Origin of the sequence: Chryseobacterium sp. WG14 (genome assembly GCF_024586945.1) — a bacterium.
GTDB lineage: Bacteria > Bacteroidota > Bacteroidia > Flavobacteriales > Weeksellaceae > Chryseobacterium.
The window spans coordinates 1-461,373 of the sequence record NZ_JALCZD010000002.1 but is presented as its reverse complement, the minus strand read 5'-3'; the positions used below and the strand labels follow the sequence as shown (position 1 = coordinate 461,373).

Below are 461,373 nucleotides of genomic sequence, written 5' to 3'. Positions count from 1 at the left end.
TTCTTTGGAGATTTGCGCCTTTTCCGGTTCTGTACAATTGTGTAAATGCTTCTGAATAAAAACATCCCCGGGAATTCCTAGGATATGCTCTTCTATTAAAGTGTTTTTATAAATCAGAAAGTTAATCCGGTTGGGAGAAAGAAGGTCTTCAATTTCCAGCCCGTATATGCGTGAAGCATCGGCTTGTTTAATATAAAAATTGGTATAATTGTCGTTCAGGATATTTCTCACCCGAATTCGGAAAGGTTTAGAGTTTCCGAAAGTGCAAAAATCGATCGTATCCACTTTCAGATAGGGTAAAGTAGCCTCATCTCCATCAGAATGAAGGAGGGTATAAATCTTATTTAAATTAGCCTCTATTTCTCTGAACTCATATTCAGAATATAATACACCAAGCCATAAAGTATCTTTGCCATCCTTATCCAGAATATTCACACTGTCACTGAATCTTAGTAGATCTTCATATAAAAACTGGATCTTGGTTGTCCTGTTATGTTTTTCCAAATACTGCTCTAATGCCTCTGAAACAGGATATATTGGTTTTCTAAAAGCAATCTTTACATCTTTCATTATTCTGTTTACTTTATTTAAATATAAAGAATATTTTTTCCTCACGTGGGAGGAATTCTGATTTTAACAAATGTTTGATCAAAGTACATCAAATTTTATTTTATCTTTCTATGGTTTATTTTTATTTATTTTTCATAGCTTAGTGATATCGTAAGATGGTGATTGTATGTTAAGTAATTATAGCTAAATTTAAATAAATCAAGAAAAATCTTGACAAAATTTTGTATGTTACAGTTTTTTTTTAAATTTAAACATTGGATTGGTAATTTATTTGATACGTCCGTAAATTACTCAAACACAGATCCAAACCAAAATAGTAAATCTCAAAATAATAATAATATGGCAATGTTTAATTATGGTGTTGGCGGAAACGAGGTAAAAGTAGACGCTAATGAAGCTATTCAGGAAATACAGGAAAATAAATCACTGATAGTAAGCCAGCTTACAACAGAAGAATCTTATACCCCTGAAATTGTAACAGGATTAAAAACCGTAGAAGATGTTTTCAGACATTTTCAGCCTTCTGTAGCTGTACAGCATGAAACAGAAGATGGAAGCGTAGTAGAAGAAGAATTCCGTTTTCAAAATCTTGGCGACTTTACACCCAAAAGCCTTACTCAGAAATCAGATTATCTGCAGCAGCTGAGCATGGAGCAGGAGCAGTACAACAAGATTGTACGTCAGCTGAAAACAAATAAAATTCTACGAAATATGCTGGAGAACGATCAGACAAGGGCTGCGTTCATCGAAGTACTGAAAGACGTAGCACAGGAACTTGAAAAATAATTAAAGACTTACATTAAATCATGGATAGCAAATTACAGGCGCAGGAAAGCCAGCAGCAAGGGCAGCAGCAACACTCAGGGCAGCCGAAAGGCAACCCACTTGCAGAGCTCAATAAAATGGGAGGTTTTGGCTTTGTTGAATCCGTTGTAGACGGAGTCGCCAATATGAACCCTACAAGAAAGGCAAGAAAAGAAATTTTCCTTACCGATAGCAATAAAGCAGATGAAAGAAAAGAACTTCTTCAGAAAATCAACCTTTGGGTGAGCCTGTTGGAAGGAAATGAATCTGCTGATAAAATGGCTGAAACGTGCAAAAGTAAAGCACAGCAGGCCGATCAGAATTTAAAAACCAACTTAAAAAATACACTTGATGCTGTTCGTCTGTTGGAAACCAACTATAGAACAGTAGCACAATTCTATAAAAATACAGAATTGGATAAAGTGGATAATGTAAGCATTGTCAATGCCAGTATCGATCAGGTTTCAGATTTAGATAATCCTTTATTTATTGATGCAATTTCTGAAGAATTCAAAAATTATTATGACCGTTTAGACCTTAGAGATAACTATTCAATCCTTGCAATACCAGGGTATTTAGGATCTAATAAAGTCATTGAAAAATGGGCGAAAATCTGTAACGAGAATAAAGTAATGATGGTTACAGACTTTGCAAACCTTGATAAACCGGATGATGTAGTAGATTTATTCCACTCTGCAAACCTTACAGGAGGAGAACTTCACAGAAGTAATGTGATTATGACTTGTAACTGGCTGGTAGGACGTGGAAAAGCTGAAGAAGTAGGTGAAGAGGAAAACGTAGAACTTCCACCTTCCACTTCATTGGCAGGAAAAATCCACAAGACTTTAATGTCTCAGGTAGCTGCCGGTAAAAAACACGGTAATATCAACGAAGTAGACGCTGTAAAATTCGAATTGAAGAAAAGTGAAATTTCTCAGCTGGAAAAAATGGGTCTTGTACCGATGGTAAATGAATATGGAAAAATCATGGCATTCTCTGCAAAAACATTGTTTACAGGAGATAACATCGGTCTTCAGACCTATTCCGTAGTTCGTGTATTCGACTATGTGACTAAAGTATTACTTGACTTCCTGAACAGAAGAGCTTTCGAAAACTGGAATGCTAAGAATGAAGATGACTTGAGAAGACAGATCGTAACATTCTTAGACAATATCAAAGGACCGGATAAATTAATTGAAAAATTCAAGATTGTTCGTTTCGAGCAAGACAGAGTGAACAAAGACAGAGTATGGCTTGATATCCGTATGACCCCTTATTTCCCAACAAAAAGTTTCGTTATTAAATTAGACGGACACAAAGGAGATGATGGTAACGAATGGGATGCAGAATATACTCAGGAATAAAAAACTTATTTTTAAATAATAAAGAACCGATGCAATTTTTTTCATCGGTTTTTTTCTACCAACACCAATAAATAGTAAGATGAATAAAAAATTGAACCTGGTACTGCCTGTATTATTAATGGCAGTTTTGGTAAGCTGTGAAAAAAAATACCAGAGCCCGGGCAATTACGAGAATGATTTATTTGCAGATGAGCATCAGGAAGGTAAAGCTTATATCATGAACGAAGACGAATGCTTTGATGGTAGTGAGCTGGTAATTGCAAGCTCGGAAGTAAAGCTGGCAGACAGTTCAAAAGACCGTGGAAAACCATTCTTTATCTATAAGGTAAGATCCGGAACAGTATTGAAAACCGTAAGAGATTCTGTCATGAAATATCCGTTTCAGTTCCTATCACCACAGAGGCTCAAGCTGAAGAATAATGATTCTATGTACGTTTATCTGAAAAGCCTTCAGGGATACCGGTTTATTGCAAAAGACAGAAATCTTAAATATCAGTGGCTGAAAGCAGCTCCGGTATATTCTGTGAAGAAAAAATAAAATAAACCTATCTTTGCAGCTTCAAATAATGTTCATCAGGAGAGCTTTTATCTCTTCCGCGATATAAATAGTTAAGATTTTTGGAAAATAGTAGAACAGGCTCAGATTTTCTTCATATAGGAAACAGGCTTTTGGAGTGGTATAAAAATAATGCAAGGGATCTGCCTTTCAGACAGACAAAAGACCCTTATAAGATCTGGATATGTGAAATTGTATTTCAGCAGACAAGGATCAATCAGGGATTAAATCACTACAATAATTTTATCAAAAGATTTCCCGATGTAAAAACATTGGCAGAAGCTGATGAAGATGAGGTCTTATTATACTGGAAAGGATTAGGCTATTACTCCAGAGCTATTAATATTCATAAAGCGGCCAGGCAGATAATGGATGATTATCAGGGGGTATTTCCAACTCAGTATCAAAATATTTTAACATTAAAAGGAATTGGTAAATATACTGCAGCTGCGGTGTCAAGTATCTGTTTCGGAGGAAAGATGCCTGCTGTAGACGGAAACTTTTATAGAGTGCTAAGCCGTCTTTTTGCTGATGATTTTGACATTTCAAACTCCAGAGCTTTTATCTATTTTTCGGAATTGGCTGCTTTGGTGATGCCTGACAATGTAGGCGATTTCAATCAAGCGATGATGGATCTGGGTTCAGAGATCTGCAAACCGAAAAATCCTCTTTGCGGAGAATGTCCAATTAATAAAGATTGTCTTGCATTTTCTTTGCAAAAAACAGCCAATTATCCTGTGAAAACAAAGAAAGTAAAGACTGAAGATCTTGCTTTAACCTATTATTTCGTTCAAAGAAATGGGCATTTTCTGATCCGCCAGAGAAAAGATGACTTTATCTGGAAAAAATTATTTGAGTTTCCAACAGCTATTCCTGTGGAAATGGAAACTTTTATTACCCATTCGAAAACCATTACCCATAAGCTGACTCACAAGAATTTAAGTATTGAAATATATAATGTGGAAGTGCCTTCAGAGAAGATATGGAATACTTTTATAGCTGAAAATCAATACCTCATTACAGATATTCAGGGCTCTCATGAAAAATCCTTTCCCAAACCTTTGGAAAATTACATTCAAAACTCTCTGAAAGACTGAAATTTGTCTTCCGAAATCTGAAATCTAATTTGTACTTTTGCAAAATGATTAAAAAAGTCATTTTTATTTTTGTATCACTTCTTTTACTTTCATGTGGAAAAGACACTGCTCCGAAGCCTTATGGAGAATTGCGTCTGGAATATCCAACTCCGAAATATCAAAAGTTTGAAAACAATTGTGCTTATACTTTTGAATATTCTGATTTTGCTTCCATTACGGCAGGAAAGAAACCTTGCTGGTACTATCTTAATTATCCAAAAATGAAAGCCAAAGTTTTTGTTACGTATTATCCGATACAGAATGACTTTGCTGAACATATCAAGGAAGCCGAAAAAATGGTTTATGAACACACCATTAAAGCCAGTTCTATAGACACGAAGTCTTTTGAGTATCCTGAAAAAAAGGTCTATGGAAACTTTTATGAACTGAAAGGGCAAAGTGCCTCCAATCTTCAATTTTACATTACAGACAGTACAAAACATTTTGTAACTGCTTACTTATACTTTAATACGAGACCGAAACCGGACTCTCTGGCTCCTGCAGTGAACTATATCAAAAACGATATGAAGCACTTGCTGGACTCTTTTGAATGGAAAAAATAATTACTTTTAATATACATTGAAAAATATATGAAACTTTTAGTTGTAGGAAGTGTTGCATTTGATGCAATCGAAACACCATTTGGTAAAACGGACAAAATTTTAGGCGGTGCAGCCACTTATATTGGAATCACTTCATCTATTTTAGGCGTTAAATCGGGTATCGTTTCTGTGGTAGGAGGAGATTTTCCACAAGAACACCTTGATATGTTTACAGACAGAGACATAAACATTGAAGGAATTGAAATTGTAAAAGAAGGGAAAACTTTCTTCTGGTCAGGAAAATATCATAATGATTTAAATACCAGAGACACTTTAGCTACAGAAGTGAATGTGTTGGAAAATTTTGATCCTAAAATTCCGGATTCTATGCAGGATTCAGAAATTTTATTACTTGGAAACCTACACCCTGGAGTTCAGTTGTCAGTACTTGAAAAAATGAATAAGCGCCCTAAACTTGTTATCCTGGATACCATGAATTTCTGGATGGACAGTGCTTGGGATATTCTAATGGATATGATTGCTAAAACAGATGTAATCACGATCAATGATGAAGAAGCAAGACAGCTTTCAGGAGAATATTCTTTAGTAAAAGCAGCTAAGAAAATTCATACAATGGGTCCTGAATATGTAATCATCAAAAAAGGAGAGCACGGAGCTTTACTTTTCCACGATAATAAAGTATTTGCTATTCCTGCACTTCCGTTAGAGGATGTTTTCGACCCAACAGGGGCAGGAGATACTTTTGCAGGAGGTTTTGCAGCTTATCTTGCTAAAAAAGGGAAGCTTGATTTCGAAACAATGAAGTCTGCTTTAATTGTAGGCTCTGCAATGGCTTCATTTACCGTAGAAAAATTCGGAACAGAAAGAATTCAGGAAGTTGGAGAAGCTGATATGTTCGAGAGATTGAGACAATTTAAAGAATTAACGACATTTGATGTTGAACTGCAGTAAATAAGTCTTTTTAAGAAATATTTATAATAAAAAATTGAGTGAAATTCGTTAAGAATTCTAAATTTGCAACTTGTTTAAAATAGTAAAATGACAAATAGACTAAAAATCACTTTTCTCCTTGGGATTTTCATAATGATATTCTCTTCAAATATGATGAATGCCCAGCTAAAACAAGGAGATTTAGTGGATGGTATTGCTGCTGTTATCGGTGATGAGATTGTTTTGGAATCTGATGTAGCTGAGCAAATGAATTATGGAAAGCAGCAGGGAGCTTCTAATACAGATAAATGTGAGTTCCTGGAAAACCTTATCAGCAATAAGCTTCTTGTATACGAGGCAAAAAAAGATACATTGATTGAAAACCGTTCTGCAGCGATCAAGGAGCAGGCTAATGGAAAATACCGTCAGTTGCTTTCTCAATTTCCAGATGAAAAAACGATGCTTGCTGCTTATAAGTTCAGAAATGCTTATGAGATGAAGAATGCTATCGAAAAAATTGATACAGACCAGTATTATGGGCAGGCAAAATACCAGAGAGTTACCGAAAAAGCCGATGTAACACCTAATGAGGTTACCGATTTTTATAACCTGTACAAGATGCAGCTGCCACAGATAAAAGATGAAGTAACTTTAGCTCAGATTATGATTTATCCGGCGTTGACGGAAGCTCACAAACAAGATCTGATCAACAGACTGAAAAAAGTTAAGCAGGATATCTTAGGTGGAGAAACTTTTGAAAGCCAGGCCAGAATTTATTCTGAAGATGAAGGATCTGCTTCCAACGGAGGATTATACAAGAATATCAATAAAGGTCAGATGGTAAAGCAGTTTGAAGCTACAGCATTAAACCTTCAGGAAAATGAAATCTCAGATCCTATTGAGTCCGAATTTGGATACCACATTATTCAGTTGATAAAAAAATCCGGAAAAGTATATGATGCAAGACATATTCTTTTAAAAGCTACTCCTACAGATGAAGAATTAAAAACGGCAAAAGCAAAACTAGACAGTATCAGAGGTCTTATTATAGAAGGTAAGATGACGTTTAAAGATGCTGCATTTAAATTTTCCGATGATAAAAGAACCAAATTTAATGCTGGAATCATTCCGGGAGGAGACGGTTCTGATAAAATTGAAAGAGAAAGTATCCCGGGAACAATCAGCTATGAGTTGGCAGGATTAAACAAAGGTGATATTACTACTGCTTTTGAAGATGAAGAAAATAAAAGAAAAGCGGTTAAGATCATTAAATTGGAAGATGCTATACCTGCACACCAGATTACACTGGAAACAGACTTTAGCAGGATAAAACAAATGGCGCTGAATAAGAAGAAGAATGAAATGGTTGAGAAGTTTGTTAGTTCGAAATTACCAAACATCTTTATCTCCATCAACGGACGTTACGATAACTGTAATTTTAAATCCAACTGGAAAAAAGGAACAGTTAAAAAATAAAACAAAGACCTTCAGAATTTCTGAAGGTTTTTTTATGCTAAAAAATGGAGAGGTATTTTTTGTAAACCTTTGTTTTTGTATTTTTACGCATGAGCAATTTTATAGATTTCAATTCTGCAAAAAAAATTCATGAAATGCAGGCTAACCAAAATAGAATTACAGAGCTTTTTAATATAAAATATCCAATTATTCAGGCTGGCATGATCTGGCATTCGGGATGGAGACTGGCTTCTGCCGTTTCCAATTGTGGAGGATTGGGATTAATAGGGGCAGGAAGTATGTATCCTGATATTTTAAGAGAAAATATCAGGAAATGTAAAGAGGCAACCGACAAGCCTTTCGGAGTGAATGTTCCTATGCTATATCCTAATATTGAAGAGATCATTCAGATTATCCTTGAAGAAGGGGTGAAAATTGTTTTTACATCGGCAGGAAATCCAAAAACGTATACGGAAACACTTCAGAAAGAAGGATTAAAGGTCGCTCATGTAGTTTCTTCTACCAAATTTGCCGTAAAATGTGAAGAGGCTGGAGTAGACGCTGTTGTTGCGGAAGGTTTTGAAGCTGGAGGACATAACGGAAGAGATGAAACGACAACGTTCTGCCTGATTCCTAATGTGAAGAAGCATATCTCTAAGCCATTAATTGCTGCCGGAGGAATCGCTTTAGGATCACAAATGAAAGCGGCAATGATTTTGGGAGCAGACGGAGTACAGATAGGATCCCGTTTTGCTGCTACTACTGAAGCCAGCGCGCATGAAAACTGGAAAAAGAAAATTACTGAGTTGCAGGAAGGAGATACACATCTTACTTTAAAAGAACTGGCCCCCGTAAGAATGGTTAAAAATAAATTCTTCGGTGAACTGGAAACTATTTACCAAAACGGAAGAGATAAAGAAGCTTTAATTGCTTCATTAGGAAGAGCCAGGGCAAAAAAAGGAATGTTTGAAGGAGATATGGAAGATGGAGAATTAGAAATAGGGCAGGTTTCTGCATTAATAGATGATATACTGCCGGTAGAAACTGTTTTCAACCATCTTTTAAAAGAGTTTGAAGAAACAAAAATGCCGGTCTTTTAAGAATGGAAAGAAGGATAATTGATGTAAAAGGACAAAAATTATATACCGAATACCATAATTCAAACAAAAAAAGACCAACCATTGTTTTTTTACATGACTCATTGGGATCAGTAGAGCTTTGGCGAGATTTACCCGCTAAATTATCTGAAGCTACTCAATCTAATGTCCTGGTGTATGACCGTCTGGGTTATGGTAAGTCATTTCCGATGCTTAGTCACGAAAGAGCGGTTAATTATATGGAACAGGAAGCAGACCTGCTTAATGCTCTGTTGACGCAGCTCAATATTGACAAAGTGATCCTGTTCGGACATAGTGATGGTGGAACAATTGCTTTAATTACTGCTGCAAAATATCGCGAAAGAGTAGAAGCGGTAATTTGTGAAGCAGGACATATTTTTGTAGAAGAGGTAACCTTAAAAGGGGTCTATGATGCCTGGGAAGCCTATAAAACAACAAATCTTCCGGAACGTTTGAAGAAATACCATGGCGATAAAGTAGAAATGCTTTTTAAAGCATGGACAGAAACCTGGACCCGTGATGATTACAGAAGCTGGAATATTGAATATCTTTTAAAAGATATAATTTGTCCACTATTATTTATCCAGGGAGAATCCGATGAATATGGTACACTGAATCAGGTAGAAAAAACAGTTTCTCAGGTAAGCGGCAGTAGTGAAAAATACATTATTCCCGGTATTGGGCATACTCCACATAAAGAATCTCCTGAGCTGGTTTTTGAAAAATCTGTTGAATTTATCAGTAAGCTTTTTTAATTGTTAAACTACAATAGCTGAATTTCTGCAGCAATATTATTTTTGGCTTGTATTTCGTATCGGTCTTTAAAATACTCCGTTTTAAAGATGCTTTCAAGCTCCAGGAAATGTTGAAGAACCTTCTTTCGCCCGGGCTTATAAAGGAAGTCCGGATAGATAGAATATTCTTTTCGGATCATGTTGGTATATGCCAGATAGGCTTCAATATCTTTTCCAAGGATAGAAAGATCAGCATCCAAAAGATAATTGGTGTCTTCATCTTCAGATCTTTGGTGGGATTTCGTTGCCAGGACCTGCTTTGAAATGGTCAGAATTGTATCATAAGGTAAACCAATTTCTTTAAGCCTTTTTCCAGCTGCAGCAGCGCTTTTTTCCTCATTGGATTTGGAGGTTGCCTCATAAATAAAATCGTGATAGAAGACAGAAAAAGAAACTGCACTAAAGTCAGAAATATTGCTTTTAACCCTTTCAAGTTCCTGAAACATATTTTCAAGATGAGAAAGGTTGTGATAATATCTGCCTTTTTCAGAATGCTTTTTTTCAATTTCTTTCCATAGGCTTTGGATTAAAGCCTGATTATTGGTAAAAAGAAGGCAAAGCTCTAGAAATCGGTCTTGCAGAATCATGATCAATAAAAGGTATAAAAAAAGGAACTTTTAAAAAGTTCCCTGATTTGCTTCAAGAGCAGCTTTAAGCTCTGCCCAGCCTCCGCCGTTATAGCCATCCTTTAATCCTTGAGTGTTAAGATATTCTAGTGCTTTTCCACTTCTGTTTCCACTTCTGCAGAATATAATCACCGGCTTTTCGATAGATAAAATCTCATCCTGTCTATCTTCTACTTCACCCAGGGGAATATTTTTAGCACCTTCTATATTTCCGTCCATTTCAAGCTCCATAGGCTCGCGAACGTCTATTAATTCATAATTTCCAGATTGTATTACTTCTATTAAAGACATAGTTGTTTGTTTTAAACATTAAATTATAAACGAAAATACGTAATTTTTTTTTGAAAAAAATCTTAATTAAAACATAATTTTTTCAGAACAGAGCTAGACCAGGGTTTATAGCTGAAGCTTTCTAAAATCTGAAAGATTGATAAAATAATCTTAATTTTGCAAGGTGATAATATGAATACAGCAGCAGAAAAATATTCCCAACTGATAAAAACCAAGGCCAAAAGTTTTGGGTTTCAGAGTTGTGGTATTTCTAAAGCCGATTTTTTGGAGGAAGATGCAGTACATCTTGAGAAATGGCTTAAGAATAACTTCAATGGCGAGATGAAGTATATGGAAAATCATTTTGACAAGAGATTAGATCCGAGACTTTTAGTGGAAGGCTCTAAATCTGTAATTTCACTTTCGTACAATTATTTTCCTGAAGAAAAAATTTCGGTACTGGAGAATTATAAGATTTCAAAATATGCTTATGCAGAAGATTATCATGAAGTCATCAAAGAAATTCTTCGTGAGATGGTGACAGAATTGCAGGAAGAGATCGGTGAATTCGGATTCAGGGTCTTTGTAGATTCAGCGCCGGTTATGGAAAGAAGCTGGGCAAGGAAATCGGGAATAGGCTGGGTAGGTAAAAATGCTAATCTGATCACCCGGCAAAACGGCTCTTTCTATTTTCTTGCAGAAATTATCTGCGACCTGGAGCTTATTTCCGACCATGAAACAACTGATCATTGCGGAACCTGTCGGAAATGTATTGATGCATGTCCTACAGATGCTATTGTTTCCGAAAAGATCATTGACGGAAGCCGCTGTATTTCCTATGCTACCATAGAGCTGAAAAATGAAATTCCGGATTACTTTCAGGATAAAATGGAAAACTGGATGTTCGGTTGTGATATCTGCCAGGATGTATGCCCATGGAACCGGTTCTCAGCACCCAATAAACAAAGTAGATTTACCCCTAATGAAGCCCTGAAAAATTTTAAAAAAGGGGAATGGAAAGAACTGACCCAGGAAATTTTCTCTGAGATCTTTAAAAAATCACCGGTGAAAAGAACCAAATTTGCTGGGTTAAAGAGAAATATTGAGTTTTTGGAGAAGTCTTCAGAACCATTTTAGCCGAAACTTTTGGTGACAATTCCTTATTTGGAATTTTTTGAAGTCCAAACTAAAGCTGATAGTCGACCATTCCTTAAAATTTATGCTTTAAGGAGGTTAAGATGTAGTAGAATAAGTTTCTTAAAAACCTTTCCTAAAAAGAAAAATTGACTCTCAGGAGATTAAATCTCACCGAAAATCAACGCTTTTTTTGTACTCTTTTTGGAGCTGTTTTTACTCTTACTTTAAATCTTTTCTGTGACTTGGTATTTTTACGCATATTTGTGAATATTTCGTAACTAAATATAGTCATTTTTCCGATTAAAACAAATACTTTTACCAAAAATTACAGATTAAATTTTATTAAAACATGACTGTGAAAATTGTATTATTATATCTCTTAAAAGTGTTGGGAATAATTTTGGGAATCGTGATCATCTATGTTCTTTTAGGATTATTGATACCATTCATCCCGGTTTCAGCAAAAGATGATGGTGAAAAGAAAGATATTCCAATTTATATTTATACCAACGGAGTGCATACAGATATTGTAATGCCCGTAAAAAACGATCTTCAGGATTGGAGTCTGAAAATTCCTTTTGCCAATCTGAAATCCAAGAAAACAGACTATAATTATATCGGAATAGGATGGGGCGATAAAGGGTTTTACCTGGATACACCTACCTGGGCTGACCTGAAGTTTTCTACCGCTGTGAAAGCAGCATTCTGGTTAAGCGATTCAGCAATGCACTGTACTTATTATACCACAATGAAAGAAGGGGACGACTGTAAAATGATCATGATCAGCAGAAGTCAATATGAAAAGTTGGTGAGATTTGTAGAAGATAAATTCGACAGGGATCAGAACGGAAACTTTATCTTGATTCCCACTAATGCTGTTTATGGAGATAATGATGCTTTCTATGATGCCAAAGGTACATACAGCTTCCTGTATACCTGCAATACGTGGACTAATGATGCTTTAAAGGTTGCAGGACAAAAAGCTGCCCTCTGGACTCCTTCTGATTTTGGAATTTTTCAGCATTATAAATAATCGTGAAAGCGCTTTATCTTTCTTTTTATTATTTCTGCTTTCTTCCTGCGTCAAAGAGAGGAAAGTAAGCTCTTATATGGCAGAAAATGCTGTGGTAACAAGTGAAAAAAGGCCTGAGGCTGATCTTTCTAAAATAAAAATAAAAGCTGAGGAAGCTTTACAGTTTTGTGCCTCAGGAAATCTCAGTACAGATTTTTGTATCCTTATAGATATGAGTATTCATTCAGGAATTAAACGTTTCTTTGTCTGGGATTTTAAAAACGAAACTATTTCAGAGAAATATCTGGTAGGGCATGGTTGTGGCACAAATTCCTGGAGTAAAGATGATTCCAAAGACCATCCGGAATTCAGTAATGAAGACGGAAGCCATCTTTCATCTTTAGGAAAATACAAATTAGAGGGAAGAGGATACAGTGAGTGGGGAATTAATATAAAATATCTGATGCACGGCCTCGAGGATACCAATACTAATGCATTGAAGAGGTTTATTGTTTTTCATTCCTGGAATCTGATGAGTGATAACGAAGTCTTTCCCAAAGGATCACCGGAAGGATGGGGCTGTCCCACTATTTCAAATAATGCCATGAGAAAAATTGATCCCATGATTCAGAACTCTGAGAAACCTGTTCTGATGTGGATTTATAATTAAAAGAAGTAAGATGAAGCATAGACTTTTCCGAGAACAACAATTAAGCTGTGATATAGAAACGGCCTGGAAATTCTTTTCCTCCGCCAATAACCTTTCCGAAATCACTCCAAAAGATATGGGATTTATTGTCCTTTCAGAACTGGAAAATGATGAAATTTATGAAGGAATGCTCATAGATTACTATGTTTCTCCATTATTTGGGGTTAAAATGAAATGGCAGACAGAGATTACCCATGTCGATTTTCAGAAAAGCTTCATTGATTTTCAGAAAAAAGGACCTTATAAATTATGGAATCACCATCATGAGTTTATCCCGAATGATGAGGGTGTTTTAATGAAGGATACTATAGATTATGAACTCCCAATGGGATTTCTTGGCGAAATAGCTCACAATCTTTTTGTCAGAAAGAAGTTGGAATATATTTTCGATTACCGCTTTCGGGTACTGAGCAGGATGTTTTAAAAACATCCGTATGATCTTGGTTGGGTATCCGAAAGTGGTTTTGTGTCTTCAATTCTAATATTCACAAAAAATCGGAGATTTTCAAAAAATTTAAATGTACTTCACATTGAGTTGTTACTTCAAAATCTTAATACTGTTATGATTTTATAACAGTAATTAAGATTCCTTCGGAATGATGACAAGTAGAAATGTCCGGGATTTATACATACCCTTTGTCATCCCGCAGGGATCTAAGCATAGCTATTATTTGTGTTTTGTAAAGCTAATTTTAAGTATCTGGATTTCTACGGAATGGCAATTTTTGCAGGTGTTATCTTATTCAATTAGAGTAACAGTATTTCATCCGAAGGGATCCCAACATAGCAGTTAAAAAATCTTAGATCTGAATCATTTAGTCCTCGCTTTTTACTTTAAAATTTTTGCAGCTAAAACTCCTATTTTTTCTTAATAGTTTAAGTTTTTTTAACATTTAAACAGCCTGAACTCCATCTAAAATTCGTACTTTTGCACCACTATCGTTTTTACTAAAAAACAAAGCATTTTCCTTGACATGGCAGGTTTGAAGTCATTTTTCATTTTTTATATTATGCTGGTTTTTGCCCTTTTCAATTCGAATTGGGTGGAAAATTCATTGGAAAATATTCCTCATGTAAATGTAAGTAATATCCATCTGCTGGATGTTTTTGAGGATGCTGATATGAATACCCATGCATTAGCTGCTGCCTCGAAAGTTATAAAACATTCAGCACCTAAAAATGACTGCGCAGCAGGGGACTTTTCAGCGATCCTGAAAGTAAGCCCGAAAATTACACTTCCTAACATTGCAGTTTCAATTATCTGCGGGGTTAAGTCTTTTCTTCATCTCCTTCAGTTGTACTAGTTTACGTTATTGAATTCAGTCTATTTTATCGAAAATTTTTATAACTAAAACATTTTAAAATGTATTTTAAAAACGTAATAATTTGCACTTTTGCAACATTATTCGCTGTGTCATGCAGTAAAGACAAGAAAAAAAACAACCAAAACGAAAAAGAAGTTCCTGTTCTTGAAATCAAAGAAAAAGATACTTTGGTAAACAATCAGTTTGTGACCGATATCCAGGCTAAGAAGAATGTAGAAATGCGTTCCAGGATTGGAGGGATCATACAGCACATCTATGTCAATGAAGGGCAGTTTGTGCATCAGGGACAGGCTTTGTTTAAAATCAATGATGCAGAACTTCAGATGGAGCTTTTAAAGGCGAATGCAACCTTAAAACAGACTGAAGCCGATGTTCGTATTGCCGAAGTGGAGCTGAAACAGATCCAGAGTCTTTATGCCAAGAAATTTGTGGCCAGCAACGAATTGGAGATGGTAAAAGCAAAACTATCTTCTGCTAAAGCCAAGCATGCCTTTGCTGACGCTGAAAAAAGAGCTGTTCTGCAAAAAATAAGCTTTACAAAAATTACAGCACCTTTTGACGGAGTAATTGATGTTATTCCTCTTAAAGATGGAAGTCTGGTAGAAAACGGAACTTTATTGACCACTTTATCCCAGCTTAATGAAGTCTATGCTTACTTCTCAATCCCAGAGAACCTTTACTTTGAGCTTTTAGCCAATGATAAGATAGGAAGCCATCAGAAAATTGAACTGACACTGCCTAATGGCGTTAATTACCAGTTTAACGGAGCTCTAAAAACAGCTGAAGGAGAAATAGACAGAACGACAGGTTCTATCCGGTATAAAGTGTTATTTCCTAACCCTGACCATCTGATCAAACATGGTACTTCCGGAAAGCTGATTATTTCCGAACATCAGGGAAATGCCATTCTGATTCCCCAAAAATCAACATTCTCCATTCAGGATAAGATGTATGTTTTTGTGGTGGATAAACAAAATAAAGTAAAGATGACCAATATTAAGATTGGAACTACCCTGAGAGATTCTTATTTGATAGAAAGTGGTCTTAAAAAGGGTGATTTAATTATTTATGAGGGTACACAGTCTTTAAAAGACGGTGATATAATCAAAATTAAAAAGAAATATTAACCTTTCGTAATTTTTAAATCAACTAACAATGGTAGAAATGTTTATAAGACGAAAGGTTCTTTCGTTGGTTATTTCCATATTATTTGTCCTCCTGGGGATTATGGCCCTGATGAAAATGCCTATTACCCAGTTTCCGGATATTGTACCGCCCTCTGTTACCGTAACGGCGAAATATACAGGAGCTAATGCAGAGGTGTCTGCCAATGCTGTAGCTCTTCCCCTGGAACGTGCCATCAACGGAGTTCCGGGAATGACGTATATGTCTACAGTGACATCCAATGACGGCCTTACCCTGATTCAGGTGTTCTTTGAAGTGGGAACAGATCCCGATGTTGCTGCAGTGAATGTTCAGAACAGGGTAACGACAATACTCGATGAGCTTCCTGAAGAAGTGATTAGAGCTGGTGTAACGACTGAAAAAGAAGTGAACAGTATGCTGATGTACCTCAACATTACAAGTACAGATCCAAGTCAGGACGAGCAGTTTATCTACAACTTTACAGATATCAATGTTCTTCAGGAGTTGAAACGTATTGATGGAGTAGGGCGTGCAGAGATCATGGGACAGAAGGAATACTCGATGAGAGTATGGCTGGACCCACAAAAGATGGCAGCCTACAGTATTTCGGCAGATGAAGTGATTCATTCATTACAGAAGCAGAATATTTCGGCAGCTCCCGGAAAAGTGGGGGAAACGTCAGGAAAAACCTCCAGCCAGCTTCAGTATGTAATTAAATATAAAGGTAAGTTTTTTGAACCCAAGCAATACGAAGAAGTTCCCATCAGATCTGACGTAGACGGAACTATTTTAAAGCTTAAAGATATTGCTAAAGTAGAATTTGGGGCCATGAATTACGGAATGGTTTCCAAAACGGATGGCAGACCTTCCGCTTCTATTATGATGAAGCAGCGTCCCGGTTCCAATGCCTCTGAAGTCATTGAGAGCGTAAAGGCTAAAATGGAAGAATTGAAAGTTTCTTCTTTCCCTCCCGGAATGGAATATAACATGGCATATGATGTTTCCAGATTCCTGGATGCTTCCATTAGTGCAGTATTGACAACCCTTATTGAAGCTTTTATTCTGGTAGGAATTGTTGTATTTATTTTCCTTCAGGACTGGCGTTCAACCCTGATTCCGGTATTAGCTGTTCCTGTGGCACTTGTAGGAACTTTTGCTTTCATGAATATGCTGGACTTCTCTGTAAATCTATTGACTTTATTTGCTTTGGTTCTTGCAATTGGTATTGTGGTGGATAACGCAATTGTCGTTGTAGAAGCTGTCCATGTTAAAATGGAGGAAGGCATGAGTGCGATGGATGCTACTGTAAGTGCTACAAAAGAAATTGCAGGAGCAGTAGTAGCCATTACAATTGTGATGTCTGCTGTATTTATTCCTGTTGCATTTCTCGATGGCCCGGTTGGAGTATTCTATCGTCAGTTTTCATTAACACTGGCCATCAGTATTGTTATTTCAGGGGTGAATGCATTAACACTTACTCCAGCACTTTGTGCTATTATTTTGAAACCGCATGACCATAATAAGAAAAAAACTGTGATGGACAGGTTTTTCCAAAGTTTTAATACAGGTTTTGACCGGTTGACAAACGGTTATGTAAGTATTTTATCAAAATTTGCAACAAGAACTACAGTAACTTTTGGATTGCTGTTCCTGTTCATCGGGCTTACCTTCCTGACCAGTAAGTTTCTTCCCACCGGATTTATCCCTATGGAAGATCAGGGGATGGTATATGTAAGCGTTACCACACCACAGGGTGCAACTGTGGAGAGAACGGAAAAAGTACTGGATGAAGTAACGGTTATTGCAAAGAAGATAAAAGGCGTAGAAAACGTAACAACGCTTGCCGGATACAGTATTGTAACAGAGATTGCAGGTTCATCCTACGGAATGGCGATGATTAACCTTAAAGACTGGAAAGAAAGAGATATTTCAGTGAATGATCTGATCACGGAGCTTTCTGAAAAAACAAAGTCTATTGCAGACGCACAGATTGAAATTTTCGCGCCGCCTACGGTGCCCGGATTTGGAAATACAAGTGGTTTTGAATTGCGATTACTGGACAGAACCGGCGGAACTATCGAGAATACAGATAAAATCACTAAAGATTTTGTCAAAAAGCTGAATACTGCTCCGGAACTACAAAATAGCTTTACCAGCTTTGATGCTACTTTCCCGCAATATATGATTAATGTAGATTACGATATGGCCGCTAAAAAGGGAATTTCCGTAGATAATGCCATGTCCACTTTACAGACGATGCTTGGCTCTTATTATGCCACCAACTTTATTCGCTTTAGCCAGATGTATAAAGTGATGGTTCAGGCAAGCCCGGAACATAGGGATACTCCTGAAAGTATTTTGAATCTCTATCTGAAGAATGACAAGGGCGAAATGGTTCCTTTTTCAACATTTATTACCATGGAAAAAGTATATGGTCCTGAAGTGCTGACAAGGTATAATATGTATATGTCTGCAATGATTAACGGAGAGCCCGCAGATGGGTATAGCTCAGGAGATGCCATTGCAGCAGTAGAACGGGTAGCTAAAGAAAGCCTTCCAAGAGGGTTTGATATAGAATGGTCGGGGATGACAAGAGAAGAAATTCTGTCGGGAAACCAAACCGTGTATATATTCCTGATCTGTCTGTTGTTCGTGTATCTTTTGTTAGCTGCGCAATATGAAAGTTTCCTTCTTCCGATGCCGGTGCTGTTAAGCCTGCCTACAGGGATTTTTGGAGCCTATTTCGCATTGGTGCTGACTGGGCTGGATAATAATATTTATGCACAGGTAGCCTTGGTCATGCTGATCGGACTTTTAGCTAAAAATGCAATTCTTATCGTAGAATTTGCTGTGGCCAGAAATAAACAGGGCTTTGATATTATCCCGGCTGCTATTGAAGGAGCAAGACAGCGTTTGAGACCTATCCTGATGACTTCCTTCGCGTTTGTAGCAGGGCTTATTCCGCTTTGTATTGCTTCCGGAGCAGGGGCAATAGGAAATCGTTCCATTGGTACAGCTGCGGCAGGAGGAATGCTGATAGGAACTGTTTTCGGATTGGTAGTCATTCCGGGACTGTATATATTCTTTGCAAAACTTGAAAATAAGAAGAAAGATGAAAAGATTAAACCATAGAAATATATTTTACGGAATTGCTGTATTGAGTATGGCTTCATGTGCTGTTCCGAAAGTCACCATGCTGAAGAAGCCACAGACACTGCCTGAAGAAGTGATTAAGACTGAGAAAAAAGAAAATTCGGATGAATTTCAGCAGATTAACCTGAAAGCTTACTTTTCAGATCCTCTGTTGCTGGAACTTTTTGATAAAGTGATCCAGGCTAATCCGGATTTTCAGATTGCCCAGCAAAGGGTAGAAATTGCGAACAGTTTTCTACAGCGGTCCAAAATGGATCTTTTACCTTCTCTTGATGTAGGTGTTGAAGCTGCCGGGAACCGCTATGGAAAATATACAATGGAAGGAGTAGGAAATTACGATACCAATCTTTCTCCTAATGTTACTGAAGAACAGAAAATTAATAGAAATTTTACTCCTAATTATTGGTTGGGGGCAAGAAGTAGCTGGGAAATTGATGCCTGGGGAAAGCTGAAAAACAGGAAAATTGCTGCCCAAAAGAAATATCTGGCTTCTACGGAAGGGCTTAGGCTGCTGCAGGTAGAGCTTTTTACAGATATTGCCAATCTGTATTATCAGCTGGTGGCTTTAGACAATCGTCTGGCTATCTATCAGAAGAACTATAAGCTTCAGCAAAGGGCCTTTGAAATTGTTTTGGCACAAAGGGAAGTGGGAAAGGCTACGGAACTTGCAGTACAGCAATTTAAAGCCCAGAATAACAATTGGCTGGCAGAAATAGAACATATAAAAGTCGAGATTGTAACTGTTGAACAGGCAATTACCACGCTGACAGGGAGCTATGGTGGAGATGTTAAGCGGGGAAAAATACTGATGCCTACCAATATGGATATTTTAAATAAAACCATTAATGTGGAAGGAGTGGTGCATTCCAGACCGGATGTTGCTGCCAATTATTATGTACTGGAGGCTTCCCAGGCAGATGCCAAGGCGGCAAGAGCTGCTTTTTATCCTAAAATTGATCTCGGGGCAGGTTTTGGACTGAACTCTTTTTCTGTAGAAACCTTATTTAAACCCAGTTCATTAGCCGGGCAATTATTGGGAGGATTAATGGTTCCTGTTTTTAATAAAGGCCAGCTGAAATATGAATTTAAAATAGCAAATACAGAGCAGGAAATAGCCTTTCTTAACTATCAGAAGAGTATTACTACTGCATTTAACGAACTTCAGTCTATTTTAAAGCAAACAAAGATCTACGAAAGGGTTTTGAAGCTGAAATCAGAAGAAGTCGGATTTCTGGACCGAGGGGTAGAAGTTTCCAATGATCTGTATTTAACAGGATATGCCAACTATTTTGAACTGATTAATTCTCAGAAGAGCAAACTGACGGCAGAGCTCGATCTGCTGCAGTTTCAGCATCAGAATACCAGGAATAATGTCTTGCTGTTCAAAGCATTGGGCGGAAAGTTAGACTAGCTTTAATATAACCATTAAGAAGCTATAAGCTGTTTTAACTGACAATATCTTTTTAAGATTTTAATTTTTTAGCAGCTTCTGTTTTTTAGTGTTTTTAAAACAAAAACAATTTTTGCCGGTCTGAAAAACTAGCCCATTTTTATTTTTTACGATGAAGAAAGCCACCTTTTTGAGGTGGCTTTTATTTTTATAAGATCGTTTGTAATTATTTGATCACTTGGATATTGACTGCAGAAAAACCTTTTGGTGATTTTTCTTTCTCAAAAGATACCTTGTTTCCTTTCTTTACAAGTTCTGTACAGTTGTTGTTGTGGAAGAAAATATTTTCTTTTGAATTGTCCTCAGTAATGAAGCCATATCCTTTTTCACTGTGGAATGTGATGATTCCTGTTTTACGGATATCTTCTTCAATAATTGGAGCTGCACCTAACTGAATTTCTTCAAGGTTTACCTCCTGTCTTTCTTCAGGTGGAGTGGATGTTAATCTTCCGAATTCATCTACATACATGAATACATCCTCCATATCCTTTCCTTTGTTGTTGTTCGTTTTACGCTCTTCGCGTCTTAACGCTTTTTCTTTTTGCTTTTGAATTTTTTTCTTGAAATTTTCCTTTTTAGAAAAAGAATCTGCCATAAATTATTTTTAGTATTTAGTTTCTAATATATTGTTAATGATTCAGTGTATCAGCTTTATATTTTATAGAGCCCACTGATGCTTCCTGTCTTGGATTTCCCCTATCATATAGAGCTTTAAAATTCCGATAAGTTGTTCTTAGTAGAAGAATTAAAGTTAAAAATATGGCTGCTTTGCAAGCAAAGGCTTAATAAAATGATATTCAGCCGTGGTAAAAAACAAGTAGTAATCTAGCTATTAATATGCAAATATACAACAATAAAATGAATAATACGGTTTTAAATAATTGATTATCAGAAATAGATTCTACAGAAACAGCAATGAACATGGTGGAAAAGACATCTTTCAAGCTTTTCACGGAACGTAATAATAAATCCCCAGCAAGCTGAGGATTGTGAAACTCTATTATAGAAATGAAGTGGTGATCATATGGATGGTTGAATATCAAATGCTATGCCTAAAACTCAATGTTGAAGGAGATCTACAGCGTTTGATGAGGTTAAAAACGGAAAATGTATTTGTATCTGTCTGAGAAATAATAATGTATTCGTGAAAATATTTTTTTTGACATCATTAATTTTTTTTTCAGCTCAACATCAGCAGCTATGTGCAATTGATAGGATGAAACATAAATACCGAAAAATTCACCATACTGAGATGAATTTTATTTTTCACCTTTGTTTTATTAACATTTAAATAATTAAGAATAATGTCAGCACAAGATGTAAAAGGAAAAGTAGTTTTAATTGCCGGAGGAGGAAAAAACCTTGGTGGATTATTAAGCAAAGGTTTTGCCGCCAAAGGAGCGAAATTAGCAATACACTACAATAGTGAAAGTTCTAAGGCCGAGAGCGAAAAAACACTTGCTGAAGTTCAAGCTTTAGGAGCTGAAGCATTTTTGTTTCAGGCTGATCTTACTAAAGTGGAAAATGTAACTAAATTTTTTGACGAAACGATTTCAAAATTCGGGGGTATTGATATTGCAATCAATACGGTAGGGATGGTACTGAAAAAACCATTTGCAGAAACTACGGAAGAAGAATATGATAAAATGTTCAACGTGAATTCAAAATCTGCTTATTTCTTCCTTCAGGAAGCAGGAAAAAAGCTGAATGACAACGGGAAAATCTGTACTATTGTCACTTCATTACTTGCTGCCTATACAGGATTGTATTCTACATATGCAGGGGCAAAAGCACCGGTAGAACATTTTACAAGAGCGGCTTCTAAAGAATTCGGTGGAAGAGGAATCTCTGTAACTGCTGTAGCTCCAGGTCCTATGGATACCCCTTTCTTCTATGGGCAGGAAACAGATGATGCGGTAGCTTATCATAAATCGGCTGCTGCTTTAGGAGGGCTTACCGATATCAAGGACATCGCTCCGCTGGTAGAGTTTTTAGTAACAGAAGGTTGGTGGATTACCGGGCAGACTATTTTTGCTAACGGAGGATATACCACAAGATAATCTAAGAAATCTTACAATAACAAAACCACTGAACTTATTTTCAGTGGTTTTGTTATTTATTTTAAAAAGCAACTGGGAGAATTAAGACATTAATTTTGTCCCATCTTTAAGCTCATTCAATACATTTTTTTGCTTATGATTTTATTAAGTAGAAGCTCGGTATACCAATTCTGCATCCATTAAAACTGACCGGCTTGGGGATGAATGATCTTTGATTTTTTCCAGTGCCAGTTCTGCCGCCTTTTCACCCATTTCCTCCAGAGGTTGTTGTACACTGGTTAATTGGGGATATACCATTGATGATAATTCGGTTCCGGAAAAGCTTGCCACGGATACATCTTCAGGTATTCTTATCTTTTGTTCAAGAAGATAATTCATGACACCCATTGCCAAGGTATCACTAAATGCAAAAATACTGTCAAATTCTATATTCTTATTTAACAGTTCCTGGATGATATCTCTTCCATGCTGAACAGTCATCCCATTGGCCTGTATAATAAGGTTTTCATCAAAGATGTTGTATTTCATAAGAATACGTTTATAGCCATTCATTCTTTCCGTAACATTCCGGATAGTTGTAGGCCCCATGATATAGACAATTCTTTTTCTCCCTGTTTTAATTAAATATTCTACCATTAATGATGCTTTAATATAATCATTAACAATTACTTTGGAAACATCTAAGGACTCATGAGGGAGCCTGTCAAAGAATATTAAAGGTGTTCCCTGCCTCATAATGTGCTGATATATATCGTTATTGTAGGTTTCATGACAAAGGTTGATAATAATAGCATCTACATTAAACTCTTCGAGTAGCTGTAGATTTTTTCTTTCTATAAGAGGATCTTCATCAGACTGGGTGATGATAATCCGGTATCCAAGTGGGTACATTATATTCTGAATTCCTTTAAGAACTTTTGCTGAAAAAGGAGTGATCATTTCAGGTACAACAAACCCTATGGTCTTGGATTGTCCGGATTGCAGACTTAAAGCAGTAAGGTTGGGTTTATAGCCCATTTTATTTGCTGCATCCAATACCCGTTTTCTTGTTTCATCATTTACATTTTTATCATGAAGGAGTGCTCTGGAGATGGTAGAGGTGGATAATGACAAAAATTTAGACAGATCTTTAATCGTAATACGCTTCATTATACCATGCTTTTCGTCAAAAATAACAAAAAAATAGACAATTGGGAACGTTCCCTAAAATTTGGGAACGTTCCCAATTTAAATTTTTTAAAAAAACTAATGAATTAACTATTTGTTAATATAGTTTTAGCGGATTGATTAATCTGTTAATAATTTATTACTTATGGATAAGATTTATTGTAATTATGATTTGCTTGAGATTCGTGCCGGGATTTTACATATTGGTGTAGGAAATTTCCACAGGGCTCATCAGCAATTTTATACCAATATGCTGTTACATGATAAAGATCAGCAGAGCTGGGGGATTTGTGGAGTTTGTTTATTGCCTTCAGATGAGAAGATCGTAAACAATTTACGGGCTCAGGATCTTAAGTACTCACTAACAGTTTGCGGAAGAAACGGAACAAATGAAGTGTATAAAATATATTCATTATGTGAATTGATCTGGGGAATTGAAGATCCGGATGCAGTGGTCAGAAAAATTGCCGACCCCTCAATTAAAATAATCACTTTAACCATTACAGAAGGAGGATATAATCTGGATAAGGAAACCGGAGAATTTATTCTGAATGATGAAAAAATAAAGTATGATCTGGAAAACCCTGCCAGTCCTACTACCGTTTTTGGCTTTGTTGCAGAAGGATTACGCAGTAGAAAAGTAAAAAATGCGGGAGGGATTACAATACTTTCGTGTGATAATCTTCAGCATAACGGTGATACAGCGAAAAGAGCTTTTACAGCATTTATAGAAGCACAGGATAAAGACCTTGCAGCATGGGTAAAAGACAATGTGACTTTCCCCAATAGTATGGTAGACCGTATTACTCCTGCCACCACTCCTGAAGATATTGAAAGACTGAACAAGCTGAATGGTACGAATGACAAAGCTCCTGTTTACTGTGAAGATTTTGCACAATGGGTAATAGAAGATTACTTTATGGCTGGAAGACCTGCCTGGGAAAAAGTAGGAGTAGAATTCACAGATGATGTCAGTTTATTTGAAAATATGAAACTGAGCCTGTTGAATGCTTCACACACACTGTTATCTTATCCGTCTTTCCTGATGGGGTATCGAAAAGTAGACCAGGCGATGGAAAATAAAGATCTGGTACAATTTATCCGAAACTTTATGGATATTGATATTACACCATTAGTTCCTGTCCCTAAAAATACAGATTTAGAAAATTACAAAGACACACTTATTGAAAGATTTGCCAATCATAGTGTCAGTGATCAGGTAAGCCGTTTGTGCTCTGACGGGGTTTCAAAATTTTCGGTATATATTATTCCTAATCTTGATAAAATGAAAAAAGAGGGGAAAGACCTTACAAGACTTGCTTTTCTTATTGCTTCCTATAGACATTATCTGAAATACAAAACAGATGACCATGGAGATACTTTTGAAGTGTCTGAACTCTGGCTGACTACCAGTGACGACTTACTTATTGATAGTGAAAACCCACTTGATTTTTTAGAATTATCAGCTTTTAAAGGAGTTCATCTGAAAGATTCTGAACAGTTCACAAATCTGTATACCCGGTTTGTACAAGATATTAAAGACTCGGGAACCGATTGGGTTTTAAAATCAATTATAAAATAAAAGATCATGCAAATAAATACAAATATAAGCCCTTCAGAAAATAAGACAAACAATGCCATACTGCCATTTGCCATTATCACCTTTATTTATTTTATTGTAGGTTTTCTGACAACCGTGAATGAGCAGCTGCAGGCGCCTCTGAAATTCACTTTTCTAAGCCATGCAGGCAGTTTGAAAAATACATTTACCACTTTAATTTCCTTTTTCTTCTTTCTTGGCTATCTTTTGAACGGAACACTGGGAAGTAAATGGGTAAATGCATTTGGATATAAAAATACAATCCTGCGTGGTCTTTTTTTTATGATTTCAGGTCTTTTTATGTATTTATGCTCATCCTGGTTTGGTGATCAGTATCCGGATTTACAGTTCAGTATTAAGGATGCGGTTATTCCTTTCGGATTTACCATTTTCGTTATAGGATCTTATTTAATGGGTACTTCTGCCGCCATCATTCAGGTGGTTGTAAATCCTTATGCCGCATCATATGAATTGAAAGGAACCCAGCCGGTACAGCGGTTGAATATTCTGACAGCCATTAATTCAATAGGGACTACTTCTGCACCATTTTTTGTTACCGTGGTCATGTTCAGTGGGATTTCCATAGAAAATATAGAAATCAGGCAGTTGCTGCTCCCTCTGTTAGCACTTATCATATGCATATTAATGGTAATGGTGATTACCAAAAAGCTTCACCTTCCTGATATTGCCCATACGAGAATAGTAGGAGAAGAAAAGCTGGAAAGAAGCATCTGGTCATTCAGGCATTTTGTATTGGGGGTTCTGGCTATCTTTTTTTATGTTGGAACTGAGGTTGCTATCGGAGCCAATATTAATCTGTATGCCTTTGAATTGATGGATTCGGGACATCCAATCACCTTTTTCGGAAAAACAGATATTATTGTCGGTGGGATAGATTTAGGCATTCATGCATTACTGTCTACATTATATTGGGGTGGATTTCTTGTAGGGAGAGCAGTATCAAGTTTCTTGAGTAAAATTTCTGCAAGAACACAATTAATAATCACAACAGTTCTTGCGACGATTCTTGCTCTAACATCTATGATTACACAAAACCTTTGGTTTCTGGTGGCAATCGGTCTTCTGCATTCGTCTATGTGGAGCTGCATCTACACCCTTTCTATAAAAGGATTGAATAAGTATACCTCAAAAGCATCAGGTATTTTTATTTCTGCAGTATTTGGCGGGGCTGTGTTTACCCTTATCCAAGGCGGTTTGGCAGATGTTTTAGGCTCGTGGAGATGGACATGGTGGCTTACCGTAATCTGCGAATTGCTGATGCTGACCTATGCTTTGTTCGGATCGAGGATAAGAGAAAAAGATCTTATTCATTAGTTCACTATCATATATTTTCTTAGAGCTATTTTATTATCCTGTAAATAACTACCGGATAGAGGATACTTAGTGTTTATATTAAAAATACTTATGTCATGTTAAAATGTATTATATTGTTTTTTTCCGCGGTTATAGGAAGTGTATTTTTGAATGCACAGGAGGTACATTCTGCTTTACAACTTCGAAATAGTCATTTATGGCGTGGTATTGAAGTTTCTACAGGCTTGGTTTCTACAGGAGATGTACATTTGGATTATAAGAACTTCTATGCAGGATTTTGGGCTGGTGGTAATGTGAATGGCTCCTATAAAGAATTTAATAATTATGTAGGATACAGAAATAAACATCTTACTTTAGAATTATGGGATATTTATAATTTTTCACCGGATGCCTCGTATAATAACAAAGAATTTTTTAATTATTCAGCAAGGGAAACCGGGCGCTTTTGGGACCTGAGATCTTATTATACCATAAGTGAAAAGTTTCCGTTAGTTCTCAGTTGGAACACTGTGGTTTTCGGGAGAGACAGGAACAGTGATAATACAAAGAACAAATATTCATCATTTGTATCGGGAGAATATCCTGTCTATAAGAAAGAAAATCTGGAAGTAAGAGGAAGACTGGGATATGGCTTTGCACTAAACAACAGCAACGGCGAAAAGAATAACTTTTTTGCTAAAGAAGCAGGATTTAATGAGGTGAGTCTTATTATTTCAAAAAACTTTACCATTGAAGGATATAAAATACCCATCGGAATATGGGGAATGTGGAATCCTGTAAACAATAATGCATTTCTGCAGTTTTCCGTACAGGCCTATTCATTCTGAAAAACAGAGATGAATTTGAGAAGTCTATTAAAAATATATTTATTATTTTAAAATAATGGAAGATAAAAAAAATAAAGCAGTCTGCTTTGGAGAAGTTCTGTGGGATATTTTTCCGGGAGAACAGAAAAGAATGGGGGGAGCCCCTTTTAATGTAGCATATCATCTTTCAAGGATGGGTGTTGGTGTCAATATGATCAGTAGTGTTGGAGATGACCAGCTTGGGCACGATCTGTTACAGAAAATGAAAAACTGGAAAATTCCGACTGAGCACATTCAGATAAGCACAGAATATCCTACCAGTACTGTTGTTGCTTCAATGGATGAGAATAATGATGCGCATTATGATATCGTAGAAAATGTAGCCTGGGATTTTATTGATATGACCCAAGCAGATCAGGAAATCCTTAATGAAGCAGATGCTTTAGTGTTTGGAACACTGGCAGCCCGAAGTGAGAAATCCAAAAACACATTATTCCAGTTACTGGAGATCGGTTCTTACAATGTTTTTGATATTAACCTTAGAGAACCATATTATGAGGTTAGCATGATTAAGGACCTGTTACACAAAGCACATCTTGCAAAATTTAACAAAGCAGAATTACGTATGATGCTGGATTTTTTAGGAAAAACATATACCAATGAAGAAGACAGCATACATTATTTACAGGATCAATTTGACCTCCCGGAAATTATTGTTTCCAAAGGAAGTAAAGGAGCTCTGTATGCTTATAAGGATGATTTCTATCTCTATCCTACCATCCCGGTTACCATAAAAGACACCGTTGGGAGTGGTGACTCTTTTTTAGCAGGGTTTTTATCAAAAAAGCTGGAAAAAGGAAGTTCTGTACATGAAACAATGCTACAGGCCGTTTCACTAGGAGCTTTTATTACATCACAGGAAGGAGCATGCCCTGAATATACCCTTGAGGATTTTAACAGATTTAAAAGTGAACACCCTGTCTCTGTTTTGAGCTGAACCAACAAACTGCATATTAATTTAAAATGATTCTTGAAGAAACATTTTATACCTTTAATGGAAGGATCAACACTGAAATATTGTATTATGCAGCATCAGCTAGAAAAACATTATGTAAACAGGGTAGGCTGGCTTCGGGCAGCTGTTTTGGGAGCTAACGACGGGTTGCTGTCCACCACGAGTATTGTTATTGGGGTTGCCGCAGCAGAACCCGACCGTCATATCATCATTCTGGCTGCTTTAGCGGGAATGATTGCGGGGGCAATGTCTATGGCTGCCGGTGAATATGTGTCTGTAAGTTCACAGGAGGATACAGAAAAAGCAGATTTAATCCGTGAAAAACGTGAGCTTGAAGAAATGCCTGAAATAGAACTTAGAGAATTAGCTAAAGTCTATGAAAGAAGAGGTTGTTCCAAAGAAACAGCAATGCAGGTTGCTACTGAGCTCACAGCACATGATGCATTGGGAGCCCATGCCCGGGATGAATTGGGAATCAATGAAATCACACAGGCAAAACCTCTGCAGGCAGCTATTGCTTCATTTGGATCCTTTGCATTAGGCGCTTTATTACCTTTTATGGTTTCTTTACTGGCTCCTATTAAGCAGATGATCTATTTTCAATATGGTTTTTCCATCATATTCCTCATGCTGCTAGGAGCAATTTCAGCCAAAACAGGTGGTTCCGATATTAAAATTGCCATGCTCAGAATCTGTTTCTGGGGGACGGTAGCAATGGGGATTACAGCTTTGGTAGGACGTTTTTTCGGAGTAAGTGTAGCATAGTACTTTGTACTTTGGAAGTCGTGTTTTAATACTTTTTGAAAGGTAATCTTTTGATTTACAAACAATAAAAAACCTAACAAGTGTTAGTCGTAGAAATACTACACTTTTTCAGATTTAAGCTTAAATATTCTTTCAGTCTGGTAAATACTTCTAATTTTGGTGATATAACCAACCACAAATCACAAAATATTAACGATTAAAATTTACGATCATGGCAGAAAGAAATTCAAGAGGAATTCTAAAATTCAACAACGGTGAAGGACAAAAGTTATTAAAACTGAATTATACGGTAGCCCGTGCTACAGACGTGTCCGGTAGAGTAGCATCTGATCCTTCCAATGCTCTTATTAAAATTACAGTAGAAGCTACAGAGAAATCTGACATCCTGGAAAGCCTACTTAATGGAAAATACAAGCCTACAGTAGGTGAAGTAACTTTCAACAAATCTCACGAAGAAGGAACATTAACAACATTAAAATGGACTAACGGGTATGTCATCCAGCACGAAGTAGATTTCGATGCCGTAGATGAAAACAGTATGTACATCAGTTTTGTTGTAAGTGCAGAACAAATTGATCTAGGTAATTCAGCTTATAATGGGGCTTGGCCTACAGCATAAGAATCTGATCTCTTAAAATTAACTCAACATAAAACAGAATGGTGCTACAAAGATGCTGTTCTGTTTTTTTGTCTGTAATTATTTCCATCGGGACATCATAAATGGACAAGCAGCTTTACCTTTTTTAAAATTCTATAATTTTAAACATAAAGCTGATAATGTGAATTTTATATTGTGAAAAATTCATAACTTTATGAAAAGGTCATTTGTTTTTTAATTTTTTTATTAAATAAATTCCCCGAAAACACCTTACATAATATGAATAAAAATACCTCGAATTCAGATAAGATTTCTGAGAATCATATTCCCGGAATCAACCGTGTGGTTAAACTGGATATTGTGATAGAAGGCAAAATCATCAAGCACTTTAAGCATTTTCGTTTGCAGCAAAGTGTAAAAAAACATCATGATTTTGAACTTACATTGGCTCATGATACCCTGGACGGAAGACAAAACCATGATCTGGAAGAAGCTCAACAGTTTTTAGGAAAACGTTTAACAGTGGTTTTTAAATACAAAGATGTAGAAGGAAGTCCGGAAAGAACCTTTGTAGGAGTGATCACAAGAGTGGGCTTCAGCCAGGAAAATCATAACCTTGGAAATATTGTTTTGAAAGGGCATAGCCCTACCATTCTGTTGGATGCTGCTCCCCACACCCAAAGTTTTGGTGGAGATCAGCCTGTTAATATGGGAATCATTGCAGAGGATGTTATCAAACAAGGGATAGAAAGTACCAAGTTTGATGTAAAAGTAAATGCCAAAGCTTCGTCCCAGATCCTCTACAGCGCCCAATATAACGAAACCCATTATAATTATCTCTGCAGAATGGCTGAAGCCTATGGTGAACAGTTCTACTATGATGGTGAAGTGCTGCACTTCGGAAATATGCCACCTCAGAATAAAGCATTGGAACTGGTATATGGAAGCAATGTTTCTGATGTGAATGTTGAATTGAAAGCGGTGCACATCAAACCCAGTTTCTATGGATATAACAGCAGCTCAAATGCTAAGCTCTCTTCGGGAGAAACCCCTATAAAACATGTAGGAAATTTGGCAAAAACAGCTTACCAAAATAATGACGGTATATTCAAAACTCCGGCATTACAGGTAGCTCCCATAAAAGCGGCAACCGATATGGATGTTGTTATTTCCCAAACCAGTACAGCCGGAAGTAAAGCGGTAGAAGTATTTACGGTTTCCGGTGGGACAACTATTCCCTTTTTATATCCGGGATGTGTTGCCGATATCAATATGCGAAAAACAGATACTAATCAAACCTCATATTTTACAAAGCTGATGATGACGGAGGTGATTCATGAGGTGGATGCTTTGGGCCGTTATACAGGAAGATTTGAAGCGATAGCCTCAGATACAGGATTTATTCCGAAACCGGATTTTATTGTACCTATTGCGCAGCCTCAGATTGCTACTGTAATATCCAATACAGACCCGCTGGAACAAGGAAGGGTAGCTGTAAGATTTGACTGGCAGCTTCACGATACTACCAATTTTATCCGAATGATGGCTCCTGATGCAGGAGGAACAGATCAGATCACCCAAAACAGAGGCTATGTGGCTGTACCTGAAGTAGGAGATCAGGTGATGGTTGGTTTTGTACATAATCACCCTGACCGTCCTTTCGTGATGGGAGGAATGTTTCATGGGGGAACAGCTATGGGTGGCGGTGTTAATAATCATTTAAAATCTATACAAACCAGAAGCGGTATTAGAATTTTGATGAATGATGCAGAAGGAAGTGTCAATATTATCGATCCTAGCGGGAATAATTATTTTATGGATGGAAAAGGTAATATTGTGGTAACTGCTCCTAAAAATATGACGTTCAATGCAGGGGAAAATCTTAATATTAATGTAGGAAAAGATATGAAGACCAGTGTTGGAAATGATCATACTACTACTATTACTAATGATCACAGATTCACCTCAAAAAACTATAAACAGACGGTGAACGAAAATAAAACCATTAATGTAACGGGTGATTTAAAAGAAACAACATCTACCACCACCCATAAAGCAAAAAATGGCGATATTTTGTTACAGAGCTCAGGAGTGGCGAAAATGCTGGGTAAAATAGATGCTAAGGTGAATAAAGGATAGAAAATGTTGAAAAAAGTACTGATCTCCTTCTTTTCATCGGTCTTATCGGTAGTGGCTCTTGTCATTATTGAATTAGGTTTTATGGATTTGACAACACAGTATAGCCATGGAGATTATGGATGGGTCGCCCTTTGGTTGATCTTCGCTTTTTTTCCGGTATTATTTGCTCTGCCGTTTGTAATGGCTTCTAAACGTAAACAAAACGAAATAAATGATTTTCTTTTATTTTGTTTTTACTCTTTTTGTATATGTTTTCTTGTGATATCGTTAATTTTAGTGATTATCCTTCCGTTGATGTCATAAGAATCATTAAGTAACAATAATTAAGAGTAAATTATTAAAAAAATGTAAGGTATTAATAATGAATAAACTAATAAAATATCTATTAAGCTTTTTATTTTTTACCCAGATCTCGTGTCAGGAAAAAAAAGACCATAAAAAAACTGAAACTATGACAAAATATGAATGGACTGAAGGAACCTCTGCCCCTTTAGGATATCCGATGGAAGTATACAAAGGAGGAATGGAATGCGAAGGAGGAGAATGGGTAGGATTAAGCTTTGGTATCGTTCCCGGGAGCCATTCCTGGGGATTGATTAATCATGGGATGGGGAATGGCTTTAAAAGTCTTCCTTCCCGTTTGGATTTTATCTGGATGTCTTATCTTGAAAATCAGTTTTACCAGATAGATACGGCAATTGATACCGAAATGGTAAGAAAATATTTTAGCCAGGGATTTGAAATAAAAGGAGCAAGCGGAAAAGCACAACATTTAAACTACGATGTTATTTCTGTAGGTATGGCACCTGGAGGTGTGGTCGTTGTTTGGGTGGCAGGAATTGGCTGGCAAAAAGAAATAGGGAGATATCAGGGTAAAAAAGTAACCATTCCAGAATCAGAAATTGCTAAGCTGGACAGTCATGAAAACCGATTTTGGCGCAAAGATTATTTGGAAATGGTACATACAAGAGAACAGATTATTCCAAAGAAAATACAGGAAGAAAACAAAGGAAAGCCTATACCATTTGGTTTATGGGATGTTTATAGAACAAGGTTTACTTGGAAAGCTATTTTTGAACTCCCGGAAAATGCAAAATTAAATCCGCTAAGAGATGTTGGGGTTGATATGATAAATGGTGAAAAAGAACAATTTGATGCTGCAAAAAATCCTTTATCAGATTATGATTTTAGAACAATTCCTAGTTCAATTTCAATGTCAGTATTAGATAAAGATAATAATAGATACGGAGCAGCATGTAATTTGGACGAAAAATCCAGCTTTGACGCTTTTAATAGTGTTTTTGGAGATAATCCCAAAAGTACCAAAGCAGAATTAGTCATAAAAGTGAATGAGGCGTTTAGCTTTTTTACAGTAAAGCTAAAAGGGGAAAATGGGAAAGAAGCTTTTATTAAGACAGATAAATTAGAAATATTTAAGTCGAAAAAGAAAAATTAAAAGAAGCCTCAAATTTAGGATTATGGGAAAAACATTTGTGTACAATACTGGAAATTATGCACCTCCTGTTGACGAACTGCATTTGGAGGTAGGTGTTTTCTTTGACGGAACTTTGAATAATCTTAAAAATACTGAGCTCCGCCAAAAATATAAGGATGGCAAAAACAAAATTGAAAGCACGGATTCTGAAGAGGAAATTTTACGAAAAGAAAAAGCGATAGAAGATACGACTGAAAAACAGGAAGATGAATATGATGATTTAGATGATAAAAAAAAGCCAGATGCCGGTTCCGAATATGACCAGTATCTTAAAGCGATTCACAGGAGCCGCTTAGATAAAATGGGGGTTGATAATAGTTTTAGCAACGATTTTACCAATGTTGCCAGATTGTATAAGTGTTGTGAACAGACTAATTATGCTATTTATATAGAAGGTATTGGGACGCTGGATAACCGCAGAGATGTAGATGATGGCTTCCAATATGGATCTGGTATTACAGGGGTAAGAGGGAAAGTGAGAAAAGGATGTGAAAAACTGGCGGATAGAATTAAAGTAATAATCAGAGATAGTTTAAATGCAGATAAACAATTTACAAAAATATATATAGATACTTTCGGATTCAGCCGTGGGGCTGCAGCCGCAAGGAATTTTGCTTACGAAATCAATGGTAAAAAAAGAACAGCAGATGTTGAGATAAAAAAATCCCGAAAGATAGTAGGATATACTCAAATGGATTCTTCCGAAGGACCAATTACGATTCCCCAATATGGAGATATGTGGATAGATAAGGATAAAATAGAGGTAGATCCTAATTATCTTGTTGATGGAAAGCTTCCGAAATTTGGATTTCTGGGATATTATCTTTTAAGTAAAGATGTACTGACCAAAGAAGAATTGGAAGATTTAGAACTGGATGTTCGTTTTATCGGGGCCTATGATACTGTTTCTTCTTATGAGGAATTTGGTGATATGGGTGGCATGAGACGTGTCGGATGGGAAGGGATGAAGCATTCTACCCTAGGATCTGCATACAATTTCGGAGATGATGTAGAACAGCTGCAGTTATTGAATCCAGGATCTTATTTCAAAGCCGTTCATTTTACGGCAGGCAATGAGCATCGGGAAAACTTTTCATTAACCAGATTTCCGGGTAGTATCGAAAAAGAATTTCCGGGAGTTCATTGTGATATAGGCGGTGCTTATGAAAACGGAATGGAAAAAGTGGATGAAATAGAAACTTCTAACCATAAACCCGTATGGTTCTTAAATAAGCGCAGACAGCAACTGATTGATGAACATTGGTATGATGATGAACAGATTGAAATCAATAATAGCTTTCTGAATTTTATTACAGCGGGAAGTGTATACCGTAAAATAACCGGAACCCGTTTTTTGAGAAAAGAATACAGCTATATTCCGCTACATTTTATGGAAGAGCACGGTAAAAATCTGTACGACCATCAATTGGTGATGAAAACTGAAACTTCCTATTCTATAGAACATGATCAGTATCTGCCTCATGCAAAAGATTTTTTACATGGTTATGTATTTGAAAATGGTGGAAAGTGGAATTTCAAAACGGATGAACAGGTTGAAAAAGAAAAACAGGAAAGAGCATTGCAAAGGCTGTTAGACCCGGAACCGGTACAGGAACAATCACCTGCTGAGATGGTAGATGAAAACGGGAATAAAATTAAAACCAAGACCTTGGAAGGGGTGACTGTTACTGCCTATCATCCGCAGGCCTTATTAAGAATTATACGCAATAAATACCTTCATTGGTCAGCGAACAGGGACTGGATGGGAATGGATCCCAATAACGATTATCAAAGAAGAATATATCCGGAATAATGAGTAATATACTGCAAAACCTTCATCAGAAAATATACCGCCTGGAAACGATTGTTACAGAGCAGAAAAACGAATTTTATTCCACAGAAAAACGATATGCCAGACAGGTGGAGGTCTTTTACCTTGGAAAAGAGAAAGAAGAACATCAGTTCCAGATTCTAGTCGTTGATTTTGACTTCTCAGATGAGGACGATGCAATGGGGCAATTTTTTAAAAAGGTCAGTTATCTGTTTGATGAGATAGAATGCAGGGTAGATGAAGAGGGAAATATTACAGCGGTAGATAATCTGTTTTTTCTCCAGATGAGGTGGGTGAAAATTCAAACTGAATTATCAAAGACCCATAAAGGAGGAGCGGTAGACAGCTATTTCAGCCGGGTGAGCCACTTGCTGGAAAATGAAAATGAACTGATTGAATTTTTAGGAAGTTACCATATGTTTGGGCTGCTTTTTAATGGCTTATTGCAGTCATTTGATAGCAAAAGAAAAAGAATATCTTCTGAAGGATATACGGAAATTATGACTCCTGTAATGGATGGTGAAAAAATGATGCTGACCATTTCTTCTGAAAACTTAGAAAAAACTGAAACCAGCTATTTCAGAGGTCTCTTTGTTTTCAAGGGCGATCTTTATGAGGAAGGTTTTACAGAAGTTAAAAAACACAATGCCCATTTAAAACATTCATTATTATGGATAGGTTAAATAACGATGGCAAAAATGCCGTCCCGGAAACTCAAAATCAGGCTCCAGAACAGACTCCCGATCAGATGAAAGCTGCCAACAGCCAGAAAATGGCAGGAAAGCGTGCCGAAAATGAAGAGAAAGATAAAAAGCAAGAAGATTTATTGCTGGCTATAGACGGAGCAAAAATAAAATTCAATGCTCATTTGGGAACATTTAAAGTGTTGAATGATGTACCCACCACACAAGATAAGCTTACCGGAACTATTGTAGAAAAACAGACACCCAATTTTATCTTTGATGATGGTTTCATTTTGACGAAATCTATAGAGTGGCAAAATTTTGGAAATGCTAAAGTACAGGACAATGAAGTGCTGTTGAAGAAATCGTTTTTACCCGGAGTAGGAGCTGTACCCGGAACACTTCCGGAAACGGGGAAAGTTGAATTTGTAGATTCCGGACAGGTGAATATACCTGAAAGCATTGATCCAAAGGGTGCACCGGTTCTGCGAAATACTATTGTGGAACAAACCTTTGTAGCCTGTATAGATTTCTATCGTTCGCAATTAAATGCAGATGGAAAATTTGGGAGAGAAGATACTCAATACAATGGAGAATTTGGCTTTGACCGATTTGATAAAAAAGTTTGTGCTGAAGGATTAGCTTCTAAATATGAAAAATTATCCAATATTATTACTAAAGAGAAAACCTATGCTGGTAAAAAAGAATATCTATGTCCATACTTAAGTGTTTGGGGACCAAATACTGAAAATAATACCGATAATAAAAAAAGTAAAATTTTTATATATGTAAGGGCCAATGAGGCCTTTGTGAAAAGTGAAATAAATGAAGCTGATATTGAATTAATAAGTTCAGATGATAAAATCAAAATATCTCCTAATATTGTAAGATTAAGTATAAAAGGTGCTGCTCAAAAAATTAGTATTGAATGTACAGGAGCATTTCGTAAGGATGTTACCATTATTGCAAAAGCAAAAGAGCAACCTCAGGAATTAGGAAAACTTATTGTAAAAGCTAATACTATTTATAAAACCATTATACAGCCAGTAAAAGTGACTTTTGGAACTACAGCAAGTACCGAATCCAAAGATATTCCTCATGTAAATTTAATGAAGGATATAGTGAAATTATTTAATGAAAACTCCTTTAACCAAGCCTATATTTTTGGAGAATTAGCTGCTACTACAAAGCATGTCACTTTTTTGGAAAGCGAATTTAAAAGTTTTTTCAATGATATTGACGGAAAACGATATTTAGAATATTCTGCCTCAAATAAGCAGAAAGCATTTAAATATGATGAATTAATGGGACGTCGATTTGAAGCAAATAATTCTGGTAAGGCTGATCAGCAAAGAAGAGAAGAATTACTCAATAAAAAGATTGAAAATCTACTGAAGGAAATTGATAAAATGTATGGTTATAAAAGTGATGACTTGAAAAAAGCTAAAAAGATGCATGAAGAGCATAAAGTAACTAATATATGGAATGATCAAAAAATAAAAGCTTTGTATGATGATTTTGTAAAGGAAAAAGCCGAATATAATCAATTATACCCAAATTCATTTAAGCTAGACCAGAATGGAAAGATCTATTTCTTTTATACTGAAGATATACATGGTGCAGGGTCTCCTGAAAAAGAAATACAGGCTTTCTCATTAATAAATTCTGGGACTGCACAAATTTTCAATTCTGCTCTTACTGATAAAGATGCAGCTTCTTTAATAATACATGAATTAGGGCATGCTTTCGGATTAAGACATCCTTTTGAGGCAGAAGTGATGGGGAGGTATCAGATAAAAGAAAATGGACAAAAATATAAACAAGATTATGAAGATGAAATCAAAAATTTAACAGTTGAGATAGATAGCGTAATAAATTCGAATATTGATAATTTAGAAAAATTAGAGGGTATCTCTAAAAGAGATAATATTCCAATAAGTGATTTACAAGGCTTGACTCTGCTTAATGAAAGATATAAATCTTTAGAAGGTCTGGTTGCGGACAAATATTCTTTTACAAATTTTGAGGCAAATTTTGTAGATTTTGTAAAAAATGATGTGATCGGTTTAGAGGGAAAAGCACTTTCTCAAATAAGTTCTAATGCTGTAAATCTATTACAGGAAAAAGAAAACTTAAAAATGAAGAAAGAAGAATTAGAGAGATTGAAAAAAGAACGTAAAAAAGCAAAGTCTTATGAAGAATTTCCCAACTCTAAAGCTAATAGTGAGACTCTTGAGAATTATCTGGACTACAGACAAAAAACAGATGGTAGTTTCAATAGTAATTTTCAATACAAATCTTTTTATCAATGGCAGTGGAAAGATATGATTAACCTTGGGAAAACAAGAAAATATTTAATTGAAATAAAATAAAAGAGATGAAGAAATTAATCTTTATATTTTCATTATTAACAATAATATCATGTAGTTCTGTAAAATATTATGAATATTATCAAAATGATAATATAACTGAAATGAATTCTAAATATGCATACTGCACTTTAGAGGTGCATAAGGATAAAGTTATTTATAGAGCTTTCAATAATAGCTATGTATATAAAGAAAAAGAGCCTATATCTTTTCTCTATATTGAAACCGGAAAAATGAGTGATCTGGACTATATTCCACTGTGGAAAGCCTCAAAATTTTATTATTATATAGATGAAAATCAAAAAAAGGTAATTGACTATACTCTTTTATCAGATGCAGATATTAAATTATTAGGGGGGTATTTTAAAGAGAATAATTTATACAAAAGAGAAAGCAAACAACCAGAAGATTATCACTTTAATAATTATAATTTAAATCGAATTGCCATATGGTTTCCATCAGAACTGAAAAGAGTACAAAAAATAAATTACTCTAAATTTCCAAAAGAAATACAGAAAATTAATCTTGTAAATCCAGATTCTGAAAAAGGTAACATAAAATAAAAGATAAAAGGATTGCTCTATAGTGCCTCATGTATTATTGTTGACATTGTCAAAAGAAAAAATGGTTACTGAATTATAGACAGGTGTTGTGTGGCAACTAGAACAATCAAAAATAGATGGAATAATGATAGAATACAATTAAAACATTCATTATTATGGATAGGTTAAATAACGATGGCAAAAATGCCGTCCCGGAAACTCAAAATCAGGCTCCAGAACAGACTCCCGATCAGATGAAAGCTGCCAACAGCCAGAAAATGGCAGGAAAGCGTGCCGAAAATGAAGAGAAAGATAAAAAGCAAGAAGATTTATTGCTGGCTATAGACGGAGCAAAAATAAAATTCAATGCTCATTTGGGAACATTTAAAGTGTTGAATGATGTACCCACCACACAAGATAAGCTTACCGGAACCATCGTTGAAAAACAGATTCCAAACTTTATCTTTGATGATGGGTTTCAGATGATTTCTCTCACAGAGTGGCAGGATTTTGGAACTGTGAAAGTTCAGGAGAATTATGTGCTGCTAAAAAAGTCCACTTTACCGGGAACAGGAAAAATGCCGGGAAGTGTCCCCCCTGAAACAGGGAAAGTAGAATTTGTAACCTCCGGACAAGTAAATGTTCCGGAAAGTATTGATGCAAAAGGAGCACCGGTGCCGGAAAATAAAGATGGTAAGTGTCCAAATTGTTCAAAAGAAATAACCGCTGAGTTAATAAGAGAAACAATCGGTGTAAAAAGCTTAAGTGAAAAACAACAACAAATTATAAATTCAATATTACCTTACTTAAATAAATATAGAAAAGATTTTGGTTTAGATACATGCTTAAGAAAAGCTCACTTTGTTGCACAAATTGCTCTTGAGTCAGCTTCGTTTACAACATTTGAAGAAGGAGAAGAATATTCTTCCAGTATAAGTTTAGGAGTTTTTAGTTCTTCTGTAATTCCAATCAATACAACTATTGTTGAATCTTTGAAAGACCATCTAACATCAATTTTCACAATAATTGATGCTAAAGGAAACAAAATTTCAAAAACAAATGATGAACTTAAAACAATATTATTGAATGATAAACCATCTATTATAGACGGGGAATTATATGGGAAATATATAGGAGGGAAAGATCCGAAAAATCCTAAAAAAAGAATAGGAAAAGTACTTAAAGAGGTTTTAAAATCAGATAAGTCATTAGATTATAAAATAGTATTGCAACCTCATACTTATTTTGGGATTCCTTTGATGTCTAGAGCTTATGCCCCTTATCCAGGTGATACAAGAGGACTAGGAAATGGAGATGAGCTAACGAGAGATGGGTGGAAATTTAAAGGGAGAGGTTTAAAGCAGGTGACAGGTAGGGCAAATTATGGAAGTTTTTCAAAATATAGGAATAAAAATCCTTTTACTGATGATACAACGGGATCCATAGATTTTGCAGAAGAAAAGCAAGGAGTTCCTTTAAAAGGAAAGTATTTAAAATTATCCGAAGATCCAATGTATGCAACTCAATCTGCATTATGGTTTTGGAATGAAGGAACGAAATATAATAAAAAAACAGCAAAGCAGCATGCTGACAACGATGATGTTGATTCTGTTTCAAAAGCTATTAATAGATACGATACAAAAGCACTCCCTAAAAGGGCGAAAAATTATGAAAGAGCAAAAATTGCTTTTGAAATTAAAGAACATTATGAATCTATAAAAAAAGAGAAAAAATGATAAAATACCCGCCCAAGATATTATTTGTTTTTTTGTTTAGCATATTTTCATATGCTCAAAATGTTTCTGTTTTAAAAGATTCGGTATGTATTTCCAATGAATGTTTTGAGTTACAGGAATTAAAAATAGAAACTAAGAATACAGTCATTTACAAGAAAATTCAAAAAAGCTATGATCTTTTTAATGGTGTTTTTTTTGATAACCCAGAAAAAAGATTGAATGCAAAAAAAGATACTTTAAAAAACTTAATTTCAACAAATTCTTTACGTGACAACCAATTTGGATTTGAAAAATATAAAATATTTCTCAATAAGAACGGCTTACTAAATGTATCTGTACATATTCAGTCTTATGGCTCTCCATGGGAGTATACGATCTATTATTTCTTTGATGAAATGAATGATACAGAAGTTGGAGAAAAATTATTCACGAACAAAAAAATGCTCCTACAGATATGTAGTAAAAAATTAAAGACAGATAACAACGTATTTGTTCCAATAAAGAATCTCAATCAATACAAAATAGATACAAGTATAGAGGGGAAAATGATAGGTATAAATCTCATTTTTTATGATGAGAAAAGTAGAACAAATAGTGGTTATCCGGAACACTCTGTTTATTTTACATGGAAAGAAATTGAAAAATTTATAGCACCACAGTATAGAAGGCGATTGACACAATATTAAAACATAATGTTTATTAAAAAAATTAAGATAACCTATCCAATGATTCTTATACTAATGGGTTTTATAGCCCAAGCTCAGGAAATAAAGATTTGGAATAAAGTTTTAAATGAAGAGAAGTGTAAATATAAAAACTGTTAATTATTGGAATAATGCTAAAATAGAGATTACCGCTGGTTGTTGTAAGAAAAATTTATTGATTATTAAACGAACTTTTTTAGAGAATAATATTGTTGGAGACAAACTTTATTTTAAGAAAAATAATGATAAATATTATTTTAAAGCCCTTAAAGAACTTGAACAAAAAACAGAGAAGAATTTTGAATGATGTAAATTAATAATTTACTCTATTGTAATGAGTTATGGTATTTTCTCATTAAAACATTCATTATTAAAGAAGGTTCATACATTAGCTAAAAAAGGAGCAACTCATGAAGTTGTGAATTCAATAACAGCAAAAGTAAATTATGCAACAAAATCATATAGTAACAGAAGAGAAGCTTTTGATAGAACCGTTAAAATATTTAAAGATGATCAATAAAATTCCTTTACTATTTTTATTTTTAGGTTTGAGCTGTCATTCTCAAACTTCTCAAGTGGAAGCATTGTTAAAATCGAATGAAATTGTAGCTCAGCTGCATAATGATTTTAATAATGATGGAACACGTGATGATTTATATATTATAACAACAGATAATAAAAAACAGATAGAAGACCTTACTAAAAGAAAGCTTATCATCGTTTTCAAGAATAAAAATAATAAAGAGCTTTCAACCTATGAAAATGAGAACATTTTCCCTTGCAAAGAATGCAGCGGTAAATCTGATGCTAGTATTGATGATCTAAAGTTTGAAAATAACCTGCTTTCATACACAACATCTATCGCACCTCTAGCTTCTGATAAGTATTCTGTTGTAGACTTTACATTACAGTTTTCAAACAATAATTTTATTCTTTATCAATACAGAGAAAGCTACTTTGCTACAGAATCTGACGATAATGCATCAGTTTTGTTAGATACAAGTGATCTTCCCAAGATGAAGTTTAATTATTATGACTGGGTAGCAAACAAAAGCTGGTTGGATTATCTCAGTATTTCCTCCAATAATATTACTAAAATAAATGATTTAGCTTTTAAACTCGAAAATATTAACCCGACAGTATCGATTAATGTGCTTCAGAAAATAATTCAAAAATATCCTGATCGGGTAGTAGCTTATCTCAATATTGCAAATAGCTATTGGAATATCGGACAAAAAGGAAAAGCCATAGAAAATTATAAAATATATCTTTCTTTAATGAAGTCTCAAAAGAAGGATTTGAAGAAAGTTCCAAGGTATGTACTGGACAGAACAAAATGATGAAAAATTTAATACATACATTACTTATTCTGGTGACGTTTCATGTAACCGCTTTTGCGCAGACACCAAAATCCTATACCGTTACTCATATTATTAATAAAACTATTGATAAGGGAGAATACGTTGATGATAAAAGAATTGACAAAAAGGATAAAATAAGTACTGATAACCTTATTTATATCTCCAGCCCTAAAAATGATAGTATTGCTTTCTATGATTTTAATGATTCTCCGGTATCAGAAAAGAAAGTACCCAATATATGTGCTTTGGCAAAAAATCAGAATAGTCTTTTGTTGACTTATAAAAATGGAAGCTACAGTACAAAACTTAAGATTACATTCAATAATAATGAAAAGACAGTTTTAATCGGAGATAAGGATGTCTTTTACTTGAATGATTCTTACTATAAATATGTACAGAAAAGTGTTGGCGATAATTTAAACATCCCCGATCTGATTGACTTCCTGGAAGATTTTTTAGCAGGATATGGGCTGGAAGATTTAAAATATATTTCATCCTACGAAAAATACAAGCATAAAGATTTCAAAATAACAAAAGCTTATATGGAATCTTTCAGAACCCAGGCAAGTGATTATCTGGATAAATGGAATGTAAAGTTCTCGTATAGTAATGCAGGAGTACCAAGCTATGTTTTAAAAGAATCTGGAGAAGGAGATCGGGAAATAGAAAAAACACTGATTTCTTCTAATAAAGGAATTTTTAAATATACAAAACATACCAATTCGGAGAGCAGATTGATTACTGATACTGACATTCGAATGGACGTCAATAATCATAGATACGACGAAAAAGTAACTTCCCTTCAGGCAGGATTGGGAAAAGAAACCCGATATGAAATTAAGCAGATTTCCTATAAAAAATTTCATTTCAAAGAACTGATGCTTACCTCTGGCAATATTTCCAACATCATATCATCAAAATAGAAAAGAGAGGACAGGTGTAATCCTTCTGGCACAAAAACGCATCACAATTCATGAGAATGTGACATAAAAATTGTATAACTGGTTTATAAATGGTTATTTTTGTTTTGGATTAAAAAATGACTTATGAATAAAAAACTAATTATTTTAACAGCGGCAATCACTACAGTCGTGTTATCATGTAACAACGATAGAGATGAGGAAGCGAGGAAAAAAGCGATAGAATCGGTTAAAGCGAGCTCTCAGACCTTAAAAATAAATAATCCGGATAATACAGCAGCTATTCAAAGTACAGTTAATTCAAATGACAATTCTTTGAATCCACAAGATACGACGGGGCCGGTTGGAGAAGATCCAACAATTGATCCCACAAAGCCGGACAGACCGAAGTAAAATAATAAAATAAAGAATGGCAACAATACTGATATTGTCGCCATTCTTATTTCTGATACTTTGATTTTTATCAACAAGAAAAATAAGCTTGACTAGTCCTGAAATAACGATACAAATTAAAGGATAAAAGTAAATAATTAAACCAGAGTAAATTTATTAAAACGATTATTGATGATAATTTAAAGACTCTGGATATTACTTGTGATCTAATTGTACATAGCAGAGGGACTCTTCAACATCAAGATAATTTATTAGCAATTGAAATGAAGAGAAATACTCATTCTCTATCAGAAAAGTTAAAAGATAAAGATAGATTAAGAGCCTTAACAAAACCTATCAATGAAGTCACTATAATGTCGGATACAGGCTTTCCCACGAATGTTTGTGGCTATATCCTTGGGGTATATTATGAAGTAAATAAAACAAATAGACAAATAGTAGTTGAATATTTTATTCAAGGAAATTTTTTTAAGAGAAAAACACTACCATTTTAATAATATAAATAAGATAAAGCATGAAATCGCCCCTAAACATCCATCCTCCAAAAAATTGGCAAGATTTTGAAACCTTATGTCTTAAGCTTTTTGGTGAAATATGGAAAATTCCTCATGAAATTGAATTTAATTCAGATAATTCTCAAGGTCAAAATGGAGTAGACATTTATGGACCAGTAAATGATGGATTAAATTACAATGGAATACAATGTAAAAATAAAAAGTTAAATCTGATTGATGGTTCTCCTAATAGAATCACCATAAAAGATATTCAAGCAGAAATTGATAAAGCCAAAGGTTTTAAACCTAGTTTAAGTAAACTAGTTATTGCAACATCACTTCCTAAAGATCAGAAAATTGAAGAATATATTAGAAAGATGAGTATAGAAAATTTAAAGAATGATCTTTTCTCTATTCAAATTTGTTTCTGGGAGTTTTTTGAAAGAAAATTATCTGAATTTCCAGAAGTATATAATTGGTATGTTAAAAATGAAGATTTTCATCGAGTAAAGCAAATCTCAATAACATTTGAAAATGGGTTAAATGAAATAACGTGCTATCCAAAATTTCAAAAAAATATAAGGATTTATAAGTTAAAAACGGACGATCAAAAATTAGAAGAAGAAGAAAAATACATCGCAACACTTAGAAAAGTTTTCTCTGACATGAAACTTTCTGAAAGTGAAACTGAAAACATTTTAAATATTAATAGAGGTCATACTTTTGAAAAAAAATTAACCTTTAATAATCCATTAATAGGTGAAAAATATGTTTGGGGAAGAAACTGTTGGTTAAAGCTACGTATTGAAAATTGTGGTCAATCTGTCATTGAAGATTTTAAAATTGAGCTTGATTTCGAGGGGGATTTTGAAAAAGTTGGTGCTGAAAGTAAAAATGTATTGCTTGAGCCATATTTTATAAATAATGTAAAAGAATATAGTGATTCAAACAAAGCCCTTTATATAAAACCTAAAGAGCCAATTTTAGTATCTGAAGATTATTTTTTTACGGGCAATTTTTTTATCAGTCCTAATGTGGGAGAAAATTTAAAAATAACTGTAAAATGGAAATTGATTTCTCGAGATTTTACAGATTTAGGTAATCTTTTGATCAAAATTAAACCGTTATATCACACAGTATATACTGATGTAGAAGTAAACAATATTGAAGACGAAAAAGAAGAAATTTCATATAGTTTTTTTGAAAGACCGGGAATGAGAAGTTTTAATGGTGTAAATTATTTAGATAAAATATCAGATTATAATTTTGAATAAGATAAGGAATGATTCAAGTCGAAAAAACTTTACTTTCAAAATGTAAAATTATTTTATAATAACAATAAATTATATATTAAGTATGGAAAGCTTGCAAAATGTTAGAAAATTTAATCCGAATTTTCAAATAGAAGATTGGTGTTATGAAAACTTAAAAAGAGTTGAAGAGGTTGAAAATTATAAATTCTATAATTCCGAAAAAGAAATTAAAGATTTCTTAGTTCCGGTTAAAAAAATAGTTGGGACAACTCATGCGGCATATATAGGAAGAAAATGGATAGATCTACTATACAACATGAAACGTTTTAGTGATTACTATAATGTAAATAATTTTTTAAGTTTTACTGAAACAGAAAATTTTACTAGAAGTGGAATCTATTATATAAAATATGGAGATCTTTATTTTACTGGTGGAGGTAATCATAGAACTTGTCAAGCAAAATTCAGTAATTTAACGTATATAAAAACAGATTTAATTGAATATATTTTTGATGTAAAGATGTTTGATGTATTTAATTTCCTTATTAATGAGAATTTAATGCCAATAATAAAAGAAGGTGGGCGTGGCAGGTACTATCGGTTTAATTCTTGGAAAATTTATATAAATTCAAGAGAATATTATTTTCAATCTTTTGAGGCTATTGAGGAGTTTGTAAAATATTATAAAGATTATTCTCCAAGTTTTTTAAATAATATTGTAGCTAAATTATCAAAACAAGAAATCCTTTTTTCCTATAATGAACAAAAGGATTATACGCATCTTAAGAATGCTATTATACTTCATAAATTAAATAATAAAAAAACAGCCACCCTTTTGACCACCCTAAAAATCAAAAGCCTCTGAAAATCAAATGATTTCAGAGGCTTTTAGTACCCAGTACCAGAATCGAACTGGTACATCTTTCGATACTAGAGTTTGAGTCTAGCGCGTCTACCAATTCCGCCAACTGGGCTTGTTTTAAATCGGTGTGCAAATATAAAAACTTTTTTTAATGTTCAAAAGCTTTTTGGAATATTTTTTTAAAAATTAATCTCTAAACCATCGTAGGCAAGGTGGATTCCGGGTGGAAGCTGCTTATCTTCAACATCATGCAGTCCCAGGTGGTGGCTGATGTGAGTGAGAAATAATTTTTTAGGTTTGAGCTCTTCAAAAAGCCTGATAACATCCGGAAGGATAAAGTGAGCAGGATGAGGATCAAATTTTCTGATACAGTTTAAAATCAAAACATCTAAGTTTTTCAGTTTTTCCTTTTCCGTGTCTGAAATAAAACCGGCATCCGTAATGTACGCAAGGTTTTTGAACTTATACCCAAACACTGTAATTTTATAATGAATGACCTCAACAGGCGTAATTTCCGTATCCAGCACCCGGAATGGCTTATTTTCAATCTCATGAAGCTCAAAAGCAGGAGCACCCGGATACCTTACATCACTAAAGGCATAAGGAAAACGGTTTCTTATTTCATGAGCCACCCTCTGATAGCAATAAAGGGGAACATCTTTTCCACTTTTAAAAATCAACGGACGCATATCATCAAGCCCGATGACATGATCATTATGTTCATGGGTAATCAGTGCTATATCTACGTTATGCTCATGATTAATAAGCATTTGCTGCCTGAAATCCGGGCCGCAATCGATCAGTATTTTTTTATTTTCCTCCGTAGTAACCATTACTGAAGAGCGAAAACGTTGGTCTTTGGGATTTTTGGAAGTACACACTTCACATGTACATCCTATAACGGGTACACCTTGGGAAGTACCGGTTCCTAAAAATTTCAACTTCATTTTGTTTTGAGGTTGGTTTAATTTTGGTAAATTTACAAAAAATTTCACGTCCTAATGTATCAGAAACTAACTCCTAAACAAAAAGCATTAACAATTAATCTAGATCCTACTATTTATGGTACTTTCGCAGAAATTGGAGCAGGGCAGGAGACTGTTCGGCACTTTTTTAGAGCAGGAGGAGCTTCCGGTACGATTGCTAAGGCAATGTCCGCTTATGACAAAGAATTTAGTGATGCGATCTATGGTAAAGAGGTAAAAAACAGGTACGTTACCCAAAACAGACTTCGAAAAATGCTTCGATATGAAGTAGCATTAATTGAAGAAAGAATTTCACGTGATAATAATCCTGATAGAAAATTTTTCTCTTACGCGAATACCGTAACCACCATTAATTTTGACAAAACAGTAAAAGGCCATGGCTGGGTCGGAATTCGTTTTCAAACCAAAGAAAATGAGGATTATAATGAAATTGTTATTCACGTAAAATTTAACGAAAATGATGCTACCTTACAGCAGGAAACTTTAGGGAATCTTGGGGTAAACCTTATTTTCGGGGCTTTTAATTACTTTGATAATCCAAGAACATTGGTAGAGTCTCTATACGACGATGTAGCAAAAGACAACCTGGAAATCGATATGATTGACTTCAGTGGGCCGGCTTTTGCCTATGTAGACAATAGGCTCATGTCATTACAGTTAGTGAAAAACGGAATGACTGATGCTGTAATCTTCAATTCTCAGGGAAACAATATGCTTCCGGCAGATGTATTATACAAGAAAAATATTTTTGCAGTAAGAGGAAGTTTCAGACCGGTTACCAAAGTGAATATAGATATGCTTAGGAATGGGATGGATATGTTTTTCAAAGACGCCATCTGTACCCATGAAGAAACCGAAGTACTTATCGAGATTACCATTTCAAACCTTAGGGCAGACGGAGATATTGATGAAAGGGATTTTCTGGATAGAGTAGATATTCTTGGTAAATTAGGATATACTGTTATTATCTCAAATTTCTCTGAATATTACAGGCTTATTGATTATTTTGCATCCTATACGAGTGGAGATATTGGTGTAGCAATGGGGGTAAATAACTTATTAATGGTGTTTGATGAGAAATACTATAAAAATCTTTCAGGAGGAATTCTTGAAGCGTTCGGGAAGTTTTTCCGAAACGGAATGAGAGTGTACCTGTATCCATATAAAGACCCTGAAACCCATCAGCTGCTGGATTCTTCCAACCTTAAAGTTGAAGAAAACCTTAAAGAACTCTATAAATATTTCAAACATAACAACCGTATTGTAGATATTACCAACTATAATCCTGAGTTTTTGGAAATCTATTCGAGAGAAATATTAAGAAAAATAGCATGCTGTGTTAAAGGTTGGGAAACTCAGGTTCCGGAAGGCGTAGCAGAAATGATTAAAGAACGTGGAATGTTTGGTTATAAAGAAGAACTTTCCTTAAAACAATTCTCTTAAAAATAAATAAAATGTCAGAACTAAAGAAAAGACTTTCCTCAATTCTTGAAAGTCCTAAACATAATACAGAAGAAAAGCTTCAGAAAGTTTGTCACCTGTTGGATCAGGAAATCTCTTATTTTAACTGGACAGGGTTCTATTTTAAAAATGGAGATAAAGACGAGCTGATTTTAGGCCCTTATGTGGGAGCTCCTACAGATCATACCATTATTCCTTATGGAAAAGGAATTTGCGGTCAGGTAGCACTTTCCAATGAAACATTTGTAGTTCCTGATGTTCAGGAAGAAAGCAATTATTTAAGCTGTTCAATCGATACCAAAGCAGAAATTGTCGTTCCTATATTTAAAGACGGAAAAAACGTTGGTCAGATTGATATTGATTCCCATACAATTGATCCTTTCACTGCTGAAGACCGCGAATTATTAGAGTGGCTTTGTCATGAAGTTTCCAAGATTTTGTAATTGAAAATCAATTCATACTAAAATACAGACTCCAGCTTTTTATAGTTGGAGTTTTTTTGTGGTCAAAATGCTGGAAGCTACAGTATTTCGTAAGCCTGATCATTGCAAACAGGCTGTTGAATAACTTTAGGATAAAAGAGTGTAGTTTTAACCACCCCGTCAAAAATTCTTTGAATTTTCGCCACCCCTCCGGAGGAGGGGAAATATTACGTCCCTCATTGTATTGTTTACCATTATAATATTGAAATCAGATATTTACAAATAATTGAGTATACTTTTCTCTACGCAAATTTTGTCACTTAAAATAAACTTAAATGTTAAAAAAAAATTGTGCCTTTTGGTGACATCAAATCTTTACTTTGTGGTTAAAGCGTAATCTTTGTCATTCCACAGGAATCTAAATGATGTAAAGAAAAATACGCTGTAGAGATTCTTACGGAATGACAAACAAACTGTTGAATAACTTTAAGATAAAAGGTATGTATTGATACTGTAATTTCTGATATTAAAATCACAGATTTTGAAAAACTTAAGTTTACTTTCTTATACGTAAAGCTTATAACTTAAGTATTTAAAAGCTTTTGTGGTAAAAAAAATCAGATTTGCATCAGGTGTATCTCTGCCAGAAGCTCTTTAAAGTAATTTTCGCACTTTGCAATATGGGTCCCATACCAAGAAAATGCTTCGCCATCGACAATCATTATCTTTTTATCCGGATAAATTATTTTTAATTCCTCAATATGCTTTTCTTTAAACGGAAATGGCTCGGAAGAAAGCATAATGACATCAGCTTCAGCAAGATCTTCGGCTGTAATCTCAGGGTACCGGGTTTTATCTTTGAAAATATTTTCAAAACCTATTTCTGATAGAATTTTATGAATAAAAGTATCAGAACCAACGGTCATATATGGATTTTTCCAGATGAGATAAGCTGCTTTTACAGTATTTTCAAGCTTTGACTGATTGAGGATGTCGTAGATCTTAAGATTAAAAAGCTGCGCTCTTTCTTCTTTATGCAGGACTTTTCCAAGATTTTTCAGGAGGTAGTAATTGTCTTCAATAGTTTCAACATTGGTTACGATTACTTTGAAATCAACCATTAAAGCTTCCACCTGTTCTTTGATATTTTCCTCCTTGTTGGCAAGGATAAGATCTGGCTGCAAAGCTTTTATTTTATCAATATTGATGTTTTTGGTGCCACCAATTATCGATACGTTTTTTACTTTATCCTGAGGATGAATGCAGAATTTTGTCCTTCCGATAATTTCATTTTCAGTGAGTCCTAAGTCAAATAAAGCCTCCGTAATAGAGGGTACGAGAGAAACAATTTTCATATGGGCATGTTAGATGATGCCTAAAATTACAAAAGTTTTCCGGTTAAGAAAAGTCCTGCTACAGTAAAATAAATGATAAGCCCCGTAACATCTACCAATGTTGCTACAAAAGGAGCGGAGGAAGTCGCAGGGTCCAGGTTTAACTTTTTTAAGACAAATGGAATCATAGAACCGGATAAAGTTCCCCATAATACAATGGCGATTAGAGAGACAGATACACTTAATCCTACATAGGCCCAATACTCACCATAGTTGAAAAGTCCAAGTTTCTGCCAAAGCATAATCCTTACAAAACCGATAACCCCCAGAATAAGCCCCAGGCAAATCCCGGAAATAATTTCCTTTTTCATGACATACCACCAGTCTTTCAATCCGATTTCCTGAAGTGCCATAGCACGGATAATCAGGGTAGCAGCCTGAGATCCGGAGTTTCCACCACTGGAGATAATCAACGGAACAAATAAGGCAAGAACAACAGCCTTTTCAATTTCTTTATCAAAATATCCCATTGCTGAAGCTGTTAACATTTCTGAAACGAAAAGAATAATCAGCCATGTAGCTCTTTTTTTGATCATTTCTGTCCATGAAGTCTGGATGTAGGGAAGATCTAATGCATCCAATCCTCCAAATTTCTGGATATCCTCGGTATTTTGCTGCTCAATTTGGTCAAGAATATCATCAATCGTTACAATGCCAACCAATACGCCGGCTTCCGTAATGATGGGAAGAGCGTCACGGTCATACTTCTCGAAGTAAGTGACTGCGTCTTCCTTCGAAATAGTTGTCATAATGGCTACAAAATGATTATCTGTAATATCAGAAACCAATGTATCTTCTTCTGCAAGAAGGAGGGTTCCGATAGCAAGGTCATCTATCAGGCGGTTTCTTTCATCCACTACATACAGGTAGTTCATGGTTTCTACCTTTTTTCCCACTTTTTTGATCTGCTGAAGACATCGCTTTACGGTCCATTCCTTACGGATTTGAATGTAGTAAGGGGTCATCAGACGGGCGATAGAATCAGAATTATAACCCAGAAGCTTCAATGCAATTCTCCTTTCCTGCGGATTAAGGTGATTGATAGAATACTTGATAAGCTCATCCGGAAAGTCCTCAAAAAGGGCAGTCCTGTCATCGGGAGTCATCGCATTCAGGATTTCAGAAACTTCATCACTTCCAATACTTCTGATGGTTTCCTCTTGAAAATTAGGGTCTAGATGGGAGAATACCTCTGCTTTGTACTCCTTTGGAACCTTCAAAAACGCGAGTAACCTCTCGTCAGCTGGAAGTTCGCTGAGAGTTTCGGCTATATCGGCGGGATTGAAAATAAGTTGGTATCTAGAGTTCAAAACGTGAATTTTTTTGGATATGCAAAAATAATTCAAATTTTTAAGACTGAGCCATAAACTGGGAAAATTAAGGATTTATTAAAATTTAGCTATGAGAAGAGAACAAAAAGAACATGACAGGAGATATCCTTTTACAATAGTTTTTTCGTATCTCGTTTATTATTATAACTTTTCCTGAAATAATTATTATCAAGATTGTTTATTTAAAACAGAGGTGTTGAATCTTGTTAAAATAGAGCTTCATAAAAAAACACCTGCCGGGGCAGATGTTCAAAAAATTAAATTTTAAATTTCAATATTGTTGAATCAAATTGGTTCACATTCCGGAGTAGGCGAAAACAGGCAAACGCCACCCATACAACATTGAAACGGATCACATTGTAAGCTCTCGCTGCATTTTTTGATGATTCCACTGCCACTGATCTCTTTTTGTTCCTGTCTGTTCAGTTTTTTGAAATTTGAAGTTTTCATGGTTATTGATTTAATAATTAAAGTGAAAGATACTTTTAATCTTCAAAACATATATGTTCCATACAAACTCCTTTGCAACACATCCCAAAAATGCATTGTGAGTGTTCTGTACATTTTTTTAGATCTCCACCTTTGATTTGCTTTGTAGCTTCTCTACTGAGTTTCTTTAAATTTTTCATATGATTTAGTTTAATTGTGTAACTAAAATAATATTTTTTTTCTAATTATTCATTGTTTAGTGAAAATATTTTGCTGAAAATCAGCATTTTGTTTTATATTTTACATTTGCAAATAAAAAGGCACCCGTAAACAGGTGCCGAAAAACAATTTCATTGAATGGGGATTCAAATGATGTTTTTAAAACTCTATACAGATGTGTGGTGAGCAGATACCGTTACAACATGATCCTACAGAACATGGATTGTGTTCGCTGCATCTTTCAATGGATCCGCCGTTAATCTTCTTGGCGGCTTCTCTGCTAATTTTTTTTAGATTTTTCATGCAGGTTAGATTTTAATGTGCTGAATATTATTCGATAGGACACATAATGGGAGTACAAACACCGTCACAACACCATCCCACAGTACAAGGTACCGTATTGCTGCATCTTCTGATAGCTCCGCCGTTAATCTGCTTAGCGGCTTCTCTACTAAGTTTTTTTAAATTTTTCATATGATTTAGATTTTATGTCAGACTAAAATAGTAAAAATTTTTAAATTATTCATCTAATGGTGAAAATATTTTGCTGGTAACCAGTGTGTTGTTGGATTTTTTTAATTTATGCGTAAAAAAGACCCTCTTGAAATTAGGGGTCTGCATATATTGTTGAAATTTGCTCCTGATGCTGGGAAAAGATCGGAGAATGGAAAAATTTTGATAAGTAAGCAGTATGAAATAGGCAATCAATGATGTGCTTACAGGAATTTTATTTCTACTGCTATATTAAAGCTCCGCTTCAGTCGGTTTCAGCTTTCTCAGTTTCTTAAGAATATCTCTTATAGCACCTTCCGTTCCTATTTTTACAGAATTTACACTAGATCCCAACAGACGCATGTTTTTCCGGTAGGTATCATAATCACTCTCCGTCACCAGATTTCCATCAGATGCAAAAAGTTTCATGCTTACCACAACCTGATTAGAGAAAACATATTTTCCAATACCCACTTTGAAATACCTTACCTTAGAAACAATGGCAAAATCTGCGTCATTATTCACGCAATAATCCATGATCGTCTGTTTATCGATACTGTCAAAAGGAACCTGAACCTCTGCTCTGAGCATTTTATTTCTTCTTCCGCTGAAACTGTCAGAAACAACATCGAAAAATGCATTATTGGTAGGCTCTTTTATTTCATCAATATCAGGCTCTACCTCAGGATTGAAGTAAAGAACTTTCTTTATTTTATCATCAGCATTTTTCTGTGCCTGTACTGAAGTAATGCCAATTAACAAGAAAGTAGTAACCGTTGTAAAAAGTATAATTTTTCTCATTTGTAATTCGAATGCAAAATTACTGCCTTTTCGTTGGATTCCATATAATTTATTAAGAAATTTTTAACATTTTTTTCTATCAAATTTGATTTATGAAATCAATAATGTTTGCAGAATCAAAAAATAGTCGTATTTTTGCACCCGTTACATAATAATCATTAAACAATATTGGAATGTACTTAACAACAGAAAAAAAAGCAGAAATTTTCGCAAAACATGGAAAATCTGCACAAGACACAGGAAGCGCTGAAGGACAGGTAGCTCTTTTTACATTCAGAATTAACCACTTATCTCAGCATTTGAAGGCTAATCGTCATGACTTCAATACGGAAAGATCTTTGGTGAAATTGGTAGGTAAAAGAAAAAGCTTATTGGATTATCTTAAGAAAAAAGATATTACAAGATACAGAGCTATCATTGCTGAACTAGGTTTAAGAAAGTAATCTGTAAAGATTTACAAATAAAAGCAATCTCGAAAGGGGTTGCTTTTTTGTTGTTTTTATCTCCGAACTATCACAAAAGACACAAAATTTTTTTGAACACTTAGTTTAAGTTATAATGAAAACTGTTGTTAAGTACACTTAAAATTTTGAAAATCCTTTATTTTTGTAGTAAATATCCTAAAGCGGTTCAGCAGTCTGTTTGTCATTTCGGAGGAATCTTCACAACTTATTTTTTTTAGCGTTATTTAGATTCCTCCGAAATGACAAACGTTAAATTATTATTTTGCTAAACTTTTAACCACAAAAGACACAAAAGTTTTTGAACACTTTAGTTTATTTTAAGTGACAAGCTTTATGTACAGGAGTACACTTAAGAGTTTTTCAAAATCTGCGATTTTAATGGATATTATGAGGAATATACAATGAGAACATGATATGGAGGGGTGGCAAAAAATCAAAGAATTTTTGATGGGATGGTTAAAACTACACTCAAAAACTTAATTTAAATAGTTATTCAACAGCCTGTTTGTTATTCTGCAGGAATCTCCACAGTTTTTTCTTACTTCATTTAAATTCCTACGGAATGAAAAAGATTATGTTAATTATTTTACTAAACTTTTAACCACAAAAGACCCAGAAATAATCCTATAAACCTCCACCATGAATATTCTGTTCGGGTAAAGCAAATATTCCTAATACTAAAAATGCCATATTTTCTAGCTTTAACTGTATTTTCATGGAAATAAAATATATAAGGTAGGTGTCCTTTTTCTGGAGAACGTTACATGTTGAAATTGAGCCAAAAATAAAGCGAAATACCCTGAGATATTTCGCTTTTATAGTTGAAAACAATTATTTCTTAGTGACCGGATTTAGCTTCAGCTGTTTCTACATGTCCTAAAAATTTAGTACAATAAGCACCAAAAATGAGGATTACCAGATAACAGAATACAGGAATAATAAATGAATGCTGCACCCCAAACTGATCTGCAAGATATCCCTGGAAAATAGGAACAATAGCACCTCCTAAGATGGCCATTACAACGAGAGATGAACCCTGACTGGTATATTTTCCTAATCCGGAAATAGCCAGTGTATAGATATTGGAGAACATAATTGAGTTGAAAATACCAATTCCTAAGATACTGTACATAGCCATTTCACCATGATTTACCATGGCGGAAATAAGCAATATTACGTTGATGGCCGCAAAAATAGACAGTGTTCTTGCCGGAGCTGATTTACCAATAAAGAAAGCTATAAAATTAAGTACGATAAATACAAGGAAAAAACTGATCTGAGAAAAACTAAGATCTACAATACTGAAAATAACAAGGAAAACAGCTCCTGCTGCCCCCAGCATATAAATTGCTTTTTTCCCCTGGCTTAAGGATTGGTTTAAAGAAATAGCTCCAAGAAAACGGCCAATCATGGCACCTCCCCAATAAAGAGAGAGATAATTTTTACTGATGATCTCATTAAAGCCCATAATCTGAGGCTGCTCCAAAAAGCTGATGATAAAACTTCCTACAGCCACTTCACCTCCTACATAGCAGAACATGGCAAAAACTCCAAATTTCAAATGGTTAAACTGAAGAGCCCCCAGTCCTTTTTCAATCTCTTCCTCCTGGGTCTGGAAAGAAGGTAATTTCACTCTAGAAATAAGTAAAGCAACAAGTAAAAGAATACCTGCAAAGATCAGATAAGGAATTCTGGTTGCCACTGCACTGAACGAACCATCCGCTGCAGAGAAAAATTCAAATATCAGGTGTCCTCCCAAAACCGGAGCAATTGTTGTCCCGAAGGCATTGAATGCCTGGGTCATATTCAGACGGCTGGATGCCGACTCTTCACTACCCAGTAAAGAAACATACGCATTGGCCGTGATCTGTAATACCGTAAATCCTAATCCCAGGATGAATAAAGCCCCCAAAAACAAAGGATAATAAGAAAAAGTAGCCGCCGGATAAAATAATATACACCCGAAAGCTGCAAGGAAAATACCGAATAGAATTCCTTTTTTATATCCTGCTTTATTAATGGGATCTCCTTTGTAGATAGAAATCAGAAAATAAATCAGAGATCCGATAAAGTAAGCTCCGAAGAAACAGAACTGTACCAGCATGGATTCGAAAAAGGTAAGTTTGAAAAGTTGTTTCAGATAGGGGATCAGGATGTCATTCATACAGGTAATGAATCCCCACATAAAAAACAGCAGGGTGATGGTAACCAACGGAACCGTATAATTCCTGCTTTGTAGTTGTACTTCTTTATTATTCATAAACATTTATTTAATATAGAAAGAGCTTTGAAGCTCTGTCATTTCGGAAAGGATTGCTCCTTGTTTTTGCCTACAGCATTTTAATTTTTGTGAAGTAGGGCAAATATAGGGATCAGCCTATGTTTCTGCAATGATTTTACTATTTTTTATAATCAGATGTATACTTTTGGAACGATAAAAATACTATTTTCTTTTTTTGGGACAATAAAAAATTAAAAAATACTAAATAAAATAAAAAAACAGCCCCAAAAGAGGCTGTCTGATATGATTTTAGAGAATCAATTAGCTTTCTAAACTTGACTGATGCATATCGTTATTCAGTAAATGGAACTTTGACGGATCTCCCATATATAAAATGTTTTTGGAAGATGCAGATGGAACATAGGAAGGAATTTCTGGGTTAGAGTTGACATAATAGCCAAAAGCATTACTTAACGAACTCATATATACCTGATCATTAGATAAGTTATTTACGACCACATCACTGGCTCTGCCTGCAATATTTTTAGTAAACGTATTGGAAATTAATGATAAAGCAGTCATTGAAGAAGTTTCAAAATAGATATCGTGGTTGGCGTTGCCTTCAAAGTAATTATTAATTAAACTTAGGGCTTCCCGGCCATTATAACCAGCAAATGTAAATTGGAGACCTACTCCGAAATTACCTTCAAAACCACAGGAATCAAATTTCACAGCGTGCCCAGCAATAATGACAGCTCCAAACTTAACATTGCCTAAAAAAGAGCAATTACGGAAATTAAGCAGATTAGGATAGGTAAATCCTAAAGGATTTATCGTTCTCTCATTGTACATACCATAATTACAGGATTTAGAAACCAAAAAAGAAATCTGGGCATTGCAGACGTTAACTAATTGGAAACCAATATCATAATTTGAAATCTCAATATTGTTAACCTCTGCCCCAATGAAATCATGAATTAGTAACCCAACTCCATATCTGGTTTCTCCTGTTGGTTTAGTGATGGTAAGGTCACTGACAGAAAAATAAGGCGGCCTAGAAGGATCTGCAGGCCCTTTAATGAATAATGCAACAGAGGTAGGTCCGTAATTTTTAATAACCGAATTGCCTAATCCTTTCCCAATGATCTGGATGCGGTTCTTAATTGTTCCCTGCCATGAAAAATCTAAAAGAAGCCCCTGTGTTGTTTTCATGATTCCGGCAGGAAGTAGAATATTAAGTCCCAATTTGCACGCCATATTGAAGGCTGCCTGTAATGCAGAGGTATCATCGTTGATATCATCAGCTTTAACTCCAAATATTCTTACATCCAGATCTCCTGCTGTTACATCGGTTCTTACATAATAAAAAGGACTTCCTCCACTATCCATTTTCTTTCTATAGATGATATGGTCTACTTTGGTGTCATCCATTGCAGTCCCATCTATCCATGAGGTGATGCGTTTGAAATTAACATCTTCATTGGTATGGCTGTCCACTAACCTTACTAAGTTGGCAGTATTAGAATCACTTGCCGAGAAAAATTCATCAGTAAAAATCATAATTTTGTTTTTAAAGTTAATATAAATAGACCAAGATTCCCGAAGGAATTTTAAGTCTGAAGCAAATGTAATGAGTCACAACGTCAAGACTTGACGTGTTATTTATTCATTTGAAAATTTAATATTTCATTATTATATAGTACCTTTGCAGACGAAAATTTAAAGAGTTTAAATATTAATTCATACTCAATACGGAGTATTAAGAAGACAAATTTATGAGTATACCTCAAGCGTTTACAGAGCTGATTACTCTTGCTGACGGCAGAGAAATCACTATTGAAACAGGGAAACTGGCTAAGCAGGCTGATGGATCTGTGGTAGTAAAAATGGGCGGAACAATGCTTTTAGCAACTGTTGTAGCTAATAAAGAAGCAAATCCTGGTGTAGATTTTTTACCATTAACAGTAGATTATAGAGAAAAATTCTATGCAGGTGGAAGAATTCCTGGAAATTTCTTCCGTAGAGAAGCAAGACCTTCAGATCAGGAAATTTTAACAATGCGTTTGGTAGACAGAGTGCTACGTCCGCTTTTTCCTGAAGATTTCCATGCTGAAGTTCAGGTAATGATTTCCTTAATTTCTTATGATGGAAAAACTATTCCTGATGATTTAGCTGGTTTAGCAGCTTCTGCAGCTATTGCTATTACTGATATTCCTTTCAATGGGCCTATGTCTGAAGTAAGAGTGGTAAGATTCGACGGAAAACTTTCTATCAACCCAAGTTATGAAGAACTGAAGAGTTCTGAGCTGGATATCATGGTTGGAGCTACTAAAGACTCAATCGTAATGGTAGAAGGGGAGATGAAGGAAATTTCTGAGCAGGAAATGTTAGAAGCTATTAATTTTGGTCATGCTGAAATTAAAAAGCAAATTGAAGCTCAGGAAAGATTAGCAGAAAAAGTAGGAAAAGCTTTTCCAAAAAGAGAATATTCTCACGAAAATCACGATGAAGAAATTCGTGAAAAAGTTTGGAAAGAAACTTACGATAAAGTATATGAGGTGGCTAGAACACCATCTGGAAAAGAAGAGAGAGGAGAAAAATTCAAAGCGGTTCGTGAAGAATTCCTGGCTCAATATGCAGAGGATGCAGAAGAATTAGAAAGAGTAACTCCTTTCGTAAAAGTATATTACCATGACGTAGAGAAAGAAGCAATGCGTCAGATGATCCTTGAAGACAATATCCGTCTTGACGGTCGTGATCCTCAGACGATCCGTCCGATATGGTCAGAAATTGACTACCTTCCGGGAGCTCACGGTTCTGCAGTGTTTACAAGAGGTGAAACTCAGTCTTTAACAGCAGTAACGTTAGGTTCTGTAAAAGATGCAAACATGGTAGACAGCGTAATCTCGCAACACGACGAAAAATTCTTTTTACATTATAACTTCCCTCCATTCTCTACAGGTGAAGCAAGACCTTTAAGAGGAACTTCAAGAAGAGAGGTGGGACACGGTAACCTTGCTCAAAGAGCATTACAGGCAGTTATTCCTGAAGAAAATCCATATACCATCAGAATTGTTTCTGATATCTTAGAATCAAACGGTTCGTCTTCAATGGCAACAGTTTGTGCAGGAACATTGGCATTAATGGATGCAGGGGTAAAGATTACAAAACCTGTTTCCGGTATCGCAATGGGATTGATCACAGATGCAAAATCAGGTAAATTTACTGTACTTTCTGATATCTTAGGAGATGAAGATCACCTGGGAGATATGGACTTCAAAGTAACAGGTACTGCAGACGGTATCACTGCTTGTCAGATGGATATCAAAATTCAGGGTCTTTCTATGGATATCATGGAAAAAGCTTTGATGCAGGCTAAAGACGGAAGATTACATATCTTAAATAAAATCACTGAAACTATTTCTGAGCCAAGAGCAGATGTGAAACCTCACGCTCCGAAAATGGTGGTAATGGAGATCTCTAAAGACTTCATTGGTGCTGTAATCGGGCCTGGAGGAAAAATCATTCAGCAGATGCAGAAAGATACTGATACGGTTATCGCTATTGAAGAAGTAGGAGAAATCGGACGTATCGAGATTGCAGGAACAGACAGAGAGAAAATCAATGCTGCTGTGGCTAAGATCAACGAAATTACTTTCGTACCGGTTGTAGGTGAAGTATACAACGGTAAAGTAGTAAAAGTAATGGACTTCGGTGCTTTCGTGGCTATTGCTAAAGGTACAGAAGGTCTTCTTCACATTTCTGAAATCGAATGGGCTCGTTTAGATAAAGTTCCATATGCAGAAGGAGATGAAGTGGAAGTGAAATTTATGGGTTATGATGACCGTAAGAAAATGAAACTTTCCCGTAAAGTTCTTTTACCAAGACCTCCAAGACCAGAAGGTAAACCAAGACCGGAAGGACAAGGAAGACCTGAGGGGCAAGGAAGACCGGAAGGAAGACCAAGACCAGAAGGACAAGGAAGACCACAAGGTGATGCACCTGCAGAAAACCAGGCTCCTTCAACAGAAGCTTAAGATATTATTCTTAGATATAAAAAGATTCCTCAATTTGAGGGATCTTTTGTTTTGTATAAGCATTGTTATACTTGTTATGTTTACTGAAATTATGCAAATAATGTATGCTGCAAATTTTTAAGGCGGAAGAACATCAAGGATTACTGCAAATATGCTGTATTGAATGCACAAATAAATAATTTGTAACGGTATTCAATTTTATCGAAGATAAAATCCTTGCGCCTTAAAACAGTCTATTATCCTCTACTCTTGCGTCTTTGCGTATCCCAACCCAACCATTAGATTCCTGTTCTTTGTTTCAGAGCATCACCAGGGACGAATTAAAATACATTATAAAAGAAAATTTTGAATACACAAATAATAATTTGTAACGGTATTCAATTTTATCAGAGATAAAATCCTTGCGCCTTAAAACAGTCTATTATCCTATACTCCTTGCGTCTTTGCGTGTCCCAACCCAACCATTAGATTCCTGTTCTCTGTTTCAGAGCATCATCAGGGACGAGTTAAATATTTTATGAAAGAGAATTTCAACGTACTGTTGTTCTTTTATATAGCTTTAAATAATGTATCAATCTGTTTTTTAGAATGTTCATTAGGGGCAACTTTATAAAACTCATTGATAAGATCCAGTGAAGTAGGCTTTTTAGGATAACTGTTATTTTTTAAAAAGTTTCGCAAGGCTGTATTTACTTTTTCTTCACCTATCAGATCACTTAGTTTTACCATGGCAACAGCTCCTTTAGAATAGGAAACATGAGTTGCATCTCCGGTGGCTTTATAGATGGGGATATTCTCAGACAGTCCTTTTTCATTATCATAGATCTGCTGATGGACCTCTATTCTTTTCATCATCTCTGCTTTGCCATGCATTTTTTTGTAGAGCATCATTTCAGTGTACATGGCAAGGGTTTCAGTGAGCATTATAGCGCCTTTTCTGTCATCAGGATTAATCTGGCTGTTTCCCCACCATAAATGGGAAAGCTCGTGTCCTGCAAGTTCATTGATGACATCCTGATTCTGATCAGCATGAATATTGGCGTGAAAAACCATATCTTCAGGCATAAAAACAACAGATGGATAGGCTGTAGCAGCAAAACCTCTGGTAAAAGAAGAAATTTCCGCAAAATTGATAGTTTTAAAAGGATATTTTCCAAAATTCTGCTGACAGTAATCCAAAGTGATTTTAGTATTTTCCAGCAGGTGATCTACATTTTCAACATGCTTCGGATGATAAAAAATATTGATTGTAATTCCTTTGCAATGAATACTTTTCACCTTGTATTCTGCAGAAGAAACAGCAAATCTGAAAGGTATATTTTCTGCTTTATACTGAAAATAATGACGGCCTGATTTTGTCCATTTCTTTACCAGATCACCGGTTCCTATAGCGATTTGATGTTTATCAGTAGAAACAGTCATGTCAAGATTGATAAAATCTTTTTTGGAGACTCCGGGAGCTTCAGGATTTTTCAGTGAGGCCAGTTTTCCAAGCTGGTTATCCTGCCGTATTTTCGGATCTTCAATTTCTTTATCTTTCTGATAGCCCACCGACGGGAAATACCTGCTGACCCTCATAAATGAACCGTTTTCTATGATAGCATTAAAGGACTGGTGACCGTTGACTGGAACCCAATGGTAAGATAATTTAAAATCAAGAACCGCCGTTTCATCAGGCTGCATGGGCTGTCTTAATTGTATTTCCGTAGTGTTTTCAGTGATCTTCATGGCTTCAGAGCCTGATTTTAAAACTGCATTTTCCAGTTTTAAATCATTATTAAAATTAATCAAAACTTTGCTGACAGACTGGTCAGTTTGGTTTTTAAGCTTATACTTTCCAATGATCTGATATGAATTTTCTGAAGGATAGAGCTGGATTTCCGTAGTAATATCTGTAATGTCAGGTTGTGGGAGATTTTCGTATTTCCTGAAATTTTTTTCATATTGTACCGAGTTTGAAATTTCTTTCTCATCCTCTTTGGGAAGATAATCCTTCATAAAATAAGTCCCGGCATATATTCCCGAGAGCAGTACAATAGAAGTGAAAACTGCCTGGCTGAGTGTTATTTTTTTCAATGTAATCCATTGATTGAGCATCCATACCATAGCCATCACACCCATTCCGAATAAAAGCCTTTGTGCAAAAGCTAATTGATAAATTCCATAGCCATTGAAATCACTGTAAGTACCTTTAAAGTCTGAAAATATTCTGAAAAGAGGGTAAGACAGTATTTTTCCGGAAACAGGACCTGCCAATATAAAAACCGCAAGAACAGATACTCCCAGCGCTATAAATCTATTCCTGATGCTGTCATTGATCAACAGGATAAGAACGGAAAAAAGAATCAGCGGAACCGTATTGAAAAGAAAGACCGGCAGATAAGCATTCCAGTCGATATGGAAATACTGATAGATAGCCTGGAAAATGATTCCCTGAATGATCAAAATTCCTATAAAGAAAACTAACAGTAAACTGATGGAAAGGAAATGCCCCAGCAGCTTATTTTTGGAGTAAAAAGTAGTGTTTTCAATCAAAAAGAACCATGAGGAGCGGCTTCTCCAGTAAAGATCATTAATAAAATAGGCAGAAATAAGCAACCCGAACAGCGGAAAGTTTTCTGAAATGGTAGTGGCCATAAGCCCGGAACCGGCATATTTTTGGGGAAGACGGATCCCTTTCTCTATTTCGGCATACATTTCCATCCCGACAAAAAATAATAAAAGGATGGATACAGCCGGAACGGTGATACTTTTGAACAGATAAATAAGATCAATCCGGGCAAAGGAGAGGGTGGCTTTAATAGAAGCTGTTTTCCCAAAAGTGGGCAGAATGGCAGAATATTGTAAGGCTAATGTCTTATGGGAAGAATCCACTTCTTTGACCGCCTTCTTTGTCTTGTGCTTTGAAATTTTTGAAAAAGAAAATACCCTGAGGCTAAGAAATAGAAAACCGATGGATATGATAAGAAATAAAAGCCTGTTGACGAGTAAATATCCTGTAAAAAATACTACCTGCGTATTTTTCTGATGAACAGTAAAGGTTCGGGCTTCCAGAAAGTAAGAGGAGAGCCCAAACGGATCCAGCCATGCAGAAATCTGCTGCGCTTCCAAAGACTGAGGAATGCTTCCGGCCATAAATGGTGAATTGGAAAACAGCAAAACAATCATATAAAATACGTAGAGAAACAGTCCGCCAATGACAACGATCAATTTTTTCCGGAGGGTAAGAGATATCAAAAACAGAAAACTGCAAACCAGAAGACTGTTGATAAATCCGAAGATAAATAATGGATATAGATAGTAACCTATATTGAACTCGTTGTGCATTTCACTTCCCGTACGCATCATCTGGCCTGCAAGGAAACCGGCCATCAAGAAGCAGAAACTTAAAAAAGTCTGTAAAAAGTAAGTCAGAAATTTACCCTTAAGATAGGTGGATTTTGATATAGGAAAAGAAAAGAGGAGAAGGTCGAATTGGGTATCCCAATCTTTAAAAATCAGTTGTAATGCATAAACAGTAGCAAAGAAAATAATAGAAAGACTCAGCATTCCGGACATGAATCCAATTGTATAAGGCGAATTGAGATATATTCCTTCTCCTACCGAAAGATTAAACTGATTACCACAGAAAATACCTGTAAAAACCAAAAGTAAGGCAATAAGGTAGGTAAGCCAGTGCTTGATATTGCGCTTGGCTTCAAATAAAAAAAGGCTGTTCATGACTAAGGTTTTTGGGTTAGCGTATGAAAGTAAACATGCTCAAGTAAGGGAGTTACGGGGCTGAAATCTTCAGGTGACTCTTCAGAAAAAACAGTGATCTGAAGCTCTCTTTCTATCAGTTGCCTGCTGATGATCTCATAGCTGGAATCATAAGTTTCAAGATCATTTTTATCAATGGGTTTTGACCAGATTCTGTTTTCCAGTGCTGCCATTAATTTTCCGGGATTTCCTTTTCGCAGGATCTGTCCATGGCTCATCACAGCCATTTCTGAGCAGAGATTTCTGACATCTTCTACCAGGTGGGTCGACAGGATAACGATGACGTCCTGGCTGATGTCGTTTAGTAAAGTATTGAAACGGTTACGTTCTTCAGGATCTAAACCGGCAGTGGGTTCATCCACGATAATAATTTTAGGATCACCCAATAAAGCCTGAGCAACTCCAAAACGCTGTTTCATCCCACCGGAAAAAGTATGAACTTCTTTGTTCCGGAAATTTGAAAGATTCACTTTTTCAAGCAGATTTAGAATTTGGGTTTTACATTTCATTTTGTCTGTAATACCTTTGAGTACTGCGATATGCTCCAGGAGATCATAAGCGGAGACTTTAGGGTATACTCCAAAATCCTGTGGAAGAAATCCCAGGTTCTGTTTTATATATCCAGGGTTTTCAGCAATATTCACATCATTAAAAAACAGGGTTCCGGAACTGGGTTTCTGCAATCCTACAATGGTTTTCATTAAGGACGATTTTCCGGCTCCGTTTGGACCCAGTAAACCAAACATCCCGTTTCCGATTTCCAATGAAATGTCTTTAATGGCTTGGAAACCATTCTTGTAGGTGAGGCTAAGGTTATTGATAGATAAGGTGTTCATAGTGTTGTGTTTGGGTAATAGAATGACAGGCAGTCCTTTTTCAGGCTGCTTTTAATAATGGTAAATAATGATGATTTGTAAACTGTGACTTAAGAGTAATGATAGATTTTGAGACAGGAGACAGGAGACAGGAGACAGGGACAAAGAGACGCGTAGAGATTATCTTATACTTTGGGCTAGCAGCTCAATAATAGAAGTTCTCACTCTCAAACTCTACCACCCTCAAACCCTCAAACTCTTTCACTCAAAACCTAATCCTTATATTCCAGTATATCTCCAGGCTGGCATTCCAGAATTTTACAGATGGCTTCCAGGGTATCGAAACGTACGCCTTTGGCCTTTCCTGTTTTTAGGATAGAAAGGTTTACGGGAGTGATTCCCAGTTTTTCTGCCAATTCTTTACTCTGCATTTTTCGTTTGGCTAGCATGACATCTAAGTTGACTATAATTGGCATGTTAAATAAATAGGTCTTGTTCGTTTTGCAAATGTAGTCCTTGCTTGAAGATATTCGCAAGAAACAGACAGAAAATTCCAAGCATAAAGTGAATAAACACCAGTCCCCAGATGATACTTTCTACTTCCACAAAGAAACTGGCAACAATAACCAATGGGAGTGGGATAAAAATATTATACAGGTAAAATCTCTTAAGCTGTTGTATATGATCTTTTGTAAACAGTTTTGGCTGGAAAAAAACTTTGAAAACTTTTGCGGAAAGCCAGAAAAAGATTCCATAAGAAAGTAAAACAGCTAGAAAAGAAAAGATAATATACGGAGAATTATTTTCAATATTCAGAAACGGTTTTTCGGTGAACGGATAATTGATATGAAGATATTGTCCATCTTTATAAGGCGTAACAGAGAATCCTGTTACCAGGCATAGAACGGAGTACACAAAAGTGATTAAATATCCGGCAGAAAGCAGAGCGCAGATATAAAATAAAATTCTTGAAATAATTTTGGTCTGGTTCATGACACGATCATTAATTAGTGTTACAAATATATAATTAATTATCGTAAAACAATAATTAATTTAAATAAAATTTTATTTCCTAAAATCTCTACAATGAAATAATAGTGAAAAAAGCTGTGTTGAATACTGTTTTTATGTAATTTTAAATAGTGAAAAAATAAAAGATCATGGCTTACAATATTGAATTGGCAGATAGGGTTCGTGAACGGCTTTCCAAAGTTCATGATATTGAAGTTGAGGAAAAGAAAATGTTCAGCGGATTATCATTTCTTGTCAACGGGAAGATGTGCATCAATATCAGCCATGACAACCTGATGTGCCGCTATAACCCCGAATTGGAAGATGAGGTTTCGGAAAAAAACGGTTTTCTTCCGATGATCATGAGAGGAAAACAGCTCAAAGACTATTGCTATGTAGAGCCCATTGGTTTTCAAAAACCTGATGATTTTGAGTATTGGATAAAAATCTGTCTTGATTATAATACAATTGCTAAAGCTTCGAAGAAGAAGTGAGGTTTCCGGAGTTAGAGGGTTAGAGGGTTAGAGGGTTGGAGTGTGGTAGAGTTTGAGAGTGAGAGATTCTAGAGGTAATGAATTATTGAGTTCAAAACCTAAAGGATAAATAGTCTCTAAATTTCCAGTCTCTATGTCTCCAGTCTCTACCCTCCGGGCTTTCCATATTATTGATATAGCTTCTCCCTGATCATTATTAAAATCTTCGTTGTTTCTTCCAGATCAGGAGACTCAGGCAAATTGGATGTTGTATGGTGGAAGTCAATTGATTCTAGCAAATCTTCAGCTTTTTGTATTAATGAATCATAAGGCATGTTTCCGGCTTTGATATTCAGTAATTCATCACGGTTTTCTACACGGGTATGCAAAGAATTGGTTTTAAAAATATGCTCACACGACTGCAACAGACGGATGGTATGCATCATATTTTTGCTGTCATAATTCTGTCCATGATTTTGATTGACATTATAGCGGTCTTCATTACGTTCAGAAACCCATTTCCAATATTCCCTGTAGTCTTTACAGTACGTAGAATAGGCGTCCAGATTGCAGAAGAGATAAGCGGTTGGCTTTTCATCCTTCGGCACAGATGATACAGAAACCTGATTGGCTTCTTCATTCTGAATAATACCCTTATATCCTAATGTTCCTGATTCATCATAAAATAAGGCAAACATTCCTTTCGTATGGTCGATGCTCACTAATCCACACCTTTCCTGTAAAAGACCATCCCGTCCTTCGGGCTTGTCTCCAGATGAGGGGAATTCATGCAGCCATTTCTTCAAAGGAACAGAGCCTTGTCCATCAAGGATACAACAGAAATCCATAACAGATTTTCTTTCTTTATCTATAGGATTTAATATCTTTTTGTTGAGACCTTTCGCTTTTTTAATCTGTGAAACGGCATATCCTGCAAAACTGTCTTTGCATAGTTTGGATAGAAAGTCTTCTGTTTTCAGAAGATCAATCAGCGGATCTTTATGAAGGATACAGTCCTCCGGGCTTGCCAGAATTTCCAGGATATTGGGATTGTTTTTCTGCAGCAATTCTACAAATCTCCCGATTTCATAATAGGTGATATCATTGGTCTCATTGGAAATCTGTGGAATATAGTTCAGCCCAAAGAAATCTTCTTTCGGTACATAATATACTCCACGGATATCCGTATCTGAGGTTTCCGTGGCCAGGCCGAAAGCACGGCTTCCGGAGATGGCTTCAAAGAGGATGAGGTTATTGGTTTTTAGATCTTGTATGGTCATTGATTATCTTTTGATACAAGGACTAGCCCTGCGTCATTCGTATTTCTTTTTTTATTAAGTTTTGTTTTCTCTGTATTTCTTTCAAAGAGTGGGAAAGTTACTTATAAAAACAGCTACTAAAACACCCCTTCTGTAGATTGTTCCAGCTCACGGGCAGATTGCAGAAATTCTTCCACATTCATTTCTTTAAAGAAAAGAAGGCCATGGGTTGCCCGGAGACGTGGACTTTCGTTATCATAAAAATAAGGTTTTCCCAATATCAACTGAGCAGCCTGAAGCTGTTCTACCCAGGTTTGTATAGAAAGATGACTGAATTTTCCGTTGTATCTGTAACTTGGGAAGGAGGCGTTTACCTGGCTTAGATAGCTGTTGGTAAAACTTTCATCCATTGTACTCATTCCATTAAGGGATACCGGGAAAATATGAGTGACATCGGCTGCATTGAACTGATACCAAACATTTCTGTAGCCCCATATTTTAAGTTGGGACAGATCTTTTTCTTTGCTCCATTCCCTTACGGCAGCGGCAATTGCCTGTAAGACTTTATAATGGGTATCAGGACCACTTCCTTCAGGATCGAACGCTAAACTTATAACGGTAGGATTAATGGTTTTCAGCTGTTGCAATATAGGATATACATCCCTTTCTCTTTTGGGCTTCTCCGTAAAAATAGCTCCTGTATAAAATCCAAGTCTTAAATGATGAACGTTCTTTGTTCTTACACCGAAGTGTGCCCATACTAATTCTTCTTCATATTCCCGGATCATTCCTTTCAGTGTCTGGATCTTTTGCTCCGGATTTTGACCATCATAGCTGGAATTGTTGATAGCAATCACTTCTGTTATTTTCTCTTCCAGTTCTTGTTTTGTTTTTAAACCCCAAAGTTCAACGATATTTCTTACCATTCTGTGAGATACCGCTCTTGACCTTTCGTCAGCATTTTCGGAAGCTATATTGATAAGGTAATGATAGACGTCTTTATCCCTCTTATTTTTATATCCAACCTCAAAAAAGTCCGGATAATTAAGCATTTCGATTTCTCCTTTTTCGGTAAAAAGAAGAGTAGCCCGGAGAATATCTGTCAGAAACTTATTGGTCACCGCAGTAAAGCCGGATGTAAGGACAGAATAGTGAGATTCATTGGTCTCATTTCGGGATTGGTAATGGATATAAGGCAAAAGTCCTAATGAAATATCATCATGATGAGGACCTGTATGATAAAAAACTTCATGGGTAAGTGCTTCTGTTCCTTTTTTTATTTTGTTTTCAATGGAAGTAATCACTGACTGAACAGTGTCTTCATTAAGATCCGGAATTAACTGGGTATACGGATCAGACTGAAGGTCTTCCAGGGTAAGATGTTCAGCATATTTGTTCAGTTTTTGGGTCAGCATCATAACTGATTTATCGGTTTTTTCCTGTGACCAGTTTCCGGATTGGTAATAATCGGCAATGAAGTCATTCAGTGTGCTTGCCGCTCCTAATGTAATATAAAATCTGCCATTCGGGAGACAGGAAAGTACAGAAGCCGGATATAAATTGGAAGGAGGAAGTTCCAGTGCGTTTTTTATCATAGGTGCTTTTGCTTCTCCTGCTGCGAAAATAATGGCTACAGCATCTTTATTATAAGTGATTGTCTCCAGACCGATAGTGATCACAAGGCGTTCCCTGGAAATTTCAATTCCTCCAAGATCTCCGGCTGCAACCGCCTGTGTTTCGAAGTTGGTGGAAGTCAATCGGGTTGTTGAATAAGGGTCAGAACCTTTAATGTTAAAGGCAATATGCCCATCAGGACCTATTCCTCCCAGAAAAAATCCAATACCCCCTAACTTACGGATCTGCTGTTCATATTCCGAACACCAGTTGTCTATAAGGAAAATAGATTCTTTTTGCAGTTTCTCCAAAGGATTTTGCGGTTCACGGTATCTCAGTTCCAGGTCTACTTTATGACTGGGAAAAACCTCCTCAAAGCTTTTGCCATACGCTAAAGGAATTTCATCACAATTGATTAGAAGAGCATTTTCCCTTTTTAATCCCAGCCCTTCAATATAATATTTATTCACGTAATGATAGAAGCTGTTTGCCTGGGATGATTTTATAGGGTAAAATTCATCAATCTGAACAAAATGGAGCTCTGCCAGTGATGGTTTCTGGACGGATAAATGATGTTTTTTTCTAAGCTCAATAATATTTTCCTTTTCCCAGTTTTCAAGAATATGTTTAGTCCAGTAAATAAAATATTCCGGTGTTTTTCCGGTGGGAAGACTGATAACACCGTTGGGATTTCCAGCTGCCCATTCCAGAAATCGTAAGGCTGTAAGCATTCCTAAATTAGGAAAATTGTCAACAGCAATATAAGGTATATTGGTTTTACTGTTTCTTGAAAGATCATTTAAGAAAGATTCCTCTACGGGAGTGAAGTTCCTTTTGTTTTCCATTTTTGTGATTTTTTACTATGTTTTCAAATACTTTATACTGTGAGATGATGTAGAACTTAAAGATACAAAACAATCCCTAAATTTATCAATAAATTGTTGATTTACAATAGAAAACTGCGGTTATGGTTTATTATTGATAATATTATCATAAGTTTATTATAATAATGGCTTTCTGTAGTTGTTTTTAAAGGGAAAGGCTGGATATTGGGAAAATTATAGTTGTAGCATCTTAAAGTTTATTGTAATAAAATTTTAATAGTCCACTTTTATCCTGTCTCTTCAGTTTCCAATACCATTTAATTTAGTATCTCTCTGAAAACCCTTTCCATCTCAGTCTTATCTACTTTTCCACTGGGTAAACTCTTTGATCTTTCCTCATTTTCAGCGATCATATTTTCTAAAAACCCAAACAGTTCCCAATCATTCGGATGATGATAAGCTTCCCCTTTTGTAGCTTTTAAAGCAACAAGATTCTCTATCTTCCGTTTTGTATAGCCATCTGCCAAAACCAACAGATCACTGAACAATACAGGAGGAACAGTTCCTTTTTCTATAATCCATTTTCCGGTTAAAGTGGTTCTCAGGCAATAAAAATAACTTTTCAGTTTTACTTCTTCGTTTCTGCAAGCATCCAGATATTTTTTGCTCATACTCAAGTAGTGGTAAGAAACTGCTATCGGAGAAAAACAAGCATCTGCCAGAGGACTGAACAGATCTACAAATCTCTTGTTCTCTTTATATACGATAGGAGAGTAGAACCAGCTCAGTAAAGCGGCATTTGACTTCAGTAAAAGATGAAAGGTTTTCCGCAAATCCCATCCGCAACCATCCAGATCATCCTCCGTCATAAACTCTATGGTTTCATCCTTATCCCAGGGGGAGAGATACCACTCAGCATCATGTCGGTATATAAAACGGATGTCGTAATCGCTGTCCGGAGAGGCAAAACCCCAGGCCCTGCTTCCGGATTCTACAGCCAAAAGGACTTCTATGCCCTTTTCGGCTTCTATTTCTTTTATTTTTTCAAGTATTTTTGGTGTCATTGTCTTTTATTTATATTGCAAAGTAAGCAGGTTTATGCGTAATCTACTTGCGTAGTTTTTTTAAGTTTGAGAATAATAAGGTTTGAGGATTTTAGGGTAGGAGCGTTTGAGGGTGAGTGAGAGGTTTCAGAATTTGGGAGTGAGAAACTCTATTATTGAGCTGGTAACCCAAAGTATAAGATAATCTCTAAGTCTCCTGTCTATACGTCTCTTGTCTCCAAGTCTCGAATCTCTTAATCTCCAATCCCCTCCTTCATCAATCCATTTTACTTTTTATATTTGACATTGTACAAAATACTCCCCATTTCACTAATATTGCACTTCTTCTACTTCACATAATTAATTTACATTCATGTTATCAAACAAATTACAGCATAAAATTGATTTTAAAACAAAACCTTTAGGTGCCTTAGGCGATCTTGAACAATTAGCCTATAAAATTGGGATGGCTCAAAAGACAACTTCTCCCCGGTTATCAAATCCTCATATGGTGGTATTTGCTGCCGATCATGGGATTGCTACAGAAGGAGTGAGTGCTTATCCACAGGAGGTAACCTATCAGATGGTGATGAACTTTTTGGGCGGCGGTGCAGCAATAAATGTGTTTTGCAGGCAAAATGGTATTAAAATAAAGATTGTAGATGCCGGAGTAAATTTTGATTTTCCTCAAGATCTGAATTTGATTGATAAAAAAGTCAGAAAATCCAGCCGTAATATATTGGAAGAGCCTGCCATGACTGCTGAAGAATATCGGCAAGCTTTGAAAAACGGAAGTTCTGTAGTTGAGGAGATTGCCCTGACAGGCTGTAATATTATTGGTTTTGGAGAAATGGGAATCGGGAATACTTCAGCTTCTTCGCTGATGATGAGTAAGCTTTTTAACCTGCCGATTGTAAGTTGTATCGGACGCGGAACGGGTTTAAATGATGATCAGTTACAGAATAAGATCTATATTTTATCAACCGCTATAGAGATGCATACCGATACTAAGACAGCAGATGACATAGCACAGACTTTCGGAGGGCTTGAAATTGCGCAAATGATCGGTGCCATGGAAGAAGCTTTTCGTCAGAATATGCTGATTATGGTGGATGGGTTTATTGCAACCGTTGCGGTTGCCACTGCATGGAAAAAGAATCCGGACATCCTGAACAACTGTATTTTCTGCCATGTAAGTGATGAGAATGCCCATCTTCAACTGTTAGAATTATTGGGTCAGAAAGCATTGTTGAATTTTAATCTTCGTTTGGGGGAAGGAACGGGATGTGCACTGGCTTATCCTGTGATTCAGAATGCCGTGAATTTTCTTAATGAGATGTCAAGTTTTGAAGATGCCCATGTTTCAAATAGAGAATAGATGAAAATAATAAAAAATGAACTGATCTATCTGGCAACAGCGCTGATGTTTTTCACCAGGATTCCGGTTCCGTTTACCATTCCGTATTCCAGTGAGATCATGAATAAATCTCAGAAATATTTTGCATGGATCGGGCTGTTGGTAGGACTTATTAATGCTGTGATTCTGTATTTTTGTGCTCAGCTTTTTAACCTGGAAATAGGTATTGTTTTGATGATAATCACCAGTGTTTTACTCACCGGAGCTTTTCATGAAGATGGTTTCACGGATATGTGTGACAGTTTTGGAGGTGGATATGGGAAAGAAAAAATCCTTACCATCATGAAAGACAGCAGGGTAGGAGCATATGGAACTATTGGAATTATTCTGCTGTTTGCTTTGAAATTTCTCAGTATTCAGGCCTTGGGAAATATTGATCTTCTTAAAACGTTGGGTATTATTATTTTAGCACACTCATCAAGCCGTTTTATTTCAGGTACGATGATCTATACTCACCAATACGTTACGGATATTGATGTCAGTAAGTCAAAACCGTTAGCTAATAAACCTTTAGACGGAATAGCCTTATTAGTAGGTTTAATCAGTGTTTTAATTTCTTTTGCTTTCATTCCGGATGGGCGTTTGATACTGGCTTTTGCATTGGCTTATGCCGGTAAAATCTGTATGGGATGGTATTTTAAAAAGCATATCGGAGGATATACCGGAGACTGTTTGGGTTCCGTACAGCAGGTAAGTGAGGTTTTATTTTACTTAGGAACAATTATAGCATGGAAATTCATCTGATCAGACATACGGCAGTGGAAAATCCGGAAAACCTGTGTTATGGATTTACCGAAATGCCTTTAAGAAAAGATTATCCTGAAGATTTTAAAAGGCTGAATATGGATCATGATTTCGATCTTGTTATTTCAAGCCCGTCACAGCGTTGTCGTCTTTTGGCTGATTATTTTGGGTTTGATTATACAATCGATGAAAGACTTCGCGAAATGAATTTCGGAAGCTGGGAAATGGAAAAATGGAAGGATATTCCTGAGAAAGAAATTAACCCCTGGTATCAGGATTTTATTAATGTAAAAGCTACCGGTGGAGAAAATCTTCTTGAAATGCAAAACCGCGTACTCAGCTTCTGGAAAGAGCTGATTGCGGAACAAAATGTAAATAAAGTCTTGGTTGTTGCGCATGCCGGTGTAATCCGTCTTATTCTTCAGTCGGTTTTACAGTTTCCCCTAGAGAATATGTTCAGTATCCGGATTGACTACGGGAAGAAAGTGATTATTCAGAAGAATGACGGCTACTTTTCCATTAAAAAGATGAATGTTTAACAACCAGTCATAATCCCAGGTAAACTGTATAGAAAATAAGCTCTTGTCCTTTGCATTACCCAACAAAAAAGCCATTCGGTCTTACTCAAATGGCTATATTATTTATTTATTTATTTATTTATTTAAAGATTTTTGTAAAGCTATCTTTTTCCAGAATTTCCAATGAAAAATCAAAATCTGCTTCTGACTTTTCAGTAGTAACTGTTGCTCCCAGCTCTTTTACAAGCCCATTGAAAGACATTGGTTCATACCATTGCTGATAAAGTGCATCCGTTGCCAGTACAGCAATCTCAGAATTTCCTGAAACATGAGAATGACCCGCTCCAAAATTCAGAAGTACAAAACATTGTTTTTCTCCTTTTGGAAGAAGCATTCCCAGAATAGTCTGTCTCTGAACCGACTTACATTTAGCTTCAGCAAATACTTTGTTGGGATCCATCATATAATCTCTTGAGATCGTATCTCCTTTTCCAATCACAATTTTATAATCACATTCCGCATTTCCGGAATACACATTGTTCATGATTAATGTAGGCGTGTTCAGACCTCTGTTGGCGTAAAGATATTCAACGGCACCCTGAGGTGCAGAGGTCATATCTCCAGAATACATCAGATTTCCATCCCCTTGATTATAGGCGGCATTCCATCCTGTTTTTCCCGCTATATTCAATCCGGAAAGATCAAGGTCATAAGCTCCCCAGGCATTTTCCCAGTAGATTCCTACCGCAAGCTTTTCACCGGAAAACCTCGTTCCTGTGGGAATATTCCCTACATACATTTTTTCAGAAGTAGGAAGCCCGAATTCCACATTTTCAGGGAAATAAAACTTCTTTCCGGAAAGATCAAATTTTGACTGTAAGTAACTTAATATAAATTCATAATTCAATTCACTTGCAATGCTGTTTTTTCCTGTTTTTACCCAGGACTTTCCGTTTCTGATTCTATACACAAAAGTGTCCTGGCCATACATTCTCTGATAACAGGCAGATAAAGCTTTGAATAAGGCAAAAGGCGTAGCATTATCCAGCCAATGCATATCATTTTCTTCCAGTAATGTGTTTGTAGCATCATTCAATGGGTTGGAAATTAAAGGCTTATGGTAAGTCTTTGACAACTTGGAAATTTTATTAACAGCTGCTGCAGTAGACTTATTTTTATTTTTATAAGCTAAAAATAAAGGCTTAAACCTGTTAAAAATCTCTGCAAGTTTTTCCAATCCGAAGGTTTCAAACAAATCGGATGGATCAAATTTACTTAGCTTGATATTCTCAATCAGCTCATCATTTTTGATCAGGAGACTGGTAGCTGTTGTTTTAAAAATAACATACCTGAAAAATTCTACAGCATTCTCGGGATAAACCTTGTAAAGATCTGCAATTTTGACAATAGCTTCCTTATTTCTGATGTTTTCCTTTCCGGTGAATTCATAGTTCAGTTCTTCTGTCAAAATAAATAACAGATCATTAATAGTTTCTTCCTTTAAAGCAATACCAGATCTCAGTAATGATAAACATTTTTCTGTCATTTCATCTGGAGAATAAGCTTTAATTACTTTGAAAGTAAGCTTCATTTCGGGAACATTCAATACTTCATCAGGGATATAAATTTCCTCTTGGAAATCACTTCCGTAGGTAGAAATATAATGCCTGATCTGATCCATTAAAAGTTCCAGTCTTGTGCTGTTCTTTATTTTCTTCCAGGATGTATGGAAGGTTTTATTAACATCATTACCGCTTAATTTTTCCTTTGAATAATAGGCAATAATCTGTTTTTTAGCCCAAAGTGCACCAGGTTCAATCACAAAACCGTCATTGGAAACAAAAGGGTTGTGATCAGATTTCTGAGCCAGTACGGCATTGAATAACTGAAGTGTTTTCATGATATAAAAATTAATAAGTGAGGAGTAATTTTTTTTAAGAAAAATGATATAGGAACTCCTTTTACCTATAATTTTGAAAAAGGCGGGGAGTAAAACCTGGTAATGTATATAGGAACTCCCTTTGCCTTAATTTTTTTTTATTATATATTCTATCTTTCTGCCAGACAGACAAAAATCAAATCTGTGATCCACAAGCTGAGTAACTTTATGTACCAACTCCGGGAAATTATTATCGCTCTGTCAGCGGAGCCGCTGCCCGTCTATTATTATTTAAACCTTATAGGTTTTTAAAACCTATAAGGTTTGAAAGCCTTAAGGATTAAACATTAAAGTAACGGATTAAGCTTTTCTATACTTTTTCTTTTTCTTCCATGGCGCGTTTTTCTGAACATCACCAGCCATGATACATCCGTAAGGAATCACTTCATCAAGGACCTCACAAAGGCCATATTCTTCAATCTGTGCTCTTACGTTTTTAGCACTTTTATAAGCACTTGGCAACTCGGAGATATCAATCTCATTGGAATAGAAACGGATATCCAATCCTTGTGTTTCCTCATTGAAGATTTCCTCGGTTGTTTTATGAGCCATAGATCTTTTATGCTGGCTTCTGCTGAAGTTTCTTCCCGCTCCGTGAGGGGCAAAACCTAAGTTTCTTTCCGTTGTTCTTCCCTGAACGATTAATACCGGTTCAGCCATATTTAAAGGAATCAATCTTGGTCCTGTGATATCAGGCATAAATTTGTCATCCAGTGGAGTAGCTCCTTTAGCATGGTAAAATAAATCACCATCTCTGAACACAAAATTATGCTCATTCCAATATCTGTTCTCTTTTTCGATCTCCAGTTTATTCAGCACTGCGTCATGAATAGAAGTATGGTTTTCCTTGGTCCATTGTCTTATCAGCTGAAGAGCTTCCCAATAGGACTTTCCTTCTTCAGTATCGTACGGAATCCAGGCATTTTCTCTTAATGTTTCAGGAGAAATGTCCTGTCTGAAACGGTTGGCTACCTTCATCCCTTTATCATATAAAGCAGCTCCCGGAGCTCTGGAACCATGATGAGTCACCAACATGGTATTTCCTGTATTTTTGGAGATTCCTACAAACAGAAAATGATTTCCGTCTCCCTGAGTTCCCATATGAGAACGGGCAATGCTGATCAGTTTTTCATCATTTAAGAATTCATTTTCTCTGAAAGCATCCATCAGTTCCTGAGACATTGGCATCTGTTCCCCTCTCGGTCTTCCTCCATATCCGAAGTGTGTGATAGAATGTGCTGCATCCAAAACCTCTTTAGGATTTGTTTTACCAAAGTCCGTCAGCATAACAGAACAACAGATATCAGCACTATGGAATCCCGGATGAATGGCATTTTTAGCAACCACCACACCTCCTACCGGGATCTGGCCTTCAGGTCCTGTAGGACAGGCATCAGGCATTAAAGCACCATTAATCAATGTTGGAGTTTTCATCAAAACTTTCATCGTATTGATTACTTTTTCCACATTATCATTTTCACTTTCATGTTCTGCTCTGATATTGATGATAAAATCTTTTGCCGTTTCATGAAGCGGTATAATTTCCGGTTGTCTGAACTGTTCCAGGTATTCATTAATCTGAACCTCATCCAGATTATTTTCGTTGATATAAGTAATAGCATCTTTGAACCATTTAGCGGGTCTATATCCTAATTCGATTAAGTGATTTCCATTAAATTCCATTTGTTTTCTCATTTTGATAATGCAAAGTAATATCATTATTGCGCAATAGTTTTGCGTAGATTGTTTTTTTTTAATTATTTTTACAAAAATTAAAGGCGAATCTGGAAATAAAACAGATTTGCCAACGGATTATAATTAAAAATGATTAATACTATGGAACTACTAGAACAATTAGAGCATTTCCCGGAAACCATTCAGTTCAGTGATGTTATTGAATATATTGACGGAAAATATGATTTCACCCCTACAGCTTTTAAAAATGGTGATACCACTAATCAGGCCGGACAGAATAACGGATCTTGTAAGGTCTTCAGCTTTGCTTTATATCATGGGCTGACCAAAGGACAGACCCTTCTTCTTTTTGGAGAATTTTACAGGGAAGATGTTTTGAAAAAACCTAATGGTACTGATCACCAGAATATCAGAAACTTTATGAAATTTGGCTGGGAGGGCATTACTTTTGACGGAGACGCGTTGAAAGAGAAATAATTTTAATGAAACGGCGAAAAGGCAAATTTACAAATCAGCGGATTTGCCTTTTATTCCAATAAACACAATATGTATGTCATCTAATAAAAATGCTTTAATCCGTTATAAAACATTAGATAAGTGTCTTAAAAACAAATACAGGAAATATACTTTGGAAGATCTTATTGATGAATGTTCCGAAGCATTATTTGAATTCGAAGGCAAAGAATCCTATGTAAGCAAACGAACGGTGCAGCTCGATCTGCAAAATATGCGCAGTGAGAAATTCGGGTATGAAGCTCCCATTGAAGTCTATGAAAGAAAATATTACCGTTACAGCGATCCTGAATACAGCATTCATAATATTTCAGTAAACGAAAGCGATCTCAAAGCAATGAATAATGCCGTTCAGATCCTAAAGCAGTTCAAAGATTTTTCTATGTTCAAAGAAATGAACGGGGTCATTCAGAAGCTGGAAGATTCTATTCACTCAACCAGTCAGAAGTCCGTCATCCATCTGGATAAAAATGAACAGCTGAAAGGATTGGAATATATAGATATTCTCTATGAAAGTATTGTAGGTAAAAAGGTATTGAAAATTCTCTATAAAAGTTTTACGGCAAGAGAATCCAATCTATATACTGTTCATCCGCAGTTGCTGAAAGAATTTAACAACCGCTGGTTTCTGATTTGCCTTTACAAACAGAAAATGTATAATCTGGCACTGGACAGAATGGAAAGTATCGAAACAGATGATACCCTTCTGTATATTGATAAGGATCTTGATGGTGATGAATATTTTAAGGATATTGTAGGCGTTACGGTTTCAGATTCAATTGCTCCCAGAACTGTTGTTTTCTGGGTAGATTCCGGTAATGCACCCTACGTAAAAACAAAGCCTCTGCATAAAAGTCAGGAAGTGATCAGCGAAGATCAGGAGGGAACTCTGTTTAAAATCTGTGTCCAGATTAATTTTGAGCTGGAAAGGTTGTTACTGGGATTTGGAGACTCCCTGATGGTTCATAAACCTAAAAAACTGAGACTAAGAATGGAGGAAAAATTCAGGATAGCCAGTGAAAATTATCAAAACTTTGTTGCTGATGAAAATTAAATAAATTTATGATTTTCAGTATGTTACAAAACGATGGAGTGGTCATTTTTTTATATCAATACAATGGGTAAGCTAGCAGAAACTTATCAATTCAGCTAAAATCATCAGTTAGATTTTTATCTTGGCTTGGAAATTGCATTGATTTAAAAAGAACATCACATTATGAAATCAAGAATATTTAAAGCATTAATTGCAATTATAGCACCTATAGTGATAGAATATATCGTTAAAAAAATATCTGAGAAACTTGATAAAAAAGATGATCAGAAAGAGAAAGAACCAAAGCAGATTACTGCATAAAAAAAAGTAGTTAGAATTTAAAATTGTTGAAAAGAGACTGCCATATAACGTGCAGTCTCTTTTTTACTGGGTATTCCTAACCACCCCAGCAAAAAATTCAAAGAATTATAATTGTAATAGTTGTGAAAATAGAAGATTTCTTCAAATAAAATGAGAATCTTCTCGGTCTGGTTATTACTTACACATGCTCTAGTAATTCAAAATATGGTATCCGGGCTTTCAAATCTTTATCAATAATCAATTACTTATATAAAATCATAGACTCCGTTTTTCCAGCCCAGCACTTTAGAAGAGTCTGCATGAAGCCAGTTCTTCAGAATAGTGGCATATACCTTTCTGAAATCTTCCGTATAGATAAGGTCACCCTCATTTAGGTTCTGCAGATTGGGAAGAGCATTAAGCAGTCCTTTCTTTTTTAAGCTTCCACTGATGAAAAACATCTGATTGGCGGTTCCGTGATCCGTTCCGTTACTGGCGTTCTGGGCAACACGGCGGCCAAATTCTGAAAATGTCATAAGTAAGATATTGTTGAATAACCCGTTGCTTTTCATGTCCGCAACAAAAGACTGTACAGCCTCATTGATATCACTGAATAATTTTTTCTGTCTTTCATTCTGATTAACATGGGTATCAAAGCTTCCGATTGAAAGATAATAAACCTGAGTGTTAATGTCAGATTTGATCAAAGAAGAGACTGTTTTAAAGTCCTTTCCCAGCTGGGAATTCGGATAAATCTGCTCGGTTTTTTTTGCTTTGCTTTTTTCAAAAATATAATCCGCATTATTGATAGTAGAACCAAGTGTCTGATAAAGGTAAGATACAGTTTCGTCTTCATGATGATGGTCATAAAGAGACTTAAAATACTTTTCCTGGCTGGTCTGATAAAGCCTTTTAGGATCTTTAAAGGCAAATGCTTTATTATGATCACCTTTAAGAGCAAGACTTAACATATCATCTACTTCCAACGCCTGGGTGGGATGTTCACAACGGTAGCATTCTTCATCTAAAAAACGACCCAGCCATCCTGTTTCCAGGAATTCATCACTCCTGCTGGCAGATTGCCAGATATCCATACTCCGGAAATGGGATTTGTCAGAATTGGGATAGCCTACATTGTTCATGACGGAAAGTTCACCATTGTCAAAGAGTTCTTTAAAATAAGAGAGGGAAGGATTGATTCCGGCTTCATCAGTCAGAGATAAAGAATCCTGAATAGCAAGCGTTTTTCTTTCCCGGAAATAAATATCATTTTTTACAGGAATAATGGTGTTTAAGCCATCATTACCACCTGTCAGCTGAAGTACGATCAGGATGTTCTGATGAGAGTTCAGGGCATTATCCAAAGCCATAGACTTTAGAAAGCTGGGCATCAGCAGGGAAGCTGAGGCTAATGAACTTATTTTTAAGAATTCTCTTCTTTTGATTAACATAACTTTTGAATTTAATTGTGCGGCAATAAGTTACAGGTAGTATCAATGGCCGTGGGAACTTACCTGAAATCTGCAACCAGCTGTCTTAAAAAACTACATTAACTGATATTCAGGAGTAGACATAAGGTTGATGACTGTCATTTTTACGCTCTTATCAGAGAAATTTCTGACTGAGTTCATATCCAGGCTTTGAATATTTTGAATCAGATAGTCTTCACAGTTTTTCCGGGCAAAAATTTTTTCTACCCGCTCCCAGTCTATGGTGATATTCGGATTTTTAAAAGACTTGTTTAAAGCAGTTTCCCGGGATTTTATCCCCATATCGATATCATCATCCTGACGCGGGCTGTATTCCAAAGGCCTTAAGCCTGACCAGATCTGTGGAACCTGAAGTCTCAGCATTAATGTTGAACTGTCGATCCATGCCTTTCCGTTAGGCCATCCCGCAACATTGGGAGGATAAAGCAGCATTTGTCCCAGTAATTTCTGATAAACGATGAGGTTTTCCGGGTTTTGGATATGCATGGGAAGCAGCCGCATAATTCCTGCCATCAGTTCAATAGGTGATTTTATCCTGTTTCCTATATTACTCTGCTCATAAAACCATGAGCTTGAAAATATCTCCGTCATGAGCTTTTTGATATCATATCCGGAATTATAGAAGCTGTTGCTTAGTTGGTCTATCTTATCGGTATCTATTTTTTCATTAACAAAAAATTTATAAATTTTGGTTGTGATAAATCTGGAGGTCGCTTTCTGTTCCAAAATAATATGTAAGGCATCATCTCCACTGAAATTACCGGTCTTTCCTAAAAAGGTTTTTGTTTCCGCATCGTGAAAGTTCTTCCTTTCTTTAAAATTCCCCTCTTTATCATATCCCCATCCGGTAAAGGCTCTGGCGCCCTCCCTTACATCTTTTTCAGTATAATTTCCTCTTCCCATGGTAAACAGCTCCATAACTTCCCGGGCAAAATTTTCGTTGGGATGGTCCTTTTTGTTTTGTTGATTATTGAGAAAGTTCAGCATGGCCGGAGCCTTGCTTACTTCAAAAAGAAGGTCTTTAAAATTACCCAATGCATGTTTTCGTATGGTATTTAAAAGCTGTTTGTTAAACCTTGGATTCACAACTCTGGAAGCAAAATGACCATGCCAGAAAAAGGCCATTTTTTCTCTCATCTGTTCTTTGCTGTTCACCATTTTATCCAGAAAATGAAGATTCAGTTCATTATTCTGCTCCCTGTTGATTTTCTGCATCTGTTTTTTCTTTTCTGCAGGAGCTGTATTGCTCATATAGTCTGTCACAGGATCAATATCGGGAGTATCATAAGTGATTTCAGTGAAATTATCCTCTGTAAATAGTTCATTAATCAACGTTTTACTGCTTTTATTCCTCAGATCGTCGATTTGACTGATTCCGATACCGAAACCCGCACGCCATAAAAGATGTTTATTTTTTAATAATGAATCAGCCATTGGAGGATATTTGTTTTTTGATGTTTCTGAAGAGATAAGGTTAAAATAATAACGGGTTAAAGATTGTTAATATTGTAAGATGACTGGAAACCAGAAATTTTTCTGAATTTTATTCCTTAATTCACCTTTTAAGATTATTTTTGGTAAATTTTGTTAAACAAACATTTAAATTTTGTTAAAAAATAATGCGTTGATAATCATTATTTTATGATTTTTAAATGTGTTAAAGTAACAGGTAAAGCTGTGCTTGGCATGATTTTTACATCTTACTTGCTTAGTAAAATTTAAAAATTAGAGTTATGAAAATGTTTAAACAGGCAATATTACTGGCTGGAATTTTAACAGCAGGAATAGCAAGCGCACAGAGTTCACAAATGAATAATATGATCAAGGTGGGCGCAAATGTTGGTTTAGCAGTTCCTTCAGATAACCTTTCGGCTGCTGTTGGAGTAGATGTAGCTTACCAGAACCTTATTACTCCTGGTTTTGGATTAGGTATTGCATCAGGATATAGCCATTATTTCGGAAAAGAAAATAACGGATATAAAAATAATGATGTAGGAGTAGTTCCTGTAGCTGCTTTAATTAGAATTTATCCAAAACAAACAGGTTTCTATTTTGGAGCTGATTTAGGATATGGATTCTTAGTTGGAGACAAAACGGTAGCTTCCAATACAAATGTAGAAAGAGCAAGCGGAGGTTTTTACCTTAAGCCGGAGATCGGATATCACAACAGAGACTGGAACTTCTTTGTACAATACCAGAAGGTTTTTGTAGGAACTAAAGGAGATTTACCAGGTCAGGACTATAATGTGGGAAACATCGGAGTAGGCTTCGGGTATAATATTCCATTAGGAAAGTAGTTAGATTTAATATAAACAATTATTAGCCAAACCTTTTCACTTTTGTGAAAAGGTTTTTTTCTTGTCTGCAGGATTTACAAAAACAATTATTATATTTGGTAAAATTTGAGGTTATGATTCTGAATCCAAAATTTCCACTTTATTTACCAGGAGTAGAGAACAGTAATAATGATAATGTTTCTATCATTGGAGCAAGTCTCCGTGAAGACATGACGATCTTAGGCTATTTTGTGTCCAGTAATGGAGGTCTTGAGATAAAAATTCAACAAACGTATTCCACAAAAGAATATGCTTCTTTTACTGATATTTTAAAGAAGTTTATTCAGGATAATCAGCTGGAAAATGTAAAACGTCTGGGAGTGGCCGTGCCAGGTCCTGTACTTGACGGAAAAAGCAGCCCGGCAAGATTAGGCTGGAATTTAGATATTGAAGAATATAAAAGAGATTTCGGGTTTGAAAAAGCAGATATGCTGAATGACCTGGAAGCTTCCGCTTACGGAATGGGTCTTCTTGAGGATGACGACCTGGAAGCCATCTATACAAGCGGACATCTTGAAAAAGGGAATGTTGCCATTCTTGCCCCTGGAAACGGGTTAGGGGAAGCTGGATATTTCTTTGACGGAAAATATCTAAGACCTTTTGCTACAGAAGGAGGACATTCTGAATTTTCACCGAGAACCAACGTAGAAGTTGAGTTTTACCAATTCTTAAACAATATCTATGGAATTGTAAGCTGGGAAAATGTATTATCCAAATCAGGATTATTTAATATCTACAGATTCCTAAGGGACGTAAAAAGACATCCGGAACCGGAATGGTTAAGCGAACGCCTTTCAGGAGGTAATTTTGCTGAAGAACTTTATAAAGCTGCAGTAGAAGATAATGTACTGATCTGTAGAATCGCTTTAGATACTTTCATTGAGTTTTTGGCAAGAGAGGCTAATAACCTTACATTAAAGGTGAAGGCGACAGGAGGACTACTGATCTCTGGAGATATTCCCCAGATGGTTAGAGAATATATTGATAAGGATAAATTCTACGAAAAATTCAAGATCAGTGATAAAATGGAAGGAATGTTGAAAAATATTCCTATTTACCTGGTCAAGCAAAACCATACAGCATTAAAAGGGGTAGCACTTTATACCGCTTATTACCAAGAATAAATAAAAGACTCCGAAGAAATTCGGAGTTTTTTTATAGGATGATATTATTCATAAAAATAATCATATTTCTTGATTTACATCAACGCTATCTATTAAACGAGATAGCTATCTTTGTGTTATTAAATAAGTAAATACTTTTATTCAATGAAAAAAATATTTTTATTAGCAGTTTTAGCCGGTGGGTTAGCTTTCGGACAGTCAAAAAAAGTAGTAGCGTCTGATATTCACTGGTGGGGATATAAAGTTGCAAAATCTGAGGCCAGTTCTCACGACGGTACTGTAAAAGTAAAGTCCGGAGATATGGTGATGAAAGGAAATCAACTGGTAGGAGGAAGCTTCGTTTTAGATATGACTTCCATCAATGCAACTGACCTTTCAGGAGAATACCAGCAAAAGCTAAACGGGCACCTTAAGAACGGTGACTTCTTTGAGGTTGAAAAATTTCCTACTGCCAGCTTCAAAATTACGGGCATTAAGAAAAACAGCGATAAAATCTACAGTTCTCTGGTAACAGGAAATCTTACGGTAAAAGGAAAAACAAACCCGGTTACCTTCCCTGCAAAGATCTCTTACAGCAAAGGAGTGGTGAGTTTAGTATCAAACAAATTCTCTTTCGACAGACAGAAATTTGATGTAGCTTACAAATCTACAATGCAGGATGTTTTTGTGAAAGATGATATCGATATGCAGGTTAAGGTTACTGCTCAATAAATTAATCAAAAAAATATTGTTAAAAGTGTAGAAGTTCTACACTTTTTTTTATTTTTGTTGAATTGTAAATAAAAAAGAATGAAAAGATTACTATTGTTTGCTATGGTGTGTGTAGGCATATCATTTGTTTCTGCCCAAAAGAAATTTGATAAAGTTTCAAAAGTGACTTCATCAGAGATCAGATGGTGGGGATATAAGGTTGTAAAAACTGAAGCCTCTTCCCATTCAGGAACAGTGAAACTGAAAAGCGGGAAATTTAACTTTGACCATACTGTTTTGGTAGACGGAGAATTTGTAATAGATATGAGAAGTATGATGGCCGGAGATGTTTCCGATGAGGACCAGATCAAGCTTACAGATGACCTTAAAAGTTCAAACTTCTTTGAAGTGAAAAAATTTCCGGTAGCTAAATTCCATTTGACTAAGATTATTCCATTAGCCAACAGCGAATACAATTCTACAGTGTATGGAGATGTTACCATTAAAGGAGTGAGAAAAACCATCACTTTTCCTGCAAATGTATATGTTACCCAGTTTACCGTAGTCATTGAGTCTGCTAAGTTTTCATTAAACAGAAGAGACTTTAAGGTATTCTACCAGTCTTCACTGAAAGACTATTTCATCAAGAATGAAATGGATATCCAGTTCAGAGTTTCTACAGAACAGTTGGATAACGAAAACAGAATTCCGGTAAAGAAAAAGAAATAAGATTAAATATAATATTGATAAAAAAGAGCAGTTCAGTTGATGGATTGCTCTTTTTTTATGGAATATATTGTACAGTTAGTGTTGAGAACATTCTGTCAAATCTGCTGATTGGATATGTGTTGGAGAAGAGGATATTTTGCTCTCTAATTTTAATATTCATAAATATATTAGATCTCTAAAAACTATGGTATACTTCTTACGCAATGAGCTCATTATAAAAAATGAAGTCTTATTTTAAAACTTTTTTGAAATTGTAACACAAAATTTGTCATTCCTTAGGAATCCAAGCCTGGAAAAATAAATCTGTGCTTAGATTCCTAAGGAATGACAAAGACAGCACTAGTCAAAAAATTCTGTACTCTCCCTTATAGAAAACACATCCTACAATGCAACAGCAAAAGGAAGCTGAAAATATTCAAATACCTCTGGAACAATTTTATCGCAGATAAAATCCTTGCGCCTTAAAACGCTTAGTTATTCAATCTTCTTGCGTCTTTGCGTTTATTCCAACCTACACTTCTAATCTACTCTTTTTTAATAACACTGTTTTAGATTCCTACGGAGTGACAAACTGTATAGATCGTTTTAACTTCCTTCTTCAATTGTAATACTTGTAAAATAGAAGATTAAAAAAATATGTTTCCTTTTTACATAAAGCCTAACTCTTATAACAGCTTGAATGTTTAAAGCTTTTGTAGTTTAAATTCAACAGCAATATCTTTAGCTTTTTCCTTGTTAATCTGTCATTTATTTTCCTGTTTTTTTATAAATTAGTCCTATGAAAATTTATGTTGTAAGCGGTCTTGGAGCAGACTTTAAGGTACTTGAAAGATTGGAGTTCCCTCCAAACTATGAACCGGTCTTTATAGATTGGCTTATTCCTGAAAGTAATGAACCTTTTGATGACTATGTAAAAAGAATGGCTGAGAAGGTGGATGATTCGGAACCGTTCTGTTTGTTAGGTTATTCTTTTGGAGGAATTATTGTACAGGAGATTAATCAGCTGAAGCCGGCTGAAAAAGTAGTGATCCTGGGAAGTATAAAATCAGATAAAGAGAAATCCAAGTTCATAAAGACCGGTGAGGTAACCAAGATCCCAAGAATCCTTCCCGTAGGGTTGTTTAATAATAGAGCAGCTCAGGTGTATTCTGTGGTAAGAAAGCTTTTTGATCCCAGAAATCCTAAAATCCTGGAATATTTCAAAGTGCGGGATCCTTATTATTTAAAATGGTCTGTAGAAAAAGTTTCCGAATGGAAGTTTGAAGAAAATCCTAATGTTATTCAGATATTAGGAGATAAAGATATTGTTTTCCCAATACGGTATTCAAAACCGGATTATGTGATTAAAGGCGGTTCACATCTTTTTCCGGTTACCAAACATAAAGAAGTTTCGAAAATACTAGCTAAGGTGTTTTCTGAAAAAATGATCAATGTTATTTCATAAATACTTTTTTTATGGGGGTATTGTAATTTAAAATATGTTTTTATGGAATTTATATTTAAATTTGATGGGGTTAAATATAAATTTTATGAAAATAGGATTAAAATGGATTGTTTCATTTTCGGTAATTGCTATTGTTGCATTCGGAGGATTGTTTTGGAATCCTGCTGCCGATGTTTCAGATACTGGGGCATTTCTGAGTGAAGATAAAATTGTAGGGGCAGATGTTGCCTGGATTCTCGCTGCTGCCGGGCTGGTACTGCTGATGACTCCCGGCCTTTCTTTTTTTTATGGTGGAATGGTGGGAAAGAAAAACGTGATCTCCACGATGCTGCAGAGTTTTATTGCGTTGGGGGTTATTTCTATTTTATGGGTGGTGGTAGGATTTTCTTTGTCTTTTGGTGAATCTTTAGGATTTAGTATGAATGGAAAGCATTACGGGATTATTGGAAATCCTTTAAGCTATATGTTTTTTAACGGAGTGGGAGCCTTACCACACAAAATGATGGCTTCTACCATTCCTTTTGTGCTTTTTGCACTGTTTCAGATGAAGTTCGCTGTTATTACTCCTGCTATCATTACAGGATCTTTTGCTGAAAGGGTTCGTTTTATTTCTTACCTTTTATTTATAGTCCTTTTCTGTATTTTTATCTATACGCCACTCTGTCACATGGTATGGCATCCTGACGGGCTTCTGAACAAATATTTTGGAGTGAAAGACTTTGCCGGAGGTACGGTAGTACATATGAGCGCCGGATTTGCTGCCCTTGCAGGAGCTTTAGTATTAGGGCGGAGAAAAAATCCGCACCATGAGCCGTCCAATATTCCCTATGTTCTTTTGGGAACAGGCATGTTGTGGTTTGGGTGGTTCGGATTTAATGCAGGATCGGCATTGAGTGCTTCTGCCTCTGCAGCTACAGCCTTTGGAACAACTACCATTGCATCTGCCTCTGCCATGATGACCTGGATATTTTTTGATAGAATCAATGGGCGAAGTATTTCCGCATTGGGAGCTTGTATTGGAGCAGTAGTAGGATTGGTGGCAATTACTCCCGGATGTGGTTTTGTCAGTATTCAGGAAAGTCTTTTTATAGGATTTATTTCAGCCATCGTTTCTAATGTGATGGTCAACTGGAAAGCTTTGAAAAAGGTAGATGATACATTGGATGTTTTTGCCTGCCATGGGGTAGGAGGAATTATGGGAATGGTTTTAACAGCTGTTTTCGCTCATGGTGAAAACGCAAGTCTTCTTCATGGTGGAGTAAGTGTATTTCTTCATCATATGGCGGCTTTGGTTTTGGTTTCTGCATTTACATTTTTCGGATCATTGCTTTTATATAAAATTACAGATGCCATGATTACATTAAGGGTTTCTGAAGAGTCTGAAAATATGGGGCTTGATCTTTCCCAGCATGATGAAAGTCTCAATTAGTCACAGAAAAAATAAGGGTATAACACGGTTGCTTCCGGAATACCCTGATTTAAATGGAATTTCAAAATACTTTTTTGAGATTTTATGCAATGGAGGCAATAGCCTTAAAGATCATTTTTTTTGATTCCTCAAATATTTCACCACCAAATTCTTCATTATCTAACGAGAAAACGGTGACATCTTTTATGCCCATTATTCCTAAGATATGTTTTAAATAGGTGGTCTGGAAATTTATATGGCCATTCTTTTCATTTTCTCCATAGCCCGTGTCTCCCCTGCTTGAGAGTATAAATACTTTCTTATTTTCCAGCAGCCCTACATAGTCGCCGTCTGGAGAACCTGACCTGAATTTCCAGGTTTCATTGATTCGCATGACCTGATCTATATAGGCTTTTAAACCGGATGGAATAGACCAGTTGTACATGGGAGTGCCAATCACATAGATATCATTTTCTTTGAGCTCTTTTATAAGCTCATCACTCAGTTGTAATTCTTTTTGGCTTTCCTCTGTTCTGTCTGAAGGCTTTTTAAAAGCTCCTGCAATCCAGGATTCATTAATATTGGGGATATGGCCAATTCCGGTTTCTCTGTAAGTAAATACAGCATGGGGGTGTTTGGTTTTCCAGTTCTCAACAAATAGGTCGGTTAATCTTCGGCTGTAAGATCTTTTGTCTCTTACACTGGCATTAATAATCAATACTTTCATAATGGTAAATTGTATACCTCAAAATTCTTGATTATTAAGTCCGGAAAAATTGATCTAGTTCAAGAGGATTTATTTTTTTTTCTAATTCTGCTGATAAACTCTGCTGAGACTCCTAAATAAGAAGCTATTAAATACTGTGGAACTTTGGCCGCTATATCAGGATAGGACTCCAGGAAGTAAAGATATTTCTGTTCAGCCTTATACATATTATTAAATACAATTCTTTTTTCCAGGGTTCCAAGATATCCTTCTAAAATAATTCTAAAATATCTTTCCAGCGAAGGGATCTGCTCTAACAGTTTTTGAAAAGAGCTATGGCTGATCTGTAGCAGCTTTGTTTTCTCTATCGCCTGTATATTATAAATAGAGGCTTTTTGTCTGGAAAAGCTATAGATATCTGTTGCCCACCAATTATCAATTGCTAAAAAAAGAATTTCTTCATTGCCATTTTCAGGATTAATACAGAAGGCTTTTAAAGTACCGGATACAACATAATTGTCATAGCGGCATGTATCTCCATTTCTTAAAAGAAATTCACCTTTTTCCAATGTTTTTTCTGTCCAGAAGTTTTTGAAAACCGAAATTTCCTCCGGACTCAATTTGATATGCTGTGAAATATTTTTAATTAGTGTTTCCATTTAGAATGATGAAAATATACAGGGTGAATTTAATAAGGTTACAGAAAGAATTATTGTTCATTGCTAATTTAAAAAATATAATTGTGAAATCTTATTTCTAATGGGTATGAATAGTTATTAATACCGGTTCTGCTATGCTGTTTATTAGATTTATCATGTATCTTTGTATAAGCAAAATGAAGAGCCATTTATGGAATCAATATCGGTTTTTGAGATTATTAAAGTAGGAATAGGTCCATCCAGTTCACATACGATGGGCCCTTGGAATGCAGCGGCTGCATTTATCAGAATTATAAAAAGGGAAAGATCCATTGCAGAGGTAAAAGAAGTTTTTCTTGAATTCTTTGGCTCTTTGGCCAAAACCGGAATTGGACACGGAACGGATATCGCCGGAATGCTTGGATTGAACGGTGAAGATTTTAAGACCATCAATACTTCAAAAATTGATGAAAAGATAGAAAGAATAAAGAAAAACCAGACTATTAATCTTGGTGGTGAAAAAGAAATTCCCTTTGTTTACGGGTATCATTTGGTTTTAAATATGCAGAAATCACTTGATTTTCACCCGAATGGAATGATCTTTAGGGCTGTTTTTGAAGATGGAACCGAGCTTGTTCAGGATTTCTATTCTGTAGGCGGAGGTTTTATTGCCAGCCAGGAAAAAAACTCGATAGAAAAACAATGCGTACGTACATTGTATCCATGTCATAAAGCTGCAGATATTGCAAAATACTGCCAGAAGCTGGGGTTCAACAAAATTTCAGATTTAATTTTAATCAATGAAGAAAGCTGGAGGTCACAGGAAGAAACAAGACAGGAAGCTTTATATATCTGGAGCCAGATTAAAGAATGTATCTACAAAGGAGTGAATAAAGAAGGAATTCTTCCCGGTGGGTTGAATGTTTCCCGAAGAGCAGCGGGAATCAATAGAAAACTACTAGGTGACGAAATTTATAAAAATAAAGATGAATGGTTTCAGCAGGTTGTTGATGCCGAAGAAAATTTCACCAATATCAATAAATGGATTGCTTGTTTTGCACTGGCGGTAAATGAAGAAAATGCGAGCTTTGGAAGAATCATTACAGCACCTACCAACGGAGCGAGTGGAGTGATTCCCGCAGTGTTAATGTATGCACAGGCGTTTACACCATTTACAAGCGAGGATGATATTGTAAGATTCCTGCTTGTAACCGGAGAAATAGGAACATTATTCAAGAAAAATGCAACCATTTCTGCAGCAATGGGAGGATGTCAGGCCGAAATTGGGGTATCATCAGCGATGGCTGCTGCGGGGCTTACGGAAATTCTTGGAGGAAGTGTAGGGCAGGTATTAATGGCTGCTGAAATAGCGATGGAACACCACCTTGGATTAACCTGTGATCCTATTAAAGGACTTGTACAGATTCCATGTATTGAAAGAAATACAATGGGGGCTATGAAAGCTATTACTGCGGCAAATATCGCATTGGAAAGTGATCCGACAAAGGCAAAAGTAACCCTGGATGAGGTCATCCAGACCATGTGGGAGACTGCCCAGTCTATGAGTGACCGTTTTAAGGAAACCTCAGAAGGTGGGTTGGCAATTGCAGTGAATGTTCCTGAATGCTAATACAGAATACAAATTAAAAATATGAAAAATCCTTAGACATAACATCTAAGGATTTTTTTATGCAGTAGTGGAACTTAATAGGGGTCAAACACTATTTTTTATTGAACATATATGTTTTTCCACCCTGAAGTTGTTGTTTTCAATTGAAAATTCCTAATTGTTTGTAAGAAGGTTAAAAACTATCCATGTAATTTATCATTGCGAATCCACCTCAATTTTTATGATGTCCGTTTAGGTGACTATGGAATGATATTAAGACCAATACTTATTTTTAGTTACAAGCTTTACGTATAAGAAGTACGATTAAGTCTATGAAAATTTATGATTTTCATGGATGTCCCGATGAATATTACAATGGGAACGTGATATTCCCCTCCTCCGGAGGGGTGGCGAAAATTCAAAGAATTTTTGACGGGGTGGTTAAACCAGATGTACAACATTACTTTAAAGTGCTATTCAGCATCCTGTTTGTCATTCCGCAGGAATCCAATCTCAATTTTTATAATCCCAGTTGGAATATTCCTATGGAATGGCAAGATTGTAACTATTATTTTAAAATAACACTAAGTTTTAGGAAAAAAGCTGGGTTAAGTATTATTATCTTAATATACCTCTGATTCTGTTGGCATTGGTAATCAGTTCTTCAAGGTATTCATAATTTTCTTTTTCCAATGCGGATTTGAATTTTCTGAGCTGGGTAATATGTTCGTTCAATACATCCAGTACATTTTCTTTGTTCTGTCTGAAGATGGGAACCCACATTTCCGGATGCGATTTAGCCAGACGTACCGTGCTTGAGAAACCCGAACTGGCCAGTTGGAAGATAGTCTCTTCTTCGCGCTCTTTTTCCAATACGGTATTGGCAAGGGCGTAAGAGGTAATATGGGAGATATGGGAAATATAGGCAGTATGAATATCATGATCTTCTGCATCCATGTAGATCATGTGCATATCAAGTGCATCGACTACTTTTTCTACCAGGGTTAAAGCATCTTCTGCAGATTCTTCTTTATTGCAGATAACCCCCGCTTTTCCTGAGAAACTTTCGGCAATAGCAGATTTAGGACCGCTATTTTCAGTACCCCACATCGGGTGGAAAGCCACAAATCTTGAGCGTTTTGGATGATTTTTTACGGCATTGACAATTCCTGCTTTTGTAGAACCGGCATCCATTACGGTTTGATGATCTGATATAAGATTCAGAACCTCCGGCAATAATTTTCGGGCTGAATCCACAGGAATAGCAAGGATAATCAGCTCTGCGTTTTTAACGCCCTGCTCCAGATCAGCTCCTGCATCAATGATGTTCAGTTCTAATGCTTCATCAATATGCTGTTTATTGTTATCAATTCCGTAGATAAAGCTGGCGATGCCTTTTTCCTTTAATTTTAATGCTATCGATCCTCCGATTAATCCAGCTCCTATAATACTTATTTTCATCTTTTAAATTGGTTTTAAATAAAAAAACCCCGTCCAGGACGAGGTTTTAAATTATGTTCATAAGAATCCCTATCCCAGATCTGAGTTAAAAATTCTATAATAATATGTTCCGTTGTTAAAATTCACAAAGCGAAGGTATAAAATTTTTTTAAACTTATGAAATTTCTGATTGAAATTATATAGAGATAATGTGTTATTTGCTGTTAGTGAGTATATAGATGATTGTTCCTCTACCATTCCATGCTGTGCTGTGAGATGTTTTTCTGAGTGATTTGTTGTAGTTCAGATTCCAGCTGGCAATAGGCTGTGAGGTCTTCATCACCGGAAAGATTTACATGGGCTGTACTAATCCAGAATTATTTGAGAATTCAGGGGTATCGGTTTCTGCTGTTTTTAAATCGGGTTCTATGGCGGATTTTAGTGCCATCAGTTGTTTGAATTTTGGATAAGGGCAAGACGCTCTTCAACTTCTTTGATTTTATTGATCCAATAATTTATTCCTTCCTGATTAGTCACTGTTTTCTTAAAAGCATCCCGGTTCACCGTCCATAGCTGAGACCCGTTTTTCTGGTATTCCAGTTCACGTTCTCTTTTGGTTTCCGGTTCTATGCGGTATCTCCAATACACCAGCGAGTGCATATATTCTGCGCGGATTTTTTCAAGATAAGTGATAATAGCCTTTCGATCCTGAGGAATATATCCCGGACCGGAACATCCGCAGGAATGAAAAGTGATGCCTACTGTATACAGATCCCGGATATGCGCCCATCTTTTATGATCATTTTTTGAGGGTGATTCAAAATCCAACCCCATATTGGCCATCAGTTTTCCGCACTCAGGACATTTGGCTTCTACTGAAACCTGAGAATCCCTATCCACATCGTGTAAAATGCGGCGTTTGAATGTTTTCTGACAGTTAAAACAGGCATAATGACCTTTGTAAACCGTCATGGCATATCGGCACATTGCGTATCGTATTTAAATGGTTGATATTTGTTAAATATTGTTACTTTCGGATATAAAAATATGTATTTTTCCTTTTATTTAAGAAAAAAATATCAAATTTTTGATTTTATTGTGTATTTATTCAATCAATAAGATGCCGGACCAGTCTTTTTTATCCAAAAGAGACAGCCCTATCCCCGCTAACCCTTCCAGTAATCCCGGGTTATAGACATATTCATCCGCCGCTTTATATAAAAAGCAGCATTCCTTATTTTCAGGAGTATAATAAGAATGAGTGATCCCATGCCAATATTCTCCGGCCTGTCTGAACGCCGGGTTTTGAGTGCGGTTATAAAATGAATCGTATATCGAAGAAATTCCTGCACTCCCATGACAAAGTGAAGCATCGGTTACTTTACTGGAATCATCATGTTTTCTGACAGTGGTTTTTAACAGTATTTGTAATGCCTGATCCTGTAAAGATTTATCCTGAATGAGCTCGCCAATTTTATAGAGAACACAGGATATCCCCAGGTCACCGTAGCACCAGGCCAGTCGGGAAGCATATTTTGACTTTTCTTTATTGGTTTCGATTACTGAAGGGAATACGGATACTGTATCTTCCATCGAAGCATAGGCCATAAATTCTGATACGGTTTGTCTGATAAAAGAAATATCAGAATCCGAATCTGCGATATAGGCCAGTACTAGAAGATTGGGAAGAAAGCCATGAGAAACTCCAAAATTGGAAATGTTTTCTGCCTTATCTTTTGGGTTTTGCCAGAATAAATCTGTCTTCGTTTTAATGATGGTTTTTTTTAATGTGTGCAGTAAGCCAGGATCCAGTTTTCGGATATCCATCTGTTTGTTCATGAAAGGCATCACCATACCGATTCCACCATAAAAGAAATCAAAATTATGATTCTGAAACTGAGCAATAGCTTCTTCTACCATTATCTCTCCAATATCTTCAATGTCCAGAAAATCAAGAGAACACCATTGAGATTCCTGTAAATAGGAGGCAGAAGATAAAATACCGGATAACCCTGCCGCATAGGAAAGATCAATTCTTTCATTTTCTATATGATCGAAGATTAAATCTCTATACCGGTCAATTTTTTTTTCTACTGTTTTATTATAAAGCTCAGGATAAGCATTAAAATAATGGTGAATAAATAATAACTCTGAGCAGGCTCCATTCATTAATCCAACGTGGCTATGCTCGTAGTCTAAGATGTTTTTACAGAGGTGTTGAAGTATTGGCATTTGTTTGTAAGCTGAAGAATTGTTTTTTTAAAATTTTTTCAAGGAAGCAGTACATTAAATATTCGTGAAGCCTGTTATCACTTCGTACCACCCTGATAATATGCATATGGATAATATTGGCCAGGTTCTTATAGGAGTTTTGATCAAGTAAAGCGGGTAAATCTCCCTGGATATCCTTGGAAAATTGAGTGTGAATCGCTGATAGTATACCATTTTTTTCAGATATAATATTCTCAATTTCTCCGGAGAAACCTTTAAATTTTGCATTGATAAAAGAGGTTTTCAAGGGTGACATATTAAACTCCTTAGCCAGGCTGCTTTTTACTCCACTTACAAAGTTTAATTGGGCTTCCGTATTGAGATTGAATAATTTAAAATAGAAAAGCATGTGTTTGATAGGGTACATCCAGAGAATATCAGTATTGTTTTCTTCAATATTTTTCTCAATGATTGCCGCGGAAACAAGAGAATCATAATAAAATATCTTTTCAAATATTTTGGTGTTATTTCCTTTGTAGCGCTCTAATTCCCTGTCATAGGTGTCATAAGATATCTTTTGTATTTTCCCGGTAAGGTATTTCTTTATAAGCGCATTGATATGGGATTTTATCTCTTCATGATTGCTTTTGGGTGCAAAAATTCTTAGTCTTATATGAAACTCGGGATCATAAAATTTAATATAGAAAAACTTATCTATAAGTGTATTAGCCTGTAAAAAGTTTAAAATTCCTACCGTTTCGCATATGAAAAAGTCTGCAAATACTTTACCTGTATAAATTTTCAGATAAATGCAGTTATCAATATCCGGAAACAAGGACCTGGGAATATCAGAGGTTTTCACAGCGGGAATCGGGTGCTCTTCTTTCAGTTCCCGGCCTTCGTTTTTGAAAAACAGCAGAAACTCATTATTGATGGTATTTCCATCCTGATTATAGGTTACCGGAGTAAATTCGTCAATTAAGGACTCTATTATTTTTAATTTTTGTTTCTTTTTCAGTTCTGTTAAAAAGGTTTTCTTTGAAATTTCAAACTTCAAATGGATATACAGTTCATTGTCACCCTGTGAAATGAAGAAATTTTCCCTGATATTAAGCTTTGTAAGGTTTTCATCAAATGCTGTAAGGGCTTCTGTAACACTTGTATTTTTATTTGTGAAAAAGTCATGATATTCAATAAGCCATGAAGCTTTTTTGACAATGAAATTTCCTTTTTGCAATCTTGGAAAAAATTTAAAAATATCCAGCAGCCTGTCTTCATTGATCAGGAGACTGTGATTTTGCTGGGCCTGAAAATCCAGCAGAAACTCAAAAATCGGACTGTTAGTGGGATGCATGATATTGTAGGCATTGGAAAAAACCGGAATTACGTACTTATTTAATGCTTTAGAGCGTAACACAATCTGGTCATTTACAATAGAAATATACAGATCATTCAGATGAATTTTCTTTCTGTTACTGCTTTCATCAATGTATCCTATGTAATATTCAGTATTAATTTTTCTTTCAATGACATTTCCTATTTTTTCCGAAGGAAGATGTACAATTTCGGCAATGACGGTGTCTTTACCATAGATCTTTTTTTCCTGATCATGAATATCATCTAATAAATTACTTATCTCTTTATGATCTGAAAACCGCCCCAATATTTTTCGTGGAGAATGGAACGAGATATAATCAATAAAATAAACGGGATTATTAGTTTCTTTATCGAGAAAAATAGATGCTTTATAGGATTTAAATGGGAAAGACTGATTCACTTTTTCGGGAAGAAAAATTTCCTGGTTTTTACTTAATACATGGAGATCAATAGTATTTTTTTTATTTTTAATACAGTCAATAATCGCATGACAGTACTGAACTTCTTTCTTGTTGAGACTAAGATGATCCTCCTTGATGGATTCATTGGGCCAGCCTAAAATGAGAGTACTGCTGTCTATATTCTCTGAGTTGACAAATTTTCCATAGCCGACTCCGAACTCAATATCGAGTGCATGGAGTAAACTGACTTCCTGCTGGTCATATTTTTTGCTGAATTGTTTTTTGAAATGAGTGATCCTGTAAGGAGTCTGGTTTTCTAATATGCTGAATCTTTCGAAAATCGCATCACTTTTCTGAATGTCTTCAATGAACTTTTTGCTCATTGTATTTGAAGTTTCAAAATAAAGGTCTACATGAAGAGGTACCTTTCTCTGATCAGGAAGTGACAGGATTTCAGGGATATTATTTCCTTGATTAGACTTGTCTATATACTCTTTTAGCTCATTAAAGCCTGGTATATCTACATTTTTATATATTTTGTTGATCAGGTTTCCGGTTTCGGTTCCTGAGTAAGATAAAGATGAATTGATGATCTGTTCATTCTTTAGTTCATTGAAGAAATCCTCAGCTTCACTTTGAGTAACTTCGTTTTCTTCTTTAATATAATTGATAATTTCTTCAGAAGTTTTTTCTGATCTGCAGAACTCGATAACGGAACCAATGTATTCATTACTTTCTATGGTTACCAATCGGTAGTCTCTGCCAATGATTCCTGTGTAGCACTGCAAATACTTGTACTCATCAAAGATTTCATACAAGGTATTATTGGTAAGGTAGGATTCGTGTGTTTCCAGTGAGTGCACTGCTTTGTATACGTAGTCTGAATCCAGCCTGAGTCTGGGATAGGATGTATTCCAGTAAATCTTTTTATCAGCTGTTTCCGATGAGGCTTTAAGAGCACCCAGTCCTGAAAACAGCCCAAAAGGTGTAGGGCGTGTCGTATATCGAGAAAGATATTTGTATAATGATATTTCTAATTTTTCCTTTTGTTCAGGATTCTTTTTAGAAAACTCTTTTGTCACCTCATGGTAAAAGTTTAATGACGACAGTTTAATAGCATCCATAATAGCATCATTACAGGAAATATTTTCAATAACATCCGATGAAGAATAAAACTTGTCTAGATCATCAGGTGAAAGAACCGGAGTTCTCAATATGGTGTAATGAAATGGAGTATATTGCTTTGAAGACATATTATTTTACGTTGAAGATGACAAAAGAGATCAAATGTTAATTAGCAGTTACCGCAATCTGCTGTACAGTTTGCTTTTGAACAGTTTAACAGGTGAGTGTGCATAAAGTTAGACATACATCCGTCTGAACATCCTGCAGTAAACAATCCTAAATCGTCACCAGCACCAATGGCTTTACCACCCTTTACTTCAAATAAGCTGTTTTTGCTTAAATTCTGTACGTTCTTTTTTGAAATTGTTAGTTTTTTGTCTGATTTTTTCATGGTAATTTTATTTTAAAAAATGTTTTGCTAATTTGGTGACTCCATGCCAGGCATTGCCCAGTGCATGCAGCATCTGATCCGGCTCTAATACCAGATAAAACAGAACTACAGGTACTAGAGGAAGTAAACTTAAGAGAACAGCCAGAACTGGTGAAATAAGGTACATTCCGTAAGAATGGCTGAACCTGTTGCTTATATTGCCGGTAATGGCTTTAAAAACAATAAGCATTCTGTCTTTATAATGATAGAGAATTAGGATATCAAGGAATATATAATAGCTCAGTCTTGATGCAAACCCATTAACCATAGAGGGCTCCATAAAGGTGATATCCATGATTAAAATATTGAAGGCAATAGGTAAAAAAAGAAGAGCTCCTACAATTACTGTCTTATTATAGAGAAGCAGAGCTCCACATAACGTCTGGCAAATTCCGATGATGATCTTAAATGGATTGTGGTCGAATAAATACCACATTACTTTAAAAAGACTGAGATCTTTAATGGGTTTATTCAATTCCTCACCGGAAATACCAAATTGCCCGTCATCGAAAAATTTAGCATATCCGAAAGATAAGAACTGCCACGCAAGCAGCACTCTACAGATCAGAATAAAATAGTCCCAATGCTTACTCGCAAAAGTCTTTTTAATTGTAGTAGTCACTATGGTTATTAGAAGTTTTTTTAAATATATGCTAAAATTTTGAAACAGAAATGCATATTGTATGAAAAAAATAATGTTTTTTAATTGACTTGTAAAAATTAATAGAAATAAGATGGCTATTAAAGCCCTTGATACAGCGGTTTGTTTTGTAATAACTCTACTTTTAAATAATTACCTGTTTTATTTCACTAAGCAGGGTATCCTTAGCCTCTTTTTGCAGAGTTACCTGAAAAATTCACCCAAAAAAAGAGAAATCGGCAGTATTTATTGGACGAATAATGCCGATTATATGGCCTTATATATACTATTGAACTTATTGTTAACCTGGATGATCAATAAAATTGTAGTATTGCTGGAGAAAAATATCCGGCAGCCAGACTGTTTAAGGGTTTGAAATAATTAAGGTAGAAGGGATATCAGACAGCCATAAACTTTTGGTGTCAATCAGGCTCTTCCAGCTTTTACTGCTGATAAGCATGAGGTCCTGTGAGTTGAGGAATTCCTTCTCAATCTTCTTTTCATTATAGAGAGTGATATGGTTGGGAGCTACCTGCTCAATACTTCTGATAAGCTCTTTTACTTCAATATTATTTCGGATCTGTCCTGCAGCATCCAGGATAATAATCTGTGAATTGTTATTATTGATCAGCCTTTTAGCATATTCAAGCAGGTGAAAATCACCAAGGTTGAATATCGGTACAAATATCTTATCAGCTGCCGTGAATTCTTTATCAACCAGAACTCCGACAGGAATAGTAGCTTTGTCTAGCACCTGAAGGGTCAGATCATCAAAAGGAGATGTATTGAAAATATTGCCTTTTCCTTTTACGGTATTTAATAATTTTTCCGGATTGATGATTTTTGTTGTAAACCCTAATAATCTGCCTAATAAACTTCCTTCGTACATAGATTTTCCAAACATAATAAGAAGAAGGTCATAATTTCCTTTATTGGTTATGTTGGTCAGGTCACTTTCAACATCTGTAGAGGCTTTGAAGAGGGTAGTGACTTCAAGCTGAAGCTCCTGGGAAGTTTCAATGACATTTTTAAACTGTTCTTTTTCGAAGTTTTCGATATCAAAAGCATGAAGTTCGTCAACAGGAGCAATAGTCATGGCGGTAACGCTTTTGTTGCCATTCATTTTACGGGTGAAATTATCTGCAAGCCTCAATAGCTTACTTCCTGCTTTTGCCGTTTCGAAAGATAAAAGAACTCTGTATTTTGCATCATTCTGTTCCTGCTCATCATCTTCTACCATGGATTTTTTTCCTTTAAAAACATAATTGATGAAATCCAGGCACGGACCAGTCATAAAAGTGGTAAATAATGCCATGATCACCAATAAAGCAAACAATTCCGGACCTAAAACGCCCAAATCATAACCGATATTGAGGACAATAAGCTCCGTTAGCCCTCTGGTATTCATCAGCGCTCCTATTGTGAGACTGTCTTTCCAGCTCATTTTTAAAAATTTTGCCGTCAGTGCACTTCCCACGAATTTTCCTGTAACAGCGGTTAGTATGATGAGCCCGCCAATTTTCCAGAGATGAACGTCATTCAGCAAACCGATCTGGGTTCTTAACCCGGTAAATACAAAGAAAAGAGGAAGTAAAAGAACCAATGCCACATCTTCTACTTTTTCTATAAAAAGGTTTCTGAATTTTATATTTTCAGGCATAATAGCACCAGCCATAAATGCCCCAAACAATGCATGAATTCCGATAACCTCTGTTGCATAAGATGAGATGATTAATACCAGGAAAAATATAGCCACCAGCCCTTTACTGATAAACCCTTTTCCTTTCTGCGATTCGGCAATCTTGATGAGGAACGGCCTTACCGCCTTTATCATAATGAAAACGTACAGAATAGCCATTAAAATAACAAATACGGACCCTGAAAAAGACCCTGCTTTTACAATGGCGATCACTGCTGCTAAGATGCACCATGCTGTAATATCGTCTGCTGCGGCACAGGTGATGACAACGGTTCCTATTTTGGTTTTATGGAGATTCCGTTCCTGAACAATTCTGGCCAGTACAGGAAATGCTGTAATACTCATGGCAATAGCGATGAACAAAGCGAATGAGCTGAACTGAATGCCATCCGGTGCAAATTCTTTATAAATGAAATAAGAAAGACCAATTCCCAATGCAAAAGGGATAATAATACTGGCATGGCTGATCACTACGGCATCGTGTGCTTTTTTTCTGAGAACACTAAGGTCGAGCTCCATTCCTACAATATACATAAAGAGAATCAACCCGATCTGGCTTAAAAACTGTAAGTTGGGGAGCGACTCCTTTGGGAAAATAAACGCTGAAAGTTCCGGAAAATATAAACCGAAAAGAGAAGGTCCCAGGACAATACCGGCTATCATCTCTCCAATTACAGAGGGTTGTTTCAGTTTTATACAAACCCACCCAAAAAGTTTTGCCACCAGAATAATGGTCACAATCTGGGCAAGAAGAAGAGCTAAAGGATGGTGGAGGTTGGTGAGAAATGAATCTGTGAAGTTTTCCCACATGGTAGAACCTGTAGATTTAACGGGAGTAATATTTTCTCCAATCTCCAGTGTTTTTCCTTCTGCAAAAAACCAATACATAAGGCACGAAAAAAATGCAATTGTACTGATGTAAAAAATAATATTTTTATATTTCCCCAGATTCATGATTCCTAAATTTTGATGTAAAGTTGATAAGAATATACCTATATTGAAATACCCTTATTTTTAAAATGTAATGAATGTTCTAAAAAATGTAATAAAATCTACTTGAAAGAATATCCAATATCAATTAAAAGCCGGATATGAGAGCACCTGTATTTTTCATTACAACATCCATTAATCTGCAGCAAAAGTACATGGATTGCAGACTAAAAATAAGGCGCTGTAATAAAGGGCTGGTATTCTGTAATGAAACCGTAAAGATCTGGAAAGTTTATTTTCCAAAGAGTTCCATTAATGAGCTTTTATAGGCTTCACCAATCTGAAGTTTCAGAAAAGTATGATCTTCTGTAGAGATGGTACTGATAATTTCATTGGTTGAAAATACCTTGATAGAGGCCAGAGCGATAATTTCTTTTTTATTAACCTGTGCAAAATCTTTTGCAGGAAGCATTTCCAGCAGGTTTTTAAAGTTCAGGTTTTTCAAAACAATCGTGGTTCCGTCATTGAGGGTGATATCCTTATCCCGGCTGTCTATTTCCGATGTTTTGATATAAGCAATCTGTTCGGTAAAGATGACTGTTTTTCCAATGTTGGTATTCCATTCGATAAAGTTTTTTTTAAGAGGCGTTTCCACCAGTTCCTTAGCTTTTTCGAAGGCCTGGATCAGACGTTCTTTTTTGATAGGCTTTCTCACATAATCCACTACATTAAGATCAAAAGCTTCAGCAGCATATTCTTTATAGGCTGTTGTAAAAATAATTTTTTTTGACTCTGAGATGAGTTCTGCAACCTGAAGACCTGTCATTCCGGGCATTTCGATATCCAGAATACATAGATTACAGTCGATATGGTCAATTTCGTTCAGGAAAATTTTAGGGTCGTTGAATGCTTTTACCACCTCTACATTTTCAATTTGTTCACATAGAAGTTTCAGGTAGCTGATCGCTAGCAGCTCGTCATCCAGAATAACGCATTTTATCATAGAATTCTCCTAAATTGATTTTTAGTTCTGCTGTGAAGATACCATTTTTTGAACTTCTTTCCAGTTGGTAGTAGGTGCTGTAAATCATTTTAAGCCTTTGATCCAAAGACTGGCTTCCAAAACCGCTTTTTTCCTTGGTAAGGCTGTTTTTTAAAGACGCTTTATTGCTTACTTTCATCGTAAACATCCCGTTTTCAAGTTCCAGATAAATGGAAATAAAGGAATCCTGGGCCAGGAAATCGGTATGCTTGAAGGCATTTTCTATAAGGTCAACGGAAATAAGCGGGGCAAATACTTTTTCCTCATATACAGAATCGGTTTTATTGATCCTGGATTTAATCCTGAAGTCGAAAAGGGGATTTATTTTAATCTTGTTGATCTCAATAAGGCTTAAGGCAAAGTCGAGCTCTTCTTTTGGACTTACAAACTTATTATTGCTTTCGTATAAAATATAATCCAGAACATTGGCCAGTTTATCCAGAGACATATACGTCTGGTAAGCATGTGACTGAACGGAATTAAGAATGTTTTTAAAAAGATGGGGATTCAGCTTGGTACCAATATGTTCAAGACGAACTTCATTCAATCGCTGTTCAATGATTTTATTGCTTTCTGATAACTTGGTATTTCTCTGTTTCAGTTTTTGATGCTGGCTGAAGAGGTAAATACTGGTGGTTAAAAAAAAGAAAATGGCAAAAACTCCGATGAATATCAGATAATCATGAATCATGTAGTAATTGCCCTCCATAAAATTGTATTGGTTGGAAACTATTTAAGTTTTTTCAGATTGTTTACCGTCATTGTTTCTTCACATTTTTCAAAGCCAATCTCATACTTAGGATTCTTTTCAGGATAGGTGATAATGTAAGCGGGACATGGCTTTTGCTGTGCATTGCTTCGGTCAAAATCTACCTTTCCATAGGTAATGATACTGTCTTTGATAAATTTTTCATCAATCTTGTTGGTGATCATTACATTCTTAACCGCTTCGGAATATTTGAATTCTTTGGATAGGGTTTCTGCGATGACACGGCTGTTGGGCAGATAACCACTACAGCTGGCTCCCTTTTTATTTAAAATAAAGAATACAAGAATCAGCCCCGGAATGAAGCCTATTAAATAAAATTTAAATTTTTTCATTAGAAAATTAAAAGATTGATATCGTGGTACGTAAGTCCGAAACGGTCACAGATGATCTTTTTGGTATGTCTTCCCTTATACATATATAAACTCTGCTTCATTTCATTTTTGCGGATCAGCATATTTTCAAAACCACCTTCTTCATCATAATTCAGGATATAGGAAAGGAAGAAATTCGAAATTGCTTTTGTGGTAGTTCTGGGCATTCTCGACGTAAGGTTGGGTAACCCACAATGAATAACACCATGTTTGATGATATATGGATCTTCCATAGTGGTAAGCTCCGATGTTTCGATAACCTTGCCGTTATCTATAGTAATATCAATGATGACACTGCCTTTTTTCATCTTCATGACCATATCCTCAGTAACAATGGGCGTCATATTTAATCTTGGAAGAGCTCCGATGACTACATCAGCACGTCTTAAGCTTTTGCTGAGTTCTTTAGGATCGATGATAGATGTAGGAACGCGGCTGTCAACGATAGTATGAAGTCTTCTTAATTTGGATAGTGAGTTGTCAAAAACTTTTACACTGGCTCCTAAGCCTATTGCGGCTTTTGTAGCAAATTCACCTACAATTCCGGCTCCAAGAACTACTACTTCAGCAGGTCTTACACCTGTAATTCCTCCAAGCATTAACCCATTGGACAGGGCTAATAATTCTGAAGCATATAAAATAGAAACAGATCCTGCAATCTCACCAATGAGCCTTACAAGAGATAGTTGTTTGTATTCATCAACAATAAATTCAAAGGCAATGGCATTTATTTTTTTCTCGGCAAGCTTTAAGAAATATTCTTTATCCCTAAGATTGATCTGAAGTGCTGACACCAAATAGGTATTCGGTTTCATAAAATCAATTTCATCTTCGGTAGGAGGGTTAATCTTTAAAATAAGATCCTGTCCGAAGGCTTCTTTGGGATCATTAGTGATCTTTGCTCCAGATTCAGAATACTGTAAATCGGTAAAAAATGATCCTTGTCCGGCTCCGGATTCTATGATAATCTCATGGCCGTGTTCTACCAGCACCTGTACAGCGTCCGGAGTAATGCAAGTTCTCCTTTCATTTAAACAGGTTTCTTTAGGAATTCCAATACTGAATTGTTTCCCCTTTTTTATAACCTCCAATTTTTCCTCTTTCGGCATCAATTCTTCTTCTGTGAAAGGAGTAAAAATATTTGTACTCATCCTTTAAATTATGTCTTACAGATTATTATTTTAATACTGATTTAAGAAGCAAAGATACATAATATTTAATCGAATGAAACTTCTCTGTGCTCGCCTGTATTCAGGATGCTCATTGTGTGGTACTTGAGCCCGTAAAGCTCTTCTTCATAGACTTCCGGCCATTCAATGATGCACAAAAAAGAGTTATCCAGATATTCTTCAATACCAATATCATAGACTTCTTCAACGTTTTTTAAGCGATACAGATCAAAGTGGTATACCTTCCCTTTTGAAGTACTGTATTCATTGACAATAGAGTAGGTAGGTGAGTTGACCTCATCCTCACTGCCCAGATTTTTAAGCAAAAACTGTGTGAAAGTGGTTTTTCCGGCTCCCAGATTTCCCTTCAGTAAAAGAATGTTATATTTTAATTCAGGAAAAACAGTATCCACAACTTCCTGCCAGTCTTCGATTGTATGTATAGTGAATTGCATAGGCTAATTTGCTACAAAAATAGTAAAATTTATGCTTAATAATTTTTGAATTTGACGGATGATTGAACCTTAAAACCCTTCTGATAGATTTATAATTATGACTCACAGGTTGGAATTGATTATAATAATCCGCAGTAAAATAACTATTAAAAATAAGCTGACCTGAATTGAATATCAGAATAACAAAAAAGTTTCTGCAATACCTGATGAATGAAAGTCTTGTAAGTCAATTGTTTTTTATTAATGTAATTCTAAGTTAAATCATTGTTGATGTATATTTTTATTGATAAACCAGTTATTTTTATGTTTTATTATTTTTAATTTATTTTATGTGATTTTTATTTGTCATTTTATTGCTGTGTGTCTAATTTTGATTGGATATTTAATATAATAGTACCTAATTATAAAATTAAACCTTATGAAAAAAATTTTGTTACTCCTTCTCGTTTTTTTTTCGAGTAAATTTTTTACTCAGCAACTTTCGTATGCCACTTTACCGGAACCTAATGCACTATCGTTAAACTATCTTAACAGTCTTTCCGGAAAGAATATTTTGTATGGTACCGTACCACCCAATTATAATGGAAAAACTATTCTTTTTACCCATGGTTTTGTGATGTCTACCGAATCTCTACTTATTGGAAATTCAATGTATAAAGAAGCATACAGTGCCGGTTACAAAACAGCTTTTGTAGCAACCAGCAGGTTTTTGGGAGATTGGGAAAATGGAGAGATATTATCAAGAGCAATTGATCAGGTAGGTGTTTATTTAGGAGCCAATATAATGACTATTGTAGCACACAGTAATGGAGGAAAAGCTTCAGATGTTGCTCTATTGGAATATCAAAAAACAAATAAAGTAGACAAGGTAATCACTTTAGGAACACCTCACAGAGGGACTCAGATTGCAGATTTTGCGAATTATCCGATGTGGGCCTGGATAACCGGTGCATTACAGTTGGGAACGGGATCACAACTGTCCACTACTTCCTACTGTGATACTTATTTCAGACCTTATATGGATAATCACCCACTTAATCAACCTAAGAAACATTATAGTTTGGGAGCCTGGGGATATACCAGAGTAACAGGACTGCTTTCTCCTGCAATTATTCCGGCGGGAACTGCGATTGCTGCATTAGGAGGAGGAAAAAATGATGGGGTTACTCCATTTTACAGCTCCACAAGACCGGGTTCCAAGCAATTGATGACGGACACTGACCCCCGAGGATATATTAACCATATAGATATAATGGAAGGTGTTTATGTTTGGGATAACGCTATAAAACCGGTTTTGGACGGACAAATTGTCAATAATGGCTTGGCGAATAAGATGTCACAGCCGGAAAGTTCTGAATTTAAAGTGATAAGCAATTATCAATTGATTTCAAGTAATGATATGGAAAGCTTACAGCTAGGCAAAAATGCCAATAATGTCCGTTTTGAAGTTATTACCAAAGATGCCAATGCTTCTGTAGATATTTTAGATCCTGCTACAGGAAAGATGTTGAGTCAAATTAAAAATAATACGATTCCGGATAAGAGTGGAGGGGCTGAAAGTCGGTTATTATCATCAGGCTTCAATTTGAGAAATAAAGAACTTAAATTAAGCAGTAATTCTAAATTTGTGGCTGTGGTTGAAGATGGAATTGACAGTCCGATGGAATATAGAATTAAAAAAGATAATGAGAAAACTTATCTGGAGGTAACTTTCCCTAACCTTAGTTCTGAAGAGCTTCAAAAAGTTTCACTTCAAAATGAAACCTATTGGATATCGGATTTAAAAGGAAAGAATACCGGACCGAAAGAAAAGGCAGTGAATGTGAAATTTGAACTTCGTAACAACAGATTTGTAGCAGATGTAAGCCGTGAACAAAATGGGATCTATTCTATAAAACTGGCTGCTAGTCTGGGGAATGGCATCAGAAGAAATATTATAAATGGTTTTGTGGTTTCAAATAACAAAGATGTTACTCAATCTGAGGCCGTAAATGTTCAAAAGAGTACTCAATTTAATATTGGAGATAACCCTGTTAATGATAATACAAAACTAATAAGTAATGGTGCGCTTACAGGAGAAGTAAGTGTTAAGATTTATAATTATTCCTCTAAATTATTGAATCAATATACTGTAAAAGTAAATGGTGAAAATAGCTTAGACTTTGGTAAGTATGCTAAAGATCTGGAAAAAGGCACTTATATTGTTTATGTAGAATATGGCAGTATAAAAGAGAGTATGAAATTCATAAAAAGATAATTTTGTTTACAAATACTTTTAAACCGGGAAGCTCCCGGTTTTTTTATTGAAGTATGTGCAGCAGGGGTTTAGAAGGTTTTATGATAAGAAATTATGCCTCGGAAAACTTTTGCAGGGCTTTCTTTTTTTGTTGGAGGAAAAGAAATATCATATTTTTACATCATGATTTCTAAGCAGACGATAGATAAAATATTCTCCACAATCAGGGTAGAAGAGATTGTGGGTGAATATGTGCAGTTGAAAAGAGCGGGGTCTAACTTTAAAGGGCTCAGCCCATTCCATGAGGAAAAATCTCCAAGTTTTGTAGTTTCACCAAGTAAACAGATCTGGAAGGACTTCTCAACAGGTAAAGGAGGAACAGCTATCTCTTTCCTGATGGAAATTGAAAATTTTACCTATCCTGAAGCACTTCGCCATGCAGCCAAGAAGTACGGAATTGAAATTGAAGAAGATCTCCGTGAAATTTCCGAAGAAGCGAAGAATGCCCAGACAGAGAAAGATCTTCTGTATAAAATCCACGAAGTTGCCAATAATTATTTTCAGGAAATTCTTTGGGATGCTGAAGATGGAAGAAGTATCGGACTGGCTTATTTTAAAGAGCGTGAGCTTAAAGATGATATCATCAAGAAATTCCAGCTGGGATATTCTCCTGAAAAGAAAAATGCTTTTACAGCGTATGCAGAAGAGAAAGGATATTCTAAAGAAATTCTGGAGAAATCGGGGCTTTCCATTTTCCCTGAAAATGCTCCCGCAGGAATAGACCGATTTCGGGAAAGGGTTATTTTTCCGATTCACAGTTTTTCAGGAAGGGTTTTAGGTTTTGGAGCCAGAATCCTTAAAAATAATGTCAAAACAGCCAAATATCTCAATTCCCCGGAAACAGAGATCTACCATAAATCTAATGTCCTTTATGGATTAAACCAGAGCAAACAGGCCATTTCGAGAAAGAATACCTGTCTTTTGGTGGAAGGGTATATGGATGTGATTTCACTTCATATGTCTGGGATTGAAAACGTAGTTGCCAGTTCCGGAACTTCCCTGACTACAGAACAGATCAAACTGATCAAAAGACTTACGGAAAATGTAACCATTCTTTTTGATGGTGATAACGCAGGAATTAAAGCCAGTTTCCGAAGCATTGATATGCTTTTGACCGAAGGAATGAATATCCGTGTATTGCTTTTCCCGGATGGAGATGATCCCGATTCTTTTGCCCGAAAACATCCACAGGACTACGTTGAAAAATACATCGAAAATGAAGCGATGGATTTTATCGATTTTAAGGCTGAGATCCTGTTAAAAGATGCCGGTACCGATCCTATCAAAAAAGCGGAGGCTATACGGAATATTGTAAAGTCGGTTTCCTTCGTTCAGAATGCACTGAAAAGGGAAGTATACCTTAAAGAAGTATCCAATAAATTTGGTCTTTCGGAGCAGAGTCTTTTCAATGAGCTTGATGTTCAGAAACAGATTACACAGAATCAGACCCACCATGTTCAGCAACAGCAGAAAGAAACGGCTGTTCCAAAGATGGAGATCGTCCCTTTGGATAAGGAGAAAGAAGATCCCTTTCTGTATGATGTTCTGTTTATGGAGAACAAACTGGTGGACCATATGCTGATGTTTGGAGATATTGTTCTGAAAAGAACTACTGATAATAATGAAGAGTATCAGATCACTGTTATTGAAGAAATTCTTCATCATTTTGAAGAAGAACAATATACATTTTTAGTAAAAGAAAACGAAATTATTATTAATCAGGTAAAAGAGGGAATTCAGAAGGAAGAGCTCAGAAGTGGAAACTTTTTTGTATCTTTTATGGACGAAGACATTACCACAAAGGTTGTTGACGCGTTGATTCCTCTCGATGATCTGGAAAACTGGGCATCAAGGAATATTTATCCTCCCAATTATGGTGATAAAGTGGCAGATCAGGTAAGAGGTGATGTATTGTTGCATAAATACAGATATATTGATTATCTGATAAAAGAGACGGCAAAAGAACTGGATCAGTACAGCGATAATGATGAGACTAAATACTATGATCTGATCAAAAAAATTACCCTGTTGAAACAGGCTTCCATACGGTTGAGCGCTATTATTGAGTATTCACCGATTAAAGGGATCTATGGCGGCAGAAACAGATAGTTTATGGACAGATATATTCCTGTTCTGTGACAAAAAGTCTCATAAAATTTTAGGAATAAATATTGTAATTTAAACTTCGAGAATATTTGTTAAAATAATACATAATATAAATATGGACATTAAAAAGGACTTCAGAGATTTCTCTGTAAAACATTTAGGAAACAACGGTTTGGTTACCGATCAGTATATGGGAATGTATGGCCCAACGAATCTTACACCGTACATCATGGAAGAAAGAAGATTAAACGTTGCTCAGATGGACGTTTTCTCCCGTTTGATGATGGACAGGATTATTTTCCTGGGAACAGGAATTGACGATCAGGTAGCTAATATTGTTACGGCTCAGCTTTTATTCTTAGAAAGTGCTGATCCGTCAAAAGATATTCAGATCTATATCAACTCTCCGGGAGGTAGTGTTTATGCCGGATTAGGAATTTATGACACTATGCAGATCATTAAGCCGGATGTAGCAACAATCTGTACAGGTATGGCTGCTTCAATGGGAGCTGTATTATTAGTGGCAGGAGAAAAAGGAAAACGTTCTGCTCTTAAACATTCAAGAGTAATGATTCACCAGCCTTCAGGAGGTGCACAAGGGGTTGCTTCTGATATGGAAATCAATTTAAGAGAGATGTTGAAATTAAAGCAGGAGCTTTATGAGATCATCGGACATCATTCAGGACAAACTTACGAGTGGGTTGAAAAATCTTCTGACAGAGACTACTGGATGACTTCTGAAGAAGCTAAAGGCTACGGAATGGTAGATGAGGTTTTACAGAGATCAACAGAGAAAAAATAATCGATACTGGAAATCGGAAAAAACGCACCAATACGGTGCGTTTTTTTGTTTTATCATTGTATGAAAAAGCATTTCACATAGGATGTTCTACTTCTTGATGATTTTATGGATGGTTGAAGTATCTGCTGTCTTTATCTCAACAAAATAAACACCTGAATTCAAAGAATGAATACCAATTTTTGTGGCTTGGGAAGTGATTACTTTTTGGCCTAAAGAAGAGTAGATATTTATTTCTTTATATTTTTCAATGGATTCGATCTGGATAAAATCATTTGCAGGATTAGGATGAATACTGAATTTTTTCTTTGTGACAGAAGAAACTCCCAGCATAGAATCGGCTGCTTCCGTAGGGATAAATGGTCTTCTCTGTCCGAAACTTATACCCATCCAGTCATTGTTGGCTAACTGAATCTGGGAAAGGTCATACTTCTTTTGCCAGCTTGAGAGATCTTTTCCTTTATATAATTTCCAGCTGTCTGCCACTGTGGCGTTTCCTGTAAAACTATTCAATGAAAGAGCAGAAATCTGGCTGTTTGATGAGGTGAAATTAAAATAAGAGGCTTGAGACCGGATCAGCTGTAAGGCCTGCTCGGCTGTGATGCTTCCGTTATATTTAATTCCAAACACAAAAGAATCTGCATTTCCGTTTGACTGATTGGTTCCAAAATCAACCACTACCAGGCTTTTATTACTTCCTGTTCCTATCCAGTTGGTAATCTGAGAGGGAACATACCATTGTGAGCTGTATGCCGCAACAGGTGTAGAAGGCGGAGTGTCAGCATCATCAATTCCATAAGTAATTCCGTACCATTTTCCATCATTCAGAGGTGTATAACCCGGGCCGTTGTTCCATGTCATATTTCCTGCGCTGGCTCCGGACCATGGGATCCAGCTGTCATCAATATCCGGCGTATGATGATTATAATGAAAGCTTTGAAGAAAACCTGAAGGAATATCAATCTCCATTTGAGGTTCTGCAGCTACAATAGCGTTGATCATGTCTTCCATCAGTAAACCATCCGCATCAAAACGGTACCCCCATGCATAAGAAGCAGGAGAATTATTATCGTTAAAATCTGCAATGAAATAGGCTTTCTTTGAACCTGTTCCTACCCAAAACTTAATGTCGTTCTCTGTAAATTGGGCAGACAAAAACTGCATAAAAAGCAGTAAGAAAAAAAAATAGATTTTTCTCATGATATAATTAAATTAAAGTTTTATTCCCGAAACTTACTTAAGAAAAGTGACAATAATCACGATCCTGAAGTGACAATGGATAAGGCAGGTCTCCTGGCTTGCATCCTATAGCACACCTTCCCGGATCAGTATCCAGTGGTTGTATTTTGCTATAAGTAAAACAGCTTACAGTTGCGGGTACAGCTCAAGAATTAAATTTTATTCTCACTTGATTCCCTATTAATGAACAGTGTTCAACCTTAAAACGCCGCAAATATATCATATAAATTTTTGGGTCCTGTTTTGTGAATTATCTTTTAGTTTTTATATTTTCCCTGAAGCTGAATGGTTTTTAATGCTATGTTTTTTTGAATTGATAATTAAATTGAAGATGTTGTTAGGTTTTCGGATTTAACCAAAAGTTTTACTGTTTATATTAAATTCATTTTCATGGCTCCATTGTTAAAATACAATTATCATTATATTCAAGATCAGTTTACAATCAATTTATATTTTCGCAGCCATAAAAGAGAATATGAAAAGACTGCTACTATCCGCATTTGTGTTAACGGCGCTGGCATCCTGTAAAGATGATGACACCACCAGTAATCAGGAGATTAATTATTCTAAGCTTCCGCAGGAATTTGCTTTTTCAAAATTGGCAACTATCAATGGAGTAGATGTGATCAACGGAGGATTTGGATCCGGAGCAGCGGCCCATCCTACAAGAAAAGGAGAATTTTATGTCATTACAGACCGTGGTCCGAATACAGATTACTTAAGCGGTAAAAAATTTCTTGTCCCTAATTTTACCCCAACGATTATGCATTTTAAAATCAATGCAGAAGGTAATATCGAGGTCATTCAATATATTAAACTTAAAAACCCTTCAGGCCAGCCTATCACAGGACTTCCAAATCCTATAGGAATGGGAAGTACCGGTGAAGTAGCCTATGATGCTTCAGGAAATATGTTAGGAACAGATACATATGGTCTGGACAGTGAAAGTATTGTGGCAGCTCCGGATGGAACATTCTGGGTTTCTGATGAATATGGTCCGCATATCGTTCATTATAATGCAGAAGGGGTAGAAATGGAAAGGATAAGCCCAATTGGAGTGAATACAGGAACAAGAAAACTTCCTGCAGTTTTAGCCAAAAGAAGGGCCAACAGAGGTATGGAAGGACTTTGTATCACTCCGGATGGAAGAACACTGGTAGGAACAATACAGTCTACGATGCTGGTTCCCACTAAAGCATTGGCAACCAATACTACATTAACAAGAATCGTAACATTCGATATTATTACAGGACAGACGAAACAGTATGTATACAAACAGGATGGCGGAGCTTCTGATTCGGTTTGTGATATTACAGCATTAAGTAATAATGAATTCCTGGTGATTGAAAGAGACGGAAATTTCGGAACACAGGGAGGAATAAAAAAAGTATACAGAATCAATATATCCGGAGCTACAGACGTTAATGGAACGGATCTGACGGCTGTAGACGGAATGAAAATTAATAATAAAGCATTGGAACAGAGTACCTGGGATGAGATTGCAAATGCCGGAATAAAACCTGTTTCTAAAAAACTGGCGGTGGATCTCGTAGCAAAACTGGGCTATGAGCATGATAAGTTTGAAGGAATTGTTTATTTGGGAAATAATAAACTGGCCGTTTTTAATGATGATGATTTTGGAGTGGTAGATGATGGAAACGGAAATCCTAAAGCCAAAATTCTTCCTAAAACAGGAAAATTAGACAAAGGAACGATGTATGTAGTCGATATTCAATAATTAGATTTTTTTTAAAGAAAACGGCGGAATCGAAGATTCCGCCGTTTTCATGATCTCTGTATGAAGAATTCATCAATATGAAAATTACTGGCTTTTTAAGTGAAAAAGATATTATCTTTCTGTTATATTACTTTACCCAAACTTTACTGTTTTTAAAGTCAATCGTGAAAATATATTTACAAAGGGTTTCAAAATTGAGTACACCATCATAAATAATATCTCTTGTAAATGATCTTGAACTGAATGTTTTTTTGCCAATAATAAACTGACTCTCAACATTCATATCATCTTTATCCTTCGGCAGCTTCCAGCTTTTGGCTGTTTCTGTAGATAAAAGCAGGGGACCGCTGTTTCCGGAATCAAAAAGAAACCAGTATGATTGATTGTCCCTTGGAATATTCAAAAAAATATTGAGTTCAGTAGCTTCCAGCCCATTGGCAAATCTGCTGGGAATAAGGCTTTTTCCTTGCGTTGCTTTTTGTGATGAAGAATGATTCTCTATAATAATAGCATTGTTGGCAAGGTTAAGAGTCAGGATGTGGGCAGCAAATGATTTTAATGAAATAACACCGTCTATTTTAGGGAATTCTTTTGGTAAAATGGCCATGATATCAAAAACAGCGACTGTTGGATGGTCTATTTTTGTAGAACCTATAGTAATGGAAATACCATCTGATTTTTGAGATTTAATAATTTCTCCACTCATTCTAAATCCTGTTGAACTTCCATATATTTTCTTATTAAGATGCCTTGCGATTTCTGGCGAAATAATAGTTTCTGCTCCACCGGTATCAAACAGGAAATTATATTTTTTTCCTTCAATAGACACCTCTACAGTTTTCATGTTTTCAATATAGGGTTTTAGCCTTATGGTGTCCTGTCCGAATCCCCAGATATTTGCTCCTAAAAATAGTACGCTGAAAAATATTTTCTTTGTTTTCATAATCCTTTTTGTTTAGTCTGTGAGACAAAAATAGTCTCTGTTTTATAGCAGACAAATTTGAATTATTATGTTATGAAAAGCGACCGATTTTAAAAAGTCGAACCAAATAAAAAAGAAATAAAGTGTTTGACTAATTCTTCTTATAATACGTATTTCTATATTCTGTGGGCGTTAAAGTAGTGTGTTTTTTAAAAGCAGTGTTAAATGATGATTTTGAATTAAAGCCAACCTGATATAAAATTTCTAAGACCGTAGAATCTTTTTTAGAATGTTTTTTTAATAATTCCATTGCATTTTCGATACGATAGGCATTCACAAAATCAAAAAAATGCTGTTTCATATTTGAATTAATTAAAATTGATAATTCCCGGGTGGGCATATTCATTTGTGCTGCGAGGCTTTGCACAGTAAGAGCAGGATCTAAGTATGGCTTTTTTTCAGCCATGTATATATTCAGTAATTCGATTTGCAAATTAATGTTGCTGTTATCTATATTTTGTTTGGCCTCTGATCTTGTTTTGGGCTCAGTTTCATTTTTAAAATCATTTATTAATTGTAACTGAGGATCAACTCCCCTGAAAAATTCAGGATATTTTAATGCTTTTAAGACAAACCAGCTGGTGACAAGTAATGCCATGATTTCCAGAAATCCGTTAATGACAGTCAGTAGCTGATGCTCATCAGTATATCTCAGCATATTTTTAAAGGTTGCAAAATAATGAACAACCATAAAAAGTACAGTTAGTTGAGATAGCCATTTAAAGACTAAATTGGAAGAATAAGACTGGTTTTCAAGATAGATACTTCGGGTTCTTTTCATCACCATAAAAATAGCAATGGTATAGATTAAATACTGGATTTCTATCAAATATTGAAAAGTAATCATTTCAAAGGTCTTATGATGATATTTGAAAAAATATTTTTTTTCAATACCATCTGCCCAATAGATTCCTGAAGCCAATATGAGATTGATAATGACAAAAGGTATAAGATGAAAAAGATGTTTTCTTTTTAATTGAAAATCTTCATAGCAAAGTGATAAGACATATAAATAGAATAGCGGTATATTCAATAAAATGAGAGTCCATCTAAAGATCTCCAGGTTGGGAAGAAGGCTAATGACAGGTTCAGCAATGAAGACTCCGCTTACGTCAAGAGCAGTTAGAAAAAGATATCCTGCAAAAAGTTGATTCGGAAACTTTTTATTGGACTTTAAAGTCAATAAAAACAAAATAAGAAGGAACAATATAAAAACAGATATGATGGCGATCGTTTTTAAAAAATCCATTTATTTAATTTTAAGTGACCTATTTGGAAAAATAAAATCCTGGGGTTTGTTTATTTTCTGTTTTTGAGCGGATCCGCTTTTCTGAAAAATCAAAACGAATGAGATGCTGTAAAAAAGGACATCTTCGACATCCCTTTTTACAGCATAAATATTTTAATTAAAAGCTTCAATAATTTTAGAGAAATCCTCCAGTTTTAAAGCGGCACCACCAATCAGACCACCGTCGATATCAGGTTGAGAGAAAATCTCTTTAGCATTGTCAGGCTTTACAGAACCTCCATAAAGGATAGAAATCTCATCTGCAACCTCCTGTCCGTATTTTGCAGCAATGATACTTCTGATGTGTGCATGGATTTCCTGAGCCTGTTCCGGACTTGCCGTTTCTCCTGTTCCAATAGCCCAAACCGGTTCATAAGCAATCACTACTTTCTTGATTTCTTCAGCTGAAAGAGTGAAAAGAGCTACTTCAGTCTGATTTTTTACGACCTCAAAATGTTGCCCCGCTTTTCTTTGCTCAAGAGTTTCTCCGTTGCAGTATACAGGAATAAGACCTTTGTCAAGCGCTAATTTGATCTTTCTGTTACAGTGAGAATCTGTTTCTCCGTGATACTGTCTTCTTTCAGAGTGGCCGATCAGTGATCCCGTTGCATCAATGGATTCCAGCATATCTACAGAAATCTCACCCGTATAGGCACCACTTTCATGCTCGCTCACATCCTGAGAGAATACCCCGATCTCATCTTTCTCAAAGACGTCTTTTGCCATCATCAAGTATAAAGCCGGTGGAGCAATCCAAACCTCACAGTTTGTTGTATTGTTGTTTTTATAGCTTAGTAACTGAATCATTAATTGTTGTGCATCAATTACATTTTTGTTCATTTTCCAGTTTCCTGCAACTATTTTTCTTCTCATAAGATTTATTTATTTTACTTTTTAGATTATTTATTTACTTTCTGAAGATATTTTAAGACAATCCCCATAAATTTTTCAGAAGGACATAGAAGGTATGCTCTTCTTCTGTTACCTTATTGTCTGCTTTGATCAATGATTTTGCAAACTGAACAAACTTTAGTCGCTCCTCTTCGGTAGAATCATCAAGGAAGCATCTTCCATGGAATTCAAAGTGATCTTTCCATTCCTCAGGCTGCAAAAGAGCAAGAGTATCAAGCTCATTGTCCAGGTTCATTCTGAATGGAAATTCATCAGCCAGATATTGCTGTACAAGCATTCCTTCCTCAGGAGCAAACTCTCCGTCTACAGAAGAAAGGATCATTAATAAGTGATATCCGGCGATAGATTTATTTGATTTTTGCATGTGTTGTTGAATATTTTAGTGTTTAAAGGTGATCGTTGATAATGATCAGTTGTCATGTATCGCTTATCATTTATATTTTATTGTATATAATCTTTTGCTGGGATTTTGTTTACTATTTTTCCGTTTTTCAGGATCAGTACAAACGGGTTGCTTCTTGCAATTGTTTTGATAGCCGTTCCATCCATCATTGCATTTTTAATAGTTTTAAAGGTATTCTGATCCGTTGAAACGCCATAGATAAGAACTCCTTTTTCAGCATTTACTTTAGCTTCCACTTTCTGAAAAAGACCTGCAGAAACCTCTTTTGGATGGTAAGAAAATACTAAAATAGCCTTTGGTGCTTTAATGATCTCCTCAGTAAGCTCCATGCCAGTAGGATCTTCAATTTTAAATTTAACGATTTCAGATTTATAGCCTTCTTTTACCAGAACAGATTCATTTTTTCCTTCCTCTATTTTCCATGGAGAACCTTCTGCCCAGTATTTAGTTTCTTTAATATAATCATCCTGATTTACCTTTAAGACCTCACCGGTTTTCTGGTTTTTCAGAGAATAAAAAGTCTTATATTCAGATGGGTTTTTGTTGATTTTTTCTTTTTCGGCTTTCAGATCGGTTCCCACCTTATAATCACGGAAATCAATGATCGGCTCATGCATAATCCCCTGTGCCATAATGTAAATCATAACCAAAGAAAAAACGCCCAGAATAATGTATCTGAATTTTCCCGAATTCTTCTGTGGAGTACTGCTATACTCATCTTTTTTACGGAATTCTTTTCTGTACAGGACAAATAAGATAATCAGTCCTACCAAAAGGGCAACATCCTTAAAGAAGCTCTGCCATGGTGTAAACTTAATGGCATCTCCAAAGCATCCACAATCCGTTACTACATTGAAATAGGCGGAATAAAAGGTGAGGAATCCAAAGAATACACAAAGTGCTATCAGTAAAGATAAGGTTAATTTAAGCTTTAATTTAAGCAGAAGCATAAACCCAAGGAAAAGCTCCAGTACAACAACGATGATTGAAAACAGCAGTGCAAATTTTTCAAAAAATGGCATATTGAAAACAACAGGTGAGAAATATTCTTCCATTTTGAAAGAAAAACCTACCAGATCCACAGCTTTTACAAAGCCGGAAAGGATAAAAATGACTGCAATAATAAAACGTAATAAACCTTTGATCATATTAAATAGTTTTGGGTTCGAATTGTTTTTCTTGTTCAGAGAACTTGATCAGACAGAAAACAGCATAGTTCAGCATATCGAAATAATTGGCATCCAACCCTTCAGAAACAATAGTTTTTCCCTGATTATCCTCAATCTGTTTAGTTCTCAGTACTTTTTGATAAATTAAATCTGTAATCGAAGAGATCCTCATATCTCTCCATGCCTCACCATAATCATGATTCTTTCTTTCCATTAATGCTTTGGCTTCATTGGCATATTTGTCGTACAGACCAAGAATTTCTTCTTTATTTTCGTTAAAATCATTGGAAAGACCTTTCTCAAGCTGAATAAGGCCTATTATAGAATAATTTACAATAGCAATAAATTCATCTTCCTCACTCTCATCCACCATTTTTTTATCGGTCATCTGAAGCGTACGGATTCTGTTGACTTTGATATAAATCTGATCCGTAATGGAACTCGGTCTCAAAACCCTCCATGCGGCACCATAATCCTGTAATTTTTTACCGAAAAGATCACGACACTGACTGATAACTTTCTCGAATTGTACTGACGTTTTTAGCATAAATTTTCTTAATCTTCCAAATATACGAATTCGCTTTTAGGTAGCAGAATTTTTGATAAGAGAGTTTGTTGGGTACGGTACGAGATTCGGGGTCCGGGATGCGGGTGATAAGGTTTAACAGTAAATATTCTCTCTCTTATATCTGAAATCTTATATCTGATGTCTTGCTTCTTGTCTCTTGGTTCTTGAATCTTACCCCTCCTACATCAATACAAAATCTACAGTTAATACGTTGACTGTCTCATGTCTCAAATCTCTACATCTCCATATCTCTTATTTTCATAAAACAGAATTTTAATACGTCGAGATTTGTCGCTATGCCCGCCTACTTTTGCTTACAATCTCTTACAAGAATTGATAACAGTAACAACCAAAAAAACAAAATTATGATTTACACAGAAGATTTTTTCTCTCCTGGAAGCAGTTATCCAACAGATGATGTAGTAATCCTTGTAGACAGCTTCTCAAATGAAAATGTCAATTTTAAAAAGACATTAGTTTGGGAAGATGGATCACCAATGACTGATGCTAAAGTAGACCAGATTATTTATAGAAAAAAAGGGACTTTTTTCTACAAAAGAGTAGTGGTAAACGCTAAAGTATTACATGCAAAGATTTTCAATCCTTTCAACGACGGTATTAATGACGATAGTCCTGCTATCTCTAAAATGATGAAAATATCATCCATGGGGTATACCATTGATGGTAATGGGCTAACCTATCATTTACTCAACAGAATTACTCAGGAAGTTGATAATTTTAACTTTATCAACTTTAATTTTCGGCTAAATGATAATTATGACTCAGATTGTGGCTGGGAAATTACGGTCAATAAAAATATGGTATTTGAAAACATTTTTATTGATGGAGGAAGAGGTACTTACAAAAATGAAAATGGAAATATTGAAAAATGGATTCAAGGGCCAGGAGATGCTTCTGTACCATCCATCATACCAAGCTTAGTTGATGTTTTTTTATTCATACAGGGCGATGGGAAATCAAAAGCCAGTATAAAAAAATTAAGAGCTGTAAATATTCATGCGATGTCGGCTATTACTTTTTATTCTTATGGAAATGTTGATATTGAGGACAGTCATTTTGAAAATATTTCAATGAAACCTTTTCATGTCTATCACTCGTTTGATGATGGTAAAACTCAGTCTGGAAAAACGTTTATTAAGAATATAACAACGAAAGACTGTGGTTATTTAGCAGATGAAATTTTGGAAAAATTAAACTCAGATGTAAGCTTCGTTCTAAGAAACAGGGCAGATTCTATGGGAATGATACAATGGGGGTATGGGGCTATCGTGTCTTTTGGTGAATACTATATTGATAATATAAAAGTTGAAAACTATGGCGCTTCTGCAGTTTGTTCTGACAGAAATACTAAATTTTTTGGAAATGGCATTTATATATCCAATGATTCTGATAAATTTGAAGCAAATAATCCCAGTGGAGCCATGTGGTTTGAAGCTACCGGTGATGCCTACATCAGCAACTTGGATATTGATATCAGCGATAGAGGAACGAGAGATCTAACTTTTGACAGTTCTGCTCTTCAAACTTTTAATACGGAATTATATATTGATAATCTGAAGATTAAAACAGCTGCAAGTAAAGTATTGTTGAAAAAAGGGATAAGGGCAAGTTACAATAACAATAATACGGTTACTGTAAATAATCTTCATATTGGAGGTGCTTTTCAGGATCAGCCTGTATTTCATGGTATTATGGAATTTGCTAAAGATCAGTATCCTTTAAAAAGTAAATTTGTACTTAATGGAGGAATAATTGAAGGGGGGAATCTGTTATTTTGGGGGACAGGTGAGGTTAATCTGTCAAAAATTAATGCGCCAGCTTCTAAAATTGAATTTCAATCACCGGTTTCAACTCAATTTAATAAAATTTCAATCAAAGAATCTTCTTTTTATTATTTTAATACCATCACCCATTACAAACAAATGATTGTAGAAAACTCTACAATTATTTCTGATTTTTCCTATAACAGTAATTCCTCAGATGTTGTTATCAAAAATTCAAATATTAATGGACTACTAAGCCTGCCCTATACAGTAGTAGGATCTAACATTCATATTTCAGGAGGGGAGATCGGAAGAACACGTGTCAACGGATATCATATTTTTATAGACAATGTAAAATCCCGCCAGGGTCTTTATATCGACAATGCCCAGTTTTTTACAATCAATAACTGCATTTTAAAAACCTCTGAATCGGAACCTGTTATTATGGTTTCAAACAATAGTGACAGACTGATTTCAGGGATGATCAGCCACAATATATTGTCTATAAAAACCAATACTCCGGCTGCGGGCTACATTCTTCTAACCCCTGAAGCAACAGCAAAAGTAAGTACATATAACAATGCTGAAACTAATTTTGATTAGACTTTGATAAAGAGATAATTGATATGTAATATAAGTTTCTTATAACCGGTACCTTTTCAGCATTTTTATGATGTTGATGGGTATCGGCTATATATATGCCAATTAAAATATATTTCTATTCTACTATTTTTTGTAAATATTCAGCGAAAATACCCATTAACTCCCTAATTTTGCAGCATACAAAACCATTAATCATCCAATTACGCTATGCTTTCAGATTCACAAACACCTCGACCTGTAAACGCTCAAACTTACTCAATAAACTGTAACGGTCGGTTAGTACAGCTGGATACTCCAAAGATCATGGGAATCCTGAACCTGACACCGGATTCTTTTTCTGATGGAGGACGGTTCAGTAGTGAAAAATCTGCATTGGAGCATGCCGGAAAACTGTTGAAAGAAGGAGCTGAAATTATAGATGTTGGCCCGCAATCAACACGCCCGAATGCTGAATTTCTGAGCAGTAAAGAGGAAATAAACAGGATTGGAAATATAATCTCTCAGATTAAAAAAGAATTTCCTGAAGCATTGGTTTCCCTTGATACATTTTATGCAGAAACGGTAAAGTTTGGTTTTAATGAAGGCATTGATATGATCAATGATATTTCAGGAGGTCAGTATGATGAAAAAATGTTTGATACCGCTGCGGAGACAAAGCTTCCTTACATTCTGATGCATGTCAATCCGTCTTATGAAACGATGCATCATAAAAACAGGTTTGAAGACATAACACTGGAGGTCAACCGGTATTTTTCAGAAAAGGTTAATGAGCTCCTGGAAAAAGGGGTCAGTGATATTATTCTTGACCCTGGTTTTGGTTTTGGAAAAACAGTGGAAGATCAGATGAAAATGATTAATGAGGTTGAATATCTTGGGTTTCAAAAATTTCCTTTATTGATAGGGATTTCCAGGAAATCATTTATCTATAAACCGCTTGGTAAATCCCCATTGGATATCAATGAAGAAACACAGAAGCTTCACATGAAAGTACTGGAACAGGGGGCCAAGATTCTAAGGGTTCATGATGTGGCTGAGGCAAAGGAAACCCTCATGCAATTTTTACAGAAAAAATAAAAAGTGTTAAAAAAACTTGTGAGGAATTAAAAAGTTTATACATTTGCAACATGAATTTTACGAATCAGAAAAATATTATTGTCATTTCTATTATTGCTGTTGTCATTAACAACAGTAAGGAAACGGCATTTTAAAATAGATTTTAATTTATATTATATACAAGCCGTTTCATTTGAAACGGCTTTTTTTATTTTAACTTTTTATTGTACAAAGTATGTATCAGTTATTAGCAGTAATTATTATCGTCATTATTATTCCCTTGCGTCTGTGAGAAGGAAATGTATGACTGTACATATATGAGCCCTCTCACAGCGTGAGAGGGCTTTTTTTATTCCCATTTGTTAATTTTTAAACCTCTATAACATGTATTATAACGACGGCACCGTCATCTATTTTGACGGAAAATTCATGAAAGCGAAAGACGCAGGAATGGATCTTTACGGACAATCACTTCACTACGGATATTCTGTTTTTGAAGGAATTAAATCCTACAGTACAGACCAAGGGACCAGGATTTTTAAAGCAAAAGAACACTACGAAAGATTAAAAAGATCAGCTGAACTCATGCATATTCCGTTTGATTATTCCGTAGAACAGCTTATTGATCTTACACACGAACTTTTAGAACGAAACGGGTTTTCAGACGCTTACATTCGTCCGTTGGTTACCTGCTCTCCCAATATGTCTCTTTCAAAAGGTAAAAAATCTTATCTGTCTCTATTAGCCTGGGAGTGGAATAATGGTTACCTGGCAGATAAAATGAAAATCATGACTTCAGAATTTCAACGCCCGAATCCCAAAGCTTTTAAGGTAGAAGCTAAAGTTGGAGGTCATTATGTAAACTCTATCCTGGCTTGTCAGGATGCTAAAGATAAAGGCTATGATGAAGCTCTGGTATTGGATGAAAACGGCAATGTTGCCGAAAGCTCGGGAGCCAATGTTTTCTATGAAAAAGACGGAATATTATTTACTCCGGCCAAAGGAAGTATTCTTCCGGGGATTACAAGACAAACCGTAATGGAGATCTGTAATGAACTCGATATTCCTGTACAGGAAACTTTTTTCAAACCTGAAGAAATGCGTGGTGCTGATGCCGGCTTTTTCTGTGGTACAGCTGCAGAAATTGCTGCTTTGGATTCATTGGATGATGTCCCTTTCACCAAAAACTGGATAGATACGGCGAGTGAAAAGGTACAGCAGGCATATTTGAAAAGAGTAAGAGTTCTGTCATTGTAAATTTTAATAATTTAAATACTTGGTTATCATGAAGATATATCTTTTTCCGAACAGTTGAATATTGTAGTTTTCCGAACAGTTGAAAATGAAAACGATATTACAAACTGTAGTTTTGGACCAAAATTAAGTAAAAACATAATCTATGAATTCTGATGGAAGAAAAGAACAGGGTGCCAAAGAATAGAATTGAAAGAAATAAGAAAATAGCAAATGCAGGATAATATGTTAAATAAATATTCAAAAACATTCACACAAAACAGCGAACAGCCCGCAGCAAAAGCAATGCTTTACGGAATAGGCTTTACAGAAAATGATATGCAGAAAGCCCAGATCGGAATTGCAAGTATGGGATACGATGGAAATACCTGCAATATGCACCTCAACGATCTTGCTAAAGTAGTAAAGGAAGGAACATGGGAGCATGGACTGGCAGGATTGATATTCAACACCATTGGAGTAAGTGACGGGATGAGCAACGGTACAGATGGAATGCGCTATTCCCTGGTAAGCAGAGATGTGATTGCAGACAGTATTGAAGCGATTTGTGGAGCCCAGTATTACGATGGTCTTATTGCATTGCCGGGATGTGATAAGAATATGCCCGGAACTATTATCGCAATGGGAAGGCTCAACAGGCCGTCAATCATGGTATATGGAGGAACGATTGCTCCCGGATGTTATAAAGGGGAACAGCTTAATATTGTCTCAGCTTTTGAAGCTTTAGGTAAAAAGATTGCCGGAGAAATTTCTGAAGAGGATTTTAATGGAGTGATCAAAAACTCTTGCCCCGGAGCAGGAGCATGCGGCGGAATGTATACTGCCAATACAATGGCCTCTGCCATAGAAGCACTGGGGATGAGCCTTCCGTACTCTTCTTCCAATCCCGCTTTAAGTACCGAAAAGCAAAAGGAATGTCATGAAGCCGGAAAATACCTGAAAATATTATTGGAAAAAGACATTAAGCCTTCGGATATCATGACCCGTAAAGCTTTTGAAAATGCACTGCGCCTTATTGTAATTCTTGGGGGAAGTACCAATGCCGTTCTGCATTTTATCGCTATGGCAAAAAGTGTAGGGGTATCCGTAACTCAGGATGATTTTCAAAAAATGAGCGACTGTACACCCGTGCTGGCAGATCTTAAGCCAAGCGGGAAGTACCTGATGCAGGATCTTCATGATCACGGGGGAATACCGGCTGTCATGAAATATCTACTTGAACAGGGCTTATTGCATGGTGACTGTTTAACGGTTACGGGAAAAACATTAGCTGAAAACCTGGAAGATGTTCCAACACTGGATTTTACTGCGCAGAAGATCATTAAACCTTTGTCTGAACCTATAAAAGCTACGGGACATCTGAGAATACTGTACGGTAACCTTGCAGAAAAGGGAAGTGTAGCAAAGATCACGGGAAAAGAAGGAGAGCGCTTTGTAGGAAAAGCCCGGGTGTTTGACGGCGAGAAAAATCTGATCAGAGGAATTCAGGATGGTACCGTACAGAAAGGTGATGTTATTGTTATTCGCCATGAAGGTCCCAAAGGAGCTCCGGGAATGCCGGAGATGCTGAAACCTACCAGTGCTTTGATCGGGGCAGGGCTGGGAAGCAGTGTTGCTTTAATTACGGACGGAAGATTCAGTGGGGGAACTCATGGTTTTGTAGTGGGACATATTACTCCGGAAGCTCATGAAGGAGGGTTGATTGCTTTTGTAGAAGATAATGATCTTATCGAAATAGATGCTGTAAGTAATACCATACAGCTCAAAGTTTCAGACGAGGAGATTGAAAAAAGAAAAGAAGGATGGCAAAAACCAGCCCTTAAAGTAAAGAAAGGACTGCTTTATAAATATGCATTAACTGTATCATCGGCTGCCGAAGGCTGTGTGACAGACGAAATATCATAATCACAATATCATGGAGAATTTAAATTTATCGATAGAAACAGAACTTAGCGGAAGCAGAATTATACTTGAAGCATTTCTTCAGGAAGGTGTGAAAACAGTTTTCGGATACCCTGGAGGCGCCATTATTCCTATTTATGATGCGCTTTATGATTATCAGGGAAAGCTGGAGCATATCCTGGTCCGTCATGAGCAGGCAGCAGTGCATGCAGCGCAGGGGCTGGCAAGAGTTTCAGGAGAAGTAGGTGTAGTATTGGCTACCAGCGGACCCGGAGCTACTAATCTTGTTACAGGTTTAGCGGATGCCTTACTGGATAATACTCCTGTCGTATGTATTACGGGACAGGTATTTGAGCACCTTCTGGGTACAGATGCTTTTCAGGAGATTGATGTCATGAATATAACAAGTCCTGTTACCAAATGGAATTATCAGGTAACGGATGCTCATGAACTTCCCGAAGTACTGGCAAAAGCATTCTACATTGCAAAATCAGGCCGTCCGGGACCAGTACTGATTGATGTAACTAAAAATGCACAATTACAGAACGTCATATATAAAGGATATTCTCCATGTTATTCATTAAGAAGCTATAAACCTGATCCTGATCCCTGCCTTGAAAATATTGAAAAAGCAGCAGCTCTGATTAATGAGGCTAAAAAGCCGTTTATCATTGCCGGACAGGGGATTTTACTGGGAAAAGCAGAGAAAGAGTTTTTAGAGTTTGCCGAGAAATCAGGAATTCCCGTTGCCTGGACTGTTTTAGGAATGGGTGCTATTTCTACAGACCATCCTCAGGCGGTAGGTATGGTAGGCATGCATGGAAATTATGGACCTAATATACTTTCTAATGAATGTGATGTTCTGATTGCAGTAGGAATGCGCTTTGATGACCGGGTTACCGGAAGACTGGATCAGTACGTAAAGCAGGCTAAGGTGATTCATTTGGATATTGATAAAGCAGAGATCAATAAAAATGTAAAAGCTGAGGTTCCCATCCTCGGAAACTGTAAAGAAACCCTGCCTCTTCTCACAGAGCGAATTAAAAGCAGAGCGCACCCGGCGTGGCATCAGAGATTTAAAGACTGTTTTGAAACTGAAAAAAATAACCTGATCAATGATGAATTATATCCTGAAGAAGGTGAACTGACAATGGGTGAAGTTATTCATTGTCTCAACGAAATGACAGCGGGTGAAGCTGTAATCGTAACCGATGTGGGACAGCATCAGATGGCCGCCTGCCGGTATTCGCATTTCAAGCATTCACGGACCAATGTCACAAGTGGCGGATTAGGAACAATGGGGTTCTGCCTTCCGGCGGCAGTAGGAGCTTCGTATGCAGGAACTAACCGCCCTGTTATTGCTATAATGGGGGATGGAGGTGCCCAGATGAATATTCAGGAACTGGGAACCATTATGCAGTTTCGCCCTGACGTCAAAATTCTGATTCTTAATAACTGTTACCTGGGTATGGTAAGGCAGTGGCAGGAATTATTTCACCAGGAAAGATATTCATCGGTAGATATCCAGAGTCCTGATTTTGTACAGGTAGCAAAAGGATATGGTATTGCCGGAAGAAGGACGTCCCGGAGAGAAGAACTGAAAGAGGCCCTTCGTGAAATGCTTGACTATAATGGAGCTTTTCTCCTTGAAGTCATGACAGGAAAGAAACATAACGTATTTCCAATGATTCCACAGGGAAAAAGCGTTTCAGAGATTGTATTGAATAATAATTTTTAATAAAAAGAGATGAAAACAGAACATAAAGAATATACCATTACCGCGTATACAGAGGATTATTTAGGGCTGATCAGCAGGATCAATGCCATTTTTTCCAGAAGAAGAATTTCTATGGTGACCTTCAATGTAGGACCTTCAGAAATAGACAAGGTAAAAAAGTTTGTCATTGTAATCAAAGAAACAGAAGAATCGGTTCAGAAGATTACCCGGCAGGTAGAAAAACAGGTAGACGTTTTGGAAGTTCATTATCATAGAAATCCACATCTGTCGGTCGTAGAATATGCAAGCTAAACATACAATAAATTAACATAATCAATAACAAATAAATATCAAAAAAATGGCAAAATTGAATTTTGGAGGAGTAGAGGAAAACGTAGTAACAAGAAATGAGTTTCCGTTGGAAAGAGCCCAGGAAGTATTAAAAGATGAAGTGGTAGCAGTAATAGGATACGGAGTACAAGGTCCGGGGCAGGCGCTTAATCAAAAAGATAACGGAATCAATGTCATTGTAGGGCAAAGAAAAAATTCCAAATCATGGGATAAAGCAGTAGCGGACGGTTTTGTTCCCGGAGAAACATTATTTGAAATAGAAGAGGCATTACAAAAAGGAAGTATTATCTGTTACCTTTTGAGTGATGCTGCCCAAATAGAATACTGGCCTAAAGTAAAGGAGCATCTTACTCCAGGAAAAGCACTGTATTTCTCTCATGGTTTCGGAATTACTTTTAATGAACGTACAGGAATAGTACCTCCGGAAGATGTTGATGTTTTCTTAGTGGCTCCTAAAGGTTCAGGAACTTCATTGAGAAGAATGTTCCTTCAAAATAGAGGGCTGAACAGTAGCTTTGCCGTGTATCAGGATGCTACAGGAAAAGCAAGAGAAAGAGTGTCTGCCCTTGGAATAGCAATTGGAAGTGGCTACTTATTTGAAACCGACTTTAAAAAAGAAGTATACAGTGATCTTGCCGGAGAACGCGGAACATTGATGGGTGCTGTACAGGGAATATTTGCGGCACAATATGATGTTTTAAGAAAAAACGGACACAGCCCTTCCGAAGCATTTAACGAAACGGTAGAAGAATTAACCCAGTCATTAATGCCTTTGGTTGCAGAAAACGGGATGGACTGGATGTATGCCAACTGCAGTACTACAGCCCAAAGAGGAGCATTAGACTGGTGGAAACGTTTTAGAGATGCTACCTCTCCTTTATTTGAAGAACTGTATGACAGCGTAGCTAAAGGAGATGAGGCACAGCGGTCTATCGACAGCAACAGTAAGCCGGACTACAGAGAAAAATTAGAAGTAGAGCTGACTGAACTAAGGGAAAGTGAAATGTGGAAAGCAGGAAAGACGGTCCGAAGCCTGAGACCTGAAAACAATTAAACAACTGAAAAAATGATGAAAGAGGAAATAGGGTCCTCCGTTTTGGAGAATGTCTATAAAGCGGAGGAAAGACTGAAAAATGTGGTTGTAAAAACACCCTTGGTAAACAATAATAATCTGTCAGCCATTTATGACGCCAATATCAGCTTTAAGAGAGAAGACCTTCAAAGGGTAAGATCTTATAAAATCAGGGGAGCCTATAATAAAATGGCAACGATGTCCCGGGAAGACCTTGGAAGAGGGCTTGTTTGTGCCAGTGCCGGAAATCATGCTCAGGGAGTTGCTTTTGCCTGTCATACGATGAAAGTCAGGGGAACAATCTTTATGCCGTTGCCTACGCCGGGACAAAAGCTGGAGCAGGTAAAAATGTTTGGAGGGGATTATATAGATGTGATGTTGTATGGGGATACTTTTGACGAAGCAAAAGATGCTGCGATGAGGTTCTGCAATGAGAATGACGGAATATTTATTCACCCTTTTGATGATCCGGCGATCATTGAAGGACAGGCTACAGTGGGACTTGAGATTCTGGAGCAGTCAACAAAACCGATAGATTATCTTTTTGTTCCGATAGGTGGAGGAGGATTGGCTGCAGGGATCTGTTCAGTATTTCAGGAGCTTTCTCCACAAACAAAAATTATTGGTGTAGAACCTTCTGCAGCGGCAAGTATGAAAAAGGCACTGGAAAAAGGAAAGCCTGTACTTCTTGAAAAGATAAGCCGTTTTGTAGACGGCGCTGCAGTACAGCAGGTAGGTGATCTTACTTTTGAACTTTGTAAGAATGTGTTATATGATATGGCTACAGTGGATGAGGGGCAGGTGTGCGAAACCATATTATCACTGTATAATAAAGATGCCATTGTAGTAGAACCTGCCGGAGCTTTATCTGTAGCAGCACTGGAAAAATATAAAGACGACATAAAAGGGAAAAATGTAGTCTGCATCATCAGCGGAAGCAATAATGATATCACCCGTATGGAAGAAATCAAAGAAAAAGCTTTGTTGTATGTCGGCTTAAAACATTATTTTCTGGTCAGATTTCCACAGCGTCCGGGCGCATTGAAAACTTTTGTAATCGATGTTTTGGGGCCAGATGATGATATTACCTTTTTTGAATATACCCAAAAAAACTCAAAAGAAAAGGGAATAGCTGTGGTAGGGATTGCTTTGAAAGAGCAAAAAGATTTTACGCCATTGCTCCATAATATGAAGAAGTACGATTTCTTTGTCAATTATCTGAACAATGATCCGTCTTTAATGAATCTTCTTATTTAATTATTAAAATACAATCAGGCATTCTGGAATATAAAATAAAGAATTTCCTATTTATTTTTATTCCTGTCTAAAAACTCAATGATGAAAAAAAGAGGACGTCTCACCACTAGTGAAACGGCCTCTTTTCTTTTTTTCCTGTCTGAAAAATGGTTTTGATATAGAAGAATCCTCAACCCACATCATCTAGTTTTGAGACAAATTCTTTTTTGTTATTTATCTTTCAAGGGAAAAGTTTGAAATTAGTTTGGGCCTTTCAGCTTCATTAGCTACTTTCCAGGAAGTTCTGTACATCCATTCAGTCATTTTATAAAGCTTTTTATAGTTGATGTTTTCAGATTCATCCTGCGGAGTGTGATACTGGTCGTGAAGTACACTGGTAAAAAATATCGCAGGAATTCCAATTTTAGCATAAGGAAGATGATCACTTCTGAAGTAGAAAAACTCTGCATGATTCGGGGAGTCCCAATCTTTCAGGTAGCGGAATTTTGTACTTTCATTATTGGCTTCCTCTGCCATTTTCACAAGCTCTTCAGAGTTTTTGTGTGGTGCATTTCCTCCTAATAAAGCTGCTTCATCATTAGAATTTCTTCCAATCATATCACCATTCAGTACGGCTACAATTTTCTCCTTAGGAATTACAGGATGTGTGGCATGCCATCTGGAACCCAATAACCCTCTCTCTTCTGCACCGTGGAAAACAAATAAAATACTTCTTTTTCCAGGCTGCTTTTTGTAAGCTCTTGCCATGGCCAGCATAGCTACACAGGTACTGGCATTGTCGTCTGCACCGTTATAAATCGTATCGTTTTTTACAGGATGCCGGATTCCGTCATGATCCTGATGTCCGCTCAATAAAACATATTCCTCTTTAAGTACAGGATCTGTCCCGTCTATTTTTCCAATGATATTAACTGACGGATATTTGTAGGTTTCCGTAATCAGCTTCAATGAGAGGTTAGGATTGTTTTTTACCCAGCCTGCATTTTCCCTCTTGATCCATAGCACAGGAATGTTCTGGCTTATTTTTTCTCTTAAGCCTTCCACTCCGTAGCTGCCTCTGGTCATTTGAGGAAGTACTTCCGGCCAGCTTTGCTCAGACATATCATCTGTGATGAAAATAATAGCCTTGGCGCCCAGCTCATAAGCCTTATTGTAATATTTAGTGCGTACAAACCCAGGATATCTTCTTACAAAAAGGGTCATTTCTTTGTCTATGTTTTTGTCCGAAGCATATACTGCAAGCACTTTTCCTTTGATATTCAGGGTAGAGAGATTTTCAGGCTCTGTATTTCCGGCATACACAATTTCAGCATCCACCGATGCATTTACAGGTTCTGCCACCAAAAAGTCTTTCCATAATCTAAGGTTTTTATCTCCAATTTTCAAACTGCTTTGCGGAATAACCTGATGCCTGTACATATCAAAGAACTGGAAAAATGTTCCGTTATCCCCGGCAGGCTTCATTCCTGCTTCCTTAGCTTTGTCAGCAAGCCACATGGAGACTTTTAATTCATCTAAAGTTCCTGCTTCACGTCCCCAGAACTGGTCTGCAGCAAGCTCATACATATCCTTTTTAAGATCAGTTTCTTTAAGGGCAGAAACCAATGGCTTCTTATAATTCTGAGCATTCCCGATACTGAATAAAAATAAACCCAGCAGGGAAAAAATAGAGTATTTATTCATCTGAATTTTTAATTAGATTGGCCCAGTTTTTCTGAAAACTGTTTTGAAAATTCTATCCTGTCTTCTTCCAGCTTTTCAGGAGTGGAAGGTAAAATATAGTTGAAAAGGATTTTATGATCATGATCTAAAAATATAATTTCCTTTTCATTTCCATCCATCATCTGGGAGAAAATGGCCCACATGGAAGTGTCTTTTAATTTTAATAATTCAAAAAACTGTTCTGCTTGTATTTCGATTTTCTGCATGCTATTATTAATGTATAATGTATAATATATAATGTGGGTGGTAGGGATCTGAAGGCTTAGAATTCTAAGAACTTCAGCTTAAACTGTATGGCGAAATTCTGTTTGAAATTCGGGGTGGTATAATAACCTACCCTGTAGAATAATCCTAGGTTGAAATAACTTGACAGGAAATTATTCCATTCCAGACCTACTTCCTGATACAGGTGATTCAGTGGCTTGAACCGGAACTGATGATACTCCGGATATTTCATATTTCCAATAGTTCCCCTTAATACAAAATCGAAGCTGGAAACATTATGCCCAAAGCTTTTAAAATAAAATGGAAGCTTATGGGTAAAGTAATACGCCACAAACTTATCATTGTAATATTTTCCACCTTCCAGTGTCGCAAACCCAAGGTATGAGGTAAGGTTGAAATTGAAATCCTTCCCGGGAGAAGCAAGTCCGTTCATAGTGAAATTCTTCCATATAGGAGCTTCTCCGAAAACCATTCCTCCATACAGTCTGAAACCGGTAGTTCCAATGGGGGTTTTAAAATTATGAACAAAAAGGGCATCAAAACGGGAGTAATTAAAATCTCCACCGGCCATTCTGTAGCTTTGTTCATAATTAAAATAAAGCTCGGGATATTTCTGATCAATCAGGGATTTTCCCTGAGGAGTCATGATATTGGTTGAGTTGGGAGAATATTTTAAAGTAAACAAAGTATTTAAATTCTTGAATGACGAACCGCCGTTTCTGAACTGATAGTCAAATTGAGCCTCTTCAATATTTCTTCTTACCGCAAAGGCAAGGGTAAGACCATTGGTGACATCATTCAGATAAGATAAAGAAACTCCTTTAAAATGAAAATATTTATCATTATTAAGGTTGTTTCCGAAATTCATCATCCTCATCTTGAAGTTCCATAGCCTGCGGTAGAATTCTCCTGAAGCCGTTACATCATCATAGAATTCAAACCTGAAGAATGAATTTTTATCCAGAGTGGTTTTCATATCTAATCCCATTCCATATTTCCACCTTCTGTCTTTTACCCCATAAGCAAAATAATAATCCGGGGAAAAGTATGGATTGAAGTTTTCATTTATTTTAGCCTTTAATCCCAGTCTGAATCCCTCAAAAGAGTTGTAATTCACAATTTCATCCACGGCAAGATCTACAGAACGGATTCTGATTTGCCCATTAAGTAAACCGGATAAAATCTGGGCTTTACCGTCTATTTTATATTTTTTTCCTAAGCTGTCTATTGTTTTATAGGTATTCTGCTCTCTTTCAGTAAGCGGATCGGTCCTGTACTGGTTCAGTGAATGCCCGTCAATATTCTTTACGGAGAAGGTATATCCTTTAAAATCTTTAGGATTTTCGTCTATGGGAGACTCAAAGTCAAAGTATTTGGAAGTGAGGAAGGCATAGGTCGCAAAGCTTTTTTTATCTTTTTTATTAAGACGGTCTTTATCATCCATAGCCATTTTACCCATTTTAAGCTTTGTTTTTTCGTGGGCAAGAAACCATTTGTTGTTATAAAATATCCAGGTGCTGGTGATAATTCCGTCGTTCTTGTTTTTACTGAAGTTTTCAATTTTTTTAACGCCGTAGGTTTCGGTATCTACATAAATAGTACCATTGTATTTCCTTTTCCTGTCAGGATTTTTGTAGTTTACCTCCCGGAAACGGATGACGAAATTTTTTCTTCCATCCAATTCTATGGTATCAGATAAATAGTATCTGTATAAGCCTCTGTTTTCCTGTTTGATCTGCTCAGGAACCACATCTCTGTTACTCTGCTGAAGTGCGATCATCTCATAGATAGGCTGCTTCAGTCCGGAAATCCTGTTATCGAGGATATTGATCTTCTCACCGTATTTTTTTGAATATAAAAACTCCTGAGCCCTTTCCCAAAGAAACAGCTTACTCTTTGAAAAGATCTTTCTTGCAAAGCTGTTGTTTAATGAATCTTTCTCTCTCTTTTTCTTGAAAAGACTTAAATCATTAAAATATTCCTGAAATTGAGAAATGCTGTCTTCATCAATATCCAGGGATATTTTCTCATAAGATTTGTAAGAATAAGAACCTAGGCTTTTCGGAGAATTTTCATAGAAAAGCTTATTGACTTTTTTCAGGATTTCTAATGCCCTTGGGTCGCTTTTATCTTCAATGACAACAGCATCAATAGAGGTGGTTTTTGATGTTTTTTTTACCAGAGAGACTTCCATGCTGCTTTCTACCGTTGCCGTTTCTTTTTGATAAGATTCGGCTTCAATATCTATGGACTTACACGTTGATGTGAACTCAAGAATCCCTTGGGCATTGGTATAGCCAAGGATGTTGTCGCCACAGGAGATTTTAACGCTGGAAACAGGCTTTTGACTGGTGTCATCAACAATTTTAATTTTTAATTGTGAATATCCCAAAAAGCAGATTAAAAAAAATAGTAATAGTAGACCCCTTTTCATGTAAAATAACTATTTCAAAAGTACTAATATTTATTGTTTTAGAAAAGTTTTTAACGGACTATAACATTGATTTCATCTAATTTCATAATGGTAAAATCAAGGTTTGTGAACGCTAAAAAAGCAGACTTATCCGATGTTGGGGTATAAAGTATAGGATTCGTGCGCATGATGAAGAATTGAGGTTATTATAGAATTCTTTATTGGTAGTACAATTTCCAGCCAGGGCTCCTGTCTGGTGAGTCATAATTTCCCTTCACCGGAAAGGTGGAAAATTTTATACTTGAAGGGCAATTTCACAGCTTTTTATTGCTTTTGATCATCCAGGGCTTTCATAAATTCAATAATATCATCAATCTCCTGATCTGTAAGTTGTAAAGGAGCATCAGAAAGGGTCTGGTTATCTACTTTAAATCCAACACCTTTTCCACCACCTTTATTATAAAAGTTCATGACTTCTTTCAGTGTTTTATAGCCTCCGTTATGCATATAAGGAGCGGTCTTGTTGATGTTTCTAAGGGTAGGTGTTTTAAAAGAATGCTGTAATGCTGCCACTGTTTCATGAAATTTTCCTCTTCCCAAATCATTGTCAAAAGTGGTGTTATCTCCATTCATGGCTACTCCCAATACTTCCTGTTCTGTTTTTTTGAAAGTAGGAGGTACGGTTCCGTTAAACAAAGGGATGAAGTGACATATGGCACATTGTGCTTTCCCCACAAAAAGATTAAACCCTTTTTTTTGCTGAGCCGTCATGGCAGATTTATTTCCACGCATATATTCATCAAAATCAGCATTGAATTTTGCCAATGAACGAATGTAACTTGCCAATACATTCTGAAGCTGCCATGCTTCTGTTTTTTGAGAACGATAAATCTTTTTAAAGGCTGCCTGGTATTTTTTGTCCTGGTTGATCTTGGCAAGGATCACATTAAGGTCGCCATGCATTTCTTCTTTATTTGAAATAACATCGGAGCTTTGCCCCTCCAGATCGTCTTTTCTCATATCCCAAAATTGCCCATGCTGAAATCCTGCATAATTAAGAGAGGGAGCATTTCTTGCAAGTTCTGAATTTTCCAGCGACATAGACTTGGCAAGTCCATCAGTAAAAGCTTTTTCAGGAATATGGCATGTCGTACAGCTTCTGTTGTTATTGTTAGACAGTATTTTATCATTAAAAAGTTGTTGACCAAGACTTGCTTTCTCATCAGAAAATGCGAATTCCTTTCCTGGAGTAAAAGCATTGGGGTTGAATGCATTTTTAGAGAAAAAAGTAGCTGCATTTTTTTGGAGAGCAGTGGTTACCTCAACATCAGGAATCTTTTCCTGATTTTTAAATTCAAGCAGTAAAGAGGTGATCTTATTGAAATGATCCGGAATAAAATTGACATAATCAAACGTATTCTTGTCCGTATTTTTTTTCAGAATTTCAATAGCTGTATCAATTTCATTAAGTATGCTTTTCAATGCTTTATTCTTTGATTGATCAGTGGAAATCTGCTGCAATGTTTGCTTAACACCCTGAAGAGAATAAGGGATCTCTTTCAGAAATGTTCCGGAAATAGGAGTGTCAAAACCTGAAATACCCAAGCTTGAAATTCTGAAAACTTCCTGTCTTAGAGCATCAAAAACCTGATCTCTACTGACGGTAATGACCTGGAAATTGGTTTCAATAGTATTGCTTTTATTAATTAATTTTTTTAAAAATCTGATCACCTCCTCTTTGTTCCCCTGATCATAAGGATACAACATTTCTTCCAATACCTGTAAGCCTTCCGGTTCTATTTCCGTATGCTCGTCCATTTCTATTTCAGGCAAAGCCGGACCATTAATGAATCTGGCAGAGTGGGGAAGGAAATATTCCACTGCCCATTCCATTTTTTTGTAGGTTTTTCTAAGTTCCTCAAACTTCTCCTGAAGTTTTTTTTCATCAGAATGGTTAGAAATAAGGACGATCAGTTCATTGATCTGTTTTTCAAAGGCATCATTGTTCTTGATAATCTGATTTTTTACAGACCCCAGATCTTCTGAAGCAGGCAATTGCTTATCACTTTTACAATAAGAAAGAACGAAAAGAGCAGCTGCAGAATATAAAAACAGGAATATCGGATATTTTGAAAGTTTCTTCATAGGTATGAAAAAGTATCAACAGAAGTTTTCCATTGATACTTTTGATTTTTATGAGGTGATTACAATTATTTTTCTACGTTTCTGATAATAACAACCTGCCCGCCTTCTTTATTGGTATTGACTCCGGAACCATCAGGATTTTTAAATTTATCTAACTGCCAGGTATGAGAATGAATGTTTACCGTAAAGGTGTTGGGAACCCCTATGATATCTGAAATATCAGTCATTGCTCCAAATTCCCATGAACCGAACTTCTGAAGATCTCCGGATTGGTTATAAGCCGTCTGCCATGCCGAATCATTTCTGTTGTGTTTCATATTCAGCCATGGTTTATACTGTTTCGTAGCGATATTAAGCTGCCATATGTAAGAATCATGGCCTGCAGCCTTATAATAAGAATCTCCGTCTTCCTGAATATACACATAGTTCTCAGTAACACACAGGTTATCTGGATTGATAAGATTATGTCCAGGATTGGAATCTCCTTCTGCTACAACTTCCAACTTTCCTGTCAGCATATTATTAGCATTTAGAACAAGCTTATAAACCCTTCCCCACATCGTTAATCCCGGTTTTGGATTCACTCCGTCAGAAGATTCTCCGGTGGCTGTAAAATAAACTTCTCTTCCTTTTCCGGCTCCTTTTCTGTAATCTACATCTTCAACTCTTGAAAAACGGATCGCATTATTATCAATATTTTTTTGATTGATCTGAGCTCCTGTAAGGTTTTTAGCATTAGGAATCTCAACGAACTCCACATCATAGCTGCTGCCTTTTACCATGTCAGTCTCAGTATAGCTGTTGTTTGTTCTTTTTAAAGAATATAACTTTCCGTTATCAAGATCTCCCTGTGTATTGGCTACATACATGATCAGTTGCCCTGCAGACTGATGAGAAGAAGAATAAGACTGATCTTCACCAATGATGATATAAGATTTTCCGTTGGATACATCTTTAGGAAGAGGAACTGCATTTTCCATAGAAGCCTTTCCTAAGGCCGGTTTTACTCTTGTTTTATCTGTTGCCTGGGAAGTTGGTGCCAATGGATTTAAAGCATGAACCATACTTTCTTCACCAGATTCTCCGGCAGTAAGAAAAGCACTGAAACCATGAGTTTCGGGAGTGGCTAATGTAGCAGAACACAACCTTGTCATTCCTCCTGTTCCATTGAGAATATATTCCCCTTTTACAGGTCTGAAAGTTTTATCTAAATATACCCTTGATACGGATTGTTTGATCTCATGGTTGGTGATCATCAGATAACCGTCTGAATTAGGATCTTTCATAATGCCCATTCCGTCCGGCTGACCTCCAAAAACAAAGTCCGGAGAACCTGAAAGAATATCAGAACTTGAAATAAGTGTGGTGATATTTAAATTTTCAAAATCAGGCATTCCAAAAACGAAAGCAGATTCTTTAGAAAAATTTTCAAGTTTGATGTTGTCATTGACGGGGGTATTGCTATCCCCGTTATTGTCATCGTTACAGCCCTGGAATACAAGAGCAGCAAACAATAGCGCGCCAATAGTTTTATTAATTTTCATAATTACTTTTTTGAATTTCGATAATACAAAACTAATACTCCGGTGTTAACAGGGTTTTAATAAGACAAAACAAATAGTTTAAGATTAAGCAATGATTTGTTAAGATAAGATCAATAATTAGAACTGTTATAAATAAAAAATTGGCTGTTTCGCTTGAAACAGCCAATGGTAATATGATAATAATATTCTATTTTAGATATGTAATGCCTTTTGGTAAGCATTTTCTAAACCATCCAGGTTTTTACCTCCGGCAGTTGCGAAACCAGGGTTTCCACCACCACCACCCTGGATCTCTTTGGCAAGATCTTTTACAATAGCTCCGGCCTGGTAATCTGCTGCAAGATCATCAGATACCCCTACAGTGATCATAGGTTTTCCATCTGCGTCAGAAAGAATGATGGTCACAGAAGCTGGGATTTCTCTTTTCAGCTGGAATACGATGTCTTTAACAGAACCTGCATCCAAAGAGGTTTTCTTTACCAAAAGCTGTTTGTTGCCTTTCTGCTCATAAGCATTTTTCCAGTCGCCGATTTCTCCTTTTGCCTTCTCTTTTTTTAGAGCATCTACTTCAGATTTTAATGATGCATTTTCTTCGATAAGTTTTTCGATAGATCTTACTACATCTTTAGACTTCAGTAATTGAGAAAGCTCACTGATCTGCTGTTCCAGATTTTTGAAATATTCTTCAGATTTATCACCTGAAATTGCTTCAATTCTTCTGATTCCTGCTGCTGCAGAACCTTCAGAAGTGATTTTGAAGTGACCAATTTCACTGGTGTTTTTTACGTGAGTTCCTCCGCAAAGTTCTTTTGAACTTCCAAATTGGATCATTCTTACACTGTCACCATATTTTTCACCAAACAAAGCCATTGCCCCTTTCTCTAAAGCCTCCTTAATAGGAATGCTTCTGAATTCCTGTAAAGCAATACTTTCTTTGATCTTATGATTTACTTTTTCTTCAATTAAAGCTAATTCTTCTTCCGTCATTTTATTGAAATGAGAGAAATCGAAACGAAGATAATCAGGACCTACATAAGAACCTTTCTGCTCTACGTGAGTTCCTAAAACATCTCTTAATGCCTCATGTAAAAGGTGAGTTACAGAGTGGTTAGCTTGGGAGTTTTTTCTGTCTGAAGCATTTACTTTAGCGTAAAAAACTGCTCCAGCATCTTTTGGAAGACCATTAATCAGTGAAATGATCAATCCGTTTTCTTTCTTCGTTTCCAATACCTCAAAGCTTTCAGAAGCGTTTTCCAGGATTCCTTTATCTCCCACTTGTCCACCACCTTCAGGGTAGAAGGGAGAGCTGCTCAGTACTACCTGATAAAATTCTCCGTCCTTATTTTCTACCTTTCTGTATCGGGTAATATAGGTTTCGGATTCCGTTTGGTCATACCCTACGAACGTTTCCGGCTTTTCCTCTAAAACCACCCAATCGTATACTTTTTGAGCAGAGTCAGATTTGGAACGCTGTTTCTGCTTTTCCATCTCAAATTTAAACCCTGCTTCATCAATCGTTAATCCTTTTTCCTCAGCAATAATTCTTGTTAAGTCATCCGGAAAACCATAGGTATCATAGAGTTCAAAAACTTCCTCGCTTGGTAATACTTTTAAATCATCAGCAATCGCCTGCTGAATTAATTTTTCAACTCTGATCAGTCCGTTTTCAATGGTTTTTAAGAATGATTCTTCCTCACTTTTAATAACTTCTGAAACTAGTTTGCCTTGTTTCTCCAATTCAGGGAAGAATTTACCCATTTGATCCTGAAGAACAGTTACCAATTCAAAAAGGAAAGGTTCTTTCATTCCCAGGAATCTGTAAGCATAAGAAATACCTCTTCTTAAAATTCTTCTGATAACGTATCCGGCACCTCCATTGGAAGGCAATTGTCCGTCAGCAATAGCAAAAGAAACCGCTCTGATGTGGTCTACCACAACACGGATAGCAATATCTTTTTCGTCCGTTAAAATACCGGTGTATTTTTTACCGGAAAGTTCTTCAACTTTAGAAATTAGCGGTGTGAAAACGTCGGTATCATAATTGGAAGACTTTCCTTGAAGTGCCATACAAAGACGCTCAAAGCCCATCCCTGTATCCACATGCTGAGCAGGAAGCTTTTCCAAAGATTTGTCTGCTTTTCTGTTGAATTCCATGAAAACCAGATTCCAAACTTCCACTACCTGTGGATGATCCTGGTTAACCAGTGTAATCCCGGGAACAGCGGCTTTCTCTTCCGGAGTTCTTAAATCGATATGGATCTCTGAACACGGTCCGCATGGTCCGCTTTCACCCATTTCCCAGAAGTTATCTTTTTTATTTCCGTTAATGATCCTGTCCTCTGAAATATGAGATTTCCAGAAATCATAAGCATCCTGATCTCTGTCAAGGTTTTCAGAAGCATCTCCTTCAAAAATAGTGACATATAAATTTTCTTTTGGAATTCCATATACATCAACCAATAGTTCCCAGGCAAAAGCAATAGCCTCTTTTTTAAAGTAATCCCCGAAAGACCAGTTTCCTAACATTTCAAACATGGTATGGTGATAAGTATCTCTACCTACATCATCCAGGTCATTATGCTTCCCTGAAACTCTCAGACACTTTTGTGTATCGGCAATTCTTGGGGCGGTAGGCGTTTTGTAGCCTAAGAAAAAATCTTTGAACTGCGTCATTCCTGAGTTGGAAAACATAAGGGTAGGGTCGTCTTTCAGCACAATAGGAGCTGAAGGAACGATCAGGTGGTCTTTACTTTTAAAATAATCTAAAAATTTTTGACGTATCTCTTGTGATGTCATAGTATTGCTTTTGCTTTTTAACGTATCAAATTTTGATAAGATGCAAATTTAATGTTTTTAGGTGATTTAATATCTACTATTGAATATTTTCAGATAGGTTTATCAAATGTCCGGCATAATAATGGAGTATGGTTTATATTTTTAGCCGCGAACAGTAATGGAGAGATACCATAAAAAAGTCAACTGTGCATAAAATAAATAATCATTATTCACCATAACTTTGCAATTTTCCATTTAACTTATTACCTTCGTTATGATCTGAATAAGATAAAAAAACATAAAAAAATGATGAAAAACGAAGTGCTGAAAAACTGGATAGAACACTATTCAGAACCGCTTTTAAAGAAGGCTTTCTATCTGCTTTCGGATAAAGAAGAAGCTGAGGATATCGTTCAGGATGTATTCATCGCAGCATTTTCATCATACGATTCTTTTGAAGGAAAAAGCCAGCCGCTGACCTGGCTGACAGCTATTTTAAATAGGAAAATTGCTGATTTTTACCGTAAGAAATATAGATCTGAACCCAATATCAGGCTCGATCATTTTTTTGATGAAACAGGCTCATGGAAAAATAATGATGTATTGAATGACTGGAATGCCGCCGGCAAAGAATCTGAACTTTTGGATGATCATGATTTTAATAAAACATTGGAAGAATGTATCGAAGAACTGCCTTCCAGATGGAAAATCCTGTTGAAAATGTATTATATTGAAGAAAAAAAAGCACCCGAAGTGAGTCAGGAATTCAATGTTTCAACGACTAACCTTTGGAAGATCTTACAACGCAGCCGTATGCAGCTTAGGGAATGTCTGGAATTTAACTGGTTTTCAAGATTATAACAATTAAAATGGTAAAGAAAATTCTACATCTATTATTTCTGCCGTGCAGTGAAGCCACACTGCTCATGGAAAAACGCAATGCCCGGGCTATTTCTTCTAAAGAAAATAGGAAACTCAGTATGCATCTTATGATTTGCAAATGGTGTAAGATGTACAATAAAAAATTAGCATTATTGGATACCCTATTTAAAAAGACCCTTTCTGAAAAGGAAGTTGAAATTAAAGATTCTGATATACAGGATTTTAAAACTAAAATGATGGAAAAATTAGATTTTTAAGAAAATCTTGTCAGGATTTCGAAATACCTCCGACTATACTTTTGAAAATAAAAAAGTATAATTTAAAAAATTTTAAAACATGGTCGGAACAACACAATCTAATGAAAACACAAACAGATCCTCATTAGGATATTATGTATCGCTTTTTGGAGCGGCTCTTATTTTGCTCTGGATTGGTATTTTCAAATTTACCCCTACTGAAGCTGTTTCTATAAAACCTTTGGTGGAAAACCATTTTCTAACTTTTTTCGTATATAAGATGATGAGTGTTCAGGCAGTGTCAAATCTTATCGGAACGATAGAAATTATCATTGCTTTATTACTGATATTTAGTGTGAAATTTGCAGTACTGAAAAAGTATGCGGGAATAGGAATGATAATGACATTTCTGGTAACGCTAAGCTATCTGTTTACAAGCCCGGGAATGTGGAAAATAGTGGATGGTATTCCGGTGACAGACTTCTTTATTTTAAAAGATCTTATGCTTTTAGGATTTGGACTGATGATCGTTCAAAAATAATAAAAATGAATAAAAAGAAAAAAATGAAAAATATATTAATTGTACTCGGTATTATTCTGGGTATCGCAGTCTTTGCTGCAGGTTCCGGGCTGTTTAAAAATACGAAATCCGGAAAAGAAGAAGTAAAAAAAGAAAATCAGGAAACTATGGATAATAAAAATGTCAGAGAAATTTATTTTGCAGGTGGATGTTTTTGGGGAACAGAGCATTTCTTTCAGCAGATTCGCGGAGTAGTGGGAACAGAAGTTGGATATGCCAATGGAAATACACAAAATCCCACCTATGAAGAAGTGGTAAGCCATACCACAGGTTTTGCAGAAACAGTAAAAGTGAAATATGATCCTGAACAGGTTGACCTGAAACTGTTGATTGACCTTTATTTTAAAACCATTGATCCTACCAGTAAGGATCAGCAGGGGAACGACAGAGGAAACCAGTACCGTACAGGAATTTATTTTAAAGATAAAAATGATGAAGCTGTCGTAAAAGGAGAAGTGGAGAAATTGGCTAAAAACTACACTAAACCGGTAGTGGTAGAAACTGTTGCTTTGAAAAATTTCTATAGAGCAGAAGACTATCACCAGGATTATCTGGATAAAAATCCGGGAGGCTACTGTCATATTGAACCGGGACTTTTTGAAATGGCCAAAAAAGCAAATCCTCTTCCAAAAGCTGCACCGAAAGTAAAGTATGAGAAACAGGAGAAAAAAGTTCTGAAAGAAAAACTTACTGCAGAACAATACAATGTAACCCAGGAAAATGGTACGGAAAGACCTTTCCAAAATGAATACTGGAATGAAACCCGTGAAGGAATTTATGTAGATATCACTACCGGAGAACCTTTATTTATTTCAACAGATAAGTTTGAATCAGGCTGTGGATGGCCAAGTTTCTCTAAACCTATTACAAAAAAATTAATAGACGAAAAGCTGGACAAGTCGCAAGGGATGACCAGAGTAGAGGTAAGAAGTAAAACAGGAGATGCCCATTTAGGGCACGTTTTTAACGATGGTCCTGAAGATAAAGGAGGATTGCGCTACTGTATCAACAGTGCATCCCTGAAGTTTATTCCAAAAGCAGATATGCAAAAAAAAGGATACGGAGAATATATTCCGTTATTAGATAAAAAGTAATGTGAAATATAAAAAGAAGAGACTGTCTTTAAGGCAGTCTTTTTTTGTTAATAATGCGTCTGAAACCTTTCTTTGATGCTGAGTATTGAAATACTGAACAATATCAGGAATCCCAGAATAAGATAGTAAGCTTCTTTCGTCAGATGGGACAGAAAATATTGAGTTTTATCAAAAATATTGGGTTCAGGGATAATGCCTGTTACTATTGAACCTGAGTCTATTATTTCAACTTCTGTATCATGGCAGAGATAACAAGGTTCGGGAGATGGCCTTTGATAGGTGACAGGAACTAGAAAATGACCTGTTTTTTCAAGATCCAAAACGTACTCTTCATGTCTTGAAATAGCCATATCATTTAATAGAGAAACAAAATCTCCATATGTATTTTCATTCCCCAAGATAAATTCAATGCCTGTGTTTTGCTCATTCTTTTGTTGCAGTGCTTTCACTTCTGAAACATACAGATCAGAGTTTTCCTTTGCTTTACCGGAGGGCACTTTTATTTTTTTATAATTTAAGTTTCTCAGTGGTTCAAGTGTACTGCTATAACTCTTGTCATTATTTGTTTTTGCGGGAATTCCAATATCTATTACTGATACTGCTATTTCTTCTATTTTTCTGTTTCCGTAATGCCAGAACAAGACAGGAATGGTCAGAGCACTTATTAACCCCGGAAAATAATATATTTTTCTCATTTGCGTGGTTTTTGATAAAATTAATAAAAAAACTAATTACGATGTATACTTGTTGATGGTGATAACCATTGTTTTTTATATAAATATAGATGGGTAATTAATGATAAAACCCAAAAAGAATATCAATTTTCATTATATTTTTAAGATTAAAATATTAAATTTGATAGAACTAATAGGGAAATATGAAGTTAATTGAACTGGCAGAAGAATTGAAAGTCTCTGCAGAAGCGATCAAACAATTTATACAGGATTTTGACCTTGAGTTGGTAGACTGTATCAGCACGAATTTTGAAGTGAAAGAAGATTTTGAAAAATTTGCCCGTGAAAACCTGGATTTTTTAAAGCTTTATGAAAAAGATCTTGATAAAAATAAAACCCTGGAGCAGATTGCTGAGGTAATTAATCAGCCTAAAGAAAAAGTTGAAAAAGCAATTAAGGACAATAATCCTAATATTTTTGACAATGGCTTTTTCAAATCCTCTATTTCAAGTTATGGTATTGATAATAAACTAGGCGGAAATTACCAGTTTGTCTATGATTATTTCGGGCATAAGACGAGTCTGAAAAAAAGAGATTTTATAGGCTATAGAGATTTGTTTTTTTACACTTCGGCAGTTTTAGAGCCTTTTCTGAATCCTCAGCAGATCAAAGACTGGGGAATCAATAAGCCGGCAGGGATTATTTTATACGGACCTCCCGGAAGTGGTAAGATTTTCTGGGCCAATAAGATTGCTGAAATCATAGGATACAGCTTTAAAGAAGTCAAAAAGCACTATTTGGGAACATCCCTGATTGATGGGAACGAAATTAATTTCAGTGACTTTTTAACGTCTATGCTGAAAGAAAATAAAATACTGCTTTTTCTCGATGATTTTGACGAAATTATGATGCAGAGAAAAGCAGAAACAGATATTGCTTCCTGTAATCTTGAAGTCCAGGAGCTTATTCTTCATTATATCGGGAAATTTGAAAAAGAAGGGGTTTTGATGGTAGGATCTGCCAATTCTGTTTCAGAAATAGATGAGGAGATTCTTGCTCCGGGAAGATTTGATGTGATGATTCCCATATTCCCTCCCAATGCTTCAGAGCGGTCAGAAATTATCTTATATGCAATGACCAGAGAGCTGGAGGAGGATTCTCTCCTATACAAAATTCTTATCTACAATAAGGCGGATAAAGTTCCGTTCTGGCACGAGATTTCATCAAAAATGAAAGCTTTCAGCAATACCATGCTGATTGATTTTACCCAAAGTCTGAAAAAAAGAATTAAAAATCTTTACCAGAAAACAAAGAATGAAAAGCTTAAAATTGATCAGGGACTTTTGAATGCTGCTCTAAGAGACGCTGCGGGGAAACTTACCGAAGAATATCTTGATCAGGTAGCCCGATTTTTAGCTGATGTCATTATCAATAATTTTGATGAATTTCAGTTTAGAATCAAGGCACTTAAAGCTGAGCTGGAGTCCTATAAAGTAGTGGAAGAACCAAGACGGGCCATAGGTTTCTCTCATAATGAAGAGGAGAAGAAGACCAAATAGAAAATTCGGGGTTCGGGTTCGAGATGCAGGATGCGAGTGTAAGGGTGCGTGATACAGGATAAAAGATATAAGGTTTAACGATAGATAATCTGAAATCTGGTGTCTGATATCTTGAGTCTTGATTCTTGGCTCTTGGCTCTTATTTCTTATCCCCTTATCTCCACTCTCAACGTCTCCTATCTCAAATCTATACATCCTACTTTTTACATTATACATTGTACAAATGATCAGCATCTGGGAATTAGAAACCTTTTACAGAAAAAGAGATATTATCATTATAGGAGCCGGTTTTTCCGGGCTTTGGGTTGCTGTTTCCATTAAAGAGAAATATCCTGAAAAATCGGTATTGATTATTGAGCGTAATGCAGTGCCGCTTGGTGCTTCAACGAGAAATGCAGGATTTGCCTGTTTTGGAAGCCTGACAGAGGTGATTGCCGATGCTCAGAATATGGGGTGGGAAAAGACCCTGGATTTGGTTGCTATGAGGTTTAACGGGCTTCAGAAAATCAGGGAATATTTTAAAAATGACGAAATAGACTTTGAACTTAGCGGAGGATATGAAATTTTGAATAACGAAGAACCCTTACAGTATATTGATATCGTTAATGAAAAACTGAGATCTGTTACCGGACTTGAAAAAACGTACCATCTGAAACAGTATAAAATAGAAGACTTCGGGTTGGGAAAATCAAAGTTTCTGATTGAAAATAGCTGTGAAGGAAGTTTACATTCCGGGAAGCTGCTGCAGAGGCTTTTAGAAAAATGCCATGAACTTAAAGTCGGGTTTTTATTCGGTACCGAAGTGGAGAATATTGACGAAAACCCTCATGAGGTGATGGTTCATCTTTCAAAAGGTCTTTCTGTAAAAGCAGATCAGCTGATATACTGCACCAATGCTTTCAGCTCAAAATTCCTGGAAAAAGAAGGGATTATTCCCGCCCGTGGACAGATTCTTCTCACGGAGCCTATAGAAAATCTGAAATTAAAAGGTACATTTCATTACGATGAAGGATTCTATTATTTCAGGAATTTAGGAAACAGGGTTTTATTGGGAGGAGGCCGGAATCAGGATTTTAAAACAGAACAAACTACAGCTTTTGAAACCACCGAATTCTTGCAGAGTCACTTAGAAAACTTTTTAAAAGAAGTGATCTTACCGGATCATGAATATAAAATAGCCCTCCGGTGGTCAGGAATCATGGCCATGGGATCAGAAAAAACACCTATCATAAAACAGCTTTCAGAAAAACAGTTCTGTGCAGTAAGGCTTTCCGGAATGGGCGTGGCACTTGCTCCAAAGATTGGGGAAATAGTGGCGGAGATGATTTAGGGTGGGTTTAAGATGTCAGATGTCAGAAGTTGATGTTGGGTATTAGATTTTAAAGAGTTAAGAGCCAAGAGTCAAGAGTCAAGAGTCAAGAGGTAAGAGGTAAGGAGTAGAATAATTAGCCTTACATCTTATATCCGACAGCTTGCCTTCTCGTATCTCGTATCTCGCACCCCGTATCCCGACTCCAGTATCTCACAACACTTTCAACTTTGAATTCTCAACTCTAAAAGAAATCCGTATTTTTGCAAAAAGAATAAATCGTGATTAATAACGACCAGATAAAAGAAGTTCAATCCAGAATTGAAGACTTACACAGATACCTTCAGATCGAAAAAAAGAAAATAGAAATAGCCAATGATGATGAAAAAACGGCTGCTCCTGAGTTTTGGGATAACCCTAAAACAGCAGAAGCCTTTTTGAAACAGCTTCGTTCCAAGAAAAAATGGGTGGAAGGTTATGATGAAATCCAGACACAATTTGAAGATCTTCAGGTTTTAGCAGATTTTGCTAAAGAAGATCCGGATTCTGAAAAAGAACTGGATGAAACATTTCCACAGTTGGTAGAAAAAATCGAAGATCTTGAATTTAAGAACATGCTTTCCAATGAAGGGGACGAGCTTTCTGCTGTTCTTCAGATTACTGCCGGAGCCGGAGGTACAGAAAGCTGCGACTGGGCATCAATGCTGATGAGAATGTACACCATGTGGGCAGATAAACAAGGATATAAGATCCGGGAGCTTAATTTTCAGGAAGGAGATGTAGCCGGTGTAAAAACCGTTACCCTGGAAATTGAGGGAGAATATGCCTTTGGATACTTGAAAGGAGAAAATGGAGTACACCGTTTGGTAAGAATTTCACCTTTTGACAGCAATGCCAAACGCCATACAAGTTTTGTTTCCGTATATGTGTATCCTTTGGTAGATGATACTATTGAAATCAATATTAACCCTGCTGATATCAGCTTTGAAACCATGAGGTCTTCAGGAGCAGGAGGCCAGAACGTAAACAAAGTGGAAACCGCAGTACGTTTACGTCACGCACCAACCGGAATTATTATTGAAAACTCAGAATCCCGTTCACAGCTTCAGAATAAAGAAAAAGCAATGCAGCTCCTTCGCTCAAGATTATATGAAATGGAATTGGAAGAACGTATGAGAGCAAGAAATGAGATTGAAGCCAATAAGATGAAGATCGAGTGGGGAAGCCAGATCAGAAACTATGTGATGCATCCTTACAAATTGGTAAAAGATGTACGCTCAGCATATGAAACATCAGATGTGGATGCCGTAATGAACGGAAATATCACCCCTTTCTTAAAAGCTTTCTTAATGGCAGATGGAACGGCGGTTTCCGATGATGATATGGAGCTATAAATATCATGTTTTATTTTTAGTTAAAATCTTATAATTTATTTTTGTTTCAGGTATTTTAGACCTATTTTTGTTGTTCATCGAGATATATGGAAGATTTTAATAGCTGGAAGGATTTATTAAACCCGGAGTTTTACATAAAAATGGGAGGGTTTTGGCTTATTTTGTTTATTGTTTTTGCTGAAACAGGTCTTTTTGTAGGATTTTTTCTTCCTGGAGACTCTCTGTTGTTCGTTTCGGGGATTTATGCCGTTGAAATTATCAAAGAGACATTCGGCTCCACAGGGAGTGATTTCCTTGATACTACTATTTTGGCTACCGGAGTTGCATTAGCTGCAATTATAGGAAATGAAGTAGGATATTATTTTGGAAGAAAAGCAGGTCCCGCCTTGTATAAAAGACCGGATACAATGCTTTTTAAGAAGAAATATCTGTATCAGGCTCATGATTTCTTTGAAAAACATGGAGCGTTAGCCATTATTATGGCCAGGTTTTTACCTGTTGTGAGAACCTTTACGCCTATTGTCGCAGGGATTGTGAAAATGGACAAAAAAGAATTCTTAAGAGATAACATCATTGGTGCTGTCTTATGGTCATTCATTTTGATTTTTGCAGGACATTATCTTGATAAATTATTCATGGAACAGTTTGGAATCAATCTGAAAGAAAAACTGGAATACATCATCATTATTATTGTCCTTGTAACCACACTTCCTGTGATTGTAAAGTTTGCTTTTGGAAAAAAAGAAGATCTTTCTTCCAAATATGACAACAGGGATTTCGAATAGTAAACAAAATGCTATACAATACATAACCTGCTTTTTTAGCAGGTTATTTTTTTATCCATTCCAGGATATTCGGATAAATAATACTGTCTCTTTTTCTTTTACTGAAAAACCGGGGTACATGACCTGTTTTCTTCATAAAGACCAACTTGTGGGGGACATTCATGCTGGTAAGAGCAGAATCCATGGCAAGTCCCTGATGATGATTGACCAGGAAATCATTATTCCCCTGAAAAAGCAGGGTAGGAACACTGGTGATATTAGCTATCGGGCTGGCTTCCTTAAATGCTTCAGAAACATTCTTTCTGTCGAACTTAGTTCCCACCACTTTCTGAAAGGTAGGAGAAGTGTATTTGGAATAAAAGGAATTAAGATATTCCGGGCTGTAAAAATCTGTAGGGCCGCTTAAGGAAATGATTTTCCTGATCTGATCGGAATGTTGATATCCATATAGCAAAGCGAGATGCCCGCCGGCACTTTCTCCAAGCAAAACATAATTATTGGGAAGCAGCTCAGCTTTTTCTGTTAAAGAATTAAATCTTTCAATAGCCGATCCGATATCTTCGAGCTGCTGTTTATAGGTGATTTTTTTTCGTTTAGAAACCAGCCGGTAATTCATATTGATACTTGGAATTCCATTTTTGAAAAGCATCTTTTGAACCTGTATCATATGTTCTTTTTTTCCTAAAGTCCAGGCGCCACCATGAACAATAAGAACTACAGGTGCATCCCGGGCATAATCTTTGGGAAGAAAAATATCCATCTTCTGCCTTTTATGCTCTCCGTACTGTAGATTATAGATTTTCTGCTGGCCTCCCGGACCTACCCAGACCCTGAATCTGGTATTACATGAATTGAATATAAAGCTTATACATCCTAAAACAAAGAAATGATATCTGAGGACTAGCTTTTTCATACATCAAATGTAAGAAAAATATGACGATTTACAGACCATTCCAAATAATCCCACTCAGCTTTTTTCAGCTAATTCCTTTAACTTTTGATTCATGATATTGAAGCTGGTAGCTGTATTAGTAAAATTAAAAAACGGGACAAGGAAACCTGAAAACTGCTCTGACTGGATAAATTGAGTGGTCCCGTTTTTATTGTCAACCAGCTCAAAATGATGTTCTCCATCAAATATTCCCTTGAACAATAGTTTTCCTACCCATTTTAATTCTTTATTTTCTTTTTTAGATAAAATGACAGGCTTGAAAACCATCCCCTTTTCTCCCTTTGGTTCAATGGTAACCCGTATTTGATTACCTTCTTCTACAGATCCCTGGATATTGGTAATAAATGGATTCCAGTATGGATAATCCTGAAAATTGGTTAATATTTTCCATACTTTTTCAGGACTGGCATGAATGGTAATTTCTGTTTCTATTTTCTTTGACATGATAAAATGATTTTATGCAGGCAAAGTTCGGTGAGAATACTAAAGATCCACTTGACAAAAATCAAAGATTTCCTGTAGCTATTTTATTTCTTATCCTACTGAAAGTCTCAGAGGTCATCCCAAGCATTGAGGCAATATACTGCAAAGGAATTTGATTAAATAATTGAGGATTTTCATTAAAAAAACATAAATATCTTTCTTCAGCGGTCATTGATAAATGACTGTAAACTCTTGTTTCAATGGTGGTGAAACAATGAATGATGAAGGCTTTTTCTAAAATGTGCCATTGAGGAACCCGGCCCTGTAGCTTTTCGTAATCAGTCTTATTGATGGTGTATAATTCTGTATCTGTAAGAGCCTGAATAGTCCATCTTGCCGGAATATCAGCCATAAAACTGGATAGATCCGTTACAAAATATCCCGGAGTGGAAATCCATTGTGTAATCTCTTTTTTTTCAGTTTCACAAAAGATCCTTAAAAACCCGGAGCGGATAAAACTTAATTTTGTGCTTTTCTTCCCTTGCTTCAGGAAAAAATCATTCTTTTTAATAAGCTCCGATTTGAAAAAAGAGATGATTGTTTTTAAATCATCAGCATCAATATCTGTAAAATATGAAGTAAGGCTATACTCAAGATCAATATTTATTTTGCTCATGGTTGAGGGAATTCTAAGTTTTCAGCATATCGGTATAGAGAACTATTGTATCTGGGCAGGTGTTTGGATAATGCTTTTAAGGCTAAAGATAATGCTTCTTTGTTTTCACCTGCAGAATAAAGAGAAAGGGCTAAAAAAGAATCGACAGCATCATTCAGTTCATCAGAATAATTTGCTTTTTCTTCTCTCAAAATATAGATGCTTTCTTCTATTTTTCCATTATTTCTTAATGTACTTGCCAGCTGAATTCTTGCTCTTCTTCTTCGTAAACCTGATAATCCGAGACTCAATGCAGATCGGTACAGTGGTTCGGCTTCCTCTTCATGTCCGGTAGAGTCAAAAGCACAGGCCATTTCAAAATGGGGGATAGCCTGTGAACCTGAAAATAATACTGTATGATCTTTAATTTGCTGAATGAATTCTTCATTGCTTATTTTTCCAAATTTCAGCCAGATGAGCTGTAATTGGGTTTCCCAGTTGGCTAGGTCATTCATTTTATAACAATTTAAGCAAAGATATAAAATGTTGAAAAAGGAGCACTGCTTTATGATTTTGCTCGTTCTTAAAATTATTGTCATATTATGAATAAGGAAACGGAATTAAATAATTATTTTTGCTAGACTTAACAAATATTAAAAAAATATTAAAATATGGCTTCAGGCTTTTTTGCAATTTTAGATGATATTGCAGCATTGATGGATGATGTAGCAGTGACCAGTAAAATAGCTACACAGAAAACGGCAGGTATTCTGGGAGATGACCTGGCTGTAAATGCTGAAAAAGCTACAGGCTTTCTTTCTTCAAGAGAGCTTCCGGTTTTATGGGCTATTACCAAAGGTTCATTTATTAATAAACTGATTATTCTTCCCATTGCCTTTTTGCTCAACTGGCTGTATAAGCCGGCTATTGAGATGATCCTTATTCTCGGAGGACTGTATCTGGCTTTTGAAGGCGTAGAAAAAATTATTGAATTCCTGTTTCACCGTTCTAAAAAAGGGCATGAAGTAGTGGAAGAAAGTAAAGAGGAAGACAATTCTGAAGTATCTGAAAAAGCAAAAATAAATTCAGCCATCCGAACAGACTTTATTCTTTCTATTGAGATTGTCATTATTGCATTAGGTACCGTTATACAGGAAAACCATCCGTTGATTACCCAGATCTTAACGGTAACTTTTGTGTCGTTTATAGCTACTGTAGGAGTGTATGGAATTGTTGCCTTAATTGTAAGAATGGATGATGCAGGGTTTAAGCTGATCAAAAAAAGCCATGATAAAGGATTCTTCTCCAAGCTAGGACACTTATTGGTAAAGGCGCTGCCTGTTATTATTAAAGTTTTGGGAGTGGTAGGAACAATCGCTTTGATTCTGGTTTCAGGAGGTATTTTTGCTCACAATATCCATTATTTGCATGAACTGTTACCAACATGGCCTGCTATGCTTAAAGAATTTACTTTCGGAATTGTAGGAGGCTTGGCTGCTGTAGCGGTTTTTACTATCGGAAAAGCAATATATTCTTTAGCAGTGAAAAAGTAAATTAAATTTTAAATAATTGATGCACAAAAATCCTGTACAACGTTGTACAGGATTTTTTATGTATAGCCATTAGAGGTAAAACTTTTAAATACAAAAGGATTCCCGTAAGAACCCTTTTTTATATTAATTGAATAAATCTTTTACTTTATCAAAGAAAGTTTTTTCCTTACCGGATGGTTCTGCAACCATTTCTCCGCTGGACATCTGCTTCTCAAAGAAATCTTTCTGTTCCTTTGTAAGCTTCTGTGGGGTCCATACATTGATGTGAATAAACATATCACCTTTTCCATAGCTGTCGATGCTTGGAAGACCTTTTCCTGCCAGCCTTAATATCTTTCCGGACTGTGTTCCCGGATCTACGGTAATCTTTACCTTACCTCCTACAGTAGGAATCTCTCTTTTAGTTCCCAGTGCAGCTTCTGCAAATGATACATACAATTCCTGGTGAAGATTGTCACCTTCTCTTTTGATTGTTGCATCCACTTCTTCCTCTACAATAACCAGTAAGTCTCCCGGAATTCCTCCAAATGGAGCATCATTTCCTTTTCCTCTTACATTAAGCTGGATACCATCTCTGGCACCGGCCGGAATATTAATAGTGATCTCTTCTTCATCTTTTATAAGCCCCTGTGCATTAGCTCCTGCAGGAATTTTATCTGCAACTTTCCCGATTCCCTGGCAGGTACTACAGGTAGCCTGTGTCTGCATCTGACCGAACATCGTGTTCATTATTTTAACCTGAACACCGGAACCGTTACAGGTAGGACATGTTTTTGAAGTAGCGCCTTCTGCTACTTTCATTTTTTTAACTTTAATGGTCTTTTGGGTACCGTTCACCATTTCTTCAAGGTTCAGCTTGATCCTGATTCTTAAATTAGAACCCTTCACCTGCTGGCGTCCGCCGCCGCCACCTCCAAAACCTCCGAAAATATCTCCAAACTGACTGAAAATATCCTCCATATTCATTCCGCCTCCGAAGCCTCCGCCTCCGAAACCACCATTTCCGCCTACTCCGGAATGACCAAACTGGTCATATCGGGCACGCTTCTGATCATCGCTTAATACCTCATAGGCTTCAGCAGCTTCTTTGAATTTTTCTTCAGCCTCTTTATCTCCTGGATTTTTATCCGGGTGAAATTTGATGGCCATTTTTCGGTATGCTTTCTTTATTTCGTCGGCTGATGCAGATTTGCTGATCTCCAGAACCTCGTAGTAATCTCTTTTTGACATGACTTTCTCTATCTATAATTGATGATTGATAAATGATAAAAGATATTTAAGTAATAAAAGTATAGCTACCTATCAATTACCACTCATCATTTATCGTTTATACTATTAGTTTCCTGTTACTACTTTTGCAAAACGGATTACTTTATCACTTAAAGTATATCCTGTTTCAATAACATCTACAATTTTACCTTTTAAATCTTCTGATGGAGCAGGGATTTGAGTAATAGCTTCATGGAAGTCTACATTGAAGCTGTCGCCGGCTTTTACCTCGATTGCTTTTAATCCTTTTTCAACAAGTCTGTTTTTGAATTTCTGATAAATAAGTTCTACTCCCTGTAAATCAGATTGATTTCCGTTTTTAGCAATTTCTTTTAATGCTCTTTCAAAATCATCTAATACTCCAAGCATGGAGACCATCATATCCTGATTGGCATATTGGAAGAATTCCATCTTCTCCTTAGATGTTCTTTTTTTATAGTTTTCAAACTCTGCATACAATCTGATGTAACGGTCTTTCTCTTCTGCCAAAAGTTCCTCAGCAGAAGGAGTAGCTGTCACATTGTCCTCAGATACGGCTTCGTTCTGAATATTGTTTTCTCCTTGATTATTGATGCTTTCTTCGTTAATATCCTGGTTTTCCATAATTCAATATTTATTTACAGATTGTTTGACAAAGATTCTGCCAAATCAAAAAATCAGGACATTAAGGCAGTCTGTTTTTTCAAATAAGGATATTTGAACTTCAGCCTGCTTATTATATAGGTTAAAATATAGAAATTATACTAAAGAACGGTGTGTTATCTTATGATTTGGAAGTTATTAACCAATGACTATGATCATTGCTGCAAATAGTTGGATTATTATTTTTATAGGGATTAGCCTCATAAATAATAATACTAAAAATATGAATAAGAGTGTTCTTCCAAGTACAAATCCTTATTAAAATTACTGATGCCTTCAGATTATATAACCAGAATATGTATGGTGTAAGATAGTATAGAAGAATGACAGCTAATATAAAAAATACTCTTTCATTTTTATAAGTTTGGCAGCGATAATTTTATCACTGCCAATTAACTTTTATTTTGTCACGGTAGTTACAGTTGGAGTATATATACCAAATGTTACAGTAGCAATCAATCCATTGATAAAAGTTTGTCTGGTTTTAACGGTATAGTCTTCTGCGGTACCGGCCATTGCTCTGGAATCAGAAGAAGAACCTGGAACTAAGCCTTCAATGTAATAATGATTCCATTTTGTAACCTTTTGGGTACCTAATGCTCCTTTTCCTACAACACTTGTATAGGAGTAACAAGATGTTAGTAAAATTGATACTGCAAAAGCAGCAGTCATCATTCTGAATGTGTTTTTCATTTTTGGAAATTTAAATTATTTATAATTAACAATGTCTGATAAATTTAATTTCTCAGTGACAGAGTTTCATTGTCAATTTATATTCCAAAAATGTTTTTTATTTAAATATTTATGATAAAATTGGCGTTTCTTTAAATAATAATCAATTAATTATGATTTTCTTTTGCTATATTAAATTTAAATTAAATTATAATATAGAGTTGGATTAATTTTCAGAGAAAGTTTGATACAGTAAATAAAGATTTAAAATAATGATAATGATAGAAATAATCCAGACACAAACTTTTAAGAAAGGTTTATTGACAAATTCTCCCATTTTGGCTTTATCATTGGTAAACATCACTAAAGGTACTACTGCAAAACTTAACTGCATAGAGAGGATAACCTGACTTAAAACCAATAAATCTGTGGCTCCCTGCTCTCCGTAAAGAATAGCAACAATTAAAGCCGGAATAACGGCAATAAGTCTTGTAATCAATCTTCGCAGCCAGGGTTTTAGTCTGATATTTAAAAAACCTTCCATTACGATCTGGCCTGCCAGCGTTCCGGTAAGGGTTGAATTCTGTCCTGAAGCAAGCAAGGCAATAGCAAAGGCGATACTTGCCATAGAAGCTCCTAAAATAGGAGTCAGCATTTTATAAGCATCATGAATATCAGCAATATGTTCGTTCCCTGTAGTGTGGAATGTTGCCGCTGCAAGAATAAGGATTGCAGCATTGATGAAAAAAGCAAGCATAAGTGACACTGTGCTGTCTAAAGTGGCAAATTTTATCGCTTCTTTTTTACCTTCTCTATCCCGGGTATAATCCCTGGTCTGCACAATGCTGCTGTGGAGATATAAATTGTGAGGCATAACGGTAGCTCCCAAAATTCCGATAGCGATATAAAGCATTGCAGGGTTCTGGATAATTTCTTTCTGTGGTACCAAGCCTCCAAGGATCTCATTAAAAGCCGGTTTGGATATTACTATTTCGTATACAAAACAGGATAAGATGATAAATATAAGTCCGCCTACAATACTCTCAATCCAGCGGAATCCTTTTGCCTGGAGCAAAAGAATAATCAAAACATCAACAGTAGTAATAACGATTCCCCAGGTTAAAGGAATATGAAACAGCAGATTTAAGGCAATAGCAGAACCTATAACCTCGGCGAGATCACAGGCAGCAATGGCTATTTCACAAAAAATCCAGAGTATAAAATTGGTGGTAGGATTGAAATGATCTCTGCAGGCCTGTGCAAGATCCCTTTCTGCTACAACTCCCAGTTTTACAGATAAATGTTGTAAAACCATGGCGAAAATGTTGGAAATAAGAATAACAGAGAGTAGGGTATATCCAAATTGTGCCCCTCCGGCGATATCCGTAGCCCAGTTTCCTGGATCCATATATCCTACAGCAATCATAAGACCCGGGCCTGCAAATGCCAGATATTTTCTCCAGAATGTTGCATTTTTTGGGACCTTAATAGAGGAATAAACCTCTGGTAATGAGTGTAGGGTTTTATCTTTACGCCAGGCGTTCTTTAAGTTGAAATTCATAAATGTTAGAAATGACTAACAAATTTAATTAAATAAATATAAATGAGGAAATCATAAGGGCAAAAAAATCCCGGAAATAATTTCCGGGATTTTTTTTGTATTGGATCTAAAGAGATTATTTTGCAAATCTTACAGACATTTTTCTGTCAGCAGCTCTTTCAGCATCAGAAGCTTTAGCATCTACTGTAGCGAATTTACTTCCGTAACCCTCCGCTCCAAGTACCTGCGCTCCAACGCCTGCTTTTGCCAAAGCAGCTTTGATATAGTCAGCTCTTGCCTGAGATAATTTTACATTAGAAGCTTCGTTTCCTATTTTATCAGTATAACCCCCTATTTTAACTTTAGCATCCGGGAAAGCTTTTAAAATAGCAACCAGGTTATCCAATTGTCCTTGTGAACCTGCTTCTAAGCTTGTAGAACTTCCCATTTTAAAATTAACATGGTCAAAGTCATACCACTTATCTTTCAATGCAGCATCATCAGCTGCGTTTTTATAACCGCCAGACTTCAGGAATGAAATCATTTGATCTTCAAGACCTCCTTTGTAACCTTTTAACATTACTCCGTTCAGGTCAATGTTTTCATCTGTTTTCACAGTAGCTGGAGCAGGCGTCGCTGTTCCTGTTGTAGCTGCTGTATCTACAGTAGTACCGGCTGCTGTTGAGTCAGATGTAGCGGTAGTCGTTGTAGTCGTCTGTTTTTTCTCGCACTGCCTCCATAAGAAATATCCGGCAGCAATCAGCAATAAAAGCGGAAGCAACCATTTCCAGATTGAACCACCGCCTTCATTGTTATTGTTGTTATTGTTAAATTGTTCTCTTACCTCTCTTGCTCCTTCAGTGACATTTTCTCTGGCTGTAGCAACACCTTCAGCGATGTTGTCCTTCGCAGTAGAAGTTACTGAGGAAACCGTTTCCTTAGCCTGGCCAAACCAATTTTCGGCTCCTAAACCAAAAGAAGCTAAAGAAAGGCCTGCTGGCAGTAAAGAAGAGACAATACCTTTCTGATCATTCAATAAACTGGAAATCCCTGAAGCTCCAAGGTTATTATCTGCTGCATACTTTCCTACAGTACCTACAGTAGCTCCTGTTACCAGATTTAATAAAGAACCTGCAGTGTTATTGCTGACTCCTGAAAAACTGGCAATGGAATTTACGAGTCCACCCACCTTATCCCCAAAAAGAGAAGATAATAAGCTGGTAATAATAGAATTATTGGATGATCCACCCAATAAATTCCCTAATATGCCGCTTGAAGAGGCTTTCGTTATTGCATCCAATACACCAGGATTGTCTGCATTATTGGCTAATCCGCCTACTACGGCTGGCAATAAACCACCAATTGCTTTAGAAATACCGGATTCACTTTCTCCAAACTGCGATGCAGCCTGCGAAACCAAAGCGGGACCTAATTGTCCTTTAATTAAATCAATGACGTTTAAAGACATAATAATAAATTTTTTTGGATTAATGTTGTGATAAATTTAAACAAAAATCCGTCCAAAAGTCACTTTTTTTTGAATATTTCTTTAGAAACTGATGATTTTTTTTGAAATTATTAAAATTTTTAATAAGCTTTTGCGAATAATACACGTCTCTTAGAAGGTTTTCCTGAGATCATTGAAATACCTTCTTCCACATCATTATCCAAAGGAATACATCTGATAGTAGCCTTAGTTTCGTCCTTGATCTGCTCTTCTTCTTCAGCAGTACCATCCCAATGTGCATAAATGAAACCTCCTTTTTCTTCTAAAACTTTTTTAAACTCTTCATAAGTATCTACTGTACTGATATTATCTCTTCTGAAGTTTAAAGCTTTCGTATAGAGATCTTCTTGAATGGTTTTCAATAATTCTTCGATATAAGAATCTAAACCTTCAAGAGAATGTGACTGTTTGGTAAGGTTGTCTCTTCTTGCGATTTCTACAGACTTGTTTTCAAGATCTTTTGGTCCTATTGCTATTCTTACAGGAACTCCTTTCAATTCATATTCTGCAAATTTCCATCCCGGTTTATTCTGAGTGTCATTGTCAAATTTCACAGAAATACCTTTGGCTTTTAGTTTAGCCTGGATATCTAAAGCAACCTCACTAATCTGGCTCAGCTGTTCCTCTCCTTTGAAAATAGGTACAATAACCACCTGGATAGGGGCTAAAGTTGGAGGCAATACCAATCCGAAATCGTCAGAGTGAGTCATAATCAAAGCTCCCATTAAACGGGTTGAAGTTCCCCATGAAGTAGCCCATGCATGTTCTATTTTTCCTTCTTTGTTGGTGAATTTTACATCAAATGCTTTTGCAAAATTCTGACCCAGAAAGTGAGAAGTTCCTGCCTGAAGAGCTTTTCCATCCTGCATTAATGCTTCAATACAGTAGGTTTCATCGGCCCCTGCAAATCTTTCAGATGGTGTTTTTAAGCCTTTGATAACTGGCATAGCCATGAATTTCTCTGCAAAATCTGCATACACATCGTTCATTTTTTCGGCTTCTTCTACAGCTTCATCTTTTGTGGCATGAGCAGTATGCCCTTCCTGCCATAAAAATTCTGCAGTTCTAAGGAATAAACGGGTTCTCATTTCCCAACGTACAACATTAGCCCATTGGTTGATCAGTATTGGTAAATCTCTATAAGATTGAATCCAGTTTTTATAGGTATTCCAGATAATCGCTTCAGAAGTAGGACGTACAATAAGCTCTTCTTCAAGCTTAGCATCAGGATCTACAATCAGTTTGTGTGGATTATTTGGATCTGTTTTTAATCTGTAATGGGTAACTACGGCGCATTCTTTTGCAAAGCCTTCCGCATTCTTTTCCTCTGCCTCAAACAAGCTTTTGGGTACAAAAAGCGGGAAATATGCATTAACGTGACCTGTTTCTTTGAATCTTTTATCCATTTCATCACGCATTTTTTCCCAGATTGCATAGCCATATGGTTTGATCACCATACATCCACGCACTCCTGAATTTTCAGCTAAATCAGCTTTTACAACCAACTCATTATACCATTTGCTGTAATCTTCGCTTCTTGAGGTTAATTTTGCCATTATTTTTTAAAATTTTTTTAACTTTTGTACATTATTGTTATCTAAAAATAAAAATCTATTTTTGATAGATTTATTTACCGGTCTTTTGGTACATTTTTGGTACAGATTGCAAATATAATTTAATTTAAAAATTTTTACGTTATCATGAAAAGAAATATACATAAAAATTTGCTTGGCCTGCTTAAATCTAAAGGGATTTTAGCTGTTTCAGGCGGATTATTGCTTATGTCTTGTGGTGCTCAGATGGGAGGGTATAGCGAGACAGACGGGGTTTATTATGACCCCAACAAGGATACGCTGCCGGAAGGAGTGATCATTAATGGTAGCGGAAACAGAGTAGGCGAATATTATGACTACTATCAGGATTCTAATGTGATCCAAAATGCACAGGAGAATTCAAGAGACCAACAGAATAAATATAACGAATGGAGCGGTACGAATCCAGAATGGAATACCAATGCTACAGATTCCGATTGGGGAATGTATGCAGGTTCTCAAACCAACTATTATGACAACTCGTGGGGATATGGATCTCCTTGGGGCTGGTACGGTGGCTATAGCCCATATTGGGGCTGGAACCGTGGCTGGGGCTGGGGAGGCTCTATAGGCTGGGGAAGTCCTTACTGGGGCGGATATTATGATCCATTCTGGGGCGGATACTATGGTAACCCATATTGGGGCTATGGAGGAGGCTACTGGGGTGGTGGTTACTACAACAGACCATACAGAAGAAGTGGTGCTGACGGCAGAGGATTTGTTGGTAATCCGGGTATAACAAATAATGTGTACAGACCAAGTACAGGAGGATTCAGAAACGGAAGTAGCAATGGATTCAGAGATTCCAATACAAACGGTGGTTTCAGACAGGGAAATACCGGAGGTTTCAGAGGCTCTAATACCAATGGAGGCTTCCGACAAGGAAATACCGGAGGCTTCCGAGGTTCTAATACGAATGGGGGATTCCGACAAGGAAATTCCGGAGGATTCCGTAATTCTTCGCCACAACCAAGACCTGAATACAATCAGCCTAGATATAATAACAGCGGAGGTTTCAGATCTAATGACTCCGGAGGCTTCAGATCAAGTGGAGGCTTCAATTCCGGAGGCGGTGGCTTCAGAGGTGGATCTGGCGGCGGAGGCGGCATGAGATCCGGAGGCAGCGGAGGCTTCAGATAATTTTCAAATTAAAAATAAACTATTAATAAATAATGTTAAAAAAATCTTTAGTATTAATGAGTGTTTCTGCAGCTTTCTTTGCGCAGGCACAGGATGTTTCCGTGATAAGGAATACTGTAGATGTTTATTCCAGCTCTCCTATGGTGGGATCGGCTAAGTTTAATGCGATGGCAGGTGCCAATGGAGCATTAGGAGGAGACGCGAACTCGTTGCTTACCAACCCGGCAGGGTTGGGAGTCGCTATTTCCGGAGAAATTTCAGGAACGTTATCTGTGGCCGGTAATAAAAACAGCAGCACTTGGGCAGGTTCTACCTTAGATTATAACAAAACAAAGACGGACCTCGGAAACGTGGGAGGTGTTATTGCATTTCCGTTGATGACTGAAACAGGATGGAAGTTTATCAATATAGGGATTAATTATTCTAATCAGTCTCTTGATAATTACGTAGAATCGGCTGGGAATAATAAAATGATTTATGACTTTGATACTGATAAAAGTTCATCATTTGCAGGACATGCTTACAACCGATATGGTAATTTATCAAAAATGAGCTTTGGTGTAGGGGCAAATTATAATCATAATTTCTATATTGGAGCAGGTCTTAACTTTTTGAGTACATCAATAGATCAGTATGATACAGCAGCTTTTCAATCGATTCAAAATAAGTCTCTAGAATATTTCAGTAAGCAAAACACTCCTTATTTTGAAAGATCCTCAGGATTTTCAGCTTCATTAGGGGTGATAGGAAAGCTAAGTCCTAATTTCAGAGTAGGAGCAGCCCTTGAAACACCTACTTTCTGGACTATTGACAGAGATTATAATTATTATAATGATGCCAATACAGGAGATGGAATGGGGTATGAGAACAGAAAACTTACCACACCGCTTAAGGCAACAGTAAGTGCTGCGTTTGTAGCTAATAAGAATTTCTCATTGAACGTAGACTATACATTAGGACTTACAAAACCTGATTATAAAGTATACGGATCAGCGGAAAGAGAGCTGAATGATTTCTTTAAGGATAACTACAAGAACTTATCAGAGCTTAGATTAGGTGCTGAATATAGAGTACAGCAATTTAGACTGAGAGGAGGTTATTCTTATGTTTCCAGCCCTATGGATGCTATTGCGATCAGCAGCTATAATGATGCCGGTATTGCGCAGGACAATCAGTCATACAGCAATCTTATGTTGAGTGACAGAAATCTTCTTTCATTTGGTATAGGATATGATTTCAAATCATTCTATATTGATGCTTCTTACCAGAATATAACATCAAAGTACAATAATCCTTTCTTGAGAGGAGTGCTTTCAGATCAGGTAGATTCTGCATATTACTCACCAACGAATATTGTAAGCAGCGATGCTTATGCTGTTTCCAGTGTGAAAAATACCAGAAATAATTTCTTCCTTACTTTGGGATGGAAATTCTAAGTTTCTGATCATATACATAAAAGCTCCGAAAATATTCGGAGCTTTTTTATTTTTAAAGTGTATATTTAATGGGGATGCTGGTGGAAAAGATGCATGAACAGCGCCAGTGAAACACCCAGGACTACCAGTCCTATTTTTACCCAGTCTATATTGTGGTTTTTATTGCTCTCAAAAATGATCACTGAGGAAATATGAAGGAAAATCCCTCCTACGATAGCCAGAAAATAAGGTTGCAGATTTGGGTTGAAATAATTCCCTAACAGCATTCCCATTGGTGAAGCCAGTGCAAAAAGTGCTACAATCAGTAAAGAAGGATAAGATGATTTACTTTTAGACTCTTCATGCCTGTTGAACAAAAATGCTCCCAGAATAAAAGATATCGGTAGATTGTGAAATACAATTCCCAGAAGATAAGGGGACAATTCATGTTCTTCATTGGCGAGAGGAATTCCCTCTATAAAAGCATGAATAAATAATCCTACCATTAAAGCAACAGGAAGGATATTGTGTTCGCTGTGGTGGTGAAAGTGTCCGTGCTCAAAACCTTTGGTTAATGCTTCCAGAACCATCTGCAGAAGAACTCCTGCAATCACAAATATTCCCAGGTTATTGCTTTCTGTGGAAGTATAAACCTGTGGAAAGACTTCATTCAGGCATATTGTAATCAAAAAACCGGCACTTAAGATCAAAAGATTTTTAGCCAGTTTTTCTTTTTTACCAAAGTGTTTTCCCAGAAATACGCCTGCAATTACACTTAAAATCAGTAAAAGTACTGTGGTCATTATTTTTTCTTAAATAAATTGATACAACGTGGGGAACTCTCTCTGTTAAATTCATTCAGCTGATAATCTCCCCAGATTTTTATTCTTTCAAAACCGCATTCAGAAGCATAGGCATTAATGGCTTCTAAGGTGTGGAGCTTTACTTTTTCAAAGAAATGAAAAGGTTTGCCGTCTGCTTCAAAACAGATATCTTTAATTACATGTCTTCCTTCAATTTTTTTCAGAATCTTAAAATCAATGTCCCCACGTGTAATTAACGTTTCAGGAACTATATTTTTTCTTACATATTCTTCATTAAGATAATCCAGCACAAAATAACCTCCCGGTTTTAAAGCATTATATACAGACTGAAAAACTTTTTTGTCGTCATTTTCATTATCAAAATATCCGAAACTTGTAAATAAATTGAAAACAGCGTCCATAGGATCTGCATCAATAGGATTTCTCATGTCGTGAACATCAAAAACCAGTGTCTGGTTTTCAAATGGCTTATCAGATTCAATACTCTGTCTGGACAGGTCGAGTCCTAAAACATCATATCCCAGTTTGTTTAGGAAAACAGAGTGTCTTCCCTTGCCGCAAGCAAGATCTATAATTTTTGAATTAGGCGGCAGCTGAAGGTCCGCAGTAAGCTTTGTGATGAAGTTTTCAGCTTCAGTATAGTCTCTGTTGCTATAAAGCAAATGATAATAAGGGGTATCAAACCAAGATTCAAACCATTCCATAATGCAAAAATAACTAAATTTTACTACATAATAGATAGTATTGTATTACAGTAAGTTATGGTTTTTGTATACCTTTGAATTTCAGTATTTTTACTATGTTTTTTACTACTTTTTTACTACAATTATCAGCAAATATAAAAAAATGAAATGAAAGGAGTCGTCTAATGATGATTTACTTGGGCCACGGTTGGGGTTTTATTTTTTAAGAGGAGATTCAAAGTTTTTGCTAATCCTAATTAGTAAAGATGTATTTATCATATTCATTTCATAATAAAGAATACCTTTTTTATATACTACATAATACATGTAGTCAGATAAATCATTAGCTTTTCTTAATAAGGAAACAATTGTTTCAAACTTTAAATTGGTTTTATATATGCCATCTTCGGGGCTGCTAATCATGGAATCAATTTTAACAAAACTAGAGTCAACGTTTAAAACTTTACATATATTATACCATGATTCTTTATTTTCAAACTGTTTTTTTGATAAAAAGACTATTTCATCTATTCCTGCAGAGTCATCTTTTTCATAGACAATCAAATTAAAAGTATTATAGTCGTAAACTCTCTTTTCTAAACCAAAGTTTGTTTCTCTATTTACACTTGATTTTCCAATCTTTAATTCAAAGTCAGTAAATGATGAATCTATTCCTAAAGATATTTTATTGAATTCGTCTAACGTTTGACTTTTAACTAAATTTGAATAAACTAAAAGTATTAAAATTAATATTCTCATATTACCAATCTTTACTTGATTCGTGTGGTTTGTTCATGAATGATTTAAGATCGGATATGTTAAGTTGTATATTTTCTACAATAAAACTTTTAATATCTTTCCATGCTTTATCGTTTGGTTCTCCCCAACTTGGTTGAGGTGCTTTTTCAGATGTTGTAATTACTCCATAATCTGTTTTTCTACATCCATAACCTCCAGATCCTTTATGGTTGAATGAATGAAATGAATATTTATATTTTCCATCTTTTAAAAAAATGCTTAAAGCTAATTTTATTGGACCTTCTACACAACCAGAACCAAAATAGTTTTTTTTATTTCTATAATCTATAACACCACTTACACTTATTTCTCCTTGATTTTTATCATCTATATCAATAGAACTTGTCTTTTTATTGAAATTCAGACCAATCCAGCTTCTTGCTCTGTTATATAGCTCTTGTTTTGTTATTGTAGAATCAACTGACACTACTTCTTCATACTTTAATTCTTGCGAGAATAAAAATAAGTTAAACATCATAACGATTAATGTAAAAGCTTTTGTCATGGAAAAATGTTTTCAACAAATATAGAAATATTATGAATTATACAATTTACGGAAACCCGTATTTATACGTATTGCACAATTAAAAAGATTATGTATTATGAAAAATAATTCATTGTAATTAGAAATATATTTTTATATTAGCATTTCATGATAATGTGACATAAAATTGCTTAAGTCGTTGATTTAATTGTTATTTTTACATTGAATTAAAAAATTTTTAATAAATGAAAAAATTAAAACTAATTATTTTAACAGCTGTAGTAAGTATAGTTGTTTTATCATGTTCCGGAGATAGAGATGAGAATGTAGTAAAGCCGGCAAAAACGAGTAACCAAAAAATTAAGTTAAACAATTCAGAGCTGCAAAGAGATGATCTTAGTACGGTATCCGCTATTCAGGATACGATAAGACCTCCACAACAAGCCGTATCTGAAGACCCAATAACAGAAGCACCAGATGGGGAAATTGTTCATCCAGGAGACGTTAAGCCACCTAAAGGAGGCAAGTAAAATAAAATACTCAACAATATCTGCACTAGGTACCTACCTAGTGCTTTATTGCTCATTAATTCCATTCTCGAATAATATACTAGAAGTATTTTATCCTGAAATCAAAACAACCTATATCCCTGCAGCAGAATCTCAAATGTCAACGGTTATTTGGTGTTTAGGAATGTGCCTCCAAACAAGTGTTATAATCGTATTGAAATTCATGAAACCATACATATTAGCGTATGCTTTTCCTATATTCACTTCACTTTATTCTGCTTCATTTTACATATTCTATCTTTTTGATATAAGACCTAATGAAGATTTTTGGTTCTTTTTCTATCTATTAGGAATAGTATTGATCATATTAACATTTATCCATTCAATTAATCTTTTTATTAAAGTACAAAAGTTACGTGAAGAAACATTGATTAAGACTTACAATGTTATGAGACAGATTAGTGATAACAAATCTATAAGTGAAAGATAGTATGGATGGTGATTATGCTAAAATCATGACTTTACTTCGAAAGAATGATTACTTCTATAATAGAAATTTTATAGAAAAAGAAGAATATATTTACAATAATTTGTTTCTTGCCTCCAAGTTGGAGACTCTATTGAGAGAAAATGAGAGATTTACAATACAAAAATTTTTATCAGATGATTTTAGTTTAGCAAAATTCAAATTAAGTATTGAGTCTATGAAAACTGTTATTAATTAACTGTTTTCTTCATTTGCTCAAGCTCGTTCTCTTTCGATTCGAACATATCCAGCTTTAAATTCATATGTGCCATAACTGTTTTAATGAAAACTCTATTTAGGTCTTCTGATTTTATCAAATACTCTAATTTGGCATTCAATAACTCCATTTGTTCACCGTGTGGCAAATCCTTAATATTTCTTTCATTATTTTCTACCCTCTCATGCACTAACTGATTTCGATTACTTATATAACTTATTATAGATATAAGAGTTCTTTCTAGTGGGCGCTTTGACTCGCCATTTATTATCTTTTGGATACCTACATCAGAAATACCTGTACCCTTAGAGATCTCATAAGCTGTTAATGAGTTCTTTTCTATTAGATTTAAGACTTCTGCTAATAATTCATCTCTTTTATCCATAATTAATATGTTTGAAAATCAACTAGTTATATAAAATATATAATATATTATATAAAAAGTTTGGTTAAAGATATAACTTGTTATATATTTGTCTCAACAAAACAACAACGCAAAGTTAAACTTTTTGTTGGATGTTAAAAAACAGTGATAAAACTAATTTTTAAATAAATAAAAAAACATATGGGAAATCTAGAAACAGGAAAGACGATTAGCGCTGAGGTGTCTTACTACTTAAAGGAGTTCACAACCGCGCAAGACATTGCGGATGTCAATGCAGAGACTGGAGTTAGCGTATCAACATTGAATTATGTAAAGAGAAGAGCGGGTAATATTTCAGAAGAAAATAAAAGAGGGATTATCAGTTTAGCGAAGCGAGCTTTTTTTAATGCTGAAGCTAAACGAAAAGAAGCATTAAAATGTAAAAAGGAATTAGGCTTAATTTTTCAATCATGAATTTAGATTACCAAATCGCTAAAGACTACTTATTGAAACTTCCAATACAAGAAAGAGAAAGTTTATGTAAGATAACGTTACAGGGTTTGAAAGAAAGAAAGAAGACAAAAAAAGAAGTGGAACAAGAATACGCATCGTTTCTAAGCAAGTCAAAATCATTTCAAGATTTTAAACAAAAATATGGAATACAAAAATGAGCCACCTCGGCAAAGGTGACTCGGTCAAATCGAAGTAACTCCGTTAAAAATTACAACATGGCAAATTTAACAAAAAAAAGAATTCTAGGAAAGGAAATTAAAAAGTCTGAGTTCTACAGACGCAATGTCGCGAGAACTTATAGAGAGATGATTTTTGGTTGGGTGAATTTGGAAGGTGGAGAAAAAATCATGGTAGAGTATGGGAAGTATTACATAATTAATAAGGAAGGAGAGAGGTCCGGAATTATTTTGCATACTAATCCGGGACATCAGATCATTAAGAGATTAATTGCGAGATGGTTTTCGACTTATCGCAAGGGAATGAAAGGCGGACAAATGCATCATGCTGAATATTGGAAGAGTAGAGTACTGGATGGGATTCACAATATTAATTTGTTCAGAACCTCATCAATAAGATTCTCAGAGAATAGGTCTAACTTTTTAAAACTTGCATCATGAGAATTATATTCCTTATTAAATGCTGGTTTCTTCAGCAATGTGTTTACGCAATAGAATATTTACTTAAAAAACAATAACCATGAACTTAACAGACTACCTACAACTCCCAATCAGTGAAAGAAAACAAATTTCTTCTGAACCGGTAGGGATTAAAGATACAATTGAAATTGAAAGGCTTAAAACAGCTATTAAATATTCAAATCCATTGGCTGTCTTATTCAGTAAAGTTTTAATAGCAGAATACTGGGCCCTTAAAAAATATGCAGCATGACAGTATCAGTTACAATCATAGTAGAGAATCAAGGTGGTATCTGGTATGTAAACCACAAGCGCCTTGGGCATGACAAGCTTTCAGAAATGGAATCTACGGCACTAAACGAATTTATCAAAGAATATAAACAATCAAAATAACATTAAATGGAAACATTAAAAATTCAAATCCCCGAAGGCTTTCAAGTGGAAAGCTTTGACAAATTAACAGGAGAAGTAAAGCTGTCTCCAAAGCCTAAAAACATTTTAGAAGTAATTAAAACCTTTTCGGATGTGTTGGATTATTTAGGTATTGATGAAGATGAATTTAATGAAAACAATGATGAGTTAACGCAAGACGAAATTGCTTATCGCCAAATTAAGCTAATTGTAAAAGCTTTAAATGAGGGATGGGTTCCGGACTGGCAGAATTCAAATCAAACCAAATACTTTCCATGGTTCAAAATGGGTTCTTCTTCGGGTTCGGGGTTTTCGTATGACGACTACGATGGCTGGGATACGGATTCGGCTGTCGGCTCCCGCCTTTGCTTTAAATCACGAGAATTAGCAGAATATGCCGGAAAACAATTCACTGAAATTTATAAAAAATACATGACCATTTAAAATACATTAACATGAAAATTACAGAAAAAGTAAAAAGCTTTGAAGACGCTTGTCAAATATTGGGGATTGAGCCAAATATACCACAGGTAGAAATGTTACCTGAAAACCATAAAAAAGCAATTATTGCTCATTATAAGCTTATAATTATTGCTGAGGCTTTAAATGAGGGATGGGTTCCGGACTGGCAGAATTCAAATCAAACCAAATACTTTCCATGGTTCAAAATGGGTTCTTCTTCGGGTTCGGGGTTTTCGTTTTACGGCTACGATGACTGGAATTCGGGTTCGGCTGTCGGCTCCCGCCTTTGCTTTAAATCACGAGAATTAGCAGAATATGCCGGAAAACAATTCACTGAAATTTATAAAAAATACATGACCATTTAAAATACATTAACATGAAAATTACAGAAAAAGTAAAAAGCTTTGAAGACGCTTGTCAAATATTGGGGATTGAGCCAAATATACCACAGGTAGAAATGTTACCTGAAAACCATAAAAAAGCAATTATTGCTCATTATAAGCTTATAATTATTGCTGAGGCTTTAAATGAGGGATGGGTTCCGGACTGGCAGAATTCAAATCAAACCAAATACTTTCCATGGTTCAAAATGGGTTCTTCTTCGGGTTCGGGGTTTTCGTTTTACGGCTACGATGACTGGAATTCGGGTTCGGCTGTCGGCTCCCGCCTTTGCTTTAAAAGTAGAGAGCTTGCAAGATACATTGGAGAAACATTCGTTGATCTGTACCGAGAATACTTTGTTTTAGATTAAAAATATGGGTTGTGTGATGCCATAGTTGTAGTTCTTCTTCAGGTTCAGAGTTTTCGTATAACGACTACGATAACTGGAATACGAAATTACTTGGTTAAAAATTAAATGAAAAATGAGAAAGAAAAAAGAATTTCATGGCGATACCAAAACAGATCTTTACCAAAGGTGGGCCTCAATGGTTAATAGATGTAAACCTGGTCGTTTCTCCAAAACTTACTTCGATAAAGGCATTAGGGTATGTGATGAATGGCAAATATATTCAAATTTCAAAATTTGGGCATTAAGTAATGGGTTTTCAAAAGAACTAGAATTAGATCGCATAGACAATAAAAAAGGATATTATCCAATTAATTGTCGATTTATAACAAAAATAGAAAATAACTCCAATAGATCAAATACTGTATTTATTAACTATAAAGGTGAAAACATTTCTTTAACTCTTTTTGTTATTAAAAATAAATTATCCCAAAGATATTATAATACAGTTAGAAGAAGGATAAAAAATGGGTGGGATCACGACTTAGCTATTGATACCCCAATTAGAATTGGAAATTATGGGAACAAGGGGTCTGTTAAGGTAGTGGATAAAAATACGGGATTTACATTCAGCAGTGTTAAAGAAGCTGCAGAGTATGTTAATATTAAGCCCAACTCTTTATCAATGATGCTGAATGGACACAAAAAAAATAAAACAAGCTTAATTAAATCAAATCAATAATCATGAGAGAAATAAAATTCAGGTTTTGGGATGTAAAAGATTTTCTTTTTATCCCGTGGCAAAGTATTAATTCAGAGCATTTGCATGATTACCTAAGTAAAGATGAAAACATTGTTAAGGCACAGCAATACATTTGTGAAAAGGATAAACATGGAGTTGAAATTTACAATGGTGACATTTTGAAATTTCATATTGGAAGCAGGAATTTAAGAAAGGTAATATTTCAATATGGATCATTTGGTGTAGTTGGAATACAAGATGATAGAGAAAAAACATTTACAGAATTCATTCCATTTGCAATTATGAATCAAAGCCTTATTGACCGAGATATTTATGATGATATATTTTCTCTTATTGAAGTGGTCGGAAATATTTATGAAAACCCCGAATTATTAAACTAACTAAAGCAAATATGATATATGGAACCAATAGACTACAGCCGAGGACGGAATAATTCAAATTCCAAATTGGCATTCACAGAAGTGAAAGAGAAAATTCCCAAAATGTGGGAGAATGTTTTAAATGAAGTGGATGGGATTAAATCGACACTGGAAATCGCAAATATATTACGTGTTCCAATACACACAATATCTGGCCGTTTTTCAGAGCTAAAAGCTAAACAGAAAATTTATCAAACCTCATCGAATAAGATCGGCAGTAAACATTATGCGGTCTATTCAAAAACAATTAATTAATCATGGAAAAACAATCTAAAACACATTTCAGAAAGGTTTACAAATCTGATCACCTTGGGGTTGCAGATCTGGAAGATTATCTGGAAGATGGTAAAAGGCTTGTTTTCAAAATACGAGAAGTTAAACAGGAGTTAGGAGCTACGGTAGCAGGGAAGAAGGGTAATTTCAATATAGCATATTTTGAAGAGAACATCAAGCCTCTAGTATTAAATGCAACTAATGCAGCAGTTTTGAAAGGATTCTCTGGATCATCTTTCGTTGAAGACTGGAAGGGACTATTAATAGAGTTATTTATTGACTCTACGGTAAAAATGAAAGGTGATGTAGTAGGAGGTGTTAGAATCGTAAAGAAGCAACCAATCATTGATACTGATCTAACAAATGAGATTAATTCATGTAAAGATGTTTCCGCTCTTCAATCTTTGTTTACAAAGATGTCAAGAGAGCAACAGCAGAAGTATAAAGTATTAGTAACTGAACGTAAAAAAGAATTAGAAAATGTTAAGAGTGCGTGATTTTTCAAATTATAAGTTCCGGCCTCATGCTCTTGGTAAATTAATGAAAGGACTACCTAAACCTTTGACTGAATCTCAAAAAGAAACTTTATCCGGATTACTTGAAAAACAAAAAAACGGAACCATTACAGAGAAACAGACAATCACATTAGGTGATTTACTGAAAAAGAAGAGTTCGAAACCAATTTTATCTGAAGGAGCTAAATCATACTTAAAGTCAATATTCAAACAAGAGGTATTCGGCCGAAAAAAAGAGATTCAGAATAAATATCTATCAAAAGGCATTGCTGTTGAAGATGAAAATATCAATCAATACAATGAAGTTAATGGAACTTTTCTTATTAAAAATGAAGTCAGATATGAGAACGAGTTCTTTTCGGGAGAAATGGATGTTGAAGAAGATGATGAGGTAATAGAGTTCAAAAGTTCATGGGATTATGAAACGTTTCCAATCCTGGAAGAAGATATACCTAATGAAGATTACTATTGGCAGGGTCAAGGGTATATGGATTTAAGACCTAAAGTAAAAAAAGTGAAGTTAGTGTATGGATTAGTGGATACTCCTATTGACTTAATATTAGATGAGAAAAGGAGAATGGGTTGGAAATTAGGTTACATAGATGGACTTCCTGAAGATTTAGACGAAGAAATTACCAATAATATGACCTATACAGATATTCCAAAGGAGGCAAGGATTAAGGAATTTATAATATATCGTGATGAAAAGTCGATAGAACAAGCAAAACAAATGGCCATCATGGCTAGAGAATATCTAAACTCACTTAACACATATTTAGCAAAACACTTACAATTAATTTAAACTATGGAACTACATGGAACAATAAAAAGTATAGGAGAAATTCAAACATTCGGATCTGGATTTCAAAAAAGAGAATTTGTACTACTAACAAATGAACAATACCCCCAGCCGGTAAGTATCGAAATTATAGGTGATAAAATAGACATACTCGATCCTTATAAAGTTGGTGATAATGTAATGGTAGGAATAAACATAAGAGGCAGAGAATGGGTTTCTCCTCAAGGAGATACAAGGTATTTCAATTCAATAGTTGCCTGGAAACTTCAAAATTCAACAACCTGATGAAAGATAAAGATGGATACTATATTGGCCGTGATAGCAACGGCATGTTCAAATGGAACGAAAAAAGATTAATCCGAATCGAAAACGAAAAAAAGAAAACCAATGAAAAATCCAACGCAAAAATCAAAAGATAGGATAATTGAAGCTTTTGAAAAAGAACTAATCGAAGCTTGTTGTCCGGATGGGAATATCCCAAATTCAAGAGTTGCCAGACAAGTAGAAAAAGCAAGAGCAACTGCAGTTCTTAAATATGCTAAAATGCAAAATAAGCCCGTGGCATTCGTAAAACAAGGAAATTGCCAATTCAAACAAGAATTGTCACAAAATAAAATTAGAGCAGAAAAAGCAGAGTATAAGACTGCCTCCAACTCTGCAAAGCATTTGAAGATTTCGCTATACGCTTTAAATAAGCTTAAAGATGAAGGAAAGATAAAGCCTATACAAGTAAACGACCGTTTGCAATACAGAATAGAAGATCTCAATATGCTGCAGAATACTACACTGCTTTTCGCATAATACTGAATCCGGCAAAATTGATGATGTGTAAAAGTCCGGATACTCAGAATAAAATACAGGCTTACCGTGCCTGGTAAAAAATTAAGTTATTAAACATGAAGATATGCCTAATAGAATATTGCGAGATTGGACCTATTCCGACTCAGTAGATAAAATATCATTTCAGGCAGAAGTTCTTTTTACGCGTTTAATCATGAAAGCCGATGACTACGGTTCATATTTCGCAAAACCAAAATTGATAAATGGAAACTGTTTTCCGCTAAAAGATATTAGAGAATCCGACATTTCCCGTTGGCTACAAGAGTTAGTCTCAGCCGGAATGATCGTGTTTTATACAGCTGAAAATAAAGAGTACTTGAATATTATCGATTTCAACCAGAGATTGCGATCTATGAAGAAACGTTTTCCGCAAGTACCTGATAATGTGATAAAAGACCACTCGCGCGCGTTTCGTCAGCAACTTGACAGCGAGTTGACCGCGACTTGTCCGCCTGAAGTAGAAACAGAAACAGAAGAGGAAGAGGAAGGAGAAGGAGGAAAAAAATCACCCACTCCTGATTTTACCATAATGGAAAATTTATTTCCAGAGGATAAAAAAGACAAAGCATCAGAACAGGTAACTACTGGATCTGAAAAAAAAGAAAAAAGTTCCGCGAAAAAAGAAAAAGCTAATCCGCCTGATTTAGACTCTTTCTTGAGTGTAGCTAAGGAAATATACCAAAATGAATTAAAAGTTGATTTTTCGCCTTACTCCTTCGCTGTGATGGCTAAATATAACTCCTGGATAGAGGCTGGATGGAAAGATGGACATAAACAACCAATCCAAAGCTGGAAGAGTAAGCTTCGAAATGTCATACCGTATTTGAAACCATTTAACCAAAGTTCACAAAATGGAAGTTCACAAGCAAGAAGAAGGTAAGTTTATGCCACCAAGAAAAAGTGCTGCGATTGATGCTATGTTGAAAATTAATCCAGATCACCCGATTGCAAAAAAATACCTTGAGGAATTCAAAGAGTATGGTCGAATATTCACAGAGTTTGTAAATGAAAACAAGCCAAAAGAACAATTTGTAAAACCTGATTTGAAGCCAATTGATCCTGAACACATGTATCAAGTTTTCAAAGATAACTACAAGTTCATAGCTGTTAAGGAATTTGACGAGTCGCTAAATAACTTCGAAAGTCGAAAGTTGGCAAGAACCTTAGTTGCATATTTAATCGGAAATAAAAGCTTTTATAAGTCACCGCTTTTATGTAAAAACGATAAAGGAGAATTCAAGAGTCAACCTGATTTAAATAAGGGTATTATGATTGTTGGTTCTTACGGAATAGGAAAAACTTCTATTGTTGAAACATTCCACAGTATTTTAAAATATGCCAGAAGTAATGAATTCCACATTAAAAATAAATCCGGTGAATTTGAGCTGTTAAAGTGGTATGAAATCTATTTCTCGTTTTGTACTACAAACGATGTTGTAAGTGAGTTCGAAGGCATTAAAAGAAATGAGAATTCTGATGAAGATTACATCTGGGATCAGTTCTGGAAAAAACACTCCAAAGGATTTCGATATTATGATGATGTCATGACTGAGAAGGTGGCGAGTAATTTTGGAAAGGTGGAGTTGTTCAAGCAAATATTTGAAAAACGATATTCCAACCGATCAAAAACAATAATCAGCCTTAATTACGAAGGAGATACAATAGACTCTACACTTGAAGCATTTGCCAAAAGATACGGTGAACGTAATTATGACCGATTGTTTGAAATGTACAATATAATCGAATTAAAAGGAGAATCACTTAGGAAATGAAGACGAAAAATAAAAGAACTCCATCGGATCTGCTTGATGATTTAACGATATTCATTTACAATCTGAGACAATCAGGAATAAAGCTTCAACAAATAGCATTTCTGATAGATAAAGATCATTCAACTGTAATTTATCACCTAAAGAAGTATGATAATCTACTGCAGTTTAACCAGGAATTTAAGAACAGAATTAAAAACTTTAACGAAGAACACTTTTTACGAAAAATGAACCATTCAAAATTATTAAAAAAACCACTTGCAAACATGCCGGTTTCGGCTCAATTCCTTAATGTAAATAGGGTAGAAAAGAAAAGTTATATAAAGCCTTTAGCCGGCCCGGAAAATTTCAACGAAAAGGATCGTGAAGCGGTCGAAATGTGGCTTTCATTCTGTGCGATAGGAACTACTATTGTAGATACTGGCACTAAAATGCTATCAAACTTAGGTTTAATTCATAAAAGAACCGGAGTGTTTGACCTCATCACAGCTTTCAAAGAGTTGAACAAGCACTTCACCGGCAATGAAAACTTTGATAAAAAAGAAATTGGCATCGAAGACTTTATTTTCAACTTCATAACCGGTACCGAAGAACAGCAAAAAAGAGTTGTTAAGTTCCAAGAGTCATTACTCAGAAAAGTTTAGTCCTCTATTTTAACATCTTGTTTTTCAGCTTCTTTTCTTACCAGGCTCTCTAAATATAGAGGTGGAGACATCTGATTCTTTTCAGCTAACTTTTTTATAAGCTGTTTAAATATCGGTGAAACCCTCATTTCAAAGCGTTCTGTCTTTGTTTTATCCTTCATAAAAATATATGTACGTACAAAATTACAAAAAAGTTTAATATAAATTTGTTTGTACGGACAAATGTACGTACATTTGAAAAGTCAAATCAAGTATAACATTAAAATTTTTACAACAATGAAAACAGAAAAAGAACAAAAAGAGATTTACTTCATGCAGTCAGTGGCTCTGACGAATTACGCAAAAATGTGTATCAAGTTAAATGAGGTTCCAAGGCTTGACGTTATCGAAATGTTAGCCAATTGCGAAGATGTAAAGAAGTTGGTAGAATCGAATAGGACTTTCCTTTTGGTTCTTAAATAGAAGTTAAAACGACATAGGCAAGTCACTAAAAGGCCTTTTAATCTTAAAAAATAATCTCATGAACACATATTCAAAATTTTGTCCAAATGTTTTTCTTGCAAAATGCTCTGAAAGACATGCTAAAGGTGATATTATCAATGTTACCACTAAATACAGTAAAGAAAATGAAAGTGAAGTTTATAACTTCATATATGAGAAAGATGGGTTTTTCTTCTATTCTATTGTTCGCGCAGATGGTTTCAATATTCAAGAGCGTGCAAAAGCGAAAGCAGAAAGATACCAGCAATGGGCAAATATAGCCGATGAAAAGAGCGGTCAGTACTTTGAAGCAGCTCAAGAAGGCAAAGATTTCCTAAGACTTGCCGAGCCAATTAAAGTAGGACATCATAGTGAGAAAAGACACAGAGCTTTAATTGAAAGAAATTGGAACAGAATGGGTAAAGCTGTTGCCATGTCAGATAAGGCGGTATCGCATGAAAGCAAAGCAGAATATTGGGAGAAAAGAGCAAATGATATAAATCTATCAATGCCTGAAAGCATAGAGTTTTACGAATACAAACTTGAAGAGGCTAAAATGTCTCACGAATTTTATAAGCAAAACCCAGACAAAAGAGAACATTCATTCTCACTTACATATGCAAAAAAAGCAGTTAACGAAGCTCAAAAGAATTTATACCTAGCAAATAGGCTTTGGGGGTAAATGCTGGCCTTAAACGGCCTCATGGTTATTAGTTTTTTAACTGGGCGGGTTAGCTCGCTCAGTTTTTCAAAGAAAAAAAAATAAATCAAAATATTATGAAAAATAAAAATGAAATAGATGTAAACCCTTTAATTGAAAGGCTTATTTACTGGAATCATCACGATGATAAAGACCATAAAGAATTAAGAACAATTGAAAAAGAGCTAGATATAGAACATATATCTGTGGATGTTGAAAAACATAATGAGTTACAATATACATACTACTTTGATATTGATTTTAATATAGAAGAAAATTTATTCGTAGAAATAGAAAACGGTATTAATAATGGAACTCAGGTAAATCATGAAGAGTGGGGCAATGAATCAAAACCAGATAGTAGAATGATTGAAGTTCTAAAAGATGTTGTATTTAATGAGGGTGAGTTTGAAAAATGGTGTCGTTGGAAAGGTGTTTCAGAGCAAAGAAAACTACAGTTAAAAAGTATATCAAAATCTTTATTTGATAGACATAAAAATGAATTAATGAAAGCTAACCGTAACCAATCATATGATAATTATGTTACTGGCGGCGGCACATTAAAAACAAATAAATACTTTCAGGATTTCTATCAATCCTTATCGGATAAAGGTGTTTTCTGGAGTTTCATTTATGAAAATGTTGAGGCAGATGTAAACTTTATTTGAAACTATAATATGAAGACTAAATACATAAAGATAGCCGTAAGTGATCGGCTGCCGGAGAAAGGTGGATTTTACTATACCTATACAGAATCTGGATTAAAAATAGCTGATTGGTTTTATGAAGGTAAATTCAACTACGTAAGCCCCTCATATTATCCTGAATACTGGCTAGAGGAAGTCCCAGACCACGAGGATGAAATGAGGGAGATGCTGGAAGAATGTAAACTTCAATTAGAATACTTGAATAAACCAGAGAGAGGAACGGCAAACAATGTTTTATCTCGGTTAAACACATTACTAACTAAACTAAAACAACAATAATATGGAATTCAAAGGAACAAAAGGGAAATGGAGAATTAATGGCGAAAAGTATTTCACTATAGATAGTATAGGTAGCAGTGAGCCACAAAGTATTGGAATTAAAACTATAGCAACTGTTAATTCTAGTTTTATGACTACAGAAGAGTCGAAGGCAAATGCTGTGGTAATGGGAAAGTCTAAAGAAATGTTAGAATTATTAAAAGAAATAGAGAGAGCCTATCAAATGTATAGTGGTAATATTCCATTTTCAACGTTTGAAAAAACAGAAAAACTAATCAAAGAAGCCACAGAGCTAAAATAAACGGAAACCGGACCGTACTATCCGGCAATAATCAAAAACTTTTTTTATGAAAAAACTATTTTTAATTGGTGCGTTTGCACTGATCGCACTAAGTGCATGTCAAAATGAAAGTAACGAAGTGATTCCAACTGCGTCAAAAACAGAGGAAATGGCTGCAAAACCATCAAATTTCGAACGAGAATTAACAGAAGAAGAGAAAGCAATCAATCTTGTGAAGTTCGCAATTGTTAATCCTGATGCGTTATCAAAACCGACACCTGATCCTTTGGCTCCTTCTGTAGTATGTCATACGGATTATTCATCAGGTACAGGGTATTCTTGTGTAATATCTGGAGGTCAATTATTTAGAGTATCATGGACACATTACATAACGCAACCAGGTGGAAACACTGTACTAGTTACTATTGACCCCGTTTGGACGGCTGTTAGAGTAACAGTTTGTAATTGTCAATAATCCCGGGGGCTACGGCCCCTTTTAAAAACAATATTATGAGCCACACAGAGAAACAAAATATTTTTAATCAATTATCTCAAAATATATGTCCTGAAACAATACGGCAAGGGCAAACTCCATTAGATCAGTTTGAAGACTGGGAAGATGTATTAATAGCATTTAGATATAGTAATATCAGTTTACAATCAGTAACTAAATTAATTTTCGAAGCCTGCGACTTAGTCCAGCAGGAGCAACAGAGGAGAATAGCGGAAAGCGTTAAAGCTTTAAGAGTTACAATACTTAACCCCGAAAATATAATACAATGAGAGTTATAGTTCCAACATCTGGAGGGAAAGATTCGCAAAGTTCTTTGCTCTGGGCAATTGAAAAATTCGGATTACAAAGTTTGACAGCCTGTTTTTGTGATGTTAAATGGGAGGCTGATGAGACCTACGTACATATTAATTATTTGGTTGAAAAATCAGGTGTTAATTTTAAAATACTTTCATCAAACAAATATGATGGAATGCTTGACTTGGCGATTAAGAAAGGTCGATTTCCATCAACTAAAGCCCGGTTCTGCACTGAAGAATTAAAAATTAAACCGATGATTGATTATGTCCTATCAGTAGAAGATCATGTAATTATAATTGATGGTGTTAGAGCTGATGAATCCATAAGACGTTCGAAAATGCAGCCTAATTGTAGATATTTTAAACATTACTTCGAACCATATTTGACTAACTCAATGATAGTAAGTGACTACGCATTGCTAGAAAGTCCAACATTGTCACAAAGAAAAAAATATGAACAAGCTTCAAAAAGACTACTGACAGGAAAAGAAGATGCTAAATTTTTTACTTATAGAAAAAAGGATGTTTTTGAATGGTGTAAAAAATACGATGATTCAGTTATAAGGCCTCACTTTTATGCAACGGCAGATGATGTTATCTATTATTCTCTTAGCAGGGGTTACGACATAAATCCTAGATATTATCGTGGGTATTCTCGTATTGGCTGTGATCCATGTGTAATGGAAAAAGTAGACGAAATTCAAATCATGGTCGATAATTCACCGTCAACAGTTGAAAGAGTTAAATACGCTGAAAAACAAGCTGATTCATCATTTTTTCCGCCGGGTAAGATTCCTAAGAGATACCATTCTAAAAAAACAAAAGAAGGAAAGACTTATGCAACGTTTGAAGATGTAATAAGATATATAAAGGATAGAAAAGCGACTGGAGATTTATTCAAGGATGAACCACAGTTTAGATGTAAATCAGTTTATAATATTTGCGAATGAAACTTCAAAAAAACAACGACAAAAGAGAGTTGTCGGACATAGAGTGGGTAGAAGAGTTTTATAATTTTTTGCAAGGAAAAATGCCGCAATCAATTGAACTTAAAACCCCTCCTGATTTGACTACAGATCAAGCCTTTTCAATTGTATGGTATTTACAGGAACATTTTCCATTGCTTCCTGATAATATAGAACAGTGCGATAATTGTAAAACATTGTTTGATAGTTTTTTGGAGGGGCATTATTCAGAAGAGGGAAACGAAATAGGACATCATTTTTGTAGCGCATGTGATCATTTAGCACCGTGAAAACAATACAGTGAAATAACGTTTTCCTGACACAAGGAAGACGATAATCTAATAACAAAACAATGACAAAAGAAGAACAGTTAAAAATACTATCGGCTTACTTGCCGTATAAGTTGAAGATTTACGACCCTAATAGCCCTGTTGAAAGAGAACTTACGCACATGGGATATTGGCATAGATCGTCAGAAGACGATGTAGTTTTTATTTCAATTGATGAAGCTTTAGAAGGGGAAAACAAACCTATCTTATACGACATGTCTTACTTAACCAAGGAAATAGAGCATGAGGGGGAGAAGTTTGTGCCTTTCAATTTTTTGTCATCGAAAATAAGACATGAAATAGAGTTTTCAACACTTCCAGACATCGGAGATTTTAATATAAAAGATTATGAATTACTATTAAAATGGAAACTCAACGTCTTCAACCTTTCGGAAGACGAGTTCATCAACAAAGCAACTTTAACAAATAAATTATAAACAATGTATGAATTTTCTTTTATAGATTTAGGTCTAAAAAACTTTTTAACAGATAGTCAAGGAAATGTATTATTCTTAGAATTTGATTCATTTGATGAAGCTGAAGAATGGCTTTTAAATAATGGTCAAAATTACGGATGGACAAATGAAGGCGTTAAATATTGGTGTTGGGATGTCGAAACCGGAGAAGTTGATATTGACGAAATGTAACCCCGTGCCATCTTAGGCGCTTTAAAACAAGAATTATGGAAAGAATTAAATACACAAGAAACACGCCAGAAGTTAAGATATTTCTAGAAGAAATTGGATATAAAAAAGTTTATAAATATTCCGACAAAGAATTTATTTTTTCATTGGTTCAAGCCTGGGGGGATAGTGATAATGATTTTACAGCATATGATTATTTATACATATCATTTGATCAAAACGAGAAAGAGTCAAAGCCATTTTTGGAAGATAAAGAATCTTCATTTGAGGATTTTAAAGAATATTCAAAAAACAAGTATGAAAGTTATATAAATTTATGAAACCACAGGAACTACGAATAGGAAACCTCGTCTATATTCCAAGCACTGATCAAACGCTGCCAATAACTGCCATAAACATGGATATAGGGGTTTGGGTAAACAGATCATTAGGAGTATTAGGATTTGATCAAATTAGCCCCATAGAGCTTACCGAAGAGTGGCTGATTAAGTTTGGGTTTAAACATACAGGTGGTGGATTTTACACTCACCTTCCAAGCTTAATCCAAATGTGTAATATTTCTGACATGTTTTTTCAATGCGGGTTTAAAGATGAATCAATAGGAAATATGTATTTCGTCCACCAGTTGCAGAACTTGTACTTCGCTTTGGTGGGAGAAGAATTAACTATAAAGGAATAATATGAAAACAATTTATAAATACCAATTAAAAACCACTGATCAACAAACCATAACAATGCCAGTGGGATCTGAAATACTAAGTCTTCAAATTCAGTTTGGAAATCCTTGTATTTGGGTTAAAGTAGATACAGCCAATGAGATAATAGATAGAACATTTGTAACCTTTGGAACTGGACATCCTCTACCGGAAAACGATTTGGAATTCATAGGTACTTATCAAACTGAACAATTTGTCTTTCATGTTTTTGAACTTATTTTCTAATTACGGAAACCCTCAACTAAATACCAATAAACAAAAGTAAATTTGGAAAATGAGAATAAAGCAACAAAACTCACTTATATTAGCTACTATATCAGCACTCAATAATACAGTTTTAGGAAAAGGCATAAAAGCAACTCACATTATTAAAATTTCGAGAGGAAAATATGACAGTCTTTTAGAGTTCAGCAGAAAGGATGGCCAGCCGATGGAATCTTTAGATTGTTTTATGCTTGGTTATTTCGTTGGAAGAGATTTTGATAAATAGTATCTTAACGCCATGGAAAACCAGGAAGAATTAGAAGCTAAAATTCTCGAAATAGTTAGGGAGCAATTCAAAAAAGACGGAGGAGCAAACGGGGTAAACTTTGGGAGCTTTGACCACTTTCTCAATATGTCCTTAGAGGACCGCAATGATTTTTTATTGAGGATGGCCAAAGAGAAGAAAATAGCCGTTTTTAACAGCTTAAATTCGAGGCGAATCACAATGCCTAAATAAAGCAAAACCCCTGCATTAACAGGGGTTGTTTTAATAAAATAAGTTAGAAAGTATTCAACATTTTGTTAGTTATTGTTGTTTTTTATCAAATCGAAGCGTAACTTTACTATAAAGCAGTTGGGAATGAAGGAGATAAAGCCAAAGAATTGCTCAGTTTGTGGGGATGAATTTATACCGAGTAAAACTACTCAGAAAGTATGTGGATTGGATTGCGCAATCTCTTTAGGCAAATCAAAAGTTGAAAAGCAGAACCGGAAGTCATGGAGTAAAGAGAAGAGGGTATTAAAAGAAAAATTGAAGACTCACAAGGACTGGCTGCAAGATCTCCAAAAGATATTCAATGAATTTATCCGGTTATCCCAAAAGGGCAGTAAGTGCATTAGTTGTTCGAATTCGAATCCAACTGATGCAGGTCATTATAGAAGTGTAGGAGCTCATCCAGAGTTACGCTTTGAAGAAAAGAACGTTAACCTACAGTGTAGAAAATGCAATGGATATTGGGGAGGAAATTTAATTGAATACCGGAAGGGCATTATTGTTAAATACGGAGTTGAGGTTGTAGAGTGGTTAGAAGGGCCACATGAGTCAGTTAAGCTCTCAATTTCAGAGATAAAAGAAAAGATTGAGTATTACCGTAAAAGGATCAAAGAATTAAAAAATGAATATTCTAACGCCTGAAGATATTAAATGGAAAAGTGTAATCCATATATCAATGGAAGATGAACATGCAAGTAAGTTCCGAAACGAAGAATATGGTGTTCAATGGGAACAATACACGAAGGTTAAATATCCTTGTGATTTTGCAAAACCTAAAAGCTATTATTACATAGATGGGCAAGAGAAAGAATATACAGATCTGCAATGCTTATGTGATGATTGGAATGAAATTAAAAACTTTGATGACCCTGATAAAGAAATAGTCTGGGTTAAGTTTATAAAAAATAAAAATATTGTAATTTAATTGAGCTTGATATAACCAGGCACATATGAAGTAGAAGAAGGGGGTTGTGAGGTGGACGATGATGAGGGTGCTTGGTTTTTTAATAATTGAATGGCTTAAACAATAAAAACATGAATACTAAAGAAGCAATTGAAATACTTAAACGCCACAATGAATGGAGAAAAGGTGCGGATACGCAGCAGGAACATCCGGTTAAAGTGGGTGATGCAATTGATTTGGCAATATCTAGGATATATTATTTGGCAGACTTACTTGAAGAAGGAATTGCGCATCTTGAAAATCTCGAATGGCAGCAAAACATGGTAGAAACGTACGGTAATTTCGTTATGAATGCTCAGTCTATGGTTTATGAAGTAAAAGATAATGCGCCCAATTTAATCGATTAAGAAATCTATTAATTCATCAAAATAAAAAACGTGTTGTTAGCATATGGGTAATGCGATGAGGTTGATCACTCAGGAACCCGGTTCGAGTCCGGGACTTCGCCTAAGGAGGATTTAATGCAGAGGGAAAATTTTACATGTTAATAATTTGATTTGGTGTCCCGCTGCTGTAATAGGTAGCGGGGTTTTTAATTTAGGGAGTGTGGTAAACAAATAAAGAAAAGAAATGGCAAAGAATGTTGAAGAGAATGAAGGAAGAACACAGGACGGGAAGTTTGCGGAGGGAAATAAGTTTTCCCCAGGAAGAACACCCGTGTATTCAAATGGGGACGAACTTGCCGAAAAACTTCTTGAATACTTCGAATGGATTAAGGGGGAATTTATTATTGAAAGAAAGATAACAAGTAGAACTACTGGAAAAGGTAAAGAAGCTGTTACCACAACCGAAGACGAGCCAGTAAAGATTTGGACCCGTAATCCCGAAGAGCCAACAATTACAGGGCTTGCAATTTTCTTAGGTTTTGAGAGTCGTCAATCACTTCATGATTATGCTAAAAAAGACGGTTTTACTTACCCGATAAAAAGAGCTTTACTTGAAGTTGAAAATAATTATGAAAAGGGTTTATGGAGTGATAAAGTTGCGGGCGTTGTATTTGGTCTTAAAAATATGGGATGGAGCGATAAACAAGAACATATGGTAGAGTCTACGGTTTCGATGAAAGAACCTCCAAAGTGGAATGTTGTTGACGCATCGAAAAAATGAATGTCCTAAAAGAATATTATCCTTTATATACTGAAGATTACTTCATAGCAGATTTATGGGGTGGACGTGCTGGTGCGAGATCTTACGCAATGTCGCAAAGAGCTTTGTATAATCTTTTGCATAAAGAGAACTCCCGAGCATTTTTTTTAAGACAAACGCATGCAACTATTTATACTTCTTGTTGGCAGGATTTAAAAGATAGGATAGTGGAGTATGAAACTCAGCATGGAGTTAGTTTGAATGGCGTTATTTCATATTCAGACAATAAATCCGGAGAAAATTACGCGGAAAACCTTCTTAATGGCAATACAATAGGGACTAAAGGATTTAAAGTATCGTCAGGAAATCAAACTGCGAGCCTAAAATCTTTAGCCGGAGCAACGGATCTTTACATTGAGGAATACGATGAAGTCGAAAAAGAGGATTTTAATAAGCTTTTATTGTCTCTAAGAAAGAAAGGTGCAGTACTTCAAATATTGAGAGCATTTAACCCGCCAGAAAAAGATCACCATGTATGGGGTGACTATAAGCTTACGAAAGTATCAAATGATGTTCTTGTTGAAATAGTATTGAAGCATACTAATAAGAGTAGAGAAGAAGTTGAACAGATAGTAAAACAGAATAACAAACCTTATTATCTAGCTGTTCCAAAAAGGAAGAATCATCTTTCACTTCAGAATACTTTTATCAACAATTATGAAAACTTAAATGAAACTGCTATTGAGCAGTATGAAAAGTTTTTAGAGGATGATTTTCACTACTTCTGTACTACAATATTAGGATTGATTCCAGATAAGGGTGGTCATTTAGTTTACAATGATTACGATGATATAGAAAACCATACAGATAGGGTGGTGCAGACAAATGACGTTCTGCATATAGGAATGGACTTTAACGTTACAAACATGAGCGCGATAATTCATGTTCATGAAGGAGAGAATGATTATGCCGTAGCGGAATTAACCGGGATATTTGACACTTTCAGTATGTGCGAAAAGATAAAGGAACTTTATAGAAGTCACAGCATTGTAATTTATCCGGATGCAAGTGGGCAAAATAGAAAGACCAGTGGCAAGTCGGACTTCGACATTATAAGACAGTATAAGTATGTGATCAGAACTGGGGTATCTAACCCGGCTGTTAGGGATAGAGTTAATGAGGTAAACACAGCTTTTAGAGAAAGAAAATATTTTGTTAATAGATTTAATTGCCCTGTTTATTCAGAATCACTTAAGAAGCAAAAATATAAGAATGGAGAGCCTGATAAAAAAGAAGGATACGATCATACAAATGATGCAGGTGGCTACTATATAACGAAGAAAGGCAAAACAATAAAAATAAGTTCAGGTGGGGCAAATACAAGGGGATAGTTTGGAAACGATACTACAAAGTGAAGCTATTTTCAAATCAGTATATGAATTGATTCCTGCTGAAGATACTTTCAATGTTGGAAATATATTTAAAGTTTCATTTACTAAAATTTATCAATGCTTCGATTTATACAAAGAGGGAAAAGTGTTTGAGGCAGTAGGTTTAATTATAAACAAAACATTTGAAGAGGTTTTACAATTGCCTGCAAACGAAGCAATGAAGTTTATGAAGTGGTTGGAGCAAGAAATAGTTAAATGCTCTAATCTATTAAACTCAATTCCTTCTGTTAATGATCCGGACATGGTTGTTGCAGGAGCTGATAGGATGAACGATATAGGTGAGTTTGCTATTTATCGCTCAATAACAAATGATCCTCGTGAATGGAAAAGTCTTGGAGAAGTTGAGTTTGAGTTGATGTATGTAAAGATGCTGGGAGACGGAATTCAATCAGTTATTCAACGAGATTATAATGAGATAATCAAAAACAAAAAATAATGAACATTATAAAGAGATTCGACGAATTAATAACCGCCTGGAATGGAGATGAAGAAACAGACAGTAAATGTGGTTACTGTTGGAGGTTTGTAGGCGCCGGAAGACCTGATTTATTTAATATGTTTCAAAATATTGAGGAATCTGAGTGTTGCATATATGTGGCATTATTTAATATAAAATTTGGATCAAGGTACAAACCAGGAGATAATGGATTCACAATAAAAGACCATTGTTTTATAAGCTTTGAAGGATTTATTGGGATTCCTAGCAGATTAGATATTCAATTTTATAATGAGTTAGGAAGTACCGATCAAGAAAAGGAAGAGTCAAAATGGACAATTTTAAATACAATACAGGAATGTTTGGGATGTGATTTTCTTGATGTACTATGTGATGATTCTGGACTATATACTCCATCAGAATTCACAGCGACCCAAAAGATAAATTATCAGGATAGCAACTACGATGGATGGCTAATCAAAGGACAATATAATTATTAATTATGGTGACATTAGATCTAATTACAGTCGAAGAAATTAAGTCCGTGATGGATGAGGTAGTTGAAAAGTTTTTAATACCACGTTTTAATGAGCTTAAAATGAATGCCACTGGAGATTGGTTGAATGCCGTTGGTGGTGAAGCAGAAATGGGTAAAGGTATAATTATGGGATTAGATTACACAGAGAAACTAGTTAAAGGACAAGAACCATCAACTGTCCCCATCACGGATTTAAAGAGATGGGCAAAAGCAAAATTCAGATTATCTGACAATGCCGCCGCCGGAGTAGCAGTAAGGGTACAGAGGAAAATTCAGCGCGAGGGGACCTCGTGGTATGAAAAGGGAGGAAGTGATTTACTTGAAGTGTTGGAAGAACCTACTACAATTGCATTCATAAATATGAAGTTAGGACAATTTGCTACGCCAAGAATACAAGAACATTTATTAAGACAATTAAGAGGATGAATATCATAGGACTTGAAAATAACTATTACTTAACCCAAAATGACATTTGGATAACTGTAAACGGATTTACAGAGGTAGTATCAAAAGTGATTTTAGATTTTAAAAATTTAATCACCAACCAGGAGTTAAACGGATTTGAATGCTCGTCTAGTCCAGATAATGACTGTAGTTTTAATATATGTTTTCCTATTCGTGCATTAATGCCAGAGGCTAACCATACTATTAACAATAATTTGCAGAATTTTCAAGTCAAGATTACTGCTAAATTTAAAAACACAGCGACACCAGATGAAGTTGTAACATTATCAAAATACTTTATAAGAGGAGGGAAGGATAAGGCAGCAGTTAACGAATGGTATATGAGTGATGGTGATTATTTAGTAGAAAATTACTGGATAACAGGAGGCAATTCTTGGGTTGCATTTACTCAACCGGTTAAAATAAGTGCAGGAACTTTAATTGAGGATTCAAATTATCCCTTAAAGGCAATTAAGGAGGAAAGGAAAAGCTGTGAAGGTGTGCTCATAAAGTACTTAAATTCTTTAGGAGGGTATCAATATTTCTATTTTGATCGATATGAGAACAAAGAAAAAACAAAAGCAGGTAAATCTGTTCAAAGGATCGCAAGCCGATTAAGAAAAGACAATTTTCAAAACATAGGATATACTGAGACAAAGACAATTACACTTTATTCATTAACTGAAAAGAAATTGCAGGTAAATTTTAAAGAACTGGTTAAAAGTCCACATATATTTCTTTATAATGAAAAGGGAACTGACGTAGACTCTCAATGGCATTTAATTAAACTTGATGATAATACTTCATCATGGAATAATTATGATAATGTATTTGAGAACAAAGCTGATTTTACACTTCCAAATTATAGAACAATTGAGTTATGATAGTGGAATTATGGTATGAAGGAAATGCATTGGATATGTATGAAAATACTGATATTAAACATACATTACAAATAAATGATGTAGCTGAAGTAAAAGACAGGCAAGCATCATATACAAACTCATTTAAAATTCCGAAAACCCCAAAAAACGTCTTAGTTTTTGGAGGTCTTGGAATACACTCATCATCTTCAATAGTTCCATATATTAAACCGAATGCTTTACTTAAAATTGATGGATTTGATTTTCTTACACAAGCTTGGTTACAGGTCAAATCAACAGATGAAGAGTATGATGTGTCTATTTATTCAGGAATAATTGAGTTTTTTAAAAAGTTTGAAAACAAAACGATTGGTGAAGAGCTAGCAACAGAGTTAACGGAAATCAATCACAATAAAAACCTTGACACTGTTATAGCTACTCAGAATGATGATTCTTTAAAATATGCTTATTTGTTTGCTGATTTCAATGGGAGGACACATCGAATATCCAATTCAAATGTTGTGAATATTGATTTTATAGTGCCGAGTGTACCTATATCATATTTATTTGATAAAATACATTTGAAATACGGATATACTTATGAAGGAAGTTTCTTAACACTTGATGATTTTACAAATTTGCATATATCTTACCCAAAAGCACCTGAGGACGATGGATCAGTAATATACTTTCAAGACACAAAAAATATTGGTTTTTCTTCACCAGGAAACGAAGATTCATTAGGATTTACTTTTAACAATTCTGGGATAAATGGTATAAAAATACTTGAAAAATCTATTTACAATCTTAAAACTATAGGAATATCTGGCTTAAATGAACCTATCCCTTCAGGATTGGGAGTATTAAATTATCAGTTTTATTATAAAATTAATAATAATACTCCTGTAGTTATTTCAAACAATTGGAATGGTGTTCTTGAACTAGAAATAAACGATGTGATTGATTTTTGGTATGAAGTACAAACTGATTGGAATGGAACTATTTCAATGTCAATCACCATAAAAAAACTTGAAAACGTTTCATTTACGGATGAATTTTCAGACCTTAAAATAACTGAATTATTAAAAGATGTATATAATTTTTTTGGATTGACTCCAATAGTTGACAATGTTAATAGGAATATAAAATACATTCTTAATAAAGAAAGATTTAAAGAGGCTGATGTGGACGATTGGACTAAGTATCTATTATCCATAGATAACGAGACTTACAAGTTTGGATCATACGAAAAGAATAATTTATTCAGATACAAATACAATGATCAAGAAGAAACACATTCCGATAGTGCAATTATAATCGATAACAAAAATCTAGATGACGAAAAAACTGTATTTACTTCATTTACATACTCTGTTGAGAAGGAAAGATTATCTGATTTTTATGTAAATGGATCATTAGTTCAAAAAGTTTCTATTTATAAATTATATGAAAAAGAACCACAAGATGGGTCCACAGAACTTAAATACAAACCGCTTTCAAAAAGATATTTTTATTTACGAATGAAAAAGATAAGTACATCAGTGGTTATAGGCTCAGATATTCAAGATGTAGAAATAACAAATTCGGCAATAAAATTTGGCGAATTTAGGGATCTAACGATGGAATATATTCTGGGTAAATACTATGCTGATTTTAAAAATGTCATTAATCAATCAGTTATATGGAATGTTTCTTTAAACATTCCATATCCCAAACTAATAAAGTTAGACTTAACAAAAGTTCTATACTTTAAACAACTTCAGCAATATTGCTTTATCAATAAAATATCATTTGATGAAAAAAAAACAACGGCCGAATTAGTCAGAATTAAAGATTTTACAAAATGATAGAAGTAATGAAAATAATAAATGATCTTTCGAAAATTAAAGATCTAAAATTTATTGGTGGAACATCTTTATTTCTTCAAAATAAAGTAAGTAGGGTAAAGGATATTGATGTGTTAGTACAATCATCTGCAGAAATTAGTGAAAAATTTAAGTTAACATTCATTGAGTGCCCAGTTTATAGATTTCCGGAAAGAACCAGAGCATTCTTTATCGTTAATGATATTCTTGTAGATGTATTCATTCAACAAAACGATGAGGAAATAATTCAGATCGGTGATTACTCATGCACAACTATTACATCTCAGATAAAGTTTCTTGAAAAGACACTAGAGATTAATATGAGCAATCCTAAAAGACAAAAAATACTTGCTGATTTAAATTACTTAGCAACGCTCAGATAAATTAAAAACAAAAATGAAGAAGGGATATGGCAGAGAGAATAGTTTTAGCGCAGTTTGATATTGATTCTAGGTTGCTTGATGATAAGATTGCTCAAAATAAAACCAAAATGGATTTATTAAATGGAGAGATTAGAGATACTAAAAAAGTAATAAAAGAATATCAAGATCAGGCAAAGTTAACAGCCGGAGTTATTGAAGCAAACAATGCTTTGCAAGAAAGAGCTAATCAAGATTTAGCACAAGGTATTATTACTCAGGAACAATATAATACAATAATAAATGATACCTCCCAAGTAATAAGGCAAAACGAAGTTGAATTAGGAAATCTCCTACAGACTGAACGTGAACAGCAAAGGCAGTTGGTTAATTATCAAACTGATTTAAGGGCAATTAATGATGAAAATAGGGAGCTTAATAACCTTTTAAGAGCTGGCAGAACAGAGGTTCGAGGCAATGAAGGGGCATATACTCAATTATCACAACAGCTATCAGCGACTAGAGTTGAAGCTAACAACCTTGGGGCTCAAATGCGTTTATTAGAAAGGGATGGACAACAGAATTCCGAAGAATATGCAAATGTAGCGAGGCAATGGGATATTGCAACAAGAGAGGCGAGGGAGCTACATGAAGAGCTTTTAGAACTAGATAGAGCGACCGGAGATAATAGACGTAACGTTGGGAACTATGCCCAAGGAATAAGAGATGCATTTGAAACTATGTTATCCGGAGATATTAAAGGAGGCTTAGATGATTTAAAAGAAAAGTTTAAAGATTTGAAAAAAGGAATTGGGGACCTCTTTAACTTTATAAAATCAAATCCTTGGATAATACTGGTTGCTGCTATTGTTGGTTATGTAAAGGAATTATATGAATACAATGCCCAAGTAAAAGAACTTAATAAAGAGGTTGAATCTATAGCAAATACATCGGGAGTGCTTACAGATCAACTTCGTAAAAATGCAGTAGCAATACAAGAAACGTACGGCAAGGAATTCAAAGAAGCTGTTACAGAAATGAAATCATTGATGGATGATTTTGGAGTTTCAGCGCAAGAGGCATTTAATATCTATAATCAGGGATTGGCATTAGGTGGTGCTTTGAGTTCAGAATTTGGAGATTCAATTCGTGAATATGGTCCATTATTTGCTCAAAGCGGATATTCAGCTCAAGAATTTATTAATATTTTAAATTCAGGAATAGACTTAGGTATTTATTCTGATAAGTTACCTGACGCGATAAAAGAAGCGGGACTATCACTAAAAGAACAGACCAAAGCTACTCGTGACGCACTTGTTAATGCATATGGAGCATCTTTTAGTGATGATTTATTGAAAAAAATTCAATTAGGAAAAATTACTGTTTCAGATGGGCTAGACGAAATCGCTAAGAAATCCAAAACGATGTACCTTAATGAACAGCAACTCGCTCAACTAACAGCAGATGTTTTTAAAGGTGCGGGAGAAGATGCGGGTGGAGCTTTGAAGATATTTGAGGCTTTAAACCACGCACAAAACATTAACAATGAAACCCTATCAGAGACCCAAAAACAAGTCATTAAACTTTCTGAGCTTAATCTTGAATTAGCCAATGCTAAAGATGAGGCTTTTAAATCAGATTCAATGATGGCCTTTCAATCTGAAATTACCGAACTATGGAAAGAAATTCAAATTATTTGGTATAAATCGCTTGGTTCTATTACAAGTTTCTTACAAGATGCAGGTAAAGGATGGAGATTATTTGCAATGAATACATCAGATTTATTTAAGTTGATTCCTGTAACATTTAATAAGGTTGTTGTTGCTTTAACCGATGATTTAAAGCAATTAGCCTCATTAGCTAAATTATCTGGTGAAATAATTAAAGACTCGTTGACACTAAATTTTGATGGAGTAGAATCTAAAATGAAACAACTTAATAGTGGAATTTCAAATATATTTTCAAATACTAAACGAGAAATTAAAGAATTCAATTCTAATCTTGGAGTTGATGGAAAAATAAACACAAAGAATATAGAGTCTATTAAGGCTGAAGAAAAGGCTAGGGCAGACGCCCAAAGAAAATTAGATGCCCAAAATGAAAAAAACGCCAATAACTCACTTGGTGGCATACGTGATCAGATAAACGAACTTAAGTCAAAACAAGCATTAGCAAAAACAAAACAAGAATATGATGCGCTTCAGAAGCAAATTGATGAACTGGAAAAAAGAGCTGGTAAAATTACTGGATCTGTTGCAGATGCAGCCAATAAAGAAGCTTCAGATAGACAAAAACTGCTTGACAAACAAGCAAAAGAGGCTGAGGCTGCTAGAAAGAAAGCGGAGAAAGAAGCAGAATCGGCAGCTAAACAAGATCTAGCAAATGCAAAGGAAAGAGCAAATATTGCAATACAAGCAACACAGGCTGAGTTGGCTGAATATATTGCTATGAATGCCGAAAAGTTAAAATCTGATAAACGACTAACGCAGGCTAGGGTTAACGAAATTCAAAAATATTTAGAAGATGTACGGGAAAAGACCCAGATAGCCAATGAACAAGAAAAACAGCAAAAACTAAAATCATTAAATGATCAGATTGAAGCTATAAAGGGTTACAGTGATCAGGAATTAGGCCAGAAGAAAAACCTTGTGTCCCAAAAAGAAATTATTGAAAAGGAATACGCTACAAAAGAACTCATTATTAATAATGATTCCAATGAAAAGCGAAAGGAATTGGATAAAACATTTTTAGAACAAAAAAGAACGACCCAGAATCTAGCAAGGGCACTAGAACTTCAACAACAGATAACAGATCTTGAAACCAAAGGGACTACTGAGTACGCAATGCAAAAAGCCCAGCTAGATCAACAGATAGAGCAAAGGTTATCAAGCTTCCTTGAAGAAAATGAAATTAAAAGAACATTAGATCAGGAAAACTATGATTTAAATGCTGAAATTGAAGCACAGAGAAGAGAAATTGAAAATCAATTAGCCATAGAACAGGATGAGATAAAAAAAACAAATCTTCAAAATTTACTATCTAGTTTAAATATTATCCAGCAAGATTACGCAAATAAAGACGCTAAAATATCACAAGACAAAGAGCTTGCAAAATGGGGTCTTGCATCATCAGTAGCCGTTGGAATGGCTAAAGTTGCTGGAGAACAAACTGAAGCAGGTAAAACATTAGCTATCGCAGGGGCTACAATAGATACCATCGCTGGATCTGTAAGAGCTCTAAAAGATTATCCGGCACCATATAGTTATATTTTAATGGGGACTACTATTGCTGCTGGATTGGCTCAAGTTGCAAAAATACAAGGAGTAGATACAGGAGGAGCAGAAGCGGGCCTAGCTGGAATAACTTCAGCTGTATCATCATTTGCACCTAAAAAAGCAACAAAGGCAGCTAATGGCATGTTGATTGGCCCTTCACATTTAGAAGGAGGGATTCCAATTAAAACACCAGATGGAACGATTGAAGCTGAAGGAGGGGAGATTATAATAAATAAGCGTAGCTCTGCAATGTACCGGGATGTTCTTTCGAAAATAAATCAGTTAGGAGGGGGAGTCAAATTCGCCGCTGGAGGCATTGTAGGAAATGTGAGTAGTTTACCTACTATTCAAAATAATTTTAAATCGTTGATTGATATGGATTTAATGAGGCGAGTTGTTGGAGAGGCAGTTCTAGAGGGTGCAATGCTGGGAACACAGGCAGGAAGTCAACTAGGCATTGTTGAGTTATCAAACAATAGAGAAATTCAAAATGGAGCAAATTTTTAATATATGAAGGAGGAATTTAAAAGGTTTTGTGAAAGCTTAAATAAACAAGAGGATATTAATATTATCATAAATGCTAAAGCGGTAGCAGTAGGGATTCTAAATTTTAAAACTGACAATAAAAAAGCCTTTGAATTAGCAAAGAAAAGGTTTGAAAATCACTGTAAAAGTTGTAAATTTAGTATTGAAGAACCAATACCTGAATTACGAGTTGAAGATGAGAAAATATCGGAACTCTCTGGTAAAACTTGCGGGGATTGCGGATGTATTTTATCCTATAAATTAAGACAGTCAGTAAAGAAATGCAGCAGATGGGAACAGTAAAAGAAGCAGTTCAAAGTAATAGAAGTTTATTTTATAAATTAAATAAGTGCGGTATCAAAAATATTGAAACCGCACTTGATTATCTTTCAATTTATGAACAGTATGAAAGCCAAAAGCATATTGATTCATGCACTGAACGTAAAAAAGTAGTTGCATTGTTTTGCAAGGTAACAGTAAGAACCGTAGAGATCGCTTTGCAGACAATGAAAAGAGCTATGTAATTATCTACATGATGTTCTATATTCTATTTCATTAACTGAAGCAGTGTTCGTACCTGTAATGACATGTTCATTGGTAGTTCCTCCTGATCTTACATAATTAACATCATTACAATTTCTGTCATCAGTTTTATAAGAATTTCCAACAGCTTTCCATTCAGAACTAGAAATTACTACAGAAGGTGTTGTAGAAGTTCCAATTGTGCTAATAACTATTCTTTCGTGCTTTTGTTCTGTACATGGGCATTGTCCAGGTTCATTATTTGAATTACAAGATAGCAATAGACAAAATGTGAAGAATAAAATTGGAATACTAATTAAATAATTCATCAGTCTTCTTTTTTGAATTAAATAGTTCATTAATATTATTAGTATCTAAGCTTTTGATAATCATGTCAAATTCTTGCTCATCATTTAGCACAAGGTAAAATCCCTTAGTTGTCATGAATTTATTACTACTTGAAGTCAACTCATATTCATTACTTAATATAAATAAATATTTGCCATTTATTATCTTAAACCTTGGGGTAATCGCTTTAGAAAAATCAATATTCCACTTAGATCCATAAAGGAAGGCTATGTCGTATTTACTGAACTTCACTATCATTTCTTTATCAAGTTCTGTAACATTGTTATCTATAGCAGTTTTTTTCCAGTTAATATAAATTTCCTTACAATTTAAAATATCTGATTTGAATTTATCAATGTCACTTAAAGGAATTAATATGTCAATTTTTTTAATGATTTTTTCTTTGGGTGACACACCCAAATATATCTTTGCATTTCTTTCAGTAGGATTATCAGACTGTATTTCATATTTTTCTCCTGGGAAATAATTCATTGAATAGCTTGATAAAGTCACTTGACTATAATAGAATGTAGAAGTCACTAAGACTAGTAAAGTTAATATTTTTTTCATGTTTTTAATTTTTCACAAAGAAAGTAAATATTTTCGATATATATTTTGAGGGAAACCGTAATGAAACTATCTCATACTTTCGTTAATCTTTCTTCTCATTTTATCCTCTTTCATTCTCAATTCCTGAAAGCCGGATTTCTCCATAGGAAGCTCTCCATTCTTTTTACAGAAATCTAAATATTCATCATACATTTTATCATCATACATTTTTTTCTGATGGATTTCAATATATGGGTTTTGTTTTTCTTTTTTATTCCCAAATAACTTTTTTAAACAAAAGTAGATACCGAGGGTAAATAAAATAAATGGTAAAATCATTAGTGTGCGAAATAAATAATTCGCAAAAATTCGCAAAGCGTTTATATATAGACGTAAGCGTTTAGTTATCTGCGAATTGTGTTTAAGCAAATTTACGGAAAAATATGCGAAAATTTGTATAAGGTAGATTGGATTTAATGAAGCACGAAATAAAACTTTACGGAGAGATAATTAATCTTGTATGGGCAGAAGAAACCTTTCAATATATTGATTTAGAATATGTTGATAAAGAGCTTTCAAAGCTTGATATTTTGGAAGGAGATGAGGTGTTTTTTAATATTCATTCTCTGGGCGGGGATGTCGATCTGGCTTTCTCTATCTACAATAAAATTAGACGCTTTGGTAAAGATAATAATGTATTAATCACAACCAGAATAGATGGCTATTGTGCTAGTGCAGGGGTAATACTATTGCTTGCCGGGGAAAAGAGGATTGGTAATAAGTATGCTGAGCCTTTTGTTCACAATGCTTGGACATTTGTAATGGGTGATAAAAATGAAGCAGAAAAAGCTTACATGGATCTTGAAAAAGTAGATGTTTTAATTGCTACACTTTACGAGGAGCGTACAAAAATAACCAAACAGAAGGCCTTAGAATTAATGGGGAATGATACATTTATTTCTTCCAAAGATTGCCTAAAATATGGCTTCTATACCGAATTAGAGGACCATGATGCAGTACAAAACAGTGCAAAACAAATCATTTTCAATTCTCTAAAACAACCAAGAAATAATTCAATAAATAATAAAATGACGCACGAGGAGAATTCATTTTTCAACAAGGTAAAAAACTTGTTTGAAACGAATAAGCCTTCTAAGAATGCAATGCTATACACTGACAAAAACGAAGAGGTTGTATTTGCTGAGCTTAATGAAGGGGTAAAGCCGAAGGTTGGTGATTCAGCAACCATTAACGGTAAGAATGCGAGTGGCACAGTGAATATGGCTGACGGATCTGTTTACAAGTTTGAAAGCGGTAAAGTAACTGAGATCAAAGAAAAAGAAGGGGAATCTGATTCGGTTACCTTGAATTCTATCAATGAAAAGATTGATAATCTGATCACTGAAAACAAAGACTTGAAAATTCGAGTTGATACACAAAATTCAACTATCGACGATCTTAAAGGAAAGTTAAACAAAGTGTCCGATTTCGAAGAGACCTTTAATAAACTTAAAAATTTGGTTGGTGAGTATGGGGCTGGAGTAGACAATGAACATCAAACAAATTCTCCAGTTGTAACACCGGGAGCTAAAGTAAACAGATTCGAAAATTTTAAACTTAAAAACACAAAGTAAATGGCATTAGCATACGAATTTAATATACAAGATTTAATTGATGCGGGTTGCGATCTTGCACAGGCAAGAGATCTAAACATCAATAACATGATTTTCCAGGAGACAGTTGAAACTTCTGATTTTGCAACAAAGCACTATATTCAAACCGGTATTGAACATAATACGCCAATTATTGCTTGGGAGCAACCAAAGAATTGGGGTTTCTTAAAGAAATCTTCCGACACTGGTTGTAGCTGGAATTCGTGTACATTATCAAGTGAGCCTACTAAAAAATTATGGTCGCCACACAACTATGATTGTTCTTTAGAGTTCTGTTGGGATGATCCACAGATCACTAAAAATTTTAGAGCATTCTGGATGCTGAAGTGTCAATCTGACCCTGAATTGGACTTTGAAAGTGCATTCTATATGTTTGTTATTGATCAGGCAATGAAGGCTGTAAATGATTCTCAGTGGAGGATTGCTTATTTTGATTACAAAGACAATACAAATGCTGATTTTGCTGGTATTGACAACATTTTCTTAAAGTTATTAGGAATCCTTACAGATCCTATTTTAACAGCCCAACAGAGAGTGACTATTACCGAAAATGCAGGTGCAGACATTGCTGCTCAGATGGCATTACCAGCTGATGCCGGTTATAAGTATTTAAAGAAAATGTTTGACCTCATGTTAACTAATAGACCGTTCATGATGACCAAACCTGGACTAAAGTTTAGAATGACTCAAGAACTTGCTTTAAACTACCTGAACTGGTTACAAAACGAGAAAGAAGTTACTTGTTGTTTTTCACCAACGGATGGGGTTACAGCTTCTAAATATGCTTTGTCTAATCTAAATTACATGGGTATTCCAATTCAGATCGAGCAGGAATGGACTGAGCTAGTGAAATATATTGCGGGACCTGCAGCCACAAAATATGATAAGCCCCATAGAGCATTACTTACGTACGACACTGAAATATCTGTTGGGACATGTGATATGAACGCATTTAAACAAATGAAACGTATTTACGATCCTGTTACGGAAAAGCTTCATTTACGTGTTAAAACTAACATAGATATTCAAGCGACTTTCGATAAAAACTTCATTCTAGCAATCTAAATAAGAGAATATGGCAAATTGTGCAAAAATTATAAATAATTCACTCTTTAATTGCGATAACAAAGCAACTGGAGGGTTAGAGCAGACTATCAAACTTATCAATAGGGATGATATTTTGGCAAATTTGGGTGATTTTACCATCCAAAGAACAATGAGTCCTGCTTGTCAACACTCTATTTCTGCTTATGCAGGAGATCCTGAGACGTTAAAGGCAGTAACTTTTGAGGGAATTCCTTCAAAGCAATTGTTGTCGGCATCATATAGCTTGTCAATAGGTGACTACGCAGACCTTTTTACGCATACAGTTAATTTATTTAGTCAAGGAATGACGATTGACACAGTGTGCAACTTAAAAGCTTTAGCGGTTGGTGCGGAAGTCATAGCAATTGTACATCAAAGAGATAAAGGTACTGATAATAAAGATGCTTTTTGGGTGTACGGTTTTGATAATGGGTTGAAAATAGGTGAATTTACTTGGAATTCTAATGAGAATAATGGTAACTCAATCATTCCATTAGCATCCAGAGAGCCTAATTTAGAGAAAGATCCGCCACTAAGATTGCTTTTAACAGATTACACAACTACTAAAGCATTCTTCGATTCCCTGGGAAACTAAATGGGGGCGGGGACACCCCCTTCTTCAACTATACTTTTGATTATCCATTAAGTTAACATGGACAGAATTGAATTAATAAATAAAGGTGCGGATGCGGTTAGAAACACACCGCACCTTTTTAGTGCTTACAAACAATATCTTCTTGAAGATTGGGGAGAGTTACCGCAAGGTTGCTTTGGATGCCAATTTAATAATCACTTCAATCAATGGAAGAATCAAGTTTTAAACAAAAATATTATTCCTATGGAAAATAAGATCGTAAACAATAATAAGACATATGTATTGAAAGATAGAGGTACTTTAAAGTATCTTAATGGTGATGTGTGGTCTAATAATTCATCTGACGAAGATTGGATTAAGTATATCAATTTAAAGCCACAGGCAAAAGATCTGTTTTATGTGCTTCCAGTATCAATTGAAAAGACAAGATTAGACTTGGATAATGAAGAGGACTTCAAAAAAAAAGAGTCGAACGAATCGCTAATGACAGAAGATGTTGTGGGTGATTTGAATATAGTTGATCAAAAACCTAAAAGAGGGCGAAAAAAACAAGATTAATGAATCAAAAAGCCGAAAATAATTTATCAAAGTTCACAGCAAAATTCGTTGAGCTGTATAATAGAATTATCCCTCAAAGAAAAGAGTGTGATTATGATATTTATCTTAATGATGTGGACAATCTTTATCCTGATAGGTTAGAGGCTATTGAACGTAACTCCGTAACTGCATTAGGATGCTCAAATAAACTCGGAAATTTCATATTTGGAAAAGGATTTGAGAAGAACTTCGCTGCCGAAATTAAAACGAGGAAAGGAAAAACGATTACACTAAATAGATGTTTGTTAGATGTTGTATCGTCATTAAAAACACATAAAGGAGTTTACATTCACCTAAATTATGATATTGAAAATAAGGTAAATTACTTTGATGTGCTTGAATATAAAAAGTGTAGAAAAGTTAAAGAAGACGATTATGGAAATGAAGGCATAGTTGTATATCGGGATTGGTCTAAAATAGAACGACGGTTTAGTTTTACAACCGAAAGGAAAAATAAAAAAAGTAAATGGTTTTACCCTTACAATCCTGACAATATAAATGCTCAAAGAGGAAAAGATAATCCAAAATCAGATTTAAAAACACAAATAACAGGCTACAGAGGACAGGTCTTTTATTATTCATTGGATGATAAAAATAAAGAATATTCACATGGTTGGTTGAACGCCCAAGGCATGAATGATGCCGACTCTGAATTTAGAATGAGTCTCTATCACAATAATAATATCCGTTTAGGATTCATAGATAAGACTATATTAATTACAAACGGATTAGATGCTGATTCTGAGAAAGAATTTCAAAATGATTTTTATGGGTGGTTAGGAACTGAAAACGCTGGAGGAGTATATCATATTAATACTCCATTTCAAGTCGAAGATATTAAAAGCACTATTGCTATTGAAACCGTTCAATCATCTTATGATCCAAAGAAATTTAAAGAAGTTTTGGAAGACATTAAAGACAATATTAGAAGCTGCTACCTGCAGATACCTAAAATTTTAATTGATGATAAGGATGGTGGGATATTTGGCAATTCTGGAGAGGCAATAAAGGAGGCGACTAGAGTTTATAATAATGAAACGGCTTCAATTAGATATGAAGTTGAAGATTTGTTTAGGAAAATATTTGAAGTTGAGTTCAGAATAATACCAATTATAGAAGAAGATATTTCAAATGATGTTGGTGATGAATTGAGACTTAAATCACAGGCAGAATTAAAAGGTTCAGTTGGTGGTGTTTCAGCATTGATAGAATTACAGAAAAGTGTAAGTGAAGGATTTACTGAAAGAGAGTCTGCTATTGAGATAATCAAAGAGATTTATGGCATATCAGCAGATCTTGCGGAGAAGATGATTGGACAACCAAAAGATGCAACAAATGATAACGTGTAACCTTGAAGAGAATTTAATAACTAAGCAGGATTTTGAATGCGTGGGTCAGGTGGCAAAACATTGTAATTGGGAACAGTTATGTGTTTTCATCCGAGAGCAAACAAATCTATGGTTGATTCCAAAAGTTGGGTATTGTTTAATAAATAAAATAATCAATAATCCAAATAATGAATTTATCAAAAAAATATGGTGTGGATCTGAGTACGTATGCAATGGAAGGACAATGATTCATTTTGGATTGAAAAGAGTTCTTATACATGCTGCTTATGCAGCTTACATATTTCGCCATGGTTATGTAGATACTTCAGTAGGAGTTGTTCAGAAGATAAACCAAGATAGTGTTGCCGCACCAATTAATGAATTGAAATCAATAATGAATGAACACTACAAAAACGCTGATATATATCTTGAAATGGTAAAAGATTATTTATGTACTATAAAAAATGAAGAAATAATTAAGGACTGTATTCAATTTGACTGCAATAATTGTGGATGTGGCTCAAAATATATTAGTGATATTCAAAATAGAAACCCTATCGGGAAAAATATAACAAAGTGGAATTATGATGATTGATAAAAAACCGATACAAGACATGCCTAATAAGGCATTTGGAGATAAGCATTTCGCATCTGAGTTTAATACTGTTAAGAAATTCTTACTTGATACATCAGATGTTATAAATGAAATACCAGAAATGATTGAGTCCGACTTCAAAGGGATAATAGCTCCTACTGACTTAGCGCCAATAGAAGACGGAACATATAAGCCGTCACTAAGTAGTGTAGAGCCCGGAACAAATTATCCTAATGCTGGGAATCTTAAAGCTATAGAAGGCTATAATACATTTTTTTACAAAAAAGGCTCTTTGTGGACTAAATCAGAATCTAAAATGCCTCAAGCTCAAAATAAAATTAATAATTGGGTGGCTGGTAACTATTCGACTGGCAATCAGGTTGTGTACCCGGTTGATCAGTCTATATATGAAGCAAATTCACCTACTACATCAGCTGATGTTCCAGGTACTTCATCTAAATGGACTAAAGTTGTAGGAGGGGATGATGCGATAAAGGTAGATCTCAATACGGTTTTAAAATTTGACCAAAAGCGAAAGTACTCCTCAATTAATCAAGTAGGTGATTTGAATTTTACCTTAGATCCTGCTGGTCTTCAAAAGCCAGCAATGTACAAAGTGGAAATTATATCTGATGGAGCTAGTAATATAAATTTTTCTTCTGATTTTGAAATTATTGGAACAATAGACAAGACTAAAAATCAAGTAATTTATTTTTCACGGGAAAGTATTGTAGAATTTAAAATTGCTGCTTATATATCGAATGTTGCAAAATCAGGGCAAACAACCCCAATAGACTTAGACTCTGATGCCCAAATATATTATAATAAGATAATAGCAAATGGTGCAACTATTTCAACTCCTGAAACGATTGCGATGAATAACTTCTATTTGTCAATGAAATCCAATGGCTATTTTTCAAAGTTAAAAGGTCTTTATCTGATACTGGGTAGTAATACCGCGTCTAAATTATTAAATGGAATATCAGGAAGACCTGATGCTACTCTTGTTTCAGGTTCAATATCAGCTGACGGACTTAATGGAGTATTAGATACCGGAATGAAGCCTTCCGAAATATTTACGCTAACAAGTTTCTCATATGGAATTCATAACACAACTTCTATTTATAGTAATTTAAGAAGTGCTGGATGTGGATCTACTGCTACTAGTGGTATAACATTTCTTATTACCGCAACGAGTCCTGGGGGGCAAAGTTTAATTTCAGGACCAAACCGAGATGTTTTCGGTAGCGTTTCGAATGCAGATTCTTTAGGAAACTATGTGATTTCACGGACTGGGCCAACAGTTGCAAAGTTGTACAAAAATGGGCTCCCAATTCTAACACATGCAGTTTCTCAAGGATCTGCCACGTTACCATCTATTAATTTTGCGATTGGTGGGTATAATGATAATGGTACGATAGCAGACGATACTCGAAATACTAAATGGGCGTTTATTGGCGACGGCCTATCCGATTCGGAAGTTAGCAGCTTGATAAGCAATTTAAATACTTTAATGGCGGCAATTGGAAGATAATGGCAATAATTGGAATCATATATAGTAAGACAAACTTTACTGATCTAATTGATTTTGATCTTAAAGGTAATTGGCAGGCGTCATCAGGGAAACTAACAACGTTAGGTAATAATAGTATTTTACAATATAAACGGGCATCTGCTTTAGATGACTTTACATGGAGAATTAGAACAAATTCTGAAGCTTTAAACATCCAGATATATGGAATTAGATCAGTAAATAACATTCGTACAACTTTAAGTTTAGAGACGGGTAAAGCTAAATATACATACGCTTTCAATAATACTTCTGGATTATCATCTACACAGATAATAATTGAAAGTAATGATGTATTAGAATATCAATTTACAAAGAGTCAATGGGCTTGTTTTTTTACTGTAAAAAATGTCACTAAAGGAACAGAGTCAACGGTTCTGGTTCCTGTAGCAATAACAATAAATAAACTACGTGCCTGGTCTGCAACTGCGTGTGAGATTACAAGCATTATTAAGACCTCGCAACAAGGCTTTAAGCCTTTGAATTTATTAGTTGGTGACTCAATTTCTTATGGTAGCAGCGCAACAAGTGTTAATTTACGATGGGGCTCAGTTGCTGGATTTCAAGTTGAAGGGTCTCCAGGTGATACAAGTAGTGAGGCCATGGATTTGATACATGAGATAATTAATATCATAAAACCAAGCAGAGTGGTATATGCTTTTGGAACTAATGATTTGGATATTGAACTTTGGAAAACCAATTTACAATCATTTAGAACTATTTCAGAGCAAAATTACATTGTATTTATTCCAATCACACCATATGCAAATTCGAATCGAGATATGACTGCATATCAATCATATATTACTGCGAATTTCAGTAAATATTTTGATATTTTTTCTATTACGAAACAATCAGGAAACCCTAATATGAAAACGGAATATAACTCAGGAGACAATATTCATCCAAATAATCTTGGACACAATGCAATTGGTAATTATGTTCTGGCATCACCATATTATAATTTTGAACCTTTAGTGCCACAAGGAAGTTCTGCGATATTATCAGCTATAGTTGATAAGTGGTATTCTAATTATTAAACCCAAGAAAATGAAATGGCGAATCCAAATACTGATCAAATCGGACGATTTCAGCAGCTTATTACCAGGAATCCACTTGCTTTCGTTGCTGCTGTATTTTTTCTCATGTTCTGGATTACCTATTTCATAAATATTAATAAAAATAGAGATGCCGAGCAGTACTGGAAGGAACTATACGAAAAAGAAAGGGGTGAGAAAGACGCCTTGAAAGATCAGCTTCTAACAAAGGCCGGATATATAGAGAAAGAAACGATAAAAAAAGCCGATAGTACTTTACGTGAAAAAACACAGGAGCAGGCTAAAACACTTTTAAACAAGGCGAAATGAAAAAGAATCTTATAATTACGATTTTGGTTTTGGCGATTATTGTTTTAGTCGCAAACCTTTTCAAAGGCTGGTTTATTCCGTCAAAAAACGATAGGATTACGGATGAATCTAATAGAGATCGAGATAGTATAATGCTATATACCTGGATGAGTCGGGTTGACAGCACGTTACATGGAAAATTCCAGCAAAAAGAAGGAGAAGTAATAAATAATTACGTCACCGAAAAATACATGACTTATGTCCAGGATACTTTGGCGCCGGCATTGAATATTGCAACTGAAAAAATTGATGAGCTAACCCGCGCTAAGTTTACACTGGAGGGCCAATTGAAAGCTGTTAAGGATCAGCGGGAAAAAGACCGGATTTATTACGAAAATAAGTATATGCAGATTGTTTCTAACACATTAGACAGTACCATTAAGTATAAATACAATGCAATCGTAGATGTTGTAAAGTATCAGGATCGTAAATGGCTTTTGGGGAAAGAAAATACCTATATCGATATTTCGTCTCCGGATAAGAATATGAAAATTAACGGAGTAGAACATTTTAAGAAAAGACTTGATGTGAAACCTAAAAGGATTGGGATTGGTATCCAAGCCGGTTATTATTATGTACCAGGATCAAATCAATTTCAACCTGGGATTGGAATCGGTATTTCTTACAATTTGATACGACTATGATAGATGTATTATTGAAATTATCATTCTATTTAACATTGTACGCCATAGGAGCCGGTACGGGTTTCTGTTTTAAAATAATAATCGACAAAATTTTAGAGAAATGAAAACATTAACAGAGCAAGATTATATAATTGCAGCTCATGAATTAGGCTGTGAAGTTGCAGCAATTAAAGCGGTTGCTGAGGTTGAAAGTTTAAATGGGGGGTTTCAAGCAGATGGAAAGCCAAAGATATTATTCGAAAGACATAAATTCCATGAGTTCACATTTGGAAAATATTCAGCAATGAATTCTGATATATCTAATCCAAAGCCAGGAGGATATACAGGTAATGAATATGTCAGATTGGATAAGGCCGCAAAATTAGATCGAAATGCAGCATTAAAATCATCTTCATGGGGTAAGTTTCAGATTATGGGATTTAATCATAATTTAGTAGGGTTTCCTGTTCTTCAAGATTTCATCAATGCTATGTATAAAAGTGAAGGTGAGCAGCTAAAAGCATTCGTTCAGTTCATTAAAAGGAATAAGCTTGATGATGAATTAAGAGATAAAAAATGGGCTGATTTTGCCAGGGTTTACAATGGCAGAAATTACCATATAAATGAGTACGACAAGAAAATGGCAGCTGCTTATAAAAAGTATTCTAAATAAATTATGGGAAACCACATTTACTCATTATGCAAATAAGTGTATATTTGTTCACCATGAACAATAATGAACTTAGTCAGCTCAGGAAAATTGCTTTTGAGGTTACCATTGACCCCAACAATGCTGTACATGCGGCTAGTGCAGAAGATGTGATAAAAGTTTTAAATGCTTACATTCTTTCCTATAAAGCTTACTTGGAAATAAAACTGAAAGCAGAAAGTAACTCAGAAGAAGTTATTAAAGAGACTTTAAAGAACACTAAATTACTAGTTGTTGATACAGAATTTAATAGCTACCATAATTGCTTAGCTCCATTTAATCCACATGAAACTGGAATCATTAAAGTATTTCAAGATTACAAAACAGATATTTTATCGGTGGACGTCGATAATTATTCTGAAGTACTTGAATTAAGAAATGAATTTACCAAAGAAGAATTACATTTAATTTACAGCCCAATTTTTTCTGCAACTAGTGATAGTTATACTTTGAAGATAAAATCAGATGATGGTATCGTTAGAAAGGTGAAAAAGCCAATTAAGGAGTTTGCCACATACTTTAAACCTGTAAAAGAAAAAGTAAAAAAAACTGAAGATGGTGATAAATTATTCCAGGTATATGTCCATTCTCCAGACCTAAAGAACATCTCTCCAAAAGATATAATTTACAGCTCAGAGCTAGAACACGAAACGTATCCATATACATTTGACCGATTATTTTATAACGGGAAAAACATTTATTTAAATGATTCTATAACTTGCAACGTAGAATATTTTGATGAACTTTATTTTATTTCTTATCCAGACCTTAGAATAGAAGCATGGAGCAATACAAGAAGCGAAGCTGTTGAGGCTTTTAATTTTACATTTTATTCATTGGTAATAAATTATTTAGAAGAGGACGATGACAATTTGACCAACGATGCTATTGTGCTAAAAAATCAATTACAAACCATGATTAGACTAATAAAATGAAAGTAAGGAAAGTTAAGGCAATGACTAAAGTTCTTAAGAAAAAAGGATTTGAACTACATCCTGAAAAAGATGACCACAACTTTTATTATTTAATGGTTGATGGAAAGAAAACGTCTGTGAATACCTTTTTTAGCCATGGTAAATCAGAATACGGAAACTCCTTAATGTTATTGATAAAAAGACAATTACGGTTCCCGAGCTCGCAAACAGCAGAAGATTTCTTCGATTGTCCATTGACAAAAGAAAAGTATATTGAACTACTCCGAGAACAAGGTGACATATTTTAAATATTACATTCAATATCAAAAGAAACATCCCCACTTAATAGTGGGGATGTTTCTTTAATTGATATTACTTGATAATAATGTACCCATCAAAAGGATCCCCATGTATCAACTCAATCGAATTATCTTCTGTTAAGTAAACGGTTTGTATCACATCTATTAGAACCGCACTTTTTTTAGTTGCTTCTTTAGTATAAAAATAAACCTGAATTATGGGTTTTTCTTCCAGAGTTCCTAAAATGTCTACCTTTAAAGTCACACGTTCATCTTTTGGCTTCCAATCTTTGATAAAAAATTCTTGTACCATGATTATTAATTTTTAATTAGGTTGCCAATATACAAACAATTCAGACTTAATCATTACGGTTTACCGTAGTATTATTACTACAAAAAATATCCAATGATGCTCACTCGTTCAGAATCTCTTTCAGCGCCTCTAGTTTTTGTCTTAACAAGAAAATTTCGGATTCTAAAAAATGTATATAATCTATTTTAGACCTATCACTAGGATTAATGTCCTTAATTTTTATCTCAGTCTGGTATATTTCGTCTACTGGAACTTCAAAAAGTTTGGCGATTTTCACCCATTCTTCTTCAAAAATCTTTACAATGCCACTTTCTTTTCTGCTGTAATTGGATACATCTGTTGCGATAAAATCAGCTACCTGTTGCTGAGTATAGCCCTTTTGCTTTCTTATGATGCGTAATTTATCTTTTATCATTTGGGTGTTTTTACAAATTTGCAATTTTTTTTCTTAATGAATTACGGAATTCCGTAATAGTTTGTGGATAACTTTTTAATGCGTCAAGTTCTGTCGTGTTGCGGGTTTTGCTTTGTCACAGAAAATTTTAACATTGGATTGATATGTTTTGGTTCAAAAAGTAAATAACTTTGCGATATGAAAGCGATCGGAAATTTAGAGTTATTTTGCCTTGAAAGCACGGAGCCTGTAGTATTGACACCTTTAGATGAGAGGTTGCACGCTGGTGGTTATGGGGCTTTTCCAAGTGCTGCGCTTGATTTTCCGGATGAGAGTATTGATTTTTTAAAGCTATTGGTAAAAGATCCCGTGACGACTTTTCCAGGAAGAGTTTCCGGGGATTCGTTAAAGGACATAGGAATCCTTAATGAAGATTGGTGCTTAATCCAGAAGGGTATTGAAGCCCGGCCAAATGATTTGGTTGCAGCTATAATTGAAAATCAGTTCTTCATTAAGCGGTTTAGACCACGATACGGAGCCGGTAATCAAATTAAGGAGCTGAAACTTCAATCAGCCAATGTTGAATATTCAGATTTTGACATCACAGATGAAACGGAATTCTTTCTCTGGGGTGTTGTTACATGGACCTTTAAAAACTGGCGGAAACTATGATAGCACTTATTGACGGTAATAATTTCTACGCAAGTTGCGAACGAATTTTTAATTACGGATGGCGGGGCCGGCCGGTTGTTGTTCTATCTAATAATGATGGGTGCGCGATAGCGAGGAGTAATGAAGCAAAAGCATTGGGAATTCCTATGGGAGAGCCATACTTCAAAATAAAGCAACTTGAAAAAACGCATGGTCTTGTAGTGTGCTCAGCTAACTTTGTTTTGTATGGAGATATTAGCAATAGAGTAGTACAGATCACTAAACGATACTGTAATGATATTGAGGTTTATTCTATAGATGAAAGTTTCCTTTTCCTTGATGGATATAGTGACCAGTATGATAAAATGGTTAATCTTCGTAGAGATGTTCTTCAGGGGCTTGACTTACCGACAAGTATAGGTATGGCGCCAAGCAAGACGCTGGCCAAGGTTGCTAATAAGATAGCTAAGAAGTATCCTGATAAAACCGGATCAGTGTATATGCTTGATTCATGGAAGAAGATTGAGGCTGCTATAAAATGGTTTCCGATAGAAGATATATGGGGAGTAGGACGCCGGTATTATGAAAAGTTTAAATCACATGGTGCCCGTACAGCCTGGGACTTTACTCAGTTCCCGGATGATTTTCTTCGCAAGGAAATGGGAATATTGGGATTAAGGATGAAAAAGGAGCTTCTGGGAGAAGCTCAATATACAATGAGTGTTCCGGAACCTAAGAAAAATATATCAACGACAAGAACATTTGATACAGGACATGCTGAGTATGACTATGTACATGAACGTGTATCTACATTTGCTTCAGAGTGCGCTCGTAAACTACGTGAGCAGAAATCATGCTGCAGGCATGTGACTGTTTTCATTATGACAGATAGATTCAAACAAAATCAAGTTCAGTATTCGGACTCATTTACAGTAACGCTTCCAAATCCAAGTAATTCATCCATTGAGATCTCAAAGTATGCAAAAAAAGCACTTGATAAAATATTCATTCCGGGCCCGAAATATCGTAAAGCGGGAGTGATCACGGGAACGTTTGTCCCGGAAAACGAACGTATGACAAGTATGTTTGATGTGGACAATCACGAACGTCACGCTCCCATAATGAACGCAATGGATTTAATGAATTCCAAATTAGGCAAACAGAAGATTAAGCTTGCTTCGCAAGATATTCAGAAGACCTGGAAAATGGATCAAAAACACTTGTCTCCCAGATATTCTACAAGCTTTTACGATTCTATAATTTTGCAAGCGTAATAATTTGTATGCTTTTTGTATCTTTTCATTAAAAATATTCTATGTGCTACTCATTCAATAATAAAAAAGTTGATCTGAAAAAGATTGCTGAAGAATTGGATGCGGAAAATTATGAGAGTGGTTATGTTCAAGAGGAAAATATTTCAGCATTCACAAGACCGGCCATGCCAATTGTATTAGAACATAACGGACGCAAAATAACCCATGCAACTTGGGGACTTTATGCAGAAATACCAAAGGATAAACCAGCAAAGGGATTAAACCTAACCGCTGAAAAAACACATACAATTTACAAGAACTTTGAACATAATAGATGCGTAATACCTATATCCGGATTTTACGATTTTCAACATGTTCCCATATCTGGAAAGAAAACACCAGTCAAAGTAAAGCATGAAGTGTTTTGGAAAGATGCAGATCATATATATTTAGCAGGGTTTTATGATGTTTGGGAAAGTAAAGAAATAGGAGTGGGGATAGTTACTACAGTGGCAAACGAACTCATGTCAGAAATACACAATTCAAAATTAAGAATGCCAATATGTATGGACGCAAGAATGGCAGATAGGTTTTTGAAAGATGAGCCTATTGAAGAATTTGTTTTTCCGGCTTATGATCCGGCACTCGTTGCTGTTAATCTGGAGCCACATAAAATGCCACCACCAACACTATTTTAGCCATGGAAGATCACAGATATATATTTCAACTTCTTGCAAATTATATTGAAGAAGATCCAGATGATCTTGAGAACTTCTATGATGATGCTATGAACTTAATCCGGGGAACTGCAGCAGATAAAAATATTGAATTTGATGGCTACTTCAGAAAGCGATGGGAAATATCAGCAGATACTATTTTCGAGTTCGACGAAGATTATTTCGAAGACCCAGGCCGCCGGGATCTTTACGTTTTCTTATCTGCCTTAGTTGACGATGAGATCTTCGGTTACCTGGAATACGTATGGCATCATGTTTTTGGCGAAGAGCTATCGCAAATAATTATAGAATATAAAATATCGGAGCTAAAAGAAAAAGGCGTCAAATTTTAGACGCCTTAATATTTAATAATGATCAAGTTTTATTTTTTTTGCTTCATCAAACCTTATGTCATTGATGAAATTTGCATAAATCTCTGTTATCTTCTCTGATGAATGCCCAAATATTGAGCTTACGGCCTTTAAATCGAGTCCTGCTTTAAGCTTATCACTTCCTCCCTTGTGCTTTAATGAATAAAGTTTTTTGTTTACTTTCATGTCCTGAATGACTAATCTTCGCCAAAGATCAGTTGGGTATTTTCTTTTGACTTGAAAAGGATTTGGACTAAAGTAATTAGGAACAAGTCCAGGAGTCCTATTCGTTGTATGGGCGCCAAATAAATAGTATTCCGAATTTGATAGGTCAAAATTAGCCAAGTGTTCCTTAATAGTCCCAATAATGGGCACTACTCTTGTTTTATTGTTTTTAGAATTTTTGGAACCTACAATGATAACTTCTTTTTTCATTAAAACATCGCTGCACTTTATCTTTATTAGTTCACCTGGCCGTATCCCCATATAGTAAACAACTGAACAAAAAACATAATAATTTTGATGAAGTTTCTTTAGTTTGGAAAAAACATCTTGATGTTCTTTATCCGACATTAGCTCATATTGCCCTATGTTAGATTCTTTAATTGCTTTAATATCCCTTGCAGGAGATGAAGAAATAATTTCCCATTCTATCAATTCATTAAATATTGAATTCAAATTTCTCAATACTTTATTATAATTTCGTCCGGACCAATTTCGGTCATTCTTAGCCATATCTAAAATAGTTTTAACGTGATACCGATCACATTCATTTATACTTAATTTTTCATATCCGGCTTTTATACAATAGTCTTTTAACAAAGTGATTGAAATACCATACTCGTTGTGTGATCCAGGACTAAGTGTCGATTTCTTTTTTTCTAATCCAAAATCTAAAGCCTCTGTAAGAGACATTCTTACAATATTCTTTTTTACCTTTGGATTCCATCCTAAGCTAATTTCTTTTTCCAAAGTAGCCTTCAGTACTTCGGCTTTAAACATTCTTTCTTCAAATGTTTTACCTGAATTAAGTCCTTTATATATTTTTTTAATAATTTTGCCGTCTAGATAGAGGTAAACATACCATTTATCATCAAGGTTATGAGAGGAAAAAATTCGAACTTCTATTTTTTTCATGATCAAGAATTAAAGCATTAATTTACTATTTTTTACTATAACAATAAAATAATAATTGTAAAGTATTAAAAAATAATTACTTACGAGTAAAGGTAAAAAATAACTAAATTTGTGCGGTTAAAAGCAAAGTATTTTACAACATTAAAAGATTGAAAAATTCAATTGATCAATACGTTGGATAGCTAATCTTTTAATTATTAAACCTTTATACTTTTAATTTTTACTTATGGACACAGAAAATATAAAAATTCAGATAAAAACATTCTTCGGACTGGAGCAGATTCTGGCGGAAGAAATCAAGAAATTAGGCGGAAGAAATGTCGAAATTAAAAACAGAGCGGTAAATTGTGAAGGAGATCTTGGTTTTCTTTATAAAGTTAATTATTCAGCAAGAACAGCATTAAAAATCTTAGTGCCGATTCATGAGTTTAAAGCTTTTAACCAGCACCAGTTTTATGACAGACTTTTTAAATTTCCGTGGGAAGACTTTTTGAGTGTCGACCAGTCTTTTGCTATTGATTCAACCGTAAATTCTGAAACATTTAAGCATTCCCAGTTTGTGACGTTAAAAATGAAGGATGCTATTGTGGACTATTTTCAGGATAAATTCAAGAGACGTCCTAATGTGGAAACAAGAAATCCGGATATTAAATTCCATCTTCATATCGACAGGGAATTGGTGATGATTTCACTGGATTCTTCCGGAGACCCGTTATTTAAGAGAGGTTACAGAAGAGAGCAGGGAGAAGCACCTATTAATGAAGTGCTTGCCAGCGGAATGCTTCAGCTTGCCGGCTGGGATGGAAGAGGAAACTTTCTTGATCCTATGTGTGGCTCAGGAACATTATTGATTGAGGCTGCTATGATTGCATTGGACCTTCCGGCACAGACTTTCAGAAGAGGATTTGCTTTCCAAAACTGGAAAAATTATGATGCTGAACTGTTTTCAAAAATTAAAGAGTTCAGAATTAATAGAGTGAAACAGTTTGATGGAAAAATTGTGGGATATGACATTGATGGCAAAATGCTGAATGCCGCCAAAATAAATGTGGATGCTGCAGAAATGGAAGATGTGATTGAGATCAAAAAACAGAATTTTTTTGATTCCAAGAAAGACCTCTTCCCATTACTGATGGTATTTAACCCTCCTTATGATGAAAGAATCTCAATCAATGACGATGATTTCTACAAAAAAATAGGGGATACCTTTAAAACAAACTATCCGAATACATTAGCATGGTTAATTTCATCCGATTTGGAAGCTGTTAAAAAAATAGGATTACGTCCTTCCAGAAAGATTAAACTTTTCAACGGAAAACTGGAAACCAGATTTTTGCAGTATGAAATGTATGAAGGAACAAAAAAAGTACACAAACTCGAAAATCAATAAAGATTTATAAACCCTTCCTGTTGTGGAAGGGTTTTTGCTTCTAATATTCAAAATTTTGTTTAATCTTTAAGCTAATCTATGTCCTGGAATATTTTTGATATAATAGGTGTTGTTTTTGATGCGCTGGAGTTGTTGGGAGGTTCGTCGACCTCCAATGAGGAGAGCCATCAAAAGCCCAAAAAGTGAAGATCCAAATATAGGCTAGAGTAGATAAGTATTGGCTTTTCACTCTATATTTTTGGATTGTTTTATTCCAGAAGCTTATTTTCTATGATTTTTTCTGCTGCTGTTTCTTCTTTCAACAGCTTTAGTTATCTGCTTATACTTTAAATCCGGTTTGTTTTTTTAGAATACCTTGTTTTTTTTCAAGAAAACAAGAATTTGTTGTGTGTTTTGTATTTTTATTTGCTGTTGTTTGTTTTATTTATTCCTTTTTGATAAAATAGTGTATGATTTTGATAATTTATCATTAATTGTTTATTGGGTCTTATTCTACATTTGAAATAAACAATTGTATTATGAAAAAAATTAGCTTATTATCTTTTTTTATTTTATTGATTAGCATGCTCAGTGTTATTTCATGTAATTCTGACAGTTTAGATGATTCTACAACTCCAAAAGAACAATCCTTATCAGCCAGTGGGAATTTGAATTCCAAAGTGGCTGCTTTTGGAAAAAATCCTCTTTCTGTTATGTATGTTGAGGTGAATAACAATGATATCCGGGAAGTAGGTAAATATAAACTGGCAGATGGAAGGCAGCTTTTTGATGTGGCTATTATTTTTGCAGCCAACATCAATTATAATACCTCCACTCAGAAGGCGTATTTACATTTTAATGACCAGGTTACCAATGTACTTACTAATAAAAATACTTACATAAAACCTTTACAGGACAAAGGGATTAAAGTGATGCTGTCAATCCTTGGGAATCACCAGGGAGCCGGATTTGCTAATTTTCCAACTCAGGCTGCTGCTCAGGCTTTTGCCCAGGAGTTAGCTGATGCTGTAAATACGTATGGTTTGGATGGTATCGATTTTGACGACGAATATGCGAATTATGGCGCTAACGGAACAGCTCAGCCTAATCAGTCTTCATTTGTTTATCTTGTGACTGCCCTTAGGGACTTACTTCCAACCAAGATTATTTCTTTTTATAATATTGGCCCTTCGGCAAGCAATCTTTCTTATAATGGGGTAACTGTAGGATCGAAAGTAGATTATGCCTGGAATCCATATTACAGTACGTATTCAGCTCCCAACATACCAGGTCTGGATAATGCTCATAAAGGTGCTGCAGCAGTAAATGTAAATTCAGGGACTTCTTCTTTTACAAGCAGTTCTACAGCGATAAACTTTGCACAGAGAACTAAAACTGACGGATATGGTGTTTTTCTGTATTATGATTTGGGAGCTACCAATATAGCGTCCTATTTTTCTGGTGCCACCAATGTGCTGTATGGACAAAATACAGTGTATGGAGATGGAACAACAACGCCCACAACAGGAATTATATCCGGAGCTACCTATCAGTTGGTTTCTGCCACTAATGGTACTAGTGTATTGGATGTTTTGAATGCAGGGACAACAGACGGAACAAAAGTTCAGCTTTGGGCTGCCAATGGTAATACCGCCCAAAAATGGAAAATTACTGATGTGGGTGGAGGATACTATAAGCTGCAGCCTCTTAATGCTCCCACTAAATCTTTAGATGTATCCAATTCAGGTACAGCCAATGGAACTCAGGTACAAATATATACAGACAATGGAACAAATGCCCAGAAATGGAAATTAACATCGCTGGGAAATGATTATTATAGTCTGTCTCCCGCTCATGCGCTAAGTTCTAATCTTGATGTCAATAGCGGTTCTGCAGGCAATGGAACAAAAATCCAGATTTGGGCAGCCAATATCGGCAATGCCCAAAAATGGAAATTAGTAAAATTATAGTTTCTATTTTAAGAACAAATTTCAAACTGAAATTTGTTCTTTTTTTTTTGCAGAGATCTTTTATATTTCCATGAGCATCATATGTTCCTATTTATTTAAAATATCAATTTATCAACAAACAAAGGGAATTACTACCTCGGGAGCTTATGATTAAAATGCCGTCTAAAAGTATCATGGTGTTAATTTCGGAGAATACCTGTTAAACTGTTTGTGAATTCCTTTATGAATGGTTATTTTTGACAAATTTTCAATTTGAAACCTAGTATTTCCATTATTGTTGCTATTTACAACCGAAAAGATGAACTTTTTGAGTTGCTGACCTCCCTTACCCAACAGACGGATAAAGAGTTTGAAATTATTATTGTGGATGATGGCTCTGTAATAGACCTGAAACCTACGATACATCATTTTGACGAAGTCCTGGATATTAAATATTTCAGGAAAGATAATTCCGGACCGGGGCTGACCAGGAATTACGGATCAGCAAGAGCGGCTAATGAATGGCTGGTTTTTGTGGACAGTGACGTCATTGTTGAGAAAGATTATATCGGGCATATTAAAAAAGATATTGTTACCATTCCGTGTGATGCATTTGGTGGGGCAGATAAAGCGCATAAAGGTTTTAATCTGATGCAGAAGGCTATTTCATATTCTATGACTTCTGTTTTTACAACGGGAGGAATCAGAGGCAGTAAAAAAGCAGTTTCAAAATTTCAGCCCAGAAGTTTTAATATGGGTGTGAAAAAGGCGGTTTTTGAAAAAGTAGGTGGATTTTCAGAAATGAGGATAGGAGAAGATCCTGATTTATCAATGACGCTTTGGGAAAATGGTTTTACCACGGCCTTTTTTGATGATATTGCAGTATATCACAAAAGAAGGGTAGATTTCGGGAAATTCTCCAAGCAGGTCTACCAGTTTGGTTGTGCAAGGCCTATTCTCAACCAAAGACATCCTGATTACGTAAAGATTTCTTTTGCTTTTCCTACCTTATTTATGCTGGGATATATAATGGGTTTTTTAGAATACTTTGTGCTGGGAAGAGGCATTATCCTTGCTTTTTATGGACTGTATACCTTTTTGGTACTTTTCCATGCCTTACTTCTTACTAAAAATATAAGTATTGCCGGTATGGCAGTTATTTCCACTTATATCCAGATGTTTTCTTACGGCTACGGCTTCCTGAAGTCCTGGGTTTTACTGAATGTTTTTAAAATGAAACCGGAGGATGCTTTTCCTCATCATTACCATAAAAAATAAAAGCTGTCGATTTTGACAGCTTCTATTATAACAATAAATTTAGAGTATAGGAATGTTTTCATGGGTAAGAACGCCTACTTTAAGCATGCATTCTTTCATTTTTTGATACGTTCTTTTTATATCGTGGTCTAAACCGATAGAGAATCTGATCAGGCCATCAGAAATCCCTATGGAAGCACGTTCTTCTTCCGGAATTTCAGAAGAGGTAGATTTTCCGGAGCATGAGAATAAGGTTTTATAAAACCCTAAGCTTACGGCCAGATAACCCAGATTTTCTGTCTGCATCATTTCCATCAGCTCATTAGCTTTTTCCGTAGTTCCGGCATCCAGCGTCAATAGTCCTCCATATCCATATTCTTCATGAATCATACTTTTCATTAATTCATGGTTTTTATGAGACTCCAGACCCGGATAGGAGATTTTCAATCCGTCTTTTTCAAATCTTTCGGCAAGGTACATTGCATTGTGGCTGTGCTGTTTCATTCTGATGTGCAGGGTTCTCAGATTTTTTAAGATACTGGCAGATCTGAAACTGTCCATAGTAGGACCAAGAAGCATACAGGCTCCCGAGTTTACATTTTTAGTATCGTTAATGAATTCCTGGGTTCCACAATAAACACCACCTACAGTATCACTGCTTCCATTAATGAATTTCGTTAAACTATGGATAACGATATCCGCTCCCAGTGACGTTGGCGAAATGGAAAGAGGTGAAAAAGTATTGTCGACAATCAGTTTTAAATGATGTCTTTTACATATCTCTGAAAGTTTTCTAAGGTCTGCCACTTCAAGAAGCGGGTTGCTTACACTTTCACAGTATATTACTTTAGTATTAGGCCGTATGGCGTTTTCTATAGATTCAAAATTTCCGATATCTACAAAAGAGGTTTCAATATGGTAAGGAGGCAGAAAGTTTTTTAGAAACGCATAGGTTCCGCCATAAATTGTTCTGCTGGAAATAATGTGATCTCCGCCTTTGCATACCTGCATCAGAACAGAAGTAATAGCGCCCATTCCGGAAGCTGTTACATTGGCTGATTCTGTATTTTCCAATTTGGCAAGTGCCTGAGCCAGATAAAGATTCATTGGAGAGGAGTGTCTTGAGTACAGATAACATCCTTCTGCATTTCCTTCAAAAGTATCAAACATTGTTTTTGCAGAAAGGAAAGTATAAGTAGAGCTGTCTGAAATGGAAGGATTTACTCCCCCGAATTCACCAAAATACTGAAGATCCTGTATTTCATTGGCTGCATTGAAATTTTCCATAAGCGTTGTTTTTATTTTATGGAACCAAATTGCATCATTTTCATAATTATTACAACATAAATTTGAATTTATAGAATATAAAACTGCTAATGTTTGTTTATTTAGATAATATATTTAGTATCTTCGGAGATATTAAATTTTGACCAAAAATTTATCTATGGAACTTGACGAAACTGACAAAAAACTGCTCCTGTTTTTACAGGAAGACTGCAAACAAACAACCAAAGAGCTGTCCGGCAAGCTTGGGTTATCTGTAACAGCTGTCTATGAACGAGTGAAAAAGCTGGAAAATGCAGGTGTTATTTCTAAATATGTAGCCTTGTTGGACAGGAATAAGATCCACCGGAATTTCATTGTTTTGTGTCATGTAAAATTAACACAGCACAAAAAAGAATTTGTATTGCAGTTCGAGAAAGAAGTGATGAATCTTGAAGAAGTTACGGAATGTTTTCATGTAAGTGGAGATTATGACTATATCCTCAAGATAGGGGTCAGAGATATAGAAGATTACCGTAGCTTTATGCTGACGAAACTTACGACCCTTCAGCACATCGCCAGTACGCACAGCTCATTTATGATCTCTGAAGTAAAAAATACAACAGCGATTATTTTGTAAAAGGCAGTATATTATATTAAATGTCTGTATATCTATTTGATTATCAATTTATTTGTAATTACACCAGGACTCCGTTTTTAGAAGCAATCGGATCAGGCAGATCAGTTTCACCGGTCATTTGAAGCAGGTCTATTTCTATCGTTCTGCAGATGGAAAGCATAGGAACATCAAACATAAGCCCTGCAAAAGGGTTTTCAGAATAATCTCCAACCAGCTCCATAATAATATAGATCCAGCCAATGGTGATACAGAAAGGAATGGAGGTCCAGATGCCCCAGTCTCCAAGTTTGGCAAATTCATTCACTAATCCAAGAGGCAGCAGCATGATAAACAGAATGTTAAATACAAATGCGGTACTGGCAAACTGTCTTGGGGATGGGAACTTCTTGATTCTTTCTGCCTGCCCCTGGAAACCATAGAACTCATTCAGTGAATTTTGAAGTTGTACCTGGTTGAAATCGGTGATGGCATTTATGTTTTTCAGCTCGTTAATATCTTTTGCCTGTTGAGAGATCAGATACGTAGCAAAGTTTTTATATTCACTTTTAAGTTCGTATTCTTCTTCGGAAAGATATTTATGCAGGAAAATAGGAGCTCTTCCATAATCAGGAAATCCTGCCTTAATCAGTCTGTTTCTTCTTAGGTTGATTCTCCCTAACTTGTTTTCAGTATTAATGTGTTCCCATTCTGCAGGGATGAGAAGCTGCTCACGGAAGGTATATAACCACGCAATATGACGGTAAATAATTCTTTTTTTCCGGTCTTCCAGATCAAACACACCTATTTCTTCATTCTTGGTATCAAAGGCCTGTACCATGGAAGCAAATGACCGGCTGGAATTCACAATTCCGCCCCATATTTTTCGAGCTTCCCAAAGTCTGTCGTAGGCCTGGTTGTTTTTAAATCCTACTAAAAAAGCTTCTGCCGTACCAATCAGTGCAACAGGAACCCAGGGAATAGTCATCCACTGCCAGTTGAAGAAATAAAACAGAACGGCAATCAGTGTACACCAGATAGAAATTAAGATGAGGTGCGTTCCCGATAGATTAAGAACCTGTTTATAATTGACGTATTTTGTAGTGATCATAAAGAAGAATGTGTTTTTGGTGTGCCGACAAAATGAATACCAAACTGTAATGGGCTTTTATCATAAATGGTCTGTCAGTAATGATTTTTTAGTTTTCTCTGGTTACAATGGTCTGGGATTTAGATGGATAATCTTTAATAAAAGTAATGAAAAAAAAGCATAAAAAAACCTCTAAAAAAAATTAGAGGCTGTTATTTATATAAGCTTAATATTGAAGCATTTCTTCGATCTTTTTGGAAAGCTTCTCCGCGTTAGGTAGCATTTCTTTTTCCAGTATCAGATTGATGGGGACAGCCGGAACATCTAAAGATCCCATTGTTTCTACCGGAGCATCCAGATATTTGAAACAGTTTTTCGAAATACGGTGGGCAAAAGCTTCTGCGAAGGAATTGTTAAGCTGTTCTTCTGTCAGAACAATACATTTTCCGTGAGCTTTTACCCTTTCAAAAACAAGTTCTTCATCTAATGGGATTAAAGTTCTTAAATCAATCACTTCCACTCTGCCGTTGAAATTTTTAACCGCTTCTTTAGCCCAGTAAATACCCATCCCATAAGTAACAATCAATAAAGTTCTGCCTTTTTCGGTTTCATTCTGGTCAGCTTCAATGATTACTTTTCCTTTTCCAAACGGAAGAATATAATCTTCAGCAGGCTCTATTGTTTTGGCATCTTCAGTTCCCGGAACCTTGCTCCAGTATAATCCTTTATGTTCCAGCATTATTACCGGATTGGGATCGTAATAGGCTGCTTTTAACAGCCCTTTGAAATCTGCAGCATTACTTGGGTAAGCTATTTTAATTCCTTTAATATTGGCCAGGATGCTTTCAACGCTGCCGCTGTGGTAAGGTCCGCCGCCACCATAGGCTCCAATTGGAACACGGATAATATTGCTGACAGGGAACTTTCCGCCACTTAGATAGCTTGATTTTGAAATTTCGGTGATCAGTTGATTGATTCCCGGATATATGTAATCAGCAAACTGAACTTCTACGATAGGTTTTAATCCTACAGCACTCATTCCTGCTGTGGACCCAATGATATAAGCTTCCTGAATAGCAGTGTTGAAAACTCTTTTACTGCCGAATTTTTTACCTAAGGTCACTGTTTCACGGAAAACCCCACCAATTCTTTCTCCAACATCCTGTCCATAAAGCAGCGCTTCAGGATGTTTCCACATAAGCTCCTGTATAGCATGGATGGCAGCATCTACCATTACGATCTTTTCTCCGTTGGCTGGTTCGCGGGTTCCTGCTTCTTCAGTAACAGGAGTAGGCGCGAAGATGTGCTGCATTACGGTTTCCGGTTTTGGATCTTCCGCATTTTTAGCTCTTTCAAAAGCATCTTCCGCTTCAAGACGTGCCTTTTTTGTGATTTGTTTTAAATGATCCTCATCTATACCTGCTTCCAGTAATTGTTTTCTAAGGATTTCTCCCGGATCTTTAGCCCTATGTTTTGTTAAATCTTCTTCGTTTCTGTAAAACTCTCTTCTTACGCCGGAAGTATGGTGGCCAATAAGTACTGTTTTTGCACAGACAACTAAAGGCTTTCTTTCCGTTCTTACGAAATCCACAGCTTTTTTCATGGCTTCGAAACTCTCTATGAAATCAGTTCCGTCCACTCTCATTCTGCTTAATCCTGTAAATCCTGCTACAAAGTCATACGCATCACAGGTTCTTGCTTCTTCTTTGGTTACAGAAATTCCCCATTCATTATCCTGAACCAGAAATATGATTGGGAGCTGATGTAATGCGGCAAATTGTAACGCTTCACTTACTTCACCTTCCGTTACCGAATTGTCTCCAAGGCTGCAAACTACCACAGGATTATTTTCAAAATGCTGAAGATTAAAGTCCTGGATGTATTTTATTCCCTGAGCAACACCGGTTGTAGGAATAGTCTGCATGCCGGTAGCAGAGCTTTGATGGATGATCTTTGGTTTATCTTCATCCCTGCTTGACGGATGAGAATAATAAGATCTACCTCCTGAAAAAGGATCCTCAGCTTTAGCCAATAATTGAAGCATAAGCTGGTATGGCTCAAAACCAATTCCTAAAAGAATACTTTCATCTCTATAATAAGGGGAAATCCAGTCTTCTTTTTTTAACTGATAAGCAGTTGCTAGCTGAATGGCTTCATGACCTCTTGAGGTGCTGTGTACATATTTACAGACATTTCTGTTTTCTTCGTAAATATCGGCCATTGCCTTAGCCAGCATCATATGATTATACGCTTTGAGTAATATATCCTGAGAAACTTTTTCGTGAAGTGTATTTTCCATAGGAAGCAAATATACATAAAAAAACAAAATACTAACAAGCGTTAGTATTTTGTAAAAAAATTATGATTTTAGTGACTATTCTCTAATTACTTTTTTAGAAATAACCTCTTTATCCGTTTTTACTTCAACAATATAAATTCCTTTTGTATAAGCTGATAAATCAACGGTTTCTTTATCACTGTTGATGGTGCCATTCTGTAATTTTTTACCAGATAAGTCATACACAGTGAAAGTGGATTTTTTAGGAGCTTTCAATATGTTGGTGACATCTTTTGTGATAGAAGGAGCAATAGCAAGACTGCTTAAAGGACTAGCCTCTTTTGTTCCTAAAAAGGAAGAATAGCCTGTCACGATAATAGAGTAATTTTGAGGAGCATCAGCGCCTGCATTATTTTTCAAAGTATTTTTATTCGTGATTTCAATTCTATAGTTTCTTCCGGCTGCAGGAGTATCTATAACTACCTGTTCTACATTGTCTACTGTATTATCTCCTTTTGCAGCAGGTGTCATCGGGCTGTTGACATCAAGCTTCCATGGAAAATAAGATGTATTTGTGGCGGTGTCAATGATCCTTAAATCTAAATCATTAACAAGCTTAGACGTTCTATTATTGTGAACTTCTGGATCTGTTGTAGGCATAATCGTATACTCAGGATCAATCCAGGAAATGGTAACTTTTAAAGGTTCACTACCGGAAGCGGTCACTGTTTTAGTATTTGTTACTCCGCTGTTTAATACTTCATCGGCGAAAACTATGCTATTGTTGGACTTTGCTAGAAGAAGTTCAGCGCCTTTCTTGGCATCAATAAATCCCCAGCCAAAATGTGGGTCTGGGCCAACATTACCTGCTTCCATTGCTGAATGTACCATTAAGGTTTTTGCTGAAGCTGCATTTAGCTCTGCGTTGTTAAAAAGCTGTTTGGTAATTTGTGTCCATAATCCAATAATACCTGTTACTATAGGGGCAGAATAAGAAGTGCCACTACCTGTTGCTGCGCTCTGGCTTCCTGTATTGTTATTTTGTGTATCTGCACTTGCAACATCTGTTCCTACGGCTGTAATATCTGGTTTTATGCCCCCGTCATCTCTTGGCCCTGCACTGCTATAGCTTGAGTGTATAACATCTGTGGCAGTGGTATATCTTCCTCCATTGGCTGTAATTCTGTCTGAAGCTGCAACGACAATAATATTTTTCGCTAAAGAACCAATCCCAATGCAGTCATATCCTTGTGCACAATTATTGGGAGGTAGTGTGTCAGTTGCGACAAATTCAACCAAATTTCCTGCACTATTTTTATAATATTTTTTATTGGTACTGGTTGTGGCATTGGGGCCATCGCCATATGAATTTCCGGCAGATTTTACAATGATGTAAGAAGGGTTGTTATATACAATCTTGTCATAATCTCGATCATTTGTATAATAGGTTCCTTGAGCATCAAATGATGTGCTTGGACTATTGAAATTACCATTCCATATCCATGCTGGCAGGTTGCTGACTAGTGCTTGACCCCAACCTTGGTTACTTCCATATGAGTGATTAGAAATTTTAGGTTGTGCCTTAATTATTTTTTGAAAAATGGTACTGGGTGTTGAATCACCAGGTAATGTTGTTTGTAGAAAAGCATAGGCATCTATCGTAGAATTTGGAGCAATGCCTTTAAAATTAACTTGCCTTCCACTTGGAGAAAATGTATATGGGAAGTTTCTGGCTCCAATAAAGCTGGCAACAGCTGTTGCATGATCTCCATAAATTAAACTATCAGCTTCTTTGTTGCTTATTCTGTTTTGGACGTTGTTGAAAAATGTATGACCAGCAAATACCCTTGCTGGTCTACCTGGGATTGAACAGCCGTCAAAAATGGTAAATTTGATATTTTCTCCATTAAAAGAACCAGTCAAACCCGTAATATTTCCTCCCTGTAAAAAATCAGAATTAGAATTAAGGATTTGATCCATATCCTGCCCTTTGTAAAAATAAGGCCTGTTACTTGGTAGAAAACCAGCGAGGCTGATTTTCTGTTTTTCAATTTCTTCTAAGGTCTCTGTACTTCTGTTGTTGCCATAGCGCTTGGCTACATAAGAATCAAATTTCTTCGCATTTTCAATCCTTTGTTTTTCAAATTCCTGTTTCAGAATTTCATTGTTGTTTTGTGCATTTGCTAAAGAAATAGCTAAAATGCTGATCGAAATAAAGATTTTTTTCATGACATTGATATTTTTTTAAACTTTGTGTTTTGCTAATTTATCAATAAGTTGCTTAATTTGATTGTTTGTTGGTTATTATGATGATTTTTTAATTTTATTTTAATTTTATTTATTATTTTGTTTTATTTATTTAATTAATTAATATTTTATTTTTGTTTTATTTTTTCATTAAAAAAAGGTTGCTAAGCTTGGATATTTGTGCTTTTGAATTATTTTACTTTAAAAAAATAATTGTAGAACGACATCTGTGAGAAGGGGGGATCTGATAACATATCTAAGAAGATGATCTCTACATTTTGTTCATTAAACTAAAAATACTGGCTGGTGTCAGTATTTAAAACCTTAGTCTGTCCATTTAAAATATTTAAAATGTTTTTTTTGTGAATAAATATATTTTATTGACTTAATTTATTTTAATTTGATACAATTGCTGTTTGGTTTGGTTTAATTTGTTATTATTTCAATATTTGTAAAATAGAAACGGTTATTTATATTATGGTCTTAAAACAGAATTAGAAAAAAATGAAGTAACTTTACATTCTCTTTTTTAAAAAAGTTAGAAAATTATATGTACTTAATTTTTGACACAGAAACAACCGGTTTACCAAAGAATTTTAATGCTCCGCTTTCAGACTCAGATAACTGGCCAAGAATGGTTCAGATTGCTTGGCAGGTTCATGATGATGATGGGAAATTAATTGAAAATCAGGATTATATTATAAAACCTGAAGGCTATGATATACCCTTTAATGCTGCAAGGATTCACGGGATTACTACAAAAATTGCCAATGAAGAAGGTCGTGACCTCCAGGAAATTCTCGAAGAGTTTTCAAAAGTTCTTGAAAGAGTAAGAGTAGTTTCCGGACATAATGTTGAATTTGACTACAATATCGTAGGAGCAGAGTTTTATAGAAAAAATATAGAAGATAATTTACAGGCAAAACCCAGGGCAGATACCATGATCCTGGGAACAGACTTCTGTAAGCTTGGCGGAGGCCGTGGAGGCAGATACAAATCTCCGAAACTTGAAGAATTATACGAAAAACTTTACGGAAATAAATTTGATGAGGCGCATAATGCTGCGGCTGACGTAAATGCCACGGCCCAGGTTTTCTTCGAAATGATGAGAATTGGTGTGGTTCCGGCTGAGATATTGAAGATATCAGAAGATCAGCTGGCCTATTTCAAAAGCCTTTATCCTGATCCTATCCAACCTTTTGGAATTGTTATACGAAGACAGGTTGCTGACTTTAATAATAAGAAAAAGCAGCAGGATTTTGGAAGTATAGACGAAATTGATCTTGGTAAATATTTCAATTTTGATAACCACAGTGTGTTTTCTACATTGACTGCCACTTCAAGTATCAATGACCTGATTAAAAAAGCTTCTGATGAAAATTTCCCTGCCGTTGGAATGGTCGATTTGGGAAATATGATGGGTGCCTTTAAATTTGTTTCTGCGGTGGAAAGCACTAACGCAGACAGAGCCAAAAAACATAAAGAATATCTGGCAAAAAAACAGGAAGCAGAAGAGAAGGGCGAGGAATTTAATGAGGAAGAACCTGTTTCGGAACCACTGATTCCTGTGGTTGGATGCGAATTTTATATTTCAGAACGCTACGAACAGAAGCAGTTTACTAAAGATGATCCCGACAGAAGAACCCAGGTTGTTCTTCTGGCAAAAGACTTTAACGGATATAAAAACCTGGCCAAGCTTTCCAGTATTGGATTCCTGAAAGGATTCTATTTTGGGGTTCCCAGGATAAGCCGTGAGCTGATTGCTCAGTATAAAGAAGGTATTATTGCATTGACGTCGGGAATTCTTGGAGATATACCTGATGCCATTCTAAACACAGGGGAACAAAAAGGGGAAGAGCTCTTTAAATGGTGGAAAGATACTTTCGAAGATGATTTTTATGTTCAGCTTCAAAATCATCAGCTTCCTGAGGAAGAGCATCTTAATGAAGTTCTATTATACCTGGCAGATAAATATAATGTTAAGATTTTAGCCCAAAACCAAACTTTTTATACCAATAAAGATGATTCCAATATTCAGGATATCGTAAGCTGTATTAAAGATGGTGAAAAGCTTACAACCCCTGTGGGTAAAGGATTTGGTAAAAGAAGAGGATTGGCTACAGGAGAGTATTACATCAAAAATTCTGATGAAATAAAAGAAGCCTTTCTTGCCTATCCTGATGCCTTTGAAGCCTATGAGGAATTCTTTGCAAAATTTAAACCTTACACCCTAAAAAGGGATGTTCTTCTTCCGAAATTTGATATTCCTGAAGAATTTATCCATGCAGAAGATGATGTAGATGGAGGGAAAAGAGGAGAGATGGCTTACCTTACCTATCTTACCTATGAAGGAGCTAAAAGGAGGTATGTGGATACAGGGATCACAGACGAAATAAAAGAACGGCTTGATTTTGAGCTGGAAGTAATTGCCAATACCGGTTATCCGGGATATTTCCTTATTGTTCAGGATTTCTGTAATGAAGCCCGTAAAATGGGAGTCTGGGTAGGTCCCGGAAGGGGATCAGCAGCTGGGTCAGCCGTTGCTTACTGTATTGGAATTACCAATGTAGACCCTGTAAAGTATGATCTCCTTTTTGAGAGATTCCTGAATCCTGAAAGGGTTTCCATGCCCGATATTGATATCGACTTTGATGATGAAGGCCGGGACAGGATTATCAAATGGGTAATTGAAAAATATGGACAAAATCAGGTGGCTCAGATTATTACGTATTCCGTTCTTGGTGGAAAATCTGCCATTAAAGATGCCGGAAGGGTTTTGGATGTTCCGATTCCTGATACCAATAATATTGCTAAGCTTATTCCTTCCACACCGGGGATGAATATTGCAAAAGCATTGGCAAAATATGAAAAATTAAAACCGGAAGAACAGATGCTTGTTGATGAGATGAGGTATGTTCTTAACAGTCCTGATGATGCCCGGCATGGAGTATTGGCAAGTGCCAAGAAAATGGAAGGATGTATCAGGAATACCGGTATTCACGCCTGTGGGGTAATTATTACACCGGAGGATGTAAGTAATCTGGTTCCTGTAACTATTGCGGCGAAAGATGCTGATATTTTGGTGTCACAGTTTGATAATTCGGTGGCAGAAAGTGCAGGTCTTTTGAAAATGGACTTCCTGGGGCTTAGAACGCTGACCATCATTAAAGATGCTTTAAAGCTGGTAAAGGAAAGACATGGGATTGATATTGATCCTGATGAGATTCCCCTGGATGATACCAAAACCTATCAGCTGTTTAAAGAAGGAAGAACGGTCGGGATTTTCCAGTATGAAAGTCCTGGGATGCAAAAATATATGAGGGAGCTTAAGCCAACGGTTTTTGCCGATCTTATTGCCATGAATGCTTTGTACCGTCCGGGTCCTATTAAATATATTCCAAACTTTATTAACAGGAAGCATGGAATTGAGGAGATCGTTTATGATTTACCGGAAACGGAAGAGTATCTGAAAGAAACTTACGGAATTACGGTTTATCAGGAGCAGGTAATGCTTCTGTCTCAAAAATTAGCCAACTTTACCAAAGGTGAAGCCGATACGCTGAGAAAGGCAATGGGTAAAAAGCAGATTGATGTTCTTAACAAAATGTATCCCAAATTCATAGAAGGAGGTAGAAAGAATAATCTGAATGAGGAGAGGTTGGAAAAGATATGGAATGACTGGAAGGCCTTTGCTGAATATGCCTTCAACAAATCTCACTCTACCTGTTATGCATTTATTGCGTATCAGACAGCCTTTTTGAAAGCAAATTATCCAGCCGAATACATGGCGAGTGTAATGAGTAATAACATTAACAATACGGATTCAATCACTATGTTTATGGAGGATTGTAAAAGTATGGGTGTGGATGTTTTAGGTCCGGATGTTAATGAATCACAATATAAATTCTCAGTAAACGAAAAAGGACAGATCCGTTTTGGACTTGGAGCCATTAAAGGTATTGGTGAAGGTCCGAGTGAAGGAATTACCAGGGAAAGGGAAAACGGCAGATTTAAAAATATTTATGATTTCTTTGAAAGGATATTACCTTCCCAGATGAATAAAAGAGTGGCAGAAAGTTTAGTGCTGGCTGGCGCTTTTGATGAGCTGGATTCTTTCCACAGAGGTCAGTATTTTGATATCGATATGGCGGGAAGAACGAATCTGGAAAGATTAATCAGATACGGGCAAAGCTTTCAGGAGAGTAAAAATGAGATGGAACATTCCCTGTTTGCTGATTTTGCAGAAGAGGTTCAGATTGAACAGCCAAAATTACTTCCTTGTCCGGAATGGCCCAATATGCATACCTTAAATAAGGAGAAAGAAATCATTGGATTCTACCTTTCTGCACATCCACTGGATGAATTCAAGTACCAGTTCCAGTTTATCCAGGGACAGCTTTCTAAGAAATCGGTGCTGGAAAAAGAGGGAGAAGATAAAACGGGGACTGATGAAGCGCCTGTTTTAGAACAGGATTCACTGGATGAAACGGTTGATCTTACAGAGATTGTATCTGATGACGTCGTTGCAGGTGAAGAGGAAGTGATAGAAGAAGTGACCAAAAAAGCAGAACCAAAAGGGACTTTTTCATTTTTAAATCTTGATGAGGTAGATGCTTATAAAGAGCAGGCTTTCGCAAATAAACAGGAGGAACTGTTTGAAGAAAAAAAGAAGGACTGGAAAACACTGCAGAAAGAGAGAGAAAACGGAGGTGGCGGAAAAGAATACACCGTAGCAGGTTTAATTACGGAATATAGAGTTCAGGATGGCTTCAGGAGTGGGGAAAAAGTCGCTTTTGTGACCCTTGAGGATTATTCCGGATCATATTCTTTCAGGCTTGGAGACAGAGATTATATGAGGCTGAAAGAAAAGCTCGAGGTTCAGAGGTTTGTAATTTTTAAGATCAAATTTGCCCAGGTAAAAGATGGTCGGGTTTTCGTGAATGTAAATGATGTGATTGAGCTTCAGGAAGCATTTGAAAGATTTGCGAAAAGCATATCTCTGGTTATGGATGTAATGGATGTAAGACCTGAAGATCTCGATTTCTTCAGAACGGTTCTCGAAAGGAATAAGGGAAATCAGAAGTTGAAATTCTTTATTAAAAATATTGATGATGACTCTCACATAGAAGTTCAGTCTATGAAACATTCTGTAGACCTCAATGGAGATCTTATAAAAGAAATTCAGCTGCTTAATAAGTATGAATTTTATCTTAATTAAAAGAAAATAGCAAATAAATATTTGTAAAAGTGGCTTTTTAGCCACTTTTTTTATTGAGTTTTATTGAATTTGGTGATTTTTTTTCAAAAATTATTTTATGTTAAATAGCAATCTGTTTATTCTGTTGCTTTGTTAGTGTTCTTTTTAAAGATTTGATAATCAATATTTTATAATTTTTCATCAATTGATGAAAAAATGTTAAAACTAAATAATTGTTTAATTTTTGTTATAAATAATGGGTATTTATTAATTTTTAATTATTGATTTAAATTAATTTATGATTTTTAATTTAATATTTATTTAAATTTACCCTCTAATTTTTATTTACTATATATGAAAAAATTTCTACTCACGTGCATGGCTGCTTTTTTTTATAGCGTATCTGCACAGGTAGGTCCTCCACAAACTGCAAATCCTAATACCAATAATGGATATGGATTTGTTCAGAGTCTGGGTACCTACACTCCGTTATCTGCAGGTAAAACGGTCTGGCAGTCAGGAACTGTTTTGAATACAGATGCTGCTTCTGCAGCTATTAGCCTGCCCGCTCCATTTAAGTACAATGGTAAAACGTACACCAGTATTTACATCAGCAACAATGGGTATATTACCTTTGGTATTGCTCCTTCAGCCGGTAATACCAGTGTTCTGACTACCAATACCGCTTTTGAAGGTGCTGTAGCCGGATTTACAGCTAATTTAAGAGCTGCTAATACCACTACTTCAGAGATTGCTTACGAAACAATCGGTTCCAAGTTTGTCGTTCAGTATACAGATCTTCAAAGTAACAGTGGCTCTGCTGCCCAAAAGTTAAATTTTCAGATCGTATTGGATACAACAGACAATACCGTAGAGATTTTGTATGGTGATTGTACTTCCGGAACTTCTACGTTAAGTGGACAGGTAGGGTTAAAAGGAGGAGAGAGCTCTGATTTAAATAACAGGGTAGGAACCGACTGGACGAATACTGCTGCTGGGGCAGGATCTACCACTACATCCTGTACCTTAGGAACTACTAACGGAAATACGGTTCCGGCTTCCGGTCTTAGCTTTAAATACACTCCGGGAACATGGGTGGGTACTCCATCATATGCTTCTATGCCTTATACTGAAACTTTTTCGGCCTGGGGTAATGGAAATTCTGTGGGTGATCTCCCCAATGCTTCAAACTGGAGGTCATGGCCTTCCAGAGGAGATAATTCATGGAGATCTACCGAGTTGACAGTGGCTAATGCCGGCTTTACAAGCGTCTCAGGATGGAACGATGTCTCAGAAACTACTGCCACGCCTATTTCTTCTCCGGCAACGGCTCCTGCGGCAAGATTCCATTCTTACCACGTTTCTGCAGGTCTTTATGGATATATGGATCTGTATATTGATTTATCTTCCGGAACAGGGGAGAGGGTGCTTTCTTTTGATTATGTGAATGCTTCCGGTACAGATAATTTAAAAATACAGCTTTCAACCGATGGTGGTGCTACCTTTACAACGGTAGGGACTGCTTTCGGAACTTCTGCTACCTGGTCTAGTAAAAACGTTGTACTAGGCTCCAATAGCTCTACTGCAGTGATAAGATTTCTTGCGACAGGAGATTTTGGAAGTGATGATATATTCATAGACAATGTTAAAGTGGGCGCTATGAACTGCCTGATGCCGGCAACGGTTACTACCGGAACCACAACAGCTACCACTGTTCCTGTCAACTGGACGGTTACTACTGCAGCTCCTACTTATGATATATATTACAGTACCTCAGGAACAGCTCCTACTGCTGCATCTGTACCAACCTTTACAGGAGCTACCGGTACAACTCAAACCCTTACAGGACTTACACCGTCCAGTACCTATTATCTCTGGGTAAGGTCCAATTGCGGAGCTGATCAGAGTATCTGGGTATATGGGTCTACGTTTTCAACCAAGACATTCTGTCCTAGTGTATCTGCACCTTCTTCATCTGCCACCGCAGTGGCTTTGAAACCTACATTTACATGGGCAGCCAATGCTGACGCTACCGGCTATAAATTATCTATAGGGACAACTGCAGGTGGAACTGATGTGTTAAATGCTTTTGATGTAGGAAATGTTACTACGTATACGCTGCCTAATGAGCTGGCTTATAATACAAAATATTATTATACAATCAATTCTTATAATGCCACCCAAACTTCTACGGGTTGTACAGAAAGGAATTTTACTACCTTATCAATTTGTCCTACAGTGTCTGCACCGGCATCTTCTGCTGCTGATGTTTCGTTATCACCCACCTTTACTTGGTCTGCTGTAACCGGAGTTAATGGATACAAATTAAGAATAGGAACCACTCCCGGAGGAACTGATGTGATGAATAATGTAGATGTAGGAAATGTAACTACCTATACCTTACCTACCGTTCTTAATAATTCAACAACCTATTATTATTCAGTAGGTGCCTATACAGCTACACAAAGTTCAACGAACTGTACAGAAAGAAACTTTTCGACTGTTTGTGGTACTGTTACATCTTTCTCTGAAAATTTTGATGGAGTAGCAGCAGGAAGCTGGCCTGCATGCTGGGGCAAGGTAGGAACAGCTGGAAGTGCCAATATTCAGACCAGTTCAATGGCAAGTGCTCCCAATGTCCTGTATATCTATTCTTCTACCACCAGCAATATCGCGGTAGTGAAAATGAGACCGGTAAGTACATTAGATACAGGTCTTTACAGATTGAGATTCAAAGCGAGATCAAATTCTACTGTAGGAGGAAAGGTTGAAGTGGGATATTTAACAGACCCAACAACAGCATCTTCTTTTGTAAGTCTCGGTATTTTTACAACTACCAGTATATCTGTTCTGGATAATTTTATAATAAATAATATTACCGCTCCGGCAGGAACTACCACACTTGCTTTCAGACATACAGGAAGCCCTGCAAACAGTGTTCTTATTGATGATGTAAACTACGAACCGATTCCTGCATGTTCAGAACCCACAGCATTAGTAGCATCTGCTGTTCTTGCTCAAAGTACTGATATTTCATGGACAGCTCCGGCAACTGCTCCGGGCAGTGGATATGAAATTTATTATTCTACCTCCAATGTAGCCCCTACTGCAGCAACTGCAGCAACAATAACTAATATTACGGCTACTAGCAGAACTTTATCAGGCCTTACCCCTAATACAACCTATAATGTTTGGGTAAGATCTAACTGTAATGGCACAGATAAAGGAGCATGGGTAGGTACGGCAATATTTACCACGGCTTGCCTGGCGGTTGTTCCTGCTTATACCAATGATTTTTCTACATTTCCGGGAACGTGTTGGTCACAGGCTTCTGGAGGAACGCCTGCTACAGGTCCTACAGGAGCTTCCGCATTATGGATTGCAGATGGATTCCTTAATTCCGGAACTACGGGTGCTGCCAAAATGAATATTTACAACGACAACAGAGTTGGTTGGCTTAAAACTGCAGCATTTGACCTTTCTGCCGGAGGATATAAAGTAGAATTTGACTATGCTGTGACAGACTATGCTGATACTGTTTCATCTCCTATGGGAAGTGATGATACCGTGCAGTTTGTGGTTTCAACAGACGGCGGAACTACATGGACCGTATTGAATACATGGACAGCAGCCAACGGGCCTTCCAATGCATTAAATACTTATTCTTTAGACCTTACCGGATATACCAATCCTAATACAATCTTTGCATTTTACGGTTCTTCGGGTACGGTAGATGATCTTGAAGACTATGATTTCTTCATAGATAACTTTAAAATTTCAGCTGCACAGCTGGCTACTTCTGAAACAAAGGTTAAAGAAGGGCTTAAAGTGTACCCTAATCCGTTTACTGATAATATTAATATTTCAGATGTTTCTCAGGTGAAATCTGTTTCAGTCATTGATTTGGCAGGAAGGGTAGTGAAAACTATAGAGTCTCCTTCTTCTGTCCTTCAATTGGGAGATTTAAACCATGGAATGTATTTGGCTGTATTATATATGAAAGATGGATCCAAACAGACTTTTAAAGTCATAAAAAAATAAAATTCTTTATTTTTCACTTATTAATTAATCAGTAGCTTTATAGCTGCTGATTTTTTTTAATAATTTTTTAAATTTTTTAACATTGTGTTGAAATTATTGTTAATTTGGTAATCAAGTTAACACTAAATTAAAAAAATATGAAGAAAGTATTACTTTTATGGCTGCTTACAATAAGCATGATACTAAATGCTCAAATCAACCTTGGAGAAGGGAGCACTGAGACCGGGAACGCCCCGGTAGATCCTTATTATGAATATTCATATATTCAGCAGATCTTTACCAAGCAGGAGATTAACGCGAATGCGGCAGGAAACATCACCGGCCTTAAATTCTACCTGGATGCTTCAGCGTCTATAGATAACTCATCAGACTGGATTGTTTATCTGGGCCATACAGCAAAAACAAATTTTACATCTGAAGATGACTGGATTCCTGTAACCCAGCTGACTCAAGTGTATGCGGGAACCGTTACTAATGCCAATGGAGTAATAGAAATAACTTTTGCTACCCCATTTCCATACAATAACACACAGAATTTAGTCATTGCAGCAGAAGAAAATGCACCAGACTACGATGATGATAACATATTCTCTGTATTTAAGTACGGTTCTGTAACAGACCGTACCCTTTCTTACAGCAGTGATTCAACAAATCCTGACCCTGCAAGCCCGCCAACAGGAGAAATGTTGGATTACAGGTCTGTAGTGAGCCTTATGGGTCTTACTATCAATCCTGTTCCTGCCTGTCCTATGGTTGGGTATCCGGGAAATAATTCAACCTTTATACCGGTGTCGCCAGATATTACCTGGAATGCCCCTCAGGGAGCTACAGGCTATAAGATTTCTATAGGGACTACACCTGGAGGAACTGATATTGTTAATCAGCAGTCTGTAACCGTCAACAATTTTACACCTTCATCCCCATTAGCTATTGATACAGATTATTATCTTAAAGTAACAGCAGTAGGTGCAGGAGGCGAATCTGCAGGATGTTCTATTATTAAATTCAGAACAGCTCCTCCTGCTTCTGCTAATGATGAATGCGCAAATGCCATCGCGCTTACAGTAAATCCAGATATGAACTGTAGCACTGTAACATCCGGATACACTTTGGGAGCAAGTGACTCAGCATTACTTACTGATCCGTGCTATGGTGAGGCAGATGATGATGTGTGGTTTAAATTTACAGCAACAGCTACCAGTCATGCAATTACGCTCAGCAATGTAGCTTCTATTGGAAGTATTTTTAATGAGGATGCCTATTATCAGGTTTTTAGCGGAGATTGTGCAAGTCTTGTCAGTACGCTGTGCGGATATGGAGGAATGGAAATTCTTACCGGTCTTACGGCGGGGGATACTTATTATGTAAGGGTATACAGCTATGGAGGAGCAGGGGAAGCTCAGAGCTTTAATTTATGTGTCGGAACCATACCTCCGCCGCCAGCTAATGATGAGTGCTCAGGTGCTTTAACTGCCGCTGCATTCCCATATAGCTATACACAGTCTGATGCTGCAGGAGCCAGTAATAATGGAGCATACCTTGAAGAGTGTACGAATGGGATGAATGATGGAACATGGTTTACTTTCACAGGGGATGGCAGTACTTTTGATATCACCGTAACAACACCTGCAGATAGTTATTTTGATTCTCAAATCGGTGTATTCAGTGGTGCATGTGGCAGCTTAACCTGCGTGGATACTATAGATGGAAACGGAGCTGGAGAAACAGAAACAATTTCTATCCCAACTGTTGCCGGAACGGCCTATTATGTGAATGTAGGAAGTTACAGTACATGGTCTGACGATTTAGAAGGAACATTTACGATTTCTATTAATAAAGAAAACCTTGCAACTTCAGAAACTTCTAAAGCTAAAAATACAGTTCAGGCCTATCCGAATCCATTTACAGAAGTACTGAATATCTCAAAAGTTGATCAGATAAAATCAATTTCTGTTTCGGATGTATCCGGAAGATTGGTGAAGAGTATTGATCAGCCGGCTTCAGTTCTTTATTTAGGAGATCTGAAATCAGGAATGTATTTAATAACGCTACACATGAAAGATGGATCTAAGCAGACTATTAAAGCGATTAAAAAGTAAAAAGAACAGCTTTGATTTCTTATCATAAAAAAAGGAAGAGTGAAATATTTCGCTCTTCCTTTTTTATGGTGATATAGAGTATTTATGACTCATTATTTATTGGGTACTGGTTGTATATCTCCTGTATTCATCATATCAAAAACTGTGGGAAAGAACATGACAAGAATAAAGTAGATGATAATCATTAGTACAACTAATGCAAAAAGGATAATGACTAAGCTATTGGGCTTGTTTTTCTTTTGTGGTTCCATGATTTTGTGGTATTTGGTTGATAAATTAAATGAATATAAAATATCAAGCTAATTTCTTGCCACATTGTTTGCAGTATCTGGCATCATCATCAATATCTTCGTTGCCACACCGCTCACATACCTTTTCCAGATTCTGTCTTTTATTGCGCATTTCTGCTGTTACAATTCCGGTAGGAACTGCAATAATAGAATAACCGGCCAACATCAGAACCACTGCAAAAAACTTCCCTAAAGGTGTAATAGGAGATACATCTCCATATCCTACCGTAGTTACAGTAACCACCGCCCAATAAATAGATTGTGGAATGGTTTCAAACCCCGGTCTTCCTCCTTCCACCATAAACATCAGGGAACCAACAATTACCGAAAAAATAATTAAGAATAAAAGGAAAATGTAAATCTTCCGGGAGCTGTTTTTTAAGGCTCTGACAATCACAGAACCATCATTCATAAAGTCCATAAGGTTGAAAACCCTGAAAACCCTGAGCATTCTCAACATTCTGAAAATCAGGAAATATTTCGTTACGGGAAAGAAGAAGCTTAAGTAAAATGGAACCAGTGCAAAAAAATCAATAATCCCAAAGAAACTGAAAATATAGTGTTTCTTATTTTTTACCACGGCAATCCGCATGGAATATTCAATGGAAAAGAAAATAGAGATAATCCATTCCAGGATCAAAAATGTATAATGAAATCTTTTGTCAAGCTGAGGTACACTTTCCATCATAATGATAGCAGTACTGGCAAGAATTAAAGATAGTAATATGATATCGAAAAGTTTTCCGAGCTTAGTGTCGGACCGGTAAATTATCCTGTAAAGGTATCTTTTCCAGAGGGAGTCTTCGGGAACAAGATTGTGTTCTCTTTCCATTTAAAATCGGGTTATTTTCACAATGAAGATAATCATTTTTATGAAGTATGAAGTAAAGATAGGATTGTTAAAAGGAAATTCCAAATATTACCATCTGGCATTATTATGGATCAGTAGGTTCTTATTGAGGCAGAAATTGTTTCGGAATCCTTGTAAAATTAATATCTTCGCTGTAACTGTAAAAATAGACTAATGAAGCTAAGAGCTGTAATTTCAAAGATTGAAGAGGAAATAAGTATCAGACAGGCAGAAGATTTTGATAATGTGGGATTGCTGTGTGGTGTTCCGGATCGGGATGTGAGTGGAATTCTGGTGTGTCATGATGCATTGGAAAATGTAGTGGAAGAGGCGATCCTGAAAAACTGTAATCTGATTGTCTGTTTTCATCCTATCATATTTTCAGGGCTAAAATCCTTAACCGGTAAAAATTATGTTGAAAAAGCTGTTTTAAAGGCTATTGAAAATAAAATTGCCATTTATGCTATTCATACAGCATTTGATAATGATTTCTTTGGAGTGAACTACGGAATATGCAGTCAGTTGGGATTAAAGAACATGAAAATTCTTCAGCCTAAAGAAAATAACCTGAAACAACTGACGGTTTTTGTACCTAAAGACTATTCTGAAAAGGTAAAAGAGGCTATGTTTTCAGCAGGAGCCGGAAACATAGGCTTTTATGATGAATGCAGTTTTACAGTCAACGGGAACGGGACATTTAAGCCGGTAGAAGGTTCCAATCCATTTTCCGGAGAGCAGAATATCCGTGAGAATGCTGATGAGGATATGATTTCCGTAATTTTTGAATCCTATAAACAGGGGCAGATCATTGGTGCAATGAAAGCTGCGCATCCATATGAAGAAGTGGCCCATCAGGTGTACAGTCTGGATAATAAAAACCATCATGCAGGACTTGGAATGTATGGAGAGCTTGCGGAAGAAATGGATGAGAAAGATTTTCTGCAGTTTGTAAAAGAAAAATTCAGTCTTGAGGTGATAAAACATTCTGCCTTTAATCATAAAAAAATAAAAAAAGTAGGCGTTCTCGGAGGATCCGGAGCCAGTGGAATAAGAGCTGCAATGTCCAAAAAATGTGATGTTTATCTCACAGGGGATCTTAAATATCACGATTATTTTTTAGCTGAGTCTAAAATGCTGATCTGTGATATAGGCCATTATGAATCAGAACAATTTGTAAGTCAACAATTATTTGAAATTTTATCACAAAAATTTAGTACATTTGCAATTTCAAAATCTATTGAAAAAACAAACCCAGTAAATTATTTCATTTAACATATGGCAAAAACCAACGATATTTCAGTTGAAGAAAAATTAAGAGCTTTATACGATTTACAGATCATTGATTCAAGATTGGATGAAATCCGAAATACTAGAGGAGAATTGCCAATTGAAGTTGAAGATCTTGAAATCGAGATTGAAGGTCTTGAGAAAAGAGCTGAAAAATTTCATGCAGACATCAAAGAACAGGATGATCAGATTAAAACCAAGCATGAAGTTATTAACCATGCAAAAGCTTTAATTGAGAAATATAAATCTCAGCAGGATAATGTAAGAAACAACAAAGAGTTTGAAGCATTAGGAAAAGAAATTGAATTCCAGGATCTGGAAATTCAGCTTGCTGATAAGAGAATTAAAGAATTCGGGGTTAAAATTGCTCACAAAAACGAAACTTTAAGCGAATTGAACGCAAAGATTGATGATTTAAAGAATCACTTGAAATTCAAGAAAGAAGAATTAAATGATCTTGTGTCTGAAACTCAAAAAGAAGAAGAATATCTTTTAGAGCAATCTAAAGAATTCGCAGGTAAAATTGATGAAAGATTATTGGCTTCTTACAACAGAATCAGAACAAACTCTATCAACGGTCTTGCAGTAGTAGGATTAGAAAGAGGGGCTCCAAAAGGATCTTTCTTCACTATTCCTCCTCAAAAGCAAATGGAAATTGCTCAGAGAAAGAAAATCATTATTGACGAACACTCTGGAAAAATCCTTGTAGACGATGAGTTGGTAATGGAAGAAAATGAAAAAATGAAATCTGTAATTAAATTCTAATTATCGATTTTAAATAATACAAAAGCTGCTTCAGAGATGAGGCAGCTTTTTTTATAGTCTTTTTGAAATAGATGTTGCTTTTGGGAGATGGTTGTAAACACTAATGACACAAATATTTTCACAAATAACACAAATGCTTTTAGACAGAACTTCTTCGCTGTTTATGAAAATGCTGGTTTAGATTCCTTCGAAATGACAAAACAGGACGTTGGGTGGTTTGAAATATCTGATAATCGGATAGGTTAGAAGGGGGAGTGTCTAATAGAAATGGTCCTGGTTTGTTTTATTTTTAAAAATATATTGTGATTGCTAAACACTGATGGCACAAATGTTTTCACAAATAACACAAATGCTTTTTAAACAGAACTTCTTCGCTGTTATGAAAATGCTGGTTTAGATTCCTGCGGAATGACAAAACAGGACGTTGGGTGGTTTGAAATATCTGATAATCGGATAGGTTAGAAGGGGAGTGTCCAATAGAAATGGTCCTGGTCTGTTTTATTTTTAAAAATATATTGTGGTTGCTAAACACTGATGGCACAAATATTTTCACAAATAACACAAATGCTTTTTAAACAGAACTTCTTCGCTGTTATGAAAATGCTGGTTTAGATTCCTTCGAAATGACAAAACAGGACGTTGGGTGGTTTGAAATACTAAAATATTCAATAGAAACGGACTTTAGTCCGTTTATTTTAAGACCCCTATTCCAATGGCTTTAGCCTAAACATTAAAAATATCATAATCTTTTTTTAAAGCATAAAAAAACCGCTCCAAAAGAAGCGGTTAGTGTTTTATTCATGATGATCATACATCTTATTGTAGAGGGACATAAATTTCTCTTTTACAGCCTTTCTTTTTAGCTTTAAAGTTGGAGTAAGCAGTCCGCTTTCAATACTCCATATTTCAGGAGTCAATTCAATCTTTTTGATTTTCTCCCAGTTTCCAAGGTGTTCATTAATACCCTCAATTTCTTTTTCTATTCTTTCTTTTAATTCAGTGCTTTTAGCAATCTCTTCAGGGGTAGTGCCAATATTTAAATTATTTCGCATAGCCCAGCTTTTTGCAAATTCAAAATCAGGCTGTACCAACGCACACGGCATTTTTTCACCATCACCCACAACCATGATCTGTTCGATGAATTTAGATGCCTTTGCTAAATTTTCAATAGTTTGAGGTGCTATATATTTCCCGCCTGAAGTTTTGAACATTTCTTTTTTACGGTCTGTAATCTGTAAAAATCCATCACTGTCAATATGCCCGATATCTCCTGTTTTGAAAAATCCGTCTTCAGTAAAAGCTTCTTTGGTCATTTCTTCATTTTTGAAATACGCTTTGAATATAGAAGGTCCTTTTACTGTAATCTCGCCATCTTCCTGGATTTTTACCTTTAAATTATCTAAAGGTACCCCTACGGTTCCCACTTTCATTTTTTCAAAGCTGTTCACCGAAATTACCGGAGATGTTTCCGTTAAGCCATATCCTTCCAAAATAGGAATTCCTGCATTCTGGAACATAAGGTTCAGTCTTGTAGATAAAGCTGCTGATCCGGAAACTAAAGTGACAATTTCACCTCCCAAGCCTTCTCTCCATTTAGAGAAAACCAGTTTATCTGCAATGATTTCCTGTATTCCGGATGGTTTTGAAATTTCTTTCTTCTTACTAATCAAATTTAAAGCCCAGAAGAATATTTTTGATTTCAACCCACCTGCAGAAGAACCGGTATTATAAATCTTATCATACACCTTTTCTACCAGTCTCGGAACAACAGTCATATAATGAGGTTTCACTTCTTTTACGTTTTCTCCCATTTTGTCGATGCTTTCAGCAAAATAGAGTGAAAATCCTTTGTATTGGTAAAGATAAAACAGCATTCTTTCAAAAATATGACAGATAGGCAGGAAGCTTAATGCTCTTGTTTCTTTGTAGTCAAGGCTTCTTTTCTTGGGAATCCTTGGAATAGATCCCAATACATTAGAAACGATGTTATTGTGGGTCAGCATCACCCCTTTAGGTCTGCCGGTAGTTCCGGAAGTGTAAATAATCGTTGCCAGGTCTTCAGTATTGATGGCATTGGACAGATCTTCTACTTCAATTTGTGTAGATTCATCCTTACCGAGATCCAGAATTTCTTTCCAGTTGGCAGCACCGCTTATATTGTCGAAAGTAAAGATTCCCTGTAGGCTGGGAATATTGTGTTTTACTTTCATTACTTTATTCAACAGCTCTTTGTCAGAAACAAAACAATACTGTATTTCTGCATTATTGAAGATGAATTCATAATCTTCCGGGGAGATACTGGGATAAACCGGTACCGAAACAACACCGATCTGAGACATTCCGAAATCCATGATAGCCCATTCCGTACGGGAATTGGTAGTAATCAATGCAATCTTATCTCCTGGTTTTATTCCCAGTTTCAGTAATCCTCTGGATATCTTATTTCCTTCATTAATAAACTCTTGGGTAGAAGTTTTTTTCCATTCACCATGGTATTTGGTAACAAACATATCCGCTTTAGGATATTTTTCCAAAGCGTAGTGAGGAATATCGAATAATCTCTTTATCGTCATGATTTTTTAAGTAATTTATAAAGAAATCTAAATATAAGCATTTTTTTTAATTTTTGAAGTTTGAATGAGATAATTGAATGTTTACCATAATATATTGATTATTTTATAACGATAAGTCGCTTTGAAGTCTACTTTTTTTAACTAACTTCTAATCACTCTATTCTAACTTCTAATTTATATTTCCAGATTTGCTTAAAAAGTGTAAATTTACGGCTATCTAATTATTTTTTTATGAACTTTAATTTATCAGAAGAACAGTTGATGATTCAGCAGGCGGCAAGAGATTTTGCACAAAATGAATTATTACCTGGAGTTATTGAAAGAGACCGTGACCAGAAATTCCCTGCAGAACAGGTTAAGAAAATGGGTGAGATGGGTCTTCTAGGAATGATGGTTGATCCACAGTACGGAGGGGCAGGTATGGACAGTGTTTCTTACGTTTTGGCAATGGAAGAAATTGCAAAAATAGATGCTTCAGCTGCTGTTGTAATGTCTGTAAACAATTCATTGGTTTGTGCCGGTCTTGAAAAGTTTGCTTCTGAAGAACAAAAAGTAAAATACCTTACTCCTCTTGCTAGCGGAAAGGTAATCGGAGCATTTGCATTATCTGAGCCTGAAGCAGGTTCTGATGCAACTTCTCAGAAAACAACAGCGGAAGATAAAGGAGATTACTATCTTTTAAATGGTATTAAAAACTGGATCACAAACGGTGGAACAGCTTCTTATTATATCGTAATTGCTCAAACTGACCCGGAGAAAAAACATAAAGGAATCAATGCTTTTATTGTAGAAAGAGGATGGGAAGGTTTTGAAATCGGACTGAAAGAAGACAAATTAGGAATCAGAGGAAGTGATACCCACTCTTTGATCTTTAATAATGTAAAAATACCGAAAGAAAACAGAATTGGTGAAGACGGATTCGGGTTCAACTTTGCAATGGCGGTATTGAACGGAGGAAGAATCGGAATTGCTTCTCAGGCATTAGGTATTGCCTCGGGAGCATATGAATTAGCTTTAAAATATGCTAAAACCAGAAAAGCTTTCAAAACCGAAATCATCAACCATCAGGCAATTGCTTTTAAATTAGCTGATATGGCTACTCAGATTACTGCAGCCAGAATGTTATGCTTCAAGGCAGCATGTGAAAAAGATGAAGGAAAAGACATTTCCGAAAGCGGGGCTATGGCGAAACTATATGCTTCTCAGGTAGCGATGGATACTACTATTGAAGCAGTACAGGTCCACGGTGGATACGGATATGTAAAAGAATATCACGTAGAAAGATTAATGAGAGATGCAAAAATCACTCAGATCTACGAAGGAACTTCTGAAATTCAGAAAATCGTGATCTCAAGAAGTATCGCAAAATAACTATTTTTAAAACACACATTCTATGAAAAAATCTTTGTGGATCACTCTCGGTGTCATACTGCTATTGTTAGGAGTATTTGTATGGTATAAGTACTTCTTCGTCTTTGGAGAAGGCGTGAAATCCGGATACCTGAATTATGCCATGAAAAAAGGCTATATCTTCAAAACTTATGAAGGTAAACTGATTCAGGAAGGATTTGGAAAAGGTAAAGCAGGAGGTATTACAAGCTATGAGTTTGAATTTTCTGTGGATGACCCTGAAGTTTTCAAACAACTGGAAACCAATAGCGGTAAAACCTTTGATCTCCATTACAAAGAATACAACGGGGCACTTCCCTGGAGAGGAAACACAAAGTTTGTCGTAGATAAAGTAGTGAATATGAAATAACAGAAAGGCTTCCCATGTGGAGGCCTTTTAATGTATAATGTATAATGTATAATGTATAATGTATAATGTATAATGTATAATGTATAATGTGAACATTAAACACCTTCTACATCAATAGAAACGGGCTTTAGCCTGTTTTTTTGAAAGAACCATCCAATTTGGCTTTAGCCAAAACCTAATAAGTAAAGAAGAATAGAAATCAACGCAACGCTGATTATTTAAATTCAAATTTCCGGCAAAAAAAAATCCATCACGGGGATGGATTTTTAATTCTAGTGAGAATCGTTATCAGGAAGGTTTTTATTCCTTTTTTTGTAAAAGTAATATCCAATACCGCCAATCACGAATAAAGGCCATAAGGGAAGGATAAACAAGAAAATAGAAGCAATAGCACCCCAACCGGATGAAACGGCTGCCAGAGATTTCTCTCCGAAGTTTTTAGGCTCTTTTTCAGTTTCTGTTTTGTCTGTAAGGCTTACTGAGATACTGCAAATAGCATTATCCGTATAGTCATTTCCTGAAACCTGAATGTTTTTACTCTCAATATCACCAATACTATTGTTTAAAGCATCCATTAAACCGTCAAAATTCTGAATAGGAACTTTAATGTCCATAGTATATACTTTTTGATCTTCACGTCTGCGGTCTGCAGATTCTATATAAGAAAGATCTTCACTTTTGATATACCCGTTGTTTTTAAGGGCCTCTTCCTTAATGATTTCTTTTACCGTTTCGGCATTATCTGCTTTAATGGAGATCTGACCGGATTTTACCATTCTGTTTTTAGGCATGTTCAGTTCATAACTGTCATTTTTTGGCTTGTCTTTATAAATCACTTTGGTTTCTTTGATCACCTTGGGAGCTGGAACATTAACTACTATTTTTTCAGACTTCTTTGCAGCAGAATCCTTTTTCTCCACCTTAGATTCCAGTTTTGTAGAGGCAATTTTATCAGATAAAGAATCTACAACCTTTGATGTACTTTCTATTTTTTGCTGGATCTCGTTTTTGGTGTTTTCAAAATCTTTTATTTTGATATTGGCAGAATCAAGAGTTTTGCTGATGGTATGGCTGGCATTGTCTATAGCTTCCGTAGCAACACTAGAAGCACTGTCTGCCGTCTGTATTGTTTTTTCAAGTTGAGATTGTGCAGCTTCTCCTTTTTTACACATAATAAAGGTGCTTGATATAGCTACCAGTAAGATGAACTTTTTCATAACATTAATTTTTGATGAAGTAAAATTAGGAGGAGAGTGCCTGAAACGCTTGTAAATAGACTGTATTATGCTGGTAAAACGATAACTGTTGTATTATCAGTATTTTGTATTTGTTTTACAAGAGATTTACAAAGCCGTTTTGCAGATCCCATACTGCTTTTGATGGGATTTTACCAGGATATATTTGAATCTGTCAGACTTTATAGCTGAGTATATCTTTATTCATCCGAAGACTGAAGAGATTATGCAGATTTTTATGAAAATAAATAAAGGAAATAATCTTGGCTTAAAGCAAGATCTTTTTTAGTTCCTCATAATCTAAAGGAAAAGTATTCTTCTTTACAGAATAAAAAATCCGCAGAGAAAAACTCTGCGGATCTATGTTTTTAGCGATTCTGCTTATTAATGATCTTTAAACTCACTGATGAAGTGCAGTTTTACATTCGGGAATTTTTCCTGCGTCATATGAATCGTAAATGAAGAGTCTGCTAAAAATACAAGCTGGTTGTATTTATCTCTGGCAAGGAATCTTTGCTTTAATCTTGCAAATTCTTTAAACTCTTCTGATTTTTCATCAGCTTCTACCCAACATGCTTTGTGCATAGATAGAGGTTCATAAGTACATTTAGCACCATATTCGTGTTCCAGACGGTATTGGATAACTTCATACTGAAGGGCTCCCACTGTTCCGATAATTTTTCTATTGTTCATTTCCAGCGTGAATAGCTGTGCAACTCCTTCGTCCATCAGCTGATCGATACCTTTTGCCAACTGCTTGGCCTTAAGCGGATCATTATTATTGATATAACGGAAATGTTCCGGAGAGAAACTAGGAACTCCTTTGAAGCTAAGTTTTTCACCACCGGTCAGGGTATCACCAATTCTAAAATTCCCTGTATCATGAAGACCTACAATATCACCGGGAAAGCTTTCCTCCACTACTTCTTTTTTATCAGCAAAGAAAGCATTGGGAGATGAGAACTTCATCTTTTTACCTTCTCTTACCAGCAAATAATTTTCATTTCTTTTAAAGGTTCCCGAAACAATTTTCACGAATGCCAGTCTGTCTCTGTGTTTAGGATCCATATTAGCGTGGATCTTGAACACAAAACCTGTAAAATTGCTTTCTTCCGGTTTTACTATACGAAGGTCACTTTCTTTAGGTTGCGGCATAGGAGCAATTTCGATAAATGCATTCAATAGCTCACGTACCCCAAAGTTATTTAATGCCGAACCGAAGAATACCGGCTGAAGATCACCGTTCATATACTCTTCACGATTAAATTCAGGATATACGGATTGAATAAGCTCTAGTTCATCTCTTAATGTTTGGGCCGCTTTTGGACCTATGGCCTCATCAATAGAAGGATCATTGATATTATCGAAAGTGATGGATTCTCCTACTTTTTGTTTTTTCTCTTCCAGGAATAACTGAATATTGTTTTCCCAGATATTATAAATACCCTGGAAGTCACTTCCCATACCAATTGGAAGGGAAAGCGGAACCACTCTTAATCCGAGTTTTTGCTCTACTTCATCCAACAGATCAAAAGCGTCCTTACCTTCACGGTCAAGTTTATTGATGAAAACAAGCATAGGAATGTTTCTCATTCTGCAAACTTTCACCAGTTTTTCTGTCTGTTCCTCAACCCCTTTTGCAACGTCAATTACAACGATTACAGAATCTACAGCAGTTAAGGTTCTATAGGTATCTTCAGCAAAATCTTTGTGACCTGGGGTATCCAGGATATTGATTTTATGATCTTTATATTCAAAAGCCAATACGGAAGTGGCCACAGAGATCCCTCTCTGTCTTTCAATTTCCATAAAGTCGGAGGTAGCTCCTTTTTTTATTTTATTGGATTTTACCGCACCCGCTTCCTGGATAGCTCCCCCAAAAAGAAGTAATTTCTCCGTAAGGGTAGTTTTTCCGGCATCCGGGTGGGAAATAATCCCAAAAGTCTTTCTTTTTTGTATTTCTTTGAGTAAGTCTGACATATCGTATTTTGAAGTTGCAAAAATCGTGATTTTTTATGAGGTTTTCAAATAAAATACGAGAATGTTAGTTGTAAGGTTCAGGTTGCGGAGTTGGAGGGTTTTAGAGTAGAGGAATAGTATGGATGGCTACTCTTTGTTTTTGTAATCGGATCAAGCATTGGCTCCTTCTATGGTAAGCTCTGTATGATCTTCAAATTTTAGATTATAAGTAAACTTAGGTATTATACTTCATATAGACAAATACCATAAAACAGATAAACCCAACGCAGATAAGAGCCAGAAGAATGAAAACCCAGGTTGTCAGTGCACTGCCTTTTTGGTTGATCTTCCATGTTTTTGTATCAATAGAATAAGTGGAAAAAACGATGGGATCTATCTTTAAATCGGAACGGAAAACAGTGATTCCTCTCAAAAAATGGGCATATAAAGCTTGTTTATTCTTTACAGCAAAAAGCGGAAGATTCATATCGATACGTCTTGTTGTCTGGCCGGTTTTTTCTGATTGTATAATGACTTCAAGCCACGGAATAATTCCTGAATTTGTAGTACTTACTGTCCGGATATCAAAGTCCTGCTCTGAAGTCCGAAGATCGGTATAGAGTATTTTATCTACAATTTCGTCCTGCGAATTATAGAATAAGAGGCCACTTTGGTCAACAATAATTTTACAGGCCATTTTCTTGCTTTTTACAATGTAGTGCCAGGTAACAGGAATTAATATTGGAAGCGAAAGCCCCCAGCATAGCAAGGTTGGATAGAACATAGTCTCCAATCCTCTTTTATAAATTCCATACACGGGACCCAAAACGAAAAGAACAAAGAAGAAAAGAAGCAGGCCAAAAAAAGTCACGTTCAGAATAAGAGTGATCAATCGGTTTATTGTAGATTCAATACTCGGAAATGGAGATTCTGTCTTCATTTTTTATACTATTATGGTTATCGGAGCGAAAATAAGAATTTCCTTTTTTAGTTGCCTGTGGCATTCAAAAAAATTATCTTTGTTTCCATAAATTTTACAGAAAAAAGAATGGAAAATAGCAAATATCCAAAGTTTACTTTCACATGGTTAGGAGGGCTTACTTTGGTAGTGGGACTGTTTGTAGGAACAATGGCTGTTTCTTTATTCAGTACTTTTTGGAAAGTAGCTTTCAAAGAAAACCTTGAACTAAAAGACTGGTTTTTGATGGTGGCTAATTCTGTAGGATTTCTAACTGCTATTGCCTTTTTTGATTTTTTCATTGTAAGGCGTACTACCAAAAAGAAACTCAATTTCAACCTTTCTTCAGTTAATTTTTATACCTATCTTCTGGTTTTCCCCATGATGGCCGGGATGATGTTTATTGCAGAGTTTGTTACCTCTTTAATCCCAACTACAGGTCCTGTTTTTGGAGACTTTTATGAATATTTTATTCAGCTTATGAACCAGTTGACGGATGATCCGGTAGTGATGATTATTATGACTGTAATGTTAGCCCCTATTTTTGAAGAAATTATATTCAGAGGAATTATTCAGAAAGGGCTTATCAATAAAGGAGTTAAACCATGGAAAGCTATCGTGTATGCTTCCATTATTTTTGGGGTCGTTCACGGAAACCCATGGCAGTTTATCAGTGCAGTGATACTGGGATGTATACTGGGTTTGGTATATCATAAAACAAAAACTTTATTGCTTCCCATACTCTTGCATGCATTCAATAACCTGAGTCTCTCATTATTGGTGCTTTATGGTAAAGATGAAAGTTTTGCAAAAGTTTTTAATGTTTCAGAATGGCTTATCCTGGCCGTTGGACTTGTCCTTTTTTCATTATTCTACTACCTTTTTATGAAAAAATATAAAGTCCATTATTCTGAAATTTAAATAGATACAGCTAGAAAATAAAATTGGAAAATGAATATAGAAATGGAATTATTAGTAGCCACACACAACGAACATAAGAAAGAAGAAATCCAACAGATCTTAGGAAGCGAGTGTATTGTGAAAAGCCTTACGGACTATAATATTCATGAGGAAATTGTAGAAGACGGAGATTCTTTTCATGCCAATGCTTTGATTAAGGCAAAATACTGCTTTGAAAAAACAGGAGTTCCAAGCTTGGGTGACGACAGCGGTTTGGTTGTGGAATCTTTGGACGGAAGGCCCGGAATATTCTCTGCACGCTATGCTGGAGATCATGATTTTGCTAAAAACATTGAAAAAGTTTTAGCAGAAATGACCGGTATCGAGAATAGAAAAGCTTACTTTGTTACTGTTTTGTGTTACTATGATGAGAATGGGGCTCAGTATTTTGAAGGAAGAGTACATGGAAATCTACTGACAGAAAATAAAGGATTCAAAGGGTTTGGCTATGACCCTATTTTTGTTCCGGAAGGCTATGACAGAACCTTCGCAGAAATGGCTCCTGAAGATAAAAATAAAATCAGCCACCGCAGACAGGCATTAGATCTTTTTATGGATTTTTTAAAGGTGAAAGATTAATATAAAGACAAGAGTTTGCGATCCGGGTATTTGCCATCACACATGGAAGAAACTCTGGATTTGTTGAGCTAGTCTTATGCTTTTCCTATTTAAATTGGACGGTAAAATCTACGTTTTAGATTTTCTGTTGTACATTTGTTATAATAAATTATTGATTTGAGTACTTATTTAACGATATTAGGCTTTAATTCAGCAATACCGACTATCAATACTTCACCCACTGCTCAGTTGCTGGACATGGAAGAAAGACTTTTTCTTATTGATTGTGGTGAGGGAACACAGGTGCAGCTGAGAAAAGCAAAAGCAAGATTTTCAAAAATCAACCATATTTTTATTTCTCATTTACATGGGGATCACTGTTTCGGGCTTCCGGGACTTATTGCATCTTTCCGTCTTTTAGGAAGAGATAATCCGCTTCATGTGTATGGGCCGAAGGGGATTAAGAAGATGCTGGATACTATTTTTGATATTACAGAAACACACCGTGGCTTTGAAGTGGTATACCATGAACTGGATAAAAACTATTCAGAAAAAATTTATGAGGATAACAGGGTAGAAGTATATACTATTCCCTTAGATCATAGGATTTATTGCAATGGTTACCTTTTTAAGGAAAAACCAAAGGACAGGCATCTTAATATGAAAGAAATTGCCAAATACAGTGAAATTGAAACCTGTGATTATCATCATATCAAAGCAGGAAAAGATTTTGTGCTAAGTGATGGTTATGTTCTTAAAAATGAGATCTTAACACTTGATCCGGCACCGGCAGTATCTTATGCTTTTTGCAGTGATACCCGTTATCTGGAAAGTGTACTTCCGATTATTAAAAATGTAACCGTTTTATATCATGAATCCACCTTCCTTCATGATTTGAAGGAAATGGCAGATTACACAGGGCACTCAACCGCTTTGGAGGCGGCAACGATTGCTCAGAAAGCTCAGGCCGGAAAACTTATATTAGGACATTTTTCCAACAGATATGGTGATCTAACGGTATTTACAGATGAGGCAAGAAATGTTTTCCCCAATACGTTTTTACCTAAAGCATTGGAAAGTGTAAAAATTTAAATTGAATATGTTGAAGTTTGAAGAATTAAAAAGTTTCCTGGACGAAAAGGCTGACCGGTATAATACTCCGGACTTTATTGAAAATGACCCCATACAGATTCCGCACCGTTTTTCTTTACAGCAGGATATTGAGATTGCAGGATTTTTAGCAGCAACAATTTCCTGGGGAAACAGAAAGTCAATTATCAGTTCAGCTGAGAAAATGCTCGGTATTATGGGAAATTCTCCCTATGATTTTGTGATGAATTATTCAGAGAAGGATTTGGAAGATATTCAGAGTAAAAGTATCCACAGAACTTTTAACGGTCAGGATTTTGCTTACTTTATCAGGCAGTTCAACAGGATTTACAAAGAAAATGAAAGCCTGGAAAATCTGTTTGAAGTGAAAGAATCGGAAACCAATTTTCTGCATGCTATTGAAAGATTTAGAAATAGTTTTCTTGAGACAGAAAAGCACAGAAGTCATAAACATATCAGTTCTCCAAGTAAGAATTCGTCTGCAAAAAGGATCATTATGTTCTTACGATGGATGGTACGCAAAGATAAACGGGGAGTAGATTTTGGAATCTGGGAAAACATAGATCATAAATATCTGTCAATTCCACTGGATGTTCATACAGGGAATATTTCGAGAAAGCTAGGGTTGATTTCAAGAACCCAGAACGACTGGAAAACAGTTGAAGAGCTCGATGTAGCCATCAGGAAGTTTGATGAAAATGACCCTGCAAAATATGATTTTGCTTTGTTTGGACTTGGAGTAACTAAGGAACTCTTGTAAAAAAAAAGGGATGAAAAAATATAATGAAAAAACAGAAGTTCTTGAAAAAATAGCAGATAATATTACATCATGGATAGGTTCTATTCCGTCTTTGATAGTACACACTCTGCTTTTTATCACTTCGTTTCTGCTTCCTATTCTGAATATTGTGGAATTTGATAAGATGCTTCTTATACTTACCACAGTACTTTCTTTAGAGGCAATTTACCTGGCTATATTTATTCAGATGTCTGTCAATAAAAATCACGAGAAAATTGAAGATATCCAGGAAGATATTGAAGATATCCAGGAAGATATCGAAGAGATCAGTGAGGATATTGAGGAGATCAATGAAGATATTGAAGATATTCAGGAGGATCTGGAAGAGATCAGTGAAGATATTGAGGAGATTGCTGAGGATGAAGAAGATGAAGATCATAGTGAAAGAGCAAAAAATGTAATATTGAAAAGCAATGTGAATTCCAATAAAAATGAAATAAAAGCTTTAAAGGATATTATCAGCCAGTTACAGGGTGAAATTGATCAGTTGAAAAAGAATTGATTTCTGATCATCGCAGGTGTCTTGAAATAAGGCTATACTATTTTATATTGTCATACAGCATAATAACAGATCAGTAAACATTGATCTGTTTTTTTTATGGATAACTATTTTTCGTGATTAAATTTATTGCTGTGGATTTATGAAAAACATAAAAATAAAAAGCATTTGTTGTAAATTTTGATATTAAAATTAACATAAAGGTTTAAAAGAGTGAATTTGATATCTGTTTTTTTTATTACATTTGGGCAAATAAAATTAAAATGTTACATTATAGATCTAAAAACTATTTTTTTCTTTTAGTATTTTTATTGACTTCTATTGCTGTATTTTCTCAGACTTCACCTAGGAGAAAACCTCCAAAAGTGAAACCTTCTGCAGAAAGTCTAAGGGCAGGAACATTTATAGACATCAATGTACCTCCCTATGCTGCCTCCAATTATACTCCTGAGTTATTGGTAAAGAATATCCTGATTAACGGAGGAACTAACTGTACTACAGCGAATGTATCCAATGTTACGGTATCACCCAATCAGGGGTTGGATAATGTAAACAGATTCTGGGGATATTTCAATAAAGGAACAGCTAATTTTCCTTTTACTGATGGTATTGTATTAACCACAGGGTATGCAAAAGAAGGAGGAAATACTTTCAATAGCCACCTTGGATCATCTCCCGGTTCAGGAAGTGATCCCGATCTTGTAGCAGCTATTAATCCGCCCTATAATTTACAGGATGCGGTAGCTCTTGAATTCGATTTCGTTCCCAATTCTACTCAGGTGAAGTTTAATTATATATTTGCTTCAGAAGAATATGCTTCCAATTATCCGTGTACTGACTATACAGATGCCTTTGCTCTCCTATTGAAAAAGGTGGGAGATCCTACCTATACAAATCTTGCGGTATTGCCGGGTGGGGCAGGGCCTGTAAGTGTAACCAATATTGTCCCTGCGGGAAATGGTTTTTCTTGCGGTCCCATCAATGCCACTTACTTTGGAGCCATGAATACTCCGCATGTTGGGATTAATTATAACGGTAGAACAACTCCTTTAACGGCTGTTGCTGATGTAATTCCCGGGCAGACCTATCATTTTAAAATGGTGCTGGCAGATGCGAGAGATCCGGGGTATGATTCGGCAGTTTTTTTAGAAGGAGGGTCTTTTGATATTGGAATTAAAATTGTAGACGGAACAGGAGCTGCTTTGCCCGGTACAATTAATATGTGTGATAATACGCCACAACAGCTTAAAGCACAGGTGGCAGCTATTCCCGGACTGACCTTCCAATGGTATAAAGATGGGGTTTTAATTCCCGGAGCAACCAATGCTATCTATACGGCAACCCAACCGGGAGTTTATCTTGTAAAAGTAATGATTCCGGGGAATCAGTGTCCGGGAGAAGCTACTATTACGATTATAGGAGGAACCAGCCCAACCGTGCAGAATGCAGAAATGAAACTCTGTTCAACACCTACACTTAGTACATTCAATTTGGAAAATGCCAAGCCTATGATCAGTACTACACCGGGAGCTGTATTCCGTTTTTATACCACCCAGGCTGATGCGCAGGCTCAGAATAATAACTTCATTACGAACCTTACAAATTATAACGGAACTGATGGCCAGGTTTTATATGTAAATGTTTCCAACGGAGCATTCTGTAGTAAAATAGCCACACTTACTTTAAGAAAAGAAGAAACTCCTGTTGCCCTGCTTAAAGCTTCAAGATTGAAAATCTGTGTAGGAGAATCCTTGCTGCTGACGGCAGAAGGCGGTGTAACCTATCAATGGAATGATAATTCCGGGGCAGGAGCTATAAGAACAGTAAGTCCTACTCAAACCACCACTTATACAGTGTATGCGATAGGAGCTCAGGGATGTAAATCTTTGCAGGCGGCTACAGTGACCGTAGAAGTGGTGCCTGCTATAGTTTCTTCATTAAAAGGAGGGCATATCTGTCAGGGAGACAGGATTCTCTTAGATGCAGGTTCCGGACCTTCATATACCTATGAATGGAGTACAGGAGAAACCACCCAGGCTATTACAGTGGATACACCGGGTGAATATACGGTGACAATAAGTAATGGAGTGTGTTCTGAAGTGTTTAAGGCTCAGGTAATTCGTGCTGTAATCCCGGCAATAACAAAAGTAGATTTTAATGAGAATGGTACTTTGATTCTTACCGCAAGCAATCCGAGTAACGGGACTCTGGAATATTCAATAGATAACGGAGTGAGCTGGCAGTCTTCCAATGTATTTGGAAATGTACCTAAGAATAAGCTTATTTCTATCAGGGTTAGAGTTAAATATACAAGCTGTGAAGGATTCCTGGAGTATTTTACTTTTGTTATGAAAAATGTAATTACTCCAAACGGAGATAATATCAATGATGTAATTGACTTCAGAGGGGTGAGCAGCTATAATGGATTTAGTGGCTTTGTTTTTGACCGCTATGGAAGAGAGGTTTATAAGGCTGAAAAAATAAGACCTTACTGGGATGGTTATTTCCAGGGTAAACGACTGTCTACGGGTACTTACTGGTATCAGATAACTTATGAAGATCCCGCCAGTAAACAGCCTACTGTAAAAACAGGCTGGATATTGCTTAAAAATATAGAGTAATTGAATTATCATTGAAAGACTGACTGTTTTGTCAGTCTTTCTTTTATTATTTTGAAATAAATAAAGTTGATATCCTATAATAAATAAACTTGCGTTAGTAATAATGTAAATTGCATTAAACTGAATTTTAATCAAAAAAAATAGTATTTTTGTTTAAAATAATATAAAATGTTAAATAGGAGGAAAGGAAGTTTATTTTTTGCGTTATTTTTTATTTTTTTAGGAATCTTGGTCTCTTCTCAAAACAGAGATAGAACAGAAATAGCCGTAAAACGGAGCTCTGCTTCAATGAGGGCGGGAGCTTTTATTAACGTAAATACACCAAACTATCCTGAATCAGGCTATAATATTACACAGTTGGTGAAGGATGTCCTGATATCCGGAGGCGGATGTACGACCTCTACCGTAAATAATGTAACAGTATCTCCTAATCTGGCTCCGGGAAATTCGGAACGAAGCTGGGGATATTTTAATAAAGGTACTACCAATTTTCCTTTTAATAAAGGGATTATTCTTTCAACAGGATATGCAAACAAGGCAGGAAATGACTTTCAGGCAACACTGAGTGATGCGCTGCCTTCCGGTGGAGATAATGATCTGGCTACTGTATTGAACATTCCTAATAATCAATTGTTTGATGCTACCTCTATAGAATTTGATTTTGTAGCTTCCTCTACCGAAATTTCATTCAGGTATTTATTTGCATCCAAAGAATATCAGCAAAATTTCCCCTGTACCATTACCGATGGATTTGCCCTTTTATTAAAAAAAGTGGGTGATCCTACCTATACCAATCTGGCTGTACTGCCAGCTGGTGCAGGACCGGTAAGTGTAAAAAATATCCACCCTGCTTATCCCAATTGCGGACCTATAAACGAAGCTTATTATGGTGGCACGAATACTGCTCAGATTGAAACTAATTTTAACGGGCGTACCATTCCTTTAACAGCAAAAGCAACTGTTGTTCCGGGGCAGACTTATCATTTTAAAATGGTGCTTGCCGATTTCCAGGACCGTAATTTTGATACTGCCGTTTTTCTGGAAGCAGGATCATTTGATATTGGAGTAAAGATCCTGGATCCTGCAGGAGTACAGCTTCCTGACTCTGTGAATATGTGTGACAATTCTCCACAGACCTTTACAGCATCTGTTCAGGGAGCTAACGTGACTTATCAATGGTTTTTAGGTGGCAATGCTATTGCAGGAGCTACGGGAGCCAGCTATACAGCTACACAACCCGGGGTATATTCTGTGAAGGTTTATATCCAGGGAAATACATGTCCGGGAGAAGCCAGTATTACCGTGGTAGGAGGAACATCTCCTACAGTGCAGAATGCCAGCTTAACTGCTTGTTATACTGCTGGAAATGCTATATTTAATTTACCATCGGCGCAAACATCTATAAGTACAACCCCTGGTGCTACTTTCCAATATTATACTACACAGGCTGATGCGAATGCCGGAAATGCCAATACAATTCCTAATCCTACAACGTATCCAAGCGCAGGAGGTCAAACGGTTTATGTTCTGGTTAAAAACGGTTTCTGTTCCAAAGTGGCTCAGCTCCAGTTGATAAAAGCACCACAGATGACCGGAACTATTGCCCCTCCAGTGGTATTAACCTGTGTTAACTCACAGACCACATTGGATGCATCTGCATCTGTTTACCCTGCTGGGGCTACATTTAACTGGACTACAACCGGAGGTAACATTGTGTCGGGAGGAAATACACTCACTCCAGTTGTCAATGCAGCCGGTACGTATACTTTAACAATATCTAATACTTTTCAGCCTGGAAATACTATCTGTACGGCTACCGCTACAGTGACAGTGACGGGTGACAGTGCTCCGCCGGCAACAGGCCTTACAGCAACTAAATTAAATATCTGTAACGGAGATTCTGTAGTGTTGACGGCCTCCGGAGGTACTACCTATAACTGGGTAGGTCTTCCCGGAACAGGAAATACACAAACGGTATCACCTACCACTACTACCACATATTCGGTAACCGCGGTAGGAGCAAATGGCTGTGTATCTCAGAATCCTGCCACCATAACCATAGTGGTCTCTCAACCGTTTACAGCGCAAAATGCAACACTGCATAAATGTTATGAACCCGGATTAACCTATGATCTTACAGAAGCACAAACTCAGATTACAACCGCGACAGGAGTTACTTTTGTTTATTACGTAAATCAGGCTGATGCCAATGCGGGGAATGCTAATTTTATTGCAACTCCAACAGCGTATTCACCACCGGGAAATCAAACGATCTATGTTTTGGTAAGTAATGGAGGATGTAGCTACGTAGTTTCCCTGCAATTATTAAGAACAGCAGTAACTACTCTTACCATAGCACAGCCACAAACAGTTACCTGTACAACTCCTCAGGTTACTTTAAATGCTTCGGCTTCAGTAATACCTGTAGGATCTACCATCACATGGACTACAACTGGAGGAACTATTGTATCGGGAGCTAATACGCTTAATCCTGTAGTAAGTGCAGGTGGTACTTATACACTAACTGTGACCAACGTATCCCAGCCAGGTAATTTAAGCTGTACCTATACTTCCAATGTGACAGTTCCTCAGGATACCACATTACCCACTGCTGGTGTTACTTCTTCGCAACCCCGTATATGTTTGGGGGAATCCGTAACATTGACAGCTACCGGTGGTGCTACTTATAACTGGACAGGACTTCCCGGAAACGGAAGTACACAAGTAGTTTCTCCGGGAACAACAACCGTATACACGGTTTATGCAGTAGGGGCTAACGGATGTGTTTCTGCAACACCGGCTACAGTTACTGTGGAGGTGGGACCCCCTATTGCGGGAATATCAGCTTCAAAGTCAAAAATCTGTGAAGGCGAATCTGTTACATTAACAGCTACGGGAGGAATTACTTATAATTGGGTAGGTCTTCCCGGAAATGGAAATACCCAGGTAGTTACTCCTCCAGTAGGTACTACTGAGTATTCTGTTTATGCATTGGGAGGAAACGGATGTAGTTCTATAAATCCTGCTACAATAAAAATTGAAGTGGTACCTGCTATAGTGTCTACTTTAAAAGATGTTTATGTATGTGCCGGAGATAGTGGTATTTTAGATGCCGGAGCCGGACTTAATTATACTTATCTGTGGAGTACTGGTGCAACTACCCAGACAATCTCTGTTAATCTGCCGGGAACCTACAGTGTTACAATAAGTAATGGAACGTGCTCCAAAGTATTTTCAGCTCAGCTGATTAATCCTGATCTCCCTCAGTTTACGAATATAACCTATGAAAACCATGTTCTTACCCTTACAGCGAGTAATCCGACAGGAGGTATTTTAGAATATTCTATTGATGGTGGGGCAACATGGCAACCCTCTAATATATTTTATAATACTTTAAATAATACAAACTATCACCTGATGGTACGTGTAGTTGGTGCAAAATGTGGTACATCACTGGATTACTTTACACTGGTTATCAGTAATGCTATTACTCCTAATATGGATGGTTTCAATGATACCATAGATTTTACAGGTATCAGTGGTTATAAAGATTTTGCTGCTTCTATTTTTGACCGGTACGGAGCAGAAGTATTTAAGGCAACAAAAGATAATGCAGTGTGGGTAGGTTCCATGAAAGGCTTAAACCTTCCTACCGGTACCTATTGGTATAGGGTACAGTGGGAAAATCCGGCCAGTAAAAAGCTGGAGCAACGTTCAGGCTGGATCTTATTGAAAAACAGGAATTAATAATATTATAAATGATACAGAATAACAAAATCTTTCGGAAACGGAAGATTTTGTTTGTTTTTAGAAGTCATACCGTGATTATATAGGTATGCAAATTCATACAAAAAATTAAAACAGAGATTTAGATTAATAGGATGTATCGGATCATTATGTTTTAATTCTGAATACTTTCTTTACCGCTATTTTTAATGGAATAAAGATGCGGAAGTTATTTATTAGCAAATAATAAATATTATCCAAAATAGCTTATGATAAGCTTTTATAGATGTATTTGTAGTTTTTTTATAAAAAAAAATAAATATGTATGTAGGATATTTAAAAAAAAATTAAATTTGTTGAAACAAAGTATTATGCGAAGAAGATATCTACCGTTTTATTTATTCTTTTTAATTGTTTCCAATTTTTTATACTCACAAGTACACGGACCCAGAAAGATTATTAAAAGTGTAAGGACCGAAGAATCCAGAAGGGCGGGTGTTTTTATTGATGTAAATGCTCCAAGTTATACTGAAACCAGTTATACCATAGAAAAGCTGGTGAAAGATGTTTTGATTTCATCAGGAACCAATACCTGTGTAACTCCCAATGTGACCAACGTAAAGATTACGCCTAATCATGCTGTAGGAGATGCTAACAGGTCTTGGGGATACTTTAATAAGGCTACTACCAATTTCCCTTTTAAAGATGGTATTATCCTTTCTACAGGATATGCCAGTAAAGCAGGGAATAGCTTCGATGATTATCTTAGTGATACCAACGGAGGAGGTACTGATTCCGACTTAGCTCAGGCTACAGGAGCAACAGGAACACTGACTGATGCTGTGCTTTTGGAATTTGATTTCGTACCCACTACTTCTCAGATAAAGTTTAATTATATCCTGGCATCTCAGGAATATACTTCTACTTTTCCATGTAATTATGCGGATGCTTTTGCAATATTGCTAAGACCTACTTCGGGAGGACCTTATACCAATATGGCTGTACTTCCCAATGGTGCCGGACCTGTAAGTATTACCAATATCCGCCCTGCAATTCCTGGAGGAGGAGGCTGTGCTGCTGTAAATGAACTATACTTTGCAGGATATAATACAGCCCATATTGAAACAAATTTTAACGGAAGAACAATTCCCCTTACCGCTACCGCTACCGTAACCCCAGGGCAGGAATATCATTTTAAAATGGTAATTGCCGATTACGGACCTTATGGAGCCGATCATTCATACGATTCTGCGGTATTCCTTGAAGGAGGTTCTTTTAATATTGGAGTTGAGCTGCTGGATCCAAGCGGAGCTACATTGCCTTCTGATATTAATGTCTGTGATAATGTACCACAGGTGATTACAGCTTCTGTAAGTGATCCTAATTTACTATATCAGTGGTATTTGAATGGAGTAGCGATTCCTAATGCTACAAGCAACACTATTACTGCTACACAACCGGGAAGTTATACTATTGAGGTAAGCGTTCCCGGGAATCCGTGTCCCGGAAAAGCATCTATTCAGATTCATGGTGGAACTACCCCACAGGCACAGGATGCAACATTACTCCTCTGTACCACCCCGGATATTACCACCTTCGATTTAAGTACGATCATGCCTTCAATAAGCCCAACACCAGGTGCTGTATTCAAATTTTATGTTGACCAGGCAGATGCTATTGCCCAAAACGGGAATAATATCCAGAATATATTGAATTATAACGGTACAGATGGCCAGATTTTATATGTAGTGGTTTCAAACGGAGGTTTCTGCAGTAAAATGATAGAGCTGAAATTGCTAAAAGAGGCAACACCTACCGCAAAATTAAAATCATCCAAGATAAAAATATGCCCGGGAGAATCTGTGACGCTTTCTGCTGAAGGAGGAACAACTTATTTCTGGGATAATTTCCCAGGTACCGGAAGTACACAGACTGTTACATTGCATCAGACTACTGTTTTTACCGTATATGCAATAGGACCAAAAGGATGCAGATCCCTGAATCCTGCAACCATCAGAATAGAGGTTACTCCTGAAATTACTACTCCTTTGCATGATGTGGAAATGTGTGTTGGTGACAAAGTAACTCTGGATGCCGGAGCAGGTCCTAATTACAAATACCTTTGGAGTACCGGTGAGACCACACGGAGAATTGAAGTAGACCAATGGGGAATTTATACCGTAGAAATTGATAACGGAATCTGTAAAAAGTTATTCTCTGTTAAAGTGATGGGGGCGGCTACACCTTATGTTACAGCAGTTAATTATGATGGGGCTAAAAAAACAATGGTGATTATAGCTGAAAATCCTCCAATGAATAATACACCAAGCAAACTGGAATATTCTATAGATGATGGCATTACATGGCAGGAATCTAATGTTTTTACAGGACTTTTAGATAATACCACATATACTATCCTGGTAAGAAGAGTAGGAACTCATTGTGTGGGAACTTTAGACTTCTTTACCTTTAAAATCAATAACATTATTACTCCGAATGACGACGGAATAAATGATGTGCTGGATCTTAAAGCTCTTGGGGAATTTAAGAACTTCACAGGTTCTATTTATGACAGATATGGCGTAGAAGTATTCAGGTTCTCAAAAGAAAATCCTGTATGGAATGGAACTGTTGTAGGAAAGAGACTTCCAACAGCTACCTACTGGTATAAGTTTAATTTTGAATACCCTAAATCCAAAGCTCAGATGAATTCATCAGGGTGGATTATGCTGAAAAACAGGGAGTAAAAAATAAAAATATATAGCCAAAAAAGCCTTTCAGTACATCTGAAAGGCTTTTTGCTGTAATCAAAATAGATCAGGTTGTTTATATTAAACTAAAAATTAATTACTATAAAACATTGAAATATAACCTATTGATTTTCTTTCCAAAGTTTGGTGAAGCTTATAAAATCTGCGACACTAAGCTCTTCCGCTCTTTTGTCTAAAAATTCATGTGTTTTTAAAGCTTCAGGTATATTCAAAACTTTTAATGCATTCGAAAGTTTTTTTCTCCTCTGGTTGAATCCTGCTTTTACAATCTGTTTAAATAAGACTTCATTACCACTTAAGCCTTCCTTCGGATTTCTCGTAAGTCTGATAACCCCGGATTTTACCTTCGGTGGCGGGTTGAAGACGTTCTCATGAACTGTAAACAGATAAGTGACGTCATAATAGGCCTGAATCAGAACGGAAAGAATACCGTAATCTTTAGTTCTTGGTACAGCTGCCGTCCTTTCGGCAACTTCTTTTTGGAACATCCCTACCATCTCAGGAACGAGCCCATAATAATCTACGATTTTAAATAATATCTGTGAAGAAATATTATAAGGGAAATTTCCAATGATAGCAATCTGCTCATCCTTGATAAAATTAAAGTCCTGTTTCAGAAAATCTCCTACAAAAGTATTTTCTGTAATACTGGAATAGTTCTTTTTCAGGTATTCAATAGATTCCGTGTCTATTTCTGCGAGATAAATATTCTGATCTTTTTCAAGAAGATACTTGGTGAGAACTCCCATACCGGGGCCTACTTCCATGATGTTGGTATAGTTCTCAAAACTAAGACCTTCTACTATTTTTCTTGCGATGTTTTCATCTGTCAGAAAGTGCTGACCAAGATGTTTTTTTGCTTTTACACTCAAAGTTTTTTATGATTTTATTAACAGTGATTTTCTCTTTTTCGTCCCAAATTTCGGAAGATTTTTTCTATTTTAGCCAAAAATTTTAATATTAATGGCTAAATCTGTAGATGATTTTAATAAGAAAAGGCTTCGGTCCAGCAATATTACAGTAGTGATAAGTATTGCCTTAGTGTTATTTTTGTTAGGCTTAATGGGGCTTATTCTGATTAATGCCCAGAAGTATTCTGACTATATTAAAGAACAATTGGTAGTGAATGCCTACTTTGATGAAAACTATGACGCTAAAGATTCTGTAAAGATTGCAAAACTGGAGGAAGAAACTTTAAAAAAGGTACAGACCTTAGCTCCTGTAAAAAAAGCTACCTATATTTCCAGAAGTATGGCTGCAAAAGAGGCCAAGAAAAGTATGGGTATCGATAGTGACGCATTGTTTGAAGAAAACATTTTCCCTTCATCTGTCGAAATTGCTTTAAAACCTGAATATGTAGATCCTGCAAAAATTGATGAAGCCATTAAGGCAATCAAATCTGTGCCTGGTATTGTAGATGTTAAAAATGACAGCACATTAATGGTAGATGTTTACAATAACCTGAGCAGAATCTTAAAGTGGATCTTAGGATTTTCAGTTCTGTTTCTGGTGTTAGCTGTTGTACTGATCAACAATTCGATCCGTCTGAAAATATTTTCCAAGAGATTTATCATTAAGACCATGCAGCTGGTGGGTGCTAAAAGAAGATTTATTCTTAAGCCATTCATTATAGAAGCTATTGTCTTAGGCGCTATTGGTGCTCTGATTGGTCTTTTAGCTTTATTTGGTGTTTGGTATTACTTTACCAACCAGATTGGATCAGCATTTGTACAGGATAATCAACAGTATGTATGGCTTGTATTATTGGTATTCGGAGTAGGAATTTTTATTACTGTCCTAAGTACCATTATTGCAACCTGGAGATTCTTAAGATCAAACGTTGACGATTTATATTACTCTTAACAATGAGCAAAAAAACAAATAAATTTTCCGCTACGGAGTTCGGCCGGGAAGTGGAAGCACCACAGGAAAACACCTTTTATTTCGGACAGCAGAATTTCAAATGGATGCTGATAGGTCTGGCATTTATAGTAGGTGGTTTTCTACTGATGATGGGCCCGGATGCTAATACAGTAGACGGTAAACTTGATCCTAATTCATGGAACGATGGTATTTTTTCCATCAGAAGGATCAGGATAGCACCTCTGTTTGTAGTCATTGGTTTTGTAATAGAAGTATATGCTATTTTAAAAAGAAAATAGAAACAATTTATATTTAGAGATTAAGAGATTTGGGAATTTAGAATCATGTATTCTAAACTTCAGGATCTCTTAATCTTTTAATTTTTTGAAAGAATATGGATTTAATTAACGCAATTATTATTGCCATTGTAGAAGGTCTTACGGAATATCTTCCTATTTCTTCTACCGCCCATATGGGATTTACCGCAAGCCTGATGGGACTTCCTGAGGATGAATTTTTGAAGATGTTTCAGGTATCTATTCAGTTTGGAGCTATTCTATCTGTGGTGGTAGCGTACTGGAAAAAATTCTTTGATTTAAAAAATCTTCAGTTTTACTTTAAGCTGGGTTTTGCCGTAGTACCTGCTTTGGTTTTAGGGTATTTATTTGATGATAAAATTGAAGCTATCCTTGGAAACCAGATTGCGATCTCTTCAGTATTGGTACTGGGAGGTATTATTTTACTGTTTGCAGATAAATGGTTTAAGAATCCTAAAATTGATGACGAAAAAGGAATTACCATAAGAAATGCAGTGACCATTGGATTCTGGCAATGTCTTGCGATGATGCCTGGAACAAGCCGCAGTGCAGCTTCTATTATTGGAGGAATGGCACAGGGGCTGACAAGAAAAGCAGCTGCAGAATTTTCCTTCTTTCTTGCCGTTCCCACTATGTTGGCGGTAACAGTGTACTCTGTGTTTGTGAAAACCTGGGGGAAAGGAACTGGAAACCCACAAAAAGGATACGAAATGATTATGGCTTCACAAGATCACATCATGATCTTTATTATAGGGAATGTGGTGGCATTTATTGTTGCTCTTATTGCTATTAAGGCTTTCATTGGAGTGCTGAACAAATATGGTTTCAAACCTTGGGGCTGGTACCGTATTTTTGTAGGTGTAGCCTTGCTTATTTATTTTTATTTTTTTAAATAAGAAAATATTCATTCATTATTAATTGCTTAGTAGCTACCATTCATGACCGCTGAAGAACTTAAATCAGGATATACCTTTTTATTAGACAAACCCCTGGACTGGACGTCTTTCCAGGCTGTCAATAAAATGAAATATAAACTTAAACGTGAATTTGATCTTCCCAAGAAATTCAAGATTGGCCATGCCGGGACATTAGATCCCAGAGCAACAGGGCTTCTTATTGTATGCTGTGGAAAATTCACGAAAAATATTCCCGAAATCCAGGATGCCCCAAAAGAATACTGGACAGAAATTAAAATTGGGGTACAGACAGACTCTTACGATACAGAGAAGCCGGAGATTCTTCAGCAGGATATCTCAGCGATATCAGAAGAGCGGGTAAAAGAGGTACTTGATAAATTTGTGGGAGAAATTGAGCAGAAACCACCCGTTTATTCTGCCATAAAGATTGACGGTCAAAGAGCTTATAATCTTGCCAGAGCAGGAGAGGAAGTTGAAATGAAATCCAGAAAAACAACCATTCATTACATTAAAGATATTAAGATTGAGTTTCCTTTGGTAAGTTTTATGGTGGGTTGTTCAAAAGGTACTTATATCAGAAGTCTGGCCCACGATATAGGACAGGAACTTGGAGTAGGAGCTTATCTGACACAGTTGAGACGCACAAAGATCGGGGATTATAAAATTGAAGATGCTACAGATCAGTTTTTGAATAATGACTTTAGATTTGAAGGGTTGTAAAAAAATTAATAAGGCATACATTCAATTGGCAATAAAAATGATACCGGCTACGGTATAGACTAATGGAAAAAACACGTATTAATAAATATTTATCAGAAGTAGGGTTCTGCTCAAGAAGGGCAGCAGATAAACTATTGGAAGAAGGAAGGATAACAATTAATGGCAAAATTCCTGAACTGGGAACAAAGGTTTCAGATGAAGATGTTGTAGAAGTAGATGGTAAGCCTGTCAGAGAACAGGAAGATAAGCCTGTATATATTGCTTTTAATAAACCGGTAGGTATTGTTTGTACTACAGACACCAAACGTGAGAAAAATAACATCGTAGACTATGTCAATCATCCTAAAAGGATTTTCCCTGTCGGAAGATTGGATAAACCCAGCGAAGGACTTATTCTTCTAACCAACGATGGTGATATCGTTAATAAAATCCTAAGAGCGAGAAACAACCACGAAAAGGAATACATTGTTCGTGTAGATAAACCTGTCAATCCAAGGTTTCTGGAGAAAATGAGAAATGGGGTTCCTATTTTAGATACAGTTACCAAAAAGTGTGAAGTAGAGAAAATTGATGACATGAACTTCAGGATTGTTCTTACGCAGGGACTGAACAGACAGATCCGAAGAATGTGTGAATATCTTGGCTATGAGGTAAAGAAGCTGAAAAGAATCCGTATAATGAACATTAAACTGGATCTTCCTATTGGAAAATGGAGAGATCTGACAGATGAAGAACTTAATACGCTAAACTCTTTACTGGTGGATTCTAATAAAACTGTGGATTAAAAATTATATTATTTTTAAAATTTTTTTAAAAAATGATCAATGAACATGCAGCACAATGCTTAAAAGAACTTTTAGAATTAGAAAATCAATCAAATAATATAAAGGCCCAACTAAAAGATATATGTAATCGAAGAGAAATATTTAAGAAAGAAATTGATTCTGTAGCTAATATCTATTATTCAAATGATACTAAATATTCGGAAGACGAATTAAGTGATATACTGATCAGTATCCATAATGATTTTCAAAAAATAGATAAAGAATTACAAATAATAAATGATAAATTAGAAATAATTGATATTAGAATGTCTGAATGTAAATCTAAAATTGCTTATTTTTTTAATTAATAATGTCAGTAAGAAGCTAGAAATCTTAATTTTTTATTCAATCCTAAATATACTATACCGATTGTTTACTATCAAATTCTGAAATTTTGCTCAGTGGATTTCAATGAATTGCTCATAAATTTTTAAAAATATTATGGAAGTAAATAATTTATGATTATTGGAAACATTTGTTTCCAAAAGCCACTATTCCTCTATCTTTTGTTAAACCTTATAGGTTTTAAAAACCTATAAGGTTTATGAATTGTAAGGTTATTTTTTTTTCATAATCTCAGGTGTCAATTATTTTTCACTTAACAGTGTAATATATTTTATTTTTTAATAAAATTGTATTATATTTATAATAATAACAACTATAACCTGAAAATCATGAAATTACAATTTAATGTAGTCTTTTTGTTTATTATTCTGATAACACTTACTAATTGTCACAATGATAACCACAATTCAAATCATCCCCATGATTCTTTGTTTTATATTGACTACAGAAGTTTACAGGGATTACCGGACGGAATTGCTGTAATAGAACTAGATCCTGAAGCTCCCAATTTTGGATATATTAGCAGCAAGCTTGAATTGGGTATCGGGGTATTGCCTCACCACATTTATTATAATCATAACGAAAAAAAAATGTTCACAACTGCTTTGGGGGGCAGCTATCTCTATCAGATAAAAACAGAAGATGATCAAAATGGGCAGCCCAAATTAGTTAGTGCAACACCCATTGATACAGGTGAGAATACGGTAGGAGAAAATTTGTTTTTTACCAATGACGGAAGATATTTTATGACCTTTATGGGTGGGGCAGGAGGTCCAAAAGATGGCAGTATAGGTGTTTTTAACGCGGATAATAATCAGCTTATTAAAACTATTAAAGCACCCATTCAGGATAATCCAAATCAATTTATAATGTATCCGCATGGCATCTCCGTTAATGAGGAAAAAGGATTAATGATGGTAACCTCAACTATTCACCCGGATCTCAGTACAGGCATGGGAAATACTTGTACCTTACTAGATCTCAAGACCTATGAATTAAAGGAGACCTATCAGTTAGCAGACTCACCAACAGATATGTCTGCTCCTGTTGAGGTTTTATTACTACGTGGAAAATTTCCACAATATGCTCTTGCTACTACAATGCTTGGAGGCGATATCTGGATGGCTCCCTACAATGCTGTGACCAAAAAATATGATGCTTTTACTAAAATATTCGAAGGAAGTACCCAAGGATTAGGCTGGGCACTCGAAATGTATATTGACGATACAGGCAAACTCTATGTAAGTTTTGCAGATCCCGGAAAAGTACTTGTCTTTGATTTAAGTAATCTCCCTCAAATAAAGCTTTTGAAAACTTTTGATGCAGATAAAGGAGCACATCATATGGCTTTCTTCAAAACCAAATCAGGAAAAGAGGTGGTAGCCGTGCAGAATAATTTACTGAATATTCCTAACTTAAATTCGGGGACCATTAGTATAATTGATATCAATACAGGAAAAAACTTAGGTACCGTCAATTTACGTACCCGATATGGGATATTACCGGAATCCATTGAAGGAACCAATGGCCCAAGCAATTATATGCATCATTAAAATTGATCAATATTCAGATTATAAACTATTCCGGGAAACAGATGTTTTTTGGAGTAGTTTATATCGAAATCTACCTTTTAAAACCTAAGTAGACTGTGATTAGACTATGGTCAATGTGTAAGCGTTCAATTTTTATCCATACGGTGTTATTTGACATATAATTTCATTCTTTCTTCATATTCAGGCTTTAACTTCAGAAACTTCCATATTTTTTTATCATCAGGATAGGTGATCCGGTAAAATATAATTTTATCTGCTGAATACTTAAAGTAAGGATGGTTTTTCAGCCAGTCTTCAGGCGCATCTGCTAAGCTGTATTTGGCAACCGCTGAAGCGTCCAGGGGACATATGGAAATCAGTTTTTGAACCAGTTCTTTATCAATATTGTAGGTATCCAGGATCTGCTGTTTATTGACGAAGCCACCCAGCTTTTTTCTAAATCCAATGATGGATCCGGCACTTCTTTCATCCAATCCAAATTCCAAAAGCTGCTTAAAGGTAATAGCGTTAAGGTTCGTTTTTGAAAAATCTGTCTGTTCCTGTTGCTTTACATGTTCTTTTATTTGGATATAAGGTTTTAATTCCTGAAATTTTTCCGCAGAAATTACAAAACATTTTTGCAGATCCTCTGCTGTCCTAAAGCTTCCTGCCAGATTGCGGTTTCGATAATTAACAATAACATGGGCTTGCTTTTCGGAGAATCCAATGGCCATCCAACCTTCTGCATCCAGCGTGTTGGGATCAAAAGGATGATAAGATATTTTGGTTTTCAGAGCCGTATTTTTACTGATATTTTGAAAATTTCCAGGAGTTTTTACCGGTAACAAGAGATAGGGCTCCAGTTTACTATAGTTTTCGGCAGAAATGATAAAGCATTCTTTAAATTTCTCTTTACTGATAAAACTGCCTCCCAGGTATTTTTTATATTTTAAAATAGCCTCAGCCTGTCTTTCGCTGAATCCCATTTGTATCCAGTGGTCTTCAGAAAGCTGATCCGGATTGAATTTTCCGGAAATTATAAGGGATTTCTTTTCAAAACCTTTAAAATGATTTGATTTTGTATCTGTTTGCGTTGCCGGAAGCAGAATATAAGGTTCAAGCTCCGTGAATTTATCTGCGGAAATGGCATAACATTTTTTAAGCTGTTCCTTTGAAGTAAATTGACCCCCTATGATCTCTTTATATGTAAGGATAGTGGAAGTCTGTTTTTCAGAAAAACCAAGTTGCTGCCATTGTGCTTTATCCAATATATTAGGATCAAAATCAGATAAACCGGCAGGAGCAGAAGACTCCATAATAAATTTCACTTCAGGAAAAGAAGCTTTTTCTCTGCTGGTATATTTCTGATACGCAAATAGGATGGTCAGCAGCAAAACCATAAATGCCAGTTTCCGATAATAGCTTTTTCTCATCATAAGGTAAACCTATTGATAAAAACAAGATCAGACAATGGCTGGCTGTTAAATGAGTGATTTTACAATATAAATTCATTTTAATAGCTTTTAAAATACATATAAAGCTCTAAAAATGAGAATTATTTAAATAAAAAAGTATCTGTGAAGATACTTTTATGAGGATAAAAATTATTCGGAATCTTTTTCTCCCAAAGACTCTTTTAGCTTTATAAGTTCAGCCTTTACAAATTCAAGTCTGTCAATAAGCGTAATGGTCTCTGAAATTTTACTGTTTGTGGTCAAAGCAATACGGGCACCGTCCAGAGTATATCCTTTTTCTTTCACTAAATGATAAATCATCTGGAGGTTCTTGATATCTTCAGGAGTAAAATAACGGTTACCTTTTCTATTCTTTTTAGGTTTGATAATAGGGAATTCCTGTTCCCAATAACGTATTAATGAAGTATTTACATCGAATGCTTTTGCTACTTCTCCTATAGAATAATACAGTTTGTCAGGTAAATTTATTTTCATTTTACAACTCCTAGACCTCAAAGATAAAAATTTTTTAAAGTTGTATCCAAATATATCTTTAAAGTGCTGAAGTGCTTTTGTCTTATATGAAGCCACACGGATGAAGTTGGGAAGGGAAAATTGGTCACTTTATTCAAATTGTTATGAAGGTGAATAAGATATTTATATAAACGGTTGGTTGGATAATGATGGAGACTTTGTACCTGATTTAAGAATTTCCAATTCAAAATTTCTGAAAAGATAAGGATAAAATATCCATTATAAAATTATTATTGAGCTCGTGATATATATATTGTGGTGATATTGTATGTTATTTATTATCAGTCGTTTTAGTTAATGGAGTATCTGTGTAGTATATTCTTTTTTTTGAGAATTAATATTCTTAATTACATTTAGGTCTGATTGAAAAATTTCGAATAAATAATCTATTATATTTTTTTGAATTTCTATAATAATACAAAATATGAAGTTATGAAAATAAGTTTTTTATTATTATGTATACTGGCATATGCAAATTTTTTTGGGCAGATTGGTAAAGTCGGTATTAATACACTAAAGCCAACCCGGAGTTTGGATATCAACGGAAATATTAGAATACGTTCACTTACTGATAAAAAGGACAGTGCCAATGTGTATGACCGGGTTCTTGTAGGGAATAGTCAAGGGGACATCGATTTTGTTCCTATTGGAAGCTTTGATGTTGAAACACCTGCAATTAAAACAATAAAATTTACAGTAAAAAATGTTAAAATTCCCGGCACTTATAGCTATGTTACAGAAGCTGTGAATATAGGAAATGTATCAATAAGATATAGAAATAATTCATCTTGTATTGGCATTAATTGTGAAAATAGAATTGGTGGTAAACTGGAATTCAAATTTTTTAATGCAGCAGGTGCGGGCAGTGTTTGGACAGGTAGCTCTATGCTGGTCAGGAGATCAAGTTTTTTGAATAACGATGATACCACGTCGCCGACAGCTCAAAGTGGGGAATATAGAACAAGGTTTTATGCAGGAACCATAAAAGGAGTTCCTCTTGATGATACAACTTCTCCATATACTGTTCTTGATTTAGAATATAACCCGGAAACAAGAGATACTGGCAGTACAATGTTGTCAATAAATTCAACAGGAGACGTATATAGAATATCTATAATGTTCAATGGCAGTTTACCAGCGGTTGCTGCAGATAATATTGCTGCATTACCCAGGCAGGCAACTATATTTATTGAACGTTTGACAGATGATTAGGACATCAATATGCATATGGTACTTATGAAATCCAGTTGAGACATAGGTACTTTAATTAATATATAATTTATTTATTCATAATATCGTGAAAAAAAATATAATCAATTACTTTTTTATGTAACTTCGTGAAACACAAAAAACTACAGTGAAAATGAAACATTATTTCTTTATTTTTGCACTGCTGATTCCTTTTTTAGGGTTTTCACAGTGGACAAGAGCTGAGTTGGGATCTCAGAAAGTAAAAAAATCTCAGGAAAAGTTAGAATTTTCAGGCCTCTATTCGTTGGATGCCAATAAGCTTAGACAGGCATTACAAAAAGCTCCTGCACGTTTTTCAAATGAAAAAGGAGTTGTCATCTCGCTTCCTACTGCTAATGGGAAATTAGAAAGGTTCCAGGTTTGGGAATTTTCCAATATGGCCCCTGAACTTCAGGCAAAATTTCCGGATATTAAGTCTTATGTAGGAACTGGTGTAGAAGATCCCTCCGTATATCTGAGATTCAGTCTTTCTCCGGTAGGGTTTTCCTCAATGATCACCCGATCTGGAATATCAGAATTTATAGAACCTTACACCGAAGACAGAACGGTTTACGCTGTATTTGATTCCAATGCAAGAAGAGGACAGGATAAAGAACCTTTTGAATGCCTTACTCCTAAAGATTTGAACGGAAAGACTTTCGAAAAAAAAAACGGTGCTGCCAATAAAAAAACAGCGGGTTTTAATGTTTTCAGATTGGCATTTTCCTGTACAGGAGAATACGCTCAATATCATTTAACCGCTGCGGGTACACCTGCTTCGGCAACCGCTGCTCAGAAGAAAGCTGTAGTGTTAGCCGCTATGAACACTACTTTAACCAGGTTGAACAGCGTTTTTGAAAAAGATTTGTCATTACACTTCAATCTGATTGCAGCTAACGAATCTATCATATACCTGGACAAGGATACGGATCCTTATACAAACTGGGGGCCGAGTCAGGCTAATACAAATATATCAGCAGTTATTTCAAGTGAGGACTATGATATGGGACATTTAGTGGATCAACGAGGAGGGAATGGAGCAGCAGGGGTAGGGGTTATATGCTATCCCAGCTATAAAGCCCGTGGTTGGACTGCTTCTAATTTCCCTGAAGGTGATACCTATGATGTAGACTATGTAGCCCATGAAATGGGGCATCAGTTAGGTGCCGGACATACTTATACTATGTATAGCAGTCAGGCCGACCAGACAGTAGAACCTGGTAGTGGTTCTACTATTATGTCTTATGCAGGGATAACCGGTGGGGCGAATGATGTTCAGTTTAATGTTAATGACTATTATCATACAAATAGTATTACACAGATAAAAAATGTAATAAACGGTATTGTTTGTGGAGTCAATACCCCTTTTGCAAACCCGGCTCCTACTATTAATGCAGGAGCAGATTATACAATTCCTGTTTCCACCCCGTTTGTATTAAAAGCAGTTACTGCAGATGCGGCAAGCGCATCTTACACTTATAATTGGGAACAAGCTGATCTGGCAGCCAATGCTCAGCTTGGATCCGGAAATATTTCTGCCTGCTATCCTGCGAAACCGACAGGGCCAATGTTCAGATCTTTAGCGCCTAGAACTTCGCCTGTAAGATATTTCCCTGATTTTAATAAAGTGCTTGGAGGTGTTTTGTCAACCCGATGGGAATCTGTTTCCAGTATAACAAGAGATCTTAATTTTACAATTACCGTAAGGAATAACCATCCTATAGAGCCACAGAGTAATAAAGATGCGATGAAAGTAAGTGTTAATGCCGGAGCAGGTCCCTTCCAGATAACATCTCCTGCATTCGGGCAGTCTTTAAGTTCAGCAGGTACATTTAATGTAACCTGGGATGTTGCCAATACAAATCAGGCTCCGGTCAGTACGGCAGATGTGAATATTAAACTATCTACAGACGGTGGGCAGACTTTTACAATGATTGCAGCGGATACACCTAATGATGGTAGTGAGCAGATTACTATTCCTACAGGCTCTATATCTTCCAATGCCTATATTCTGATAGAAGCTGTAGGAAATGTTTATTATGCGGTAAGTCCAAGTTTTGTTATTGATTATAATGTTATAGGTGAAAGCTGCACAACTTATACTTATAGTGGAGTACCTGTTGCAATTACTGACGCACGTGAAGGAGGAAGTATATCTGCACCGAAAGTGTCGGTTCCTTTATTGGTAAATAATAATGGAACAATCACTAAGATTAAAGTGAATCCCTCTATCGCCCATGCCAATATAAGTCACTTGACTGTGGGGATTGAAAGCCCTGTAGGATCTTCAGCTCTTTTATGGAACCGAAGCTGTACGAATAGCTCAGGAATTACAGCTACATTCAGTGATACTGGTGCTGTTGCCACCTGTGCATCTCCAGTTCAGGGAAATGCAAAACCTGATGAATCCTTAGAGATTTTTAAAGGACATAAAGCACAGGGAGAATGGAAATTATATGCTTCAGATAATAAGACCGGAGTAGCAGGAAGTATTACGGGATGGTCTCTTGAAGTGTGTACTCAGGAAACTCAAAATTTAGGGACCAAAGAACTCACTTCTGCGTTAGCTGATGATATCAAAATTTATCCTAACCCTAGTGATGGACATTTCTTTGTGAAGTCCAGAAACTTAAAAGGAGAAGTGAAAGTAAATATGTTTGATTCAAGCGGAAGATTGATTTATTCTTCAGCTTATCAAAGTAGTGGAGATCATACTAAAGAGTTTAATGTAAATGTACCTAAAGGAGTGTATGTTATAAGCATCAATTCTTCAAAAGGTACATACAACAGCAAACTCGTTATAAAATAACAGACTATTGAATGTACAGAGAAGGATCGGTTATGCCGGTCCTTTTTTATTTGAAATTTGCAACTTCCCTTTATTTGTACTACTTTTATCAATATTCAATCCGTTTTCTTTTATAAATAGCAGGTGATGAATTCGATTTCAGTTCTTCATATTGATCTTTTTCAGGCTGGCAGAAATACGTCAGACTTTTATTTTAATACTATGAAAAATCATCTGGTTGTAGGGCACCGTCATATCGAAAAACCTCACAGGCATGATTTTTATGCTGCTGTTCTTTTTACAGGTGGAACAGGATTTCATGAAATAGATTTTCAAAAATATGAAGTTTCAGAGGGCAGTCTCTTCTTTCTGTCTCCCGGTCAGATTCATAGCTGGGAGCTTTCCGCAGATATTGAAGGATATATTTTCTTTTGTTCCCAGGAGTTTTATGAAATGCACTATGTAAATCAGAAGCTGAGAAATTTTCCATTTTTCGGATCTGTATCTTTTCCAAGAAAACTTCAGCTGGATACCCTGGAACTCAAACAAAATATACACTTATTCCAGGAGTTGGAAAAAGAATATCAGGGGAAAAATATTATGAAAGAAGGGTTGATGCTTTCATTGATGTCTCAGATCTTTATCAATGCTACAAGGTTGTTTTCAAAAGATTTTAGCAGGTTGGATTCCTCCGCCGGACTTTCTTATTTTAAACATTATCAGGATTTCGAAAATTTAATTGAAGAGCACTTTCCTGATGAAAAATCGATTGCTTATTACGCCTCTTTATTAAACATTTCACCCAAGCACCTCAATAGAATAGCTCAAACTGTTGTTCAGAAAACAGCTACAGATGTCATCACAGAAAGAGTAGTGCTGGAAGCTAAAAGAATGCTGATGTACCTTGATGAAAGCCTTGTTGAAGTCGCTTTCAGATTGGGATATGAAGAATATTCCTACTTTGTAAGAGTCTTCCGGAAAAATTCCGGAATGACCCCTACTCAGTTTATCAAGGAATACAAGGTGTAATTTTATAATATAAAGTTGCCGGTGACTCTCAACTTCCTGATTCAGCCATCATCAGCCACCAGCCACCTATAACACAAGCTTAAATGGTCCTTCAAACGTAGTTTCAAATGAATCTACCATTTTTCCTTTTTCATCAAAAACTCCAATGACCAAATTCTGTTTTGAAAACTTAATATCTTCCTCAGGAAAGGTGATATTGATGTTTCCTTTAAGAATTTGATCTCCTTTCAAAATGATTTTTTCAGATCCAAAATAAGTGATCTCTGCATGGGCAGGCATTATGACTTTAATCGTCAGTACCTTTTTATCGTTAGACTTATTCAGAAGGGTATAAATGAAAGTATTGGTAATTTTACCGTTTTTAATAAAGAATGTAGATCCTGCCGGTTTGATGAACTTGGCTTCCATAGATCCTCTGTCGTACATTAAAAATCCAAGGAATCCAATGAGTAAAGCCAGAAAAACGGTAGTAGCTTTCATTCTTGAAGTGAAAGTAAATTTTTCCTGATTCTCAATTTCTGCTTCTGTAGCATAACGAACCAGTCCTCTGGGCAGTCCTACTTTGTCCATTACTTCATCACAGGCATCAATACATGCAGTACAGTTGACACATTCAAGCTGCTGGCCATTTCTGATATCAATTCCTGTAGGGCAAACCACTACACATTGGTTACAATCAATACAGTCTCCCTTCCCGGCAGCTTTTCGGTCTTCATTATTTCTCCATTTTGATCGGCCTTCTCCTCTTTTAAAATCATAATATACATTGATCGTCTGCTTATCAATCAGAACGCCCTGAAGTCTTCCGTACGGACAAACCAATGTACAAACCTGCTCACGAAGCCACGCAAAAACAAAATAAAACGTCATGGTGAAAAACAGCATGGCGGTAAACTTGAGTGAGTTTTCGGCCGGGCCTTCACCCATAATACGGAAAACCTCTTCATACCCTACGATATACATGAACATAAAGTGAGAAATAGCAAGGGATATTAAAAGGAATACCGACCATTTTGTGAGCCTTTTTCTTATTTTTTCTGTATCCCATTCCTGTCTGTCGAGTTTCATCTGCTTATTTCGGTCGCCTTCAATCCAGTATTCAATTTTACGAAAAATCATTTCCATAAAAAGAGTCTGGGGGCACAGCCAGCCACAGAATATTCTTCCGAAAACCACCGTGAAGAGCATCACAAAGATAACCGACGTTACGGCACCTAAAGCAAGAATGAAAAAATCCTGAAGATAAAAAGACTGTCCGAAAATAAAGAATCTCCCATCAATAACATTAATAAGAAGAAAAGGGTTGTTATTGATTTTTACAAAAGGCAGTCCGAAGAACAAAGCAAGCAAAACGTAGCTGGTGTAATTCCGGTAATTGGTATATTTTCCTTTGGGCTTTCTCGGGAAGATCCATTTTCTTTTCCCCGTTTCATCCATTGTTCCCACTGAATTTCTAAAATCTTCATTTTCGATTTCCAAAGACTTGATGTTGTTGGACTCTGCACTCATTATCGTATCCTATAAAAGTATTATGGTAATATTGTATCGTAAAATCAATTTTGTTTTTAGGACTGTTTTTTTTGTGAAAAAACTTATTGATCCTACTACTGCAAAGCTCCGGATTATATTTTTCCACTACTAATATGATCTACTTAAAAAATAGGACAATTGGGACATTTTTATTTTAAAGTTATAACAGATCAAAATGATAAAATAACTTTGAATCCTATCTTGCAAGTTGTAAATTGCAGTTTTAAAAATGAAGTATGAAGAATATCTGTAAAATAGGACTGATTGGTTTGGTTTTCGCATTGATAAATTGTCAATCAGTAAATTATAGTAAAATGTTTTATGAAGGAGTAAAGCCTGAAAAGGTTTCAGACAAGTTTAGTTTTACGGAAGGACCGTCAGCAGATCATGAAGGAAATGTTTATTTCACGGATCAGCCTAATGATAAAATCTACTATTGGGACTGGAAAAGCAATCAGGTCATAGAATTTCTGGATAAGACAGGAAGGGCAAACGGAACTCATTTTGATAAGGACGGTTATCTGATTACCTGCTCTGATGATCAGGGAGAGATCTGGAAAATATCAAAAGATAAAAAAGTAGAGGTTATTCTGAAAGGATTTGAAGGAAAAAGACTGAACGGACCCAATGATGTATGGAATGATGCTTTAGGGGGAATGTATTTTACAGATCCTTTGTATGAAAGGGATTACTGGACTGATTTTAAACAGGAATTAGAGCATAAAAGTCTCTACTACAGAAATAAAGAAGGTAAAACTGTCAAGCTGGAAACCTTTACACAGCCCAATGGAATTATAGGAAGCGAGAAATTGAAAAAGTTGTACCTCTCAGATATTGATGCCGGAAAAACCTATGTTTATGATATTCTTGGAGAAGGAAAGCTGTCAGAAAAAAAACTCTTCTGCGAAATGGGATCAGATGGAATGACTTTGGACAAACACGGAAATCTTTACTTAACAGGAGATGGCGTACATATCTTTAACCGGGACGGTAAGAAAATCTATCATATTTCCATTCCTGAAAAATGGACCTCCAATGTAACGTTTGGCGGAGAAAATAATGATATTTTATTTATTACAGCTTCAAAATCTGTGTATATTTTTCCAACAAGAGTGAGAGGAATTAAGTAGTCTTACTTATCATATTTTACCACAAAAGTCACAAAAATTTTATTTCTAAATACTTTAAAAGCTTACTGTATGTAAAAGTTCATATAATAAGAAAATCAAAGATTTTCAAGAAACTTAAGTGTACTTTTACCCGCAAAGCCAGTCTCTTAAAATAACTAAAGTGTTAAAAACTTTTGTGACTTTTGTGGTTTAAAATGTTAACAAGATATAGTTCGTACCAGGATTTATTTGGTAGAGAAAATAATAATATCTTATTACTGCTCAACATCTGTGTATATTTTTACCACAAAAGTCACAAAAATTTTATTTCTAAAAACTTTAGTACACTTAAGCGAGTGTAAAAGGCTACGAATAAAATAATGTTCACAAAGAGAAAAATCAAAGATTTTCAGGAACTTAAGTGTACTTTTACCCGCAAAGCCAGCCTCTTAAAATAACTAAAGTGTTAAAAGCTTTTGTGACTTTTGTGGTTTAAAATATTAATAAGATATAGTTCGTAATAACATGTATACCTGATCTTAATAAGCAACCTCCATTTTTACCTTTTTCCCTTTCAGCTTTTCATTCTGAAGCTTTCTCAAAACAGCATTCACTTTATTTCTGGAAACAGCAACATAGGATGTAGTATCTTTTACTTCAATTAAGCCTATATCTTCTTTTTGGAGTTCCCCCTTTTTAATGAGATAACCAACTACATCTACTTTATTTACTTTGTCTTTCTTTCCGGCACTGATATAAATGGTTTGAAATGGTGTTTTTTCCGGAACTTTAGTAAAGCCGGCTACACTTTCTTCAGGTGTGTTATTTTTGATGAATGGGAAATTCTCATCTTCAGTCATGATAAGATAAGCAAAACCTTTGGCATTCATTCTGGCGGTACGTCCGTTTCTGTGAATAAAGGCATCCTCTTTTGGAGGCAGCTGGTAATGAACAATAGATTCCACTTCAGGAACATCAAGTCCGCGGGAAGCCAGATCAGTCGTAATAAGAATTCTTGCAGAATCATTTCTGAATTTCAGTAAAGCACGCTCTCTCTCATCCTGTTCCATTCCGCCATGGAAAGTTTCCCTGTCGATACCTTTTTCTCTTAAAAGCTCAGAAATCCTGTCAACAGCTTCACGGTGATTGCAGAAGATCAAGGTTCTTTTATTTCCGATCTTGCAGATTAAATTGAATAAAGTATCTAGCTTTTCTTCAGAAATAGTCATCACTTTCCGTAATTGGATATCCGGCTTTACTTCATTTAATTTTAAAAAGTCAATGGTCTTTTCATTCTTTAAGCCTGTAAACTTTGGAATTTCATCCATTGCTGTAGCTGAGGTCAGAATTCTTTGTGAAAGACCTTTCAGTGAGCCGGAAATAAACTCCATATCCTCGTGAAATCCTAATTCCAATGCTTTATCAAATTCATCCAGTACTAAAGTCTGAATGGTTTTCGGATCAAAATTATTATTTCTTATATGGTAGGCAACCCTTCCCGGAGTTCCGATTAAAACAGCGGGAGCCTCAATTAAATTATTGACCTCAATTTTTTTATCATGACCTCCATAGCACACAGAAACTTTGAAATCTGTTCCCATTGCTTTGAAAACCTGTTCAATCTGTAATGCCAATTCTCTGGCAGGAACTAATAGTAAAGCCTGCACACCCTGCACATCTTTTTTCAGATTTCTGAGAACCGGAAATAAAAAAGCAAGAGTCTTTCCTGAACCGGTAGGAGAAAGCAGGACGATATCGGTATTGTTTTCAGAGGCAGTGTATGTAGATTTCTGCATTTGATTCATTTCCTGAATCTGCAGTTTTTGATAAATTGATTCTAATTCCATGGTGCAAAGGTAAGAAATTAGGCGGTAGGTTGTAGTGGTGGGAGAGGTGATGGTTGATAGTTAATAGTTGATAGTTGATAGTTGATAGTTGCGCGGCTCCTGTCACTAATCTCCAATCTCAAAGTCTCTTGTCTTTATTCTTTGCTCCTTTTATCTAATCCGGCTGAGTATTTCTTTTCCCCGTATTAAAGTTACCTTGTAGGAATCTTCCGGGTTGGAAACAGATTTATTATAGTATTCTTTTGCCGTTGTATGATCTCCTTGTATGAGATTGACATATCCATACATTTCGTAAATGAAATTTTTAAGTTTGAGATCCGGATTTTCTTTTTCGGATAAATAATTAAAAATTTTTTCTGCGGATGTAAGCTTGGCATCCTGATATTGCTGTATTTCATATCCTTTTGGAAAACTGAACCAATAATCCCACATTCCGCCATGAGTATGCTCATTCCATGAATATTTTACAAGCTGTAAGGCGACCTCTAATAAAGCTGAGTCTAAGTTTTTGTTCTGAGGAAGCTGTTTGCTGCTTTCTGCAAGATAATAATCAATGGTTGAATCTGTGCCTTTTATTTTTATCTCCTGCAGGATAGATTCCTTTGCATATAATGAATGATTCTTTGAAAAACTTTCGTAAGCAAAAGAAGCCGGAAAGTGGTCGGCCAGATTTTCAATACGATATCCTTTTTTCAGTTCAGCTTTTAGATCAATTGTATATACATTATTATAATCATGGAAAAGATAAACATAGATAATTCCTCTTTTTAGATCGCAGATCATAGAGTATAGGGTTGGAAGGTCTCCTTCCTGGTGGGTTTTGTTTAAAATATTCTTAATAAAATCCAGACTGATATTCTTTGAGGCAGAAAGTTCTTCGTTTACAATTTCCGGTCTTCTGCATGATAATTTTCCATTAATGCTATTGCAGTTGGCATTAACCTGAAACTCACCTTTTTTTTCAATAATGCCTTTAGGATTGATCAAAATAGAATTGCCTTCTTTGTCAGCCAACAAGACCTGGGAAGGAGAATTGTAGTTATACTTTTTGATGATCGCTATTGCTTCTTTTACATTTTTACATTTTCCTAAAACTTCCCACATCAGAAATCCTTTGTAAATGTTGAGCTGTTTCAATTTGCTGATGTCATAATTGGCTGCAGCAAAATCAAAAAACAATCCATATTCATTCATTGCAGAAGCTACCTGCATATCAGGACCTCCAAAACATACGGATCCATATCTGTCTCTTGTGGTTGGGTTATACCATATCCTTGTAAATGGAGTAGTGTCGTCTTCATTAGCGGCAGCAAATACTTCCCCTCCTCTGGAGCATGAAAAAATAGTACAGGCCTTTATCATGTTGATACTATAAAATAGTATACCGATTAAAACAAGAAGAATTTTTTTTTGCATGGTATATTTTTTAGTAATGAGCTTTCTTAGCATGATGTTCTTAATAGTAAACAATTCTGATGGCAAATGTATTACACTACAACTTCAAAGCTATTGATATGTAATGAAAAACAGTCTGGGAATACATTGTTCATATTAAATAAATTCCTTATCTTTGCATCCACTTTTTGTGGGAGAGGTTTGATAAGGTAAAATATTAAAAATTAATTACTTCCGTATTTTTTAAATCCACATTTATTCAAATCATTAAAAAAGAAGGAATACAAATTTTATTAGAAAATGTCAAAAGAGACAAATTCAGCAGAGGTTATTTTAAACCAAAACGTAGCACCAGAACAATTTGATTGGGATTCTTTCGAATCAGGTCTTGATGCAGATGCGAGAAAAGAAAAAAGCGACTTAGAAGAAATCTACAACGGATCTCTAAACAGCCTAAACGACAATGACGTTTTAGTAGGTAGAGTAGTAAGATTAACTGATAAGGAAGCTATCGTAGACATCAACTTCAAATCAGAAGGTGTTATTTCTCTTAACGAATTCCGTTACAACCAAGGCCTAAGTGTAGGTGATGAGGTAGAAGTAATGGTTGACAAAAGAGAAGACAAAACTGGTCAGTTACAGTTATCTCACAGAAAAGCCAGAACGCTTAAAGCTTGGGATAAAGTAAACGAACTTCACGAAACTGGAGAAATCGTTAACGGTTTTGTTAAGTCTAGAACTAAAGGAGGTATGATCGTTGACGTTCACGGAATCGAAGCATTCTTACCAGGTTCTCAAATTGACGTTAAGCCAATTAAAGATTACGATCAGTTCGTAGGTAAAACTATGGAGTTCAAAGTTGTGAAAATCAACCCTGAGTTCAAAAACGTAGTTGTATCTCACAAAGCATTGATCGAAGCAGATATCGAAGGTCAGAAAAAAGAAATCATCGCTCAGCTTGAAAAAGGACAAGTTCTTGAAGGTACTGTTAAGAACATTACTTCTTACGGTGTGTTTATCGACTTAGGAGGTGTAGACGGATTAATTCACATTACAGATCTTTCTTGGTCTAGAGTGAACCACCCATCTGAAATCCTTGAAGACGGACAAACTGTAAAAGTGGTAATCCTTGATTTCGATGACGAGAAAACAAGAATCCAATTAGGTATGAAGCAATTAGAAGCTCATCCTTGGGATGCTCTTTCTGCTGACATGAAAGTAGGAGATAAAGTAAAAGGAAAAGTAGTAGTTCTTGCTGACTATGGTGCATTCGTAGAGATCGCTCCAGGGGTAGAAGGATTAATCCACGTTTCTGAAATGTCTTGGTCTACTCACTTAAGATCTGCTGGTGACTTTGTGAAAGTAGGTGATGAAGTAGAAGCTGAAGTATTAACTTTAGATAGAGAAGAAAGAAAAATTTCTCTTGGTATCAAGCAATTATCTAAAGATCCATGGGAGAATATCGAGGTTAAGTACCCGGTAGGATCTCAGCATGTAGGAACTGTAAGAAACTTCACTAACTTTGGTGTATTCGTAGAGTTAGAAGAAGGTATCGACGGATTAATCTACATTTCTGATCTTTCTTGGACTAAGAAAATCAAGCACCCATCTGAGTTCTGTGCAGTAGGTGATAAATTAGACGTTGTAGTTCTTGAATTAGACATCCAGGCTAGAAGATTATCTCTAGGTCACAAGCAATTGACTGAAAACCCATGGGATAAATTCGAAACTAAGTATGCTGAAGGAACTATCCACGCTGGTAAAGCTGTAGAAGTTCACGATAAAGGAGCTTCTGTACAATTCGAAGATGCTGAAGTAGAAGCATTCTGCCCTTCAAGATTATTAGAGAAAGAAGATGGATCTAAAATCAAAAAAGGTGAAGATGCTCAATTCAAAGTAATCGAATTCAACAAAGAATTCAAGAGAGTAGTAGTTTCTCACACAGGAATCTTCAGAGATGAGGAAAAGAAAAATGTGAAAGACTCTTCTTCTAGAAATGTTTCTTCTTCAAACAATGAAGAAAGATCAACTCTTGGAGATATCGATGCATTAGCAGAATTGAAAAGAAAAATGGAAGAAGGTAAATAATCCTTGAAACCCATTGATAATATGAAGCCGCTCATTTGAGCGGCTTTTTTTGTTTTATTATGGAGGCCTTAAAAAAATCCTTTGAAATTTTAAAATTATTTTAACGTTAATGATTGGTTAACGTTAAAACATTTCATATAATACAATTTATTAATGTTTATTTTTAATTAATCCTAATTTAAAAGTATTGATTTATGAAAAAAACATTTTTATTTTTCCTTTTTGGATGGCTAATGCTTGGGAATTCTTTACAGGCACAGACAGACTATATTATTTGCCTGGACAATGGTTCCTCAGTTACTAATGCACGCTTCAAAGAGATGCGGCTTACTGCTGCCAAATTGATTGAGCGTCTTATGGCTTGCCATTCAAAAAACAGATATGCCGTAGTTCATTATGGAGCAGGTTTAAATAATGGGCCCAGCTTAGGCCTTACTCCCAGAATATATATTGAGAGTGATTTTGTAACTTCTATATTTCCAGAACCCTATCTCGTAAGAAGACTTAATTATGGGCAGCATTTTCATGAAGCGCTAGGATTGATGGGAAAAGCACTGGATGGAGTCTATAGCCCGGAAATTGTAAGTCCTCAGACTTCTTTGCATAAAAATGGAAGTTCCAAGCTTGTAGTTATAGTACTTACCGATGGTTCCCGAAATAGCGGTGATTTATCCACAGGTTCATATTTAGCAAATTATTATGATACAGCACTTAATACACCGGGAGCTTTTAAAAATGTAACCAATTTTAAAGCAGTTAGAGGCGCTAAATTCGTAATGATACATATGAGTCCGAACAGCCAGTCTTCTGCAACAGGAGCTTCTATTGCGAGTGCCGGAGGATCTTATACAGGTAGCATTGAAAGTAATGTAGATGATCCTGATTACGGAATGCTGCCACGGCTTTATTATCCTAGAAATCAGTCTTTTGTTTTTAGCTCTGTTACCGAGATGCCCAAATTTGATGAAATAGTTAATGCTATTTGTATCCCTCCGTCATGGGGAGGAACTTTAAAATTTTTCTATGAATTTAATAGCTGTGGTATGCCGGGAGATTTTAATATTACCGGTGAATACACTTTACCTGCAGGAGGTGTTCTGTTGAATAGTAAGCTGGTTCTCCGGGATATTAGTACCGGTCTGGATTATGGGATCTCTACAACCCCAACTTATAATGGAGGTAATTATGTTAATTTTCATTTTTATCCTTCAGATATTAATATTCCTCAGGGATCAATGGCCAAATATAAATTTGTGATGACAGTACAGTCTAGTACTCCTACAGGGACTGTTGAAACGATGAGCTGGAATCATTATCCATTCTATCCTTACGATTTGGATGCTGTATGTTCGAGAAATGCTTCTGAAACAGCGATGGGTACTCTTACTATTACACCTAATCCTACTGATGGCAGATTTAAAGGAGCTTTGGATAGAGAAATGGGATCAGGAAAGCTTGAAATATTGGATTTGAATGGTAATGTAGTGCTTACAAAAACGATAGAAGGAAAAACATTTGATGCAGATTTGAAAAACAGGCAGCAGGGTATTTATATTGTAAAAGTTACATCAGATAAAGGTGAAATAAGCGTAGGTAGAATTATAAAGAAGTAAATAACGATAATGAAACTGTCCGTGAGGGCAGTTTTTTTGTTAGAGTTCAGGATAAATATGGAAGCAAAAATAATGAATATGATAGCTGTATGCCGTTCCATACTCTTGTAAAAGACTATAGATTCTCTTTATTGAGAATTATCTAATTGCTGTTTTTAACAAAAAAAATATCTGTATCAATTTATTTTAATTGAAAAAATAATAAATAAGCTTTTGTTTTGTGAATTATTTGTAGATTAGCGGCTTTAATAATTGACATGAAAAATAAAACTTTACCTCTTTTGTTTGCTGTGTTTTCAGCATTTCCGGCTTTTATGTTTGGACAAGATAATGAAAGGCTGATTAAGGATTATATTTCTCAAAACAAAATAAGAGAATATAAGAAATCTGACCTTACGAATTTTATTGTAGATAATGTAGATGACTCAAAGTCACTGAATGGAAATGTTGTAAAATTTGTACAAACCTACAATGGCTTACCAGTGCACAGTTCGGTAGGAACGGCACTTATTAAGGACCATAAAGTGGTGTACTTTACAGACAACTTTATTAAGGATTATACTTCAGCAACATCAAGTGTTGCCGTTATTAATAAAAGTACTGCCCTTCAAAAGATTGCAGAGGAGCTAAATAATGCTGATATTGCCCATTTTACTATCCTGGAATATCTTGAGAAAAATAATAAGAAAGGAACCGGATCAGCCAATCAGAGGCTGGCATATGCCAATGATGGAAACGGAAACTTACGTCTTGTATATGAATACAGCCTGATGGAACCCAAATCTCCAAATTACTGGAATATTTTGGTAGATGCTTTTAATGGGAATATTCTGGAGAAAAATAATTTAACATTATCATGTAATTTCCGTCCTGATGCATATGCTTCAGAGGTTGGACATGATCATAGTGAGCATCTTGGAAATTTATTGATAGGTCCTGAGAATAAAACAGCTCAAAACAGCTCTTTCTTATTACTTCCGGACAATGCTTCCTATAATGTTTTCCCTTTGCCTATTGAGGCACCTACTTTTGGTTCGAGATCAGTTATTTCCAATCCTTGGATTTCCGTTGCTTCTCCGGAAGGATGGCATTCTGATGGTGTTAATCACTATACAGTAACGAGAGGAAATAACGTTTTTGCTTATGAAGATGTTGCAGGAACAGCGTTAACAGCTCCTGATTATTTACCCGGAACACCGGTAGATGGCGGTGCAGCAAGAAGCTTTGATTTCCCTTTTAGCATCAATGGAACCCCTGTTGCTAACAGAAATGCGGCGATCACTAATTTATTTTATCTTAATAATAGAATTCATGATGTTTTCTATCAGTTTGGATTCACAGAATCTGCTAAAAACTTTCAGCAGAACAACTTTGGAAAAGGAGGGGAAGATGATGATTCTGTATATGCGGAAGCCCAGGATGGCGGCGGTTTAAATAATGCCAATTTTTCTTCTCCGGAAGATGGTTATAATCCTAGAATGCAGATGTATTTATGGAGTAAAGTAAATCAGCTGTTCTACTACAATACTCCTGCCGGTGCTGTTATACGTAAACCTTTAGCTGGTGTATCAGAATTTGGGAATCCATTGGATGCTACCGGAGTTACAGGAAATGTACAGTTATCTTCGGTTCCGGAAGGATGTACTGCCTTACCTGCAGGATCACTTACAGGAAAAATAGGATTGGTAGAAAGAGGGACGTGTTCTTTCGTTATCAAAACAAAAAACCTTCAGGATGCCGGAGCTACAGCCGTTATTATTTATAACAATGCTGTAAATGGCGAATCAATAGGTAATATGTCGGGAACAGATCCTACGGTAACAATTCCTACGGTTCTTGTTGCTAAATCTGAAGGAGATTATATCAAAGGTCAGCTTGCTGCTAACGTAACGGTAAATGTTACCCTTAAGAATGATCCGGCTACCAGCGTAACACCGGATGGAAGCTTTGATAACGGTATCGTAACTCATGAATATGGACACGGTATATCTAATAGATTAACAGGAGCAGGATCTAATTGTTTAAATGCAAACGTTAGTAAGGAGCAGATGGGTGAAGGATGGTCAGATTTCTTTGCTTTAATGCTTACCAATAAAGCGGGCGATAATGCATCGGTGCCAAGAGGAATGGGAACCTATGTAGGAGGTCAGCCAATAAGCGGTGGAGGTATCAGGCCTGCCAAGTATTCTCCGGATCTTACCATCAATAATTATACGTACGGAAGCACTAATGGTATGGTGTACAATAACTCAAGTGGAGGAGTTTCACTTGATGTCCATTCTATTGGATTTGTTTGGGCAACCATGCTGTGGGATCTTCACTGGAAATATGTTGAAAAATATGGCTATTCATCTGATGTATTGGCAAACAGTACTAACGGAAGCAGCAGAGTATTACAGTTAGTTACCGATGCATTGAAGCTTCAGGGCTGTAACCCTTCATTTATAGATGGAAGAAATGCTATATTAGCTGCAGAGACAGCAACAACCCAAGGTCAGGATAAATGTATGATCTGGAATGTTTTTGCAAGAAGAGGACTGGGAGTGAATGCTTCAGCAGGACTTAAAAATAATATCAATGACCAGTTGGAAGATTTCTCAGTACCTGCAGAATGTACGCTGGCTACAAATGAAGTGAAATCTGTGAAAGACAGTAAGATTTCTATTTATCCGAACCCTGCCAAAGATGAGTTTTATATTAACTTCCCAAGCAACGCTCTTGGAAAAGTAAGTGTAGAATTGTATGATACAAGTGGTAAACTGGTTTCTTCTGAAGATAAAATTTCACCGGATGCTAAAAAGGCTATTTCTACCACTCGTTTAGTAAATGGAGTATATTTGATAAAAGTGAAAGGACTTGGTTTTGAAGCTACTTCTAAAGTAATCGTAAAAAAATAATTAATTTTTATCATCAATAATTTCAGAGATCCTCACAAGCTTGCTTGTGGGGATCTTATTTTATCTGTTATGACTAAGCTTCAGGGATAGTTTAATTTATATGTCGTAACTTTGCAGGCTGTAAAAAAAATTATGAAGAAGAAAAATATACTAAAAGGTGTTTTATTTGTAGGAATTGGAGCTAGTATATATGGTATGTTAGCCACTTTTGTGAAAATGGCGTATCATGACGGTTTTACAACCTCAGAAGTTACTACTTCTCAGTTTGTATTGGGACTGCTTGGTTTGCTGATCCTGAATTTTATCCAGACGATTACCTCCAGACAAAAATTATCATTACCGAATTCTAAGGAAGTAAGAATGTTAATACTTGCAGGAACTTCCCTGGGAGGAACCAGTTTGTTTTACTATATCGCTGTACAGTATATCAATGTTTCCATTGCTATTGTGCTGCTGATGCAGTCGGTTTGGTTCAGTGTGGTAGTAGAGAGTATTCTGGCAAAAAAACTGCCTAATGCAAGAAAAGTAGTTTCCGTAGTGATTGTATTGCTGGGAACAGTACTGGCTACCAATCTTATTAATATGGAAATAGAACTGGACTGGCATGGAGTATTCTGGGGATTGATGGCCGCTGCTTCATACACGCTGACGATGTTTACGTCCAATACACTGGCTACCCATCTTCCGGTATTCAGAAAGAGTATTATTATGCTGGCGGGAGGTTCTGTTGTGGTTTTCACATTTTTATTCTTTGCGCAGATAGGTCCCATGTATTTTGATAGCTTACAATCACTGTATTTAAACTTTACAGAAAATACGGAACATATTCACTCCTTTAATTATTCAATATTCTGGACATATGGATTTGTTTTAGCGCTGTTTGGTACCATTATTCCACCAGTCTTATTCAATATTGGTTTCCCGAATGCAGGGTTAGGACTGGGAAGTATTGTTTCGTCTCTGGAACTTCCGGTTTCAGTAACGATGGCTTTTGTTTTATTAGGTGAAAAGGTGTTTTTAATACAATGGGTAGGTATCGTTTTGATTCTTTTTGCTATTGTTTTAATGAACCTGCCTTCCAAAAAAGAAAAGGAAATTTCCGTTGCCGAATTATCTTAAAATCATATTTAAATAAAAATAACAGTTGAAAACCGCTTCTTTTGAAGCGGTTTTTTTAATTTTAATAGCTAAAATAAACTTCATGAAATATTTCAGAAATATAATTACGATGTTGGTATTAACCGTTAGTCCGGGAGTGGTATTTTCCCAGGTAAAACCTTTGGATGCTGTACTTTCAGAATATAAATACCCCTACAATGTTCATTTTTTGAATTTAAAATCTCAGCATAATGATCTAAAGATGGCTTATATGGATGTAAAACCCCAAAATTCCAACGGAAAAGCAATTATGCTTCTTCATGGTAAAAATTTTAATGGGGCCTATTGGGAGCAAACCGCTAAAGATTTGTCTGCTAAAGGTTTCAGGGTAATTATTCCCGATCAGATAGGATTTGGTAAATCGTCTAAACCTCAAAGTTACCAGTTCTCTTTTTCACAGCTGGCAGAAAATACCAAGGCCATTCTGGATGAATTAAAGCTTGATAAAGTTATTGTTTTGGGGCATTCAATGGGGGGAATGGTGGCTACAAGGTTTACCCTTCTTTATCCTGAGAAGGTTCAGAAACTGATCCTTGAAAATCCCATAGGTCTTGAAGATTATAAAACATTTACAGGATATCAGACTATAGATCAGGCATACCAGGCAGAACTTAAAAATACAGCCGAAACCTATAAAAATTATCAGCTGAAGTTTTATTATGACAATAAATGGAAAGACGAATATCAGCCCTGGCTGGATCTGATTGCCGGATGGACGCTTCATAAGGACTATCCACAGGTAGCCTGGGATGCTGCCTTGACTACCGATATGATTTATAACCAGCCGGTTTGCTATGAATTTAAAAATATAAAAACCCCAACCTTACTGATCATAGGGACGAGGGATAGAACAGCAATAGGAAAAGATAGAGCACCTAAAGAGCTTCAGCCTAAAATGGGGCAATATCAGGAATTGGGAAAGAAAACCCAGCAGGAGATCTCAGGCTCAAAACTCGTGGAACTCGACAATGTAGGTCACTTACCACATATTGAGGTCTATCCTAAATTTTTTGAAGCTTTATATGACTTTATACAATAGGATAGAAATGAAAAGGCTTAGTATTTCAAATATTTTACTGTTTGAAATACTAAGAGCCTGTTTAAATTTCTAAATTTGATTTTTTGTATAACATTCAAATCTTTATCCAAATCACATTCTTTAAGGATTTTTTTGATTAAAAAGATAATGTACTGATGATGTGTTTTCCTAAGACAAAGCTTTATCTTCATTATCCGTATTTTCAGGGAGCAAAGGATAGAATCAACGAAGTTGATTCGTCGAAGCGTATGCATACATCTTCATCAGCGACGAAGCCGCATCACTTTGCCCACTTAAAATAAAGCGGAATTATTCATAAGCTTTGCGTTCATCTTTTTAATCAAAAAATAATTTCAAACTGACCTATTGAGTCTTGTCAACAAAATACATCTGATAACAAAATATATAAGAATTCCTGAATAAAATTTAAACAGGCTCTAAGCTTTTAAGCTGTAAAAAGGTTAATAACCGGTATTTGTTATTTGTATATATTGTTAGTAATCATATTTTATATGATGCTCCACATTAAATTAATTCTTTTTCTCACTAAATATAAATAGGGCAATGACTCCGATTCCTGAAAAAATGAGGGAAGAAAGTCCTAAGTTCTGAATATATCCAACGCTTATCAGTCCTGCTCCTATCATACTATAGTAGATAAGGCCCAGCAGGGCTCCGGCACTTCCTGTTTCATTTTTGTACTGTACCAATGCAGTACTCAGGATATTGGGAATGGCAATGCTGAATGTCATGACAATAAAAAAATAAGGGAGTAAAAAGTATATTCCTTTACCTGCCAGCATCCATACAAAAGCTGAAGCAATGCATGATCCGAATGTGCTTATCTTCACTAAAGTTTTGGGTGAGATATTCTTAAATAACAAAAACCTGTTAAACTTTGCCCCTATAAAGGTTCCTGCAGCAAGTATAATACTGCTGTATCCAAAAGCATAGGAAGAATAATGATTTTCTTTAAAAATAAAAGGAGCCAGTGCATAATAGGAGAATAAAAGTACATTAAAACTCATGATTAGTAAACAGCATTGGATAATTTCACGGTCTTGTAACATTCGTTTTAATAGATCTGCCAGGGTTCTCCTGTTTATTTCTTTTCCCGGATGACGGGTCTCAAATACCTTTCTTCTGGAAAGGATATAAAATAAAACAGCCAGCAGGTATAAGGTGATGAAAATGCCCTGATGTCCTATAGTAGAAGCCAATACAGAGCCTGTAATCATACCGATAACCGGGCTGATGGATAAACCTATTCCAATCCAGGAAAACACTTTACTGATGTTCTCTTTATCATAGCTGTCACGCAGCATAGTTTGGGTAACAATAGACCCTACAGAAATTCCGAACGCTGAAATAATCCTGGCAATAAGCAATACGGTGAAATTGGGGGCGAAGACAGCGGCCAGAGTTCCTATTCCATAAGTAATAAGCCCATACTCCAATGATTTTTTCCTTCCGATCCTGTCGCACTGAACACCCCAAAATGCCACTCCCAGCGCAAATGCTATGAAATACAGGCTGATAGTGAGTGCTGCCGACCCTTCTTTTACTCCAAAATGTTCCTGTACCAGCGGTAAAGCGGGACTGTATATGGTCTCTGCAAATTGTGGAAGCATTACCAGTAATATCATCAGCCAAAGCGGATTTGTCTTTTTCATTTTTTTGTGCAAAGTTTTGAAAAATTGAATGTATATTTATAATGATATAAAAACAAAAAATATCGAAAATAGGACATGGCTATACTGAAACAAGATCAGGAATTTGATGCAGATATCATCACCGGAAAAGTAATAGGAATTGCTTCTGATATGGTTTTGCATGATTCCGGGTTTCATTTTCATCAGACTAAAGCCCAGTTGCTGTATGCTCCTTCAGGCTGTATGACGGTTACCACTTCTGACAGACAGTTTGTCCTTCCGCCGTTCAGAATGCTATGGATTCCGGCTCATGAAGTTCACAGGGTGAATTTTCGGAATATGGTAGCGTACAGATCGATCTATTTTGATGAAAGCTATGCTGAAAGTCATATGAGAACTGGCCTTAAAGTTTTACATGTCAATGCTTTATTGAAGGAAATTATTGAAAGGATCTGCTTTTGGGGATGGACTGCTCCTGATCGTAATAAGGAAAATATTCTAAGTGTATTCTGGGATGAAATGATTACTGCTCCTGAAGAAAAACTGGCGCTTATCATGCCTCAGGACAGAAGGTTAAAAAAAATAGTGGAAAACTGGACGTTGCGTCTTTCTATACCACCTATGTTGACCAACCTTGGTAAAGAAATTGGCGCTGTTGAGAAGACAATAAGCCGTATTTTTAAAAAAGAAACCGGGCTGTCTTATCAGGAATGGAGACAGCAATGGCGCCTTCAGAGATCGATTGAACTTTTAGTGGAGGGAAATTCTATAGGAGAGGTAGCTTATGTGTTAGATTTCTCATCAGATAGTGCATTCATAGAGTTTTTCAAAAAACATACAGGATCTACGCCTTTGCAGTATCTGATGAAAAATGAGTGAAACTTACAGCAAGTATTGCTGTTGAATATATGATCGTTTCCTTGTCTAGTAGATTCGACTAGACACATTGATAAAAAAAGAGACTGTCTACATGTGTAAACAGCCTCTTTTTGTATGTATTGTTGTCTGAATTATTTCTTCTTGTAAGCAGCGTCTTTAATTCTTGCTTTTTTACCTCTAAGGTCTCTGAAGTAGTAAATTCTAGCTCTTCTAACTCTACCTCTTCTATCAACTTCAATTTTTTGAAGCGCAGGTAAGTTAATAGGGAATACTCTCTCTACACCTACATCACCACTCATTTTTCTGATAGTAAAAGTTTTTGTAGATCCAGCACCTCTTAATTGGATAACTGTTCCCTTGAAGAACTGAGTTCTTGTCTTTTGTCCTTCTTTAATTTCGTAATACACAGTGATGGTATCACCTGCTTTGAATTCAGGGAATTCTTTTTTTGTAATGTACTTGTCTTGTACGTACTTTAATAAATCCATTATTAATAAATAAAATGTTAAAGCTAAGCAACTTACACGTTTTTCGTCAGAGGTTGAATAACAGGTTGCAAATGTACAAAATAGTTTTTAAATAATCCAAACAAATTATATACTAAAAACTATAATTTTTTCACTGAGTTTTTGTTGAAAAGTTAACATTTTCGTTACGATTCCATCAGCCAGAGTTTATATGGGAAGTCTACTTTTGCCCGAAATAAAAATCTGAATAAATATTTTTAAAATACTGATTTACAATTTAAAACTCTATATGCTATTTAAAATTACCACTATGAAACATTATTTCTTCTTTTTTTGTTTCGCGGTCCAGATGGCATTCGGGCAGGCTTTGTTTCCCTATTTACAAAACCCTACCCCGAATTCTATGATCGTCAATTGGAAGACAGCTTCTAATAACGAAACAACCGTAATTTATGGAAACTCTCCAACAAACCTGAATGTAACCGTAACCGGGACAACCAATATCTTCTCGGATACAGGATATAATAACAATTATTATTATCACACGGCAAAAGTGGCCAACTTACAGCCCAATACAAAATACTATTATAAGATAAAAACGGGAACCAGTGAATCTGCGGTTTATAATTTCAGAACGCTTCCCTTGCCGGGACAGCCTGTAACGGCTGATGGGAAAATCCGTTTTCTGATCATGGGAGATAATCAGATCAAGGCAGAACCAAGATATGATAGTCTTACTTTGAATGCTTTTAAAAAATTAAAGCAAAAGTATGGTGCAATGGCTGATCCTTCGGATAATATTGCCCTTACATTTATGGTGGGAGATCAGGTAGATGTAGGAACATTGGATCATTATGAAAATGTTCATTTTAAAAAGAATATCAAATTATCACCTTACCTGCCTATTCAGACAACCGTAGGAAATCATGAAACCTATGGAACTTTAGGAATGAATTCTTATTATGCTCATTTTTATATTGATGAGATTAAATACAAGAATATCACTTCCGGAAATGAAAATTATTATGCCCAGCAGGCCGGTAATGTATTGTTTGTAAGTTTGAGCTCTGAACATACCGGAGCAGCACAGCAGACCTGGCTGCAGCAGATTTTAAATGAAGCCAACAATGATCCTACGGTAGACTGGATCATCTCTTTAAGCCACAGGCCTTATCAGGCAGAGCAATATGTAGGAGATATTTCTACTTGGGTAAGAAATAATGCAGTACCTCTTTTAGTGACTTCCGATAAATACTTAATGCACGTAGGAGCTCACCATCACCTGTACCACAGAGGACAGCTGAAAAATACACCAAACTACCAAATCATTTCCGGAGGAACTGCCTGGGATCAGTATTGGGGAATGTCTAATGAGCAGGATTTTGATGATGTTCAGAAAACGTTAACAGACTGGACATACCAGATCGTAGAAGTAGATGTACAAAGCGGGAAAGTAGATGTAGAATGTTACTCTATCGGAGGAATATACACGAAGAAAAATAATGAACTGGTAGATTCTTTCCACAGGTATAAGAACCAGCCGAAACCAGCGAAACCATCTGTTACCAATACTTTTACCGGCCCAATTACCTTACCTTTAACATTGAATGGAAGTGCATTTTCATCTTCAAACGGGGAACTTTTAAATACTACCCAGTTTCTGATCAGTAAAGCAGCAGATTTTTCTGTTATTGAAAAAGAAGTCTACCGTGATTTTGAAAACTGGTTCGGAAAAGACGGAAACGGAAATCCGGATAAAGCCAAAAACCTTAATGATGGAGTAGATATTACAAAAGTAATGCTGGCGACTAATTCTATCCCGAATGGTACTTATTATGTGAAAACACGTTACAGAGACAGAAACCTTGAATGGAGCGACTGGAGTGATGTAAAACAGTTTGAAATCGTAGGAAGTGTGGTTTCCAATCCTACATTTGCTTTAGATAAAACTGAATATACCCAAAACGAACCGATAGTTGCCACTTTCACAGGAGGCCCTGGAAATCAGCAGGATTGGGTGGGGCTTTATAAAAAAGGACAAACTCCAGCCACTACAACTTCTCAAGGATTTATTTATACCAACGGACAGACTGCAGGAACAGTTACTTTTAATAATGGCTTAGCTGCTAAAGGACAATATTTTGCAGGCTTTTTTGCCAACGGTGGCTATACTGAAATTACGGGAAGAAAAAGCTTCTATGTAGGTCCGAAAGTTCAGCTGCAAACCACAGCTGATGCGTATCCTGTAGGAGGTACAGTAGTTATTAACTTCAGCAACGGACCCAACCTGGTGAAAGACTGGATTGGTATCTACAAAATGGGACAGACTCCGGGAACCACAAATTCTTTAAAATGGAGCTATGTGACAACGGCGTCAGGAACCCTCAACTTTACGGGTCTTCCAAAAGGGTATTATTACGCTCAGTATTTATTGGAAGATGGCTATACCGGAATTGGAGAAAAAGTATTCTTTAAAGTAGGAGATATTGTTACTGAATTATGGACCAACAAGCCGGTTTATACCCTTGGAGAAAGCATCACCGCATCATGGACAGATTCTCCGGGGATTATTAAAGACTGGTTAGGAATTTATCCGCAGAATATTCAGACTCCGGATGATAATTTTGTTTCTTATACTTATTTTGATGGGATTACACAGGGAACAAAAACGATTCAGGGAACGGCAGTACCTGCCACACCAGGAAATTATTATATGGTGATGTTTACCAATGATTCTTATACCGAGGTTTCAAATAGGGTACAGTTTCAGGTAACTTCACCCACTTTAGGAACAGAGGAGACAAGAAGTACCGAAAAAAATGTAGTGTTATATCCAAACCCTACTAAACCGGGAGAGCCTACTTTCATTAAAAGTGATTATCCGATTGAGAAAATTGAACTGGTATCTGCATCCGGCGAATTGCTGTATGTATCAAAAAATATCAATAACCAACGTTTCTCTTTAGTGAATGAAAACCTTCCGAAAGGAGTATATTTTGTAAAAGTACATGGTAGAAAATTATTTACTTTAAAGCTGATTATTCAGTAAAAGTAAATAATAGGCATAAAAGATAAACAGGCTGTCAGAAACGACAGCCTGTTTTTTTAGCATTGAGGAGGAATAAGAGAGTATACATTCACCCTTATATGAAAAAAGCAGCCTCAAAAAAATGAAGCTGCTTTTTGATATAATAAACGAATTGGTGTTTTATTCAAAGTCAGGATGTAAATACTCTTCGAGAATAAAAGTTTGATTATCCGTAGCAAAATAATTATCCCCGGTATCAGCCAGAATCTTAGTATCCTGAAGAAGTTTTCCTTCCGGGCTGTAAATTTTTAATAAGATCCATTTTCCGCTGCGCTCAAGCTCCCTTGCTCCGCTTGCTAATTTGAATTTGATTTTTCCGCTCTGAAGAATGCCGGCTTTTACAGAAGCTTTATTGGCAGGTTTCCCTTTTACATACTGTACAACTTGTGCTGTAAAGCTGTAATCATCGTCTCCATCTTCACTTAATGGTTGGCTATAAGTGTACAAAATAGCTCCTTTATCATCATAAACGGTTGCATCGTAAGCATCCTGTTTAGAGTTTAATTTCTTTTCAGATTTCAGCTTTTTCTCCTCATAATATACCTTGCTGCTGACTAAAACAGCATCTTTATACAGCTTTTCGGTAAGCCCATCGTAGGAAGTTCCGTTAAAAGGCAAATCATCTTTATACGTTAACGTGGATTTTAAATTTCCATCCGGCGAATAATATTTAATTTCCTGGGTAGAACCGTCATTTAGGGATGTTTCTGTAGAAAGCTTCCCGTTTTCGTCAAATATCTTATTAAGTGTGGTGAGTCCGTTTTTATAAACATCAACAGTTGAAAGAGAGCTGTAATCATAGCTAAACTGATAGTCTTCACCATCCATTGGTTTATAGGTATCATTTTCTTTATCATATTGATAGATTAAATGAGCTATTTTTTTTCCGGATTCATCATATGTGGTTTTATAACCGTCTTTTTTATTTCTCTTTTGCTCCTGCAGAATTTTTCCATTTTTTCCATAGATAACGCCTTCTTTTATGCTGCCGTCACCTTTATATTTTTCAATTTTGGAAACCCTCATTGGATTATAGTAATATTCTACCTGAGTACTTTCGCTGCCGGACTCAGAGGTTGCGCTGCCAATATATTTACCTTTTTCACCATAATATTTATTTTCATAGCCCCCATTCTTATTGATAATGGATTCAGATCTGATGCCTTTGATATCTTCGTCGTAAATAATCGTTTGGGTTGGTGTAGAGTTTTCATATAGAGTGAGAGAGTTGTAGTAGTACTCACTTTCCGGGTCTTTATAGCTAAAGGATTTTCCACTGAACGTACCGTCAGCTTTATATACTACATCTTCTATCAGTTTACCGCTGGCATCATAGGATTGAGAAGGGCCTGCCTGCCTGCCGTTAGAATAGGTGACGAAGTTCATGACTTTTCCTTCAGGAGTATACCAGGTCACTTTTCCTTCAAAAATTTCACTGCCTGGAGTGGTATCAGAGGCAAGACCCTCCATTTGCAGCGTTCCGTTTTTATAAAAATCTTTGATGAGTGTAAGTTTGCCTTTCGGATATGCTTCACGGTAATATTCCATATTAGCCTGGGTGGTTTTTTCCCAGTTTTCATCAAAATAAGTTTTTTCCTGTGCATATACGTTGATGCTGAGTACTAAGGCAAGTAATGCTGAAGTAAATAATTTTTTCATGCTTTTTTATTAAGTTTATAGTTGATGTCTTGATTAGTGGGCTTGCGTATTGAAAATAGATAACCTTAAAAGGTTGAAAAGGATCGTAAAGGCAGTAAGCTGCCAGGAAATAATTTTAGATTGAAGTTGTGTCTACATAAATTACATACGAAGTATAAGATATAATATTTCTGAATTTACAGCTTCAAATATAAATCAATTTGATGAGAAATATGAAAAAAATGAACAGGTCTGTTCGTTTTTATTGATAAATATTTGATTATAATGGTTTTAAATATTAAAAAATGCTATTGAAAAAAAACAGGATTTCAGTATCATTTCCAATCATCATATATATGGGAAAATTTATTAAATTTAGCCAACAGAAAAATCTAATATTTCATGATAGATAAAAGAGTAAAAAATGCAAAGGAAGCCATCGACGGAATTAAAGATGGAATGACACTGATGCTTGGCGGATTTGGGCTTTGCGGTATCCCTGAAAACTCAATCAATGCTTTGGTAGAAAGTGATGTAAAAGAGCTGACTTGTATTTCAAACAATGCAGGAGTAGACGATTTCGGATTAGGATTATTGCTTCACAAAAGACAGATTAAAAAAATGATCTCTTCTTATGTAGGCGAAAATGCTGAATTTGAAAGACAGATGCTTTCAGGTGAATTGGATGTGGAGCTTACGCCGCAGGGCACTTTAGCAGAAAAATGCAGAGCAGCTCAGGCCGGAATTCCAGCTTTTTATACGCCGGCAGGCTATGGTACTGAAATCGCAGAAGGGAAGGAGGTAAAGGAATTTAACGGAAAACCTCATATTCTGGAACATGCTTATGATGCAGACTTTTCTATTGTAAAAGCATGGAAGGGTGATCATGCCGGCAACCTTATCTTTAAGGGATCTGCCAGAAACTTTAACCATCCTATGGCAGGAGCCGCTAAAATCACCATTGCTGAAGTAGAAGAATTGGTGGAACCGGGAGAGCTGGATCCTAATCAGATTCACATTCCGGGAATCATGATCCAGAGAATTTTCCAGGGAGAAAAATTTGAAAAGAGAATAGAGCAGAGAACAGTGAGAACTAAAGAATAATTTCTGATTCTATTTCTATTGACCATAAAAAAAACAAAGCGCTGAATGTAATGTATTTTCAGCGCTTTGTTTTTATGCTTGTGAAATAAGCGTTTTCCTTTCTCCGATTTGTTGCCGCCACATGGCATAGTACAACCCTTTTTCAGAAATTAAATTCTCATGAGATCCTGTTTCCACGATTTGCCCACGTTCAAGAACATAAATTCTGTCTGCATGCATGATCGTACTTAAACGGTGAGCAATGAGAACAGTAATTTGTTCCTTTTGTTTTGAAATATCTTTTATCGTAGAAGTTATTTCTTCCTCCGTAATACTGTCCAATGCTGAAGTGGCTTCATCAAATATCAATAGATGAGGTTTTCTTAAAAGTGCTCTGGCAATTGCAATCCTTTGTTTTTCACCACCACTCAGCTTCAGTCCTCCTTCTCCAATTACGGTTTCTATACCTTTTTCTGCCCTTTCCAGCAATGCGGTACAGCTGGATTTTTGCAAAGCTGCGGCCAGCTCAGATTCTGTAGCTTTCGGATTGACAAAAAGAAGATTTTCTTTAATGGTTCCTGCAAAAAGCTGAGTGTCCTGCGTTACAAAACCAATCTGATTTCTCAGTTCGTCAAAATCAAATTCTTTTCCATTGATCGTATTATAAAAGATATTTCCTTCCTGAGGCCTGTAAAGTCCCACCAGTAATTTGACCAATGTACTTTTTCCGGAACCGCTTGGCCCCACAAAAGCAATGGTTTCTCCATTTTTAACATCAAAAGAAATATTATTCAGGGCCTTATATTGTGCAGATTGATGCTTGAAAGATACATGCTTAAACTCCAATTCTTCAATAGCGCCAATTTGTTTAGGGTGAAGAGGCTTTTCTTCCACGTCTTTCTTCATTAAATTGTCAAAATTGAAGAGAGAAGCTTCAGCTTCACGGTAAGAAATAATGATATTCCCGATTTCCTGCATCGGCCCGAAAATGAAAAAACCATAAAACATCAGAGACAGATATTGCCCGGGAGTGACAACGTTTTTAAAAATTAAAAATAATAAGGTCAATGTGATCAGCTGTTGAAGAAAATTGACCATCGTTCCCTGTATAAAGCTTAAAGAACGGATACTTTTAACCTTTCTGAGCTCAAGCCCTAAAATTTTGTAAGTATTATTGTTCAATCGGATCACTTCCTGATTGGTGAGTCCTAAGCTCTTTACAATTTCGATATTTCTTAAGCTTTCCGTTGTACTTCCCGCTAAAGCCGTAGTTTCAGAAACAATATTTTTCTGAATGCTTTTTATTCTCTTACTCAATAAATTGGTGATAAATGCGATCAGAAATATTCCGCAGATATATACCGGCATAATCGACCAGTGTAACCGGATTGCATACACAGAAACGAAAATAATACTGACTAAGATTCCAAAGAAAATATTGATGAAATTGGTGATGAATTTTACAGAATCTTCTCTTACTTTCGTTAAAATAGATAATGTTTCACCACTCCTTTGATCCTCAAATTCCTGATAAGGCAGGGCCATTGAATGTTTTAAACCATCTGTGAAGATTTTTGCCCCAAATTTCTGGGTGATAACACTTACCACATAATCCTGAAAAGCCTTGGCAATTCTGCTTACCATTGCTGTTCCTATAAGTAATCCTAAAAAATAAAAAGCACCATGGTAAACTGAAGTTCCATATAAATATTCATTCAGGTTTCTGGATAAGAGCTTTTCCTTATCAAAAAAATTAGGGTGAGTGACCAGCTGGTCCAGGATATTACCTGTAATTGCCGGAGCAAATAACGAGAAAACCTGGTTAATGGTTGCCAACAGCAAAGATATAATGATCAACCATTGGTAAGGTTTAAGGTATCTTAAAAGTATTTTCATTCTAGTAAATAATATTGCAAAATTAATGATATTATTTTAACTAACACTGTTAATTGTTAAGCGCAACAAACACCTTTTGTATTCAGTTGAAAATAATTAAATTGCAGTCTAAGTTTTTATTATGCTTACAAAAGAACAAATTGCCAAAAGAATTTCAAAAGAACTGAAAGATCGCTATTATGTAAACCTGGGAATAGGAATTCCTACATTGGTTGCCAACTATGTTCCGGATGGTATTTCCGTAGAATTCCAAAGTGAAAATGGAGTTTTGGGAATGGGACCTTTCCCTTTCGAAGGTGAGGAAGATGCAGATATCATCAATGCCGGAAAACAAACAATCACTATTTTAGAAGGAGGTTCATTCTTCGATTCTGCATTCAGCTTCGGAATGATCCGTGGTCAGAAGGTAGACCTTACCATTCTTGGAGCGATGGAAGTTTCAGAGAACGGAGATATTGCCAACTGGAAAATTCCCGGGAAAATGGTGAAAGGAATGGGAGGAGCTATGGATTTAGTAGCTTCCGCCGAAAATATTATCGTAGCCATGATGCACGTCAACAAAGCTGGAGAAAGCAAAATCCTGAAAAAATGTACACTTCCACTGACAGGAGTAAACTGTGTAAAAAGAGTGGTTACTGAATTAGCCGTTTTGGATGTAACACCGGCAGGATTTAAATTGATAGAAAGGGCTCCTGGTGTTTCAGTAGAACATATTATAAAATCAACTGAAGCAGATTTGATCATTGAAGGAGAAATTCCTGAAATGCAATTCTAAATAAAAGCACCTTGCCACTGACAAGGTTTTTATACTTTTTAAATTGACTACATCAAATCTTCAATTTCAAGATAGAAGAAATTAAAGTCAAACAAAAAGACTGTCTCATAATGAAACAGTCTTTTTATATTGTAATGCTGAGGTTTGTATCAAGCTAATTTTTTATTTCCCATCCTGTGCTCCGAAAACTTTCTGCAAAATACTTGTAGTTCTCATTGCCGGAGTGTTTCGTATTCCACTTTCCTTCTGAGCCACCATTTTGAAAACCCCGTTGATGGTTTCCGTAGTCACATATTCGTTAAGGTCAGTAGTTACAGCCTGTCCTGTGAAGGTATTATATTTTGAAATAAGGCTTTTCCATACTGTGTCTGCACCCACTTTTCCAAGAGAAGCTTTTACCTTAGGCTGAAAAGCCGTAAATAGCTGGCTCTGAGTTTTACCTTGAAGATAATTGGTTGCAGCATTATCAGTACTCAACAAAATATTTTTAGCATCTGTAATTGTCATGGAGGTAATTGCAGTGGCGAAAATAGGGGCAGCTTCCGTTACCGCATCTTCAGCAGCTCTGTTTAATAATTTTACTCCTTCATCAGCAAGACTTCCCATTCCCAGAGAACGCAATGTAGTATCTATTTTTCTTAATTTTTCAGGCATTAAAATTTTTACAGCTTCATTCTTGAAAAAACCATCAGTTAAAGCCAGTTTCTTTACTCCATCGGTCACTCCCATGCTTAAAGCTTCTTTTAATCCTGATGAAATCTGTGAGGAAGTGAGATTTCCTAGATTGGCTGTTGAAGTAGCGGGTATCTTCGTAGAAGTAGCAGGTGTGGTTGTGGCTGCAGAACCTTTTGTTTTTACAGGAGCATTCAGATCAACACCTGTTTTATCTTTCACTGTAGATTTTAAAATATCTAAAAGCTGAGCCTGTGTAGAAATTGAAAATAATAACCCGGCTGCTATAAAAATGTTTTTTTTCATCGTATTTTTTTTACAAATTTAAATGTTTAATTCCTTAATTGCTTACACTTATCAAAAAGTAAACCAGAAAAAAAACGAATTTTTTATTTTAAATGTTTAGGTAAGTTTTAAAAAATAATGTAAAAGAATGGAAGCAAAGAATTTCAAAAGCTTAAGCGCTATTTTAATAACTAAACAACTAAAGGCTTTTAGAAAAAAGTTATATTAGCTAAAACATTAATACATCTTCAATGAGAAATTTTATTCTTGTGCTTTCAGCTCTTTTTTCAACTGTTTTTTACGCCCAGAAAAAGCCTAATTTAATTCCCTATCCCCAAACTGTAAACATAACAGAAGGGGAATTTATAATTCCTGAAACATTGGTATTGAATGACAAGCTTCCAAAAGAGGAAACAGACTATTTCAAAAAACGTCTCGGTTCACTGGTTAAATTTAAATACAGCAGTAAAACAGAAGGGGCCCACCTTACCCAGGCGCTGGTTCCACAACCAAAAATTCCTGTTACTACTGAAGATGTTAGAGAAAAATATACACTTACTATTTCTCCAAAAGGAATTTTTATCAGTTCCTATACAAAACAGGGATATTTTCTGGCGCTTCAGACATTGATTCAGCTTTTTGAAGAGCATAGAGAAGATAAAAAAATTCCAGCCTTAAGAATTGAAGATCAGCCTAAATTTGCATGGCGTGGAATGCATTTAGATGTATCACGACATTTTTTTACTGTTGATGAAGTAAAGCAATACATTGATTATCTGACCATGTATAAATTGAATACTTTTCATTGGCATTTAACCGATGATCAGGGATGGAGAATTGAGATTAAAAAATATCCAAAGCTTACCCAGATAGGCTCTAAACGTAAAGAATCCATGATTGGTGCTTACGCTGATAATACCTTTGACGGAAAACCCTATGGACCTTATTTCTATACCCAGGAACAAATAAAAGAGGTGGTAAAATATGCACAGGAAAGACATATAACCGTTGTTCCGGAAATAGAAATGCCGGGACATGCATTGTCTGCATTGTCAGCTTATCCTGAATTGGCCTGTACAAAGGGACCTTTTGAATCAGCAACAAAATGGGGCGTTATGGACGATGTTTTCTGTCCTAAAGATGAAACATTCACATTTTTGGAGAATGTTTTAGATGAGGTGATCCGGCTGTTTCCTTCTCAGTATATTCATATTGGCGGTGATGAGTGTCCTAAAACAAGATGGAAAGAATGTGTCCACTGCCAGGAATTGATTAAGAAAAATAATTTAAAAGATGAACATGGCCTACAGAGCTATTTTATCCAGAGGATTGAAAAATATGTCAACAGCAAAGGCAGGAAGATCATCGGATGGGATGAGATTTTAGAAGGAGGATTAGCTCCTAATGCAGCGGTAATGAGTTGGACAGGAGTAAACGGAGGAATTGAAGCGGCAAAAGCAAAACATTTTGCAGTGATGACACCGGGAGCATACTGTTATTTTGACCATTATCAGGGAGATCCGCAATCAGAACCCAATGCTTTCGGAGGCTTTACTCCATTGGAAAAAGTGTATTCTTATAATCCTATTCCTGCAGAACTGAATGCAGAACAGGCAAAATATATATCGGGAGTTCAGGCTAATCTTTGGACGGAGTATATTACAGATTTTAAACAGGTACAGTATATGATATTCCCAAGATTAATGGCACTTTCAGAAGTAGGATGGGGAACATCTGATCCTAAAAACTACAAAGAATTTGAAAACAGAGTGATCAGCCAGTTTAAAGTCCTTGATAAGATGAATGTCAATTATGCGAAAAGTATTTACAATATTTCCGGAAAAATAGTTCCCGGTAATAACGGCATTACCTATGAATTATCCACTTCACAAGATTCAAAGGGAGTAAGATATACCTTAGATGGAACAGATCCGACGATCAATTCAAAAAATTACCAGGGGCCCATTTCAATTCCTAAGTCTATAACTGTCAAATCAGCTTATTTTGAAAATGGTCAATTGAAAAGTTCAATATCTTCACAACAGTTTACTATTTCCAAAACTACGGGAAAAAAAATAACTCTTGAAAATCAGCCGAGTGAAAATTATTCATTTGGTGGCGCTTCCACTTTGGTAGATGGAATTATAGGCAATGTAAAACAGCTTGGTAAAACATGGCTGGGCTTTGATGGGAAAGATGTGGTAGCAACCATAGATTTTGGACAGAAAACAGGTTTTTCAGAAGTTTATTTTAATACCCTTGAAAATAAAGGAAGCTGGATTCATCTCGCTAAATCGGCTAAAATTTTTGTTTCCGATGATAATAAGAATTTTAAGCTCATAAAAGAGATCGGAAAAGAAGAGATTCAAAATGCCAAAGGAAAAATCAAATTAAATGCAGGTTCTCAAAATGCAAAATACCTGAAGATGATCATAGAAAATGCAGGGATTATTCCGGCAGGAAACCCCGGAGCAGATTCCAAAGCATGGCTTTTTGTTGATGAAATTGGTGTAAATTAGCCAAAATTGAACTAACAATGCAGGAAAGTGTGCTTTCTTCAGAATTCTCATCATCACCGGATCTTGTAGAAAAGCTGTACCGGTTGGGAACAACGAAAGATTACAGTGAAGGAGATATTATTTTAGATGAAAATGCTTCCATTCGCGCTATTCCTATTGTAATGAAAGGAATGATCAAAGTGATCAGGACGGAAGAAGATGGCCGGGAAATCCTGCTGTATTATATCAAATCCGGGGAAAGCTGTATCATGTCTTTCCTTGGGGGAATGCACAATGAGAAAAGTATTGTTAAAGCTGAGGTAGAGGAAGATGCAGAGATTCTTTTCCTGCCGGTAGATCAGGCCTCTCTGTTTATTAAAGAACATCCGGAGTGGTTAGATTATATTTTCAGACTTTATCATAAACGTTTTGAAGAGCTGCTGGATATCATCAATGCGATTGCTTTTAAAAAAGTAGATCAAAGATTATTGAATCTTCTCCGTAAGAAATCTGAAATTACCGGTTCTGAAAAGATCATTACAACTCATGAACAGCTTGCCAACGAACTGGGAACAGCCAGGGTAGTGGTATCAAGACTTCTTAAACAACTGGAAGAAGAGGGAACAGTAAAGTTGGGCAGAAACAAAATCCTTCTTCTGAAAAAAGACAATTTGTAGCAAAAATCCAAGTTAATAAAAAGTACTCACATCCCTCTCCACCAGAGGGTAGCGAAAATTCAAAGAATTTTTGACGGAGTGGTTATATCCATGAATCTTAACTCTCACATATTGTTCGGCTTCCTTCCTGGTAATGGCTTATTTTACCATTTGTATCTCTATTCATCTTTATGTAACAAAAGTAACTGTTTAAAAAATTAGAAAGCATGAAATTTGTATCAAACAAACTGAAAAAGAAGCTGTGATAAAGTTGAGTAGAGTAGTTTTAGGTCAGTTTTAGTTTTTTTAGAAGGTTTAAAGCCTGGTAAAAGGTGATTTTGTGTGTCAGACTAAAGTTTAAATAAATTAGATTAAAAAAATAAAGATGTTGGAGATTATAAAAGAACCGTGGCCCTGGTATATTGCTGGTCCGTTGATTGGGCTTACCGTTCCCGCTTTACTGATCATGGGAAATAAATCCTTCGGGATAAGCTCTTCGCTGAGGCATATATGTGCTGCCTGTATACCGGCCAATGTGAGCTTTTTCAAATACGACTGGAGAAAAGAGGCCTGGAATCTGTTTTTTGTACTGGGAATTTTCTTCGGAGGTTTAATTGCCGCCAATTTTTTAATGAATCCTGCAGAAATAACCGTTAATCCCCATCTGAAAACAGAATTGGCCGGATATGGAATTACAGATTATAGCAACCTTGTTCCCGAACAGCTGATGAATTTTCAAAGCTTATTTACCCTGAGAGGCTTTGTCATGATGGTGGTAGGTGGATTTTTGGTAGGATTCGGAACCAGATATGCAGGAGGATGCACCAGTGGACATGCTATTATGGGGCTTTCCAATTTACAGTGGCCATCTTTAATTGCTACCATTTGCTTTATGGCAGGAGGATTTTTAATGGCCAACCTTATTCTGCCGGTAATCCTTTCTCTATAAGTCTAATTTTAGAAACAGAATTAAAATGAGAAAAAAAATAGGGAAAAATAATTATAGAGGTGATGTGAAAAATATCAATATGAATGACAATGAATATAAATGGTATTATAACCTGAAATATCTTATAGCAGGAATAGTATTCGGAATTATTTTTGTGAAGGCCGAAGTGATCAGTTGGTTCAGAATACAGGAAATGTTTCGCCTGCAGTCTTTCCATATGTACGGAATTATTGGAAGTGCTGTTCTGGTGGGAATCATTTCAGTATGGCTGATCAAAAAAATGAATATAAAAACAATTGACGGAGAGACTATTACACTGTCCCCTAAAAAATTTAATAAAGGCCAGGTCTACGGAGGGGTGATTTTCGGTTTTGGATGGGCGATTACGGGGGCGTGTCCCGGGCCACTCTTTGCCCAGATAGGAACAGGGGCTGTAGCCGTATCCATTACTCTTATAAGTGCTGTTGCAGGAACATGGGTGTATGGATATTTCAGAGATAAACTTCCACATTGATGTCGAATATAGACAACGGCCAACTTTATACATCACGGTTGAAGACGTGATAATTCCTAAAGACTTGATGGGTATTGAATAAAAAAGACTGCTGATTCTATCAGCAGTCTTTTGGTATAAAATTATGAAAATATGAAGTTTCCTGCTCCTAAAGCCATATAGAGGTTGATCCGTTCTACCCTGTACTGAAGTTCCAGATTGATGAGATTCATTTCATTTTTAAGAAGATCCCGCTGCTTCCGAACCAGTATAAAACTATTACTTGAACCCACTTTTATCTGTTTTTGAGTGAGCTCAATATTGTTTTTAAGTTCATCGATGGCACTTTGGTTATAAAAACGTTGTTTTTCTATAGAATGCAGGTTAGCTAAAGATGATTCTACTTCATTCAAACCATTAAGAACTGTTTTTGAATATTCTTCTACAGCTTGCTTTTGTTGGGAGTTTTTTATTTCTACATTTTTTTTAAGCTTTCCATGGTTGAATACCGGGGAAACCAGCCCGCTGCCTGCTTTTAATAATGGATTGGAAAACAAAGAATTGATAGACTCAGCATTACTGCTGGCTGTTCCTAAAGAAGTATTGATGCTCAATGAAGGAAGCCTTGCCGCATTAGCCTGCTGTACCTCGTAAAAAGCTTTTTCTATTTGGAAATGGCGAGCCTGTATATCTGACCTGCTTTCTAAAAGCTGCAATGGAAAAGATAGTGGGATATCATTCTTTAAGGGAGTAAAAGAATTTTGTGTACTTAGTTTTCCCTCCGGATATTTTCCTGTCAGTAATTCCAATGATCTTCTGGATTGGGTATTCGCATTTTTGATCTTTTCAAGATATCCCTGTAGTGAAATAATTTCTGCGGATATATTGGATAAATCTAATGCATTAGCTGTTCCCACCCTTTTTTGAATCATATATAGCTTTTCCAGCTCTTTTGATTTTTGAATATAAGTTTCAATTTTATACTCCTGGATATTTCCTGCAATATTTAAAAAATAAGCTTTAGCTATCTTCATAGCTATAGATTGATGCAAGAGGATATTTTGGTATTTTGCAGAAAAATAATCACTTGTACTCGCCATTTGTGAAGCTTTATTTTTGCCCCATAAATCTATTTCCCAACTTGCTTTTAACGTCAGACGCTGGATTTGCCTTTCGCTCACCAAATTATGAGATGTATTGGCAACAGCACTGATACTGGGATAAAGATCACTTCCTGCAATTTCCATAGCCAATTCAACCTGATTAAGCTTTTCTTTAGCGATGATAATATCTGCATTATACAGCATCCCTTCATTGATAAGTGTTTCTAATTGAGGTGTCTTTATATCTGTAATCCATTCATAGGAAAGAGATCTTGCATTTGCTGTTCTGTCAAAAATCCAATCATCCGGAATTTGAATGTGAGTAGCAATTTCACTGTTCTCCTTGAGTTGGGCCATATTTTCTTTAGTGGGCTCTTTATAGCCTATACAGGAACTTAAACTTATAGAAAGTATTCCCAATAAAATTAATTTTTTATACATTTTAATGAAGTTTGGGAATCAGGAAGTTAATTTTACTGCTTACACGAACCATCACTTTTCGGATAAGGTGCAATGGTTTGATATGATCAGAATAAATGACCGCAGTTCCTCTTGCCCCTACAGTGAGTTGTTCCTGGTTTTCTTCCAGTACAAATTTTGCAATAAGCTTTCCGTCTGTTTCCGGTAATTGTCTGGCAGTATCAGGAAGTCCGGCTGTAGAACCATTTCCTCCCAGCATTCCTCCCGCATTATTCATAATCCCCTGGCTGGTTGCATCAATTACATATTCAAGTCTGGCTTTCACCACCTTTCCCGGTTCTGTTTTAAGGGCTAGCTCTACTTCATCTCCTTTTTTCACCGTTTCCAATTCATTCTGAGCAAAAAATCCGATAATAGACTGTTGCTTTTGAATTAAAACAAATGCTGATTTAAAAGGTGCCATAATTGCCCCTTCATTAAGCTGAACATTAGGAATGATTCCGTCTGTAGGAGCCAAAACAACTGTTTGAGATAAATTCCATTTTGCCTGCTCCAGTTTAGCCTGGATTTCAGATACAGAAGAATTTTCTCCGTTGTAGGAGGCATTGGATTTGGTTTCCAAAGACTGTTGCTGGGATTGTGCTGCACTGATACGGGATTGTAAATCACGTGCATTGGTTACAGCTTGTTCAAGATCAAATCTATTAGCTGCTCCAGCTTCTACCAATTCCTGATATTGCCTCACTCTTTTGTTGGCAAGATCCAGCTGTGATTGTAAGCCGGAAATGTTTTTCTGGGAAGCAGAGATATCAGTATTATAAGAGCTTACAGTAGCTTTCATATTACTGAGTTTGGCTTCCAAAGATTTGATCTCCTGTAGATAAGGTTCTCTGTCAAGAACAAATAATGTATCTCCTTTCTTTACTTCCTGATTGGTTGCTACATATACTTTTTTTACCTTTCCCAGAACCTGGGTTGTTATATCTACACTTCTGTTTCCTACTTTAACATCAGGGGTAATAGGACAATAATAGTTAAGGCTTAATATTAAAGCGATGCTTCCAAAAATAGGAAGAGAATAAACAACCACCTGTGTGGTGAATGTCCAGGGAATAAGTTTAAATTTTTTGATAAGCAGCCAGCAGATTCCGGCATATATGGCGATGAGTAATTCCAGCATAAGTGTTAGTTTTCTGTCGTATTAAGTTCTTTTTCAGGTTCCGTAATGTCTGTTTCTTTTTTTTGATTACCATAATCATAGTTGGCCCAGATTAAAGCAACCGGCCATAATAGACCTCCGAAAACAAGGGAAAGGAGGCACATACTTTTTATGGCATTCAATTGAGGATGATTCTTTTTTTCTGCTACTTTTTCCGGATAGATATGAGCTTTCCAGAAAAGATAAATTCCCACAATGGGTAGAATAAATAAAATCAGCCATGAAGCGGCATTCGCTATATTGTCTTCCATATTGCCCGTTGATGCCTGTATCAAATTACATGATAACAACAGGCAAAGAAGTAAGGATATTCTTTGCATAAAATAATTGAATAAGGTTTAATGAAAATTAAGTGTAAAACAAGGTTGTAACCTTACCATCATGAATATCCGGCCGGCCACTTTGAATCTTTGGGAAGATTAAAGATTGTTCAATAGTATACTGTTTTTATGGGTGATATTTTTCTCATTCTGCTTACTTATTTTGTGTACTAGTACTTTGAGTAAACAAAAGTAGGAGGAATAAAATGAGAAAAAATATTCCTAAGTTATTTTTTTCTTTCGTTCCTTTTTTTATGAATCCTTGCGGTCATACGGGAAAGAGAGTTGGGGGTAATTCCCAGAAAGTTTGCAATATATTTTCTGTTGGCATTTTGAGAGGTAAAAGGACGGTTCTCCAGAAAATCTTCGTAACGGGAATGGGGAGAAGTAGAACAGAATTGTTCAGTGCGTACTTTTAATATACCAATAATCTGTTTTAAAGATCTGAGGTACATGGTATAGATTCCTCTATACTGAAATGCTATTTCTTCAAATTCACTTTTATTAAACAGGAAAAGCTGCGTGTCAATGACAGCCTCAATGGTGTATTTTCTGTTGCTTTCCTGTAAATAAGATTCCGGACTTTCCATAATAGCGGCTTCTTTTTCTGAAGGTAAAAAGAGATTCGTTTCAACCCCGTTTTCATCATCAAAGAAAAATCTTAATAACCCATGGGAAAGTATGAATAAATGATTGAAAGACTGACCGGGTTCTGCCAGTTTTTCTTTTTTCTGAAGGAGTTTTGGAGTACTGATATTGACCAAAATAGTAATTTCCTCATCAGATAATTCCTGAAAGAATACAATATTTCTGAAAGTTTTGAATAAGTCCATTACAAAGGTAAAGATAATAAAAATAATAGACGAAGCTCTTGTTACACCATTTCGAGGGTGTCATTGAAGTTTTTTTTAGATATTTGCGTTGTATTATATAATTTTGAATACAATGAACAATAACCGAAGAAGTTTTATCAAAAAACTGGGGATCGCAACAGCTGCACTTGCGGTAAATCCTTTAGACTTAATGGCTAGTGAATTACCGGAAAATACCAAAGCGGTAAACAAACCTATTGTCCTTTCTACATGGAATTTTGGTCTAAAAGCCAACGAAGAAGCCTGGACTGTTCTTGGGAAAGGAGGAAAAGCTTTAGATGCGGTTGAAAAAGGAGTTCGTCTTGTAGAGCTGGATCCTAAAGAAAGAAGTGTAGGCTATGGTGGCCGCCCGGACAGGGATGGTAGAGTAACGCTTGATGCCTGTATTATGGACGAAAATTATAATATCGGTTCAGTAGCCTGCCTGGAACATGTTAAAAATCCTATTTCTGTGGCCAGAGCGGTAATGGAAAAGACCCCTCACGTAATGCTGGTAGGAGATGGAGCCCTGCAGTTTGCCCTTTCACAAGGTTTTAAAAAAGAAAATCTTCTTACTCCCGAATCAGAAAAAGAATGGAAAGAATGGCTTAAAACCAGCCAGTATAAACCTATTGCCAATATTGAAAATCATGATACCATAGGAATGATAGCCCTGGATGCACAGGGAAACCTTTCCGGAGCCTGTACTACCAGCGGAATGGCCTTCAAAATGCATGGAAGAGTAGGGGATTCTCCAATTATCGGAGCCGGGTTATTTGTAGATAATGAAGTAGGGGCAGCAACAGCAACCGGTCATGGCGAAGAAGTGATCAGAACGGTGGGAACACACCTTGTGGTTGAGCTGATGAGACAGGGTAGAAATCCACAGGAAGCTTGTAAAGAAGCTGTAGAGAGAATTGTAAAGATCAGTCAGAGAAGAAATAAAAATTTAAAAGATATTCAGGTAGGATTTATTGCCCTCAATAAGAAAGGAGAATACGGATCTTACTGTATTCAGGATGGATTTAACTTTGCGGTATATGACCAGAAAGGAAACCGTCTTGAGACCCCCGAATTTGCTTTGAAATAAATGAATTTGGAATATGCAAAGACACAAAGATTTTAAAATAGTAAGCTGTTTTTAAGTTGTAAGAGAAAATCAAATATGTTCAGCAAGAAGTATATTTTTCTCTACTAAACACTCATCAATTTTATCGGAGATAAAATCCTTGCGTCTTATAAACATACAAATGAACAAACTTTTGCGTCTTTGCGTATTCCAACAAATAAGTTACAGTTATATTGGCTTTAGCCAAAACAAAATATAGATTAAACAAAAATATGAAAAGAACGATTATCGCTTCCCTGTTTTTAATTATAGCATGTAAGGAAGAAAAGAAGGAGAATGTAATACAACCCGAACCCCAGATAAAAGAAGAGGTAGTTCAGGATGCAAAATCTAAGGTTAATGGAGGCGTAGAAGCTCAAAAATGGTTGGAAAAAAGCATTGAAGATTATTTTAAAGCTGATCTAAGTAACCAGGATAGGGAGATGCGGAAAATGACGACAGAAGATTATTACGATTATAAAACAGACGCCATGAATGTTGATATGGATGTGGATGGCAGTCTTACCGAAAAAGAGTTTCAAGATAAGTGGAGAAAGAAATTTGATGTTCAGAAGGCAGGAATTGGTGCAGGATTTCTAATAAGCGGACAAGACTGGGATGAAGTCAAAGTTTCAAGTTGTAAAATACTTGCAGAAAGTGAAAAAGACTTTTTGTTTGCTATTATTCTTTCGGATAAAAAACTCAAAGCTGAATATCCAATCAAGATTAATGTAATCAAAGAAAACGGTTCTTTTCTGATTGCGGATGTGCTGCAGGAAGAAACTAAGTTTAACTAGTAGATAAAAGTAAAAATGTCAAAAATAGAAATAGCATGTTTCAATCCGGAATCAGCAATAATTGCTTTTGAAAACGGAGCCGACAGAATAGAATTATGTGATGGTTTAAGTGAAGGTGGAACCACTCCTGATTTTCAGATAACCCAAAAACTTCGGGAGAAAATAAACATTCCGATTTTTGTGATGATCCGCCCCAGAGGAGGTGATTTTACCTACTCAGAAGCAGAATTTGAGCAAATGAAAAATGACCTGATCCACCTGAAATCTTTAAAAGTTGATGGTTTTGTTTTTGGTATTCTGGACGAAAATGATGAGGTGAATAGTGAGCAGAACAGCGCTTTGGTAGAATTGGCAGCACCACTTCCATGTACTTTTCACCGTGCTTTTGATAGAGCGAAAGACCTGGAAGAGTCTTTGGAAAAAGTAATAGAATGTGGTTTTACAACCATTCTCACTTCAGGTCAGAAACCTAATGTGTCGGAAGGAAAGGAAAACCTTAAAAAATTGGTAGAACTTTCCAATGGAAGAATAGAAATACTTGTAGGTGGGGGACTTCGTTCCTCAAATATTGAAGAAATACGGTCGTTGACCAATGCCGGTTATTTTCACTCTTCTGCAATTACTGATGGCGGTGCTTTTGCTAATGCCGATGAGGTTGTTGCTTTGAAGGCTAAGTAATTGTGGTAATATAAAGTTCGTTTTGTCATTCCGAACCTAGAGAGGAGTTCCAACCTACATCATGAGATTCCTTCGTTCCTCGGAATGACAAAATTACTACACATTTCTTAATGTAAATAAACTTATTGATGAATAAAACTATCTTTTTTGCTCTCTTTTTCATTCAGAATATTCTTTTTGCACAATCTTCAGCAAGAGATTTGTCTGCTGAGCAGTGGCAATTTAAAAACTCAAAAGATAAAAACTGGCTTTCGGCAAAGGTTCCCGGGACGGTTCATCTGGATCTGATGAATAACAAAATTATTCAGGATCCTTTCAAAGATGAGAATGAAAAAAAAGTACAATGGATTGAGAATGAAGACTGGGATTACCAAACCATCTTTAGAGTTTCATCAAAAGAACTGGAATACCATAATATAGATTTGGTTTTTAATGGACTGGATACGTTTTCTGAAATTTATCTTAATGGGAAACTGTTGAAAAAAACGGATAATATGTTCAGGAAATGGGAAATTCCGGTGAAACAGAACTTGAAAAGTGGTGAGAATATATTGCAGGTTAAATTTAAATCAGCAGTCGCAACAGGAAAGACTTTGGCTCAGAAAGTTCCTTTTACAATGCCGGAATCACCAAGAAGTTTTGTCAGAAAAGCACAATATCAGTTTGGATGGGATTGGGGACCCAGGCTTGTCACTGCCGGAATATGGAAAGATGTGAAGCTTGCATTCTGGAATACAGCCAGATTGGTCCATGTGAAGATTGAGCAGAAAAGTTTGTCAGATAAAAATGCGGATCTCAATATTCATACCTTAATATTTGCCGATAAAGAGGGAGAATATACGGTGAATATTAATCATGACGCAAATACTGTACATTTAAAAAAAGGACAGAATAAGATCAGTATTCCTTACCCTATTCAAAATCCCAGACTTTGGCAGCCCAATGGCTGGGGAGAACCTTATTTATACAATATAGATATTACATTGCAGAAGGATTCAAAACTCTTGTCTGATGAAACCCATAAGATCGGTCTGAGAACAGTAGAACTGGTACAGGAAAAGGATGGAAAAGGGAAGTCTTTCTATTTTAAAGTTAATGGAAATCCACTGTATATAAAAGGGACAAACTGGATTCCTGCAGACAGCTTCTCTCCAAGAATTACCAAAGAAAAATACCAAAAACTGATCAGGGATTCCAAAGAAGCTCATATGAACATGATTCGTATCTGGGGAGGTGGAATCTATGAAGATGATGAATTTTACAAAGCTTGTGACGAAAACGGAATTTTAGTGTGGCAGGACTTTATGTTTGCAGGAAGCTTTTATCCGGCAGATGCAGAATTTTTAAACAATGTAAAAGAAGAAGTAAAAGATCAGGTCAACAGACTTCAGAACCATCCGTCTATAGCTTTATGGTGTGGGAATAATGAAATTGACGAAGCCATTGTCAACTGGGGATATCAGAAGCAGTTTAAATATTCCAAAAACGATTCAGTACAGGTTTGGAAGGATTATAAAAAACTTTTTCATGACCTTATTCCAAGTACATTAAAAGAAAACCTTACAGCAGATAAAAATATCTATTGGCCAAGTTCTCCGTCAATCGGGTGGGGTCATAAGGAAAGCCTTACAGAAGGAGATTCTCATTACTGGGGTGTCTGGTGGGGCGAACAGCCTTTTGAAATTTACAATGAAAAAGTAGGACGTTTTATGTCTGAATATGGATTTCAGGGAATGCCCACGTTAGAAACTACAAAATCTATGTTTAGCGGAGCTCCGGATTTGAATTTGCAGAATCCAGCAATTAAGGCCCATGAAAAACATAGCCGGGGTTGGGAGATTATTAATGAATATATGCAGCGCGATTATAAAATTCCGACTGATTTTGTAAAATATAATTATGTTTCTCAATTGCTGCAGGCTAGAGGAATGCAGATTGCTATTGATGCCCACCGCAGGGCAAGACCTTACAATATGGGAACTCTATACTGGCAGCTTAACGATTGCTGGCCGGTGGTTTCATGGTCTTCCATTGATTATCTGGGGAACTGGAAAGCATTTCATTACCAGGCAAAAAGAAGTTTTGAACCTACATTAATATCTGTTTCTGAAACAAAGGAAGCTTTTGATATTTATTTTGTCAGTGATTTACTTAATGATTTAGAAATCAGGTCAGGAGCAGAGCTGATGGACTTTGAGGGTAAAGTTCTTTGGTCTGTGGATACCAAAGATCAGTTATTGGCCAATTCAAGTAAAAAGCAGTTGGAAATAAAAAAAGAAAACTTTTCAAAATTCGATTTGTCAAAGTCTGTTTTAAGGATTTATTTTGCAAACGGTTCAGTACAACAGGAGAAGCTGTTCTTTTTTAATAAACCAAAAGATATAGAACTTCTGAAGCCCACCATTACCGTTAAGAAAATATCATCTACCGAAATTGAACTGTCTACTGACGTCTTGGCAAAAGATGTTTATTTAATCGGAGATACTCATTTCAGTGATAACTATTTTGATCTGTTACCTAAAACGTCAAAGAGAATTATCCTTTCAAAACCTTTGGATACTATTGAAATATTGAGCCTTTGGGAAGTGATGAGAGATTAAAAGATACTTACTCAGTTTTAAGTTAAAAGGATTGGCAGATAACCAGTCCTTTTTTTGTTTTTCATCCGATGATGAGGTGTGTATTTTAAACAATTTCCTGATCACTTATTCAATAAATGGAGTACAGCAACAGGATTCTTACTAAATAATCAACCTTATAGGTTTCCTAAACCCGTAAGGTTATAAAAATGAGAAATAATACTCAAAAAAATATAAGTTTTACCCTTCCAGCTCAAAAATCAGCCGTAAATTTGCGCCATATTTCGCTATTGTTATGATAAATTTTGTTCTGATTGCAGTATGCATTATTGCAGGAATGGTATTCAAAGCAACAAAATCTATCCACCCTGATGCCCATAAGGGAATCAATACCTGGATTCTTTATCTTGCTCTGCCGGCAGTTTCATTTAAATATCTTCCAAAAGTAAAGTGGACGACAGAAATGCTGTTCCCAATTGTGGCGACTTTTCTTATTTCTGTTTTCTGTTTCTTTTTTATGATGTTCTACAGTAAAAGCAAAGGATATTCAAGGCGCTCCAGGAGTACCTTAGAACTGGCAAGCGGGTATAGCAATACTTCGTTTATCGGCTTTCCTTTGATTAGTGCCTTTTATGGAGAAGGACTGTTAAGCATTGCTATAATCTGTGATCAGACTATGTTTTTTGCCCTTTCAACACTGGGTATTATCGCTGCAGTGAAAGGAGGAAGCAGGTCAGGAAAGCTGAGTGCTCTGTTTATTTTAAAACGGTTAGTGACATTTCCACCATTAATAGGCTGTATTTCGGCGTTAATATTATCACAGTTTATAGATTTTACAGCAGCGGAACCTTTCTTTGATAAGCTGGCAGCTACAGTAAGTCCTTTAGCTTTGTTCTCAGTAGGATTGCAGCTAAAGTTTAACGGCTGGAAAAAATTGATTCCCCAGATGTCAATGTCTATGCTTTATAAATTGATTCTGGCACCGGCAATGGTCTTTGGATTGGCTTTACTGTTAGGAATAAAAGGAGATATAGCCAAAATTACCATATTTGAGGCTGCAATGCCTACACTGGTTACTTCAAGCATTATTGCAGAACAGTTCAGGCTGAATACAAAACTCACGAATCTTATTATCGGAGTCAGTATTGCTGTAGGCTTTTTTACTTCTGCATTCTGGTATGAGATGGCAGAACTGTTTTTTTAGATACATGGTGTCTACATATAGGTTCTGATAAAGAAAACAGTGGTAATGATAAAATTGAAAATTACAATTCCGGTTCTTAACTTCAACGGATCAATTTTTTTTGTGAAATGTGCTCCAAAATAACCTCCTAAAATTGTTGCTGTCATCATGGTACAGGTTTCCGGCCAATATATTTTTCCTGCTGAAATAAATAAAATAACAGCAGCCGCATTTGCTATTCCTGTAAAAAGTGTTTTATTAGCATTAATCACTTTAATATCGGATAGTCCAAATAATGACCATATTGCCATCATCATAATTCCTACTGCTCCACCAAAATAACCACCATATATTCCTAAAATAAATTGAGATCCTAATACCAGCCCGGAGCCAATATGTATTTTTTTTCTAAGCCAATTACCCATTTGTTTTCCAAAGGCAAAAGCAAGTGAACCCAATAAAAGAAGCCATGGAACAATTAAATTAAAACCTGCTGATGGAGTATATAAAAGCAGTATCCCACCTGCACACCCACCCAATAAAGTAAGGATAACCATTGCCTTTATTGAGATAGTAGGAAACGGCTTAATATATTCTCTGAATTTCCATGCGCTGGCCAGGCTGCCGGGAAACAACGCTACTGTACTTGATGCGTTGGCCTGAATGGGAGGAACTCCTGTATAAATAAAAGCAGGAAAAGTAATGAAAGACCCACCACCTGCTGCTGCATTAAGGGCTCCTGCTATAAGTCCGATTAAAAATAATAAAATATAGTTCTCCATGAAAAAGAATAGTAAATAAAGATAAAACAAAAAGAAATGAATCATTAATAAAAGATTGCAGTTCTCTGAAGAAAAATTTAATTTTACACTTTAAATATTTCCCTTGCAGTACGTCCAAATTGTTTTACCTCTGAATTTAAAAGGATCTTTCACATACAAAGTTCCGGAAGACCTGATGCCGGAAATCCAAATAGGAATGCGGGTTTTGGTACCTTTTGGAGGAAAGAAAATTTATACGGGAATAGTGTTTGAACTTCATGATAGCGCACCGGAAAATTTTGTAGCAAAAGAAGTAATAAGTCTTCTGGATGATAAACCCATACTTCCGGAAGAGCAGGTCACGTTCTGGAATTGGCTTTCGGATTATTACTTATGCAGTTTAGGCGAAATCTATAGATTGGCGTTTCCCTCTTCTTTAAAGCTGGAAAGTGAAACGTATTTAAAATTAAAGCCTGGCGCTGTAGTAAACTTTGAAAATCTGGATGTTAATGAGATGTATCTTATCCAGGCATTGGAAGTACGCCAGCTTATCAATTTAACAGATATTGAAGCATTTATTCCCAAAAAAGATATTATCAAAACCATCAATTCACTGATTGATCTGCAGTATATTGAAATTGATGAGAAAATTGCTGAAAAATATAAAGCTAAGGAAGTTGCTTACGTAAGAATTAGCGGGGATGTTTTAAACAATCAAAACCTTACCGAAATCCTTTTAAAGCTTAATAAAGCTCCTAAGCAGAAAGATCTGTTCCTTCTTATTTTGGAGAAACAGACCGAACACCCTGACCTTCCTGTTAAAAAAGCTGAACTGTTTGAAGATGGCTATTTTGGAAGTTCTCATTTCAAAGCCCTGGCAGACAAGGGGCTGGTTGAGGAGTATTATATGCAAAAAGATAGGATTGAAAGCTATGAAGGAGAAATAGAAGAATTGGAAGAGCTTTCTGAACAGCAGAAGCTTGCGAAATCTGAAATAGATGAAGCTTTTGAAGAAGGGAAAAACGTGTTACTGCATGGGGTCACTTCATCAGGAAAAACCCATATTTATTTAGAGAAAATAGAGGAGTGTATCCAGAAAGATCAGAATGTATTATTTCTGCTTCCCGAAATTTCCCTGACCAAGCAGATTACCCAAAGATTAGAAAAAAAATACGGCAAGCAATTAGGGTTTTACCACCAAAAGCTGACTGATTTCGAAAGAGTGGAGGTATGGAGACGGATCAGGCAAAATGATATCCGGATTCTTATTGGTACCCGGAATGCTTTATTTTTACCCTACCAGAATTTAGGATTAATTGTAGTGGATGAAGAGCATGATTCTGCGTACAGACCCAGAGAAGTTACCCCTTATTTCAATGCTAAGGATGCCGCGTTAGTGCTGGGAGGTTTCTATGAAGCGGGAGTGATATTAGGCTCTGCCACCCCTTCCGTGGAAAGCTATTACCGCGCCAGAAAAGATAAAATGAAATACATTTTCCTCACTGAAAGGTTTGGAAATGTAAATCTTCCTGAATATGAGCTGATCAATTTTAAAGAAGCCCAGGACTCCAAAAAGGTTTCCGGAAATTTTTCCACAAGGCTTATTGACGAGATCAAAAGAACCGTAGATGAAAAAAATCAGGCTATTGTCCTTCACAACCGCCGGGGTTATGCCAATGTTGTGGAATGTGAGAGCTGTGGTTATGTAAACTATTGTTCCAACTGTGATGTGGTAATGACCTATCATAAAGCGGCCAATGAAATGAAATGTCATTATTGCGGCCAAAAAGCTTCAAAGCCTAAAACGTGCCCAAAATGTAATTCTGAAAATATGAATGAACGGGGAGTAGGTGTAGAGCAGATTCATGAGGAGGTTTCCAAATTATTCCCCGAGAATGAAGTGGATAGAATGGATGTGGATTCTATGCGTAAAAAGTTTGCTTATGAAAAGCTCTATGAAAAAATTGAAGAAGGTGAAACTGATATTGTAGTAGGAACGCAGATGATCTCCAAAGGGCTGGATTTTGATCATATAGAACTGGTGGCCATTCCCAAAGCCGATTCCTTGTTATATGTTCAGGACTTCAGAGCTGAAGAAAGAGCTTACCAGCTGATTACCCAGGTTTCAGGAAGGGCAGGAAGGGTTTCCGGAAAAGGAAAGATACTGATCCAGACCTATAATCCGGAGCACTCCGTATTTCAGCTGATCAAAATGAACAACCCTGCCAAAATCTATAAATATATCCTTACAGAACGGCAGAAATTCCATTATCCGCCTTTTACAAAGCTAATTATGATAGAGCTGAAACACAGAAGAGATGATAAAGCAGACCGTGCTTCTCAGTTTCTGGGATCTATCTTAAGAAAATACCTGCCTGAAGATTGTGTGTTAGGACCGGAAAGAGCCCAAATTGCAAGGCTGAATAATTTATACCAATTTCAGATTTTACTGAAACTTCCCCGTGGGAAAAACTATGAAAAGTTCAAGAGTATGGTTTTGATAAGTTTGAAAGAATTTGATGAAATTACTGCATATCAAAGCATTAAAAAAAGCATTTTTGTTGATTTTTAACAATTTTTAACAAACTTTAGCCTCTTTTATAACGGGAGGATGACCCGTTTTCTGACAATAATATTTACTTTTGGACGTTGATTAAGTGTTTGGCCGTTTTATTGAATGATATAATTAATCATTTTTTATAGCGTCGAAACTATAGAACAAAAAAAGATAGATGGTAAATTTCAGAAAATGTATTTCAAGTGCAGCGGTATTGGCTTCTGGTTTTTTCCTGGCTCAATCTACCGTTTCTACTGTTCTTTACTCACAGGCCTATGACAATCAGAAAAACAGTTTAAATCTGCCCTCACCCGTTAGCTCGGTGGTGGAGAAAACAGTTTTGTCGGCTAAAGAATTAGTAGATATTAATGTAAACACAATGATGGCGGATCCTGTGCTGAAAAATGCATCCTGGGGATTCGTAGTGTATGATCCGAAAACGAAGAAGGTAATCTCTTCGTACAACGAGAATACTCCATTAGTTCCGGCTTCTACCACGAAGCTGCTGACTACTGAAACAGCCTTAAGCTTACTTGGAGAGAACTACCGCTGGATGACCCAGCTTGAGTACTCAGGAGCTGTGGATGAAAATGGAGTGTTGAATGGCAATCTTTATATCATAGGAAGTGGTGACCCTTCTTTAGGAACCAATAAGGCAGGAGCCTGGTCTTACAGGGATATTATTTCAGATTTCGTAGGGGGTCTTTCACGTGAAGGGATTAAAAAGGTAAATGGTGATATTATTATTCAGACAGCGCTTTTCAAAGGCAATATTTCAATGCTTCCGGAAAATGTTGTATGGCTAGAGAACAATAATTATTATTTGCCTGTAGGTACAACCCGTGGAATAAATCCTGCTAACGAAAAGCTGATCGTAAAAAAAGCCAATTTCTCTCCCGAGAAGAAGTTTTTCTACGTTTCTCCTTATGCAAACCAGATGGTGTATGCCGAAAAATATGAAGGAGAGGGTGTTTTAACAACAAAACTTCCTGATGCACCGGCTTATCTGGCCAATTCTTTCAGAACAACTTTAACAAAAAGCGGAATTCCTGTTACCGGAAAAGTTACTCCTAAAATGACAGATGCGGTTCCGGAAAGCAGAAAGATGATTTCAGCGTATAAATCACCAACTTTAGGGGATATTATTTATTACACCAACCAGCACAGTGATAATTCATTAGCTGAGGCCCTGTTGAGAACTGTAGGGTTTCAGAAAATGGGAGATCAAACTTCAGATTCAGGAAGAATGGTAGTAACAGGTCATTTAAGAGATGCCGGTTTTGATATGAACGGTCTGAATTATATGGATGGTAGCGGACTTTCAAGAAGTAATAATGTAACTCCCATTTCTCAGGTTAAGTTTTTAACGTCTTTAATGGACGAAAAATACTATAAGTCTTACCTTACTTCACTGCCGGTAGGAGGACAGTCCGGAACATTGAAAAGGATGTTTATCGGGGGAGGAAACGGACAGGTATTCGCTAAAACAGGAACTTTAAATAAAGTAAAAACTTTAGCCGGTTACCTGAAAACGAATTCAGGAAAAACGTTGGTTTTCTCTTTAATGGTGAATAATTATTCAGGATCAGTAGATATGGTGAAGAAAAGAATGGAAAAAATTCTTGAACCGGCTCTGGACCTATAGAAAAATATTTTAATATTATAAAAGCCTTTTAATCAATGATTAAAAGGTTTTTTTTATATTTGAATCTTACAATATTGTACCTATGAGAAAATTTTACCTCCTGATGTTGGGATTCTTAGTGTCTCAGCCGTTTTATGGACAAAAGCATCACCAAAATACTGAAATGAAAGGGCTCATTGAGAAGGAAATGAAATCCTACACCAATAAGATGGCCACAGGAAATATCAATCCCAATACCCTGAATTATGACCTTCAGTATCAAAGAATGGATGTGGTCTTAGATCCTGGTATTAATAGTATTGCAGGTTCAGTGACCTCTCATTTTAAGCCGAATCAGAATATGGGAAGCATATATTTTGATCTATCAAATGTTTTGACTGTTTCTCAGGTACAATATCACGGAACAGATCTTAGTTTCCAGCAGCTTCCTACAAAGGAAATAAAGATCAATTTTCCTTCCGCTCTTCCTGCTAATACCCTGGATTCACTTACCATTCACTATTCCGGAACTCCGGATCCTGTATACAGTACGGTTATGTTTGGAACTCAGGGAGCCAATATGCCCGCCATGTCTACTCTTAATGAGCCTTATGGTGCACAGGACTGGTTTCCTACAAAGCAGAGCCTGAATGATAAGATTGAACGTTTTGATTTTAAAATCAATACACCCCTACAATTTAGTGTCGCTGCCAATGGAAAGCTAATGTCTGAAACTCCTATTTTAAATGGAAGAAAACTTACATTCTGGAGAACCATGTACCCTACACCTGCCTATCTGATAGCATTGGGTATTACCAATTATGTAAAACTGAATGATACTATCGGAAACCCGCCGTTTCCTTTTGTGAATTACATATATCCGTCTACCAATGCAGACCCTAACAGTATGGCCGGCATTGAATGGACCAAGCAGATTATGAATACTTTTGAAACATATTTCGGTAGCTATCCTTTCCGTAATGAGAAATATGGACATATGGAATATCTCAATGGAGGCGGAATGGAGCATCAGACCATGTCGTCCATGAGTGGATGGAGTAAAACGCTGATTGCTCATGAGCTTGCTCATCAGTGGTTTGGGGATAAAGTGACCTGCGGTGCATGGAATGATATCTGGCTGAATGAAGGTTTTGCTACTTTTGGAGAACATGTAGCCTACGAAAAACTGTTGATGTCGAATCCTGAATTCCTGAATTACTTATCAGGCCAGGTTAATTTCATAACAGGCAATGTTGGGGGAAGCGTAAATGTTCCTGATGCGAGTCTTTCCAGTGTAGGAAGAATATTTGACGGAAGGCTTAGCTATGCAAAAGGGGGATATGTTTTGAGAATGCTGAAATGGATTTTAGGTGATGATGCTTTTTATCAGGCGATTAAAGAGTATCATTCCAGACCCAATTTAGCTTATAATTATGTAAGAACATCAGACTTTAATGCCTCTCTGCTCCAGTCTACGGGAAAAGATTTTACGGAATTTTTTAACGATTGGATCTTTGGGGAAGGATATCCTACGTATGCCATTAAATGGAGACAGCTGGGAAATGAGCTTGTGTTTAATATCGGCCAGACCCAGAGCCACTCTTCGGTAAGCTTTTTTGAGATGCCATTACCTATAAAAGTAACGGGAACGGGAGGGCAGGTAGCTTATCTTGTCCTGAACAATACTTCTAATAATCAATATTTATCTGAAACAGTAACTTTTCCGGTAGCAAGTGTGAAGTTTAATTATGAATACCAGATCCTTGAAAGAAATTCTACGGTAACGCAGGATAACACCCTGAGCGTTGCTTCTGTAGACAAAGAAAACTTTGGTTTGTATCCTAATCCTGCGAAAAATGAGCTTTATCTGAAAGGAATTACAAAAACAACAGATTTCTCCATTCATGCAATAGATGGAAAATTACTGAGAAAAGGGACCTATCAGCCTGGTAAAACAATAGGGATTTCAGAATTGGTTCCGGGAGCCTATATCTTTACCGTTCTGGAGAAAAATATTAAATTTATCAAGCATTAATAGAGATGCGGAAAAGATTATACTATTTACGGATACTAAAACAGAGAAGCTTTCAGATTTGAAAGCTTCTCTGTTTTCTGGCTGCTTTTGCTCCTCTTGCCTTCGCAATTTTTACTTTGTAGGTAAACCATTTTTCGTTAAAGAGAGTACGCATGATATTATCAAAATTCCTTGTCACAACTAAGTTTTTAAAGCCTCGCCATTTTTCAGGAAGACTGGAAGGAAGTGCTCTTATTGAAACGGAATAGCCTTCAGTATCATATTGTATATAATGCCACCATCCGGATGGGATATACAGGGTCTCTCCGGGATGTAAAACAGCTTCATAACCATTTAAATAGAGCAGTGCAGGGTATTTTCTGTAATCCGGATCTTTAATATTGGCCAGGCTATGGAAATTATATGGCAGCTTATACATAAAGTCAGACTGTTCCCAGGGGAAAAGCCAAATTCTCTTGATTCCCTGGAATTGTGTAATGAAAACATGAGACATATCTATATCAATATGGTTTCTGGTCACAGAGCCTTCGCCTCCAAAAAACATAAAAGGCAGCCATTTTAATATCTTGCCTCCGGTGACATCATTATACATAATATCTTCTTTAAGCTCGGGTTTAACGGTCATTAAATTAAATAGAAAAAGACGGTGGTCCGTTGGCTGGGATTCTATAAGATTCAGGTATTCTGAAAAAGTAGTCTGTCCGATAGGGCTGCTTGCTACCCGATCTATAGAATCAAGCTCACTTCCATAGATATTCACCTTATTGTTACCTGCTATTTCCTTAAAATAATCATAGTTCCATTTTTTAAAAGCCGGGCTTTTGGGATCTGCGAAATCATCAAGAATAATGGGAATCCGCGGCTTCATATACTTATTGATAAAGATTCTTGAACTTATTTTCTTTGTTTTTTCTACCGGGATCAATCTCATATTCTCTAAATTTTAAACAAATATAAATATTATCCTAGTAAATTAGTAGACTAATGCTGTTAAAACTGTTTTTTACCTCAGATTTTTAGAATAAAATTTATAAAAGGTTTTATTTTACGGCCTTTTTAGTAAATTAGCACATCTAAAAAATTACTAAAAATGATCTCTGAAAAATACCTTCAACATCTACAGAATGAACTTCAGAATATTGAGAATGACGGACTTTACAAAAAAGAAAGAATCATCACTTCTCAGCAGAGTGCGGAAATAGAAGCTAATGGAAAAAAGCTTTTAAACTTCTGTGCAAATAATTATTTGGGACTATCCAACGATCCGCAAGTGATGAAAGCTTCACAGGATATGATTGAATCTCATGGCTATGGAATGTCGTCTGTACGTTTTATCTGTGGTACCCAGGATATTCACAAAGAATTGGAGAAAAAAATTGCAGATTTCTTAGGTCTTGAAGATACCATCCTTTATGCTGCTGCTTTTGATGCTAATGGTGGTGTTTTTGAACCATTGTTTACCGAAGAGGATGCTATTATTTCTGATGAACTGAACCATGCTTCTATTATCGACGGAGTCCGTCTTTGTAAAGCAGCGAGATACCGTTACAAAAACAATGATATGGCAGATCTTGAAGCTCAGCTGATTGCTGCTTCTGAGAAAAATCACCGTTTCAAAATCATCGTAACAGACGGAGTTTTCTCAATGGACGGTATTGTGGCAGACTTAAAAGGAGTTTGTGACCTTGCAGATAAGTATAATGCTTTGGTAATGGTTGACGATTCTCACGCTACAGGATTTATCGGAAAAACAGGCCGTGGAACTCATGAAGCTAACGAAGTAATGGGTAGGGTAGATATTATTACCTCTACATTAGGAAAAGCCCTTGGAGGTGCCTTAGGAGGATTTACTTCCGGTAAAAAAGAAATCATTGATATGCTGAGACAGCGTTCTCGTCCCTATTTATTCTCGAACTCACTAGCGCCAGGAATTGTGGGAGCAGCTTTGAAAGTACTGGATATGATTTCTGATGATACTTCACTTCGTGATAAAGTAATGGAAAATGCAGACTATTTCAGAACGGAAATGAAAGCAAAAGGCTTTGATATTCCTGATGGCGATGCTGCTATTGTTCCGGTAATGCTTTATGACGCTCCACTTGCTCAAAAAATGGCTGAAAAGCTAATGGATGAGGGGATTTATGTGATTGGATTCTTCTATCCGGTAGTACCGAAAGGAAAAGCCAGAATAAGAGTTCAGCTATCTGCAGCCCATACGAGAGAGCACCTTGATAAAGCAATTGTTGCTTTTGAAAAAGTAGGAAAAGAACTGGGAGTGATCTCTTAATATTGGATTGGATCAGAGTAAAGAAAATATAATGTTCGGCTCGGGCAGCTTTGCTGCCCCGAGCCGAACTATTTTTTATATAAATCTATTTTGATTATATTTTCCTGATCAAAAGAAAATTATTTTTAACAATTATATAATAAGCTTATCTTTGCTTTTAATTTTTCTGAATGCTTTATACAATAATCAAAGCGCTGCATATTATTTTTATGGTAAGCTATTTTGCGGGAATTTTTTATCTCGTAAGAATTTTCGTTTACTATAAAGATACTGATGAATTTCCGGAAGAAAAAAAGAAAATTCTCAGAGAGCAGTATACCTTCATGGCCAGAAGGCTGTGGAATATTATTACCGTTCCTGCCGGTGTTATTATGGCAGTATGCGGACTGGTGATGATCTTTTTGAATCCCGGGCTTATGAAAATGCCATGGTTTCATTTAAAACTGACCTTCCTTATCGGTCTGGCAGCTTACCATTTCTGGTGCTGGAAGAAGGTGCTTCAGCTAAAAGCGCTAAGTGGAAATACTTTGGAAATTCCTAATATTAAACTAAGACAGGCGAATGAGATTGCTACATTTATTCTGTTTCTGGTTGTATTTACCGTTATTTTAAAATCTATGGTAATTGACTATTGGTGGCAATTAATTGCAGGATTTTTCGTTCTTGTATTTCTGATCATGATGACTGTTAAACTCGTTAATAAGAATAAAAAAAACAAATAATTGTGGAGTAGGATGTATGCGTTAATCCATTACTACTTTTTACATTTTACAAAAAAACTATGATTGCAATTTTAAAGAAAGAACTTTGGAGTTACTTTGGAAACTGGAGCGCATGGATTATTATTGCTGCATTCAGTCTGATAGCCACTCTTTTTCTGTTCTTTTTCGACAACGATTCTAATATTTTTGAGATCGGGATGGCATCCTTACAGAGCTATTTTGTATTGGTTCCTTGGCTGCTGATGTTTATCATTCCGGCACTTTCCATGAAGACTTTTGCGGAAGAGCAACAAACAGGAACACTGAACTGGCTTTTTTCACAACCCTTAAAAGTTTCCGACATGGTAGCCGGGAAATTCCTTTCTGTATGGATTGTTGGGGTTTTATGCCTTATTCCATCACTGATCTACCTTTATACGGTGTATGTCTTAGGAGTTCCGGAAGGAAATATTGACCTTGGCATGACCTTCGGAAGTTATATCGGATTGATTATTCTGATTGCCGCATTTTCAGGTGTCGGTATTTTAGCTTCTTCGCTTTCACAGAACCAGATTATGGCCTACCTCTTAGGGGTTTTCATGTGTTTTATTATGTATTTTGGAATTGAGCAGCTGGCGAGTTATAAATTATTGGGAGGAGCAGATTTTATCCTTCAAAATATAGGCTTTTATCAGCATTTCTTAGGTTTCACCAGGGGTCTTATTGATGCTAAAGATATTGCCTATTTTATACTGGTTATTGGTGCTTCATTAGTATTGTCCAATCATTTTATTAACAAGAAGAAGTAAAATTATGAAGAAGTTCAATGCTAAATCTCCATTGGGAATTTTCTTAATCGTGATCGTTCCTTTGGTTGTAATCCTTGCCTATTCAGGAATCAGGCTAGACTTAACAAAAGAAAAAAGATATACCCTTTCCGACAATACCATTAAAGTACTGGAATCTGTGAAGAAGCCGTTAACAGTTGAAGTGTATCTGGAAGGTGATTTTCCGGCAAGCTTCAAGCAGCTTCAGGGAGAAACGAAATTTATGCTGGAAGAATTCAGAAAGATCAATCCAAAGATTGACTTTAAGTTTATCGATCCCATTAAAACAAAAATGTCTCAGGATACCCTGATGGCAATGGGAATGCAGCCTTCCATTCTTCCCGATGTTAAAGACGGGAAAATTTCACAGATCACGCTTTTCCCTTATGCGGTGATAAAATACGATAAAAATGGGGTTTCTATCCCTCTGGTCGTACAGCAGGCAGGTATTGATGCGGATCAGCAGCTTACAAGATCTATTGAAGGATTGGAATACAGCCTTGTTTCCAATATTAAAAATATTGCCACAGCCAGGAGAAAGAAAGTCGGTATCCTGGTGAATCATGATGAGCTGAATCCTGATGAATTTCAGGGATTCGTTCAGTTAGCCATGGAAAACTATGATGCAGGCCCTATCATTCCCAAAAACCAGACAGAGCTTACCTTGGAAGATATTCCCCTGCTGAAGCAGATGTGCGCCCTGGTGATTGCAAAACCACGCAAAGCTTTTACAGATAATGAAAAAGTTATCCTTGACCAATACATCATGAATGGTGGGAAAACACTTTGGATGATTGATGCGGTAAATGCTGAAATGGATACGTTGACAAGATCTAAAAAAGTAATGCCTTTCCCGGTTGATATCAATATGACAGATTTCTTTTTCAATTATGGGGTAAGAATTAATCCGGCCCTGGTAAAGGATGTGAAGAAGTTTGCCCTATTAAGACTAGTAACAGGAGAGGTGAGTGGAAACCCTCAGTATACAAGCCTGCCTTGGCCATATTATCCGCTGGGAATTGCTGAAAATAACAATCCGATTACTAAAAATATCAATCCTGTAAAATTTGAATTCCCCACTTCCATAGATACGTTGGGAGGCAGAAAAAATATTAAAACAAAGGTCCTTTTTGAATCCAGTGAAAGAACATTGCTGAAACAGGTTCCTAATTATGTGGATCTGAAGGAGATTGCCAGCGTAGACAGTCTTGGGCAAATGGAAAAGCCAAGCACACCAAAGATTTTTGCTGTAGCACTGGAAGGGAAGTTTAACTCTGCCTATGCTTCAAGAATTGAAAGAAAAGGCTATCCTGGCTTCAAAGCGGCCAGCCCTGAAAATAAAATGATCGTTATTGCTGACGGAGACGTTGGAAGAAATAAAGTGATCAAAGGAAAACCTCTTCCGTTGGGGGTAGATCTATTGACTAATGAACAGTTCGGAAATGAACAGTTCCTGAGAAATGCTTTAGATTACCTGCTGGATGACAGCAACCTGATGGAACTTAGAAACAGAAATATTGAAGAAAGACTTCTGGACAGACATAGAATTACTGATGAAAAAACCAATTGGCAGTGGCTGAATTTATTGCTTCCACTGATTATTATTGGCCTTATCGGAGGATTATTCTTCTGGCTGAGGAAGAAGAAATTTGGATAGAAAATAAAAAGAGAAGCTCATCAGCTTCTCTTTTTTGTTTTTAGCAGGCTGTCTCAGTAGAGTATCATAAAAAAAGAAGCCCGAAAGCTTCTTTTGTTTTTTACAGTATTAATCATGTTTTATTTCGGCTGTTTCCGTTCCGCCAAAATAGTTGAGTAGTTATTTTCCATATGGTCTTGATTGATCATGGATAGACTACTATTTTTGAAATGCTTCCTGAGGAAGTAAATCAGCTGTTTTGTAATAGCTGATATCCGTATCAAATTTCGCCTGCAGATCCTGGAAAGTATCATAATCAAAATGTTCCCAGTTCTGTTCATTTTCAGGGTCAGAAGTTTTATCTACTGCAAGTTCCAGTTTTCCGTCTTCCTGGTAGCTGCATTCAATAGCTGCATACTTTTCCCCATTTTCATCAGTAGTATACCAGCATTTTACAGTCTTTTCAAGTTCCGGCTCCTGGGTTTCATTATTGATAACCTGAGAACAGATGAAATTTTCAGGATCATCATTATTGAAAACCGTTCTTGAAATTAAAGGCTGATCATCTACTGATAATGAATAGAGCTTGTTGGTAGAAATAATGAAACCATCCACAGCATCCTTTTTCTCAACATCAAAAAAGTCGGATTTTTCCTTCAGGTAATCGAATACCTGGTTTTCATTCTCGTCTTCACTTATGAAATAATTGATGTTATAGATACTGTCTTCACTAATAAACTCAATTTCTTTCAAGACGTCTGAATCTTTCTCGTAATAATAGAGATGATATTCATCTTGCTTCACAGCATTACTTTTGGAAATAACTTCTCCAAAAATGTTTTTGTACACTTTTCTCATTTTTTAGCACGTTAATTAGTTTCATTATTAGTTTAAGCGGGTGTGAAGCAAAGATAAGTTTCTTTTTTTATTTTAACGGTAGGCTTAAAATAGTATTTATTTCGTAAGTATTTCAAATATCCTTTATAAAATCCTCATATTCAAAGTAAAATCTTTCAAATCCATCCATTTTATTAACAAAAAATTCAAAAATTTCCTGCCATTTATTTTTATTAAAAATTGAAACTCCTTGTAAATCAACCCATATACGGCTTATTACCTTACCGTTTTCCAGTGTAAAATATTCCTCTTTTTGAAAATCGCCTATAAAATCTTTAAGAATATCTTCCAAAGACCAGATTTTTTCAAAATATGCATTTCTGAAGATTTCATCCTTCATTTCGATATCTAGAGAAACTTCCGCTTTTTTATTGTCTGCAGAAAATTTGAATGAGAGATCTTTTACCTTAGTATCATATAAGATCCATTTTCTGGGAAAAGACTTCCCGAAAGCAGTCCAAAATTCCTTCTTTAATTGTTGTGCTTCTTGTTTACTGAACATAAACACAAATTTAATGATTTAAGGCAGAAAGACAAAATAGGGTCATACTACAGATTTGCAGACCTGGTGATGAGTCTTTCTATTTGTGATTATCTATATTAAACAATTTTTGTATTTTTGCTGTAATGCTTTCAAAAAAATCTCAATATGCGTTTAAAGCGCTTTCATTTCTTGTAGAAAAAAGAAATGAAGGTCCTATTCTTATTTCCGAAATTGCGGAACACAAGAGGATACCCTTAAAGTTTTTAGAAAATATCCTGCTTGAATTAAAAAAAGCAGATATCCTGGACAGTAAAAAAGGCAAAGGAGGAGGCTACTTTTTGAAAGAAAATCCGGAAAATGTAAAATTGGCCAAGATTATACGTCTGGTTAATGGCCCTATTGCTATGCTTCCCTGTGTAAGCCTGAACTTCTATGAAAAATGCGAGGACTGCAATGAAGATCACTGCGGCCTCCATGATGTACTGATTGAAGTGCGGGATGCTTCACTGAATATTCTTGAGAAAAAAACTTTAATGGATCTGGTCGACTAACCCGGTCCTTTTTTTTGAATTGTTAGTCTACTTATTTGGTAGGATAATATTTTTATTAGATATTTGCATAACTTCAAATGAATAGCCTATGATTTCAAAAGAAGATGCAGACCTGCTGGAACAGCTTGCACCATTGGATTTTAATATTTTTAAAACCTTAGAAATAGGGTAGATGCTGTTGAAGTGATAAAGATTTTATACTATGGTGATTTCAAGAAAAATTCAGATCAGACTCAATATACTTTTTGTAACCCTTGCAGCATTATGTATTGGTGTTTCTTTAATGTATGAATGGGGGTATCTTGATGAACTTTTAACCATTCTGGCTAAAGACCATTACATTTTTTATTGGATGCTTCTGGTGGGAGTTTTTGCTGAAGTTGTAGCCGGCTCAATGGGAATGGGGTACGGAGTTATCTGTACAACTACTCTTATGTTTCTGGGGATACCGCCCCATATTGTAAGTGCCAGTATACATTCTGCAGAAAGTTTTACTACAGCCGCAGGGAGTATAAGTCATATTAAACTCAGGAATGTAAGTAAGACTTTGGTGAAAAAATTAGCCATTCCAGCTGTTATTGGAGCAGTCATTGGAGCAGTAAGTTTAACCTATCTTGGAGAATATTATGCTAAGATTACTAAAACGCTTATTGCCTTTTATACTCTTTATCTTGGGTTGCAGATCCTATCAAACGCCTTTAAAGGAAAACAGAATAAAGCACTTAAAAAAAAGACTAATCTGACAAGACTTGGAGTGATCGGAGGTTTTATAGACTCCTTTGCAGGAGGAGGATGGGGCCCGCTGGTAACAGGAACATTAATTAAAAATTCTTTCACTCCAAGATTTGCCGTAGGGAGCTCTACGGTTGCCAAATTTATACTGACGATAACGGCAGCGATTACTTTTTTCCTTACCCTCGGAATCCAGCACTGGAACATTATTTTAGGACTTTTAATTGGAGGAATTATTACAGCTCCCTTTTCAGCAATGCTTACCGCAAAGCTTCCTGTGAAAAAAATGTTCATAGTTATAGGTCTGCTGGTGATTGTCATGAGTTCTATAACTATTTATAAATCAGTATTCAGTTAAGATTTATGACCTGATATTGAAAAATAAAAGGTTCAAAAGTGTATTTGATTTTGAAAATATTTTACTTTTACATCACTAAATAATTAAAAATGAATTTACATATCATTGCACTTTTTAAGTTTAATGAAAATTACCTGATGGATGCTGTAGAGCTGTTTCAGAAACTTGTAAAAGAAACAAGAAAAGAAGAGGGCTGTCTGCAGTATGATCTTGTTGAAGATAAAGACAACAAAGGAACTTTCTTCCTGATAGAGCTTTGGGAAAGTGTTGATCATCATAACAGGCATATAGGGCAGGATCACCTGCTAGACTTTCGCAGGGACACTTCCAGAATGATGGAAAGCTCAGCAGAAGTATACAAAGGATTTAAGATCTATTAATAAAATAAAAGGCGGTTTCAATATTCTGAAACCGCCCTTTTATTAGAAAAAATAGAAAGTATTAAAATAAATTATTTCACGATAAGTTTTTTTGTTTCAGTACTACCACCGTAAGTTATTTTTACAAGGTAATTTCCTGAAGTAAGGTGAGATAAGTTAATATCCTGTTTATAGAAACCTGCCTGGTTAGTCAATTCTGATGAGTAAACCTGTTTCCCGGTAAGGTCGTAAACCTCTACGCTTCCTTTGTTACCTGCTCTTTCTTTGACATCAAAGAGAACCGTAACTTTCTTGTCAGCTGAAGTAGGGTTCGGATAAATCCCGAAAGAAGCTTTTTTACCTACTTCCGTTATTCCCAGGGTCGCTGTAATTTTTTTGTATTTGAAATACATATTTCCGGTAGTTGCACCCCCATTGGTTACAAAATACATTCTGTAGTAGTCACTTCCTTTTTTAATGTAATATACCACATCATTTTTCACGGTGCTGATACCCTTCCATGAGTGGCCAATTGTTGTAATATTGGAAGAAAAGCTTGTACTGGCAGGGATCGTATAGGCTGAAGTAGCCTGATCTTCCGGCTGTACCATAGCCACTTTGATGTTTGGGCTCTGAATAGGTCCGGAAAGAGGATACATCTGTACCCCCATATAGAACGTATAATATTTGGTAAACATTAAGTCCCAGGCGCTTCTGGAGGGTTCCATATTGGGAACTTTAGCACCGGTGTTAAATGAAAAATAATTGAAAAAAGCGTCATCCGTTCCATTAGCCAGCGTTCTTGTTTCGGTAGGTCCCCAGGCACTTCCATCCCATTTTGAATATTTAAAAGTATAGCCGTTATAAGCATCTACAATGGCAAATTTGATATAAGCCCCTGTAGGATATTTTAAAACAAAAATTGCTTTTCCATCGATATGGTGAGTGATACCATTGTACAGACCCCAGCCTGTTGATATCTGATTAGGAGTTGGTGGTGTCACGGGTCCCTGTTCAAAAGCTCCCTGGCTGATATCATTGGTCTGATCCGGGTTATAAAGAGGTTCTCCCCAGGAAGATTCATTATTCAGGTTAATATTATCCCAGTCAGCCAGATTTGTTGATGCGGCATATACTTCAATGTCAAGAGCATCATTAATTCTTGAGCCGAAAGCGAAGGCTGAGTTTCTATAAAATGCAATATCCCACGTGTTGGCTGGCTGGGAATCCATATTAGCATCTGCAAGATTAAAAAATACCCTGTTTTGGTATTGATTTCCCATCGTCATATTTACCTGAGAGTATCCCAATGCATCAGTTTGTGCTAAAACAGTCTGGTGAACAGAAAAAGCCAATACTGAAGCCAATAATAGTTTTGTTTTCATACTTTATTTTTAAATCATTATTTAGAATTATTCCACAAAAGTATATATATTATTTTTAATCAGTCTAAATAAAAACATGATTTATGTCTTGTTTTCCTTTAATTTCTGATTGAAGTGAAGTTATGGTATAAAAAAGCCGGAAGGAATAGTTCCCACCGGCTTTATAAAGGTAATAGTCTAATAAACCTTATTTTTTTATGAATTTTGATTTGATGGTTTTTCCCTCAGCTGTTTCAATGATAGTGTAATATACCCCAGTGTGAAGCGTACTGATATCAAAACTTTGTCTGTCTAATTTTCCTTCAGCTGCTTTTTGACCTGAGGCAGAATAGATCTGTATGTTTTTAGGATCTTTCTTTGCCACAAACTCCAATGCTGTATTATTGGTATTAACTGCAAATCTGATTTCTTCATTAGATTTCGTGTTTTCCGTCACCGCAAGGGTTGCATTATTATAGACTACATCATCCATTTGAATAGCCGTGTGCATGGCACTTCCGATAATTTTAAAAGCTATATACTGATTCGAAGAAGCAGGTACTGGTAAAGAATATTGTGTATTCGTTGGGTTCAGGTTGATTACACTGGCTATCGGAGTAAATGATGTCATATCAGAAGTACTGTTTACCAAACCAACTTCTATGGTTCCGGTAGCTCCCGATGCAGATCCCGAAGTAATTGCAGCTGTAAATGAAACCGTTTTTGTGCCATCAGGAGCCACAATTTGAGGAGAGATAAGGTAACCTGCGGTATTGGATGAGCTGAAGCTATAATACTGAACCGTTTTATTAGTTGTGCCGGCTGCATATACCCATGGACCAGTCGTATCATTCTGAACTCTGTTCCAGTTTTTTTGTGGCCATGCCGCAGCAGGACCTGCCGGACCCGCAACAAAGGTATCGAAGTTTTCGTTGATAGTGGCTAGCTGTGCATTCGCTGTAGCTGCTGTAAACACTAAAGTTCCTAAGAGTAATTGTAACTTCATAACATTATTTTTATTTAGAATTATTCCACAAAAATATATAATTATTTTTAACTATTCTAAATAAAGCATTATATTTGTCGAAAATTTTTTGCCTTTATGAAGAAGAAAGTACTTTCAATACTGTCGCTGTCAGCCATTTTTTTGGTGAGTGCCCAACAGCAGGATTCTCTTAAACAGAAAAAAATAGAAGAGGTAGTTGTTACAGGCCAATATACACAGCAGTCTATTAATAAATCAATATATAAAGTTGAAGTTATTAATGCAGAACAGATTAAGAATATGGCAGCTACCAATGTGGCAGATGTTCTTAACCAAAGTTTGAATGTACTTATTATTTCTGACCGTCAATCAGGAAACTCTACAGCCAATCTGATGGGACTTGGAGGAGAGTACACTAAAGTTCTGATAGACAATATTCCTGTTGTAGGAGATATAGGCTTGGGAAATAACATAGATCTTACCAAGCTTAATGTTAATAATGTTGAAAGAATAGAAGTAGTAAGGGGCTCAATGGGAGTTGATTATGGCAGTAATGCTGTTGCCGGAGTAATCAATATTATTACCAAAAAAAACAGCCAGAAACCCCTTACCCTGAATGCTTCTGTACAGGAAGAGACCGTAGGGAAAGAGTATGATTTTAAGAAAAAAGGAGAAGGAAGACATATCCAGACATTGAATGTAGGATACAATATCAATGACAGCTGGTATGTAGGAGCCAATATCAATCATAATGATTTCCAGGGCTTCAAAGGAACTCAGGAAGGCTATAAATATTTTGAACAAGACGGGAAAAGAGGCTACCTATGGCAACCTAAAGACGTCCTGAATGTAGACGGAGTGGTACGATACAGTAAAAATAAAACTTCCATCTTTTACAAATTTGGTTTTGTGAATGAAAAACTAAACTATTATAATCCAACGGTAGGTGAACATTTTTACAATGTAACTGACAGAACGTACTTTTCTAACGACAGAGATTATCAGACCACCCGATATTTACACCAACTTAATGTACAGACCAAATTGGGTGCAGTAAACTATACCGGAGATTTTTCTTACCAGACCCAGGACAGAAAATACAGGGATTTCAAATACGATATTCCTAACAGAAAAGTAATTGGCGAGAAAGTGGCCTACCAGTCTTATAATAAAGCGGATGTTTTCTATTCAAGAGGGGTATTCAGTAACTTTTTAGACAGTAAAAAGATTGATTTCCAGTTAGGATATGAGTTGGATCATACTTCCGGATATGCCGGTAATATTGCAGGAACCTTTCAGGGAACGGATAATATAAAAAGAAAAATATTTAACTACGCCAATTTTATGTCCATCGAATGGAATGCTACAGATTGGTTATCATTACGTCCGGGATATCGTCTGGCACTGAGTGATAAGTTTGATGCCCAGCACAATTATTCATTGACTGCAAGAGTGAAAGCGACTGAAAATGATAATTTCAGATTGGTCGTAGGAAGTGCCAACCGATTCCCGAATTTTGATGAGCTCTATACCTATATGGTAGACAGTAATCATGATATCAGAGGGAATGAAAACCTTGCACCGGAACAAGGAATGACAGTTTCCCTAAACGGAGAAAAAAGAATAGCTACAGATTCAGGTTGGAACTTAGGGGTAGGAGCGAGTGCTACTTATCTTCATGTGAAAGATAGAATAGAGTCTGTAACAGTAAGCAGACAGCCTTTGAAATATCAGTACCTTAATCTGAATACATATGAATCCTATTTATTTGAATCCAATTTCAGAGCACAGAAAAATCAGCTTGCTTTAGCTGCCAATGTAGCATACTATGGGATTGCTAAGCAGTTAAAAGACGGAGGCGCAGTTTCACCTAACGATTTCTTTTATACACTGGAAGCTAATGCAGTAGTAAATTATACGGTTCCGAATATCAATACTACACTTTCTTTATTCTATAAATATACTGGGAAAACTCAGGAGTTTGTATTAACATCTGACTTGAAGAATCCGGAATACAGAATTGGAGAGAGAGATGATTTCCATATGATGAATTTCATTGTAACACAGCCTTTCTTTAAAAACCAGCTGGAATTAAGCCTGGGAGTGAAAAATATTTTTGATGTATCTGCAATAAAAGATACAACACTGCCGGGAAATACACATGAAGCTGCAGATCCGAATATTAATCTTTTCTATGGCCGAAGTTATCTGGCCAGAATAAGCTACAATTTTTAAAATTCTAAAAATGAAAAAAATACTATTTTATCTTATGCTGGGAGTGTCATTGGTATCGCAGTCCTGCATCAATGATAACGAAGATCCGGTACCTGTAGTTCCTTCCGAGGGAGTATCTGTAAAGCCGGATGTAAGAGGCTCTGCACAGCCGAATCAGGTATGGATAGATTTTAGTGATGTAGATCAGAATGGACAACCAAGACAGACGGTGAACAGCCGGACAGACTGGGATCTTGCATTTTATTCAGGGACTGAATTTAAAGTGGTTTTAAATACATCCATCATGATGGCTGCAGCCAAAATTCCCAATATTGCAGATATTGCATCTGTAAAGGAATCTGATGTGAGTAGTCTAAAAGAGGTAGTACAGGTTGCCAATTTTGATACAGAAAATACCATTTATATTGACGATGTGAAAGGGAACTATCCTTCCAGTCAAACCGCGATAGCCGAAATAGATGCTGATCCTGCTAAAAATGCAATTTATCTTGTGAATTTAGGAAAAGATATCTACAAAGGAAGCATTGCTGTAGGATCTACCATAGCTGGAGGAGATGAAAGAGGCTGGATGAAAATACAGGTAACAAGACAGGCTAATGATTACAAAGTACGATACGGAGATATCAACGCTGTTGGCAGTGCAATAAAAGAGGTTATAATCAAGAAAAATAATGCCTATAACTTTACTTTCTTCAATTCAAAAACAGGTAAGGAAGTAGCGATTCAGCCTGAGAAAGATAAATGGGACATCAGTTTCTCTGTATTTACCAATATTGTTCAGGGTGCAGGAAGCTACGTGAATTCAGATTTTGTAACCATTAATAACGTTGCTAAAGTAGGAGCTTATGAGGTGAAATTAACATCCGGATCCGCTGTAGAAGCTTATAATAAATTTAAAAAAGCTGATGTGGATGATTCAAAATTGGTGTATAACGAACAGAGAGTAATCGGAGGAAACTGGAGAGAAGTAGGACCTTCCGGATCTAAAGTAAAAGGAGATGTGTTTTATATCATTAAAGATGCATCAGGAGCTTATTTTAAGCTAAGATTTGTACAACTTACCGATGACAAGGGAGAAAGAGGACATCCGATGTTCCAGTATAAAGCATTATAAGAAATCAAATAATCATATATCATGAAATTGTCATTAACGAAATTCTCCGGTAAACAAAGGCAGATGAGGATGGCAGTTGCATAGATCTAGAAAAAATAAATCTGTACATATGAAAAAATTCATCCTTGCAGCTTCTGTTCTTATAGCAGTATATTCTTGCAAAAAAGAAGAAGGAGCTAAAAAAGAAAATGCAACGGAAGCTGCATCTGAAGCTCCAAAAAGTAATAATAAAATTGTAACATTAAGCGGTGGAATCACCGAAATCGTAAGTGCTTTAGGGCATGAAAAAGAAATCGTGGGAACTGATGTTACCAGTACATATCCTGAAAGTTTAAAAGCTACAGCTAAAAACCTGGGCCATGTAAGATCAATGACTATTGAACCTATCATGGCGGTAGGCCCCACTTTAATCCTGGCTTCTGATAAAGATATCAATCCGGAATTATTGGGGAAAATCAATTCTTCAGGAATCAAAGCAGAAGTATTCAAGCAGGAGTACTCGGTAGACGGTACCAAAAAGCTGATTGAAGAAGTGGCAAAAGCAATTGGAAACACAGAATACCAAAAGCTGAATGACAAGATTGACGCAGATCTGAAACAGGTACAGCCTATCGCTAAAAAACCTAAAGTATTATTCATCTACGCAAGAGGAAACATGCTGATGGTTGCCGGTAAAAATACGCCAATGGCCTCCCTGATCAGCCTTGCAGGAGGAGAAAATGCAGTTACTGAATTTGAAGATTTCAAACCGTTAACTCCGGAAGCTGTGGTAAAAGCCAATCCTGATGTATTATTTTTCTTTACAACAGGTTTACAGGGAGCAGGAGGAAACGAAGGAGCACTTAAGATGCCGGGAGTATCCCAAACCACTGCAGGGAAAAATAAAAAGATCATTGCAATGGACGGAGGTTTAGTTTCAGGTTTTGGGCCGAGACTAGGAGAAGCAGCAGTTGGATTAAATAAACTTTTAATTGAGAACACAAAGTAAACTATACTTTTATCTTACTATTAGTGCAGTGCTGCTTGCTATAATAGCAGTACTGTCACTTAATACGGGAGTCTATGACTTTGGCGGAAATTCTGCATTCAAAGTACTGTGGCAGTTTATAAAAGGAGATCCCAATTTATCTTTAAGCGATAAATATGTGGTTTGGGATGTACGGGCAGCCAGAATTATTATGGCTATTTTAATAGGAAGTATGCTGTCAGTTTCAGGAACAAGTCTGCAGGGGCTGTTCAAGAATCCTCTGGCGACGGGAGATTTAATAGGACTTACATCGGGAGCTACACTACTGGCAGCAATTGCAATTGTTTTAGGAGGGCATTTCAAAGAATATCTTCCTGAAGCCGTACAATTCTCACTGGTAGGAATCTCGGCTTTTATAGGATCTTTTTTATCAATGATGTTGGTGTACAGAATTTCAACAAGCGGAGGGAAAACCAATGTGGTAATGATGCTGTTGACAGGAGTTGCCATTACGGCAATTGGATTCTCCATTACCGGATTCCTGATCTATATTTCAAAAGATGAACAGCTAAGGGATTTGACATTCTGGAATTTAGGAAGCCTGGCAGCAGCTACGTGGACGAAGAATATTATTTTGGGGGTCGTTTTAATCATTGCTTACATTATTCTGCTTCCAAAAGGAAAGGCTTTCAATGCCATGATGCTGGGAGAAAAAGATGCGCAACATTTGGGAATCAATGTAGAAAAGCTGAAAAAGCAGATTATTATTATCGTAGCTTTGATGGTGGGAACCTGCGTTGCATTCTCAGGAACCATTGGTTTTGTAGGTCTTATTGTACCTTATATTTTAAGACTTTTATTCAAATCCAATTATGCATTTATTCTGCCATTATCAGCCCTATGTGGAAGTATCTTACTTTTAACAGCAGATACCTTCAGCAGAAGTATTGTAGCACCTTCAGAATTGCCGATAGGAATCCTTACCGCTTTAATGGGAGGACCTATTTTTATCGCTATTTTAGTTAAATTTAAAAAAGCACTCTAATGATCAAGGCCCATCAGATTAATTATAAGCATAAAGATTTTCATATCCTGGATGGAGTAGATGTCTCTCTGGAGTATGGCGAATTTCTGGCAATTGTAGGTCCAAATGGAGCCGGAAAGTCCAGCCTGCTAAGTGTTTTGGCAGATGAAGTGAGAACCGGAAAACAAAAAGTCTTATTTAAGAACAAACCCATCAGTGAATGGAATGTAAAAGAACTTTCAAAGCATAAGGCCAAATTTTCCCAACACAACAGCAATGATATTCCTCTGGAAGTAAAAGATGTTGTAATGATGGGAAGATATCCCTACTTTGATTCCCAACCCGGAAAAGAAGACCTTGAAGCGATGAATAATATGATGTACGAAACAGATGTTTTTCACCTTAAAGACAGGGAATATAACACGCTTTCCGGAGGAGAAAAACAACGGGTACACCTTTCCCGTGTGATGGCTCAGCTACAGAATGATATTGCTCATACACTGATGTTTCTGGATGAACCTTTGAATAATCTGGATGTAAAACACCAGTATAAAGCGTTAGATATTATCAAAAAATTTACACAAAAAGCCAATAGTGCGATTGTTGTTTTACATGACCTGAACCTTGCTGCACAATTTGCAGATAAGATTTTACTGATGAAATCAGGAAGAGTTTCTGCGTATGGAACACCACAGGAAGTTTTTACCGCTGAAAATATAAGCGATGCCTATAATTTCCCGTGTACCATCTGCGAACATCCCATTACTAATAACCCAATGATCATTTTTGGATAACCATGGAAAAAGAAGAATTAAAAATCCTCGCCCATAACCTTGCCAATCCCCAAGGTGAAAAAGGCATTGAAATCGGTGAAATGATGAATGCTTCCAATATAGGGATGACCCTGGAAAGTATTAAAGCACTTGTGATAGAAGATGATGAACATATTCTTGAGATCGGACATGGAAATGCTGCACACGTGAAGAGTATTATAAGCTTAGCTCATAATATAAGATACACAGGAATTGATATTTCTGAAACAATGTACTACGAGGCCAGAAGGCTCAATGAAGCATTTGAAGACCAGGCAGATTTTGTTTTGTATGAAGGCAGCATACTCCCTTTTAAAGATCAGACTTTTAATAAAATATTTACGGTCAATACCGTTTACTTTTGGGAGAATCCTTTAGCATTTTTAAATGAGATCTACAGAGTTTTAAAAGACGACGGAACCTTTGTTCTTACGTTCGCGCAAAAAGATTTCATGGAAAAATTACCATTTACAGCTTATGATTTTAAGCTCTACAATAATTCAGAGATGGAAGAATTGATTTCCCAAAGTCATTTTAAAAGAATGAAAACTTCCGAAAGAGAAGAAGAGATAAAAAGCAAAACAGGAGAAGAAACAATACAGAGAATTTATACAGTTTTAACCATAAAAAAATAAATAAATGAGCACAATAGTTAATGACTTAAAGGAAAAATGGGAGGCTCTGAAAGCAGAAAATCCACATGTAAGAATAAGAAATGCAGCCGCTCAATTGGGAGTAAGTGAGGCAGAATTATTAGCAACCGGTGTAGGTGAGGGAGTAACTGTTTTGAAACCGGAATTTCCAGGTATTCTGACAGAAGCCGGCCAGCTGGGGAAAGTAATGGCCCTTACCCGTAATGATGAATGTGTTCATGAAAGAAAAGGAACTTATCTGAATGGTGATTTCAGCAGTCCGCACGCACAGCTTTTTGTAGGTGAAGATATTGACCTTAGAATTTTCCTGAACCACTGGAAATTTGCTTTTGCAGTAGTGGAAGGAGATAAAAAAAGCCTTCAGTTCTTTGGTAAAGACGGATTGGCACTGCACAAGATCTATTTGACTAAAGATAGTAATGACTCAGCTTTTGATGATATTGTTGAGAAATTTAAAGCTGAAGATCAGAATCAGGCTTTTGAATTTGAAGCAGTAGTACCGAAACAGGTAGAAAAAGCTGATGCTGAAATTGATGTGGAAGGATTTAAAAAAGCATGGACAGAATTAAAAGATACTCACGATTTCTTTATGATGACAAGAAAATTCGGAGTAAGCAGAACACAAGCTTTACGATTGGCTCCGGAAGGATTTGCCAAAAAAATTGACAATTCTAAAGTGGTGAATGTTCTTGAAGATGCTTCTGAAAAAAATACACCAATCATGGCATTTGTAGGAAACAGAGGAATTATTCAGATCCATACCGGAAATGTAAAGAAAACCCTTTGGCATCAGCAATGGTTCAATGTAATGGATCCAGATTTCAACCTGCACCTTGATGTAACGAAGATTGCAGAAGCCTGGATCGTGAAAAAACCAACTGAAGACGGTGAGGTAACAGCTATTGAAGTATTCAATGCAGACGGAGATTTTATTGTTCAGTTCTTTGGAAAAAGAAAACCGGGGATTCCAGAATTACAAGAATGGAAAGACCTTGTTGCAGAATTAGAAAAGTAATAATTAGATGATTTGAATGGGCCGTTTTGTTTTGTAAGATTCAAAGCGGTCTTTTCATTATGAGTTTTGACAGCACGATGAGAATGCAAAATAAGTAGGCTTTCAAATTTACTTTTTTACGATTCTTTGTGCCAAAATATTTGTGTAATTTGTGGTTAAATATATAAAATGAAGAATATTCTTATGGCGATTTTGCTTTCAGGGTTCTGTACACTTAGTGCACAGGATTTTAAAGCATATCAGTTTTATGATAAAAAAGGAAAGGAGGTAAAGACCGATAAAATAGTCAAAGAACTGGCGGATTATGATGTGGTCTTCTTTGGTGAAAACCATAACAGTTCTATCAATCACTGGCTTCAGCTGAAAATTACAGAAGCTCTGTTTGAAAAGAAAAAGGGACAGCTTATTTTAGGTGCTGAAATGTTTGAAAGAGACAACCAATCTCAGCTCAACCAATATTTAAATGGAAAATTTGATGGTAAAACATTCAAAGATTCAGCCCGTTTATGGAATAACTACGCAACAGACTACAAACCTTTGGTTGATTTTGCTAAGAACAAAAAACTGAATTTTGTGGCGACGAATATTCCAAGAAGATATGCTTCCCAGACCGCAAAAGAAGGACTAGAGTCTTTAAATAAACTCAGTGAAAAAGAGAAAACGTATATTGCTCAGTTACCTATCAAAGTAACACTGGATACTCCGGGATATCAGGAGATGAAAGCGATGATGGGCGATCATGCTGAAGGAACTAAAGTGATGAATTTTATTTCGGCACAGGCTACAAAAGATGCTACGATGGCGGAATCTATTCTGAAAAACTTTCAGGCCGGAAAAACCTTTATCCATTATAACGGAAACTACCATAGCAAAGAGTTTGGCGGTATTTATTGGTATATCAAACAAAAGAACCCGAATCTTAAAATGGCGGTGATCTCAGTGTTTGAATCTGAAAATCCGGAGCTTAAATTTCCCGGAAAAGAGTATGTCCCGACAGATTTTAATCTGATCATTCCAAGTGATATGACGAAGACTTTTTAATTTCTGGTAAATCGTAAGGATTTAATCAGAGTCTTTGTCCTTCCGTAGGAATCCAGCCTGAAAAAATAAGCGGGATTTAGATTCCTACGGAATGACACACGTCATGTAAAGTTTTAATTTGTAAACTCAAAAATAGATCAATATAAACGGGCTTTAGTCCGTTTTTATTACTATGTAGTACCGTTCATAGGATATTAATTATTAAGATTCTACCTATGCATAATCTTTGTTCATTCCGTAGGAATCCAGCCTGAAAGATTAAAACGGGATTTAAATTCCTGTGAAATGTTTATTGTGTAAGGTTTTAATTTATACAACCAGAAAAAATATCAATAGAAACAGGCTTTAGTCTGTTTTTTTGTATACAGATTCCAATGGCTTTAGCCAAAACTTAAGATTACATTATTTACCTTTGTACAACATTCAATCCATATGAAAAAACTGTCCATTTTAGTTGTGTTTTTTGTAGGGCTGCTACAGGCACAGACATTATCATCCAATGAACTTTCCATTATCAATCAGGGTGATATTAATGCTGCACTCCCCATTTATCAAACTACAGATACCCATCAACACAAAACATTGCTAAGTTTTTCTGCAGAAATCAATCCTACAGATCCTAATACAGCTGTTTTGGTAAAAAGGATGAAAGAATCTCTTCTTTCTACAGATGGGGGCGTAGGAATTGCTGCACCACAGGTTGGAATCAATAGAAAGATAATCTGGGTACAGCGTTTTGATAAAGAAGGAACTCCGTTGGAATATTTTATCAATCCCATGATTGTATGGAGATCTGATCTTCAAAATCTTGGACCTGAAGGAGATTTATCTATCCCTGATTTCAGAGATCAGTTTTACCGAAGCAAAGTTATTCAATTGGAATACGTAGATTTAAAAGGACAGAAATATTCTGAAATTGTAGAAGGATTTACAGCGGTCATTTTCCAGCATGAGATTGACCATCTTTTCGGAATCCTCATTTCAGATAAAAAAGAAAAAGAGAAAAATGATTCTTATAAAAAGGTAGATGCGTACCAGAAAAGTGATTTGAATAGAAGGTAAATGATGAGTTATAAGTGATAAGTTATAAGTCATGAGTGCAGCGAAGCTGCGAGGGAGTTTGCTTAGTCAAATCGATGTATCGATTCATCCTTTGCTCACTTTCTTATCAATCCTATTATTTTCCTTTGCGTTTAAGAAAACACAAATTGCACTAATGGTTACACTAAGATCACAAATGATGCATGAGTAATGAGTAATGAGTAATGAGTAATGAGAGCAGCGAAGCAGCGAAGAAGTTTGCTTAGTCAAATCGATGTATCGATTCATTCTTTGCTTACTTTCTCATCAATCCTATTATTTTTCTTTGCGTTAGAAAACACAAATTGCACTAATGCTTACACTAAGATCACAAATAAGGTTTGCTTCAAACATTACCTGGCTATATCTTAAAATGCTTATAATGATCTATGTTGATCTGACAAAATCCCTGATAAAAAATAAAGGAGCTGTTTTAGAAATAAAACAGCTCCTTTCGCTATAACTATGCTTAAAAAAAATTGGATTAGTCGTTATTGGTTACTGAAAGTTTAACCTCAATATTGTTTCTGGTAGCATTAGAGTAGGGGCAAATCTGGTGTGCCTTATCCGTTAATGACTGTGCTTCTTCCATAGAAACTCCCGGAATATTAACATCCAGTTCCACAGCAAGTCCAAAACCTCCGTTTTCAATTTGTCCTATGCTGACCTGAGCAACAACAGTAGTTTCACCGGTTTTTACTTTTGCTAAACTGATCACTCTGTTGAGTGCACTGTCGAAACATGCAGAATATCCGGCAGCAAAAAGCATTTCAGGATTGGTAAAATCATCATTGGCTCCTCCTAAAGCTTTAGGCATTCTTACTTCAAGGTCTAAAACTCCATTTTCACTTTGTATATGACCGTTTCTTCCTCCCTGGGCCGTTACTTTTGTTGTATATAATGTTTTCATTTATTTTTCTATTTTCTTTAATATTTTTAAGACTGTATCTTTAAGGTGTAGCAGCTCTTCAGGCTGTATCCCAATTTTTTTCTGGATTTTCCCCGGAATTGCACAGGCCTTTTGTTGTAACTGTTTTCCAGCTTCGGATAAAAATACTTCAACCACTCTTTCGTCCTCTTTTTTTCTTTTTCTTGTAATGAAACCCTTAGTCTCAAGTCTTTTGAGAAGAGGGGTTAAAGTACCACTGTCCAGAAATAACTTTTCTCCGATATGCGTTACGGTAAGTCCGTCACTATCCCATAATACCATCATAACGAGGTATTGAGGATAGGTGATGTCCAGCTCATCAAGAAAAGGACGGTAAAGCCCGGTAATCTCTTTGGCAATGACATATAGCGGAAAGCAGATCTGGTTTTCTAGTTTGGGTGTTTTTAAATTTTCCATGATTTTCGGGTACGAAAGATTCGATGAAGATATTACTTTTTTATGATAAACTCATCCATTGGAACACGGACTTTTTTCATAGAAGACAGCCAGTCGTTTGCTTCGTCACGGTATCCAAGGTATAAAAGACTTACACTTTTCAATCCTAATTCTTTTAATCCCAATACTTCATCTACTACTTCATTGCTGAATCCCTCTGCAGGAGTACTGTCGATTTTAAGTTCTGCTGCCTGTGCAAGGGCAATTCCCAAAGCAATATAAGTCTGGCGGGCAGTATGTGCAAAATGTTCTTCAGGAGTCTGTGCCCCGTACATTTCTTTAATTTTATCTGTATAACTCCCAAAACGTCCTCTTGGAAGATCTCTTACATCCGTATGATGATCATACACTTTATCTATTTTCTCATTAGAATAGCTGTCCCATGCTGCAAAAACCAAAACGTGAGAAGAATCTCTCATTACCTCAGGATTTAAAGCTCCGGCTACCATCTTTTCCTTCATTTCCTGGCTTTCCACTACAATAATACGGAAAGGCTGTAACCCTGATGAGGTTGGAGCCAGTCTTGCTGATTCTAAAATGGTGTTTAAGTCTTGCTCCGATACCTTTTTGGTTGGGTCATATGCTTTTACTGCATGTCTCCAGTTCAAATTTTCTATTAATGACATTTTCTGATGTTTTAAATTATATACTTACTTATTATCTGTTCCCTAAATTTTAAGTTGTGGAACAAATTAACACTGCAAATATACAACAAATTAAATTGTATACAATTTAATTTTGAAAAATTTTATTGCCGGCAATTTCAATAAGGTGTAATTAGTTTGATTTTCAGCAAGATTCGGATTTTTTCAAAGCGGTGATATTCCAATCTTTGTCCTATCATTATAAACAAAAAACAATGCAGAGATTTAAAAACAAAACAGCTTTAGTTACAGGAGGTACCAACGGTATGGGATGGGCCACGGCAGAAAAATTTATAGAAGAAGGAGGTACCGTAATTATTACCGGACGAACAGATGAAACGGTAAAAAATGCTTTGGCTAAGCTTGGTAAGAATGCTTTTGGAATTGTCTCCAATGCCGGAGATATGAAGGACCTGATGAATTTGCAGCGAGAGGTAAGGCAGTATACAGACCAGATCGATGTTATCTTTGCCAATGCTGGCTATGGAAAATTTGCTCCTGTTGAATATGTAGACGAAAACCAGTTTGATGAGCTTTTCAATGTATTGGTGAAAGGTCCTTTCTTTACTGTTCAGCAGATATTGCCGTTGATGAAAAGGGGAGGTTCAGTTATTTTTAATACCTCAGTAGCTACAGATATTGCCATGCACAATTTCTCAGTGTATTCTGCCGCAAAATCGGCAACACAGTCTTTTATTAAAACATTTGCGGTAGAGCTTACAGAACGTGGTATTAGAGTGAACGGAGTAAGCCCGGGACATATCAGAACCAATATTTTTAATAATACAGGCTTAACCGCCGGGCAAATAGAAGAAGCTGTCCGGGATATCATTCCTACCATTCCTTTTAAAAGGCAGGGAGAGCCGGCAGAGATTGCTAATGTAGTTTTATTTCTTGCTTCAGAAGAGGCTTCCTATATTCATGGAGCAGAGATCAAAGTAGATGCCGGAATTTCTGTCATAAGATAATGAATACATTATTTGGCTTCTTTGACCTGTTTGATGATATTCGTATTATTTTCAATACCAATATCATATGTTTTTCCATTTTTATAACTCTGATTTACTTTTTCGATCAGAACCTTGTAATCCGGTGATTTTTTTGAAAGATAAAATACCTGAGCACTTATTCCGATAGCTACCCGTACGAAATCGTCCGGTTTGTCCGGATCTTCAGTAATACTTGAAATCGTTGAGTTAGTATACCAGGTTAAGTTCTGTGAACTGGAATTACCGGAGCAGGATGTAATCATAATAAAAAATAATAATATATAGGTCCAGGCTTTCATAGCAAAATGTATTAAGTAATAGCTCCTGCAATGTATGTAAAATAAGTGCAGGAGCTATTAAAAGTTAGTTAGAATCCACAACCTCCTACGTTAGGTGCTGGAGAAGGAGAACATCCTGATAAAGATGAGAATATATTCAATACACAATTGGTATTCACATAATTATTGTCATACAGTAAAGAACCGGCTGGGCTTCTATAGTAAACATTCCCTGCAGTATTTGCAAAAGATGAAACATAAGCAGATCCACAAGACGTATTCGTGCAGGCAGTTCTCCACGCCGTATCAGTTACTGGTCCGCTGGAGAATAAAGAAGGATCTATAATTCTTTTTTCTACCACTCCGGAAGCATTTTTAAAGCTTACAAGGATAGCAACATGGTATACCCATGATACACAGCAGGTACCTGTAGAAGCCCTTAGATTTCCATAGACGAATTGTTTTTCACAATCGTAACCCGCATTGATCAGTATTTGTCTCATTTTATGAGCTCTTGCATAGCAACCGTCTACAGGATATCTGAAAGTGATACAAGGGGAAGAAGCTGTAGAAGTTCCACATGCCTGATTTTTAATCTGAGCAAATAAACTGTTTAAAGTAGCTAAATTAGGGATAATGCTGGTTAATCTTCTTGCTTCTACCTGTACATCTTTCGTTAAAACAGATTTGAAATAACGGACATCTTCCTCTGTTGCTTTATCTACTTTTACAATTTCATGGCTATTAGGCTTTAAAAAAACATGAATTGGAGTTTCATCAGCTACAGCCTTTCTGATCATGGAAATATAGTTTTCATTTTCCTTGCTGTCCTGAATTTCAAAAGGCTGAGCAGTAATGATAAATGATACTTTAAATTTTCCGTTTTCTTTCTGTATCCCTACCGGGACAGTTCTTCCGAAATCTTTCAGAGCAATTTCTTTAGACTCTTTCGGGTTCATGCTTTCTTGGTTTGCGTTCGTGTCCGAACAGGAATTGAATGACAGTACTGATACAAATACCATCATTGATAGCAAAAATTTTTTCATAATTCTCATAAATTTGGTGGTTAAAAATTTGTCCTTTAGAGTGAATTTAGTTCACTTTAAAGTGATATTAAAAGTATAAAAAAATAAAATACAACCAAATTATTTTTATGAAAATTTTAAAAAAAAATATAAAATATTGGTTTTTTAAGTTAATTAATAAACTTAAATAGACGTATATCAATAATCATATGGTTTAAAATATAGTTTTTTTTAATTTTGAAATAGATATTGATTTTTATTTGTTTCAAAAGAAAATCCAGTTTCAATAGTTGAAACTGGATTAAGTTTTCTCAAATTGTATCATAGAAAAGATACGCAGGGAGTTGATATCTGTTTGATCATTATTTATAGATCATTTCAGCTTGAAAAACATCTGCAAAATGTTTTCTGATCTTTGCTTTCAGCTCTTCCACCTCTTCCGGTGTCAGTTCTCTTTCAAGTTCTCTTTTTAAAGAAGTGACCTGCTTATCTTTAATTCCACATGGAATAATATATTCAAAATAACGCATATCCGTATTGACATTCAAGGCAAAACCATGCAGAGTTACCCATCGGGAAGCTTTCACCCCCATGGCACACATCTTTCTTGCATAAGGCTTTCCTACATCCAGCCAGACTCCGGTTTCACCCTGAGAACGTTCTCCTTTAAGGCCATATTCTGCAATAGTTCTGATAATAACTTCTTCCAGATTTCTCATATATAAATGAATATCCGTAAAGAAATTTTCAAGATCCAGAACCGGGTAACCAACGATCTGTCCGTATCCATGATAGGTAATATCTCCTCCACGGTTAGTTTTTACGTAAGTAGCTTCTATTTCTTTCAGTTTATCAATCCCGGCGAGCATATTTTCCTCATGGCCGCTCTTTCCTAAAGTATAAACATGGGGATGTTCTACAAAAAGAAGATGGTTGGGGGTAGTAATGTGCTGTTCTGCAGGAAGATCACGGTTTTTAATTTTAGTGTCAATAATACTCTTCATCAGTGTTTCCTGATAATCCCAGGCGGGTTGGTATTCCTTGATCCCTAAATCTTCAAATTCTACTGCTTTATTTTGATTTGTATTCATTTCAATTTTTAGACATACAAATTTAGTGAATTTTAGTCTTTTATGGAATGGATAAAATCTATAGCCTTTTTCGTCCAGTCTTTATGCTGTAATAAAATATTTACAAAGGCTGTTCCAATGATTCCACCATTTGCTTTTTCGGTCACATTTTCAAAATCTTCTTTAGATTTGATTCCGAAACCGATCATAACAGGATTTTTAAGGGGAAGGGAAGCTAATCTTGCCAGATAATTTTCATTCTTTACCACAGCATTTTCATTTCCTGTCGTAGAGGAAGAACTCACTGCATACAAGAATCCTGAACTTAAAGAATCTAAATAGAGAATTCTCTCATCAGATGTTTCCGGAGTAACCAGAAAGGTGAAGTTGAGATGGTATTTTTGTAAAATATGCTGATAATTTTTCTCAAACTCAATAGGAGGGAGATCAGGCAGGATAAGTCCTGAAACACCACTTTCTGAACATTCTTTACAGAACTTTTCAAATCCAAAACTTAAGACTGGATTAATATATCCCATCAAAATAATCGGAATTTTTATTTCATTTTTTATGGTTTTTAACTGAGAAAAAAGCTTTTCTATAGTCATTCCGTTTTGCAATGCGAGCTCGTGTGCCTGCTGAATCACCGGTCCGTCCGCCACCGGATCAGAGTAAGGCATTCCGATTTCAATCATATCCGCTCCGGAATTCTGAATTAATTTTATAATTTCAGGAGTATCTTCCAGTTGTGGAATCCCTGCTGTGAAGTATATATTTAATTTTTTCATTTCTTATTGTATTAAAAGTAGAATAGATACATTCTACATCCGACATTTTACAGATTTTTCAAATACGTTTCCATATCCTTGTCTCCACGGCCGCTCAGACAAATAACAACAATATCATTTTCTTTAAATTTTTTCTTGTCCAGAACAGCTAAAGCATGGGAGCTTTCTAAAGCAGGAATAATACCTTCCAACTTAGTGAGGTCAAAAGCAGATTGTAAAGCTTCATCATCATTGATGCTGAAGAATTCTGCCCGTTTTTCCTGAAACAAATGAGCATGGAAAGGTCCGATTCCCGGGTAATCAAGTCCGGCAGAGATAGAGTGAGGTTCTATGACCTGCCCGTCTGCAGTTTGCATCACCAGGCTTTTGCTTCCATGAAGAACCCCCAAAGTTCCTAAAAAGGTAGTAGCAGCAGATTTTCCGGAATCTACTCCAAGACCTCCGGCCTCTGCAGCAATGATTTTCACGTCTTTTTCTTCTACAAAATGGTAAAAAGTTCCTGCAGCATTACTGCCTCCTCCCACGCAGGCAATCACATAATCAGGATTTTCCCTTCCGATTTTCTCCTTAAGCTGCTCCTTAATTTCTTTTGAAATAATACTCTGAAACCTTGCCACAAGATCCGGAAAAGGATGAGGTCCCACTACACTTCCGATGACATAATGTGTCGTTACAGGATTGTTGATCCAATCTCTTAACGCTTCATTTACAGCATCTTTCAGTGTCTTTGAACCTGATGTAGCGGCAATAACCTCTGCGCCAAGCATTTTCATCCTTGCCACATTGGGAGCTTGTCTCTGAATATCTATTTCTCCCATATAAACAATACACTCAAGACCAAGAAGCGCACAGGCGGTAGCAGTAGCAACACCATGCTGCCCCGCTCCGGTTTCAGCAATAATCCTGGTTTTCCCTAAACGTTTTGCAAGCAGAACCTGCCCTAAAGCATTATTGATTTTATGAGCTCCGGTATGGTTCAGGTCTTCTCTTTTTAAATAAATTTGAGTATTGTATTTTTTACTTAAATTTTTTGCAAAATAAAGCGGAGTGGCCCTTCCTACATAATGGGTAAGCAGGTCCTGATACTCATTCTGAAAATCTTCAGACTCAATAATTTCAAGATAGTTTTTTTGAAGTTCATCTACATTCGGATAGAGCATTTCAGGGATGAAAGCTCCTCCAAATTCTCCATAATATCCGTTTTCATCGGGTTTTTTATAATTCATTTCTTTATTCTTTAGTAATTAAATAGGCATTATTCTCTGCACTCAACTGACTGAGCTGTTCTTTTCTTTCTTTTGAAATATTAAAAATTAAAATATCATCGTCATCAGAATTGATCCATTCTGAATCCTCATTCTCTTTGATTGATTTTGCCTTATCATACAGAATTTCAATATCACACTTCTGATAAAAAGGACGGAGTTCCTTATGACAGAACCCAATGGTTTCTATATTTCTCTCACTCACATTATCTTTAAAATACCGGACAAGTTGGGCTCCATATCCTTTTTTCTTATGAGCTGAAACAAGTCCTACAGCCTCAGCAAAGGAAATTTGTTCTTCGGATATTTCTAATGTAAAATCAAAGTTATTACGGATAACAGCCAATATAGATTCATCCATATCCAACAGAAGATGAAATTCTGAGTCTTTAAAGAAAGTCCGGAAATAGGTAGGTTTCATAGTGCTCCATACTGAGATATCCCAAAGCTGAAGAATATGATCTATTTCAGCTTCCGTCAATTCTTTCGTTTGTTTTATCTGATACTTCATGAATTTAAATTATAATTAAAGGTAACAAAGAGTCCCGAAGAGGCAATTTAATCAATAGCAAAGGATAAAATCCTCCTGCTTTTGCATTTTATCAATCCCATAAATATTTTTCGTCATATTCCATCTTATGTTTTTTTAATATTTCAATGAGTTCATTTTTAAAATTTTGTTTCTGATGGTGCTGACGTTGGTTTTGGATATAATTCATTACAATACTAATATCTTTTTCTCCAACCGAGAAAGCTCCATAACCATCCTGCCAAAAGAAATTTTCATATTTCTTACCTTTTGTTTTGATCCATTTTGATGAATGTGCCTTGATTTCCTGAACTAATTTCATCAATGCAATTTTTCGGGACAGTTTACAGAGAATATGGATATGATCATCTGTACCTCCTATTTTTAATGCCTGGCTTTCAAAATCTTTGCACAATACAGCAAGGTAAGAATGCAATTCCTTTTCTATTTTTTCATCAATAAAATCCTCTCTGTATTTTGTGCTGAATACAATGTGAACATAATTTTTGACTAATGATTGTGGCATTTTTTGTGTTTTTGGTTAATTGGACTGTGTCCAATTCTATGGTAACTCGTCCCGTTGGGACTCTTTCTTGTACAATATTGATGCAAACCGTTTAATTCTGTTGATATCTTTATTGCCGGGTTCAATTTCAAATTTTGAATTGATGTCTAAAGCAAAAGGTTTTTGGTCTAATGATTTAATATTTTCTATATTTTCTTCTGAAATACCGCCACTTAAAAAATAAGGGAGAGGGATTTCAAATACATTCAGTAAGGTCCAGTCGAACTGTTTTCCGGTTCCTCCAAAGGCTTTGCTGTCTGTGTCAAATAACAAATAATCGAGGGCTGAGAGTGGAGAATTGATAATCTGCTGTATTTTACTCTTATTTTCTACCGTGTCATTGCCGATTCTTATGACTTTAATGATTTTAATTTCCGGACTTAGCTTTTTTCTTAAATCAATGATAAAATTCTGGTTTTCATCGCCATGAAGCTGGATGTAATTTAAATGGGCTTTCTCAGCTATTTCCAGAATTTGATCTACCTCTTCATTCACAAAAACACCAGTTTTTCCTGAATGTTCAATGTTTGTAATATCTTGAAGACTCAGATGATTCAGCACATATCTCGGGGATTTGTCATAAAATATAAAGCCGAGAAAATCTGCTTTCATACCAATCAGCTCCTGAATCTGTTCAGTATTTGTTAAGCCACATACTTTGAGGTGAGGGTGCAGGTTCATTCAGTATATATTTTGTTGTTACTCATTTATTCTCACATTCTCAAACAGCTTTATTGGCCGATTTTAATGCTGAACTCTTGAAATGCTTTTGTTGGATTAGAATTCTTCATAAAATATTCACCCATCAGAAAGGCATCAAATCCTTTTTCTTTTAAATAGCTGAAGTCTTCAAGACTGTAAATACCACTTTCTGCTACAGATAAAACGTCTTTTGGAAGTAAATTTTTTAACTGTACAGAATGTTGTAAATCAACTTTAAAATCTTTTAAATTTCGGTTATTAATTCCCACCAGGTCAATATTTGAATGAAAATGTTTTAATTCTTCCTCGGTATGAATTTCCAGTAAAACCTCCAGGCCTAGCTCATGGGCTAATTCTGTGAACTCCTGCACCTGATTGGGCGAAAGACAGGATGCAATCAGTAAAACAGCATCCGCTCCAATGCTTTTTGCTTCGTAGAACTGATACTCATCAACCATAAAATCTTTCCTCAAAATAGGAATATTGATTTGATTTCTTACAGTCAGAATATCACTGAGATCACCCCCGAAAAAATCTTTATCTGTGAGGATAGAAATTCCGCTCGCCCCGAAATTTTCATAGGCAGAAACTACCTCTAAAGGAGAACTCGTGTTGTTGATAATTCCTTTTGAGGGAGATTGCCTTTTAAATTCAGCTATAATTCCGCTTTTATTTTTTACAGATTCTTTCAGAGAATAGGCCTTTCTTCCAAAAAATGCTGCATCTTTTAATCGGTCAACAGAAATATTGGATTTTGCAGCCGCAATCTCTTCTTTTTTTCTTTCAATAATTTTATCCAGTATAGTCATTTGGGTTTAGATAGAAGTTATAATGGTGGTTAAACAGCTTTGTGTTTTACTTTCAATTTATTAAAAGTTCAAAACTCTTCAGTGCTTTTCCGTTTTCCAGGCTTTCTTTAGCCAAAAGAAGACAGTCTTCATAAGATCCAAACTTATGGGTGTGGTGAAGCGATACGGAAGCATTGGCCAGCACTACGGAATTCTGCTGCTCTGTACCTTTGCCCTCCAGAACATTTCTGAATATCTTTGCGGTTTCCTGAATGGTATTACCCGCTTTAATACCTTCCAGTGTTAAAGGATTAAAGCCTAAATCTTCTGCAGAGTAGATGCTTTCACCATTTTTAGTGATAATCTTAGTGTCATCAGTCAGGCTGATCTCATCATAACCGTCTAATCCGTGAACGAGCATGAAATCACGATCTTCTTTTTGCAGGAGATACTGATATATTCTTGCAATTTCCAGGTTGTATACTCCAATGACAGAATATTGTGGCTTTGCAGGATTTACCAAAGGTCCAAGAAGATTGAAAAAAGTTCTCAATCCCAATGATTTTCTCAATAATCCAACGGATTGAAGGGCAGGGTGAAAGTAAGGAGCATGCAGAAAACAGATATTAGCCTTTTCTAGATCTTCATTCAGCTGATCTGAATTATTTTTAAACTCATATCCAAGTTCCTCCAGTACATTGGATGAGCCTGTAGTGGTTGAAGCTCCGTAATTTCCATGTTTTGTTACCTTCTGCCCGGCTCCGGCCACTACAAAGCTGGCCAATGTTGATATATTGATTGTGTTTTTTCCGTCACCTCCTGTTCCTACAATATCGATGGTGTCTTTAGACTCTATATTTACTGGAACAGCCATTTGCAAAAGAGCTTCTCTGAAGCCTTCCAGTTCTTTTAATGTAATATTACGCATCAGAAAAACACTGACAAAGGCAGTCACTTCTGCAGCATTGAATTTATTCTGGGCAATTTCAATCATGGTAGCTTTTGCCTCAGATTTTGATAACGTATTATGATTAAACAGGTATTGCAGTATTTCTTTCATTTGGGGTGTTTTTATTGTTGAAGAGATTTCCGTTGTTTTCATTGTAAAAGAAAGTTTTTAATGATGGTTTCTCCTTCAGGTGTTAAAATACTTTCCGGGTGAAACTGTACACCATGTACATCATAGGTTTTATGCTGTAAAGCCATGATCATTCCGTCTTTATCTACTGCGGTAATTTCCAGTTCTTCAGGGAAATTTTCAGGATTCACTGCCCAGCTGTGGTATCTTCCTACTTCAAGACCTGAAGTAATCCCTTTGAAAACTATAGTGTTTTCTTTTATAATTTCAGTAGTCGTTGCCACTCCATGAAAAATCTCAGACAGGTTGATGAGACTTCCTCCGAAAGCTTCTGCAATCGCCTGCTGGCCAAGACATACGCCCAAAATACTTTTGGTAGAAGCATATTCTTTGATGAGATCCAATAGAATGCCTGCTTCTTCAGGAATTCCGGGGCCAGGAGAAAGAATTATTTTATCATATGTTCCAACCTCTTCTAATGTAATCTTGTCATTTCTTATTACATCCACTTTTTGATCCAGAATTCTTTCGATGATCTGAACAAGGTTATAAGTGAAGCTGTCGTAATTGTCGAAAACTAAAACTTTAGATTTTGAGTGTTGGTTGTTTATATTGCTGTTCATTTTTTTTATTTTTTTTGATTGGCCAATTGTTGGTGAGTTGTCAGGTTAGGTTTACTTTTTAGGGTATTTGTTTTACCTTACCATTTTTAACTTTTAACTATTTTTTCTGCTTTTTCTACCGCTTTTTTCAGCGCATTCAATTTATTATTCACCTCCTGTAATTCACTTTCAGGGACAGATTTGGCCACAATTCCGGCTCCCGCCTGGTAATACAGGGTATTGTTTTTGCTTAAAAATGTCCTGATCATAATAGCCTGATTACAGGTCCCATTCAAGCCTATCATCCCAATACATCCACCGTAATATCCACGGGAATCTTTCTCATATTGATTGATAAGCTGTAAAGCTCTGTGTTTGGGTGCTCCGCTTAAAGTTCCCTGTGGAAAAGTTGCAGAAACCATTTCAAGAGGATTGATGTTTTCGGGTAGATCTGCTGTCACTTCACTTACCATATGAATAACATGGGAGAATAATTGAATTTCTTTAAGTTTGGTAACGGTTACATTTTTTCCAAGCTTTCCAAGATCATTTCTTGCCAGGTCTACCAACATGGTATGCTCTGCATTTTCTTTTGGATCGGCTTTTAATATTTCGATAGATTCAAGGTCCGTTTCAAAATTTCCTGTTCTTTTGGATGTTCCGGCGATTGGATGAATAATGGCCTTGTTGTTTTTAATAATCAGCTGACTTTCAGGGCTTGATCCGAATAGTTTGTAATTTCCGTAATCAAAATAGAATAAATAAGGAGAAGGATTGATGTTTCTTAAAGCCCGGTACACGTTAAACTCATCGCCTTTAAACTTCTGCTCAAACCTTCTGCTTAAAACCAATTGAAATACATCCCCTCTCATGCAGTGCTTTTGAGCTGTTTTTACCAATTCAATATAATCCTCGTTAGTAATATTAGAGGTTTCCTGGCCGTTTTTTTCAAAAGGATAAACCGGGGTGTTCTGATTTTTAATAATATTTTCCAAAAAGTGAAGCTCAGATTTTATACCGTCAATCTGATTTTCAATAATATACATCTCATCATTAAAATGGTTGATGGCAATCACATATTGATACAGTCGGTATCTGAGGATCGGAAGCTCTACTTCCGGGCTTTGCTCCTTCAGATTTACATTTTCAAAAAACTGTACGGCTTCAAAACTTGTATACCCAAAAAGACTTTGAGCAGTTTGCTCGATGGGATCATCTGTTTTCTCACATTTGAAAACAGTGCGAAAGCTTTCAAAGATCTCAATAATATCACGCTCCATGATCAATTGTTTTACAGGAGCGGAATTAGGAAGTTTAACTTCAAATTCGTTGAGGTTTTTCACTTCAATTCCTGCAATAGCATTGATGGCAATAAAGGAAAAGTTGTTGTCAATACTCTTTGAATCAGAACTTTCCAAAAGGATGGTGTCCCTGAATTTATCTCTGATTTTAAGATAAATATTCATTGGAGTATGAAGATCTCCTAATGTTTTTTTCGAAACAGTTTTTATTTTGATAGTATCAGTAAACATCTGTAGTTTTATTTTTTAGGTGAGAGTAAGGAATAAAAAAAGGCTTTAACGGAATCCGTCAAAGCCTATATATTGTATTTTAAATTAATTCTGCTTATGATTAGCAACATGACAATACCTCCAGACCCGACGAAGAGTTTGAAAGCCACCACCAAATATTGTTGCTCATATTTAACATGGGACAAATGTAGAAATTTTTTTAATACAAAGAATAAAAATTTGAAAAAAATAAAAAAAGAAGTATTAAAATTTATTATTTCACCTGTTCAAGCTCCTGTTTGAGTTCTTTTAACTTTGTTTCGTAAGTTTCATCATCATAATCTTTTAGATAGTTTTCTAATGCTGCAATATACTCCCGGATAAAATCTTTGTTGGTTCTGTCTGCTTCATATTTAATCTTTGCAGAATTGACCGGAGCAAGCTTTGAATATTTAACAGCCATCTTTCCTTCTTCAGATTGATTATAAAGAATGACTATGTTTTTTTCATATCCCGGGATATATTTTACCGGAAATGGTTCTTCCATCCGGGGAATTCTGATGGCATTTTCAATAGGGTAGATTGAAGCGGAAGTGGTAGAAAAATAGGTGGAAACATATTTTCCGTCCTGCTTCTTTACAATAGCTTCATAATCATGAATATACATTTCATTCAATGTAGAATTGGTTTCCACATCAGAAGTGATAATAGCGGTGCTTTCCACACCATATTTATGTAAGAACCAGGCATTCAGAAACTGCCCGCCAAATCCGTTTAGAATGGCCAAAGGGAGAATAGGAGCCAGAAACCATGCTTTTCTTGTCAGATAGGAGAGTAACCCAAAGAATAAAATGATGAGGATCACAGTATAAAAACCATGATGACTGGTAAAAAACAGAATTTTTGATAGTAAAATCATAGCTTAAATTTAATAATATCTTTTTAATATCAATTTAGAATGAATAGTAAATTTCAAAAATTCTGTTCAAAAAAAATCATTTAGTTCACCGGTTCTGATAAAGGAAGGTCTGTGGTTCCACTATAGAAGACTATTAAGGTGGCCCCTTTTTCTCCGGTCTTGCCTCTGTGGGCGATATTTACCATTTCCGGAACTACCTGTCCCTGTTTGATCCACTGGGTTTTGCCGTCTTCTTTTCTCTCGATCTGTATTTCTCCTTTTTCTATATACGCTGCATTGATAACCGGATGTTTATGCCAGTTCAGCGCTTTATGAGGAGGTACTAAAATTCTGAGAACTGATATTTCCGGCTGCCCGTTCGGATAATTGGGATATAGTGTTCCATCCCATGATTTTGTGGTTTTTAAAAGGGTTACAGATTCTATTTCATCGGAATATTCTGATTTCTGATCATCATGCGATGAATTGTCACAGGATAAGGTGAGGGAAGTAAGTACAACAAATAAGATTGTACTCAATGCGTTTTTTCTAATCATAAATTTAAATTAATAATATTGTTTTTGATTTCGGTAATTATGACTGCAAAAATACTAATCAAATTTAAATATCCCTAATTAATGAATTATTTATCATCACTAATTTTAAATATTTTCTTTGAAAAAATATTTTCCAAAGAAAACATTTGTCATAAGTTTAAAACTTTATTTTTTATACTTTTGCTTCCAAATTAGAAAACAATGAAAAAAGTATTAGCTATCGCATTTATCGGAGGATTATTAGTCATAAACTGTTCAAAAAAGACAGATCATTCATTACAGGACAGCAACACTATGCTTCCGGAACCTGAAGTAACAACTGTAGTAGATTCTACGGCTAAAACTGCTGCTCCGGCTGCTGCAACTCCGGCTACACCCGCTCCTGAAGCTGCTAAAACAGACTCTACAGCAAAGAAATAATGAAAAATATATTTTTGGCAGGAGCCTTAGGTCTTTTGATTTTTTCCTGTTCTAAAAAAGAAAATACAGCAGATGTGGCTGCATCTTCTGAAACCGCTGTTGTTTCAGAACCTGCAAAATCTAATCTTTCAGGTGATCAGATCATCGAAACATTGGACTGTTCAGGATGTCACTCTGTTACAGAGAGAATGATAGGACCTTCTTATCAGGAAATAGCTGGTAGGTATTCTGAAAAGGATATGGATATGCTTGCTTCCAAGATTATAGAAGGCGGAAGTGGAGTTTGGGGAGGTGTCCCTATGGCTGCCCATCCACAGGTATCTAAAGAAGATGCCAAAAAGATGGTGGAGTATATTTTAAGTCAGAAGAAATAAAATATGTCTACTGAAAAATCCAGTTTGCACACAAGAAATCTGCATCGTAATCCTTATGATTTTGATCAGCTCATTTCTTGTGTGCCGGAACTGAAGCAGTATGTTTTCGTTAATGCTTATCAGACGGTAACCATTAACTTTAGTATTCCTCAGGCGGTTAAGCTGCTCAATAAAGCATTACTGTTACATTTTTATAAGGTTAAAAACTGGGATATTCCTGACACTAACCTATGTCCGCCTATTCCGGGACGGGCAGATTACGTACATTATATGGCAGACCTGTTAGCTGAGCACCAACGTGAAGTTCCTACCGGAGCTTTTGTAAAAGGTTTAGATATTGGAGTAGGAGCGAATCTTGTTTATCCCCTGATCAGCCATAGATCTTATGGATGGACCATGACGGGAACGGATATCAGTGAAGATTCCTTGGCTAATGCCCAGTTTATTTTAGATCAAAACCCTGATCTTTCATCGGTTATTGAGTTAAAACATCAAAAAAACTCCGAACATATATTCAAAAATATAATTAATGCCGGAGACCGTTTTACATTTTCAATGTGTAATCCTCCTTTTCATGATTCTCAGGAATCTGCTATGAAGGGGAATATAAGAAAAACAAAAAATCTTAACCGTTCCAGGAGTCAAAAACCATTACTTAATTTTGGAGGACAGCAGACAGAATTATGGTGTGAAGGTGGTGAACTTGCTTTCATTACAAAAATGATTAACGAGAGTTCTCTGTACTCATCACAGGTTCTTTGGTTTACATGCCTTGTTTCTAAAAAAGATAATCTCCATAAACTTACTGCGCTTTTAAAAAAGATAAAAGTAGTAGAATTCAAGATCATCGATATGGCTCAGGGACAAAAAATAAGCAGAATACTGGCCTGGACATTTATTCCTAAACAGAATCGTAAAGACTGGTTTTAAACTTCAATGGTCAATTTGCGGTACAACTTGATCTATTTTCACGATAAAGCAAATTCACTAGGAGGGGCAATGTTCAGAATTGGAATTCTGTAACAGTGTAAAGAGATTGGCAATTCAGTTATCATCTCAAGTCTCCAAGTCTCAAGTCTCATATCTCTAAGTCTCTTGTCTTTACTCTTATCTTCTTGTATCTTAGTTACAAAATTTACCATTCATCCTCACAATTTGAAAAAATTCTTGAAAAGCGATTGATGGTCACCTCAAAAATGACTAAATTTGTACGCTTTTAGAAAAATAAGAAATGCAATTATCAGAACAAGAAATCATTAGAAGAGAAAAGCTGAACAAGCTTACTGAAATGGGGATTAATGCGTTCCCTGCGGAAGAGTATACTATTACAGATACTACAGAATCTATAAAACAGGATTTTTCTGAGAATAAACAGGTGAAGATCGCTGGTAGATTAATGTCCCGCAGAATTCAGGGGAAGGCTTCTTTTGCTGAATTGCAGGATTCTAAGGGTAAGATCCAGGTATATTTTAACAGAGACGAGATCTGTCCGGGAGAAGACAAAGAATTATATAACGAAGTGTACAAACACCTTTTGGATATTGGTGATATTATCGGTATTGAGGGTACTTTGTTTACCACTCAGGTAGGAGAGATGACCGTTTTAGTGAAAAACTTTACCCTTCTTACTAAGGCTTTACGTCCTCTTCCTCAGGCTAAAACTGATGATAACGGAGTAGTACACGATGGATTTACGGATCCTGAATTAAGATACAGACAACGTTATGTAGATTTAACAGTAAATCCACAGGTGAAAGAAATTTTCGTGAAGAGAACAAAGTTGTTCAATGCGATGAGAACTTTCTTTAATGATGCCGGATACTTTGAAGTGGAAACTCCTATTTTACAGTCTATTCCTGGAGGAGCAGCAGCAAAACCGTTTATCACGCATCATAATGCTTTAGATATTCCATTATATTTAAGAATTGCCAACGAACTATATTTGAAAAGATTAATCGTAGGTGGTTTTGACGGAGTATATGAGTTCTCTAAAAACTTTAGAAATGAAGGAATGGACAGGACTCACAACCCGGAGTTTACAGCAATGGAAATCTATGTTGCCTATAAAGACTACAACTGGATGATGGATTTCACCGAGAAATTATTGGAATTCTGCGCTATCCAGGTGAACGGAACTACAACAGCTACTTTTGGAGAACATAATGTGGATTTCAAAGCTCCTTATCCAAGAGTTTCCATGACAGAAGCTATCCTGAAATTTACAGGTTTTGATATCACCGGAAAAACGGAGCAGGAATTATATGATTTCGCAAAGTCTATCGGAATTGAGGTGAATGAAACAATGGGTAAAGGAAAATTAATCGATGAGATTTTTGGTGAAAAATGTGAAGGAAACTTCATTCAGCCAACATTCATTACTGATTACCCTATTGAAATGTCTCCACTGACTAAAAAACACAGAAGTAAAGAAGGTTTAACAGAGCGTTTTGAATTAATGGTATGTGGAAAAGAAATCGCAAACGCTTATTCAGAGCTTAATGATCCTATTGATCAGAGAGAGCGTTTTGAATCTCAAATGGCCCTATCTGAAAGAGGTGATGATGAAGCAATGTTCATTGACCAGGATTTCTTAAGAGCTCTTGAGTACGGTATGCCACCAACTTCAGGATTAGGAATTGGAATGGACAGATTGATTATGTTCTTAACGAACAATGCGTCTATTCAGGAAGTTTTGTTCTTCCCTCAGATGAGACCGGAGAAAACCGTTCCTCAAATTGAATTGGGAGAAGATGAGAAAGTAATTATTGAAATTCTGAATTCTCAGGAAGATGCAATGTCTTTGGCAGAAGTAAAAGAAAGAAGCCAGTTATCAGGAAAAAAATGGGATAAAGCTTCTAAGACTTTGACCAAGAATAATCTTGTGAAGGTTGATAAGATTGATGAAGTTCTTTTGATGAAACTGGTATAAGTTTTAGCGAAATAAATAGTAAAAACCGGTACAGAATTAGTCTGTACCGGTTTCTTTTTTCCATTTTCGTACTTGAGCTCTGAAATTTTTAAAGGGTGCTACGGTATTAATGTGCACCCATTTCCAGACCGGCCACTTTGCAGGTGTTGTTGCCCATTTTCTTTGCTCAGGAACAAATAATGTTTCGTGGTCAAGATGCTCTAACCATTCTATAATTTCATGAACCTGCTTTTGCAGTATCTTTCTTTGCTGTTGCAAGTTGTATGAACCGTACTGATCATAAAATGACTGATATAAGCCTTTTAGATTATTCCATTTATATTCAGGGGTAGGTGTTTTTACCTCTATTCCTTTCTTTTCGTCAGACTCCCATTTTAAAAGTAAATGGGTCCATCCGATCTGATAAGAAATATTTTGTGATGGTGTTTTATCAATTCCGGGTTTCTGAAGGTCTTTTTGCTCTTCTTTAATATCATCAAACTCCTGATCATAGAGAAGATAGCTTTTATTTAGTGTTTCAATAAGCTCACTGGTATTATTATACTGTTGCATTGCTTAGTATTTTATTTTCTCAACTTACTAAACGAAGCCATCAGATAAAATAAAAATGGCAGGATAAATAAAGAACCAAGCATCAGCGCCCATCCCAATGCAGAAATGGTTTTAGCCGGAGCTGCAGTAGTGAAAAGTGAAAGATGCTGTCCGTTTGCCAGTAAAATAATATCAGGATTATGCTGGTATGTTGCTGCTACAAGGATCATCACAATCTGAAAACCGGCAAGCGCTCGCACGGGCAGTAATTTCTGCCGGTTCATAGCCTTGAAGATGAGCAATAAAGCGATAGTGGCAAAAGCAATAGCCATAATTCCTAAAGGTTTTGAAAATACCCACATTACGAGGGGGATGTCAGAAATATAAGCTGTGAAAAACACAAGAATTCCGGTAATGACTACAAAGATCATAGTTTGTTTAGATTTTCTGATCATCAGTAACAGATCTGCCTTATCTCTTGTCTCTCTTAATGAAAAGATAGAAGCAAGATATGCACAGAGTGCTACGGTAAATAACCCTACAGAAACCCCAAACCAGTTTAACCAGCTGAAAATATAAAGATCCAGAAAATTGGTAGCGTCAGGATTGATGGAATGAGAAACTGTAGCTGCAGCTATTAACCCCAGGAAAAAAGGAGTTAAAAGACTGGCGTAGTAAAATATCTGGGTATATAAAACCTGCCAGTTATCTTTCACAGCATCATAATGCCTGAATGTAAAAGCTGTTCCCCTTGCAATAATACCTAAAAGCATCAGTACTAAAGGAATGTGGAGATACGTAGACATAGTAGTATAAATCTCAGGAAAACCTACAAAAAGGATAACAATGGCAATGATAAGCCACATATGATTGGCTTCCCAAACCGGGGCAATAGATTCATACATGATTTCCTGGGTCTTATGACGGGCTTTTTTATTGGTGAAAAGCTCTACAATACCCGCTCCGAAATCAGCGCCTCCCAGAATCATATAAAGACAAATGGAAAGCCATAGAAAGCCTATAACAATGTAGATCATGATTTTTTGTTTTTATCGTTAAACTGTGGGTCTGTAGGGTCATAAATCTTAGGTACCATCTGTATCTGTCTTTTTAACAGGAAAACAAGAATCAGTGATAATGATACGAAAATAGCAGTGAAGAAATAGAAGGAATATTGTATTCCCGGCATTGGTGTTACAGCATCTATGGTTCTCATGATTCCGTAAATAATCCAAGGCTGCCGGCCTACTTCAGTAACTGTCCATCCGGCTTCCAGGGCAATATATCCGAAGGGCGTGGCAATTAAAAATGTTTTTAACAGCCAGGTTTTCTTCAGCCATTCTTTTTTGAAGAATGAAGCATATAAGTAGATAACCCCAATACAGATCATAATAACTCCAAAGAAGATCATAATCTGAAATGCATAATGGGTAACGGCTATTGGGGGCCATTCATCTTTTGGAAAATCTTTAAGACCTTTTACTTCAGCATTGAAATCATTGCTCACTAAAAAACTCAGGACCTTGGGGATTTTTATTGCGTATTTTATTTCTTCCTTTTCTTCATCAGGAATTCCACCGATCACAAAGGCGGCTCCTTTTTCCGTTTCAAAATGAGCTTCCATTGCAGCCAGCTTAATAGGCTGTCTTTCTGCTACAGACTTTGCCGCAATATCACCACTTAAAGGAGCTCCAAAAGCACCTATAAGGGCAAATCCAACAGCAATTTTAAAAGCTTTGGTATGAAATTCCACATTCCTTTTCTTAATAATCAATAAAGCATGCACCCCGGCCACAGCAAATCCTGTAGCACAAAAAGCAGCTACAGTCATATGAAGGGCCTGTGGAAACCATGCGTCATTAAACATAGCTTTGATAGGATCAATATTCAGATACTGCCCGTTAATATAATCGAAGCCGGTAGGAGAATTCATCCAGGCATTGGCCGCCACTACCAGAATTCCGGAAGCGAGCCCGCTTACTCCTACAAGGAAACCACAAAACCAGTGAAACCATTTATTGAATCTTTCCCACCCATATAAAAAGAAGCCAATAGCAATAGCTTCAATAAAAAATGCTGTTCCCTCTAAGGAAAACGGCATTCCAAAAATAGGACCTGCATGTTTCATGAATCCCGGCCATAGAAGCCCCAGTTCAAAGGAAAGCATAGTTCCGGAAACAGCACCTGTAGCAAATAATATGGCTACCCCTTTACTCCAGGCTTTGGTAAGACCTTTATATACTTCATTATTTGTTTTTAAGTATTTCCAGTGGGCAAAAGCCATAAGGAAGGGCATTACCATACCCACGCAGGAGAATATGATATGAAAGCCCAGAGAAAGTGCCATCTGTGCACGTGCAGCAATAAAATCATCCATAATATCAACTTTTCAGTAAATAAATTTACGTATAAATTATTGATGTTAAGTATGATTTAAAACAGCTGATTATTCAGGTAGACCAGTTAATTTTGAATCTTTTACCAGTCCGCTGTTATTTAAGTTTTCACTAAGAAAAGTCTACATTTTTTGACACATTTTAACTTTCATAATTCGAAAAAAATCACGATATTTGTAAGTCTTTGCATATAGCAAGATTTTTAATATTTAATATGAGTCAGAAACAATATACAGCTAGTAGTATTCAGGCATTGGAAGGAATGGAGCACGTTCGTATGCGTCCTTCAATGTACATTGGTGATGTAGGGACAAGAGGTCTTCACCATTTGGTTTATGAAGTAGTAGATAACTCTATTGATGAAGCGTTGGCAGGATACTGCGACACGATCTTTGTGGCCATTAAAGAAGGAAACGGAATTGAAGTAAGTGATAATGGTAGAGGTATTCCGGTTGATTTTCACGAGAAAGAGCAAAAGTCCGCTCTTGAGGTTGTAATGACAAAAATTGGAGCCGGAGGTAAGTTTGATAAAGATTCTTATAAGGTTTCAGGAGGTCTTCATGGAGTAGGGGTATCATGTGTGAATGCACTTTCTAACGAAATGATAACTACCGTTTACAGAGATGGAAACGTTTATCAGCAGGTGTATTCTAAAGGAAAAGCTCAAACGGGAGTAGAGGAAATTGGTAACAGCGATAAAAGAGGAACAAAACAGTTTTTCCAGCCGGATGATACTATTTTTACAGAATTAGTTTATAACTATGATACGTTAGCGAGTCGTTTAAGAGAACTGTCATACCTTAATAAAGGAATTACAATTACGCTTACCGATGAAAGAGAGGTATTGGAAGATGGCTCTTTTAAAACCGAAATTTTTCATTCTGAAGGAGGTCTGAAAGAATTTGTTGCCTATATTGACGGAAGCCGTGAATCTATTATGGAGCACGTGATTTTCATGGAAGGTGAAAGAGATGATATTCCGGTTGAAGTAGCAATGCGTTACAATACATCTTTCAACGAAAACTTACATTCTTACGTTAATAATATTAATACTCACGAAGGGGGTACTCACCTTGCCGGTTTCAGAAGAGCTCTAACAAGAACTTTAAAGAAATATGCAGATGAATTGGGGCTTCCGGCAAAAGAAAAAGTAGAAATTACGGGAGATGACTTCCGTGAGGGATTAACAGCTGTAATTTCTGTAAAAGTAATGGAACCTCAGTTTGAAGGACAGACCAAAACGAAATTAGGAAATTCCGAAGTTTCTGGTGCTGTTGATAAGATTGTAGGGGAAATGCTGACTAACTTTTTGGAAGAGAATCCTAATGAAGCTAAGATTATTGTTCAAAAAGTTGTACTGGCTGCAAAAGCAAGACAGGCAGCAAAGAAAGCCCGTGAAATGGTTCAGAGAAAATCTCCAATGGGAGGTTCTGGTCTTCCGGGAAAACTCTCTGACTGTTCGTCCAAAGATCCGGCTGAATCTGAGATCTTCCTTGTAGAGGGAGATTCCGCAGGGGGTACAGCTAAACAGGGAAGAGACAGACATTTCCAGGCTATTCTTCCGTTAAGAGGTAAAATTCTAAACGTAGAGAAGTCTATGCTTCATAAAGTATATGATAACGAAGAGATTAGAAATATTTATACTGCCCTTGGAGTTTCTGTAGGAACTGAAGAAGACAGCAAAGCATTGAATATGGCTAAGCTGAGATACCATAAAGTTGTAATCATGACCGATGCCGATATTGACGGATCTCACATTTCTACCCTGATTCTTACGTTCTTCTTCAGATATATGAAAGAACTTATTGAAAACGGATATATTTATATTGCTCAGCCACCTTTGTATTTATTAAAAAGAGGAAACAAAAAAATGTATGCCTATAATGAAAAAGAGCGTGAAGAGTTTACATTGGAAATGTCTCCGGACGGAAAAGGAGTAGAAGTACAACGTTACAAAGGTCTTGGAGAGATGAATCCTGAGCAGCTTTGGGAGACTACTCTTAATCCTGAACATAGAATTTTAAAGCAGGTAACTATTGATAATGCTGTAGAAGCAGATAGTGTTTTCTCAATGCTGATGGGGGATGAAGTTCCGCCAAGAAGAGAATTTATTGAGAAAAATGCTAAGTATGCAAAAATTGATGCATAAGAGTATTTAAAAGATACATTTAAAATATACAAGAAAAGCTTCTAATTATTTAGAAGCTTTTTCTATATTTGAGGAAACTAATAAAAAAAATTAATATGTTAACTATTTTACAAACAGACCCTTATGATGGGGTAGATGCGGTGTCCGGAGCAGCGGCAGCCGGATTGGGAATCGGAACAATGTTCATAAGTTTACTGGTCTATATATTTTATGGATACTGTATGTACAAAATCTTCCAGAAAGCAGGAAGGGAAGATGCATGGGCTGCATTTGTTCCTATTTACAATATCATTGTTTTACTGGATATTGTAAAGAAACCTACTTGGTGGATTATTTTATTTTTTATTCCCTTTGTTAACCTTTTTGCAAGTTGGGTAGTCAACGACAGATTAGCGAAAGGTTTTGCAAAAGAGACGCCTTTATATACCCTTTTGTTGTTTTTCTTAGGATTTATTTTTATCCCGGTTTTGGGGCTTGGAAGTGATCCCTATGATAGCAAAAGAATTCCTAACGATTAGAAATAAAGATAAAATTTATGTAAAGGCTTCAGAAATGAAGTCTTTTTTTATGATTATATAAATAAAGATATCTTTTATTTCTCTGTAATGATATCATATTCAAGTAGATATAGATTTGCCTTTTTCCAAATTGTTAAATACTTCACGAAGTAGAGTATTTTTTTAAATAAAAATTTAACATTTATTAAGATTTTCTTATGTTTGCATAATTTTAATAGCCATGATGAAAATATTCTTGATTGGAGCATTATCTGCCGCTTCAATGTATTTTGCCCAGACATATCCTGTTTCTGCTATTCCTGAAACCTTAAAGAAAAATGCAAATATTGTTGTCCGAAAAGACTTTACAACGGTACAGATTAATAAAATTGATGAAATAAAATATCAATATAATAAAGTAACAACAGTTTTAAATAAAGATGGTGATAGTAAAGCTGTAGCTTATATTCCTTATGATAAAGGAAATAGTATTTCAGATGTAAAGGTCACAATTTATGATGATTCCGGAAAAAAAATAAAAAGTTATTCCAAATCTGATTTTAGTGATTTTGCCAATAATAATCAAGGTGTATTTTACTCTGATAACAGGGTTTTGGTTTTCAATCATACACCCATCCAATATCCATACACTATAGATTTTTCTTATCAGATATCAGATAAAAATACCATTTTCATTCCTGATTTTGTTCCATTTTTTTCTACCAATACATCATTGGAGGAAGGAGCGCTCAAAATAATCAATACATCAGGCATTGAGCTTCGGACTAAAATCTATCCTTCAAAATATAATTATACTTCTGTTGTGGAAACTGGAAGTGGTAATGAAAAGACTTATTCTTATAAGAATGTTTCTGCAATTGATGATATTTCATTAATTCCGCAGCCTGTGAAGATTTTGCCTAAAGTAAGTTTTGCGTTAGCAAAATTTAATCTGGCGGGTAAACAAGGATCTTTAAATAACTGGACAGATTTTGGAATTTGGTATTACAACAATCTGGTACAACCTGTTGCTGTTTCTACTCCTACAATCAAAGCAGAAATAGCTGCGTTACAACTGGAAGGATCAGTAGAAGATAAAGTAAAGAAAATTTATCAGTATATGCAGACTAAAACCCGATACATATTTGTGGGATTGGGAATTGGAGGATGGCTCCCTATGCTGCCTGAAGAGGTAGATAAGAAAGGTTACGGAGATTGTAAAGGACTTACCAATTACATGAAGATTTTATTGGATGAAGCAGGAATACCATCCCATTATTGTGTGATCAATTCCAGCTCTTCCCAAGTATCATTTGATCCTGAATTTCCAAAAATGGGAGGAAATCATGCTATTTTAATGGTCCCTACCGAAAAAGGAAATATATGGCTTGAAAATACATCACAGCAAATCGCATTTAATCATTTAGGATATAGTACCACGGACAGGAATGTACTTTCCGTAAAGAAAAATGGTATAGAGCTGATTGATACACCGGTCTATACTGCTGATCAAAATAAAGAAAAGCAAATCTTGAAGATAAAAGTAGGTGAAGATAACAGTATTTCAGGAGAGGGAAGCTTCTATTATACAGGAAGCCAATATGATTATACTTTAGGGCTTACAGGACTTAATCCAAAAGAAAAAAATGATGCGTTGAAAAATTCGTTAGATATTTTAAACTTTGAAAAAGTTGAAATGAAAAACTTTGTTAATGATAAAGATAAAGCTATTATAACATATGATATAGATTTCAAAGCCAATAATTTCGCAAAAAAAGCTGGAAACAGCCTTATATTCAGAGTTATTCCAATTTATAATAATACTATTTATAAAACAGATGAAAGTCGTGAACTCCCTTTTGAGATCAGGCAATCTTTTGAAGATGAATATGAAATTAATTTTACTATTCCTAAAGGATACAAAATTGATGAGGCTCCGGATGATACCAATGTAAAATCTGAATTTGGATATTATAATTTGAGCTTTATTAAAAACGGAGAAGAAATTAAAGTAAAAAGAAAAGTACAGGTTAATAAAGGAACGTACTCAAAAGAAAAATACAATGAATATGTAGGCTTCAGAAAAAAAATACTAAACATGGATAATTCAAAAATTTTAATTACAAAAATATAAAGATGAAGAAAATCATACTGCTGATTGTTTGTTCAGCTAATATTGTGGTTTTAGCTCAAAAACATGAGTTTTTAAATACCCCGAAATTTAATGATGCAGATTTATCAAAGACAAAATCTTTATTAGACGAAAATGCACCTGCTGAAATTTTGTATAAATCTGTTCATTTTATGATTGATACAAATACAGGCTTGCTACACAAGAAATTTTTCTACAGAGTGAAGATCTATAATAAAGATAAAGCCGAGGAATGGTTAAATCTTGAAGTTCCTATTTATAGTTATGGGGGCGGTAAAGATCAGGAAGAGTCACTGTCCAAAATGAAGGCATTAACCTATAATCTGGAGAGCGGAAAAGTAGTTCCTGTAAAAGTAGAAAATAGCTCTAAATATAAAAGTAAAGAAAGCAAATTTGTTACGGTCAATAAATTTGCATTTCCGAATGTAAAAGATGGATCTGTCTTAGAATATCAATATGAAGTAATATCTCCGGGTTTATTCGCCATTCCTGAAATAGTGATTGAATCTGATACTCCATCACTTTATACAGAATATATTTTGGATACACCTTATACTATAGATTATAATATCAATTATACAGGTGATTTAATGCCAAAATACAGAGAAGTAGAACCCCGGACTTTATATGGCTCTCAATATAAAACCTATAGATTTGCTTTTGAAAATGTAAAAGGTTTTAAAAATGAAAAATTTGTAAGAAATAGCAGGAATTTCCGTACAAAAGTGAGTACCGAACTTAACTCTACGAATTTCCGTGAGCTTAAATTATATTCTTCTTCCTGGGAGCAGATCCGAAAAAGACTTTATGAAAATAGCTACTTTGGAGACGAACTAAAAAAAACAAAGCTGGCCAAAGATAATATGCCTGCCGGGATTTTAGAAATGAAAAGCAGTGCCCTTGATAAAGCAAACGCCATTTTTACACATGTTCAAAAAACTTTCACCTGGAATAAAGAGCGGGGAGTGTATACTGAAGATGGAATTAAAAAACTGCTAGATACAAAAACGGGGAATGCTGCAGAAATTAACCTTTATCTGGTAATGCTCCTTCGTGAAGCAGGAATTAAGGCAGATCCACTTGTTATTTCTACTGTTGATAACGGATGGGTAAATCTAATATCACCTAATATATCAAATATGAACTTTGTATTAGCTGCCATTGAAACAGCTGGAGGTATTCATATTTATGATGCTACCTCAAAACAGTCTTCTGTGGATGAACTTCCTTTAAGAGACTGGAATCAATATGGTATCCTGATGACAAGCGATAAGATTGTACAGGTTCAGATGGCTAACAATAAACCAAGTAATACCTATCTTACAGTAGATGCTAAAATAAACGAAGACGGAAGTGTTTCAGGGACGTATTCTGATAAAGATACCGGGGCTTTTGCTATGTATGTTAAGGATAGTTATGATGAGAATCCTGATAAATATAAAAAACAGTATAAAGAAAATTTTTCGGTAGATTTTACAGGAATTGATTCAAAAGTATTGGAAAACGGCGGATTTGAGAGTACAATGAAATTCGAATCTACAGATATGATAGACCGGGTGGGGAAAAAGATGATTATCAATCCCATGTTGTTTTTGAATAAAAATTCTAACGATTTTGATCAGGTGGAGGCCAGGAAACATCCTATTGATTTTGGAGCAGCTTCTACAAAAGTGAAAAAAGTTATTCTTGAGATTCCGGAAGGATATACAGTGGAAGAAATACCTAAAAGTAAAAAAATAGTTACAGAAGATAAAGAAATAGAATACAGCTATGTAGTGGAGCAAAAAGGGAATAAGCTGGAAGTAACCGCTACTACAAAAGTGGCCAGCCCGGATTATCCAAAAGAATATTACCCGGCTTTCAAGCAGATTTGGGGCGTTGCTTCAAAACATGAAAATCAGGTAATAAGCTTAGTGAAGAAATCCTAAGTAGTTGATTTTTAATATTGATCAATACGATTAATCATATTTTTTTAAAACCATTCAGCTTTTGAATGGTTTTTGTATTAGTATCAAAAAATTATAATTATGAAAAATATGATTGCCGTTTTGGCACTATCTTCATTCTTTGTGTTTACCGCCTGCAAGAAAAATGAGAAGGCAGGACCGGCCACCGAAAAATCAGACAACAAAGAATCCGGAAAACTGATAGTAGATTCTGTTAAAGTAAGTGATTCTACAAAAATTACAGACTCTTTAAAAGTTAAATATACTTCAAAATTGCTGGTCTTCCCGGAATTGAAAGATAAAACGTTATTAGACAGTATTTATTTTCAAAATAAGGGGAGTAAAGATTTTTCCAAAACCGGACTTCAGGCTTACTTGGAGAATGAGAAAAACAAATATTTCTCTTCTGTAAAAAATGACAGTAAAGACTGGATTTCAGATATTACCTATGCTCAGGATTGGTATTCAAGTTCTCACATGAACCTTATATCCAATATCAACGGGTATATGCACATTCAATATGCAGGAAGTGGTTATGAAGGTGGAGCCCATGATAATTACGGATTTTCCGAGAGAGTTTTTGACCTCAAGAATAATAGAAAACTTGAACTGAAGGACATCACTTCAATGCCCAGTACTAAAATCGAGACTCTTCTGATGAAGAATATCAATACTATTAACAGCGGAACAACAGATGCTGAAGGAGAAGTTAAAAACTCCGAAATGCTGTTAGTGGAAAAAATTCCGGCGAGCAATAATTTCTATTTTGATCAGAAAAACCTTTATTTTCATTATAGCCCGTACGAAATTACTGCTTTTGCAGCAGGAGATATTATCATTCCTATTTCCTGGGAAGAATTAAGGGGTACATTGAACGCAGAATTTAAAGAAAGAATGAAAATTAAATAAATAAATGCTTCCGGTTCAGGAAGCATTGTTTATTTTTGCGGTAATGGAAAAAGTAGCTTTTATCATCAACCCTTTTTCGGCCAAAAAAAATTATCAGCCGTTTCTGAATGAACTTAAAGCAAAGGTTGGAAATCCTTTGTATTATGTCTCCGAGTCTATTCCGGGAACAGATGAGTTTATTAAAACCCATTTTGATCATGTTGATATTTTTGTGGCAATTGGTGGTGACGGAACTATTTCTACAGTGGCTAAGAACCTTATTTCTACAGACAAGATCCTGGCTATTTTTCCGGCAGGCTCCGGAAATGGATTCTCCAACGAAACACGTTTCAGTAAAAATTTGGATGAACTTTTAGAGAAAATAAAAGCAAAGCAATCCAGAAAAATAGATACATTTACGGTTAACGACAGGCTTTCGATCAATGTTTCAGGAACAGGTTTTGACGGGAAAGTGGTTAAAGAGTTTGAGAAAACAAGCCGTGGATTCAAAAATTACATTAAAGTTTCCCTAAAAACATTCTTCAATTACAAACCGATCAAAGTGAAGTTTTTGGGTGAAGATTATCAGCAGTACAATGGCAGGTATCTTATGCTGAATATTGCCAATACCCGTCAGTTTGGTAATAACGCCTATATTGCCCCAAAAGCAAGTAAAAGTGACGGTTTGGTTGATATGGTTCTGGTAAAGAAATTTCCCCTGACCTATTCTGCACTGTTCGCCTTCAGAATGTTTACCAAAAGATTAAAGGACGATGAGTATGTTACCTATCTTCCGGTTTCTGAAATTTCATTCCAGGTAAATACCAAAAACTGGCATCTTGACGGTGAGTTTAATAAAATAGAATCACCCATCCATGTTAAAGTACAGCCTGCAAGCCTGAATATTCTGGTTTAAAGATCTGTTATCTATAAATTATTTCAGACTTCCAGTTTTTTCTCAACTTCCAGTGGATGATCAAGACAGTATTGTAACTGTTTCTTATCAAGCTGCTTTTCCCAGTTGGCAACAACTACAGTGGCTACAGAATTTCCTATGACATTGGTGAGTGCTCTGCATTCACTCATGAATTTGTCTATACCTAAAATTAATGTCATTCCGGCTAAAGGAACTTCAGGAACTACTGCCAATGTAGCAGCCAGGGTAACAAATCCGGCACCTGTGACTCCGGCAGCACCTTTAGAACTCAACATTGCTATTAGCAGAAGCATAAGCTGTTTTTCAAGAGGCAGATGGATGTTCAGTGCCTGAGCAATAAAAAGTGAGGCTAATGTCATATAAATATTGGTCCCGTCCAGGTTAAAAGAATAACCGGTTGGGACTACCAACCCTACAATCGCTTTTGAACAGCCTGCTTTTTCCAGCTTTTCCATAAGACCGGGAAGAGCTGATTCGGAAGAACTTGTTCCTAATACAAGAAGAAGTTCTTCTTTAAGATAATACATGAGTTTAAAAATACTAAACCCATTGTACCATGCCACAGCGCCCAGAACGAGAACAATAAAAAGAATAGACGTGATATAAAAAGTAGCTACCAGGAAAATAAGGTTTAACACAGAGTGAAGTCCGTACTTTCCAATTGTAAAAGCCATAGCTCCAAAGGCTCCGATAGGGGCAAGCTTCATAAGCATATGAACAATCTTAAAAACAGGAGTAGACAAATCCTGAAGAAAATCAGTCACTTTCTTACTCTTTTCTTTAGTGAGGACCAAAGCAACACCCATTAAAATAGCTACAAGGAGAACCTGAAGTATATTGTCACCCACTAAAGGACTGAAAAGTGTATCCGGAATGATATTCATAATGAAACCGGTAAGGGTAGAATCATGAGCCCTTTCTTTATATTGAGAAACATCTCCTGAAAGAGTAGCCGGATCAATATTTAAACCATGGCCAGGCTGTAAAATATTACCGACTATAAGCCCAATGATGAGTGCTAAAGTTGAAAATGTAAAGAAATAAACCATTGCTTTTATTGCAATTCTTCCTACTTTTTTAAGATCGGTCATATGAGCAATCCCCAGGGTAAGGGTAATGAAAATAACCGGAGCAATAATCATTTTTACCAGCTTAATAAAACCATCGCCCAATGGCTTCATCTTTTCTCCCAGCTCAGGATAGTACCTTCCTAAAAGGATACCTGCAATGATGGCTATAATAACCTGAAAATAAAGCTGCTGATAAAATTGTTTTGTTTTCAATAGAAATTGTTTAGAAAGGGCGAAATTATGAATTTTTTCTAAAAACATGATGAATGTCATTGAAATAAAAAAAATACCGGATATCATGTAGCATTGAAGATGTCTTTGTATATCTGCCTCTGATAAAGAAAGGGATACATTATAAAATCTTCAATAAAAAATCCTGCTTTAAAATAATTAAAACAGGATTTTTTATGTGAGCAGGACAGCTGCTTACTTATTCAGTAGCAACAGAATCGTCACCACGGCCATCTGCCACAGCGTGAATATTACCATTATCATCCAGAACAATCATTTCTGTTTTTCCGATTTGTTTTATTTTTTCAATAACATAATTCTTGTTTTTCAGCTCGGAAATAGTGCTTTCAGGAAAGTTGTTTTCTACCGTTATAACCTCCGGAAGCCACTGGTGATGAAACTTGGGTGTATTGACGGACATATTGGCGTTTAATTTAAAATCAACAACATTGACGATGGATTGGTATACAGAAGTGGGAATGGTTGTTCCTCCCGGAGTTCCAACCACCATATACGGCTTTCCGTTCTTCAGCAAAATAGTAGGCGTCATAGAGGAAAGCATTCTTTTATTGGGCTGAATGGCATTGGCTTCCCCACCTACAGCCCCAAACATATTGGGTACACCCGGTTTGATGGAGAAATCGTCCATTTCATTATTTAGAAAGAATCCTGCTCCTGAAACCAGAACTTTGCTTCCGTAATATCCATTAAGAGTCGTGGTTACAGAGACTGCATTTCCGTCTTTATCCAGTACAGAAATATGGGTAGTCTGAGTTGACTCTTTCGGTTGCTCTATAATTTTACCCACTTCGGCACTAGGAGTGGCTTTATCAAAACTGAAACTTTTCCATCTGTCTTTTAAATAGGCATCAGAGATCAGGTAAGCCGTTTTATCCTGGATAAAATCAGGATCACCCATATATTCAGCTCTGTCTGCAAAAGCCCTTCTTTCAGCCTCCGTCATAATCTGAACAGCCTTTGTAGAGTTCTGCTGGTATTTTTCAAGGTTTTCAAAGCTGGCCATTCTAAGCATTTGAGCCAGCAGCAAACCTCCGCTTGAAGGTAAAGGCATAGATACTACATTGTTTCCTTTATACTCAAACTCTAAAGCTTTTCTTTCTGCAACTTTATAATTTTTAAGATCTTCCAGACTAATGATTCCATTGCCTCTTTTCATTTCAGCCACCAAAAGATCTGCTGTTTTTCCTTCATAAAACCCTTTTGCCCCTAATTTCTGGATAAGCTTTAAAGTCTCTGCCAATTCTTTCTGAACTAAAATATCACCGGCTTTCCAGGGGCTGTCTTTTACGAAAATAATAGAAGACTTGTTATGCTTCTGAAATTTTTCTTTATTGTTATTCAGCATGTCAGCTTCCTTTTCTGTGATGGTAAAACCCTGCTCTGCCAGATCAATGGCTGGCTGTATGATTTTTTCCATAGGAAGTTTACAATACTTTAAAGTAGCAAAGAAACCTGCCACACTACCCGGAATACCTACTGCAAGTCTTCCGTTTTGAGACAGATCGGTATCTGCTTTCCCTTTTTTATCGAGATACATATCCCGGGAAGCTTTTTTGGGAGCAGTTTCCCTGTAATCTAATGTGAATTTTTCACCATTACTTTTTACGCCCACCAAAAATCCACCACCACCAATATTTCCTGCCTGAGGATATACAACGGCCAATGCATATTGTGTGGCAGTAACGGCATCATAGGCATTTCCTCCCATTTTTAGGATTTTTGCCCCTGCTTCACTGGCTAAAGGATGGGCAGATACCACTACACCCTTCTTTTTTACCTGTACTTCCTTTACGATGCTGATATCTGTAAACTGAGCCCAGCCGAATTGACTCGCTAACAGGACCGAAACAATTAAAAACTTCCTCATATGATTTTCTTTATAACAAAAATATAGTTTTTTTGTAAATCATTGCCGATGATAGCCTTATGAATTGTGTTTTAATTTTTTCACTAAAGCTAGCTTAATTATGGATATTTCATTTTGGTTATTTGGTGTTAAATTTTACTAAATTGACTATCTAAAATCAATAATTATTGTTTTTTATTGGTTTAATTTTAATAATTTGTGTTGTTTTATTGATGAAGTCTGTGTTATTTTTAAAATGATTTGTACATTTGAAAAAAACACATGAAAAAAAACAATCAAAAAATTGTCTCTTTGGGGGCATTATTCTTTATTTCTGTAAATTTTTATGCACAAACCGGAGATTCAATTAAAGTAAAAACGGTGGATGAAGTTAAAATTACAGTGGGATCCAGAAACAAAAGCAGGGTGGCTACCGATACACCGGTTCCTGTGGATGTGATCAATATTGGATCACAGTCAGTACTGAGCCCTCAGACAGATCTTAATCAGATTTTAAATTATGCGGCACCATCCTTTACCTCCAATTCTACCACGGTTGCAGATGGTACGGATCATGTTGATCCCGCACAGTTGAGAGGATTAGGTCCCGATCAGGTTCTTGTATTGCTTAATGGAAAAAGAAGGCATACTTCCTCATTGGTCAATATCAATGGCTCACCGGGAAGAGGTTCGGTAGGGACAGATCTTAATGCAATTCCGGCCTTTGCGATCGAAAGATTGGAGGTGCTAAGGGATGGTGCTTCAGCACAGTATGGCTCTGATGCTATTGCAGGCGTTATCAACGTTGTTATGAAGAAAAGTACAAATAATCTCACCGCAGCCATTACAGCAGGAGGATATAATTCGAAAGGTTCTAATGACCATAGTGGCGGCTGGGATGGAGAAAAATATCAGCTGGATCTTAACTATGGTGCAAAGCTGGGAGCTACAGGGTTTTTGAATTTTACAGCCAGTTTTCTGAACAGAACTGCTACGGAAAGAGCGGGAACAGCTACAGGTGATATTTTCAATGCCTACAACGCTATTGAGCAGAGAGCACTTGAAAACGGAGTTAATATTAATTCTTTATTTGGTAATATTACAAACACTTCTAATACGCAACAGATCGTTAATTACATTCACCAATATGCTCCTTATGTAAACTATTTCAGTCCTGGTCTGCTGATGAGTATTCAGAATGCCAATACAATTCCGGAACTGCAATCGATTTTAAGAGCAGATGTTACAGCTAATGAATTAGCTTACAGACGTCTTGAGAGAAATGATTTTAATATGAGAGTAGGACAGTCTAAGCTTGGATCCGGGCAGGTTTTTATGAATTCCGAATTTGATATTTCTTCATCAGTACGTGGATATGCATTTGGAGGGATTTCTTATAGAAGCGGAAATGCTGCAGGATTTTACAGAAGGCCTAACCAAAGCAGGACTTCTACTTCATTGTATCCCAACGGTTTTCTGCCTGAGATTGCATCTGATGTCATTGATCTTTCACTTGCTGCAGGTTTTAAAGGTAAAGTAGGAAATGTGAATTATGATATCAGTAATACTTTTGGACAGAATACATTTGATTATACTATAAAAAATACAGCCAATGCATCCATGCTGTCTTCCATGCAAAGGGAGTTTAGAGCTGGAGGATTGGGGTTCTTACAGAATACGGTCAATGCTGATTTTGATACTAAATTTGATTGGCTGCAGGGCTTCAATATGGCATTTGGCGGAGAGGTGAGATTGGAAAGATATAAAATAGAAAGTGGAGAAGAAGCCTCATGGGCTCTTTACGATATTAATGGAAATATTCAGAATCCGGAAACTCCTGCTTCACTGAAGCCAACGGATTTTATGGGAGCTACAAGACCAGGCGGGGCACAGGTATTCCCGGGCTTCAGACCAGCGAATGCATTGAAAAAAGGGAGGAGCTCTGTAGCAGCTTACCTTGATACGGAATTGGATGTTACCAATCGTTGGTTGGTGAGTGCAGCATTTAGGTTTGAAAATTATTCAGATTTTGGTTCTACATTCAATTATAAGATTGCTTCCCGATATAAACTGACAGACCATATTAACATCCGGGCAGCCCATTCCACCGGATTCAGGGCACCCTCTTTACAGCAAATTTATTTCAATGCAACGGCTACCCAGTTTGTTGGGGGGACAGCATATGAAGTCGGAACATTTTCCAATGATTCTGATGTGGCAGGTATTTTGGGGATTCCACAATTGAAGCAGGAAGAGTCTAATAGCTTTTCTGCGGGCTTTACGGCTAAAATACCAAGTGCTAACCTGACATTCACGGTAGATGGGTATTATATTAAAATAAAAAACAGGGTAGTATTAACGGATCAGTTTTCAAGACCTTCAGGGATTTTTCCGGTAAACAGCCCTGAATATAACCTTCAGAAAGGCTTTGATCAGGCTAATGCCACTGCCGCAACATTTTTTGCCAATGCTATCGATACCCAGACCAAAGGTGTAGAAGGTGTAATTTCTCACAGGTTGAAAATCTCCGAAAAGGTTACTTTGAACTCTGATTTGGCAGCAACGGTATCCAAAACCAATAGGGTGGGAGATATTCATGGTTCAGATATTCTGATTCAGGCTGGCCAGGTGAACCGTTATTATTCCGAAACCAGTCGTGTCTATCTGGAAGAAGCCGTCCCAAGGTTTAAAGTTTCATTGAATAATGCTTTAGAGCTTAATCATTTTAGTATCCTTGTAAGAAACGTATATTTTGGAAAAGTGACCGATCCCAATACAACAGACGTGAATGGCGATGGTATTGTCAATAGCAATATGGTCAACGGAAAGGAGGTGCCTATCGAGCATCCTGTTTGGGGAGGTAAAATAATTACCGATTTGTCTATTGGATATAAATTTACAAAGGGCTTAAGGCTGACCATTGGTGCTAATAACCTATTTGATATTTATCCAGATAAGAATTATGGACCCAAATCTTTGAAAACACCATCTGTAGACGCTTCTGGCAATCCAATTAACAGTATAGATCTTTCTAATCAGGATCAGTTCGTATACTCCAGAAACGTCTCACAGTTTGGAATGAATGGAAGGTTTCTGTTTGTAAGAATGAATCTGAGCTTATAAATTTTAATTCAGATATAGAAAAGAGAGTTAGAAGTTGTTGGTTTACAAGACAGAAATGTCTTATCCTGAGTTCAGTATATAAATAATTTTCTATAACAATCTATGGGTGTATTTTTAAATACACCTTTTTTATTATGGTTGACATGTTTTTTTTACTTTTGTACAATTCTAAAAAAAATCTGAAAAATGGAATCCTATACGGAAAGAATACTGATTACGGGTGCTTTGGGACAAATAGGCACCGAACTTACCAATAGACTTGTTGAGATCCACGGAGCGGAAAATGTAGTTGCTTCAGGACTGGACAGATGGCAGGAGGGAATTACCTCTGCAGGATATTATGAAAGAATGGATGTTACCAATACACAATTGGTGAGACAGGTGATTAAAGACTATGACATCACTACAGTGTACCATCTGGCTTCTCTTTTATCCGGAACTTCGGAAAAGCAGCCTATTTTTGCCTGGAAACTGAATCTGGAGCCTCTTCTGCATTTTTGTGAAATGGCAAAAGAAGGGCTTCTTAAAAAGATCTTCTGGCCAAGTTCCATCGCTGTGTTTGGAAAAGGAATTCCAAAAGAGAATGTAGCGCAGGATGTTGTTTTAAATCCAACAACTGTTTATGGAATTTCTAAAATGGCTGGAGAGAAATGGTGTGAATACTATTTTGATAAATATGGTGTGGATGTAAGAAGTATCAGATATCCCGGATTAATCTCATGGAAGACTCCTGCAGGTGGAGGAACAACAGATTATGCTGTTGAGATTTTCTATAAGGCAATAGAGGAGGGGAAATATACAAGCTTCATTTCTGAGAACACCGGAATGCCGATGTTGTATATGGATGATGCGATCAATGCCACGCTAAAATTAATGGAAGCTCCAAAAGAAAGTCTGACGGTTCGTTCCTCTTATAACCTGGGTGGAATGTCATTTACTCCAAAAGAACTGGCTGAGGAAATTACCAAAGAAATTCCGGATTTTACCATCGATTATAAACCGGATTTCAGGCAGGCAATTGCAGATTCATGGCCGGCGTCAATTGATGATTCAGTGGCCAAAAAAGACTGGGGACTGACGTATGATTTCGGAATTTCTGAAATGACAAAAGACATGATCAAGAATCTGAAAGTAAAATTAGCTAAGGATTAATAATGTAAAGTAATACTTTAATTAATAATTGCTTTAACTTCTGATTTTTAATTTATTATAACTTTTATATAGAATTTAATTTAAATGATATTATTGACTTTTAACTTGGTAAATATTGATGCTGATCCAAAAAATGGGATTCAAATTACCGATGAAGAAAGGTTAAGAATTACAGAAGATAACACTAAAGCAATTCTTAGAATTTTAGATATTCACGGTATCAAAGCCAGTTTTTTTGTGGAGATTTCTCTCTCTGGAAAACTGCAGAATCTTATAAAAGCAATTTCATCCAAAGGGCATGAAATTGCTTTTTATAATAAAGACTCCAACCTTACAGAAATTGAAGATGCCAAGAAAGAAATTCAGGATCTTCTGGAAAAACAGATCAGAGGAATTCGTCAGAAGGAGGTAAAAGTGCCCCAGGAAAATTTGAAATTATTGGAGTTTAATTATGTTTCCAATATCGATAATGCAGATATACTTTTCCCTTTCAAACGTCTGAAAAGGGATACGGAAATTACAGAAGAAGATGGATTAAGTATTATCCCGGAAAGCATCTCTCCATACAGTCAGCTCCCATACAATGATTTTGTATTTCAGATTCTGCCAATGAAATACTATCAGAATATGGTTTTAGAAACCCTGCAGAATGAAGAGTTTGTGCTGATTTATCTGAACTCGTGGCAGTTTACAGATTTTAAGAAATACTGTTTTGACATTCCTTTTTACAGAAGCCTGTTTTCGGGCAAAAAAATGGAGGACAAATTAGATGCCCTCCTTACTTTTATCAACGAGAAAGAACTTGCTGTTTCCCGTATGAAAGATTATATTTTTTAGATTGCGGGTGTGGTGGGTAGTCGGGATTGTGTAAAAGGTTGAAATGATGGTCTTTTGATCTGGATTTTGAGTTGTAAAAAAAGGGATCAAGAGCCAAGAATCAAGATTCTAGATGTCAGATTTCAGACGTCAGGCATAAGGCGATCACTCATAAACTTTACTGTTGCAGGCTCCGTAACCAACAACTTACAACTTACAAGTGAATGGGGTCAATTGTGAATTTAAAAACCTATAATCTCAAATCTTAATAACCGAATCATGCGACTCGACTAGTAAGTAGAAAACCAGCAATTCGGAAATGACGGTCAACTGTGAATCGTTAAATTAAAAACCTCGAATTCCGCAACTAATAACCAGCAACCCTCCTTCAAACTCATTTACTCTAAAACTCTCAAACCCTCTCACTCTCAAACTCAAAACTAGCTCAGTTCAAAAAGAGTAATCTCCGGCAATACGCCAACTCTTCCGGGATATCCAAGTACTCCAAAACCTCTGTTGACATACAGGAATTTACCTTCACTTTCATATAAATCGGCCCATTTTGGATAACGGTACTGAACCGGTGACCACTTGATGTTTTTTAAATCCAGTCCAAACTGCATCCCATGTGTATGTCCTGAAAGCGTTAAATGGATGTCTGCCGGGTGTTTTTTTACCACATAATCAAAATGGGTAGGGTCATGGCTCATTAAGATCTTTGTAGCGGATTCCGGGACTCCTTTCAACGCGTCATCAATCTTTCCGAATTGCGGAAATGGTTTCAATCCCCAGTTTTCAACCCCCAGGATATATAATTTTTCTCCGTTTTTTTCAATAACCCTGTTTTCATTTCTAAGCATATCAAACCCTGCCTGCTTCTCATAGTCGATCAGCATATCCAGGTTTTGCTTTTTGGCATCAAGGGAGCTCCAACTTACATAATCACCGTAATCATGGTTTCCCAGAACTGCAAACTTGCCATCTTTAGCCTTTATTTTTGAAAAAAGAGGAATGAAGGGTTTGAATTCATCAGCAACATTGTTAACCATGTCTCCTGTGAATAAAACCAAATCAGGCTTTTGTTCATTGATGAGGTCTATAGCATGCTTCAATTTGTCCGGATCAGAGAAACTTCCACTGTGAACATCAGAAATCTGAATGATTTTATACCCTTTGAAGCTTTTTGGAAGATTAGCAAACTTTACCTTTACCCTTCTTACCGTATGGCGATACTTACCGAAAGTAATCCCGTCTATGAAAAGGGCCGAAAGAACTCCTCCCATTCCCAGGCCTACAAGACTCAGGAATTTCCTCCTTTCCGGAAAGAAATTATCCGCAGAACTTGTAAATCCGACCACATAGCTTCCGATTCTGAAGATGTCGTCGATTAATAGAAACAGGACCACAAAAATTTTAGGAAGTATACATATAAGTAACAGAGAAATCATGATCTGGGCTCTTACCATACTGCGGTCTGATCTTTGGTAATGGGTTACTTCGTAGGCGAAAATTCCATAAATGATTAAAGACACCACCCAATAGCCGATTCTCAGCCAAAAATTATCGGTCAGCGTTCGTACAGCCTGATAAATGTAAATCTCCAAAAACAGGAAGATTCCGGCAATGATTAAAAGATTCTTTTGCATAATCTGATTTAAAAAAAGCACAAAGAAGATTTCCCTTGTGCTTTTATATTTTTTATTGTTTAAATATTACTTTTAAGGAAATCTGTAAACGAGAGCATTGATGTTCATTCCGGCACCTACCGAAGTCATAACAATATTCCCATTATCTTTAAACGATTGACCACCCATTTTTCCTTTAATTATTAAATCATACATGGTAGGAATGGTTGCTACAGAGGTATTTCCTAAATCCTGAATCGTCATTGGAGAGATTGAATGATCATATTCTTTGATGTCATACAGTCTGTGAAGCCTTTCGATCATAGCATAATCCATTTTGGCGTTGGCCTGGTGGATAAGGATTTTGTCTATGTCCTCAATAGATAGCCCTGCATCTGTAATCGTATCTTTAATGGCTACAGGGACATTTTTAAGAGCATACTCGTAGATTTTTCTTCCCAGCATTCTTACATAAAGACGTCTTTGATCTACTTCTTTGTTGATAGAAGGTGCATTTTCAAGATAATTTAATTCAGGGCCATTGTCACAAATTGTATTGTGGGCAATAATTCCTACATTTTCGTTGTCAGTAGCTTTTACCACTACTGCTCCGGCACCGTCAGCGAAGATCATTCTGTTTCTGTCGTGTGGATCTGTAACACGGCTTAGTGTTTCTCCTCCTATTACCAAGATGGTTTTTGCGACTTTAGCTTTAATTAAATTATCCGCTAAAATCATTGCTTCAACCCATCCCGGGCACCCGAAAAGCATATCGTATGTTACACATTTTCTGTTTTTTATGCCTAGCTTATTCTTTACTCTTGCAGCCATAGTAGGCATGAAGTCAGCGTATCCATTCTCGGTAACTTCTCCAAAATTGCTTGCGTAAATAATATAATCCAATTCTTCACCATCCACCTTTGCATCTTCAAGGGCAATTTTTGCGGCTTCATAACCGATCTGTGAATTGGAAAGACCGTCCTCAATGAATCTCCTGTTTTCTATTTCTGTAATTTCTACAAACTTCGCAATAGTTTCTTCCACAGGCTTTTCTATCTTTACCCCATCCTCTGTGTAGAACTCAGAATTCATGAAGTAATCTCTACCAATAACTCTGTTCGGAATGTAAGATCCAGAGCCAATAATGATCGTATTCGGCATTCGTTTATATGATTTTTTTAAAGATGCAAAGTTAATAATTAATATTAATAACGAAGAATTAAAAATATTATTAAATTTGCAAAAATTGTACTTTACAATCTATGAAAAACAACTCGTCCTTAAAAGGCTTACTCATTGCAGCTGTGGCGTTTATCGTTGCCTTTGGGATCTACTTCCTTTTTTTAGCCAAGAAGAATTATTATGTTGTAGATAATCCTACCCCCAATACGTATTACTTTAAAATCAATAACGGTTCTGAAGGAATCATCTCAGCGGGGCAGTACGTGCATGTGGATTTGAATAAAGGAAAAAACTCTATTCAGGTTTTCGATCAGAATAAAAAAATGCTTTACGATTCAGCATTTGAAGTAAACAAACTTCGTGGTTTGATTAACATTTCCCACCAGGATTATTATGTTAATGATCAGTACTACGGATATAATCTTAAAAAAGATTCGTTACTTTTAGCGCTTGATAAGACTAAAATTGATGGAAAGGATTATTTTGGAGGAGCAAAACGCTTCAATAAGCTTTACACAGAAGATTTTTATTACAATGTGGATGAAGATTACGATAAAGTGATCAAAAATATTCAGAAAGTGGAATCAAGATCCAAAATCTTCAGAAAGCAGGATTACCTAAATTATTATAAAGAATATTACAAGTTTTAAGTTTTGACAAAAGATATCACCAAAGTTACTCCCTACAATTCAGAGGCTACTAAGAAGAGCCAGGTAGAGGATATGTTCGACAATATTGCGCCGAAGTACGACCTTTTAAACCGTGTTTTATCCATGAAAATTGATGTTTTATGGAGAAATAAACTGGTGAAATGGATGAAAAATGATACCCCGCAGGAAGTGCTGGATGTGGCTACAGGAACGGGAGATCTGGCAATTACCATTGAAAAAGGTACCGGCTCAAAAGTAGTTGGTTTAGATTTATCACAACAAATGCTGAATGTTGGCGTTATTAAAATAAAAAAACTTAAATTAGACGGCAAAATTTCCATGCAAAAAGGAGATGCAGAAAATTTACCTTTCGAGGACAATAGATTTGATGCTGTTTCCGTTGCATTTGGAGTAAGGAATTTTGAAAATCTTACCAAAGGTTTAGCAGAGTTAAGAAGAGTAGTTAAGGATAACAAAAGTGTTTATATACTGGAGTTTTCAAAGGTTGAGGGGTTGATGGGACCACTGTATATGTTTTATTTTAAAAATATATTACCTGCCATTGGCAGAATGGTTTCCAAAGATAATAGGGCATACACATACCTTCCGGATTCTGTAAATGCTTTTCCTTTCGGGGAAAAGATGAAGCAAATTCTTTTAGATACGGGATTTAAGAAAGTAGAATATAAAAAACTAAGTTTAGGTATAGCCACAATTTATAAAGCAACAAAGTAACCTATGAATAAATTTTTATTAAGAGCACTGGTTTTAGCCTCAGTAAATATTGCCGTTTTTGCAGACGCGCAATTTAGAACCCGAAACAGAATGGATAAGTTGGAAGACTTCGACGAGCAGAAATTTAGTTGGGGTTTTTATTTGAACGGGAACAAACTGGACTACCGTATCGTATTGCACCCAAGATATGGGATGAACGATAATCAGAATCTTGTAACTTCTAAGGAAAGCTACAGTTTCGGTGCCGGGCTTATTGCAAAATGGAGACTGAATGACTATCTTGACGTAAGAATAGAACCAGGTTTACAGTTTGCACAAAGACAGTTGACTTTTAATACTCAATCTAATGACATCTATGCAGGCGGATCTTTAACTAATCCTCCTTTCATGCCGTTCCCTTTACAGGATAAAGATAAAGTGAGAGAAATCAAATCTACATTGGTGGATGTTCCCGTGCTTTTAGAACTTCATGGGCGAAGATGGTACAATTCAAGGCCTTACATTGCCGCCGGGGTAAACTATATTGTGAACCTGCAGTCTAATGCTGCTTCTACGGATGATAATATGCAGGGAATTTTCAGATCTACAACACATAACTTTGCATGGTCTGCAGAAATGGGAATCCAGTTTTATTTCAACAAATTTAAACTGACGCCTGCGATTAGAGGAACATTTTTTATGAATAATGAAAAAGTAGCTGATAATGCTGAGACACCTCCTTACTGGACATCTGCAGTTTCTACATTACAGACAAGAGCAGTTATGTTTGTTTTGAAATTTGAATAAGAAAAATACATATTAAAAATACAAAGGAGGTGCTTTAGCATCTCCTTTTTTGTGGGTATTCCAAAATATAAGGCTTTTTATTTTTGTTAGTGTTATTATTTTTTTATTTTTGCTTCTAGTTAGAATATACAAACCTGAAATGCTTCAAGATTTAGAAAACAATTTTTCAGAATTAGAGAAAAAGATTTTGGCTCTGCAAAAGAATTATAAGAATCTTACTGAAAGTTTATCAGAACTAAGTGTTGAGCATGAGGAACTGAAAGTGAAATATGATGAAGAAAGACGAAGAAATCAGGTATTAGCAGAAGAACAAAAAAATATAAAGCTTTATTCAGCAATATCAGGAAATCCTGAACACAATAGGTTAATGAAAAATCATATCAACAGATTGGTGAAAGAAATAGATTTCTGTATTGCACAGCTTCAAAACAGTGGATTATAATGGAGGTAAGGAGAATAACCGTAAACATTGCAGGAAGAGTATATCCGCTGAACGTACCCGCAGCAGAAGAAGAAACGTTGCGTAAAGTAGGGAAGCAGATAGAGAATATGATTAAAGATTTTGAACAGAACTTTGACGTAAGAGATAAACAGGATGCTTTGGCTATGTGTGCCCTTAAACTGGGAACCAATGCAGAAGTAGTTTCTGTTAACTACGAAAAAAATATTAATTCTACCAACGAGAGATTAGCACAGATTAATCAATCGTTGAATGAAATCGGGAAATAGATTTTTTTTCCTGAAAAAGACTGCCTACAATAATTCTAACACATTAAAGGTAAACTCAACGCTAAGCAATTGCCGAACGAATGTCCATTAAATGGCGTGCCGGATTCCCGGATTACAGATAGTGGAAATCAGTTCAAATCGTGTTGATTAGGAGTTTACTCTCAATCCCTGAATTGTTGTAGGTTTTTTTATTTGAATATAAGACAATTAAAACTCAATATATATTATGACAACAGCCATTATAGTCGGCGTTATTTGTTTAGTTATTGGGGCGGTGATAGGAATATTTTTTTCCAGGAGCTCACTCAATACTAAAGCAAAATTTATCATAGATGATGCACAGAAAAATGCCGAAAACCTTATAGAAAAAGCTAACGTACAAGCCGAATCCATAAAGAAAGAAAAGAACCTTCAGGCAAAAGAAAAGTTCCTGGAATTGAAGTCTCAGCATGATGCTGATATTCAGTCCCGCGAAAAGAAAATGCAGGAAGTGGAAAAAAGAACAAAAGACAAGGAACACAAACTGAATGACGAACTTAGTAAGGTAGGAAAGCTTGAAAAAGACTTAGATAAGCAGATTGCTGATTATTCTAAGAAAAACGAAGTTTTAGAAAGAAAACAGCAGGAATTGGATATTGCTACCGCTAAAAAGGTTGAAGTTCTTGAAAAAATTGCTAATTATACCGCTGAAGAAGCAAAAGCTGAATTGGTAGAAACCATGAAAGCTGAAGCTAAAACCAGAGCCCAGGCTCATGTTCAGGGTATTATGGAAGAAGCTCAGCTGAATGCTAAGAATGAAGCCAGAAAGATTGTTATTCAGACGATTCAGAGAATCGGTACAGAACAGGCTATCGAAAACTCAGTATCTGTTTTCAATATCGAATCTGATGAGGTAAAAGGTAGAATTATCGGTAGAGAAGGTAGAAACATCCGTGCTTTAGAAGCGATCACAGGAGTAGAAATTATTGTTGATGATACTCCGGAGGCGATCCTTCTTTCATGCTTTGATCCTGTAAGAAGGGAGATTGCAAGGCTGTCACTTCACAGATTGGTTACAGATGGTAGAATCCACCCTGCAAGAATCGAAGAAGTAGTAGAAAAAACAAGAAAACAAATTGAAGAGGAGATCATTGAAGTAGGAAAAAGAACAATTATTGATTTGGGAATCCACGGATTACACCCTGAACTGATTAAAATTGTGGGTAGAATGAAATACCGTTCTTCTTACGGACAAAACCTACTGCAGCACTCAAGAGAGGTAGCAAACATTGCTGCCACAATGGCTGCTGAATTGGGATTAAATGTAAAATTAGCCAAAAGAGCAGGTCTGTTACACGATATCGGTAAAGTGCCTGAGCAGGAATCTGAACTTCCTCACGCTTTACTAGGAATGCAATGGGCTGAAAAATATGGAGAAAACGCGGAAGTAGTGAATGCTATTGGTGCTCACCACGACGAGATTGAAATGAAATCATTATTATCTCCGATCATTCAGGTTGCCGATGCTATTTCAGGAGCAAGACCGGGAGCAAGAAGACAGGTATTGGAATCTTATATCCAGAGACTGAAAGATCTTGAATCTGCAGCATTAAGCTTCGACGGTGTATCCAGTGCTTATGCAATTCAGGCAGGTAGAGAGCTAAGAGTAATGGTAGAAAGCGGTAAAGTGAATGATGAAGTAGCTAATCAGCTATCTTACGATATCTCCGAAAAAATCCAGAATGAACTTACCTATCCGGGACAGGTGAAAGTAACAGTAATCAGAGAAACGAGAGCTGTGAATATTGCAAGATAATAATCAGATTAAGATATTTTATAAAAACCTTTCAAGAAATTGAAAGGTTTTCTATTTTTATCAAAATTTAAAAATGCAAGAACTGTCCCTGTCTTCAAAAATGAAGTACATTTTCTCTATTCCCGTTATTATTTCTGCCCTGGGCTATTTTGTAGATATCTACGACCTCCTTTTATTTGGAATTGTAAGGATTCCCAGTCTGAAGGCATTAGGGCTCAATCCTGATGCTGACGGAACCTTCATTCTGAACTGTCAGATGGTAGGACTTCTGATCGGGGGAGTATTCTGGGGTATTTTTGGAGACAAGAAAGGCCGGCTTTCTGTACTTTTCGGTTCCATTTTGGTGTATTCTTTAGCCAATATAGCATGTGGTTTTCTACCGTATTTTCCAAAAGAGCATTTAGTGTATCAATATGCCGGGTTAAGGTTCATAGCAGGGATTGGCTTAGCCGGGGAGCTTGGAGCCGGAATTACCCTTGTTTCTGAAAGCCTGCCGAAGAGTCTGAGGGCAATTGGGACATCCGTTGTCGCCGGCTTTGGATTGATGGGTGCGGTGGTTGCTCAGCTGACCGTAGAATTATCTGGAGGATGGAATATCTCTTATATCATTGGTGGAGTTATGGGGATCTTGCTATTAGTGCTTAGAATAAGCGTCTCAGAATCCGGAATTTATAAGAATATTGAACATAAAAGTGTTTCCAAAGGGGATTTTCTCTCCTTCTTTACCAATAAAGACCGTTTGATAAGGTATTTAAAATGTATTGCCGTAGGGTTGCCCACCTGGTATTGCATAGGTATTCTGGCCGTTTTAGCGAATCAGTTTGCTCCTGAATTTGGAATAAAGGATCTTAACCCCGGAAAGGCAATTATGTGGGCTTATGTGGGTATTTCTGTCGGTGACCTGATGAGTGGTTTTATTTCTCATGCATTAAAATCACGTAAAATGGCTATATTTTATATGTTGATTTTCACGCTGATTGGAGCAGCAATTATGTTGTTTGGAAATACGAATACAGAAACAAAATATTACCTGTTTTGCATATGGCTGGGCCTTGGAACAGGGTACTGGGCTATGTTTGTGACATTAGCGGCAGAGCAGTTCGGAACTAATATCAGAAATACGGCAACCACTACCGTTCCGAATATGGTAAGAGGGTTGGTACCTGTCATGATTCTAGCTTTCGACTCCCTTAAAGCTCATTTTTCTGTAATTGGGAGCGCAGCTATTGTGGGAGTAGTTGTATTTGGGCTTGCCTTTTATTCTGCACTTACGATTTCAGAAACCCATGATAAGGACCTTGAATTTACGGAATAGAATTTTCTCCTATAGGGAATGTAATAAGATCTTGGATTATAAAATATTTACATCTGTTTAATAAATAATAAAATATTATTTCTGTATTTTAATATATTAATAAGGTTTAAATCAGTGTATTAGTTAAAATTGTATTAAATTATGTTGCGAATAATTAATATTTGTTTAACTTTGGGAGACAACTAAATTATATTGTTTAATTAAAATCAAATCACATGAACATTATTAAAAATGCTAAAAAATTAAGAAAAGAAGATCTGAAGAATATTACAGGTGGTATTGGAGGTTCCGGAATTGGAACTCCGGATGCTTCACTTTGCGGATGCAGTTGTACAGGGGCTGTAACAGGACCAAAATACTGTGTTGAGTTAATTGGATGTCCACAGGTTATGACTTGCTAACCGATTGGTTATTTTAAGATATTATTCAACTGAAATAAACATTTCCACATTTAACAGGCGGCACCCTTTTGATTTCAAAAGGGTGCCGCTGCTTTTATTGAATGATATAAAGAAGGCTGCCTATGCTGATGGTGATCCAAAGGAGTACGGCAGTAACCAACGGTTTAATGCCTATTGTTTTTAAGGTTTGAATAGAAAGGCTGGAGCCTATAAAAAATAAGGTCAGATTCAATCCTGATTTTGCAAAGGCGGTTATTCCACTACTGAAACGGTCCATCAAAGGAAAATAAGTATTCAGCAGGATCGCAAGGATGAAATACCCGATAAACCATGGGATCTTTATTTTTGATTCTTTATTTTTGAAAATAAACATGGTGATCAGCGAAACAGGGATAATCCACAATGCCCTTGCCAGCTTTACGGTTGTCGCAATTTTTAAAGCTTCATCCCCATATTTGCTGGCTGCCCCTACTACAGAACTGGTATCGTGGATTCCCACGGCACACCACAGGCCAAACTGTTCCTGAGAGAGATTAAGCAGATGTCCAATGGCCGGGTAAACAAATAAAGCAATAGAATTTAAGGTAAAAACAATTGCTAATGCCAGGGAAATCTGTTTTGTGCTCGGCTTAATAATAGGGGAAACGGCTGCAATAGCACTCCCTCCACAAATGGCAGTTCCCGCAGAAATAAGATAGGATAGCGGTCTTTCAAGTTTGAATAATCTTCCTAAAAAATACCCTAAAATCATAACGGTCAGAATACTCACTACCGTTAATACTAACCCTGTTTTTCCTGCATGTAAAGCTTCGTCCAGCTTTAATCCGAATCCTAAGCCGACTATGGAAATTTGTAATAGCAAATGGATATATTGATGAAGATGCTTTTCAAAAGGGTTTCCGATGAAAACGGCCAGTAGAAAACCCAGCGCAAGGGCTATCGGAGAGGATATCAGTGGAGTAAGGCATAATACTGCCAGTATGATAAAAACGATTTTCCGTGTTGTTTCATGTTGAATGAAATCTTTCATATTGCGAACTTTAAATTATGCTTCAAAATTCGGCAATATAGTATTACAAAGTAAATTGTATTTTGTTATATTGGATAACTAGAAGTTATAATTTAAAATTCAAATACTTAATCAGGTTACATGATACATGATACATTATACTTTTTACATTGTACATTATAACTCAGCAAACCTCAGAAAAAGTTTTATCAGCTCAGATTGTTCCCCTTTTGGAAGGATAAAGTGGAAATCCCTTTCAATACTGAAGCTTTTTATATCAACGACGGTTAGGATATTATTTTTCAGTTCATTAAGAATGGTACTGATGGAGAGGAAAGCCATACAGTCTGAATGAAGGAGATAATTTTTGATGCTTTCGCTGCTTCCCAGCTGTATAACAGTATTTAATTCATTGATATTAACTCCGTTATCCCTGAGCCTGTTTTGTATAAATTCAAGTGTTCCAGAACCTTGTTCTCTGAAAATCATATTGATAGTGTACAGGTCTTTTATGTTCAACGTTTTGTTGGCTAATGAATGATTGGTTTTTGCGGCCAATACAATTTCATCAGCTTTAAAAGACTTATAATCGAAGTAAGAAGACTGGGACTCACCTTCAATGATTCCTAAATCTATTTTTTCTTCTTTTAAAAGAACAGAAATAGCTTCAGTATTTCCTGTAAGAAGCTCAATCTTAATATCTTTATAGTAAGTATTGAATTTTGCTAAAATTTCAGGAAGAATATACTGGGCAACGGTTGTACTCGCCCCAATAATCAGTTTTCCTTTGTGCTGTTGGTTAACCTGGCTGATTTCAAATTCAAGATCCCGATACAGTCCCCTGATTTTTTCAGCATATTCATAGAGGATTTTTCCACTTTGGGTCAGTTCTATAGAAGTTCCTTTACGGTCGAATAATTTTGCAGACAGTTGATTTTCAATCTCTTTGATGTGCTTTGTGACAGCCGGTTGAGAAATATGAAGTTCCTCCGAAGCTTTGGTAAAGCTTAGTCTGGAAGCCACAGTATGGAAAACTTTTAACCTGTAATCGAACATGCTGCAAAGGTATGAATTATACTTATAAGTTAGAAGATACGAGTGCTATTTGAGTTTGAGGGTTTGAGAGTGTGAGAGTTTTAATGTGATACTATAACAGTATTATTTTTATACATTATACATTATACTTTCACATTTTACATCACAAAAAGTCCGAAATAGATTGATCCTGCCGGCTTTCGAATCTTCTGTTTTTAGCAGCTCCTATTTTTTGTTTACTGTAAATACTGTTATTTCCTGAAAGAAGATAAGAAACAATGCAGGCAATTGCTACATAAACACCACATTCAGCTCCGAACAGCTCAATTCCCATTAATATACAGGCCAAGGGTGTATTGGTGGCTCCGGCAAATACCGCTACAAAGCCCATTCCGGCCAATAACCCAAACGGAAGCGGGATGAATAGAGATAAAGCGCTTCCCAGCGTGGCCCCTATAAAGAATAGAGGAGTGACTTCACCCCCTTTGAATCCTGCTGCGAGGGTAACGATGGTAAAGATCATTTTCAAAGCAAAATCATATAAGGGAAGTTGTTTTTCAAAAGACTCTACAATGACAGGAACACCGAGTCCAATATACCTGGTGGTGCCCAGTGCAACAACAGCCAGCGCTACAATAATACCTCCGGCCACCGGACGAAGTGGCGGATACTGAATTCCTGATTTTAAAAACGATCCTGCCCAATGGATAACCTTGCTAAAGCCTGCAGCACAGATCCCAAAAGCTATTCCGGCCAGAATACTGTACAAAATGGGCAGAAATTCTAGCTTAGGAATAAAGTCAATATGATAATGGGTATGCTTAACATTCCATAGATTGGTTGTCCAGTCTGCTAATATAGCCGAAGCAAAAGCTGGAAAAATAGCATTATAACGTATCTTCCCGATAAGAAAAACTTCAAGCCCAAAAATGGCCCCTGCCAACGGTGTTCCGAAAACAGATCCAAAACCTGCAGCAATGGCAGCAATCAGTACTGTTTGTCTTTCATTCCTGTCAAGTTTAAAAGGCTTACTGAACTGGTCTGCAATAGCGGCTGACATCTGAAGAGCAGTCCCTTCACGGCCCGCAGAACCCCCGAATAAATGAGTGACAACTGTTCCAAGATAAACAAATGGAGCCATTTTAAAGGGAATAGTCTCTTTTGGATTATGGATGCTATCGATCAGAAGATTATTTCCTGCCTCAACATCTTTTCCAAAATAATAGTATAGAAGCCCGATCAGAAAACCAGCTACAGGAAGTAATGCAATCATCCAAAGATGGTTTTCCCTAAAATTGGTTGCCCATTCCAACGATTGTAAAAAGCCTGCCGAAGCAGTTCCTGCCAGAATACCAATAATACTGCTGATCAACAGCCATTTTAAAATGTAAGGCAGTGCAGGGAATTTTCTGAAGAAAAAATGAGTGTGGAAAACGGCTTTTTTACCAAATGTTCTTTTATTTTTTGACATGATAATCCTGATTAGTTATTATTCATAATCTCTCAATCAGGCGTCATCAGCTTTTATAAAGCGGTTGGGGAAGGAAGAACACCATTTCCTTTTGATGATACAAATATAAAAAGAAGAATCTGTTTTTCAAAAAATATTTGAAAGGTACAGAGGTATTAAAATTTTTAGCCACAAAACTGGCACTCCATTTATTCATATGCTTAGCCACTCCGGTAGGAATCTCAACAGTATTATTGGAGAAACAATTCAGATTACTACCGGAATGATAAAGATGGTGTATCCTTTTTGTTCACCTAAGAATGGCCCATACAATGAACAATAATATAAACTGAATTTTACCCCCTGAACTCAAAAGAAAAGAAAATCATAGATTTTCAAAAATTATTTGAACTTTTATACAGCACTATTTTAACTGGCTTAAATGAACTGAAGTGGTTAAAATAAAGCTTTTGTGACTTTTGTGGTTGAGAGGTTTCCGCAATTCGCTCTCTATTTTGGATAATGCACCGCTTTATCAATTTCAAGAGGGTTATTGTATTTCCTGATCACTTCCTGCATGCTTTTGGTTTGGGTATTCAGCTCATCAACATTATGGATTTCTTTTCCATTAATATTAATCTTTAAATCAGTATCTGTTTTGCTGAAATTATTTCTTTCAAAGGCAAAAGGATCATTGTAAAAGTCCATGGTCAGCTTATATTTTTGTTTTTCGTTAATGGGAACTGCTTTATTTCCAAAGTTGGATTCTACAAAATTTTCAGTAGAATAGGCATCTGGCAGTTTCTGGCTTTTGAGAAGAGTATACATGAAATTTTTCTTTGTATCTGAGAGTTCAAAAATTAAGCCCGGAAGACCACGAAATTTAAATGGACCTTCATTAAAAGGAATATCCTTACAAAACCAGGCCGTCCAGCTTCTTCCCCCGAATTTTGTGCTGGCTTTTTGCAAGGTATAATTTTCAGATTTTTTAATTTCATTAGAAATGGTCCAATTGATTTTATCCGTTGTCTTAAAAGTATAATATCCTTCCTTGATATTGATGTAATTTTCATTATCAAAAGAGTTGATTTTCCTTTTTATCACCTGGCCGGACATGTCTGTATAACCGGAATTTTTCCCGAATTTTTTATTCAAAGAATCCGTAATAGTCAGGTTTTGCCCATAAAACTTTACTTCTTTGGAGCCGATATCCAGAATCATATTCAGCTTTTCAAGCCCGTTTTCTGTAGAATCCATCTTATATTGCATTTCATAGATGAACCGATAGGTCTGGGACTGGCATAAAATAATGATCAGCAAAGCAGATAATGTGAAAGCATTTCTCATACTATATATCAAATGATGTGGTACGGGTATCAATCTAAATAGCAGTTTTTATATGTACTCCTTATTCAGCCTTTTATCCTGTATTACAGAAAAGGCTTCATCTCATCCTCAATCTGCGTTCTCAGCTCCATCAGACGTTTGGCATACTTCTCCTGCTGCTTTTCCTCCTCAGTTTCAGGAATCCATTTAGGAACAGGAAGCTTTTTTCCGTTTTCATCTACTGCAACAAAGACGATGATACAATGGGTTTTTTTATCAAAGGTGGGCTGTTTCAGATTTCGTGAAAAAACATTGATTGAAATATGCATACTTGAGGTTCCGGTAAAGATGACCTGTGCATCTACTTTTACTACCTCACCTATCTTAATAGGATCATAAAAACGAATGCCGCCCACATATACTGTCACAGAGTAATTTCCGCTCCAGGTTGTAGCACAGGCATATCCTGCCTGATCAATCCATTTCATAACACTCCCTCCATGTACATTTCCCCCATAATTAACATCCGAAGGCTCTGAAATAAACTGAAAAGTAATAGGTTTGTTCTGCATCTTATAAAATTTTAATAAAGTTATTTAATAATTTTCAAAGTTTTAGATTAAATCCTACTTTTGGAAAAGGAAATTCTTACGAATGAGAATTTTAACAATAAAAGATTTGGAAAAATAATGAAAAAAGTATTTCACCTTAATACATGTGATACCTGCAGAAAGATTTTAGCAAAATTTGATCTTAAAGGCTGGGAGCTTCGCGAGATAAAAAAAGAACCCATTACAAGAGAAGAGCTGACGGAAATGCATAAGAGAGCGAAGTCTTATGAGGCATTGTTCAGTAAAAAATCAACCCAGATTAAACTGAGAGAACTGGATCTGAAGTCTTTAACTGAAAAAGATTTTGAAGAGCTGCTATTGGACCATTATACATTCTTAAAAAGACCGGTTTTCCTTACTGATAAGGAGATATTTATAGGAAATGATAAGAAAAATATAGAGGCACTACAAGATTTTTTTAAAAATTAATTTAAGCTACCTATTTTGAAATATTTATGCTTTAATATAGGTAAATGATTGATTTTTAACTAGTTTTTTGAAATAATAAAGTTTTTGAATCCATTAATTGATTACATTTGTTTTCATCAAAAAATTATTACTATGAAAAACTTTTTAAAGTCAAAGAATCTTAACAGATCAGAATTGAAACAGATAAGCGGCGGAATAAAAATTCCGTTAACCTGCTATACACTTTGTGGAGAAGCTGGTGGTGTAGAATCAGGTCATCCCGGAGTTGGCGATATGTGTACATCAGACGGATCTTTCTGCTGCTATTGCAGATGATTGTGAAATCTGAAAGTGTAGAGATTGTTTTAATGTACTTTCTCTGTAAAATAAAAAAGCCGCAGTTTAATTAAACTGCGGCTTTTTTGTGTATTGATACTATACAAAAGGAGCTTTCACCACTTTTGCAGGAATATTTTTATTTCTTACCTGAATAAAGATCTCAGAACCTAATTTGAAATGAGGCTTGTCTACATAAGCAAGACCTAAACCGATCTTTTTCATTGGAGACTGCGTTCCGGAAGTTACTTTTCCAATTACGTTGCCTTCTGCATCTACAACAGGGTAGTCATGTCTTGGAACCCCTTTATCCTGTAATTCAAATCCAACTAACTTTCTTGTAACGCCTTCTTCTTTTTGTTTTGCAAAAATATCTTTGGAAACAAAATCTTTATCAAATTTTGTAATCCATCCTAAGCCAGCTTCAATAGGAGAAGTAGTATCGTCAATATCGTTACCATACAGACAGAATCCTTTTTCTAATCGTAAAGTGTCTCTGGAAGCTAATCCACATGGGATAATTCCTTCAGCTTCACCCGCTTTTATAATCTCGTCCCAAAGCTGTTTTGCGCTTTCATTTTTAAAATAGATCTCAAAACCTCCGCTTCCGGTATATCCTGTGTTTGAAATAATAATGTCATTCACTCCAGCCACACTTCCTACTGTAAAATGGTAGTAAGGGATTTCAGAAAGATTAACTTCTGTAAGCTTCTGAAGGATTTCCGTAGCCTTAGGCCCCTGAATTGCCAATAAAGACATCTCATCAGACGCATTGGTCATTGTTGCCCCGAAAGTATTATATTTTGAAATATGATTCCAGTCTTTATCTATATTTGAAGCATTGACAACCACAAAATATTTATCATCTTCCATTTTGTAAACGATAAGGTCATCCACAACACCACCATCTTCGTTAGGAAGACATGAATACTGAGCTTTTCCGTTTTCCAGAGCATCTACATTGTTGGTGGTTACCCACTGTAAAAGTTCTTTTGAGCCGGGACCTTCGATGAAAAATTGTCCCATGTGGGAAACATCAAATAATCCTGCTTTTTCTCTTACCGCAAAATGTTCTTCCGTTACTCCTGAATATTGAACAGGCATTTCAAAACCTGCAAAAGGTACGATTTTAGCTCCTAAAGAAACATGAGTGTCGTACAAGGCTGTTTTCTTCATATTTAATTTTATTTCTTTATTTTAAAACTGTTGAAAGTCTCATTAAAAAGGGTCATATAATTTCCGTTCCAGAATTTCTGGCCACAGTTGATCGTTACCAGATAAAGATCTTTGTCTTTTTGAAAAGCTCTGGTAATCCAGAAAAGCTTTTCTTTTTCATCAAAATATTCGTAGAAATATTCAGTATATCCTTTTTTACTTTTATTTTCCTTTATTTTATTCTCAGGATCTTCTGATTTATACAGTGCCAGAATAAATTTTTTCATTTCTTCTTTTGGAAGGCCCAGATCGTGATATTCCGAAATAGTAATAGCTCCGATTTCGTTGGTAGGAAAAATGTTGACAATATCACTGTCATTGGTAGATTTCCAGCCTTCCGGAACATTGATAGAATAATTGGGGCTGTCGTAAGCTTTTGCTTTCTGAGCAAAAAATAAACTTCCGGAAAATAAAGCGGATACAAGCAGTATTTTTTTCATCTTTTAAAAATGGTGTTTGTATTCTTCAAGAATGATCTTAAACCATTCGGTAAAATTTTCAGGAGCTTCAGTCATTTCTTTATCCAGATCTTCCGGAGATATGAATCTTACTTCTTGCACTTCATCTGTATTCAGATTAAAGTCAGATTCAGACTCATGGTTTCCTACGAAGACATGATCGAGTTCATGCTCCCAAAGGCCTCCACCTACATCAGCTTTATAGATAAAATTGAATTTTTCTGAAAGTTCTGTTTCAATACCCAATTCCTCATACAGCCTGCGTTTTGCTGCCTCCAGGTATGTTTCTTCCTTTCTGGGATGAGAACATACAGCATTGGTCCATTGATTGGGGGAGTGGTATTTTCCCGAAGCTCTTTTTTGAAGAAGCATTTCTCCTTTACTGTTAAATAGAAAAACAGAAAAAGCACGGTGTAATAAGCCGTTGATATGAGCCTGCTGTTTTTCCATCAAACCCAGAACTTCATCTTCAGAATTTACTAAAACTACTAATTCTTCCATTTCTACAAATGTAAGCGTAATAAATGTATTTTGGAAATTTTTAGATAAACATCATGCGTTTGTAACGAAATTCAGAAATAAGCGGTGAGAATAACGTTAAAAAAAATGAAAAAAATCAAGTGACCTCGTTTTTACGGAGAAGCTATTGTCTGGGGTTTATTTTAAAAAATGAACTTTAAACTTGTTTCTGGTCTAAATATTATATTTTCCAATATAAAATGAATTTATGAAACGAAAATTTTTAATCAGAAGTGATAAAATGGTGAATAAAATGTTTATATTATTCATTAAATAGTGTTTTTTGTAGTAAATTTTTAACATAAACTAAGATTCATGTGCGTGATAGTTGTAAAAACGCTAACTTTGTTCCTTAATGTTAACCGATGGAATTAGAATACATAGAGCACTTAAGTCCTATTCTTAAGGATGGAGTAAAAAATTATTTAATTGATATTGATGGAACCATTACAGATGATGTTCCTAATGAAGAACCCGAAAGAATGGTTACCTGCGAACCTTACCCGGATGCATTAGCAACAGTAAACAAATGGTATGATGAAGGACACCAGATCTGTTTTTTTACTTCAAGAACAGAAAATCTTAAACAAATTACTATTGACTGGCTGGATAAGCACGGCTTCAAATACCACAGTGTACTCTGCGGAAAACCAAGAGGCGGAAACTATCACTGGATAGATAATCACCTGGTAAGAGCTACAAGATACAAAGGCAGATTTACGGATTTGGTAGAAAAGCAAGTGACTATCGAAGTATTCAAAGAAGACGGGGAATAAAAAAATATAATTCGAAGATTTAAAAATTAAATGGGAGCCTATCTCTTTAATTTTTAAATCTTTTTAATTTTAAATATAGTTGTATTTATGAAAGTTTTAGCAAACGATGGCCTGGATCAATCAGGAATTGATGCATTAGCAGAAAAAGGCTTTGAAGTCATTACGGCAAAAGTTCCACAGGAGTTTTTGGTGGATTACATTAATGAGCATAAGATCCGTACTTTATTGGTACGAAGTGCAACACAGGTAAGAAAAGATATTATCGATGGTTGCCCTTCTATTGAAATCATAGGAAGAGGAGGAGTTGGTATGGATAATATTGATGTAGCTTATGCACGGGAAAAAGGGATTCATGTAATCAATACCCCATCGGCTTCCTCAGAATCAGTGGCTGAGCTTGTTTTTGCACATTTATTCTCAGGAGCAAGGTTTCTTCAGGATTCCAACAGGAAAATGCCTTTAGTAGGAGATACAGAATTTGCGGGACTTAAAAAAGCATATGCTGCCGGTATCGAGCTGAGAGGAAAAACCATTGGAATTGTAGGAATGGGAAGGATAGGACAGGAAGTTGCCAGAATTGCGCTGGGACTTGGCATGAGAGTCGTTGCTGCTGATAATAACGTAGGAAAGGCCAGTATAAAGGTGAAATTCTATAATAACCAGTTTATTAATGTAGATATAGAAACGGAGCCTTTACAGGAGGTTCTGAAACATTCAGATTTTATTACCTTGCATGTTCCTGCTCAGAAAGACGGTTATATGATTGGTAAAAATGAGTTTGATATCATGAAAGACGGGGTTGCTGTTGTTAACTGTTCCAGAGGGGGAGTTATTGATGAAGCAGCATTAATTGAAGCATTGGATTCCGGAAAAGTGAAATTTGCAGGATTGGATGTTTTCATTAATGAGCCAACGCCTTCTAAGGAAATTCTGAATCACTCTAAAATCTCTCTGACTCCTCATACAGGTGCTTCTACACTTGAGGCTCAGGATAGAATAGGACTTTCTTTAGCAGAACAGATTTCAAGCATTCTACAGATTCAATAATATCAATAAATGAAATAGAAAAGCGGATTCAAAAAATGAACCCGCTTTTTTTATGAGCGTTATATTTTGGTTTAGTTTGTAACAACAGGTGGATTAATTGGAGTGCTACTTTTGACAATTACAAAGGTAGAAATAGCATAATACGCGTCTCCATTGGTTCCATTATTAGTCCAATTCTGAAATTTGTATTCGTAGCTGAATGTATTGGCAAACAATGAGCTGTCTAATGCATCAGTACGGGTTGGTACAACCATTCCCGGGCACCAGCCTGCTCTGTCTGGTACCCAATTTCCAGGTTGTTGATTATTAATCGGATTATTGGCGCAGCCAATTGGACCAAGCTGATGCTGGAATAGATTGATGTTGTTGATGGCAATATTATGAGTTCTGAAACACCATTCGGCACAGCCTCTTCCTCCAATATCATAAGGTGCGGCCTGTCCCCATCCTGATACAATCGTTCTCAGGTATGCTTTTTGTGTATTAACAGGGAGTTTGATGTTCTTTTTAAGAGTAAGAGTATGTGCTTTTCCATAAGGAACACCGTCTATAGATGATTTGTTGTATTGGATGACGGGAATCACTGCCGAATATTTATAGTCAGGGTTTCCATAGATAAAATCAAAATCTACACTGTATTCTCTTCCTTTTGCCAGCCAGGTTTCTGTATAAATTTTCAACTCTGTATTTCCAGTTAATAATGATTTAAAGTCGGTAACATCAATTTCCAGTCCACGCTGTAATTTTTCTGTCCCCACCCAATAAGGCGTGATGAAACGGCCAATTTCATACCAGTCTCCTGTAGTTTTATTTTTAACGTATACATTGGCATAGCGATCCCATTCATCACAGGTTTTATTTGGGCAATCATTTTTAATGAACATTTTAATTGTTTTCACGTTTTCAATATCTGAGGGAAGAGCAAAAGAACCCTCGGCACTTTGCGATAGCCTATCCCCAAAAGCATTCACCACCTTGTTGAAGGTTTTTACATTTACCGTTCCTTCTGTTATAACGGAATCCTCATTAGATGGCATGGTATTATCAATACCTTTACAGGATATGATAGTTGCAAACAGATATACAGACATGCTGAATGTAAATAATTTTCTCATAATTTATATTTTGAATCATTTTATGAATTTATTATTTTTATTTCATTTGTACATATTAATTGTATGTTAATTACTGTTTTATATATATAATTCTTATTAATTTGTTATTATGTTTAAATAATTACGTGATATTTGTGTAAGGACGGAATTTTTCAATAAGTTATAGCCAGACATGAATTCATACTATAAAAAAACCGGATAAAGTAAAACTTCTCCGGTTATATATTTAATAAATGCCAGGTTAGAGGCATCAATACCTTTATTATAGAGTGCTCTTGCTTTTCAGTAAGTCTCTGATTTCTGTTAATAATTTTTGATCTTCTGTAGGTCCTGCAGGTGCCACTTCTTCCTTCTTGCTGATTTTGTTGGCCCCTTTAATGATCCAGAAAAGAACCATTGCAATACACAGGAAGCTGATAACGGCAGAAAGAAAATTTCCATAGGCAACACCATTCCAGGTAAGCTTAGAGATATTTTCAGCTCCCGCTGCTTTCAGTGCAGGGTTTAGTAATAAAGGAGTGACAACATCCTCCACTAAAGAGGTAACAATTTTACCAAATGCAGCCCCAATGATAACACCGACAGCCAGATCGAGAACATTTCCTTTAAAAGCAAAAGCTTTAAATTCTTTAATAAATCCCATAATTTATATTTTTTAATTAGTATACACACAAAAATATAATTTAAAAATGTAAAAAACGTTACTTTATAATGTTTTTTATTATGGAAAAATAAGAATTTAAAGTAAAAGTAATCCTAATTGATGAGGTTTTTAAACAGGCATAAACGTATGCATATTCAAGGATTATTATTTTATCGGACCTGATACTTTCTATAAAGCAGTGGAGGAATACCAAATTTTTTTCGAAATGTAAAAGTAAAACGGGATGGTGTTTCATAACCTAACAGATAAGCTATTTCAGAAACTGACCAATCTGTTAGTTTCAGCAAAATCTGGGCTTCCTGTAAGATTCTTTCTGTGATGATTTCAGAACTGGTTTTATTGCGTGTACGCTTTACAGCTTTATTTAAATGATTGATAGAAATAGAAAGCTGGGCTGCAAAATCCCGGGGTTTCCTGAATTTGATATAATCTGTTGCTGAGTGCAGTGGAAACTGCATGGCAAGAAGTTCTTCAAAAAGTAAAGTAATACGGTTGTCTGCATCTTTTCTTACAGTAGATTTAGCAGGAACTTTACTCATCTTCATAATAGTATGAATAAGGTCGTAGGTCAGGTTCCGGACTGCATCAAATTTGAAATCGTAGTTTGATGAAAGTTCTGCCTGTATTTTGATCAGCGTATTTTCAAATTCAAGATATTGTATTTCTGATAGGTCAAAAATATTTTCCTGTGTATTCTGAAATACAGGATATTCTTTTATATTTCCGTAATTGCTGAAAAACTCTTCATTAAATAGGCAGAAAAACTCTTCTATGGGTTCATTGCTCTCTTCCAGTAAAAAAGGAATAATGGGATTGATAAACATCAGTGCATATTGGTTGATTTCAATAGTCTTAGCAGCATAATGACACCTGCATTTCCCTTTTATCAATTTGATTTTGTATAGATTTTTTCGGGTAAAGGATAATGACGAAATAAGCTCTTCCCGCCTTTGTAAATCGTTAATTTTTATAACGTCAAAATATCCCGTACCCCATTGATAATGAGTGGGTATATTGGTGTTTTTCTTTTTGTAAAAATCATATATGGCGTCAGAAGTGTTCATTCTGCAAATGTATTAAAATAGAGGATCGGTATATTGATTGTGGATTGATTTTCGATAGACTTGGATTGATTGCAGCTATTCTCATCGTTAGGCTTGCTATAATTTTGGTAAAAACTTTAAAAAAATATCTTATGAGTTTGGCAGATTATAGAACATTAGGGAAGTCGGGATTAAAAATTAGTCCGCTTACTTTAGGTACAATGACTTTCGGTGAAGATTGGGGCTGGGGAACAAATCCCGCAGACGCCCATCAGATTTTAGAATATTATATTCATCAGGGTGGAAATATAATTGATACAGCTAATATTTATACAAAGGGGCATTCAGAAAAAATCATCGGAGACTTTCTGGCTAAGAAAATTATTCGCCGGGATGCATTGGTGTTATCAACCAAGTTTTGGGGAAATATGTTTCCCTACGATGCCAACGGTGGAGGCGCAGGAAGAAAGACTATTATACAGGCCCTGGAGAGTTCTTTAAGACGTTTGAAAACTGATTATATTGATTTATATTGGATGCATGCATTTGATCCGCATACCCCTATTGAAGAAACGATTTCAACACTTAATGACTTGGTTAGAGAGGGTAAAATACGCTATATCGCTGTTTCTGATACACCGGCGTGGAAAATAACAGAAGCCCAGATGATCTCCAAGTTCCGTGGATGGGCACCTTTTATTGGTCTACAATTAGAATATTCTTTATTAGAACGTTCGGTAGAAAATGAATTAATCCCAATGGCTTTGGAAATGGGATTAGGGATCATGCCCTGGTCTCCATTAAAGGAAGGCCTTTTGAGTGGTAAATATAGCAGAGAAAATAAAGGGCAGAAGATGAGTCAGAGGAATGATAGCAGAGTAAATCCTGAGCTTACCGAAGGAACCTATGAAATAATTGACACGCTTCAAATGATATCGAAAGAAAGGAATATTCCTGTTTCTGCGATTGCCATTGCCTGGGTGATGCAGCAGAAAGGTATTAGCTCAACGTTGCTTGGAGCAAGAACATTGAATCAGCTACAAGAGAATATAAAAGCCTCAGCACTGAAATTATCTGAAGAAGAATTAAAATTACTGAACCTATTGTCAATGCCTCAATTGCCTTTTCCCCATAATCTTTTACACGGTACAACAGATGTATTACAGGCTGGCACCTCAATAAATGGTATAAAGTCTAAGGTGGCTGATATTTTACCTCAAAATGATAAAGAAAGATATGAATAAGCGAATGATCATGAAGTAATAGTCTTTTGAGGTCCTATTTCTTTGAATAAGTCATATGAAAAATCTTTTGTAATTTGCTTACAACTTTAAGGTCTTCTATGAAAATATTTACTACAGAACAAATACGGAACTGGGATCAGGCCAGTATTTCCAAGGAATCCATAACCTCGGTTCAGCTGATGGAAAGGGCTTCTATGGCAGTTGTCGGTTGGATATCTGAAAACTGTAACAGCCATAAAAAAGTAGCTGTATTTTGTGGGAACGGGAATAATGGAGGTGATGGGTTGGCTGTTGCAAGGATGCTTTACACGAAAGGTTTTGATGTAGATGTATTTGTACATGATCCCAAAGGAAAATTGTCAGGAGATGCATCGGTGAATATGAAACGGCTCCGGGATTTTTCCGGGATTTCTGTCAGAAAGTTCAGCGATATTGATGATTATTATGATGATAAAACACTGATGGTGGATGCCCTTCTGGGAACGGGTTTATCAAGACCTTTAGAAGACGAATATAAAATGCTTGTGGAGCAGTTAAATGCAAAAAAGAACAGCAAAGTTTCAATAGATATTCCCTCCGGAATGCCTGCTGATAAAATGTTTAAGGAAGATTCTGTAATTCTGAAAGCTGACTATACCTTAAGCTTTCAGTGCTGGAAGAGAAGTTTTCTGCATCCCGAAGCAGGAAAATATACCGGCAAAGTAATTATTCTGGATATTGGGCTTGATAAGCAATATGCTGAAGCAGCAGGTACCAGCTACTTCGTGACTGATGATGTAATTGTTGATTCTATTTTTATTCCCAGAGAAGAGTTTTCTCACAAAGGAAGCTATGGTAAAGTGAATATTGTTGGCGGAAGCTATGGGAAAATAGGGGCTGTAGTATTGGCTACAAAAGCTGCCTTAAGGTCAGGAGCAGGCTTAACTTTTACCCTGGCCCCTGAATGTGGTTATGAAATAGTACAAACCGTTTGCCCGGAAGCGATGTTTATAAAAGGAGGAGAGAATTTTATAAAGAATTTTGATACGGATTCAGATGCGGTTTGTGGAATTGGTCCTGGCTTAGGAACCGACCCGGAGACAGAAAGAAATTTGTTGAAATTTCTGAAAGACTATTCCAACCCATTGGTTCTGGATGCTGATGCTTTAAATATCCTTTCAAAAGAGGAGAAAAACAGTAGTTTAATTCCCGAAAAATCTATTATTACCCCACATCCAAAAGAATTTGAAAGATTATTCGGAGGCACAAAAAACTCACTTGAAAGATTGGAGCTGGCTCGGGAAAAAGCGAAATTACTGAATATTTATATCGTTTTAAAAGATCATCATACGCAGGTTGTTACCCCCGAGGGGAATGTTTTTTATAATATAACCGGAAACGCAGGGCTTGCAAAAGGAGGAAGTGGAGATATCCTGACCGGAATTCTCACATCTCTCTTAGCACAAGGATATTCTGAAGAGCATGCATGCATATTGGGAGTATGGCTTCATGGAAAGGCTGCTGATCTTGCCTCTGCAAAACATTCAAAAGAAGCGATGCTTCCTACGGATGTTATTGATGAATTAGGAAATGTTTTTAATGAGCTGAACAGAAGAGCTGCTAGGAACCTTTAAAATCGGTGATCAATTATAGAAAAATAAAAAGGCAAATTTGTAACTACAAATCTGCCTTTTTATATAATATCTGAAATCTTCAGTATTGGATGCTGTCATCCTGCTGAATAAATCTGTTTTTTTTTGCCTTTTAGCCTACTCCGGTTTTCCGTTTTCTTCAGGAGTAATCTTGAATTTTTTAGAAACAATCATGATAATAACTCCGGCGATCATAAATGGAATAGAAAGAACCTGCCCGGTATTCAAACCTCCTATCTGGATAAATTCATCCCCTTGTGGTTCTTTTAAGAACTCTACAAAGAATCTGATCGCCCAAAGAATGATAAAGAATAAGCCAAATAACCAACCCTGTTGGTATTTTTTATCTGTTTTTCTGTACAATACCCATAATAAAATGAAAAGAGCAAAGTATCCGGCAGCTTCAAATAACTGGCTTGGGTAGCGCGGTACTGTAATACCATATTCACTGCTTTGCTGAGGGAAAAGTAAAGCGAAAGGCGAATTGGGATCTGCCTGTTTTCCTAAGATTTCTGAATTGAAAAAATTTCCCATTCTTACAAAAGTTCCCCCTAAAGCTACTACAATACCCAATCTGTCATATACCCAAAAAGGGTTTTTCTTGATGATTTTAAATGAATAGTATAAAGTAGTCATAATGAGAGCGATAGCTGCTCCATGGCTTGCCAGTCCGGAAAAACCGGTGAATTTTAAACCGTTTTTTGTGCTGATGGGTAAAAATACACTCCAGAAGTCTTCTTTAAAAAGCTCCGGCTGGTAGAAAATAACATGTCCTAATCTTGCTCCAAGAATGGTTCCTATCAATGTCCATGTGAAAAGAGGTTCCAGGTATTTTTGGTTTATATTGTCGATTTTGAATATCCTTGTCATTACAATGTATCCGAAACCAAACGCAAAAACAAACATCAGGCTATAGAAATGCAGGGTAAATGAAAAGATTTTAATCCCTTTTGAAGGGTCCCAGATTTTAAAAGGAGTTTCAAGTTCTACTTTATCAGATGGGGTAATAACTTTATCAGACTTTACAGCATATTTATAATCTGTGATATTATCCTGCGTAACCGGGGAATTTATCAATTTAAAATTTTTATCAAAAAACTGGTATCTGGAATCCTTGAATCTTGTTAACGTTTCTGCACTGTAATTAAAATAGGCAGGCTCAAAATTAGACTCATTAAGAATAACCAGAACATTATTGATTCCTTTTTCCGGAAAAGCGTTAAGGTCGCCAACTTCCGTTGTAGAATAGATTTTTACAGGAACATTGTTTCCGTTTATTTCTAAAGTTCCGTCAGATAAACCTCCCGGATATTGCTGTGCAAAAAGAAATTGTGTGACGAATGCAAGCATTACGAGGTAAAGTCTGAAAAAAATATTATTCATTTCTATTGATTTAATAGTTTGTTTACTGATTTTTATGTTTGTGGGGAACAGGATCATATCCGCTTCCTCCCCAGGGATGACACCTTAAAATTCTTTTGAACCCCAGCCAGAATCCTTTAAAAATACCGTGAACCCTAAGAGCTTCCAACATATAATGAGAGCATGTAGGCTCATAACGGCAGTTTTTGGGAAGTAATGGCGAGATGAACCACTGGTAAAATTTTATCAAAATTACCAAAGGAAATGTAATGATTTTATTGAATGTAAGTTTCAAAACAATGCAAAAATAGGGTAAAAAATTTAAAATTAGTTTAATTTTGTTAGAAGTTTCAGGGATCTGAAATCTGAAGTATTGATCTTAAAAAAATAAATTTACCTTGAATCAAAATATTCCATTAGCTGAAAAATTAAGACCCCAAAACCTGGATGAAGTTCTGGGACAGGAGCATCTTACCGGAGAAAAGGGGACGATCAGGAAGATGATTGAAAATAACACCCTGAATTCTCTGATCTTTTGGGGACCTCCGGGAACAGGGAAAACCACACTGGCGGAAATTATTTCTGAGAAGTCAGGGAGAAAGTTTTATAAGTTATCTGCAGTTTCATCGGGAGTAAAGGATGTGCGTGATGTGATTGATGATGCCAAAAAGCAGAATTTGTTTTCCGGAAAATCACCTATTTTATTTATTGATGAAATTCACCGTTTCAATAAATCCCAGCAGGATTCATTACTGCATGCAGTAGAAAAAGGCTGGATTGTTTTAATAGGGGCCACCACAGAAAACCCAAGTTTTGAAGTAGTCTCGGCTTTGCTTTCGAGAAGTCAGGTATATGTTCTTAAAGCTTTAAGTTATGAAAAGCTGGAAGAGCTTATTGATACAGCCTCTGACCGGTATAACAAAGATGAGAAAACGGATTTTAAAATTATAGAAAACGAAGCTTTAATACAATATTCGGGTGGAGACGCCAGAAAACTGATCAATTCTGTAGAACTGGTTTTGAATCAGTATAAAAACTCAGCAATTAAAGAAATAAATAATGCCAATGTGCTTGAGATTCTTCAGGAAACAATGGCTTTGTATGATAAGAATGGTGAGCAGCATTATGATATTATTTCAGCTTTTATCAAATCCATGCGTGGAAGTGACCCTAACGGAGCCGTGTATTGGCTGGCCAGAATGATTGCGGGAGGTGAGGATATTAAATTTATTGCAAGGCGAATGCTTATTTTGGCTGCGGAAGATATAGGCTTGGCCAATCCTAATGCTCTGGTTGTTGCCAATAACTGTTTTCAGGCGGTCAATGTTATCGGAAATCCTGAAGCAAGGATCATATTAAGTGAAGCTGCAGTTTATCTTGCGGTCTCCCCTAAGAGTAATTCTGCATACATGGCCATTAATGAAGCGCTGGCATTGGTAAAACGAACCGGGAACCTGCCTGTACCCCTTCATTTGAGAAATGCTCCAACAAAGCTGATGAAAGATATGGATTATGGCAAAGAATATAAATATGCCCATTCTTATGAAGGAAATTTTGTAGAACAGAATTTTCTTCCGGAAGAAATAAAAGATATAAAACTTTATGAGCCCGGAAATAACTCTACAGAAAAGAAGATCTATGAAGAGCTTAAGAAAAAATGGAATAATAAATATTAAAATAAAAAGGATACTGTAGCGCAGTATCCTTTTTAATATCATTTAAATTAACGGCTGGTATAAATATACAATGTTTTCTGGCCGTTATAGTCTTTTACTTCTGATCTTCCAAGAATATCTCCGTATACCAGAGTATTGGTATCTGAGAATTCATAGCCTTCAATAAATACAGGATTCGTCTCCGGAAGATTATTTTGCTTATTCAGAGAAGCTAATGAAATTCTGTCTAGCCCATAGTTACTTTTAATTTTGTATTCTGTAATACCATTTTCTGAAATAAAGCTGTATTTTTTCAGATTTTGAGGTAGGCTGGCTGGAGTATTATACACTTTTGAGCTTTGAATAATGCTTTTGTTCGCATTAAACATATCTACTGTCCCGATGATATCATGTGCAATTGCAAACTTTGCAGATGTGTTTTTCTGTGCAAATAACATTGCAGATGAAAGAAGTAAAAAAGAGTAGAGTATTTTTTTCATAATCAGAATATGTAACTGTTAAAAACGTGATAAATATAGTTCTTTTTTGTGAAATGTGGATGTAATTTCAAGATGTTTTAAATTTTGTTTACCGATAATGAAGTTTATTCAGATGGTGAATCTGCTCCATTAGCATTTTTATCTTTGTTATCCACTATTTTCACGATCATGTTTTTAAGACGCTGAAAGGTAAATGAGCTTAATAATAAGATTATTCCAAGGATAATAAATGCAATTACCCTGGAGATATTGTCCATCTGCCATACATCATAGCCATACAGCTTCAGTACCATAATGCCAATAAGGGCAAAACCTATTTTACTATATTCCTGAATATTCTTTTTTAACCCTGCATAGATGAAAATACTGGCTAAGATGGTCCATATTATAGGTAAATATAAAATATTGAAGCGCTCTGTTACTTCATAAGAGTGTAGCATGTCCTTGGCGTTAACGAGTAGATAGGAGTGATGAAGGCCACAGCTAACGGCAATGATCAGTGCCAGTGCAAAAATCCAGTAAGAGATCTTTGTCCTGTTAAAGTTTGATGATGGAATTATACTGATACCTATATAAATAAAGGGAATCCATTGCAACAGATGGATGAAATAAAATCCGGTCTGAAGTTTTTTTGACAGTATTGCTGTAACCACCGATAGAGTGGAGGCAGACGAGGTGATGATCAGTAAAAAAAGGAAAAAATAAATAAATAGTGTCTGAAAGCTATTTTGGATATTCAGTTTTTTTCTGAAAAGCAATAAGGTAAAAACGTAATACATACTGAATAATAACGCTGCATTGATGATGGCTTCCCAGGGCATTCCGGAAAGATGGTAGATCATTTCAGACAATAAAGCAGTATAGATGGCACCAAAGCTAATAATGGTTATGAGCTCTTCAGGGACATTGCTGTTTCGTGGTTGTTTTTCCTGTGTTTCTTTTAATAAAAATAGATTGATAATGCTTGTAGCAATGGTTACGAGGCTGGTTAAAAATACAGGATTAAATATAATATTCAGATTTTTTGCATTGAAATATTCTGTCCATGTGATGATCTGGGCAATAATAACAAGAGGAAATAAGATGTAAAAACAGTTTTTGAAAATTTTGTGCCCAGTTTTTTTCCAGATAAAAAGAAGAAGACTTGCTTCTATAGCCCATACACTGGTAATCAGGTGAGCTTCAAACTGAAGAGCGATGGCTATGGTAATTAAGCTTACCGTTATTCCTGCAAAAACAGAATAGGAAATGCCTGAATTTTTTCTTCCATATTCCCTGAATAAAAGCATTGCATTGAGAATGGCAAATGCTACTGGAAAGATGATAACAGGTTCATATTTTAATTCATTAAAAATATAAACAAGCCCTATAACACTGAAGAAATTAGTTAACGCAAGCATTAAAATCCCTGAAGTTGACAGGATGTTCTTTTTGATATAGTCTTGAAGGGCAAAAATATAAAAGATAATATAGCTGATACTATAAAATACAATACTTAAAAGCTCCGGCTTTTCTGTGGTCCAGGAAAACAAATAAAGGCTGGTAAAAATAAAGGCTGTCCAGCCCACACTTTTCCAACGCTGAAGGAAAGCGGTAACAAGCATTCCTATATTTAAAAGACTTATATAAATAAAAAGGAAAGTATAATTGCTCTGGCCGCTACTGATCATCAAAGGAGCTGAAAATCCACCTAATAACGAAAAGATAATCAGTACCTCACTTTTATAATAATAGGAGAGTGCAATAGAACCTGCTGTAATCAAAGTAGTGATAATAAACGCTGTATTCTGAGTGAAAAGATGATATTCCCGAAAGGCTATCGTGTCGGTAAAGTACAGAACAGCAATCCCTCCTCCAGTGATAATTGAGGCAAAAGTGGCGTAATTTTTTCGTAGGAAATGTCCGGTAAGGATAATGGTAATACCTGTACAAAGCCCTATGCCGGCGCGTGCTGTTTCTCCAATCCAGTTTTTATCAATAGCATACTTTACAAAATAACCGATTCCCAGGACAAGGGTAAAAATACCTACAATGGTGAGTGCATTTTGTTTTAAAAATTCGAAAACCGGGCTAAACCAGTCTTTTTGAGTAGCAGGAGGATCTTCACGGATTATAGTAACCGGGCTTTCTGTGTTATAAATTTCATGGGGCTGAATCTGTTGCGGAGAATTGCTTTTTTCAGAAGAAATTTCTTCCTGAACAGGCTGAGAATGATTTGATAACGGGTTAATTTTGGAATTAAGATCCGATACCTCTTTTTCAAGTTTTCTGATTTTAGTATTCAGATTGTTGAAAATAACTGCAATGATAATAATTAATATAGCAAAGAGATATTCATTCATTTCATAGTTTTTATCAAATATAGCTAAATGTTTGAAATCACCTGCAAAAATTAATCCACCACAATTCATGTGATGGATTAACTATATAAATAACTAACAATATGTTTTTTTATTAATTCGATACCTTGTAGATATAGAATGAAGCGACGCTGGATCCTAATAATCCTACATCCAAAGCTGTTGATCCTACAAGGCCAAACGAAACTTTATCTCCTGCCTGGAATGAATACACTGAGTTAAGAGAGCTTTCAGAAATGGTCAGACTTAGCAGGATAAGATTGGCTCCGCTAAATGCACGGCTGTCAATAGTAGTAGAAACTCCGGCTCTTGTTCTTACGATACCAATTCCGGGATTGTTTGCTAATATAGAAGCCTGGAGTCCTGTTCCATAACGGAAAGCAAATCCTATAGCATAAACACCCGTTGATGGAATTGTAAAGGTGTTGTCTGTGTCATTGAACAGAGCTGCTGATCCAATGGTTCTTTCTGCCGTCAAAAAGTTGACTGCTCTGAATCCTGATGGAAATAATCCTAAGCTCAAAAGGCTGATTCCTGCAGTTTTCTTTGCAGCATAAAGAGAAGAGTTGGTGTTGGCTCCGGCGTAGAGAAGCTGAGGGTCTATGCTGGCCATCTCCGAAGTTGTCGTGTTAAGACCTAGGACCTGATATCCTGTTAATGAAGGCGCTGCGGGAGTAATACGTACTTTCGCATTTCCATTGACATCTAATGTTGCTGTGGGAGCTGATGTGTTTATACCAACCTGGGAAAATAGGGGTAAAGTAGAACACGCTAGTAATAAGCTGTAAATTTTAGTTTTCATGATCGAATTTTTTTAATTAGTTTCTCCTTTTTTGGGTAAAAGCAGTAATTTGCTTTGGGTTGATGATTATATAAGTTTAATATTAATTATTTGATAATATATTAAACATATAATTATATCATGTCTTAGTATATTCCATAATTTGGTTACGGTTTTTGATTCCTTAAATTTTACTGTATCAAATTTAATAAAAAATATAATATATCTTGATGTTTTGAATTGTATTTTTTTTAACACTGCTTTTAAAGCTGAGGATTGGTATTTATATCTTTTTGATTATCAGTGGTTTTCAGTATATTTCACAACAGAAAACACTGTCATAATGACAGTGTTTTCGTGCTTTTTTGTGCTGAAAATTATAATGTTAGCTTTCTAATAGAAATTCTTTGTAATTCCCCAGAAAATCCACTTCTGCATGGATAGATTCAAGCTCCCTAAGCGCATTCCCATGAAGGATTTCTTCCCATTTGCCCACCACATTGATAAAGAAGAAATAATTGCCCAAACCTGTTTTCAAAGTTCTGGATTCAATTTTACTAAGGTTCATCTTTCTCCATGCAAAAACCGATAAAACCTGATGCAATCCTCCGGCATGATCTTCCGGAAGAGTAATAAGCATACCAGATTTTTCACCTAAAATTTCAAGACGATCACTCTGGTACTGGTTCTGTTGTTTGGAAATAATAATAAACCGGGTATGATTCTGTTCAAAATCCTGGATATTACGGTTGATAATTTTTAAACCATATAAATTGGCTGCAAACTGATTGGCAACTGCAGCAATCTTAAGGTCTTTATTTTCTGAAACATATTTTGCAGCAGCAGCAGTAGATGAAAAGTCCTGTTTGGTGATTTCTTTATAATGGGTATCCAGAAAATGGAAACTCTGTGCTAAAGCCTGGGGATGAGAATATATTTTTTCTATATCCTCTATGGTATTCCCGGGATGAATCATCAGATGATGTGCAATAGGCATCACCGCTTCTGCTTCTATTTTGATAGACGGTGTCTTATATAAATAGTCCAGTGTCATTGAAACTGTTCCTTCTATGGAGTTTTCCAATGGAACGACTGCTTTTACAGCTTCACCGCTTTCCACTGCATTAAAACAATCCAAAATACTGGCCTGAGGTAAAATTTCATCTTCCGGAAAAAGCTGGGCGGCCGCAAGCTGTGTGAAACTGGCATGAGGTCCCAAAAATGCAATCTTCATAAATTATATAAGGTTTTGTTTAAACTGAACTGCAAAGGTGCAAATTAATTCAGATATAAAGGAGCTAAAATTAATGACTGATTATAATATTAAACTTGTAATCATAGAATAGGAGCTGTTTTTTTGCCATCTATACTCTAAAAAAGGCGCTTTATGATCTTATTGTTTTTAACATCTTAAAAAAACAGGGTAGTTGAATTACTGAAATTTCTCCCTTACATTAATTAGACACTTTGTAAATATAAAAAGATGATGTACTGGATCCTAATAGTCCTACATCTAATAAACCGGAACCTATAAGCCCAAAAGAAATTTTATCACCTGCCTGCAAAGTATACAGTGAATTTATCGTGGATTCTGAAATGGTTACGCTAAGTAATATCGACAAATTGATGCCACTGAAAACACGGCTGTCTAGTATAGTCGCTGTGTTTGCTCTTGTTAGTACTATTCCGATACCCGGGGTGTCGGCTAATAGTGATGCCTGTAATCCGGTACCATAACGAAAGGTATAGCCTATAAGATATACTCCATTGGATGGAGCAGTATAAGCGCTTTCTGCATCAGAGAATAAAGTGGGATTTCCTGTTGTTTTTTCAGTTGTTGTAAAATTTACGGATCTAAATCCCGACGGAAAAATTCCCAAACTTAGCAGACTGATACCTGAAGCTTTTTTTGCTGCATACACTGATGGATTTAACGTATCTGAAAAATTTATGTTGCCCGGACTTATTTGGGATACTTCTGAATTGCTTTGATTCATGAGTAAAAATTGATATCCAGGCAAGGTGTTTGTTTGAGGAACTTGTCTTATGACGGTATTCCCATTAACATCTAGGGCTGCTTTGGGATCCTTTGTAAGGATTCCTATCTGTGCATATTGAAATATAACAATAAAAATGCAAATTAATTGGAAAGTTTTTGTTTTCATTTGATATATTTTTAAATTACAATAAAAATATAACAATTATTCACAAGTTTTTGAATTATTATTTCGTTTTAACTTACTTGCTTTTAAGGAATTTTTATCTGATTTTCAATAATATATTTATATTTTTTAAAAGAATAAATAGTTGCGTTTTCTTTAGAAGCTAAAAGAAAATTTCACCATGTAAAATATTAATATTTTACATGGTGAAATTTTCAGGTATCTGTTATAGAAAAGAAGAGTAATGCTTATTTTTAGTTTCTGTTTCCTTATATTTTAGTAATATTTTTAATTCCCGAAAATAAGCTCTTTGCAGTTTCCTTGAAAATTAATTACTGTATCTTTTACCTACAGCCTATTTCCAGTTGGCTTCAATAAACTTCATTAAAAAATCAGGACACTTTATGATCTTATTGGTTTTAGCATCTAAAAAGAACAGAGTAGTGGAAGCTTCAGTAATTTTAATATCTTCTTCATTGTAAATTTCGTACTCAAATTCAATCCTTACGCCCGGAATTTTTTTAATGTAGGTATGGATTTCTAGTTTTTGATCATATAAAGCCGGACGAATATATTTAATTTTGTAGTCTGAGACAGGTAACCAAATTCCTTGGTTTTCAATTTCATCGTATGAAATTCCTATGCTTCGGAAGAGCTCCACTCTCCCTATTTCGAAATACTCTGCGTAGTTCCCATAGTAGACATATTTCATAGGATCCGTTTCTCCGTAACGTACTCGTATTGAGTGTGTTGTGTGTATCATTTTTAATGGTAAATTATACATACAAATATATTTTTAAATAATCAATACCTGCAATATTTTTTTTTAAAAAGAAAATATTGGACCTTTGTCATCCTTCTAAAAACAATACTAACAAAACAATTAATCGGGGCCCAAATATGGACGAAAATTTAATGATGATATGGCAGAGGTGTCTTCAGTTTATGCGTGATAACTTAAACGCAGCTGAGGATGATTCTGATTTGAAAAAGCTTGAAAAATCTTTCGACCTGTTATTTGATAAAGTACAGCCACTGACCCTTGCTGACAACAACCTTACATTAATTGTTCCCAGTGATTTCTACAAAGAATATATAGAAGACAACTACTTATCCCTTCTTTCTGCAGCCCTGAAAAAAAATATCGGAAAAGGAGTGAAATTATGGTATTCGGTTATGGAAAACAGACCAAGCGGACTGGAAAAACCTGTTACCATGAATATGAAAGGGAAAAGTGTTCCTACCCCAAAAGTACAGGAAACTATGCCTCAGGGATTTTCTTCCAATATTGTAAACCCTTTTGTAGTTCCCGGAATTAAGAAAGTAAATATTGATTCTAATCTTAAGGCAGATTTTTCTTTCGATAATTATGTAGAAGGAGAAAGTAATAAATTTGCTGCTACAGTTGCCAGATCAATTGCAAAGAGACCGGGAGCAACCGCTTTCAACCCATTATTCCTATATGGAGGTTATGGTGTTGGAAAAACCCACTTGGGGCAGGCTGTAGGTCTTGAAGTAAAAAGCCAGTTTCCGGACAAAGTGGTGCTGTACTTATCCTCAGAAAAATTTATTCAGCAGTTTATTTCTGCTGCTAAAGCACATAAGCAAACAGAATTTGCAAACTTCTACCAAATGGTAGATGTATTGATCATCGATGATATCCAGTTCTTATCAGGAAAATCAGCAACTCAGGACAGTTTCTTCCATATTTTTGATCATTTGCATCAAAACGGAAAACAGATTATCCTTACTTCTGATAAAGCTCCTGCAGATATTATGGATATTCAGGACAGGATTGTTTCCCGTTTCAAATGGGGGCTTTCTGCAGAAATTAAATCCCCGGATTTAACAACACGTAAAAGAATTATTGAGAATAAACTGAGCAGAGACGGAATTGTCCTTCCTGACGATATGCTTGAGTTCCTTGCTTCGGAAGCGAAAACAAATGTAAGAGAGCTTATTGGTATTATCAACTCTGTAATTGCTTATTCTACGATCTATAAAACAGATCTAAGCTTAGAGCTGTTAAAAGAAACCATCAACAGGATTGCTGCCAACCAGAAGAAGATCATTAATATTCCTTATATTCAGGAAGTGGTATGTGACTATTTTGGAATCAAGAAAGAACAGCTTTTATCCAAAACAAGAAAAAGAGAAATTGCCCTTCCAAGACAATTGGCCATGTATTTCTCAAAAGAATTCACTAACTCTACTTTTAGTAAAATTGGTGAGGAAATGGGCGGAAAAGACCATTCAACGGTAATGTACGCTTGTGATACGATTAAAGATGTATCCAAAATAGATAAGGAAGTGAAGAAGTATGTAAAAGACCTTACAGAAAGAATCAAACAGTAGAAAATAATCATTGATTAAAATAATAAAAATGAAGAATAGGTTTATTCTTCATTTTTTATTTAGTTTTGCTAAAATAAAGGGATCTAATACTTAATTTTTTTTCAGGATGAAAATATTAATGGTTTGTTTGGGAAATATATGCAGAAGCCCTTTAGCAGAGGGGATTATGAAAACAAAAGTTCCTGAAAACTTTGTTATAGATTCAGCAGGAACCATTTCTATGCATGAAGGCGAGCATCCCGATAAAAGAGCAATACAAACAGCTGCCAACCACGGAATAGATATTTCCAGGCAAAGATCAAGACCTGTTACCAGGGCTGATTTTGAGACCTTTGATAAGATGTACTGTATGGATATCGATGTATATGCCGATGTGGTCTCGAAAGCTGAAAACGAAACCGAACGCCGGAAAGTAGCCCTGTTTTTAGAAACCGTTGGAGATCATAAAAATGCAGAAGTTCCGGACCCTTATTGGGGGGATATGAAAGATTTTGAAGATGTTTTTCAGCTGTTGGAAAAAGGTTGTAATGCTATCATAGAACAAATACTAAAATAATAGTCATGAAAAAACTGCTGCTGTTATGTCTTTTGAGCTTCAGTTTCTCTTTTGCCCAGACGAAAAATGAAACCGAAATCCGTAAACTGATGGATGACTTTATGACGTGCATCAAAACAAGGGATGAGGTTAAATACCTGTCTTTATTCCAGGAACCGGTACTCTGGACAGGAATTTATAAAGAAAGAAGCCAGGCAAAACGTCTGGAAAAAAGCCCCATAGCCGAAGCTTACTTTGCCGATGATTATAAGACCTTTATCAAGAGTTTTTCGGATGACAAATCTGAAGAAAAATTTGATAATATTAAGATTATTGAAGACGGAGCCATAGCATCTGCCAATTTTGATTACAGCTTTTGGTATGACGGCAAAATGGAAAACTGGGGAAAAGAGATCTGGACACTCATGAAAATCAATGGTGTCTGGAAAATTACTTCCGTTACCTTTTCTATGGAGCTTACCAAATACTTCCCACAACCCTCACTCAACGAAAGAACAAAAAAATAATACAATGCTTTTTTTACTCCCAGCTTATTTATCAGAAAATACCTCTATTAACCATTTTTCGCCTGTTTTAAAGGATTATATCATGCAGACGGACTATTTCTTTGTAGAAAACGAAAAAACAGCAAGAAAGGTGATTAAATTCTTTGCTCCGGAAAAGAAACAGGCCGATCTGAAGCTGTTTTTATTAGATAAATACACAGAAGGGGCTGATATTAAAGAAGCACAGGATCTGATGCTAAAAGGACAGGACTTTGGACTGCTTTCAGAGGCTGGACTGCCTTGCATTGCTGATCCGGGCAACCTGATTGTAAAATGGTGTCATGAGAAGAATATCAGAATAATTCCTATTTCCGGACCATCATCCATTATCCTTGCATTGATTTCAAGTGGATTCAATGGACAGGAATTTACGTTCCACGGTTACCTTCCTATTGATAAAGGAGAGAAGAAGAAACAGATTATGCACCTGGAAAGTTTGGTGCAGAAAACGGGGTATTCACAGATCTTTATGGAAACACCCTACCGGAACAATCAGCTTTTTGAAGATCTGACGAAATTCTTGCCATCCAGCACAAAGTTGTGCATTGCTGCCAATATCAACGATCCTGAACATGAATTTATAAAAACAAAAACAATAAAAGACTGGCAAAAACAAAAGCCGGAGCTCCACAAAATTCCTGCTGTATTTGTGCTGGGTAAATAGTTTTTCACACGTCATTGCGAGGTAAAGCCATCTCTACAGTTAATTTTATTTATACCTTAGAAATTATTTTGTTATATTATACTGAGCCTTTCAACGAGAGAACAGTAAAGTAAATATAAGTATGCAAAATCACTTTACAGTCTCATGAAGAATATTTAACAGCTATTAACATCTCCTTTGCACCATTCTTGTTTGATCTAGCTCATAACACCAAAAAATAAAATTATGTCAGACAAGAAATTAGCCGGACTGTGGATGGATACAGAAAAGGCAATTGTTGTAAAGAACCATGATGCCCAGAATGCGTTCAAGTTTTTCCTGTGCAGTCCTGTAAAAGCAGAAATACAGCATGGGAATTCAAGTGAAAATGCAGGAAATAATGCAGAACGTACTAACAGAGTAAAATTTTTTAAAGAAATAGAGCATCTCCTGACCAATTCCCAGGAAGTTTATATTACAGGCCCGGGAACCATTCAGGAAGAGCTTAAGAAGTATCTCCATGATACGGCCCAATTTAAAAACCTTAAGATAACATTAGATACAGCACAGAAGATGTCAGAGGAACAGGTGCTTGAAACTGTTAAAGATTTTTATAATGCTTAAATCATTGAAAATGCAATAAAATTCCAGGTATTATAGCTGATACCTGGAATTTTATTTTGTAAAAAACGTATTTTTATTATTTTGTTTTTCCTGACTTCCATTTTTTCCATAAGAAGATGACGATAGGAATAAGAAGCAAAAACGGCCAAAAAGAAATAATTCCCAGGAAGAAACTTACAAAACTATTCCAGCCTTCTGCCAGGGAATCAACAAATCTGCTCCCAAATCCTATGTTGGAGGTCGCTGAACTTCTTACCTTTTCTTTATATAAAATTACTTCCAACGTACTGTAATTAACCCGGTCGCCAATAAAACGAAGCCTTCCTTCCGCTACATCAATTTCATCTTCCAGTTCCCGGATATTTTCCTGGATTTCCAGCATGTCTTTCGTAGTGGCAGCACTTTTAAGCATGTCGCGGTATTTTTCAAGATATATTTTCTTATTGGCCAGTTTTATGGTAATGTCAGTGTATTCTTCAGTAACGTCATTGGATGAAATATTTTTGGAAAGAACAGAACCCACTCCATTTGAAAAAGAATTAACAAGTTCATCAAAACTTTTATGAGGAACACGAATGGTAAGGTTCAGATGATCATCAGTATCTGTATTCTGGAACTGCTCTTTCTGAATATAAGCATTATTCTTTTTTAGAATATCATTGATCTGAGATTGTGCTTTTTTAATATCGCCAACCTGGATTCTCATATCTCCGTTTTTGATCACTTTCCTTGAAATAGTATCTGTTTTTTTTGGAATGCTGGTAGAGGTTACTGCAGATGCTTTTGAAATTTCAGCAGGAGCAGGTGGTGGAGGTATTGCGACATCAGAAACAATCTTATCTTCAGAAATAACTTCCATTAAATCAGCATTCACAGCCTGCTTGTCAGCATTTGACTTGCTGCAGTTCATAAAGACAAGGAAAAATAAGGGTAAAAACAGAGTTCTCATAATTAGTTTATTAAGATGGTATCAAAAAGCATGCTTGAAATACTTATTTCAAAGGCAATACTCTCTATATACTATAAAAGATGACTTAATTGTTGTAAAGGTTGTAAAGGGCTGGAATTATTTTAATAAATAATACTTTTACGGAACTTTGGAAGGAGAATAGAAGTTATCCGGGTTTTAGTGTACGTTTTGGAAGATTAATACCGGATTCCTGTTTTTTTAAGGATGAAACTCAGCAGCCAGATAGGCCCTACCAGTAAAAATTGTAAATCTTTTAAAAAGGAAGGCTTTTTACCTTCAATTTTATGTCCGATAAACTGGAAGATCCAGGTAATAATGAATATGGTAAGATAGATGATCCATGATTGTTTTCCGAAATGAACATTGGTAAGATAGATAAAGTGTTCTGTTACCAGCATCATGAAAACCATGATGATACTGATCAGAAGGGAGAGCCGTAGATAGAAAAAGGTAACCAATAAAACAGTAATCATACTTACAATACTGATGCATCCAAAGTAAGAGAAGCAGAAATGAGGCGATGGAATAAGGGAAATGAAGCCCAGAAGAGCCCAGAAAATCAAAGGTACACAGATCCAGTGTATCAATTTGTTGGTTGCGTTTCTATGGCTCTTGCTATATTCTGCAAATAATAAATCAACCTTTCTCATAGTATAGTGAATTTGGTAAACGCTAAAATAATAAAATTTTGTAATCGGTAATAAGTTTGCTTAAATTTGTGATATGTCTGCCCTAGAAAAATTCGGAGTTGAAATTTTTACCCAACGCAATATCTTTGAGAGAATTGCTGTTGATAAACCATTCCGTCCTGAAAATCCAGCATTTATTTTTATTAAATCCGGAACCCTAAAGCTTAGGCAGCATTTCAATGACCTGGAGCTTTCATCCAATATGTTTATGGTGACCGATCCACAAACGATTTATGAAGTAGTAGCGGTGAGCGGGGATTTCCAGTCCCGGATGGTTTCCTATAAAAGAGAATTTATTTCTACTTTATCATTGAAGTTCAACCGCCTGATTACTTACCGTTATTTCAGACAGCAGATGAACAAAGGAGTGCCTTTTCCGGAAAGCGAAATGGAGGTAGTATGGAAAAGTGTCAATTTCCTAAAATATATTTTGGATTCTGAAACCGAAATGCTGTACAAAAAAGAAATGGTGGAGCATCTGTTTTCTGTTTTCTGTTACCAGATGGCGGGAATTATCTCCAAAGAAGATAACAACTCTATGAATCAGATGTCCAGGCAGGAAGAGATTGTTTTTGTATTTCTTACCGATCTTGCAGAGTACCACCTTACAGAAAGGAGCGTAGAGTTTTATGCAGAACGGCAATCCATTACAACCAGACATCTTTCTTCGGTGGTGAAGTCCGTTACAGGGAAATCTGCAAGCCAAATCATTGCTGCTATTGTCATCAATGAAGCAAAAGTGCTTTTAAACTCTTCCAATAAACCGGTTTCAGAGGTTTCTTCTATCCTCGGATTTAGCGATCAATACTCTTTTTCGCACTTTTTTAAAAAACATCTTGAGGTAAGCCCTAAACAATATAGGCATCAGTTTGAAAACTAAAATCCTACATTTGAACATCTTTTTCCAAGAATCAAACATTTGATTGATTTTGTTATTGCCCTAACTTTGTATTCGTAAAACAAGGTAAAATGACAAAGAAAATAAAAACAGCACTATCTCTTTTGATAGCAGCTTTTCCTGCGCTGTTTTTTTCTCAACAGATTAAACAGATGACTGCCGATGAGGTTGCCGAACTGGCAGTTCGAAACCACCAGCAGTTAAAAGTTTCTGCTCAGAATATTGACATCGCCAAACAGAACACTAATGTTGTAAAACTTCAGAAGTTACCCACCATTACGGCTTCTACAAGCCAGTTCTACTTGGGAAATGCGGTAGCTATTGACAAAGATTTTTCAAATTCCACCACTATTCCTATGCCCCATTACGGAAGTTCATATGCGGTACAGGCAACACAGCTGATTTTCAAAGGAGGATTGGTGAGTAAGTCTATTGAAATGGCAGGTCTCCGGGAACAGCTTTCTGAATTGGATCTGGAGAAGAATAAACAGGATGTGAAATTTTTAGTGATTTCAAATTATCTGGATATATACAAAACGTTGAATCAGGAAGAAGTATTTCAAAACAACAAAAAGCTGGCTCAGGAACGTCTTAAAAATATCCAGAAGTTCTATCAGCAGGGCATGGTGACACGAAATGAGGTGATTCGTGGTGAATTGGCTATTAAAAACCTGGATCAGGGGATTTTAACCCTTTCAAACAATAAAAAAATCCTTAACTATAATTTAAATATCGCATTAGGTTTATCATCCGACACAGAGATTGTTCCTACTGAAAGTATTGAAAATAAAGAATCAGGAATAGGAATGGAATATTATATGAGCCTGGCTCACGATAGTAACCCTTTGATGAAATCAGCACAGAAAAACAGAGATATAGCAGATAAGAATATTGAAATTATAAAGACCGATAATATGCCTACTATAGCTGGATTTGGTGGCTATACTTTGCAGAGGCCAATTACCACAAGAAACCCTGTTTTGGATATGTATTCAGGAGGGTGGCAGACGGGGGTTTCCCTTAGCTACAATATAGATACACTGTATAAAACAAAAGAAAAGGTAAAATTAGGTGAGCTGCAAAAGAACCAGGCTAATGATGCCATAACACTGACAGAGCAGAACATCGATATGGGAGTGAATGCTGCCTATACAAAATACCAGGAGGCAATTCAGCAGGCGGATATTCTGAACGATTCAAAAAGACTGGCGGAAGAGAATTACAAGATTACGGAAGCCAAGTATCTGAACCAATTGGCCGTACAGGCAGAAATGATTGATGCCCAGAACCAGAAACTGCAGTCAGAACTTGATTATGCCAATGCGGAGATCAATGTTTTGTATCAGTATTATAACCTTTTGAAATCTACAGGAACTCTTTAATTTTTAAAACTGAAAACACCACAATGGAAAACAAGGAACAAACGACTCAAAATACACCTCAAACTCCTGCAAAACCAAGCGGGGAAGGTAAAAAGAAGCAAAATAAAAGAAATAAAATCAGAGCAATCATTTCCAACATCATCGTTTTTATGTTGATTGGTTTCGGGCTGTTCTGGTTAATCCGTGAATATTTCCATATCGGGAATAAAACCTATACAGAAGCCGCTCAGGTTGAGGAATTTATTAATCCAATCAATACAAGGGTTTCTGCCTATATCAAAGACATTAAATTTATCGAACACCAAAAGGTAAAAAAAGGAGATACCCTGGTGGTTCTTGACAATCGTGAAATCCTGACACAATTGGGACAGGCTGAAGCTGCTTATCAGAATGCAATAGCTCAGAAAACAGCTACGGGCTCTTCTGTAAATACAGTTTCCAACAACATCAACGTAATGGAATCCAATATTGCCGGTGCTAAAGCCCGACTTTGGAACGCCGAACAAAACTTAAACCGGTATAAAAATCTTTTGTCAGCTGAAGCGGTGACAAGACAACAATATGACCAGGTAAAAACAGAATATGATGCTCAGAAAGCAGCTTATGAAACGCTGGTTAATCAGAAGCAGTCAGCAAATCTATCTACAACGGAAGTGAAAAGCAGGCTGGGGATTAATGATGCAGAAATCAAAAGAACGAAATCTGCGTTGGACATGGCAAAAATTAACCTTTCATATACGGTAATCACGGCTCCTTATGATGGGGTAATGGGAAGAAGAACGATTTCCGAAGGCCAGCTGATTCAGCCGGGGCAGCAGGTGGCTACCATTGTTTTGAATGGTCAGAAGTGGGTTACTGCTAACTTCCTTGAAAGTCAGATGCCTACTATTAAAATTGGTGAAAAAATAACGATGTCGGCAGATGCCTTGGGTGGTAAGAAGTTTGAAGGAGTTGTCACAGCAGTGTCTGCGGCTACCGGATCAAGATATTCAAGTGTACCTACCGATAACTCTACCGGAAACTTCATTAAAGTGCAGCAAAGAATCCCTGTAAGAATAGAATTTACAGCTTCCAATAAAAAAGAAGATATGGATAAACTGAGTGCAGGAATGAATATGAATGTGAATATTAATGAAGACTAAAAGATATAAGATGTCAGATTTCAGACCTAATGTTATGATGGAAACTGAAGATGAATGTAAAAAGTCTGTTATCTGATATCTATGATCAAAAAAAACATGTACAATAAAGGATTATATAACGACTGGGTACCTAAACCCATACAGTTGCTGCTGATTGTATTACTGCTTGCAGTGGTAATGCCGCTTGGCGGGGTCTATACTGGGAATATCAGCCATTTGGTGAGCGGTACCGGAGCGTTAACAGAATATTTCATGTGGGCCAATTATGCCACTACCATTGGGATGGGAGCATGTATGCCGGTTGTTCTCAGAATGAAAATGAGATTCAAAGTACGAGATAAAATGGTATTGCTGCTTGTGCTTTTAGGGCTGTTGAGCTATGTGAATGCCACCACTTTAGAGCCAATGATTTTTGTATCTACCTCTCTTCTGATTGGATTTATGAAAATGATGGTCACTATAGAATTGTTCCTGCCACTCATGATGATGATTGGTAACCGGGGAATGTTTTATGGACTGTTCTATACATTTGTTTTGGTAATGAATCAGATAGCAGCCTATTATGCTGCCAAATTTTCCCTTCTGTATAACTGGCAGCAGTTTTACATCTTTATTTCAGTTTTATGTTTTGCGTTGGCACTTATTCACTGGATCTTTATGCATAATAAATATTTTGCGCTGAAAGTCCCTCTGCATTATATCGACTGGCTAAGTATACTGCTGTTTATATCCACTTTTATGTTTTCGGCATATGTGTATTCTTTCGGCAGACAACAGGATTGGCTGAATTCAAAACACATTATTAATGCTAGTATTGCAGCTTTTATAAGCTTTGCATTGCTTAGTATCCGTCAGTTAACCTTAAAGCGACCTTATCTTTCATTTAAAATATTTACAAAAAATAACGTGCAGCATGGTCTGTTTATGTTATTTTGGCTGGGAATGTTTTTAGGAACAGCCTCTCTTCAGACGACTTTTGCCGTGGGAGTTTTGGGATATGATCAGGTGACTAATGCCGTGCTTAGTTTACTTATGATTCCCGGAATTATATTAGCCGGAGCTATTGCTGTATTCTGGTTTAAAAAAGAAAAACCGCTGAAGATGTATATATTTTCAGGTTTTGCCGGGATGATAGGATATGCCATCATTATGTATTTTTCGATGGTATTGGAATTTAGTTATGATCATTGGTATCTGCCGATGTTCCTAAAAGGCTATGGAATGTGTTCACTGTTTATTTCAGTATGGTTTTATACTTTAGATAAGCTTGAAATGGATGAAATGCTTGCAGCAATAGGACTTGTGTTGGTATGGCGAACTTTTCTGGCAGTAGGTATTTTCTCAACCCTGTATTCCTGGTTTCAATACCGGTTTCAGATTACAGCAGTAGGAGATCTTGCCGTTTATATGGATGGTATGATGGTTACCCCTCAGAATGTTGCTGCCAATATGAAGGTTATCCAGCTGAATGCTATTATTATCGCCACCAAGAAGATATTCGGGTATATCATTATGGTGGGATTCGGAGTATTGTTGTATGTAATCACCCATCATTTTGGAGCAAAACGTTTCCAATACCTGAGATTTGTAAGGGTAATTGGAGGAAAATCCGTTATTGCAAGAAGAAGACTTCATGAACGAAAAAAATTATTAGAAGAAATAAAAGACGCAGCCGGACCTGCGGTATAAAAAATAACCTTGTTTTTCACGAGTAAAATCCCGGACCTCTTGCAGGCTGGGATTTTACGTTTTTCATGAACTTTATAAATGAGTCTCATACTCTTTGGTTTTTAAAATCATGAATAATTTTATCTTTAGTTATTTTTATTTAGAAGTAATAAAAATTATCTTTGTGGGATTATAAAACTTCGAGTAGAAAGAATGAAAAAGCAGTATGTATTCATAGGTCTGTTGGCTTCGGGATTACTATTTTCCCAGACAGCTAAGGATTCTATAGCCTCTAAAGGTATTGACGATGTAGTGATCGTAGCCTCCAGAAAACCTACGAAAATCTCTGAAATTCCCGGTACAGTCTGGGTAGTTCAGAAAGAAAAAATTCAGGAACAGGCTAAAAGCGGAGTTCCTATTAAAGAAATGCTTTCGATCTTAATTCCAAGTATGGATATCGGTCCACAGGGGAGAACCAATTATGGACAGAATATGAGGGGACGTTCTGCGCTGGTAATGATTGACGGTGTTTCATTGAACAGTATCCGTGCCATCAGCCGTCAGCTGGATGCCATTGACCCCTTTAATATTGAAAGAATAGAAGTGCTTTCCGGAGCGAGCTCTATTTATGGAGGTAATGCAACCGGCGGTATCATCAATATTATTACAAAAACACCTTCCAAAAAAGGAATCAGTGGAGAGACTGAACTGGGAGCACGCACAGGATTTATGGGTAAAGATGATCATGACTTCCGTGCTGCACAGTCTATTGCAGGAAAAGGAGAGAAGTTCTTCGGAAGATTGGGAATTGCTTACCAGCAAAATGGAGGAGTGTATGGTGCAGATCAGAATCAGCTTTTTACCGATATTACCCAAACTGACCTTCAGTACAACCAGTCTGTAGATATTCTGGCTACAGGAGGATATCAGTTTAACAATAAACATAAAATAACAGCTTCCCTTCAGTATTATAACTCCAAGTTTAATGGAGACCGAAGTCTTTTTTTAGGTGAAAATTTAAGTGCTTTCACTACAAAAAATGCTTCTTTGCTGGAAATGAGAGACGGGTTTTCTTCCGATAAAAATGTAGGAACAGAACGTTATATGGGAACGGTAGCCTATACCGGAAACGGAATTCTTGGCGGACAGGACTTATATGTACAGTTTGCTACCCGTGGTGAGAAATTAGGATTTTATCCTTTCCCCGGAAATGTGACGCTGCAGAGCGGAAAAATAGCCTACATGTCCTCTTCACAGCAGGATACTTATTATTCCGGGATAAAAGCTTTATTATCAAAATCATGGAGAGGGCTGAATATTACTTATGGAGCAGACATAGATTTTGAAAAGTTTGAAGGAAACCAGTCGGTTTATGATATGGCTAAAACAATGTCAAGCGGTGGATTGATCAATGAAACAAAATACAGGTTAGGAAGATATCCTACCAACCATTCTCAGAGTTACGCAGGATATGTACAGGCAAAGTATAATGTCCTTCCCAAGCTACAGATTAATGCAGGAATCCGTTATCAGAACATCACTGTGAAAATGGATGATTTTGTAGGATCTGAGCAGCAAACCCAGGTGGCAATGGGATATGGAGCATCAGCATCTGCCATTCCCGGAGGTGAAAGTTCTTATAATGTAACCCTTGCTAACGCAGGATTATTATATAAATTCAATGAACAGCACCAGGTTTGGGGAACATTTTCTCAGGGAGCAAGTTTGGCAGATCCAGCGAAGTTTTATGGAATCGGTACTTATAAACTGAATGGCACGAACTGGGATGTGGTATCAAGTATCAATGTGAAAGACCAGCCATTACAGGCGATCAAAACCAACCAGTTTGAAGTGGGATACCGTGTCAATAAAGGTGGTTTAAGAGCACAGATTGCAGGATTTTTAAGTAATTCTGATAAGAGTGTTGCAGTAGATAAAAAGACGTTTCAGATTTTGGTGAACGATTTGAAATTAAGAAATATGGGAATCGAAGCTGAGGTTTCCTATGCTTTAAGCAACGGCGTTTACTTTGGAGCCAGCGGACTTTTGATTAAATCTGAGGTAGACAATAAAGGAGAATGGCAAAAACAGGAGATCTATAATGCTTCACCATCAAAATTAGTAACTTATATCGGGTACAATATTAAAGACTGGTCGTTCAGATTCCAGTCGCTGCAGAATTTCAAACAGAAAGATGAGCTTAATAATGTAGTGGAGGGATATAATACCTCCGATTTAATGATTGGATACCGATTCAACTGGGGTAAATTCAATTTAGGAATCCAGAACCTGTTTAATACAGATTATCAGACGATTTGGAGCAAGCGTTCTCAGGTTTTATATTCTTCTTACGGACTTCCGGAACTGTTTAATTACAAAGGAAGAGGAAGAACATTCAATCTGTCTTATACATTTGATTTTTAAAAATAGATTAGGGTATACAGCCTTGATCTGAATGATATTTTCTTAGACATCCGGTTTCTGACGCTAGCTGGAAACCGGATATTAATTTTAAAAAAAATTCAGTTATGGCGAAAATTTCAACAGGGCAGATTGTTGCCGAAGTGACGAGAAAAGAATACATCACTGACCATTTTATCAGGGTTTATCTCTATTCACCTGAAGTTCATTTGTTCAAAAATACGGTAGTAGGAGATAACAATAAAATTGCAGTTCCTCCAGCTGGTTTAAACGAAATTCATTTTCCAATTTTGGATGAAAATCAGCAGTGGGTATATCCTGCTAAGGAAGTTGCCCCGGCTATCAGGACGTATACACACAGAGGAATTGATCTTGAGAAAAATGAGCTGATCATTGATTTTGTAGATCATGGAGACGGTGGACCCGCCTCGAAATGGGTGAGGGATGCGGAAGCAGGCTCAAAACTGGGAGTCATGATGCGTCTGGATGGAAAGGAGTTGTATCCTGAGGCTGATTGGTATTTGCTGGCGGGAGATGCTACGGCAATTCCTGTTTTAAGTGCTATTTTAGAAACCCTGCCTCCAACTGTAAAAGGAATCTGTATCATTGAAGTTCATGGAAAAGAAGATGAACAGATCTTAGTAACTAAAGCTGATATTGATTTTAAGTGGCTTCATAATGCACAGCCTCAAGCTGGTAGTAAGATGCCGGAAGCAGTAAAAAATATTGACATTCCCGAAACCCGGAAGTTTGGATATGTGGCCTGTGAGTTTTCAAGTGTTAAAGAAATCCGTACTTATCTGAGAAAAGATAAAAACTGGACTTCCCAGGAACTGTATGCCTATTCTTACTGGAAAGCAGGAGTTGCTGAAAATGAGTCCCAGGCGGACAGGCATCGGGAAAAGGATTCGATGGAATAGTTGATAGGTCATAGGTGGTGAAGAGAAGATTATACTTTTTACAGGAGAATTAGTATTGAAATTCAATATAAAATTCAATAGAAGCGGACTTTAGTCCGCTTACCATATCCATCAAACGTCATCCGGCTTTAGCCAAAACCTAAAGTATTAATTATTCTACTCATCTTTATCATCGAAAGACCGAAGCAAAACTTTGATTGACGATGTTGTAGATGTTGTATTACTGAGATTGGGACGGTAGATTTTCAATTTTCAACTTTTAATTCTCCATTTTTAACTTGTATCTTTGCACTATGAAAGATTTAATGGGCAGAGCGATCTGGGATTATTATCACGATGACAATCCTGAAGATCTGCAGACTGAAACATCAATTTCTGAACTGGATGAACTTCCTGTAAATTACTTATTCAGAGATTTTGAAGAAATGAATAATATTGAGCAGAAGGCAATGAAGCTATCCGAAGGAAAAGTTTTGGATATAGGAGCCGGAGCCGGTTCTCATGCTTTGTATCTTCAAAATAAAAAAGGCCTTGAGGTGATGGCTCTGGATATTTCACCAAAATCTGTTGAGGTTTGTAAACTGAGAGGGATCAAAAATGCTGTTTGTGAAAATATCCTTGATTTTTCAGGAGAAACTTTCGATACTATTTTATTACTGATGAATGGCACAGGGGTTTTTGAAAGTCTTTCTAAAATAGATCCTTATCTTCAAAAATTACATGCTTTATTAAATGATAACGGACAGATCCTGATCGACAGCACTGATATTCTCTATATGTTTGACCGGGATAAAGACGGTGGAGTGTATATTCCTGCCGGCGGATATTATGGGGAATTAGACTATGTAGTGCATTATAAAGGTGAATCTGAAGAACCAATCACATGGCTGTACCTGGATTTCGATACCCTGAAAAATGCAGCGGAGAATAATGGATTTAGAATAGAAAGGATTCTGAAGGATGAGGACTCTTATCTGGCAAAACTGACTAAGAAATAGCAATCATTGGTATACGAAGCTACTTCTCGATGATCATATATATTGTCATTCCATAAGATTGTATCTCATGGAATGATTTTTTTAATCCTGATAAAAACGGTTACCCCACAGCCAGATTCGGCTTGTTTAGCTTTGGCGCGATGAGTAAAGTGGGTAACGAAATAAGTTTCAAAAATATATTTTATCTGAATAAACGGATAAGCCCAAGTAATGGATAAATGGAAAACCAGTCCTGATAATAATAGAACATCAGAGCAGCGGTTCCAATGCATAAAATGACAGGGAAAACATAAGATTTGGCTCTGTAAGGCAGCTTTTTTGGAATGCTTGCGACCCAGATACCAACCAGGCTTAATGTTCCAGCGGCTATAACTGCCATTGCCGGATTGTATCGTGATGTGGTGTTGAAATCAAAATAAGATTGAAAAACGTGTTCCTGCAAAAAGAAAAAAAGAAAACCAAATATCAATGTAAGGAGGGCTGGAAAATATTTTTTTAATTTTATCAAATTCAGACAGAGTAAAATAGCTCCGGGAATGGTCCCCAGAACAACACTGCTTACAAAAACGGTTGTTCTCGAATACAGCTTGATAGCAGCAGGGTCTTCTGTGATATGGTCTTTCCAAAGCTCCTGCTCTTCCCTAAGCTTTGCTTCTTCTGCATTTTTTTTACTTTGAATCAACTCCTGAACTGCGGTTTTTTCCTCTTCCGTAAAAATCCGCCCTCGTTCTACTAATATCTCAAAAGCCATTGAGATAGCTTCCGGAACAAAACGGTTGTCTTCTTTTATGTATTTTTCGAGTTCGAAATCTGAGAGTTTCCTTAATACGCTTTTGCTAACCATATATTATTTCTAAAAAACGTTTCAATATTGAAGTACCTGCTTTATCCTGTATTGATTAATTGATCATCCGGATTGTATAGAATCAAAAAGAGGCTATCTTGAAAGAAAGCCCCTTTAAATATTGATTTATGGGTAATTATCCGATCTCAATACCGTTTTCGACATTGCTGTCATCCGGCGTTACGAAAGATAATTTTCCATCAGGTTTAGTCGTTAATAATAACATTCCCTGAGATTCAATTCCTCTGATTTTTCTTGGAGCAAGGTTCAGTAAGATCATTACCTGCTTCCCAATCAATTCCTCCGGAGTGAAGCTTTCGGCAATTCCTGAAACAACAGTTCTTACATCTACTCCTGTATCTACAGTAAGTTTCAATAGTTTATCTGCTTTTTCTACCTTTTCAGCTTCTAAAATGGTTGCTGTTCTAAGGTCTATTTTAGTAAAATCATCAAAAGAGATCTCTTCTTTCATAGGATTTGCGTTAGGGTTTGTTTTTTTATTGTTTTGTTTGGTATCTTCTAGTTTTTGAATCTGAGCTTCAATCACATCATCTTCAATTTTTGAGAAAAGAAGGGATGATTCGTTGATTTTGTGTCCGGTTTCAATTAAAACAGATTGGGTTTCAATATCATTCCATGTTTTCTTTTCCACATTGAACATATTCAATAGCTTTTCGGAACTGAAAGGCATGAAAGGTTCACACAACTGAGCTAAAGCTACAGCAATCTGTGCTCCCACAAATAAAGATTGTGCAGTCTTTTCAGGGCTGTCTTTAATCGTTTTCCAAGGTTCTTCTGTCTGAAGATACTGGTTTCCAAAACGGGCAAGATTCATTAATGCAGATAAAGCATTTCTAAATTCATAGTTTTCCAGGAATCCTGAAATTTCTTTTGCTGCTTTGTGTATCTCTTGCAATTCAGAGCTGTTTACATCCCCTTGCGGAATAACACCATTATAATATTTGTGAACAAGAACTGCAACTCTATTGATGAAGTTTCCGAAGATCCCTACCAATTCAGAATTATTCTTAGTCTGGAAATCTTTCCATGTAAAATTGTTATCCTTTGTTTCAGGAGCTGAAGAAAGAAGCGCATATCTTAATACGTCCTGCTGGCCAGGGAAATCTTCTACATATTCATGTGCCCATACCGCCCAGTTTCTTGAGGTTGAGATTTTATCATTCTCAAGGTTCAGGAATTCAAAAGCCGGAACATTGTCAGGCATGATATAATCTCCGTGAGCTTTCATCATAGCTGGGAAAATAATACAGTGGAATACAATATTATCCTTTCCGATAAAGTGTACCAGGTCACTACTTTCACTTTGCCAGTAATCCTTCCAGTCTTTTCCGTTTTTCGCGGCCCATTCTTTAGTGAAAGAGATATACCCGATCGGCGCATCAAACCATACATAAAGAACTTTTCCTTCTGCATTCGGAAGAGGAACAGGAACTCCCCAGTTCAGGTCACGGGTCATTGCACGTGGTTTCAGTCCGTCATTTAGCCATGACTTAACCTGTCCGTATACATTCGGTTTCCAGTCATCTTTGTGCCCTTCAATAATCCACTCATTTAAGAAGTCTTCATATTCATTTAAAGGAAGATACCAGTTTTTTGTTTCTTTAAGGATCGGAACATTTCCACTTAGCATAGATTTCGGATTGATCAGTTCTGAAGGAGAAAGGGTAGACCCACACTTCTCACACTGGTCACCATAAGCGTTCTCGTTGCCACAGTTGGGACAGGTTCCTACAATATAACGGTCAGCAAGGAATTCTCCCGCCTGCTCATCAAAATACTGTTCAGAAATTTCTTCAGTAAATTTTCCTTTTTCATAAAGAACCTTAAAGAAGTCCTGGCTGGTTTCATGATGGTTCTTGGAAGTTGTTCTTGAATATTCATCAAATGAGATTCCCAGATCTGAAAAGGATTTTTTGATGATCTCGTGATATTTATCTACGATATCCTGTGGGGTAACCCCTTCCTTCTTAGCTCTTATGGTAATAGGAATTCCGTGCTCATCTGAACCACAGATAAACGCTACATCTTTTCCTGATCTTCTCTGAAATCTTGCATAAACATCCGCAGGAATATAGACACCTGCCAAATGCCCTATATGAACCGGTCCGTTTGCATAAGGCAAAGCTGCCGTAATCATCTTTCTGTTTGACATTTATAGTAAAGTTTTGACTGCAAAGATAAGGATTATCTCTTGAATACCGCTCTTTGTGGAGTTATTATGCCTTACTCCTTTATTTTTTTCCATGTGGATATGAAATAAAGTTAAACAAACGTTTAACAATTTGCTAATTTAGCGTAAATACTATGCTATGCATAAGTCGTTGTAAAATATTGGAATTTAAAATTTTAACTAAAATAGGTTTCGTAATATACATAATTTTAACTAAAATTATATTAAATTTATAATAATTCTATTTTTTTTATAAATTGCGAGTCTGGCTTCAAGCCAAAATATGACTGAAAAAACGAAACTATAAAAAAATATGATTGTGAATAACTTTACAACAGTATTAAAAATCGCGCCTGCTTTTTTATTGGCCAGTACAATAATGCATGCGCAGACAACAGACTCTGTCACAAAGGAAAAGAAAATTGAGGAGGTAGTGTTGATTGGGTATGGAAAACAGAAGAAATCTGACCTTACAGGGTCTATAACTTCAGTTACTGCAAAGGACTTCAATGGAGGAGCTACCTCTGCAGGACAGCTGATCCAGGGAAAGACACCTGGCGTACAGATTACCAATAACAGTGGAGCTCCAGGCTCAGGAACAAAGATCAGAATCAGAGGTACCTCTTCTTTAAGTGGAGAAAACTCTCCATTGATCGTTATTGATGGTGTTCCTCAGGATTTTGTGGGAATGAATGGTGTTTCTGACCCGTTATCCCTCATAAATCCTAACGATATCGAAACATTTGATATCCTGAAAGACGCTTCAGCTACCGCTATTTATGGTAACAGAGCTTCCAATGGTGTTATCCTGATTACAACCAAAAAAGGAACTTCCGGAAAATTCAAACTGAATTTTTCTACTGTAACCTCAGTGTCTACCAAAATGGGAAATGTAGATGTACTGACGGCACAGGAATTTAGAGACTTTGTCAACACTTATGCTCCGGACAGCTACAAAACAAAACTGGGAAATGCAGATACCAACTGGCAGGATAAGATTTATCAGGCAGCATGGGGTACGGATAATAATGTCGCCCTTTCAGGAGGTATTAAAGGACTGCCTTATCGTTTATCATTAGGCTATAACGAGCAGAATGGTATTGTAAAATCAAATTCATTCCGAAGAACTTCAGTAGGTTTGAACTTAAATCCAAAATTCTTTGATAATCATTTATCAGTGAATGTAAATGCAAAAGGGACTTTTACGGATAACCAATTTGTAGACGGTGGAGTGATCAAGGCAGCTACGTATTTTGATCCTACACAGCCTGTTTATTCAGGAAATACCAAGTATGGAGGTTACTATGAGTGGTTGGATCCAGGAGCCGCAACCGGATTTAACGCAAATGCCAATTCAAACCCGCTGGGGATGATTGACGGGGTAAGAGATGTATCATCGGTAACAAGAGGATTGGGAAATATTCAGTTAGATTATAAATTTCATTTTCTTCCTGACCTGCATTTCAATGTAAATGCCGGATACGATTATACAAAAAGTAAAGGACATAAATTTAAAGATGCTAATTTAAGACAAGGCTATACCGATAAGGGCAGTTCGAATCTTTATTCTATGGAGAAGAATAACAAGCTCTTGGAAACCTATTTTAATTATGTTAAGAATATAAGTGCAATCAATACTGGTGTAGACATTACAGCAGGATATGCTTATCAGGACTTCCGTTTGAATATTCCAGGAGCGACTACCTATAAAGGAACCGGAATCAACGCACAGGACCTGAATTTTGAAACGCAAAACACACTGATCTCTTTTTATGGAAGAGCAATTTTTACAGTAGCTAACAAATACGTTATTTCAGGATCTGTACGTAGAGATGGTTCTTCCAGATTCTTTAACGGAACGAAAGATAATGTGTGGGGTGTCTTTCCGGGTGTTTCCTTAGCATGGAAGCTTAACGAAGAAAGTTTCATCAAAAATATTTCATCAATCAGTACATTGAAACTGAGAGCAGGATGGGGGAAAACAGGACAGCAGGAATTACCAGCTCTTAATGGGAATAAACCTAATAATTATCCTGCCTTTGCTTCTTACAATCCAAGTTATCCGGGAGCAGGTTATCAATTTGGGAATGAATATTATTTTATGTTCAGACCTACCAACTATAACCCAAATCTTACCTGGGAAACTACTACTACCAAGAATATAGGGATAGATTATGGTTTTGCTAGTAATAGAATTACGGGATCCATCGACCTTTTCAGAAAAGATACTAAAGACTTATTGGTGTATGCTGATGAACCTGCAGGGGGTCTGAGTAATGCCAGCTGGCAGAATGTAGGTGATATGAAAAATGAAGGGATCGAAGGAAGTATTACCATTGTTCCTATTAAAAATGAAAAAACAACGTGGGAAGTAAGTTTCAATGCTACCCATTACAAGCCGGTAATAACCAAGCTGAAAGACAGAGCTGATGAATCTTTTAATATGGAAGTTGGAGGTATTGAGGGGGGATCTGGAAATAGAATCCAGGCTCATGCAGTAGGGTATGCTCCAAACGCATTCTGGGTATATCAGCAGGTATATGATACGAACGGAAAACCTGTAGACGGAGCTTATGTAGACAGAAATGCAGACGGTGTAATCAATACGAAAGATATGTATTATTATAAATCAACTACTCCGGATGCTATTTTAGGCTTTTCTACAAAGGTTTCTCATAAAAACTGGGACTTTGCCCTTAGTGCAAGAGCCGTGCTAGGAAACTATGTGTATAACAATATGGCCTCCAACAGTTCCTTACAGTCTGCATCTACCAACGAATATCTTCAGAATGTATTTTCTACAGCACCGGAATATAAGTTTTCGGTACCTCAATATAAATCAGATATTTATGTAGAGAATGCATCATTTCTAAGACTTGACAATATCAACGTAGGTTATAATTTCGGAGAAATTTTTTCTAAAGGAAGTAATCTGAAAGTATACGCTATGGCGCAAAACGTTTTTGTGATCACAAAATATACAGGAGTAGATCCTGAAGTTTTTGGCGGAATCGATAACGGATACTATCAGATGCCTAGAATATATTCTTTAGGCTTTAATTTTCAATTTTAAATAATAATTACGATGAAACTTAATACAATCAAACTTAAAAATATAGTACTGCCTCTTTCTGTTGCTTTTCTACTGACCACAGCGTCATGCGTTAATGATTTGGAAAGAGAACCTATTACGGATGTTACAGCAAAGGTGATCTATAAAGATTTTTCTAACTATAAAAATATTCTGGCAAAACTATATGGAGGTCTCGCTATGGGAGGGCAGATAAGCGGTGACGGTGACCAGCCTGACAGTGATATCAACGGAATTAACGGAGGTTTTTCCCAGTATACGAGGCTGATGTACAACCTGAATGTTTTAACGACGGATGAAGCTGTAATCGGCTGGAATGACGGGAATCTTCACACGCTTCATAAAATGACCTGGGATTCTTCCAACGAATTTATTACAGCTATGTACTACAGAGTGTACACGGAAATTGCTTTCTGTAATGAATTCCTGCGAAATGTGACGGATGAAAAATTAGCGGAAAATAATATTACCGGTGACAATCTTGTACAAGCTAAGCTGATGAGAACTGAAGCACGCTTCTTGAGAGCACAATCCTATTATCATGCAATTGATATGTTTGGAAATGTTCCTTTTGTGGATGAAACCTACGTGCCGGGATCCTTAACTCCTCCACAAAGAATAGAAAGAAAGGCTTTGTTTACCTTTATTGAGTCTGAACTTTTAGCAGTAGCTGGCGAACTAAAAGACCCTAAAACGAATGAGTATGGAAGAGCAGATAAAGCAGCGGCATGGTCACTGCTTGCAAAACTATATTTGAATGCAGAAGTATATACGGGAACACAGAGAAATACAGACTGTATCACTTACTGTAACAAAGTAATTGCCGCAGGATATTCTCTAAAACCAAAATATGACGAGCTATTCCTTGCAGATAACAATATCAATAACCCTGAGCAGATTCTAAGTGTAAATTTTGACGGAATCAATACTCAAACCAACGGCGGAACTACTTATTTGGTTCATGCGGCAATAGGTGGAGATATGAAGGCTTCTGATTTTGGAGTCAGTGGCGGATGGGGTGGTTTAAGAACTACAAAGGCATTTGTAGGCTTATTTCCTGCCGATGGGGCTGATAAGAGAGGAAGATTCTTTACCTCAGGGCAGAATCTGGAAATTAATAACCTAGGTGTTTTTACGAATGGATATGCATTTATCAAGTATAAAAATATTAAAAGTAACGGAACTCCCGGCGCCCACGATAACTGGGTAGAAGCGGATATTCCTTTATACCGTTTGGGAGATATCTACCTCATGTATGCGGAAGCTGTTCTCAGAGGTGGTGCTGGTGGAAGTGTTGCCACTGCGGTCACTTACGTTAACCAATTGAGAGAGCGTGCGTATGGCAATACCAATGGAAATGTAACTTCTATCAATCTGAATTTCATTTTAGATGAAAGAGCAAGAGAATTGTCCTGGGAAACCACCAGAAGATCAGATCTTATCCGTTTCAACAGATATACCACAGGTGATTACCTATGGCCTTGGAAAGGAAATGTAAAAGAAGGAAAAGCCGTGGAAAGCTACAGAAACCTTTTCCCTATTCCGAACAGGGATATTATTGCGAATCCTAATCTTATCCAGAATCCTGGTTACTAACCTTTAAATACCGTTTAAAATGAAAAATTTATTCAAGATATTAGCTGCGGTTTTCATTGGGATATTCATGATCTCTTGTGAGAAGGATGAAGATAAAGCTGTACTGGAGATAACGAAAACTCCGACTTTATCAGCGGATGCTACCACATTGGTTATGATTAAAGCTAACGAAAATGATAAAGCTGTAAAATTTACTTGGACCAATCCGGAATTTAATCTTGCGGTCGTAAACAATAATGCGTTGGAGGTTGCCAAAGCCGGAACGGGTTTTAAAGATGCTAAAAGTACAGATCTTACAGCAAGTGATTTGACTACCACTTATACCGTAAAAGATTTTAATAAAATTATTATCGATGCGGGATTTCTGCCTGAAATTGAAGAAAACATTGAAATAAGAATGAAGGCTTCCGTAGGGAATGCGGTATTTTATTCCAATGTGATTTCAATGAAGGTAACTCCTTATTTGACTACATACCCTTCTTTTTATTTAGTAGGCGATGCCTCTGCTATAGGTTGGGAGGCAAGTAAGGCCCAGCTGTTGTATAAAAACGAGAATATCTCTACAATATATACTTATCTGGAAATCGGTAAAACATTCAGATTCCTGGGACAGAAGGACTGGAACCCATTAAATTACAGTTTAGATTTCGCAGGAATGAAACAGGAAAACAAATATTTTAAAACCTGGTCTTCCAATTTATCTGCTGCACCGGCGGAAAATATTAAGTTTAACGGAGCCAGCGGAATGTATAAAATTGTTATTGATGCAGAAGCTACAAAAAAAACAATCACAGTATCTGCATCCCCAATCACAGTCTGGAATCCTGCAAACCTATACATCGTAGGTACGTTTAACTCATGGAGTGCTGCAACAGCAATTGCTATGACCAACATGGGGGATGGTAAGTTTGAGCATACCCTTGCCCTTCCGGCAGGCTCTCAGTTTAAATTTCTGGGCCAGCAGAGCTTTGGAGATCTTGATTGGGGAAATCTTTTAGGAGATGGCAATACAGGATATCTTGCTCCAAAAGGAAGTAATGGAAATATTACGTTTAACGGAAACGGAGGAAACTATAAAATTTCTGTAGACCTGAAACTGGGAATCTACAAAATCGAACCATTATAATAAGTTAAATGAATTATATAGTAAAGTGTTGCTTTACCGCAGCACTTTATCTATTTTAAGATTATAAATAGTCATTATGAAGAAAATTACAGTTGGAGCAGTGTTGCTCTCCATGATGTTTGTAGGTGTGAAAGCCCAATCTTTAAAATCTCCGGATGGGAAGTTTGAAATGAATTTTCAGCTGAAAGATGGAGTACCTTACTATAACCTTACCTATAATGGGGGAGTAGTAGTTGAAGATTCTAAATTAGGATTAAGATTATTTAAAGACACAGCCATAAAATTTGCTTCCGAAATTGCTAAGCCGGAAGATGCAAAATTCGATTTAAACAACGGTTTTGCAAAGGTAGATGAAAAGAGAGATTCTAAAAATGAAACGTGGCAGCCGGTTCTTGGGGAAAAGAAAAACTACATCAACAATTACAATGAGTTGGCGGTTACTTTGAACCAGGCTTCTACAGATAGAAGTATTGTGGTAAAATTCAGATTGTTTAATGATGGTCTGGGGTTCAGATATGAATTTCCACAACAGAAAAACCTTAATTATTTCGTCATCAGAGAAGAAGATTCTGAAATCGATTTCCCTACAGATATGAAAGCCTGGTGGTTGGTAGCAGATTACGACTCTCAGGAATATCAGTATCAGGAAACAAAAGTTTCTGAGATTCCTGCTAAATGGGATCAGGCATTTGACGCCAATGCATCACAGTCATTAGTGAAAAATGCAGTTCAGTCACCATTAATGCTAAAAAGAGAAGGGAAAGAACCTTTATATATCAACGTTGCGGAAGCTGCAGTATTAGATTATCCGGCATCCCATCTGGAAGTTGATTCACAGCATTTCAGATTCAAAACACATCTGACAGCTGACAGACAGGGAGCAAAAGGATATATCCAGACTCCGTCAACAACACCTTGGAGAACAATTATTGTAGCTCCAAAAGCGGAACAGGTGATGGACTCTAAGATGATCTTTAACCTTAATGAGCCTACAAAGTATACCGATACTTCTTACATTCACCCTACAAAATACATGGGTGTTTGGTGGGAAATGATCATCGGGAAATCACAGTGGGCATATTCCACAGCGGAGAATGTTCATATTGATAAAACGGATTTCTCAAAACTGACTCCAAACGGAAAACACGCTGCTAACAATACAAAAGTTAAAGAATATATCGACTTTGCAGCTGAAAATGGTTTCCAGGGACTGTTGATCGAAGGATGGAATATCGGTTGGGAAGATTGGTTCGGGCATTCTAAAGATTTTGTTTTCGATTTCATTACTCCTTATCCGGATTTTGATATCAAAATGCTGAATGACTATGCTCATTCTAAGGGAATAAAGCTGATCATGCACCATGAAACATCCGGTTCGGCAGCAAACTACGAAAGATGGTCTGATAAAGCATTCCAGCTGATGAATAAATATGGGTATGATGCAGTAAAAACAGGATATGTAGGAGATATTATCCCGAGAGGGGAGCATCATTACTCTCAATGGACGATCAACCATTACTACAGAATCGCTGAGAAAGCCAATGAGTATAAGATAATGGTGAATTCTCATGAATCTGTACGTCCTACAGGTGAAAGCCGGACCTATCCAAACTATATTTCTGCAGAAGCAGCACGTGGTACGGAATATGAGGCTTTTGGAGGAAATAAGCCAGATCATCAGACCGTTCTTCCTTTTACAAGATGGATGGGGGGTTCAATGGATTATACCCCAGGAATTTTCCAAACCAAATTAGATTATTATTTCCCTGGAGATAAGCGTTTTGTAAAGACTACATTGGCTAAGCAGTTAGCATTATATGTAACGATGTATATGCCGCTTCAGATGGCAGCTGACCTTCCTGAGAACTATAAAAAGCATATGGATGCATTCCAGTTTATCAAGGATGTAGCTGCAGACTGGGATGATACTAAAATCTTATCTGCAGAGCCTGGAGATTACGTGATTACTGCCCGAAAAGCAAAAGGTACCGAAAACTGGTTTGTAGGAGGTATTACGGACGAAAATAAGCGTGAGTATACTGTAGATTTTTCATTCCTGGATAAAGGAAAGAAATATGAAGCAACAATCTATGAAGATGGAAAAGATGCTGATTATATCGACAATCCTCAAAGCTATAATATCTACAAAAAACAGATTACCAGCAAGTCTAAGATTAATTTTAAAATGGTAAGAAGCGGTGGTTTCGCAGTTTCTATCAAACCTGTAAAATAAATTTTTATAACAATTATAAAACTGCCCCGGCTCTCTGAGCCGGGGCAGTTATTTTTTTAAATAAAGTATTGATTTTCCATTGAATATTTTATTTATCTGAATATTGATATTCTGGTTCTGAAATTTCTATTTTATCGGGTAATGGCTTATTTTTTATCTTTTCGTTATATTCCTTTTGGTATTGTTTTACCGTCTTTCCGGAGCCGTCGTGCTTCCATCCCGGAGAGTAAAAAAGATATTTTATCCTGTCTTTAAAGGAAAGTCCTGGCTGGCGGATATCTTTTCCTATTCTTCTCCATTCATAAAAAAGCATCGTAGCCGGGTCTTTAGATTTTATTTTTGGATATACTCCGTATTTTACAGGGACTTCGGGATCTTCTTTTTCAAATGTTCCGAAGATTTTGTCCCAGATAATCAGTCCCATTCCCATATTACGGTCTAAATATTTAATATTACAGGCATGATGTACGCGGTGATGGGAAGGAGTTACTAAAATGTACTCTAAAAAGCCCATGCTTTTAATAGACTGGGTATGCACAAAGGTACCATAGATTTGTATAGCCGAGTAGGCTACCAAAATATGCCATGGATGAAACCCCATGAATGCTAACGGGGAGAAAAATAGATATCTGTACAAAGGTTGGAATACAGGGCTTCTGAAACCTGTACTGATATTGAAATAATCAGAATTGTGATGGGTAATGTGTACAGCCCAGAAAACCCGTGAGTGATGGTCTACATAATGATGGACATAATAAGCGAAATCCTGGGCAAGAAATACAGCAATCCAGTACCATATCCCTTCTTGCCAGTCAAAAATGCGGTGATGATAAAAAAACATCATAACAAACAGGGAAAAGCCCTTCATGATAATATCCAATCCATAGTTGAGCAGTGCAAAAAGAACATTAGTTGCTACATCCTTGGTTTCATAAATTTTCTCTTTATTAAAATGACTGTAGGCCATTTCCATAAAAATTATAGCAGCAAATACAGGAATGGTCCACGTGTAAACAACGTCTGGGCCCTCAGTATGGAACATTGTACTAAAATCAAACATTTTTTCTGTAAAACTAAAAATAAAACAGATTGTAAACCAGTTTTTTAGAAAAAATATTCTCCCGCATACCATATTTTTTATTTAAATCCATAATAAATGAATTAAAACGGGGAAGTGATGATGTTTTATGAATAAAAGATTGTTGTTTAATAAGAAAAATGAAATCAGTTAAAATATATTTCCAGTTTATATGCTGTTATCTATTTTTAAAACTTTATAAAAATAGGATAATAAAGCTGAGGATGATCATTATTTTGGAATATTTGCTTCAGGATCCAAAATATAGGCCTATATTATGTAAAGTAATGCTTTTTGAATTTAATAAATTGATTTTCAATGTGTAAATGGGTTTTTAAGGCTTTTTTTATTAAATAGGTATGATATTAATTCAAAATTCTTTCTGAAAGTAAAAAAAAAATTTTTACTTTCAAACCAACTGATTTCTGAACTCTTACTATTATTTTTTTCTAACAAAATGTCCTGTTTGAAGCTGTTTTCAGTTTTTTATTACAATAATGAAATAAGATTTATTTACTTATTTTATTGGTTTGTAAAGGTTATTTTTTATTAAAATATTGATTTTTTTTAAATTTTTAATGCTCGTTTCATAATTTTTGCTAATTTGGCTGTACTAATAACCCTCATAGAGAATGAAAACTCAGTACCGTTTAAATGTGTGCAGCTGCCTTGCATTGTGCTTAGGTATCTTCTATGGTAATGCACAACTTATTGATCAGAAAAATAAGATCTGGGAAAAAGCAAAACCCGAATCGTTGCGAGAAACCTCGAAATGCGATGATGGTTCATTGCTCAACTTCAACTGTAATATAAGGCAGCATTTTCCGAAGCCTATTACCTACAGTAAAAATGATGCCCAATCCTTAATCGTTGTGCATCATTCAGATGAAGACGAAAACATCTGGTATAATAAAGATATTATTGCAGCGCTTAGCAATACCTCTTTTAAAAGCAGTGGAAGTGATAAACTCATCGAACTGAAAAAGAAACCCAGTATTTTTTCTTATCTGGGATCTAAACAAATTTCCAGCAACCCTAAAGACCGTTTGAATATAGGCCTTGAAGATAAAAATCTTTATGAGGCTATTTTTGTTCCCAGGAAACTTTCAAAAAGTGATTTAGAAAGGGTTCATACCTATTTGTCTATTAAATACGGGATCTCGCTGGTAGGTGTAAAATATTTCAACAGTAAAGGGGATGTGATCTGGGATCCCGAAAAACATAAAGATTTTAAGAACAGACCTACCGGTATAGGTAGGGATGACGCCAATGAGCTTAACCAGAAGCAATCCAGCAACCAGGAGGATAAGACAATCAGTATTGGAAGGGAAAAAATTTCAAGAACTAATTTTGAAAATAATGCTCCGTTAGACAACTATACATTTGCGATATGGTCTGATGATAATAAAGATCTCAGTTTTGAAGAGAAAGAAAACTTAAGGATATTGAAGAGAAATTGGGAAATCAATTTTATCGGCAAGACGATTCCTAAAAAAGGATATGTGCTGCAGATCGCTAAAAAGCTGATGAACCCTGAAAATTTGCAGCTGAATTACTGGATGCTTATTAAAAATGAGGATGGCAGTTTAAAAAAAATACAAGGAAAAGCGAATGATGAAATGATAGAGTATTCAGGGGTGGAATTTCCTGAAGAAAAAACTTCAGCTGTTTTTACTTTTGCCACCAATATTACCGGAGAAAAGCAACCCGATAAAAACAATATTCACGATCCTGCCTATACAAAAGGACCGGGCGATGCTACTTCAGATTTCCAATACATGCTGTATCCGAATCCTGTGAAAATGAATAATAATTTTACAGTAAAATTCCCGCCGACAGAAGGACTGGAGATTGCCATTTATGATGGCGGAGGAAGAATTCTTTCTACCGAAAAAATAGATTCGAAAATTACGATATATCAAAAGAGCCTCAAGATACAAGGGGCCTACCTGGTCGTACTTACTCAAAACAAAAAACTGATTAAGGCTTTCAAAGTGGTCGTTGATTAATTAATACTATTTCCCTTAATATATGAAAACTAAATTACCCATTAGGTTGAGAAGAAAGCATCTTCTCATCTTAGTATTCTTTGCTTCAGTATTTACTTTTGCAAGTTTTACGAAAGAGGACAGACAGAAAGTGAGGGCTTTCAAACTTCAGCTTATGAAGAAATATGTCTATCATCAAAATGATAGCACTACAGCATCCTCCTTATCCGATCATATTAATCATTCCACTCCTCTGCTGAATAAAATATCAGCAGCTCCTTCTCCCACAGAAGGCTTGAGTGTTCAGAATAAAGGATTCCATGAAATAGTATCCGCACGTATTGAAAAATCGGCGAATGTATTTGAATCGATAGAAAAACAAGGTATTATCGGTGAATTCTCTGATGATGAATCAGATGATGCAACAGATAATTTCTTCACCATAAACCTTCCGGAAGTTAAAAACCAAAATGTTGCAGCATATCTGGAGTATGATCTGTTTGGGCTTGATTCTTACCAATCAGTCTCCAGATCCATCAACAAAAATGTTGCGTTCGGTGGGGATATTATTGTTCCGGGGAATAAATGGAGCGTACAAAAAGAAGAGGTCAGCCTAAATTCATTACATCAGGGAAAAAATACAATTCTCTTTACTTCTTCATTGAACGGAATAAAATATCGGGTAAAGAATGTAAAAATAGTACTTGAAAAAAATCTGAATCCACAAAACGGGATTTCTACACTTCTTTCCGAAGACCATTTATATGTAAAAGGTTCGGATAGCCATTGGGGATCCCAGGCTGTAAACATCAATGGCCAGATGGTCGAATCTTCCAGAGGAGAATTTGAAACACTTGTTAAACTTTCGGATGAAGATAAGAAAAGAGGATTTGTATCTGTTTCTTCTTCTGCCGGAACAAAACAATATCCGCTTTCTCAAAGTGTGCCTTCTTTTAAAATTGTAAATGAAGCCAGGTTTGTACCTTTCATTGTCACTGTATCAAAAGATTCGGAATACAATGAAAAGTATGAGAATGCTACGGTAAGCATTGAAAAGAATTCAGTAGCAGAATCCGGGCAGGTTGAAATACTGAAATTGAGAAAAAAGGATTACCCTTCTGTTGTCGGAGAGATTAAAAATCTATCTGTAAATGCTACTGCGTATCGTATAAATACCAAGTCAGGAAATTTTACCAAAAAAGTGAAACTGTCCTTTCCTTATGATGAGAAAAAGCTTGGAGTAAGATCCGCTAAAGAAATTAAAGCATTCCATTTTGATTATAATTCAAAAAAATGGATTGAAGACCCTACTTCTGTAGTGAATACGGATACCAAAATGGTAACAGTAGAAACAGACGGGGATGGAGATTATATCAATGGAATTATTTCCGTACCAGAATCTCCACAACTCAGCGCCTCTAATCCTACGGGAATAAGTGGATTGAAAGCAGGTGATGCAGCAGCTGCGAGGAATTTTATTTCTCCTCCAAGTGCGAATCAAAAGGGAGGATCAAATGTGTCGTACCCTATTGTAATTCCATCTGGAAGGAAAGGGATGCAGCCTAATATCAGTGTTTCTTATGATAGTAATAAATCTAATGGCTGGATGGGAGAAGGATGGGATGTTAATGGCATTTTATCGCTCAGTATAGATACTCGTTGGGGTGCACCAAGCTTTGATAGTCAGACAGAAACTGAATTATATTCTTTAAATGGTGAAACCCTAGTATATGACGGTAATTATTTGCCTCATAGGCATAATGATATCAGTGAAACCAGCAGTATATTCACTACTAGGAAGCAAAAACGGGATACTCTGTTAATCGATAATAAAAAGACTTTTTTCCTTAGAAGAAATCACGATTTTTCAAAAATTGAGAGATATGGAACGACTCCTAAAGATTACAGATGGGTAGTTACCAATACGAAGGGAGGTAAAGTCTACTATGGAGGTAATGAATCTGGAGTTATTGAAAATACGGTTATTAAAGATGGCAATGGTAATATTGTTCACTGGGGAGTATGGAGAGAGCAGGACGCTCTCAAAAATTACATTGAATATGAATATGAAAATATAAAATTACAGGGGCTTACTGCTGAAAATGAAAACTTAAACGGAGGACAATATTTCCATATCAGTAAAATCACTTATACGAAGATGGATGGTCAAAACCTCAAGTATTATACCGTTGAATTTGAAAAAGAAAGCAGGATTACCAGACAGGATATCAGTATCAATGCTAAAAGAGGAGTGAAGGAAGTAGAACCCTATAAACTATCTAAAATATATGTAAAATATGATGGCGAGCTGATAAGAACCTATACATTCACCTATAAGGAAGGTCAGTTTTTTAAAACATTATTGAGAAGTGTAGTACACAAGGATACATCTAATGATGTTGCTTACAATAGCTTACTAACCGAACAATTTGACTTTGAATATTTTGATGATATCAAAAGTACACCCAATAGCAGTCCTGTCAATTTTGGAGGTTCTGTAGATATTAATGCCGGAGGTGGGGGAGATGCATTTCCCATTTTACCTAATTTTTTGAAACCTTCTAAGATTTCAGCTAACAATACATTTGAATGGGGGGTGAACGGAAGAGTACCAGGGGTTGGTTTAGACTTTCTTCTGCCTGGTCCTACCAGAGCGTATGGCCATGTAATGGCATCTTTTAATTTGGGCCATTCAGAAGCAGAAGCTAAAAAAGCCCAGGAACTTATGGATTTTGATGGCGATGGAATTCCAGATCTGATTTATAGAAAGCCAAGTAGCGGACTATTTCTTCGTTCAGGAAACCTTTCGGGTGCGAATATCAGTTTCGGACAGGAAAGACCTATACGCTATCTGAACAGTAATTTTTCCCTTACTAAAACCAAAACCCAGAATATAGGTTATGATGCTGGTGTCAACGTTTTTGGTATTGGATTCAACTTCTCACAGATGTGGGCCACCAGTAAAAGTGAAACCTCATCTTTTATTTTGGATGCCAACTCTGACGGAGTGATGGATGTAGCCCAGGATGGGCGGGTCCTTTTCGGAAGAATCAATCCAACAGATGGATTTGTTGAAATGACTCAATATAGTGACAATACAGAAAATATGGTGATTGTTGCAGATACCATGATCCAGCATAATTCTCCACTGGAAGGAACCTGGCAGGATATCTCTAAGAATGATGTTGTTAAAGTCTGGGTAGCTTCAAGAGATGGATACATCAGGTTTGAAGATAATGTGCAGGTAGAAAATGTACCTAATGCTAAAGCACAGTATTCGGTGGAAATTAAAAACCCTGCTACTCCTGATAAAAATGGGAGAATTTATTTAAAAGAATTTACAGCAGGAATGCCGTCAGAATATATATCAATTACCGGCTATAATGCGTATTATTCTCAAATACAGGCTCTGCCACCTTCAAGTACTGATCATTTAGGAATTAATGATGCTTCAAAATTATATGTGAAATCGGGAGATAAAGTATTTATAAGGCTGCATAAAAATGACAATTACAGCTTTAAAGTGATGTCTAATCCTACGATAAGCTATGTGGGAATTCCTAAACCTATTTCTATAGGACTTTCTCAGGACGGGTTCAGGGCTAATAATGGTGCATACAGTTATAATTTCCTTTTAAATAATCATACCAAACCTATTTCTATAGATACGCCGGGAAACATTAGCATTACAGTTCCAAAAATTACGTTTCCAAATTCTCAGGATGATATTACCTTTAAAATTATTAAAACTACGGCAAGCTCCACTACGGGAGAGGTCATATATTCTAAGACCTATGCTAAAAGCAATATTCCATTTGATACCGTTCCATTATACCCGGGGGTAGCAAATGTAACAAGTTTGTCCTTTGGTACAAATGATGTTCCGGCTACGATTAATTTTGTTGTGGAATCAGATTCCCACACTACTTTTAGAGATGTTAACTGGAATAGAATTAATGTAGATTATTCTCCTACATCAGGAAATCCACAAAATTATACTGCTGTAGCAGGGTATCCTTCTGATGTTATTACAGAATTTAATCCTGTGATAGACATGCAGTATCTTAATATCCCAAGTGGTGTGAATACTTATAAAATTGGGATTAATAAAAATATTCCTTCTAACCCAGGTCTTCCTGCGGGTAGCTTTTACTATATTGTTAAAAGCAATGGAGCTATTGCCACTAAAAGAAGAATAATGTCTCCTATGAATAGCTCTGGAAGTATTGTTGAACTAGATATGGTCAATAATAATCAGATAATTTCTGGAAACACTCCTGCTGAATTTTATACAGGTGATATTTTTAGTGCACCAATAGGTGGAGTCACTTTAAATATTCAGGTATATTGTAAAACTAAAGCAGACTATGATTTTTATAAAGCTTACAGTGCTTTATTTCAAAATAATCCATTTAATATTTATTATGGAGCCAATACATTCATAGCTGCTGCTAACCATACCTCAATAAATTCCTCAGCATTAGAAAATATAGGTCAGTTTTATCATAACTGGAGCCAGTTCCTTTATAATGAATATGCTGATGTAGTTCCTACTGGGAATACTGATGGTTTTATGCTGAATCCGGCAACTCCTTCAGATAATTATGGACGTTTGATCAATCTTGCATCCATGCAGGAAGTGAATATACCGGTAAACCTTAATTTCCCGATGTGCAATAACCTTGCTACACAGGATGAAACAGCACAGTGTATTGCCCAGCAGATCAGCAATACAGGATTCTATCAAAACCCTGCTAATTTTGGGCCTAAACCGGTAACGGTATTAAACCCAACTGTATATAAGCAGGTAACAGGTCCAAGAGACAATGAAGTTACTACTTATACTGAAAAATGGATTGGGGTAGGTCCTGAACAATACGCAATGGCAGATTCATTTAAGGATAATGAAACAGCCAGTGGTTTCTTTAATCCACAGACTGCAAATCCTGACTTACCGGATAATTTGCTTCTTCAGGGTAATGTAGACACCAAAATGTTCTCTATTAATAAAAAATATTACAGTAAATCGAGAACGAATACATTAAGCGGAAGCTTATTTAATTTTGGAATTCAAAATGCAAGCTCTGTTTTAGTAGGAGATGGGAATATAGCACTACAGGACTTTATGGATATGAATGGTGATGGTTATCCAGATGTGGTGTATAAAGATGCTATGCAGATCACTAATTCTACCGGAGGACATGGAGGATTGCGTAATCCTTTTGTAAATGCTTATATATCGAACACAGACAGTTATTCCAAATCATTGTCTCCACAATATTCAGCGGCTAAATTTATCCAGACAGGGGCTTCATCCAGAAACGGAGAAGTAAGAAGTAATACCAATCAGTACTCATATAGCCCTAATGTAGCAATGAATAGTGGAATCGAAACCTCTGCATCATGGTCTGCACAGGCTTCCGTAAATTATGATTCTAAAGATTCGGGAGAATCTTATTGGATGGATGTGAATGGAGATGGATTAGCAGATAGAATCACAGGCGGAGGTTCAAGCAATATGAAGTATTACCTTAATTTAGGATATGGTTTGGATAGTGGCTACAGTTATAAAAACGCAGAAACCTTTGCATCGGGTCCTGTAGGATCACTTGGTTTCAGCCTGGGATTTGATTTTGGAGGGATGAGCGGACTGGTAGTAAGTGCGAGTGCGGGTGCATCTGCAGCATTAGGTTCATCTAAAACCACTTTTGAAGATATCAACGCTGATGGGTTGGCAGATATTTTAATTGTTGGAAGTTCTAATACGTATGTAAAGTACAACCTTGGAAACAGATTTTCTAATGCTGTTGAACTGTTTAGAAATGGTGGAGGATTAGACTATAATAACGAATCTAAAACCTATAGAGGGGGAGTTTCTGTAGGAGCAGGCTATTACTACACATTCCCGATTGTATGGTGGCCATTCCCACCAATTCCACTGATCTATCTGAAAATAGGAGGTCAGGTGACCGGAAATATGGGGCTTTCCATTGCTGAAGTAGATAAATCCTTTAAAGATATGAATGGTGATGGCTTCCCGGATCTGGTAGTTTCTAAAGACAACGGATTTGTAGTAAATTATTCAACAATTGGAAGAACCAATAAACTGAAAACTGTTACCAATTTCAAAGATAAAGCGCCATTTAGTGTTTTTGGTTTGGATTACGAGTTTGTGAAACCCACTTATAATGATTCTCATGGAAGATTGGTGATGAAAGAAGTCAGAGTGATGAATCCGGATATCTTCTCACCAACGTATCTATCACCAACAAATAATAAGGATATTGTAAAAACATTTAAATATGAAGGGGGAAAATATGACAGACGTGAACGTGAGTTTTTTGGATTTGAAAAAGTAACTACTTATGATATGTGGTATAGCAATAATATCTACAGGTCACAGATAGATTATTATGAAAATAAGAGTTATTTTCTAAATGGTAAATTGAAAAAAGTTGAGATGTATACAGGTGTAAATGACCTTAATGCTTCAACAGAGTATACTTACAATATTTATAAATTTAAGGATAATAACACACGACTGGATATGAACAGTTCCCTTGCTGAAACTTTTGATACAGGAGGTAAGGAAGGTCGAAAAATGGCCATTGCATTATTGGTGAATACCAGAAAGAAAAATATTGAAAATGGAGGATATACCCAAGTGGGAGAAGGATTAGATTATACGGATAAAGGTTTTGTTAAGCAAATGATGCATTTTAGCAATTCTGCTACTTATAATACCGTGATTGATTATCATAATTATCCGTCTCCTAACAATATTATAAGCATACCTAGATCAATAAAGGTCTATGAAGCATTATCCACATCCAATCCAATCCGTGAAAGATCAACAAAGATAGATCCTAACACAGGTCTAATACTTCAGGTTTCCGCTAAATTGAACAGTTCAGAAATAGCAAATACCGATATTACCTACGATTCTTTTGGAAATATAGTGAACATTATGTATCCAGAGAATGAAAACGGAGAACGGTATATTTTAGATTATCAATATGATACGGATACCCATAAGTATGTAGTGACTACAAAGGATGTTTTTGGGTTTACTTCATCATCAGATTATGATCCAAAATTTGATGTGGTAAGACAAACTACCGATGCTTCTGGGAATACTACCGAATATGAATATGATGCTAAAGGACGTATTGCCAAAATACTGGCTCCTAAAGAAAAAGAAGCAGGGGCACCCTATACCGTTAAATATTCTTATAATACATATGGAACACCCAATCCAAATTTGGGATATGTTAGTAATTATTATTGGTGTTTAACACAAAATTATAATCCACAGGACCCATCCAATCCGATAGAAACGATGACGTTTTCAGATGGTTGGGGGAAAGTGGTGCAGACTAAAAAAGATATACTGCTGAATGGAGAGGAGAAAATGTCAGTGTCAGGAAGAACTATTTATGACGTGGTGGGAAGGGCTATTTCACAGCATCATCCGATCTTTGAAAATAAGTATCCTCCTAATGATCCGAATCATACAAATGTGTGGCTTAATATGAGTGCGCCTTCACCTTTTTATTCCTCAATCCAAAGAGATACTAAAGATAGAGTTGCAGTTACGGTCGATGAATTATTCCATACAGCTAATACAATGTATTCTGTTGAAAATAATATGTTAAAGAGTACGTTAGTTCTATTTCAGAATAGTAATACTCAGCTTAAATCCGAAACATTTACAAGTTCAGAAGGAAAAACGATGCAGGTTAAAAGTTATCTGAATGGACAGGCATTGACTACGAAGTACAACTATAATACGATTGGAGAATTGAAGTCCACTGAAGATCCAACAGGTATTAAAACATTGTATACTTATGACAAGGGAGGGAGAAGAACCCAGGTGGAACATCCGGATCATGGTGTAAATAAATATGAATATGACCCTGCTGGAAATATGATCAGATTGTTTACTACTAATATGGAAAACACAAGTTCTGCTCAGCAGTATATTCATTATGTTTATGATATTAACAGACTTTCTGATGTGAAATTCCCGGATCTGCCAGGAGCTAATCCTTCTAATGTTCATTATGAATATGGGCCTCCAGGTTCAGGAAATAATGCTGGAAAAGTTATTTTCCAATCAGATAATTCCGGAACAACCAAGTTTGAATATGGAAATATGGGGGAAGTGGTAATGGAGCATAAAACGATTTCAGGATATGGAATTCCCAATATGGAATTCAGGACTTTATTTGAGTATGACAGCTGGAACAGAATCCAAAACCTTACGTATGCAGATGGAGAACTTGTACAGTATGAATACGATCTTGGAGGTAATCTTAAAAGAATACACAACAAGGAGGGGTATGAATATGTTAAAGAGATTGTTTATGACCAATATGAGCAGAGAGCCTCTATTGAGCTAGGTAATGGTACGAAATCGGAATTTACATACACTGCAGCTGACAGAAAACTGAATACCCACCGTCTTAAAGATTATTATGGAACGGATCTTCTGAGAAATGATTATAAATATGATTATGTAGGGAATATCACAGAGCTGAAAAATACTGCTGGAGTATATAATGAAATGGGAGGGAATTATATTTTCAATTATAAATATGATCATTTGAACAGGCTTACTTCTTCTGATGGAAGCTTTACCGGAGATCCACAGACTCATTTTGGTACAACCGCTTCAGATTTTGAAATGACTATGGCATACAATAATGCTGGTGGAATTGAACAGAAGTATCAGAAACATAATCAGGATGGTAATGTAAATGATTTGAATTCATATGATAACAGATATTATTATGTATCAGGTACCCATAAAGTAGAGCATATTGAAAATGCAAGTACCGGGCAGTATGAAAAATTTGAATACGATTATAATGGGAATGTAACAAGATATAATAAGTATGGAGAATCCGATCAGTTATTATGGGACGAGCAGGATCGTTTGAAGGCTGTTAACAGAGAAAGTCAAGGTGTTTTCCAGTATTATGTTTACGATGATAAAGGAGAAAGAATAATTAAATGTAACCTGGAACAAGGAGCGCAACTCTACCAGAATGGACAGGTTATAGATCCAGGAACAATCCAGGTCAATAGTTTTAAGATATATCCTAATGCTTATCATGTGGAGAATTCAAATAAAATGCTCACAAAACACTATTTTGCAGGATCAGAAAGAGTAGCAAGCCGAATTATGGACTTTGACTTTCCAACCATGAGACAGCAGGCTAACCCCGGGATTGCTTCAAAAGATAAAAATAATGGAGCTGATCTGAAGCGGTATCTTGAAAAAGCAGGAATAGATTTCAGTCAGGTAAAAATTGAATTAGCTAAGGGACCACAACTTCAGGCAGGTGTTTATTATCTGCATGGAGATCATTTGGGAACAGCTACTTTTGTGACGAACCAGGATATGAAACCTACTCAGTTTTTCTTAAATTTACCTTTTGGAGAAACTATGGCAGAGCAGATGACTGGAGCTTATAATAATCCTTATAAATTTAATGCTAAAGAACTAGATGAAGAAACTAGTTTGTATTATTATGGAGCAAGATATTATAATCCTAGGTTGAGTATTTGGTATGGAGTGGATCCTATGGCAGGAAGCTATGCTAGCTGGAATCCATATGCCTATACATTTGACAATCCAATAAATCTGATAGATCCCGATGGAAGAGAGCCTCGCCCTAGATACAGATATGAAAATATCAGTAAAAATAAAAACTATGGTACTGTTTTAGTCCTGCCTTTAAATTATAAATCAGATGCTGCTATGCTGTCCGAATATAAAGCAGCCAAGCAACAGGGCATGCCTATGATTTTTGTATCAGGAATAAATGGCCTTGCCCAGTCAATTAAAAAATTGAAAAGTCAAAATGTGGACTTCAGTGCCTTGTCTGTCTCTCAACATGGTAATCAGGGGTTTTTCCAAATAGGAAGTGAATCTGCATATCATGCAAAAATGCCAAACGGTGGTCCAGTGGAGGTTCAAACACCAAATGGTACAGAAACGAAAATACTGGAGAGTACAAGCTCTCAGTTTAAACATTTAGGTAACTTATTAAAAGGTAAATTGGTGTTTATTGGAGAATGTCTCGTTACAGCCCAGAATGATGCTGATGCGAAAAAAATGATGCAGTCATTTTCAGATATTACACAATCAATGGTGTTTACCTCTGATCATAGTGTACCTTCTGGTTATACCTATAAGGGGAATTCAAGTTATTTAAATTCTCCCGAGGCAAGTGAAGGTGGTGATGTAAATGATTATCATATTTTTTCACCCAATCAAAAATCAAAAGAAGTATATGATTTAAAAATTAGACAAAATGGATGGTTCAATTGGAATAAAAAAGATAGCACTAAGTAATATTCTCGCGCTCTTGGTATTATGTTCTTGCTCCCAAAAAGACAAGAACATAACTAAGGAGGTTAATTATAAGTACTTTAATGAGTTTTCTTTATCAGGTATTGAAAAAATAAATGATATTGATTCCTATAATGGAAATTTTTATCAGATATTTAAAGAGAAAGATTCAGTAAAGACAATCTCAATCAATAAAAAGAATACTACCTTTTATAAATTTGATTCTATTTTATATTTGAATAAAGGGAAATATTGGTATTGTGAACATCAATTACCACTAGCCAATTCTGAGAAAGCTTTTACAAGCTTCTCCAAAGTAGATGTTAAGTATATATTCAATGATAGTATAATGGTATGGTCACGAGATTATTTTAACAGAAATTATGCAGGAAAATATGCAGGACAAAGTGTTCAACTTTTTACTAAAAATGATACTATTAGTGAAATTTTTAAGAATGATCTTACCGGAAAACAAATAAATGGAGATCAGAGACTGGATATTCTAAAAAAAATAATCCTCAAAAAATAAATTCATACCTTCAATAGCATATCATAAAACAGCCAGCTCTCTGAGTTGGCTATTTTATTGATATAGGTTTTAGAGATCATTTAATTATGAAAATCAATTGGTCATTATAATCTGGTAGAATTGAATTGTAAAATTTTAGTCATTATTAAATACCCTCTATTTAAATTTTTAATGCTAAATTGTCCATTACTATGAAGACAATTTATGCAGCATTAGCCCTTTCCGTAGCTTCTGCCGCTTTTTCTCAAAAAACATTGGAAAAAGTAGAGCCGGCATTTTGGTGGAAGGGAATGAAAAACCCCGAACTACAGCTTTTAGTGTACGGGAAAGATATCGCGAATCATGAAATCACTCTTTCAGATGGTATACAGATTAAGGGTGTTCAGAAAGTTGAAAATCCAAACTATGTTTTTATTACTGTCAATACCGGTGAAATAAATGTTCCTAAGTTTTCCATCAATATCAAAAAAGGGAAGAAGAATCTAGCCTCTTATATGTACGAACTGAAACAGAGAGAACCTAATTCTGCAAACCGGGAATCTTTTACCTCAAAAGATGTTATGTACCTGATTATGCCGGATCGTTTTGCCAACGGTGACGAAAAGAATGATTCCAAACCGGAACTGACAGAGAAAGTAGACCGCAGTTTACCCAATGGCAGACATGGCGGAGATCTTCGGGGAATCATTAATAACCTGGACTATATTCAGAACCTTGGTGCCACAGCAGTCTGGTTAACTCCGGTGAATGAAGACAATGAAAAAGTCTATTCCTATCATGGATACGCCCAAACTGATCTCTATACAATAGACGCCCGATACGGAACCAACGAAGAATACAAAAGTTTATCCCACGAACTGAATAAAAGGAATATGAAGCTGGTGATGGATTATGTGACCAACCATTGGGGAACTTCACACTGGATGATCAAAGATCTTCCAACAAAAGACTGGATTCATTGGTTTAAGGACGGAGATGAAGGTTTCAAACGCTCCAATTATAAAACCACCACACAGTTTGATACCAATGCTTCAGATATTGATAAAAAATATGCGCTGGATGGCTGGTTTGATAAAACAATGCCAGATATCAATCAAAACAATCCTTTAGTTTTAAAATACCTGACGCAAAATGCGATCTGGTGGATAGAATATGCCGGATTAGGAGGATTTCGTGTAGATACTTATCCTTATAATGATAAAGAAGCAATGGCGAAATGGGCCAAAGCGATTACCGACGAATATCCCAAATTTAATATCGTAGGCGAAACCTGGCTGTATACACCAGGGCAAATTTCAGCCTGGCAGAAAAATTCCAAAACAGGAGAAGCGGCAGGTTATAATTCCAATTTACCGTCAGTAATGGATTTTATGCTGTTTGCAGATATGCCTAAAGCCTTTAAAGAGAAAGAAAGCTGGAATACAGGAATGATAAAAATTTACGATTCCTTTACCAGTGATTTCCTGTATCCGGATATTAATAATATGCTGGTATTTTTTGAAAATCATGATACCGAAAGATGGAACGAGATCTTCAATGCTGATCCTAAAGCCTATAAAATGGGTCTTGCCATGATTTCCACAGTTCGCGGAATCCCCCAGATTTATTACGGATCAGAAATAGGAATGCGTGGAGATAAAAACAAAGGAGGAGATGCAGATATCCGCAGAGATTTTCCCGGCGGATGGAAATCAGATAAACAGAATGCATTCAACCCATCTTCACAAACCGCTGAACAAAAAGAATTCTTTCAGTTCACCAGCAAATTACTGAACTGGAGAAAAGGTAAAGAGGTGATCCATAGCGGTAAAACTAAAAATTACGTTCCTCAGGATGGTATTTTTACTTATTTCAGATATAACGAAAAAGAAAGCGTAATGGTGATTGTGAATAATAATGAAAAAGATCAGACGTTAGACTTAAAACGTTTTGAAGAATCACTCAAAGGATTTTCAAAAGGAAAAGATGTTATTTCAGGAAAAGAATTTATGTTGCAAAATACGATCAATATTTCTGCAAAAACGCCATTGATCATTGAACTTGAAAAATAATTAATACATATGAAAAAACTAACGACAGCTTACATATTAATCCTCTTTGTACTGGGATTTTCTGTACTTTCTGCACAATCAAAAAATGGGTTTGAAAAAGAAAAGTCGGAAATCAGTACCATGCTTAATGCCTTTAATGTAGCAGCCGCAAAAGCAGATTACAACGCCTACTTTAATTTCTTTGCGGATGAATCTACCTTTATTGGAACAGATGCTACTGAAGTTTGGAATAAAAAAGAATTCATGGTTTGGGCAAAACCTCACTTTGACAAAAAGAGAACCTGGAACTTTACCTCTCTTAAAAGAAACATTTATTTCAGTAAAGATGGAAAGCTGGCCTGGTTTGATGAGTTATTGGATACTCAAATGAAAATATGCAGAGGTTCAGGAGTGGTAGAAAAAATTAATGGAAACTGGAAAGTAAAGCAATATGTTCTTTCTGTAACAGTTCCTAATGAGGTGGTAGATAAAGTGGTTGCCGAAAAAACAGCCCTTGAGGATGTGCTGATCCAACAACTGAAAACTAAATAATACCATCAAATAATGGCTAAAAAAATAAAACCGGAGCTGTCAATTAACCGGATTATCAACATGAGTATGGGGTTCCTGGGAATCCAGATGGCTTTCGGGCTGCAAAATGGAAATGCAAGCCGTATCCTTGCCAATTTGGGAGCCGATGTTCATGAGTTGTCATGGTTTTGGCTGGTAGCACCCATTACCGGACTGATTGTTCAACCCATTATAGGACATATGGGAGACAATACCTGGAGTCCCTTAGGAAGAAGGAAACCCTATTTCCTGATTGGAGCCGTTTTGTGTGCCATAGGATTGGTATTACTTCCTAATGCAGCTTCCGTAACTCAGATGTTTGCTGCCAATGCACTGCTGTTAGCTGTTATTTTTCTTGCCATGATGGATGCTTCTGTTAATATTGCCATGGAACCCTTCCGGGCGCTGGTGGGAGATATGCTTCCGAAACATCAGGGAACATTAGGGTTTTCCATACAGACGATTTTAATTGGTATTGGAGCGGTACTAGGCTCATACCTGCCGGATTGGTTAACCAAACTAGGCGTTTCTAACGTTGCTCCAGAAGGCTTTGTGGCAGATAATGTGATTTATTCTTTTTATGTGGGGGCAGCATTGCTTTTGGTAGCTATCCTATATACCATTATAAGTACCCGGGAATACTCTCCTAAGGAGTTTGCCGAATTCGAAGAAGATGATAAAGAAAAAGAACATTCCAGGTTTTCAGATATTTTTAAAGATTTCGCCACCATTCCAACCCAGATGAAAAAGCTGGGTATTGTTCAGTTTTTCTCCTGGTTTGCACTGTTTACCATGTGGGTATTTACTACAAGTGCGCTGGCTACTCATCACTTTGGTCTCTCCCCGGAGGATACCCATTCCAAAGAATTTAATAATGCAGGAGATTTAACCGGCAAACTATTCGGAATGTATAACCTCTGGGCAGTTCCATTTGCCTTCTTATTAACTCCTATCGCCAAATGGATTGGTAAAAAACAGACTCATGCATTGGCATTACTTTGTGGGGGGCTGGGACTGATTTCTATGTATTTTATTAAAGATGTAAACAATCTCTGGATCTCAATGATCGGCCTGGGATTTGCCTGGGCAAGTATCCTGGCAATGCCCTATGCAATGTTGATTGAGGTAATTCCACAAAAGAAAATGGGAGTTTATATGGGAATATTCAACTTCTTTATTGTAATCCCACAGATCATCAATGGCTTGTTTGGAGGACCTATCGTAAGCAATATCTTTGGAAATCAGGCAATGGATTATGTAGTAGTAGGAGGTATTTGTATGCTGATTGGAGCAGTGGTTACCATGATTTTTATTCAGTCAGACAACGAAACACCAAAAGAAATTGAAAAAGAAATTCAGCAGGTGCATTTTTAGTTAGGAGTTAGGTGGGGTGTTGTAGGAAGAACTGAAAGTACAAACAATAGAATTAATATCAATAGGAGTGGGCTTTAGCCCACTTTCTCTTTAAGGATTCATCATTTGGCTTTAGCCAAAACTTACTATTCAGAATCTATTAATCTCCCACAGATAGCACAGATGTTTGCGCTTATTCATATAATCTGCTCAATCTTTGGAAAAAAAGCATATTCGGGCTTGAAATTTTATCGCAGATAAAACCCTTGCCTCTTAAAAAATATCGAATGTAGAAAAATAGCGTCTTTGTGTAATCCAACATATCTATATTTTCACTTCCTCAGCATTTTTACGCCATAAACTTCCTTTCTTAACCTATATCAACTTTTAAAATTCAGCAGGTGCATTTTTAGTTAGGAGTTAGGTGGGGTGTTGTAGGAAGAACTGAAAGCATAGCGTCTATAGTACAAACAATAGAATTAATATCAATAGGAGTGGGCTTTAGCCCACTTTCTCTTTAAGGATTCATCATTTGGCTTTAGCCAAAACTTACTATTCAGAATCTATTAATCTC

General features: G+C 36.1%; 418 protein-coding genes, 1 tRNA gene and 2 riboswitches (1 of these 421 only partly in view). Of the genes, 263 read left to right on the top strand and 156 right to left on the bottom strand.

The window, feature by feature from the left end:
- On the bottom strand, positions 1-570 hold the 5' portion of the coding sequence (locus tag MP478_RS05325) for a hypothetical protein (RefSeq protein WP_230037847.1). The gene continues 477 nt to the left of window position 1, outside the view; 570 of the gene's 1,047 nt are visible here — the first part of the coding sequence; its start codon is at positions 568-570; its stop codon lies off the left edge, out of view.
- A gap of 339 nt (positions 571-909) precedes the next feature.
- Here MP478_RS05325 and MP478_RS05320 point away from each other — a divergent pair, with 339 nt between their 5' ends.
- From MP478_RS05320 to MP478_RS05280, 9 genes are all read left to right on the top strand, one after another.
- Positions 910-1,356 carry a type VI secretion system contractile sheath small subunit gene (locus tag MP478_RS05320; protein WP_047487911.1) on the top strand — a complete coding sequence of 149 codons (447 nt, stop codon included), beginning with the start codon at positions 910-912 and terminating at the stop codon, positions 1,354-1,356.
- A gap of 20 nt (positions 1,357-1,376) precedes the next feature.
- Complete coding sequence (locus tag MP478_RS05315) at positions 1,377-2,738, top strand: DUF5458 family protein (protein WP_257199837.1); 1,362 nt, start codon at positions 1,377-1,379, stop codon at positions 2,736-2,738.
- Between the two features lie 79 nt (positions 2,739-2,817).
- Positions 2,818-3,276 (top strand): hypothetical protein, encoded by a 459-nt coding sequence (locus tag MP478_RS05310; protein ID WP_230037843.1) that lies wholly within the window; start codon positions 2,818-2,820, stop codon positions 3,274-3,276.
- Between the two features lie 80 nt (positions 3,277-3,356).
- Positions 3,357-4,391, top strand: coding sequence for an A/G-specific adenine glycosylase (gene mutY, locus MP478_RS05305; RefSeq protein ID WP_257190394.1), 1,035 nt, complete (start codon positions 3,357-3,359; stop codon positions 4,389-4,391).
- Between the two features lie 44 nt (positions 4,392-4,435).
- Positions 4,436-4,993 carry a gliding motility lipoprotein GldD gene (gene gldD / locus MP478_RS05300; protein WP_230037839.1) on the top strand — a complete coding sequence of 186 codons (558 nt, stop codon included), beginning with the start codon at positions 4,436-4,438 and terminating at the stop codon, positions 4,991-4,993.
- Positions 4,994-5,020: 27 nt separating this feature from the next.
- Complete coding sequence (locus MP478_RS05295; RefSeq protein ID WP_230037837.1) at positions 5,021-5,944, top strand: PfkB family carbohydrate kinase; 924 nt, start codon at positions 5,021-5,023, stop codon at positions 5,942-5,944.
- Between the two features lie 87 nt (positions 5,945-6,031).
- The gene (locus MP478_RS05290) at positions 6,032-7,399 is read left to right on the top strand and encodes a peptidylprolyl isomerase (RefSeq protein WP_230037835.1); all 1,368 of its coding nucleotides are present in this window, start codon (positions 6,032-6,034) and stop codon (positions 7,397-7,399) included.
- Positions 7,400-7,488: 89 nt separating this feature from the next.
- Positions 7,489-8,478 (top strand): nitronate monooxygenase family protein, encoded by a 990-nt coding sequence (locus MP478_RS05285; protein WP_257199836.1) that lies wholly within the window; start codon positions 7,489-7,491, stop codon positions 8,476-8,478.
- Between the two features lie 2 nt (positions 8,479-8,480).
- Positions 8,481-9,251, top strand: a complete 771-nt coding sequence (locus MP478_RS05280; protein WP_257199835.1) for an alpha/beta fold hydrolase — start codon at positions 8,481-8,483, stop codon at positions 9,249-9,251.
- 8 nt (positions 9,252-9,259) lie between these two features.
- Here the strand turns inward: MP478_RS05280 and MP478_RS05275 are convergent, their stop codons facing one another.
- Both MP478_RS05275 and MP478_RS05270 read right to left on the bottom strand, forming a co-directional pair.
- Positions 9,260-9,877, bottom strand: coding sequence for a hypothetical protein (locus MP478_RS05275; protein WP_257199834.1), 618 nt, complete (start codon positions 9,875-9,877; stop codon positions 9,260-9,262).
- A 30-nt stretch (positions 9,878-9,907) separates the two neighbouring features.
- The gene (locus MP478_RS05270) at positions 9,908-10,207 is read right to left on the bottom strand and encodes a rhodanese-like domain-containing protein (protein WP_257190400.1); all 300 of its coding nucleotides are present in this window, start codon (positions 10,205-10,207) and stop codon (positions 9,908-9,910) included.
- A gap of 171 nt (positions 10,208-10,378) precedes the next feature.
- On the opposite strand from MP478_RS05270, the gene queG reads away from it, so the two are divergent.
- The 8 genes from queG to MP478_RS05230 all read left to right on the top strand — a co-directional run bounded on the left by queG (position 10,379) and on the right by MP478_RS05230 (position 20,079).
- Positions 10,379-11,323 carry a tRNA epoxyqueuosine(34) reductase QueG gene (gene queG, locus MP478_RS05265; RefSeq protein ID WP_257199833.1) on the top strand — a complete coding sequence of 315 codons (945 nt, stop codon included), beginning with the start codon at positions 10,379-10,381 and terminating at the stop codon, positions 11,321-11,323.
- A 349-nt stretch (positions 11,324-11,672) separates the two neighbouring features.
- Complete coding sequence (locus MP478_RS05260) at positions 11,673-12,356, top strand: TIGR02117 family protein (RefSeq protein ID WP_257199832.1); 684 nt, start codon at positions 11,673-11,675, stop codon at positions 12,354-12,356.
- 76 nt (positions 12,357-12,432) lie between these two features.
- Positions 12,433-13,005 carry a murein L,D-transpeptidase catalytic domain family protein gene (locus tag MP478_RS05255; protein WP_257199831.1) on the top strand — a complete coding sequence of 191 codons (573 nt, stop codon included), beginning with the start codon at positions 12,433-12,435 and terminating at the stop codon, positions 13,003-13,005.
- A gap of 10 nt (positions 13,006-13,015) precedes the next feature.
- The gene (locus tag MP478_RS05250) at positions 13,016-13,468 is read left to right on the top strand and encodes an SRPBCC family protein (RefSeq protein ID WP_257199830.1); all 453 of its coding nucleotides are present in this window, start codon (positions 13,016-13,018) and stop codon (positions 13,466-13,468) included.
- Positions 13,469-14,087: 619 nt separating this feature from the next.
- Positions 14,088-14,348 (top strand): hypothetical protein, encoded by a 261-nt coding sequence (locus tag MP478_RS05245; RefSeq protein WP_257190406.1) that lies wholly within the window; start codon positions 14,088-14,090, stop codon positions 14,346-14,348.
- 59 nt (positions 14,349-14,407) lie between these two features.
- On the top strand, positions 14,408-15,496 hold the full coding sequence (locus MP478_RS05240) for an efflux RND transporter periplasmic adaptor subunit (protein ID WP_257190407.1): 1,089 nt from the start codon (positions 14,408-14,410) through the stop codon (positions 15,494-15,496).
- A gap of 28 nt (positions 15,497-15,524) precedes the next feature.
- The gene (locus tag MP478_RS05235; RefSeq protein ID WP_257199829.1) at positions 15,525-18,647 is read left to right on the top strand and encodes an efflux RND transporter permease subunit; all 3,123 of its coding nucleotides are present in this window, start codon (positions 15,525-15,527) and stop codon (positions 18,645-18,647) included.
- Positions 18,628-20,079: a TolC family protein gene (locus MP478_RS05230; RefSeq protein ID WP_257199828.1), complete on the top strand. Its 1,452-nt coding sequence runs from the start codon at positions 18,628-18,630 to the stop codon at positions 20,077-20,079. The genes MP478_RS05235 and MP478_RS05230 overlap by 20 nt, the downstream gene beginning before the upstream one ends.
- A gap of 205 nt (positions 20,080-20,284) precedes the next feature.
- Here the strand turns inward: MP478_RS05230 and MP478_RS05225 are convergent, their stop codons facing one another.
- Complete coding sequence (locus MP478_RS05225; protein WP_047487645.1) at positions 20,285-20,713, bottom strand: cold shock domain-containing protein; 429 nt, start codon at positions 20,711-20,713, stop codon at positions 20,285-20,287.
- A gap of 709 nt (positions 20,714-21,422) precedes the next feature.
- Here MP478_RS05225 and MP478_RS05220 point away from each other — a divergent pair.
- Complete coding sequence (locus MP478_RS05220) at positions 21,423-22,178, top strand: SDR family oxidoreductase (RefSeq protein ID WP_209803423.1); 756 nt, start codon at positions 21,423-21,425, stop codon at positions 22,176-22,178.
- Positions 22,179-22,322: 144 nt separating this feature from the next.
- Here the strand turns inward: MP478_RS05220 and MP478_RS05215 are convergent, their stop codons facing one another.
- Entirely contained in the window at positions 22,323-23,327 is a 1,005-nt protein-coding gene (locus MP478_RS05215; RefSeq protein ID WP_257199827.1) for a LacI family DNA-binding transcriptional regulator, read from the bottom strand.
- Positions 23,328-23,490: 163 nt separating this feature from the next.
- Here MP478_RS05215 and MP478_RS05210 point away from each other — a divergent pair, with 163 nt between their 5' ends.
- From MP478_RS05210 to MP478_RS05105, 22 genes are all read left to right on the top strand, one after another.
- The gene (locus MP478_RS05210) at positions 23,491-24,927 is read left to right on the top strand and encodes a mannitol dehydrogenase family protein (RefSeq protein WP_257199826.1); all 1,437 of its coding nucleotides are present in this window, start codon (positions 23,491-23,493) and stop codon (positions 24,925-24,927) included.
- A gap of 6 nt (positions 24,928-24,933) precedes the next feature.
- Positions 24,934-26,280: an MFS transporter gene (locus tag MP478_RS05205; protein ID WP_257199825.1), complete on the top strand. Its 1,347-nt coding sequence runs from the start codon at positions 24,934-24,936 to the stop codon at positions 26,278-26,280.
- A gap of 95 nt (positions 26,281-26,375) precedes the next feature.
- Positions 26,376-27,107 (top strand): hypothetical protein, encoded by a 732-nt coding sequence (locus tag MP478_RS05200; RefSeq protein ID WP_257190413.1) that lies wholly within the window; start codon positions 26,376-26,378, stop codon positions 27,105-27,107.
- A gap of 55 nt (positions 27,108-27,162) precedes the next feature.
- A complete protein-coding gene (locus tag MP478_RS05195; protein ID WP_230037800.1) occupies positions 27,163-28,083 on the top strand; it encodes a carbohydrate kinase in 921 nt (306 codons plus the stop codon).
- Positions 28,084-28,170: 87 nt separating this feature from the next.
- Positions 28,171-28,866: a VIT family protein gene (locus tag MP478_RS05190; RefSeq protein ID WP_257199824.1), complete on the top strand. Its 696-nt coding sequence runs from the start codon at positions 28,171-28,173 to the stop codon at positions 28,864-28,866.
- Between the two features lie 211 nt (positions 28,867-29,077).
- Positions 29,078-29,485: a type VI secretion system tube protein TssD gene (gene tssD, locus MP478_RS05185; protein ID WP_047487665.1), complete on the top strand. Its 408-nt coding sequence runs from the start codon at positions 29,078-29,080 to the stop codon at positions 29,483-29,485.
- Positions 29,486-29,743: 258 nt separating this feature from the next.
- Complete coding sequence (locus tag MP478_RS05180) at positions 29,744-31,603, top strand: type VI secretion system Vgr family protein (protein WP_257199823.1); 1,860 nt, start codon at positions 29,744-29,746, stop codon at positions 31,601-31,603.
- 361 nt (positions 31,604-31,964) lie between these two features.
- The gene (locus MP478_RS05175) at positions 31,965-33,059 is read left to right on the top strand and encodes a DUF2931 family protein (RefSeq protein ID WP_257199822.1); all 1,095 of its coding nucleotides are present in this window, start codon (positions 31,965-31,967) and stop codon (positions 33,057-33,059) included.
- 22 nt (positions 33,060-33,081) lie between these two features.
- Positions 33,082-34,911: a DUF2235 domain-containing protein gene (locus tag MP478_RS05170; RefSeq protein ID WP_257199821.1), complete on the top strand. Its 1,830-nt coding sequence runs from the start codon at positions 33,082-33,084 to the stop codon at positions 34,909-34,911.
- A complete protein-coding gene (locus MP478_RS05165; RefSeq protein ID WP_257199820.1) occupies positions 34,911-35,612 on the top strand; it encodes a hypothetical protein in 702 nt (233 codons plus the stop codon). The genes MP478_RS05170 and MP478_RS05165 overlap by 1 nt, the downstream gene beginning before the upstream one ends.
- Positions 35,600-37,984: a hypothetical protein gene (locus tag MP478_RS05160; RefSeq protein ID WP_257199819.1), complete on the top strand. Its 2,385-nt coding sequence runs from the start codon at positions 35,600-35,602 to the stop codon at positions 37,982-37,984. The genes MP478_RS05165 and MP478_RS05160 overlap by 13 nt, the downstream gene beginning before the upstream one ends.
- Before the next feature lie 5 nt (positions 37,985-37,989).
- The gene (locus MP478_RS05155; protein WP_257199818.1) at positions 37,990-38,544 is read left to right on the top strand and encodes a hypothetical protein; all 555 of its coding nucleotides are present in this window, start codon (positions 37,990-37,992) and stop codon (positions 38,542-38,544) included.
- 155 nt (positions 38,545-38,699) lie between these two features.
- The gene (locus MP478_RS05150; protein ID WP_230037784.1) at positions 38,700-40,259 is read left to right on the top strand and encodes a hypothetical protein; all 1,560 of its coding nucleotides are present in this window, start codon (positions 38,700-38,702) and stop codon (positions 40,257-40,259) included.
- Complete coding sequence (locus tag MP478_RS05145; RefSeq protein ID WP_257190421.1) at positions 40,256-40,945, top strand: hypothetical protein; 690 nt, start codon at positions 40,256-40,258, stop codon at positions 40,943-40,945. Before MP478_RS05150 ends, MP478_RS05145 begins: the two co-directional genes overlap by 4 nt.
- Positions 40,946-41,051: 106 nt before the next feature.
- A complete protein-coding gene (locus tag MP478_RS05140; RefSeq protein WP_257199817.1) occupies positions 41,052-41,270 on the top strand; it encodes a hypothetical protein in 219 nt (72 codons plus the stop codon).
- 27 nt (positions 41,271-41,297) lie between these two features.
- A complete protein-coding gene (locus MP478_RS05135) occupies positions 41,298-41,483 on the top strand; it encodes a hypothetical protein (RefSeq protein WP_257199816.1) in 186 nt (61 codons plus the stop codon).
- On the top strand, positions 41,473-42,303 hold the full coding sequence (locus tag MP478_RS05130) for a M48 family metallopeptidase (RefSeq protein ID WP_257199815.1): 831 nt from the start codon (positions 41,473-41,475) through the stop codon (positions 42,301-42,303). The genes MP478_RS05135 and MP478_RS05130 overlap by 11 nt, the downstream gene beginning before the upstream one ends.
- Positions 42,300-43,247 carry a hypothetical protein gene (locus MP478_RS05125; RefSeq protein ID WP_257199814.1) on the top strand — a complete coding sequence of 316 codons (948 nt, stop codon included), beginning with the start codon at positions 42,300-42,302 and terminating at the stop codon, positions 43,245-43,247. Before MP478_RS05130 ends, MP478_RS05125 begins: the two co-directional genes overlap by 4 nt.
- Positions 43,248-43,370: 123 nt before the next feature.
- Positions 43,371-43,637, top strand: a complete 267-nt coding sequence (locus tag MP478_RS05120; RefSeq protein WP_257199813.1) for a hypothetical protein — start codon at positions 43,371-43,373, stop codon at positions 43,635-43,637.
- A gap of 263 nt (positions 43,638-43,900) precedes the next feature.
- The gene (locus MP478_RS05115; RefSeq protein ID WP_257199812.1) at positions 43,901-44,131 is read left to right on the top strand and encodes a hypothetical protein; all 231 of its coding nucleotides are present in this window, start codon (positions 43,901-43,903) and stop codon (positions 44,129-44,131) included.
- 20 nt (positions 44,132-44,151) lie between these two features.
- The gene (locus tag MP478_RS05110) at positions 44,152-45,405 is read left to right on the top strand and encodes a hypothetical protein (RefSeq protein WP_257199811.1); all 1,254 of its coding nucleotides are present in this window, start codon (positions 44,152-44,154) and stop codon (positions 45,403-45,405) included.
- Positions 45,406-45,487: 82 nt separating this feature from the next.
- On the top strand, positions 45,488-46,249 hold the full coding sequence (locus MP478_RS05105) for a hypothetical protein (protein ID WP_257199810.1): 762 nt from the start codon (positions 45,488-45,490) through the stop codon (positions 46,247-46,249).
- 27 nt (positions 46,250-46,276) lie between these two features.
- On the opposite strand, the gene MP478_RS05100 is transcribed toward MP478_RS05105, so the two are convergent.
- Both MP478_RS05100 and MP478_RS05095 read right to left on the bottom strand, forming a co-directional pair.
- Positions 46,277-46,358: transfer RNA gene (locus tag MP478_RS05100), tRNA-Leu, on the bottom strand.
- Positions 46,359-46,425: 67 nt separating this feature from the next.
- A complete protein-coding gene (locus MP478_RS05095) occupies positions 46,426-47,193 on the bottom strand; it encodes an MBL fold metallo-hydrolase (RefSeq protein ID WP_230037768.1) in 768 nt (255 codons plus the stop codon).
- A gap of 54 nt (positions 47,194-47,247) precedes the next feature.
- Here MP478_RS05095 and MP478_RS05090 point away from each other — a divergent pair, with 54 nt between their 5' ends.
- Positions 47,248-48,675 carry a TonB-dependent receptor gene (locus MP478_RS05090; RefSeq protein WP_257199809.1) on the top strand — a complete coding sequence of 476 codons (1,428 nt, stop codon included), beginning with the start codon at positions 47,248-47,250 and terminating at the stop codon, positions 48,673-48,675.
- Between the two features lie 11 nt (positions 48,676-48,686).
- On the top strand, positions 48,687-49,136 hold the full coding sequence (locus tag MP478_RS05085) for a GAF domain-containing protein (RefSeq protein ID WP_230037763.1): 450 nt from the start codon (positions 48,687-48,689) through the stop codon (positions 49,134-49,136).
- 596 nt (positions 49,137-49,732) lie between these two features.
- Here the strand turns inward: MP478_RS05085 and MP478_RS05080 are convergent.
- The 6 genes from MP478_RS05080 to MP478_RS05055 form a co-directional block, all read right to left on the bottom strand.
- On the bottom strand, positions 49,733-50,470 hold the full coding sequence (locus MP478_RS05080) for an ABC transporter substrate-binding protein (RefSeq protein WP_257199808.1): 738 nt from the start codon (positions 50,468-50,470) through the stop codon (positions 49,733-49,735).
- Between the two features lie 26 nt (positions 50,471-50,496).
- Positions 50,497-51,819, bottom strand: a complete 1,323-nt coding sequence (gene mgtE, locus MP478_RS05075; protein WP_257190428.1) for a magnesium transporter — start codon at positions 51,817-51,819, stop codon at positions 50,497-50,499.
- A 306-nt stretch (positions 51,820-52,125) separates the two neighbouring features.
- Positions 52,126-52,290: a hypothetical protein gene (locus MP478_RS05070; RefSeq protein WP_257199807.1), complete on the bottom strand. Its 165-nt coding sequence runs from the start codon at positions 52,288-52,290 to the stop codon at positions 52,126-52,128.
- Between the two features lie 357 nt (positions 52,291-52,647).
- The gene (locus tag MP478_RS05065) at positions 52,648-52,791 is read right to left on the bottom strand and encodes a hypothetical protein (protein ID WP_230037755.1); all 144 of its coding nucleotides are present in this window, start codon (positions 52,789-52,791) and stop codon (positions 52,648-52,650) included.
- Between the two features lie 27 nt (positions 52,792-52,818).
- Positions 52,819-52,962, bottom strand: coding sequence for a hypothetical protein (locus MP478_RS05060; protein WP_230037753.1), 144 nt, complete (start codon positions 52,960-52,962; stop codon positions 52,819-52,821).
- A 270-nt stretch (positions 52,963-53,232) separates the two neighbouring features.
- Entirely contained in the window at positions 53,233-53,781 is a 549-nt protein-coding gene (locus tag MP478_RS05055; protein ID WP_257199806.1) for a pyruvate decarboxylase, read from the bottom strand.
- A 173-nt stretch (positions 53,782-53,954) separates the two neighbouring features.
- Here MP478_RS05055 and rpsO point away from each other — a divergent pair, with 173 nt between their 5' ends.
- Complete coding sequence (rpsO, locus tag MP478_RS05050) at positions 53,955-54,224, top strand: 30S ribosomal protein S15 (RefSeq protein ID WP_034704056.1); 270 nt, start codon at positions 53,955-53,957, stop codon at positions 54,222-54,224.
- Positions 54,225-55,083: 859 nt separating this feature from the next.
- Here the strand turns inward: rpsO and MP478_RS05045 are convergent.
- Both MP478_RS05045 and MP478_RS05040 read right to left on the bottom strand, forming a co-directional pair.
- On the bottom strand, positions 55,084-56,505 hold the full coding sequence (locus MP478_RS05045) for a sugar MFS transporter (protein WP_230037749.1): 1,422 nt from the start codon (positions 56,503-56,505) through the stop codon (positions 55,084-55,086).
- Between the two features lie 282 nt (positions 56,506-56,787).
- Positions 56,788-58,026 (bottom strand): right-handed parallel beta-helix repeat-containing protein, encoded by a 1,239-nt coding sequence (locus MP478_RS05040; protein ID WP_257199805.1) that lies wholly within the window; start codon positions 58,024-58,026, stop codon positions 56,788-56,790.
- A 215-nt stretch (positions 58,027-58,241) separates the two neighbouring features.
- Here MP478_RS05040 and MP478_RS05035 point away from each other — a divergent pair, with 215 nt between their 5' ends.
- Positions 58,242-60,503, top strand: coding sequence for a polyribonucleotide nucleotidyltransferase (locus tag MP478_RS05035; RefSeq protein ID WP_230037745.1), 2,262 nt, complete (start codon positions 58,242-58,244; stop codon positions 60,501-60,503).
- Positions 60,504-61,052: 549 nt separating this feature from the next.
- Here the strand turns inward: MP478_RS05035 and MP478_RS05030 are convergent.
- The 4 genes from MP478_RS05030 to MP478_RS05015 all read right to left on the bottom strand — a co-directional run bounded on the left by MP478_RS05030 (position 61,053) and on the right by MP478_RS05015 (position 66,070).
- Entirely contained in the window at positions 61,053-64,223 is a 3,171-nt protein-coding gene (locus tag MP478_RS05030; protein ID WP_257199804.1) for a M1 family aminopeptidase, read from the bottom strand.
- Positions 64,224-64,225: 2 nt separating this feature from the next.
- Positions 64,226-65,098 (bottom strand): ABC transporter ATP-binding protein, encoded by an 873-nt coding sequence (locus tag MP478_RS05025; RefSeq protein ID WP_257199803.1) that lies wholly within the window; start codon positions 65,096-65,098, stop codon positions 64,226-64,228.
- A gap of 251 nt (positions 65,099-65,349) precedes the next feature.
- Positions 65,350-65,553, bottom strand: coding sequence for a helix-turn-helix transcriptional regulator (locus MP478_RS05020; RefSeq protein WP_047487719.1), 204 nt, complete (start codon positions 65,551-65,553; stop codon positions 65,350-65,352).
- Position 65,554: 1 nt separating this feature from the next.
- Positions 65,555-66,070: a DUF2975 domain-containing protein gene (locus MP478_RS05015; RefSeq protein ID WP_257190434.1), complete on the bottom strand. Its 516-nt coding sequence runs from the start codon at positions 66,068-66,070 to the stop codon at positions 65,555-65,557.
- 167 nt (positions 66,071-66,237) lie between these two features.
- On the opposite strand from MP478_RS05015, the gene MP478_RS05010 reads away from it, so the two are divergent.
- Positions 66,238-66,582: a TfoX/Sxy family protein gene (locus tag MP478_RS05010; protein WP_230037737.1), complete on the top strand. Its 345-nt coding sequence runs from the start codon at positions 66,238-66,240 to the stop codon at positions 66,580-66,582.
- Positions 66,583-66,749: 167 nt separating this feature from the next.
- Here the strand turns inward: MP478_RS05010 and MP478_RS05005 are convergent, their stop codons facing one another.
- From MP478_RS05005 to MP478_RS04995, 3 genes are all read right to left on the bottom strand, one after another.
- Positions 66,750-67,841 (bottom strand): nucleotidyltransferase domain-containing protein, encoded by a 1,092-nt coding sequence (locus tag MP478_RS05005; RefSeq protein ID WP_257199802.1) that lies wholly within the window; start codon positions 67,839-67,841, stop codon positions 66,750-66,752.
- 116 nt (positions 67,842-67,957) lie between these two features.
- The gene (locus MP478_RS05000) at positions 67,958-70,279 is read right to left on the bottom strand and encodes a glucosamine-6-phosphate isomerase (protein ID WP_257199801.1); all 2,322 of its coding nucleotides are present in this window, start codon (positions 70,277-70,279) and stop codon (positions 67,958-67,960) included.
- Between the two features lie 296 nt (positions 70,280-70,575).
- Positions 70,576-71,322 carry a nucleotidyltransferase domain-containing protein gene (locus MP478_RS04995; RefSeq protein ID WP_257199800.1) on the bottom strand — a complete coding sequence of 249 codons (747 nt, stop codon included), beginning with the start codon at positions 71,320-71,322 and terminating at the stop codon, positions 70,576-70,578.
- Between the two features lie 352 nt (positions 71,323-71,674).
- On the opposite strand from MP478_RS04995, the gene cobT reads away from it, so the two are divergent.
- The 3 genes from cobT to cobC are packed head-to-tail and all read left to right on the top strand — an operon-like array spanning position 71,675 to position 74,001.
- Positions 71,675-72,679, top strand: a complete 1,005-nt coding sequence (gene cobT, locus MP478_RS04990) for a nicotinate-nucleotide--dimethylbenzimidazole phosphoribosyltransferase (RefSeq protein WP_257199799.1) — start codon at positions 71,675-71,677, stop codon at positions 72,677-72,679.
- The gene (locus MP478_RS04985; RefSeq protein ID WP_257199798.1) at positions 72,680-73,462 is read left to right on the top strand and encodes an adenosylcobinamide-GDP ribazoletransferase; all 783 of its coding nucleotides are present in this window, start codon (positions 72,680-72,682) and stop codon (positions 73,460-73,462) included.
- Positions 73,447-74,001, top strand: coding sequence for an alpha-ribazole phosphatase (gene cobC, locus MP478_RS04980; RefSeq protein ID WP_257199797.1), 555 nt, complete (start codon positions 73,447-73,449; stop codon positions 73,999-74,001). Before MP478_RS04985 ends, cobC begins: the two co-directional genes overlap by 16 nt.
- A gap of 118 nt (positions 74,002-74,119) precedes the next feature.
- Here cobC and MP478_RS04975 read toward each other — a convergent pair whose 3' ends face one another.
- Positions 74,120-75,880: a hypothetical protein gene (locus MP478_RS04975; protein ID WP_257199796.1), complete on the bottom strand. Its 1,761-nt coding sequence runs from the start codon at positions 75,878-75,880 to the stop codon at positions 74,120-74,122.
- A gap of 339 nt (positions 75,881-76,219) precedes the next feature.
- Entirely contained in the window at positions 76,220-77,020 is an 801-nt protein-coding gene (locus tag MP478_RS22575; protein ID WP_373691673.1) for an RtcB family protein, read from the bottom strand.
- A gap of 735 nt (positions 77,021-77,755) precedes the next feature.
- On the opposite strand from MP478_RS22575, the gene MP478_RS04965 reads away from it, so the two are divergent.
- The 3 genes from MP478_RS04965 to MP478_RS04955 all read left to right on the top strand — a co-directional run bounded on the left by MP478_RS04965 (position 77,756) and on the right by MP478_RS04955 (position 79,481).
- Positions 77,756-78,091, top strand: a complete 336-nt coding sequence (locus MP478_RS04965; RefSeq protein ID WP_257199795.1) for a HopJ type III effector protein — start codon at positions 77,756-77,758, stop codon at positions 78,089-78,091.
- A 73-nt stretch (positions 78,092-78,164) separates the two neighbouring features.
- Positions 78,165-79,181 (top strand): YafY family protein, encoded by a 1,017-nt coding sequence (locus MP478_RS04960; RefSeq protein ID WP_257199794.1) that lies wholly within the window; start codon positions 78,165-78,167, stop codon positions 79,179-79,181.
- Between the two features lie 162 nt (positions 79,182-79,343).
- The gene (locus MP478_RS04955) at positions 79,344-79,481 is read left to right on the top strand and encodes a hypothetical protein (protein ID WP_257190443.1); all 138 of its coding nucleotides are present in this window, start codon (positions 79,344-79,346) and stop codon (positions 79,479-79,481) included.
- A 245-nt stretch (positions 79,482-79,726) separates the two neighbouring features.
- Here the strand turns inward: MP478_RS04955 and MP478_RS04950 are convergent, their stop codons facing one another.
- Both MP478_RS04950 and MP478_RS04945 read right to left on the bottom strand, forming a co-directional pair.
- Positions 79,727-80,911: a DUF1501 domain-containing protein gene (locus MP478_RS04950; protein WP_257199793.1), complete on the bottom strand. Its 1,185-nt coding sequence runs from the start codon at positions 80,909-80,911 to the stop codon at positions 79,727-79,729.
- A 93-nt stretch (positions 80,912-81,004) separates the two neighbouring features.
- Positions 81,005-82,384, bottom strand: coding sequence for a DUF1800 family protein (locus MP478_RS04945; RefSeq protein WP_257199792.1), 1,380 nt, complete (start codon positions 82,382-82,384; stop codon positions 81,005-81,007).
- Positions 82,385-82,683: 299 nt separating this feature from the next.
- On the opposite strand from MP478_RS04945, the gene MP478_RS04940 reads away from it, so the two are divergent.
- From MP478_RS04940 to MP478_RS04915, 6 genes are all read left to right on the top strand, one after another.
- Complete coding sequence (locus MP478_RS04940) at positions 82,684-83,247, top strand: hypothetical protein (RefSeq protein WP_230037712.1); 564 nt, start codon at positions 82,684-82,686, stop codon at positions 83,245-83,247.
- A 113-nt stretch (positions 83,248-83,360) separates the two neighbouring features.
- The gene (locus MP478_RS04935) at positions 83,361-84,410 is read left to right on the top strand and encodes a glucokinase (RefSeq protein ID WP_257190446.1); all 1,050 of its coding nucleotides are present in this window, start codon (positions 83,361-83,363) and stop codon (positions 84,408-84,410) included.
- A gap of 144 nt (positions 84,411-84,554) precedes the next feature.
- On the top strand, positions 84,555-85,121 hold the full coding sequence (locus MP478_RS04930; RefSeq protein WP_257190447.1) for a YceI family protein: 567 nt from the start codon (positions 84,555-84,557) through the stop codon (positions 85,119-85,121).
- 78 nt (positions 85,122-85,199) lie between these two features.
- The gene (locus MP478_RS04925; protein ID WP_230037709.1) at positions 85,200-85,829 is read left to right on the top strand and encodes a YceI family protein; all 630 of its coding nucleotides are present in this window, start codon (positions 85,200-85,202) and stop codon (positions 85,827-85,829) included.
- A 778-nt stretch (positions 85,830-86,607) separates the two neighbouring features.
- Complete coding sequence (locus MP478_RS04920) at positions 86,608-87,273, top strand: alpha/beta hydrolase (RefSeq protein WP_257190448.1); 666 nt, start codon at positions 86,608-86,610, stop codon at positions 87,271-87,273.
- 85 nt (positions 87,274-87,358) lie between these two features.
- On the top strand, positions 87,359-88,702 hold the full coding sequence (locus tag MP478_RS04915; RefSeq protein WP_257199791.1) for an ammonium transporter: 1,344 nt from the start codon (positions 87,359-87,361) through the stop codon (positions 88,700-88,702).
- Positions 88,703-88,784: 82 nt separating this feature from the next.
- Here the strand turns inward: MP478_RS04915 and MP478_RS04910 are convergent, their stop codons facing one another.
- Both MP478_RS04910 and MP478_RS04905 read right to left on the bottom strand, forming a co-directional pair.
- Positions 88,785-89,408 carry an FMN-dependent NADH-azoreductase gene (locus tag MP478_RS04910; RefSeq protein ID WP_257199790.1) on the bottom strand — a complete coding sequence of 208 codons (624 nt, stop codon included), beginning with the start codon at positions 89,406-89,408 and terminating at the stop codon, positions 88,785-88,787.
- Between the two features lie 59 nt (positions 89,409-89,467).
- Entirely contained in the window at positions 89,468-90,046 is a 579-nt protein-coding gene (locus MP478_RS04905; RefSeq protein WP_257199789.1) for a Crp/Fnr family transcriptional regulator, read from the bottom strand.
- A 190-nt stretch (positions 90,047-90,236) separates the two neighbouring features.
- Here MP478_RS04905 and MP478_RS04900 point away from each other — a divergent pair, with 190 nt between their 5' ends.
- Entirely contained in the window at positions 90,237-91,655 is a 1,419-nt protein-coding gene (locus tag MP478_RS04900) for an L-serine ammonia-lyase (protein ID WP_257199788.1), read from the top strand.
- Between the two features lie 597 nt (positions 91,656-92,252).
- Here MP478_RS04900 and MP478_RS04895 read toward each other — a convergent pair.
- The 13 genes from MP478_RS04895 to tsaE all read right to left on the bottom strand — a co-directional run bounded on the left by MP478_RS04895 (position 92,253) and on the right by tsaE (position 105,693).
- Positions 92,253-93,095, bottom strand: coding sequence for a prephenate dehydrogenase (locus tag MP478_RS04895; RefSeq protein WP_257190453.1), 843 nt, complete (start codon positions 93,093-93,095; stop codon positions 92,253-92,255).
- 193 nt (positions 93,096-93,288) lie between these two features.
- Positions 93,289-93,414 carry a hypothetical protein gene (locus MP478_RS04890; RefSeq protein WP_257190454.1) on the bottom strand — a complete coding sequence of 42 codons (126 nt, stop codon included), beginning with the start codon at positions 93,412-93,414 and terminating at the stop codon, positions 93,289-93,291.
- Positions 93,415-93,521: 107 nt separating this feature from the next.
- Complete coding sequence (locus MP478_RS04885) at positions 93,522-94,061, bottom strand: hypothetical protein (protein ID WP_230037695.1); 540 nt, start codon at positions 94,059-94,061, stop codon at positions 93,522-93,524.
- A gap of 117 nt (positions 94,062-94,178) precedes the next feature.
- On the bottom strand, positions 94,179-95,306 hold the full coding sequence (locus MP478_RS04880) for a lanthionine synthetase LanC family protein (protein ID WP_257199787.1): 1,128 nt from the start codon (positions 95,304-95,306) through the stop codon (positions 94,179-94,181).
- Positions 95,281-98,316, bottom strand: a complete 3,036-nt coding sequence (locus MP478_RS04875) for a lantibiotic dehydratase (protein WP_257199786.1) — start codon at positions 98,314-98,316, stop codon at positions 95,281-95,283. The genes MP478_RS04880 and MP478_RS04875 overlap by 26 nt, the downstream gene beginning before the upstream one ends.
- A 41-nt stretch (positions 98,317-98,357) precedes the next feature.
- A complete protein-coding gene (locus MP478_RS04870; RefSeq protein ID WP_230037689.1) occupies positions 98,358-98,579 on the bottom strand; it encodes a class I lanthipeptide in 222 nt (73 codons plus the stop codon).
- Positions 98,580-98,586: 7 nt separating this feature from the next.
- Positions 98,587-99,240, bottom strand: a complete 654-nt coding sequence (locus MP478_RS04865; protein ID WP_257199785.1) for a hypothetical protein — start codon at positions 99,238-99,240, stop codon at positions 98,587-98,589.
- A 382-nt stretch (positions 99,241-99,622) separates the two neighbouring features.
- Positions 99,623-101,911: a cation:proton antiporter gene (locus MP478_RS04860; protein WP_257199784.1), complete on the bottom strand. Its 2,289-nt coding sequence runs from the start codon at positions 101,909-101,911 to the stop codon at positions 99,623-99,625.
- A gap of 268 nt (positions 101,912-102,179) precedes the next feature.
- Entirely contained in the window at positions 102,180-102,890 is a 711-nt protein-coding gene (locus tag MP478_RS04855) for a LytTR family DNA-binding domain-containing protein (protein ID WP_257190458.1), read from the bottom strand.
- Positions 102,865-103,638: a sensor histidine kinase gene (locus tag MP478_RS04850; protein WP_230037681.1), complete on the bottom strand. Its 774-nt coding sequence runs from the start codon at positions 103,636-103,638 to the stop codon at positions 102,865-102,867. The genes MP478_RS04855 and MP478_RS04850 overlap by 26 nt, the downstream gene beginning before the upstream one ends.
- Positions 103,639-103,658: 20 nt before the next feature.
- A complete protein-coding gene (locus MP478_RS04845; protein WP_257199783.1) occupies positions 103,659-104,030 on the bottom strand; it encodes a hypothetical protein in 372 nt (123 codons plus the stop codon).
- On the bottom strand, positions 104,030-105,220 hold the full coding sequence (locus MP478_RS04840; protein WP_230037677.1) for an alanine dehydrogenase: 1,191 nt from the start codon (positions 105,218-105,220) through the stop codon (positions 104,030-104,032). Before MP478_RS04840 ends, MP478_RS04845 begins: the two co-directional genes overlap by 1 nt.
- Positions 105,221-105,285: 65 nt before the next feature.
- Entirely contained in the window at positions 105,286-105,693 is a 408-nt protein-coding gene (tsaE, locus tag MP478_RS04835; RefSeq protein WP_230037675.1) for a tRNA (adenosine(37)-N6)-threonylcarbamoyltransferase complex ATPase subunit type 1 TsaE, read from the bottom strand.
- Between the two features lie 418 nt (positions 105,694-106,111).
- Between tsaE and MP478_RS04830 the strand changes: the two genes are divergently transcribed.
- The 3 genes from MP478_RS04830 (at position 106,112) to clpP (ending at position 110,897) form a co-directional block, all read left to right on the top strand.
- On the top strand, positions 106,112-107,950 hold the full coding sequence (locus MP478_RS04830; protein ID WP_257199782.1) for a T9SS type A sorting domain-containing protein: 1,839 nt from the start codon (positions 106,112-106,114) through the stop codon (positions 107,948-107,950).
- A gap of 162 nt (positions 107,951-108,112) precedes the next feature.
- Positions 108,113-110,098, top strand: a complete 1,986-nt coding sequence (gene dnaG / locus MP478_RS04825; RefSeq protein ID WP_257199910.1) for a DNA primase — start codon at positions 108,113-108,115, stop codon at positions 110,096-110,098.
- 112 nt (positions 110,099-110,210) lie between these two features.
- Complete coding sequence (gene clpP, locus MP478_RS04820; protein ID WP_034726592.1) at positions 110,211-110,897, top strand: ATP-dependent Clp endopeptidase proteolytic subunit ClpP; 687 nt, start codon at positions 110,211-110,213, stop codon at positions 110,895-110,897.
- An 87-nt stretch (positions 110,898-110,984) separates the two neighbouring features.
- Here clpP and MP478_RS04815 read toward each other — a convergent pair whose 3' ends face one another.
- Positions 110,985-112,094: a T9SS type A sorting domain-containing protein gene (locus MP478_RS04815; protein WP_257199781.1), complete on the bottom strand. Its 1,110-nt coding sequence runs from the start codon at positions 112,092-112,094 to the stop codon at positions 110,985-110,987.
- A 65-nt stretch (positions 112,095-112,159) separates the two neighbouring features.
- Positions 112,160-112,351, bottom strand: a riboswitch (cobalamin riboswitch).
- A gap of 257 nt (positions 112,352-112,608) precedes the next feature.
- Here MP478_RS04815 and MP478_RS04810 point away from each other — a divergent pair.
- Positions 112,609-113,871, top strand: a complete 1,263-nt coding sequence (locus MP478_RS04810) for an esterase-like activity of phytase family protein (RefSeq protein WP_257199780.1) — start codon at positions 112,609-112,611, stop codon at positions 113,869-113,871.
- 127 nt (positions 113,872-113,998) lie between these two features.
- On the opposite strand, the gene MP478_RS04805 is transcribed toward MP478_RS04810, so the two are convergent.
- The 6 genes from MP478_RS04805 to MP478_RS04780 form a co-directional block, all read right to left on the bottom strand.
- Complete coding sequence (locus MP478_RS04805) at positions 113,999-114,814, bottom strand: aspartyl protease family protein (protein ID WP_257199779.1); 816 nt, start codon at positions 114,812-114,814, stop codon at positions 113,999-114,001.
- 130 nt (positions 114,815-114,944) lie between these two features.
- Entirely contained in the window at positions 114,945-116,102 is a 1,158-nt protein-coding gene (locus MP478_RS04800; protein WP_257199778.1) for an AraC family transcriptional regulator, read from the bottom strand.
- A 153-nt stretch (positions 116,103-116,255) separates the two neighbouring features.
- Positions 116,256-117,014, bottom strand: coding sequence for a triose-phosphate isomerase (tpiA, locus tag MP478_RS04795; protein WP_257190466.1), 759 nt, complete (start codon positions 117,012-117,014; stop codon positions 116,256-116,258).
- Between the two features lie 52 nt (positions 117,015-117,066).
- The gene (locus tag MP478_RS04790) at positions 117,067-117,417 is read right to left on the bottom strand and encodes a TerB family tellurite resistance protein (protein WP_230037662.1); all 351 of its coding nucleotides are present in this window, start codon (positions 117,415-117,417) and stop codon (positions 117,067-117,069) included.
- A 77-nt stretch (positions 117,418-117,494) separates the two neighbouring features.
- Positions 117,495-118,604, bottom strand: coding sequence for a BT_3928 family protein (locus MP478_RS04785; protein WP_257199777.1), 1,110 nt, complete (start codon positions 118,602-118,604; stop codon positions 117,495-117,497).
- A 1-nt stretch (position 118,605) separates the two neighbouring features.
- Positions 118,606-119,172, bottom strand: coding sequence for a DUF1599 domain-containing protein (locus tag MP478_RS04780; protein ID WP_230037658.1), 567 nt, complete (start codon positions 119,170-119,172; stop codon positions 118,606-118,608).
- A 386-nt stretch (positions 119,173-119,558) separates the two neighbouring features.
- On the opposite strand from MP478_RS04780, the gene MP478_RS04775 reads away from it, so the two are divergent.
- The 8 genes from MP478_RS04775 to ilvA all read left to right on the top strand — a co-directional run bounded on the left by MP478_RS04775 (position 119,559) and on the right by ilvA (position 130,186).
- Positions 119,559-121,580, top strand: coding sequence for a hypothetical protein (locus MP478_RS04775; protein ID WP_257199776.1), 2,022 nt, complete (start codon positions 119,559-119,561; stop codon positions 121,578-121,580).
- Between the two features lie 303 nt (positions 121,581-121,883).
- Positions 121,884-122,654 carry a dihydropteroate synthase gene (gene folP / locus MP478_RS04770; protein ID WP_230037992.1) on the top strand — a complete coding sequence of 257 codons (771 nt, stop codon included), beginning with the start codon at positions 121,884-121,886 and terminating at the stop codon, positions 122,652-122,654.
- A gap of 363 nt (positions 122,655-123,017) precedes the next feature.
- Positions 123,018-123,890, top strand: a complete 873-nt coding sequence (gene ilvE / locus MP478_RS04765) for a branched-chain-amino-acid transaminase (protein WP_257199775.1) — start codon at positions 123,018-123,020, stop codon at positions 123,888-123,890.
- A 222-nt stretch (positions 123,891-124,112) separates the two neighbouring features.
- Complete coding sequence (gene ilvD, locus MP478_RS04760; protein WP_257199774.1) at positions 124,113-125,792, top strand: dihydroxy-acid dehydratase; 1,680 nt, start codon at positions 124,113-124,115, stop codon at positions 125,790-125,792.
- Between the two features lie 10 nt (positions 125,793-125,802).
- Positions 125,803-127,527 carry a biosynthetic-type acetolactate synthase large subunit gene (gene ilvB, locus MP478_RS04755; protein ID WP_257199773.1) on the top strand — a complete coding sequence of 575 codons (1,725 nt, stop codon included), beginning with the start codon at positions 125,803-125,805 and terminating at the stop codon, positions 127,525-127,527.
- 9 nt (positions 127,528-127,536) lie between these two features.
- Entirely contained in the window at positions 127,537-127,818 is a 282-nt protein-coding gene (locus MP478_RS04750) for an ACT domain-containing protein (protein ID WP_230037647.1), read from the top strand.
- A 46-nt stretch (positions 127,819-127,864) separates the two neighbouring features.
- Complete coding sequence (ilvC, locus tag MP478_RS04745; RefSeq protein WP_257190472.1) at positions 127,865-128,911, top strand: ketol-acid reductoisomerase; 1,047 nt, start codon at positions 127,865-127,867, stop codon at positions 128,909-128,911.
- A gap of 12 nt (positions 128,912-128,923) precedes the next feature.
- A complete protein-coding gene (ilvA, locus tag MP478_RS04740; protein ID WP_257199772.1) occupies positions 128,924-130,186 on the top strand; it encodes a threonine ammonia-lyase in 1,263 nt (420 codons plus the stop codon).
- Between the two features lie 213 nt (positions 130,187-130,399).
- Here ilvA and MP478_RS04735 read toward each other — a convergent pair whose 3' ends face one another.
- The 6 genes from MP478_RS04735 to alaS all read right to left on the bottom strand — a co-directional run bounded on the left by MP478_RS04735 (position 130,400) and on the right by alaS (position 141,031).
- Positions 130,400-131,869, bottom strand: a complete 1,470-nt coding sequence (locus MP478_RS04735; protein WP_257190476.1) for a M20/M25/M40 family metallo-hydrolase — start codon at positions 131,867-131,869, stop codon at positions 130,400-130,402.
- A gap of 8 nt (positions 131,870-131,877) precedes the next feature.
- A complete protein-coding gene (locus MP478_RS04730; RefSeq protein ID WP_230037990.1) occupies positions 131,878-132,114 on the bottom strand; it encodes a hypothetical protein in 237 nt (78 codons plus the stop codon).
- 56 nt (positions 132,115-132,170) lie between these two features.
- Positions 132,171-134,525: a hypothetical protein gene (locus MP478_RS04725; protein ID WP_257199771.1), complete on the bottom strand. Its 2,355-nt coding sequence runs from the start codon at positions 134,523-134,525 to the stop codon at positions 132,171-132,173.
- A gap of 345 nt (positions 134,526-134,870) precedes the next feature.
- Positions 134,871-136,691, bottom strand: coding sequence for a cytochrome-c peroxidase (locus MP478_RS04720; protein WP_257199770.1), 1,821 nt, complete (start codon positions 136,689-136,691; stop codon positions 134,871-134,873).
- Positions 136,692-136,756: 65 nt separating this feature from the next.
- A complete protein-coding gene (locus MP478_RS04715; RefSeq protein WP_257199769.1) occupies positions 136,757-138,235 on the bottom strand; it encodes a hypothetical protein in 1,479 nt (492 codons plus the stop codon).
- A 192-nt stretch (positions 138,236-138,427) separates the two neighbouring features.
- Positions 138,428-141,031, bottom strand: coding sequence for an alanine--tRNA ligase (alaS, locus tag MP478_RS04710; protein ID WP_257199768.1), 2,604 nt, complete (start codon positions 141,029-141,031; stop codon positions 138,428-138,430).
- 285 nt (positions 141,032-141,316) lie between these two features.
- Here alaS and MP478_RS04705 point away from each other — a divergent pair, with 285 nt between their 5' ends.
- The 4 genes from MP478_RS04705 to msrB all read left to right on the top strand — a co-directional run bounded on the left by MP478_RS04705 (position 141,317) and on the right by msrB (position 143,802).
- Positions 141,317-141,871 carry an RNA polymerase sigma factor gene (locus MP478_RS04705; protein WP_257199767.1) on the top strand — a complete coding sequence of 185 codons (555 nt, stop codon included), beginning with the start codon at positions 141,317-141,319 and terminating at the stop codon, positions 141,869-141,871.
- A 65-nt stretch (positions 141,872-141,936) separates the two neighbouring features.
- A complete protein-coding gene (locus MP478_RS04700) occupies positions 141,937-142,149 on the top strand; it encodes a hypothetical protein (protein WP_257199766.1) in 213 nt (70 codons plus the stop codon).
- Positions 142,150-142,228: 79 nt separating this feature from the next.
- Positions 142,229-142,669, top strand: a complete 441-nt coding sequence (locus MP478_RS04695; RefSeq protein WP_257190495.1) for a YkgB family protein — start codon at positions 142,229-142,231, stop codon at positions 142,667-142,669.
- Between the two features lie 23 nt (positions 142,670-142,692).
- Positions 142,693-143,802: a peptide-methionine (R)-S-oxide reductase MsrB gene (gene msrB / locus MP478_RS04690; protein WP_373691669.1), complete on the top strand. Its 1,110-nt coding sequence runs from the start codon at positions 142,693-142,695 to the stop codon at positions 143,800-143,802.
- Between the two features lie 47 nt (positions 143,803-143,849).
- Here msrB and MP478_RS04685 read toward each other — a convergent pair whose 3' ends face one another.
- A complete protein-coding gene (locus MP478_RS04685; protein ID WP_257199765.1) occupies positions 143,850-144,497 on the bottom strand; it encodes a hypothetical protein in 648 nt (215 codons plus the stop codon).
- A gap of 182 nt (positions 144,498-144,679) precedes the next feature.
- Between MP478_RS04685 and MP478_RS04680 the strand changes: the two genes are divergently transcribed.
- The 4 genes from MP478_RS04680 (at position 144,680) to MP478_RS04665 (ending at position 149,523) form a co-directional block, all read left to right on the top strand.
- A complete protein-coding gene (locus tag MP478_RS04680) occupies positions 144,680-146,035 on the top strand; it encodes an ATP-binding protein (protein WP_257190498.1) in 1,356 nt (451 codons plus the stop codon).
- A gap of 223 nt (positions 146,036-146,258) precedes the next feature.
- Positions 146,259-147,365 carry an FAD-binding oxidoreductase gene (locus tag MP478_RS04675; RefSeq protein WP_257199764.1) on the top strand — a complete coding sequence of 369 codons (1,107 nt, stop codon included), beginning with the start codon at positions 146,259-146,261 and terminating at the stop codon, positions 147,363-147,365.
- A gap of 260 nt (positions 147,366-147,625) precedes the next feature.
- On the top strand, positions 147,626-148,738 hold the full coding sequence (gene prfB, locus MP478_RS04670) for a peptide chain release factor 2 (RefSeq protein ID WP_084086130.1): 1,113 nt from the start codon (positions 147,626-147,628) through the stop codon (positions 148,736-148,738).
- 86 nt (positions 148,739-148,824) lie between these two features.
- Positions 148,825-149,523 carry a DedA family protein gene (locus tag MP478_RS04665; RefSeq protein WP_230041300.1) on the top strand — a complete coding sequence of 233 codons (699 nt, stop codon included), beginning with the start codon at positions 148,825-148,827 and terminating at the stop codon, positions 149,521-149,523.
- 43 nt (positions 149,524-149,566) lie between these two features.
- Here the strand turns inward: MP478_RS04665 and MP478_RS04660 are convergent, their stop codons facing one another.
- The 4 genes from MP478_RS04660 to MP478_RS04645 form a co-directional block, all read right to left on the bottom strand.
- On the bottom strand, positions 149,567-150,436 hold the full coding sequence (locus MP478_RS04660) for an alpha/beta hydrolase (RefSeq protein WP_257199763.1): 870 nt from the start codon (positions 150,434-150,436) through the stop codon (positions 149,567-149,569).
- A 54-nt stretch (positions 150,437-150,490) separates the two neighbouring features.
- Positions 150,491-150,919, bottom strand: a complete 429-nt coding sequence (locus tag MP478_RS04655; protein WP_257199762.1) for an SRPBCC domain-containing protein — start codon at positions 150,917-150,919, stop codon at positions 150,491-150,493.
- A gap of 61 nt (positions 150,920-150,980) precedes the next feature.
- On the bottom strand, positions 150,981-151,574 hold the full coding sequence (locus MP478_RS04650; protein WP_257190503.1) for a Crp/Fnr family transcriptional regulator: 594 nt from the start codon (positions 151,572-151,574) through the stop codon (positions 150,981-150,983).
- The gene (locus MP478_RS04645; protein WP_230041304.1) at positions 151,571-152,068 is read right to left on the bottom strand and encodes a tetratricopeptide repeat protein; all 498 of its coding nucleotides are present in this window, start codon (positions 152,066-152,068) and stop codon (positions 151,571-151,573) included. Before MP478_RS04645 ends, MP478_RS04650 begins: the two co-directional genes overlap by 4 nt.
- 156 nt (positions 152,069-152,224) lie before the next feature.
- Here MP478_RS04645 and MP478_RS04640 point away from each other — a divergent pair, with 156 nt between their 5' ends.
- Positions 152,225-153,106 (top strand): DUF808 domain-containing protein, encoded by an 882-nt coding sequence (locus MP478_RS04640; protein WP_257190505.1) that lies wholly within the window; start codon positions 152,225-152,227, stop codon positions 153,104-153,106.
- 123 nt (positions 153,107-153,229) lie between these two features.
- Here MP478_RS04640 and dnaJ read toward each other — a convergent pair whose 3' ends face one another.
- The 6 genes from dnaJ to proS form a co-directional block, all read right to left on the bottom strand.
- On the bottom strand, positions 153,230-154,336 hold the full coding sequence (gene dnaJ / locus MP478_RS04635) for a molecular chaperone DnaJ (protein WP_230041306.1): 1,107 nt from the start codon (positions 154,334-154,336) through the stop codon (positions 153,230-153,232).
- 105 nt (positions 154,337-154,441) lie between these two features.
- On the bottom strand, positions 154,442-154,978 hold the full coding sequence (locus MP478_RS04630) for a nucleotide exchange factor GrpE (protein WP_306552752.1): 537 nt from the start codon (positions 154,976-154,978) through the stop codon (positions 154,442-154,444).
- A 438-nt stretch (positions 154,979-155,416) separates the two neighbouring features.
- Positions 155,417-155,710, bottom strand: coding sequence for a Bor family protein (locus MP478_RS04625; RefSeq protein WP_257199761.1), 294 nt, complete (start codon positions 155,708-155,710; stop codon positions 155,417-155,419).
- Between the two features lie 205 nt (positions 155,711-155,915).
- Positions 155,916-157,250, bottom strand: coding sequence for an Nramp family divalent metal transporter (locus tag MP478_RS04620; RefSeq protein ID WP_257199760.1), 1,335 nt, complete (start codon positions 157,248-157,250; stop codon positions 155,916-155,918).
- Positions 157,251-157,365: 115 nt separating this feature from the next.
- The gene (locus MP478_RS04615) at positions 157,366-158,697 is read right to left on the bottom strand and encodes an OmpA family protein (RefSeq protein ID WP_257199759.1); all 1,332 of its coding nucleotides are present in this window, start codon (positions 158,695-158,697) and stop codon (positions 157,366-157,368) included.
- A gap of 119 nt (positions 158,698-158,816) precedes the next feature.
- Entirely contained in the window at positions 158,817-160,292 is a 1,476-nt protein-coding gene (proS, locus tag MP478_RS04610; RefSeq protein ID WP_257199758.1) for a proline--tRNA ligase, read from the bottom strand.
- Positions 160,293-160,436: 144 nt separating this feature from the next.
- Between proS and MP478_RS04605 the strand changes: the two genes are divergently transcribed.
- Positions 160,437-161,468 carry a prolyl-tRNA synthetase gene (locus MP478_RS04605; protein WP_257199757.1) on the top strand — a complete coding sequence of 344 codons (1,032 nt, stop codon included), beginning with the start codon at positions 160,437-160,439 and terminating at the stop codon, positions 161,466-161,468.
- 56 nt (positions 161,469-161,524) lie between these two features.
- Complete coding sequence (locus MP478_RS04600) at positions 161,525-162,904, top strand: OmpP1/FadL family transporter (protein WP_257190509.1); 1,380 nt, start codon at positions 161,525-161,527, stop codon at positions 162,902-162,904.
- A 65-nt stretch (positions 162,905-162,969) separates the two neighbouring features.
- On the opposite strand, the gene MP478_RS04595 is transcribed toward MP478_RS04600, so the two are convergent.
- The 4 genes from MP478_RS04595 to MP478_RS04580 all read right to left on the bottom strand — a co-directional run bounded on the left by MP478_RS04595 (position 162,970) and on the right by MP478_RS04580 (position 165,693).
- Positions 162,970-163,686 carry a ZIP family metal transporter gene (locus tag MP478_RS04595; protein WP_230034247.1) on the bottom strand — a complete coding sequence of 239 codons (717 nt, stop codon included), beginning with the start codon at positions 163,684-163,686 and terminating at the stop codon, positions 162,970-162,972.
- Complete coding sequence (locus MP478_RS04590) at positions 163,686-164,411, bottom strand: class I SAM-dependent methyltransferase (RefSeq protein WP_230034249.1); 726 nt, start codon at positions 164,409-164,411, stop codon at positions 163,686-163,688. The genes MP478_RS04595 and MP478_RS04590 overlap by 1 nt, the downstream gene beginning before the upstream one ends.
- Positions 164,412-164,606: 195 nt before the next feature.
- Positions 164,607-165,149, bottom strand: a complete 543-nt coding sequence (locus MP478_RS04585) for a hypothetical protein (RefSeq protein ID WP_257199756.1) — start codon at positions 165,147-165,149, stop codon at positions 164,607-164,609.
- A 1-nt stretch (position 165,150) separates the two neighbouring features.
- Positions 165,151-165,693: a DUF4468 domain-containing protein gene (locus MP478_RS04580; RefSeq protein WP_257199755.1), complete on the bottom strand. Its 543-nt coding sequence runs from the start codon at positions 165,691-165,693 to the stop codon at positions 165,151-165,153.
- A 224-nt stretch (positions 165,694-165,917) separates the two neighbouring features.
- Between MP478_RS04580 and MP478_RS04575 the strand changes: the two genes are divergently transcribed.
- Positions 165,918-166,202, top strand: a complete 285-nt coding sequence (locus MP478_RS04575; RefSeq protein ID WP_257199754.1) for a hypothetical protein — start codon at positions 165,918-165,920, stop codon at positions 166,200-166,202.
- A 696-nt stretch (positions 166,203-166,898) separates the two neighbouring features.
- Here the strand turns inward: MP478_RS04575 and MP478_RS04570 are convergent.
- The gene (locus MP478_RS04570; protein ID WP_257199753.1) at positions 166,899-167,309 is read right to left on the bottom strand and encodes a hypothetical protein; all 411 of its coding nucleotides are present in this window, start codon (positions 167,307-167,309) and stop codon (positions 166,899-166,901) included.
- Between the two features lie 180 nt (positions 167,310-167,489).
- Here MP478_RS04570 and MP478_RS04565 point away from each other — a divergent pair, with 180 nt between their 5' ends.
- The 17 genes from MP478_RS04565 to MP478_RS04485 all read left to right on the top strand — a co-directional run bounded on the left by MP478_RS04565 (position 167,490) and on the right by MP478_RS04485 (position 176,058).
- The gene (locus MP478_RS04565) at positions 167,490-167,762 is read left to right on the top strand and encodes a hypothetical protein (RefSeq protein ID WP_257199752.1); all 273 of its coding nucleotides are present in this window, start codon (positions 167,490-167,492) and stop codon (positions 167,760-167,762) included.
- Entirely contained in the window at positions 167,759-167,959 is a 201-nt protein-coding gene (locus MP478_RS04560; protein ID WP_257199751.1) for a hypothetical protein, read from the top strand. Before MP478_RS04565 ends, MP478_RS04560 begins: the two co-directional genes overlap by 4 nt.
- A 57-nt stretch (positions 167,960-168,016) precedes the next feature.
- Positions 168,017-168,418, top strand: coding sequence for a hypothetical protein (locus MP478_RS04555; protein ID WP_257199750.1), 402 nt, complete (start codon positions 168,017-168,019; stop codon positions 168,416-168,418).
- Between the two features lie 79 nt (positions 168,419-168,497).
- Complete coding sequence (locus MP478_RS04550; RefSeq protein ID WP_257199749.1) at positions 168,498-168,689, top strand: hypothetical protein; 192 nt, start codon at positions 168,498-168,500, stop codon at positions 168,687-168,689.
- A gap of 146 nt (positions 168,690-168,835) precedes the next feature.
- Positions 168,836-169,291 (top strand): hypothetical protein, encoded by a 456-nt coding sequence (locus tag MP478_RS04545; RefSeq protein ID WP_257199748.1) that lies wholly within the window; start codon positions 168,836-168,838, stop codon positions 169,289-169,291.
- Between the two features lie 11 nt (positions 169,292-169,302).
- Positions 169,303-169,674: a hypothetical protein gene (locus MP478_RS04540; protein ID WP_257199747.1), complete on the top strand. Its 372-nt coding sequence runs from the start codon at positions 169,303-169,305 to the stop codon at positions 169,672-169,674.
- Between the two features lie 11 nt (positions 169,675-169,685).
- On the top strand, positions 169,686-170,060 hold the full coding sequence (locus MP478_RS04535) for a hypothetical protein (protein WP_257199746.1): 375 nt from the start codon (positions 169,686-169,688) through the stop codon (positions 170,058-170,060).
- A 112-nt stretch (positions 170,061-170,172) separates the two neighbouring features.
- Positions 170,173-170,778 (top strand): hypothetical protein, encoded by a 606-nt coding sequence (locus MP478_RS04530; RefSeq protein WP_257199745.1) that lies wholly within the window; start codon positions 170,173-170,175, stop codon positions 170,776-170,778.
- 2 nt (positions 170,779-170,780) lie between these two features.
- Positions 170,781-171,179, top strand: a complete 399-nt coding sequence (locus tag MP478_RS04525; RefSeq protein WP_257199744.1) for a YopX family protein — start codon at positions 170,781-170,783, stop codon at positions 171,177-171,179.
- 18 nt (positions 171,180-171,197) lie between these two features.
- Positions 171,198-171,473 carry a hypothetical protein gene (locus MP478_RS04520; protein ID WP_257199743.1) on the top strand — a complete coding sequence of 92 codons (276 nt, stop codon included), beginning with the start codon at positions 171,198-171,200 and terminating at the stop codon, positions 171,471-171,473.
- A 2-nt stretch (positions 171,474-171,475) separates the two neighbouring features.
- Positions 171,476-171,988, top strand: a complete 513-nt coding sequence (locus tag MP478_RS04515) for a hypothetical protein (RefSeq protein WP_257199742.1) — start codon at positions 171,476-171,478, stop codon at positions 171,986-171,988.
- 43 nt (positions 171,989-172,031) lie between these two features.
- Positions 172,032-172,808 (top strand): hypothetical protein, encoded by a 777-nt coding sequence (locus MP478_RS04510; protein WP_257199741.1) that lies wholly within the window; start codon positions 172,032-172,034, stop codon positions 172,806-172,808.
- Positions 172,809-172,811: 3 nt separating this feature from the next.
- Complete coding sequence (locus MP478_RS04505; RefSeq protein ID WP_373691668.1) at positions 172,812-173,090, top strand: DUF3127 domain-containing protein; 279 nt, start codon at positions 172,812-172,814, stop codon at positions 173,088-173,090.
- A gap of 102 nt (positions 173,091-173,192) precedes the next feature.
- The gene (locus tag MP478_RS04500) at positions 173,193-173,606 is read left to right on the top strand and encodes a hypothetical protein (RefSeq protein WP_257199740.1); all 414 of its coding nucleotides are present in this window, start codon (positions 173,193-173,195) and stop codon (positions 173,604-173,606) included.
- Positions 173,607-173,709: 103 nt separating this feature from the next.
- The gene (locus MP478_RS04495; RefSeq protein ID WP_257199739.1) at positions 173,710-174,525 is read left to right on the top strand and encodes a hypothetical protein; all 816 of its coding nucleotides are present in this window, start codon (positions 173,710-173,712) and stop codon (positions 174,523-174,525) included.
- Positions 174,497-175,417: a hypothetical protein gene (locus MP478_RS04490; protein ID WP_257199738.1), complete on the top strand. Its 921-nt coding sequence runs from the start codon at positions 174,497-174,499 to the stop codon at positions 175,415-175,417. Before MP478_RS04495 ends, MP478_RS04490 begins: the two co-directional genes overlap by 29 nt.
- A complete protein-coding gene (locus tag MP478_RS04485) occupies positions 175,414-176,058 on the top strand; it encodes a hypothetical protein (RefSeq protein WP_257199737.1) in 645 nt (214 codons plus the stop codon). The genes MP478_RS04490 and MP478_RS04485 overlap by 4 nt, the downstream gene beginning before the upstream one ends.
- Here the strand turns inward: MP478_RS04485 and MP478_RS04480 are convergent.
- Positions 176,055-176,219, bottom strand: a complete 165-nt coding sequence (locus tag MP478_RS04480; protein WP_257199736.1) for a hypothetical protein — start codon at positions 176,217-176,219, stop codon at positions 176,055-176,057. The two genes, MP478_RS04485 and MP478_RS04480, sit on opposite strands and share 4 nt — an antisense overlap.
- 359 nt (positions 176,220-176,578) lie before the next feature.
- On the opposite strand from MP478_RS04480, the gene MP478_RS04475 reads away from it, so the two are divergent.
- The 29 genes from MP478_RS04475 (at position 176,579) to MP478_RS04335 (ending at position 195,055) form a co-directional block, all read left to right on the top strand.
- The gene (locus MP478_RS04475) at positions 176,579-177,220 is read left to right on the top strand and encodes a DUF3560 domain-containing protein (protein ID WP_257199735.1); all 642 of its coding nucleotides are present in this window, start codon (positions 176,579-176,581) and stop codon (positions 177,218-177,220) included.
- Positions 177,221-177,315: 95 nt separating this feature from the next.
- Complete coding sequence (locus MP478_RS04470) at positions 177,316-177,906, top strand: hypothetical protein (protein ID WP_257199734.1); 591 nt, start codon at positions 177,316-177,318, stop codon at positions 177,904-177,906.
- 9 nt (positions 177,907-177,915) lie between these two features.
- Positions 177,916-178,224 (top strand): hypothetical protein, encoded by a 309-nt coding sequence (locus tag MP478_RS04465; RefSeq protein WP_257199733.1) that lies wholly within the window; start codon positions 177,916-177,918, stop codon positions 178,222-178,224.
- A gap of 1 nt (position 178,225) precedes the next feature.
- On the top strand, positions 178,226-178,525 hold the full coding sequence (locus MP478_RS04460) for a hypothetical protein (RefSeq protein WP_257199732.1): 300 nt from the start codon (positions 178,226-178,228) through the stop codon (positions 178,523-178,525).
- Positions 178,526-178,571: 46 nt separating this feature from the next.
- Positions 178,572-178,979: a hypothetical protein gene (locus MP478_RS04455; RefSeq protein WP_257199731.1), complete on the top strand. Its 408-nt coding sequence runs from the start codon at positions 178,572-178,574 to the stop codon at positions 178,977-178,979.
- A 35-nt stretch (positions 178,980-179,014) separates the two neighbouring features.
- Entirely contained in the window at positions 179,015-179,287 is a 273-nt protein-coding gene (locus tag MP478_RS04450) for a hypothetical protein (RefSeq protein WP_257199730.1), read from the top strand.
- Complete coding sequence (locus tag MP478_RS04445; RefSeq protein ID WP_257199729.1) at positions 179,284-180,264, top strand: phosphoadenosine phosphosulfate reductase family protein; 981 nt, start codon at positions 179,284-179,286, stop codon at positions 180,262-180,264. The genes MP478_RS04450 and MP478_RS04445 overlap by 4 nt, the downstream gene beginning before the upstream one ends.
- Complete coding sequence (locus MP478_RS04440; RefSeq protein ID WP_257199728.1) at positions 180,261-180,569, top strand: hypothetical protein; 309 nt, start codon at positions 180,261-180,263, stop codon at positions 180,567-180,569. Before MP478_RS04445 ends, MP478_RS04440 begins: the two co-directional genes overlap by 4 nt.
- A gap of 62 nt (positions 180,570-180,631) precedes the next feature.
- Positions 180,632-181,045 (top strand): hypothetical protein, encoded by a 414-nt coding sequence (locus MP478_RS04435; RefSeq protein WP_257199727.1) that lies wholly within the window; start codon positions 180,632-180,634, stop codon positions 181,043-181,045.
- A gap of 3 nt (positions 181,046-181,048) precedes the next feature.
- The gene (locus MP478_RS04430) at positions 181,049-181,255 is read left to right on the top strand and encodes a hypothetical protein (protein ID WP_257199726.1); all 207 of its coding nucleotides are present in this window, start codon (positions 181,049-181,051) and stop codon (positions 181,253-181,255) included.
- 35 nt (positions 181,256-181,290) lie between these two features.
- Positions 181,291-181,572 carry a hypothetical protein gene (locus tag MP478_RS04425; RefSeq protein WP_257199725.1) on the top strand — a complete coding sequence of 94 codons (282 nt, stop codon included), beginning with the start codon at positions 181,291-181,293 and terminating at the stop codon, positions 181,570-181,572.
- Positions 181,569-181,931: a hypothetical protein gene (locus tag MP478_RS04420; protein ID WP_257199724.1), complete on the top strand. Its 363-nt coding sequence runs from the start codon at positions 181,569-181,571 to the stop codon at positions 181,929-181,931. The genes MP478_RS04425 and MP478_RS04420 overlap by 4 nt, the downstream gene beginning before the upstream one ends.
- 1 nt (position 181,932) lies before the next feature.
- Positions 181,933-182,193, top strand: a complete 261-nt coding sequence (locus MP478_RS04415) for a hypothetical protein (protein ID WP_257199723.1) — start codon at positions 181,933-181,935, stop codon at positions 182,191-182,193.
- A gap of 49 nt (positions 182,194-182,242) precedes the next feature.
- The gene (locus MP478_RS04410; RefSeq protein ID WP_257199722.1) at positions 182,243-182,458 is read left to right on the top strand and encodes a hypothetical protein; all 216 of its coding nucleotides are present in this window, start codon (positions 182,243-182,245) and stop codon (positions 182,456-182,458) included.
- 12 nt (positions 182,459-182,470) lie between these two features.
- Positions 182,471-182,689: a hypothetical protein gene (locus MP478_RS04405; RefSeq protein WP_257199721.1), complete on the top strand. Its 219-nt coding sequence runs from the start codon at positions 182,471-182,473 to the stop codon at positions 182,687-182,689.
- Positions 182,690-182,812: 123 nt separating this feature from the next.
- On the top strand, positions 182,813-183,367 hold the full coding sequence (locus MP478_RS04400) for a recombination protein NinG (RefSeq protein ID WP_257199720.1): 555 nt from the start codon (positions 182,813-182,815) through the stop codon (positions 183,365-183,367).
- Positions 183,348-183,650, top strand: coding sequence for a hypothetical protein (locus tag MP478_RS04395; protein WP_257199719.1), 303 nt, complete (start codon positions 183,348-183,350; stop codon positions 183,648-183,650). Before MP478_RS04400 ends, MP478_RS04395 begins: the two co-directional genes overlap by 20 nt.
- A 110-nt stretch (positions 183,651-183,760) precedes the next feature.
- Positions 183,761-184,036, top strand: coding sequence for a hypothetical protein (locus tag MP478_RS04390; RefSeq protein ID WP_257199718.1), 276 nt, complete (start codon positions 183,761-183,763; stop codon positions 184,034-184,036).
- A 223-nt stretch (positions 184,037-184,259) separates the two neighbouring features.
- A complete protein-coding gene (locus MP478_RS04385; RefSeq protein WP_257199717.1) occupies positions 184,260-184,796 on the top strand; it encodes a DNA-packaging protein in 537 nt (178 codons plus the stop codon).
- A complete protein-coding gene (locus MP478_RS04380; protein WP_257199716.1) occupies positions 184,793-186,166 on the top strand; it encodes a phage terminase large subunit in 1,374 nt (457 codons plus the stop codon). Before MP478_RS04385 ends, MP478_RS04380 begins: the two co-directional genes overlap by 4 nt.
- Positions 186,144-186,662: a hypothetical protein gene (locus MP478_RS04375; protein ID WP_257199715.1), complete on the top strand. Its 519-nt coding sequence runs from the start codon at positions 186,144-186,146 to the stop codon at positions 186,660-186,662. Before MP478_RS04380 ends, MP478_RS04375 begins: the two co-directional genes overlap by 23 nt.
- Positions 186,662-187,162, top strand: a complete 501-nt coding sequence (locus MP478_RS04370) for a hypothetical protein (protein WP_257199714.1) — start codon at positions 186,662-186,664, stop codon at positions 187,160-187,162. Before MP478_RS04375 ends, MP478_RS04370 begins: the two co-directional genes overlap by 1 nt.
- Before the next feature lie 2 nt (positions 187,163-187,164).
- On the top strand, positions 187,165-187,626 hold the full coding sequence (locus tag MP478_RS04365; protein ID WP_257199713.1) for a hypothetical protein: 462 nt from the start codon (positions 187,165-187,167) through the stop codon (positions 187,624-187,626).
- The gene (locus MP478_RS04360) at positions 187,623-188,528 is read left to right on the top strand and encodes a hypothetical protein (RefSeq protein WP_257199712.1); all 906 of its coding nucleotides are present in this window, start codon (positions 187,623-187,625) and stop codon (positions 188,526-188,528) included. The genes MP478_RS04365 and MP478_RS04360 overlap by 4 nt, the downstream gene beginning before the upstream one ends.
- A complete protein-coding gene (locus MP478_RS04355) occupies positions 188,525-190,354 on the top strand; it encodes a hypothetical protein (RefSeq protein WP_257199711.1) in 1,830 nt (609 codons plus the stop codon). The genes MP478_RS04360 and MP478_RS04355 overlap by 4 nt, the downstream gene beginning before the upstream one ends.
- A gap of 8 nt (positions 190,355-190,362) precedes the next feature.
- Positions 190,363-190,755, top strand: coding sequence for a hypothetical protein (locus MP478_RS04350; protein WP_257199710.1), 393 nt, complete (start codon positions 190,363-190,365; stop codon positions 190,753-190,755).
- A gap of 26 nt (positions 190,756-190,781) precedes the next feature.
- Positions 190,782-194,513: a phage tail tape measure protein gene (locus MP478_RS04345; RefSeq protein WP_257199709.1), complete on the top strand. Its 3,732-nt coding sequence runs from the start codon at positions 190,782-190,784 to the stop codon at positions 194,511-194,513.
- Positions 194,514-194,516: 3 nt separating this feature from the next.
- Positions 194,517-194,834 (top strand): hypothetical protein, encoded by a 318-nt coding sequence (locus tag MP478_RS04340; RefSeq protein WP_257199708.1) that lies wholly within the window; start codon positions 194,517-194,519, stop codon positions 194,832-194,834.
- Positions 194,822-195,055: a hypothetical protein gene (locus MP478_RS04335; RefSeq protein ID WP_257199707.1), complete on the top strand. Its 234-nt coding sequence runs from the start codon at positions 194,822-194,824 to the stop codon at positions 195,053-195,055. Before MP478_RS04340 ends, MP478_RS04335 begins: the two co-directional genes overlap by 13 nt.
- On the opposite strand, the gene MP478_RS04330 is transcribed toward MP478_RS04335, so the two are convergent.
- The 3 genes from MP478_RS04330 to MP478_RS04320 form a co-directional block, all read right to left on the bottom strand.
- Positions 195,056-195,334, bottom strand: coding sequence for a hypothetical protein (locus tag MP478_RS04330; RefSeq protein WP_257199706.1), 279 nt, complete (start codon positions 195,332-195,334; stop codon positions 195,056-195,058).
- Between the two features lie 31 nt (positions 195,335-195,365).
- On the bottom strand, positions 195,366-195,971 hold the full coding sequence (locus MP478_RS04325) for a hypothetical protein (RefSeq protein ID WP_257199705.1): 606 nt from the start codon (positions 195,969-195,971) through the stop codon (positions 195,366-195,368).
- Between the two features lie 66 nt (positions 195,972-196,037).
- Complete coding sequence (locus MP478_RS04320) at positions 196,038-196,178, bottom strand: hypothetical protein (RefSeq protein ID WP_257199704.1); 141 nt, start codon at positions 196,176-196,178, stop codon at positions 196,038-196,040.
- A gap of 248 nt (positions 196,179-196,426) precedes the next feature.
- On the opposite strand from MP478_RS04320, the gene MP478_RS04315 reads away from it, so the two are divergent.
- The 13 genes from MP478_RS04315 (at position 196,427) to MP478_RS04255 (ending at position 207,354) form a co-directional block, all read left to right on the top strand.
- Positions 196,427-197,584 (top strand): ATP-dependent Clp protease proteolytic subunit, encoded by a 1,158-nt coding sequence (locus tag MP478_RS04315; RefSeq protein ID WP_257199703.1) that lies wholly within the window; start codon positions 196,427-196,429, stop codon positions 197,582-197,584.
- Positions 197,585-198,688, top strand: a complete 1,104-nt coding sequence (locus MP478_RS04310; RefSeq protein ID WP_257199702.1) for a hypothetical protein — start codon at positions 197,585-197,587, stop codon at positions 198,686-198,688.
- Positions 198,689-198,698: 10 nt separating this feature from the next.
- Positions 198,699-199,304 (top strand): hypothetical protein, encoded by a 606-nt coding sequence (locus MP478_RS04305; protein ID WP_257199701.1) that lies wholly within the window; start codon positions 198,699-198,701, stop codon positions 199,302-199,304.
- Positions 199,305-199,361: 57 nt separating this feature from the next.
- On the top strand, positions 199,362-199,862 hold the full coding sequence (locus MP478_RS04300; protein ID WP_257199700.1) for a hypothetical protein: 501 nt from the start codon (positions 199,362-199,364) through the stop codon (positions 199,860-199,862).
- Positions 199,862-201,250, top strand: coding sequence for a hypothetical protein (locus MP478_RS04295; protein WP_257199699.1), 1,389 nt, complete (start codon positions 199,862-199,864; stop codon positions 201,248-201,250). The genes MP478_RS04300 and MP478_RS04295 overlap by 1 nt, the downstream gene beginning before the upstream one ends.
- 112 nt (positions 201,251-201,362) lie before the next feature.
- Positions 201,363-201,824, top strand: coding sequence for a hypothetical protein (locus MP478_RS04290; protein WP_257199698.1), 462 nt, complete (start codon positions 201,363-201,365; stop codon positions 201,822-201,824).
- Entirely contained in the window at positions 201,814-203,358 is a 1,545-nt protein-coding gene (locus MP478_RS04285) for a hypothetical protein (RefSeq protein WP_257199697.1), read from the top strand. Before MP478_RS04290 ends, MP478_RS04285 begins: the two co-directional genes overlap by 11 nt.
- The gene (locus tag MP478_RS04280; protein WP_257199696.1) at positions 203,358-204,434 is read left to right on the top strand and encodes an SGNH/GDSL hydrolase family protein; all 1,077 of its coding nucleotides are present in this window, start codon (positions 203,358-203,360) and stop codon (positions 204,432-204,434) included. The genes MP478_RS04285 and MP478_RS04280 overlap by 1 nt, the downstream gene beginning before the upstream one ends.
- 15 nt (positions 204,435-204,449) lie before the next feature.
- On the top strand, positions 204,450-204,761 hold the full coding sequence (locus MP478_RS04275; protein ID WP_257199695.1) for a hypothetical protein: 312 nt from the start codon (positions 204,450-204,452) through the stop codon (positions 204,759-204,761).
- Entirely contained in the window at positions 204,758-205,444 is a 687-nt protein-coding gene (locus MP478_RS04270) for a DUF6808 domain-containing protein (RefSeq protein WP_257199694.1), read from the top strand. The genes MP478_RS04275 and MP478_RS04270 overlap by 4 nt, the downstream gene beginning before the upstream one ends.
- Positions 205,445-205,544: 100 nt before the next feature.
- Positions 205,545-206,096 (top strand): N-acetylmuramidase family protein, encoded by a 552-nt coding sequence (locus MP478_RS04265; RefSeq protein WP_257199693.1) that lies wholly within the window; start codon positions 205,545-205,547, stop codon positions 206,094-206,096.
- Positions 206,097-206,149: 53 nt separating this feature from the next.
- Entirely contained in the window at positions 206,150-207,067 is a 918-nt protein-coding gene (locus MP478_RS04260) for a hypothetical protein (protein WP_257199692.1), read from the top strand.
- Positions 207,064-207,354 carry a hypothetical protein gene (locus MP478_RS04255; protein ID WP_257199691.1) on the top strand — a complete coding sequence of 97 codons (291 nt, stop codon included), beginning with the start codon at positions 207,064-207,066 and terminating at the stop codon, positions 207,352-207,354. Before MP478_RS04260 ends, MP478_RS04255 begins: the two co-directional genes overlap by 4 nt.
- Before the next feature lie 64 nt (positions 207,355-207,418).
- Here the strand turns inward: MP478_RS04255 and MP478_RS04250 are convergent, their stop codons facing one another.
- Complete coding sequence (locus MP478_RS04250) at positions 207,419-207,658, bottom strand: hypothetical protein (RefSeq protein WP_257199690.1); 240 nt, start codon at positions 207,656-207,658, stop codon at positions 207,419-207,421.
- A gap of 100 nt (positions 207,659-207,758) precedes the next feature.
- Positions 207,759-208,073: a helix-turn-helix transcriptional regulator gene (locus MP478_RS04245; RefSeq protein WP_257199689.1), complete on the bottom strand. Its 315-nt coding sequence runs from the start codon at positions 208,071-208,073 to the stop codon at positions 207,759-207,761.
- A 177-nt stretch (positions 208,074-208,250) separates the two neighbouring features.
- Here MP478_RS04245 and MP478_RS04240 point away from each other — a divergent pair, with 177 nt between their 5' ends.
- Genes MP478_RS04240 through MP478_RS04225 form a run of 4 tightly spaced genes read left to right on the top strand, consistent with a single transcriptional unit; the run spans position 208,251 to position 211,025 of the window.
- Entirely contained in the window at positions 208,251-208,724 is a 474-nt protein-coding gene (locus tag MP478_RS04240) for a LexA family transcriptional regulator (RefSeq protein WP_257199688.1), read from the top strand.
- Complete coding sequence (locus MP478_RS04235) at positions 208,721-209,977, top strand: Y-family DNA polymerase (protein ID WP_257199687.1); 1,257 nt, start codon at positions 208,721-208,723, stop codon at positions 209,975-209,977. Before MP478_RS04240 ends, MP478_RS04235 begins: the two co-directional genes overlap by 4 nt.
- A 41-nt stretch (positions 209,978-210,018) precedes the next feature.
- The gene (locus MP478_RS04230) at positions 210,019-210,654 is read left to right on the top strand and encodes an SOS response-associated peptidase (RefSeq protein WP_257199686.1); all 636 of its coding nucleotides are present in this window, start codon (positions 210,019-210,021) and stop codon (positions 210,652-210,654) included.
- Between the two features lie 2 nt (positions 210,655-210,656).
- On the top strand, positions 210,657-211,025 hold the full coding sequence (locus tag MP478_RS04225) for a hypothetical protein (RefSeq protein ID WP_257199685.1): 369 nt from the start codon (positions 210,657-210,659) through the stop codon (positions 211,023-211,025).
- A gap of 12 nt (positions 211,026-211,037) precedes the next feature.
- Here the strand turns inward: MP478_RS04225 and MP478_RS04220 are convergent, their stop codons facing one another.
- Positions 211,038-212,180, bottom strand: coding sequence for a site-specific integrase (locus tag MP478_RS04220; protein WP_257199684.1), 1,143 nt, complete (start codon positions 212,178-212,180; stop codon positions 211,038-211,040).
- Between the two features lie 226 nt (positions 212,181-212,406).
- On the opposite strand from MP478_RS04220, the gene MP478_RS04215 reads away from it, so the two are divergent.
- The 3 genes from MP478_RS04215 to MP478_RS04205 all read left to right on the top strand — a co-directional run bounded on the left by MP478_RS04215 (position 212,407) and on the right by MP478_RS04205 (position 216,776).
- On the top strand, positions 212,407-213,570 hold the full coding sequence (locus MP478_RS04215) for a class I SAM-dependent RNA methyltransferase (RefSeq protein ID WP_257199683.1): 1,164 nt from the start codon (positions 212,407-212,409) through the stop codon (positions 213,568-213,570).
- Positions 213,571-214,088: 518 nt separating this feature from the next.
- Positions 214,089-215,519: an endo-beta-N-acetylglucosaminidase H gene (locus tag MP478_RS04210; protein ID WP_257199682.1), complete on the top strand. Its 1,431-nt coding sequence runs from the start codon at positions 214,089-214,091 to the stop codon at positions 215,517-215,519.
- 252 nt (positions 215,520-215,771) lie between these two features.
- Positions 215,772-216,776: a glycosyltransferase family 2 protein gene (locus MP478_RS04205; RefSeq protein WP_230034255.1), complete on the top strand. Its 1,005-nt coding sequence runs from the start codon at positions 215,772-215,774 to the stop codon at positions 216,774-216,776.
- 39 nt (positions 216,777-216,815) lie between these two features.
- On the opposite strand, the gene MP478_RS04200 is transcribed toward MP478_RS04205, so the two are convergent.
- Entirely contained in the window at positions 216,816-218,042 is a 1,227-nt protein-coding gene (locus tag MP478_RS04200; RefSeq protein WP_257199681.1) for an aminotransferase class I/II-fold pyridoxal phosphate-dependent enzyme, read from the bottom strand.
- A 157-nt stretch (positions 218,043-218,199) separates the two neighbouring features.
- On the opposite strand from MP478_RS04200, the gene MP478_RS04195 reads away from it, so the two are divergent.
- A complete protein-coding gene (locus MP478_RS04195) occupies positions 218,200-218,658 on the top strand; it encodes an Lrp/AsnC family transcriptional regulator (RefSeq protein WP_230034259.1) in 459 nt (152 codons plus the stop codon).
- A gap of 58 nt (positions 218,659-218,716) precedes the next feature.
- On the opposite strand, the gene MP478_RS04190 is transcribed toward MP478_RS04195, so the two are convergent.
- From MP478_RS04190 to MP478_RS04180, 3 genes are all read right to left on the bottom strand, one after another.
- Positions 218,717-219,745 (bottom strand): bestrophin family protein, encoded by a 1,029-nt coding sequence (locus MP478_RS04190; RefSeq protein WP_230034261.1) that lies wholly within the window; start codon positions 219,743-219,745, stop codon positions 218,717-218,719.
- A gap of 205 nt (positions 219,746-219,950) precedes the next feature.
- Positions 219,951-222,023, bottom strand: a complete 2,073-nt coding sequence (locus tag MP478_RS04185) for a thiamine pyrophosphate-dependent enzyme (protein WP_257199680.1) — start codon at positions 222,021-222,023, stop codon at positions 219,951-219,953.
- 75 nt (positions 222,024-222,098) lie between these two features.
- Positions 222,099-224,231, bottom strand: a complete 2,133-nt coding sequence (locus MP478_RS04180; protein ID WP_257199679.1) for a S8 family peptidase — start codon at positions 224,229-224,231, stop codon at positions 222,099-222,101.
- A gap of 568 nt (positions 224,232-224,799) precedes the next feature.
- On the opposite strand from MP478_RS04180, the gene dnaE reads away from it, so the two are divergent.
- The 3 genes from dnaE (at position 224,800) to MP478_RS04165 (ending at position 235,586) form a co-directional block, all read left to right on the top strand.
- Positions 224,800-229,467: a DNA polymerase III subunit alpha gene (dnaE, locus tag MP478_RS04175; protein ID WP_257199678.1), complete on the top strand. Its 4,668-nt coding sequence runs from the start codon at positions 224,800-224,802 to the stop codon at positions 229,465-229,467.
- Between the two features lie 333 nt (positions 229,468-229,800).
- Positions 229,801-233,487 (top strand): fibronectin type III domain-containing protein, encoded by a 3,687-nt coding sequence (locus tag MP478_RS04170; RefSeq protein WP_257199677.1) that lies wholly within the window; start codon positions 229,801-229,803, stop codon positions 233,485-233,487.
- Positions 233,488-233,624: 137 nt separating this feature from the next.
- On the top strand, positions 233,625-235,586 hold the full coding sequence (locus MP478_RS04165; RefSeq protein WP_257199676.1) for a T9SS type A sorting domain-containing protein: 1,962 nt from the start codon (positions 233,625-233,627) through the stop codon (positions 235,584-235,586).
- Positions 235,587-235,678: 92 nt separating this feature from the next.
- On the opposite strand, the gene MP478_RS04160 is transcribed toward MP478_RS04165, so the two are convergent.
- Positions 235,679-235,837, bottom strand: coding sequence for a hypothetical protein (locus MP478_RS04160; protein WP_230034271.1), 159 nt, complete (start codon positions 235,835-235,837; stop codon positions 235,679-235,681).
- Positions 235,838-235,880: 43 nt separating this feature from the next.
- Positions 235,881-236,708 (bottom strand): ion transporter, encoded by an 828-nt coding sequence (locus MP478_RS04155; RefSeq protein ID WP_230034273.1) that lies wholly within the window; start codon positions 236,706-236,708, stop codon positions 235,881-235,883.
- 192 nt (positions 236,709-236,900) lie between these two features.
- On the opposite strand from MP478_RS04155, the gene MP478_RS04150 reads away from it, so the two are divergent.
- Together MP478_RS04150 and MP478_RS04145 are read left to right on the top strand one after the other, a co-directional pair.
- A complete protein-coding gene (locus MP478_RS04150; protein WP_257190520.1) occupies positions 236,901-237,998 on the top strand; it encodes a Nif3-like dinuclear metal center hexameric protein in 1,098 nt (365 codons plus the stop codon).
- A gap of 3 nt (positions 237,999-238,001) precedes the next feature.
- Positions 238,002-238,778 (top strand): zinc ribbon domain-containing protein, encoded by a 777-nt coding sequence (locus MP478_RS04145; RefSeq protein ID WP_230034284.1) that lies wholly within the window; start codon positions 238,002-238,004, stop codon positions 238,776-238,778.
- Positions 238,779-239,572: 794 nt separating this feature from the next.
- Here the strand turns inward: MP478_RS04145 and MP478_RS04140 are convergent.
- Complete coding sequence (locus MP478_RS04140; protein ID WP_257199675.1) at positions 239,573-241,351, bottom strand: long-chain fatty acid--CoA ligase; 1,779 nt, start codon at positions 241,349-241,351, stop codon at positions 239,573-239,575.
- Between the two features lie 231 nt (positions 241,352-241,582).
- On the opposite strand from MP478_RS04140, the gene MP478_RS04135 reads away from it, so the two are divergent.
- Both MP478_RS04135 and MP478_RS04130 read left to right on the top strand, forming a co-directional pair.
- A complete protein-coding gene (locus MP478_RS04135; RefSeq protein ID WP_230034288.1) occupies positions 241,583-242,722 on the top strand; it encodes an acyl-CoA dehydrogenase in 1,140 nt (379 codons plus the stop codon).
- Positions 242,723-242,744: 22 nt separating this feature from the next.
- On the top strand, positions 242,745-243,110 hold the full coding sequence (locus MP478_RS04130) for a hypothetical protein (protein ID WP_257199674.1): 366 nt from the start codon (positions 242,745-242,747) through the stop codon (positions 243,108-243,110).
- A gap of 272 nt (positions 243,111-243,382) precedes the next feature.
- On the opposite strand, the gene MP478_RS04125 is transcribed toward MP478_RS04130, so the two are convergent.
- The 3 genes from MP478_RS04125 to MP478_RS04115 form a co-directional block, all read right to left on the bottom strand.
- Positions 243,383-244,327 (bottom strand): DUF4349 domain-containing protein, encoded by a 945-nt coding sequence (locus tag MP478_RS04125; RefSeq protein ID WP_257199673.1) that lies wholly within the window; start codon positions 244,325-244,327, stop codon positions 243,383-243,385.
- Between the two features lie 402 nt (positions 244,328-244,729).
- On the bottom strand, positions 244,730-246,325 hold the full coding sequence (locus tag MP478_RS04120; protein ID WP_230034292.1) for a peptide chain release factor 3: 1,596 nt from the start codon (positions 246,323-246,325) through the stop codon (positions 244,730-244,732).
- A 214-nt stretch (positions 246,326-246,539) separates the two neighbouring features.
- On the bottom strand, positions 246,540-247,244 hold the full coding sequence (locus MP478_RS04115; protein WP_257199672.1) for a hypothetical protein: 705 nt from the start codon (positions 247,242-247,244) through the stop codon (positions 246,540-246,542).
- Positions 247,245-247,352: 108 nt separating this feature from the next.
- Here MP478_RS04115 and MP478_RS04110 point away from each other — a divergent pair, with 108 nt between their 5' ends.
- From MP478_RS04110 to MP478_RS04075, 8 genes are all read left to right on the top strand, one after another.
- Complete coding sequence (locus MP478_RS04110; protein ID WP_257190526.1) at positions 247,353-248,183, top strand: CPBP family intramembrane glutamic endopeptidase; 831 nt, start codon at positions 247,353-247,355, stop codon at positions 248,181-248,183.
- A 42-nt stretch (positions 248,184-248,225) separates the two neighbouring features.
- Positions 248,226-248,801: an RdgB/HAM1 family non-canonical purine NTP pyrophosphatase gene (gene rdgB, locus MP478_RS04105; RefSeq protein WP_306592554.1), complete on the top strand. Its 576-nt coding sequence runs from the start codon at positions 248,226-248,228 to the stop codon at positions 248,799-248,801.
- Between the two features lie 156 nt (positions 248,802-248,957).
- Positions 248,958-249,872, top strand: a complete 915-nt coding sequence (locus tag MP478_RS04100; protein WP_230034300.1) for a ribonuclease Z — start codon at positions 248,958-248,960, stop codon at positions 249,870-249,872.
- A gap of 7 nt (positions 249,873-249,879) precedes the next feature.
- A complete protein-coding gene (locus MP478_RS04095) occupies positions 249,880-250,650 on the top strand; it encodes a TIGR02757 family protein (protein WP_373691666.1) in 771 nt (256 codons plus the stop codon).
- Positions 250,651-250,660: 10 nt separating this feature from the next.
- Positions 250,661-251,191 carry a DUF1003 domain-containing protein gene (locus MP478_RS04090; protein ID WP_257190527.1) on the top strand — a complete coding sequence of 177 codons (531 nt, stop codon included), beginning with the start codon at positions 250,661-250,663 and terminating at the stop codon, positions 251,189-251,191.
- Between the two features lie 260 nt (positions 251,192-251,451).
- On the top strand, positions 251,452-253,809 hold the full coding sequence (locus MP478_RS04085; protein ID WP_257199671.1) for a gliding motility-associated C-terminal domain-containing protein: 2,358 nt from the start codon (positions 251,452-251,454) through the stop codon (positions 253,807-253,809).
- A gap of 168 nt (positions 253,810-253,977) precedes the next feature.
- Positions 253,978-257,556: a choice-of-anchor L domain-containing protein gene (locus tag MP478_RS04080; protein ID WP_257199670.1), complete on the top strand. Its 3,579-nt coding sequence runs from the start codon at positions 253,978-253,980 to the stop codon at positions 257,554-257,556.
- Positions 257,557-257,906: 350 nt separating this feature from the next.
- A complete protein-coding gene (locus tag MP478_RS04075; RefSeq protein ID WP_230034308.1) occupies positions 257,907-260,282 on the top strand; it encodes a choice-of-anchor L domain-containing protein in 2,376 nt (791 codons plus the stop codon).
- A 125-nt stretch (positions 260,283-260,407) separates the two neighbouring features.
- On the opposite strand, the gene rsmA is transcribed toward MP478_RS04075, so the two are convergent.
- Positions 260,408-261,178, bottom strand: coding sequence for a 16S rRNA (adenine(1518)-N(6)/adenine(1519)-N(6))-dimethyltransferase RsmA (gene rsmA / locus MP478_RS04070; RefSeq protein ID WP_257190530.1), 771 nt, complete (start codon positions 261,176-261,178; stop codon positions 260,408-260,410).
- 91 nt (positions 261,179-261,269) lie between these two features.
- On the opposite strand from rsmA, the gene MP478_RS04065 reads away from it, so the two are divergent.
- From MP478_RS04065 to MP478_RS04035, 7 genes are all read left to right on the top strand, one after another.
- On the top strand, positions 261,270-262,169 hold the full coding sequence (locus MP478_RS04065) for an ABC transporter permease (RefSeq protein ID WP_230034312.1): 900 nt from the start codon (positions 261,270-261,272) through the stop codon (positions 262,167-262,169).
- Between the two features lie 2 nt (positions 262,170-262,171).
- The gene (locus tag MP478_RS04060) at positions 262,172-262,468 is read left to right on the top strand and encodes a DUF3098 domain-containing protein (RefSeq protein ID WP_257199669.1); all 297 of its coding nucleotides are present in this window, start codon (positions 262,172-262,174) and stop codon (positions 262,466-262,468) included.
- Between the two features lie 95 nt (positions 262,469-262,563).
- Complete coding sequence (locus MP478_RS04055; protein WP_257190532.1) at positions 262,564-263,382, top strand: undecaprenyl-diphosphate phosphatase; 819 nt, start codon at positions 262,564-262,566, stop codon at positions 263,380-263,382.
- Between the two features lie 42 nt (positions 263,383-263,424).
- Positions 263,425-264,123 carry a tRNA pseudouridine(55) synthase TruB gene (gene truB / locus MP478_RS04050; RefSeq protein WP_257199668.1) on the top strand — a complete coding sequence of 233 codons (699 nt, stop codon included), beginning with the start codon at positions 263,425-263,427 and terminating at the stop codon, positions 264,121-264,123.
- A 62-nt stretch (positions 264,124-264,185) separates the two neighbouring features.
- Positions 264,186-264,908, top strand: a complete 723-nt coding sequence (gene rluF, locus MP478_RS04045; protein ID WP_257199667.1) for a 23S rRNA pseudouridine(2604) synthase RluF — start codon at positions 264,186-264,188, stop codon at positions 264,906-264,908.
- 32 nt (positions 264,909-264,940) lie between these two features.
- Positions 264,941-265,255: a hypothetical protein gene (locus MP478_RS04040; RefSeq protein ID WP_257199666.1), complete on the top strand. Its 315-nt coding sequence runs from the start codon at positions 264,941-264,943 to the stop codon at positions 265,253-265,255.
- A 366-nt stretch (positions 265,256-265,621) separates the two neighbouring features.
- The gene (locus MP478_RS04035) at positions 265,622-266,845 is read left to right on the top strand and encodes a YncE family protein (protein ID WP_257190535.1); all 1,224 of its coding nucleotides are present in this window, start codon (positions 265,622-265,624) and stop codon (positions 266,843-266,845) included.
- A 146-nt stretch (positions 266,846-266,991) separates the two neighbouring features.
- Here MP478_RS04035 and MP478_RS04030 read toward each other — a convergent pair whose 3' ends face one another.
- Both MP478_RS04030 and MP478_RS04025 read right to left on the bottom strand, forming a co-directional pair.
- The gene (locus tag MP478_RS04030; protein ID WP_373691672.1) at positions 266,992-268,257 is read right to left on the bottom strand and encodes a hypothetical protein; all 1,266 of its coding nucleotides are present in this window, start codon (positions 268,255-268,257) and stop codon (positions 266,992-266,994) included.
- Between the two features lie 171 nt (positions 268,258-268,428).
- A complete protein-coding gene (locus MP478_RS04025) occupies positions 268,429-268,773 on the bottom strand; it encodes a MerR family transcriptional regulator (RefSeq protein ID WP_257199664.1) in 345 nt (114 codons plus the stop codon).
- A 471-nt stretch (positions 268,774-269,244) separates the two neighbouring features.
- On the opposite strand from MP478_RS04025, the gene MP478_RS04020 reads away from it, so the two are divergent.
- The 3 genes from MP478_RS04020 (at position 269,245) to MP478_RS04010 (ending at position 273,859) form a co-directional block, all read left to right on the top strand.
- The gene (locus MP478_RS04020; protein ID WP_257190537.1) at positions 269,245-270,024 is read left to right on the top strand and encodes a hypothetical protein; all 780 of its coding nucleotides are present in this window, start codon (positions 269,245-269,247) and stop codon (positions 270,022-270,024) included.
- Positions 270,025-270,175: 151 nt separating this feature from the next.
- Positions 270,176-272,851, top strand: a complete 2,676-nt coding sequence (locus MP478_RS04015; protein WP_257199663.1) for a reprolysin-like metallopeptidase — start codon at positions 270,176-270,178, stop codon at positions 272,849-272,851.
- A gap of 126 nt (positions 272,852-272,977) precedes the next feature.
- Complete coding sequence (locus tag MP478_RS04010) at positions 272,978-273,859, top strand: helix-turn-helix transcriptional regulator (protein ID WP_257190541.1); 882 nt, start codon at positions 272,978-272,980, stop codon at positions 273,857-273,859.
- Between the two features lie 66 nt (positions 273,860-273,925).
- On the opposite strand, the gene ccoG is transcribed toward MP478_RS04010, so the two are convergent.
- Complete coding sequence (gene ccoG / locus MP478_RS04005; RefSeq protein WP_257199662.1) at positions 273,926-275,368, bottom strand: cytochrome c oxidase accessory protein CcoG; 1,443 nt, start codon at positions 275,366-275,368, stop codon at positions 273,926-273,928.
- 257 nt (positions 275,369-275,625) lie between these two features.
- On the opposite strand from ccoG, the gene MP478_RS04000 reads away from it, so the two are divergent.
- Positions 275,626-276,519, top strand: a complete 894-nt coding sequence (locus MP478_RS04000; RefSeq protein ID WP_230034335.1) for an SMP-30/gluconolactonase/LRE family protein — start codon at positions 275,626-275,628, stop codon at positions 276,517-276,519.
- Positions 276,520-277,037: 518 nt separating this feature from the next.
- On the opposite strand, the gene MP478_RS03995 is transcribed toward MP478_RS04000, so the two are convergent.
- Positions 277,038-278,345: a DEAD/DEAH box helicase gene (locus MP478_RS03995; RefSeq protein WP_257199661.1), complete on the bottom strand. Its 1,308-nt coding sequence runs from the start codon at positions 278,343-278,345 to the stop codon at positions 277,038-277,040.
- A 150-nt stretch (positions 278,346-278,495) separates the two neighbouring features.
- Positions 278,496-279,761 carry a carcinine hydrolase/isopenicillin-N N-acyltransferase family protein gene (locus tag MP478_RS03990; protein WP_257199660.1) on the bottom strand — a complete coding sequence of 422 codons (1,266 nt, stop codon included), beginning with the start codon at positions 279,759-279,761 and terminating at the stop codon, positions 278,496-278,498.
- Positions 279,762-280,040: 279 nt separating this feature from the next.
- Here MP478_RS03990 and rpsA point away from each other — a divergent pair, with 279 nt between their 5' ends.
- From rpsA to MP478_RS03965, 5 genes are all read left to right on the top strand, one after another.
- Positions 280,041-281,828, top strand: a complete 1,788-nt coding sequence (rpsA, locus tag MP478_RS03985) for a 30S ribosomal protein S1 (protein WP_230034341.1) — start codon at positions 280,041-280,043, stop codon at positions 281,826-281,828.
- A 194-nt stretch (positions 281,829-282,022) separates the two neighbouring features.
- The gene (locus MP478_RS03980; RefSeq protein WP_257199659.1) at positions 282,023-283,441 is read left to right on the top strand and encodes a T9SS type A sorting domain-containing protein; all 1,419 of its coding nucleotides are present in this window, start codon (positions 282,023-282,025) and stop codon (positions 283,439-283,441) included.
- A gap of 257 nt (positions 283,442-283,698) precedes the next feature.
- Complete coding sequence (locus MP478_RS03975) at positions 283,699-286,338, top strand: T9SS-dependent M36 family metallopeptidase (RefSeq protein WP_257199658.1); 2,640 nt, start codon at positions 283,699-283,701, stop codon at positions 286,336-286,338.
- 132 nt (positions 286,339-286,470) lie between these two features.
- Positions 286,471-287,457: a DMT family transporter gene (locus tag MP478_RS03970; protein ID WP_257190547.1), complete on the top strand. Its 987-nt coding sequence runs from the start codon at positions 286,471-286,473 to the stop codon at positions 287,455-287,457.
- A gap of 82 nt (positions 287,458-287,539) precedes the next feature.
- A complete protein-coding gene (locus MP478_RS03965) occupies positions 287,540-288,535 on the top strand; it encodes an alpha/beta fold hydrolase (protein WP_257199657.1) in 996 nt (331 codons plus the stop codon).
- A gap of 530 nt (positions 288,536-289,065) precedes the next feature.
- On the opposite strand, the gene MP478_RS03960 is transcribed toward MP478_RS03965, so the two are convergent.
- Positions 289,066-290,208 (bottom strand): multidrug effflux MFS transporter, encoded by a 1,143-nt coding sequence (locus MP478_RS03960; protein WP_257199656.1) that lies wholly within the window; start codon positions 290,206-290,208, stop codon positions 289,066-289,068.
- A gap of 75 nt (positions 290,209-290,283) precedes the next feature.
- Here MP478_RS03960 and MP478_RS03955 point away from each other — a divergent pair, with 75 nt between their 5' ends.
- Entirely contained in the window at positions 290,284-291,066 is a 783-nt protein-coding gene (locus MP478_RS03955) for a helix-turn-helix domain-containing protein (RefSeq protein ID WP_257199655.1), read from the top strand.
- A gap of 131 nt (positions 291,067-291,197) precedes the next feature.
- On the opposite strand, the gene rplS is transcribed toward MP478_RS03955, so the two are convergent.
- Positions 291,198-291,554, bottom strand: a complete 357-nt coding sequence (gene rplS, locus MP478_RS03950; protein WP_047485623.1) for a 50S ribosomal protein L19 — start codon at positions 291,552-291,554, stop codon at positions 291,198-291,200.
- A gap of 289 nt (positions 291,555-291,843) precedes the next feature.
- Between rplS and MP478_RS03945 the strand changes: the two genes are divergently transcribed.
- Positions 291,844-294,582 (top strand): fibronectin type III domain-containing protein, encoded by a 2,739-nt coding sequence (locus MP478_RS03945; RefSeq protein ID WP_230034354.1) that lies wholly within the window; start codon positions 291,844-291,846, stop codon positions 294,580-294,582.
- A 159-nt stretch (positions 294,583-294,741) separates the two neighbouring features.
- Here MP478_RS03945 and MP478_RS03940 read toward each other — a convergent pair whose 3' ends face one another.
- Complete coding sequence (locus MP478_RS03940; protein ID WP_257199654.1) at positions 294,742-296,280, bottom strand: membrane-binding protein; 1,539 nt, start codon at positions 296,278-296,280, stop codon at positions 294,742-294,744.
- A gap of 381 nt (positions 296,281-296,661) precedes the next feature.
- Here MP478_RS03940 and MP478_RS03935 point away from each other — a divergent pair, with 381 nt between their 5' ends.
- Positions 296,662-297,363, top strand: a complete 702-nt coding sequence (locus MP478_RS03935) for a CoA transferase subunit A (protein WP_230034358.1) — start codon at positions 296,662-296,664, stop codon at positions 297,361-297,363.
- Between the two features lie 72 nt (positions 297,364-297,435).
- On the opposite strand, the gene MP478_RS03930 is transcribed toward MP478_RS03935, so the two are convergent.
- Entirely contained in the window at positions 297,436-299,238 is a 1,803-nt protein-coding gene (locus MP478_RS03930; RefSeq protein ID WP_230034360.1) for an ABC transporter ATP-binding protein, read from the bottom strand.
- Positions 299,239-299,359: 121 nt separating this feature from the next.
- Between MP478_RS03930 and MP478_RS03925 the strand changes: the two genes are divergently transcribed.
- On the top strand, positions 299,360-300,013 hold the full coding sequence (locus MP478_RS03925) for a CoA transferase subunit B (protein WP_257190554.1): 654 nt from the start codon (positions 299,360-299,362) through the stop codon (positions 300,011-300,013).
- A 162-nt stretch (positions 300,014-300,175) separates the two neighbouring features.
- Here the strand turns inward: MP478_RS03925 and MP478_RS03920 are convergent, their stop codons facing one another.
- Entirely contained in the window at positions 300,176-300,991 is an 816-nt protein-coding gene (locus MP478_RS03920; RefSeq protein ID WP_257199653.1) for a DUF4197 domain-containing protein, read from the bottom strand.
- A gap of 230 nt (positions 300,992-301,221) precedes the next feature.
- On the opposite strand from MP478_RS03920, the gene MP478_RS03915 reads away from it, so the two are divergent.
- The 4 genes from MP478_RS03915 to MP478_RS03900 all read left to right on the top strand — a co-directional run bounded on the left by MP478_RS03915 (position 301,222) and on the right by MP478_RS03900 (position 305,587).
- Positions 301,222-303,489, top strand: coding sequence for a glycoside hydrolase family 20 protein (locus MP478_RS03915; RefSeq protein WP_257199652.1), 2,268 nt, complete (start codon positions 301,222-301,224; stop codon positions 303,487-303,489).
- Between the two features lie 17 nt (positions 303,490-303,506).
- Positions 303,507-304,145, top strand: a complete 639-nt coding sequence (locus tag MP478_RS03910; protein WP_257199651.1) for a Crp/Fnr family transcriptional regulator — start codon at positions 303,507-303,509, stop codon at positions 304,143-304,145.
- A 364-nt stretch (positions 304,146-304,509) separates the two neighbouring features.
- The gene (locus MP478_RS03905) at positions 304,510-305,073 is read left to right on the top strand and encodes a YeeE/YedE family protein (RefSeq protein ID WP_257199650.1); all 564 of its coding nucleotides are present in this window, start codon (positions 304,510-304,512) and stop codon (positions 305,071-305,073) included.
- Between the two features lie 79 nt (positions 305,074-305,152).
- Positions 305,153-305,587, top strand: a complete 435-nt coding sequence (locus MP478_RS03900; RefSeq protein WP_257199907.1) for a YeeE/YedE family protein — start codon at positions 305,153-305,155, stop codon at positions 305,585-305,587.
- 122 nt (positions 305,588-305,709) lie between these two features.
- Here MP478_RS03900 and MP478_RS03895 read toward each other — a convergent pair whose 3' ends face one another.
- The 4 genes from MP478_RS03895 to MP478_RS03880 all read right to left on the bottom strand — a co-directional run bounded on the left by MP478_RS03895 (position 305,710) and on the right by MP478_RS03880 (position 309,461).
- A complete protein-coding gene (locus tag MP478_RS03895; protein WP_257199649.1) occupies positions 305,710-307,110 on the bottom strand; it encodes a TolC family protein in 1,401 nt (466 codons plus the stop codon).
- Position 307,111: 1 nt separating this feature from the next.
- Positions 307,112-308,269 carry an HlyD family secretion protein gene (locus MP478_RS03890; protein WP_257199648.1) on the bottom strand — a complete coding sequence of 386 codons (1,158 nt, stop codon included), beginning with the start codon at positions 308,267-308,269 and terminating at the stop codon, positions 307,112-307,114.
- Positions 308,270-308,274: 5 nt separating this feature from the next.
- The gene (locus MP478_RS03885) at positions 308,275-308,559 is read right to left on the bottom strand and encodes a DUF3302 domain-containing protein (RefSeq protein WP_257199647.1); all 285 of its coding nucleotides are present in this window, start codon (positions 308,557-308,559) and stop codon (positions 308,275-308,277) included.
- A gap of 296 nt (positions 308,560-308,855) precedes the next feature.
- Positions 308,856-309,461: a Crp/Fnr family transcriptional regulator gene (locus MP478_RS03880; protein ID WP_257199646.1), complete on the bottom strand. Its 606-nt coding sequence runs from the start codon at positions 309,459-309,461 to the stop codon at positions 308,856-308,858.
- 112 nt (positions 309,462-309,573) lie between these two features.
- Between MP478_RS03880 and MP478_RS03875 the strand changes: the two genes are divergently transcribed.
- The 5 genes from MP478_RS03875 (at position 309,574) to MP478_RS03855 (ending at position 315,845) form a co-directional block, all read left to right on the top strand.
- The gene (locus tag MP478_RS03875; protein WP_257199645.1) at positions 309,574-310,569 is read left to right on the top strand and encodes an isoaspartyl peptidase/L-asparaginase family protein; all 996 of its coding nucleotides are present in this window, start codon (positions 309,574-309,576) and stop codon (positions 310,567-310,569) included.
- 251 nt (positions 310,570-310,820) lie between these two features.
- The gene (locus tag MP478_RS03870; protein WP_257199644.1) at positions 310,821-311,384 is read left to right on the top strand and encodes a hypothetical protein; all 564 of its coding nucleotides are present in this window, start codon (positions 310,821-310,823) and stop codon (positions 311,382-311,384) included.
- Positions 311,385-311,399: 15 nt separating this feature from the next.
- Entirely contained in the window at positions 311,400-312,062 is a 663-nt protein-coding gene (locus MP478_RS03865) for a copper homeostasis protein CutC (RefSeq protein WP_257199643.1), read from the top strand.
- Positions 312,063-312,190: 128 nt separating this feature from the next.
- Positions 312,191-314,662: a glycoside hydrolase family 2 protein gene (locus MP478_RS03860; RefSeq protein WP_257199642.1), complete on the top strand. Its 2,472-nt coding sequence runs from the start codon at positions 312,191-312,193 to the stop codon at positions 314,660-314,662.
- A 274-nt stretch (positions 314,663-314,936) separates the two neighbouring features.
- Positions 314,937-315,845 carry an AEC family transporter gene (locus tag MP478_RS03855; RefSeq protein WP_230034388.1) on the top strand — a complete coding sequence of 303 codons (909 nt, stop codon included), beginning with the start codon at positions 314,937-314,939 and terminating at the stop codon, positions 315,843-315,845.
- Positions 315,846-315,856: 11 nt separating this feature from the next.
- Here the strand turns inward: MP478_RS03855 and MP478_RS03850 are convergent, their stop codons facing one another.
- Positions 315,857-316,606: a sulfite exporter TauE/SafE family protein gene (locus tag MP478_RS03850; protein WP_257199641.1), complete on the bottom strand. Its 750-nt coding sequence runs from the start codon at positions 316,604-316,606 to the stop codon at positions 315,857-315,859.
- A 103-nt stretch (positions 316,607-316,709) separates the two neighbouring features.
- Between MP478_RS03850 and priA the strand changes: the two genes are divergently transcribed.
- The 3 genes from priA to MP478_RS03835 all read left to right on the top strand — a co-directional run bounded on the left by priA (position 316,710) and on the right by MP478_RS03835 (position 322,801).
- Positions 316,710-319,157 carry a primosomal protein N' gene (gene priA, locus MP478_RS03845; protein WP_257190563.1) on the top strand — a complete coding sequence of 816 codons (2,448 nt, stop codon included), beginning with the start codon at positions 316,710-316,712 and terminating at the stop codon, positions 319,155-319,157.
- A 160-nt stretch (positions 319,158-319,317) separates the two neighbouring features.
- Complete coding sequence (gene dacB / locus MP478_RS03840; RefSeq protein ID WP_257190564.1) at positions 319,318-320,787, top strand: D-alanyl-D-alanine carboxypeptidase/D-alanyl-D-alanine-endopeptidase; 1,470 nt, start codon at positions 319,318-319,320, stop codon at positions 320,785-320,787.
- A gap of 82 nt (positions 320,788-320,869) precedes the next feature.
- Positions 320,870-322,801: a M1 family aminopeptidase gene (locus MP478_RS03835; protein ID WP_257199640.1), complete on the top strand. Its 1,932-nt coding sequence runs from the start codon at positions 320,870-320,872 to the stop codon at positions 322,799-322,801.
- Positions 322,802-322,853: 52 nt separating this feature from the next.
- Here MP478_RS03835 and MP478_RS03830 read toward each other — a convergent pair whose 3' ends face one another.
- Complete coding sequence (locus tag MP478_RS03830; RefSeq protein WP_257199639.1) at positions 322,854-323,732, bottom strand: cupin-like domain-containing protein; 879 nt, start codon at positions 323,730-323,732, stop codon at positions 322,854-322,856.
- A gap of 159 nt (positions 323,733-323,891) precedes the next feature.
- Here MP478_RS03830 and kbl point away from each other — a divergent pair, with 159 nt between their 5' ends.
- The 4 genes from kbl (at position 323,892) to gldG (ending at position 328,273) form a co-directional block, all read left to right on the top strand.
- Positions 323,892-325,088, top strand: a complete 1,197-nt coding sequence (kbl, locus tag MP478_RS03825; RefSeq protein WP_230034400.1) for a glycine C-acetyltransferase — start codon at positions 323,892-323,894, stop codon at positions 325,086-325,088.
- 170 nt (positions 325,089-325,258) lie between these two features.
- The gene (locus tag MP478_RS03820) at positions 325,259-325,810 is read left to right on the top strand and encodes a CopD family protein (protein WP_230034402.1); all 552 of its coding nucleotides are present in this window, start codon (positions 325,259-325,261) and stop codon (positions 325,808-325,810) included.
- Between the two features lie 59 nt (positions 325,811-325,869).
- A complete protein-coding gene (locus MP478_RS03815; RefSeq protein ID WP_257199638.1) occupies positions 325,870-326,598 on the top strand; it encodes an ABC transporter permease in 729 nt (242 codons plus the stop codon).
- Positions 326,599-326,602: 4 nt separating this feature from the next.
- Positions 326,603-328,273: a gliding motility-associated ABC transporter substrate-binding protein GldG gene (gene gldG, locus MP478_RS03810; RefSeq protein WP_257199637.1), complete on the top strand. Its 1,671-nt coding sequence runs from the start codon at positions 326,603-326,605 to the stop codon at positions 328,271-328,273.
- 198 nt (positions 328,274-328,471) lie between these two features.
- On the opposite strand, the gene MP478_RS03805 is transcribed toward gldG, so the two are convergent.
- Together MP478_RS03805 and MP478_RS03800 are read right to left on the bottom strand one after the other, a co-directional pair.
- A complete protein-coding gene (locus MP478_RS03805; RefSeq protein WP_257199636.1) occupies positions 328,472-329,110 on the bottom strand; it encodes a hypothetical protein in 639 nt (212 codons plus the stop codon).
- Positions 329,111-329,222: 112 nt separating this feature from the next.
- Positions 329,223-329,651 (bottom strand): DUF4268 domain-containing protein, encoded by a 429-nt coding sequence (locus MP478_RS03800; protein WP_257190572.1) that lies wholly within the window; start codon positions 329,649-329,651, stop codon positions 329,223-329,225.
- A 125-nt stretch (positions 329,652-329,776) separates the two neighbouring features.
- Between MP478_RS03800 and MP478_RS03795 the strand changes: the two genes are divergently transcribed.
- From MP478_RS03795 to MP478_RS03785, 3 genes are all read left to right on the top strand, one after another.
- Positions 329,777-330,184 (top strand): Rrf2 family transcriptional regulator, encoded by a 408-nt coding sequence (locus MP478_RS03795; protein WP_047485555.1) that lies wholly within the window; start codon positions 329,777-329,779, stop codon positions 330,182-330,184.
- Between the two features lie 202 nt (positions 330,185-330,386).
- On the top strand, positions 330,387-331,274 hold the full coding sequence (locus tag MP478_RS03790) for a sulfite exporter TauE/SafE family protein (protein WP_257199635.1): 888 nt from the start codon (positions 330,387-330,389) through the stop codon (positions 331,272-331,274).
- An 89-nt stretch (positions 331,275-331,363) separates the two neighbouring features.
- Complete coding sequence (locus tag MP478_RS03785) at positions 331,364-331,654, top strand: putative quinol monooxygenase (RefSeq protein WP_047485551.1); 291 nt, start codon at positions 331,364-331,366, stop codon at positions 331,652-331,654.
- A 71-nt stretch (positions 331,655-331,725) separates the two neighbouring features.
- Here MP478_RS03785 and MP478_RS03780 read toward each other — a convergent pair whose 3' ends face one another.
- Together MP478_RS03780 and MP478_RS03775 are read right to left on the bottom strand one after the other, a co-directional pair.
- Complete coding sequence (locus MP478_RS03780; RefSeq protein ID WP_257199634.1) at positions 331,726-333,018, bottom strand: T9SS type A sorting domain-containing protein; 1,293 nt, start codon at positions 333,016-333,018, stop codon at positions 331,726-331,728.
- A 187-nt stretch (positions 333,019-333,205) separates the two neighbouring features.
- Complete coding sequence (locus MP478_RS03775; protein ID WP_257199633.1) at positions 333,206-334,003, bottom strand: T9SS type A sorting domain-containing protein; 798 nt, start codon at positions 334,001-334,003, stop codon at positions 333,206-333,208.
- 96 nt (positions 334,004-334,099) lie between these two features.
- Here MP478_RS03775 and MP478_RS03770 point away from each other — a divergent pair, with 96 nt between their 5' ends.
- From MP478_RS03770 to MP478_RS03730, 9 genes are all read left to right on the top strand, one after another.
- On the top strand, positions 334,100-336,217 hold the full coding sequence (locus MP478_RS03770; protein ID WP_257199632.1) for a TonB-dependent siderophore receptor: 2,118 nt from the start codon (positions 334,100-334,102) through the stop codon (positions 336,215-336,217).
- A gap of 10 nt (positions 336,218-336,227) precedes the next feature.
- Entirely contained in the window at positions 336,228-337,331 is a 1,104-nt protein-coding gene (locus MP478_RS03765; RefSeq protein ID WP_257199631.1) for an HmuY family protein, read from the top strand.
- A 109-nt stretch (positions 337,332-337,440) separates the two neighbouring features.
- Positions 337,441-338,319, top strand: coding sequence for a hemin ABC transporter substrate-binding protein (locus MP478_RS03760; protein ID WP_257199630.1), 879 nt, complete (start codon positions 337,441-337,443; stop codon positions 338,317-338,319).
- Positions 338,303-339,343 (top strand): iron ABC transporter permease, encoded by a 1,041-nt coding sequence (locus MP478_RS03755; protein ID WP_230034424.1) that lies wholly within the window; start codon positions 338,303-338,305, stop codon positions 339,341-339,343. Before MP478_RS03760 ends, MP478_RS03755 begins: the two co-directional genes overlap by 17 nt.
- Positions 339,343-340,116, top strand: a complete 774-nt coding sequence (locus MP478_RS03750; protein ID WP_257199629.1) for a heme ABC transporter ATP-binding protein — start codon at positions 339,343-339,345, stop codon at positions 340,114-340,116. Before MP478_RS03755 ends, MP478_RS03750 begins: the two co-directional genes overlap by 1 nt.
- Before the next feature lie 2 nt (positions 340,117-340,118).
- Positions 340,119-340,769, top strand: coding sequence for a class I SAM-dependent methyltransferase (locus MP478_RS03745; protein WP_257190579.1), 651 nt, complete (start codon positions 340,119-340,121; stop codon positions 340,767-340,769).
- A gap of 4 nt (positions 340,770-340,773) precedes the next feature.
- A complete protein-coding gene (locus MP478_RS03740; protein WP_257190580.1) occupies positions 340,774-341,802 on the top strand; it encodes a hemin-degrading factor in 1,029 nt (342 codons plus the stop codon).
- Positions 341,803-341,970: 168 nt separating this feature from the next.
- Complete coding sequence (locus MP478_RS03735; protein WP_257199628.1) at positions 341,971-342,843, top strand: ChaN family lipoprotein; 873 nt, start codon at positions 341,971-341,973, stop codon at positions 342,841-342,843.
- 432 nt (positions 342,844-343,275) lie between these two features.
- Positions 343,276-343,905 (top strand): peptide deformylase, encoded by a 630-nt coding sequence (locus tag MP478_RS03730; RefSeq protein ID WP_230034434.1) that lies wholly within the window; start codon positions 343,276-343,278, stop codon positions 343,903-343,905.
- A gap of 502 nt (positions 343,906-344,407) precedes the next feature.
- Here MP478_RS03730 and MP478_RS03725 read toward each other — a convergent pair.
- The 3 genes from MP478_RS03725 to MP478_RS03715 are packed head-to-tail and all read right to left on the bottom strand — an operon-like array spanning position 344,408 to position 345,933.
- The gene (locus MP478_RS03725; protein WP_257199627.1) at positions 344,408-344,833 is read right to left on the bottom strand and encodes an organic hydroperoxide resistance protein; all 426 of its coding nucleotides are present in this window, start codon (positions 344,831-344,833) and stop codon (positions 344,408-344,410) included.
- On the bottom strand, positions 344,834-345,268 hold the full coding sequence (locus tag MP478_RS03720) for a MarR family winged helix-turn-helix transcriptional regulator (RefSeq protein ID WP_257199625.1): 435 nt from the start codon (positions 345,266-345,268) through the stop codon (positions 344,834-344,836).
- Between the two features lie 32 nt (positions 345,269-345,300).
- Positions 345,301-345,933, bottom strand: coding sequence for an NAD(P)H-dependent oxidoreductase (locus tag MP478_RS03715; protein ID WP_257199623.1), 633 nt, complete (start codon positions 345,931-345,933; stop codon positions 345,301-345,303).
- Positions 345,934-346,166: 233 nt separating this feature from the next.
- Between MP478_RS03715 and MP478_RS03710 the strand changes: the two genes are divergently transcribed.
- Positions 346,167-346,919: an SDR family oxidoreductase gene (locus tag MP478_RS03710; protein ID WP_257199622.1), complete on the top strand. Its 753-nt coding sequence runs from the start codon at positions 346,167-346,169 to the stop codon at positions 346,917-346,919.
- Between the two features lie 8 nt (positions 346,920-346,927).
- Here the strand turns inward: MP478_RS03710 and MP478_RS03705 are convergent, their stop codons facing one another.
- The 14 genes from MP478_RS03705 to MP478_RS03640 form a co-directional block, all read right to left on the bottom strand.
- Complete coding sequence (locus MP478_RS03705; RefSeq protein ID WP_257199621.1) at positions 346,928-347,203, bottom strand: hypothetical protein; 276 nt, start codon at positions 347,201-347,203, stop codon at positions 346,928-346,930.
- A gap of 104 nt (positions 347,204-347,307) precedes the next feature.
- Positions 347,308-348,264 carry a protein-glutamine glutaminase gene (locus MP478_RS03700; RefSeq protein WP_257190958.1) on the bottom strand — a complete coding sequence of 319 codons (957 nt, stop codon included), beginning with the start codon at positions 348,262-348,264 and terminating at the stop codon, positions 347,308-347,310.
- Positions 348,265-348,605: 341 nt separating this feature from the next.
- Positions 348,606-349,334 carry a lipoyl(octanoyl) transferase LipB gene (gene lipB / locus MP478_RS03695; protein WP_230034450.1) on the bottom strand — a complete coding sequence of 243 codons (729 nt, stop codon included), beginning with the start codon at positions 349,332-349,334 and terminating at the stop codon, positions 348,606-348,608.
- A 32-nt stretch (positions 349,335-349,366) separates the two neighbouring features.
- A complete protein-coding gene (gene trpA / locus MP478_RS03690; RefSeq protein ID WP_257199620.1) occupies positions 349,367-350,101 on the bottom strand; it encodes a tryptophan synthase subunit alpha in 735 nt (244 codons plus the stop codon).
- A gap of 47 nt (positions 350,102-350,148) precedes the next feature.
- Positions 350,149-351,327, bottom strand: coding sequence for a tryptophan synthase subunit beta (gene trpB, locus MP478_RS03685; protein WP_257199619.1), 1,179 nt, complete (start codon positions 351,325-351,327; stop codon positions 350,149-350,151).
- A gap of 4 nt (positions 351,328-351,331) precedes the next feature.
- Positions 351,332-351,877, bottom strand: a complete 546-nt coding sequence (locus MP478_RS03680) for a GNAT family N-acetyltransferase (protein ID WP_230034456.1) — start codon at positions 351,875-351,877, stop codon at positions 351,332-351,334.
- Positions 351,878-351,968: 91 nt separating this feature from the next.
- Positions 351,969-352,421 (bottom strand): IS200/IS605 family transposase, encoded by a 453-nt coding sequence (gene tnpA / locus MP478_RS03675; RefSeq protein WP_257190962.1) that lies wholly within the window; start codon positions 352,419-352,421, stop codon positions 351,969-351,971.
- 36 nt (positions 352,422-352,457) lie between these two features.
- Positions 352,458-353,141, bottom strand: a complete 684-nt coding sequence (locus MP478_RS03670; protein WP_257199618.1) for a phosphoribosylanthranilate isomerase — start codon at positions 353,139-353,141, stop codon at positions 352,458-352,460.
- A gap of 50 nt (positions 353,142-353,191) precedes the next feature.
- Positions 353,192-353,971 carry an indole-3-glycerol phosphate synthase TrpC gene (trpC, locus tag MP478_RS03665; RefSeq protein WP_257199617.1) on the bottom strand — a complete coding sequence of 260 codons (780 nt, stop codon included), beginning with the start codon at positions 353,969-353,971 and terminating at the stop codon, positions 353,192-353,194.
- A 52-nt stretch (positions 353,972-354,023) separates the two neighbouring features.
- On the bottom strand, positions 354,024-355,010 hold the full coding sequence (gene trpD / locus MP478_RS03660; protein ID WP_257199906.1) for an anthranilate phosphoribosyltransferase: 987 nt from the start codon (positions 355,008-355,010) through the stop codon (positions 354,024-354,026).
- Between the two features lie 38 nt (positions 355,011-355,048).
- Complete coding sequence (locus MP478_RS03655) at positions 355,049-355,651, bottom strand: aminodeoxychorismate/anthranilate synthase component II (protein WP_257199616.1); 603 nt, start codon at positions 355,649-355,651, stop codon at positions 355,049-355,051.
- A gap of 86 nt (positions 355,652-355,737) precedes the next feature.
- Positions 355,738-357,162 (bottom strand): anthranilate synthase component I family protein, encoded by a 1,425-nt coding sequence (locus MP478_RS03650; protein ID WP_257199615.1) that lies wholly within the window; start codon positions 357,160-357,162, stop codon positions 355,738-355,740.
- A 253-nt stretch (positions 357,163-357,415) separates the two neighbouring features.
- Positions 357,416-358,060, bottom strand: coding sequence for a hypothetical protein (locus MP478_RS03645; protein WP_257199614.1), 645 nt, complete (start codon positions 358,058-358,060; stop codon positions 357,416-357,418).
- 80 nt (positions 358,061-358,140) lie between these two features.
- On the bottom strand, positions 358,141-358,596 hold the full coding sequence (locus MP478_RS03640; RefSeq protein WP_257199613.1) for a cupin domain-containing protein: 456 nt from the start codon (positions 358,594-358,596) through the stop codon (positions 358,141-358,143).
- A 201-nt stretch (positions 358,597-358,797) separates the two neighbouring features.
- Here MP478_RS03640 and MP478_RS03635 point away from each other — a divergent pair, with 201 nt between their 5' ends.
- The 4 genes from MP478_RS03635 (at position 358,798) to lysS (ending at position 362,319) form a co-directional block, all read left to right on the top strand.
- The gene (locus MP478_RS03635) at positions 358,798-359,016 is read left to right on the top strand and encodes a hypothetical protein (RefSeq protein WP_230034480.1); all 219 of its coding nucleotides are present in this window, start codon (positions 358,798-358,800) and stop codon (positions 359,014-359,016) included.
- Positions 359,016-359,390 (top strand): c-type cytochrome, encoded by a 375-nt coding sequence (locus MP478_RS03630; RefSeq protein ID WP_257199612.1) that lies wholly within the window; start codon positions 359,016-359,018, stop codon positions 359,388-359,390. Before MP478_RS03635 ends, MP478_RS03630 begins: the two co-directional genes overlap by 1 nt.
- 3 nt (positions 359,391-359,393) lie before the next feature.
- Positions 359,394-360,320 carry a 23S rRNA (adenine(1618)-N(6))-methyltransferase RlmF gene (rlmF, locus tag MP478_RS03625; RefSeq protein WP_257199611.1) on the top strand — a complete coding sequence of 309 codons (927 nt, stop codon included), beginning with the start codon at positions 359,394-359,396 and terminating at the stop codon, positions 360,318-360,320.
- Positions 360,321-360,621: 301 nt separating this feature from the next.
- Positions 360,622-362,319: a lysine--tRNA ligase gene (gene lysS / locus MP478_RS03620; protein WP_257190972.1), complete on the top strand. Its 1,698-nt coding sequence runs from the start codon at positions 360,622-360,624 to the stop codon at positions 362,317-362,319.
- 36 nt (positions 362,320-362,355) lie between these two features.
- Here the strand turns inward: lysS and MP478_RS03615 are convergent, their stop codons facing one another.
- From MP478_RS03615 to MP478_RS03605, 3 genes are read right to left on the bottom strand one after another with little or no spacing between them, the layout of a single operon-like run.
- Complete coding sequence (locus tag MP478_RS03615) at positions 362,356-362,871, bottom strand: ClbS/DfsB family four-helix bundle protein (protein ID WP_257199610.1); 516 nt, start codon at positions 362,869-362,871, stop codon at positions 362,356-362,358.
- 11 nt (positions 362,872-362,882) lie between these two features.
- On the bottom strand, positions 362,883-363,887 hold the full coding sequence (locus MP478_RS03610) for a cytochrome d ubiquinol oxidase subunit II (protein ID WP_230034490.1): 1,005 nt from the start codon (positions 363,885-363,887) through the stop codon (positions 362,883-362,885).
- A complete protein-coding gene (locus MP478_RS03605) occupies positions 363,884-365,227 on the bottom strand; it encodes a cytochrome ubiquinol oxidase subunit I (RefSeq protein ID WP_230034492.1) in 1,344 nt (447 codons plus the stop codon). Before MP478_RS03605 ends, MP478_RS03610 begins: the two co-directional genes overlap by 4 nt.
- Before the next feature lie 233 nt (positions 365,228-365,460).
- On the opposite strand from MP478_RS03605, the gene gyrB reads away from it, so the two are divergent.
- The 6 genes from gyrB to MP478_RS03575 all read left to right on the top strand — a co-directional run bounded on the left by gyrB (position 365,461) and on the right by MP478_RS03575 (position 373,794).
- A complete protein-coding gene (gene gyrB, locus MP478_RS03600; protein ID WP_230034494.1) occupies positions 365,461-367,395 on the top strand; it encodes a DNA topoisomerase (ATP-hydrolyzing) subunit B in 1,935 nt (644 codons plus the stop codon).
- A gap of 95 nt (positions 367,396-367,490) precedes the next feature.
- Positions 367,491-367,913, top strand: a complete 423-nt coding sequence (locus MP478_RS03595; RefSeq protein WP_230034497.1) for a DUF5684 domain-containing protein — start codon at positions 367,491-367,493, stop codon at positions 367,911-367,913.
- Between the two features lie 220 nt (positions 367,914-368,133).
- The gene (locus tag MP478_RS03590; protein WP_257199608.1) at positions 368,134-370,026 is read left to right on the top strand and encodes a DUF3857 domain-containing protein; all 1,893 of its coding nucleotides are present in this window, start codon (positions 368,134-368,136) and stop codon (positions 370,024-370,026) included.
- Positions 370,027-370,028: 2 nt separating this feature from the next.
- A complete protein-coding gene (locus MP478_RS03585) occupies positions 370,029-371,972 on the top strand; it encodes a transglutaminase domain-containing protein (protein WP_230034501.1) in 1,944 nt (647 codons plus the stop codon).
- A gap of 99 nt (positions 371,973-372,071) precedes the next feature.
- Positions 372,072-372,899: an RsiV family protein gene (locus MP478_RS03580; RefSeq protein ID WP_230034503.1), complete on the top strand. Its 828-nt coding sequence runs from the start codon at positions 372,072-372,074 to the stop codon at positions 372,897-372,899.
- A gap of 4 nt (positions 372,900-372,903) precedes the next feature.
- On the top strand, positions 372,904-373,794 hold the full coding sequence (locus tag MP478_RS03575; RefSeq protein ID WP_373567431.1) for a diacylglycerol kinase family protein: 891 nt from the start codon (positions 372,904-372,906) through the stop codon (positions 373,792-373,794).
- 23 nt (positions 373,795-373,817) lie between these two features.
- On the opposite strand, the gene MP478_RS03570 is transcribed toward MP478_RS03575, so the two are convergent.
- Both MP478_RS03570 and ggt read right to left on the bottom strand, forming a co-directional pair.
- Complete coding sequence (locus MP478_RS03570; RefSeq protein ID WP_230034505.1) at positions 373,818-375,098, bottom strand: dicarboxylate/amino acid:cation symporter; 1,281 nt, start codon at positions 375,096-375,098, stop codon at positions 373,818-373,820.
- A gap of 217 nt (positions 375,099-375,315) precedes the next feature.
- Positions 375,316-377,004, bottom strand: coding sequence for a gamma-glutamyltransferase (gene ggt, locus MP478_RS03565; protein ID WP_257199607.1), 1,689 nt, complete (start codon positions 377,002-377,004; stop codon positions 375,316-375,318).
- A gap of 261 nt (positions 377,005-377,265) precedes the next feature.
- Here ggt and MP478_RS03560 point away from each other — a divergent pair, with 261 nt between their 5' ends.
- The 3 genes from MP478_RS03560 (at position 377,266) to MP478_RS03550 (ending at position 382,095) form a co-directional block, all read left to right on the top strand.
- Entirely contained in the window at positions 377,266-380,106 is a 2,841-nt protein-coding gene (locus MP478_RS03560; RefSeq protein WP_257199605.1) for a TonB-dependent siderophore receptor, read from the top strand.
- A gap of 186 nt (positions 380,107-380,292) precedes the next feature.
- Positions 380,293-381,258: an NAD-dependent epimerase/dehydratase family protein gene (locus tag MP478_RS03555; RefSeq protein WP_230034512.1), complete on the top strand. Its 966-nt coding sequence runs from the start codon at positions 380,293-380,295 to the stop codon at positions 381,256-381,258.
- 84 nt (positions 381,259-381,342) lie between these two features.
- Entirely contained in the window at positions 381,343-382,095 is a 753-nt protein-coding gene (locus MP478_RS03550) for a polysaccharide deacetylase family protein (protein ID WP_257199604.1), read from the top strand.
- 419 nt (positions 382,096-382,514) lie between these two features.
- On the opposite strand, the gene MP478_RS03545 is transcribed toward MP478_RS03550, so the two are convergent.
- Together MP478_RS03545 and MP478_RS03540 are read right to left on the bottom strand one after the other, a co-directional pair.
- Positions 382,515-383,720, bottom strand: coding sequence for a metallophosphoesterase (locus MP478_RS03545; protein ID WP_257190981.1), 1,206 nt, complete (start codon positions 383,718-383,720; stop codon positions 382,515-382,517).
- 72 nt (positions 383,721-383,792) lie between these two features.
- Positions 383,793-384,860 (bottom strand): 3-oxoacyl-ACP synthase III family protein, encoded by a 1,068-nt coding sequence (locus tag MP478_RS03540; RefSeq protein WP_209803740.1) that lies wholly within the window; start codon positions 384,858-384,860, stop codon positions 383,793-383,795.
- A gap of 101 nt (positions 384,861-384,961) precedes the next feature.
- On the opposite strand from MP478_RS03540, the gene MP478_RS03535 reads away from it, so the two are divergent.
- From MP478_RS03535 to MP478_RS03500, 8 genes are all read left to right on the top strand, one after another.
- Positions 384,962-385,531: a hypothetical protein gene (locus MP478_RS03535; protein ID WP_047485462.1), complete on the top strand. Its 570-nt coding sequence runs from the start codon at positions 384,962-384,964 to the stop codon at positions 385,529-385,531.
- A gap of 3 nt (positions 385,532-385,534) precedes the next feature.
- Positions 385,535-386,266, top strand: a complete 732-nt coding sequence (ubiE, locus tag MP478_RS03530) for a bifunctional demethylmenaquinone methyltransferase/2-methoxy-6-polyprenyl-1,4-benzoquinol methylase UbiE (RefSeq protein WP_257190983.1) — start codon at positions 385,535-385,537, stop codon at positions 386,264-386,266.
- A 3-nt stretch (positions 386,267-386,269) separates the two neighbouring features.
- Positions 386,270-387,052 (top strand): porin family protein, encoded by a 783-nt coding sequence (locus MP478_RS03525; protein WP_230034520.1) that lies wholly within the window; start codon positions 386,270-386,272, stop codon positions 387,050-387,052.
- Positions 387,053-387,191: 139 nt separating this feature from the next.
- Positions 387,192-387,494, top strand: a complete 303-nt coding sequence (locus MP478_RS03520; RefSeq protein WP_047485456.1) for a hypothetical protein — start codon at positions 387,192-387,194, stop codon at positions 387,492-387,494.
- A complete protein-coding gene (locus MP478_RS03515; RefSeq protein WP_047485454.1) occupies positions 387,494-387,781 on the top strand; it encodes a cell division protein ZapA in 288 nt (95 codons plus the stop codon). The genes MP478_RS03520 and MP478_RS03515 overlap by 1 nt, the downstream gene beginning before the upstream one ends.
- Positions 387,782-388,007: 226 nt before the next feature.
- On the top strand, positions 388,008-389,576 hold the full coding sequence (rny, locus tag MP478_RS03510) for a ribonuclease Y (RefSeq protein WP_230034522.1): 1,569 nt from the start codon (positions 388,008-388,010) through the stop codon (positions 389,574-389,576).
- A 73-nt stretch (positions 389,577-389,649) separates the two neighbouring features.
- Complete coding sequence (locus MP478_RS03505) at positions 389,650-390,891, top strand: MFS transporter (protein WP_257199602.1); 1,242 nt, start codon at positions 389,650-389,652, stop codon at positions 390,889-390,891.
- A gap of 215 nt (positions 390,892-391,106) precedes the next feature.
- Positions 391,107-391,292 (top strand): hypothetical protein, encoded by a 186-nt coding sequence (locus MP478_RS03500; RefSeq protein WP_047485441.1) that lies wholly within the window; start codon positions 391,107-391,109, stop codon positions 391,290-391,292.
- A gap of 94 nt (positions 391,293-391,386) precedes the next feature.
- On the opposite strand, the gene MP478_RS03495 is transcribed toward MP478_RS03500, so the two are convergent.
- From MP478_RS03495 to MP478_RS03475, 5 genes are all read right to left on the bottom strand, one after another.
- Positions 391,387-392,322, bottom strand: a complete 936-nt coding sequence (locus tag MP478_RS03495) for a YeiH family protein (protein WP_257199600.1) — start codon at positions 392,320-392,322, stop codon at positions 391,387-391,389.
- A 156-nt stretch (positions 392,323-392,478) separates the two neighbouring features.
- Positions 392,479-393,357, bottom strand: a complete 879-nt coding sequence (locus MP478_RS03490; RefSeq protein ID WP_257199599.1) for a LysR substrate-binding domain-containing protein — start codon at positions 393,355-393,357, stop codon at positions 392,479-392,481.
- A 142-nt stretch (positions 393,358-393,499) separates the two neighbouring features.
- A complete protein-coding gene (locus MP478_RS03485) occupies positions 393,500-394,807 on the bottom strand; it encodes a voltage-gated chloride channel family protein (RefSeq protein WP_257199597.1) in 1,308 nt (435 codons plus the stop codon).
- A gap of 30 nt (positions 394,808-394,837) precedes the next feature.
- A riboswitch (Fluoride riboswitch) is annotated at positions 394,838-394,905 on the bottom strand.
- Between the two features lie 391 nt (positions 394,906-395,296).
- The gene (locus MP478_RS03480; RefSeq protein ID WP_257199596.1) at positions 395,297-396,133 is read right to left on the bottom strand and encodes a GLPGLI family protein; all 837 of its coding nucleotides are present in this window, start codon (positions 396,131-396,133) and stop codon (positions 395,297-395,299) included.
- An 83-nt stretch (positions 396,134-396,216) separates the two neighbouring features.
- Positions 396,217-396,684, bottom strand: coding sequence for an acyl-CoA thioesterase (locus MP478_RS03475; protein WP_230034533.1), 468 nt, complete (start codon positions 396,682-396,684; stop codon positions 396,217-396,219).
- Between the two features lie 117 nt (positions 396,685-396,801).
- Here MP478_RS03475 and MP478_RS03470 point away from each other — a divergent pair, with 117 nt between their 5' ends.
- Positions 396,802-397,152: an arsenate reductase family protein gene (locus tag MP478_RS03470; protein ID WP_257190989.1), complete on the top strand. Its 351-nt coding sequence runs from the start codon at positions 396,802-396,804 to the stop codon at positions 397,150-397,152.
- A gap of 132 nt (positions 397,153-397,284) precedes the next feature.
- Complete coding sequence (locus MP478_RS03465; protein WP_257199594.1) at positions 397,285-397,467, top strand: hypothetical protein; 183 nt, start codon at positions 397,285-397,287, stop codon at positions 397,465-397,467.
- Between the two features lie 99 nt (positions 397,468-397,566).
- On the opposite strand, the gene gcvT is transcribed toward MP478_RS03465, so the two are convergent.
- The 3 genes from gcvT to idi are packed head-to-tail and all read right to left on the bottom strand — an operon-like array spanning position 397,567 to position 399,641.
- Positions 397,567-398,643, bottom strand: coding sequence for a glycine cleavage system aminomethyltransferase GcvT (gene gcvT, locus MP478_RS03460; RefSeq protein ID WP_257190991.1), 1,077 nt, complete (start codon positions 398,641-398,643; stop codon positions 397,567-397,569).
- An 8-nt stretch (positions 398,644-398,651) separates the two neighbouring features.
- Complete coding sequence (locus tag MP478_RS03455; protein ID WP_257199593.1) at positions 398,652-399,122, bottom strand: hypothetical protein; 471 nt, start codon at positions 399,120-399,122, stop codon at positions 398,652-398,654.
- 3 nt (positions 399,123-399,125) lie between these two features.
- A complete protein-coding gene (gene idi, locus MP478_RS03450; RefSeq protein WP_257199592.1) occupies positions 399,126-399,641 on the bottom strand; it encodes an isopentenyl-diphosphate Delta-isomerase in 516 nt (171 codons plus the stop codon).
- A 383-nt stretch (positions 399,642-400,024) separates the two neighbouring features.
- On the opposite strand from idi, the gene MP478_RS03445 reads away from it, so the two are divergent.
- Both MP478_RS03445 and MP478_RS03440 read left to right on the top strand, forming a co-directional pair.
- Positions 400,025-400,435, top strand: a complete 411-nt coding sequence (locus MP478_RS03445; RefSeq protein WP_027372827.1) for a phosphoheptose isomerase — start codon at positions 400,025-400,027, stop codon at positions 400,433-400,435.
- An 87-nt stretch (positions 400,436-400,522) separates the two neighbouring features.
- Positions 400,523-401,482, top strand: a complete 960-nt coding sequence (locus MP478_RS03440) for a D-2-hydroxyacid dehydrogenase (RefSeq protein ID WP_230034545.1) — start codon at positions 400,523-400,525, stop codon at positions 401,480-401,482.
- Between the two features lie 71 nt (positions 401,483-401,553).
- On the opposite strand, the gene MP478_RS03435 is transcribed toward MP478_RS03440, so the two are convergent.
- The 3 genes from MP478_RS03435 to MP478_RS03425 all read right to left on the bottom strand — a co-directional run bounded on the left by MP478_RS03435 (position 401,554) and on the right by MP478_RS03425 (position 404,325).
- Positions 401,554-402,597, bottom strand: coding sequence for a peptide-N-glycosidase F-related protein (locus MP478_RS03435; RefSeq protein WP_257199591.1), 1,044 nt, complete (start codon positions 402,595-402,597; stop codon positions 401,554-401,556).
- Positions 402,598-402,859: 262 nt separating this feature from the next.
- Positions 402,860-403,240, bottom strand: coding sequence for a large conductance mechanosensitive channel protein MscL (gene mscL / locus MP478_RS03430; protein WP_257190995.1), 381 nt, complete (start codon positions 403,238-403,240; stop codon positions 402,860-402,862).
- A gap of 170 nt (positions 403,241-403,410) precedes the next feature.
- Positions 403,411-404,325 carry an AraC family transcriptional regulator gene (locus MP478_RS03425; protein WP_257199590.1) on the bottom strand — a complete coding sequence of 305 codons (915 nt, stop codon included), beginning with the start codon at positions 404,323-404,325 and terminating at the stop codon, positions 403,411-403,413.
- A gap of 131 nt (positions 404,326-404,456) precedes the next feature.
- On the opposite strand from MP478_RS03425, the gene MP478_RS03420 reads away from it, so the two are divergent.
- Both MP478_RS03420 and MP478_RS03415 read left to right on the top strand, forming a co-directional pair.
- Complete coding sequence (locus tag MP478_RS03420; RefSeq protein ID WP_257199589.1) at positions 404,457-405,548, top strand: aldo/keto reductase; 1,092 nt, start codon at positions 404,457-404,459, stop codon at positions 405,546-405,548.
- A 98-nt stretch (positions 405,549-405,646) separates the two neighbouring features.
- Entirely contained in the window at positions 405,647-407,161 is a 1,515-nt protein-coding gene (locus MP478_RS03415) for an NAD(P)H-hydrate dehydratase (protein WP_257199588.1), read from the top strand.
- Between the two features lie 135 nt (positions 407,162-407,296).
- On the opposite strand, the gene lgt is transcribed toward MP478_RS03415, so the two are convergent.
- Together lgt and yidD are read right to left on the bottom strand one after the other, a co-directional pair.
- Positions 407,297-408,145, bottom strand: coding sequence for a prolipoprotein diacylglyceryl transferase (lgt, locus tag MP478_RS03410; RefSeq protein WP_257191126.1), 849 nt, complete (start codon positions 408,143-408,145; stop codon positions 407,297-407,299).
- A gap of 439 nt (positions 408,146-408,584) precedes the next feature.
- Positions 408,585-408,836: a membrane protein insertion efficiency factor YidD gene (yidD, locus tag MP478_RS03405; protein ID WP_047485723.1), complete on the bottom strand. Its 252-nt coding sequence runs from the start codon at positions 408,834-408,836 to the stop codon at positions 408,585-408,587.
- A gap of 103 nt (positions 408,837-408,939) precedes the next feature.
- Between yidD and MP478_RS03400 the strand changes: the two genes are divergently transcribed.
- Entirely contained in the window at positions 408,940-410,217 is a 1,278-nt protein-coding gene (locus tag MP478_RS03400; RefSeq protein ID WP_230034557.1) for a replication-associated recombination protein A, read from the top strand.
- Between the two features lie 47 nt (positions 410,218-410,264).
- Here MP478_RS03400 and MP478_RS03395 read toward each other — a convergent pair whose 3' ends face one another.
- The 6 genes from MP478_RS03395 to MP478_RS03370 form a co-directional block, all read right to left on the bottom strand.
- Positions 410,265-410,696 carry a hypothetical protein gene (locus MP478_RS03395; RefSeq protein ID WP_257199587.1) on the bottom strand — a complete coding sequence of 144 codons (432 nt, stop codon included), beginning with the start codon at positions 410,694-410,696 and terminating at the stop codon, positions 410,265-410,267.
- 104 nt (positions 410,697-410,800) lie between these two features.
- A complete protein-coding gene (locus tag MP478_RS03390) occupies positions 410,801-413,038 on the bottom strand; it encodes a DUF2339 domain-containing protein (RefSeq protein ID WP_257199586.1) in 2,238 nt (745 codons plus the stop codon).
- Positions 413,039-413,150: 112 nt separating this feature from the next.
- Positions 413,151-413,858: a hypothetical protein gene (locus tag MP478_RS03385; RefSeq protein WP_257191001.1), complete on the bottom strand. Its 708-nt coding sequence runs from the start codon at positions 413,856-413,858 to the stop codon at positions 413,151-413,153.
- A gap of 364 nt (positions 413,859-414,222) precedes the next feature.
- On the bottom strand, positions 414,223-415,071 hold the full coding sequence (gene pheA, locus MP478_RS03380; protein ID WP_257199585.1) for a prephenate dehydratase: 849 nt from the start codon (positions 415,069-415,071) through the stop codon (positions 414,223-414,225).
- A 220-nt stretch (positions 415,072-415,291) separates the two neighbouring features.
- Positions 415,292-416,002, bottom strand: a complete 711-nt coding sequence (locus MP478_RS03375) for a hypothetical protein (protein ID WP_230034567.1) — start codon at positions 416,000-416,002, stop codon at positions 415,292-415,294.
- A 352-nt stretch (positions 416,003-416,354) separates the two neighbouring features.
- A complete protein-coding gene (locus MP478_RS03370; RefSeq protein ID WP_230034569.1) occupies positions 416,355-416,762 on the bottom strand; it encodes a thioesterase family protein in 408 nt (135 codons plus the stop codon).
- 137 nt (positions 416,763-416,899) lie between these two features.
- On the opposite strand from MP478_RS03370, the gene dnaA reads away from it, so the two are divergent.
- The 5 genes from dnaA to MP478_RS03345 all read left to right on the top strand — a co-directional run bounded on the left by dnaA (position 416,900) and on the right by MP478_RS03345 (position 420,722).
- Positions 416,900-418,354, top strand: coding sequence for a chromosomal replication initiator protein DnaA (gene dnaA, locus MP478_RS03365; protein WP_230034578.1), 1,455 nt, complete (start codon positions 416,900-416,902; stop codon positions 418,352-418,354).
- Positions 418,355-418,460: 106 nt separating this feature from the next.
- Complete coding sequence (locus MP478_RS03360) at positions 418,461-418,910, top strand: low molecular weight protein-tyrosine-phosphatase (RefSeq protein WP_257191003.1); 450 nt, start codon at positions 418,461-418,463, stop codon at positions 418,908-418,910.
- Positions 418,911-418,915: 5 nt separating this feature from the next.
- Positions 418,916-419,416, top strand: a complete 501-nt coding sequence (locus MP478_RS03355; RefSeq protein WP_257199584.1) for a nuclear transport factor 2 family protein — start codon at positions 418,916-418,918, stop codon at positions 419,414-419,416.
- Positions 419,417-419,420: 4 nt separating this feature from the next.
- A complete protein-coding gene (locus MP478_RS03350; RefSeq protein ID WP_230034583.1) occupies positions 419,421-420,119 on the top strand; it encodes an SAM-dependent methyltransferase in 699 nt (232 codons plus the stop codon).
- A 225-nt stretch (positions 420,120-420,344) separates the two neighbouring features.
- On the top strand, positions 420,345-420,722 hold the full coding sequence (locus MP478_RS03345) for a hypothetical protein (RefSeq protein ID WP_257199583.1): 378 nt from the start codon (positions 420,345-420,347) through the stop codon (positions 420,720-420,722).
- 76 nt (positions 420,723-420,798) lie between these two features.
- Here MP478_RS03345 and MP478_RS03340 read toward each other — a convergent pair whose 3' ends face one another.
- Together MP478_RS03340 and MP478_RS03335 are read right to left on the bottom strand one after the other, a co-directional pair.
- The gene (locus MP478_RS03340; protein ID WP_257199582.1) at positions 420,799-421,671 is read right to left on the bottom strand and encodes a DUF4349 domain-containing protein; all 873 of its coding nucleotides are present in this window, start codon (positions 421,669-421,671) and stop codon (positions 420,799-420,801) included.
- Positions 421,672-421,868: 197 nt separating this feature from the next.
- Complete coding sequence (locus tag MP478_RS03335) at positions 421,869-422,342, bottom strand: DUF962 domain-containing protein (RefSeq protein ID WP_230034589.1); 474 nt, start codon at positions 422,340-422,342, stop codon at positions 421,869-421,871.
- Between the two features lie 73 nt (positions 422,343-422,415).
- Between MP478_RS03335 and MP478_RS03330 the strand changes: the two genes are divergently transcribed.
- The 7 genes from MP478_RS03330 (at position 422,416) to MP478_RS03300 (ending at position 431,810) form a co-directional block, all read left to right on the top strand.
- The gene (locus MP478_RS03330; protein ID WP_257191007.1) at positions 422,416-423,261 is read left to right on the top strand and encodes an AraC family transcriptional regulator; all 846 of its coding nucleotides are present in this window, start codon (positions 422,416-422,418) and stop codon (positions 423,259-423,261) included.
- An 89-nt stretch (positions 423,262-423,350) separates the two neighbouring features.
- Positions 423,351-424,661 carry a TolC family protein gene (locus MP478_RS03325; protein ID WP_257191008.1) on the top strand — a complete coding sequence of 437 codons (1,311 nt, stop codon included), beginning with the start codon at positions 423,351-423,353 and terminating at the stop codon, positions 424,659-424,661.
- 23 nt (positions 424,662-424,684) lie between these two features.
- Positions 424,685-425,803 (top strand): HlyD family secretion protein, encoded by a 1,119-nt coding sequence (locus tag MP478_RS03320; RefSeq protein WP_230034594.1) that lies wholly within the window; start codon positions 424,685-424,687, stop codon positions 425,801-425,803.
- 96 nt (positions 425,804-425,899) lie between these two features.
- Positions 425,900-427,492, top strand: a complete 1,593-nt coding sequence (locus MP478_RS03315; RefSeq protein ID WP_257199581.1) for an MFS transporter — start codon at positions 425,900-425,902, stop codon at positions 427,490-427,492.
- Between the two features lie 192 nt (positions 427,493-427,684).
- The gene (locus tag MP478_RS03310; RefSeq protein WP_257199580.1) at positions 427,685-429,895 is read left to right on the top strand and encodes a TonB-dependent receptor; all 2,211 of its coding nucleotides are present in this window, start codon (positions 427,685-427,687) and stop codon (positions 429,893-429,895) included.
- Between the two features lie 104 nt (positions 429,896-429,999).
- Positions 430,000-430,812, top strand: a complete 813-nt coding sequence (locus tag MP478_RS03305; protein ID WP_257199579.1) for a siderophore-interacting protein — start codon at positions 430,000-430,002, stop codon at positions 430,810-430,812.
- 293 nt (positions 430,813-431,105) lie between these two features.
- On the top strand, positions 431,106-431,810 hold the full coding sequence (locus tag MP478_RS03300; RefSeq protein ID WP_257199577.1) for a bifunctional 2-polyprenyl-6-hydroxyphenol methylase/3-demethylubiquinol 3-O-methyltransferase UbiG: 705 nt from the start codon (positions 431,106-431,108) through the stop codon (positions 431,808-431,810).
- Between the two features lie 181 nt (positions 431,811-431,991).
- Here the strand turns inward: MP478_RS03300 and MP478_RS03295 are convergent, their stop codons facing one another.
- Positions 431,992-432,654: a hypothetical protein gene (locus MP478_RS03295; RefSeq protein ID WP_257199576.1), complete on the bottom strand. Its 663-nt coding sequence runs from the start codon at positions 432,652-432,654 to the stop codon at positions 431,992-431,994.
- Between the two features lie 136 nt (positions 432,655-432,790).
- On the bottom strand, positions 432,791-434,827 hold the full coding sequence (gene metG / locus MP478_RS03290) for a methionine--tRNA ligase (protein ID WP_257199575.1): 2,037 nt from the start codon (positions 434,825-434,827) through the stop codon (positions 432,791-432,793).
- Positions 434,828-435,164: 337 nt separating this feature from the next.
- On the opposite strand from metG, the gene MP478_RS03285 reads away from it, so the two are divergent.
- From MP478_RS03285 to MP478_RS03270, 4 genes are all read left to right on the top strand, one after another.
- Complete coding sequence (locus MP478_RS03285; RefSeq protein ID WP_257191014.1) at positions 435,165-437,918, top strand: SusC/RagA family TonB-linked outer membrane protein; 2,754 nt, start codon at positions 435,165-435,167, stop codon at positions 437,916-437,918.
- A gap of 12 nt (positions 437,919-437,930) precedes the next feature.
- Entirely contained in the window at positions 437,931-439,532 is a 1,602-nt protein-coding gene (locus tag MP478_RS03280; RefSeq protein WP_257199574.1) for a RagB/SusD family nutrient uptake outer membrane protein, read from the top strand.
- A gap of 19 nt (positions 439,533-439,551) precedes the next feature.
- Positions 439,552-440,658 (top strand): SusE domain-containing protein, encoded by a 1,107-nt coding sequence (locus MP478_RS03275; RefSeq protein ID WP_257199573.1) that lies wholly within the window; start codon positions 439,552-439,554, stop codon positions 440,656-440,658.
- A gap of 76 nt (positions 440,659-440,734) precedes the next feature.
- Complete coding sequence (locus MP478_RS03270) at positions 440,735-442,891, top strand: glycoside hydrolase family 97 protein (protein WP_257199572.1); 2,157 nt, start codon at positions 440,735-440,737, stop codon at positions 442,889-442,891.
- An 88-nt stretch (positions 442,892-442,979) separates the two neighbouring features.
- Here the strand turns inward: MP478_RS03270 and MP478_RS03265 are convergent, their stop codons facing one another.
- Positions 442,980-443,951: a sterol desaturase family protein gene (locus MP478_RS03265; protein WP_230034623.1), complete on the bottom strand. Its 972-nt coding sequence runs from the start codon at positions 443,949-443,951 to the stop codon at positions 442,980-442,982.
- Between the two features lie 650 nt (positions 443,952-444,601).
- Between MP478_RS03265 and MP478_RS03260 the strand changes: the two genes are divergently transcribed.
- From MP478_RS03260 to MP478_RS03235, 6 genes are all read left to right on the top strand, one after another.
- Positions 444,602-445,978, top strand: a complete 1,377-nt coding sequence (locus tag MP478_RS03260) for a T9SS type A sorting domain-containing protein (RefSeq protein WP_257199571.1) — start codon at positions 444,602-444,604, stop codon at positions 445,976-445,978.
- A 22-nt stretch (positions 445,979-446,000) separates the two neighbouring features.
- Positions 446,001-456,320, top strand: a complete 10,320-nt coding sequence (locus MP478_RS03255) for an RHS repeat-associated core domain-containing protein (protein WP_257199570.1) — start codon at positions 446,001-446,003, stop codon at positions 456,318-456,320.
- Positions 456,280-456,846, top strand: coding sequence for a hypothetical protein (locus MP478_RS03250; protein WP_230034629.1), 567 nt, complete (start codon positions 456,280-456,282; stop codon positions 456,844-456,846). Before MP478_RS03255 ends, MP478_RS03250 begins: the two co-directional genes overlap by 41 nt.
- A gap of 191 nt (positions 456,847-457,037) precedes the next feature.
- Positions 457,038-458,897, top strand: coding sequence for a glycoside hydrolase family 13 protein (locus MP478_RS03245; RefSeq protein WP_257199569.1), 1,860 nt, complete (start codon positions 457,038-457,040; stop codon positions 458,895-458,897).
- A gap of 9 nt (positions 458,898-458,906) precedes the next feature.
- Positions 458,907-459,428 carry a nuclear transport factor 2 family protein gene (locus MP478_RS03240; protein ID WP_257199568.1) on the top strand — a complete coding sequence of 174 codons (522 nt, stop codon included), beginning with the start codon at positions 458,907-458,909 and terminating at the stop codon, positions 459,426-459,428.
- A gap of 12 nt (positions 459,429-459,440) precedes the next feature.
- Positions 459,441-460,820, top strand: a complete 1,380-nt coding sequence (locus MP478_RS03235) for an MFS transporter (protein ID WP_257199567.1) — start codon at positions 459,441-459,443, stop codon at positions 460,818-460,820.
- Positions 460,821-461,373 lie beyond the last annotated feature (553 nt).

Bases quoted from the DNA above. Each gene is read 5' to 3' on its own strand.
- MP478_RS05320 (WP_047487911.1), top strand. From the start codon at position 910: ATGGCAATGTTTAATTATGGTGTTGGCGGAAACGAGGTAAAAGTAGAC.
- MP478_RS05315 (WP_257199837.1), top strand. From the start codon at position 1,377: ATGGATAGCAAATTACAGGCGCAGGAAAGCCAGCAGCAAGGGCAGCAG.
- MP478_RS05310 (WP_230037843.1), top strand. From the start codon at position 2,818: ATGAATAAAAAATTGAACCTGGTACTGCCTGTATTATTAATGGCAGTT.
- gldD (WP_230037839.1), top strand. From the start codon at position 4,436: ATGATTAAAAAAGTCATTTTTATTTTTGTATCACTTCTTTTACTTTCA.
- MP478_RS05295 (WP_230037837.1), top strand. From the start codon at position 5,021: ATGAAACTTTTAGTTGTAGGAAGTGTTGCATTTGATGCAATCGAAACA.
- MP478_RS05290 (WP_230037835.1), top strand. From the start codon at position 6,032: ATGACAAATAGACTAAAAATCACTTTTCTCCTTGGGATTTTCATAATG.
- MP478_RS05285 (WP_257199836.1), top strand. From the start codon at position 7,489: ATGAGCAATTTTATAGATTTCAATTCTGCAAAAAAAATTCATGAAATG.
- MP478_RS05280 (WP_257199835.1), top strand. From the start codon at position 8,481: ATGGAAAGAAGGATAATTGATGTAAAAGGACAAAAATTATATACCGAA.
- MP478_RS05275 (WP_257199834.1), bottom strand. From the start codon at position 9,877: ATGATTCTGCAAGACCGATTTCTAGAGCTTTGCCTTCTTTTTACCAAT.
- MP478_RS05270 (WP_257190400.1), bottom strand. From the start codon at position 10,207: ATGTCTTTAATAGAAGTAATACAATCTGGAAATTATGAATTAATAGAC.
- queG (WP_257199833.1), top strand. From the start codon at position 10,379: ATGAATACAGCAGCAGAAAAATATTCCCAACTGATAAAAACCAAGGCC.
- MP478_RS05260 (WP_257199832.1), top strand. From the start codon at position 11,673: ATGACTGTGAAAATTGTATTATTATATCTCTTAAAAGTGTTGGGAATA.
- MP478_RS05255 (WP_257199831.1), top strand. From the start codon at position 12,433: ATGGCAGAAAATGCTGTGGTAACAAGTGAAAAAAGGCCTGAGGCTGAT.
- MP478_RS05250 (WP_257199830.1), top strand. From the start codon at position 13,016: ATGAAGCATAGACTTTTCCGAGAACAACAATTAAGCTGTGATATAGAA.
- MP478_RS05240 (WP_257190407.1), top strand. From the start codon at position 14,408: ATGTATTTTAAAAACGTAATAATTTGCACTTTTGCAACATTATTCGCT.
- MP478_RS05235 (WP_257199829.1), top strand. From the start codon at position 15,525: ATGGTAGAAATGTTTATAAGACGAAAGGTTCTTTCGTTGGTTATTTCC.
- MP478_RS05230 (WP_257199828.1), top strand. From the start codon at position 18,628: ATGAAAAGATTAAACCATAGAAATATATTTTACGGAATTGCTGTATTG.
- MP478_RS05225 (WP_047487645.1), bottom strand. From the start codon at position 20,713: ATGGCAGATTCTTTTTCTAAAAAGGAAAATTTCAAGAAAAAAATTCAA.
- MP478_RS05220 (WP_209803423.1), top strand. From the start codon at position 21,423: ATGTCAGCACAAGATGTAAAAGGAAAAGTAGTTTTAATTGCCGGAGGA.
- MP478_RS05215 (WP_257199827.1), bottom strand. From the start codon at position 23,327: ATGAAGCGTATTACGATTAAAGATCTGTCTAAATTTTTGTCATTATCC.
- MP478_RS05210 (WP_257199826.1), top strand. From the start codon at position 23,491: ATGGATAAGATTTATTGTAATTATGATTTGCTTGAGATTCGTGCCGGG.
- MP478_RS05205 (WP_257199825.1), top strand. From the start codon at position 24,934: ATGCAAATAAATACAAATATAAGCCCTTCAGAAAATAAGACAAACAAT.
- MP478_RS05200 (WP_257190413.1), top strand. From the start codon at position 26,376: ATGTTAAAATGTATTATATTGTTTTTTTCCGCGGTTATAGGAAGTGTA.
- MP478_RS05195 (WP_230037800.1), top strand. From the start codon at position 27,163: ATGGAAGATAAAAAAAATAAAGCAGTCTGCTTTGGAGAAGTTCTGTGG.
- MP478_RS05190 (WP_257199824.1), top strand. From the start codon at position 28,171: ATGCAGCATCAGCTAGAAAAACATTATGTAAACAGGGTAGGCTGGCTT.
- tssD (WP_047487665.1), top strand. From the start codon at position 29,078: ATGGCAGAAAGAAATTCAAGAGGAATTCTAAAATTCAACAACGGTGAA.
- MP478_RS05180 (WP_257199823.1), top strand. From the start codon at position 29,744: ATGAATAAAAATACCTCGAATTCAGATAAGATTTCTGAGAATCATATT.
- MP478_RS05175 (WP_257199822.1), top strand. From the start codon at position 31,965: ATGAATAAACTAATAAAATATCTATTAAGCTTTTTATTTTTTACCCAG.
- MP478_RS05170 (WP_257199821.1), top strand. From the start codon at position 33,082: ATGGGAAAAACATTTGTGTACAATACTGGAAATTATGCACCTCCTGTT.
- MP478_RS05165 (WP_257199820.1), top strand. From the start codon at position 34,911: ATGAGTAATATACTGCAAAACCTTCATCAGAAAATATACCGCCTGGAA.
- MP478_RS05160 (WP_257199819.1), top strand. From the start codon at position 35,600: ATGGATAGGTTAAATAACGATGGCAAAAATGCCGTCCCGGAAACTCAA.
- MP478_RS05155 (WP_257199818.1), top strand. From the start codon at position 37,990: ATGAAGAAATTAATCTTTATATTTTCATTATTAACAATAATATCATGT.
- MP478_RS05150 (WP_230037784.1), top strand. From the start codon at position 38,700: ATGGATAGGTTAAATAACGATGGCAAAAATGCCGTCCCGGAAACTCAA.
- MP478_RS05145 (WP_257190421.1), top strand. From the start codon at position 40,256: ATGATAAAATACCCGCCCAAGATATTATTTGTTTTTTTGTTTAGCATA.
- MP478_RS05140 (WP_257199817.1), top strand. From the start codon at position 41,052: ATGAAGAGAAGTGTAAATATAAAAACTGTTAATTATTGGAATAATGCT.
- MP478_RS05135 (WP_257199816.1), top strand. From the start codon at position 41,298: ATGAGTTATGGTATTTTCTCATTAAAACATTCATTATTAAAGAAGGTT.
- MP478_RS05130 (WP_257199815.1), top strand. From the start codon at position 41,473: ATGATCAATAAAATTCCTTTACTATTTTTATTTTTAGGTTTGAGCTGT.
- MP478_RS05125 (WP_257199814.1), top strand. From the start codon at position 42,300: ATGATGAAAAATTTAATACATACATTACTTATTCTGGTGACGTTTCAT.
- MP478_RS05120 (WP_257199813.1), top strand. From the start codon at position 43,371: ATGAATAAAAAACTAATTATTTTAACAGCGGCAATCACTACAGTCGTG.
- MP478_RS05115 (WP_257199812.1), top strand. From the start codon at position 43,901: ATGAAGAGAAATACTCATTCTCTATCAGAAAAGTTAAAAGATAAAGAT.
- MP478_RS05110 (WP_257199811.1), top strand. From the start codon at position 44,152: ATGAAATCGCCCCTAAACATCCATCCTCCAAAAAATTGGCAAGATTTT.
- MP478_RS05105 (WP_257199810.1), top strand. From the start codon at position 45,488: ATGGAAAGCTTGCAAAATGTTAGAAAATTTAATCCGAATTTTCAAATA.
- MP478_RS05095 (WP_230037768.1), bottom strand. From the start codon at position 47,193: ATGAAGTTGAAATTTTTAGGAACCGGTACTTCCCAAGGTGTACCCGTT.
- MP478_RS05090 (WP_257199809.1), top strand. From the start codon at position 47,248: ATGTATCAGAAACTAACTCCTAAACAAAAAGCATTAACAATTAATCTA.
- MP478_RS05085 (WP_230037763.1), top strand. From the start codon at position 48,687: ATGTCAGAACTAAAGAAAAGACTTTCCTCAATTCTTGAAAGTCCTAAA.
- MP478_RS05080 (WP_257199808.1), bottom strand. From the start codon at position 50,470: ATGAAAATTGTTTCTCTCGTACCCTCTATTACGGAGGCTTTATTTGAC.
- MP478_RS05070 (WP_257199807.1), bottom strand. From the start codon at position 52,290: ATGAAAACTTCAAATTTCAAAAAACTGAACAGACAGGAACAAAAAGAG.
- MP478_RS05065 (WP_230037755.1), bottom strand. From the start codon at position 52,791: ATGAAAAATCTAAAAAAAATTAGCAGAGAAGCCGCCAAGAAGATTAAC.
- MP478_RS05060 (WP_230037753.1), bottom strand. From the start codon at position 52,962: ATGAAAAATTTAAAAAAACTTAGTAGAGAAGCCGCTAAGCAGATTAAC.
- MP478_RS05055 (WP_257199806.1), bottom strand. From the start codon at position 53,781: ATGAGAAAAATTATACTTTTTACAACGGTTACTACTTTCTTGTTAATT.
- rpsO (WP_034704056.1), top strand. From the start codon at position 53,955: ATGTACTTAACAACAGAAAAAAAAGCAGAAATTTTCGCAAAACATGGA.
- MP478_RS05045 (WP_230037749.1), bottom strand. From the start codon at position 56,505: ATGAATAATAAAGAAGTACAACTACAAAGCAGGAATTATACGGTTCCG.
- MP478_RS05040 (WP_257199805.1), bottom strand. From the start codon at position 58,026: ATGATTTTTACTGATGAATTTTTCTCGGCAAGTGATTCTAATACTGCC.
- MP478_RS05035 (WP_230037745.1), top strand. From the start codon at position 58,242: ATGAGTATACCTCAAGCGTTTACAGAGCTGATTACTCTTGCTGACGGC.
- MP478_RS05030 (WP_257199804.1), bottom strand. From the start codon at position 64,223: ATGAACAGCCTTTTTTTATTTGAAGCCAAGCGCAATATCAAGCACTGG.
- MP478_RS05025 (WP_257199803.1), bottom strand. From the start codon at position 65,098: ATGAACACCTTATCTATCAATAACCTTAGCCTCACCTACAAGAATGGT.
- MP478_RS05020 (WP_047487719.1), bottom strand. From the start codon at position 65,553: ATGCCAATTATAGTCAACTTAGATGTCATGCTAGCCAAACGAAAAATG.
- MP478_RS05015 (WP_257190434.1), bottom strand. From the start codon at position 66,070: ATGAACCAGACCAAAATTATTTCAAGAATTTTATTTTATATCTGCGCT.
- MP478_RS05010 (WP_230037737.1), top strand. From the start codon at position 66,238: ATGGCTTACAATATTGAATTGGCAGATAGGGTTCGTGAACGGCTTTCC.
- MP478_RS05005 (WP_257199802.1), bottom strand. From the start codon at position 67,841: ATGACCATACAAGATCTAAAAACCAATAACCTCATCCTCTTTGAAGCC.
- MP478_RS05000 (WP_257199801.1), bottom strand. From the start codon at position 70,279: ATGGAAAACAAAAGGAACTTCACTCCCGTAGAGGAATCTTTCTTAAAT.
- MP478_RS04995 (WP_257199800.1), bottom strand. From the start codon at position 71,322: ATGACACCAAAAATACTTGAAAAAATAAAAGAAATAGAAGCCGAAAAG.
- cobT (WP_257199799.1), top strand. From the start codon at position 71,675: ATGTTATCAAACAAATTACAGCATAAAATTGATTTTAAAACAAAACCT.
- MP478_RS04985 (WP_257199798.1), top strand. From the start codon at position 72,680: ATGAAAATAATAAAAAATGAACTGATCTATCTGGCAACAGCGCTGATG.
- cobC (WP_257199797.1), top strand. From the start codon at position 73,447: ATGGAAATTCATCTGATCAGACATACGGCAGTGGAAAATCCGGAAAAC.
- MP478_RS04975 (WP_257199796.1), bottom strand. From the start codon at position 75,880: ATGAAAACACTTCAGTTATTCAATGCCGTACTGGCTCAGAAATCTGAT.
- MP478_RS22575 (WP_373691673.1), bottom strand. From the start codon at position 77,020: ATGGGAACTCAGGGAGACGGAAATCATTTTCTGTTTGTAGGAATCTCC.
- MP478_RS04965 (WP_257199795.1), top strand. From the start codon at position 77,756: ATGGAACTACTAGAACAATTAGAGCATTTCCCGGAAACCATTCAGTTC.
- MP478_RS04960 (WP_257199794.1), top strand. From the start codon at position 78,165: ATGTCATCTAATAAAAATGCTTTAATCCGTTATAAAACATTAGATAAG.
- MP478_RS04955 (WP_257190443.1), top strand. From the start codon at position 79,344: ATGAAATCAAGAATATTTAAAGCATTAATTGCAATTATAGCACCTATA.
- MP478_RS04950 (WP_257199793.1), bottom strand. From the start codon at position 80,911: ATGTTAATCAAAAGAAGAGAATTCTTAAAAATAAGTTCATTAGCCTCA.
- MP478_RS04945 (WP_257199792.1), bottom strand. From the start codon at position 82,384: ATGGCTGATTCATTATTAAAAAATAAACATCTTTTATGGCGTGCGGGT.
- MP478_RS04940 (WP_230037712.1), top strand. From the start codon at position 82,684: ATGAAAATGTTTAAACAGGCAATATTACTGGCTGGAATTTTAACAGCA.
- MP478_RS04935 (WP_257190446.1), top strand. From the start codon at position 83,361: ATGATTCTGAATCCAAAATTTCCACTTTATTTACCAGGAGTAGAGAAC.
- MP478_RS04930 (WP_257190447.1), top strand. From the start codon at position 84,555: ATGAAAAAAATATTTTTATTAGCAGTTTTAGCCGGTGGGTTAGCTTTC.
- MP478_RS04925 (WP_230037709.1), top strand. From the start codon at position 85,200: ATGAAAAGATTACTATTGTTTGCTATGGTGTGTGTAGGCATATCATTT.
- MP478_RS04920 (WP_257190448.1), top strand. From the start codon at position 86,608: ATGAAAATTTATGTTGTAAGCGGTCTTGGAGCAGACTTTAAGGTACTT.
- MP478_RS04915 (WP_257199791.1), top strand. From the start codon at position 87,359: ATGAAAATAGGATTAAAATGGATTGTTTCATTTTCGGTAATTGCTATT.
- MP478_RS04910 (WP_257199790.1), bottom strand. From the start codon at position 89,408: ATGAAAGTATTGATTATTAATGCCAGTGTAAGAGACAAAAGATCTTAC.
- MP478_RS04905 (WP_257199789.1), bottom strand. From the start codon at position 90,046: ATGGAAACACTAATTAAAAATATTTCACAGCATATCAAATTGAGTCCG.
- MP478_RS04900 (WP_257199788.1), top strand. From the start codon at position 90,237: ATGGAATCAATATCGGTTTTTGAGATTATTAAAGTAGGAATAGGTCCA.
- MP478_RS04895 (WP_257190453.1), bottom strand. From the start codon at position 93,095: ATGAAAATAAGTATTATAGGAGCTGGATTAATCGGAGGATCGATAGCA.
- MP478_RS04890 (WP_257190454.1), bottom strand. From the start codon at position 93,414: ATGAAGACCTCACAGCCTATTGCCAGCTGGAATCTGAACTACAACAAA.
- MP478_RS04885 (WP_230037695.1), bottom strand. From the start codon at position 94,061: ATGTGCCGATATGCCATGACGGTTTACAAAGGTCATTATGCCTGTTTT.
- MP478_RS04880 (WP_257199787.1), bottom strand. From the start codon at position 95,306: ATGCCAATACTTCAACACCTCTGTAAAAACATCTTAGACTACGAGCAT.
- MP478_RS04875 (WP_257199786.1), bottom strand. From the start codon at position 98,316: ATGTCTTCAAAGCAATATACTCCATTTCATTACACCATATTGAGAACT.
- MP478_RS04870 (WP_230037689.1), bottom strand. From the start codon at position 98,579: ATGAAAAAATCAGACAAAAAACTAACAATTTCAAAAAAGAACGTACAG.
- MP478_RS04860 (WP_257199784.1), bottom strand. From the start codon at position 101,911: ATGAATCTGGGGAAATATAAAAATATTATTTTTTACATCAGTACAATT.
- MP478_RS04855 (WP_257190458.1), bottom strand. From the start codon at position 102,890: ATGATAAAATGCGTTATTCTGGATGACGAGCTGCTAGCGATCAGCTAC.
- MP478_RS04850 (WP_230037681.1), bottom strand. From the start codon at position 103,638: ATGGAGGGCAATTACTACATGATTCATGATTATCTGATATTCATCGGA.
- MP478_RS04845 (WP_257199783.1), bottom strand. From the start codon at position 104,030: ATGAAAAAATTTAAATTTTATTTAATAGGCTTCATTCCGGGGCTGATT.
- MP478_RS04840 (WP_230037677.1), bottom strand. From the start codon at position 105,220: ATGAGTACAAATATTTTTACTCCTTTCACAGAAGAAGAATTGATGCCG.
- tsaE (WP_230037675.1), bottom strand. From the start codon at position 105,693: ATGCAATTCACTATACATACAATCGAAGACTGGCAGGAAGTTGTGGAT.
- MP478_RS04830 (WP_257199782.1), top strand. From the start codon at position 106,112: ATGAAAAAAATTTTGTTACTCCTTCTCGTTTTTTTTTCGAGTAAATTT.
- dnaG (WP_257199910.1), top strand. From the start codon at position 108,113: ATGATTTCTAAGCAGACGATAGATAAAATATTCTCCACAATCAGGGTA.
- clpP (WP_034726592.1), top strand. From the start codon at position 110,211: ATGGACATTAAAAAGGACTTCAGAGATTTCTCTGTAAAACATTTAGGA.
- MP478_RS04815 (WP_257199781.1), bottom strand. From the start codon at position 112,094: ATGAGAAAAATCTATTTTTTTTTCTTACTGCTTTTTATGCAGTTTTTG.
- MP478_RS04810 (WP_257199780.1), top strand. From the start codon at position 112,609: ATGAAAAGACTGCTACTATCCGCATTTGTGTTAACGGCGCTGGCATCC.
- MP478_RS04805 (WP_257199779.1), bottom strand. From the start codon at position 114,814: ATGAAAACAAAGAAAATATTTTTCAGCGTACTATTTTTAGGAGCAAAT.
- MP478_RS04800 (WP_257199778.1), bottom strand. From the start codon at position 116,102: ATGGATTTTTTAAAAACGATCGCCATCATATCTGTTTTTATATTGTTC.
- tpiA (WP_257190466.1), bottom strand. From the start codon at position 117,014: ATGAGAAGAAAAATAGTTGCAGGAAACTGGAAAATGAACAAAAATGTA.
- MP478_RS04790 (WP_230037662.1), bottom strand. From the start codon at position 117,417: ATGCAAAAATCAAATAAATCTATCGCCGGATATCACTTATTAATGATC.
- MP478_RS04785 (WP_257199777.1), bottom strand. From the start codon at position 118,604: ATGATCAAAGGTTTATTACGTTTTATTATTGCAGTCATTTTTATCCTT.
- MP478_RS04780 (WP_230037658.1), bottom strand. From the start codon at position 119,172: ATGCTAAAAACGTCAGTACAATTCGAGAAAGTTATCAGTCAGTGTCGT.
- MP478_RS04775 (WP_257199776.1), top strand. From the start codon at position 119,559: ATGATTTACACAGAAGATTTTTTCTCTCCTGGAAGCAGTTATCCAACA.
- folP (WP_230037992.1), top strand. From the start codon at position 121,884: ATGGGAATCCTGAACCTGACACCGGATTCTTTTTCTGATGGAGGACGG.
- ilvE (WP_257199775.1), top strand. From the start codon at position 123,018: ATGTATTATAACGACGGCACCGTCATCTATTTTGACGGAAAATTCATG.
- ilvD (WP_257199774.1), top strand. From the start codon at position 124,113: ATGTTAAATAAATATTCAAAAACATTCACACAAAACAGCGAACAGCCC.
- ilvB (WP_257199773.1), top strand. From the start codon at position 125,803: ATGGAGAATTTAAATTTATCGATAGAAACAGAACTTAGCGGAAGCAGA.
- MP478_RS04750 (WP_230037647.1), top strand. From the start codon at position 127,537: ATGAAAACAGAACATAAAGAATATACCATTACCGCGTATACAGAGGAT.
- ilvC (WP_257190472.1), top strand. From the start codon at position 127,865: ATGGCAAAATTGAATTTTGGAGGAGTAGAGGAAAACGTAGTAACAAGA.
- ilvA (WP_257199772.1), top strand. From the start codon at position 128,924: ATGATGAAAGAGGAAATAGGGTCCTCCGTTTTGGAGAATGTCTATAAA.
- MP478_RS04735 (WP_257190476.1), bottom strand. From the start codon at position 131,869: ATGAATAAATACTCTATTTTTTCCCTGCTGGGTTTATTTTTATTCAGT.
- MP478_RS04730 (WP_230037990.1), bottom strand. From the start codon at position 132,114: ATGCAGAAAATCGAAATACAAGCAGAACAGTTTTTTGAATTATTAAAA.
- MP478_RS04720 (WP_257199770.1), bottom strand. From the start codon at position 136,691: ATGAAGAAACTTTCAAAATATCCGATATTCCTGTTTTTATATTCTGCA.
- MP478_RS04715 (WP_257199769.1), bottom strand. From the start codon at position 138,235: ATGAAAATTAATAAAACTATTGGCGCGCTATTGTTTGCTGCTCTTGTA.
- alaS (WP_257199768.1), bottom strand. From the start codon at position 141,031: ATGACATCACAAGAGATACGTCAAAAATTTTTAGATTATTTTAAAAGT.
- MP478_RS04705 (WP_257199767.1), top strand. From the start codon at position 141,317: ATGATGAAAAACGAAGTGCTGAAAAACTGGATAGAACACTATTCAGAA.
- MP478_RS04700 (WP_257199766.1), top strand. From the start codon at position 141,937: ATGGAAAAACGCAATGCCCGGGCTATTTCTTCTAAAGAAAATAGGAAA.
- MP478_RS04695 (WP_257190495.1), top strand. From the start codon at position 142,229: ATGGTCGGAACAACACAATCTAATGAAAACACAAACAGATCCTCATTA.
- msrB (WP_373691669.1), top strand. From the start codon at position 142,693: ATGAAAAATATATTAATTGTACTCGGTATTATTCTGGGTATCGCAGTC.
- MP478_RS04685 (WP_257199765.1), bottom strand. From the start codon at position 144,497: ATGAGAAAAATATATTATTTTCCGGGGTTAATAAGTGCTCTGACCATT.
- MP478_RS04680 (WP_257190498.1), top strand. From the start codon at position 144,680: ATGAAGTTAATTGAACTGGCAGAAGAATTGAAAGTCTCTGCAGAAGCG.
- MP478_RS04675 (WP_257199764.1), top strand. From the start codon at position 146,259: ATGATCAGCATCTGGGAATTAGAAACCTTTTACAGAAAAAGAGATATT.
- MP478_RS04665 (WP_230041300.1), top strand. From the start codon at position 148,825: ATGGAAGATTTTAATAGCTGGAAGGATTTATTAAACCCGGAGTTTTAC.
- MP478_RS04660 (WP_257199763.1), bottom strand. From the start codon at position 150,436: ATGAAAAAGCTAGTCCTCAGATATCATTTCTTTGTTTTAGGATGTATA.
- MP478_RS04655 (WP_257199762.1), bottom strand. From the start codon at position 150,919: ATGTCAAAGAAAATAGAAACAGAAATTACCATTCATGCCAGTCCTGAA.
- MP478_RS04650 (WP_257190503.1), bottom strand. From the start codon at position 151,574: ATGAGCAAAATAAATATTGATCTTGAGTATAGCCTTACTTCATATTTT.
- MP478_RS04645 (WP_230041304.1), bottom strand. From the start codon at position 152,068: ATGAATGACCTAGCCAACTGGGAAACCCAATTACAGCTCATCTGGCTG.
- MP478_RS04640 (WP_257190505.1), top strand. From the start codon at position 152,225: ATGGCTTCAGGCTTTTTTGCAATTTTAGATGATATTGCAGCATTGATG.
- dnaJ (WP_230041306.1), bottom strand. From the start codon at position 154,336: ATGTCAAAAAGAGATTACTACGAGGTTCTGGAGATCAGCAAATCTGCA.
- MP478_RS04630 (WP_306552752.1), bottom strand. From the start codon at position 154,978: ATGGAAAACCAGGATATTAACGAAGAAAGCATCAATAATCAAGGAGAA.
- MP478_RS04625 (WP_257199761.1), bottom strand. From the start codon at position 155,710: ATGAAAAACACATTCAGAATGATGACTGCTGCTTTTGCAGTATCAATT.
- MP478_RS04620 (WP_257199760.1), bottom strand. From the start codon at position 157,250: ATGAATTTCAACTTAAAGAACGCCTGGCGTAAAGATAAAACCCTACAC.
- MP478_RS04615 (WP_257199759.1), bottom strand. From the start codon at position 158,697: ATGTCTTTAAACGTCATTGATTTAATTAAAGGACAATTAGGTCCCGCT.
- proS (WP_257199758.1), bottom strand. From the start codon at position 160,292: ATGGCAAAATTAACCTCAAGAAGCGAAGATTACAGCAAATGGTATAAT.
- MP478_RS04605 (WP_257199757.1), top strand. From the start codon at position 160,437: ATGAAAAGAAATATACATAAAAATTTGCTTGGCCTGCTTAAATCTAAA.
- MP478_RS04600 (WP_257190509.1), top strand. From the start codon at position 161,525: ATGAGTGTTTCTGCAGCTTTCTTTGCGCAGGCACAGGATGTTTCCGTG.
- MP478_RS04595 (WP_230034247.1), bottom strand. From the start codon at position 163,686: ATGACCACAGTACTTTTACTGATTTTAAGTGTAATTGCAGGCGTATTT.
- MP478_RS04590 (WP_230034249.1), bottom strand. From the start codon at position 164,411: ATGGAATGGTTTGAATCTTGGTTTGATACCCCTTATTATCATTTGCTT.
- MP478_RS04585 (WP_257199756.1), bottom strand. From the start codon at position 165,149: ATGAGAATATTAATTTTAATACTTTTAGTTTATTCAAATTTAGTTAAA.
- MP478_RS04580 (WP_257199755.1), bottom strand. From the start codon at position 165,693: ATGACAAAAGCTTTTACATTAATCGTTATGATGTTTAACTTATTTTTA.
- MP478_RS04575 (WP_257199754.1), top strand. From the start codon at position 165,918: ATGAAAAAATTAAAACTAATTATTTTAACAGCTGTAGTAAGTATAGTT.
- MP478_RS04570 (WP_257199753.1), bottom strand. From the start codon at position 167,309: ATGGATAAAAGAGATGAATTATTAGCAGAAGTCTTAAATCTAATAGAA.
- MP478_RS04565 (WP_257199752.1), top strand. From the start codon at position 167,490: ATGGGAAATCTAGAAACAGGAAAGACGATTAGCGCTGAGGTGTCTTAC.
- MP478_RS04560 (WP_257199751.1), top strand. From the start codon at position 167,759: ATGAATTTAGATTACCAAATCGCTAAAGACTACTTATTGAAACTTCCA.
- MP478_RS04555 (WP_257199750.1), top strand. From the start codon at position 168,017: ATGGCAAATTTAACAAAAAAAAGAATTCTAGGAAAGGAAATTAAAAAG.
- MP478_RS04550 (WP_257199749.1), top strand. From the start codon at position 168,498: ATGAACTTAACAGACTACCTACAACTCCCAATCAGTGAAAGAAAACAA.
- MP478_RS04545 (WP_257199748.1), top strand. From the start codon at position 168,836: ATGGAAACATTAAAAATTCAAATCCCCGAAGGCTTTCAAGTGGAAAGC.
- MP478_RS04540 (WP_257199747.1), top strand. From the start codon at position 169,303: ATGAAAATTACAGAAAAAGTAAAAAGCTTTGAAGACGCTTGTCAAATA.
- MP478_RS04535 (WP_257199746.1), top strand. From the start codon at position 169,686: ATGAAAATTACAGAAAAAGTAAAAAGCTTTGAAGACGCTTGTCAAATA.
- MP478_RS04530 (WP_257199745.1), top strand. From the start codon at position 170,173: ATGAGAAAGAAAAAAGAATTTCATGGCGATACCAAAACAGATCTTTAC.
- MP478_RS04525 (WP_257199744.1), top strand. From the start codon at position 170,781: ATGAGAGAAATAAAATTCAGGTTTTGGGATGTAAAAGATTTTCTTTTT.
- MP478_RS04520 (WP_257199743.1), top strand. From the start codon at position 171,198: ATGGAACCAATAGACTACAGCCGAGGACGGAATAATTCAAATTCCAAA.
- MP478_RS04515 (WP_257199742.1), top strand. From the start codon at position 171,476: ATGGAAAAACAATCTAAAACACATTTCAGAAAGGTTTACAAATCTGAT.
- MP478_RS04510 (WP_257199741.1), top strand. From the start codon at position 172,032: ATGAAAGGACTACCTAAACCTTTGACTGAATCTCAAAAAGAAACTTTA.
- MP478_RS04505 (WP_373691668.1), top strand. From the start codon at position 172,812: ATGGAACTACATGGAACAATAAAAAGTATAGGAGAAATTCAAACATTC.
- MP478_RS04500 (WP_257199740.1), top strand. From the start codon at position 173,193: ATGAAAAATCCAACGCAAAAATCAAAAGATAGGATAATTGAAGCTTTT.
- MP478_RS04495 (WP_257199739.1), top strand. From the start codon at position 173,710: ATGCCTAATAGAATATTGCGAGATTGGACCTATTCCGACTCAGTAGAT.
- MP478_RS04490 (WP_257199738.1), top strand. From the start codon at position 174,497: ATGGAAGTTCACAAGCAAGAAGAAGGTAAGTTTATGCCACCAAGAAAA.
- MP478_RS04485 (WP_257199737.1), top strand. From the start codon at position 175,414: ATGAAGACGAAAAATAAAAGAACTCCATCGGATCTGCTTGATGATTTA.
- MP478_RS04480 (WP_257199736.1), bottom strand. From the start codon at position 176,219: ATGAAGGATAAAACAAAGACAGAACGCTTTGAAATGAGGGTTTCACCG.
- MP478_RS04475 (WP_257199735.1), top strand. From the start codon at position 176,579: ATGAACACATATTCAAAATTTTGTCCAAATGTTTTTCTTGCAAAATGC.
- MP478_RS04470 (WP_257199734.1), top strand. From the start codon at position 177,316: ATGAAAAATAAAAATGAAATAGATGTAAACCCTTTAATTGAAAGGCTT.
- MP478_RS04465 (WP_257199733.1), top strand. From the start codon at position 177,916: ATGAAGACTAAATACATAAAGATAGCCGTAAGTGATCGGCTGCCGGAG.
- MP478_RS04460 (WP_257199732.1), top strand. From the start codon at position 178,226: ATGGAATTCAAAGGAACAAAAGGGAAATGGAGAATTAATGGCGAAAAG.
- MP478_RS04455 (WP_257199731.1), top strand. From the start codon at position 178,572: ATGAAAAAACTATTTTTAATTGGTGCGTTTGCACTGATCGCACTAAGT.
- MP478_RS04450 (WP_257199730.1), top strand. From the start codon at position 179,015: ATGAGCCACACAGAGAAACAAAATATTTTTAATCAATTATCTCAAAAT.
- MP478_RS04445 (WP_257199729.1), top strand. From the start codon at position 179,284: ATGAGAGTTATAGTTCCAACATCTGGAGGGAAAGATTCGCAAAGTTCT.
- MP478_RS04440 (WP_257199728.1), top strand. From the start codon at position 180,261: ATGAAACTTCAAAAAAACAACGACAAAAGAGAGTTGTCGGACATAGAG.
- MP478_RS04435 (WP_257199727.1), top strand. From the start codon at position 180,632: ATGACAAAAGAAGAACAGTTAAAAATACTATCGGCTTACTTGCCGTAT.
- MP478_RS04430 (WP_257199726.1), top strand. From the start codon at position 181,049: ATGTATGAATTTTCTTTTATAGATTTAGGTCTAAAAAACTTTTTAACA.
- MP478_RS04425 (WP_257199725.1), top strand. From the start codon at position 181,291: ATGGAAAGAATTAAATACACAAGAAACACGCCAGAAGTTAAGATATTT.
- MP478_RS04420 (WP_257199724.1), top strand. From the start codon at position 181,569: ATGAAACCACAGGAACTACGAATAGGAAACCTCGTCTATATTCCAAGC.
- MP478_RS04415 (WP_257199723.1), top strand. From the start codon at position 181,933: ATGAAAACAATTTATAAATACCAATTAAAAACCACTGATCAACAAACC.
- MP478_RS04410 (WP_257199722.1), top strand. From the start codon at position 182,243: ATGAGAATAAAGCAACAAAACTCACTTATATTAGCTACTATATCAGCA.
- MP478_RS04405 (WP_257199721.1), top strand. From the start codon at position 182,471: ATGGAAAACCAGGAAGAATTAGAAGCTAAAATTCTCGAAATAGTTAGG.
- MP478_RS04400 (WP_257199720.1), top strand. From the start codon at position 182,813: ATGAAGGAGATAAAGCCAAAGAATTGCTCAGTTTGTGGGGATGAATTT.
- MP478_RS04395 (WP_257199719.1), top strand. From the start codon at position 183,348: ATGAATATTCTAACGCCTGAAGATATTAAATGGAAAAGTGTAATCCAT.
- MP478_RS04390 (WP_257199718.1), top strand. From the start codon at position 183,761: ATGAATACTAAAGAAGCAATTGAAATACTTAAACGCCACAATGAATGG.
- MP478_RS04385 (WP_257199717.1), top strand. From the start codon at position 184,260: ATGGCAAAGAATGTTGAAGAGAATGAAGGAAGAACACAGGACGGGAAG.
- MP478_RS04380 (WP_257199716.1), top strand. From the start codon at position 184,793: ATGAATGTCCTAAAAGAATATTATCCTTTATATACTGAAGATTACTTC.
- MP478_RS04370 (WP_257199714.1), top strand. From the start codon at position 186,662: ATGAACATTATAAAGAGATTCGACGAATTAATAACCGCCTGGAATGGA.
- MP478_RS04365 (WP_257199713.1), top strand. From the start codon at position 187,165: ATGGTGACATTAGATCTAATTACAGTCGAAGAAATTAAGTCCGTGATG.
- MP478_RS04360 (WP_257199712.1), top strand. From the start codon at position 187,623: ATGAATATCATAGGACTTGAAAATAACTATTACTTAACCCAAAATGAC.
- MP478_RS04355 (WP_257199711.1), top strand. From the start codon at position 188,525: ATGATAGTGGAATTATGGTATGAAGGAAATGCATTGGATATGTATGAA.
- MP478_RS04350 (WP_257199710.1), top strand. From the start codon at position 190,363: ATGAAAATAATAAATGATCTTTCGAAAATTAAAGATCTAAAATTTATT.
- MP478_RS04345 (WP_257199709.1), top strand. From the start codon at position 190,782: ATGGCAGAGAGAATAGTTTTAGCGCAGTTTGATATTGATTCTAGGTTG.
- MP478_RS04340 (WP_257199708.1), top strand. From the start codon at position 194,517: ATGAAGGAGGAATTTAAAAGGTTTTGTGAAAGCTTAAATAAACAAGAG.
- MP478_RS04335 (WP_257199707.1), top strand. From the start codon at position 194,822: ATGGGAACAGTAAAAGAAGCAGTTCAAAGTAATAGAAGTTTATTTTAT.
- MP478_RS04325 (WP_257199705.1), bottom strand. From the start codon at position 195,971: ATGAAAAAAATATTAACTTTACTAGTCTTAGTGACTTCTACATTCTAT.
- MP478_RS04320 (WP_257199704.1), bottom strand. From the start codon at position 196,178: ATGTATGATGATAAAATGTATGATGAATATTTAGATTTCTGTAAAAAG.
- MP478_RS04315 (WP_257199703.1), top strand. From the start codon at position 196,427: ATGAAGCACGAAATAAAACTTTACGGAGAGATAATTAATCTTGTATGG.
- MP478_RS04310 (WP_257199702.1), top strand. From the start codon at position 197,585: ATGGCATTAGCATACGAATTTAATATACAAGATTTAATTGATGCGGGT.
- MP478_RS04305 (WP_257199701.1), top strand. From the start codon at position 198,699: ATGGCAAATTGTGCAAAAATTATAAATAATTCACTCTTTAATTGCGAT.
- MP478_RS04300 (WP_257199700.1), top strand. From the start codon at position 199,362: ATGGACAGAATTGAATTAATAAATAAAGGTGCGGATGCGGTTAGAAAC.
- MP478_RS04295 (WP_257199699.1), top strand. From the start codon at position 199,862: ATGAATCAAAAAGCCGAAAATAATTTATCAAAGTTCACAGCAAAATTC.
- MP478_RS04285 (WP_257199697.1), top strand. From the start codon at position 201,814: ATGATGATTGATAAAAAACCGATACAAGACATGCCTAATAAGGCATTT.
- MP478_RS04280 (WP_257199696.1), top strand. From the start codon at position 203,358: ATGGCAATAATTGGAATCATATATAGTAAGACAAACTTTACTGATCTA.
- MP478_RS04275 (WP_257199695.1), top strand. From the start codon at position 204,450: ATGGCGAATCCAAATACTGATCAAATCGGACGATTTCAGCAGCTTATT.
- MP478_RS04270 (WP_257199694.1), top strand. From the start codon at position 204,758: ATGAAAAAGAATCTTATAATTACGATTTTGGTTTTGGCGATTATTGTT.
- MP478_RS04265 (WP_257199693.1), top strand. From the start codon at position 205,545: ATGAAAACATTAACAGAGCAAGATTATATAATTGCAGCTCATGAATTA.
- MP478_RS04260 (WP_257199692.1), top strand. From the start codon at position 206,150: ATGAACAATAATGAACTTAGTCAGCTCAGGAAAATTGCTTTTGAGGTT.
- MP478_RS04255 (WP_257199691.1), top strand. From the start codon at position 207,064: ATGAAAGTAAGGAAAGTTAAGGCAATGACTAAAGTTCTTAAGAAAAAA.
- MP478_RS04250 (WP_257199690.1), bottom strand. From the start codon at position 207,658: ATGGTACAAGAATTTTTTATCAAAGATTGGAAGCCAAAAGATGAACGT.
- MP478_RS04245 (WP_257199689.1), bottom strand. From the start codon at position 208,073: ATGATAAAAGATAAATTACGCATCATAAGAAAGCAAAAGGGCTATACT.
- MP478_RS04240 (WP_257199688.1), top strand. From the start codon at position 208,251: ATGAAAGCGATCGGAAATTTAGAGTTATTTTGCCTTGAAAGCACGGAG.
- MP478_RS04235 (WP_257199687.1), top strand. From the start codon at position 208,721: ATGATAGCACTTATTGACGGTAATAATTTCTACGCAAGTTGCGAACGA.
- MP478_RS04230 (WP_257199686.1), top strand. From the start codon at position 210,019: ATGTGCTACTCATTCAATAATAAAAAAGTTGATCTGAAAAAGATTGCT.
- MP478_RS04225 (WP_257199685.1), top strand. From the start codon at position 210,657: ATGGAAGATCACAGATATATATTTCAACTTCTTGCAAATTATATTGAA.
- MP478_RS04220 (WP_257199684.1), bottom strand. From the start codon at position 212,180: ATGAAAAAAATAGAAGTTCGAATTTTTTCCTCTCATAACCTTGATGAT.
- MP478_RS04215 (WP_257199683.1), top strand. From the start codon at position 212,407: ATGGACACAGAAAATATAAAAATTCAGATAAAAACATTCTTCGGACTG.
- MP478_RS04210 (WP_257199682.1), top strand. From the start codon at position 214,089: ATGAAAAAAATTAGCTTATTATCTTTTTTTATTTTATTGATTAGCATG.
- MP478_RS04200 (WP_257199681.1), bottom strand. From the start codon at position 218,042: ATGGAAAATTTCAATGCAGCCAATGAAATACAGGATCTTCAGTATTTT.
- MP478_RS04195 (WP_230034259.1), top strand. From the start codon at position 218,200: ATGGAACTTGACGAAACTGACAAAAAACTGCTCCTGTTTTTACAGGAA.
- MP478_RS04190 (WP_230034261.1), bottom strand. From the start codon at position 219,745: ATGATCACTACAAAATACGTCAATTATAAACAGGTTCTTAATCTATCG.
- MP478_RS04185 (WP_257199680.1), bottom strand. From the start codon at position 222,023: ATGGAAAATACACTTCACGAAAAAGTTTCTCAGGATATATTACTCAAA.
- MP478_RS04180 (WP_257199679.1), bottom strand. From the start codon at position 224,231: ATGAAAAAAATCTTTATTTCGATCAGCATTTTAGCTATTTCTTTAGCA.
- dnaE (WP_257199678.1), top strand. From the start codon at position 224,800: ATGTACTTAATTTTTGACACAGAAACAACCGGTTTACCAAAGAATTTT.
- MP478_RS04170 (WP_257199677.1), top strand. From the start codon at position 229,801: ATGAAAAAATTTCTACTCACGTGCATGGCTGCTTTTTTTTATAGCGTA.
- MP478_RS04165 (WP_257199676.1), top strand. From the start codon at position 233,625: ATGAAGAAAGTATTACTTTTATGGCTGCTTACAATAAGCATGATACTA.
- MP478_RS04160 (WP_230034271.1), bottom strand. From the start codon at position 235,837: ATGGAACCACAAAAGAAAAACAAGCCCAATAGCTTAGTCATTATCCTT.
- MP478_RS04155 (WP_230034273.1), bottom strand. From the start codon at position 236,708: ATGGAAAGAGAACACAATCTTGTTCCCGAAGACTCCCTCTGGAAAAGA.
- MP478_RS04150 (WP_257190520.1), top strand. From the start codon at position 236,901: ATGAAGCTAAGAGCTGTAATTTCAAAGATTGAAGAGGAAATAAGTATC.
- MP478_RS04145 (WP_230034284.1), top strand. From the start codon at position 238,002: ATGGCAAAAACCAACGATATTTCAGTTGAAGAAAAATTAAGAGCTTTA.
- MP478_RS04140 (WP_257199675.1), bottom strand. From the start codon at position 241,351: ATGACGATAAAGAGATTATTCGATATTCCTCACTACGCTTTGGAAAAA.
- MP478_RS04135 (WP_230034288.1), top strand. From the start codon at position 241,583: ATGAACTTTAATTTATCAGAAGAACAGTTGATGATTCAGCAGGCGGCA.
- MP478_RS04130 (WP_257199674.1), top strand. From the start codon at position 242,745: ATGAAAAAATCTTTGTGGATCACTCTCGGTGTCATACTGCTATTGTTA.
- MP478_RS04125 (WP_257199673.1), bottom strand. From the start codon at position 244,327: ATGAAAAAGTTCATCTTACTGGTAGCTATATCAAGCACCTTTATTATG.
- MP478_RS04120 (WP_230034292.1), bottom strand. From the start codon at position 246,325: ATGTCAGACTTACTCAAAGAAATACAAAAAAGAAAGACTTTTGGGATT.
- MP478_RS04115 (WP_257199672.1), bottom strand. From the start codon at position 247,244: ATGAAGACAGAATCTCCATTTCCGAGTATTGAATCTACAATAAACCGA.
- MP478_RS04110 (WP_257190526.1), top strand. From the start codon at position 247,353: ATGGAAAATAGCAAATATCCAAAGTTTACTTTCACATGGTTAGGAGGG.
- rdgB (WP_306592554.1), top strand. From the start codon at position 248,226: ATGGAATTATTAGTAGCCACACACAACGAACATAAGAAAGAAGAAATC.
- MP478_RS04095 (WP_373691666.1), top strand. From the start codon at position 249,880: ATGTTGAAGTTTGAAGAATTAAAAAGTTTCCTGGACGAAAAGGCTGAC.
- MP478_RS04090 (WP_257190527.1), top strand. From the start codon at position 250,661: ATGAAAAAATATAATGAAAAAACAGAAGTTCTTGAAAAAATAGCAGAT.
- MP478_RS04085 (WP_257199671.1), top strand. From the start codon at position 251,452: ATGTTACATTATAGATCTAAAAACTATTTTTTTCTTTTAGTATTTTTA.
- MP478_RS04080 (WP_257199670.1), top strand. From the start codon at position 253,978: ATGTTAAATAGGAGGAAAGGAAGTTTATTTTTTGCGTTATTTTTTATT.
- MP478_RS04075 (WP_230034308.1), top strand. From the start codon at position 257,907: ATGCGAAGAAGATATCTACCGTTTTATTTATTCTTTTTAATTGTTTCC.
- MP478_RS04065 (WP_230034312.1), top strand. From the start codon at position 261,270: ATGGCTAAATCTGTAGATGATTTTAATAAGAAAAGGCTTCGGTCCAGC.
- MP478_RS04060 (WP_257199669.1), top strand. From the start codon at position 262,172: ATGAGCAAAAAAACAAATAAATTTTCCGCTACGGAGTTCGGCCGGGAA.
- MP478_RS04055 (WP_257190532.1), top strand. From the start codon at position 262,564: ATGGATTTAATTAACGCAATTATTATTGCCATTGTAGAAGGTCTTACG.
- truB (WP_257199668.1), top strand. From the start codon at position 263,425: ATGACCGCTGAAGAACTTAAATCAGGATATACCTTTTTATTAGACAAA.
- rluF (WP_257199667.1), top strand. From the start codon at position 264,186: ATGGAAAAAACACGTATTAATAAATATTTATCAGAAGTAGGGTTCTGC.
- MP478_RS04040 (WP_257199666.1), top strand. From the start codon at position 264,941: ATGATCAATGAACATGCAGCACAATGCTTAAAAGAACTTTTAGAATTA.
- MP478_RS04035 (WP_257190535.1), top strand. From the start codon at position 265,622: ATGAAATTACAATTTAATGTAGTCTTTTTGTTTATTATTCTGATAACA.
- MP478_RS04030 (WP_373691672.1), bottom strand. From the start codon at position 268,257: ATGAGAAAAAGCTATTATCGGAAACTGGCATTTATGGTTTTGCTGCTG.
- MP478_RS04025 (WP_257199664.1), bottom strand. From the start codon at position 268,773: ATGAAAATAAATTTACCTGACAAACTGTATTATTCTATAGGAGAAGTA.
- MP478_RS04020 (WP_257190537.1), top strand. From the start codon at position 269,245: ATGAAAATAAGTTTTTTATTATTATGTATACTGGCATATGCAAATTTT.
- MP478_RS04015 (WP_257199663.1), top strand. From the start codon at position 270,176: ATGAAACATTATTTCTTTATTTTTGCACTGCTGATTCCTTTTTTAGGG.
- MP478_RS04010 (WP_257190541.1), top strand. From the start codon at position 272,978: ATGAATTCGATTTCAGTTCTTCATATTGATCTTTTTCAGGCTGGCAGA.
- ccoG (WP_257199662.1), bottom strand. From the start codon at position 275,368: ATGAGTGCAGAGTCCAACAACATCAAGTCTTTGGAAATCGAAAATGAA.
- MP478_RS04000 (WP_230034335.1), top strand. From the start codon at position 275,626: ATGAAGAATATCTGTAAAATAGGACTGATTGGTTTGGTTTTCGCATTG.
- MP478_RS03995 (WP_257199661.1), bottom strand. From the start codon at position 278,345: ATGGAATTAGAATCAATTTATCAAAAACTGCAGATTCAGGAAATGAAT.
- MP478_RS03990 (WP_257199660.1), bottom strand. From the start codon at position 279,761: ATGCAAAAAAAAATTCTTCTTGTTTTAATCGGTATACTATTTTATAGT.
- rpsA (WP_230034341.1), top strand. From the start codon at position 280,041: ATGTCAAAAGAGACAAATTCAGCAGAGGTTATTTTAAACCAAAACGTA.
- MP478_RS03980 (WP_257199659.1), top strand. From the start codon at position 282,023: ATGAAAAAAACATTTTTATTTTTCCTTTTTGGATGGCTAATGCTTGGG.
- MP478_RS03975 (WP_257199658.1), top strand. From the start codon at position 283,699: ATGAAAAATAAAACTTTACCTCTTTTGTTTGCTGTGTTTTCAGCATTT.
- MP478_RS03970 (WP_257190547.1), top strand. From the start codon at position 286,471: ATGAAGAAGAAAAATATACTAAAAGGTGTTTTATTTGTAGGAATTGGA.
- MP478_RS03965 (WP_257199657.1), top strand. From the start codon at position 287,540: ATGAAATATTTCAGAAATATAATTACGATGTTGGTATTAACCGTTAGT.
- MP478_RS03960 (WP_257199656.1), bottom strand. From the start codon at position 290,208: ATGAAAAAGACAAATCCGCTTTGGCTGATGATATTACTGGTAATGCTT.
- MP478_RS03955 (WP_257199655.1), top strand. From the start codon at position 290,284: ATGGCTATACTGAAACAAGATCAGGAATTTGATGCAGATATCATCACC.
- rplS (WP_047485623.1), bottom strand. From the start codon at position 291,554: ATGGATTTATTAAAGTACGTACAAGACAAGTACATTACAAAAAAAGAA.
- MP478_RS03945 (WP_230034354.1), top strand. From the start codon at position 291,844: ATGAAACATTATTTCTTCTTTTTTTGTTTCGCGGTCCAGATGGCATTC.
- MP478_RS03940 (WP_257199654.1), bottom strand. From the start codon at position 296,280: ATGAAAAAATTATTTACTTCAGCATTACTTGCCTTAGTACTCAGCATC.
- MP478_RS03935 (WP_230034358.1), top strand. From the start codon at position 296,662: ATGATAGATAAAAGAGTAAAAAATGCAAAGGAAGCCATCGACGGAATT.
- MP478_RS03930 (WP_230034360.1), bottom strand. From the start codon at position 299,238: ATGAAAATACTTTTAAGATACCTTAAACCTTACCAATGGTTGATCATT.
- MP478_RS03925 (WP_257190554.1), top strand. From the start codon at position 299,360: ATGCTTACAAAAGAACAAATTGCCAAAAGAATTTCAAAAGAACTGAAA.
- MP478_RS03920 (WP_257199653.1), bottom strand. From the start codon at position 300,991: ATGAAAAAAAACATTTTTATAGCAGCCGGGTTATTATTTTCAATTTCT.
- MP478_RS03915 (WP_257199652.1), top strand. From the start codon at position 301,222: ATGAGAAATTTTATTCTTGTGCTTTCAGCTCTTTTTTCAACTGTTTTT.
- MP478_RS03910 (WP_257199651.1), top strand. From the start codon at position 303,507: ATGCAGGAAAGTGTGCTTTCTTCAGAATTCTCATCATCACCGGATCTT.
- MP478_RS03905 (WP_257199650.1), top strand. From the start codon at position 304,510: ATGTTGGAGATTATAAAAGAACCGTGGCCCTGGTATATTGCTGGTCCG.
- MP478_RS03900 (WP_257199907.1), top strand. From the start codon at position 305,153: ATGAATGACAATGAATATAAATGGTATTATAACCTGAAATATCTTATA.
- MP478_RS03895 (WP_257199649.1), bottom strand. From the start codon at position 307,110: ATGTATAAAAAATTAATTTTATTGGGAATACTTTCTATAAGTTTAAGT.
- MP478_RS03890 (WP_257199648.1), bottom strand. From the start codon at position 308,269: ATGCTGGAATTACTCATCGCCATATATGCCGGAATCTGCTGGCTGCTT.
- MP478_RS03885 (WP_257199647.1), bottom strand. From the start codon at position 308,559: ATGGAAGACAATATAGCGAATGCCGCTTCATGGCTGATTTTATTTATT.
- MP478_RS03880 (WP_257199646.1), bottom strand. From the start codon at position 309,461: ATGGACTTATTCAAAACTTTCAGAAATATTGTATTCTTTCAGGAATTA.
- MP478_RS03875 (WP_257199645.1), top strand. From the start codon at position 309,574: ATGAACAATAACCGAAGAAGTTTTATCAAAAAACTGGGGATCGCAACA.
- MP478_RS03870 (WP_257199644.1), top strand. From the start codon at position 310,821: ATGAAAAGAACGATTATCGCTTCCCTGTTTTTAATTATAGCATGTAAG.
- MP478_RS03865 (WP_257199643.1), top strand. From the start codon at position 311,400: ATGTCAAAAATAGAAATAGCATGTTTCAATCCGGAATCAGCAATAATT.
- MP478_RS03860 (WP_257199642.1), top strand. From the start codon at position 312,191: ATGAATAAAACTATCTTTTTTGCTCTCTTTTTCATTCAGAATATTCTT.
- MP478_RS03855 (WP_230034388.1), top strand. From the start codon at position 314,937: ATGATAAATTTTGTTCTGATTGCAGTATGCATTATTGCAGGAATGGTA.
- MP478_RS03850 (WP_257199641.1), bottom strand. From the start codon at position 316,606: ATGGAGAACTATATTTTATTATTTTTAATCGGACTTATAGCAGGAGCC.
- dacB (WP_257190564.1), top strand. From the start codon at position 319,318: ATGGTAAATTTCAGAAAATGTATTTCAAGTGCAGCGGTATTGGCTTCT.
- MP478_RS03835 (WP_257199640.1), top strand. From the start codon at position 320,870: ATGAGAAAATTTTACCTCCTGATGTTGGGATTCTTAGTGTCTCAGCCG.
- MP478_RS03830 (WP_257199639.1), bottom strand. From the start codon at position 323,732: ATGAGATTGATCCCGGTAGAAAAAACAAAGAAAATAAGTTCAAGAATC.
- kbl (WP_230034400.1), top strand. From the start codon at position 323,892: ATGATCTCTGAAAAATACCTTCAACATCTACAGAATGAACTTCAGAAT.
- MP478_RS03820 (WP_230034402.1), top strand. From the start codon at position 325,259: ATGCTTTATACAATAATCAAAGCGCTGCATATTATTTTTATGGTAAGC.
- MP478_RS03815 (WP_257199638.1), top strand. From the start codon at position 325,870: ATGATTGCAATTTTAAAGAAAGAACTTTGGAGTTACTTTGGAAACTGG.
- gldG (WP_257199637.1), top strand. From the start codon at position 326,603: ATGAAGAAGTTCAATGCTAAATCTCCATTGGGAATTTTCTTAATCGTG.
- MP478_RS03805 (WP_257199636.1), bottom strand. From the start codon at position 329,110: ATGAGAAAAGTGTACAAAAACATTTTTGGAGAAGTTATTTCCAAAAGT.
- MP478_RS03800 (WP_257190572.1), bottom strand. From the start codon at position 329,651: ATGTTCAGTAAACAAGAAGCACAACAATTAAAGAAGGAATTTTGGACT.
- MP478_RS03795 (WP_047485555.1), top strand. From the start codon at position 329,777: ATGCTTTCAAAAAAATCTCAATATGCGTTTAAAGCGCTTTCATTTCTT.
- MP478_RS03790 (WP_257199635.1), top strand. From the start codon at position 330,387: ATGGTGATTTCAAGAAAAATTCAGATCAGACTCAATATACTTTTTGTA.
- MP478_RS03785 (WP_047485551.1), top strand. From the start codon at position 331,364: ATGAATTTACATATCATTGCACTTTTTAAGTTTAATGAAAATTACCTG.
- MP478_RS03780 (WP_257199634.1), bottom strand. From the start codon at position 333,018: ATGAAAACAAAACTATTATTGGCTTCAGTATTGGCTTTTTCTGTTCAC.
- MP478_RS03775 (WP_257199633.1), bottom strand. From the start codon at position 334,003: ATGAAGTTACAATTACTCTTAGGAACTTTAGTGTTTACAGCAGCTACA.
- MP478_RS03770 (WP_257199632.1), top strand. From the start codon at position 334,100: ATGAAGAAGAAAGTACTTTCAATACTGTCGCTGTCAGCCATTTTTTTG.
- MP478_RS03765 (WP_257199631.1), top strand. From the start codon at position 336,228: ATGAAAAAAATACTATTTTATCTTATGCTGGGAGTGTCATTGGTATCG.
- MP478_RS03760 (WP_257199630.1), top strand. From the start codon at position 337,441: ATGAAAAAATTCATCCTTGCAGCTTCTGTTCTTATAGCAGTATATTCT.
- MP478_RS03750 (WP_257199629.1), top strand. From the start codon at position 339,343: ATGATCAAGGCCCATCAGATTAATTATAAGCATAAAGATTTTCATATC.
- MP478_RS03745 (WP_257190579.1), top strand. From the start codon at position 340,119: ATGGAAAAAGAAGAATTAAAAATCCTCGCCCATAACCTTGCCAATCCC.
- MP478_RS03740 (WP_257190580.1), top strand. From the start codon at position 340,774: ATGAGCACAATAGTTAATGACTTAAAGGAAAAATGGGAGGCTCTGAAA.
- MP478_RS03735 (WP_257199628.1), top strand. From the start codon at position 341,971: ATGAAGAATATTCTTATGGCGATTTTGCTTTCAGGGTTCTGTACACTT.
- MP478_RS03730 (WP_230034434.1), top strand. From the start codon at position 343,276: ATGAAAAAACTGTCCATTTTAGTTGTGTTTTTTGTAGGGCTGCTACAG.
- MP478_RS03725 (WP_257199627.1), bottom strand. From the start codon at position 344,833: ATGAAAACATTATATACAACAAAAGTAACGGCCCAGGGAGGAAGAAAC.
- MP478_RS03720 (WP_257199625.1), bottom strand. From the start codon at position 345,268: ATGGAAAATTTAAAAACACCCAAACTAGAAAACCAGATCTGCTTTCCG.
- MP478_RS03715 (WP_257199623.1), bottom strand. From the start codon at position 345,933: ATGTCATTAATAGAAAATTTGAACTGGAGACATGCAGTAAAAGCATAT.
- MP478_RS03710 (WP_257199622.1), top strand. From the start codon at position 346,167: ATGCAGAGATTTAAAAACAAAACAGCTTTAGTTACAGGAGGTACCAAC.
- MP478_RS03705 (WP_257199621.1), bottom strand. From the start codon at position 347,203: ATGATTACATCCTGCTCCGGTAATTCCAGTTCACAGAACTTAACCTGG.
- MP478_RS03700 (WP_257190958.1), bottom strand. From the start codon at position 348,264: ATGAAAAAATTTTTGCTATCAATGATGGTATTTGTATCAGTACTGTCA.
- lipB (WP_230034450.1), bottom strand. From the start codon at position 349,334: ATGAATACAAATCAAAATAAAGCAGTAGAATTTGAAGATTTAGGGATC.
- trpA (WP_257199620.1), bottom strand. From the start codon at position 350,101: ATGAAAAAATTAAATATATACTTCACAGCAGGGATTCCACAACTGGAA.
- trpB (WP_257199619.1), bottom strand. From the start codon at position 351,327: ATGAATTATAAAAAACCCGATGAAAACGGATATTATGGAGAATTTGGA.
- MP478_RS03680 (WP_230034456.1), bottom strand. From the start codon at position 351,877: ATGAAGTATCAGATAAAACAAACGAAAGAATTGACGGAAGCTGAAATA.
- tnpA (WP_257190962.1), bottom strand. From the start codon at position 352,421: ATGCCACAATCATTAGTCAAAAATTATGTTCACATTGTATTCAGCACA.
- MP478_RS03670 (WP_257199618.1), bottom strand. From the start codon at position 353,141: ATGAACCTGCACCCTCACCTCAAAGTATGTGGCTTAACAAATACTGAA.
- trpC (WP_257199617.1), bottom strand. From the start codon at position 353,971: ATGACTATACTGGATAAAATTATTGAAAGAAAAAAAGAAGAGATTGCG.
- trpD (WP_257199906.1), bottom strand. From the start codon at position 355,010: ATGAAAGAAATACTGCAATACCTGTTTAATCATAATACGTTATCAAAA.
- MP478_RS03655 (WP_257199616.1), bottom strand. From the start codon at position 355,651: ATGAACAGCAATATAAACAACCAACACTCAAAATCTAAAGTTTTAGTT.
- MP478_RS03650 (WP_257199615.1), bottom strand. From the start codon at position 357,162: ATGTTTACTGATACTATCAAAATAAAAACTGTTTCGAAAAAAACATTA.
- MP478_RS03645 (WP_257199614.1), bottom strand. From the start codon at position 358,060: ATGATTTTACTATCAAAAATTCTGTTTTTTACCAGTCATCATGGTTTT.
- MP478_RS03640 (WP_257199613.1), bottom strand. From the start codon at position 358,596: ATGATTAGAAAAAACGCATTGAGTACAATCTTATTTGTTGTACTTACT.
- MP478_RS03635 (WP_230034480.1), top strand. From the start codon at position 358,798: ATGAAAAAAGTATTAGCTATCGCATTTATCGGAGGATTATTAGTCATA.
- MP478_RS03630 (WP_257199612.1), top strand. From the start codon at position 359,016: ATGAAAAATATATTTTTGGCAGGAGCCTTAGGTCTTTTGATTTTTTCC.
- rlmF (WP_257199611.1), top strand. From the start codon at position 359,394: ATGTCTACTGAAAAATCCAGTTTGCACACAAGAAATCTGCATCGTAAT.
- lysS (WP_257190972.1), top strand. From the start codon at position 360,622: ATGCAATTATCAGAACAAGAAATCATTAGAAGAGAAAAGCTGAACAAG.
- MP478_RS03615 (WP_257199610.1), bottom strand. From the start codon at position 362,871: ATGCAACAGTATAATAATACCAGTGAGCTTATTGAAACACTAAATAAA.
- MP478_RS03610 (WP_230034490.1), bottom strand. From the start codon at position 363,887: ATGATCTACATTGTTATAGGCTTTCTATGGCTTTCCATTTGTCTTTAT.
- MP478_RS03605 (WP_230034492.1), bottom strand. From the start codon at position 365,227: ATGGATGATTTTATTGCTGCACGTGCACAGATGGCACTTTCTCTGGGC.
- gyrB (WP_230034494.1), top strand. From the start codon at position 365,461: ATGAGTCAGAAACAATATACAGCTAGTAGTATTCAGGCATTGGAAGGA.
- MP478_RS03595 (WP_230034497.1), top strand. From the start codon at position 367,491: ATGTTAACTATTTTACAAACAGACCCTTATGATGGGGTAGATGCGGTG.
- MP478_RS03590 (WP_257199608.1), top strand. From the start codon at position 368,134: ATGATGAAAATATTCTTGATTGGAGCATTATCTGCCGCTTCAATGTAT.
- MP478_RS03585 (WP_230034501.1), top strand. From the start codon at position 370,029: ATGAAGAAAATCATACTGCTGATTGTTTGTTCAGCTAATATTGTGGTT.
- MP478_RS03580 (WP_230034503.1), top strand. From the start codon at position 372,072: ATGAAAAATATGATTGCCGTTTTGGCACTATCTTCATTCTTTGTGTTT.
- MP478_RS03575 (WP_373567431.1), top strand. From the start codon at position 372,904: ATGCTTCCGGTTCAGGAAGCATTGTTTATTTTTGCGGTAATGGAAAAA.
- ggt (WP_257199607.1), bottom strand. From the start codon at position 377,004: ATGAGGAAGTTTTTAATTGTTTCGGTCCTGTTAGCGAGTCAATTCGGC.
- MP478_RS03560 (WP_257199605.1), top strand. From the start codon at position 377,266: ATGAAAAAAAACAATCAAAAAATTGTCTCTTTGGGGGCATTATTCTTT.
- MP478_RS03555 (WP_230034512.1), top strand. From the start codon at position 380,293: ATGGAATCCTATACGGAAAGAATACTGATTACGGGTGCTTTGGGACAA.
- MP478_RS03550 (WP_257199604.1), top strand. From the start codon at position 381,343: ATGATATTATTGACTTTTAACTTGGTAAATATTGATGCTGATCCAAAA.
- MP478_RS03545 (WP_257190981.1), bottom strand. From the start codon at position 383,720: ATGCAAAAGAATCTTTTAATCATTGCCGGAATCTTCCTGTTTTTGGAG.
- MP478_RS03540 (WP_209803740.1), bottom strand. From the start codon at position 384,860: ATGCCGAATACGATCATTATTGGCTCTGGATCTTACATTCCGAACAGA.
- MP478_RS03535 (WP_047485462.1), top strand. From the start codon at position 384,962: ATGAAAAACAACTCGTCCTTAAAAGGCTTACTCATTGCAGCTGTGGCG.
- MP478_RS03525 (WP_230034520.1), top strand. From the start codon at position 386,270: ATGAATAAATTTTTATTAAGAGCACTGGTTTTAGCCTCAGTAAATATT.
- MP478_RS03520 (WP_047485456.1), top strand. From the start codon at position 387,192: ATGCTTCAAGATTTAGAAAACAATTTTTCAGAATTAGAGAAAAAGATT.
- MP478_RS03515 (WP_047485454.1), top strand. From the start codon at position 387,494: ATGGAGGTAAGGAGAATAACCGTAAACATTGCAGGAAGAGTATATCCG.
- rny (WP_230034522.1), top strand. From the start codon at position 388,008: ATGACAACAGCCATTATAGTCGGCGTTATTTGTTTAGTTATTGGGGCG.
- MP478_RS03505 (WP_257199602.1), top strand. From the start codon at position 389,650: ATGCAAGAACTGTCCCTGTCTTCAAAAATGAAGTACATTTTCTCTATT.
- MP478_RS03500 (WP_047485441.1), top strand. From the start codon at position 391,107: ATGAACATTATTAAAAATGCTAAAAAATTAAGAAAAGAAGATCTGAAG.
- MP478_RS03495 (WP_257199600.1), bottom strand. From the start codon at position 392,322: ATGAAAGATTTCATTCAACATGAAACAACACGGAAAATCGTTTTTATC.
- MP478_RS03490 (WP_257199599.1), bottom strand. From the start codon at position 393,357: ATGTTCGATTACAGGTTAAAAGTTTTCCATACTGTGGCTTCCAGACTA.
- MP478_RS03485 (WP_257199597.1), bottom strand. From the start codon at position 394,807: ATGTCAAAAAATAAAAGAACATTTGGTAAAAAAGCCGTTTTCCACACT.
- MP478_RS03480 (WP_257199596.1), bottom strand. From the start codon at position 396,133: ATGAGAAATGCTTTCACATTATCTGCTTTGCTGATCATTATTTTATGC.
- MP478_RS03475 (WP_230034533.1), bottom strand. From the start codon at position 396,684: ATGCAGAACAAACCTATTACTTTTCAGTTTATTTCAGAGCCTTCGGAT.
- MP478_RS03470 (WP_257190989.1), top strand. From the start codon at position 396,802: ATGAAAAAAGTATTTCACCTTAATACATGTGATACCTGCAGAAAGATT.
- MP478_RS03465 (WP_257199594.1), top strand. From the start codon at position 397,285: ATGAAAAACTTTTTAAAGTCAAAGAATCTTAACAGATCAGAATTGAAA.
- gcvT (WP_257190991.1), bottom strand. From the start codon at position 398,643: ATGAAGAAAACAGCCTTGTACGACACTCATGTTTCTTTAGGAGCTAAA.
- MP478_RS03455 (WP_257199593.1), bottom strand. From the start codon at position 399,122: ATGAAAAAAATACTGCTTGTATCCGCTTTATTTTCCGGAAGTTTATTT.
- idi (WP_257199592.1), bottom strand. From the start codon at position 399,641: ATGGAAGAATTAGTAGTTTTAGTAAATTCTGAAGATGAAGTTCTGGGT.
- MP478_RS03445 (WP_027372827.1), top strand. From the start codon at position 400,025: ATGGAATTAGAATACATAGAGCACTTAAGTCCTATTCTTAAGGATGGA.
- MP478_RS03440 (WP_230034545.1), top strand. From the start codon at position 400,523: ATGAAAGTTTTAGCAAACGATGGCCTGGATCAATCAGGAATTGATGCA.
- MP478_RS03435 (WP_257199591.1), bottom strand. From the start codon at position 402,597: ATGAGAAAATTATTTACATTCAGCATGTCTGTATATCTGTTTGCAACT.
- mscL (WP_257190995.1), bottom strand. From the start codon at position 403,240: ATGGGATTTATTAAAGAATTTAAAGCTTTTGCTTTTAAAGGAAATGTT.
- MP478_RS03425 (WP_257199590.1), bottom strand. From the start codon at position 404,325: ATGAACACTTCTGACGCCATATATGATTTTTACAAAAAGAAAAACACC.
- MP478_RS03420 (WP_257199589.1), top strand. From the start codon at position 404,457: ATGAGTTTGGCAGATTATAGAACATTAGGGAAGTCGGGATTAAAAATT.
- MP478_RS03415 (WP_257199588.1), top strand. From the start codon at position 405,647: ATGAAAATATTTACTACAGAACAAATACGGAACTGGGATCAGGCCAGT.
- MP478_RS03395 (WP_257199587.1), bottom strand. From the start codon at position 410,696: ATGAAAAAAATACTCTACTCTTTTTTACTTCTTTCATCTGCAATGTTA.
- MP478_RS03390 (WP_257199586.1), bottom strand. From the start codon at position 413,038: ATGAATGAATATCTCTTTGCTATATTAATTATTATCATTGCAGTTATT.
- MP478_RS03385 (WP_257191001.1), bottom strand. From the start codon at position 413,858: ATGAAAACTAAAATTTACAGCTTATTACTAGCGTGTTCTACTTTACCC.
- pheA (WP_257199585.1), bottom strand. From the start codon at position 415,071: ATGAAGATTGCATTTTTGGGACCTCATGCCAGTTTCACACAGCTTGCG.
- MP478_RS03375 (WP_230034567.1), bottom strand. From the start codon at position 416,002: ATGAAAACAAAAACTTTCCAATTAATTTGCATTTTTATTGTTATATTT.
- MP478_RS03370 (WP_230034569.1), bottom strand. From the start codon at position 416,762: ATGATACACACAACACACTCAATACGAGTACGTTACGGAGAAACGGAT.
- dnaA (WP_230034578.1), top strand. From the start codon at position 416,900: ATGGACGAAAATTTAATGATGATATGGCAGAGGTGTCTTCAGTTTATG.
- MP478_RS03360 (WP_257191003.1), top strand. From the start codon at position 418,461: ATGAAAATATTAATGGTTTGTTTGGGAAATATATGCAGAAGCCCTTTA.
- MP478_RS03355 (WP_257199584.1), top strand. From the start codon at position 418,916: ATGAAAAAACTGCTGCTGTTATGTCTTTTGAGCTTCAGTTTCTCTTTT.
- MP478_RS03350 (WP_230034583.1), top strand. From the start codon at position 419,421: ATGCTTTTTTTACTCCCAGCTTATTTATCAGAAAATACCTCTATTAAC.
- MP478_RS03345 (WP_257199583.1), top strand. From the start codon at position 420,345: ATGTCAGACAAGAAATTAGCCGGACTGTGGATGGATACAGAAAAGGCA.
- MP478_RS03340 (WP_257199582.1), bottom strand. From the start codon at position 421,671: ATGAGAACTCTGTTTTTACCCTTATTTTTCCTTGTCTTTATGAACTGC.
- MP478_RS03335 (WP_230034589.1), bottom strand. From the start codon at position 422,342: ATGAGAAAGGTTGATTTATTATTTGCAGAATATAGCAAGAGCCATAGA.
- MP478_RS03330 (WP_257191007.1), top strand. From the start codon at position 422,416: ATGTCTGCCCTAGAAAAATTCGGAGTTGAAATTTTTACCCAACGCAAT.
- MP478_RS03325 (WP_257191008.1), top strand. From the start codon at position 423,351: ATGACAAAGAAAATAAAAACAGCACTATCTCTTTTGATAGCAGCTTTT.
- MP478_RS03320 (WP_230034594.1), top strand. From the start codon at position 424,685: ATGGAAAACAAGGAACAAACGACTCAAAATACACCTCAAACTCCTGCA.
- MP478_RS03315 (WP_257199581.1), top strand. From the start codon at position 425,900: ATGTACAATAAAGGATTATATAACGACTGGGTACCTAAACCCATACAG.
- MP478_RS03310 (WP_257199580.1), top strand. From the start codon at position 427,685: ATGAAAAAGCAGTATGTATTCATAGGTCTGTTGGCTTCGGGATTACTA.
- MP478_RS03305 (WP_257199579.1), top strand. From the start codon at position 430,000: ATGGCGAAAATTTCAACAGGGCAGATTGTTGCCGAAGTGACGAGAAAA.
- MP478_RS03300 (WP_257199577.1), top strand. From the start codon at position 431,106: ATGAAAGATTTAATGGGCAGAGCGATCTGGGATTATTATCACGATGAC.
- MP478_RS03295 (WP_257199576.1), bottom strand. From the start codon at position 432,654: ATGGTTAGCAAAAGCGTATTAAGGAAACTCTCAGATTTCGAACTCGAA.
- metG (WP_257199575.1), bottom strand. From the start codon at position 434,827: ATGTCAAACAGAAAGATGATTACGGCAGCTTTGCCTTATGCAAACGGA.
- MP478_RS03280 (WP_257199574.1), top strand. From the start codon at position 437,931: ATGAAACTTAATACAATCAAACTTAAAAATATAGTACTGCCTCTTTCT.
- MP478_RS03275 (WP_257199573.1), top strand. From the start codon at position 439,552: ATGAAAAATTTATTCAAGATATTAGCTGCGGTTTTCATTGGGATATTC.
- MP478_RS03270 (WP_257199572.1), top strand. From the start codon at position 440,735: ATGAAGAAAATTACAGTTGGAGCAGTGTTGCTCTCCATGATGTTTGTA.
- MP478_RS03265 (WP_230034623.1), bottom strand. From the start codon at position 443,951: ATGTTTGATTTTAGTACAATGTTCCATACTGAGGGCCCAGACGTTGTT.
- MP478_RS03260 (WP_257199571.1), top strand. From the start codon at position 444,602: ATGAAAACTCAGTACCGTTTAAATGTGTGCAGCTGCCTTGCATTGTGC.
- MP478_RS03255 (WP_257199570.1), top strand. From the start codon at position 446,001: ATGAAAACTAAATTACCCATTAGGTTGAGAAGAAAGCATCTTCTCATC.
- MP478_RS03250 (WP_230034629.1), top strand. From the start codon at position 456,280: ATGGATGGTTCAATTGGAATAAAAAAGATAGCACTAAGTAATATTCTC.
- MP478_RS03245 (WP_257199569.1), top strand. From the start codon at position 457,038: ATGAAGACAATTTATGCAGCATTAGCCCTTTCCGTAGCTTCTGCCGCT.
- MP478_RS03240 (WP_257199568.1), top strand. From the start codon at position 458,907: ATGAAAAAACTAACGACAGCTTACATATTAATCCTCTTTGTACTGGGA.
- MP478_RS03235 (WP_257199567.1), top strand. From the start codon at position 459,441: ATGGCTAAAAAAATAAAACCGGAGCTGTCAATTAACCGGATTATCAAC.